At 46.3% G+C, this 461,373-nt stretch carries 396 protein-coding genes, 7 tRNA genes, 3 other RNA genes, 3 pseudogenes and 1 riboswitch (1 of these 410 running past the window's edge); of the genes and pseudogenes, 147 read left to right on the top strand and 262 right to left on the bottom strand.

Translation table 11 applies throughout. The features are described 5' to 3' along the window. The first annotated feature begins 161 nt into the window (after positions 1 to 161). From AMJAP_RS06795 to AMJAP_RS06780, 4 genes are read left to right on the top strand one after another with little or no spacing between them, the layout of a single operon-like run. On the top strand, positions 162 to 1,355 hold the full coding sequence (locus AMJAP_RS06795; RefSeq protein WP_083935333.1) for an ABC transporter substrate-binding protein: 1,194 nt from the start codon (positions 162 to 164) through the stop codon (positions 1,353 to 1,355). Positions 1,356 to 1,366: 11 nt separating this feature from the next. Then, a complete protein-coding gene (locus AMJAP_RS06790; RefSeq protein WP_019621497.1) occupies positions 1,367 to 2,350 on the top strand; it encodes a YVTN family beta-propeller repeat protein in 984 nt (327 codons plus the stop codon). A gap of 14 nt (positions 2,351 to 2,364) precedes the next feature. Beyond that, the gene (locus AMJAP_RS06785; protein WP_019621496.1) at positions 2,365 to 3,105 is read left to right on the top strand and encodes an ABC transporter ATP-binding protein; all 741 of its coding nucleotides are present in this window, start codon (positions 2,365 to 2,367) and stop codon (positions 3,103 to 3,105) included. After that, on the top strand, positions 3,102 to 3,893 hold the full coding sequence (locus AMJAP_RS06780; RefSeq protein ID WP_019621495.1) for an ABC transporter permease: 792 nt from the start codon (positions 3,102 to 3,104) through the stop codon (positions 3,891 to 3,893). The genes AMJAP_RS06785 and AMJAP_RS06780 overlap by 4 nt, the downstream gene beginning before the upstream one ends. Here the strand turns inward: AMJAP_RS06780 and AMJAP_RS06775 are convergent. Continuing rightward, positions 3,853 to 5,979 carry a sensor domain-containing diguanylate cyclase gene (locus tag AMJAP_RS06775; RefSeq protein ID WP_019621494.1) on the bottom strand — a complete coding sequence of 709 codons (2,127 nt, stop codon included), beginning with the start codon at positions 5,977 to 5,979 and terminating at the stop codon, positions 3,853 to 3,855. The two genes, AMJAP_RS06780 and AMJAP_RS06775, sit on opposite strands and share 41 nt — an antisense overlap. Before the next feature lie 283 nt (positions 5,980 to 6,262). Here AMJAP_RS06775 and AMJAP_RS06770 point away from each other — a divergent pair, with 283 nt between their 5' ends. Together AMJAP_RS06770 and AMJAP_RS06765 are read left to right on the top strand one after the other, a co-directional pair. Next, positions 6,263 to 6,826 carry a rhodanese-like domain-containing protein gene (locus AMJAP_RS06770; protein ID WP_019621493.1) on the top strand — a complete coding sequence of 188 codons (564 nt, stop codon included), beginning with the start codon at positions 6,263 to 6,265 and terminating at the stop codon, positions 6,824 to 6,826. Positions 6,827 to 6,924: 98 nt separating this feature from the next. Continuing rightward, positions 6,925 to 7,593, top strand: a complete 669-nt coding sequence (locus AMJAP_RS06765; protein WP_019621492.1) for a response regulator — start codon at positions 6,925 to 6,927, stop codon at positions 7,591 to 7,593. A 160-nt stretch (positions 7,594 to 7,753) separates the two neighbouring features. Here AMJAP_RS06765 and AMJAP_RS06760 read toward each other — a convergent pair whose 3' ends face one another. The 14 genes from AMJAP_RS06760 to AMJAP_RS06695 all read right to left on the bottom strand — a co-directional run bounded on the left by AMJAP_RS06760 (position 7,754) and on the right by AMJAP_RS06695 (position 25,902). Continuing rightward, positions 7,754 to 10,351, bottom strand: a complete 2,598-nt coding sequence (locus AMJAP_RS06760) for a hybrid sensor histidine kinase/response regulator (protein WP_019621491.1) — start codon at positions 10,349 to 10,351, stop codon at positions 7,754 to 7,756. After that, a complete protein-coding gene (gene nosP / locus AMJAP_RS06755) occupies positions 10,348 to 11,511 on the bottom strand; it encodes a nitric oxide-sensing protein NosP (protein ID WP_201356422.1) in 1,164 nt (387 codons plus the stop codon). Before nosP ends, AMJAP_RS06760 begins: the two co-directional genes overlap by 4 nt. 236 nt (positions 11,512 to 11,747) lie before the next feature. After that, complete coding sequence (locus AMJAP_RS06750) at positions 11,748 to 12,866, bottom strand: porin (protein WP_019621489.1); 1,119 nt, start codon at positions 12,864 to 12,866, stop codon at positions 11,748 to 11,750. Positions 12,867 to 13,200: 334 nt separating this feature from the next. Continuing rightward, positions 13,201 to 14,994, bottom strand: coding sequence for a methyl-accepting chemotaxis protein (locus tag AMJAP_RS06745; RefSeq protein ID WP_019621488.1), 1,794 nt, complete (start codon positions 14,992 to 14,994; stop codon positions 13,201 to 13,203). A 171-nt stretch (positions 14,995 to 15,165) separates the two neighbouring features. Further along, positions 15,166 to 15,927: a M48 family metallopeptidase gene (locus AMJAP_RS06740; RefSeq protein ID WP_019621487.1), complete on the bottom strand. Its 762-nt coding sequence runs from the start codon at positions 15,925 to 15,927 to the stop codon at positions 15,166 to 15,168. After that, positions 15,924 to 17,948 (bottom strand): transglutaminase TgpA family protein, encoded by a 2,025-nt coding sequence (locus AMJAP_RS06735; protein ID WP_019621486.1) that lies wholly within the window; start codon positions 17,946 to 17,948, stop codon positions 15,924 to 15,926. The genes AMJAP_RS06740 and AMJAP_RS06735 overlap by 4 nt, the downstream gene beginning before the upstream one ends. Then, the gene (locus tag AMJAP_RS06730; RefSeq protein WP_019621485.1) at positions 17,945 to 18,973 is read right to left on the bottom strand and encodes a DUF58 domain-containing protein; all 1,029 of its coding nucleotides are present in this window, start codon (positions 18,971 to 18,973) and stop codon (positions 17,945 to 17,947) included. The genes AMJAP_RS06735 and AMJAP_RS06730 overlap by 4 nt, the downstream gene beginning before the upstream one ends. 9 nt (positions 18,974 to 18,982) lie before the next feature. Beyond that, positions 18,983 to 19,903: an AAA family ATPase gene (locus AMJAP_RS06725; protein WP_019621484.1), complete on the bottom strand. Its 921-nt coding sequence runs from the start codon at positions 19,901 to 19,903 to the stop codon at positions 18,983 to 18,985. 125 nt (positions 19,904 to 20,028) lie between these two features. Continuing rightward, positions 20,029 to 20,511, bottom strand: coding sequence for an FKBP-type peptidyl-prolyl cis-trans isomerase (locus AMJAP_RS06720; RefSeq protein WP_019621483.1), 483 nt, complete (start codon positions 20,509 to 20,511; stop codon positions 20,029 to 20,031). A 112-nt stretch (positions 20,512 to 20,623) separates the two neighbouring features. Next, entirely contained in the window at positions 20,624 to 21,667 is a 1,044-nt protein-coding gene (locus tag AMJAP_RS06715; protein WP_019621482.1) for an NAD(P)H-dependent flavin oxidoreductase, read from the bottom strand. An 18-nt stretch (positions 21,668 to 21,685) separates the two neighbouring features. Beyond that, positions 21,686 to 22,318 carry a LysE family translocator gene (locus AMJAP_RS06710; protein ID WP_019621481.1) on the bottom strand — a complete coding sequence of 211 codons (633 nt, stop codon included), beginning with the start codon at positions 22,316 to 22,318 and terminating at the stop codon, positions 21,686 to 21,688. Between the two features lie 71 nt (positions 22,319 to 22,389). Beyond that, positions 22,390 to 23,283: a DMT family transporter gene (locus tag AMJAP_RS06705; RefSeq protein ID WP_019621480.1), complete on the bottom strand. Its 894-nt coding sequence runs from the start codon at positions 23,281 to 23,283 to the stop codon at positions 22,390 to 22,392. Next, positions 23,283 to 24,011, bottom strand: coding sequence for an ABC transporter permease (locus tag AMJAP_RS06700; protein WP_019621479.1), 729 nt, complete (start codon positions 24,009 to 24,011; stop codon positions 23,283 to 23,285). The genes AMJAP_RS06705 and AMJAP_RS06700 overlap by 1 nt, the downstream gene beginning before the upstream one ends. A 58-nt stretch (positions 24,012 to 24,069) precedes the next feature. Next, on the bottom strand, positions 24,070 to 25,902 hold the full coding sequence (locus AMJAP_RS06695) for an ABC transporter ATP-binding protein (RefSeq protein WP_019621478.1): 1,833 nt from the start codon (positions 25,900 to 25,902) through the stop codon (positions 24,070 to 24,072). 283 nt (positions 25,903 to 26,185) lie between these two features. Here AMJAP_RS06695 and AMJAP_RS06690 point away from each other — a divergent pair, with 283 nt between their 5' ends. Further along, complete coding sequence (locus AMJAP_RS06690; protein ID WP_019621477.1) at positions 26,186 to 29,392, top strand: bifunctional diguanylate cyclase/phosphodiesterase; 3,207 nt, start codon at positions 26,186 to 26,188, stop codon at positions 29,390 to 29,392. A 4-nt stretch (positions 29,393 to 29,396) separates the two neighbouring features. On the opposite strand, the gene AMJAP_RS06685 is transcribed toward AMJAP_RS06690, so the two are convergent. The 4 genes from AMJAP_RS06685 to AMJAP_RS06670 form a co-directional block, all read right to left on the bottom strand. After that, complete coding sequence (locus AMJAP_RS06685; protein WP_019621476.1) at positions 29,397 to 30,209, bottom strand: HD-GYP domain-containing protein; 813 nt, start codon at positions 30,207 to 30,209, stop codon at positions 29,397 to 29,399. A 132-nt stretch (positions 30,210 to 30,341) separates the two neighbouring features. Next, on the bottom strand, positions 30,342 to 31,115 hold the full coding sequence (locus tag AMJAP_RS06680; protein WP_019621475.1) for an endonuclease: 774 nt from the start codon (positions 31,113 to 31,115) through the stop codon (positions 30,342 to 30,344). Positions 31,116 to 31,227: 112 nt separating this feature from the next. Further along, positions 31,228 to 31,701, bottom strand: a complete 474-nt coding sequence (locus AMJAP_RS06675) for a DUF2947 domain-containing protein (RefSeq protein WP_019621474.1) — start codon at positions 31,699 to 31,701, stop codon at positions 31,228 to 31,230. A 116-nt stretch (positions 31,702 to 31,817) separates the two neighbouring features. Next, positions 31,818 to 32,288, bottom strand: a complete 471-nt coding sequence (locus AMJAP_RS06670) for an NlpC/P60 family protein (protein WP_019621473.1) — start codon at positions 32,286 to 32,288, stop codon at positions 31,818 to 31,820. Between the two features lie 97 nt (positions 32,289 to 32,385). On the opposite strand from AMJAP_RS06670, the gene AMJAP_RS06665 reads away from it, so the two are divergent. From AMJAP_RS06665 to purU, 4 genes are all read left to right on the top strand, one after another. After that, entirely contained in the window at positions 32,386 to 32,751 is a 366-nt protein-coding gene (locus AMJAP_RS06665; RefSeq protein WP_019621472.1) for a SpoIIAA family protein, read from the top strand. Between the two features lie 154 nt (positions 32,752 to 32,905). Further along, a complete protein-coding gene (locus AMJAP_RS06660) occupies positions 32,906 to 35,659 on the top strand; it encodes a cation-transporting P-type ATPase (protein WP_019621471.1) in 2,754 nt (917 codons plus the stop codon). Positions 35,660 to 35,755: 96 nt separating this feature from the next. Then, positions 35,756 to 36,073: a hypothetical protein gene (locus AMJAP_RS06655; protein ID WP_019621470.1), complete on the top strand. Its 318-nt coding sequence runs from the start codon at positions 35,756 to 35,758 to the stop codon at positions 36,071 to 36,073. Between the two features lie 292 nt (positions 36,074 to 36,365). Then, positions 36,366 to 37,223, top strand: coding sequence for a formyltetrahydrofolate deformylase (gene purU / locus AMJAP_RS06650; RefSeq protein WP_019621469.1), 858 nt, complete (start codon positions 36,366 to 36,368; stop codon positions 37,221 to 37,223). 238 nt (positions 37,224 to 37,461) lie between these two features. Here purU and rarD read toward each other — a convergent pair whose 3' ends face one another. From rarD to AMJAP_RS06630, 4 genes are all read right to left on the bottom strand, one after another. Next, positions 37,462 to 38,376 carry an EamA family transporter RarD gene (rarD, locus tag AMJAP_RS06645; protein ID WP_026340082.1) on the bottom strand — a complete coding sequence of 305 codons (915 nt, stop codon included), beginning with the start codon at positions 38,374 to 38,376 and terminating at the stop codon, positions 37,462 to 37,464. 240 nt (positions 38,377 to 38,616) lie between these two features. Beyond that, positions 38,617 to 39,333 carry an aspartate/glutamate racemase family protein gene (locus AMJAP_RS06640; RefSeq protein ID WP_019621467.1) on the bottom strand — a complete coding sequence of 239 codons (717 nt, stop codon included), beginning with the start codon at positions 39,331 to 39,333 and terminating at the stop codon, positions 38,617 to 38,619. 12 nt (positions 39,334 to 39,345) lie between these two features. Beyond that, positions 39,346 to 40,587 carry an NAD(P)/FAD-dependent oxidoreductase gene (locus tag AMJAP_RS06635; RefSeq protein ID WP_019621466.1) on the bottom strand — a complete coding sequence of 414 codons (1,242 nt, stop codon included), beginning with the start codon at positions 40,585 to 40,587 and terminating at the stop codon, positions 39,346 to 39,348. Between the two features lie 35 nt (positions 40,588 to 40,622). Next, entirely contained in the window at positions 40,623 to 40,970 is a 348-nt protein-coding gene (locus AMJAP_RS06630; RefSeq protein ID WP_019621465.1) for a RidA family protein, read from the bottom strand. Positions 40,971 to 41,591: 621 nt separating this feature from the next. Here AMJAP_RS06630 and AMJAP_RS06625 point away from each other — a divergent pair. The 4 genes from AMJAP_RS06625 to AMJAP_RS06610 all read left to right on the top strand — a co-directional run bounded on the left by AMJAP_RS06625 (position 41,592) and on the right by AMJAP_RS06610 (position 45,855). Continuing rightward, on the top strand, positions 41,592 to 42,056 hold the full coding sequence (locus tag AMJAP_RS06625) for a tripartite tricarboxylate transporter TctB family protein (RefSeq protein ID WP_019621464.1): 465 nt from the start codon (positions 41,592 to 41,594) through the stop codon (positions 42,054 to 42,056). Between the two features lie 14 nt (positions 42,057 to 42,070). Continuing rightward, positions 42,071 to 43,591 carry a tripartite tricarboxylate transporter permease gene (locus AMJAP_RS06620; RefSeq protein WP_019621463.1) on the top strand — a complete coding sequence of 507 codons (1,521 nt, stop codon included), beginning with the start codon at positions 42,071 to 42,073 and terminating at the stop codon, positions 43,589 to 43,591. 78 nt (positions 43,592 to 43,669) lie between these two features. After that, positions 43,670 to 44,623 (top strand): Bug family tripartite tricarboxylate transporter substrate binding protein, encoded by a 954-nt coding sequence (locus AMJAP_RS06615; protein ID WP_019621462.1) that lies wholly within the window; start codon positions 43,670 to 43,672, stop codon positions 44,621 to 44,623. 299 nt (positions 44,624 to 44,922) lie between these two features. After that, positions 44,923 to 45,855, top strand: a complete 933-nt coding sequence (locus AMJAP_RS06610) for a LysR family transcriptional regulator (RefSeq protein WP_019621461.1) — start codon at positions 44,923 to 44,925, stop codon at positions 45,853 to 45,855. Between the two features lie 229 nt (positions 45,856 to 46,084). On the opposite strand, the gene lhgO is transcribed toward AMJAP_RS06610, so the two are convergent. Together lhgO and glaH are read right to left on the bottom strand one after the other, a co-directional pair. Continuing rightward, the gene (gene lhgO, locus AMJAP_RS06605) at positions 46,085 to 47,293 is read right to left on the bottom strand and encodes an L-2-hydroxyglutarate oxidase (protein WP_019621460.1); all 1,209 of its coding nucleotides are present in this window, start codon (positions 47,291 to 47,293) and stop codon (positions 46,085 to 46,087) included. Positions 47,294 to 47,383: 90 nt separating this feature from the next. Further along, the gene (gene glaH, locus AMJAP_RS06600) at positions 47,384 to 48,334 is read right to left on the bottom strand and encodes a glutarate dioxygenase GlaH (RefSeq protein WP_019621459.1); all 951 of its coding nucleotides are present in this window, start codon (positions 48,332 to 48,334) and stop codon (positions 47,384 to 47,386) included. Positions 48,335 to 48,614: 280 nt separating this feature from the next. Here glaH and csiR point away from each other — a divergent pair, with 280 nt between their 5' ends. Beyond that, a complete protein-coding gene (gene csiR, locus AMJAP_RS06595; RefSeq protein WP_019621458.1) occupies positions 48,615 to 49,316 on the top strand; it encodes a DNA-binding transcriptional regulator CsiR in 702 nt (233 codons plus the stop codon). A gap of 19 nt (positions 49,317 to 49,335) precedes the next feature. Here the strand turns inward: csiR and AMJAP_RS06590 are convergent, their stop codons facing one another. Beyond that, entirely contained in the window at positions 49,336 to 49,905 is a 570-nt protein-coding gene (locus tag AMJAP_RS06590; protein ID WP_019621457.1) for an NnrU family protein, read from the bottom strand. A 216-nt stretch (positions 49,906 to 50,121) separates the two neighbouring features. Between AMJAP_RS06590 and AMJAP_RS06585 the strand changes: the two genes are divergently transcribed. The 3 genes from AMJAP_RS06585 to AMJAP_RS06575 all read left to right on the top strand — a co-directional run bounded on the left by AMJAP_RS06585 (position 50,122) and on the right by AMJAP_RS06575 (position 54,762). Further along, positions 50,122 to 52,020, top strand: a complete 1,899-nt coding sequence (locus AMJAP_RS06585) for a PhoX family protein (RefSeq protein WP_019621456.1) — start codon at positions 50,122 to 50,124, stop codon at positions 52,018 to 52,020. Between the two features lie 287 nt (positions 52,021 to 52,307). Next, positions 52,308 to 54,221, top strand: coding sequence for a sensor domain-containing diguanylate cyclase (locus AMJAP_RS06580; protein ID WP_169336950.1), 1,914 nt, complete (start codon positions 52,308 to 52,310; stop codon positions 54,219 to 54,221). A gap of 88 nt (positions 54,222 to 54,309) precedes the next feature. Further along, positions 54,310 to 54,762 carry a YHS domain-containing (seleno)protein gene (locus tag AMJAP_RS06575; protein WP_019621454.1) on the top strand — a complete coding sequence of 151 codons (453 nt, stop codon included), beginning with the start codon at positions 54,310 to 54,312 and terminating at the stop codon, positions 54,760 to 54,762. A gap of 51 nt (positions 54,763 to 54,813) precedes the next feature. Here AMJAP_RS06575 and AMJAP_RS06570 read toward each other — a convergent pair whose 3' ends face one another. Beyond that, the gene (locus AMJAP_RS06570) at positions 54,814 to 55,998 is read right to left on the bottom strand and encodes an MFS transporter (protein WP_026340079.1); all 1,185 of its coding nucleotides are present in this window, start codon (positions 55,996 to 55,998) and stop codon (positions 54,814 to 54,816) included. A 116-nt stretch (positions 55,999 to 56,114) separates the two neighbouring features. Here AMJAP_RS06570 and AMJAP_RS06565 point away from each other — a divergent pair, with 116 nt between their 5' ends. Then, on the top strand, positions 56,115 to 56,945 hold the full coding sequence (locus AMJAP_RS06565) for an AraC family transcriptional regulator (RefSeq protein WP_019621452.1): 831 nt from the start codon (positions 56,115 to 56,117) through the stop codon (positions 56,943 to 56,945). Between the two features lie 186 nt (positions 56,946 to 57,131). Here AMJAP_RS06565 and AMJAP_RS06560 read toward each other — a convergent pair whose 3' ends face one another. The 12 genes from AMJAP_RS06560 to AMJAP_RS06505 all read right to left on the bottom strand — a co-directional run bounded on the left by AMJAP_RS06560 (position 57,132) and on the right by AMJAP_RS06505 (position 65,773). Continuing rightward, entirely contained in the window at positions 57,132 to 57,923 is a 792-nt protein-coding gene (locus tag AMJAP_RS06560; protein ID WP_019621451.1) for a PhzF family phenazine biosynthesis protein, read from the bottom strand. 82 nt (positions 57,924 to 58,005) lie between these two features. Beyond that, entirely contained in the window at positions 58,006 to 58,425 is a 420-nt protein-coding gene (locus AMJAP_RS06555; RefSeq protein ID WP_019621450.1) for a hypothetical protein, read from the bottom strand. A 53-nt stretch (positions 58,426 to 58,478) separates the two neighbouring features. Further along, positions 58,479 to 59,108: a 3'-5' exonuclease gene (locus AMJAP_RS06550; protein WP_019621449.1), complete on the bottom strand. Its 630-nt coding sequence runs from the start codon at positions 59,106 to 59,108 to the stop codon at positions 58,479 to 58,481. Between the two features lie 52 nt (positions 59,109 to 59,160). Next, on the bottom strand, positions 59,161 to 59,868 hold the full coding sequence (locus AMJAP_RS17825; protein ID WP_019621448.1) for a YehS family protein: 708 nt from the start codon (positions 59,866 to 59,868) through the stop codon (positions 59,161 to 59,163). Positions 59,869 to 60,104: 236 nt separating this feature from the next. Continuing rightward, entirely contained in the window at positions 60,105 to 60,536 is a 432-nt protein-coding gene (locus tag AMJAP_RS06540) for a hypothetical protein (protein WP_019621447.1), read from the bottom strand. A 159-nt stretch (positions 60,537 to 60,695) separates the two neighbouring features. Beyond that, complete coding sequence (locus AMJAP_RS06535) at positions 60,696 to 60,941, bottom strand: GlsB/YeaQ/YmgE family stress response membrane protein (RefSeq protein WP_019621445.1); 246 nt, start codon at positions 60,939 to 60,941, stop codon at positions 60,696 to 60,698. A gap of 33 nt (positions 60,942 to 60,974) precedes the next feature. Then, entirely contained in the window at positions 60,975 to 61,757 is a 783-nt protein-coding gene (locus tag AMJAP_RS06530; protein WP_019621444.1) for a hypothetical protein, read from the bottom strand. 107 nt (positions 61,758 to 61,864) lie between these two features. After that, complete coding sequence (gene arsJ, locus AMJAP_RS06525; protein ID WP_019621443.1) at positions 61,865 to 63,073, bottom strand: organoarsenical effux MFS transporter ArsJ; 1,209 nt, start codon at positions 63,071 to 63,073, stop codon at positions 61,865 to 61,867. A gap of 6 nt (positions 63,074 to 63,079) precedes the next feature. Beyond that, positions 63,080 to 64,096 carry an ArsJ-associated glyceraldehyde-3-phosphate dehydrogenase gene (locus AMJAP_RS06520; RefSeq protein WP_026340077.1) on the bottom strand — a complete coding sequence of 339 codons (1,017 nt, stop codon included), beginning with the start codon at positions 64,094 to 64,096 and terminating at the stop codon, positions 63,080 to 63,082. A gap of 75 nt (positions 64,097 to 64,171) precedes the next feature. Continuing rightward, positions 64,172 to 64,408: a thioredoxin family protein gene (locus AMJAP_RS06515; protein ID WP_019621441.1), complete on the bottom strand. Its 237-nt coding sequence runs from the start codon at positions 64,406 to 64,408 to the stop codon at positions 64,172 to 64,174. Positions 64,409 to 64,423: 15 nt separating this feature from the next. Next, the gene (locus AMJAP_RS06510) at positions 64,424 to 65,413 is read right to left on the bottom strand and encodes a permease (RefSeq protein WP_019621440.1); all 990 of its coding nucleotides are present in this window, start codon (positions 65,411 to 65,413) and stop codon (positions 64,424 to 64,426) included. Between the two features lie 15 nt (positions 65,414 to 65,428). Beyond that, a complete protein-coding gene (locus AMJAP_RS06505; protein ID WP_019621439.1) occupies positions 65,429 to 65,773 on the bottom strand; it encodes a metalloregulator ArsR/SmtB family transcription factor in 345 nt (114 codons plus the stop codon). 171 nt (positions 65,774 to 65,944) lie between these two features. Here AMJAP_RS06505 and AMJAP_RS06500 point away from each other — a divergent pair, with 171 nt between their 5' ends. Continuing rightward, positions 65,945 to 66,643: a TatD family nuclease-associated radical SAM protein gene (locus tag AMJAP_RS06500; RefSeq protein WP_019621438.1), complete on the top strand. Its 699-nt coding sequence runs from the start codon at positions 65,945 to 65,947 to the stop codon at positions 66,641 to 66,643. A gap of 42 nt (positions 66,644 to 66,685) precedes the next feature. Here AMJAP_RS06500 and AMJAP_RS06495 read toward each other — a convergent pair whose 3' ends face one another. The 4 genes from AMJAP_RS06495 to AMJAP_RS06480 all read right to left on the bottom strand — a co-directional run bounded on the left by AMJAP_RS06495 (position 66,686) and on the right by AMJAP_RS06480 (position 79,161). After that, a complete protein-coding gene (locus AMJAP_RS06495; RefSeq protein ID WP_201356421.1) occupies positions 66,686 to 68,314 on the bottom strand; it encodes a putative bifunctional diguanylate cyclase/phosphodiesterase in 1,629 nt (542 codons plus the stop codon). Positions 68,315 to 68,598: 284 nt separating this feature from the next. Continuing rightward, positions 68,599 to 72,222, bottom strand: a complete 3,624-nt coding sequence (putA, locus tag AMJAP_RS06490; RefSeq protein WP_026340075.1) for a bifunctional proline dehydrogenase/L-glutamate gamma-semialdehyde dehydrogenase PutA — start codon at positions 72,220 to 72,222, stop codon at positions 68,599 to 68,601. Positions 72,223 to 72,492: 270 nt separating this feature from the next. Beyond that, positions 72,493 to 73,959, bottom strand: a complete 1,467-nt coding sequence (putP, locus tag AMJAP_RS06485; RefSeq protein WP_019621435.1) for a sodium/proline symporter PutP — start codon at positions 73,957 to 73,959, stop codon at positions 72,493 to 72,495. A gap of 408 nt (positions 73,960 to 74,367) precedes the next feature. Then, on the bottom strand, positions 74,368 to 79,161 hold the full coding sequence (locus AMJAP_RS06480) for an NAD-glutamate dehydrogenase (RefSeq protein ID WP_019621434.1): 4,794 nt from the start codon (positions 79,159 to 79,161) through the stop codon (positions 74,368 to 74,370). 285 nt (positions 79,162 to 79,446) lie between these two features. On the opposite strand from AMJAP_RS06480, the gene AMJAP_RS06475 reads away from it, so the two are divergent. Together AMJAP_RS06475 and AMJAP_RS06470 are read left to right on the top strand one after the other, a co-directional pair. Then, positions 79,447 to 79,908 (top strand): Lrp/AsnC family transcriptional regulator, encoded by a 462-nt coding sequence (locus tag AMJAP_RS06475; RefSeq protein WP_019621433.1) that lies wholly within the window; start codon positions 79,447 to 79,449, stop codon positions 79,906 to 79,908. 15 nt (positions 79,909 to 79,923) lie between these two features. Beyond that, positions 79,924 to 80,808, top strand: coding sequence for a DMT family transporter (locus AMJAP_RS06470; protein WP_019621432.1), 885 nt, complete (start codon positions 79,924 to 79,926; stop codon positions 80,806 to 80,808). Between the two features lie 68 nt (positions 80,809 to 80,876). Here the strand turns inward: AMJAP_RS06470 and AMJAP_RS06465 are convergent, their stop codons facing one another. The 10 genes from AMJAP_RS06465 to lhpI all read right to left on the bottom strand — a co-directional run bounded on the left by AMJAP_RS06465 (position 80,877) and on the right by lhpI (position 91,568). Beyond that, positions 80,877 to 81,113, bottom strand: coding sequence for a hypothetical protein (locus AMJAP_RS06465; protein ID WP_019621431.1), 237 nt, complete (start codon positions 81,111 to 81,113; stop codon positions 80,877 to 80,879). Between the two features lie 105 nt (positions 81,114 to 81,218). Beyond that, positions 81,219 to 81,680 (bottom strand): flavodoxin family protein, encoded by a 462-nt coding sequence (locus tag AMJAP_RS06460; protein ID WP_019621430.1) that lies wholly within the window; start codon positions 81,678 to 81,680, stop codon positions 81,219 to 81,221. A gap of 116 nt (positions 81,681 to 81,796) precedes the next feature. Further along, positions 81,797 to 82,999: a hypothetical protein gene (locus AMJAP_RS06455; RefSeq protein WP_019621429.1), complete on the bottom strand. Its 1,203-nt coding sequence runs from the start codon at positions 82,997 to 82,999 to the stop codon at positions 81,797 to 81,799. A gap of 1 nt (position 83,000) precedes the next feature. Further along, positions 83,001 to 83,792 carry an outer membrane lipoprotein-sorting protein gene (locus AMJAP_RS06450; protein ID WP_019621428.1) on the bottom strand — a complete coding sequence of 264 codons (792 nt, stop codon included), beginning with the start codon at positions 83,790 to 83,792 and terminating at the stop codon, positions 83,001 to 83,003. After that, complete coding sequence (locus tag AMJAP_RS06445; RefSeq protein ID WP_019621427.1) at positions 83,779 to 86,109, bottom strand: efflux RND transporter permease subunit; 2,331 nt, start codon at positions 86,107 to 86,109, stop codon at positions 83,779 to 83,781. The genes AMJAP_RS06450 and AMJAP_RS06445 overlap by 14 nt, the downstream gene beginning before the upstream one ends. Positions 86,110 to 86,199: 90 nt before the next feature. After that, the gene (locus AMJAP_RS06440; RefSeq protein ID WP_019621426.1) at positions 86,200 to 86,952 is read right to left on the bottom strand and encodes a TetR/AcrR family transcriptional regulator; all 753 of its coding nucleotides are present in this window, start codon (positions 86,950 to 86,952) and stop codon (positions 86,200 to 86,202) included. A gap of 500 nt (positions 86,953 to 87,452) precedes the next feature. Continuing rightward, a complete protein-coding gene (locus AMJAP_RS06435) occupies positions 87,453 to 88,415 on the bottom strand; it encodes a CHAT domain-containing protein (RefSeq protein ID WP_201356420.1) in 963 nt (320 codons plus the stop codon). A gap of 16 nt (positions 88,416 to 88,431) precedes the next feature. After that, a complete protein-coding gene (locus AMJAP_RS06430) occupies positions 88,432 to 88,794 on the bottom strand; it encodes a hypothetical protein (RefSeq protein ID WP_201356419.1) in 363 nt (120 codons plus the stop codon). A 479-nt stretch (positions 88,795 to 89,273) separates the two neighbouring features. Then, complete coding sequence (locus AMJAP_RS06425) at positions 89,274 to 90,575, bottom strand: NAD(P)/FAD-dependent oxidoreductase (protein WP_019621424.1); 1,302 nt, start codon at positions 90,573 to 90,575, stop codon at positions 89,274 to 89,276. 33 nt (positions 90,576 to 90,608) lie between these two features. Continuing rightward, positions 90,609 to 91,568: a bifunctional Delta(1)-pyrroline-2-carboxylate/Delta(1)-piperideine-2-carboxylate reductase gene (lhpI, locus tag AMJAP_RS06420; RefSeq protein ID WP_019621423.1), complete on the bottom strand. Its 960-nt coding sequence runs from the start codon at positions 91,566 to 91,568 to the stop codon at positions 90,609 to 90,611. Between the two features lie 156 nt (positions 91,569 to 91,724). Here lhpI and AMJAP_RS06415 point away from each other — a divergent pair, with 156 nt between their 5' ends. Further along, a complete protein-coding gene (locus AMJAP_RS06415; RefSeq protein ID WP_019621422.1) occupies positions 91,725 to 92,531 on the top strand; it encodes an AraC family transcriptional regulator in 807 nt (268 codons plus the stop codon). 12 nt (positions 92,532 to 92,543) lie between these two features. On the opposite strand, the gene AMJAP_RS06410 is transcribed toward AMJAP_RS06415, so the two are convergent. Beyond that, positions 92,544 to 93,389 carry an Nmad3 family putative nucleotide modification protein gene (locus tag AMJAP_RS06410; protein WP_019621421.1) on the bottom strand — a complete coding sequence of 282 codons (846 nt, stop codon included), beginning with the start codon at positions 93,387 to 93,389 and terminating at the stop codon, positions 92,544 to 92,546. Between the two features lie 7 nt (positions 93,390 to 93,396). Further along, positions 93,397 to 94,065, bottom strand: a complete 669-nt coding sequence (locus AMJAP_RS06405; RefSeq protein ID WP_019621420.1) for a cupin domain-containing protein — start codon at positions 94,063 to 94,065, stop codon at positions 93,397 to 93,399. 224 nt (positions 94,066 to 94,289) lie between these two features. Between AMJAP_RS06405 and AMJAP_RS06400 the strand changes: the two genes are divergently transcribed. Continuing rightward, positions 94,290 to 95,906: an HD domain-containing phosphohydrolase gene (locus AMJAP_RS06400; RefSeq protein ID WP_019621419.1), complete on the top strand. Its 1,617-nt coding sequence runs from the start codon at positions 94,290 to 94,292 to the stop codon at positions 95,904 to 95,906. Positions 95,907 to 95,943: 37 nt separating this feature from the next. Here AMJAP_RS06400 and AMJAP_RS06395 read toward each other — a convergent pair whose 3' ends face one another. Next, on the bottom strand, positions 95,944 to 98,139 hold the full coding sequence (locus tag AMJAP_RS06395) for a CHASE2 domain-containing protein (protein ID WP_019621418.1): 2,196 nt from the start codon (positions 98,137 to 98,139) through the stop codon (positions 95,944 to 95,946). Positions 98,140 to 98,362: 223 nt separating this feature from the next. Here AMJAP_RS06395 and AMJAP_RS06390 point away from each other — a divergent pair, with 223 nt between their 5' ends. Continuing rightward, complete coding sequence (locus AMJAP_RS06390; RefSeq protein WP_019621417.1) at positions 98,363 to 99,124, top strand: 3',5'-cyclic-nucleotide phosphodiesterase; 762 nt, start codon at positions 98,363 to 98,365, stop codon at positions 99,122 to 99,124. Positions 99,125 to 99,152: 28 nt separating this feature from the next. Here AMJAP_RS06390 and AMJAP_RS06385 read toward each other — a convergent pair whose 3' ends face one another. The 9 genes from AMJAP_RS06385 to AMJAP_RS06345 all read right to left on the bottom strand — a co-directional run bounded on the left by AMJAP_RS06385 (position 99,153) and on the right by AMJAP_RS06345 (position 118,744). Next, the gene (locus AMJAP_RS06385; protein ID WP_019621416.1) at positions 99,153 to 100,820 is read right to left on the bottom strand and encodes a FecR family protein; all 1,668 of its coding nucleotides are present in this window, start codon (positions 100,818 to 100,820) and stop codon (positions 99,153 to 99,155) included. An 8-nt stretch (positions 100,821 to 100,828) separates the two neighbouring features. Beyond that, a complete protein-coding gene (locus tag AMJAP_RS06380; RefSeq protein ID WP_019621415.1) occupies positions 100,829 to 102,130 on the bottom strand; it encodes a surface lipoprotein assembly modifier in 1,302 nt (433 codons plus the stop codon). Positions 102,131 to 102,375: 245 nt separating this feature from the next. Further along, on the bottom strand, positions 102,376 to 104,154 hold the full coding sequence (locus AMJAP_RS06375; RefSeq protein ID WP_019621414.1) for a putative bifunctional diguanylate cyclase/phosphodiesterase: 1,779 nt from the start codon (positions 104,152 to 104,154) through the stop codon (positions 102,376 to 102,378). 28 nt (positions 104,155 to 104,182) lie between these two features. Then, a complete protein-coding gene (locus AMJAP_RS06370; RefSeq protein ID WP_019621413.1) occupies positions 104,183 to 107,071 on the bottom strand; it encodes a response regulator in 2,889 nt (962 codons plus the stop codon). Further along, the gene (locus tag AMJAP_RS06365; RefSeq protein WP_201356418.1) at positions 107,068 to 112,710 is read right to left on the bottom strand and encodes a putative Ig domain-containing protein; all 5,643 of its coding nucleotides are present in this window, start codon (positions 112,708 to 112,710) and stop codon (positions 107,068 to 107,070) included. The genes AMJAP_RS06370 and AMJAP_RS06365 overlap by 4 nt, the downstream gene beginning before the upstream one ends. 75 nt (positions 112,711 to 112,785) lie before the next feature. Beyond that, positions 112,786 to 114,204 carry an efflux RND transporter periplasmic adaptor subunit gene (locus tag AMJAP_RS06360; RefSeq protein WP_156815174.1) on the bottom strand — a complete coding sequence of 473 codons (1,419 nt, stop codon included), beginning with the start codon at positions 114,202 to 114,204 and terminating at the stop codon, positions 112,786 to 112,788. 30 nt (positions 114,205 to 114,234) lie between these two features. Next, positions 114,235 to 116,382, bottom strand: a complete 2,148-nt coding sequence (locus tag AMJAP_RS06355) for a site-2 protease family protein (RefSeq protein WP_019621410.1) — start codon at positions 116,380 to 116,382, stop codon at positions 114,235 to 114,237. Continuing rightward, the gene (locus AMJAP_RS06350; RefSeq protein WP_019621409.1) at positions 116,379 to 117,683 is read right to left on the bottom strand and encodes an efflux RND transporter periplasmic adaptor subunit; all 1,305 of its coding nucleotides are present in this window, start codon (positions 117,681 to 117,683) and stop codon (positions 116,379 to 116,381) included. The genes AMJAP_RS06355 and AMJAP_RS06350 overlap by 4 nt, the downstream gene beginning before the upstream one ends. Then, positions 117,680 to 118,744 carry a GGDEF domain-containing protein gene (locus AMJAP_RS06345; protein WP_019621408.1) on the bottom strand — a complete coding sequence of 355 codons (1,065 nt, stop codon included), beginning with the start codon at positions 118,742 to 118,744 and terminating at the stop codon, positions 117,680 to 117,682. The genes AMJAP_RS06350 and AMJAP_RS06345 overlap by 4 nt, the downstream gene beginning before the upstream one ends. A gap of 489 nt (positions 118,745 to 119,233) precedes the next feature. Here AMJAP_RS06345 and AMJAP_RS06340 point away from each other — a divergent pair, with 489 nt between their 5' ends. The 7 genes from AMJAP_RS06340 (at position 119,234) to AMJAP_RS06310 (ending at position 125,824) form a co-directional block, all read left to right on the top strand. Next, complete coding sequence (locus tag AMJAP_RS06340) at positions 119,234 to 119,635, top strand: hypothetical protein (RefSeq protein ID WP_019621406.1); 402 nt, start codon at positions 119,234 to 119,236, stop codon at positions 119,633 to 119,635. Between the two features lie 350 nt (positions 119,636 to 119,985). After that, positions 119,986 to 122,781: a monovalent cation/H+ antiporter subunit A gene (locus AMJAP_RS06335; RefSeq protein WP_019621405.1), complete on the top strand. Its 2,796-nt coding sequence runs from the start codon at positions 119,986 to 119,988 to the stop codon at positions 122,779 to 122,781. Next, a complete protein-coding gene (locus tag AMJAP_RS06330; RefSeq protein ID WP_019621404.1) occupies positions 122,781 to 123,146 on the top strand; it encodes a Na+/H+ antiporter subunit C in 366 nt (121 codons plus the stop codon). The genes AMJAP_RS06335 and AMJAP_RS06330 overlap by 1 nt, the downstream gene beginning before the upstream one ends. Beyond that, positions 123,146 to 124,657 carry a monovalent cation/H+ antiporter subunit D gene (locus AMJAP_RS06325; protein ID WP_019621403.1) on the top strand — a complete coding sequence of 504 codons (1,512 nt, stop codon included), beginning with the start codon at positions 123,146 to 123,148 and terminating at the stop codon, positions 124,655 to 124,657. Before AMJAP_RS06330 ends, AMJAP_RS06325 begins: the two co-directional genes overlap by 1 nt. Further along, positions 124,657 to 125,160, top strand: a complete 504-nt coding sequence (locus AMJAP_RS06320; protein WP_019621402.1) for a Na+/H+ antiporter subunit E — start codon at positions 124,657 to 124,659, stop codon at positions 125,158 to 125,160. Before AMJAP_RS06325 ends, AMJAP_RS06320 begins: the two co-directional genes overlap by 1 nt. Further along, on the top strand, positions 125,154 to 125,423 hold the full coding sequence (locus tag AMJAP_RS06315; protein WP_019621401.1) for a K+/H+ antiporter subunit F: 270 nt from the start codon (positions 125,154 to 125,156) through the stop codon (positions 125,421 to 125,423). The genes AMJAP_RS06320 and AMJAP_RS06315 overlap by 7 nt, the downstream gene beginning before the upstream one ends. A gap of 44 nt (positions 125,424 to 125,467) precedes the next feature. Continuing rightward, positions 125,468 to 125,824 carry a Na+/H+ antiporter subunit G gene (locus tag AMJAP_RS06310; RefSeq protein ID WP_019621400.1) on the top strand — a complete coding sequence of 119 codons (357 nt, stop codon included), beginning with the start codon at positions 125,468 to 125,470 and terminating at the stop codon, positions 125,822 to 125,824. A gap of 132 nt (positions 125,825 to 125,956) precedes the next feature. Here the strand turns inward: AMJAP_RS06310 and AMJAP_RS06305 are convergent, their stop codons facing one another. Together AMJAP_RS06305 and AMJAP_RS06300 are read right to left on the bottom strand one after the other, a co-directional pair. Beyond that, positions 125,957 to 126,541: a 2-hydroxychromene-2-carboxylate isomerase gene (locus AMJAP_RS06305; RefSeq protein WP_019621399.1), complete on the bottom strand. Its 585-nt coding sequence runs from the start codon at positions 126,539 to 126,541 to the stop codon at positions 125,957 to 125,959. A 34-nt stretch (positions 126,542 to 126,575) separates the two neighbouring features. Then, positions 126,576 to 127,307, bottom strand: a complete 732-nt coding sequence (locus tag AMJAP_RS06300; RefSeq protein ID WP_019621398.1) for an SDR family NAD(P)-dependent oxidoreductase — start codon at positions 127,305 to 127,307, stop codon at positions 126,576 to 126,578. 115 nt (positions 127,308 to 127,422) lie between these two features. Here AMJAP_RS06300 and AMJAP_RS06295 point away from each other — a divergent pair, with 115 nt between their 5' ends. Together AMJAP_RS06295 and yghU are read left to right on the top strand one after the other, a co-directional pair. After that, positions 127,423 to 128,307, top strand: a complete 885-nt coding sequence (locus AMJAP_RS06295; RefSeq protein ID WP_019621397.1) for a LysR family transcriptional regulator — start codon at positions 127,423 to 127,425, stop codon at positions 128,305 to 128,307. A 534-nt stretch (positions 128,308 to 128,841) separates the two neighbouring features. Continuing rightward, positions 128,842 to 129,696, top strand: a complete 855-nt coding sequence (gene yghU / locus AMJAP_RS06290) for a glutathione-dependent disulfide-bond oxidoreductase (RefSeq protein ID WP_019621396.1) — start codon at positions 128,842 to 128,844, stop codon at positions 129,694 to 129,696. Positions 129,697 to 129,813: 117 nt separating this feature from the next. Here the strand turns inward: yghU and AMJAP_RS06285 are convergent, their stop codons facing one another. Together AMJAP_RS06285 and AMJAP_RS06280 are read right to left on the bottom strand one after the other, a co-directional pair. Continuing rightward, positions 129,814 to 130,446 carry a hypothetical protein gene (locus tag AMJAP_RS06285; protein WP_019621395.1) on the bottom strand — a complete coding sequence of 211 codons (633 nt, stop codon included), beginning with the start codon at positions 130,444 to 130,446 and terminating at the stop codon, positions 129,814 to 129,816. A gap of 1 nt (position 130,447) precedes the next feature. Continuing rightward, the gene (locus tag AMJAP_RS06280) at positions 130,448 to 131,221 is read right to left on the bottom strand and encodes an MBL fold metallo-hydrolase (RefSeq protein WP_236588750.1); all 774 of its coding nucleotides are present in this window, start codon (positions 131,219 to 131,221) and stop codon (positions 130,448 to 130,450) included. Between the two features lie 373 nt (positions 131,222 to 131,594). On the opposite strand from AMJAP_RS06280, the gene AMJAP_RS06275 reads away from it, so the two are divergent. Next, entirely contained in the window at positions 131,595 to 132,356 is a 762-nt protein-coding gene (locus AMJAP_RS06275) for a zinc ribbon domain-containing protein (RefSeq protein WP_019621393.1), read from the top strand. A gap of 148 nt (positions 132,357 to 132,504) precedes the next feature. Here AMJAP_RS06275 and AMJAP_RS06270 read toward each other — a convergent pair whose 3' ends face one another. Next, positions 132,505 to 133,392 carry a DMT family transporter gene (locus AMJAP_RS06270; protein WP_019621392.1) on the bottom strand — a complete coding sequence of 296 codons (888 nt, stop codon included), beginning with the start codon at positions 133,390 to 133,392 and terminating at the stop codon, positions 132,505 to 132,507. A gap of 148 nt (positions 133,393 to 133,540) precedes the next feature. Here AMJAP_RS06270 and AMJAP_RS06265 point away from each other — a divergent pair, with 148 nt between their 5' ends. Then, positions 133,541 to 134,428: a LysR family transcriptional regulator gene (locus tag AMJAP_RS06265; RefSeq protein ID WP_026340070.1), complete on the top strand. Its 888-nt coding sequence runs from the start codon at positions 133,541 to 133,543 to the stop codon at positions 134,426 to 134,428. A gap of 273 nt (positions 134,429 to 134,701) precedes the next feature. Here the strand turns inward: AMJAP_RS06265 and pobA are convergent, their stop codons facing one another. Then, on the bottom strand, positions 134,702 to 135,907 hold the full coding sequence (gene pobA / locus AMJAP_RS06260) for a 4-hydroxybenzoate 3-monooxygenase (RefSeq protein WP_201356444.1): 1,206 nt from the start codon (positions 135,905 to 135,907) through the stop codon (positions 134,702 to 134,704). 181 nt (positions 135,908 to 136,088) lie between these two features. Here pobA and AMJAP_RS06255 point away from each other — a divergent pair, with 181 nt between their 5' ends. Then, positions 136,089 to 137,000: a helix-turn-helix domain-containing protein gene (locus AMJAP_RS06255; protein WP_019621389.1), complete on the top strand. Its 912-nt coding sequence runs from the start codon at positions 136,089 to 136,091 to the stop codon at positions 136,998 to 137,000. A gap of 84 nt (positions 137,001 to 137,084) precedes the next feature. Here AMJAP_RS06255 and AMJAP_RS06250 read toward each other — a convergent pair whose 3' ends face one another. The 7 genes from AMJAP_RS06250 to AMJAP_RS06220 all read right to left on the bottom strand — a co-directional run bounded on the left by AMJAP_RS06250 (position 137,085) and on the right by AMJAP_RS06220 (position 143,901). Continuing rightward, the gene (locus AMJAP_RS06250; RefSeq protein ID WP_019621388.1) at positions 137,085 to 137,492 is read right to left on the bottom strand and encodes a bacteriohemerythrin; all 408 of its coding nucleotides are present in this window, start codon (positions 137,490 to 137,492) and stop codon (positions 137,085 to 137,087) included. Positions 137,493 to 137,503: 11 nt separating this feature from the next. Beyond that, positions 137,504 to 138,790, bottom strand: coding sequence for a TRAP transporter large permease (locus AMJAP_RS06245; protein ID WP_019621387.1), 1,287 nt, complete (start codon positions 138,788 to 138,790; stop codon positions 137,504 to 137,506). Continuing rightward, on the bottom strand, positions 138,787 to 139,302 hold the full coding sequence (locus tag AMJAP_RS06240) for a TRAP transporter small permease (protein WP_019621386.1): 516 nt from the start codon (positions 139,300 to 139,302) through the stop codon (positions 138,787 to 138,789). The genes AMJAP_RS06245 and AMJAP_RS06240 overlap by 4 nt, the downstream gene beginning before the upstream one ends. A 126-nt stretch (positions 139,303 to 139,428) precedes the next feature. Next, positions 139,429 to 140,451, bottom strand: a complete 1,023-nt coding sequence (locus tag AMJAP_RS06235; RefSeq protein WP_019621385.1) for a TRAP transporter substrate-binding protein — start codon at positions 140,449 to 140,451, stop codon at positions 139,429 to 139,431. Between the two features lie 108 nt (positions 140,452 to 140,559). Continuing rightward, positions 140,560 to 141,552, bottom strand: coding sequence for an aldo/keto reductase (locus AMJAP_RS06230; protein ID WP_026340069.1), 993 nt, complete (start codon positions 141,550 to 141,552; stop codon positions 140,560 to 140,562). Between the two features lie 19 nt (positions 141,553 to 141,571). Then, the gene (locus AMJAP_RS06225) at positions 141,572 to 142,531 is read right to left on the bottom strand and encodes a Gfo/Idh/MocA family oxidoreductase (RefSeq protein ID WP_019621383.1); all 960 of its coding nucleotides are present in this window, start codon (positions 142,529 to 142,531) and stop codon (positions 141,572 to 141,574) included. Positions 142,532 to 142,671: 140 nt separating this feature from the next. Further along, positions 142,672 to 143,901, bottom strand: a complete 1,230-nt coding sequence (locus AMJAP_RS06220; RefSeq protein WP_019621382.1) for a LysR family transcriptional regulator — start codon at positions 143,899 to 143,901, stop codon at positions 142,672 to 142,674. 169 nt (positions 143,902 to 144,070) lie between these two features. On the opposite strand from AMJAP_RS06220, the gene AMJAP_RS06215 reads away from it, so the two are divergent. From AMJAP_RS06215 to AMJAP_RS06200, 4 genes are read left to right on the top strand one after another with little or no spacing between them, the layout of a single operon-like run. Further along, entirely contained in the window at positions 144,071 to 145,087 is a 1,017-nt protein-coding gene (locus AMJAP_RS06215) for an amidohydrolase family protein (protein WP_019621381.1), read from the top strand. A 12-nt stretch (positions 145,088 to 145,099) separates the two neighbouring features. Continuing rightward, positions 145,100 to 145,777 (top strand): 4-carboxy-4-hydroxy-2-oxoadipate aldolase/oxaloacetate decarboxylase, encoded by a 678-nt coding sequence (locus AMJAP_RS06210; protein WP_019621380.1) that lies wholly within the window; start codon positions 145,100 to 145,102, stop codon positions 145,775 to 145,777. After that, complete coding sequence (locus AMJAP_RS06205; protein WP_019621379.1) at positions 145,770 to 146,828, top strand: 4-oxalomesaconate tautomerase; 1,059 nt, start codon at positions 145,770 to 145,772, stop codon at positions 146,826 to 146,828. The genes AMJAP_RS06210 and AMJAP_RS06205 overlap by 8 nt, the downstream gene beginning before the upstream one ends. Positions 146,829 to 146,843: 15 nt before the next feature. Continuing rightward, positions 146,844 to 147,716 (top strand): amidohydrolase family protein, encoded by an 873-nt coding sequence (locus AMJAP_RS06200; RefSeq protein ID WP_019621378.1) that lies wholly within the window; start codon positions 146,844 to 146,846, stop codon positions 147,714 to 147,716. A 119-nt stretch (positions 147,717 to 147,835) separates the two neighbouring features. On the opposite strand, the gene AMJAP_RS06195 is transcribed toward AMJAP_RS06200, so the two are convergent. Genes AMJAP_RS06195 through AMJAP_RS06185 form a run of 3 tightly spaced genes read right to left on the bottom strand, consistent with a single transcriptional unit; the run spans position 147,836 to position 149,557 of the window. After that, positions 147,836 to 148,267, bottom strand: coding sequence for a nucleoside-diphosphate sugar epimerase/dehydratase (locus AMJAP_RS06195; RefSeq protein ID WP_019621377.1), 432 nt, complete (start codon positions 148,265 to 148,267; stop codon positions 147,836 to 147,838). Between the two features lie 50 nt (positions 148,268 to 148,317). Continuing rightward, on the bottom strand, positions 148,318 to 149,163 hold the full coding sequence (locus AMJAP_RS06190) for a class III extradiol dioxygenase family protein (protein ID WP_019621376.1): 846 nt from the start codon (positions 149,161 to 149,163) through the stop codon (positions 148,318 to 148,320). Beyond that, positions 149,156 to 149,557 (bottom strand): hypothetical protein, encoded by a 402-nt coding sequence (locus AMJAP_RS06185; RefSeq protein ID WP_019621375.1) that lies wholly within the window; start codon positions 149,555 to 149,557, stop codon positions 149,156 to 149,158. The genes AMJAP_RS06190 and AMJAP_RS06185 overlap by 8 nt, the downstream gene beginning before the upstream one ends. Positions 149,558 to 149,706: 149 nt before the next feature. On the opposite strand from AMJAP_RS06185, the gene AMJAP_RS06180 reads away from it, so the two are divergent. Further along, positions 149,707 to 150,624: a helix-turn-helix domain-containing protein gene (locus tag AMJAP_RS06180; RefSeq protein WP_019621374.1), complete on the top strand. Its 918-nt coding sequence runs from the start codon at positions 149,707 to 149,709 to the stop codon at positions 150,622 to 150,624. Positions 150,625 to 150,635: 11 nt separating this feature from the next. Here AMJAP_RS06180 and AMJAP_RS06175 read toward each other — a convergent pair whose 3' ends face one another. Then, positions 150,636 to 152,021, bottom strand: coding sequence for an SLC13 family permease (locus AMJAP_RS06175; protein WP_019621373.1), 1,386 nt, complete (start codon positions 152,019 to 152,021; stop codon positions 150,636 to 150,638). Positions 152,022 to 152,118: 97 nt separating this feature from the next. Here AMJAP_RS06175 and AMJAP_RS06170 point away from each other — a divergent pair, with 97 nt between their 5' ends. Continuing rightward, a complete protein-coding gene (locus tag AMJAP_RS06170) occupies positions 152,119 to 152,922 on the top strand; it encodes an AraC family transcriptional regulator (RefSeq protein ID WP_019621372.1) in 804 nt (267 codons plus the stop codon). A 256-nt stretch (positions 152,923 to 153,178) separates the two neighbouring features. Here the strand turns inward: AMJAP_RS06170 and AMJAP_RS06165 are convergent. Next, positions 153,179 to 153,255, bottom strand: a tRNA-Val gene (locus AMJAP_RS06165). 344 nt (positions 153,256 to 153,599) lie between these two features. Here AMJAP_RS06165 and ald point away from each other — a divergent pair. Next, the gene (gene ald / locus AMJAP_RS06160; RefSeq protein WP_019621371.1) at positions 153,600 to 154,718 is read left to right on the top strand and encodes an alanine dehydrogenase; all 1,119 of its coding nucleotides are present in this window, start codon (positions 153,600 to 153,602) and stop codon (positions 154,716 to 154,718) included. Positions 154,719 to 154,782: 64 nt separating this feature from the next. On the opposite strand, the gene AMJAP_RS06155 is transcribed toward ald, so the two are convergent. From AMJAP_RS06155 to AMJAP_RS06125, 7 genes are all read right to left on the bottom strand, one after another. After that, complete coding sequence (locus tag AMJAP_RS06155; RefSeq protein ID WP_019621370.1) at positions 154,783 to 156,111, bottom strand: LruC domain-containing protein; 1,329 nt, start codon at positions 156,109 to 156,111, stop codon at positions 154,783 to 154,785. A gap of 15 nt (positions 156,112 to 156,126) precedes the next feature. After that, the gene (locus AMJAP_RS06150) at positions 156,127 to 157,557 is read right to left on the bottom strand and encodes a hypothetical protein (protein ID WP_083935304.1); all 1,431 of its coding nucleotides are present in this window, start codon (positions 157,555 to 157,557) and stop codon (positions 156,127 to 156,129) included. Between the two features lie 7 nt (positions 157,558 to 157,564). Continuing rightward, positions 157,565 to 158,707 carry a hypothetical protein gene (locus tag AMJAP_RS06145; RefSeq protein ID WP_019621368.1) on the bottom strand — a complete coding sequence of 381 codons (1,143 nt, stop codon included), beginning with the start codon at positions 158,705 to 158,707 and terminating at the stop codon, positions 157,565 to 157,567. 84 nt (positions 158,708 to 158,791) lie between these two features. Next, the gene (locus AMJAP_RS06140) at positions 158,792 to 159,241 is read right to left on the bottom strand and encodes a hypothetical protein (RefSeq protein WP_019621367.1); all 450 of its coding nucleotides are present in this window, start codon (positions 159,239 to 159,241) and stop codon (positions 158,792 to 158,794) included. Between the two features lie 270 nt (positions 159,242 to 159,511). Then, positions 159,512 to 160,861 (bottom strand): sigma-54-dependent transcriptional regulator, encoded by a 1,350-nt coding sequence (locus AMJAP_RS06135; RefSeq protein ID WP_019621366.1) that lies wholly within the window; start codon positions 160,859 to 160,861, stop codon positions 159,512 to 159,514. Then, positions 160,862 to 162,145 (bottom strand): response regulator c-di-GMP phosphodiesterase, NosR family, encoded by a 1,284-nt coding sequence (locus AMJAP_RS06130; RefSeq protein WP_019621365.1) that lies wholly within the window; start codon positions 162,143 to 162,145, stop codon positions 160,862 to 160,864. Positions 162,146 to 162,156: 11 nt separating this feature from the next. Further along, positions 162,157 to 162,738: a response regulator gene (locus AMJAP_RS06125; RefSeq protein WP_019621364.1), complete on the bottom strand. Its 582-nt coding sequence runs from the start codon at positions 162,736 to 162,738 to the stop codon at positions 162,157 to 162,159. A 92-nt stretch (positions 162,739 to 162,830) separates the two neighbouring features. Here AMJAP_RS06125 and AMJAP_RS06120 point away from each other — a divergent pair, with 92 nt between their 5' ends. After that, positions 162,831 to 163,385 carry a heme NO-binding domain-containing protein gene (locus AMJAP_RS06120; RefSeq protein ID WP_019621363.1) on the top strand — a complete coding sequence of 185 codons (555 nt, stop codon included), beginning with the start codon at positions 162,831 to 162,833 and terminating at the stop codon, positions 163,383 to 163,385. Further along, positions 163,382 to 164,332: a sensor histidine kinase gene (locus AMJAP_RS06115; RefSeq protein ID WP_019621362.1), complete on the top strand. Its 951-nt coding sequence runs from the start codon at positions 163,382 to 163,384 to the stop codon at positions 164,330 to 164,332. Before AMJAP_RS06120 ends, AMJAP_RS06115 begins: the two co-directional genes overlap by 4 nt. On the opposite strand, the gene uvrB is transcribed toward AMJAP_RS06115, so the two are convergent. Continuing rightward, complete coding sequence (gene uvrB, locus AMJAP_RS06110) at positions 164,327 to 166,339, bottom strand: excinuclease ABC subunit UvrB (RefSeq protein ID WP_019621361.1); 2,013 nt, start codon at positions 166,337 to 166,339, stop codon at positions 164,327 to 164,329. The genes AMJAP_RS06115 and uvrB overlap by 6 nt on opposite strands. Positions 166,340 to 166,592: 253 nt before the next feature. Between uvrB and AMJAP_RS06105 the strand changes: the two genes are divergently transcribed. From AMJAP_RS06105 to AMJAP_RS06085, 5 genes are all read left to right on the top strand, one after another. Further along, positions 166,593 to 167,774, top strand: a complete 1,182-nt coding sequence (locus AMJAP_RS06105) for a pyridoxal phosphate-dependent aminotransferase (RefSeq protein ID WP_019621359.1) — start codon at positions 166,593 to 166,595, stop codon at positions 167,772 to 167,774. Positions 167,775 to 167,997: 223 nt separating this feature from the next. Next, positions 167,998 to 168,612, top strand: coding sequence for a TetR/AcrR family transcriptional regulator (locus AMJAP_RS06100; protein ID WP_019621358.1), 615 nt, complete (start codon positions 167,998 to 168,000; stop codon positions 168,610 to 168,612). Between the two features lie 8 nt (positions 168,613 to 168,620). After that, complete coding sequence (locus tag AMJAP_RS06095; RefSeq protein WP_236588748.1) at positions 168,621 to 169,694, top strand: efflux RND transporter periplasmic adaptor subunit; 1,074 nt, start codon at positions 168,621 to 168,623, stop codon at positions 169,692 to 169,694. 3 nt (positions 169,695 to 169,697) lie between these two features. After that, complete coding sequence (locus AMJAP_RS06090; RefSeq protein ID WP_019621356.1) at positions 169,698 to 172,772, top strand: efflux RND transporter permease subunit; 3,075 nt, start codon at positions 169,698 to 169,700, stop codon at positions 172,770 to 172,772. Next, positions 172,769 to 174,064 (top strand): TolC family outer membrane protein, encoded by a 1,296-nt coding sequence (locus AMJAP_RS06085; RefSeq protein WP_019621355.1) that lies wholly within the window; start codon positions 172,769 to 172,771, stop codon positions 174,062 to 174,064. Before AMJAP_RS06090 ends, AMJAP_RS06085 begins: the two co-directional genes overlap by 4 nt. Before the next feature lie 101 nt (positions 174,065 to 174,165). On the opposite strand, the gene AMJAP_RS06080 is transcribed toward AMJAP_RS06085, so the two are convergent. Continuing rightward, positions 174,166 to 174,909 carry an ABC transporter substrate-binding protein gene (locus AMJAP_RS06080; protein ID WP_201356417.1) on the bottom strand — a complete coding sequence of 248 codons (744 nt, stop codon included), beginning with the start codon at positions 174,907 to 174,909 and terminating at the stop codon, positions 174,166 to 174,168. Between the two features lie 178 nt (positions 174,910 to 175,087). Between AMJAP_RS06080 and AMJAP_RS06075 the strand changes: the two genes are divergently transcribed. Beyond that, complete coding sequence (locus AMJAP_RS06075; protein ID WP_083935302.1) at positions 175,088 to 178,117, top strand: EAL domain-containing protein; 3,030 nt, start codon at positions 175,088 to 175,090, stop codon at positions 178,115 to 178,117. Positions 178,118 to 178,161: 44 nt separating this feature from the next. On the opposite strand, the gene AMJAP_RS06070 is transcribed toward AMJAP_RS06075, so the two are convergent. From AMJAP_RS06070 to AMJAP_RS06010, 13 genes are all read right to left on the bottom strand, one after another. Continuing rightward, positions 178,162 to 178,959 (bottom strand): hypothetical protein, encoded by a 798-nt coding sequence (locus AMJAP_RS06070; RefSeq protein WP_026340066.1) that lies wholly within the window; start codon positions 178,957 to 178,959, stop codon positions 178,162 to 178,164. Between the two features lie 279 nt (positions 178,960 to 179,238). Continuing rightward, entirely contained in the window at positions 179,239 to 179,880 is a 642-nt protein-coding gene (locus tag AMJAP_RS06065; RefSeq protein ID WP_019621351.1) for a hypothetical protein, read from the bottom strand. Continuing rightward, positions 179,877 to 180,443, bottom strand: coding sequence for a dCTP deaminase (gene dcd, locus AMJAP_RS06060; RefSeq protein ID WP_019621350.1), 567 nt, complete (start codon positions 180,441 to 180,443; stop codon positions 179,877 to 179,879). The genes AMJAP_RS06065 and dcd overlap by 4 nt, the downstream gene beginning before the upstream one ends. A gap of 106 nt (positions 180,444 to 180,549) precedes the next feature. Continuing rightward, positions 180,550 to 181,362, bottom strand: a complete 813-nt coding sequence (gene apbC, locus AMJAP_RS06055) for an iron-sulfur cluster carrier protein ApbC (RefSeq protein ID WP_019621349.1) — start codon at positions 181,360 to 181,362, stop codon at positions 180,550 to 180,552. 148 nt (positions 181,363 to 181,510) lie between these two features. Continuing rightward, complete coding sequence (locus tag AMJAP_RS06050) at positions 181,511 to 182,044, bottom strand: DUF3299 domain-containing protein (RefSeq protein WP_019621348.1); 534 nt, start codon at positions 182,042 to 182,044, stop codon at positions 181,511 to 181,513. Between the two features lie 32 nt (positions 182,045 to 182,076). After that, entirely contained in the window at positions 182,077 to 183,336 is a 1,260-nt protein-coding gene (locus tag AMJAP_RS06045; RefSeq protein WP_019621347.1) for an ABC transporter permease, read from the bottom strand. Further along, a complete protein-coding gene (locus AMJAP_RS06040; protein ID WP_019621346.1) occupies positions 183,336 to 184,025 on the bottom strand; it encodes an ABC transporter ATP-binding protein in 690 nt (229 codons plus the stop codon). The genes AMJAP_RS06045 and AMJAP_RS06040 overlap by 1 nt, the downstream gene beginning before the upstream one ends. Positions 184,026 to 184,057: 32 nt before the next feature. Continuing rightward, on the bottom strand, positions 184,058 to 184,678 hold the full coding sequence (locus tag AMJAP_RS06035; RefSeq protein ID WP_019621345.1) for a ZrgA family zinc uptake protein: 621 nt from the start codon (positions 184,676 to 184,678) through the stop codon (positions 184,058 to 184,060). A gap of 265 nt (positions 184,679 to 184,943) precedes the next feature. Then, positions 184,944 to 185,174 carry a hypothetical protein gene (locus tag AMJAP_RS06030; RefSeq protein ID WP_019621344.1) on the bottom strand — a complete coding sequence of 77 codons (231 nt, stop codon included), beginning with the start codon at positions 185,172 to 185,174 and terminating at the stop codon, positions 184,944 to 184,946. Between the two features lie 20 nt (positions 185,175 to 185,194). Beyond that, the gene (gene ppk2, locus AMJAP_RS06025; protein WP_019621343.1) at positions 185,195 to 186,091 is read right to left on the bottom strand and encodes a polyphosphate kinase 2; all 897 of its coding nucleotides are present in this window, start codon (positions 186,089 to 186,091) and stop codon (positions 185,195 to 185,197) included. A gap of 186 nt (positions 186,092 to 186,277) precedes the next feature. Further along, positions 186,278 to 189,736: an acyl-[ACP]--phospholipid O-acyltransferase gene (locus AMJAP_RS06020; protein WP_019621342.1), complete on the bottom strand. Its 3,459-nt coding sequence runs from the start codon at positions 189,734 to 189,736 to the stop codon at positions 186,278 to 186,280. A gap of 235 nt (positions 189,737 to 189,971) precedes the next feature. Further along, positions 189,972 to 191,066: a tRNA (uridine(54)-C5)-methyltransferase TrmA gene (gene trmA, locus AMJAP_RS06015; RefSeq protein ID WP_019621341.1), complete on the bottom strand. Its 1,095-nt coding sequence runs from the start codon at positions 191,064 to 191,066 to the stop codon at positions 189,972 to 189,974. An 80-nt stretch (positions 191,067 to 191,146) separates the two neighbouring features. After that, positions 191,147 to 192,397, bottom strand: a complete 1,251-nt coding sequence (locus tag AMJAP_RS06010) for an HDOD domain-containing protein (protein ID WP_019621340.1) — start codon at positions 192,395 to 192,397, stop codon at positions 191,147 to 191,149. A 314-nt stretch (positions 192,398 to 192,711) separates the two neighbouring features. Between AMJAP_RS06010 and metG the strand changes: the two genes are divergently transcribed. The 3 genes from metG (at position 192,712) to AMJAP_RS05995 (ending at position 196,406) form a co-directional block, all read left to right on the top strand. Next, a complete protein-coding gene (gene metG, locus AMJAP_RS06005; protein ID WP_019621339.1) occupies positions 192,712 to 194,757 on the top strand; it encodes a methionine--tRNA ligase in 2,046 nt (681 codons plus the stop codon). Positions 194,758 to 194,953: 196 nt separating this feature from the next. Then, positions 194,954 to 195,418 (top strand): CYTH domain-containing protein, encoded by a 465-nt coding sequence (locus AMJAP_RS06000; protein WP_019621338.1) that lies wholly within the window; start codon positions 194,954 to 194,956, stop codon positions 195,416 to 195,418. Between the two features lie 4 nt (positions 195,419 to 195,422). Beyond that, positions 195,423 to 196,406 (top strand): serine/threonine protein kinase, encoded by a 984-nt coding sequence (locus AMJAP_RS05995; protein WP_019621337.1) that lies wholly within the window; start codon positions 195,423 to 195,425, stop codon positions 196,404 to 196,406. 149 nt (positions 196,407 to 196,555) lie between these two features. On the opposite strand, the gene AMJAP_RS05990 is transcribed toward AMJAP_RS05995, so the two are convergent. Further along, positions 196,556 to 197,110, bottom strand: coding sequence for a DUF1285 domain-containing protein (locus AMJAP_RS05990; protein ID WP_019621336.1), 555 nt, complete (start codon positions 197,108 to 197,110; stop codon positions 196,556 to 196,558). Positions 197,111 to 197,314: 204 nt separating this feature from the next. On the opposite strand from AMJAP_RS05990, the gene AMJAP_RS05985 reads away from it, so the two are divergent. Further along, a complete protein-coding gene (locus tag AMJAP_RS05985; protein WP_019621335.1) occupies positions 197,315 to 198,274 on the top strand; it encodes a hypothetical protein in 960 nt (319 codons plus the stop codon). A gap of 36 nt (positions 198,275 to 198,310) precedes the next feature. Here the strand turns inward: AMJAP_RS05985 and AMJAP_RS05980 are convergent, their stop codons facing one another. The 3 genes from AMJAP_RS05980 to AMJAP_RS05970 all read right to left on the bottom strand — a co-directional run bounded on the left by AMJAP_RS05980 (position 198,311) and on the right by AMJAP_RS05970 (position 200,957). Next, entirely contained in the window at positions 198,311 to 199,066 is a 756-nt protein-coding gene (locus AMJAP_RS05980; RefSeq protein ID WP_019621334.1) for a retropepsin-like aspartic protease, read from the bottom strand. A gap of 167 nt (positions 199,067 to 199,233) precedes the next feature. After that, positions 199,234 to 199,599: a translation initiation factor Sui1 gene (locus AMJAP_RS05975; protein WP_019621332.1), complete on the bottom strand. Its 366-nt coding sequence runs from the start codon at positions 199,597 to 199,599 to the stop codon at positions 199,234 to 199,236. A gap of 35 nt (positions 199,600 to 199,634) precedes the next feature. Further along, a complete protein-coding gene (locus tag AMJAP_RS05970; RefSeq protein ID WP_019621331.1) occupies positions 199,635 to 200,957 on the bottom strand; it encodes a deoxyguanosinetriphosphate triphosphohydrolase in 1,323 nt (440 codons plus the stop codon). A 601-nt stretch (positions 200,958 to 201,558) separates the two neighbouring features. Between AMJAP_RS05970 and AMJAP_RS05965 the strand changes: the two genes are divergently transcribed. From AMJAP_RS05965 to AMJAP_RS05955, 3 genes are read left to right on the top strand one after another with little or no spacing between them, the layout of a single operon-like run. Continuing rightward, a complete protein-coding gene (locus tag AMJAP_RS05965; protein ID WP_019621330.1) occupies positions 201,559 to 202,038 on the top strand; it encodes a hypothetical protein in 480 nt (159 codons plus the stop codon). After that, complete coding sequence (locus AMJAP_RS05960) at positions 202,038 to 202,640, top strand: SCO family protein (RefSeq protein WP_019621329.1); 603 nt, start codon at positions 202,038 to 202,040, stop codon at positions 202,638 to 202,640. Before AMJAP_RS05965 ends, AMJAP_RS05960 begins: the two co-directional genes overlap by 1 nt. A gap of 50 nt (positions 202,641 to 202,690) precedes the next feature. After that, positions 202,691 to 203,167 carry a copper chaperone PCu(A)C gene (locus AMJAP_RS05955; RefSeq protein ID WP_019621328.1) on the top strand — a complete coding sequence of 159 codons (477 nt, stop codon included), beginning with the start codon at positions 202,691 to 202,693 and terminating at the stop codon, positions 203,165 to 203,167. Positions 203,168 to 203,219: 52 nt separating this feature from the next. On the opposite strand, the gene AMJAP_RS05950 is transcribed toward AMJAP_RS05955, so the two are convergent. From AMJAP_RS05950 to recQ, 22 genes and pseudogenes are all read right to left on the bottom strand, one after another. Further along, the gene (locus AMJAP_RS05950) at positions 203,220 to 203,756 is read right to left on the bottom strand and encodes an elongation factor P hydroxylase (protein ID WP_019621327.1); all 537 of its coding nucleotides are present in this window, start codon (positions 203,754 to 203,756) and stop codon (positions 203,220 to 203,222) included. Positions 203,757 to 203,770: 14 nt separating this feature from the next. After that, positions 203,771 to 204,433: a hypothetical protein gene (locus AMJAP_RS05945; RefSeq protein WP_019621326.1), complete on the bottom strand. Its 663-nt coding sequence runs from the start codon at positions 204,431 to 204,433 to the stop codon at positions 203,771 to 203,773. Positions 204,434 to 204,587: 154 nt separating this feature from the next. Beyond that, complete coding sequence (gene soxB, locus AMJAP_RS05940) at positions 204,588 to 206,354, bottom strand: thiosulfohydrolase SoxB (RefSeq protein WP_019621325.1); 1,767 nt, start codon at positions 206,352 to 206,354, stop codon at positions 204,588 to 204,590. A 67-nt stretch (positions 206,355 to 206,421) separates the two neighbouring features. Continuing rightward, a complete protein-coding gene (locus tag AMJAP_RS05935; RefSeq protein WP_019621324.1) occupies positions 206,422 to 206,844 on the bottom strand; it encodes a SoxAX-binding protein in 423 nt (140 codons plus the stop codon). 18 nt (positions 206,845 to 206,862) lie between these two features. Further along, positions 206,863 to 207,729: a sulfur oxidation c-type cytochrome SoxA gene (gene soxA / locus AMJAP_RS05930; protein ID WP_019621323.1), complete on the bottom strand. Its 867-nt coding sequence runs from the start codon at positions 207,727 to 207,729 to the stop codon at positions 206,863 to 206,865. A gap of 68 nt (positions 207,730 to 207,797) precedes the next feature. After that, a complete protein-coding gene (gene soxZ / locus AMJAP_RS05925) occupies positions 207,798 to 208,115 on the bottom strand; it encodes a thiosulfate oxidation carrier complex protein SoxZ (RefSeq protein WP_051088404.1) in 318 nt (105 codons plus the stop codon). Positions 208,116 to 208,141: 26 nt separating this feature from the next. Further along, entirely contained in the window at positions 208,142 to 208,597 is a 456-nt protein-coding gene (gene soxY / locus AMJAP_RS05920) for a thiosulfate oxidation carrier protein SoxY (protein WP_019621321.1), read from the bottom strand. A gap of 51 nt (positions 208,598 to 208,648) precedes the next feature. Next, positions 208,649 to 209,011 carry a sulfur oxidation c-type cytochrome SoxX gene (soxX, locus tag AMJAP_RS05915; RefSeq protein WP_019621320.1) on the bottom strand — a complete coding sequence of 121 codons (363 nt, stop codon included), beginning with the start codon at positions 209,009 to 209,011 and terminating at the stop codon, positions 208,649 to 208,651. Between the two features lie 86 nt (positions 209,012 to 209,097). Continuing rightward, complete coding sequence (locus tag AMJAP_RS05910; protein ID WP_019621319.1) at positions 209,098 to 210,105, bottom strand: c-type cytochrome; 1,008 nt, start codon at positions 210,103 to 210,105, stop codon at positions 209,098 to 209,100. Beyond that, a complete protein-coding gene (soxC, locus tag AMJAP_RS05905) occupies positions 210,089 to 211,414 on the bottom strand; it encodes a sulfite dehydrogenase (RefSeq protein WP_019621318.1) in 1,326 nt (441 codons plus the stop codon). The genes AMJAP_RS05910 and soxC overlap by 17 nt, the downstream gene beginning before the upstream one ends. A 316-nt stretch (positions 211,415 to 211,730) precedes the next feature. Next, the gene (locus AMJAP_RS05900; RefSeq protein WP_019621317.1) at positions 211,731 to 212,510 is read right to left on the bottom strand and encodes an enoyl-CoA hydratase; all 780 of its coding nucleotides are present in this window, start codon (positions 212,508 to 212,510) and stop codon (positions 211,731 to 211,733) included. Positions 212,511 to 212,648: 138 nt separating this feature from the next. Then, positions 212,649 to 213,102, bottom strand: a pseudogene (locus AMJAP_RS05895) (YaiI/YqxD family protein). 52 nt (positions 213,103 to 213,154) lie between these two features. Beyond that, on the bottom strand, positions 213,155 to 214,042 hold the full coding sequence (gene ttcA, locus AMJAP_RS05890) for a tRNA 2-thiocytidine(32) synthetase TtcA (protein WP_019621315.1): 888 nt from the start codon (positions 214,040 to 214,042) through the stop codon (positions 213,155 to 213,157). Between the two features lie 122 nt (positions 214,043 to 214,164). Further along, positions 214,165 to 215,517, bottom strand: coding sequence for a TolC family outer membrane protein (locus AMJAP_RS05885; RefSeq protein ID WP_019621314.1), 1,353 nt, complete (start codon positions 215,515 to 215,517; stop codon positions 214,165 to 214,167). Positions 215,518 to 215,552: 35 nt separating this feature from the next. Then, a complete protein-coding gene (locus AMJAP_RS05880) occupies positions 215,553 to 217,034 on the bottom strand; it encodes an HlyD family type I secretion periplasmic adaptor subunit (RefSeq protein ID WP_019621313.1) in 1,482 nt (493 codons plus the stop codon). Continuing rightward, a complete protein-coding gene (locus tag AMJAP_RS05875; RefSeq protein WP_019621312.1) occupies positions 217,034 to 219,214 on the bottom strand; it encodes a type I secretion system permease/ATPase in 2,181 nt (726 codons plus the stop codon). The genes AMJAP_RS05880 and AMJAP_RS05875 overlap by 1 nt, the downstream gene beginning before the upstream one ends. Positions 219,215 to 219,358: 144 nt before the next feature. Continuing rightward, positions 219,359 to 224,005, bottom strand: a complete 4,647-nt coding sequence (locus AMJAP_RS05870; protein ID WP_201356416.1) for a beta strand repeat-containing protein — start codon at positions 224,003 to 224,005, stop codon at positions 219,359 to 219,361. Next, positions 224,002 to 224,400, bottom strand: a pseudogene (locus AMJAP_RS05865) (Calx-beta domain-containing protein); the annotation flags it as partial. The pseudogene AMJAP_RS05865 and the gene AMJAP_RS05870, both read right to left, overlap by 4 nt. 73 nt (positions 224,401 to 224,473) lie before the next feature. Beyond that, a complete protein-coding gene (locus AMJAP_RS05860; protein WP_201356415.1) occupies positions 224,474 to 226,042 on the bottom strand; it encodes a retention module-containing protein in 1,569 nt (522 codons plus the stop codon). A 431-nt stretch (positions 226,043 to 226,473) separates the two neighbouring features. After that, entirely contained in the window at positions 226,474 to 227,250 is a 777-nt protein-coding gene (locus tag AMJAP_RS05855; RefSeq protein WP_019622141.1) for a hypothetical protein, read from the bottom strand. Between the two features lie 53 nt (positions 227,251 to 227,303). Next, positions 227,304 to 227,723, bottom strand: a complete 420-nt coding sequence (locus AMJAP_RS05850) for a YqaA family protein (protein ID WP_019622140.1) — start codon at positions 227,721 to 227,723, stop codon at positions 227,304 to 227,306. Between the two features lie 5 nt (positions 227,724 to 227,728). Then, a complete protein-coding gene (recQ, locus tag AMJAP_RS05845; RefSeq protein ID WP_019622139.1) occupies positions 227,729 to 229,870 on the bottom strand; it encodes a DNA helicase RecQ in 2,142 nt (713 codons plus the stop codon). 126 nt (positions 229,871 to 229,996) lie between these two features. Between recQ and AMJAP_RS05840 the strand changes: the two genes are divergently transcribed. Continuing rightward, on the top strand, positions 229,997 to 230,593 hold the full coding sequence (locus tag AMJAP_RS05840) for a YecA/YgfB family protein (RefSeq protein ID WP_019622138.1): 597 nt from the start codon (positions 229,997 to 229,999) through the stop codon (positions 230,591 to 230,593). A gap of 63 nt (positions 230,594 to 230,656) precedes the next feature. Here the strand turns inward: AMJAP_RS05840 and AMJAP_RS05835 are convergent, their stop codons facing one another. From AMJAP_RS05835 to AMJAP_RS05810, 6 genes are all read right to left on the bottom strand, one after another. Continuing rightward, a complete protein-coding gene (locus AMJAP_RS05835) occupies positions 230,657 to 231,118 on the bottom strand; it encodes an outer membrane lipoprotein (protein WP_026340154.1) in 462 nt (153 codons plus the stop codon). A gap of 186 nt (positions 231,119 to 231,304) precedes the next feature. After that, a complete protein-coding gene (locus tag AMJAP_RS05830; protein WP_019622136.1) occupies positions 231,305 to 233,104 on the bottom strand; it encodes an ABC transporter ATP-binding protein in 1,800 nt (599 codons plus the stop codon). A 148-nt stretch (positions 233,105 to 233,252) separates the two neighbouring features. After that, positions 233,253 to 233,492: a YdcH family protein gene (locus AMJAP_RS05825; protein WP_019622135.1), complete on the bottom strand. Its 240-nt coding sequence runs from the start codon at positions 233,490 to 233,492 to the stop codon at positions 233,253 to 233,255. Between the two features lie 114 nt (positions 233,493 to 233,606). After that, entirely contained in the window at positions 233,607 to 233,924 is a 318-nt protein-coding gene (locus AMJAP_RS05820; protein WP_019622134.1) for a BolA family protein, read from the bottom strand. A 19-nt stretch (positions 233,925 to 233,943) separates the two neighbouring features. Continuing rightward, entirely contained in the window at positions 233,944 to 235,281 is a 1,338-nt protein-coding gene (locus AMJAP_RS05815) for a DUF3422 family protein (RefSeq protein ID WP_019622133.1), read from the bottom strand. 117 nt (positions 235,282 to 235,398) lie between these two features. Further along, on the bottom strand, positions 235,399 to 235,752 hold the full coding sequence (locus AMJAP_RS05810) for a hypothetical protein (RefSeq protein WP_019622132.1): 354 nt from the start codon (positions 235,750 to 235,752) through the stop codon (positions 235,399 to 235,401). A gap of 65 nt (positions 235,753 to 235,817) precedes the next feature. Between AMJAP_RS05810 and AMJAP_RS05805 the strand changes: the two genes are divergently transcribed. Continuing rightward, positions 235,818 to 236,549, top strand: a complete 732-nt coding sequence (locus AMJAP_RS05805) for a hypothetical protein (protein ID WP_019622131.1) — start codon at positions 235,818 to 235,820, stop codon at positions 236,547 to 236,549. 23 nt (positions 236,550 to 236,572) lie between these two features. On the opposite strand, the gene AMJAP_RS05800 is transcribed toward AMJAP_RS05805, so the two are convergent. The 4 genes from AMJAP_RS05800 to ycaO all read right to left on the bottom strand — a co-directional run bounded on the left by AMJAP_RS05800 (position 236,573) and on the right by ycaO (position 244,067). Further along, positions 236,573 to 240,022 carry an SbcC/MukB-like Walker B domain-containing protein gene (locus AMJAP_RS05800; RefSeq protein ID WP_019622130.1) on the bottom strand — a complete coding sequence of 1,150 codons (3,450 nt, stop codon included), beginning with the start codon at positions 240,020 to 240,022 and terminating at the stop codon, positions 236,573 to 236,575. After that, entirely contained in the window at positions 240,022 to 240,759 is a 738-nt protein-coding gene (locus AMJAP_RS05795; protein WP_019622129.1) for a DUF4194 domain-containing protein, read from the bottom strand. The genes AMJAP_RS05800 and AMJAP_RS05795 overlap by 1 nt, the downstream gene beginning before the upstream one ends. Further along, positions 240,759 to 242,165 carry a Wadjet anti-phage system protein JetA family protein gene (locus AMJAP_RS05790; protein WP_026340153.1) on the bottom strand — a complete coding sequence of 469 codons (1,407 nt, stop codon included), beginning with the start codon at positions 242,163 to 242,165 and terminating at the stop codon, positions 240,759 to 240,761. Before AMJAP_RS05790 ends, AMJAP_RS05795 begins: the two co-directional genes overlap by 1 nt. 171 nt (positions 242,166 to 242,336) lie before the next feature. Then, entirely contained in the window at positions 242,337 to 244,067 is a 1,731-nt protein-coding gene (gene ycaO / locus AMJAP_RS05785) for a 30S ribosomal protein S12 methylthiotransferase accessory factor YcaO (protein WP_019622127.1), read from the bottom strand. 289 nt (positions 244,068 to 244,356) lie between these two features. Here ycaO and AMJAP_RS05780 point away from each other — a divergent pair. From AMJAP_RS05780 to AMJAP_RS05755, 6 genes are all read left to right on the top strand, one after another. Beyond that, a tRNA-Asn gene (locus AMJAP_RS05780) sits at positions 244,357 to 244,432 on the top strand. A gap of 23 nt (positions 244,433 to 244,455) precedes the next feature. After that, positions 244,456 to 244,531 (top strand) — tRNA-Asn (locus AMJAP_RS05775). A gap of 11 nt (positions 244,532 to 244,542) precedes the next feature. Continuing rightward, positions 244,543 to 244,619, top strand: a tRNA-Pro gene (locus AMJAP_RS05770). A 70-nt stretch (positions 244,620 to 244,689) separates the two neighbouring features. Further along, positions 244,690 to 244,766 (top strand) — tRNA-Pro (locus tag AMJAP_RS05765). Between the two features lie 47 nt (positions 244,767 to 244,813). Next, positions 244,814 to 244,890: transfer RNA gene (locus AMJAP_RS05760), tRNA-Pro, on the top strand. A gap of 274 nt (positions 244,891 to 245,164) precedes the next feature. Further along, entirely contained in the window at positions 245,165 to 245,785 is a 621-nt protein-coding gene (locus tag AMJAP_RS05755) for a hypothetical protein (protein WP_201356414.1), read from the top strand. A gap of 602 nt (positions 245,786 to 246,387) precedes the next feature. On the opposite strand, the gene AMJAP_RS05750 is transcribed toward AMJAP_RS05755, so the two are convergent. Further along, the gene (locus AMJAP_RS05750) at positions 246,388 to 247,173 is read right to left on the bottom strand and encodes a hypothetical protein (RefSeq protein ID WP_156815211.1); all 786 of its coding nucleotides are present in this window, start codon (positions 247,171 to 247,173) and stop codon (positions 246,388 to 246,390) included. A 534-nt stretch (positions 247,174 to 247,707) separates the two neighbouring features. Further along, positions 247,708 to 248,562: an ABC transporter six-transmembrane domain-containing protein gene (locus AMJAP_RS05745; protein WP_019622123.1), complete on the bottom strand. Its 855-nt coding sequence runs from the start codon at positions 248,560 to 248,562 to the stop codon at positions 247,708 to 247,710. Between the two features lie 109 nt (positions 248,563 to 248,671). Here AMJAP_RS05745 and AMJAP_RS05740 point away from each other — a divergent pair, with 109 nt between their 5' ends. From AMJAP_RS05740 to AMJAP_RS05715, 6 genes are read left to right on the top strand one after another with little or no spacing between them, the layout of a single operon-like run. After that, complete coding sequence (locus tag AMJAP_RS05740) at positions 248,672 to 249,286, top strand: TetR/AcrR family transcriptional regulator (protein ID WP_019622122.1); 615 nt, start codon at positions 248,672 to 248,674, stop codon at positions 249,284 to 249,286. A gap of 3 nt (positions 249,287 to 249,289) precedes the next feature. Beyond that, positions 249,290 to 249,460 carry a hypothetical protein gene (locus AMJAP_RS05735; protein WP_019622121.1) on the top strand — a complete coding sequence of 57 codons (171 nt, stop codon included), beginning with the start codon at positions 249,290 to 249,292 and terminating at the stop codon, positions 249,458 to 249,460. A gap of 10 nt (positions 249,461 to 249,470) precedes the next feature. Continuing rightward, positions 249,471 to 250,088 carry a GyrI-like domain-containing protein gene (locus AMJAP_RS05730; protein WP_019622120.1) on the top strand — a complete coding sequence of 206 codons (618 nt, stop codon included), beginning with the start codon at positions 249,471 to 249,473 and terminating at the stop codon, positions 250,086 to 250,088. A gap of 10 nt (positions 250,089 to 250,098) precedes the next feature. Further along, positions 250,099 to 250,992, top strand: a complete 894-nt coding sequence (locus AMJAP_RS05725) for a sterol desaturase family protein (RefSeq protein WP_019622119.1) — start codon at positions 250,099 to 250,101, stop codon at positions 250,990 to 250,992. Positions 250,993 to 251,022: 30 nt separating this feature from the next. Beyond that, the gene (locus AMJAP_RS05720) at positions 251,023 to 252,264 is read left to right on the top strand and encodes a B12-binding domain-containing radical SAM protein (RefSeq protein WP_019622118.1); all 1,242 of its coding nucleotides are present in this window, start codon (positions 251,023 to 251,025) and stop codon (positions 252,262 to 252,264) included. Between the two features lie 38 nt (positions 252,265 to 252,302). Then, positions 252,303 to 252,557, top strand: coding sequence for a hypothetical protein (locus AMJAP_RS05715; RefSeq protein ID WP_019622117.1), 255 nt, complete (start codon positions 252,303 to 252,305; stop codon positions 252,555 to 252,557). A 546-nt stretch (positions 252,558 to 253,103) separates the two neighbouring features. Here the strand turns inward: AMJAP_RS05715 and AMJAP_RS05710 are convergent. After that, positions 253,104 to 255,038 carry an FAD-dependent monooxygenase gene (locus AMJAP_RS05710; RefSeq protein ID WP_019622116.1) on the bottom strand — a complete coding sequence of 645 codons (1,935 nt, stop codon included), beginning with the start codon at positions 255,036 to 255,038 and terminating at the stop codon, positions 253,104 to 253,106. Between the two features lie 687 nt (positions 255,039 to 255,725). Here AMJAP_RS05710 and AMJAP_RS05705 point away from each other — a divergent pair. The 6 genes from AMJAP_RS05705 to AMJAP_RS05680 all read left to right on the top strand — a co-directional run bounded on the left by AMJAP_RS05705 (position 255,726) and on the right by AMJAP_RS05680 (position 265,830). Next, a complete protein-coding gene (locus tag AMJAP_RS05705; RefSeq protein ID WP_019622115.1) occupies positions 255,726 to 256,856 on the top strand; it encodes a diguanylate cyclase in 1,131 nt (376 codons plus the stop codon). 897 nt (positions 256,857 to 257,753) lie between these two features. Further along, positions 257,754 to 260,105 (top strand): ribonuclease R, encoded by a 2,352-nt coding sequence (gene rnr / locus AMJAP_RS05700; RefSeq protein ID WP_019622114.1) that lies wholly within the window; start codon positions 257,754 to 257,756, stop codon positions 260,103 to 260,105. A gap of 1,101 nt (positions 260,106 to 261,206) precedes the next feature. Further along, positions 261,207 to 262,307 (top strand): ABC transporter ATP-binding protein, encoded by a 1,101-nt coding sequence (locus AMJAP_RS05695; protein WP_019622112.1) that lies wholly within the window; start codon positions 261,207 to 261,209, stop codon positions 262,305 to 262,307. Between the two features lie 111 nt (positions 262,308 to 262,418). After that, entirely contained in the window at positions 262,419 to 263,513 is a 1,095-nt protein-coding gene (locus tag AMJAP_RS05690; RefSeq protein ID WP_019622111.1) for an ABC transporter substrate-binding protein, read from the top strand. A gap of 195 nt (positions 263,514 to 263,708) precedes the next feature. After that, on the top strand, positions 263,709 to 264,974 hold the full coding sequence (locus AMJAP_RS05685) for an ABC transporter permease (RefSeq protein ID WP_019622110.1): 1,266 nt from the start codon (positions 263,709 to 263,711) through the stop codon (positions 264,972 to 264,974). Between the two features lie 4 nt (positions 264,975 to 264,978). Continuing rightward, positions 264,979 to 265,830: an ABC transporter permease gene (locus AMJAP_RS05680; protein ID WP_019622109.1), complete on the top strand. Its 852-nt coding sequence runs from the start codon at positions 264,979 to 264,981 to the stop codon at positions 265,828 to 265,830. An 86-nt stretch (positions 265,831 to 265,916) separates the two neighbouring features. Here the strand turns inward: AMJAP_RS05680 and modC are convergent, their stop codons facing one another. The 3 genes from modC to modA are packed head-to-tail and all read right to left on the bottom strand — an operon-like array spanning position 265,917 to position 268,462. Further along, entirely contained in the window at positions 265,917 to 267,002 is a 1,086-nt protein-coding gene (gene modC, locus AMJAP_RS05675) for a molybdenum ABC transporter ATP-binding protein (protein WP_019622108.1), read from the bottom strand. Next, positions 266,999 to 267,664: a molybdate ABC transporter permease subunit gene (modB, locus tag AMJAP_RS05670; protein WP_019622107.1), complete on the bottom strand. Its 666-nt coding sequence runs from the start codon at positions 267,662 to 267,664 to the stop codon at positions 266,999 to 267,001. The genes modC and modB overlap by 4 nt, the downstream gene beginning before the upstream one ends. Before the next feature lie 45 nt (positions 267,665 to 267,709). Further along, on the bottom strand, positions 267,710 to 268,462 hold the full coding sequence (gene modA, locus AMJAP_RS05665) for a molybdate ABC transporter substrate-binding protein (RefSeq protein WP_026340151.1): 753 nt from the start codon (positions 268,460 to 268,462) through the stop codon (positions 267,710 to 267,712). Between the two features lie 524 nt (positions 268,463 to 268,986). Between modA and AMJAP_RS05660 the strand changes: the two genes are divergently transcribed. Both AMJAP_RS05660 and AMJAP_RS05655 read left to right on the top strand, forming a co-directional pair. Then, positions 268,987 to 270,279 carry a hypothetical protein gene (locus AMJAP_RS05660; RefSeq protein ID WP_019622105.1) on the top strand — a complete coding sequence of 431 codons (1,293 nt, stop codon included), beginning with the start codon at positions 268,987 to 268,989 and terminating at the stop codon, positions 270,277 to 270,279. A gap of 75 nt (positions 270,280 to 270,354) precedes the next feature. After that, positions 270,355 to 270,687, top strand: coding sequence for a DUF1840 domain-containing protein (locus AMJAP_RS05655; protein WP_019622104.1), 333 nt, complete (start codon positions 270,355 to 270,357; stop codon positions 270,685 to 270,687). Positions 270,688 to 270,766: 79 nt separating this feature from the next. Here AMJAP_RS05655 and AMJAP_RS05650 read toward each other — a convergent pair whose 3' ends face one another. The 5 genes from AMJAP_RS05650 to AMJAP_RS05630 form a co-directional block, all read right to left on the bottom strand. Further along, entirely contained in the window at positions 270,767 to 271,288 is a 522-nt protein-coding gene (locus AMJAP_RS05650; RefSeq protein ID WP_026340150.1) for an RNA methyltransferase, read from the bottom strand. Positions 271,289 to 271,357: 69 nt separating this feature from the next. Then, positions 271,358 to 271,699 (bottom strand): PBPRA1643 family SWIM/SEC-C metal-binding motif protein, encoded by a 342-nt coding sequence (locus AMJAP_RS05645; protein WP_019622102.1) that lies wholly within the window; start codon positions 271,697 to 271,699, stop codon positions 271,358 to 271,360. A 107-nt stretch (positions 271,700 to 271,806) separates the two neighbouring features. Next, on the bottom strand, positions 271,807 to 272,694 hold the full coding sequence (rluF, locus tag AMJAP_RS05640; RefSeq protein ID WP_201356413.1) for a 23S rRNA pseudouridine(2604) synthase RluF: 888 nt from the start codon (positions 272,692 to 272,694) through the stop codon (positions 271,807 to 271,809). A gap of 148 nt (positions 272,695 to 272,842) precedes the next feature. Further along, the gene (locus tag AMJAP_RS05635; RefSeq protein ID WP_026340149.1) at positions 272,843 to 274,138 is read right to left on the bottom strand and encodes a M18 family aminopeptidase; all 1,296 of its coding nucleotides are present in this window, start codon (positions 274,136 to 274,138) and stop codon (positions 272,843 to 272,845) included. Continuing rightward, the gene (locus AMJAP_RS05630; RefSeq protein ID WP_019622099.1) at positions 274,138 to 274,668 is read right to left on the bottom strand and encodes an FKBP-type peptidyl-prolyl cis-trans isomerase; all 531 of its coding nucleotides are present in this window, start codon (positions 274,666 to 274,668) and stop codon (positions 274,138 to 274,140) included. The genes AMJAP_RS05635 and AMJAP_RS05630 overlap by 1 nt, the downstream gene beginning before the upstream one ends. 158 nt (positions 274,669 to 274,826) lie before the next feature. On the opposite strand from AMJAP_RS05630, the gene AMJAP_RS05625 reads away from it, so the two are divergent. The 3 genes from AMJAP_RS05625 to AMJAP_RS05615 all read left to right on the top strand — a co-directional run bounded on the left by AMJAP_RS05625 (position 274,827) and on the right by AMJAP_RS05615 (position 278,321). Next, on the top strand, positions 274,827 to 276,911 hold the full coding sequence (locus tag AMJAP_RS05625) for a carboxy terminal-processing peptidase (protein WP_019622098.1): 2,085 nt from the start codon (positions 274,827 to 274,829) through the stop codon (positions 276,909 to 276,911). A 20-nt stretch (positions 276,912 to 276,931) separates the two neighbouring features. Then, positions 276,932 to 277,702, top strand: a complete 771-nt coding sequence (locus AMJAP_RS05620) for a hypothetical protein (RefSeq protein ID WP_019622097.1) — start codon at positions 276,932 to 276,934, stop codon at positions 277,700 to 277,702. Positions 277,703 to 277,859: 157 nt separating this feature from the next. Then, positions 277,860 to 278,321: a YbjN domain-containing protein gene (locus AMJAP_RS05615; protein WP_156815210.1), complete on the top strand. Its 462-nt coding sequence runs from the start codon at positions 277,860 to 277,862 to the stop codon at positions 278,319 to 278,321. 68 nt (positions 278,322 to 278,389) lie between these two features. Here the strand turns inward: AMJAP_RS05615 and AMJAP_RS05610 are convergent, their stop codons facing one another. From AMJAP_RS05610 to dnaX, 6 genes are read right to left on the bottom strand one after another with little or no spacing between them, the layout of a single operon-like run. Then, positions 278,390 to 278,827 (bottom strand): YcgN family cysteine cluster protein, encoded by a 438-nt coding sequence (locus AMJAP_RS05610; RefSeq protein WP_019622095.1) that lies wholly within the window; start codon positions 278,825 to 278,827, stop codon positions 278,390 to 278,392. Beyond that, entirely contained in the window at positions 278,827 to 279,117 is a 291-nt protein-coding gene (locus AMJAP_RS05605) for a YcgL domain-containing protein (RefSeq protein ID WP_026340148.1), read from the bottom strand. Before AMJAP_RS05605 ends, AMJAP_RS05610 begins: the two co-directional genes overlap by 1 nt. 11 nt (positions 279,118 to 279,128) lie before the next feature. Then, entirely contained in the window at positions 279,129 to 280,295 is a 1,167-nt protein-coding gene (rnd, locus tag AMJAP_RS05600; protein ID WP_019622093.1) for a ribonuclease D, read from the bottom strand. A gap of 7 nt (positions 280,296 to 280,302) precedes the next feature. Beyond that, on the bottom strand, positions 280,303 to 280,902 hold the full coding sequence (recR, locus tag AMJAP_RS05595) for a recombination mediator RecR (RefSeq protein ID WP_019622092.1): 600 nt from the start codon (positions 280,900 to 280,902) through the stop codon (positions 280,303 to 280,305). Positions 280,903 to 280,915: 13 nt separating this feature from the next. Beyond that, a complete protein-coding gene (locus AMJAP_RS05590; protein ID WP_019622091.1) occupies positions 280,916 to 281,239 on the bottom strand; it encodes a YbaB/EbfC family nucleoid-associated protein in 324 nt (107 codons plus the stop codon). A gap of 33 nt (positions 281,240 to 281,272) precedes the next feature. Then, positions 281,273 to 283,375 (bottom strand): DNA polymerase III subunit gamma/tau, encoded by a 2,103-nt coding sequence (gene dnaX, locus AMJAP_RS05585; protein ID WP_019622090.1) that lies wholly within the window; start codon positions 283,373 to 283,375, stop codon positions 281,273 to 281,275. A gap of 215 nt (positions 283,376 to 283,590) precedes the next feature. Here dnaX and AMJAP_RS05580 point away from each other — a divergent pair, with 215 nt between their 5' ends. After that, positions 283,591 to 283,767 (top strand): hypothetical protein, encoded by a 177-nt coding sequence (locus AMJAP_RS05580; protein WP_019622089.1) that lies wholly within the window; start codon positions 283,591 to 283,593, stop codon positions 283,765 to 283,767. Between the two features lie 56 nt (positions 283,768 to 283,823). Here AMJAP_RS05580 and AMJAP_RS05575 read toward each other — a convergent pair whose 3' ends face one another. Both AMJAP_RS05575 and AMJAP_RS05570 read right to left on the bottom strand, forming a co-directional pair. Continuing rightward, on the bottom strand, positions 283,824 to 285,308 hold the full coding sequence (locus AMJAP_RS05575; RefSeq protein ID WP_019622088.1) for an HDOD domain-containing protein: 1,485 nt from the start codon (positions 285,306 to 285,308) through the stop codon (positions 283,824 to 283,826). Between the two features lie 152 nt (positions 285,309 to 285,460). After that, the gene (locus AMJAP_RS05570; protein ID WP_019622087.1) at positions 285,461 to 286,567 is read right to left on the bottom strand and encodes a GGDEF domain-containing protein; all 1,107 of its coding nucleotides are present in this window, start codon (positions 286,565 to 286,567) and stop codon (positions 285,461 to 285,463) included. A 411-nt stretch (positions 286,568 to 286,978) separates the two neighbouring features. Here AMJAP_RS05570 and AMJAP_RS05565 point away from each other — a divergent pair, with 411 nt between their 5' ends. Further along, positions 286,979 to 288,493 (top strand): tetratricopeptide repeat protein, encoded by a 1,515-nt coding sequence (locus AMJAP_RS05565; RefSeq protein WP_019622086.1) that lies wholly within the window; start codon positions 286,979 to 286,981, stop codon positions 288,491 to 288,493. 266 nt (positions 288,494 to 288,759) lie between these two features. On the opposite strand, the gene ffs (AMJAP_RS05560) is transcribed toward AMJAP_RS05565, so the two are convergent. Beyond that, positions 288,760 to 288,856: signal recognition particle sRNA small type (gene ffs / locus AMJAP_RS05560), an RNA gene on the bottom strand. Between the two features lie 457 nt (positions 288,857 to 289,313). Here ffs (AMJAP_RS05560) and AMJAP_RS05555 point away from each other — a divergent pair. From AMJAP_RS05555 to AMJAP_RS05545, 3 genes and pseudogenes are all read left to right on the top strand, one after another. Next, positions 289,314 to 292,247 carry a CmcI family methyltransferase gene (locus tag AMJAP_RS05555; RefSeq protein WP_019622085.1) on the top strand — a complete coding sequence of 978 codons (2,934 nt, stop codon included), beginning with the start codon at positions 289,314 to 289,316 and terminating at the stop codon, positions 292,245 to 292,247. A 100-nt stretch (positions 292,248 to 292,347) separates the two neighbouring features. Beyond that, positions 292,348 to 293,482, top strand: a pseudogene (locus AMJAP_RS05550) (IS30 family transposase). Beyond that, positions 293,433 to 293,645: a hypothetical protein gene (locus AMJAP_RS05545; protein WP_169336958.1), complete on the top strand. Its 213-nt coding sequence runs from the start codon at positions 293,433 to 293,435 to the stop codon at positions 293,643 to 293,645. Before AMJAP_RS05550 ends, AMJAP_RS05545 begins: the two are co-directional and overlap by 50 nt. A 207-nt stretch (positions 293,646 to 293,852) precedes the next feature. On the opposite strand, the gene ffs (AMJAP_RS05540) is transcribed toward AMJAP_RS05545, so the two are convergent. Both ffs (AMJAP_RS05540) and AMJAP_RS05535 read right to left on the bottom strand, forming a co-directional pair. Then, positions 293,853 to 293,949: signal recognition particle sRNA small type (gene ffs / locus AMJAP_RS05540), an RNA gene on the bottom strand. 231 nt (positions 293,950 to 294,180) lie between these two features. After that, positions 294,181 to 295,446, bottom strand: coding sequence for a DUF3422 family protein (locus AMJAP_RS05535; RefSeq protein WP_019622083.1), 1,266 nt, complete (start codon positions 295,444 to 295,446; stop codon positions 294,181 to 294,183). Positions 295,447 to 295,662: 216 nt separating this feature from the next. Here AMJAP_RS05535 and AMJAP_RS05530 point away from each other — a divergent pair, with 216 nt between their 5' ends. The 4 genes from AMJAP_RS05530 (at position 295,663) to AMJAP_RS05515 (ending at position 298,650) form a co-directional block, all read left to right on the top strand. Further along, a complete protein-coding gene (locus AMJAP_RS05530) occupies positions 295,663 to 296,169 on the top strand; it encodes a retropepsin-like aspartic protease family protein (RefSeq protein ID WP_019622082.1) in 507 nt (168 codons plus the stop codon). A 71-nt stretch (positions 296,170 to 296,240) separates the two neighbouring features. Then, positions 296,241 to 296,358: riboswitch (SAM-I-IV-variant riboswitch) on the top strand. Positions 296,359 to 296,400: 42 nt separating this feature from the next. Next, a complete protein-coding gene (locus tag AMJAP_RS05525) occupies positions 296,401 to 296,748 on the top strand; it encodes a hypothetical protein (protein WP_019622081.1) in 348 nt (115 codons plus the stop codon). 230 nt (positions 296,749 to 296,978) lie between these two features. Beyond that, entirely contained in the window at positions 296,979 to 297,998 is a 1,020-nt protein-coding gene (locus AMJAP_RS05520; protein ID WP_019622080.1) for an ion transporter, read from the top strand. A gap of 169 nt (positions 297,999 to 298,167) precedes the next feature. Beyond that, entirely contained in the window at positions 298,168 to 298,650 is a 483-nt protein-coding gene (locus AMJAP_RS05515) for a MarR family winged helix-turn-helix transcriptional regulator (protein ID WP_169336961.1), read from the top strand. A gap of 6 nt (positions 298,651 to 298,656) precedes the next feature. Here AMJAP_RS05515 and AMJAP_RS05510 read toward each other — a convergent pair whose 3' ends face one another. The 4 genes from AMJAP_RS05510 to AMJAP_RS05495 form a co-directional block, all read right to left on the bottom strand. Next, on the bottom strand, positions 298,657 to 299,592 hold the full coding sequence (locus tag AMJAP_RS05510; protein WP_019622078.1) for a GGDEF domain-containing protein: 936 nt from the start codon (positions 299,590 to 299,592) through the stop codon (positions 298,657 to 298,659). A gap of 61 nt (positions 299,593 to 299,653) precedes the next feature. Next, entirely contained in the window at positions 299,654 to 300,871 is a 1,218-nt protein-coding gene (locus AMJAP_RS05505) for a bifunctional alpha/beta hydrolase/OsmC family protein (RefSeq protein WP_019622077.1), read from the bottom strand. A 294-nt stretch (positions 300,872 to 301,165) separates the two neighbouring features. Beyond that, a complete protein-coding gene (locus tag AMJAP_RS05500) occupies positions 301,166 to 301,648 on the bottom strand; it encodes an FKBP-type peptidyl-prolyl cis-trans isomerase (protein ID WP_019622076.1) in 483 nt (160 codons plus the stop codon). Positions 301,649 to 301,717: 69 nt separating this feature from the next. Continuing rightward, positions 301,718 to 302,188 carry a GreA/GreB family elongation factor gene (locus AMJAP_RS05495; protein ID WP_019622075.1) on the bottom strand — a complete coding sequence of 157 codons (471 nt, stop codon included), beginning with the start codon at positions 302,186 to 302,188 and terminating at the stop codon, positions 301,718 to 301,720. A gap of 136 nt (positions 302,189 to 302,324) precedes the next feature. Here AMJAP_RS05495 and AMJAP_RS05490 point away from each other — a divergent pair, with 136 nt between their 5' ends. From AMJAP_RS05490 to AMJAP_RS05480, 3 genes are all read left to right on the top strand, one after another. Further along, positions 302,325 to 303,920: an ABC-F family ATPase gene (locus AMJAP_RS05490; RefSeq protein ID WP_019622074.1), complete on the top strand. Its 1,596-nt coding sequence runs from the start codon at positions 302,325 to 302,327 to the stop codon at positions 303,918 to 303,920. A gap of 227 nt (positions 303,921 to 304,147) precedes the next feature. Beyond that, complete coding sequence (locus tag AMJAP_RS05485; protein WP_019622073.1) at positions 304,148 to 304,555, top strand: PA2779 family protein; 408 nt, start codon at positions 304,148 to 304,150, stop codon at positions 304,553 to 304,555. After that, positions 304,512 to 305,585 (top strand): PA2778 family cysteine peptidase, encoded by a 1,074-nt coding sequence (locus tag AMJAP_RS05480; RefSeq protein ID WP_201356412.1) that lies wholly within the window; start codon positions 304,512 to 304,514, stop codon positions 305,583 to 305,585. The genes AMJAP_RS05485 and AMJAP_RS05480 overlap by 44 nt, the downstream gene beginning before the upstream one ends. Before the next feature lie 42 nt (positions 305,586 to 305,627). Here AMJAP_RS05480 and AMJAP_RS05475 read toward each other — a convergent pair whose 3' ends face one another. From AMJAP_RS05475 to rapA, 11 genes are all read right to left on the bottom strand, one after another. After that, positions 305,628 to 306,200: a nitrous oxide reductase accessory protein NosL gene (locus tag AMJAP_RS05475; protein WP_019622071.1), complete on the bottom strand. Its 573-nt coding sequence runs from the start codon at positions 306,198 to 306,200 to the stop codon at positions 305,628 to 305,630. Then, the gene (locus AMJAP_RS05470) at positions 306,200 to 307,024 is read right to left on the bottom strand and encodes an ABC transporter permease (protein WP_019622070.1); all 825 of its coding nucleotides are present in this window, start codon (positions 307,022 to 307,024) and stop codon (positions 306,200 to 306,202) included. The genes AMJAP_RS05475 and AMJAP_RS05470 overlap by 1 nt, the downstream gene beginning before the upstream one ends. Continuing rightward, positions 307,021 to 307,965 carry an ABC transporter ATP-binding protein gene (locus tag AMJAP_RS05465; protein ID WP_019622069.1) on the bottom strand — a complete coding sequence of 315 codons (945 nt, stop codon included), beginning with the start codon at positions 307,963 to 307,965 and terminating at the stop codon, positions 307,021 to 307,023. Before AMJAP_RS05465 ends, AMJAP_RS05470 begins: the two co-directional genes overlap by 4 nt. Before the next feature lies 1 nt (position 307,966). Continuing rightward, entirely contained in the window at positions 307,967 to 309,310 is a 1,344-nt protein-coding gene (locus AMJAP_RS05460) for a nitrous oxide reductase family maturation protein NosD (protein WP_019622068.1), read from the bottom strand. A 171-nt stretch (positions 309,311 to 309,481) separates the two neighbouring features. After that, positions 309,482 to 311,392 (bottom strand): TAT-dependent nitrous-oxide reductase, encoded by a 1,911-nt coding sequence (gene nosZ, locus AMJAP_RS05455; RefSeq protein ID WP_019622067.1) that lies wholly within the window; start codon positions 311,390 to 311,392, stop codon positions 309,482 to 309,484. A gap of 53 nt (positions 311,393 to 311,445) precedes the next feature. Beyond that, entirely contained in the window at positions 311,446 to 313,623 is a 2,178-nt protein-coding gene (gene nosR, locus AMJAP_RS05450; protein ID WP_040404545.1) for a transcriptional regulator NosR, read from the bottom strand. 103 nt (positions 313,624 to 313,726) lie between these two features. Next, entirely contained in the window at positions 313,727 to 314,125 is a 399-nt protein-coding gene (locus AMJAP_RS05445) for a copper-binding protein (RefSeq protein WP_156815208.1), read from the bottom strand. 341 nt (positions 314,126 to 314,466) lie between these two features. After that, positions 314,467 to 317,445, bottom strand: coding sequence for an EAL domain-containing protein (locus AMJAP_RS05440; protein ID WP_019622064.1), 2,979 nt, complete (start codon positions 317,443 to 317,445; stop codon positions 314,467 to 314,469). A gap of 180 nt (positions 317,446 to 317,625) precedes the next feature. Continuing rightward, positions 317,626 to 317,931 (bottom strand): c-type cytochrome, encoded by a 306-nt coding sequence (locus AMJAP_RS05435; protein WP_019622063.1) that lies wholly within the window; start codon positions 317,929 to 317,931, stop codon positions 317,626 to 317,628. A 133-nt stretch (positions 317,932 to 318,064) separates the two neighbouring features. Then, on the bottom strand, positions 318,065 to 319,393 hold the full coding sequence (locus AMJAP_RS05430) for a DEAD/DEAH box helicase (protein ID WP_019622062.1): 1,329 nt from the start codon (positions 319,391 to 319,393) through the stop codon (positions 318,065 to 318,067). Between the two features lie 75 nt (positions 319,394 to 319,468). Further along, complete coding sequence (rapA, locus tag AMJAP_RS05425; RefSeq protein WP_019622061.1) at positions 319,469 to 322,342, bottom strand: RNA polymerase-associated protein RapA; 2,874 nt, start codon at positions 322,340 to 322,342, stop codon at positions 319,469 to 319,471. Between the two features lie 270 nt (positions 322,343 to 322,612). Here rapA and AMJAP_RS05420 point away from each other — a divergent pair, with 270 nt between their 5' ends. After that, entirely contained in the window at positions 322,613 to 323,908 is a 1,296-nt protein-coding gene (locus tag AMJAP_RS05420) for a DEAD/DEAH box helicase (RefSeq protein ID WP_019622060.1), read from the top strand. 69 nt (positions 323,909 to 323,977) lie between these two features. Here AMJAP_RS05420 and AMJAP_RS05415 read toward each other — a convergent pair whose 3' ends face one another. Next, positions 323,978 to 324,664: a winged helix-turn-helix transcriptional regulator gene (locus AMJAP_RS05415; RefSeq protein WP_019622059.1), complete on the bottom strand. Its 687-nt coding sequence runs from the start codon at positions 324,662 to 324,664 to the stop codon at positions 323,978 to 323,980. Positions 324,665 to 324,795: 131 nt separating this feature from the next. Here AMJAP_RS05415 and AMJAP_RS05410 point away from each other — a divergent pair, with 131 nt between their 5' ends. Both AMJAP_RS05410 and AMJAP_RS05405 read left to right on the top strand, forming a co-directional pair. Beyond that, positions 324,796 to 325,230 carry a GFA family protein gene (locus tag AMJAP_RS05410; protein WP_019622058.1) on the top strand — a complete coding sequence of 145 codons (435 nt, stop codon included), beginning with the start codon at positions 324,796 to 324,798 and terminating at the stop codon, positions 325,228 to 325,230. 78 nt (positions 325,231 to 325,308) lie between these two features. Then, the gene (locus AMJAP_RS05405; RefSeq protein WP_019622057.1) at positions 325,309 to 326,256 is read left to right on the top strand and encodes a carbon-nitrogen hydrolase family protein; all 948 of its coding nucleotides are present in this window, start codon (positions 325,309 to 325,311) and stop codon (positions 326,254 to 326,256) included. Positions 326,257 to 326,325: 69 nt separating this feature from the next. Here the strand turns inward: AMJAP_RS05405 and leuA are convergent, their stop codons facing one another. Then, the gene (gene leuA / locus AMJAP_RS05400; protein ID WP_019622056.1) at positions 326,326 to 327,984 is read right to left on the bottom strand and encodes a 2-isopropylmalate synthase; all 1,659 of its coding nucleotides are present in this window, start codon (positions 327,982 to 327,984) and stop codon (positions 326,326 to 326,328) included. 366 nt (positions 327,985 to 328,350) lie between these two features. Between leuA and AMJAP_RS05395 the strand changes: the two genes are divergently transcribed. Both AMJAP_RS05395 and AMJAP_RS05390 read left to right on the top strand, forming a co-directional pair. Next, on the top strand, positions 328,351 to 328,839 hold the full coding sequence (locus tag AMJAP_RS05395) for an Lrp/AsnC family transcriptional regulator (RefSeq protein ID WP_019622055.1): 489 nt from the start codon (positions 328,351 to 328,353) through the stop codon (positions 328,837 to 328,839). Positions 328,840 to 328,957: 118 nt separating this feature from the next. Next, positions 328,958 to 329,380, top strand: coding sequence for a hypothetical protein (locus AMJAP_RS05390; protein ID WP_156815206.1), 423 nt, complete (start codon positions 328,958 to 328,960; stop codon positions 329,378 to 329,380). Positions 329,381 to 329,471: 91 nt separating this feature from the next. On the opposite strand, the gene AMJAP_RS05385 is transcribed toward AMJAP_RS05390, so the two are convergent. The 9 genes from AMJAP_RS05385 to trmH form a co-directional block, all read right to left on the bottom strand. Next, complete coding sequence (locus AMJAP_RS05385) at positions 329,472 to 330,572, bottom strand: tRNA-queuosine alpha-mannosyltransferase domain-containing protein (protein ID WP_019622053.1); 1,101 nt, start codon at positions 330,570 to 330,572, stop codon at positions 329,472 to 329,474. 48 nt (positions 330,573 to 330,620) lie between these two features. Beyond that, a complete protein-coding gene (locus tag AMJAP_RS05380) occupies positions 330,621 to 331,796 on the bottom strand; it encodes an SEL1-like repeat protein (protein ID WP_019622052.1) in 1,176 nt (391 codons plus the stop codon). A gap of 28 nt (positions 331,797 to 331,824) precedes the next feature. Beyond that, complete coding sequence (locus AMJAP_RS05375; protein ID WP_019622051.1) at positions 331,825 to 333,081, bottom strand: SEL1-like repeat protein; 1,257 nt, start codon at positions 333,079 to 333,081, stop codon at positions 331,825 to 331,827. A 54-nt stretch (positions 333,082 to 333,135) separates the two neighbouring features. Continuing rightward, entirely contained in the window at positions 333,136 to 334,551 is a 1,416-nt protein-coding gene (locus tag AMJAP_RS05370; RefSeq protein WP_019622050.1) for an SPOR domain-containing protein, read from the bottom strand. Positions 334,552 to 334,866: 315 nt separating this feature from the next. After that, entirely contained in the window at positions 334,867 to 337,017 is a 2,151-nt protein-coding gene (locus tag AMJAP_RS05365) for a TRAP transporter permease (RefSeq protein ID WP_019622048.1), read from the bottom strand. A gap of 63 nt (positions 337,018 to 337,080) precedes the next feature. After that, positions 337,081 to 338,109 (bottom strand): TAXI family TRAP transporter solute-binding subunit, encoded by a 1,029-nt coding sequence (locus AMJAP_RS05360; protein WP_019622047.1) that lies wholly within the window; start codon positions 338,107 to 338,109, stop codon positions 337,081 to 337,083. A 300-nt stretch (positions 338,110 to 338,409) separates the two neighbouring features. Then, positions 338,410 to 339,774 carry a sigma-54-dependent transcriptional regulator gene (locus tag AMJAP_RS05355; protein WP_019622046.1) on the bottom strand — a complete coding sequence of 455 codons (1,365 nt, stop codon included), beginning with the start codon at positions 339,772 to 339,774 and terminating at the stop codon, positions 338,410 to 338,412. Beyond that, on the bottom strand, positions 339,771 to 341,861 hold the full coding sequence (locus AMJAP_RS05350) for a sensor histidine kinase (RefSeq protein WP_019622045.1): 2,091 nt from the start codon (positions 341,859 to 341,861) through the stop codon (positions 339,771 to 339,773). The genes AMJAP_RS05355 and AMJAP_RS05350 overlap by 4 nt, the downstream gene beginning before the upstream one ends. A 75-nt stretch (positions 341,862 to 341,936) precedes the next feature. Continuing rightward, complete coding sequence (trmH, locus tag AMJAP_RS05345; protein ID WP_019622044.1) at positions 341,937 to 342,635, bottom strand: tRNA (guanosine(18)-2'-O)-methyltransferase TrmH; 699 nt, start codon at positions 342,633 to 342,635, stop codon at positions 341,937 to 341,939. A gap of 117 nt (positions 342,636 to 342,752) precedes the next feature. Between trmH and AMJAP_RS05340 the strand changes: the two genes are divergently transcribed. Continuing rightward, positions 342,753 to 343,619 (top strand): prephenate dehydratase, encoded by an 867-nt coding sequence (locus tag AMJAP_RS05340; protein WP_019622043.1) that lies wholly within the window; start codon positions 342,753 to 342,755, stop codon positions 343,617 to 343,619. 79 nt (positions 343,620 to 343,698) lie between these two features. Next, on the top strand, positions 343,699 to 344,373 hold the full coding sequence (locus tag AMJAP_RS05335) for a tRNA (adenine(22)-N(1))-methyltransferase (protein WP_019622042.1): 675 nt from the start codon (positions 343,699 to 343,701) through the stop codon (positions 344,371 to 344,373). A gap of 148 nt (positions 344,374 to 344,521) precedes the next feature. Here the strand turns inward: AMJAP_RS05335 and AMJAP_RS05330 are convergent, their stop codons facing one another. The 8 genes from AMJAP_RS05330 to AMJAP_RS05295 form a co-directional block, all read right to left on the bottom strand. Next, positions 344,522 to 344,767, bottom strand: a complete 246-nt coding sequence (locus AMJAP_RS05330; protein ID WP_019622041.1) for a hypothetical protein — start codon at positions 344,765 to 344,767, stop codon at positions 344,522 to 344,524. A 97-nt stretch (positions 344,768 to 344,864) separates the two neighbouring features. Continuing rightward, positions 344,865 to 345,332 carry a hypothetical protein gene (locus tag AMJAP_RS05325; RefSeq protein ID WP_019622040.1) on the bottom strand — a complete coding sequence of 156 codons (468 nt, stop codon included), beginning with the start codon at positions 345,330 to 345,332 and terminating at the stop codon, positions 344,865 to 344,867. Positions 345,333 to 345,468: 136 nt separating this feature from the next. Then, positions 345,469 to 346,167, bottom strand: coding sequence for a pseudouridine synthase (locus AMJAP_RS05320; RefSeq protein ID WP_019622039.1), 699 nt, complete (start codon positions 346,165 to 346,167; stop codon positions 345,469 to 345,471). A 112-nt stretch (positions 346,168 to 346,279) separates the two neighbouring features. Then, on the bottom strand, positions 346,280 to 347,161 hold the full coding sequence (locus AMJAP_RS05315; RefSeq protein ID WP_201356411.1) for a hypothetical protein: 882 nt from the start codon (positions 347,159 to 347,161) through the stop codon (positions 346,280 to 346,282). 24 nt (positions 347,162 to 347,185) lie between these two features. Then, positions 347,186 to 347,989 carry a hypothetical protein gene (locus AMJAP_RS05310; RefSeq protein WP_019622037.1) on the bottom strand — a complete coding sequence of 268 codons (804 nt, stop codon included), beginning with the start codon at positions 347,987 to 347,989 and terminating at the stop codon, positions 347,186 to 347,188. 149 nt (positions 347,990 to 348,138) lie between these two features. Further along, positions 348,139 to 348,402, bottom strand: a complete 264-nt coding sequence (locus tag AMJAP_RS05305; protein WP_019622036.1) for a DUF7683 domain-containing protein — start codon at positions 348,400 to 348,402, stop codon at positions 348,139 to 348,141. 81 nt (positions 348,403 to 348,483) lie between these two features. After that, the gene (locus AMJAP_RS05300; RefSeq protein ID WP_019622035.1) at positions 348,484 to 349,215 is read right to left on the bottom strand and encodes an SDR family oxidoreductase; all 732 of its coding nucleotides are present in this window, start codon (positions 349,213 to 349,215) and stop codon (positions 348,484 to 348,486) included. 142 nt (positions 349,216 to 349,357) lie between these two features. Then, positions 349,358 to 350,263, bottom strand: a complete 906-nt coding sequence (locus tag AMJAP_RS05295; protein WP_019622034.1) for a LysR family transcriptional regulator — start codon at positions 350,261 to 350,263, stop codon at positions 349,358 to 349,360. 97 nt (positions 350,264 to 350,360) lie between these two features. Here AMJAP_RS05295 and AMJAP_RS05290 point away from each other — a divergent pair, with 97 nt between their 5' ends. Beyond that, complete coding sequence (locus AMJAP_RS05290) at positions 350,361 to 350,960, top strand: short chain dehydrogenase (protein ID WP_019622033.1); 600 nt, start codon at positions 350,361 to 350,363, stop codon at positions 350,958 to 350,960. A gap of 74 nt (positions 350,961 to 351,034) precedes the next feature. On the opposite strand, the gene AMJAP_RS05285 is transcribed toward AMJAP_RS05290, so the two are convergent. The 5 genes from AMJAP_RS05285 to AMJAP_RS05265 all read right to left on the bottom strand — a co-directional run bounded on the left by AMJAP_RS05285 (position 351,035) and on the right by AMJAP_RS05265 (position 354,727). Further along, positions 351,035 to 351,385, bottom strand: a complete 351-nt coding sequence (locus AMJAP_RS05285) for a hypothetical protein (protein ID WP_019622032.1) — start codon at positions 351,383 to 351,385, stop codon at positions 351,035 to 351,037. A gap of 149 nt (positions 351,386 to 351,534) precedes the next feature. Next, on the bottom strand, positions 351,535 to 351,798 hold the full coding sequence (locus tag AMJAP_RS05280) for a hypothetical protein (protein WP_156815204.1): 264 nt from the start codon (positions 351,796 to 351,798) through the stop codon (positions 351,535 to 351,537). Between the two features lie 205 nt (positions 351,799 to 352,003). After that, positions 352,004 to 352,429 (bottom strand): hypothetical protein, encoded by a 426-nt coding sequence (locus tag AMJAP_RS05275; RefSeq protein ID WP_019622030.1) that lies wholly within the window; start codon positions 352,427 to 352,429, stop codon positions 352,004 to 352,006. A gap of 329 nt (positions 352,430 to 352,758) precedes the next feature. Further along, entirely contained in the window at positions 352,759 to 353,736 is a 978-nt protein-coding gene (locus AMJAP_RS05270) for a glutathione S-transferase family protein (protein ID WP_019622029.1), read from the bottom strand. 88 nt (positions 353,737 to 353,824) lie between these two features. Next, entirely contained in the window at positions 353,825 to 354,727 is a 903-nt protein-coding gene (locus AMJAP_RS05265; protein WP_019622028.1) for a LysR family transcriptional regulator, read from the bottom strand. Positions 354,728 to 354,873: 146 nt separating this feature from the next. Here AMJAP_RS05265 and AMJAP_RS05260 point away from each other — a divergent pair, with 146 nt between their 5' ends. Next, positions 354,874 to 355,701, top strand: a complete 828-nt coding sequence (locus AMJAP_RS05260; protein ID WP_019622027.1) for a pirin family protein — start codon at positions 354,874 to 354,876, stop codon at positions 355,699 to 355,701. Between the two features lie 16 nt (positions 355,702 to 355,717). On the opposite strand, the gene AMJAP_RS05255 is transcribed toward AMJAP_RS05260, so the two are convergent. After that, positions 355,718 to 357,262, bottom strand: a complete 1,545-nt coding sequence (locus AMJAP_RS05255; RefSeq protein WP_019622026.1) for a glutamate synthase-related protein — start codon at positions 357,260 to 357,262, stop codon at positions 355,718 to 355,720. Positions 357,263 to 357,334: 72 nt separating this feature from the next. Next, the gene (locus AMJAP_RS05250; RefSeq protein ID WP_019622025.1) at positions 357,335 to 358,120 is read right to left on the bottom strand and encodes a sulfite exporter TauE/SafE family protein; all 786 of its coding nucleotides are present in this window, start codon (positions 358,118 to 358,120) and stop codon (positions 357,335 to 357,337) included. Between the two features lie 99 nt (positions 358,121 to 358,219). On the opposite strand from AMJAP_RS05250, the gene AMJAP_RS05245 reads away from it, so the two are divergent. Continuing rightward, positions 358,220 to 358,900: a pirin family protein gene (locus tag AMJAP_RS05245; protein WP_019622024.1), complete on the top strand. Its 681-nt coding sequence runs from the start codon at positions 358,220 to 358,222 to the stop codon at positions 358,898 to 358,900. 240 nt (positions 358,901 to 359,140) lie between these two features. Here AMJAP_RS05245 and AMJAP_RS05240 read toward each other — a convergent pair whose 3' ends face one another. The 8 genes from AMJAP_RS05240 to AMJAP_RS05205 all read right to left on the bottom strand — a co-directional run bounded on the left by AMJAP_RS05240 (position 359,141) and on the right by AMJAP_RS05205 (position 368,020). Beyond that, a complete protein-coding gene (locus tag AMJAP_RS05240) occupies positions 359,141 to 359,827 on the bottom strand; it encodes a haloacid dehalogenase type II (RefSeq protein ID WP_019622023.1) in 687 nt (228 codons plus the stop codon). A gap of 335 nt (positions 359,828 to 360,162) precedes the next feature. After that, positions 360,163 to 362,715, bottom strand: coding sequence for an ATP-dependent helicase HrpB (gene hrpB, locus AMJAP_RS05235; RefSeq protein ID WP_315972438.1), 2,553 nt, complete (start codon positions 362,713 to 362,715; stop codon positions 360,163 to 360,165). 141 nt (positions 362,716 to 362,856) lie between these two features. Continuing rightward, positions 362,857 to 363,738: a hypothetical protein gene (locus AMJAP_RS05230; RefSeq protein ID WP_019622021.1), complete on the bottom strand. Its 882-nt coding sequence runs from the start codon at positions 363,736 to 363,738 to the stop codon at positions 362,857 to 362,859. Between the two features lie 118 nt (positions 363,739 to 363,856). Next, positions 363,857 to 364,261 (bottom strand): hypothetical protein, encoded by a 405-nt coding sequence (locus AMJAP_RS05225; RefSeq protein WP_019622020.1) that lies wholly within the window; start codon positions 364,259 to 364,261, stop codon positions 363,857 to 363,859. A gap of 175 nt (positions 364,262 to 364,436) precedes the next feature. Then, positions 364,437 to 364,958: a hypothetical protein gene (locus AMJAP_RS05220; RefSeq protein WP_019622019.1), complete on the bottom strand. Its 522-nt coding sequence runs from the start codon at positions 364,956 to 364,958 to the stop codon at positions 364,437 to 364,439. Between the two features lie 118 nt (positions 364,959 to 365,076). Then, positions 365,077 to 365,859, bottom strand: a complete 783-nt coding sequence (locus AMJAP_RS05215) for an amidohydrolase (RefSeq protein WP_019622018.1) — start codon at positions 365,857 to 365,859, stop codon at positions 365,077 to 365,079. Then, positions 365,847 to 366,995 carry a pyridoxal phosphate-dependent aminotransferase gene (locus AMJAP_RS05210; protein WP_019622017.1) on the bottom strand — a complete coding sequence of 383 codons (1,149 nt, stop codon included), beginning with the start codon at positions 366,993 to 366,995 and terminating at the stop codon, positions 365,847 to 365,849. The genes AMJAP_RS05215 and AMJAP_RS05210 overlap by 13 nt, the downstream gene beginning before the upstream one ends. Positions 366,996 to 367,081: 86 nt before the next feature. Beyond that, complete coding sequence (locus tag AMJAP_RS05205) at positions 367,082 to 368,020, bottom strand: nucleoside recognition domain-containing protein (protein ID WP_019622016.1); 939 nt, start codon at positions 368,018 to 368,020, stop codon at positions 367,082 to 367,084. Between the two features lie 257 nt (positions 368,021 to 368,277). Here AMJAP_RS05205 and pbpG point away from each other — a divergent pair, with 257 nt between their 5' ends. Both pbpG and AMJAP_RS05195 read left to right on the top strand, forming a co-directional pair. Further along, complete coding sequence (gene pbpG / locus AMJAP_RS05200; protein ID WP_201356410.1) at positions 368,278 to 369,315, top strand: D-alanyl-D-alanine endopeptidase; 1,038 nt, start codon at positions 368,278 to 368,280, stop codon at positions 369,313 to 369,315. A gap of 83 nt (positions 369,316 to 369,398) precedes the next feature. Further along, entirely contained in the window at positions 369,399 to 370,397 is a 999-nt protein-coding gene (locus AMJAP_RS05195) for a diguanylate cyclase (protein WP_019622014.1), read from the top strand. 23 nt (positions 370,398 to 370,420) lie between these two features. On the opposite strand, the gene AMJAP_RS05190 is transcribed toward AMJAP_RS05195, so the two are convergent. Then, on the bottom strand, positions 370,421 to 371,113 hold the full coding sequence (locus tag AMJAP_RS05190) for an aspartate/glutamate racemase family protein (protein ID WP_019622013.1): 693 nt from the start codon (positions 371,111 to 371,113) through the stop codon (positions 370,421 to 370,423). Positions 371,114 to 371,281: 168 nt separating this feature from the next. Here AMJAP_RS05190 and AMJAP_RS05185 point away from each other — a divergent pair, with 168 nt between their 5' ends. Further along, on the top strand, positions 371,282 to 371,887 hold the full coding sequence (locus AMJAP_RS05185; protein WP_019622012.1) for a Yip1 family protein: 606 nt from the start codon (positions 371,282 to 371,284) through the stop codon (positions 371,885 to 371,887). 88 nt (positions 371,888 to 371,975) lie between these two features. Here the strand turns inward: AMJAP_RS05185 and mtnK are convergent, their stop codons facing one another. From mtnK to AMJAP_RS05145, 8 genes are all read right to left on the bottom strand, one after another. After that, positions 371,976 to 373,181: an S-methyl-5-thioribose kinase gene (mtnK, locus tag AMJAP_RS05180; protein ID WP_019622011.1), complete on the bottom strand. Its 1,206-nt coding sequence runs from the start codon at positions 373,179 to 373,181 to the stop codon at positions 371,976 to 371,978. Between the two features lie 1,010 nt (positions 373,182 to 374,191). After that, a complete protein-coding gene (locus AMJAP_RS05175; protein ID WP_019622010.1) occupies positions 374,192 to 375,139 on the bottom strand; it encodes a sulfotransferase family 2 domain-containing protein in 948 nt (315 codons plus the stop codon). Between the two features lie 16 nt (positions 375,140 to 375,155). Then, the gene (locus AMJAP_RS05170; RefSeq protein WP_019622009.1) at positions 375,156 to 376,055 is read right to left on the bottom strand and encodes a glycosyltransferase family 92 protein; all 900 of its coding nucleotides are present in this window, start codon (positions 376,053 to 376,055) and stop codon (positions 375,156 to 375,158) included. A 520-nt stretch (positions 376,056 to 376,575) separates the two neighbouring features. Continuing rightward, positions 376,576 to 377,586: an asparaginase gene (ansA, locus tag AMJAP_RS05165; protein WP_019622008.1), complete on the bottom strand. Its 1,011-nt coding sequence runs from the start codon at positions 377,584 to 377,586 to the stop codon at positions 376,576 to 376,578. Between the two features lie 76 nt (positions 377,587 to 377,662). Further along, on the bottom strand, positions 377,663 to 378,697 hold the full coding sequence (pyrC, locus tag AMJAP_RS05160; RefSeq protein ID WP_019622007.1) for a dihydroorotase: 1,035 nt from the start codon (positions 378,695 to 378,697) through the stop codon (positions 377,663 to 377,665). 169 nt (positions 378,698 to 378,866) lie between these two features. Next, positions 378,867 to 379,004 (bottom strand): hypothetical protein, encoded by a 138-nt coding sequence (locus AMJAP_RS05155; protein ID WP_019622006.1) that lies wholly within the window; start codon positions 379,002 to 379,004, stop codon positions 378,867 to 378,869. 219 nt (positions 379,005 to 379,223) lie between these two features. Beyond that, positions 379,224 to 379,499, bottom strand: a complete 276-nt coding sequence (locus AMJAP_RS05150) for a GIY-YIG nuclease family protein (RefSeq protein WP_083935351.1) — start codon at positions 379,497 to 379,499, stop codon at positions 379,224 to 379,226. Next, on the bottom strand, positions 379,499 to 380,347 hold the full coding sequence (locus tag AMJAP_RS05145; RefSeq protein ID WP_019622005.1) for an alpha/beta fold hydrolase: 849 nt from the start codon (positions 380,345 to 380,347) through the stop codon (positions 379,499 to 379,501). The genes AMJAP_RS05150 and AMJAP_RS05145 overlap by 1 nt, the downstream gene beginning before the upstream one ends. A gap of 302 nt (positions 380,348 to 380,649) precedes the next feature. On the opposite strand from AMJAP_RS05145, the gene AMJAP_RS05140 reads away from it, so the two are divergent. Continuing rightward, positions 380,650 to 381,078 carry a hypothetical protein gene (locus AMJAP_RS05140; protein WP_019622004.1) on the top strand — a complete coding sequence of 143 codons (429 nt, stop codon included), beginning with the start codon at positions 380,650 to 380,652 and terminating at the stop codon, positions 381,076 to 381,078. Positions 381,079 to 381,309: 231 nt separating this feature from the next. Here AMJAP_RS05140 and AMJAP_RS05135 read toward each other — a convergent pair whose 3' ends face one another. The 6 genes from AMJAP_RS05135 to AMJAP_RS05110 all read right to left on the bottom strand — a co-directional run bounded on the left by AMJAP_RS05135 (position 381,310) and on the right by AMJAP_RS05110 (position 387,699). After that, positions 381,310 to 382,218 (bottom strand): HDOD domain-containing protein, encoded by a 909-nt coding sequence (locus tag AMJAP_RS05135; RefSeq protein ID WP_019622003.1) that lies wholly within the window; start codon positions 382,216 to 382,218, stop codon positions 381,310 to 381,312. Positions 382,219 to 382,371: 153 nt separating this feature from the next. Continuing rightward, the gene (gene cysG, locus AMJAP_RS05130) at positions 382,372 to 383,793 is read right to left on the bottom strand and encodes a siroheme synthase CysG (protein ID WP_019622002.1); all 1,422 of its coding nucleotides are present in this window, start codon (positions 383,791 to 383,793) and stop codon (positions 382,372 to 382,374) included. A gap of 126 nt (positions 383,794 to 383,919) precedes the next feature. Continuing rightward, positions 383,920 to 384,675 (bottom strand): phosphoadenylyl-sulfate reductase, encoded by a 756-nt coding sequence (locus AMJAP_RS05125; RefSeq protein WP_019622001.1) that lies wholly within the window; start codon positions 384,673 to 384,675, stop codon positions 383,920 to 383,922. A 19-nt stretch (positions 384,676 to 384,694) separates the two neighbouring features. Then, positions 384,695 to 385,174, bottom strand: coding sequence for a DUF934 domain-containing protein (locus AMJAP_RS05120; protein WP_019622000.1), 480 nt, complete (start codon positions 385,172 to 385,174; stop codon positions 384,695 to 384,697). Then, positions 385,158 to 386,819, bottom strand: coding sequence for a nitrite/sulfite reductase (locus AMJAP_RS05115; protein WP_019621999.1), 1,662 nt, complete (start codon positions 386,817 to 386,819; stop codon positions 385,158 to 385,160). Before AMJAP_RS05115 ends, AMJAP_RS05120 begins: the two co-directional genes overlap by 17 nt. 94 nt (positions 386,820 to 386,913) lie before the next feature. Continuing rightward, entirely contained in the window at positions 386,914 to 387,699 is a 786-nt protein-coding gene (locus tag AMJAP_RS05110; RefSeq protein ID WP_019621998.1) for a sulfite exporter TauE/SafE family protein, read from the bottom strand. Between the two features lie 408 nt (positions 387,700 to 388,107). On the opposite strand from AMJAP_RS05110, the gene cysD reads away from it, so the two are divergent. From cysD to AMJAP_RS05070, 8 genes are all read left to right on the top strand, one after another. Further along, a complete protein-coding gene (cysD, locus tag AMJAP_RS05105) occupies positions 388,108 to 389,025 on the top strand; it encodes a sulfate adenylyltransferase subunit CysD (RefSeq protein ID WP_019621997.1) in 918 nt (305 codons plus the stop codon). 169 nt (positions 389,026 to 389,194) lie between these two features. Further along, positions 389,195 to 390,913 carry a sulfate adenylyltransferase subunit CysN gene (gene cysN, locus AMJAP_RS05100; protein ID WP_019621996.1) on the top strand — a complete coding sequence of 573 codons (1,719 nt, stop codon included), beginning with the start codon at positions 389,195 to 389,197 and terminating at the stop codon, positions 390,911 to 390,913. Between the two features lie 217 nt (positions 390,914 to 391,130). Next, positions 391,131 to 391,712, top strand: a complete 582-nt coding sequence (gene rsxA / locus AMJAP_RS05095; RefSeq protein WP_019621995.1) for an electron transport complex subunit RsxA — start codon at positions 391,131 to 391,133, stop codon at positions 391,710 to 391,712. A gap of 9 nt (positions 391,713 to 391,721) precedes the next feature. After that, entirely contained in the window at positions 391,722 to 392,321 is a 600-nt protein-coding gene (rsxB, locus tag AMJAP_RS05090) for an electron transport complex subunit RsxB (RefSeq protein WP_019621994.1), read from the top strand. Beyond that, positions 392,318 to 395,311 (top strand): electron transport complex subunit RsxC, encoded by a 2,994-nt coding sequence (gene rsxC / locus AMJAP_RS05085; protein WP_019621993.1) that lies wholly within the window; start codon positions 392,318 to 392,320, stop codon positions 395,309 to 395,311. Before rsxB ends, rsxC begins: the two co-directional genes overlap by 4 nt. A gap of 40 nt (positions 395,312 to 395,351) precedes the next feature. Beyond that, on the top strand, positions 395,352 to 396,395 hold the full coding sequence (gene rsxD / locus AMJAP_RS05080) for an electron transport complex subunit RsxD (protein WP_019621992.1): 1,044 nt from the start codon (positions 395,352 to 395,354) through the stop codon (positions 396,393 to 396,395). After that, positions 396,395 to 397,048 carry an electron transport complex subunit RsxG gene (rsxG, locus tag AMJAP_RS05075; protein WP_019621991.1) on the top strand — a complete coding sequence of 218 codons (654 nt, stop codon included), beginning with the start codon at positions 396,395 to 396,397 and terminating at the stop codon, positions 397,046 to 397,048. Before rsxD ends, rsxG begins: the two co-directional genes overlap by 1 nt. Before the next feature lies 1 nt (position 397,049). Next, positions 397,050 to 397,760: an electron transport complex subunit E gene (locus tag AMJAP_RS05070; RefSeq protein ID WP_019621990.1), complete on the top strand. Its 711-nt coding sequence runs from the start codon at positions 397,050 to 397,052 to the stop codon at positions 397,758 to 397,760. Positions 397,761 to 397,853: 93 nt separating this feature from the next. Here the strand turns inward: AMJAP_RS05070 and AMJAP_RS05065 are convergent, their stop codons facing one another. Next, positions 397,854 to 398,021 (bottom strand): hypothetical protein, encoded by a 168-nt coding sequence (locus AMJAP_RS05065; protein ID WP_019621989.1) that lies wholly within the window; start codon positions 398,019 to 398,021, stop codon positions 397,854 to 397,856. 75 nt (positions 398,022 to 398,096) lie between these two features. Further along, positions 398,097 to 398,381 (bottom strand): excalibur calcium-binding domain-containing protein, encoded by a 285-nt coding sequence (locus AMJAP_RS05060; RefSeq protein ID WP_019621988.1) that lies wholly within the window; start codon positions 398,379 to 398,381, stop codon positions 398,097 to 398,099. A gap of 332 nt (positions 398,382 to 398,713) precedes the next feature. Here AMJAP_RS05060 and nth point away from each other — a divergent pair, with 332 nt between their 5' ends. Continuing rightward, positions 398,714 to 399,346, top strand: coding sequence for an endonuclease III (gene nth / locus AMJAP_RS05055; RefSeq protein ID WP_019621987.1), 633 nt, complete (start codon positions 398,714 to 398,716; stop codon positions 399,344 to 399,346). Between the two features lie 195 nt (positions 399,347 to 399,541). Here the strand turns inward: nth and AMJAP_RS17780 are convergent, their stop codons facing one another. After that, positions 399,542 to 399,667, bottom strand: a complete 126-nt coding sequence (locus AMJAP_RS17780) for a hypothetical protein (protein WP_261872451.1) — start codon at positions 399,665 to 399,667, stop codon at positions 399,542 to 399,544. Positions 399,668 to 400,282: 615 nt separating this feature from the next. On the opposite strand from AMJAP_RS17780, the gene AMJAP_RS05050 reads away from it, so the two are divergent. Next, positions 400,283 to 400,618: a helix-turn-helix domain-containing protein gene (locus AMJAP_RS05050; protein WP_019621986.1), complete on the top strand. Its 336-nt coding sequence runs from the start codon at positions 400,283 to 400,285 to the stop codon at positions 400,616 to 400,618. Between the two features lie 9 nt (positions 400,619 to 400,627). Here AMJAP_RS05050 and AMJAP_RS05045 read toward each other — a convergent pair whose 3' ends face one another. The 5 genes from AMJAP_RS05045 to nrdA form a co-directional block, all read right to left on the bottom strand. Beyond that, on the bottom strand, positions 400,628 to 400,903 hold the full coding sequence (locus tag AMJAP_RS05045) for a VF530 family protein (RefSeq protein ID WP_019621985.1): 276 nt from the start codon (positions 400,901 to 400,903) through the stop codon (positions 400,628 to 400,630). Continuing rightward, complete coding sequence (locus AMJAP_RS05040) at positions 400,900 to 401,043, bottom strand: DUF2986 domain-containing protein (RefSeq protein WP_019621984.1); 144 nt, start codon at positions 401,041 to 401,043, stop codon at positions 400,900 to 400,902. The genes AMJAP_RS05045 and AMJAP_RS05040 overlap by 4 nt, the downstream gene beginning before the upstream one ends. Positions 401,044 to 401,472: 429 nt before the next feature. Beyond that, positions 401,473 to 401,739: a 2Fe-2S iron-sulfur cluster-binding protein gene (locus AMJAP_RS05035; protein WP_019621983.1), complete on the bottom strand. Its 267-nt coding sequence runs from the start codon at positions 401,737 to 401,739 to the stop codon at positions 401,473 to 401,475. A gap of 19 nt (positions 401,740 to 401,758) precedes the next feature. Further along, positions 401,759 to 402,889 (bottom strand): class Ia ribonucleoside-diphosphate reductase subunit beta, encoded by a 1,131-nt coding sequence (nrdB, locus tag AMJAP_RS05030; protein WP_019621982.1) that lies wholly within the window; start codon positions 402,887 to 402,889, stop codon positions 401,759 to 401,761. A 101-nt stretch (positions 402,890 to 402,990) separates the two neighbouring features. Continuing rightward, a complete protein-coding gene (gene nrdA, locus AMJAP_RS05025) occupies positions 402,991 to 405,255 on the bottom strand; it encodes a class 1a ribonucleoside-diphosphate reductase subunit alpha (protein ID WP_019621981.1) in 2,265 nt (754 codons plus the stop codon). Positions 405,256 to 405,697: 442 nt separating this feature from the next. On the opposite strand from nrdA, the gene AMJAP_RS05020 reads away from it, so the two are divergent. The 8 genes from AMJAP_RS05020 to AMJAP_RS04985 all read left to right on the top strand — a co-directional run bounded on the left by AMJAP_RS05020 (position 405,698) and on the right by AMJAP_RS04985 (position 410,310). Next, positions 405,698 to 405,781 (top strand) — tRNA-Tyr (locus AMJAP_RS05020). Between the two features lie 232 nt (positions 405,782 to 406,013). Next, a non-coding RNA gene (locus tag AMJAP_RS05015) (RtT sRNA) lies at positions 406,014 to 406,143 on the top strand. A 483-nt stretch (positions 406,144 to 406,626) separates the two neighbouring features. Beyond that, positions 406,627 to 406,869, top strand: a complete 243-nt coding sequence (locus AMJAP_RS05010; protein ID WP_019621979.1) for a TIGR02647 family protein — start codon at positions 406,627 to 406,629, stop codon at positions 406,867 to 406,869. A 9-nt stretch (positions 406,870 to 406,878) separates the two neighbouring features. Beyond that, a complete protein-coding gene (locus AMJAP_RS05005; RefSeq protein WP_019621978.1) occupies positions 406,879 to 407,541 on the top strand; it encodes a TIGR02466 family protein in 663 nt (220 codons plus the stop codon). Between the two features lie 16 nt (positions 407,542 to 407,557). Further along, the gene (locus tag AMJAP_RS05000; protein WP_019621977.1) at positions 407,558 to 408,199 is read left to right on the top strand and encodes an SGNH/GDSL hydrolase family protein; all 642 of its coding nucleotides are present in this window, start codon (positions 407,558 to 407,560) and stop codon (positions 408,197 to 408,199) included. A 65-nt stretch (positions 408,200 to 408,264) separates the two neighbouring features. After that, positions 408,265 to 408,771 (top strand): disulfide bond formation protein B, encoded by a 507-nt coding sequence (locus AMJAP_RS04995; RefSeq protein ID WP_040404502.1) that lies wholly within the window; start codon positions 408,265 to 408,267, stop codon positions 408,769 to 408,771. Between the two features lie 237 nt (positions 408,772 to 409,008). Further along, complete coding sequence (locus AMJAP_RS04990; RefSeq protein WP_169336960.1) at positions 409,009 to 409,983, top strand: GTP-binding protein; 975 nt, start codon at positions 409,009 to 409,011, stop codon at positions 409,981 to 409,983. 126 nt (positions 409,984 to 410,109) lie between these two features. After that, the gene (locus AMJAP_RS04985) at positions 410,110 to 410,310 is read left to right on the top strand and encodes a DUF2788 domain-containing protein (RefSeq protein ID WP_019621974.1); all 201 of its coding nucleotides are present in this window, start codon (positions 410,110 to 410,112) and stop codon (positions 410,308 to 410,310) included. A 55-nt stretch (positions 410,311 to 410,365) separates the two neighbouring features. Here AMJAP_RS04985 and AMJAP_RS04980 read toward each other — a convergent pair whose 3' ends face one another. Both AMJAP_RS04980 and AMJAP_RS04975 read right to left on the bottom strand, forming a co-directional pair. Then, positions 410,366 to 410,866 carry a HugZ family pyridoxamine 5'-phosphate oxidase gene (locus tag AMJAP_RS04980; RefSeq protein WP_019621973.1) on the bottom strand — a complete coding sequence of 167 codons (501 nt, stop codon included), beginning with the start codon at positions 410,864 to 410,866 and terminating at the stop codon, positions 410,366 to 410,368. 81 nt (positions 410,867 to 410,947) lie between these two features. Beyond that, the gene (locus AMJAP_RS04975; protein ID WP_236588763.1) at positions 410,948 to 411,289 is read right to left on the bottom strand and encodes a hypothetical protein; all 342 of its coding nucleotides are present in this window, start codon (positions 411,287 to 411,289) and stop codon (positions 410,948 to 410,950) included. Positions 411,290 to 411,839: 550 nt separating this feature from the next. On the opposite strand from AMJAP_RS04975, the gene kdsA reads away from it, so the two are divergent. The 3 genes from kdsA to AMJAP_RS04960 all read left to right on the top strand — a co-directional run bounded on the left by kdsA (position 411,840) and on the right by AMJAP_RS04960 (position 416,251). Beyond that, positions 411,840 to 412,685, top strand: coding sequence for a 3-deoxy-8-phosphooctulonate synthase (kdsA, locus tag AMJAP_RS04970; protein WP_019621971.1), 846 nt, complete (start codon positions 411,840 to 411,842; stop codon positions 412,683 to 412,685). Between the two features lie 167 nt (positions 412,686 to 412,852). Next, positions 412,853 to 414,832, top strand: coding sequence for an SUMF1/EgtB/PvdO family nonheme iron enzyme (locus AMJAP_RS04965; RefSeq protein WP_019621970.1), 1,980 nt, complete (start codon positions 412,853 to 412,855; stop codon positions 414,830 to 414,832). A 3-nt stretch (positions 414,833 to 414,835) separates the two neighbouring features. Next, positions 414,836 to 416,251, top strand: coding sequence for a DUF4139 domain-containing protein (locus AMJAP_RS04960; RefSeq protein WP_019621969.1), 1,416 nt, complete (start codon positions 414,836 to 414,838; stop codon positions 416,249 to 416,251). A 47-nt stretch (positions 416,252 to 416,298) separates the two neighbouring features. Here AMJAP_RS04960 and AMJAP_RS04955 read toward each other — a convergent pair whose 3' ends face one another. After that, positions 416,299 to 416,772 (bottom strand): tetratricopeptide repeat protein, encoded by a 474-nt coding sequence (locus AMJAP_RS04955; RefSeq protein ID WP_019621968.1) that lies wholly within the window; start codon positions 416,770 to 416,772, stop codon positions 416,299 to 416,301. A gap of 279 nt (positions 416,773 to 417,051) precedes the next feature. Between AMJAP_RS04955 and cysK the strand changes: the two genes are divergently transcribed. After that, positions 417,052 to 418,014, top strand: coding sequence for a cysteine synthase A (gene cysK, locus AMJAP_RS04950; protein ID WP_019621967.1), 963 nt, complete (start codon positions 417,052 to 417,054; stop codon positions 418,012 to 418,014). A gap of 73 nt (positions 418,015 to 418,087) precedes the next feature. Here cysK and AMJAP_RS04945 read toward each other — a convergent pair whose 3' ends face one another. The 5 genes from AMJAP_RS04945 to AMJAP_RS04925 form a co-directional block, all read right to left on the bottom strand. After that, on the bottom strand, positions 418,088 to 418,285 hold the full coding sequence (locus tag AMJAP_RS04945; RefSeq protein ID WP_019621966.1) for a hypothetical protein: 198 nt from the start codon (positions 418,283 to 418,285) through the stop codon (positions 418,088 to 418,090). Positions 418,286 to 418,526: 241 nt separating this feature from the next. Next, on the bottom strand, positions 418,527 to 419,450 hold the full coding sequence (locus AMJAP_RS04940; RefSeq protein ID WP_051088422.1) for a Dyp-type peroxidase: 924 nt from the start codon (positions 419,448 to 419,450) through the stop codon (positions 418,527 to 418,529). A 113-nt stretch (positions 419,451 to 419,563) separates the two neighbouring features. After that, complete coding sequence (locus AMJAP_RS04935; RefSeq protein ID WP_019621964.1) at positions 419,564 to 419,944, bottom strand: MmcQ/YjbR family DNA-binding protein; 381 nt, start codon at positions 419,942 to 419,944, stop codon at positions 419,564 to 419,566. A gap of 43 nt (positions 419,945 to 419,987) precedes the next feature. After that, positions 419,988 to 420,833, bottom strand: coding sequence for a sulfurtransferase (locus tag AMJAP_RS04930; protein ID WP_019621963.1), 846 nt, complete (start codon positions 420,831 to 420,833; stop codon positions 419,988 to 419,990). A gap of 44 nt (positions 420,834 to 420,877) precedes the next feature. Next, the gene (locus tag AMJAP_RS04925; protein ID WP_019621962.1) at positions 420,878 to 422,161 is read right to left on the bottom strand and encodes a tryptophan--tRNA ligase; all 1,284 of its coding nucleotides are present in this window, start codon (positions 422,159 to 422,161) and stop codon (positions 420,878 to 420,880) included. Between the two features lie 154 nt (positions 422,162 to 422,315). On the opposite strand from AMJAP_RS04925, the gene AMJAP_RS04920 reads away from it, so the two are divergent. Then, positions 422,316 to 422,618, top strand: coding sequence for a hypothetical protein (locus AMJAP_RS04920; protein ID WP_019621961.1), 303 nt, complete (start codon positions 422,316 to 422,318; stop codon positions 422,616 to 422,618). Positions 422,619 to 422,966: 348 nt separating this feature from the next. Next, on the top strand, positions 422,967 to 423,740 hold the full coding sequence (yaaA, locus tag AMJAP_RS04915) for a peroxide stress protein YaaA (protein ID WP_019621960.1): 774 nt from the start codon (positions 422,967 to 422,969) through the stop codon (positions 423,738 to 423,740). Between the two features lie 73 nt (positions 423,741 to 423,813). On the opposite strand, the gene AMJAP_RS04910 is transcribed toward yaaA, so the two are convergent. Genes AMJAP_RS04910 through AMJAP_RS04895 form a run of 4 tightly spaced genes read right to left on the bottom strand, consistent with a single transcriptional unit; the run spans position 423,814 to position 427,702 of the window. Next, entirely contained in the window at positions 423,814 to 424,674 is an 861-nt protein-coding gene (locus AMJAP_RS04910) for a Tim44 domain-containing protein (protein WP_019621959.1), read from the bottom strand. Between the two features lie 44 nt (positions 424,675 to 424,718). Then, positions 424,719 to 425,618 carry a DMT family transporter gene (locus tag AMJAP_RS04905; protein ID WP_019621958.1) on the bottom strand — a complete coding sequence of 300 codons (900 nt, stop codon included), beginning with the start codon at positions 425,616 to 425,618 and terminating at the stop codon, positions 424,719 to 424,721. Further along, on the bottom strand, positions 425,618 to 427,306 hold the full coding sequence (locus tag AMJAP_RS04900; RefSeq protein ID WP_019621957.1) for a potassium channel family protein: 1,689 nt from the start codon (positions 427,304 to 427,306) through the stop codon (positions 425,618 to 425,620). The genes AMJAP_RS04905 and AMJAP_RS04900 overlap by 1 nt, the downstream gene beginning before the upstream one ends. Positions 427,307 to 427,318: 12 nt before the next feature. After that, positions 427,319 to 427,702 (bottom strand): DUF6394 family protein, encoded by a 384-nt coding sequence (locus AMJAP_RS04895; RefSeq protein ID WP_026340139.1) that lies wholly within the window; start codon positions 427,700 to 427,702, stop codon positions 427,319 to 427,321. A gap of 457 nt (positions 427,703 to 428,159) precedes the next feature. Here AMJAP_RS04895 and AMJAP_RS04890 point away from each other — a divergent pair, with 457 nt between their 5' ends. Continuing rightward, positions 428,160 to 430,976, top strand: a complete 2,817-nt coding sequence (locus tag AMJAP_RS04890; RefSeq protein WP_169336959.1) for an insulinase family protein — start codon at positions 428,160 to 428,162, stop codon at positions 430,974 to 430,976. Here the strand turns inward: AMJAP_RS04890 and AMJAP_RS04885 are convergent. Beyond that, positions 430,955 to 431,449, bottom strand: a complete 495-nt coding sequence (locus AMJAP_RS04885) for a hypothetical protein (protein ID WP_019621953.1) — start codon at positions 431,447 to 431,449, stop codon at positions 430,955 to 430,957. The genes AMJAP_RS04890 and AMJAP_RS04885 overlap by 22 nt on opposite strands. After that, complete coding sequence (gene sbcB / locus AMJAP_RS04880; RefSeq protein ID WP_019621952.1) at positions 431,449 to 432,909, bottom strand: exodeoxyribonuclease I; 1,461 nt, start codon at positions 432,907 to 432,909, stop codon at positions 431,449 to 431,451. The genes AMJAP_RS04885 and sbcB overlap by 1 nt, the downstream gene beginning before the upstream one ends. Positions 432,910 to 433,027: 118 nt before the next feature. Here sbcB and AMJAP_RS04875 point away from each other — a divergent pair, with 118 nt between their 5' ends. Both AMJAP_RS04875 and AMJAP_RS04870 read left to right on the top strand, forming a co-directional pair. Continuing rightward, complete coding sequence (locus AMJAP_RS04875) at positions 433,028 to 433,453, top strand: YchJ family protein (RefSeq protein WP_019621951.1); 426 nt, start codon at positions 433,028 to 433,030, stop codon at positions 433,451 to 433,453. 185 nt (positions 433,454 to 433,638) lie between these two features. Next, a complete protein-coding gene (locus tag AMJAP_RS04870) occupies positions 433,639 to 436,290 on the top strand; it encodes a DUF349 domain-containing protein (RefSeq protein ID WP_019621950.1) in 2,652 nt (883 codons plus the stop codon). A 319-nt stretch (positions 436,291 to 436,609) separates the two neighbouring features. Here the strand turns inward: AMJAP_RS04870 and phbB are convergent, their stop codons facing one another. Together phbB and AMJAP_RS04860 are read right to left on the bottom strand one after the other, a co-directional pair. Continuing rightward, positions 436,610 to 437,359 carry an acetoacetyl-CoA reductase gene (gene phbB, locus AMJAP_RS04865; RefSeq protein WP_019621949.1) on the bottom strand — a complete coding sequence of 250 codons (750 nt, stop codon included), beginning with the start codon at positions 437,357 to 437,359 and terminating at the stop codon, positions 436,610 to 436,612. A 201-nt stretch (positions 437,360 to 437,560) separates the two neighbouring features. Next, positions 437,561 to 438,829: an MATE family efflux transporter gene (locus AMJAP_RS04860; RefSeq protein ID WP_083935367.1), complete on the bottom strand. Its 1,269-nt coding sequence runs from the start codon at positions 438,827 to 438,829 to the stop codon at positions 437,561 to 437,563. A 383-nt stretch (positions 438,830 to 439,212) separates the two neighbouring features. Between AMJAP_RS04860 and AMJAP_RS04855 the strand changes: the two genes are divergently transcribed. The 3 genes from AMJAP_RS04855 (at position 439,213) to AMJAP_RS04845 (ending at position 442,949) form a co-directional block, all read left to right on the top strand. Then, positions 439,213 to 439,926 (top strand): 16S rRNA (uracil(1498)-N(3))-methyltransferase, encoded by a 714-nt coding sequence (locus tag AMJAP_RS04855; protein WP_019621947.1) that lies wholly within the window; start codon positions 439,213 to 439,215, stop codon positions 439,924 to 439,926. Between the two features lie 188 nt (positions 439,927 to 440,114). Beyond that, positions 440,115 to 441,146, top strand: a complete 1,032-nt coding sequence (locus AMJAP_RS04850) for a Fe(3+) ABC transporter substrate-binding protein (RefSeq protein WP_019621946.1) — start codon at positions 440,115 to 440,117, stop codon at positions 441,144 to 441,146. A gap of 108 nt (positions 441,147 to 441,254) precedes the next feature. Then, positions 441,255 to 442,949 carry an ABC transporter permease gene (locus tag AMJAP_RS04845; RefSeq protein ID WP_019621945.1) on the top strand — a complete coding sequence of 565 codons (1,695 nt, stop codon included), beginning with the start codon at positions 441,255 to 441,257 and terminating at the stop codon, positions 442,947 to 442,949. A gap of 22 nt (positions 442,950 to 442,971) precedes the next feature. Here AMJAP_RS04845 and AMJAP_RS04840 read toward each other — a convergent pair whose 3' ends face one another. The 3 genes from AMJAP_RS04840 to ampD all read right to left on the bottom strand — a co-directional run bounded on the left by AMJAP_RS04840 (position 442,972) and on the right by ampD (position 445,573). Then, positions 442,972 to 444,036 (bottom strand): ABC transporter ATP-binding protein, encoded by a 1,065-nt coding sequence (locus AMJAP_RS04840; RefSeq protein ID WP_019621944.1) that lies wholly within the window; start codon positions 444,034 to 444,036, stop codon positions 442,972 to 442,974. Positions 444,037 to 444,149: 113 nt separating this feature from the next. Then, a complete protein-coding gene (locus AMJAP_RS04835; RefSeq protein ID WP_019621943.1) occupies positions 444,150 to 444,998 on the bottom strand; it encodes a hypothetical protein in 849 nt (282 codons plus the stop codon). Further along, on the bottom strand, positions 444,995 to 445,573 hold the full coding sequence (ampD, locus tag AMJAP_RS04830; protein WP_019621942.1) for a 1,6-anhydro-N-acetylmuramyl-L-alanine amidase AmpD: 579 nt from the start codon (positions 445,571 to 445,573) through the stop codon (positions 444,995 to 444,997). The genes AMJAP_RS04835 and ampD overlap by 4 nt, the downstream gene beginning before the upstream one ends. 165 nt (positions 445,574 to 445,738) lie before the next feature. On the opposite strand from ampD, the gene nadC reads away from it, so the two are divergent. After that, positions 445,739 to 446,584, top strand: a complete 846-nt coding sequence (nadC, locus tag AMJAP_RS04825; RefSeq protein WP_019621941.1) for a carboxylating nicotinate-nucleotide diphosphorylase — start codon at positions 445,739 to 445,741, stop codon at positions 446,582 to 446,584. 190 nt (positions 446,585 to 446,774) lie between these two features. Here nadC and AMJAP_RS04820 read toward each other — a convergent pair whose 3' ends face one another. Then, complete coding sequence (locus AMJAP_RS04820) at positions 446,775 to 447,134, bottom strand: hypothetical protein (protein WP_019621940.1); 360 nt, start codon at positions 447,132 to 447,134, stop codon at positions 446,775 to 446,777. A gap of 89 nt (positions 447,135 to 447,223) precedes the next feature. Further along, the gene (locus tag AMJAP_RS17820; protein ID WP_019621939.1) at positions 447,224 to 447,724 is read right to left on the bottom strand and encodes a pilin; all 501 of its coding nucleotides are present in this window, start codon (positions 447,722 to 447,724) and stop codon (positions 447,224 to 447,226) included. Between the two features lie 252 nt (positions 447,725 to 447,976). On the opposite strand from AMJAP_RS17820, the gene pilB reads away from it, so the two are divergent. From pilB to yacG, 5 genes are all read left to right on the top strand, one after another. Further along, positions 447,977 to 449,695, top strand: coding sequence for a type IV-A pilus assembly ATPase PilB (pilB, locus tag AMJAP_RS04810; RefSeq protein WP_019621938.1), 1,719 nt, complete (start codon positions 447,977 to 447,979; stop codon positions 449,693 to 449,695). Between the two features lie 77 nt (positions 449,696 to 449,772). Continuing rightward, entirely contained in the window at positions 449,773 to 450,999 is a 1,227-nt protein-coding gene (locus AMJAP_RS04805) for a type II secretion system F family protein (protein ID WP_019621937.1), read from the top strand. A 71-nt stretch (positions 451,000 to 451,070) separates the two neighbouring features. Then, entirely contained in the window at positions 451,071 to 451,967 is an 897-nt protein-coding gene (locus tag AMJAP_RS04800; protein WP_019621936.1) for a prepilin peptidase, read from the top strand. Between the two features lie 36 nt (positions 451,968 to 452,003). Then, positions 452,004 to 452,612, top strand: a complete 609-nt coding sequence (coaE, locus tag AMJAP_RS04795) for a dephospho-CoA kinase (RefSeq protein WP_019621935.1) — start codon at positions 452,004 to 452,006, stop codon at positions 452,610 to 452,612. Position 452,613: 1 nt separating this feature from the next. Next, positions 452,614 to 452,853, top strand: a complete 240-nt coding sequence (gene yacG / locus AMJAP_RS04790; protein WP_019621934.1) for a DNA gyrase inhibitor YacG — start codon at positions 452,614 to 452,616, stop codon at positions 452,851 to 452,853. A 31-nt stretch (positions 452,854 to 452,884) separates the two neighbouring features. Here the strand turns inward: yacG and AMJAP_RS04785 are convergent, their stop codons facing one another. From AMJAP_RS04785 to ftsA, 6 genes are all read right to left on the bottom strand, one after another. Then, positions 452,885 to 453,832: a Nudix family hydrolase gene (locus AMJAP_RS04785; protein WP_019621933.1), complete on the bottom strand. Its 948-nt coding sequence runs from the start codon at positions 453,830 to 453,832 to the stop codon at positions 452,885 to 452,887. Between the two features lie 15 nt (positions 453,833 to 453,847). Beyond that, positions 453,848 to 455,065, bottom strand: a complete 1,218-nt coding sequence (argJ, locus tag AMJAP_RS04780; RefSeq protein WP_019621932.1) for a bifunctional glutamate N-acetyltransferase/amino-acid acetyltransferase ArgJ — start codon at positions 455,063 to 455,065, stop codon at positions 453,848 to 453,850. A 149-nt stretch (positions 455,066 to 455,214) separates the two neighbouring features. After that, a complete protein-coding gene (gene secA / locus AMJAP_RS04775; RefSeq protein ID WP_026340136.1) occupies positions 455,215 to 457,950 on the bottom strand; it encodes a preprotein translocase subunit SecA in 2,736 nt (911 codons plus the stop codon). Positions 457,951 to 458,139: 189 nt separating this feature from the next. Continuing rightward, positions 458,140 to 459,054 carry a UDP-3-O-acyl-N-acetylglucosamine deacetylase gene (lpxC, locus tag AMJAP_RS04770; RefSeq protein WP_019621930.1) on the bottom strand — a complete coding sequence of 305 codons (915 nt, stop codon included), beginning with the start codon at positions 459,052 to 459,054 and terminating at the stop codon, positions 458,140 to 458,142. 119 nt (positions 459,055 to 459,173) lie between these two features. Then, positions 459,174 to 460,370: a cell division protein FtsZ gene (gene ftsZ, locus AMJAP_RS04765; protein WP_019621929.1), complete on the bottom strand. Its 1,197-nt coding sequence runs from the start codon at positions 460,368 to 460,370 to the stop codon at positions 459,174 to 459,176. 123 nt (positions 460,371 to 460,493) lie between these two features. Further along, positions 460,494 to 461,373, bottom strand: the 3' portion of a protein-coding gene (ftsA, locus tag AMJAP_RS04760; RefSeq protein WP_019621928.1) for a cell division protein FtsA. The gene runs 362 nt beyond the window's last position; 880 of the gene's 1,242 nt are visible here — the last part of the coding sequence; its start codon lies off the right edge, out of view — the gene reads right to left on this strand; it ends in the stop codon at positions 460,494 to 460,496.

The following is a 461,373-nucleotide window of genomic DNA, read 5'->3' as shown; positions in this document are numbered from 1 at the left end:
CTCTGAATTATTATTTCTTTCAGTTAATGCTAAGCCCTTGCTGTTTTTAAAAAATAGTACTTCAGAACTAATTGATCGGTACTTTCCGCATATTTAATACCTCTTCTGTACACCCTATTCTGAAAGACTACTCTGTAGTGAATAATGATCAGCGAGCTTATATGCACATATTGAAATCTTTTATCTTGATCCTGAGCTTTCAACTACTCAGCATAATTGCGATTGCAGAAGAGCAAGAAACACGAATAGGCTTTCTGGCTTATCACCCTGATCGTGGACCAGTTCTGTCAAATTTACTCCCTGAGCCTCAAGGCAGAGGGCTCAACGGCGCTCAACTGGGATTAAATGACAACAACACTACGGGACGCTTTCTTAAACAGCATTACTCGCTGGCATCTGCACTCGCCGAAACGCCCGAACAGGTTAGCAGTATCGTTACTCAGTGGCTGGACGACGGAATTCGACTACTGATAACAGACCTTCCTAAAAATGAACTCCTGGCCGTCACGAATATCGCTACTGCCTATGGCGCCATCATTTTTAATGCAGGCAGTTACGCCAATGAACTAAGAACAGAGACTTGTTTATCCAATACACTGCACACCCTCCCCAGCCGGGCAATGTTAACCGATGCACTGGGACAATGGAGTACGGCAAGACGACTACAACGCTGGCTACTAATCAAAGGCTCTCAACCAGAAGATATCGCCTACGCCGACTCACTCAAGCGCAGCGCAAAACGTTTTGGCGTAAAGATTGTCGCTGAGAAAACCTGGAGTTTTGATACTGATCTGCGTCGCACTGCCCAACGCGAACTCCCGCTCTTTACTCAAACCGATGAATATGACCTTGTTGTTGTCGCCGATGAACGTGGAGACTTCGGTGAATACGTTATGTACAACACCTGGTATCCAAGGCCAGTTGCGGGGACTCAGGGTCTAACGCCGGTTGCCTGGCATCGGGTCATTGAACAATGGGGAGCCGCACAGCTTCAGAGCCGTTTCGACAAAGAGTTTCAACGCTGGATGAATAGTAAAGATTACGCTGCCTGGGCCGCGGTAAGAACGATAGGTGAAGCGGTGACTCAAACCCGTTCATCAGACCCGGCCACACTCTTTAGCTTTATCAATTCGGATCAGTTTCAGTTAGCCGCCTTTAAGGGGCGTAAACTAAACTACCGCAACTGGAGCGGCCAGTTACGCCAGCCTATTCCGCTGGTGCAACCCCGGTCTCTGGTTTCACAACCTCCTTTAGAGGGCTTTCTACACCCGGTCACAGATTTGGATACTCTGGGCATTGATAAGCCTGAATCCCGTTGCACTGTGTCATTCAATACAGCAATAAAACAACAATAGGATCTGTTTTTATGAAGACCTTAAGATTTCCCCAAAACATCCTGGTGATCTCTATGCTAAGTGGAGCGTTACTTAGCTCCATAGCTATAGCTGAAACCGCTTATGTCTCCAATGAGAAAGATGATACGTTGTCTATTATCGATATGGATACGCTCGAGGTTACGGAGACTATCGATGTCGGTGAACGGCCCCGGGGAATCATTTTTAGTCATGACCGCACTAAGCTGTATATCTGCGCCAGCGATTCCGACACCGTCCAGGTTATGGATCTCAGCGATCACAGCATTATTGCCCAGCTACCCTCTGGCGAAGATCCGGAGCAGTTCGCTTTGCATCCCGATGATCGTCGTCTTTACATCGCCAATGAAGATGATGCTTTGGTCACCGTTGTTGATACCCAAACCCAGGAAGTCTTAGCTCAGATTGATGTCGGCGTAGAACCCGAAGGCATGGCCGTTAGTCCGGATGGTAAATGGGCGCTGAGTACCAGTGAAACAACTAACATGGTTCATTGGATAGACACCGAAACTAATCAACTGATTGATAATACACTGGTTGATCAGCGCCCCCGTCACGTCGAGTTTAATAAAGATGGTAGCATCGTATGGGCCTCTTCAGAGATAGGCGGCACCGTCTCTATCATTGATGTCGCCAGCCGCAAAATCACTCATAAACTCAATTTCAAGATAAGGGGTATTCATCCCGATAAAGTACAGCCGGTGGGCGTAAGGCTCACTGATGATGGTAAATATGCTTTTGTCGCACTTGGGCCAGCAAACCATATCGCTCTGGTGGACGCTAAAACCTACGAAGTACTGGATTACCTGCTGGTAGGTCGTCGGGTATGGCATATGGATTTCAATTCCGATCAGACTCGCCTGCTCACTACCAACGGCATCAGCGGTGATGTATCCGTGATCGATGTAGAAAAAATGAAGGTGATAAAATCGATAAAAGTTGGCCGCTACCCGTGGGGAGTCAGGATCAAGCCCTGATCTGTTAAATAATCATGAGCATTGAGATCCATAACCTCAGTTTCAGCTACGGCTCCCGAACAGCATTGAAGGGAATCAACTTAACGCTGCAAGAAGGATGTTTTAATGCACTGCTGGGGCCGAACGGCGCCGGTAAAAGCACCCTCTATGCATTACTCACTCGCCTCTATGCCCTGCAATCTGGAGAGATCATTATTGCCGGGCGTAGTATTGCTCAGCATCCGGCAGAAGTGATGCGTAAGCTCGGTGTTGTCTTTCAGCAAAGCACTCTGGATCTGGATCTGACTGTTGCGCAGAATCTCTACTACCACGCAGCACTTCATGGCATTCCCAAACGCCTGGCTACCCCCAGAATTACGACAGAACTGGAACGCTTTGGGCTCAGTGAACGTTTACATGACAAAGTACGCAGCCTCAACGGTGGGCACCGACGCCGGGTAGAAATAGCTCGGGCACTACTGCACCAGCCCACTATTTTACTATTAGACGAACCCAGCGTGGGCCTTGACCCCTCTACCCGAACATCACTCAACCACCATATTCGACAACTGTGTCAACAGGAGCAACTAACCGTATTGTGGGCGACACACCTGATTGAGGAAGTAGAAGAAGATGATCCGGTCACTATCCTGCATCAGGGAAAAATTCTGGCCAGCGACAGCGTCAGCCAACTGTGCATGCAACATAATATCGCCAATCTAAGCGATCTGTTTCAGACACTTACCGGCCAAAAAGATACAGGAGAACAACCGTGACCCTCAAAGATGGCCTGGTCTGTTTTAACGGCTTGCTACAGCGAGAGCTTTTACGCTTCGTACAACAGCGCTCGCGCTTTTTCAGCGCCCTGGTGAGGCCTCTGTTATGGCTGGTAGTATTTGCATCAGGTTTCAGGGCAGCACTGGGCATCGCTATTATCGAACCCTATGAAACCTATATCACCTACGAGGTGTATATCGTGCCAGGGCTATGCGCCATGATCATCTTGTTTAATGGCATGCAAAGCTCTCTTTCGATGGTCTATGACCGGGAGATGGGTAGCATGAGGGTACTCTTAGTCAGCCCTCTTCCCAGACCCTTTTTGCTGCTATCAAAGCTCATGTCCACATCACTCATTTCGTTACTGCAGGTCTATGGTTTCCTGCTTATAGCCTGGTTCTGGGGGGTCGAAGCTCCGCTATGGGGTTATCTCACAGCGCTACCCGCTTTTCTCCTGGTGGCAATGATGCTGAGCGCAATCGGGCTGTTTATCTCAGCCAGGATCAAACAGCTAGAAAATTTCGCCGGTGTCATGAACTTCGTGATTTTCCCGATGTTCTTTCTCTCTTCTGCCCTCTATCCTTTATGGAAAATGCGTGAAGCCAGCGAATGGTTGTATTGGGTATGCGCCTGGAACCCCTTTAGTCACGGCGTAGAGTTCATTCGGTTTGCCTTATATCAACAGGGAAACAGCGAAGCGTTAATTATTGTTACTTTAGTGACAGTGGTAGCCTCAATACTGGCCGTCAGAGGTTTTCAGCCTCAGCAGGGGATGGGGAAACGCTAACTTCTTCAGAATAAAACACGACTCTGCCACGACCCCGGCGCTTCGCTTCGTAAAGCGCCTGATCAGCACGCTTCATCAGACTTATGCCATCATCGCCAACACCATCACGTATCGACACACCAACACTGCAACTAAGCTCTATTTCAACACCGGATAACAGAACAGGTTTCACCAATTCGTTCAATAAACGACTACTGAGAGCCTCTAGCTGCTCCAGATCCTCTTTTGCCTGCAGCTGCACAACAGCAACAAATTCATCGCCACCGATCCGGCATGCCAGATCCGAGTCACGCAAGCAACGTTTAAGACAGTTTGCCACTTCAATCAATACAGCATCGCCAATATCATGGCCGTAGGTATCATTAACCGCTTTAAAGTGATCAAGATCGACAAATAGCAACGCCGTATCAGGCGCGCCATATCGATCCGCAGCCGCCAAATCACGATCTAGGCATGCCATCAGTGTACGTCGATTTCCCAGCCCCGTCAGTGGGTCTGTTTCAGCCATAGATCTGAGTTGCTGTTCGACCTCTACCCGTTGGGTAATATCATTAAATATCGCAATATAATTTTGAACTTTACCCGTAAGATCCTTGTATGCTGTGATCGATAAAATTTGAGGATATATCTCACCATTCTTACGTTTATTCCAGATCTCCCCTCGCCAAAAGCCCTGGGCATTCAGCCTCTTCCACATCTGTAGATAGAAACCTTTGTCGTGCCTTCCTGACCCAAGTAGTGCTGGGGTATTACCAACAATCTCAGCTTCCTCGTACCCGGTTATGCGAGTAAAAGCACTGTTAACTTTTAGAATTCTGTTCTGCGGATCACAAACCGCAATTCCTTCGTAGGCTGACTCTACAATAAGGCCACTGAGTTTCAGGGACTCGGCCGTCTGATGAAGCATTGTCTGCTGTTTATCAATATTATCCTGATACCGATGAAAGCGTCTTTTTAGCCAACGACTATAAGACTGCGTGATAACGATAGCGAACAAGCCTATAAGGGTCAGTACAATAACCATGTTCACACTGCTCTGTCTGAGCTCAGTATTGAGACGGTCTCTCTGCTTAGCTATCAACTGATTTAACTCATCCTGAAAAATTCCGGCTATTAAAATCCAATTTCGATCATTTACCGGGCCTACCAAAGATAGTTTCTGACTAGTTTTATCACTGCCAGACCGGAACCATTCATATAAGACATAACCGCCACCGTTGAGGGCAGTTTTCGTCACTTTATCTGCTGCGCTCCTATGCACGCGATTAGAATCAGTAAGAAAATTAAGCCCTTCTTTCTCAGGTGTCACATTACTGACTAACAAGGTGCCCTCCCTTGCCTGAACTGCGACATAACCGGTTTCACCAAAACGGATATTTCTTATATAGTCGAAGACCTTGGGAATGAGATCCTTTTCAACCTGATGAATATAATCTCCGGTACCCACAATCCAGTTATAGGGTTCAAACACCTCCACATAGGCGATCTTTTGTTTCATCTGTCGATCATTCTCAGGGGCATACCAACGATAATAGGAATACCCCGCACGTTGCTCATTTGATACTGCATCGATAAGCCCTCGCATAATAAAGTGGCCAGTATCGTCCTGATTATCGAGAAGAGACTCTCCTTCTACATGAGGTGCTATAGGCAATAAAACAGCGACGCCATCCATCTGATCGATAAAGAAGTAACCCCGCCCATCGAAGAAACGAAGCCCCCTTAACGCCTCAATCAACATCTGTTTCATCTCTTTTTCACTGAGCTGAAGGTGATAACGCTGATAGAGAGAATTCATTAGCGCCAAAGCATGGCGAGTGTGCAGACGAGATTGCTGCTTCAGCAAAACAGCTGCTTCAGCAAACATTCGATCGACCACTTGCTCAGCATCATGCAATTCCGTAGCAAGTCGGCTACGCTGACGCTCGATAAGTGTTTCACGAAGTGAATCTAGCTGTTGCTGGTGGTTAGCTTTAGTATTGATGTAAAAATAGACGCTCTGCGTAAACAGAAGCAAAATGACAATGAAAGAGATCCCCCACAAAAGCTGAGTGGGCAGCCGAGTCGAATCAACCTTTTGCAACATTTATGAAATCCAGTTTTTTTACGACTTAAAAGGTTAAAAAGCTCACATATATCGACGCAAGCAGTATACACCCAAAAATCTTGCGATAAATTGACATATATCAATACATAAAAAGCCCATATATGCAGCGCATAGTAATTATTAACTTCTCACAAAACCAGTACTTAAGTACTGGTTTTTCAGGCTCATAGTAGAATATCCATTTACCGGTTCTATAGGTGTAATAGACTCAGAGGTGGTTTAAGTGAAAAGGAGGAGGAAATCTAAGTTATTCATTGTACTGATGTTGCTGCTTATCAGCTTAAATACACCGGGCTCACCTGATAAGGCAGATCAGCATTGGCTGAGTAATTATCAGGATGATCCTTTCCTGTTTAACTTTGATGGATACCGGATAACCCGATATCGTAGCCCCACACCGGATCATGCAGAGGGCGGACAGTTAATTACTACCGCGGAGCTGAACGCTAAAATCAGCTCTGAAACACCACCGCTACTGATAAATGTACAACCTTTGCAATGGCGTCAGGGAGTTTTTCTACAGCAACAGCCTCAACCGGGCATCCCAGGCAGTCGCTGGCTTCCCAATGTAGGTCAGGGAGAACCGGAGCAAGCCTGGATGGATTATTTTCGAGATAACCTCTATCAGGGAACCGGTGGTAGAAAGAATCTCGCTATAGTCCTGTACTGTACCGCTGATTGCTGGATGTCCTGGAATGCAGTAAAACGCGCATACAGCTGGGGCTATACAGAACTATATTGGTATAAAGAGGGAATCGATGGCTGGCAGGAAGCTGACCTACCAGAAACGACATTGAGTCCGGAGCTATTTCAGGCGAATAAGTAAAAAACGTTATAAACTGTGGTAACTACCCAGTCCCATTACAGAATAATTATAACGGACGATAAACTGCCAGTAACGCAGACGTCCAGCGGGAGATCAAAGTGTATAAAATTTTAATTGCAGACGACCATCCATTGTTTCGCGAAGCGATCAGCAGCGTCATCGCAAATGGTTTTCCCGGTTGCGAGACACTTGAGACCGAAGATCTGGATAGCGCTTTGATCATCGCCCAGGAAGAAGACGATCTCGATCTGATTCTACTGGACCTGAATATGCCTGGCATGAATGGCCTTAATGGCTTGATGAGTCTTCGCAATGACTCTCCTACTATTCCGGTTGTTATTGTCTCAGCAGAACAGGACAAACAGATCGTATTACAAGCAATTACCTACGGCGCTGTCGGGTTTATCACAAAATCATCTCCCCGAGAGCAGATGACAGAAGCACTGCAACAGATTCTTGACGGCAATGTATACCTGCCTTCCGATATCATTCGCTCAGAAAAGCCCTCTGACGGCATGCACCGCCGTCACGATGAAAGTAAAATCCCTCCCGAGATGCTTTCCTCCCTCACCCGCAGACAGTTATTGGTACTCGAGCGAATGTCTGAAGGAGAATCCAATAAACAGATCGCCTATAACCTCAATATCGCAGAAACCACCGTTAAGGCTCATGTTAGCGCCATCCTGCGCAAGCTTGGCGTACACAACCGTATTCAAGCAGTACTGACGGCCGGCAATGTGGATTTCAACCACTACCTCAAGCGCTAAGTCCTGATAGAAAACTCTCATGCAACACTTAGCCTCATGACAGCTCATCACGACAACTTCGGCGGATCTCTCCGCCGAAGAACGAAATTCATACCCTAACGCTGCAGAAAACAGCACCCGCACACACATCTGAACAACTAAGTTGCACTATGCAGGTTCATTACTTCAGTAGATGATTGAGTGTCATTTTAAGCTTCATAGGCCGCACAGGCTTATTAATTAACAAGTATCCCTGTTCACGAATAATATGCTTAAGCTCATTGGTATAGTTTGCTGTGATCATCAGTACGGGGACTGAATTATTGAGTCGCTGATTAAAATTAATCGCCGCATCCAGACCGTTCTTATCATCATCCAGATGATAATCAGCAATCAATAACTGCGGCACTTCCTGCCCCTGTAACAGATCCAGTAACTGAGCCTCGTCCTGAACGGTCTGAACACGACAACCCCAGCCCTCCAGCAGCGTCTGCATCCCTCTACAGATAGCGGGATCATTGTCGATTAACCAGATTAAGGCGCCCTCAAGCTGATTATCTGCCACAGGCTGATACTGCGTTTTCACTTCCAGCGCATACTGGCCTTCATCTGCAAGAGGCACCTCGACTGAGAACATTGAACCTTTGCCCGGTGTTGAACTTACACTTATACAGTGCCCCAACATGCGGGAAATCTTGTCGACAATAGCCAACCCTAACCCCAGACCTTTATCACTCTCGTCACGATTCCCTTGCAAGCGCTTGAACTCAAGAAAAATATCACCCAGCTTCTCTTCAGGAATACCACGACCGGTATCCCACACTTCAATCACCAGACTATGTCGTTTACGCCGACAGCCAAGTAGCACAGAGCCGCTATCGGTATACCGCATAGCATTGGTCAGAAAGTTTCTCAGAATCCGCGCTAATAACTGTGAGTCAGATGAAATCACGGCGCTACTGGCAACATAACGCAGCTTTAACTGCTCACTACCTGCAATTTGCTGGTACTCATTGGCAATATTGTTAAGCAAACTATTTACCGGAAAAACCGTCACATCCGGCTCAATTACGCCAGCATCCAGCTTAGAAATATCCACCAGAGTACTCAGCAGTGATTCCACATCATCTAGTGAAGTCCCCACTGAGTCGATCAGGTGACGCTCACTTTGCACCGCAGACTTTTCCTGTAATGCACTGGTAAACAAGCGTGCTGCGTTTAACGGCTGCAACAGGTCATGACTTACCGCTGCAAGAAACTTTGTTTTTGATAGATTCGCTTGTTCAGCATGCTTACTCGCTTCCAGCAGGCGCCCTTCAACCTGCTTTCGCTCGGTGATTTCCTGCCACAGTTGATCATTCAGTTTCGTCAGTTCTGACGTTCGCTCAATAACCCGCTGCTCCATCGTCTGATAAGACTCTTGTAACGCCTGAGCACCCTTACGCCTTTCAGTAATATCCCGGATCAAAACAAAGAATCCAACCGCCTTACCTTCTGCGTCCAGGTTAGGAACATAGGCTTTGAGCATGTAGCGTGGCTCGCCCTGAGGATCTTTCTCCTCAATTTCAAAGGTGACACTTTCACCGGACAGTGCTTTATCAATATACGGCTTAAGCTTCACAAACTGCTCGCCGCCGTGAATCATGGTAATCGTTTTACCGGTCAACGCTACACGGGACCAGCCATACCAGTCTTCATACACTTTATTAGTAAATTGATAGCGAAGATCATCGCCAACATAAGCGATAAGCGCTGGAACATGATCGGTAATTAAACGTATCCACTGCTCACTTTCTCGTAGAGTCTCAGCATACTGGTGTCGTTCAGTGATATCGGTATAGGTATTAACAAATCCGCCTTCAGGGATGGGGTGCGTACGAATTTCAATAACCTGGCCATTTCGTAAGCTCTGTTCAAGCTCGATAGTCCCATTACTACTATGGTGATTGCTAAATGGCGTTAACAGAATTAACTCACACTGTGCGATAAGATCACCAAAAAGCGGTTGCGTGCTCAATTCCGCTTCAGTAAAGCCCGACAGCTCGAGAAAGCGCTGATTCCATACCTCAAGCCGCCCTTCGGCATTAATCAGTACAACGCCCTGAGAAAGGTTGTCGACCGTATTTTGCAACACTCTGGACTTATCAGCCAACGCGCGTTCCCGACGGGCCGTTTCATTCTGTTTCAATTCGGTAATATCGGTATAGAGGATAACTAAACCGCCATCGAGCGTTCCACGCTCGCTAACCTGAAACCAACGGCCATCATTGAGGCGATAAAAGACTGAATTATCAGTTTCATCACCCCGATATTCCTCTGCAATCAACTTATGCTGATCCGCCAAAAGCCGAATTTCCTGAATACCTAAACCCTGCTTTATAGCAACGCCGATACCCGCCCAAACAGATTCAAATTTGCTGTTATACAAAACAATACGACGATCACTGTCGAATAACACAAATGCGTCAGAAATACTCTCAATACCATCGGTTAACCGCTGATGGGCAACTTCAGCCTGCTGCTTGGCCTGACTCAGTGCAGTATTACTGGTTTTAAGATCACCCAGCGCGACATTCAATGCCGCGGTTCGTTCACGCACCTGCTCAGCTAAAACAACCGAGTGCTCGAACGCAGCATAGGGGTCTGTACGGGTCGTTGCACTGACTTCAACCCGCTCAATCAGAACTCTGTTAATTTTCAGGAGCTTTTTATTTTCCCGTTCTAACGCTTCGATACGATCAGCGGGTTCGGTGGATTGAACCGTCACCTTACCACTCATGTTTTTCTCCCGATCGCGACCGCAGTAAATGTCTGGTTAACATGCATGCCATCAACTTGCTCACCATAAGTATTAAACCCAACCACCCTATGACGCTGCATCAGATTAGAAATCCGCTCACTCTCCCCTCTAAGCTCAGCCTCCAGTCGCCGTAAGAAACAATCACACCCGAGGGTCAACAGGTGCTCTCCCAGAGCGTTCTCCTCTCGGGTTAGCTGCTGATCGAGCAAAGGCGCCATTTCACCTGGTTGCATCAGGGTAAGCACAATGCCGTTTTCAACTGCGCAATAAAAAGTCAGGCTCAGATCATCATTAACACTCTGTATCGAACGAACAAAGTATTCCTCGCCAATCCGCACAGCAATGGGGTTAAGCGCAAACACATGATGGTTTAACTCTTCCAAAGGTAAACCCACCACCCGCGCATATTCCAGCGCTGCAGGCTCAGCATTCAGTTCCAGAACACGTCGCTGATCGCTATCCGCTTCGGTCACCACCAGTTTACTTTCTCTACTGTCCATGTGATGCCCACTGAACACTCTGAATTCGCAATTAGTATTCACAAGAATGATGACGGCTGCATCCGTATGAAAGGCGCCATTGAAGTAAACATGAGTATTAGCAAGGCAGATATCGTCGCCTGCTGAACCACCAAAATGAGGAATACTACCCAGTGCAGAATCCAGGGTAATCAATACTTTCTCTTCCTGAGTCGACAGGCCGTCGAATAATGTCAGAGCAAAACTGTGATCTTTAATAGGTGCTATCTGCTGCGCCATACAGCGTTCAGAGAGCTCTTGCACCACACCCTGTGCATCATTGAAATTAAAATTATCAAGACTTTCAATCAGTACTCCACTAGCGGCGAAAGCGTCACTGGAAAAACCCACTGCTGAAACAGAGCCCTGATCGTAACCTTCCGCCGTAATCTCTCCGGCGGTTGTACAACCCGCAACCAATATATCCGGAAATCGTTTTTGTACCGCATCAGCCAATTTTTCAAGGTTATATTCTGCAGAACAAAAAAACAGAACAAAACCAAGTTCAGGCCAGTTTAATTGTTGATATAGCTGTTCAACCGCTTCTCTTTCATCCCGATCGGACGAAAAAGCAGTGCGCAGCTCTGGTTGAGAAATATTCTGAGATGATCCAATGGTCAAAACTATGACCCCGCAAGTATAAGATGACCTTTGAGTCTAAAAGGGATAGACAATTGAAAATAGTATACTTGAGTACCTACTGGGTAGTAATAGAAACAAGCTATAGACACAGCTTATTGATTTAATTGAATAAAAAAACTTTAGCCACAGTACTAAAGTAGCAAAAAGCACCCAAGCTGACAGAGGAAGGGGGTTGCCAGTTGGGTGCATCCTGTTTAAAAAAACAGGCTAGGCTGTTACCAGCTCAGTGTTGCACCCAGAGCAAAGGTATCCGTTTGAGTAAGATCAACGGTCCCATTGTCAGTTTTATGTACCGTATACTCAGCAACTAAACCCAGGTTGTCATTAACCTTATGGAACAAAGCAATACCTGTCAGATCATCCTGACTTGTGACAGAACTTCCTGCAGCGGTCGCCTCGGTCTGACCATAAGACAGCACCACTCGATTAGCATCAAAAGAGTATGACCCCTGTACCAGGTACCCTTCTGACTCAGCACTATCTGTCAAAGTATTACTGGCAAATACATGGCTAATACCTTCCTGATTAAAACCGGAAGCTGTCAACGCAAAGCCGGCTGCTGCTACGCGTGCACCATACGAAATACCGCTAGCGTCAACACCAGAGGTTACAGAATCACCAATTGCACCACCAACCCAGGCCTTTAATGCAACACCATCATAATCTGCAGTATAAGTCGCTTCAGTTTCAAAGCGGGCCGAGTTAGTATCGCCTGCTGCAGTCGTACTGGTCGTGTTAGGGTCAAGAACACCCACTGCAACCTGCAAACCACTCATAACCGGTGAACGGTAAGTGATCTGAGCCGTTGGGTTAGCATAAGGGTAACCCGTAGTAATGTTACCAAAGGTTGTATTAGAAGATGCAGCAGGAGCAAAACCCACACCCATCAACAATTCATCACCAAAGATATTTGAGCGACCGTAAAGACCAAAATCCTTACCAAACAGAACCTGACCAAAATCACCGTCTACGGTTGCGTAAAACTGACGAACGTCAATCATTGAATCAGTTTTAGTGCCATCACCATCCTGATTACTATCATTGATAGAAACCCAAAAAGATGAACGCCCACCCACTTTCAAATCATCTATCTGCTTTGAAACATTAAAGCCGATATAGTTAGGCAGGAAACCCATACGTACACGTGATGTTTTAACACTGGTATCAGCGACTTTATCTTCGCTGTCCTGATAAGTGTAGAATGCATTGAAGTGCCCATCTACAGAAAAGGTTGTACCATCCTGATCATACAGGCTGATCTCAGCCATCGCACTGTTACTCAGTACAACAGCTAAGGCTAACGGCATGCTGCGCCACAGTTTTTTATTATTCATTATGCCCTCTGATTCTTCATCGAAAGTTATGTTTGTGAGTAAGGGCATTATTGGGGCTAGAGAAAACAGACAACAGGCAACTTTAGCGCCGTTTAACTCCTAAAAACGTAGCTACTACCCAACCTCTCTATAGCCCCACACGTAAAGGAGAAGTTGGCGTAAAGCGAAAGTACCTTATCTATAACTGGCATTATAATTACACCTTTAGTGCTAAGCCCCTTACGACTATCCAGGACAGTATTCGGCTCTGAATTAAGCAACGCATAAAAAAACCCGCATCAAAAGACTGCGGGTTTATCAGATAAAAACACTGACTATGAAGGGTTATGGCAACTCAGTGGTTCCTTTCACTATCAAGCAACAGTTCCGGCTTGAAACCAACTGCAAATCCCCCCCAATGCTTACCATTGACATAGATGGGGAACGTAAGGTCGTTCAATACCTCACCTGTATCACGAACAAAGGTCTGTAAAAGAAATGGCGCAGTGTTGGTTACACGTCGAATTTCAGCACGATTACCAGTAAAGAATCGACGATGACGACTCTTTACATTATCAACATCAAAGTTACCGGTCATCGGCTCAGACACTTTCAGGTGGTGAGCTGGCGCATAGCCATCAAGGCTGACAGCCAAAGCATAGATCAGATCAGGTTTCTCTTTCAGACAATTATCGTACATAGGCCGCAGGAGAGATTCAAAAGCATCGACATAACTAACATCAAACTTTTCAGGCAGCTTTCCATCGTTTGTGCGTCTATAATTTTTATCAAACAGATCAAAGCCCTGACTATTCAGCTTTTCCAGTGCTTCCTGTACCTGACGAGACCACTCTCGTCCCGCTTGTATAATCTCTTCAAAACTTCCATAGCCGATAATAAAGCGTGACAGCAGCTCCTGTGTTTCCTCTGTAGCGCTTTCCAGCTCTCCCGAAAACTCCCGCGAACGCTCCATCTCATCGCGGATATCTCCACTGATGCCCGCAATTCGCTCTACATGGGTATGCGATGCTTTATTGGTATAGGAAAGCTCATCCAGGGTTGAACTAATCGTCGTTAACTGATTATTAACGCCTTCGAAATCTTGTACCAGGCGTGTAAATTGCTCACTGGTAGAGCCGATAAAACCTTCGGTGTTGCGAGTGTACTCAAGAATATTGGCAGAATTAACTTTCGTATCTTTAACCAGTTCTCCCATGACCGAGATATTCTCATCAATTTCAGCAGTCGCTAGCTGTACCTGCTGAGAAAGGTTTCTTACTTCATCGGCCACCACGGCAAAACCTCGTCCAGCCTCACCCGCACGCGCAGCTTCAATAGAAGCATTCAAAGCAAGCAGATTAGTCTGATCTGAAAAACGTTTAACCATCGATAGAATTTCAGTAATTGTTTCAGAGCTGGCACTGAGCTTCTCAACGGTGTCCTGAAACCCCTGGGCCAACTCACTAATATTTCTAACCTGACCTAACACCTTTTCCAGTTCGTCGCTTGAGGTTCTGATCTCATTCAGATTGTTACTGGTGTATTCAGATATTCTAAGGGTATTTCCAGCAACCTCTTCGATCGCTGTAGTAGATTCAAGGCTCGAGACTAATACTTGCTGAGCCTGCTCTTCCTGATCACTGGTAGACTTATGCACTTCTTGCAGCACTTTGCTCAACTGAGTCGCACTCAAAGCGACCCGCACACTATGGTTACGGGTATCAGAGATAATTTTTTTCAGACTGGTAGAAAAACCATTATAGCTCGACGCCATGGTCGATATTTCGTCATGAGTAAAGTCAGGCAATGTCGCTGAGATATCACCATCTTTATCCTTGATTGCACTCAGGACATCAATCATCTTCCCAATCGGTCGCAAGAAAATATGACGCATAAAAAAGATAGTAAAGACCGCTGCTGCGATCGCAAAGCCAAATAAAACCCAGCTCATAAACAGGATGCGATCAAGTGCCGATTGCAACTCAGGCAAGCCTCCTTTTAGCTCAACCATCTGGCCCAGTTGACCAATGCCATACCAGATCAAGCCAGCAAACAGCACTGAAGGCAGAAGTAAAAACAGCACATTACCGATAATTTTACGGGTGAGTGAGTTAAAAAAATTCCGTTCGACCGTATCGTAAAGACTCATACTCGTTCGCTTCTAAGTTATTGTTAATTTTTATTTTTTAGCCACATTCAAATAACTGTTTAAATGAAAAATCCATTTATAAACAGGAAAACACTACCCATTTCTTGGAAATCCACAAGGAATAGAACTAAAGTCTAACAAATCCACATCTGTAACCATTAAAAAGCCCTACTACCCTTTGTCCGGAAAAGGCTGCTCATGCCCGGCTATTTCCTGAACAGGCGGCCATTGTAATGATCCACCATTAAGCTTTAACCACGTCTGCGCCTGGCGGCACTCGGGATAAAATTTATCTACCTCAAGCCAAAATCGAGAAGAGTGATTCATCTCACGCAAGTGGCTAAGCTCATGTACGATGACATAATCAATAATCGTTAGCGGCGCCATCATCAATAACCAGTTAAAACTCACCACACCCCGGCTGTTACAGCAGCCCCACTTACGCCGGTAATAACGAACAACGACCTTAGACGGCGTAGCTCCTGTCTGCTCACTCCAAAAAATCACCCGTTGCTGGAAGAACAGCAAAGCCTGCTCTTTATAACAACGTTCAAGCTGCTCAGAGATCGCCTCAATTCGTGGTTTTCGTATACGTTTTGAGAGCTCCAGACGTATTCCCTCTGGCAGAATAACCATGCGGGTCTGCGCCTCACCATCAGACACTTCAAGACAGTATCGATGCCCCAGCCAGAGTATCTGGCTACCCTGATCAAGCACCGTATCGATTGGCGGAGTCGGCTGCCTCATTTGGAGCTCTCGCTGACGAGCATGAATCCACTGCGCTTTCTCAGCTACAAAGTTATCAATTCGAATTTGATTCACCCGACTCGGAGCCAGCACTTTAATACTGTCCGGCCTGACCTGAATTTCGATAGTTCGACGCCTTGCACTTCGGCGCAGAGTGTATTCCGGAACATTACGGTTACGATTCATCTAATGCCATCAACTCCGATATTATCTCTATTCCTGTTGACCGGTTTCAGTGTTACTTTGCAACAGAGGCGAATAAGCGTGTTAAAGCGTTGCTCCAGATCCGGATCAATGCTTTCGGCATAACAAATAAGCTCGTAACAACGTGCCAACTCTCTGAACTCATGCGCAAGGGGTGGAAAAGAGTTAGATAATCGCATTGCAAACTGAGTGACGGTCTCACCACGAAGACGCTCTAACCCGGCAGGTTCTAATCTTTTATCCAGTCGTTCGAGGGCTTTTAATAAAGGATCTTTACGAGGCCCCTGACGCAAAAGCAAACTTGCCGCCACCAGCAGTAGCACTAGACTGCCAGGTACCAGAATCAATAATAGAATTTTGACCACTGAAATATCACCTAACAACTGTTGCAGTACACCTGACTGTTGCTGATGAAAATTAAGCACCCAGCGATGCCATCCGTAGTTCATCGCTTCATATCGAAGCCTTAGCTGCTTCAACACTGAGCCACTCAAAAAACCATTACGCATCATCAGGGCGTCAGCAAGAAAGGAGGGTTCCGAGCGGAATAACTGCTCCGCCGACTGTTCTAGCCGCATAGGCGCCACCACAGAGGTAGGATCAAGTCTGTGCCAACTTAGATCTTGTATATCCCAATACTCCAGCCAGGCATGAGCCTCATATTGTCGGATAGTGAATGTATCATCCAGGGGATTCAACTCCCCCCCAAGATATCCACCCACTACTCTGGCAGGAATACCCGCAGCACGCAGCATAAACACCGCAGCACTGGAAAAGTGTCCGCAAAAACCACGTCGGGTCTGGAACAAAAACTGATCAACAGGGTCAGCAGTCAATAACTTAGGGGGCTTAAGGGTGTAACGAAAATCGCTGGCAAAGAAAGCCATCAAGCGGTCGGTATAGTTTTTTGTTCCTGCACTCTCCGCTTTCCATTTCAACGCCAGTTGCCGTGCCTGCTCATTACTCTGCGGCGGCAGTTGCAGATACTGAGCGTGACGATCTCCCGTCAATTGCTCACGAACCAGGCCAGACTGAGACACCAATTGGTACTGCGCCCTTTGCATCAACGGTGTATTGCCCACTATAGTCAGATCCGGGATACGACGAATGTTAGCCGGATAATCCGTCGGAATATCCAATCCATAGCGCCAGGGCTGACCTGTCGCCTCCATCACGATCTGATAACGATACGCCTGCCCACTGATAGAGATCTCTGGATCAGGAAGCGTTGTCATTTTTTGATCAGAACGAGTCCAGCGACGACCATCGAAGCGGTCATACGTCAGCCCTCGCCAGTAGCGTTGATTTTCCGAGGGTGATGGCCCCTCAAAGCGGGCCCTGAAAGCGACCTCAGCTGAGCGGGTAAGCTGGCTGACATCCCCCGGTGACATTGAGTCAGACAACCCCGTAAAGCTCTGACCGGTATTCATATCTACCTGCCACAAAGGCCCTATTCTGGGAAAAATCAGAAACAACACCAACATTATCGGCAACGCCTGCATGTAGAGTGTGAAGGCATGCTTTAGAGGGCGCCAAATATCGCTATTCTGCTGGCTGCGATAGACAGTGTTCAGGCAAGCGGTAACCACGATTAAACACAACAATGCATAGAGCGCCATGGGAATCGACTGATGAAACAGAAAACTACAGGCGGTCAACAGGAAAGCTACATATAACACCACTAAAGCATCTCGCCGATGGTACATCTCTGTCAGTTTTAGCAGAAAAGCAGACACAAGCAAGCCCACGGTCACTGCCATCACAGAACCGCTTCGCAACTCAATCAATAGGCCAACCACCACCGCTAATAATAAGCCAAAGCGGACGCTCCAGTGAGGGAAGTTCCAGCGGCCGCTGTGTACCATCAGCCGCCACCCCACCGTCAGAAAAGCTAACAGATACAGCCAACCCGGCAGCACAGAAACAAACGGAATGGTCACCAGTAAAATGCTGATCAGCAACCAAACCATACTGCTACGCGTCAGCTGAAACAAAGGCTTCACGGGTGCTGCTCCGTGCTACCTATATCGGTATCCAGACCGAAACAGGCCAGCGCTTCAAGTACCTGAACCCGGTGCACCTCGCCTCTGTCAGGAGAAATTTCTATACCCGGCAACAGCAAACCATATTTTTCCCCCCGTCGGTGTAACTGTAAAGCCCACCAGGTAAGCCTTGATAAGCGGGCTTCCCGCTCCAGTTCAGGCCAGAACTGCCAGCTTAACCATCGTTGGTTATCACCCAACTCAACAAAGTGTTTTGCATACATTCCCTGACCACGGGCATAATTTTTCCAGGCAACCCGCTTCAGCGACATACCGGGCTGATATTGTTCTAACCCCGCAAACTCTTCACCGCCTGAGTGCTCGGTAGAACGCGTCAGAGCCTGTTCACCTGATCCAGATCCAGTGAGATCAGGCAAAGCCCCTCCTGCCACGGGGCGCGGGTAAACCAAAGCCTGCAGGTCTGCTTGCAACCAGGTCCAGGCTCGGAAAAGACCCAGTGGATAAAAGGTTTCAATCAACATCGGCGACGCCCGCAGAGGACCACGATAATGAGTCGGTTGATACAGGCTAATACTTACCTGTCGCTGTTCAAGCAGATCAACAGCACAACCAGCTCCTTCAGCCAGACGCAGTTGAATACTTTCATATTGACGAGTGCCGTTAGCAGATAAGACTAGATCAAAAGCGATCTGCTCTCCTGTGAAGCAGGCGTGTGCACGAGCAAACTGAATACGGATACCTGAAAGATTTGCGTAGGTGTGTAAAATAGCCACGACAAATACACTCCCAAGCAGGAAAGTCGCTGCAAACATCAGATTATTCTGGTAGTTAATCGCCAGTAACAGCATAACCAGCAACAATAACAGGAACACGAAACCGGCCCGTGAAGGTAAAATGTAGATACGTCGCTGACTTAGCGTAAGCTGCTTTAGTCGAGGACTACGGCGCAGGCTCCAGTCTAAGAACCCTCGCCTCAAGCGTTGCCGAAAAGCCCCCAGCCCCGTTCGTATATCAGTTCTGATCATAAACGGCCCTCAGGCTACCACATCCACCTGACTCAGCATCTGTTGAACCAAAGCGTTCGCACCAAAACCACCAATATCCTCCGCCGCTCGCAACCGGTGCCCGGTAATCGGCCCCAGAAGCTGTTGTAAGTCTTCCGGAATCACATAATCCCGGCCTTCGATATAAGCCCAACTGCGACTGGCACTGAGTAGCGCCAACGCACCACGCGGGGATATACCAAAACTGAATTCAGGCGCCTGACGGCTATGGGCGATAAGACGTTGAAGATAATCAAGAATACTGTCCGATACTTTAACGGCAGCACAGTCAGCAGTAATTCGCTTTAGCTCCAGATCGGAGATAATAGGAGAAAGCTCTCTGAGTCGGTCACGGGGGTCGCCACCTTTCAACAATTCCCGTTCAGCCAGAACGTCTGGATAACCTAATTCGATCCGCATCAGAAAGCGATCTAGCTGAGATTCCGGGAGCGGAAACGTTCCCTGCTGTGTCACCGGGTTCTGTGTCGCGATAACAAAAAAAGGCTGAGGTAACGGATATGTCTGTCCATCAATACTAACCCTGGCCTCTTCCATCGCTTCAAGCAGTGCTGACTGAGTTTTAGGGGTTGTACGATTGACTTCATCGGCCAGTAACAACTGCGTAAAAACAGGGCCTGGATGAAACCGGAAACAATTATTGGATGGTTCAAAGATGCTGACGCCTAAAATATCTGCCGGCAGCATATCGCTGGTAAACTGTAAACGCTGATAATCTAATCCCAGTACTTTAGCTAACGCATGGGCCAATGTCGTTTTACCCATTCCCGGCAGGTCTTCAATCAATAAGTGTCCCTGACTGAAGATACAGGTCAGGGCCAGTTTTACCTGTTCCTGTTTGCCATATAGTACTTTGGATATTTCTGTTATAGCGGATTCAATCGGCTCTCTCATCGGCACTCACTGGAGGATACTGGGTCTATCGCTCAAGTATATATGCAGCGAGATCAAAAATGTTAGTACACAGGACAAACAAAAAAAGGCGCTAAGCGCCTTTTTTATTATACAAAATCAACTAATCAATGATGGTGGCCACCGGCACCATGCGCATGACCATGCTCCAGTTCCTCTTCAGAAGCATCACGTACTTCAACCACCTCAACATCAAACTTTAAAGTCTGATCGGCCAGTGGATGATTACCATCAACAATAACACTCTCTTCCGTTACTGCGGTGACAACGACTGGCTGCTGTCCCCAGGCGGTCTGTGCCATAAAGCGCATGCCTACTTCAATGGCTTCAACACCTTCAAACGCCGCACGATCCACTTCTTGTATTAGCTCTTCGTTTAACTCGCCGTAGCCCTCTTCAGGAGAAACCTCAACATTAACCTTGTCCCCAGCTTGCTTACCCAGCAACTCTTTTTCCAGACCTGGAACGATATTTCCTTTACCGTGAAGGTATGCCAGTGGCTCGCCACCGTCAGATGAGTCCATTACTTCGTCATCGAGATTAGTCAGGGTGTAGTGAATCAGGACAATTTTATTGTCAGCAATTTGCATGGTTCAGACCTCAGTAGGATAAGACGTTAACAGCACTGCTGACAGAGGCCTAAATTAGTGAATTATTTCTAATCTGGGGGTGAGTCACAATATATCAACCCCTGTTTAGAATTTATCCCTGCTCCAGACCTTCAAATAAGCTACTTATCAACGAAGCCGCTGAAACTGATCGGCAACCGGTGCGATTTTGACCGCTCCAGAGAGGAGAGAAATCGCCAACGCCCTGCTGTTCAGCGATTGTCCGCAATGGAGCAATAGCACTGGTAGCCAAAGGGAATGGCGGCGGGGCCTCTGCCATCGCCCCTAAGTCCGCCATCACTCTGTTTACAACTCCCCGGGCGGGCCCGCCTGAGAATAGATTTGTCAGTGCTGTCGGGCTTTCAACATCTTGTAATGCCTGACGATGGACTTTGCTGATACGAGACTCGTCACACAACAGGAATGCCGTACCTAACTGCACGCCAGCGGCACCCATCGACAGCGCAGCCTTTATCCCCGCTCTATCCGCAATCCCACCCGCAGCGATAACAGGCAGGTCCGTAGCAGCAATAATCTGTGGTACCAGCGCCATCGTTCCTAACTGAGTATTCAGGTCCGCGTTCAGGAAAAAACCCCGGTGACCGCCGGCTTCCAACCCCTGGGCGATGATGCCATCCACCCCCTGCTGTTCCAGCCAACGGGCTTCGGCGACAGTGGTTGCGCTAGATAGGATTTTACAACCACAGTCGCGCACACGCTGAAGCAAATCAGATTTCGGCAACCCGAAATGAAAACTCACTACAGCCGGACGATGTTCCTCCAGTACCTCAGCCATCCTATAGTCAAAGGGGATTCGAGTTGCACCTGAGGTAATCTTCTCAGGATCAATACCATATTGCTGATAATAGGGCTGCAGACATGCCCGCCATTGCTGTTCCAGGTGTGTATCAGAAGCAGGCATCGTATGAGAAAAGAAATTAAGATTTACAGGGTTATTTGTAATCGCACGAATGTTCTCTAATTCTGCTCTGAGCTGATCCGGCGTAAGCATGGCACAAGGTAAAGACCCCAACCCACCCGCTTCAGACACCGCAATCGCCAACGCGGCATCCTGAGCACCCGCCATCGGCGCCTGAATCAACGGCAAGTTGATGCCAAAAAGTTCTTCAATCTGCACTTGCCTACTCCTCTGCTTCTAGTTTTCAGCCAGGGCCAGCCGTGCACCCAGATAAACCAGTACTCCTCCACAAACCCCATTAATGCCTCGGCTGACAAATGGTCGCTGAAGCCACTGGCGCGCCCGGTTAACCGCCAACGCCAGCGTACATTGCCACAACATTGCGATGCAAAAATGAACTGCTGCTAACCCTAACGATTGAATAAGAGCAGAACCGGTGGGATCGATAAACTGAGGTAAAAAGGCCATATAAAACAAGGCCGTTTTAGGGTTCAGAGCATTCGAAAGAAACCCTTCCCGAAACGAGCGCTTAAGCAGAAACCCACTTTCTTTGGCCTCTGGTAGGGTGAAGATCCCTTGTCCTTTGAATAATGCACGCAAGCTGCTCAATCCCAGCCAGACCAGGTATCCCGCACCGATCAGCTTCAGAATTTGAAAAGCATAAGCTGATTGCAGCAAGATAACCGATATCCCCAACGCTGAAACAGCCGCATGAAGAAACAAACCGCTACAGATCCCAGTGCTGGTAGCAAAACCATCTTTCCAGCCGCCCCGGGCACTATTACGAATAGTCACCATCGTATCGACTCCTGGTGTCAGGGTCAGTAACGATATCGCTATCAAAAAGGTCAGAAACAGCTGTGTATCCATAATCAAATTCCAATTTAACTAAAATGTACCCGCTCGCGTAGTTCGCATTATAAGTACGCAAAAAGACATAATCATACCTGATTTACTCGACGCTGAAGCAGATAATAACGACCTGTAACCACCAGCAATATCCCCCCCAGCACTAATAAAGAAGCGATCATCAACCGGATAGAGATAACTTCATCGGTAAACACTACTCCGCCAAACCCGGCAATTACAGGTACCAGAAGTTGTAGCACTGCAGCCTGTATTGCAGATAACCCACCCAGGGCTTGATACCAGACGGCATAACCAACTCCCGAAGCTAAAGCCCCGGACAAAATAGCCAACAGAACCCCCTTAGTTGTCAGGTTAATATCGCCGGCAAGCAGAATTAAAACCAGTGTAACCGCAACAAAGGGCAAGGTTCTGAAAAAATTAAAATGAGTATCAGACAGTGGGTTTTCAGACCCACGCCCCATTAAGGTATACCCTCCCCAGGCGATACCTGCCGCGGTCATCAATATAGAACCCCACAATCCGGGGGTGCTGATCACCGGCGCTAATAAATAAACAAAGCCACTGAACGCCAGAAGCAACCCCAGCCATTCAATCCACAGTAGCCGGTTTCCCTTAAACAGACTAACCAGAATCATGGTTATCTGCACTGCGCCAAATAAGATCAATGCACCTGTACCGGTATCCAGACTGAGATAGGCATATGAAAAGGCCAGAGCATATATAAACAACATAACAGCAGCCCGCCAACTACCCCGCCCATCAGAGCATTTCGCCTTATGCGACTGCTGCAAAAGCCACAGCAGCGATAACACCACAATACCTGAGAGTAAACGGATAACGGTAAAGCTACCTGCATCAATACTTTGCTCCCCCAGAGCCAGACGACAAAGGACAGAGTTACCCGCAAAGGCCAGCAGAGCAAAGACCGTAAACAAAACCGTAGATAACACTGTACGCTGACTCATCAACGACTCTCTCTTTTATCGCCATCGTTACTTTTTACCTGATAAACCCGCCCCAGCTGCCAAAGCATCAATGCTGCGCCACAGCCACCTGAACCCAACACCATAGCCATAATCATGATCTGATAACGCACAGCAACCAGTGGCGATACTCCGGATAGTATCTGCCCAGTCATCATTCCCGGCAAAGAGACTAAGCCTACGGCCAGCAGGCTGTTAATCTGAGGAATCATCGACGCCTGAAAGGCCTTAAGCCTGGCTTCAGGCTCCGATTTCCCTTCCTCAAGCTCTGCCTGGTAACGTTCAGTTGCCAGACTAATAGCATTCATTGTGTTGGCAAAATACATACCGGCCAACGGAATAACGATACGTGGCTCATACCAGGATTCCACACCGATCACTAACACCAGAGAGATGAACAGATGTAATCCGGCAGAACTGGCCAGTGCTATTATTGCTGGCTTAAAATAGCTGCGTTGATGTCCCACCGGACGAAGCGCAATCCAACTGGCAATACAAACCATCATTACCAACACCACAGCTGTAATCCAGGGAGATGGATTTTCAAACAGAGCTACCAGTACGTAACCCACTGCAATCAACTGTAGCGTCATCCGGGCAGCAGATAGCAACACTTCAGAGGCTTTACCAGACCAGCGAGCATAGACGATGGCAATCAACACCACGGGAACCACGCACCAGGCGAGTGATAGCCATGAAATAACGTGCATTCAAATACTCCTCTTTTCTCCGAAAGCCATTCATAGCAGAGTTGTATGTCATTCAGGTTTAAGTATCCATTCCAATAAAACCACCCGATTGGTGTGCCCAAAGGTGAGCATAGATCCCACCCTGTCTGATCAGTTCATGGTGAGAGCCTTGCTCTACAATCTGCCCCTTATCCATCACAATTAGTCGGTCCATTGCCGCGATGGTCGAGAGCCGGTGTGCAATAGCGATAACGGTTTTTCCGGGCATCAAATTAGACAGTCCCCGCTGAATATCGGCTTCAACTTCTGAATCCAGTGCCGATGTAGCCTCATCCAGAATCAAAATCGGTGCGTCCTTTAGAATAACCCGGGCAATAGCGATCCGCTGGCGCTGTCCACCGGAAAGCTTAACACCCCGTTCTCCCACCTGGGCGTCATAACCGGTCCTTCCTTCCGGATCACTCAGGCCGAGTATAAATTCATGGGCCTCTGCTCTGCTGGCAGCGGCCAGCATCTCATCCTCTGACGCGTCCGGATGGCCATAAAGGATATTGTCTCTCACACTACGATGCAGCAGCGAAGTATCCTGGGTCACCATTCCAATCTGGCTACGTAAACTCTCTTGCTGGACCTGCCTGATATCTTGCTCATCAATTGTAATGCGGCCATCCGCGAGATCATGGAAACGCAGTAACAGGTTCACCAGCGTCGACTTACCCGCTCCCGAACGTCCCACAACCCCGACCTTTTCACCGGGTTTTATATGCAGGTTGAGATGTTCCATTACGCCTTCCGTCTTGCCGTAATGAAACGAAACATCTTCAAACCGAATCGCGCCACTCTTAACAACCAACGGTCTTGCTTCGTCCCCATCGGTCACCTCAAGCGGCTGGGAAAGTGTATTCATGCCGTCATTGACTGTGCCAATATTCTCAAACAGCATACTCACTTCCCACATCACCCACTGAGACATACCGTTCAGACGAAGCGCCAGGCTAATCGCAATAGCGATCGCGCCAACACTCACCAGACTAAAACTCCAAAGATAGATTGAAACACCGGTAATGATAAATACAAGCAGATAGTTCAGGCATTGAACCATCACATTCAGGCCCGTAGCTAAACGCATCTGGCGATACACCGTATGAAGAAAACCATCCATACTTTCGCGGGCATAATCAGATTCCCGCTGGCTGTGAGAAAACAGTTTCACGGTGGAAATATTAGTATAACTATCAACGACTCTTCCGGTCATTAATGATCGAGCATCCGCCTGAGCCGCTGAGATATCGCGTAGCCGGGGAACGAAATACCACATAAGCAGCACATAGCCCGTTAGCCACCCCAGCAATGGCAACATCAACCTGATATCCGATTGCGCTACCAGTACCAACATCGACAAAAAATAGACCGCTATATACACCAGTACATCAAGCAACTTCATCACCGCCTCACGTACAGCCAATGATGTTTGCATCACTTTAGTCGCTATCCGGCCAGCAAAGTCATTCTGATAGAATGAAAGGCTTTGTCGTAACAGATAACGGTGGGCCAGCCAGCGGATCGACATGGGAAAGTTACCCAGAAGGACCTGATGGACAACCAGCGAATGAAGCATAACTAAGGCAGGCAGTCCCAATAGTAAAATGATCCCCACCAATGTAAGTGTATCCCCCTCCTCCTGCCAGAAAGTTTCAGGCTGCTTAGTACTGAGCCAATCCACCAATTGCCCAAGGAAACCAAACAGAGCAACTTCCAGCATAGCTAATACCGCTGAAAGCAGTGCCATTAGGAGAAGAGGCCACTCCATTCCCCGCATATAGTAACGACAAAAAGCATAAATACCGGAAGGCGGTTGTCCCGGCTCAGGTTCTGGATAGGGATTGGTTAAACGTTCAAAAAATTGCAGCATGATTAGATCCGAAAGCGGCACGCGATGTACTAAGAGTGGGAGCTGAGGGAAAATAATACCCTAAACTGAAGCAGTTAAATACGCACTGAGTCAGCGATTGAATCAGCTCTCCCTTAAGGTAACACAAAGATTTTCCATCACCATTTTGACCAGTAAACCCCATAAACTTAACCTATCTGGGCTAAGCTGCGATAAAATATCAATTGAATATTTGGGTTTCTATAGTCTGTCGTGTGAGGCAATTGTACTCGCCACCACCTACAGACCTCATGGATATGCATGAATGGCTTTATTTCGTTTTTTACCGACATCACTGCATAACCGGGTCTTAATACTGACGCTGGCGGGTTTTCTTATCTCAGCCATCGCGATCACCACGCTAATTTTTCGTTATATCCAACACGACTCCATCCACTTATTAGTTGAACAACAACAAACGATGGTGGATATGGTCTCGCGACAGATGGATTCAGCTCTGCGAAAACGCGTACTCGAACTGGAAAAATTTGCCGACACACTCCATTCAAGAACCCGACTGCACTCCAATGGGATAATTCAGGAAACACTCAAGCGGGACACCCAGCTCCAGTCGATGTTTAATGGTGGCATAGTGGTTCTTAACCGTCAGGGAATTTCTGTTGTTGATTACCCGATGGTACCGAACCGTACAGGCATAAACTTTTCCGACCGCCAGCATCTGAAAAAAGCCCGTAGTAGAAAAGCCACTGTTATTTCCAAACCCCTCATCGGGAAAGGCCTAAACACACCTCTGTTTGCCATCAATTCCCCGATATTATCTGGTACAGATGAAGTACTCGGCTATATTTTTGGGGTAAATGTACTAGCCGATGACAATCTGCTTAAAGAGATTTCCCGACAATCCTTCAGTGATGGCGGTCGCATGATGATTATCGACCCCAATCTGAAAATTTTTGTCACTGATACCCAGGCTGGCAGGCCACTGGAAAACTATCTAAAAGACAAACATTGCCGCTGTATAGAAGCGGTATTGGCTGGCAACCCATCGGGCATTAGCCAGGACCTTCTGGGGAACAGCGTCTTATACGCTTCGGCTAAAATAGATAAAATGGGCTGGATTGTCATCCGGACCTACCCGCTGCAAAAAGCGATGGCCACGATTAATCAACTCACCAATAAAATTGTTCTGGTTAGCATCATAACCATTCTGGTAATGGGCTCTTTAATCGCCTTCTTTTTAAGGCGGCTACTAACACCGTTAACCCAGGCCTCTCGCGAAATTCGGATGATGGCGGACGGACAACTTTCAGAACACACCCTGACGGTTCGTAGCCACGATGAGGTGGGGCAATTACTCCAGGCGTTCAACCAGTTACACCGCACCCGCTACCGTTACGAACACGCCCTTAAGGAGTCTGAGGAACGTTACCGGCTAACCATGGAAGCGACCGAGACAGGCTTATGGAGCTGGGATCTAACCGATGACTCAATTCATTGGGATAGCCAGTGTTATAAAATGCTCGGCTTTAAAGATCAGGCATTCCAGCTTACCCGAAAATTATTCCGCAAGCTGATGCACCCGGAAGATCAGGTGCGTTTCTATATCAACTTTTTGCCACAAATGCTCAATAACCACACAGCCGAAATTGAGTTCCGGCTTCTTACTAATGACAATAGATGGCTGTGGGTTCAAAGCCGGGGAAAACCTATCCGCTTTGGCCGTAATAACCATCCACTCTGTATCGCCGGTACTCATCTGAATTTTGAGAAGCAGCGGCAGACAGAACAATTGCACATGGCCGCCGCAGCATTTGAAGCCAACGACGCCATTATGATTGTTGACTCTCAAGGTATGATTGCCAAAGTTAATAATGCGTTCAGCCAGATCACTGGTTACTCTTCTGAAGATGCGATAGGCCATTCTCCTGCTATTTTGCGTTCCGGTATTCATAAAAGTCCGTTCTACAAAGAGATGCAAAAAAGTCTTAGCAAAACCGGCAAATGGCAAGGAGAGATCTGGAACCGGCATAAAGAAGGGGATGTTTATATCGCCTGGCTAAACATCAATACGCTATACAACGATGACGGTAGCATCTATCAACGCATCGCTACCTTCTCCGACATTACCGAAAAGAAACGCACCGAAGAGCTGATATGGAAACAAGCAAACTTTGATCCGCTTACCAACCTGCCTAACCGACGCATGTTTATGGATCGTCTGGCTCAGGAGATCCGCCTGGCTTCCCGCTCCGAAACCTCTCTGGCACTTCTTTTCCTCGACCTTGATCGCTTCAAAGAGGTCAATGATTCACTGGGACACAATGTCGGTGACCAATTGCTGGTAGAGGTCGCAAACCGATTCAGAGAACTGGTTCGCAGTAGCGATACCATCGCTCGGCTGGGGGGAGATGAATTTACCATTATACTGCCACAGATTGACAACAGTGCTCAGGTTGATCAGGTGGCCAATAAGATACTCACCTCTCTGGAGCTCCCCTTTGAGATAAACCAGGAATCCCTGCATATCTCGGCAAGTATCGGTGCAACGCTCTATCCTCAGGATGGCGAGCATCCGGAACAACTGATTAAAAATGCTGACCAGGCGATGTATGCGGCCAAAGAAGCGGGACGCAGTAAATTACATTACTTTACCCCCAGCATGCAGACACTCGCACTTAAGCGGGCAAACCTGATCAAAGAGCTTCGTCGGGCAATCGACGAATCTCAATTCCAACTTTATTTCCAGCCGGTTATCGATCTGCATAGTCAAAACGTTATAAAAGCTGAAGCACTGATTCGTTGGAACCACCCTGTTCAAGGACTATTACACCCCTCTCAGTTCATTCCGGAAGCGGAAGATAGCGGTCTGATAGTTGAGTTAGATGACTGGAGTTTCAGAGCTGCTTTACAACAAGCTCTGCTGTGGCGCTCTTCGCTTACTCCGGAACTGCAGCTTTGTGTAAATACATCTGCCACTCATTTCGAAAACAACGTCGGCAGCTCCATACCCGAGCGCTGGATTCAACTCATCCGGGAGTCCGGTTGTGATAACACACTCCCAGAGAGTACCTCTGCTCCCTGCTCTTGCATCGGTATCGAAATAAAAGAGCATCTGTTGACCGATTCATCCGCGGAAACAAAGCAACGAATATTGCAACTCAGAGAAGCAAACATACAAGTGACGCTAGACAATTTTGGCACCGGTTTCTCTTTGTTAACTCACCTGAATCAACTGGACATCGACTTTTTGAAGATAGACCGGGACTTTATTCGCACAATACAATCAGATACTAATAATATGGTGCTCTGTAATGCCATCATCGTCATGGCACATACACTTGGATTGAAAGTCATCGCAGAGGGTGTTGAAACACTTGAACAGCAAGAGCTGCTGCGCCAGGCCAATTGTGACTACGTGCAAGGGTTCTATTACGCGAAAGCGATGACTGCCGACGAATTTGAACACTGGTATCTTGAATTCAGCGAACAGAAAACAGCACTGGCGAACTGATGCATTAAAAGACAGAAGGTTGAAGTGCTGCAGCTTTAATTTCTTCATAATTAGCCAAAAACAGATCAACCACCTGCGGGTCGAAATGAATGCCCGCCTGCTCCTGCAGATAAAACAGTACCTGATCCTCAGGCCAGGGCTCTTTATAAACCCGCTTCTCCAACAGCGCATCCCAGACATCAATAATGGCAAACAATCTGGCAGCAATAGGAATCGCATCTCCTTGCAGACCTTCAGGGTAACCACTGCCATTCCAACGTTCATGATGACTGTAGGGAATATCAATTGACGGCTTAAGAAACTCTATATCCTGCATCATGTCACGGGCAATCACAGGGTGCTGTTTCATAAGCTCCCACTCATCTTCATTCAGAGGACCCGGTTTAATCAAAATACTATCAGGAATACCCACCTTACCCGCATCATGCATCATCGCGCCACGGCCGATGTAAGTCAGTTTTTCCCCCTCTATACCCATCAAACTTGCAAGTTTAACGGTCATCCGGGTGACCCGCAGGCTATGTTCACGGGTTTCTTTATGACGGATATCCATCACCTGAACCCAACCCTCAAGAGTCTGGTCATAGCTTTTTCGCAACTGTTTATTAACATCATTAATGCGATTAAAGTCCGAGCGAATCAGAAAGAAAAGCAGTAAAGAAGTACAAACGACAAACCCCAGACCTTTAAAATTCTGGGCCTGGGTAATCCCCTCCGGGGTATGAAACAGGCTGGCTACGACCGCATCTGAAAAATAGATCCACAAAGAAGCGAAGACTAAGTAGACCAAAACGGTACGATAATAGGATGTTGTCATCAGATTCCCCGGTAAGGACACTCAGGATAAATAGGCTGATTGCAGAATATCAGTTAAAGCGGCCCTCCGGCTTATATAAACCACAAACTGGGTACAACAGTTCTGACGTTTCAGACAAAACTTTCCCACAGCTTAAAGCTTACCGAGTTTTGTCAATATGCGATCAATCAATGACTCTTTTGAGTCTTCAGGGAGGACACTAGCTTTCTGAGGCTGTTCTGAAAAGGCTTCAGTCACGTAAGGGTTACTATTGCCCTGCACTTCACTGATCATTTGATTGCGATCCAACTCCCAACGATCAACCGGATCCTGTTTATGCCAGGCTGCAAATAACTTTTCCTGCTTTGAGCTGATCTTCAAACCATACTGATCACGCATATAGAAATAGGTTCGGGCGATATCACCCTGCCGTCCTAATGGAGGTTCAACCTTACGACGTTTGAAATCGACCTCCATATCACAGCGACCATAGACCCGAGGCTCACCTTCTAACATCGAAAAGCTATAGTTTGACCGGTCACCATTTACCTCGCCAATCGCCGGTACCAGATTGTGTAAATCGGCTTCCATGCGACGAAAATCCGCTTCTTTTTTACAGGCTTTACGCCCACCATTCTGCCAGCATTGTAACTGATGACCAAAGGCCCAGGCTGGGACAACATGCTCCCATTCTATTCTGCCTGCCCGGTTAGCATTTTTGCGCGGACTATACCCACAGCTATCCCATTGGGGGACGAGCTTCCTTCCTTTCGCCTGATAATCACAACCGCAATAAAAACTCACAGGGTTCGTTTGATACAACCCGGTCAGAATACGTTTAGACTTACTAAAAGATGAGGGTGGTTCAGCAGCGGCTGACATTGAAAACAACGAAGTACATAGAACAACCAGAAACGGCTTGAACATTGAGATTCCTTAAAAAGAACAATAGGAATCCCTCCCTATGACTCATCATCCATGATGACGGTTTATAGATCATTAAAATGGTTTATTTGATACTAAATGGGCGATAGAGGTCTTACTTGCGATTTCCGATACGATAGTTTCCCGTCTGATGAAACTGCACCACCTGCTTACGCTTACGGCCAATCAACAGGGGACCATCATCGAAGAACAGGAAATTCTTCCAGTTGCGGCGAAATACATCCCAGGTGGTTTCTATCACATGTTCGCTTTCATAACAGAACCAGATAACGGTAGACTCATCCCATTGCAGGTGCTCTGCCAGCATTTCCGGTAAAGCCGGGTCATCAGACTCCCAGAGCTTTTGCCAGTTATCGGTTTCCAGCCAGGTCTGTTTCTTGTTCGCCCAGTCACCTTCACCAAAAAGCTCCGGATGGCTGTTCTCTTTACTAATCTGTTGTGACCACACCTGTTCAGCTCGCGCTTCAGTCAAAGGTTTAATCTCAGCCAGATCCTCATCACTGACAGGCATATCTTTATGCTTAAAAATCCAGATCTTTTTATATTGTTCTATTGGCTGATAATTCATTAAAAAATAGCTCATTACTGCTGGGAGGTTTCAGGGCATTCACAATGCCGCCACACTATACCAGAAAGAACTTAAGCAGAAAGCGCTTCTGCTGAAAGTGTAACCATCAAATGGACTTAAAGATCTGGTCGCCGAGCCTGCCAAAAATGTTCAACCCAATAAGGATTATCCAATTCAGAGATCATCACCCCCCGACTGGTAGAAGCGTGCAGAAACTGACCTTCGCCCAGATAAATACCGACATGGCGAACTTTAATGCTGCTGCGATAGAACAATAAGTCTCCCGGCTTTATTAACGCCAGCGAAACTTGCTTCCCTTGTTTCACCTGATCCACAGTGGTGCGGGGCAGCTCTACACCTAACTGTTCACGGAAAGTTAACTGAGTAAAGGCAGAACAATCCACTCCCCGCTTGTCAGTACCGCCCAACCGATAAGGTACACCCTGCCACTCTTGATACTGAACCAGCAAGCGCTGCCTTACTTCGGCGCCTTCAGCAGACATTACCTCAGGTTGAGCAATACGCTGCGGCTGAGCAGCACAACCGCTCAGGCAGAGTATCAACATCAGAATAATAGTTTTTGTCATAGTCGCTACTGTATCGGCAATTTTGAATATTTTTTGACAGGAGAATCATCGCCGATACACTACACCCCATTCAGTCTGCTGATTAAAGGAAATACCGATGCTTCATATTCTGCCGGAAACAGCCGGAGATATCATAGTGCTTCAAGCCACAGGCACGCTAACATCAGAGGATTATCAAGAGACTTTCATCCCTCTGATCGAAGAAAAAACAGCAGCCCATCAAAAAGTTCGCTGCCTTATCTATCTTGATCCTGATTTCAAGGGCTGGCAAGCCGGGGCTATGTGGGAAGATGCCAAACTGGGAACTCGCCATGGCAATGACTTTATCCGGCTTGCCGTCGTGGGCGGCGGTAACTGGCTGGACTGGGCCGTTAAGATCAGTGCTGCTTTTATCACTGGTGAGGCAAAGCATTTTTCGGAAAGCCAGTTTTTACAAGCCCTTCACTGGATTGATGAAGCCTAAACGCCCCTTTTAAAAAAGTTATGACCCCGATCAGTATTCTTTCCTGAAATCCAGCGCGTTCTAAAAGGCGCTCAACAAACTGATCTGGGTTAGCGTTTTTTACCTCTTTAGTCGCTATTCTTATTCTGTGTTGTCTACAGTAAGGAATGCATCAATGGACACTCTCGACACTCTCGACACTCTCGACACTCTCGATACTCTCGATACTCAAACATCTATTCAAACACCGACAGACTGGCACAGCTATAGCCCCGAACAGGTAACTGGAAAGCTAGATACTTCAGATCAGGGCCTGAGTGAAGAACAGGCTGCTGCGCGTTTGAAGAAGTTTGGGGAGAACCGTTTACCCGCCCCGCCCCGCCGTAGTGGATTAACCCGGCTTCTGTCACAGTTTCATAACGTTCTTATCTATGTACTTTTAGTTGCAGCCATAGTGACAGCACTACTTGGGCACAGCGTCGATTCCGGCGTTATTATCGCCGTCGTTATTATCAACGCTTTAGTGGGTTTCATCCAGGAAGGTAAAGCTGAAAAAGCCATTGATGCCGTACGTCATATGCTGTCTCAACAAGCCGTTGTAATTCGCCATGGACAACGCAAACAGATTCCAGCGGAAGAACTGGTACCTGGCGATGTGGTTTTTATCCAGTCAGGCGACAGGGTTCCGGCAGATCTTCAGCTCTTTAAGCTAAAAGAGCTGAATATTGAGGAAGCACTGCTTACCGGAGAGTCCGTACCGGTTTTAAAACAAACTAACCCGGTAGCCTCTGATGCTGATTTAGGCGATAGAACGAACCTGGCTTTTTCCGGTACGCTGGTTACCCATGGACAAGGTATGGGTACTGTCATTGCTACCGGTGCAGCAACTGAGATCGGTCGCATCAGCACCCTTCTGGCAGAGGTTCACACACTCACCACCCCCTTAACTCGACAGCTGGATAGTTTTGCCCGCTGGCTGACCGGAGCTATATTGCTGATCGCTCTGGCCACCATGGCATTTGGCTATCTTGTCAGAGATTACGCCTTGGGGGATATGTTCCTCGCAGCAGTCGGTCTTGCAGTTGCAGCGATACCTGAGGGCTTACCGGCGGTCATAACGATCGCTCTGGCAATCGGGGTTCAGCGTATGGCTAATCGCCGTGCGATCATCCGCCGTCTCCCCGCCGTTGAAACATTAGGCTCAGTCTCTGTTATCTGCTCCGATAAAACCGGCACACTGACCCGCAACGAGATGACTGTTACTACGGTTACCTCAGCCCGCTGCAGTGCCGATATCAGTGGCGTGGGTTATAACCCTCATGGCACCTTCAGTTGCGAGAATAAGGATCTGAATCTTAAAGAGTTTGATGAATTTCAACAACTCTGTCGGGCCGCCGTCCTGTGTAATGACGCACAGTTAACACAAAGAGATGAAGACTGGACTATTGAAGGCGATCCGACTGAAGGCGCTTTGCTGGTGATGGGGGCCAAATCTGGTATTAATCTGCAAGAATTGCATTTGACCATGCCCAGAGATGACCTCATTCCATTTGAGTCTGAGCACCGCTTTATGGCGACTCTGCACCATGACCACCTGGGTAACGGGATAATCTATGTAAAAGGCGCAATCGAAGCCATTTTACCCCGTTGTCACTGGCAAAAAGTGGGTGAGGATAATGTGAATTTAGATGCAGATTACTGGAACCTTCAGCAAGAATTGATTGCCCGTCAGGGGAAAAGAACCTTAGCTTTGGCGCAGCTAGAGGTCACGGAAGCACATAGAATTCTGCACTTCAACGATATCAGTAATAACCTGACCCTACTGGGTGTCGTTGGCATTATTGATCCTCCACGGGAAGAAGCGATAAAAGCGGTGGCAGAGTGTCACCAGGCCGGTGTACAGGTCAAAATGATTACCGGTGACCATGTTACCACTGCCACGGCTATCGCCTTACAGATGGGAATTACTGAATCTCCACACACGCTGACAGGCAGCCAGATAGAACAGATGACAGACGAAGAGCTCCAGGACAAAGTCGAAAGTGTCCAGGTTTTTGCACGGGCCAGTCCCGAGCACAAACTGCGCATTGTCAGTGCTCTTCAGGCTCGCCATCATGTGGTTGCAATGACCGGGGATGGGGTAAACGATGCACCCTCTCTTAAACGCGCCGATGTCGGTACGGCCATGGGTGTTAAAGGCACCGAAGCGGCCAAAGAGGCCTCCGAAATGGTCCTGGCAGATGATAACTTTGCCTCTATCACTCACGCGGTAGAAGAGGGACGCACGGTATTCGATAACATCAGCAAATCTATTCTGTTTATCTTACCCACTAACGGCGGTGAAGCACTGACAGTGATGGCGGCCATCGCACTGGGAACACTGCTGCCAGTAACACCAGCACAAATCCTCTGGGTCAATATGATCACCGCCGTTACGCTGGCGTTGTCGCTAACCTTCGAGCCAACTGAACCCGGCGTTATGCAACGCCCACCCCGCAATACCCGTAGCCCGATCCTCTCCCCCTTCATGGTTTGGCGTATTGTGTTTGTATCTCTGCTCATGGTGGCCGGGACCTTTGGTCTCTTCCTATGGGAGCGGAGCAACGGAACCGATATTAATACGGCGCGTACTATCGCCGTTAATACCTTAGTCATTCTAGAGATTTTCTATCTTTTGAATTCACGTTTCCTCACCCGATCAGTATTAACACGGGATGGAATACTGGGTAATCCGTACGCCCTTTACGCGATAGCGCTGGTAATCTTTTTCCAGCTACTCTTTACTTATTTACCCATTATGCAGCTTTTCTTCCATACCGTTAGCATTGACGCTGCCGCCTGGGGAAGAATATTACTCGTCGGCTTCATACTCTTTCTGGCCGTGGAACTGGAGAAGAAACTCATTCATGGACCACAGAATAAAAAATAAAGCGAGGCTAAACACAAAATGCGAATGATATTTACCAAAAGCTCTCTAAAATAGGGCATAATTGATCGTTTGTTATACAACACTGGGATATCGGATATGATCAAGCGTCAAACTAAAGCAGAACTGCGAAGACAATTACAGCAGGAAACCCAAGCCTTTCTGAGTAAAGGCGGAGCGGTTGCTGAGGTTGAAACCGGCGCCACTGGCTTAGTAAACGGTTCATATCGAAACGCCGGTTTTATTCTAAACCCTCAACGTCAGGAACGTACTCCTTTGAATGGCGTACTGGCTCAGATTGATGCCCGCAAATCCGAACGTACTCAACGAGCAACGGCGGTACAGAAAAGTACTCGCCAACGTAAAAAAGTAATCTATGATGATTTCGGTGAGCCTCTGCGTGTCGTAATGGAGTAAAGCCCACTAACACGCTCTATCGCTTCATATTTCTTTTCAGCGGCCTCCGATATCCCGCTGAATAGGAAATATCTTATTTCAATCGCCATTTAACTCCAGCTCGCAGTACCACTAAACTTCCCGATACAAGCCCTGCAGCATTAACCTGGCAATCCCCTCCCTCATTTTTCCTCTTCACCTATCAAAAACCAGCTCTCAATGAACATAATTTTTGTTCGCAGGCCTAAATAAACTCTCGCATCTCTTTTTTTATGATTAAACTGAAAGGGTAGCCACCTGCCGGAGTACAGTTATGTCGGATACCCAATGGATACTGACCGCGCAATGCCCTAGCCGCCTCGGTACGATCGATGCCGTCACCGGGCTGTTATATCAAAACCAGCTTTATATCACCGAGCTACATTCATTCGATGACTGTAACAGCCAGCGCTTCTTTATCAGGGCAAACTTTCGCTCTGATGATCGCTTCGATGATAAAACCTTCCGTAATGAATTTCTGGAACGCGCCAACCGATTTGAGATGCAATGGGAACTTCGTCCAACTAATTACCGCCCTAAGGTTGTTATCATGGTTTCGAAATTTGATCACTGCCTGAATGACTTGTTGTACCAACACAAAATAGGCGCTCTGAACATTGAGATACCCGCTATTATCTCAAACCACCCTGATCTGGAAGACCTGGCTCGCTGGTATAACATTCCCTATCACCGCCTCCCTATTACAGCCGACACTAAAGCTCAACAGGAAGCACAAGTGTGGCAAATAATTCAGGACAGCAATGCTGAACTGGTCGTACTTGCCCGCTACATGCAGGTTTTATCATCCGATATGTGCCAAAAACTCGAAGGCTGGGCGATCAACATTCACCACTCCCTGTTACCAGGATTTAAAGGCGCTAAACCCTACCATCAGGCATGGGAGAAAGGCGTTAAAACGGTCGGAGCGACCGCCCACTACATCAATGATGATCTGGATGAAGGCCCCATTATTACTCAAGAGATAGAACCCGTAGACCACAGCTATTACCCCGAGGATCTGATCGCTAAAGGTCGTGATATCGAGCGAATGACTCTCACCCGCGCCGTGCGCTACCACGTTGAACAACGGGTATTTTTGAACGGGAATCGCACCGTTGTCTTTGCAGATTGAACAGCTAACACAAGTAACACACCCCTTTGAAAAAGGTCCTGAGAGAGTCGGCATATTCTGACAGGCAGTTGAGTAAAAGGGCTCCACAGGAGTCAAATTTAAGTCAGGTATTTCACTGAAACAAGCCCCAATACAGATTGATTGCCCATTACAGTCATAAGTGTTTGCAAGTGATATATTCGACCAGTTTTAGAAGAGTAGTTCTTGATAAATTCAATATTTTCAATCGAAGAAGAAATCAGATATCTAGTTTCTTTGGCCCTACAAGCTTGGCTAATTTGGCACGTCGGGTCGCATCAATAGAAAAGATAATGAAGCCTGCCCATACCAGAAGAAATGTTGTCAAACGCTCCATGTCCATCGCTTCTCCAAACACAAAAACGGCCAGCAAAAAATACAGTGTAGGTTCGATGTATTGCAGTACAGCGATGGTAGACAAATTATTAATCCGCGCTACACCAAAAGCGAACAGGCCCAGCGGTACAATCGTCATCGGGGCTGTCATGACTAAGAAAATCCGTACGTTATCTACGTCAGATTCCCAATGGGTCTGCCCCACCATACTCACCAGATAAAACAAAGCGAAAGGAACCATCAACAGCGTTTCAGCGGTTAGTCCATTGAGAGTATCGATTCGCACCTGCTTCTTAATTACTCCATAACAACCAAAAGCGCATGCTATACCGATGGTTATCCATGGAAAACTTTCTAAGCTCATACAAGCGTATAAAAAGCCACACGCGCAGAGCAGTAATGCCAGCCACTGGAGTGAATTTAGCCGCTCACGCAGATAAATCACACCTATCAAGATACTGATAAGCGGCGTGAGAAAGTACGCCAGACTGACCATTAATACCTGACCGTTAGTGGCTCCCCAGGTGTTTAGGTACCAACTGATAGAGATACAAGCGGTAGAAAGAAACAACCAAAAAAACGTTCTCGGTACCATCAACATTTTAAGAACACGAAACGGAGTAGCTGTTACCCAAAGTAATACCAGCATAAGGGGTACAGAACAAAGCACGCGTAAGGCAAAGATTTCCATTGCCTCCACACCACGTAAATGCTGATAGAAAAGCGGCGTTAGTCCCCAAACAATATAGGCAGAAGTGGTCCATAACAGACCATTTTGTGGGAGATTAAATCGTCGCATATTTAGGTTACAACTATGTATTATCAGATTAATAAAAAAGCTAAACAGACAATGAATAGATGCAATGAGCAGGATTTATTCAAGATTCTTGAATAACCAATTAGCCCCACAAATTTTTCATTGATAATGAAATAAAAGGCATCATGCCAATAGAAAGAGATAAAAATGCTGACTGGCGTTCAGTCCAAGTCAGCAATAATAGTGCGAGTAACCGCTTAATCAGGTTATGAAGAACCTGCTTCAAGCGATCTGACGATTCACCGTCGCCGCTACCATTCGGGTGAGGCTACTCAAGTCAAAGATAGGTAAACCGAACCGCTCTTGCAGTATCGGAGCAAAGTGCGATAGATCCGTACATTCTAGAACGATTGCCCCCACTTCCGGACTTTCATCCAACATGCCCTGTATCACCGAACTCAATTCTTGCTCAAACAGATCCATATCCAGATCATCTGTATTACCACACAGAATAACTTCGGAAAACTGCTTTTGATGCTGCATACCGGCAACCATAATAAGCTCGTCTGCAATACCGACTCCTTTCAGGTGATCATCGCTCAGAGCGTCACTGTTGGCGACAACCACACCTACTTTTTGATCGCTCTTCAATAAACGAGAGACCAACGGCACCTGAATCAGGCTTGACATAAATACTGGAACATTGACTGCATCAGCGATCTCTTTCTGATACAGCGCGAGGAAACCGCAACTACCAGTGATCGCTTTGACGCCTTCACGCTCCAGCTCTTGTGCCGCCTCGATAAATGGTTTCAGTAACTCAGGATCCCGCTCTCGAATCAAACGATCGATAGTCGCTCCTTTGACCGTATTGTAAAGAATCGGAAAATCAAAGCTGGCCGGATTTTTAATATGCCCATCTGGCTTCGGAAAATATGATTCCAAAGAGATGACTCCAAGGGTCAACCCATAATAGTTATTGCCGCCTTTCAGTATCATTTTTTCACCTTATCAACTAAATCGTGAAGCAGAGAACGGTTTCAGATCAACCGACGATGCCTCACCCTGAATACATTCTGTAATCAATTTACCGGTTATCGCGGCAAAGGTTAGCCCAAGGTGGCCATGCCCAAAGGCTACTTTTACGCGGGGGAACTTCTCCAATGGGCCGATGACTGGCAGTGTATCCGGTGTCGATGGTCGACTCCCTACCCAAGTCGATTTGATAGTCGGGTTATTACCCAGCATGACCTTCGCATGCTCTAACATCCCTTCGGTACGCTGTGGATTTAGCGGAGCATCAGCAAATGCAAACTCAGCTGTACCCGCTAATCGTATCCCGTCTTCCATCGGAGTAAGAAATACCGATTTATCCAGCCAACCTACTGGGCGACTCAACGATTTAGCGCCAATATCAAGTGTCAGGTGATAGCCCCGTTCGCTGACCATTGGCATCTTTACACCGAGTTGCGTCAAAATCTCTTTGGATGCCACTCCAGTGCATACGACAACCTGATCGTAAGTAGCAACACTGTTGCTCAAGCGAACCGATACCTCATCATCATTAGGTAATACAGCCTTCACCTCATCCAGCAGAATCACTCCGCCGTTGTTTTCAAAGTGAAGCGCGTAACGCCGACTCAGCTCAACCGGGCTTACTGTGAAACGAGTATCAGGATAAAAAACACCACCAACGTGAAAATCAGCTATATCCGGTTCCAGCTCACGCACCTGAGCCGCATTTAAGAACTCAAGGTTTACACCTTGTTCTCGACGCTCCTTAAGATCACCACCTTGTGCTTTAGCAAAACCATCTTCTGTCGAAAAAAGTCCCAAACAACCTTCAGATTTGATTAGATCCTGTGCATTAGTAATACGCAGCAGCTGTTGATCAGCCTGTCGACTATGCTCTTGCAAAGACTTCATCGCCGCCTTACCTTGCCGGTACTTAGCCGGAAAACAGGCTTTGAAGAACTCAAGTCCATAAGGTACAAGCGTGGGCAAATAGCGCCCCTGCATAGACAACGGGCTGGTTTTATCCAGCAACATCCCTGGCATCTTGCACATCATCGAAAACCGGGGGAACGGTAACCTGGCATAATCAGCAAACAAACCAGCGTTGCCAAAAGAGGCTCCCATACCTGGAGCCTCCTTATCGATTAAGGTCACCTTATAACCCGCAGCTTGCAGAGTCAGCGCTGTGGCAAGGCCAACAACACCTCCTCCTATAATTCCAATATGTGAACTTTTCATAGGTTCTACCTGGCGGGATCACCACGCCTAAAAACTTAAGGTTTAACTGCGACTACCTGAATCTCAACTAACAATTCAGGGCGTGCCAGACGGGATTCCACACAGGCTCTCACGGGGGGATTTTCGCTATCCACCCAGGCGTCCCAGACTTCATTCATCTGAGCGAACTGACGGATATCGGAGAGCCAAATATTAGCGCTGATCAGGTTACTCTTATCGGTACCAGCATCTGCAAGCAGCGCATCTATCTGAGCCAAAATTTGGCGGGTCTGCCCAGCCATACCCTCAGAGGGGTCTTTAGCTACCTGGCCAGCTGTCCAGATCAGATTTGCAAAGCTCACCAGCTGACTCATACGCTGATTGGAATGTTGGCGTTGGATCATGAGTTACTCTCTTATTATCAATTGTTCTTTCGCTTGTTATCTAAAACAATTTAGATACAGGCCTTAGTGCAATTATTATTAGCGCCAACAAACATAATTCCAAATCGGAAATATTTAGTATTTCATCAGGTTTTCTTATAGAAGGTAATATTATCGCCGTACTCTGAAATCACATTAAGACCTACAATCGACAAAGCAATCTCTTAAGCCAAGGTAGCCCGGCAGAAGAATGGTCACCCTCCCCCCCTAAGTTATTTGCTTCTGACTTGTCTCTCTAAACTAAAACCTGTCGTTTTATATCTTATTTACTACAGAGCTCTGATTCTTTTTCTGTAACAAGTTGTATAGGGCCGTTTGAATACCAGAACAGCCTTAGCAACTATGTTTACACCTTCAGCCCCTCTCTGATGAAAGGTGTACAACACACAAAAAAACATAAGAATAACTTATATAATCAAATATTTTTTAGAATATTTTTCTATTATTAATTTGATTACACTGAATTCATTAGTGACCTTATGCATAGAAAGTTTGGCTACCAAAACAGCATAAACTCCATATACAGCAGCTATTCAATGGTTAACTAAGGTCAATAAAAATAATAACCATTTAGGTAAAACAATGGACAGAAGAAAAATAGATATTGTCATTTCGACGATTTTAATCATCTTTTCACTGATCATCCTCACAAATGACAACCTTGCAGAAGGTGGCGCCGAAAGTGATCTGGGTATTATGTTCCTACCTCGTGTCGTGGCAGGCTTTATGATCATCTTCGCTGCAACTATCGCTATCCAGTCGTTCAACAAGCTTTCTAAAGGCACTGAACCTGAAGGGCCGGAGCTGATAATCACTAACGGCTATTCCGGTATCTTCATCTATATAGGCATCTTTGTAGCCTACTGGCTCGCCGTACCTCATCTCGGCTTTATAGTGACTACACCCTTTATCATGCTCGGCGTTGCAGTATTACTGGGAGGTCGAAACTGGCCCCCCCTCATCGCAATGTCTGTAATCACCCCAGTACTAATCTATTACGGATCGAAAGAGTTTCTGCGGGTCTATCTGCCAACCTGGACTCTGTAAGGGGAGATATAAAGATGTTAGATAACATTCTTAGTGGTTTTTCGGCAATCCTGGCGGTTGGCCCTATTCTCGGTATTATTGCCGGTGTATTCATCGGTATTATTTTCGGCGCCATCCCCGGTATATCCTGCATCATGGCAATAGCAATTATATTGCCAATGACATTTTATGTTGATCCGATCATCGGGATTACCATGCTGCTTGCTGTATATAAAGCAGGTATCTACGGTGGCTCAATCTCCGCTATCCTGATTAACACGCCCGGTGCGGCAGCGTCATTTCTGACCGCTCAGGACGGACATGCACTAACGAAAGCAGGAAAAGCAGGCAAAGCGCTTGATATATCGCTGTTTTCCTCAGTATCCGGTGAGATGCTGGCAACTTTGGTTCTGATACTGGTAGCCGCGCCTATTTCTGCGATATCACTGCAAGCGGGGCCGATCGAAAAAGTATTCCTGTTACTGTTTGCCTTTACTGTTATCGGCTCCATGGCAGGCGAATCCATTCCCCGTGGTTTACTCTCCTGCTGCCTGGGTATGTTATTTGCCATGGTAGGCATGGACTCCATTACCGGCTCCGCCCGATTTACCTTTGGTATCGACGAACTAATGGGCGGCTTTACCTTCACACCTATGTTGATCGGAATACTGGTAATGCCTGAGGTATTCAACGTTATCCGGCGCCGCAAAGTGCCACACCATGAACTAGCGATCACCCATTCACCGAATCCTGCTGATAATCGAATCAGCTTTAAGGAGTTCAAACAAGTATTCCGAACTATCCTTAAATCCAGCGGTATCGGTACTTTTGTCGGCGCTCTTCCTGGTCTGGGCTCCAGTACCGCGGCCTTTATCGCTTACGGTGAAGCAAAGCGTACTTCAAAAAAACCTGACGAGTACGGTAAAGGTTCTGTTGAAGGTATCGCAGCTGCTGAATCTGCTAATAATGCGGTATGCGGCTCTAGTATGATCCCAATGCTAACCCTGAGCATTCCGGGTGACGATGTAGCAGCACTGTTGATGGGAGCGTTCCTTATCCACGGTCTGACACCAGGTCCGATGATATTCTTTGAGCATACAGAGACTATCTACGCGATATTTGCCGGCTTTCTGATCACTGACCTGTTTCTGCTGGCCATCGCCCGAACCGGCTTTAAGTTCTTCGTGAAAATGGCATCACTGCGTCGCTACTACATATTCCCATGCGTTACTGTATTTGCCTTTACTGGCGCCTTCACTGCAGGCCAGAATATGGATGACATTCTAGTACTGATAGCCTTCACTATTATGGGTTTCGGCATGCGAATGGTTGGCTTAAACCCCGCTGTATTCATCATTGGTTTCATCCTGACACCGTTTCTGGAACAGAACCTGGATCAAGCATTTGCCATCGTTGGTTCTGAGTATTACCTACTCTTTGCTTCTCCATTCTCATGGGTATTTATAGCGCTCTCCGCATTCTTTGTTTTCTCGAGTATGCGAATGAAACGAAAAACGTCAAAAGCCCCACCTCAGGCAAAAGAAAAAACTGCCTGATCATAAAAAGATCCCCTTTACAGGACTGCCCTGTGAAGACCGCTAAACGTAAATAAAAATAAGTCAAAGGAAGTAAGTATGAAAAGCCCTAAAAAAACCCTCCTATCTATTGCTACTGCAGTTACTATGACATTCGCATCAGGAGCTGCACTGGCAGAATATCCAGAGAAACCAATCCAGGTAATCGTACCTTGGGGGGCCGGCGGTGACTCCGACCTGACCACTCGTATCTGGGCAGATGCAGTCGAGAAAGAGCTGGGTGTTCCGGTGGTTGTTATCAACAAAACCGGCGGCGGCGGAGTGGTTGGTACCTCATTTGTGGCGCGAGCCAAAAACGACGGTTACACTCTGATTAACGCAGGTGTCAGTAACATGATGGTGACGCCTAATTTTACCAACACGCCTTATAACTTTAGTACCTTTACGCCAGTGGTAAAATACACCTCTGTACCGCTGGCAGTAGTCGTCGCTAAAGATAGCCCCTTCAAAACATTTGATGATTTTATCGCTGGCGCAAAAAATGGCAGAGTGACTCAGGGCTCTTGGGGGGCTTCCTCTTCCGGCACCATCATGGCCAATATTATCGCTAATCAGGCCGGCTACACACCAAAGTACGTTCACGGAAAAGGGGCAGCGGAGTCAATGGTTTCCGTGGTAGGAGGTCACATCGATTCGGCCGTATCCTTTCCGCCAGCCTTTGGTCCTCACGTAAAAGCTGACCGTGCACGAGCTTTGGTTATCGACCAGAAAATGGACGCGTTCCCCGGTGTTCCAACCTTTGCTGACTACGGTATCAAAGGTAGCTTTGGCGGCTGGTCTGGTGTCTTCGCACCAAAAGGGGTACCTCAGGAGGTTGTGGACAAACTGACAGCGGTTACCGCTAAAGTCATGAAAGACCCTAAAGTCCTGGAGGCATACGAGAATATTGGAGCCCTTGTAGACTTCCGCCACGGCCCTGAGTGGATAGCAGATCTGAAAGTCACCTACAAAATCTACACAGACGAAGCGGCACGGACTAGCAAGAAGAAGTAAGTACTTCTCAGGCTTTCAACGTCAGCAGGGTACTTATGCGTATCCAGCTGATGTTGAGCTTTACTTTTAAAAAGCCAACCCCTGTTTTAATTCAAAGCCCTCAATCACAACCTACTCAAACTGCCAATAGACAGGATAGTTCGATTTCATTCTTAACGTTATACGTTAGCTAATGACTCCTGCATCTGTACTGCCTTTAAGTACCAGAGTTGATCTTTAACGTATTTCTACTTATAACATAATGTCAGGCGCAACTTATAACACCAATCATAAGAAAAACTAATAATTAAGGCCGACCGATGAACCTCAAACAAATGGAAGCCTTTCGAGCAGTAATGCTGACCGGCTCGGTTTCTCAAGCTGCCAAGCAGCTATATCGAACCCAACCAGCAGTCAGTATGATGCTTAGTTCACTGGAAGAGGATATAGGTTTCCAACTATTCGAACGGAGGAAAAAACGACTATATCCTACCCCGGAAGCTAACTACCTTTATAACGAGGTAGCAGCAATTTTCTCCCGAATCCAGGATCTAAGTCAGACTGTACAGGACATTCAGAACAAACAATACGGCTTCCTCCGCATTGGTTGTATGCCAGGCCCATCGAACTTTTTTATACCTGATATCCTGGCGGACTACTTAGAAGAACACCCCAACGTTCAAGCGTCATTACAGACTCGAACTTCTGATTCCGTGGTTGAGTGGATCGCCTCTAACCAATATGACCTGGGCCTGGCAGAGATGTCGATGCATCAGTTAAACGGCAGTCGGAATCAAATCTTCGAACTATTATGTACCTGCGCCATCCCTGCAAACCACCCTCTAGCAGAACACTCAGTGATCACACCGGCAATGCTCGATGAAGAGCCAATGATAACGCTGCACCCCGATCACATGATCTTCCACGACTTATTACAGCTATTCGAAGCCAGCGGGCATCGTATGAACGTATGCTTGCAAACCCGCTTTTTTATACCTGCACTTAAGTTTGTTGAGCGTGGACTCGGAGTCTGTGTATTAGACCCAATATCAGCATTCAGTTACACCACCTACGCTCAACCGGGAAAAGTAGTCTTCCGTCGTTTTCAACCTGATGTACATTTACGTGTCGGGCTTATGTTCCCATCCGATGCTCCTTCATCGATGATAACGTTAGAATTTGCCGAGCTTTTACGCAACCGAATTGAAAACGTGATAGAAAACCCCGAGCGCTTTCTGAATTGGGGGCAATAACATTCCAAACTACATACGAAATATTAACAACTACACCAATTCTGGATATCGCGGTTGAGGCAAGTTCAGCAAATATTGGCCAGATATCTGAAGGCACTCCGATAAGTTCATAAGACAACGGCTTTGAATATTCAGATTACAGCAGACCGGCAAAGGCCTCTAATCTGGGTTATAAACAAAAAAAGCACCCTGAGGTGCTTTTTAATAAACAATTTTCAATAGCTGGCAATTAACTAGTCTGCTCCACTATTTTATCGCAAATATACTCGCCAATAGGAATCGCTGATGTTGCTGCAGGCGATGGCGCATTACAGACATGCAGTGATCGTGGGCTTTCAGCAAACAGAAAATCGTGTACCAATGATCCATCTTTCATAACCGCCTGAGCACGGATTCCCGCCGGATAATGCTGCAGATCTTCCGTTTTAAGCTGCGGACAGTACTTCTGAACCAATTTCAGATAACCCGGCTTCCAGAGAGAGTTCTTAGTTTCAACAATACCGGTACCAATATGGCCCTTAAGTACCCGCCAGAAACCGGGAAAGGTCACCATATCCCAAATATCGCGCAGGCTGATATTGATCTTCCCATAGCCTTCTCGTTTCCACCCCTGTACGGCATTCGGACCAACGGTAACAGAACCGTCAATCATTCGTGTCAAATGTACACCCAGGAACGGTAAGTCTGGATCGGGAATCGGATAGATTAAGTGGTTAACTATCTGATTGTATTTTTCCGGGAGCTTATAGTATTCCCCCCGAAACGGGATGATCTGGAAGTCAGTCTCAATACCCAGCATCTTCGTGGTGCGGTCCGCCATCAGACCGGAACAGGTAATCAGAAAACGACCTTTGAAACTAACCTGCTGCCCATTATGCAAAGCATCAACTGTTACTTCATCTGCCGTTTCTTTTAAGCCCGTTACTTTGTGATTCAGGCGGGCATCCCCACCTATCTCGACAAAACGCTCCGCCATCTTAGTGGTTACCTGTTGGTAATTCACGATGGCTGTATCTTTCACAAGAATCGCACCCAGACCAATAATATTCGGTTCACGGGCTTGCAACTGTTCAGCATCCAACAGCTCAACATCGATGCCATTTTCATGACAGCGCTTATAAAGCGCTTGCATCCGCTCTACTTCCAGATCGGTCGTAGCCACCAGCAATTTACCGCACTGATTGTATGGAACACTGTTCTCATCACAGAATTTCATTGTTGCGGCAACACCCGCTTTACAAAACTGTGCCTTCAGGCTCCCAGGTGCATAATAAACACCCGCGTGGATAACTCCGCTGTTATGGCCTGTCTGGTGCTTGGAGTACACAGACTCTTTTTCTAACAACAGAATCCTGGCGTCAGGATAACGCTGCTGTAGCTGCCATCCGGTCGACATACCAACGATACCGCCGCCGATAATGATGTAATCGTATGTCATTAGTATTCACCCTTATAAAGCAAAAAACGACGGAACAGTTGCTCTGCAACAGCCCCGCCGAAGTATATCAGCACTTATTAACGCGTATCATTACTTAGTAAAGTGACCGCGCTGGCGAAGTAGTTCGCGGCTTAACTGAGGATGAGCAACAAACTTGTCACGTCCATGCAGCCAGCAATGATTCTGAACCACCAGCATAGTACCTACCGGTAAGCGAACTCCGAAAAAGTTTTCATCCCCTTCCAGCGACTCACCCATCTCATACAGATAAAGACCTTCTGCCATATTCTGTGGTTCAGCAAACTGATCGATAAACAGCATATGCGGCTTACCATTTTTGTCCTCTTCAAAAAAGATAGGATGCTCAATCTTCGTTTCTACGTTCTTAGATTTCGGCGCACCCCAGACAATATCCTGCTTAGCCATTGGGTGATGATAGAAACGATCCAGCTCTGCCCAGTCATCGACGTGCAGCAACAATGAGTCACCGCCTTCCATATGAGCCTCACCCAGCTTCTGCATCAAGACAAAATCAGTACGCTCGTTTACATAAGTGCCATCGTTATGCAGTTCCATACGACGGTGAGCCTGGCGCAGATAACTATCAGAATTATCATCGTTCAATACTGTGAAACGAGCGTAGTACTTACCATACATCGCGTCATGGTTCGGCATACCGATAATATGTGAGATCGCAGTCGACAATTTAACATCAAACTCTGTACGTAACTCTCCCGCTTCAATATCAGGAGCACCCTCATACTGCAGCATGAAAGCACCGGTATCACGATCCTGCATGGTCTCGTTCAGAAACTTACCCAGCGCGTAGCCGGTGATAGCGTCAAGCTTGTCAGCAACCGCATAACGTAGAAATGGCTTATATTCCAACGCTTGTACTGGCCACTCAGCAATCGCTTTATCAAAAGCGCTGATTGTCTCTGATGTCAGGGTAACAACCTGCAAGCGTTTATTCGCAGCATAGGGTGCTACAGAAAATCCTTGAGGGGCAGTCGATTCAACTTCACGCAGCTGAGCTGTCATAGTGTTCTCTCCAAAACTGTATTTATTCTGTCCAGCGAACTCTCTTCAGGTACCACGACCAGATACTGGAGTTCTTATCAATTTTTTCTCGCTAACAAGCTCTGAATCAAGGCCGTTAAAATTGAGTCAGTAGCAAGGCAACTAAATAATGTCGACATTTTCGTATAACGTCAACATTATTTTTAAATACTTCACTTAACTAATGAATGTCGCTACTTTAGAATAGAGCTGTAAAATGATCACAAAGCCTTTAAAAACAGATAACTAAGTCAAAATAGCCATGAATAGATCGCCTGTAGCCGCAGATAACAACCGGAATAGCTCTGCCCTGATAGTGGTAAGCGAACTTAAACAGGATATTCTCAACGGCTACTTCCAACCCGGCGAAAAGCTTAAGATGACGCGTTTGAAAGAGCGCTACCAAGTCGGGGTTAGCCCCCTGCGGGAAGCATTATCACAACTTTTAATCGAACAGCTGGTCGTCGTGGAAAACCAACGGGGATTTAAAGTTCACCCGGTTTCCCGCGAAGAGATGCTGGATATCTACGCCACCCGCGCAGAAATTGAAGCGCTCTGTATTGGCCTGGCCATTGAAAAAGGGGATGATGAATGGGAAGCAGGTATTCTGGCTGCCGCTCATAAGATGAGTAAATTTGGTGACTTAGTAGAAAAAGACCCACAGGAGTGGGAGCGCCGTCACCAGGCCTTTCATACTGCTATTGCGATTGGCTGCAACTCTCCGGCGCTACTGCAGGTTCGCCGTTCGCTATATGAAAAAGCCTCTCGGTATCGAAATCTCTGGTTAAAGAAAAACATGGCTGAAAGTGCCATCTTTGATATCAACCAAAAAGAACATGAACGCCTGATTGAGGCCTTACTCGGTCGCAACAATACAAGCGCACAAGACCTCATCAAAGAGCACCTCTTGACCCCAAGTCGGGCACTTGAAGCCAACCAGGGTTTAGAAGAACTCGATCGTTAAAACCCGAATTAACAGTCAATCAACCGAATGGCGCTACACCGATCAGCCACTTATGAGCCCAGCCAACGGTGACACCGTAAAGCACAACCCCGGCTACGATCAAAATCAGGTCGTTATAGGATGATTCAGGCGCGCCAGGCAATGGGCGTTGTTGACGTCTTTTCATTGAGATACGGTCAACAACCGCCCAGGCAAGAAAACCGCCAAACAACAGCAGATCAGCAAGAGCTCCGTTGACCAGTAAGTGAGAAACCGCCCAGAGCTTAACGGCAATAAGCTGCGGATGCCCCGTTGCCCGCTTAATACGCCCAGGAAAGTATGGCGCCAGAAATAGTACAAATACCGGCAACAGCAATAACGCGGCCAGATGCCTCATCCATCCAGGCGTAACATAAACGATGTATGGGTCCAGCCGGGATTCACCATAACCACTGATGATTAGCCACAAGCCCAAAAACGATATCACCGCATACAACAGTTTCCAGCCACTATCACTTATGGCAACGGCCCGTTCACGTAGCGGCTGAGCTACAATTGAAACAGAGTGAATTCCCAGAAATAGAATCAAACCCAATACTAAAACTAACATGCTGTTCCCTTTCGTTATTTACTTTAGCTATATAGCATTAGATAAACACAGAAATATTACATTGATCTTTCTTTACCGATAGATAAAGCCGGTATCGTCCCTTAACCTAATGTCATCGCTTCGTCATACTAGAGTCATCTATGATACATAATTAGCGTCTAGTCTGCGCTCTACGAACCTATACATTACATTCACATCCGTTTCAGGGATTTCAGCATGAACAAAGACCAACTGCAGGCCGACTCAGCTTTACACGCCGAAAAAGACTCCGATTTCAGCAAAATCATAGACGCTGGCCTCAGCCGTCGCCGCTTTCTGCAAGGTGGAGCGACAGCGATGGGGCTTTTCCTGGCGACAAATCCGCTGGCCAATGCAGTGGCCGCGACGACCCACCCAAGCAGTAAGCTACTGGGGTTCAAGCCTGTCGCGACCAGCACTGCAGACACTTTTATCGTGCCTGAAGGCTATACGGCTAAGCCACTGATTTCCTGGGGAGACCCTATCCTGAAAGGCGCACCAGCATTTGATGAAAGCGGGACACAGCCCGCCAGTGCTCAGGCAGCTCAATTCGGTGATAACACCGACGGAATGACTTTCTTCCCACTCTCTGAAGACCGTGCTCTGCTGGCCGTTAACAACGAATATACTAACTATAAACTGCTGTTTGATCACAAAGGCGACGCTATGACCGCCGATGATGTAAAAAAAGCTCAGGCTGCGCATGGCGTCTCTATTTTTGAAATTACACGTACTGCAGATGGCTGGGAATACAGTAAAACATCTGACTATAACCGTCGTATCACCGCTAACACTGAGATGATGCTTACCGGCCCGGCAGCGGGAGATAATCTTCTGAAAACCAGCGCCGATAAGAGCGGAAAAAAAGTACTGGGAACATTTAATAACTGCGCTAATGGTGAAACGCCCTGGGGAACTTACCTGACATGCGAAGAGAATTTTAATGGCTACTTTGCCAAGCCCGGGGCTGAATTAAATGGCCATGAAAAGCGCTATGGCCTGAAAGATGACAGTAAATATCAGTGGTACAAGTTTGATAACCGCTTCGATATCACCCAAGAGCCAAATGAACCTAATCGCCACGGCTGGGTTGTAGAAATCGATCCGATGGACCCAACATCGACGCCGATTAAGCGCACGGCACTAGGCCGTTTTAAGCATGAAAATGCTGCGGTGACTATCGCCGATAACGGCCAAGTAGTTGTATATCTTGGTGACGATGAGCGTGGCGAGCATCTGTACAAATTTGTCAGCAAGCAGAAGTTCAACCCTTCAGAAAAGGTAGCAAATCGAAATCTGCTGGACGAAGGGACCTTGTACGTTGCCCGTTTTAGCGCTGAGACTGGTGAAGTTCAGGGTAAAGGTGAGTGGATTGAGCTCACTTACGGAAAGAACGGCCTGACAAGTGAAAACGGCTTTAACAGCCAGGCAGAAGTTGTCATCTTCGCTCGCGAAGCTGCTACCGTTGTTGGTGCAACCACTATGGATCGCCCTGAGTGGGTTGCAGTGCACCCTACAACGAAGACTGTCTGCTGCACCCTAACCAATAACAAACATCGTGGGAAAAAGGACAATCAGCCTGTTGGCGGCCCTAATCCACGCGCTAACAATAAGTATGGGCAGATTGTTCGCTGGACTGAAACAAACAGCGATAACACAGCAACAAGCTTCAAATGGGATCTTTTCCTGGTTGCCGGCAACCCCTCAGTACATAAAGACTTCTTTGCCGGTTCGGCTAACATCAATAATGAGAATATGTTTAACAGTCCGGATGGGCTTGGTTTTGATCTGGATGGCCGGCTCTGGATCCTAACCGATGGAAAATATTCCAACGAAGGAGACTTCGCTGGCATGGGTAATAATCAAATGCTGGTTGCAGACCCGGAAACAGGAGAAGTCCGGCGTTTCGCAACCGGCCCTATCGCTTGTGAGATCACAGGATTAAGCTTCTCTCCAGATCAGCGCACCCTGTTTGTGGGAGTGCAACACCCAGGCGAGAAAGGTAAACCGTCGCACTTTCCAGCAGGCGGAAACAGTAAACCCCGTTCGACCATCATGACTGTTCAGCGCATTGATGGCGGTATCGTCGGCGCATGAACAACTGACTAAACTCAAGCCCCCTTCCCGGGGGCTTTTTTATGTCCCCAGTTTGCCACCTTTACACATATTGTCACCTGCCCGCTCTGATAAAATAGGCCTTAATTACTCGCTGAGATACCGATCTAAGTGCTTAACGTGAAACAGATTAGTGATTTGAAAAGTAGAGATTCAAATTTATACAGAGCCCTTAGTGCTCTGTATCTGACGCAACGCGAGGCAAATTCATAACTATGCTAGCTCGATTATTTCTATTTGCTGCATTGATGATAACTGAAGTTCTGATAATGAACTTGGTTCAAGCAATGCACATCAGTAAAAACTATTTCTGGCTGGAAATTTTTATTGATGCCGGCACCGTCGCCGTGGTCGTTGTATTAATAACTCGCTACCTTTTACGTACCGGTCGATTAACGCCCCGGATGAATCTCAGACGAGAGTCCATGCAACTTCAGGCAGGTGTGTTTGCATTTGGCATTGAAGCATTACTGATGCTGATATTTCCGTTGTTTACATTCACCACACACCACCAGCTGATAATCTTATTAGATGGTATTCTGTTTGCTTCCCTAACCCTCCTGGTAGTTCACTATTACCTTGCAACAGGCAGCAACGAAAACCCACAAGTCCCGACAGTTAAAGCACAGAAGTCTGCATTAAAAGTCTTTCTGCTTGTTTGCTATCTTTTCTGCCTGAGCTTATTTCTGTTGTTTTTGATCAACATGACTCAACAACAGAAACAAATACACATCACTCAGCTGATAGACCAGGAACAGCAACAGTTAAGTCTGATCAAAGAGAATCTGACTCATCAAGTCTATGATGCAACGCTGGACACATTGATATTAGCTCGCCAGGTTAACCTGCAAAACGTTCTGATCAACCAACCTGAAGCGTTGTCCGAGCTGACCACTGATTATATCAATCTATCAGAAATCAAACCCTCCTATGAACAGATCCGTTTTATAAATCACGAAGGGTTAGAGCGACTCAGAATTAACCAGGACTATCAGGGACAATTAGTTGTCACTGAAGACAAACTTCAGGATAAATCTAACCGTTATTACTTCACTGATGCATTCCATCTTAACCCAGGCGAAATCTACATCTCTCCCATGGACCTGAATATTGAGAAAGGACGCATAGAGCTGCCCTTTAAACCGATAGTTCGAACCGCTACACCGGTCAGTGACTCTCTGGGTAATAAACAGGGTATCGTAATTATCAACCTTAACGCCTCCGAGTTATTAAAACAGTTGAAGCTTTCGGCTAAGACGTCAATTGGCGAAATGATGTTACTCAACCAAGATGGTTACTGGATTTCTGGACGAGAGCAGGATGCAGCCTGGGCTTTCATGTTTCCTGAATTCAAAAACAGAACAATGGAAAAATACTATCCTGGGGTATGGAAAACAATCAGCGCCAATAAAAACGGTTTTCTTAAGACGCCAGATGGCTACTTTGTTTTTGAAACAGTAGAAACAAGTCAACCCCTCTTAGCATTAAACAGCTCAGGTCAAAAGCAACAACACCCCGTTTGGAAGCTAGTCACCCTGGTCAGACCCGAAATTATTGCAGCAGATCTCAGTGACGTATCTCCTCCACTGGGTTTGTTTTTTATTATGGTCACCCTGGTAACTGGCATAGGTGCCCTGATGTATTACCGGGTACAACACAACAACATCAAAGCTCAACAGAAAATCCATCACCTTGCTCACCATGACCCCCTGACAGGGCTATGTAACCGCAGACTATTCTCGCAAGTCTTAGAACTTGAGTTAGCACGGACTAAACGGCATAAAGGTTCGCTCGCCTTAGTCTATCTTGATCTGGACAATTTTAAATCAATAAATGATGTGTACAGTCATAGCGCTGGAGACTACGTTCTAGAACAATTCAGCGAACGATTAAAACTGATACTTCGAGAAAGCGATACCCTGGCCCGGTTAGGCGGCGATGAATTCGCTGCAATTCTTCCTATCCCAGGTACAAAAGAGCACCTTGAAGTTATCGCTCAACGTATCATCCATACTTTCAAGGAGCCTATGATCTTCAACGAACAATCCCTGAATGTTGGCATAAGCATCGGTATCGCTATCCACTATAACGGGCAACCGATGGAATCACTTTTGCACGAAGCAGATCAAGCCATGTATGAAGCCAAAAAGGCTGGCGGGAATGGATATAGGTTTGATCGCTAAAAAGGTGGAATATCGCGCCACTTAACTTCTGGATACCCTTCCCGGTTATTACCTACAATTAAACCAATAACAACACACCGAAAGCCTTATGAAAAACACCCTACTACTACTTTTATTCATCAGTAGCCTCGCTTTTGCAGCGGAACCTGTCAGCAAGAGTTTTTTTGGCGGCATCGCTATTGAGGGTCATGATACGGTTGCCTATCACTCCCCAGAAGTGCGGGAAAGTCACAACGAAGTGATCGGTAAGAAAACATTCACTGTAGAGTGGGCTGGCGCTAATTGGCGCTTTACCAGCCAGGCGTCAGCGGATAAGTTTGCAGCAAACCCCAGTCAATACAAACCACAATATAACGGCCATTGTGCCAACGCACTAAGCCTCGGTGAAGGACTAATACACACAGATGGCACTGTCTGGGAATTTTTCGACAATAGTCTCCATCTGTTCTATGCAGAGCGTGGTCGCCAACGCTGGCTTAACGGTGACTGGAAATCTTATAAGGAACAGGCAGACAAGGCATGGAAAGAAATCACCCAATAGTCTTTCCAGTTAGCCATAGGACAGCCCCATCAGTCATGCGCGGCTACCTGATCAGTGCGTTTCTACAACCGCTCCCTTAAACCTGACAGTCTCGACCCCTGGCCCTGGTTTTTCAGGCACCATTCGAGCCAGAACCAGCGACACCCCCCCCATTGCTGCACCGGTAAGAAATACCGCCGCTGGTGAAAAGATCCAAAGCAAACCATAAGCCGCTGGGAGCACTACGGCGGCAATGTGATTGATGGTAAAGGAGACACCGGCGGTAGATGCCAGATCTTTAGGGTCGGCAATCTTCTGCAAATAGGTTTTCTGAGCTATCGCCATAGAGAACAAAAGATGGTCTGCAATATACAGCCCTACTGCTATCCAGGGATTCGACACAATCGCATAAGCAGTAAAGACTGCAATCAGACCAATATATTCAGCTGTCAGCGTTTTACGCTCTCCCCAATGCCCAATCAGCTTGCCTATTTTAGGCGCAAAAAACATGTTCAGCGCCCCATTCACCAAAAACATGATCGAGATTTCGCCGGCAGAGAAACCAAACTTCTCAACCATCAGAAAGCTCGCAAATACCATAAAAATCTGCCGACGCGCACCTCCCATAAACACCAATGCGTAATATAGCCAGTAGCGTTTTCGCACAACCAGCTTTTTGTGTTGCTCAACTTTTCCAGTCATACGGGGAAAGGCTAACCAGCAGAACAGAGTGATCCCAACGGTCATTCCCCCCCCTAACAGGTAGACAGTTTTCATCTCTAGTCCATAGACATCCAGTGCCAACCACACCAGCCCAAAAGCGATCAAACTGGCAAATGAGCCTATTGCCACCATCTGACCTAACCGATGTGGAGCCTCTTCCTGACTGAATAACTGCAGTGACAGAGATTGATTCATGGTCTCGTAATAGTGGAAGCCAAGCGACATCAGCACCGTTGTACAATACAGGCCTATCTCAGTGGGGAAAAAACCGGTCATCGCGGTTCCCAGACCCAGCAGTAACATCGATACTAAGGCCAGCGTTTGTTCTCGCAATAACACTAACAACAGCACCGCGGCGAAAGATAAAAATCCAGGAATCTCACGTAAGGATTGCAAGATACCGATTTCAACACCGGTAAAAGCAGCCTGCTCGATAGAAAAATTATTCAGCAGAGCCATCCAGACACCCATCGATAATGGCATTGCCGCGGCCATTAAAAATAGAAACATCTCGGGTCGACGAATAAGATTCACTGCAATTTCTCCAGAATAAGTATAAGTACTGTATGCAAACGTAATATCGGACAGCATTACTTAATTAATCAGTCATCTACTTTAAAAAACAAAGCATATGGCGTATATAATAAAACATGCCAATTTATACCGAGAAACAGACAGAGCTACCGGAAGTGCCTAAACACTGGGTCAAGGTGAATGGAAAACCGGTTAACCGACTCGAACATGTGCCACGCAAAGTTGTAGTGCGCAAAGCTGATCACGATGCAGGTTTTTATTCTCCTTTTCACAGCCACGGCTGGGGGCAGCTGCTGTTTATCGCCGACGGGCTAATACAAGTCTCTGCTAAGGAGGTCGGCTATTGGGTCGTACCACCACAGCGAGCAGTCTGGATTCCTGCCTTCATTGAACATGATGCCCGTACCATCCACCCGGTGCAGATGCGCAATGTCTACATATCTCCGGAAGCCGCTAAAGCCTTACCCACCCAATGTCAGGTAATGCATGTCACGCCGTTGCTACGGGAACTGATACTTGAGATGGTGAAATTTGAGCCCCTTTATGAAGAAGCCGGTACCGAGGGACGCATAGTTGATGTGTTTCTTGATCAGCTAAAAACCACACCAGAAGTCCCCCTGCATCTTCCCCAGCCTAGCAGCAGATTATTACTAGCAATTGCTGCTCAGTTACGCACCGACCCCGCAGACCCTCGTTCAATGGATGACTGGGCTGAAGAACTCGGCACCAGCACTCGCTCTCTGGCACGACATTTCAGACAAGAAACCGGGATGACCTTCGGACAGTGGCGACAACAGGCTCGTTTGCTCGCAGCTTTAACCCGTATCGCCGAAGGAGATGCCGTAGCCAATATCGCTCAGGATCTGGGCTACAATAGCCAGAGTGCTTTTATCACAATGTTTCGTAAAGCATTAGGCAAGACACCGGGGAGATATTTTGAACGCTAAAGCGTTCAAAACAGTGGCTAGAACGTCGCTTCGCGACTTGCTAGATGCAGCTTCGCCGCTTGCTCGTTGCTAGGAGAGCCTTCTTAATTATTTTAAGAGAAAGTGTCAGAGATATGATTTTATAGTTAATCGTATTGAGCTATTAACTTCATACTTTTGTCCTGATCAAATTACTAATAATTACCACTATACGTAAGCTTTACCCTGCAGGTATAGAACACCAAAACCTGACACTAATACGCGGTCTTTCACAACGCAACAAAACAGGACCCCACCACGCTGTGATGACTGATAAGCCACTAAATCGGTCTTAGCTAACTGTTCTGCCCAATAAGGCGCCAGACCTGAGTGTATAGAGCCTGTCACCGGATCTTCATCACCACCATTTGCAGGCCAAAAATAACGCGAAATGAAGTCGTACTCATTGGACTTAGCGGTGACGACAACATCTAACGGCGCTAACTGCTTTAGCTGTTCAATCTGATACCTAACCGCTCTCACTTCATCTTCTGAAGACATCACTGCGAAATAGGCCTGACGATTTTTTAACACTTTAACCGGTTTTACCGACAAACCACTCAATAGCGCTTGAGGTATATCGCTGACCAGTTCAGGACATTGATTCGGAAAGCTCATCTCTATCCGGCCATCATCTAATTGATTGACGCCCAGCGATCCAACTTTCAATGTAAAAAACTCAATCTCACCATGACAATTAAAATGGTTAAAGATCACATAAGATGAAGCCAGAGTTGCATGCCCACAAAAATCTATTTCAGTTAGAGGAGAAAACCAGCGAATCTCATATTGATTAGAAGATAGAGCCTTAATAAAAGCCGTTTCAGATAGATTATTTTCTGCGGCAATCTGCTGCATTAACTCAGGTTCAAGCCACTCATCCAATGGGACAACAGCTGCAGAATTACCTTTAAACTGATCTTGCGTAAAGGCATCAACAATAAAAATATCAAGTTCCATTGAATGCATCCCTATTCTTATTAAGAGCAGTGGTTACATCGAAGTTGCGCCACTGGAAGGACGTGATTACTTCATCTGATGGTTACTCGCCGCTAATATGGGCTATCAACGCCGCTTGTGAATCTGCGCAGTGATAACTGTCTTCCAACACATCATAGCTACCAAAAATTATCTCTAGCGCACGATCATTGGTCAGCAGTAACAGAATGGTGTAATCCTTTGCCTTTTCTAGCTCGTAAAGGCCTGATTTAAACCAGCTTTCAGCAAGTTCCAGCTGTTCCAGGTAATCCTGTCGAGATACCGCATGAAACTCCAGTGGCACTAGCTCACTGCCTTTAAACTGAATCGCAGTGTAAGTTTTAGGTACCGATAGAAAGTCCCTTTTAGTCGCATAGGCAACTGTCAGAACAGACTCACCTTTAGGGCTGTGGCTAAGAAAAGAACAGTCTGTACCCGGCTCAATCTCCAGCGCAGGCAGTTCGGAAAAGGTCTTCAGAATCATTTTATAAACATCCTATTCAATATTTAAGGCGCTAGAGACTTGTTCTACCGGACTTAACAAATCAGTTCACGTACTATCTGCCCATGACCTTTATCCTCTAGCCCCTGCAATATCCGCAGCGCGGCAAAAGCATCATTCGCAGCATAAAGTAACTGAGCATCACTCAATTGGGGTAGCGACCAGTTTGAGGTCGACACACGTTTTGACTTAATAAATTTTTGGCCAAACTGTACTGCAACAGCCGCTTTAACACCCAGCTGACGACGATAGCCCAGTTTACGATAAACCGTATCCAGATCCAGTATTCCCTTGATCTCGACACCAAATTTACGTCGGATATGACTACGATCAGATTGAAGCCCAAAGCCAACCTTCACCACTTGCGCCGCACCTAAAACCTGACTGATAACAGAGTAAGTCTCTTTGTCATGTAATTTGAAAATATAGGCCGTATCAGCAGTACATAGCTGAACAACATGGGGACCATCAGATTTCTGTTCTTTACGGAACACAGGCTTCGATTCGGTATCAAAGCCGACAAACGGACTACCGAGCAGATCTTGCAATGCTAATGCCAGCTCATCAACTCCGACTGGCTGCTTTATATCTTCTAAAGTCATGCCATTGAAAAGAGTGAACAGTGCTATCTGATCTTTGGTCGGCGGCAACCGTTTCTCTTTCATCTGTCAGTCATTTCCTTATATCGGTGCATCAAATATAAACACTCTACGAAAGCTAATCGTGCTTTTTACTGCTTTTTGCCAACGCCTTTGCCCAGACTGAATTACTCTCGTTTTCAGTTTTAGCAGGGGTGCTCTCTTTTACCGATGTAGCCTGGCTCTTGTCGGCGGCGGGCTTATCGACAATAAATTCTCTTTCTGATGCTGCACTTTTATGCTGTGAACGTTTACGTACAGGGGCACCGGACTGATCCGCAACACTCGCGGTTTTTCTCAATGGCTTATCGCTGTCCTTCTGAGGCACTTTGTCCCGCAACTTATACTGTAAACCCGACAGAAAATTACGCAGTACCTGATCCTTACACTCACGATAATTCTGGTGACCCTGCTTGCGAAAAAGAGCACTCAATTCATGCTTACTCAGGCCAACACCTGCGAGCTTGAGCATTTCCAGAATATCTTCCGCATTCAGGTTAAGCGCGATCTTTAGTTTACGGAATATGATGTTGTTATTCACCTGGCGCTCAGGCACTGGCTGGGGACCATCCTGACGGCCACGTTTTTCAACAATAAGGCCATTCAGGAAAGTTGCCATTTCCAGGTCAGTCAAACGCACATACTCTGCATCTTCCTCTTTTTTCATCCAACTAGTCAGTTGAACACGAGTCACCGCCATATCGGCATGACGAAAAACACCAATCATTTTGGTATCACTGTAATCGAATGTATAGCGTAGGCGGCGCAGAATATCGTTATTAGTCACAAAAAAGGTCCAGACAAATGAGAATCAGGCAGGCACTTTAGCATAAATTGAACTGATACAGGCCTGATTGTGCCATCAGAAAGAAAAGTGGAGACTGGCAATTCAATGGAACAGCCGCAACTAAGCCTTCCATTCGGGCAAGATACTTCCTGTATCACGTTCTTTCTCAAAAAATTCTCGCTTTTTTGGTCAGCACTACTGACTTAAAAACGTACGGATTTATTCTCCTGGTTGCTCTATATATCTAAACCAACAATCATGTTTCTGGCCACGATAATAGTGGCTAAAGTCATCGCAACGATGATAGTGCTAATAATCCCTGTTCGATTTGACTTTAGCCAACCCAAAACGCCTATAGACAATATGAACAACAAAAAGGCTGACGTTGCAGCGGAAGTACCAAAATTTCTGATTCGTCCAATACGACTAAGTGCTTCCTCAGTAAAATGTTCAATGCCGACGACACGTAAGCTGATCGAAACATCGATATACAACGCGATTAAAAACAGCAAAGTCGTTACGATAAATAAAAGGTAATTAACCGTAGCAACTAAGCGCTGATCTTTACCCCGAATAATTTGTACCGCAATAGACAAAGAAAAACCGGCCATCAGACTACTGATATAGGCAACCTGACCAGATCTGAGTTCAAGTACTTCATTAATCATATGGGGGTACCTTTAAACACTTTGATTTCAGGGTATCAACTTTTAACTTAAGCCACCTGTATCCGATGACAAATTGTTTGAAAGAACTATCGGCCGTGGCAGACTACCTGAGCACAACCTTTTATGCAGAATCTGGTGAAACTGATCTGATTCTGTTTTTTATTTAAGCTTGTTATAAGCAAACAGCAGGATGAAAGCTCCCGCAGTCGCAGTAGCAATACTACCCAGACTCAAACCGTCCAATCCACCCAGGCCAATCAGACTACCCAGGAAACCACCAACAAAAGCACCTGCGATACCCAACAGAGTTGTGATAATAAAACCGCCACCGTCTTTGCCAGGCATCAACCATTTAGCCAGCATCCCCGCGATCAGACCTAAAACAATCCACGATATAATCCCCATATCCCACCCCATTTTCATATAAATATTAAGTAGTTAGTTTAGCTCAAACTGTAAAGAAATCTCACCTAATTTTTCATACGCTAAGGTGAAAACCTTATCTGTCGGTATTTCAATAACCCCCGCATAAGAGCTTGTAATCACCCACTGGCCCGCTTCAATCCCCCTCCCTCGCTCTCTAAGAAAATTCACCAACCAGAACAGTGGTACCTGCGGATAGATGTTTGGGTGTTTGCCTGAAATGCCAACAGATTCTGATATCGAGCCAATCTTCAGTGAAAATTCGATCTCGGATGCCTTAAACGCCTGTTCAAGACTAATCTCAGGGCCAAGGTAGAGCCCCTGATTAAAAAGGCAATCCGACAGGTGCTCAAAATAGCTAATCGAGTCTGGGTCAAGATAGCGACTCTGAATAAGCTCTAATGACAACCGGGCACCCGACAATGCCGCGACAATTTCCTGATCCGTATAGGGTTGTGGGCGCCTGGGAAGAGTCTGTCCAAATTGAAATGCGATCTCAGGCTCTATTTTGCAAACACCCTCATCGGTATTCATTGAACAGCACGAACCTTGATAGACACTTTCAGTAAAGATGGGGGCCAGAACCGGAACTTCCTTTAAGCCATCAATCTCTATCGGCAACGCACACTTCCAACCGCCGACACTATCTTCTGCCAGTTCAATCACAGCTTGCTGGATGGCCAGTGCGTCATCCACCGTGCTGGGCCTGAATGGCGGTTCTAGCGGGCCTGTTAATCGGTTATTCAACCGACGATCCACTAAGACTTTTGCTGCCGCTTGAATGTCAGCCTGTCGCATTACTTTTCCTCTAACACTCACAAGATGAACGTTGATTGAAACAAAACATTAAGTTAATACCACTTTAACAGCCTATTCATGTATCGGTTATCTCCAGCATATGAAAATTAAGCACGGGGCAACAGAAGGGAGATAACAGCAGCAATAGCTAAAAACAGCGCGGAGACCCAAAGACAGGCGGTTAGTCCGGAAACTTGAAACAGATATCCCGACAACACAGTGCCGATAAGCCGTCCCATCGCATTGGCCATATAGTAAAAGCCAACATCCATTGATGCGCCATCTTCACGGGCATAACTGACAATCAGATAGCTGTGCAGCGAGGAGTTGATAGCAAAAACTCCACCGAAGATCAGTAAGCCAACGAACAGGGCTGTCTGAGGATAAAGATTATTTGTCAGTGACAGCGCGATCATCACGGGCAACAACACCAGTGCTGAAGCCCATAGACAGACTTCACGTCCGCCGGGGAGTCGCCCAGAACGCTTACCGGTGAAGTATGGCGCCACTGATTGGATAATGCCGTAACCGATCACCCAAAGCGCCAGAAAGCCACCGACAGACCAATGATCCCAGCCGAGCGTACTGGCCAGATAGACCGGTAACGCCACCACAAACCAGACATCACGCGCCCCAAACAGAAACATCCGCGCGGCTGAAAGGTAATTAACAGCCCTACTTTGGGAAAAAATCTGACTAAACTTAGGCTTACTTCTCGCCTTACCCAGCTCCGCTTTTAACGCTACTAGGCTAAGAATCCATACGCATCCCAAAGCGATACACATGGCCAAAACAGCCCCCTGGAAGCTCAGGACTGATAGTATTGCACCACCGAGAAAGAAACCCGCTCCTTTCAACGTATTCTTAGAGCCGGTTAGTATCGCTACCCATTTATACAACGCCCCTTCTGCATTCGCCGGAACCAACTGCTTAACCGAACTTTTAGCGCTCATTTTATTCAAGTCTTTGGCGATACCTGACAGCGCCTGAGCTAGCATCACCCAGGGTACTGTAAGCATCGCGGTGGGTACTAACAACATCGACAATGCCACGACTTGCATTCCCAATCCGATATTCATCGTTCGGTTAAGGCCGATACGCGCACCCAGCCAGCCGCCAAATAGGTTAGTGATTACACCGAAAAACTCATAGAACAGAAACAACAGAGCGATATCTAGCGGGCTATAACCCAGTTGATGGAAATGCAGCACCACCAACATCCGCAGAGCCCCATCAGTTAAGGTAAAGGCCCAGTAATTCCCAGTCACGATCAGGTACTGCCGCAACGCTGGCGACAGCTGTCGAACGGCCGACATCAAAGCTTATACCTGTTCCTGCGCTGCAACCATCCGTACCAGTTCTACAGTACGGTTCGCATAGCCCCACTCATTATCGTACCAGAGGTACATTTTAAGCTGGGTATCATTTACCACCATAGTGGACAGCGCATCGACAATACAGGAACGCGGATCAGTCTTGTAATCGACAGACACCAGTGGGCGCTCTTCATAACCCAGAATATCTTTCAACTCACCTTCTGCAGCCTCTTTAAGCAAGCTGTTTACCTCTGCTTCCGTTGTCGGACGCTGCAGTTCAAAAACGCAATCCGTAATCGAAGCATTGGCAAGAGGAACCCGTACCGCATGACCATTCAGCTTGCCCTTCAGCTCAGGAAAGATATGCGTGATAGCCGTTGCAGACCCCGTCGTGGTTGGAATTAAATTACTGCCGCATGCCCGAGCCCTGCGCAGATCTTTATGGGGGGCGTCGAGAATAGTCTGAGTATTTGTAATATCGTGAATGGTAGTCATAGAACCATGCTTAATACCCAGCTTCTCATGAATCACTTTGACGGCAGGCGCCAGACAATTGGTAGTACAAGATGCAGCGGTGACTATCGGATAGAGATCCTTATCATACAGATGGTGATTAACCCCCATCACAATATTGAGCACGCCCTCTTCTTTCACCGGCGCTGTCACTACTACCCGTTTAACCCCCTGATCGAGATAGGGCTGTAATTTCGCTTTGCTCTTCATCACCCCGGAGGCTTCAATGACAATATCGCAGTCAGACCAGTCTGTATCTTCTATCGCCCTGTTCTGAGTACAGTGCAGGTGTTTGCCTTCGATAAGCATTTCACTGCTACCAGTATCTGCCGTGGCTTCATGCTTCCAGATGCCATGAACAGAGTCAAAGGTCAGCAGATGGGCCAGGGTAACAGCATCCCCTGCGGGGTCATTAATCTGTACAAATTCAAGCTCAGGCCAGTCCCATGCTGCCCGTAATGCCAAACGCCCCATCCGGCCAAACCCGTTAATACCTACTTTTATTGTCACTCGACTCGCCTCTTTTTAACTGTTTAGCCCTAAGGGTAGCTCAACGCCTGATTCAACTTGCTTAACTTATACTTCTCAGTTTTTAAGCCAGCTTGTAACATCACTTTGACTCGGAATGCTTCCGCTATGTACCAACTGTTCATCAACTACTACAGCCGGAGTACGCATCACGCCATATTCCATTATCACCTGAACATCGGTCTCTTTCAGCACTGCCACCTCAACCCCTAATTCAGACGATAGCTTCTCAATCAGCTCTGCAGTTTTACGACATTTTGTACAGCCACTACCTAACACTTTAATCGTTTTCATATCGAACTCCTTCGGTCATAACACCGGAAAAAGGAAATTAAAGATCCAGCCAATCAGGGTAAACGCACACAAAAGCATGGCAAATAAAATCGCCAGCAAACGCCACTGCATCACCTGCTTCAGCAAAATAAATTCAGGAAAGCTAGCCGCTACTGTACTCATACAGAATGCCAGTGTTGTGCCTATTGGCAAGCCATTAGTGATCAGACTTTCCATCACTGGAATAACACCGGTCGCGTTTGAGTACAGCGGGATACCTACACCTACAGCGGCAGGTACTGTCCACCATTGTCCATCTCCCAGATTAGCTTCTATCCAGCCATCCGGGACAAAGCCATGCAGCGCGGCACCCAGCCCTACACCAACAATCACCCATTTCCATACCCGACCAAAAATCTCCAGCGTTTCATCGCGGGCAAACCGATGCCGTGCGGTCATTGACATTGTCTCAACCGAAACACACCCAGCAGAACTGGTTTGTCGTCCCTGCTCTAAGGCTTTTAGAGCAAAGGATTGCAACCAGCGTTCCGCCCGAATTGCATCCAAGAAAACACCCCCAAGAATACCCACCATCATACCCACGAAAATATAGACAAGAGTAAACTTCCAGCCAAGCAAACTCAGTAACAACAGTACGGCAACCTCGTTAATTAACGGCGAGGTCAACAGAAACGCCATGGTAATGCCCACTGGAATACCTGCTGAGGTGAAACCCAGGAACACCGGAATACTCGAACATGAGCAAAAAGGGGTGACTGCTCCAAAACCCGCCCCCATCAGATAACCTGCCCCACGGTTTTTTCCCGCTAAAAAATCTCGTACTCGATCTACATTAAGTGAAGCTCGGATAAGCGCGATCAGGTAGATCATGACGATGAGGAGAACAAAGATCTTCGTGGTATCTTCAACGAAGAAATGCAGGGCCTGTCCCGACTTTGTCGAGGATGAAAGCCCAGCCAGGTCATATGCAAGCCAATCAGCTAGTCTGGTAAATACCTCAAACATCTGTTGCTCCTTCCCTTAGCAGAGGTTATTAAAACGGTCGGGGCGAACGTTCATCTGCTGCAATAACAGACTAGCTTTTTCCAGATAGCCCCTGTTCATCTCAGAGGTTTCCCGCAATACATTCTGGCACCATGCAGGCAGATCAGGGTTAAGACGATAAAAAACCCATTGGCCCTGACGACGGTCAGTCAGTAACCCTGACTTTTTCAATTGAGCCAGGTGGCGAGAGATTTTGGGCTGACTTAACTCCAGCGCGTTCATCAGTTCACATACACAGAGCTCTTGCTTCTGATCGATTAAAAGAACAGATTTAAGCCGGGTTTCATCAGCTATGCTCTTAAAAAAGACTATCGGATCCATGACAAACACACCCAATTCAATATATATGGTTAATCATATATGCGAAACTTTGAATATAGAAGCAATTTATTCAGGCATCGAGAATTTGAGCTTCTCCTCTTGACGCTTATCATCATAAATTGAATTAGTTAATGGTATTCTTTGTGCTTCAATTTATGGCGGCTCCTTTCCATGCATTCTCTGAACAACTCACTAAAAGAACAGTCTTCTGAGCAAGTTACTCAGTCACAACAAAAGCCTAACCAGCCACACCAGTTAAATGCGATACCACATGATGAAACACTGGTGTATCAAATTGAACAAAACCTCTATATCAATCTCACTGATCGCTGCACTCTTGCCTGCCAGTTCTGCCCTAAGCATAACGGCTGCACCGAAGTAAAAGGATATGACCTAGCGATAGAGGTTCGTCCACCAGCCCAGCAGATCATTGATTTAATTGGCAACCCGAAAGATTACGAAAGTATCGTTTTCTGCGGGTATGGCGAACCGACTCTGCGACTCAAGCCGATGCTTGAAATTGCACACTGGGTGAAATCACAAGGTGGAAAAACGCGACTAAATACCGATGGTTTAGGCAGTCTGGTAAATAAACGAAACATCCTGCCGGAGCTAAGTGAGTGTATCGACGCACTGTCTATCTCACTCAACGCCCAGAATGAAGCGGTTTATATCCGACACTGTCAGCCTGTTCTGAAAGGTTCTTATGAAGCGATGTTGGAATTTGTTGCCCTGGCGCCTGAATATATCAGCGATGTCAGTGCCAGTGCTATAAATGGATTGGAGGGTGTCGATATTGACGCCTGCAAAGAACTCGCAGAAGCACGAGGCGTCAAATTCAAACAGCGGGAATTAGATATCGTAGGTTAAGTGCTTTGATATTAACACTTAACCTGTTTTACTATTTTTTATTTATCTATTTTCACTACACCACTGATTAAACTCCGATTGCGGCATAGGTCTACCCAGGTGGAACCCCTGTGCCAGATCGCACCCCTCTTCTTTCAATAGTTCCAGCGTCGCCTGATCTTCAACCCCTTCAGCTGTCACTTCTAACCCGAGGTTATGTGCCAGATTGATGGTAGCGTTGACAATGACGGCATCACTTTCATCACGTAAAATATCAGAGACAAAAGAACGATCAATCTTCAGCTCTTTTAGCGGTAAGCTTTTGAGATATGAAAGTGATGAGTAGCCCGTACCGTAGTCATCGATAGAAAACTGAAAGCCCATATCATGTATACGTCTGATTATTCCCATCGCTGCATCAGGGTCCGTCATGATTGAGCTTTCCGTAATTTCCAGTGTAATCCAGGCCGGATTAATACCGGTTGCACCTTTAATACCAGAGATCAGATCGGGCAGTTCCGGGTTGTTCAGATCCTTGGCTGAAAGGTTGATAGACAGAATAATGTCCAGACCTGTCCTATGCCACTCGGCACACTGGGAGAAACCTTCCTGAATGACCCACAGCGTTAACCCCTGAATCAATCGCGTACGCTCCATCAGCGGGATAAACTGATCAGGGCCGAGCAAACCATGCTTAGGATGGTTCCATCTCACCAAAGCTTCTGCACCACTGATTGACCCATCAGACACTTTAACTTTGGGCTGATAATACAGTTCCAGTTCCTGGTTCTCGAGCGCATGACTCAAATCACTCATGAGTGTTAGTTGCTTCGGGCTGTGGGCATCAAAAGATGAGTCATACACCGCACTGCCTTTATTCGAATTCTGCGCCATATACAGTGCAATACCTGCACGCTGGACCAGCGTATCAACATCAGTACCATGCAGCGGGAAATGAACAATACCAATGTTAGCCTGGGCTGACACCTTCACCTTCTCAACAAAGAAAGCATCATGTAGCACTCGATGAACGCTCTCTGCCAGTTCAAGTACTGACCTTTCCGACAGCTCTTCACTAACGAGCAAACTAAAAGTATTACTTTCTAAACGGGCAATAGAATAAGGACTGGGAAACGCGCTTTCTAAACGAACAGCGATCTGTTTAATTAAACTATCGCTACTGTTACGCCCCAGCGTATCGCTAATCTCTTTATAATTGGAGACTTCAATTAAAAGCACGGAAAAGATTGTCTGACCGCGGGGTGATACTATGTGCTGTTCTACCCGATCGTAAAACAACTCTTTATTCGGCATATCGGTTAACAGATCGTGGGTAATACTGTGGCGAGCTTGCTTCTCAAAGCTATCCGCTTTATCGCGCAGTTCCTGAGTCTGATCCATCACCATGGCGCTGGCTTCATACGCTAACACCGTACTGGAATACTGTCCCCAGAACGCAAAGATAAAGGGCACTATATCCAGTATCCAAAGGGCAAAGTTAGTTCGCTGGGCCTCAAGTAAACTAGCGATACTTATCTGACCGGACTCTAAATACGCGACAGCCGCCGTCGCTACTGTCAGTGCAATAATAGCTACAGATATACCCTGCCAGGCAGTTTTTGAAACCCGTGAACGAAACACTTTGACATTGTTATGCAAAAAATCACTGGTTGAACTATTTACCACTCTCACAACTTAATTCCTTGTCGTAAACCTTACTCTATAACAGTAAGCCTTACCCACGGATTAGCAATATCAATTATTGACTAGAATCACCAAACTGAGAGAGTCATTGTACTTTTGTGATCAGGGCTGGTTGCGAAAAAAAAAGCATCCCTAAATTATCTAAAAAAAAGCCCCTCTAAGAGGGGCATGAAACATCGAGGTCGGTAGTACGACTACTCGACGCTGGGATAAGATCCCAGAGACAAAGAGTGGTGAGGCCTTATACAACCAAAATCACTGCTCTTAAGCAGCTATTCTGACGCTGCAATCAGGCTGGCATTTCCCCCCGCAGCGGTAGTATCAACACAGAGATGACGCTCTAAAGTAAAACGCTCTATCGCATTGCGTTCAGTAATGAGTGGGATTAACACTCCGTCACGAGAAGCCAACGCAACCCGATAGCGATGTAAAGTAGCCTGATCGGCACAACTTACTACAGCAGCAAAACCCGTGACACTCGCCAGGGCTTTCGGATCCAGCAGCCCACTGATCGCTTTTACCGGCAAACCAGCCTCTGTAGCAGCCTGAAACTTACCCTCAGTGTTTGGTGCAATAACCATAACTGCATTCCCCTGAGAAAGCGCCAATACGGCCTGGCGTATTGCACTTTTCAGATCAGGCCCCAGGCACAACACTACTCCACGTGCATGAGAGGAAAGTAGATTCAACTCTCCTGTGGGACCGGGCATTGGCTCGGCTTCTTGTTGCAAATCTGCAAACGTAATATCCAATTGAGGAAACAGAGCCTGCAACTGTTCGGACTTATCAGTTTTTGCCACCCAGCCACTATTATCAAGACGATCCAGCGCTTCTTGCAACTGAGCGGAACCCACTGTTGCGCTCAAATCCGATTCGACCTCTGCTGTCGCTTCTGTCTTCATAAACCGCTTTACGTATTGAGGCCCACCTGCTTTAGGCCCCGTACCTGAAAGACCTTCACCACCAAAAGGCTGAGAACCTACAATGGCGCCAATCTGATTACGGTTGACATAGATGTTACCCACTTTGATACGATTGCAGATCTGAGCGACCCGGTTATCAACCCGGGTATGCAGGCCAAATGTTAAGCCATAACCTGTGTTATTGATTGCATCGACAACATCATCGATCTCATCCGCCTCAAAAGTCACTACATGCAGAACCGGACCAAAAATTTCCTCATCCAATTCAGCAATACTGTCCAGCTTAATGACCGTAGGAGAAACAAACAGCCCCTCATCTGGCTTAGCTAAGGACTTCATCACCCGCCCTTGAGCACTAAACTTCCTGCAATGCGCTTCAATCTTATCTTTAGCTAACTGATCGATTACCGGCCCTACATCTGTACTCAACGCCCAGGGGTTACCGACACGCAACTCATCCATTGCACCAAAGAGCATCTCCAGTAAATTATCGGCAATATCTTTCTGTAGATAAAGCACCCGCAATGCAGAACAGCGCTGACCAGCACTCTGAAAGGAGGAAGCCAGTACATCACGTACAACCTGCTCGGGTAGTGCTGTCGAATCGACAATCATCGCGTTCATGCCCCCCGTCTCAGCAACTAATGGCGCTTCTGGAGCCATATTCTCAGCCATTACCCGATTGATTCGTTGCGCAGTCACCGTAGAACCGGTGAAGCAGACACCTGCAATTCTGCTATCAGAAGTCAAAGGAGCGCCAACAGCGATACCACTACCCGGCAGTAACTGAACCACATCATTAGGAATGCCTGCCTGATGCATCAATTCAACAGCACGGGCAGCCACTAGCGGTGTCTGATCTGCAGGCTTCGCCAACACCGCATTACCTGCGGCAATTGCCGCCAATACCTGGCCGGAAAAAATGGCCAGAGGGAAATTCCATGGAGAGATACAGGTAATAACACCCCGCGCTTCGCCAACCGTTTCATTGCGAATAGCCTCCAGAGCATAGAAACGGGCAAAGTCGACCGCCTCACGTAGTTCGCCAATCGCATCCAGCAGCGTTTTACCCGCTTCACGGGTCGTCAGTGTAAAGAGCTCTGGCGCATTCTCTTCAAGCAGATCTGCAAATTTTTGCAGACATGATGCCCGCTCTGCGGCACTCTTTTGTGACCATCTGTTATAACCTTGCTGAGCGGCCTCAATAGCCAGTTCAATATCTTCTGCACAGGTATTTGTCACCTGACCGACACAGTCATCAGGCAGCGCCGGGTTATAAATGGCAACGGATTCTGTACTCATCACTTCGCCCGCGATTATAGGGGCAGCCGTCCACTTAAACGTTTTAAATTCCTGTCGTTGCGCTTCTAACACCTCAACCTGAACCGAATCTGTGATATCCCAGCCACGGGCATTAACACGCTTATCACCAAACAGGTTAACCGGGCGTGAAATCGCACTGCTGCTGATGTTTTCACCCAGAGCACTAACAGCGGAGAAAGGATCACGGGCGATTTCCTCCGGTTTAATACGCGTATCAACAATCTGGTTTACAAAAGAACTATTAGCCCCATTTTCCAACAAACGGCGTACCAGATACGCCAACAGATCCCGATGGGCCCCGACCGGTGCATAGATCCGACAGCGAGTATTTTCAGATTTCAGTACAGCGTCATGCAGAGACTCTCCCATGCCATGAAGACGCTGGAATTCAAAATCTTCATGATTCAAATGACGCGCCAAATGCAGAATGCCTGAAACGGAATGAGCATTATGAGTCGCAAATTGTGGGTAGATCCGATCGGTCATCGCCAGCAATTTTTCAGCACAACAGAGATAAGATACGTCGGAATTAACCTTGCGGGTATAAACAGGAAAACCATCCAAACCCATCTCCTGCGCTCGCTTAATTTCAGCATCCCAATAGGCACCCTTAACCAGGCGCACCATGATTTTACGATCCAGGCGAATTGCCAGATCGTAGAGCCAATCCAGCACAAATGAAGCTCTCGGACCAAACGCCTGAACCACTATGCCAAAACCGTCCCAGCCTGCTAAGGCCTCATCAGACAATACAGCTTCAATAACATCGAGCGAGATATCCAGACGATCCTGTTCCTCTGCATCAATATTGAAACCCATATTTGCTTCTTTCGCCTGCAGAGCCAGCGCTTTCGTACGCTCAACCAACTCGACCATTACCCGATCTTTCTGTGCGAACTCATACCGGGCATGCAGTGCAGACAACTTGACCGAGATACCCGGATTCATCCGAATATCAGTATGAATACACGCTGGAGTCAGCTTACTAATAGCATCGCTGTACGACTGGTGATAACGCAAGGCATCCGCATCCGTACGGGCGGCCTCACCCAGCATATCGTAGGAATATGAATAGCCCTGTTTTTCTAATTTCCTCGCGCGCTTAGTGGCCTCATCTATAGTGCGGCCCAGAACAAACTGTCGGCCCAGTTCTTTCATAGACTGACCAACTGCAGTACGTACAACAGGCTCTCCCAAACGCTTAATCATCCCCCGTAGCGCCTGAGTCACACCTTTATCTTCGGTTGGAGCAATCAGCTTGCCAGTCAGTAATAAGGCCCAGGTTGATGAGTTAACCAGAGAAGAACGAGACTTGCCCAGATGCTCGCCCCAGTTGCCAGAAGCCACTTTATCTTCAATCAGCGCATCGATAGTAACCGCATCAGGCACCCGTAACAGCGCTTCAGCCAGGCACATCAAAGCAACACCTTCTTTGGTCGTCAGGCCGTACTCTGCGAGAAACTTTTCCATCATCGAAGGCGAGCTTTCGTTACGAACTGTGGTCACCAGTTGTGCCGCATTAGCAGAGATCTGATCCCGATCTTCTGCGGTCATACGCGCATTGGCAACCAAATCACGGATAACCTGACGCTCTTCAGCAAGGTAATGATCACGAATTTTTATCCGGAACTGGTCAGTTGTATTTGTCATAGCTTCACCTTCAATCATTATCAGCGACTCAAAACGTCAGAGACACCATCTTTGTTTCACTCTATTGTAGCCACGCTTAATAAATCATATTCCCTATTATCTTCAATATAATAGGATAAGATCCTTTATTTTTGATTATTCTGAATACATATAATCACTAAACAACAAAAAATAAGGTAATAAAAAACACAAACCAACAAATAGCACAGAATATTAAAAGCAAAAAAAAAGCCCCGCTACGCGGGGCTTTTTATCTTAAACGTTAACTATTTAACGTTTTAATTCCGTTTCGAACTCTTCAAAACACTCTTCTGTTTCACGCGCTGGCGCCGGTGTTGCCAGCGTAACACCGATAATGGCGACAAAGGCAAAGAGCATGCCTGGGATGATCTCGTACAGATCAAACCAGCCACCGCTTAGCTGTTTCCATACCACAACCGTCACGCCCCCAACGATGATCCCCGCCAGAGCTCCTGCTTTATTCATCCGTTTCCAGTATAAAGACAGAATCAAAGCCGGGCCAAACGCGGCACCAAAGCCCGCCCATGCATACGATACAAGGCTCAGTACTTTAGAGTCTTTGTCCAATGCAAAGAAAGTGGCGATAACCGCAATAACAACCACAGCGATACGACCAACCTGAACCAACTTTTCCTGTGAAGCTTCTTTATTAAACAATGCTTTGTAGAAGTCTTCCGCTAATGCAGAAGAAGATACCAGCAATTGGGAATCCGCTGTACTCATCACCGCCGCCAGAATCGCCGCCAGTAAAATACCGGCAACTGCCGGATGGAAAAGCGCATCAACTAACACCATAAAGACAGTTTCACTATCCCCCAGACCTTCAGGGAAATATCCGATTGCTGCCAGGCCAATCATACAAGCACCCGCCATAGAGATAGCACTCCATATGACGGCAATACGACGAGCGGCTGGCACTGAATCTTTACTCTTTATTCCCTTAAAGCGAGCAAGAATATGAGGTTGACCAAAGTAACCTAACCCCCAACCCAACAGAGATAAAGTACCGATTAAAGTGATCGGCGCACCATCTGCATCGGTAAACATATTCAACAATTCAGGATTTTTCGCATGCACGGCCGCCAGCGTTCCATCCATCCCACCCAGTTCACCAATCGCAATAACCGGGACGAGTACCAGAGCACCAACCATCAGTAAGCCTTGTACAACATCAGTCCAGGATACCGCCAGAAAACCACCGAACATCGTATAAGAAATAACAGCTATAGCACCGACGATAACCGCAATGGTGTAATCAAAACCAAAAACGGTTTCAAAAAGCTTACCGCCTGCAACCAAACCTGAACTGGTATAGAACAAGAAGAAAACTAAGACAAAGAATGCGGAGACTACACGCAAGCTATGACTGGTGTCATTGAAGCGCTTTTCGAAAAAAGCGGGCAGAGTTAATGCGTTGTCAGCCACCTGAGAATATACCCGCAGACGCTGCGCAACCACCAGCCAGTTCAACCAGGTGCCGACTAGCAAACCACCCGCCAGCCAGAAAGAGCCATAACCCGCTGACATTGCATAGCCAGGCAGTCCCATCAACAACCAACCACTCATATCGGAAGCACCAGCACTTAACGCACTGGGAAGCGGCCCCAGATTACGACCACCCAAAACATAATCGGACAGATCCTGAGTACGGCGGTATGCAACAACACCGATCGCCAGCATAAGTGCCAGATAGATGATAAAAGTAAGCGTTATCATTTTTGAACCTCATCGAAAATTTGTTTTATTTTTTATGATCCGGCTTCCTGCCGATCTATTCCTCAACCATTTGCCCCAAAGCGACTCAAGTTAATGCTATGCACCTGTTCCAGCCATTAGGAACAGTCAGACATTTCATTCACAACAACCAAAGCATATTCAGGGCCAGATGAAGCCATTAGCTTACAGAACAACCAAAAGGCCTTTTTCCTGTTTACGTAAAATAAAAAGACTATTTAATCGTTTTTGAGCCAAGAACATGGAGAATTTAAAATAATTTCTTCTAATAACGAGACGAATGCCAATACATTAAAAAAAACGATTCAGAGGGTTACTCTGAATCGTTTTTCATACCCTTAGCTAAAGCAGGTTAAACACAGCTACATTAGCCACTAGGAAGCAATTCCCTTAGCTCAGTTCCAGCAGAACACTGAGAGCGACAGAAAAAATAGCGCAATCGATCAGTTTGGTATTTTGTATCTCTCTGAGAGTATCGTGCCAGCGTTCCAGTTGAACAGATTTATTCTGTTGCCAATGCTCTAAGCGCTGCTCGACACTACTTTCCGGTTCTCCGGATTGTAATACCTTAAGCGTCAGCGCCCGATGCTGGTTATCCAGTTCGATCCGATAACTATTTTTAGCCAGTGCCTGCCAATGATTAACACTACTGAATTGTCGGATTTGAAAGTCCAGCCAGATTAAATTAAGACTAGTGCCAACACCAAAGTAGGTTTTAGCAACCTGCTCAACATCTTCATCGGTATCACGTGCAACATCAATTACATCCAACAACCAATAAATATTTTCACTGGCGGCACAGAAGGCTGACAACTGACCAGGCACCCCGGCATCGGTATACCGTTCATATTTTTCTATTAGTCGATCTGCTGGAATAACCTTGTGAATAGATGCATCTGATGCCACAACCTGATCAATCGCCGGTTTATAAATCTCCAGACAATGCTGAATATCCAGCCCCTCACGGTGGTGACGCAAGAGCCATTGAGTACCGCGCGCCAGAAGTTGCACCAAGTCTTTCATCATCGCGACCTGCAATTCAGCCGACACCTGATTATCTAAAGATTCGATTTGTTGCCATTGATTTTCAATATCGAAAACTTCACGAGCGACCATATAAGCAGCAGCAATCTGGGCATAACTCACACCAATAGCAGCACTAAGGCTGTGCACAAACGTGATTCCCATGCGATTAACAAGATCATTAGCGATCTGAGTCGCTGTAATCTCGCGACGTAGCCGGTGGTTATGTAACGCTTCAGGAAACTGTTCAAGCAAACGAGCAGGAAAAGCGGTTTCCATCTCTTTGGAAAAGCCTTTATCTTCAGTCAGCCACGAATTAATCAACGCCTGTTTAAGCTCAATTCGGGCATAGCAGATCAATACTGAGAGTTCCGGCCGGGTTAGCCCCTGCCCCTGTTCCTTACGACGATCAAGCTCTTTCAGAGTCGGAAGAAATTCCAGTTCGGGATTCAGTTTACCCTCTCGCTCCAAACTATGAATCAACCGCAGGTAATCATCCAGCGACGTCTGAGCATGGCTTTCAGCTATATTGAGCGCCTGAGCCTGACGGTAGTTGTTTTTCAACACTAACTCTGCTACATCATCGGTCATCTCACGTAACAGCTGATTACGCTGTTTCATGGTCATATCGCCCTGATTGACCAGTTCATTTAGCAGTATTTTAATGTTGACCTCGTGGTCGGAACAGTCCACACCACCAGCATTATCAATAAAGTCCGTATTCGATGCTCCGCCTTTCAACGCAAATTCAATACGACCTAACTGGGTAAAACCAAGGTTACCGCCTTCACCTAACACCTTACAATTCAGCTCGTGGCCATTGACTCGCAAGTTGTCATTGGCTTTGTCGCCTACCTCCGCATGGGTTTCCTGAGTCGCTTTCACGTAGGTACCGATACCGCCATTCCAGAGCATGTCGACAGGCGCTTTTAGTAACGCATTGATCAGATCAGTCGGGGCAAGACGGTCCGCGGTAATAGCAAACCGATCTTTCATCTCAGGCGAGATATCGATCCACTTGGCTGAACGCGCAAAGAGCCCTCCCCCTTTACTGATTAATTTAGCATTGTAATCAGTCCAGCTTGAACGGGGTAACTCAAACAAGCGTTTACGCTCTATAAAGGAACTGGCAATCTCAGGATTAGGGTCGATAAATATGTGCATGTGATTAAAGGCCGCCACCAGACTGATGGTTTCAGATAACAACATACCGTTTCCGAATACATCGCCGGCCATATCCCCAATACCAATAACCGTGAACGCCTCCTGCTGGGTATTTAAACCTCTTTCACGAAAATGGAGTTTAACTGATTCCCAGGCCCCACGGGCCGTGATCCCCATTCCTTTGTGGTCATAACCCTGACTTCCCCCAGAAGCAAATGCATCGCCCAGCCAGAAACCATACTCTTCAGAGATAGAATTTGCGATATCAGAGAACGTCGCCGTACCCTTATCAGCAGCAACTACCAGATAGGTATCATCCTCATCGTGGCGAACCACAGACTCTGGGTGAACCACGTCACCCGCCACCAGATTATCGGTTATATCTAATAATCCACGGATATAGGTCTTATAACATTCAATGCCTTCCGCCTGAATCACTTCTCTATCCGATGTTTCGGGCATCCGCTTACAGATAAAGCAACCTTTAGCACCCATCGGTACTATTACCGAGTTTTTAACCTGCTGTGCTTTAACCAGGCCAAGTACCTCGGTGCGGTAATCCTCCATTCGATCTGACCAGCGCAGGCCTCCCCGCGCAACTTTACCGACACGCAGATGGACCCCTTCAATACGGGGAGAATAAACAAAGACTTCAAATTTCGGTTTAGGCTCAGGAATCTCAGGTATCGACTGCGAGTCAATTTTGAAAGAGAAGTAGGCTTTGTCCTGACCCTCATTTTTTTGATAGAAGTTAGTCCGTAGGGTGGCTTTTATTACCACCATAAAGCGCCGAAGAATCTTGTCATCATCCAGACTACTAACACCTTCAAGCGCAGCAAGAATACTCTCTTCGATTTTCTGCTCATGCTCTGAATCCAGCATATCTGGCTGAAACCTGCTTCTGAACAACGCCACCAGCTGTTGTGTAACTGCAACATTACGCACTAACACATCAGCCATAAAGGGTTGAGAGAAACCGAATCTAAGCTGCTTAATATAACGCGCATAAGCCCGTAGCATCGCAACGTTACGCCAGTTCAGCCCTCCGGCAATAACTAGTCGGTTAAATTCATCACTATCCGCCTGCCCATCCCAAACCTTTGCAAAAGCTTCCTGCAGAATACTTTTTACCTGGTCGAGTTCAACCACCGCTAACTGCCCATAGCTGACGCGAAAATCACTAATCCAATACTGTTTCTCATCCCGATCGGTTACCACATAAGGGTGTTCGCTCATTACCTTCAGGCCGAGATTTTCTAGTAGCGGAATAACTTCAGACAGCACCAACGGGCGTTCAACGCTGAATAACTTAAATTTAAGAATACCCGCTGATTCCTCAAACGAGCGGTAAAAACTCATTGCTATCGAATCATCTGATTTCAGATAGGAGATATGCTGCAGATCATAGACCGCATTACCGGTAGAAAAGTTTTCTTTGTAGGCAGCTGTAAAGGCGCCGCTGAAACGATTTACAAAGCGACTGCCCTTCTCTTCTCCATAAGCATCAATCAAGCTGACATTCAGGTCATCATCCCAGGAACGCGAAACATCCAGTATACGTGCTTCAATGGTGGCAATATCAACTTCAGCCTGCTGGTCGGGATCGCTATAAATAACAAAGTGTGTCCGAGATAAGATCGATTCTGAAATTTGAGAGTTCGCTTCATAATCCCGACCGTGAAGCCCTTTATAGAGCAAATGAAGCACTGTATTTCGTAGCTTTGTGGTATAGAGATCACGTGGAATGTAATACAGACAGGAATAAAAACGCTTACTGGAGTCCTGACGAACAAACAGGCAGGCACGACGCCTTTCCTGCATATTGAAAATACCAAAACTGGTACGTTTCAGGTCGGAAGTTTCGGCCAGGATCAACTCTTCTCGCGGCATATCAGTGATAATCTGAACCAGTGCTTTATGACTGTGTCCGCCTGGCTCGAAGCCACACTCAGACAGTATCCCTATCAGTTTTTGCCGTACCACTGGAATCCGTAAGGGATTCGTCAGAAATACCGACGAAGTATAAAGTCCAAAGAAGCGACATTCACCAATCACGCTCCCTGATTCGTCAAACCGCTTTATAATAATCAGATCCCGATATACAGATCGATGCACTGTTGAACGTTGTACGTCTTTACTGAACATCGCCAGTTTTTCAGCCAACACAAATTGTTGTTCCAACTGACTCAATTCCGCATGCGCCGACATCTGTCGCTGAGTACCCAACTGCGTTCCGGCCACTACATCGGTAAAGACTTTGCCTTCATTCTGGCTGACAACAACTTCTTCATAGCCCTGGAAAATAAAATTATCATCCAACAACCAGTCGAGTAATTTACGAGTTTCCTTAATCTCCGGGCTATTTGCATCCCGCTCTCGCAGTTCCTCTTTCACTTCCAGCGCTTTTTCTTTAATCGGGACGAAATCATCAACCACTGCTTTCACATCAGCCAAAACACTCAGCAAACTGTTTCTCAACTCCTCCAACAACTGAGGGTCGGAGTGACGCTCGATCTCCAGGTAGATCATCGACTCCATCTGAGAGTTTTCATCCCGCTCTTTAGCAGGTTTAATTTTTTTCAACTTATGGGCTTTGGTACGTTCACAGGCCAGTACACAGTTATTAACACTGAGAATAGCCAGTCCCCGACGGTTTAATTCCATTCTTATGGAATCAACCAGAAAAGGTACATCGACGTTATGAATCTGAATGACAGTATGATTCGAATGCCAGCCGTGCTGTTCGTAATCAGGGTTAAACACCCGAACATCCGGAGCAGGTGCCTGGAAATCCTGCATTAATTGCCAGTAGGACAGCGCAGTAGAATAAATATATTCCAGCGAGCGGCCCTGCAACTCCTCAGGTGCTGCAACACTCAAAAATTGCTGGGTGAAAATCTGCATTGACGAATGCAGGCTTTTACTCACCTGAGCACAGAGTTTTTCGCTGAGCAGATCGATAATCTGCAATTTGGACAGACCGACTAAATCATGCATGTTGTATAGACTCCAGATAGCACTTGCTATTCCCGGCAGGTACCGGCTTGTTATTATTCCCTTATCAATGCCCATTCAATGAAGCAGAACACTGAAATTTAGCACTAATCCCCATATTTTCTATCCAATAGTACTCAGGATAGGCCTAAAAACCGGGAAAGATAAGTTAATAACCAAGTATAGGAAAAGTCTAGAAGTCTTTTTCACTGTATTTTTACTTTTTATAGCCGTATCCTTTCCATAACAACAAATAAAAGCAACGAACAACCAGAACAGTGAAATCATATGGATAATTTGGACAAACTCGACATGGCCATTCTGCGTGAGTTGCAGAAAAATGCCCGTATCACAGTGACAGAACTTGCTTCCCGGGTAGGCCTGTCAAAAACACCTTGTCAGATTCGTATGAAGCGGCTTGAAGAACAGGGTTATATTCTGGGCTATATCGCCCTGGTCGATCAGAAGAAACTCGGTACCAAACATGTTGCCTTTGTTCAGGTATCCCTGAACGATACCAAAACCCGAGCATTACAGGCATTTAATGATGCGGTTCGAGAGATCCCTGAAATAGAACAGTGCCATATGATTGCCGCCAACTTTGATTACCTGTTAAAGGTACGCACTACCGGTATGGAATCCTATCGGGAAGTCCTGGGTGAAAAGATTTCATCACTCCCCCACGTCACTCAGACCAGTACTTTTGTGGTTATGGAGGATGTAAAGGACATCGAGTCTCAGCTACTCTGATGATGGACAATAGATTTGAACCGTAAGCCTCTGTTTCTGGCCTTCGCCGTCGTCCTGATGTGGTCGACGGTTGCCACCGCTTTCAAGCTAACGCTTTCTCTGATCAGCCCGTTACAGATGCTGTGGATCGCAGTTACCACCAGTTTCGTAATTCTTTTTATTGCCACTCTGTTACAAAAAAAACAATCACTGGCCCGTCAATATCTACGTGATTCACCGGGTTATTTTCTCCTGCTGGCACTGCTTAACCCCACCCTTTACTACCTGATTTTATTTGCCGCTTACGACCTGCTTCCAGCTCAACAGGCTCAGGCGTTGAACTACACCTGGGCGGTGGTACTCAGCATCATGGCAGTGCCTTTCCTCGGTCAGCAGTTCACCCTAAAAAACCTGGTGAGCATAGTACTGGCTTACAGCGGCGTGGTTGTTATTGCCACTCAGGGTCAGTTTCTCGCACTTGACTTCAAAAACCCTCTGGGCGTGATATTAGGCCTGAGCAGCTCGGTTTTCTTTGCCGCTTACTGGATCTTAAATACCCGCAGACCAAGAGACGCTGTCGTCTCTTTGATGCTCTGCTTTGGCCTGAGTTTACCTATTCTCAGTGTACTGATGTTATGGCAGAACGCTTTTATCCTGGTCCCCTGGCAGGCAGTCGCCGGGGGTATTTATATCGGCACCTTCGAAATGGGATTTGCCTTCCTCTTATGGATGCAAGCGATGCGAATGAGCGACAATACCGCTCAACTAAGTAATTTAGTGTATCTATCTCCCCCGATATCACTGCTATTACTGGCAACTATCGCAGATGAGCCAGTAATGCTTTCAACCATTGCAGGGTTAGTTCTGATTATCAGCGGTGTCCTGTTTCAACAAATTCGTCAACGACCCAAATTAAGTTAAGAGTGCCCTTAAAAAACGTATAAAAAAACCGCTCATAGGAGCGGTTTTTTTGTGCATTAAATTAAAAACTATGCCTCAACACGAGATTCCATGAATCGGGCATGATCTGCAGCAACCCGACAGCCATATACGCCCACTTCACCTTTCCAGCGCATCCAGGTTACGAAGTTTCCGACAGCTTCTAGCAACTTACTAAAAGTAGATTTTGACTCTTCGGTATGCGACTCGCAATAACCCATAGCCTGCAATTCGCCAGCTATACGACGGTCATCGCACTCAACTCCAGTAAACACCATATTCTTCATTTGCAGGCCCTTTGGCGGATCAAATTTTAGACGTTAGTATAATAACAAGTTATACGCTACACAATGCAGTCAACCCTTTTCTACTAGCCTAAATAGGGGATCAGATCAATAAACTCCCATTTCCAGTCCCGCTGCCATTGTTGTTCCCAGAGTTTCACATTGTTTCAGGAACTCGCTATCCCACTCCCCCTTACACACCAACGGAGGTTGAATCCAGCTCCATCGCAGACCGGTACAAATTGTTTCTACTGCCCGGCAAGTACCAGTACCATCATGCCCCGCCCGCACATAAAGGGCACAAGGCAACCCCTGCTTTAACTCCAGACAAGGATAGTAACAGCGGTCAAAGAAATCTTTTAAGGCGCCGCTCATATACCCCAGGTTTTCGGTTGTCCCCAGGATAATTCCGTCACAGCCGAGAAGGTCTTCCGGAGTCGCTTCAAGAGGCGGAAGCCAACGGCAAGCAATCCCCTCAATATCAGGGTGATTAACACCATTTACGACAGCTTCAGCCATTAAACGGGTATTTTCAGAAGGCGCATGGGCAACGATCAATAGCTGTTTCATAAATAACTCCTGAAGCGTTCGGTCTGTTCACTATAGTCTGGTATTAAGCCAATCAACGCCTTAATACAAAAAAAGAAAAACCGCCATATCGGCGGTTTAGCAGTCAATATTATCTATCAGAAATAGTAATCCGCTGTCAGCTGTACCATGTCGTCCTGCTCAATATTGACGATAGGATCCTGACTGTCTCCCGCATCAAAGAAACGAGCATCTAAACTGACTTTCCAATTATCACCAAACCGGCTACTGGCTTCAGCAAAAAAACTATGGCTTTGATAATCAACATCATAGCCGACACCGGCTAAAAATTCTGTACTGGCTTCATCATTCAAGGTTACACGGCTACCGATGAACAGATCATTCTGAAAATTTGCATCAGCGTTTTTGCCCCGCTCATCCCAGCCATACTCGGCCAGAACACCCAAATCCACTGTACTTTCAGCGATCCCGTAGAAGGTATATTCAACCCCTGCTTGCAGCGCAGTATATTGTTCAGCGGATGTATCACGCCATAACAACTCAAGCTTCCACAACCAGCTATCAATGGTCGCCTGACCATCAAAACCGACCTGATTCATCTGCTCATAAACAGGTATAAGAACCGGCATCGCGTTTTTCATACCTACCTCAAAACGAGGATCACGGTTTGTGCCATTAAACCAATACAGGCCGACATCAAAAAGATCAAAGCTCTGACTCCAGCGTATCGCTGTATCTATATGCTGATCTCCATCTCCCGACTCATAACGGGCATTATCAGTATCAACCACTAAGCCGCTGCGAAGGCGACCGTCAGTACCTGCAAAGGTTCGCTCCCTGAATCCCGGCAGGACAAACAGATCAACAATACCCCAGTCTTTCACCAGAGACAGGTTAATCATCGGCTGACCTAACTTATCTTCACCATCACTGTCTTCAATACCGTCTGTCTGATTGATCACATCAACCAGGTGATTAAACTCGGTGACTCCCCAGAACACGCTGCGCAAGCCGGTCCGTAGTTCCCAGTCATCAGCCACATGAATCCAGCTTAACTCACGAATATCGCCATGCGTACGCTCATCATCATGCTGATCTATACGATAGAATGGCGTAAACGTGACGATATCATCGCCACCATTCAGCTCCCAAAACAGCTCAGGTTCAATCGATAATGAAGTACTGGTCTGATAATCCTGACCAGTAAATTTCCCCTCATCAATGTAGCCTCGAAACTCTCCGGAAAGTTTGCCGGTCATTTCAAAGAAGACATCTTCAGCCTGAACACTGCCACTTAACAGCAAGGCAGTGAGCCCTGCAGACAATAGCTGTTTATTCATATTATCGAGCCCGTTTCAGGGTATTCTTGTTAAAATCAGCATCATTAAGACCTGACTGGAACTGGTAACCCGTCCACTTAAGATCGGTACTTTTCCCGTTCTGATGGTTAGTCATCTGTTGCAGGTCTGCACGCCAGTATTTGCCAAGATACTGCTGATATCCCTGAAAGGTCAGCGTCTTCAACAAACTATTCTTACGATCATAGAACTCTACTTTCCAGATGCGGTACTCATCATGGTCCAGCCAGACAACCCGACGGGTGTAACCAGAATTCTTATCAACCGGATACTGCTCTACCACGTAGCACTCTCCCGCTTCGCAAGCCTCATCCTGTATATATTTATAGCTATATTTTTCAATTTCAAAAGATGACAAATCTTCGAAAGCAAACTCAGATCCCATAAACGGACCCGATTTATTCCGGGATGCTATCCGTTTAACCCGCTTTAATGCTGGCAGATAGAGCCACTGATCATCAGCCCCAACCGGGTGCGAGAAACTTAGAAACGCGGTGCCTTTAACATCTCTTGGCTTATCAAAAACAGACAAGCTTTTATCACCATCATTCTCTTGCTCCAGTGATTTGAGTCGAATCTCACGAACGCTCTCTTCACCCTGTTTATTACGCAGAACCATTAGCATGTCGGCCTGCATATCGCCCCAGCCAAGATCACGCTGTTTAGCTTCCTGAGATATCTCCAGCCCACGCTCTTCCGGTGTTTGCGCCATCAGCGGCGTACTAACCGCTATAATTGCCGCCAGAAATATATTAATAGAATTACTTAACTTCATTAGATTCTCCTTGCTCAACGGCAATCTTTGTCTCTTTTTTACTGCCATCCAGCTTCATTAACAATGGCGGCAGAAACAGGAAATCAACAATCAATGCGATCAAAATTGTCACGGCGGTGAGAAAGCCCATGTCCGCATTGATTTTAAAACTTGATTGCGCCAGCACCATAAAGCCAGCTACCAGCACAAATGTAGTGATCCACAACGCCCGCCCAACACTGCCAAAGGCATATTGTACGGCTGCAACACTGTCGGCATTTCTTTCTCGACGAGCATGCAGGTATTTACTTAGAAAGTGCACTGTATCATCTACGACAATACCCAATGTCATACCTGCTACAACAGACAGTCCCAAACCTACCTGACCATCAATCAGATACCACATGCCAAATCCCATGGCAGCTGGTGCCAGGTTAGGAATTAAACTGATGAGACCAAAGCGTACCGAGCGTAACGCAAACCCCAGTAACACTGAGATCAACACCAGTGCCATCGCAATACCGGACAGCATACTGATAATGTTACGTTGACTGATATGAGCAAACATCAGATTAGGACCGGTCACCTGAGCTTCCAGCCCTGGCGCATTGTCGACAAACCAATCCTGAATCCGTGTTTCAAGTAACACCAGTTCATTACTGGTCATGTTTTTAAAGGTACCGACGAGCCGGGTCGATGATTTGTCCACATTCAGCTGATTATTCAGGTCCAACCCGTAAGGCAACGACATCTCATATAGCAGCAGATACTGCGCGGACAATTCACGATCCTTCGGCAGGCGATAATACTCGGCATCATCAGCATGCATGTTCTTATTCAACCGCATCAGGGTGTCAGTGATTGTATTGACATGATCGGTCTCAGGTTGCACCCGTAGCCATTCGGTAAACTTTCCCAGCGTAGCAAGATAAGCTGGATCATTTATTCCACTGGATTCACCGCTATTAACCGAGATTTCCAACTGCGTCATACCCGATAAATTATCCTGCATAAAATCAGTCGCCTGACGGAATGGCACTGAAGTATCAAAATACTTTACGAAATCATCATTCAGCTTATTTTGCGGCAAGAAGGCGATCAGGCAGATCATTATCACGCTCATTAACGGCAGCAGCAGCTTACGCTTACCGGTGACAAATCCCGCCAGCGAACGCATATAGTCACTGTCTTCTTCAGTACGTACCTTAACCTTGATAGGCAGCACCATCAGCAACGCCGGGAACAGCGTTACCGACAATATGAACGCCAGCATTACACCAACGGCCACGATATTTCCCAGGTCACGAAAGGGGGGTGAATCCGAGAAATTCATACTCAGGAAACCGATCGCCGTCGTCACGCTGGTTAGCATAATCGGCTGAAAGTTAATCCGCAGACTATCCATCAGTGCCTTTTTCTTCTCCACACCCTGACGCATTTCGAAGAACATGGTGCTTAATATATGAATACAGTCAGCTACTGCGAGTGTCAGAATCATAGTCGGCGCACCGGCAGAAGGCCCGGTGAGATACAATCCACCCCAACCCGCCAGCCCCATCGCACCAGCAATACTGGCAGCAATGATAACAACGGTAGAAATAGTACCGGTAAATGTGCGTAACAGTATCAACATTAACACGATGACCACGCCGAACATGGCAGGAACAAGGGTTGCATTATCATTCAATGATGCTTCGGCGAAACTGTTATTCATCATTACGATGCCTGACAGTTTGATCTCCAGTCCAGGATTTTCAGCCATATATTTCTGCTGAATCTCACGTACTTTTTCAACCACTTCGGGTACTTCAGCAACCGGGTTCACCCCCGGTAGCTGTACAGTCACATTTACAACCGTGACATGCCCCTGTGCTGAAATCAGTTTACTGAGCATCAAAGGCTCACTCAAAGCGATCGTTTTAATACTCTGTAGCTTTTCCGGCGTCAGTTCGGCATCTTCCATCACCAGATCTTCAACGATCATATCGTCTTCTTCAGCCCAGGTGTGCTGGAAGTTAGTGACTGAGTCGACGCGGGTTGAATAAGGGATTTGCCAGGCATCTGTAGTGATCTGGCTAACCGCGCTCAAGGTTTCTTCTGTAAAGACATTACCGTCAGCTGGCGCGATAATAAAAGCGACATTATCACTCTTGTTATAGATATTCTGCATCGACTCATAGGCGATCAATTGCGGATTATCCGCACTGAAAAACACCCTGTAGTCACTTTTAAATACCAGATTTTTAGCACCGGCTGCAGCAGCCATAACTAGCACTATCGCAGTCAACAACACCCAAACTGGATGTTTGAGGACGAAAGTAAATAATTTATCCTTCATATCCTTGCCTATACTGACGAATCGTCATTAATGTGTTTTAAAAAACGACGCAAGCGCCGCAGTTCTTTTACTCTTTTGCTACCGTTCAAATCAACACTGGAGCGCCTGTTCCTGAGCGGCTAATAACGCTATCTCTGGTGCAAAAACTTCGCATCGAAGTCGCTCCAGCGTTTGCGTGTAATCAAACTCAGAAAATAAAGGTTGCCATTGCAGACCATCCAACATTAGATTCACATTGGCTAGCAGCGCCTGCTCACTCTGCATCTGTGCACGAATACCACACTGCTCAAAATCCTTGCTCAGTAATGCAATCGTGCCAAATGCCGATGACCAATTAGCAAACGCAATTTGCTCAGGCGCCAGATTGTTAGGATTGTTACACTCCCCTTCCGTTAGCGCCTGACAGATAATATTGATAATGCCGGTAGTCAGACTCGCCTCAAGCTGCAGATGCATCTCACGATTACGCGTTGATGCCTTTTCTGTTACCCCGGGTGATTTCGCCGAGATCACCAGCATAAACATCATTGGGTATAAACGGGAATAGAGCAGATAAGCAAAATGAATTGCGATAATTCGCTCTCGCGTTGTACCTTCAAATTTTCCAGCACGCGTAAAGAGCGCCCCAAGAAGACCCATTCCCCTATTACACAACCCCAGCATCAAATCTTCTTTACAGGTAAAGTGGTTGTATATCGTACCTTTAGAAAAAGACACCTGTTTTACCAGCTTATCCATTGTCAGCCCTTCTACACCTTGCTGTTTAATCAGCAACATAGCGGCATCAAGCAATACGTTCTCTCGCTCTACCAGGGTGCTTTGATCAATCTGACGTGGACTCATTCGGGGCTATCTACCTATAATGACGAATCGTCATTATAGGTCTGTTTTTGTACAATGCAATACTGTTCAAAGTAATTTACATAAGATTGTATTGTTTCAAATTGAGTTTGAGATTTCATCTCATGTTAACGCGAAACCTGAAATCCCATATGCCGTAAGGTCTGTAGACAGTTGTAGTGAAACAAATAAATTGGCAGTTTCAATTTTACATCGAGATCACTTGCATTTCTGTCTATACAGAGCTGAACTCATGTAAGTCATGCTGGTTTAATTTAGGCTTATTAGTAAGAAATTATAATGTTCACTATATGGCGTAAGTCCACTGCTCTTAACTGACTGACCGTAATAACGAGATAAAACCAAGTGCTAGCAAGGTCAGTCCACGTCAAAGTACTAGATGTATACGAAAAGCTGGTCGATTCAGCGCCCACATTTAGAATCGTGGTTATCAACTTAACGCTGAATCCTTTCTAACCTAAGTCGTATAAATGACTATATTCTCAATTAGAGGATATGAAACCCTTACCATTTATAACAACAAATGGTGCCCAATATGCAGGGGAGGGGTAAAGCTCCTTAATTTTATTCATTGATAACCGTAAAGATTGGGCAGCATCAAAACCATTCCCAATAAACTTATTCATAAACTCCAGCATCAATTCAGCAGTGACTGAATCATCTACATTCCACAAACTAACAACAACTTGCTTGGCGCCAGCTATTTTAAACGCTCTGGCTAAGCCTACTATTCCAGCATCCTCCGTACCACCTAGACCGGTTTGACAAGCACTCAACACAACCAGTTCTGCGTCTAAATTCATATTCTGAATTTCTCTTGCCGTTAAGCGAGCCTGTCTCTTATTAGTGCCAGATACTGCTAAAAAGCTCTCATCGAGAGGATTAATTGCACTGGCGACGCCATGGGTTGCAAAATAAATAATCTTTGCCGTTTCAATTCTTGAAATAATATTATCTTTTGTCGCCTCAGCGCCTACGAGAAGGGTTGAGTTAAACATCTCGGAAATCAATCTCGCTTCTTTTTCTGCCCCTGGTAACTGTGGTAATACCCAATCAGGATCATCACTAAATTTCGGGTTACCTATAACAAGCGCTTCAATATCATCTGAACCATACATGGGTACAGATAGGTTTGTATCATACAAACTTGGCAATACTGTCACTGAAGTAATGTCTGAAAGTATTCTTTTTGAATGAGGAAGCTCTAGTGAGCTGAATGGGACACTTCCAATGCTTAAGGAAGGAACAATCATTATACTGCTTGAGGTTTCCAATAAGACTTCAATATCCCCAGGGAAAAGCACCTGGCTAATCTTTGCTCTACTCACGCTCTGATAGTCACTACCATCTTTTATTCGCTTTATTCCTCTAGGCTTAGGCGCTCTTTCTATTTGGCCCCATAAACTACCTATTCCATTTCTATATCCATCAATTAATTTCTTCAAGTTCTCTTCTGAGATTTCAACTTTTTTCCCAAGCGAAGGAACCGTCTCCCGTAATAGCCCAGATTTTTAAAATACTATCCGCATGATGATAAAATAATAGAGTCCCATCCCATCCTGCCAACCTATCTATCACTACTTCAAGGTTCAGGATGAGATTACGTTCATCTGCACCAAGCGCCAGACCTCGAGAATTTATTAAAACCTCGTATTCGCCACGATGCATAGACGCTGCATCATTAAAGCCTTTAACAGAATCATTAAATTCATCTGCGAATGCTGAAATACCGCAATAGTATTGTGCCAATAATACAAAAACGGCTAAACGTATACCCAGCTTCATATTTTCCTCTATATACTTGTAAATCATTACAAATGTCATTGCACCTAAGCTCTGATTCGCCTGGCTTTTAATATATGATCACTGGTTATTAATTGAACTGATCAGGCTTTACCGGCATTTTCCGACTATTCTTCTGTTATTCTGCGTCGGTCGTAGAAAGTAGTTTTACTGATATACCCTACATCAAGATCCTTTCCCTCCTGACCGCAGTGAAACTCTAACGTTAGAATTAAACTCTTTGAACCTCTTTCGTAAATATACTGCTCAGTATGCTCGCTACTGTATGTAAGGGAAACAAGATAGAATTTTTTATATTCTTTTTAACTACACTAGACTGGATAATTAGTAACTGAACTCTCAACATTTGATGAAAGCTCCCTCCTTGATTTACAGATACCAAAGATCTCACTATGCATATTGCATCATCAACTTTGATGAAAAAAGCTGGATTAAAGCCTGATCTCACATCCAACTGAACTGCTCAACAATCTATCGGGTAAAACTATCTGAGCGACCATCTAAAATCGATCGACACGATAAGGTGACAGGTCAATTTTCGAGGTATCTTCTTGCATCAATTGAATAATAAGTTCAGCCGTCAAGGCTGCCTGAGTTAAACCTAAGTGTTGATTTCCAAAGGCAAACAGCAACTGCGGGTGTAAGGGGTGTTGATCGATAACAGGTAATGAATCCGGCAGGGTTGGTCGATGCCCCATCCACTCTGTCACACTCAAAGATGGGTCTTCCAGTTCAGGTAACAGTTTAGAACTATTGTGACGCAAAATATTAAAACAGTGTTTGAACGGCCCTAGTTTCAGCCCCCCTAACTGAGTAATACCCACAACTCTTAACCCGCTATCCAGTGGCCCCATAACAAACTTACGCTCTGCCGAACCGATTGAGTGTTGTAACATTGAACCAGCCTCAGGAAGCGTCAGATGATAGCCCCGCTCTGCCTCGAGGGGCACATGTACTCCAACACCCTCTAACAGTTTTTTACTCCAGGCACCGGCACAAACAATCGTCTTCTTAAATGTGTAAAGTTGTTCGATTTCAGCATCTAACTCATCAGCAGCGGTCTTAAGAGAAACCTGATCGGCACTAGGTGTAATTTGTTTTACTTCCTGTTGGACAAAGGCACCTCCACGCGCCATAAAAACATTAAAAAGTAATCTACATAATTCATAGGGTTCTCTAACCCGACAGGCTTCAGGAAAAAAAAGCGCATGACTGACTGTTTCTTTCAGCGCGGGTTCCAGTTCAACCAATCGTCTTCCCTGAACCAGTTCAGTTGCTATCCCATTTTCACTTAACCAGTCTTGATGTTTAAGTGCGTCAGCCAGTTTTGAAGATGACTCCCAAACCAACAAATAGCCCGAGTTAACAATCTGCTCACTGGCATCAATATCATCCAGACAGCGCTGCCATGCATCTATAGAATTTTTGTTTAATTGAATCAATCCGTGACGGCTACTTGCAAGGGATTTTGGTCTGGCTGCTTTTATAAATTTGACCAGCCATGGGGCTATCTTAATTAAATACTGTAACGGCAGCGATAGAGGGCCATTTGGGTTTAACCAAAGCATTAGTGCGGAGCGTAACGTTTGCGGATTGGATAGAGGCTCTATCAATTCCGTCGCCAGAAAACCGGCATTACCGAAAGAAGCACCCAGACCCGGTTCATCTCGATCAAACAGAGTTACCCGGCAACCCTTTCGCTGTGCTTCAAGGGCGGTACAAAGCCCAATGATACCCGAGCCAATGACCGCCAATGAAACTGGAGTTTCGTTACGCTTTTGACCTAACTCAGTATGCGGCATTCAAATATCCTAAGCTCTTGAGTCTCAGACAACTTACGCAGGAAGCGACTGCTGATAAGCCAACACTGCAGCAGCTAAATCCTCTCTGGAATCGCCTACTGATTTAAACAAAGTGATCGCGTTTTCCGGATCGCTCAGATCCGCTCTGCCTTTATGTTCACCACGACACAGCTCAGTAAACTCGGCAATAATTATATCTTTAGTGATAGCCCCTTCACTGATAGGAATAATCAGATCTCCGGTTTCACTTAACGCTCCTGCTCGTACATCCACAAAAACATCACACCGTTGCATAGCTCGGTTATCTGTTTCACGCATGCCTGGAGTAAAGCTACCAACCAGATCAAGATGGGCACCGGGCTTTAACCAGTCACCTTTGATCAAAGGCGAAGTCGACATTGTGGCACAGCTGACTATATCCGCACTGCGAGCCGCTGTTTCCAACTGATTCAACGGGCATAGCTCAGCATCTATTCCATCGATTTTAAGATCCTTCACTAATTCAGCCGCAGCCAGCTCATTTCGGTTCCAAACCCGCACTGTCTTAATCGGCCGCACGCTCATATGCGCAGGCACCAGATAGCGACTCATTCGCCCAGCACCCACCATCAATAACTCTGATGCCTCAGCTTTAGAAAGGTAACGGGAGGCCATGGCCGAAGCAGCAGCCGTTCGCAAGGCGGTTAACTCATTAGCATCGAGCTGGGCCAGAGGCTGACCTGTCTTTCCGGAAGACAATATATAGTTACTATTCAGCCCGGGAAGCCCACGGCTGTTATTGCCGGGGAAAACGTTGACCAGTTTAACACCCAGATACTCTCCTTCCAGCCAAGCTGGCATCAACAATAAAGTCGCATCAGGATCGTTAGGAACGTTGATGCTATGATGATGGCGAACCGGCGCACAAACCTCTTTAGTAAAAATAGCATTCAGCGCTTCGATCAGTCGATCCCAGGGCAGCGCCTCACGGACCTGAATAGCATTCAGTTGCATAACAGTTTCTCTTATAATCCGATTTTAAGTAATGTTAGCTGGCAAAGACGCTTAACGGTTGACTGAAGCTATTAAATTTTTGACTCAGACTATTAAGTTTGCTGTTTTAAGCCAGTCAGCCCAGAAAAGAAAAAACTAATGACAGACCGATAACCCATGAAAGAAAGCCAGGCACGCCTTAATCTTATCGCCCATCAGAGCGGCGAACACTTGCACGATTTCGCGCAAATCCTGATTGGGCTGAACGGTAAAATGGAATGCGAGTTCGAAAAGGACAGCGGTCAAATTTCTTCAGGGACATTGGCTATCGTTCCCGACAGTCAGAAGCATCTGTTCTGCGGCTTAAGTGATGACAGTGAACTGTTAGTTATTGATCTCGCCCCCTTCGACCCCTATATTCAGGCGCTGGAGCACAGCTGTAACCTTTCATTTAAAGATTCAATATTAAAAAACCCCGAATTCATTACACTCTCTCCTGAACTATTACCCATGCTGGACTTTGCTGCCAATCAACTTGCAAAAGGTGATCAGCGGATCAATCAGCAAAGCCGATACCAGATTAACTGCCAACTGATCACGCTATTCATCACCCAGCTATGCCAACAGTATTCAGCCACTGCAATTACAGAAGGTAAAAATTTAAGGCTCAGCAGAAACGTACTCAATCACTACATCGATCAGCACCTTTCTAACCCGCCTAACAACCACGACTTAGCTAACGCACTTAATCTCAGTGAAAGCCACTTTTACTCTCTATGTCAGAAAGAGCTGCACCAGACACCCCAGCAGTACATCATGTCGCGACGACTAAACAGGGCGCGTTTTCTACTTCAAAACAGTGATATCTCTCCCAGCATGCTAGCAGATGAACTCGGATTCTCAGACGTTTCAAGCTTCTCACGGGCATTTAAGCGGTATTTTCACATCACCCCCGGTCACGCACGAAAAATGAAAGGCGAGTAAGCCTTTAGACGGCTATACCATCGTTATAAGCTCACGAATCCAGTCACCGCTTTCCGGATACTGATCCGCCAACAGTACAAACTCCTGCCCACGGGCTACCGCACTCAGCAAGCAATGAGACTTATTCTGCTGCCATCGCCCCGCTTTAGCGTGATAACTCAGTGGTTGACGATCGCCCGGGAAAAACCATTTAGGAAGTTGCCACTGACTAGGCTTCTCTGAACCTGTTTGAGTCAATTGCAGCCGAGGATCAAACCGATCAAAAATTCCGCTGCCTGGCACTTTGTCTATGCCCGGTAGTGAAAGATAATCACGCGCAACATACAATGTATTACCTTTATCAGCTTCGCCGTGCAGATGAGGGTGATAATTCAGCCATGAATAGGCATCATTATCCAGACTATCAACCGGCAGAATCTCATCGATCTGCAGCCATCCCCAAATGATATGACGGGGTTTACTGCCTGGCACAAAGCGCCATCGACGATTGTGTATTTCGGCATCTCGAAACAACCCAAAAAACAGAAAGATATCATCAGGCTCTATTCCCTGCTTGTGCAGATGCCCCTGAGCTGAGCCAGTTTGTCCCAATAAAGGCCGCCAGCCCAACAGCCTCGGAAGGTGTCCAATACTGAGATCAGGATCAAGGTGTGCACCGCTGCTCCCTATAATTTTCTTCCGGGTAAGTTGTGAGACCAGCCGGCCGGCATTCACGTCAACTAGTTTCAGATCCCGATAACGGATCTTTGATCTTGAATCAGGTATGGGAAGAGACACCATACGTCCGTCGGGTAAGATAGGGCTTGGGCATCCGCCCGAAGAGGAATCAAACCCTTTTCGACTGAGGATAATACGCATAGGAGACCTACAGATGATTCATCTTGATCCAGACAACAGTATCTGAACCTAATTGATAACAATCTTCCTGAGAGTCGTTGTGGAGTTTTTTGTTCAGAGCAGGACGCCGCAACCAGCTCCCTGCACTAAAGCGATGCCCGTTTTCTAGTAATTCACCACTAATTACATAAATTTCAAGGCCTTTTAGCGCCTCATCGAGATCAACTTTTAACTCAGCGCCAGAACGCATCATAAATACCTGCTCATCCTTATGATGATGCAAACCCAGATATTCCAGAGAGTCGTTCACCCGGTGCCATTTTGCATTATTGGTCTGAATGGCCAGATGAGCTGAATCATCGGCCTGAAACTGATGTAATTTCACCAGAATCGTACAACCTTCCTTACTAAAAGGAGCATGACTAAAGCCTTCAGGATTACGAAAATAAGTACCTGCCTGATAATCTCCGGTCTGATCAGAAAAAACGCCTTCCAATACCAGAATTTCCTCTCCTTTAGGGTGGCCGTGTGATGAAAATGAGGCGCCTGGCTCATAACAAACAATACTGGTCGCATGACCCTGCTCAGCCTCTTCTCTTGCCAACGGTTTACGCACGACACCAGGCATTGGACTGGCAACCCACTTAAGGCTGTGGGTATCAATGGATACCGATTGAGTAAAATTCATATTCAGCATAGAAACTCCAGCAGGCTTTCTTCAACGTTCGGTATTAAACACATGCCTGATTATTGTCTTTCTAGCACACAAAATCCTCACTGCGAGACTCGCTACGGAAAATAACAAGCATAAGCACTATATTTACCCTATTTGGTGACTTCTGCATCCGGTTGAACTTGACTATGCCCCCCTCCAGCGTCACATTGGATATCAATTCTGAACAATTATCTGGTTAGTAGACAATGCACCATCTGAATACGCATGAAATTATTAATCAACTCGCCGAACTAACCAGCGCACTGACGACCGAAAAAAACCATATTCTATTACTGGATAGAATTATCCTTGGCTGTATGCAACTCACCAATGCCGATGGCGGGACCTTGTATACTGTCGAAGAGGGCGACCCAAATAGATTACATTTCACAATTCTTCATAACCGCTCTCTTGGAATCCATCGTAAACCAAAAGATTTACCTACTGTAGAAGTATTTAACGCTCAGAATCAGGTTTCCAATTTAGTGGTTGCGCAAGCTTTCGCACTACAGGAAACAATCAACATTCCTGATGCTTATTGTTCTGATAAATATGATTTTTCCGGTACCCGTAAATTTGATATTCAACTGAGCTATCGCTCAAAATCATTTCTTTGTGTGCCCTTACAGGACCATGAAGGTGAAATTATTGGTGTCCTGCAGTTAATCAACGCGATGGACACAGATAATAACGTTATTGCATTCCCCAAAGACCAACAGCATCTGGTTGAGTCATTGGCCTCTCTCGCTGCCACTGTATTGACTAAGCGACGCCTGATCGATGCTCAGAAAGAGCTATTTGAATCTTTTATAAAGCTTATGGGCCGGGCTATTGACCATAAATCACCGGTAACAGGAAAGCATTGTGAGCAGGTGCCCGAAATCGCAATGCTCCTTGCCAATGCAGTAAACAGTAGCCTGGACACTCGGTTTCTGGATACTCAGTTCAACGAACAAGAGATGTATGAGTTACGTATATCAGCCTGGCTGCATGACTGTGGTAAAATAACGTCCCCTGAGTACATTATCGACAAAGCAACCAAACTACATACGATGTTTGATCGTATCGAGTTGGTTGTATCACGCTTTCGCGAATACAAACTTCAACGACAACTCAATCATCTGCGACATGCTCAGTCACTAACCGGCCATGATCTTGCCCAAGCGGAAACACGACTACAAGAAGCCTGCCTTCAAATCGACATGGATATCGCTTTCCTTCGCCAGTGCAATAGCGGAACGGAATTTATGGCCGATGCCGATGTTCAAAGGATAATGCAGATATCTGAAACAGCCTGGACCGATGATGAAGGTAACCTTCGCCAACTGCTCACAGAGGATGAGACAGAAAATCTCTGTATCCGCAAAGGAACACTGTTACAGAATGAGATCCAGGTGATGCGCGACCATATCAAAGTGACTATCGATATGCTGGAGTCACTTCCCTACCCTAAATACCTGTCTCAAGTACCTGAAATAGCCTGCAACCATCATGAAAGTTTAAATGGTAGTGGTTACCCTAGAGGCTTAAAAGGCGATCAGATTTCATTGCGCGCCCGAATCATGTGCATTGCTGATATTTTCGAAGCACTCACTTCACCTGACAGGCCCTATAAAAAAGGAATGCTGTTATCGGAAGCGATGACTATTATCGGTCGTATGGTTCAAGAACAGCACCTGGATGCTGACCTATTCAGCGTGTTTGTAAACAGCGGTGCTTATCTGGAATATGCTCACAGCCATATGGCCCCTCGCCAGATAGATACAGTAGACCTGACAAAGCTTCCTGGATTAAAGAAACGCAAACCTCCTTATCTTGAATAACCAGCCGACAGTATTACCTGATTAATATTGATCAGTATTACTTATCCTGATGGCTATATACCGGAATCCACTCAGGACCAGGGTCTACTGCCAGATATTCTTTAATCCGCTGAATATATAACTCAGCTGTTCTGTCATTTGGAAACCCCGTTAACCACAATTTAAATATCACCAGGGCTTCCTGCCACTGACGCTGGCGATACAAGTTCACGGCCTCATTAAAACGTTCTACCTGCTCGGTCAGCTCGGTACCATCGGTTTCAGTCACTAACATCGGCTGGAACAGCTCAACAGCTTCATGACGCCCTTTAACGGTTACCCGATCAATCTGCCGATACAGGTAACCCGGCAACCGGGCATGCATATCGCCACTCACCAGTAATGGACACCCATAGTATTTTGTTAGCCCTTCGAGTCGGGAAGCCAGATTAACCGCGTCACCCATCACCGTATACGCCATTCGAAACTCTGATCCCATATTTCCGACACTCATCGTGCCAGAATGAACACCTATACCAATCTGAATCTCAGGTAATCCTTCTTCTACCAGACGTTTGTTCAATCCAGGGAGTTGTTGCAACATCTGCAGAGCAGAATCCAGTCCATGTAATGAATGCTTGTCATCACTTAACGGAGCCCCCCAGAATGCCATCACTGCATCACCTATATATTTATCTACCGTTCCTCGTTGTTGGTGAATGATACGGGTCATATCGGTCAGATAGACATTCATCAGGCGTGTAAGCTGCTGCGGTGTTAGCTGTTCTGATATTTGAGTAAACCCTCTGACATCGGAAAACAGAATCGTCATATCTCTGTTTTCACCACTCAGCTGAACGCCCTCGTCCTGACGGCCCAACTCCAGTACTACTTCCGGGGGGATATACTGACCAAACTGCCCCGCAAGCTGCTGAATATTCCGCGCTTCAAAGAAATATCCGGTTGTTTGCTGAAACAGATAGAGCAGTAGCACTAACAGCAAGCTATAACCTAACGGGATTACCCAGAACAAGCTCTGCCACGCGTATAAATTAAAACCTATTAAACACGCAGTCCAACCCAATGTAATCAGCGTAGAAAAAGCGACTGAGCTACGTGGAATTAAAATGGATAACAGCAAGCCACTGATGATCAATTGAACAAGTTCGACTCCCCGGGTGTAATCCGGCTCACTGAATATTCTCTCATCCAACATCCCTGAAAGAATATTGGCATGTACTTCCACCCCTGGATAACGACTGCTCATTGGGGTAACCCTCAGATCCAGCAACCCTGCCGCGCTGGTTCCAATCAGCACAATCGCTCCTTCTAACAACGCTGCATCTACCCGGCCTGTAATAACATCGGTCGCTGAAACGTATGGAAAGCTGCCCTGACTACCGCGGTAAGGTACCAGCACAGCCCCTGACTGATCTACAGGGATTGATTGACCTGCAGCACTGAGCGACACCAATGCCTGGTGTTCCCCCGTCATATCAGACTCAAATTCAGGTATCACCTGCTGCTCTTCAAATAAAGCTAACCACATCGCTAACGCCAACGAGGGATAATATTCACTTTGATATCGTTGCAGCAAAGGAACCCTTCGGTAAACACCGTCGCTATCTACCATCGGATTGTCAAAAAAACCACTGCGCAGCTGCTGACTTTGCAAAGCATCGACACTGGCAATAACCCCGTTCGCTTCAGGAATGGGCTGTAGATCAAGTATCGGGGCTGCTGTTATAACGGCTTTACCCGGATCACCCACCAGTAACTCAGAGTCACTTCGATCAAACAGATAACCCAATACCACGGGCCTGTCACGAATCGCATCAGCTAAGCGTTGATCGGGATCGAGCTGTTGCAAAACAGAAAGCAAATCCGGAAACTTATTTGAATTTAAGAGTAAATCTTTTATCTGGAGCAGATCGACACTACTATCGGCCTCTGAAAACACCATATCAAAGCCAGCGATTGCAATACCATAACGATCAAACAACTGATCTAACAGAAGTGCCAGTTTTGCCCTGTTCCAGGGCCAGCGCCCTTGTTCAGCCAGGCTTTTCTCGTCTACATCAACAATAACAATTCGAGGGTCCTGATCTTGCTTGAGAAACCGTATTAAGCGCATATCATAGAGGTCATACTCAAAACGCTGCAGCAAGGCCGGCCGGCTATCCTGAATAACAGGAATCAACATCATCACCGTCAGTAGTAACCCCAGTAATGTACGAATTCTTCGTTGTTTCATATGTTGCTCCGGCAACAGCGGTCTTGAGGAAAAGTAACTAGAGAGAGTAAAACATCTTATTCCGTCTAATCATATCCTTACAGTAGATAACAGCGAGCAACGAACCTCTCATTTTTAGTACGAAAGCCCCTAAATCGCTATAAGCAGCCTAGCCTCTGTGATATAAAAGTACGATTAAAGAGGCTTATAACAAGACGTTATTTCAAGCCTGTCGGAGACAGATGTGAAAATAGAGATATTAGGATGTAGTGGTGGTATCGGTCAGGGACTTAAGACTACCACTTTTCTTATAGATGACTCTCTACTACTGGATGCAGGAACCGGTGTTGAGTTGATGACGATGGAGCAGATGCTAAATATCCGTGACATCGTCATTACCCATGCTCACCTGGATCATATCATCGGTCTACCGCTGATGCTGGCGACAATATTTGATCATAATCCGACACCGATCAATATATACGCGCTACCCGAAGTGATATCCGCACTCAAACAGCATATTTTTAACTGGGTGATCTGGCCCGATTACACTGTGTTGCCAGAAGAGCGACCTATTATTAAGATGCACAGTGTGAACGTCTCTGAGACGCTATTGATTCAACAGAAAAAAATAGAAGTGATACCCGCCCAGCATCCAACACCTACAACCGGTTATCTGGTCAGTGACGGACAAAACAGTTTTGCTTTTACAGGAGATAGTGGGATCAATGATTCCCTCTGGCCTATTCTGAATGATCGTAATCCTGATTTATTGATCATTGATGTGTCATTTACTAACGAGTCAGAAGAGCTGGCTCGTCTCAGCGGTCATCTCACTCCGTCGTTGCTTTCACAGCAAATCCTGCAACTACAAATTGATCCACGCATAGCAATTACACACCTGAAACCGGGTGTTGAAGGCATTATTATGCAGCAATGCCAGCAACTGCTTCCACAACATCAGATAGACAGGCTCAATCATGGTGAAGTGATCAGCCTGATCTGAACGCCATTGATCAGTAATCAATGAATAATCAGGGGGCTGGTCCCGCACTATCAAGCAACGCGGTTCCCGAAATGGTTATATCCTGTCCAAGAACAGGACTAACACCCGAAGCACTATAAGATGTGATAGCCCCGTCCGCCTGAGAGCCAACAAAATCAAAAGTCATCTGACCACTCATGACAGTATCGTTTCCTCCAACAGTACATTGGCTACCGCTGCAACTACCTGAAAGTTTCAATTCTCCTCCCTGAAGCACATCATTCAAAGCAGTCGAAACACCAGACTCTTCAGTCAGCAGGTAACTACGTAAACCGCCATCATTTACAGTAGCGGTTATACTTATTTCTTCAATGACAAGCGTATCCCAGTTCATCACAACATAAGTACCGCTATAGAGCCTCCCAACAGGAGCTCCAGCAGCACTATGCCCTACCAAAGTTCCAGTAGCACCCGTATCAATTTGAGGAGAGGTTAAATTGGTTGAACCAACGCTATGGGTATATAGATAAGAACCGCTACGCGCCGTTTCCAAAGCATCTAACTGAGTTTGGGTCGTCAGGCTGTCGCTGTACATAAAGTCAAAAGAGCCCTCCACATTCTGTACTACACCGTTCTCAGTAAGACTAAAATCACCATAATTCCAACGACCCCAACTTAAAGTAGCACCTGCTAGTGATAAGTTTCCTACCCCGGTGACTAGTCCGGTATTTCCTCCTCCCGTGAACTCACAGGGAGAACAAGCGTTGGTAGTAGTATTAGGGGTAGGGTCAATGTAACGAATACCCGTTACCAGACTTCCAGTACCTATTGAACCATCTACATTGATAGCCGAACTGGAATTCACAAGTACCGAACCACTCCCGCCGCGCCGGCCACTGGTTGGATCATTTTCCGTAAAAGCAACAGCAGTAAGCGCCCCCAAGGGGCTAACACGGGCATTACCAGTTGGATCCGGAGCGACTACCTGCGGTGTCTGAGGTACTGCTGGCAGCGGTGGTAAAACCCCTTCCAGTTCGGGGTCTACAGCAGGAATAACGTCGGCATCATCTGAAACCGAATCCAGCTTTTCAGCTGATGCTTCAGGAATAGTCTGATGCTGGTTACCTAACACATAGCCTCCGGTCTGTCCGGTCGCGTCCCCTTTTATAATATTGCCGGTACTACTCAACCATGCTCCCTCTCCGGCACCCACCACTATACTTTTTTTCTTAGTCGTTACTTCAATAGCTCCCTCAATAGTTTCGCAATAGATACCGTCATCCGTGTATTCGACACCGTAATGAGTACCCCGGATACCAATAGTGGCTACCGTAGTTTCCAGCCTATAATTTTCTTTGTGGGATTTACCTATCTGGCCTGAGATAGTCCGCATTCCCCCCTTTAACAACTGAAAGATCGCCTTTCCTTCGTCCGATTGTTTCGGATCAAAGCTGTATTCAGCAATACGAAACTCTGTAGAAGATTTTAAAGCCAGTCTGGAGCCATCACTGAAACGTAACTGTAACAGGCCTTTTTCTCCGGTTATTAACAGATCGTTAGCATACACTTCCGACTGACGTTTCAAAATTCGCTCACTACCATCAGTAGCAACCGCTAAATTCTGCCCCATACTTAAAATAACAGTGCCGACCATTTCTGCCGCCGACAGCCAACCCGAGCTAAGCAATAATATGCACGTCAATAACAGAGATCTCATACCTTACCTCACTTAAAACTGTATCGCAGACCGAGCATTGCCTGCTGACGATCGTATTCATACAACTCAATATTTGAATCTGCATGGTTTGAGCTTAAATTGGCGAGCAAGTCCCAATTATTATCCAATGCCCATTCAAGATTTATATTCAACATCGCAAAATCATCCTGACGTTTCACAGCATACAACCAGTCTTCTCCTTTATAGCGACTGGACTGATAAGTGATCACAGGAGTTAGTATCAGACCAGAGCCCGGCCGAAGCTGCACCCCGACATTTGATCCCCAGAAAAACCTATCTACCTGAGAATCCGCCAATATTCCTGCCGTATCAGGGGTTTCTTCACCAACAAAAAGACCAGCAAACCAAACAGGCTGCCAGTTACCCTCTACAGCCAAAAAGTAGTTACCCTGCAGATGATATTGCGTGGCGTCTTTCCAACTGGAATCAACATAATCAAGAGAACTAACCCCGGTTGATAGCCTTAGCTGGGAGTCATTATTCGGTAAATATGTCCAGCTTGCGTTAATACCCAGGAGGTCACGATAACTTTGACCATCACGCATATACTTCTGCATCACCCCACCCAGGCGATACCTCTCTTTTTGATCCGTCCATGTATGGCCTCCGTTAATTGAAACGGTGCTATAGTCCTGTTCACTCTCGGTATCGTAATAGCGGAAATTGCCACTTAAACTAAAATCCAGTTTTCTATCTGTCTGATACTGATGATCGATACTTCCCTTAAGATGTATTCGATTAAACTGATCGCCCCGGCCAAGAGCATCTTCGGACAACGTCACTAAATCCGTCTGAGACTCTGGTGCTGAATTAATATTGCTATCAAACCCACGCCAGATCTCAACAAAACCAGCAATCTTTGTAATAGGAAAAGAATTTCTCTCAATTAATTGTAGATACTTTGTTATACGTATCTGTACATTTTTGGGAGGGGATAGTTGCAAAACCTGTTCAAAAAGCTGCTTAGCTTTTTCAAACTGATTCAATAAGTAATAGCCACGCGCTAACTCAAGTCTGACCAATGGATTGTCAGGGTCAGTAAATGCCACCCGTTCAAGTGCGAATACTCCTTCACTGGCATTACCACTATCAATCGCGGCCACACCATACTGAAAATCAAATTCAGGATCACCTTCACTGCCACTCAGATAGGTCATAGCCAGTGCATACGCTTCACTATAACGGCCTGCATCTAACAGTTCTTTAATCAAATCTGCACCGCTAGCCACCGCGTAACTATTCGTACTGAAAAAAGCGGTTAGGAGTAGTACTCCTGACAGTTTACGCAATGTAGATACTCCTAATAATTCAGTCTGTGAAGCTTAACTCGCTAACAGCCGACTTTAATCTAACCACTGTTATTACTCACTATAATGAAGAACTAAAACAAAAAAACAATATTTGTACCAGTTTTGGGGATGATTAATAGCTATATAACTTATAAAAACAGCTGAACAGGTATAGCGTGCCACATAAAGCGTACTTATGGTCAAACAGTAGTCAATTCACCGGACCCTCTTTAGATAGAGAAAACTTAGAACGAAGCCTGTGAAACATTACTCATCACATACTCAGAAAACTCATCTGCAGGCAGAGGTTTACTGAAAAGGAACCCCTGAATCAAGTCACTTTGAGTCGCTTGTAACAGGTTAAGCTGAGCAGCAGTTTCTACCCCCTCAATAACGACAGATAACCTTAACGCTTTAGCCATCGCGATAATCGCTTGTACTAACTGAATCTCATCTTTATTTTCCGGAATCCCTGTAATAAAAGACCGATCCACTTTTAGCTCATCCAACGGAAATTTTTTCAGATAACTCAAAGAAGAATAACCGGTACCGAAATCATCAATAGATAAACCAACCCCTAACGTTTTCAATCCTTCAAAAAGCTCAATGCTTGACTCAACATCACTCATTGCCAGACTCTCTGTCATTTCCAGCATCAGTAATGATGGCGGTAATTCTGAGTTCTTCAACGCTTCTTGAACCCTGGCCTGATAGGTAGCCTCTTTAAACTGTTGGCCAGATACATTTACCGATACTTTGATATCGGGCATTGAAGCGCGCCGCCAGATTTCCGCCTGTTTACATGCTTCATTCAATACCCAGTCACCGATCGATAAAATCAAGCCGTTCTCTTCAGCCAGCGGAATAAACTGTACAGGGGAGATAAATCCTTTCGTCGGGTGATTCCATCGAACTAATGCTTCAGCAGCGGTAACCTGCTTTGTTATCAAATCGACTTTAGGTTGATAAAACAGCATTAACTCATCATTTTCCAAAGCGGTATGCAGGTCAGTTTCTAGTTCAAGTTTCTCCTGCAAGTCTGAACTTGAAGTGCCTGAGTAAAAACAGAAGCCGTTGGTTGCCCCTCCTTGCTTGGCCTGACGCATTGCCGTACCTGCGGCTTTTATAAGGTCATCACTTAATAATCCATCTTCAGGCGCTACTGCAATGCCGATTGAAGCTGATACATACAGGTCATGATTATCTATTCGGTAAACTTTCCCTAATTCACTTCTCAGCTGTGTCGCTAACGAAGCCGCATGCTCATCCTGATAAAATGAAGGAACAAGTACACCAAATTCATCTCCTGATAAACGCGCTATGGTCAATTCCGTTTCTCGGTGATTTGTCGCCAGTAACTTATTTCGTTGATCGATGACTGATCTGATTCGTTGTGCAACCTGCTTTAAAAGCAGGTCTCCATTATGGACCCCTAAAGATTCGTTAATTTCCCCAAAGCGATCGAGACCAATATTCAATAACGCCGTTTTATAACTATGCATCTGATCATATTTTAGTGACCAGATAATTTTCTCATGTATTGACTTTCGGTTTGGCAGGCCGGTTAATGCGTCTGACGACGCTAACTGGTCAACATAGGCTTTCACCGTCAGAGTATTGCGTAATCGAAGCTTCAACTCACTGGCATCTACCGGTTTAGATAGAAAATCCGTAGCACCCAATTCAAGCGCTTTAAGTTTAGAGGCGGAGTCCGTTGATGAAGTCAGGACAATTACCGGTAGATAAGCAAATTCATCGTAGTCACGAATACGGCGCAGTACATCAAAACCACTCACTTCAGGCATCACAAGATCCAGAAACAGAATATCCGGTCTTCGATGCGTCAGTACATCGAACGCCTCCCGGGAATCTTCTACACTGATAAACTCACTATAGCCGGCATCTTCAAGATGGGCCTGTACGATTTCCATCATGATAGGTTCATCATCTACCATCATAATTAGCGCATTTTGAAACTCGCTTCGTGCGTTTGGATTAGCTATTAGTTTATTTGATTCATTCATAACGTGCTTTCCAAATCAGATAGCATGATCATAGATTGATCCTTTTATGTATTTCATCAACAGTGGCTATCAATGTCTCACATTCCGGTCCGTTTTCTGCTTGTGCCGCTTTTTCAAGCGCTTTTGCTATCTCTGTGAACACCGGAAAACCAACAGAGCCTCCTGCGCCTTTCAGCCAATGCGCAAGATCAGCTAACGCGCTAAAATCATTACCGTCTAATTCCTGTTTCATCTGAGTTATTTGATGTTCAAGTTTAGCTACAAACTTGACTGCTATTAACCTGAATTTCTCCCCCTGACTTGCTAACTCAGAGGTGACTGTTTCAGGTATAACCCATTGGTTGTCTGTCTGCGTCGAAAGACTATTAATGCCATTTGGATTATCTTTCGCCAGATTGATGCGCTTTATCATTACACCGATAGCAGCGACCAACATCTCAGTTCCAGCAACCTCCTGTTTTATGGCTGTCTGCTCCAGTTTTACTGCTAAATCAGTCAGCCCAGGAAATCCAACGGACCCTGCCGAGCCTTTCAACCAGTGCGCATGCGCCCTGAGAACAGTAAAATCCTGTTGCGTAGAACAACTCTGTATCTGCTTATAAACATCGTTTACCCGCACAATAAAGCGTGCGACAATTTTTTCAAATTTAGGATTTGAGGCCCCCAGCTCAGAATAAAGAGGGGAAAGTTGAGAGCTATCGTCTAATGTCAACGCTGATATTGATTGATTGGGCGAAGACGAATGATAAGAGACTCCCACTGTTCCATTATCTAATGCCCGATCATCATTACAGGCTTCGCTCAGCGGCTCAGCATCTAACTCATGAACTAGTAACTGAATCAGTTTATCGATATTAATTGGCTTACTCATATAGCCTGAGTATCCTGAATCAAGACATTTTTGTTCTATCCCTTTCATTGCGTGAGCAGTTAGTGCAATCACCGGAAGAGTCATCTCTTTCTTACGGATTTCTCGAGCAGCAGTATAGCCATCCATTCTCGGCATCTGTACATCCATCAGAACCAGATCATATTGGTTAACCGCCAGCTTTTCTAATGCCTCAACACCGTCAGCGGCCCCGTCTGTTTTAATACCCTGTTCTGACAAAACCAGGCTTATTAACTCTCGATTTTCTATTCCGTCATCAACCACTAGTACACTGGCATCAGGAAATTTCCAACGCGCAACATTCAGTGTTGCTTCGCTTTGCTTTAATTCACTAATCTCTTCTGCACTAATTAGCGCAACGGGACCATCTGTCTTAACATTAAGCTCTAAATAAAACTGACTACCTTTTTCAGGCTCACTTCTGGCGTAAATCTCTCCCTCCATGGCCTCAGCAAACTTTTTACTAATAGCCAGGCCCAGACCCGTCCCGCCAAAACGGCGAGTAATTGAGCTATCCGCCTGAACAAAAGGGTCAAATACAGAAATTGCCTGCTCTGCGGTCATTCCAATGCCAGTATCCCTGACTTCAGTTATCAATTTATTCTGTTGTGTATCCATGCGGGTTACAACAGTCACTCCCCCTGCCTCTGTAAACTTAATCGCATTACCTACCAGATTAGTGATTATCTGCCTGAAACGGGCTGGATCTGACATCAGCGTTTCCGGGATACTCCCTTCCGGACGATAAGCAAGCGCGATTCCCTTCTCCTGAGCTTTAACACTCATAACCTGAATCACTTCGCTGATAATCTGATAGGGTTTGAGGGCAACCGATTCTACATCGAGATGACCCGCCTCAACTTTAGACAGATCGAGAATATCGTTAATAAGATTAAGAAGGTGTTCACCGTTAACCAAAATAGTACTCAGATAGTGCTCATTATTCTGTTCATTCTTACCGTAACCTCGCTTAAGTGCCTCCGTAAAACCAAGAATCGCATTCATAGGCGTACGAATTTCATGGCTCATATTCGCGAGGAAATCACTCTTAGCCCGGTTTGCTTGTTCAGCTTCAGCTTTAGAACGGCGCAGCTCCACTTCCTGCTCTTCCAGTTGTGTAATATCATCAAAGCTAACCAACACACCGCCCGCTTTACCTTCATCAGCCAGGACAGGGGAGCAATTCACCATGAAAGTTCGCACCCCGTCCTCAAGTTCCAATCGAACCGTCTGATTCATTTCAGCCTTACCGGTATTCATCGCAGCTAACCATGGAAAATCATCGGTTGAAGCGTCTTCTTTGAGTTGCCAGGGCAATTTATCAACTTCAAATCCCATTAGAGAAGATGATGATCTGCTCAATAGATCCGAAAAAGCCTGATTCGCCAGTACTATCTGGGCTTTACGATCCAGTACAATCAAGCCTTCCGCCATCGTGTCCAATGCGGCACGTACACGATCAGGTACTGCCTGAGATGGATCGAGTTGTTTTAACATTTTGGTTAGGTATAAAAAATAAAGCAGATAAAGGATCACACCACAGAAAAGAATAAATTGAACAGTAGGACGATGATAAAAGCCCAGAATTCCTTCACCGTAAAGCGGTTTAAACTTGAGTTCTAAGGCTCCCCACTGTTGGCGGCCTGCAATAATTGGAACAATCATCTGTTGATCAATAGCCTCTTCATTGAGACCTTTGTTCCAATCTGTTTGATGATTAGAGATATTCACCACCAGACGATTATCAGCCCGACGAACTCCCGCAGATAACAACTCGTCATTTCGCTCGACAACCAGATTCAAAACACTTTCCAGTCGAATCAGATCCGTTTGTGTAATTAAAACAGAGCTATTCGCAGCAATCGCTTCTGCCAGCGATACCCGGTCTTTTAAGCGAGTACCTAAAAAGTCAGGCAGTATTCCCAGTATAATGGCAACTAAAGTCACGCTAATCAGCATACTAACCTGACCAAAAGCGATCCTGCTGGTCGTACTACGAACTGAGAATAAGCGTTTTAACCAGCTCATGTTTTATCTTTTCCTGTGTTATCCGAATCGTCTAAATCATCTTCGTCATCTGACTCAGCTGGTTCTTTTTCATGGTCCACAATGTCATCCAGAGATTCGTTATCCGCCATATCCTTTTTCTTCGAATCATCATCAGACGAGAGTGTTGCCAATATCGGCAAAGGATCAATGAAGCGCCAGGCTGGCAATGCGGTTAAAACAGAGCTCAACAAAACGCCACTCCGGGCAAGCCAGATAACATAGCCCACAGACAACCCTGAAGAGATCGCAATTGATCCCCCTATCAGGGCTGTTTCAAGAGCTACTTGCTCATCAGCTCCTTTTTCTAAATTTTCCAACCCATCTATAAAGCCCCCTAAGCTTTGTAACTGTATCGGCTCGGCAAGCAGACTTAATATAGGTTGAAGTTGTGACACAGAGACCTGGTGCTTAATTGCTTCATTCAATGTTGAAGGTAGTTCATAAGCTTGATCGACAAGACTTGAAATTAGCTTAGGCGAATGAAATTGAACGGTGACGGCCTCCGGTGTTACAGAAACCACTTCAGACGCTATCGCGGGTTCGTCAGCATCAGCAGAAACTGCTAAAACAGAACTCTCTTCATCATCAGGGTCGTCTGGCTCATTTTCGACAGGCTCTACTAAAATAATATCTTCCACGGGTACCGCTATACTAACTAAAGCACTAACGACTTGTTCATCATTACCTAATGCGTCTGTATAGCTGACAATAACATTAATATCTGCACCACTATCCAAAGCAGTGGAGGTATATTCTGCTGCTGTAGCACCCGGAATTGGCAAACCATCTCTGTACCATTGATAACTAAAAGGCCCCAGACCATCCGCGTCAGTAATCGTATTATCCAGCGTCAATACCTGACCTATAACTGGAGAACCAGTTATTGAGACATCCCCAACGGGCGCTTCATTTGGCACAACCTCAAGATTAAAGCTTTCTACCGCAGGCGTGCCGCCATTGCTGTCATCCGCGATCAGTTCGATGCTTAGGGTGCCGACATCAGCATTTAAGGGTATGCCCTCAAAGGTGCGGGTCACCGGGTTAAAGCTCAGCCAGCTGGGTAATGCTCCCCCACCGGCCAGTTGTGCGCTGTAGCTCAGGGTATCGCCAACATCGACATCACCGAAGGTATTGGCCGCAAAGGTAAAGCTGAACAGACTGTCTTCCGTTGCACTCTGATCAGTAATGGCATTATCGACGGTAGGATCATCATTGGTATTCGCCACCACAATATCGAAGCTTTCTATCGCAGCTGTTCCACCATTGCTGTCATCCGCGATCAGTTCGATGCTTAGGGTGCCGACATCGGCATTTAAGGGTATGCCCTCAAAGGTGCGGGTCACCGGATTAAAGCTCAGCCAGGTCGGTAATACTCCCCCACCGGCCAGTTGTGCGCTGTAGCTCAGGGTATCGCCAACATCGACATCACCGAAGGTATTGGCCGCAAAGGTAAAGCTGAACAAACTGTCTTCCGTTGCACTCTGATCAGTAATGGCATTATCGACGGTAGGATCATCATTGGTATTCGCCACCACAATATCGAAGCTTTCTATCGCAGCTGTTCCACCATTGCTGTCATCCGCGATCAGTTCGATGCTTAGGGTGCCGACATCGGCATTTAAGGGTATGCCCTCAAAGGTGCGGGTCACCGGATTAAAGCTCAGCCAGGTCGGTAATACTCCCCCACCGGCCAGTTGTGCGCTGTAGCTCAGGGTGTCGCCAACATCGACATCACCGAAGGAATTGGCCGCAAAGGTATAGCTAAACAAACTGTCTTCCGTTGCACTCTGATCAGTAATGGCATTATCGACGGTGGGATCATCATTGGTATTCGCCACCACAATATCGAAGCTTTCTATCGCAGCTGTTCCACCATTACTGTCATCCGCGATCAATTCAATGCTTAGGGTACCTACATCGGCATTCAAGGGCGTGCCCTCAAAGGTGCGGGTCACCGGATTAAAGCTCAGCCAGGTCGGTAATACTCCCCCACCGGCCAGTTGTGCGCTGTAGCTCAGGGTATCGCCAACATCGACATCACCGAAGGTATTGGCCGCAAAGGTAAAGCTGAACAAACTGTCTTCCGTTGCACTCTGGTCAGTAATGACATTATCGACGGTAGGGTCATCATTGGTATTCGTCACCACAATATCAAAGTTTTCTATCGCAGCTGTTCCACCATTACTGTCATCCGCGATCAGTTCGATGCTTAGGGTACCTACATCGGCATTCAAGGGCGTGCCCTCAAAGGTGCGAATAACCGGATTAAAGCTCAGCCAGGTCGGTAATGCTCCCCCACCGGCCAGTTGTGCGCTGTAGCTCAGGGTATCGCCAACATCGACATCACCGAACGTGTTGGCCGCAAAGGTAAAGCTGAACAAACTGTCTTCCGTTGCACTCTGATTATTAATGGCATTATCGACAGTAGGATCATCATTGGTATTCGCCACCACAATATCGAAGCTTTCTATCGCAGCTGTGCCGCCATTACCGTCATCGGCGATCAGTTCAATACTCAGCGTGCCGACATCCCCATTGAGGGGCGTGCCCTCAAAGGTGCGGGTCACCGGGTTAAAACTCAGCCAGGTGGGTAATGCTCCCCCACCGGCCAGTTGTGCGCTGTAGCTCAGGGTATCGCCAACATCGACATCACCGAAGGTATTGGCCGCAAAGGTAAAGCTGAACAGACTGTCTTCCGTTGCACTCTGATTAGTAATGGCATTATCGACGGTAGGATCATCATTGGTATTCGTCACCACAATATCGAAGCTTTCTATCGCAGCTGTTCCACCATTGCTGTCATCCGCGATCAGTTCGATGCTTAGGGTGCCGACATCGGCATTTAAGGGTATGCCCTCAAAGGTGCGGGTCACCGGGTTAAAGCTCAGCCAGCTGGGTAATGCTCCCCCACCGGCCAGTTGTGCGCTGTAGCTCAGGGTATCGCCAACATCGACATCACCGAAGGTATTGGCCGCAAAGGTAAAGCTGAACAGACTGTCTTCTGTTGCACTTTGATTAGTAATGGCATTATCGACGGTAGGGTCATCATTGGTATTCGCCACCACAATATCGAAGCTTTCTATCGCAGCTGTGCCGCCATTACCGTCATCGGCGATCAGTTCGATACTCAGCGTGCCGACATCCCCATTAAGTGGCGTGCCTTCAAAGGTGCGGGTCAACGGGTTAAAACTGAGCCAGGTCGGTAAAGTGCCACCGCCTGCCAGCTGCGCCCTATAAGTCAGGGTATCGCCAACATCGACATCACCGAAGGTATTGGCCGCAAAGGTAAAGCTGAACAGACTGTCTTCTGTTGCACTTTGATTAGTAATGGCATTGTCAACGGTGGGGTCGTTATTGATATTACCGACCACCAAGTCAAAGCTGTCCACCGCGGGTGTGCCGCCATTACCATCATCAGCGATGACCTCGATGCTAAGCGTACCTACATCCCCATTTAACGGAAAGCCACCAAAGGTACGCGCACTTGGGACAAAAACGAGCCAACTAGGTAGAGCCCCACCACCGACAAGCTGCGCAGTGTAACTCAGCGTGTCTCCGGCATCGACGTCGCCAAAGGCGTCAGCCGCAAAGGTAAAAATAAATAAGCTATTTTCTGTCGCTGTTTGATCTGCGATGGCATTATCGACGGTCGGATCATCATTAATATTTGCTACGGGACCAACACTTCCACTGTTAACAACCTCGAGGTTACCTGCTCCATCGGTATAACTGACCACTAAACTAATCAGAGCACCTACATCAGCATCCCCCAGGGTATAATTTCCTGTAGTAGCCCCTGTGATGGTTAGCCCATCTCGTTGCCATTGATAGCTATAGGCTCCCAACCCATCAGCATCCGCTAAAGTTGAGAGATTGACGGCCAGAAGGTTATCTTCTGTAGCTACACCATCAATGCTTACTCCCCCTGTTGGAAGGGAGTTTGCAGCGCTCTGCGGATCAGTCAACGTAATAGCATTGAGACTCTCTTTGTTTTCATCAAGTAGAATATCTTCCCCATCAAAAAACATAGTAACCGTCGCTGCAGTAGCACCATTTACCAGCGTGGTTTCAGACACATTCAGGGCGTAAATATCCTGACGTTCAGCAATCAGAGTGTTATCAGCATAAACACCTTTATCTCCGTCAAACGTCAATAAAATGGTACCCGCTGACAGAGTTTCTCCTCCGGTAGAGTAATCATTCTCTACCAGTTCAATACCAATTATTTTATTTTGAAAGAGATCTTTTCCAGCAACAATTTCTTCCCTGCCATCAATAAGTTGAGCGGAAATCCCATTCGATGGTGATAGCGAAAGGTCGTCGGGTTGAAAGCTGTTAATCCCAAAATCATCGGCGCCGGCACCTGTAACAGAAAAAAGGAATGTACCTTTTTGCAGAGTGGTATCACCAACCACTGTTGCGTCCTCTACTAAGGTAAAGCCTGTAATGTCTTTAGCTGTAGGATTAGTAAACAGTAAACTAAAAGTACCTGCCGAGTAGTCACCTGGAGTATCAGGCCGAAAAATAAATATATCTTCAGCCTTTACGTCTAGAGTATTGTTGAGACTTAGGGTTTCATCAGAATCCAAAGACATCAACAGGTCTCCTGCTAAGAGATCAATCGGTGTCCCTGTACCCACGCTTATATCCGCAGTAACATAATGCAGCGCATCAATATTCACTCCCCCTGTAAAACCAAAGAGGAAGCTCAAACTACCATTAGTATCTGAACCGTATCCCGAGGGGGTAGGCGTAAAATCAAGAACGGCAGCAGCATTCCAGGACGCCAGCCCTGCGGCTCCGGAATTAGGGTTTCCATCCGTAGACAGCATCAGATTTAACACACTTTCCCAGCTCTTTTGAGTCGACTCAGAGATCACCAGAGCAGCCTCAACTTGCCCACTTTTATATTCAAGTTCCCAATCACCGCCAAGACGATTGCTTCCGGTCAGATCGTCACTTGCAGCGATATCAGCCCCGGTCAGACTGGCCAGTTGATTAACAAAACTAACACCGTTTTCTGAGGCGGCAAGATTACAGCCGTAGATGAGAATATCCGCGTCTTCATTAAGAAAGTCTCGCCAACTCAGTAACTTTTCAGAATATGTATCCAGGCTTTCATTGTTTAGAGTTGTATCACCGAGCTGAAGAGTTCCATCAGATCCATGGCTAATCAAATGAATAGCATCGATATTCTGATAGCTTTGAAGCACACGGCCGATATTATCGAGCCCATTCTCTGAAGAGTTAAGAGAAACAATGATGCTAGAACCATCTTTGATCTCTAACTGGTTAATAAGCTTCAGGTAATCAGGCACCTGAGTATCAACAAAGATAACTTCACGAACGACAGACACTGAATTCAGCCCCGAATCAGAGGGCTCTGTCATCATGTTGTCGAAAGATGGCGATGATGGAAGCTGAGGATCAACAGTCGAAGACAGATAGGGTAAAAGCTCATCAAAGTGATACTGAGTGTCTGTGCTTGATTCATCAGAGAGGTCGGTAGCAATAGCCAAAGCGGCGGATACCGGATCTGCAGAAAGCAATATACGAGGCTCAGCCTTTTCAAGGAGTAAGCTGGAGAGTGAATTGTCTACTAGCATTTTTTGAGACACTTACATCTCCTTATGATGCTCACGCCCTTCCCGGGCAATTGAGTATTCGATACAAACGCTTAGATTGACAGGCAGTTATAGTCCTATAGAAGCAAGACGCCCCTCCTCTCGGACATCAGCGATAACTGTTACCAGACTGCGTTTACGGTAGCGAGTTACCCTTTCTGGCACATAGCCAAAGCCTGAAACAAACGTTTCTCTACTATTAACTGAGGATTCATCGTAGAACACTCCCAGAGAAACCGAGCCTTTATAAGCACCATAGCTAAGATACTCGATATCTTTCAAGCCATGATGTCTCAAATCGGTGACAGCGTTATGTAGCGCGTCCTTTTGACCTTTAAGCAAAAGAATATAACCAATCTTAACTTTCGTTACTTCTGTCTCAGAGGTAAAAGAAATACCTTCATTCTCTAACAGTGCCGCTGCTTGCTTAAACTCCTCTTCCGCATAAGGACCAAGCTTAACAAGCTGAGGGGTTACAACTTCACTCTGCAGATCTGTTGTTTCAGACTTAGCGGTATCCATCCTGGATACGTCAGGGCCATTAAGAATAGTCGTAACAGGTTCCGCGACACGCTCATCAGATGGCTTAGCCTGAACTTCAACCGCTTCCGCCTGGCCTGCTTCAGAAGCATCAACGGTACTTTCTTCTGACACAGTTTCTGCAACTTGATCTGTAAACTTAAGATCGCACTTAATACCAGCAGGAATAGCATAGTCCGTATTCGCCATCTCCAGTTGAACACCAAACGCGCTGCTGCCAACATCGCCCACAGGATCAATCGCAATAACCCGGGCTTCTATTGATTCCCCAGAGTTCACTTCCGGATAGATTTCAGCCAGGCTATTCACCTGTAGTTGACCAAAAAACTGAATAGGCACCATCGTTTCAACATACAGAGGGTTCAGAGACACCAACTGCACAACCGGTTGCTCGTCTACATACTCACCACGAAATTTAAGATTTCGCTGCACGACACCATCGAACGGGCTCCGAATTACCCGTTGATCTAATAGCGCCTCGGCTCTGGATAACTCCAACTCACGTATACGAGACTGCTCTTTGGCCTGCTTAACTGATGTTGATGAGAGTTTTACGGATCTCTCCGCCTGCTCTTTATCCTGTTGAGATACCGCATTTGTGCGATACAAATCGGTTATGCGCTGATACGCATACCGATCAAAAGTCAGATTAACGTTTCCGCCTTCCAACTCCGACTTAATTCCCGCCCGCGCCTTGGCTAGCGCAACAGATGCCTGTTCAACACGATCATCCAGACGCGCTAACACCTGTTCTTTTACGACCCTGTCACCGCGTTTCACCAGCACTTCAGCAATGATACCGGGGGAATAACTGCCCAGATCAATTTTTTCTGAAGGGTTTATTATGCAATCCAGGGCTGGCAAGGATTCATTCGGACCGGGCTCTGAAGCGACTGCAGTAAACGCAATACAAAGCAACGGTAACACTGACATTTTAGGTAGACTCAACTTCAATCCTTTTTTGTCTTTTATGTTAATTCACAACCCTGACACTTTACGAAACCAATACTCGCGAGTGTTAGCAATCAAATCATCTCCAATACTGCGGGGTAGATGACTAAACCTGACTAAACCTGACTTAGAAGGAATAAGGCTGGTAGTCATCCCTTCTTCAACTATTATCGGCATTTCCATATTAAACTGAATAACAGGATACATTGTTTTTAAACCCGATTGATCCTGTATATCAACTAAAGTACTACCCCCATGAGCGCTACCTAATGCAGCGTCAGGTAACCGGTAGACTGCCTGGGGTACAATCCGGACTCTTTCCGGACTTAGCCGGACCACCTCCCCATCGGCGAATCTAACTTGAACTTCGGTTATACCTGATCTTACCGCTTCGGCCCGAGCGATATCTAACACGGCTTGAATACTATATTCACCTGACTGGTAGGTGTATCCCAGCAGCTGACCTTTATGCAGATACTGGCCTGCTAAATCCTGCCCGTTCTCTATCGCAACCGTGCCGCTTTGATTAGCCATTATTTTTAGGCCATCAATTTGCAAAGCCAGCTGATCTAAAGTCTGTTCCTGAGCTATTATTTTATCCAGTAAAGCGGCTCCCTGATTAGAGCCTTCAGCAAAATGCGTACTATGCATTGCACGGGCTTTCTCTATTTCAACGCTAAGTTTGCTGTAGTCAGCTTTCAGAGAAAGGTTTTCTAACACAATCAGCGTCTCGCCTGCTTGCACCTGCTTTCCTGGCGTAAACAGTACCTGCCTGACAAAGCCATCAGTTGTGGCACGAACGTTTGCCTCCTCTGGCAGGATCAACACTGCTTCAGCAATGACCGAAGTCCGCCAGGGCATAAAGATTACTGTTGCGCCTATCAGCAATAGCATAGATATTCGGCCGTAATACCCCTTTTTTCGCTGCAATACAGACGCTTGTTTACTCCCGTAAGTAAAAAAAGTAATCAGAGGCTTCACTAACTGAAGCCACAAAGCCCAGACAGCGATCACTAAACCCAGCCAGAAAAAATATCCACTCACCAGATCAACAATGAAGGCAATGATAAACAACCGGTAACAAAGAGAAGCTGGGCCATAGAGCAATAACCACTTACGTTCCTCCGGCTGTATCATCTGGCCAGCATCTCCGACAGGTAAACCAAACAATCTATGCAGAAGAAAAGATTGAACATGACGCTGCGAGCGCAGCGCCAAATTCGGTATATCCAACCAGTCTGATAAAAAGTAATAACCATCAAATCGAAGTAGCGGATTGGCATTAAATACCAGAGTAGAAACAGAGCCTGTCAGGGCAATAACAAAGCCCATATCCTGCAACCACGCATGCTCAGAATATAGCCATAAAAACAATCCCAGAGCAGCCAGAAATAACTCAGCCATAACCCCCGCAGCAGAAACAAGCATGCGCTGATATCTATTAGAGAAATGAGAACTATCAGAGGCATCGACAAAAGGTACTGGCATAAAAATCAGCATTAAAATACCGGCTTTACGAACCCTCCCTCCTAATACAAGAACTGCCAGACCATGGGCCAGTTCATGCACCAGTTTCAAAACGGGATAAACAAACCAAACACCCATTAAATAGACGGGGTCTGCCGCCCTGGCATTAAAGTAACCGGTTAGCTCTGTACTATGTTGATAGCAAAGCAGACCGGCAAGACCAATTACCAAAAGCCATATAACAGCAAATACTTTGTTAAATAAAAATGGGCCTAAAGGGGATATTAACGTTAAAAATTGTGCCGGATTAAACGATACCAAAACAAAACTTACTGGATTTACAAACCGGCTCAGAATTCCGGGGGGACCACCATCACCCCCCTGTCGGTGCTGAAAACGGGCACCTGTAACGACAAACCCTAGCTCCATCAGACGGGCTATTTGCTTAGCCAGGTCTTCACACGGAATATTGCCACCGAGTATTCGCCAGATTTCCACCAGAGCAAGGTCACCATCCAGGCGTTGAAGAACAGCATATGTAAAAGGGTCAATACGATATTGTTGCTCAGTCTGTAATTGCTGAATTAACCACCAGCTGCCGCTTTTATCTTTTCGCTCGGAAAAACGAATCCCAGCAGCACAGGCCAATCGAGCATCTTTCAGATGGTTCCACACATCTGATCCGGCTTCGATTTCCGCCTGTTTCATGGCCACCATTTCCACAGCTGCTCCCTACCCCACTGATAAAAGGGGCCGAACAGGGCCGCACCCAACAACTGCTTACCCGTCACAATATGTGCAGAGCCTTCCATTCCAGGCCGAACTCTACTTTCAGGCTCTGAAAGCAGATGCGCTTCAGCATGATAGTAACGCTGGCCGGGCTCAGATGAAAAAATTGAAGAAACAATATCTATCTGGATGGGGTGTGTCTGACTCCCCAGCCCCCGGAGTAAAATTTCACCCTGCTGGCCTGTTTGGACATAACGAATATCGGTTTCATCAACATTCAGAATAATCCGATAATCCCCGACTGGCGCAAGCTCAAACAACGTTTGTCCCCGCTCAACGGCCGAACCGACAGCCCGGTTAATATCACCTGAGATCACCTGGCCTGAGATAGGCGCTTTCAACTCTAATCGACTGAGCTGCTGCTCTATCAAACGTATATCAATAGTCGCTATATCCCGGTCCAGTGCATATTGCGAAGCCTCGGAAAAATCGAGTTTCGCCAGTGCCTGGCGGTGCTTTTTATCTGCCACAGCTCGGTCGCTGACAGCCTGATCCAGCGTTAAGCGTAGCTCTGTATCATCCAGGGAAACCAGTAACTGACCTTTCTTTACGCGGTCTCCTGCTTTAACCGCCACCCTTTTTATAAAGCTATCCACCGGAACCGTCAGAGAGCGTTGAACCTTCCCCTCCATGACGACGGGAGCAGTGACCGTTTTATCCACGGGTAGCGTAAACAACAAGGCAAGTAATATCAGAACCGTCAAGACAGAAAGTCGATACGACTTCACTAACCCGATAACAGAAATATCAGCTGCTTTAGATATAAATTGAGGAGATGAAGATAAACCAGAAGCGGAAGCATTCAGCTGTGGCTGTGGCTGATTATGCTGTCGATCAAGTAACCTTAACCAAGCCACACCCCATTCCAAAAGAGAGATCTGGTTTCGTGGGTTAATATTTGAATCCGCAAATATAGCCACAACAACAAACTGTTGCCCGCCAGATAAAACAAAGGGGTGCGCAATAATGCACTGACTATCAGGCCCAGTGTAACTGACGACGGTTTTGTTACCTGCCAAGGCTAAATCAACCTGCTCTTCAGCATTTATCCGCGCTGGATCATCCAAGGCGCCCGTTTCAGGCCATTCACACTGAATAACACCGGTTGAACCCTCTGCTTTGAACAAAGCCGCACTATCCACGCCCGATAGCATCCGACAAACAGTATTCAGCCAGTCACTCAGTTGTTGCATCTCTTCACTTATAATATCGTCGCTCACTCACGCTGATCATTATCGCCAATAGAGCTTACTTCCACCCTGTTTCGCCCATTCTTCTTAGCCCGATATAAGGCCCTGTCAGCACGTTCAATTAAATCATTTCTGGTTTCATCAGGGTCCAGCTCTGCCACACCAAAAGAAAGTGTTACATGTCCATATACGTCACCGGATTTAGCTTTACGCAGCTTGCTTTTCGAAACGATAACCCGAAGCTGTTCAGCAACAATTTCAGCATTTTGTAAAGGCGTTTGCGGTAAGATGATAGCAAACTCTTCGCCTCCAAAACGGCTCACAAAGTCTCTGCCTTTAATCGATTTTTTTAATTGCTTCGCAACATATTGCAACACTTTATCGCCAATAAGGTGGCCATAGGTATCATTAAACTGTTTAAAAGAATCGATATCACAGAGTAGTAAACAGAGTGGTTCTTTACGTTCTAATGACTTATCTATAGAGCTATCCAAAGCAAGATCAAAAGCACGGCGATTGGAGACTCCGGTTAACGAGTCTATATGAGATTCATCCCTAACCTGATTTATGACTTTGCGAATCTCACGAACTTCTTTAAGTACATCGGTCAACTGGGTACCCAGTTGTTGCTGAGACTCAGCAACCTCACGGGTGTCTTCAATGGTTTTTCTTACAGTAGCCAAAGTCAGCTCTGACTTTGCATCTGAACTCATTAGATCTGCCAAAGAGCTTAATCTTTCTGAATATCCCTGAAGATCTCCATTCGCAGTACCGCACTCATTAACGACACCAGAAACAATTCCTTCAAGCTCTGAACGGATAAGTTCAAGCGCCTCTTCATCCTGAATATAGAATTTTCGATATAAAGCCCACAAGCCATCATTCAGGTCAGTATTTGGCGCAGAAACAACCTCTTTAAACTCATCATTTAAAGACCGGCTTCTTCCATCAATCAAATCATAAGCAAGGCGAAAGTTGACGGGAGAGCTAGGTAGCCGATGTTCAGCTAAGACAGAAAGCGCCAGTCTCAGGTTTGCAGCAGCTTTATCATAACTATCATCAAAGTATGGATTAGGCTTGTTTTTCACCATGCGAGTTTACTTCTTCCGCCAGTTATAAGTATGACTATACGTGAATATGACAAAATTGCAGAGAGAGCGCAGTATTCTTTCATTGTTTATTCTTACAAGACCGTTGAAATCTAAAGTTTGGTTAAAGAGATCGCTCCCAGAGCTCACAACTGCGGCCATTGGATACTGACTTCTGATTCCAGCTCTCCGTTGGAAAACTACCTACAGGCGACAACAAACCCTGGGCATGGGAATGCATAAGACACAGGTTACACGGGCATGCAGAACCTTCTCCACCAATGGGCCAGTCAGGAGATTATCGATCAGGATAACATTCTGTTTAATTGCTATCAGAAATCACTTCGGCCTTCTGAAAAGTCGGGCACCTTAATTTGCATAACTCTGAACGCGAAGGACTGCATCAACAGATGAAAGAGATTGAAAATCAACTATATTAAGTGGATTATATATTCTCTAATTACCCTAAAATAACAACTATCGAGGTTTCATATGCAAGGAATCAAGCAGGTTTTAGTTATCGCTAGTCTGATATTTACTACTGTATCAATGGCAGATACTGCTGATGAAAACCAGGTGTACAGCAAGCAATATATATTGGGTTTTCTGGCTGGAGCACAACTGACTGATAGCGAGATTATCCGCAGAATGCAAGTAGAGAGTAATATCGAGCCGCGATCCGATTTCTTTAAGCGGGCATTCAAAACCCGTGTAGGTAAATCTGCAGATTCGGTGCCTGCAACATACTATGCTGGTTTTTGCATCCCAGAGGATGAATCATCAGAGAGTATTGTTACGCATATACAGGAACAGATAGGCCTGCAAAAACAAACGAACAAAACCGATATCGCTCTTGTCATCTATAAAGCGATACAAACACGCTACCCTTGTTGATTGTTTATATGCTTTCTTTATGCGAAGGCCTTCATTTTTGAGATTTCCTCATAGAAGCTCTGCAAAACAAACTCATCCTAAAGCTCGAACTTTGCCTCTTCGAATATAAGCAGAGCTTTAGCCTTTATTCCCTTACTAAAAACGAGCCTTTTTATTATATGTATCGATAAATCCACAATTAGCAATAGCGAATCAGAGCAACCTAAAAAGCAATTAAATATTATAGAGTTAAAGTTTTTCGTTTTTTTACCAAAACAGTACAATGCGTATAATTAAGCAACACCAATGTAGGGCTAATAAGCTTTTTATTGTTTGTGATCTCATCATTAAATATGGAGTCATCCCCTCATATGAACCTGCTATGGGTCGTTCTATTACCGCTTATTGGCACATTAGTCCCTTTGTTTACAGAGCGTTTTGGCCGCAACATTTGTACTTTTTCCGTTGCTATATTACCCGCCTGGTCACTAATCCTTGTGCTCATGTTTGCTGGGGACGTATTTGATGGTCAGGATATTCGGCAATCCATCGACTGGATCCCTTCTATGGGATTGGATCTTTCATTTCGACTCGACGGGCTTTCACTACTATTTTTGTTTTTGATTCTCGGCATTGGACTGCTGGTAATTTTGTATGCCCGCTACTATCTATCGGCAAAGGATTCTATGGGGCAGTTCTATGCCTATCTGATCCTGTTTATGAGCGCGATGGTCGGCATCGTCACATCAAATAACTTAATTCAGTTATGGATATTCTGGGAACTTACCAGTATTAGCTCATTTCTATTGATCAGTTTCTGGTCGCATAAATCAGAGGCCCGAAAAGGTGCAAGAATGGCTCTGACAGTGACCGGCGCAGGAGGGCTTGCTCTACTCGCAGGATTATTACTCATAGGTAATATTGTCGGTAGCTTTGACCTCGACACCGTTTTAGCTAATGGTGATCTGATTCGATCACATGCAACCTACCCTATAGCATTAACCCTGGTGCTTTTAGGTGCATTCACAAAATCAGCGCAATTTCCATTTCATTTTTGGTTACCCCATGCGATGTCAGCACCTACACCTGTAAGTGCCTATCTACATTCCGCGACAATGGTCAAGGCTGGCATTTTCCTCATGGCCCGCTTTTACCCTGTATTAGCTGGTACAGATCTATGGTTTATGATTGTCAGCCTGACCGGTTTGACAACCCTACTGCTAGGCGCCTATATAGCCCTATTCAAACATGATCTAAAAGGTCTTCTCGCTTATTCAACAATAAGTCATCTAGGACTCATAACCCTTCTATTCGGCCTTAATTCAGAGCTTGCCGCTGTGGCGGCCATATTCCATATTATCAACCACGCTACCTTTAAAGCATCGTTGTTTATGGCTGCCGGAATTATTGATCATGAGTCTGGCTCGCGGGATATGCGTAAGCTTAATGGCCTTTGGAAATATATGCCTTATACCGCTACGCTGGCAATCGTGGCGGCTCTTTCGATGGCAGGAGTCCCCTTGTTGAACGGCTTTCTTTCGAAAGAGATGTTTTTTTCCGAAACCCTTAACCAAAGCACGCTGGGATCTTTATCCTGGATGATTCCACTTTTAGCCACTGTCGGTGCTGCGTTCTCGGTCGCCTACTCTTTACGCTTCATTCATGACGTTTTCTTTAACGGTGAACCAATAGATCTTCCTAAAACCCCGAAAGAACCTCCGCGTTATATGAAGGTACCGGTAGAGATCCTCGTTACACTTTGTTTAGTGGTAGGAATATTCCCTGCTTATGTTGTTGGCGACCTATTAAATGTCGCCTCTTTTGCCGTACTCACACATGAAGTCCCTATTCACAGTCTGGCTATATGGCACGGATTTAACATCCCGTTGTTCATGAGTTTTCTAGCAATGGCTGGAGGTGCAACGATTTACTATAATCGACGCCACCTGTTTGAGTTTCAATCGCACTTCGATGAGACCGATGCAAAGCATATCTTCGAAGGCATCATTCAATCGATAGTCATAGCCTCTCAGCGGATTATAACCACTCTGGAAAACGGCTCCCTGCAACGGTATATCTTCTTACTGCTGTTATTCACATTGGCCATGGGGGCACTACCTCTGCTCGATCTGACCCAAAACACAGGTTCCCGTCCTCAAATCCCAATTGATGGTGTAACAATAACAGGAGCTATACTACTGATCATGAGTGCCATCGCGACCGTTATATGGTATCGAAAGCGTTTCCTTGCACTCATATTTCTATCAGTCGTTGGGTTAATCGTATCACTGGCATTTGCTCAGTTTTCAGCGCCCGATTTAGCACTAACACAGCTATCTGTCGAGATAGCCACCATTATATTGTTACTGCTGGCGCTATTCTTTTTGCCCCAAAATACATATAAAGAGTCGAGTAACAGACGTTTAAGCGGAGATTTATTAGTTTCTGGATTGATAGGCTGCGTCATAGGTACTATCTGTTTCGCCATGCTCACAACCCCCTTAAGTACGATTTCAGACTTCTTCATAGCGAATAGTAAAACCGGTGGCGGTGGAACTAATGTGGTAAACGTCATTCTCGTGGATTTCAGAGGCTTTGATACACTTGGAGAAATCACTGTCTTAGGTATTGCCGCTTTAGGCGTCTATAAACTGATTGCTAAGATGCGAATCTATATGCCGACTCGTGATGATAAAGGCCGCGCCTGGAGTAATGATCCTCACCCTATGATGCTTGAAATGGTGTCACAAAGCCTTCTTCCCCTCGCACTATTAGTATCCGTTTATATTTTCTTACGGGGGCATAATGTACCTGGGGGTGGCTTTATTGCCGGCCTGATTACCTCCATAGCGATTATTCAGCAATATATTGCACATGGTGTTCTGTGGATGAAGCCCCGAGTCAGTATCGATTATCAATGGCTCATTGCAGGTGGCATATTAATTGCGACCGCCACCAGTGTAGGCAGCTGGTTCTTTGACAAACCATTTTTGAGCACCTGGTTCGACTATTTCAGTCTGCCCTGGATTGGTAAATTTGAACTCGCCAGTGCCATGCTATTTGATTTAGGCGTATACCTGACCGTAGTAGGTGCCGTCATGCTCATACTGGCCAATCTGGGTAAGCTCACCACTAGCGAACGCATACATATTAAGGAGAACGATTAATGGAAGCTATTTATGCGTTCTGCGTCGGCATACTCACCACCTGTGGATTTTTTCTCGTTCTAAGAGGCCGGACATTCACCGTTGTGATAGGGCTAACCCTCCTATCTTATGCCGTAAATCTATTTCTTTTTGCCAGTGGTCGCCTCAAGCTCGATGGGGCTGCCGTACTCGGGCAGTCAGCTGAATACAGCGATCCATTGCCCCAGGCATTAGTGCTAACCGCTATCGTAATAGGCTTTGCCATGACAGCATTTGTAGTGATATTAGCCATGCGTTCGCGAGCAGATCAGGGAAATGACCATGTCGATGGACACATCCCGGTTAAGACGACAAAATCCCGTATTTCAGAAAAGAGGCATAGTTAATGCAACACCTGCCTATTCTTCCTATTTTATTACCCATGCTGGCGGCAGTCTTTATGTTACTTCCGCCATTAAGCAACTCGATCACCCGGCACCGTTTTTTTGCCGTTTCGGTCATGATTATTCTAGTCATAGTCTCCGCTACCCTGTTACTCACCAGTCATCAGCAAGGAACCCAAATGTACGTTTTGGGTGGCTGGCAGCCGCCTTTCGGAATAGCTTTAGTCGCCGATAGATTATCAACTATGATGGTATTGCTAACGTCACTACTTGCATTGGGTGCCCAGCTATATGCCTGCGCAGGTGATGATCATGACGGTATGTATTTTCACCCGTTATTTATGTTTCTGGTCATGGGGGTTAATGGTGCATTTTTGACAGGGGATATTTTTAATCTGTTCGTATTCTTTGAAGTTCTGCTAATAGCCTCTTATGCCCTATTAATACATGGCGGCGGTAAACAGAAAACTAAAGCCACTGTTCACTATGTCATTCTTAACCTGGTGGGTTCGAGTATTTTCCTGTTTGCGCTAGGTATTTTATACGGCACTATCGGCTCACTGAATATGGAGGATATGGCAAACAAAGTACGATTATTAGGAGAGCATGAACAAGCATTGGCTAAAACCGGTGGCCTGTTATTGTTGGTGGTCTTTGGATTAAAAGCTGCTTTGTTACCACTACATTTTTGGCTACCCAAAACCTATGCCGCCGCCAGTGCCCCGGTTGCAGCGTTATTCGCCATTATGACCAAAGTAGGCGTTTATAGTATTTTACGGGTACACACGACCATATTCGGCGAAGATGCCGGAGCCCTTGCAAGTATTATCATACCCTGGCTATGGCCATTAGCGCTCATAACGTTAACGATGGGAGCGATCGGTGTTCTTGCCAGCCCGAGCTTAAGATTAACTGCAGCCAATTTAGTGATCGTTTCGGTAGGAACACTCATGCTGGCCATTGCAATGCAACGTGAAGCGGCTACTTCAGCAGCACTTTACTACATGATTCATTCCACCCTGGCGACAGGGGCCCTGTTCCTGATCGCGGACCTCATTAGTAAACAACGGGGTAAAGCAGAAGATCGCTATGTTACTGCACGTAAGATGAATCAGGGAAAAGTCATTGGTATAGCATTTTTCATAGCCGCACTCACGGTAGTGGGCATGCCACCGTTATCAGGTTTCGTGGGCAAGATACTGATACTGCAAGCAGCTCAGGGGATGGCTGAAATAGTTTGGGTATGGCCGGTTATTTTATTGGCAGGGCTTGCATGTCTGGTAGCAATATCCCGTGCGGGAACCACCCTTTTCTGGCGATCCGCGGGAGAAAGTACTAACTATATACCGATTTCCCGGCTCAAGCTTGCTGCTATTGCACTGTTGCTCAGTGCATCACCGCTTCTGGTTATGTTTGGCGGCCCCGTCACCACTTATACGAGTCTTGCAGCAGCTCAACTGCATGATAATAAGGCTCAGTCAGCTTATACCATACTTCCAAAAGGGGACAAATAATGAAAACTAGACCGCGTTTTCGTTTATTACCGATGCCTCTGCACTCGCTTATACTATTTGTCGTCTGGCTGTTACTCAACAATACAGTTGCGCCTGGACACTTATTATTAGGTGCGTTTTTAGCTATAGGTATTCCTCTTCTCACATCTGGTATGCAGGACGATCAACCCGGCTTTCGTAAACCACTAGCAACCCTTCGCTATGTATTAATGGTAGTCGGAGACATTATCGTAGCTAATTTTGAAGTTGCATTACTGGTAGTCCGCTCATCTAAAAAGTTGAGCCCTGCATTTATTGCTGTCCCTCTGAATATTGAACATGAGCTTCCGATCACCATTCTTGCCAGTACGGTATCTTTAACCCCCGGTACCGTAAGTGCGGAAGTTTCCGAAGATAAGCAATGGCTCTATGTACATGTGCTCAATCTGACGGATGAAGATGAGCTAATCGCTTCAATCAAACACCGTTATGAACGCCCCCTTATGGAGATTTTCGAATGCTAAGTACCGCAATAGTGATTGCCACCATTCTGGTTTGCTTATCGTTGATTCTTAATTTATGGCGGTTATTTAAAGGGCCGGGCAGGCCTGATCGTATTCTTGCACTGGACACCATGTACATTAACAGCATTGCGCTGATCATATTGTTTGGAATCGCTTCAAGTACAACCCTATATTTTGAGGCCGCCTTGCTCATTGCCATGCTGGGGTTTGTTAGTACGGCAGCGATGTGTAAATACATTTTACGTGGCGACCTTATAGAGTAAGCGGCCACATAAAATACGACAACAAGTTTAGTTAGGACAAGATAATGGAATTTTGGATTGAATTAGTGGTATCAGTATTGCTCATCCTGGGAGGCCTTTTTGTGTTCATTGGCTCCCTGGGTCTTGCAAAGCTGCCCGACTTTTACACCCGCCTTCACGGCCCTACCAAAGCGACTACATTGGGAATGGGCTGCCTGCTCATAGCATCGATGATATTTGTCACCTATCAGCAAGGCTATCTAAGCGTACATGAACTGCTTATTACACTGTTTTTGCTCATTACTGCGCCTGTCACTGCTCATATGCTGGCAAAAACGGCCATGCACCACGAACTAGATATACTCGACAAAACCTCAAACAAGGCTCTGTCACAACGTGCCAAAGAGCGCATGTCTCCATAGGTAAGCTCTCACTGGTGGTTAAGCAGTGTATCTTTTCCCGGGTAGACGCTTTCATATGAGTACCGCCTGATATCCCATACACAGCTAAAAGAAGGGCCTGCATCTACTGACTATGCAGGCCCTTTTTTTCAATCAGAGAAGTGCCCTTTCAACCCAGCCCAGGCGGTCTTGACCAAAGTAAATCTCATCATCGACAAATAGCGTAGGTGCACCAAAAACACCCCGCTCTACTGCCGCTTCAGTGGCTTGAATCAGCGCTTGTTTATTTTCAGGGTGCGTCATAGCTTCCATAACTACAGTTGCATCAAAGCCGGCGTCACTCAGTACCTCTGATATCACATCGGCAGAGGAAAGATCTTTACCGTCCGCCCAAGCCGCTGTAAACATGGCACGGTTGTAATCTTCAATGCGCCCCTCAGACAGCGCCCAGAAAGCCCCCCGCATCACGCTGACAGTACTGAACACAAAATGCGGATTGAGCTGATAAGGAATACCGTAGTACTCAGCATGACGCGCAAAATCTTTTTTCATCCACTCCCATTTCGCCGGTACCGTGAGTGGTGAAGTATTACCGTTAGCTTTAAACACGCCACCCAACAGCATAGGTTTGTAATTAATGGTCGCTCCGGTTTTTCGGCAAAGCTCTGTCAGCCGCATAAAGCCAAAATAGGATGCCAGGCTGATATAGTCATAATAGAAATCTACTGTTTTACTCATTTACGATACCTCAGTCAGATTAGAATCGGTTTAATTACCATTGTTCTGCGCATGGACGAACATCCTGTTCAAAGGTCCAGGCCGTTTTAGGTTGCTTATGAAGCTGCCAATAAACCTCAGCCAGGTCATCCGGCTGGATAATACCGTTCTCACCTTTGCTGGCGAAAAGATCGGGAAGAAACGCTTTTGTTGCTTCATTTTCAATCAGGCCATCCACGATTACATGCGCCACATGTATCCCCTTGGGGCCCAACTCACGAGACATACTTTGCGCCAACGCTCTTAAGGCGTGCTTGCCCCCGGCGAAGGCAGCAAAACCACTGCTACCGCGCACACTGGCTGAAGCACCGGTAAAAATAATGGTACCCTGCTCTCGAGGCAACATCTTTTTAGCCACCTCACGCCCTACCAAAAAGCCAGCCAGGGCACACATTTCCCAGACTTTTCGGTATACCTGCGTTGTCGTTTCAGTAATGCCAAAGCGCACATTCCCCCCGACATTGAAGACCGCAACACTGATAGGCCCCAGCTCAGACTCTACCTTTTCAACCAATGCAAGCACCTCCTCTTCGTCCCGTGCATCTGAAAATAACGCTGTAGCATCAGAGCCTAATGACCGCACATCACTCACCAGAGCAGCCAGGTCACCCCGCCGTCGGGTGGCAACAATATGATAACCCTCGGTCGCAAACCGTCTGGCAATCGCCGCGCCCAGATGATCACCAGCACCCACAATCAATGCGATAGGTTTTTCGATTACTGTCATTCCACTCTCCTGATTTGTGCTCTCTTACGTACTAATGATTGAAAAAAGTGTAGAGCTTAAACTACAATAAATACAATCGATTATTTAAATCATAATGATAAACACAGGTTATGATATGGAATTACAACAATTACGCCTATTCCTGGCTGCCGCAGAGTCAGAAAGTTTTACCCGGGGTGCCGAACGATCATTTGTGTCTCAACCGGCACTGTCCGCCTCAATATCAAAGCTGGAAACCGAGGTAGGGGTAAAACTCTTCACCCGGAATAAGCGCAATGTGGTGCTCACACCCGCTGGGCGAAAACTATTACAACGAGCAAAGCTCATTGTCGGTGAGTGCGCCAGAGCTAAGGATGAACTCAAACAACATGAGGTGCAGCGCAGACTCAGACTCGGTGTGATAAACACCTTATCTATTACTGCAGTAGCCCGGTTAATTGAGCAATATCGCCGGGAAAATCCCGACCTTAAGCTTGACGTGTTTGATTCAAGTGCAGCGGATATGCTCAAACTGGAACGGGACAACCGTATCGATCTGGCGCTGACAACCGTTCAGGAAGGTCCACCGTTGAATCGCAGATTTCAATGTGCAAAACCACTATTTTCAGAACCCTATCTGGTTGCGATGTCCCGGAGTCATCACTTTAGCAAATCGAAAGTGATCAACATTAAAGATCTGAACGATGAATTGTTTATCGGGCGCAGTCACTGTGAGCACCGGGTACTTATTCAGAATCTGATGAAGCAACATAATGTAAAATTGAATATGGCTTACGTAACCAATCAGGATGATCGGGCACTTGCTCTGGTCGAAGCCAACATTGGCCTGACAATAGTGCCAGCCCACTATGCTTCTTCCCGCATTATCACGACACCTATGGCTGAAGACAGATACCAAAGATCGATTGGTTTTGAGTGGGGTGAAAACGAAAACATGAACGAGATCACCCAATTTGTCGACTTTGCCAGTACCGCTTCCTGGGCTTATAGCGAGAGCTGAGGTGTAGATTACTCTGGTATAGCCAGTAAAGCAGAGTAGCAGGAAGTTATAGAGCGAAATACAATAATTGCAGCACTATTACAGCGACTCACCAAGATGGATAAACAAACTATTTCAGGCTATCAGATATCAGCCTGACCCGAATGAAGCGTACTGATATAAGATAAGTTTCCTGTCATCCGGCATCCGGCATCCGGCATCCGGCATCCATTATTTGATACCGGATTTTTTCCCTCTGAGCGTTACCTTTTCAGCACCCTTAACTCTTTATCTGCATAAATCTAAGCATTTATTCAGCAATATTTCAGGCAACCGCTGTAATATCTTCCGACATATTAATTTACAGATACCACTCTGGTATCGATAAATACCAAATAGAATCCAGTAGTATCAAGCCAGTAAAAGCAATAAAAGCCACAGGCAAAAGAGCTGCCTGTTAACGCTATGAAAGAATGACTAAACCTATGCTTTCATCTGTAGAATCAGGCTACAATCAACAGAGATAGCGACACATTAGATGATATAGAGGCCGTAATGAGCGAATACCTCCCCCCTAAAGTCTGGACGTTTGATACTGAGAATGGCGGCGCCTGGTCAAAATTAAACAGGCCAACCGCTGGAGCAACTCATGAAAAAGTGTTGCCCGAAGGCAAGCATCCTCTTCAGCTTTACTCAATGGGTACTCCCAATGGTCAGAAAGTCACCATCATGCTTGAAGAATTGTTGGCCGCGGGTGAAACTGGCGCTGAATATGATGCTCACCTGATCAGAATCAGCGAAGGAGACCAATTCGCCAGTGGCTTTGTCGGCATCAATCCAAATTCCAAAATCCCTGCGCTAGTCGACCGTACTACCAAGCAACCAACCCGAGTCTTCGAGTCCGGCGCAATACTACTCTATCTGGCTGAAAAATTTGGCCAGTTTCTGCCAGCAGAGCTATCAGAGCGTACCGAAGTCCTCAATTGGCTCTTTTGGTTACAGGGCTCCGCACCTTATTTAGGTGGCGGCTTTGGCCATTTTTACGCCTATGCTCCGGAAAAAATGGAGTACCCCATCAATCGCTTTACGATGGAAACTAAACGCCAACTCGATCTGCTAGACCAGCAATTGGCCACAAGTCAGTTTATTGCAAATGATCACTACAGCATCGCTGATATGGCAATCTGGCCCTGGTATGGCAACTTAGCACGTGGTGTTCAGTACGATGCTGGAGACTTCCTGGATGTGAAAAGTTACAAGAACCTGCAACGCTGGACAGAAGAAGTATGGCAACGCCCTGCGGTACAGCGAGGAAATATTATTAACAAAACCTGGGGAGAGCCATGGCAGCAGCTGCCAGAACGGCATCAAGCATCTGATATTGATAATGTGCTAAAGCTAAAGCCTTAGCACTTCAGCTAAACTTACCAGGTCTTACCAGCCCGCCCTTTATGTCTGCTTATTGACAAATAAATGCTTCATTCATAACAGGCGGGCTCAAGTGTTATTTATGAAAATTCAACAAGGTCATTTATTGATAGGCTTAATATTGAGTAACGACACAAACATCGAAATGACAATAGTACCGAACATGAAGCAGAAGCCACTGTGAAATAAACAGACAAACCAGGTCATAAGGTTTGCCGGTGGGAATGCACTGGTTAACGTAAACTGTACATTCATAGCCTGTATCAGCGGCCACACAGGAAGCGTAAGCTGAGTGTATTCTGGAATACTGCCAAACGAACAGATCAAGGCATAGGAAGATGCAAATAAAAACATCGCTGTAAGGTAGTTAACTAACCCCAGCACAATGACTCTTCCCGAAGCGGCAACCATGGTACCTTCGGTAATCTTACAGATACCAAACAGTATCACACCCAGCTCTTTATTCAGGATACCCATTACTCGTAGTAACAAGGGAATTGCCACCCATACAGGTAAAACAGGCGTCAGCACAAAAAGAGCCATCGCAGTAAAGAACCAATAGACAATATACCTTTCAGACAACAGCAAGCGACGACTTCGCCAGGCTTGCTGATCTTCACTCCCCTCATTAAAACCAAACTCCCGCTTCTTCAGGTAACTGTCTACCCAGAAATAGGGTGAGAATGAGTAAACACCTTGAATCGTCGATTTAACGGTATCTGCGAACTGCATCTCAGTCTACCTCCGGAATACTAATCAACTGGCCGGGCCGCATCATCCTACTATGTTCAGGTATATTTTGAACGTCCATGCCGTGCCCAATAATGTAGGAATGCTCCGTTAAAAAAGGTTGTGCTTCTTCTATGGCTGCATGCCATTTATTACCCTTCAACCGCGCGTCAAAAACTGACACCATACAGCGAGATATTTTGTTATATAAAGAAGGAAAACAACCACTATCACCGGTATAACCGATCAAAGGCGTCTTTTTGGTCCCACTTAACCGACTGATAACGAAGCCAAAGCACAATTCAGAGTGCCGGGTTGCGTGAAACGTTATATAGAGGTTATCTATCAAAGGGGTTTCCACCTCAGATTCGGGGGAGAGCCAGTTCGCTAAATCAGAAGCTTGATACAGCTCCGCATGCTCAGCCATTCTATGCTCCCGTAACCTTTCAGATACAGGTGCCGCAGCAACGATATTTAAAAGCCTTCCTCTCGCTTCCTCCACTCGCAGAACGACAGGCAACTCTCCTGAATGATCTGTGTGATTATGGGTAATAACAACCGTATCAGGTAACGAATAACCGTAGTGATTCAGTGACCGGATAACCCCCAAACCAAGATCAATAAGGGCTACTGGCTCATCATTTTTCAGAATTAAAAAACTGCTGCTACAACTTCCATCGTAAACGTGACCAGCACCACCAGAAACGCCCAAAACCAAAAGGCTGATTTGCTCATAATTAGGCTTCAACATATTCCCTCTAAGCTTTAAACGATCCACTTCACGGCGGACACTACGGAAGTTATAACAAAACAAGCGTTATGGTGCCCTAGCCGCACAGACTCACTGAAAATCTTCAAAACCACTATACTGCAACCGCATCATAATTCTAGGAATTATGATTAAAATTAACCGGCCTTCTGCCTACCTTCAACGTTTGCCAGATAAATAAAATCGTGTCATAAAACTATGCCAACTTATTATTTCATATCGTATTTTTTTATCTCAAGTGTCAGAGATCATGAAGTAGCATATCAATAGTCTAACTTTACATTAAGAACCTTGAATATATTGTTCCGCAGCGCACAAATTGATACTCTGTTGCACATTATTAACCTAATTCGCTGGACCATTAATTATTTAAGGAAGAATCATGGCTTTAGTATCCTGCCCCGAATGCAATAATCAGGTTTCTGATGCAGCTGTTGCTTGCCCCTCATGTGGCCATCCGCTTAAAGAAGCCTCCCCTGTTACCGTTGAAAAACCTGAACCCATTAAAAACGAGCTTTTTAAAGCCGGTGGAGCGAATCTGGTACTCGCGGAAATAGCCGCTATCGCCTGTGTGAAAACCCGTAACTGGGTTTATGCCGTTATAGGGTTGCCGTTAGTGATAGCTGTAATTTTTGCCTGGATGAGTCTGGACTGGCCACTTGCGGCAGGAATCACCTTCGTCGGCCTCGTTATCCTGGGATTCATTCATGTCGATCAAGGATCCGTTGCCAGTACCGGTAATATTACTGATATTGATGAGGATATGGATAAAGTTACACAGCGTTATCATGATTCCATCGATGCCAGCAGCTTAGTGATATATAAAGGCCGTAATACATTCCAGGATATGCACTTTTCAATTAATCCCGAAAGAATCGCTGAATTCAGTCAGGCATCATCGAATGGACATATCTGGTTTTATGCTCTGGGAATCGGCGCTTTTATTGCCGGATTCCAATACTACATACCTTTGCTGTACATAGTAGGCGCAGTATTAATCTGCTTTGGCTTTTTATCCCGTAAAGCAGCGCTTCAGATAACCGGTGTAGGTGGAGCTAAAATGGAGCTATACACCCGAGCCAGCGATATAAAACAAGTTATCCAGGAACTAACTCAATCAATAGAAAGCGGTCAAAAGGCGTAAGACCTTCCGCAGGAAAGAGAATCAGCGACTCTCTTTCCTGCTTTTATCGTAAGTACTGATGCAGTTAACAATACCTCTTCATTTCACCGCAGACCCGGCCGAATAAACCACTCTTACCACTCCCCCGCCGAACAAAGATAACAGCATATCAACCCGCTAAAGCTCCTTCTTTAGACTTGTTTTCTACTTGCTTTATAAACAATGCTAATACAATTAATACCATTGCTGTCACTTCTAGCTGATCTAAATGCTCTCCCAATAAAACTGCCCCCGAGAGTAAGGCGACAACTAGCTCGAGAGACCCTGTTAAGGCGTTCTTGTCTGCACATGATCTTGGCGCACCGAGCATAAATAACACTTGAGGCAAAGCTGCAGCCACGAGCGCGATACCTAATACGGATAATAGTCCGGTAATTGAAACGGGTAACACTTGCGCTGGTGAGGACCATATTGCTATGGGTAAAAGAACAATAATATGGCCCAGCGTTATCCAGGCCATCCTATTAGTTGTTGGGATTTTTTTTCTGGGATTAGACAGATATTGAACCTGAGTGGCTACCACTAAAGGAGCTAAAAAGCAGGCACAAACTGAAAACAGTGCATCTGCAGGAAGAGATTCAGGCCTGACGGTCAATGATGCCGCTATAGCGACTAAAGCGGCCGAGATCAGCGCGTTTTGTGAAGGCTCCCTGCTAAAGAAAGCCCAACCAATCAAAACACTGAAAACCGGGTACGTATAGTAGATCAGGATAGCAGTGGCTGCCGGCAATACTTCTAATGCATGGAAATAACCAAATATGGAAACACCGCTGGCGATGCCCAGTAGTAAGGTTCGGCTAGCTTCGGGCCAGTTTATTTGTGGAGTGCGCAGGAAAAAAGTGAAAAATAGTGCAGGTAAAATAAAGCGATAGAGACTCACCATCTCTGCACCAAGCCCTTCTTTAAAAAGCAGCTGTGCGAAAAATGGATTTAACCCATAAAAGAAAGCCGACATTAGTATTAAATACTGGCCATTGATTGCTGGTTTACTGTTCATCTGGATCTCATTCCATTGGATATGGCTGGAACGATAGTTCGCTTCTGATTAAAAAAACAGTGAATAATTCTAGTTACTGATTAAAGTAATGCATCTATTATGAGAGATTTATGACACCATATCTGGATCAGTGCTACGAGGTAACAGCATGAGATTAGATATCAGGCATTGGGAAATGCTTAAAGCAATTAACGAAACAGGCACATTGAGACAGGCAGCTTATGTGCTGGGTATCACCCAGTCAGCCTTGAGCCATCGACTCGCCGAAGCGGAAAGGCGTTTGGGAGGGTTGTTATTTGAAAGAGAGGGTCGCAAGCTGCGACAAACATCTGCTGGCCGGGCAATGATACAGACCGCCAATCAGATCATTCCTACGCTACAGCGCGCCGAATTTGATTTCCAACAAATGGCAGATAACGATATAACGGTGGTTCGTTTTGGTGTTGCAGCCTATAGCTGCTATCACTGGCTGCCGTCTTTTCTGAAAGAGATGTCTGCAAAAGAGCCCGGCATTCAACTAGAACTAGTTGCCTCGGCAACGCAAAACCCACTACAAAACCTTCAGGAAGGAAGCGTCGATGCTGTGCTAGCACCTGGACACCTGGCGATTCCAGGTATCGATTCAATACCGGTATTTCAGGATGAACTCGTGTTAGTCACACACCCAGAGCATACTCTTGCAACAAAGCCCTTTATTGAGGCCACCGATTTAGAAAGTGAAGAATATCTGACTTACAGTAAATCAGCACAGCCCGGCTTTGAATATGAGCGTTTTATTCGCCCTTCTGGAACAGCACCCCATCTGGTAACCGTAGTAGAAGTGACCGACGCTATTATCGAACTAATAGCAGCTGGATTTGGTGTAAGCATACTGTCGAGATGGGCAGTTCAGTCAGCTATTAAGAACAGAAGAGTTTCTGCGATAAGAGTAAGTAAAGAGAGTCTGGATCTTGGCTGGTCTGCCTTAATGCGGGAGTCTGAACCATCCCAGTCCGCGTCAAGAGTATTGTCGCGCAGACTGGCTGAATGGTTTTAGTCGAGCAAACAGCATCTATTAGACATGTATAACTATTAGTACCAAACCTTATGTATCAAGTAAGAGTTCAAGAGTTCTGCTAGATATCAGCAACGGTCTATGCCAGCTAAAAATCTTAGTAATAGACCAGAGAATCAAGTTTCAGTTAATCGCCCACGCGCCTTATGGATAAGAAGGCCGGGCCTATGACATCGCATAAGAAGCTAGTATTAAAAAACCCTGACTTATTTAATAAGTCAGGGTCCTGAACATAAAGCAGGCTAGTCATGATAATTATGGAGCAAGTTCTTCGTATGGCAAACCAACGTATTGCTCGGCAATTACACGCTTACCATTTTCAGAACTGGTGAAGTAACTAAGCTCTGATTCCATAAAACGTTCAAAGGTTTCACCCTCAAGTTCATGTGAGCTCATATCACCGAAATTATGCATCATGTTAGTCATCCACCATGAGAAACGCTCACCGTGCCATACCCGGCGCAATGCAATCTCTGAATACTGATCAATACAGGACTTATCACCCTCTTTATAAACCCGGGTCATAATTTTATAGAGAGTTGCCACATCGGACGCCGCCAGATTAAGACCTTTCGCCCCTGTTGGCGGCACTATGTGCGCAGCATCACCAACTAGGAACATATTGCCGTACTGCATGGGCTCACAAATAAAAGAGCGCAAGGGTGCGATACTTTTCTCAATACTTGGACCGGTAACCAAATTAGCAGCAGCCTTAACCGGAAGCCGTTTCTTTAACTCACTCCAGAATGCATCATCAGACCAGTCTTCGATCTTATCCGTTAAAGGAACCTGAAGGTAATAACGAGAGCGGGTTTCTGAACGCATGCTCGCCAAAGCAAAACCTCGTTTCGTTTTGCTATAAATAAGCTCTTCACTAACCGGAGGGGTTTCACTCAGCAATCCTAACCAACCAAACGGATAGACTCGCTCATGCTCGGTTCGTAACTCAGCTGGAATAGTCTGGCGAGAAACGCCATGGAAACCATCACAGCCAGCGATATAGTCGCACTCAAGCTCAATTTTCTCGCCATTATGCACAAAGCTTACCGAGGGTGATTCTGACTTAACATTTTTAAGCTCGACACCATCAGCTTCATAATAGGTTTCTAGCCCGGCACTCGAACGGGCCGCCATCAGGTCTTCAGTAATATCAACCTGTCCATAGCAAACTACCGCATCACCACCGGTCAGTTTCTTCATATCAATACGGGTAGACACCCCATCGACAGCAATTTCAAAACCTTCGTGTACTTCACCTTCCGCATCCATCCGGTCAGCTACGCCAGCCTCCCTAACCAGATCAACAAACCCCTGTTCAAGAATACCCGCACGTATACGACCCAGTACGTACTCACCCGTCACCCGCTCTACAATAATATTACTAATACCCTGCTTTGATAAAAGCTGCCCCAGCAATAAGCCTGAGGGACCTGCACCAATAATAGCTACCTTCGTTTTTATAGTTTTCATCTGCCGCTCTCTTATCTATCGGTTGTTCACTTACAGAACTGTTAAACATCGCTTTACTGATATCTATGGTCCGCTTTTAAGAGAGTTTTATGAATTCACTTATTCAACATAAACTTGTACTTTTAAATCAAATAGACTTTAATTTATACATACTATTTCTATGGAAAAAATAATGGTTAAAGTTCAGCAAAGCTCAGTCATTCCACAGTTTTCTCTTTATGGCGAATCAAACCTGAATAAAGATCCTGGCTTTGTTCATATTGAAGATATTGCTGACCGAAGTAGCGAAAATGGATGGCTTATAAAGCCACACCGACATGGCAAGATGCATCAGATATTATGCATGTTTAAAGGGATTGTTGATGTTCAACTTGACGATCACTCTTATCATCTGACTGGAACCTGGGCAATTAATATTCCTCCCGGCGTGGTACATGGCTTTCGTTTTTCACCGGAGACCGAAGGCATAGTCCTTACCCTGGCAGAACCAATACTGGCGGACCAGTCACAAGAAAAATCGCAGCAGATAATTGACCATCTGGCTCATAGCCCTCAGACAATTGAGTTCAATAAAAAAAATGTACTTTTAAATCAGCTCACTCAATACCTTAACCTTATCAGGGGAGAGATCAAAAACAGTAATTCCGGGCAACAGTTTATGCTTGAATGGCTGGTAAGAATGGTACTAATCACCTTGAAAAGACAATCAGATCACAGCCTGTTTTCTGCAACTAATAGCCAGGCAAGCAGCAATCTGCTTAATGATTTCAAGCAACTACTGGAACAACATTACCGTCAACAATGGAAAGTTCAGCAATACGCATCTGCGCTTAACATTTCAGTTTCCAGTCTCAACCGTCTTTGTAACGAGAATATCGGTGTCGCAACCAAAAACATCATCCAGGACAGGGTATTAATTGAAGCTAAGCGCAAGCTAATCTATACCCGGGAACCTCTGGATCAGATAGCTTATGCTTTAGGCTTTAAGGATCCGGCTTACTTCTCAAGGTTTTTTAAGAAGATGGAGATGGTCGCACCCAGTACTTATAGGAATGAAAATAATTACGATACGACTAGTCACTGAGCATATGCCACTCAATAACAGCGACTCATCAAAAAGCCCTCTGCCGGTTAAGTACCGAAAGAGGGCTGACAATTGAGTATAGCTTTAGCTTTTTTTCTGACTCAGTATAAAATCACGATACTTCATATCTTCGGTCAGAATATGATGACGCAACCAGCGCTGTAGGTAGCCGTTAACTGAATCACCAATAATGAAAGGGCTTTGAGGGAATCGCGCATAAGTTGAACGGATCGTCTCTAGCCACTCATTAAAATTTGCATGCTCCTTTATATGATCCTCATAACCGGGGAAACCTGCTTTTTTCATATACACTTCTTCACGACTAAAATGCTCGATTGTATATTTTTTCAAACGATCCAGAATCACATTGATATAGTCGTGACTCATATTGGCATGACTCAGCTCGTCCACCAGCTGAAAAAGGCCTTTGTGATCATCATCAATTGAACGGTCACCAACACTCAGATCGCTGGTCCACTGTACTGTTGTCATAATCATTCTCCTTAAAGCAAGCCAAGCGCCAGAGCCGGGAACAGGATAATCAATGCTAAACGCGCGATATCAGATAACACAAAGGGAAATACACCTTTAAAGATATCTTTAATCGGAATATCTGGGGCAACCGATTTAATGACAAAAACATTCATTCCCACTGGCGGGGTAATCAATCCCAACTCAACGGTGATGACCGCAACAATACCGAACCATACCGGATCAAAACCTGCCGCTTGAATCAATGGATAAACCACCGGTACTGTTAATAGCAACATTGCGATACTGTCCATGACACAACCTAGCAGCACAAACAGAATCAGTACTGAAAACAGAATCATGTAGGGGCCCAGCTGCATGCTATCGACTATCTCCACAAGAGAGAAAGATATTCGGGAAACCGATAAAAAATAGCCGAAGATCTCAGCGCCTATAATCATGAAGAAGATCATCGCAGACATAAACAAAGTCTCTTCAACAGCATCCTTAAACTGTTGGAATTTCATACCCCGGAACAGCGCGATAAAGAAGGTACCTGCAGCACCGACCGATGCGGCTTCTGTCGGCGTAAAGATACCGGCATAAATGCCGCCAATAATCAGAGCAAATACACCAGTAAAAGGCACCAGACCTTTAAGACCAACAATTTTTTCTGTCAGGGACGTGGCTTTGCCCGGCTGTGCCAGATCTGGGTTCAGCGACACAACAATAGCGATAGTGACACAGTACAACGCCAGCCCCATCAGCCCTGGGATAACGCCGGCAATAAACATCTCACCCACCGACTGCTCTGTTATCAGTGCATACAGTAGCAATGCAATTGAAGGTGGAATCATAATCCCTAAAGTACCACCGGCAGCCAACGTACCTGAGGCCAGTGATTTAGCGTATCCATTCTTTTCCATCTCCGGCAGCGCAACCCGGGACATACTGGCAGCGGTTGCCATTGAGGAACCAGAAATAGCAGAGAAAATACCGCAAGAAGTTACTGCCGCCAGCGCCATTCCGCCACGCCAGCTACCGAACAGAGTACGGGCTCCTTCAAACAATTCCTGTGACATTCGGGCTTTGGACGCAAAAACGCCCATTAGAATAAACATAGGAATAGGACTAAAACTATAATTCGAAAGGGTTTCAAACGGACCACTTTCGAGAATAGCCATCGCAGGCTGAAACGCAACAATAGAGGTAAAACCGATAAAGCCGGTGGCAGCCATTGCCATGGCTATAGGCATACGCAATGCGATCATGCCCAGCATACCCAGTATGCAGATAAAACCAATTAAAGAAGAGCTCATGATACTTTATCTCCCTTCCAGAAAAATAAACAACGCAGAGAGATCAGTAGCGCAGCAACACAAAGCACAGCCGTTGCAAAGGCACTGACCGCATAAAAATAATACAGGGGAATCAGCAGATCCTGGGTAGTTTCACCGGTCATCTGCGACTGCTCTACTGCATGCATAAAGCGATAACTCATACCGCCACCCAGTGCGACAAAACCAAACATATAGATACCTTCCAGAATCGCTTTCATACGCGCCGAAAGGTTTTCAGTAAACAGATCTACAATGACCTGAGACCGGCCGATTGAGTACGGTAGTGCAAACAACACCATCATTAACAGACCATACTTAATCAGTTCAACTCCGCCGATAAAGGTCAGATCGATATCACCATCAGTAAGCTTAAACAGCAACCGAACCAATACATCTGCAAGGGTGACAAACATCATTGAAACGAGGATCATGCCACTGATCACATGCATTGCATGGGAAAAACGATCAAACAACTGGCTGAATGCCTTCATAATTCTCTCCAGTTAGCAGACAGGGCTGAACCGGTATCAGCAGATACCCGACAGGTTCAGTGTTAAATCACGCCCTGCCGGGCCAGACCTGAAGTCAGAGCAGTGCTCAGACTCCAGATGAAACAGTTACTTACAAGTAGCGGCCAGTTCCTGAGCACGAGCATAAACCTTACGAGCAGGAAGCCCCTTAGCCTCAAGTTCAGCCAAATAACCTTCGGTTGCTTTAGCCAGTACAGGCTTCCAGGCTGGGTTTTCGATACCACCCTCTACTGTGTAGATTTCATGTTCTTTAGAGACAGCCTGAGCACGGCCTTTTACATCAACAGTATCAAATACAGTAGCGGCTCTCTGAGACCACTCGGCACCCGAGTTGTTATCGATAACCTTCTGCAGATCAGCAGGCATACTGTTATATACGTCTTTATTCATAGTCACCAGGAATGACAGAGAATAGAGTCCGCCCACTTCAGTATGCTTTGGTGTCAGATCGTTAATACGAAATACTAGCTGGCCTTCCCATGGCAGAGAAACACCATCAATTACACCACGCTGAACAGACTGATATGATTGCGGTGCTGGCATGCCTACAGGTTGAGCACCCAGACCCTCTAACAGTTTAGCCACAACAGCCGTTGGGCGACGAATGCGCAACCCTTCGAAATCAGATGGCTCTTTAATCAATTTCTTGGTCGTATGAATATGGCCCTGACCATGAGTAAACAGGAACAGAGGTTTGGTATCTTTATACTCTGCATCAAGCATGCCTTCATCATAGATAGTCTGAAGTACACATGAACCTTGCGCAGCGGTCTTAACGATACCAGGCAGCTCGACAACCTGAGTTAAGGGAAAACGGTTAGCGGTATAACCCTGAATTGTCAGTGTTACGTCAGCGATACGGTTCTTTACCGCATCATATTGCGCAGGAGGCTTAGCCAGCGTAGAAGATGGATATACTTCCACTTCGATGCGGCCATCGGACTCAGTAGCCACCTTATCAGCCCACGCCTGTGCTATATCAGTGTGTTGGCCTGCTACAGGTGGGAAAAAATGTGCCAGACGCAGCGTATAATCAGCGGCTTGTACCGGCGCCTGCAACATCATTGCAGCAGTCAGTGCCAGGGCTGTTGTTAGCAGTGGCTTTTTCATGGGAGTCTCCTCAGAAATATTATTATTCTGTTTTTGTTGTTATTCAGTTGTTTAACTAATTTTTTACCTGGTCTGCCAAACGCCAGCGCTTCTTTAAGCGCCACACGTTCAAATAAACTCTTCTGTATCAATCTCAGCTTGAGTCGCCGCGTTATAGCGGGGCCCAGCAACAGTATTCTGATTAATAATCTGATCCAATTGCGTAAACGCATCCGGACTTAAAACCATATCTGAAGCACTTAAATTCTCTTCCAGGTGAAGTGGGTTTGTCGTACCTGGAATCGCTAAAACATGCTCTCCCTGCCCTAACACCCAGGCCAATGCCAATTGAGCAAGAGTGCAATTTTCCTGCTCAGCAACCTTCTCTACCTGACTCAACAGCTGTAAATTACGAGCGTAATTATCAGTATCAAAACGAGGCATATTCCGGCGCAGATCTTTTTCGGCGAGAGTAGTTACATCGCGGAGTTTTCCGGTCAGGAATGCCCGAGCTAATGGGCTGAAAGCGACAAAGCTTGTCCCCAATTCACGGCAGGTATCCAGCACAGCAATTTCCGGATTACGAGTCCAGAGGGAGTATTCTGTCTGCACGGCTGCAATAGGATGTATTGCATGGGCTTTACGTAAAGTGTCAGCAGAAACTTCTGACAAACCGATATCCCGTATCTTTCCTTCGGTCACCAGATCAGAAAGTGCACCTACGCTTTCTTCAATCGGCACATTGCGATCCCAACGATGCAGATAATAAAGATCAATTACATCAGTCTGCAGTCGGCGCAAACTACCTTCACAGGTCTTACGAATCACATCCGGACGACCATTGATCTCACGCACGCCATCCTCGTTTTTAAACATCCCGCACTTACTCGCCAAGACAAACTCATGACGGCGATGCTTAAGCACTTTCCCAAGTAAAGTTTCGTTATTGCCAAAGCCATACAATGCAGCGGTATCCAGCATGTTGTAACCCATATACAATGCGCTCAACAGCAGATTTTCCGCCTCCTTTTCAGAAGGTGGAGTGCCATAGGCATGGGATAAGTTCATACATCCCAGACCTATAGGTGCGCATTCAAATGAACCTAACTTTCGACTAGACATCTCTACGACTCCCAAAAACTTATTCTGCTGTATTCAAGCATTGTTCCAAACGATCTAGTGTTTCCATTGCCGGATAACACTGCGCCAGACTGGAGTTAGGTTCTCGACCTTCACGAATAGCAGCAAAAAACTCACGATCCTGAAGTTCGATACCATTAAAGGAAACGGCTACATCAGATAAGTCGATCGGATTACCTTTACCGTCTTCAAGATCGTCATAACGTGCAACGTAGGTGCCGTTATCACAGATGTAGCGGAAAAAGGTACCGAAAGGACCATCATTATTAAAAGAGAGAGACAAAGTACAAAGCGCACCGTTAGGTACCTTCATACCAATACTCATATCCAGTGCGATACCCAGATCTGGATGAATAGGTCCCTGCATCGCCTGTACCTGCGAAGCAGTTTCACCACCGGTCTGATACTGAAACAGATCAACGGTATGACAAGCGTGATGCCACAACAGATGATCGGTCCATGAACGGGCCTCACCTTTAGCGTTAGTATTGGTACGACGGAAAAAGTAAGTCTGTACATCCATCTGCAAAACTTTCAGCTCACCGGCCCGAATCTTGTCGTGAATCCACTGATGACTTGGATTAAAGCGACGAGTATGCCCAGCCATAGCAACCAAACCAGTCTCTTTTTGCAACGCGACAATCTTTTTAGCATCTTCAATATTGTCGGCCATCGGAATTTCTGTCTGCACATGTTTGCCCGCCTTCAGACATTGAATAACCTGAGCAGCATGAACCTGTGTCGGAGTTGCGAGAATAACGCAGTCCACATCATCCCTAGCCAAGCTTTCAGTCAGATCAGTTGTGTAATGAGGGATATTATGTTCGTCAGCAAAGGCTTCAATTTTTTTAAGGTCAGAGCCGCCCACTACTGAAACAACTTCAGCATCGTCAATGTCACTGATCGCTTCCAGGTGCTTCATACCAAAAGCGCCAGCTGCGCCTGCAATACATACTCTCATCATTACTGCTTACTCCATCTAACTTGCAACTGATCCGCCAAAGCAGATCGATCTGTTAACTGAAAATTATCACCGAGCCCCCGAAGAGGATAATTAAATAACCACCGAAGCCATTCATTTTTTGCATAGACATGACTTTTTTACTGATCATCCACGTCATTCAATCGTTCCGGAATCCGAAGTTCATTTACAAACGAAAGCTGTGTATTTGTTGGCCTCCAGCTCTTTCTAACCGTCACACCTATGGGTCTATAAGCCTTAACAAGATCATAAGGAACAGGCTTAAGAATACCTGTCGATAATTCATGCTGAATTTGATGCTGTGAAATTATTGTAAGTCGGTCACTGCCTACTAACAGCGATCTGATCAGGACTTGAGAGCCACTTTCCACTAACCGCTCCGGCACCTCCATACCTGATTCAGAGAACAGCGATTCAAAGATAGCCCGCGTCGGAGTACCCTCATGAGGTACAACCCAGGGGTACTTTTGCAGCGTTTCAAGATCGATATGCCCGCTATCAGGTCTGCACAACGGGTGACCAGGACGGGCAACAATGGCAACCGGCGAGGAGAACAACTCCTCTTGTAATACATCGTCCGCTGGCGCTGGAAAGCGTAAAGCACCCAGTAATATATCGATATCACCATGACGCAGATGGTAAAGCAGATCATCATAAGGGCCGTCGTTAACTTTCAAACGAAAATCTGGAAACTGTTCAGAAAAACCAATAATTGCTTTCGGTAGCAACGAAGTTCGTGCCAACGGCATGCTACCTATGACCAACTGTCCCACCTCGCGATGGTGCAGAGCATCTACTTCATCCCGGCCCTGTACTATTTCTGAAAAAGCCAGTTTGCAAGATTTTGCTAACGCTCGTGCCGCTTTGGTGGAACTGATACCGGTACTGGTTTTCTCAAACAACTCAACCCCTAACAAGCCTTCAAGCTCTCGGGCTGCACGATGTAGCGATGACTGTGAGATACCCAGGTTACGACCAGCAATACTAAAATTATGCGCTTCTGTCACCGCAATAAGCGCTCGCAGCTGGGTGGTCGTTAACTGTTGCAGAAGATGTAATGGCTGCGCTTTACTACCGCCTAACCTCACTGCACCTTTCAGTCCTGCCAGTATCATATCCATCGCTCGTTTAACCCGTGTGGCGAAAAGTTCGCCGGACTCAGCGACAAACATACCGTCACTTCTACGCTGAAACAGTACCGTACCCAGCGAGGCTTCCAGTTTCGCTATTGCCTGAGTGATTGCAGGCTGAGAAAGAAACACTTTTTCCGAGGCCTTACTAATACTCTTACACTGAACAACTTCAAGAAACACTCTAAGGTGCCTGATATTAGGGATTTCGAATGCCATAAAACTCTCCTATCCAAGACACTAAAAAACATAGCCTATCTCAAAAACTAATACCAATACTTTAAAAACTGAATAGCCAGCCCCCCCAGATCAACAGGATACTGTGAAAAACAAAGCGGTCAGTTCATCGACCAGAAAGACAGGCAACAAACAAAAGAGAGAACATGAAATGATTATCGATTGTCATGGACACTACACCACTACACCACCGGGTGTAGGCGAATACCGAGATCAACAGAAAGCTGCAATTGCTAAAGACCCGTCCCATAAAGGCGTTAAAGGTAAAGTAGTGGTCAGCGATGACGAAATCATTGAAAGCATTGAACAGAATCAGCTTCGCTTGCAGCAGGAACGAGGTACCGATCTGACAATATTCTCCCCCCGGGCTAGCTGGATGGGTCATCATATCGGTAATGAATACACCAGCCAGTACTGGACCGAGCATCAAAACGATCTGATTAAACGGGTTTGTGACCTGTTTCCGAAAAACTTTGCTCCGGTAGCACAGCTACCACAATCACCCGGAGTAGATCCGGCAAAGTCTGTTGCTGAGTTGGTACGTACCGTAGAAGAGATGGATTTTATCGGCTGTAACCTGAACCCTGATCCTTCTGGCGGGCACTGGCAAGATGCATCCCTTGGTGATAAATCGTTCTATCCCTTATATGAAAAGATGTGCGAGCTGGATGTTCCAGCCATGATCCACGTAAGCGCTTCATGCAATGATTGCTTTCATACAACCGGCTCCCATTACCTGGGGGCTGATACTACCGGTTTCCAGCAGCTTATTATGTCTGATGTATTCCAGGATTTCCCTGAACTGAAAATCATCATTCCTCACGGCGGCGGGGCTGTACCTTATCACTGGGGTCGCTTTCGTGGTCTGATGCAGGATCAGGGATTTGAACCGTTAGAAAAATCAGCGCTAAAGAACATCTATTTTGATACCTGTGTTTACCATCAGAAAGGTATCGACCTACTGCTGGACATTATCCCAACCGAAAACATTCTGTTTGCCTCCGAGATGATCGGTGCAGTTCGCGGCATCGATCCTGAAACGGGTCACTACTTTGACGACACCAAACGTTATATCGATAACAACAGTCTGTTAAGTACAGAACAAAAGCAGATGATCTTTGAAGGCAATGCCCGTCGGGTATTCAGCCGTCTTAAAATTGCAGAATAAAGGAGCTCCCCGATGCAAGAGAATGTAGTTGTACAGCAAATTAAACGGGCTGATTCGGAGATTATTGCAGCGTTGGGCAAATGTGGTGTCGCCACTATTCATGAGGCTCAGGGCCGCCGGGGGTTATTGGCGGATCATCTGCGTCCCATTCAGCAGGATGTCACCATCGCAGGTTCCGCAATTACCATCTCAGGGGCGGCAGGTGATAACTGGATGATGCATGTCGCCATAGAACAATGCCAAAAGGGTGACATTATGGTGTTCGCTCCTACCTCACCTTCTAACTTTGGTTTTTTTGGTGACCTGCTGGCGACTTCTGCTCAGTCGCGTGGCGTCGCAGGTCTGATCATTGATGCCGGCGTACGGGATACCCGAGACTTACGACAGATGAATTTTCCAGTTTGGGCAAAGCATGTTTTTGCTCAGGGAACAATTAAAGAAACGCTAGGCTCGGTCAATATCCCGATGTCCTGTGCCGACGAGATAATCAATCCCGGTGATATTATCATCGCTGATGATGACGGCGTTGTTGCAGTCCGCCGAGAAGAAGCTGAAGAAGTTCTGGCTGAAGCCCATGCCCGTGAAGAACGGGAAGAGGCTAAACGGATTCGTATGGCCAACGGCGAGCTGGGGCTGGATATCTACAACATGCGCCCACGTCTGAAAGAAAAAGGCCTTAAGTATGTCTGATTCTGCCCGTTGCATGATGATGCGGGGAGGCACCTCCAAAGGTGCTTATTTCCTCGCAGAGGATCTGCCAGTCGATACCGCTTTGCGAGACCAGTTTCTACTTAGCATCATGGGTTCACCTGATCCGCGTCAGATCAACGGTATTGGTGGCGCAGACCCTTTGACCTCAAAAGTAGCAGTGGTTCAGAAATCAACGCGTAAAGGTGTAGACGTAGACTATTTGTTCCTGCAAGTTTTTGTCGATCAAGCGATCGTAAGCGATGCTCAGAACTGCGGTAATATTCTTGCTGGCGTGGGGCCCTTTGCTATTGAACGTGGCTTAATATCGGCCCACCCAGACATCACACCAGTCACCATCTATATGGAAAACACCGGACAAATTGCCATCGAGCAGGTACATACGCCTAACGGTACTATCAGCTACAGTGGCAATGCCCGGATCGACGGCGTACCTGGCACCGCAAGTGCTATACCGGTTAGCTTTCAGGATACCGCAGGTTCCAGTTGCGGCGCATTACTACCCACTGGAAATCCGGTTGATATCATCGATGGCGTCGCACTGACCTGCATAGACAACGGTATGCCCGTAGTGGTCATGACTGCTGAAGCCATGGGTATAACCGGCACTGAAAATCGTAAACAACTGGAACAGAATGAGTCACTGAAATCCCGATTGGAATCCATTCGCCTGCAAGCAGGCCCGATGATGAATCTCGGCGATGTAACTCATAAGTCTGTTCCTAAAATGACCATGGTCAGTAGAGCAACCAACGGCGGCTGTATCTCGACACGCACCTTCATTCCACACCGATGCCATGCATCTATCGGAGTACTAGGTGCGGTCAGCGTAGCAACTGCCTGTGCGTTACCGGATTCGCCTGCACATCAACTTGCAGAGATCCCCGAAGGAAAGAATAAAACTATGCCAGTGGAACATCCCATCGGCGAGATGACAGTCATTCTGACGATGAATGATCAGGGTCATGCTGAAAATGCTGCAATCCTGAGAACTGCGCGTAAACTGTTTGATGGCGAAATATTCGCCGACTGATAAATAGGAAAAACTATGGACGCTGATTACCTTCCATTCCATGCTAACCCGAGCAAACCCGAGTTTAAGGCGCCTGCTGGTGCCGTTGACGCTCACTGCCACGTATTTGGTCCAGCAGATAAATTCCCCTACCATCCGAAGCGTAAATACACCCCTTGTGATGCATCTAAAGATCAACTTTTTGCACTGCGCGATCATCTGGGTTTTGCTCGTAATGTTATTGTCCAGGCATCCTGCCATGGTACCGACAATGCAGCATTGATTGATGCGCTTGAAACAGCAGGAGATCTTGCTCGGGGCGTTGCTGTTGTAGATCCGGCTATCACAATGCAAGAGCTACAAGTATTGCATGATGCGGGTGTTAGGGCGGTGCGTTTTAACTTTGTGAAACGCCTTGTCGATAGCACGCCTAAAGAGATTTTCCTGTGTGTTGCTGAAAAAATTAAGAAGCTGGACTGGCATATCGTTGTTTACTTCGAAGCACCCGATTTAGAAGAGCTTATCCCCTTCCTGAAACAACTTGATACCACCATCGTTGTCGACCATATGGGCCGTCCGGATGTTACTAATGGCATTGAACATGAGGACTTCCAGCGCTTTATTAGCCTATTGGCGGAAAATGAAAATATCTGGACTAAAGTGAGTTGCCCTGAGCGACTGACCCAACAAGCTCCGGATTACAGCGATGTAGTACCTTACGCACGAACCCTGGTTGAAAAATTTCCGGACCGAGTCCTTTGGGGTACCGACTGGCCTCATCCGAACATGAAGTCTCATGTACCTGATGATGGCAAGCTGGTTGATGTGATTCCGATGATCGCACCCTCCGTAGAGCTTCAACAGAAGCTACTGATCGATAACCCCATGCGCCTGTATTGGCGCAAATAAACAGCGTCCCTCACTTAGCAGTCATCGCCTGTCTAAGTGCTAAAAGCCTCTCTCGAGGCTTTTTTATCTCAACTTCTCGAATAGAGAATACTCGCTCTCTCAAGTAAGAACCTATTTAGCTAACCCGAGACTATTGCAAGTGCCTGCGCAGAAGCTGTTGTGCTCGGCAGAGTAATAACGTTGACTTTAAGGTTTTTTAATCGCCTTTGAGTTTGCTCATCGATCGACCACCCCATCCCATCAAAACCGATAACCCTATGTACCTGGTGTTTCTCACATAGGGCAACTAACTCACTTGGATAGTATAGCTTCACAGCCAGCAACTCGGTCAGATGATTCCAGGGTTCTTCATCGATAAAAGCAACCAGCTCACAATCATCCCGTTCCTTCAGAGCGGCCGCCAATGAGTAACTGTGATAGCCAACATCGATAAATATGAATCTCACTACAGGCCCTGCCGGTTCAGAAAACCAGGTCATTATTTTTTTCAGCCAGTTACCCATTTTTAATCCAACACTTAGCTTGTCCCATACAGTCAAAACGCAGCACATAAAAAAGCCCCTGTATTAACAGAGGCAATTAATATGAGCAATAATTCAAATTAATCTGTGCCATCCGTCAACAGCAAAACACCCGCACCCGTATTTGAGATCGGTGCATGGTAGTGCTTATGCAAGCAATTAACCTTGTCGACCAAGGCGCCACGCATAACCAACCACATAATCGTTTCGATCCCTTCAGTACCGGCTTTCTCAATAATTTCAGCATTGCTCTGCTTATAAAACCAGGAAGGATCATTGATGATGCTTTCCATCGTAGCCAAGTCATAGTCAACGTCGATAATACCGGCTCTCTCGCCTTGTAACTGGTGTGACATGCCACCGGTACCGGCAACCACTACATTTAAATCTTCAGGGTAAGATTCAATCGCTTTTTTGAGTGCCTGACCCAATTTATAGCAGCGTTCGGCACTAGGTAGCGGATGCTGTACCGTATTCACAACCAAGGGAACAGTTTTAACCGGCCATACTTCATGGTCACCAAACAGAACCCGCATAGGATTAACAAAGCCGTGATCTACCAGCATTTCTTGGCAGGTACACATATCGAACTCTTGGTTAATCAAAGACTCAGCCAAATGCCATGAAAACTCCGCGTCACCGGCAAAAGGTGATGTAGGTTTTAAACCCCAGCCCTCATCAGCGTTTTGATACTCATCTGCGCAACCTATGGCAAAAGTAGGTACTTTATCCAGAAAAAAGTTCAGACCATGATCGTTATAGACAACGATAATGACATCGGGCTTTTTATCCGCCAGCCAATCCTTAACAGGCTGATAGCCATCGAAAAATCGTTTCCAGTAGTGTTCCTGGGTAAGGCCCTCAGAAATAGCATTACCCACAGCGGGAATGTGAGAAGTGGTTACGCCACCGATAATTTTAGCCATTCCAATAACCCCCTTCACGCTCTAAGCGTTGCTCCAGACCTTCACGTTTCTTTAACAGGTTTTCTTTAAATTCATCACCAGAAATGCCTTGAAAAGCGGCTCCAGCATCTTGCACCGATACGCCTCGAGGAATACAAAACTTAGCCATATAGTAAATATTAGTACCGGCGCGCAAGATATTTAGGAACTGCTGTTCGACCACTAATTTTTTCTGCTCGGCATTCAGACCAAATTTATCGCAATAAGCAGCAGGATCCGCATTAAACTCATCACGGCACTGGGCCTTATTAAATGAGTAAAATAGCTTATTTAAAGCGTAAGAGCTGTGTGCTCGCTCACCGTCGAACACATAAGTGCCTGGGATATCGTCGTAATCATGCTTTTTCCAAACCATGCTGATGCCCTTTTGTTTTTGTGCTTATTTAAAGTTTAGCGAATAACTCTCGCCGCATTCTGTTTATGTATTTTTAACAAATACAACTGCACAAATAAGTCACTAAATGATAAATTAATTGTACTTTTCGAATATAGAATAGAAAACTAATGGCTATAGAAAAGAAACTTATACCTACAATTCAGTTTTATGGTGAGCATGAGCAGCAAGTCACTCCCGACCTGCTACATTGCGAATCCCTTATCACCCGCAGCCGAGTACATCAGTTTAGTATTCGGCCCCATCGACATCATGGTCTGAGTCAGATCTTCTATCTGAAAAGCGGCAGTGGCGAAGCGAATCTGGATGGTGATCCAACCACAATAAAAGGCCCCTGTATCATCTTGATATCAGAGATGTGCGTGCATGATTTTCTCTGGTCAGAAGACGTTTCAGGCTATGTATTATCCATTGCTAACCCTCTGCTGGATAAAGTCGAACAAGCAGTTAAGCAAGAACAATCCGTCATTAAATCCACCCTGATTATGACGGTACGCCGAGAGCAGCCCCAATTAGAATCGATCCTTGAGCTGATCCAATATGAGTATAACCAACCTATGATCAGCGGCCGTTCTGAAGCGTTGGGATCATTGGTTCAACTTTTAGGAATCTGGTTAGAACGCAACGCCGTTCAACGCCACTATTCAGGGAATCTTCAGGATAAAAGAAGCGAGTATCTCAATCGTTATACTGATCTTATCAACCGGGATTACATTGAACATCGCAAAGTGGAAAACTACGCCAAAGAGTTGGGCATTACCGCTCCCTACCTCAACAATCTGTGCCAACAGCTGGTGCAACGTAGCGCCCTGCAACTCATCCATGATCGATTATTACTGGAAGCAAAACGGCACCTGATCTACACCGTACTGAGTATCAGCGAAATTGCATACGAACTGGGCTTTAATGATCCTGGCTACTTTAATCGCTTTTTCAAAAGACTATCTAACCAGACACCTAAGCAGTTTCGTACTCAGGCAACCTTAAGTAAACAGGGACTAGACGAGTATGATCACAGCCAAACATAACCCCCTTTACATCAGATCCAACCCAGTAACTGCCACCACAGATAGTGTAAAGGCAATAACAGCAGCACCGTCAGCACCGCTAAAAACAAGCATAGCCGGGCAACATGTTTTAATTCAACACCCGCTAACGGTATCGCCATCATCAAAGGCACTGATTGATAGGTGAACACCACTGTTGAGAAGCCAAAAACCTGTGTCATCAATACCGCCTCAATGCTCATCCCGGTCATCTGACTGATCTGTTCAGCCAACGGGCTCAAAGTTGCAGATACCCCCGCCAACGTAGCGACAACACCCGTGATCATTGCAGTAAGTGACAACGATAAGAAATTGATCAGATCATCTCCCTGATTCAGAGGTAGCCAACCCAGCACCTTGTCACCCGCCAGCAGGCTGAGTTCGTTATAATTAATCAGGCTCGCAATACCTAACAAGCCGGCTAGAACAAGAATAGAACTGATATTAATATTCTCATTGAAGCTCTTGGGAGACACCATACCGACACCGGGCAGCAGTAAGATAGTGGCCGCAGATAACCCTATCCAGGCAGATGAAATATGGTGTATTGAATCGGTCACCCAGAACCCAAGTGTACCCAACATAATGATGATCAGACGCAGCTCGGTGCGACTTAGCCGTCCACTGTCAGAAATCACTGCTGAACGAACCGGCGTATCCGGAAAGAGTTTAAGAATAAGCCATATCAACAGTATACCTTTCAAAATACCCAGCACTGGAAAATGCAGCAATAGATACTCACCAAACATGGGGGTCCAGCCATAGATGGTTTCAGCGGTACCCATCATGATCAGATTCGGAATGTTCGCGGTAAGTATTGCAAAGGTCGGCAGATGACAACCAAAAGCGGCAGCCAGAAAAACACCTATATAGCCGTTACTCCCCTTTTCAAAGCCACAACTTTTCGCAATGGCTAATGCAATAGGGATAAATAACACCACCCGCCCTACCGATGATGGCATAACAAAACCCAACATAATGCCCATTAGTACAATGCCACTGATCAGCTTTGTGTAACTGCTATCAAAATGACCGCTAAGCCGGTCAGCGATACGTTTAGCCAGGCCGGTTTCCTTTATCGCTATCCCCATGACAAGCCCTGAGATAACCAACCAGCAGGCGGTTGAAGTCAGACCTGAAAAAACAACCTCAGCTGGTGCAACAGCTAACAACATAGCCAGCACTAACACCACCATTGCCGACACAAATTCAGGCAGTGCACCGGTAGCAAACAAAACCATACCGCCAATAATTAACAACGCAGAATACAATTGTTGTTCATTCAGTACCGCCACCGCCGGACTGAACAGTAGCAAAGAGGACAGGGATGGAATTAAAAACAGGGCCAACCACTGGGAACGATCAAGTTGAATCTTCATAGCAGGTGCTCAAACGAAATTGATACTGGCTATTGTGCCAAAACCCAATTATGTTTTAAGTCGATAATATGCCAATTAATGTTTAATTTCGGACATCATGACAGATAACGCCACATCACTTCGCAAACGCTATCGCTCGACCCTGGGTTATAAAATAGACGCCGCGTTACCCATTCTCGGTTTACAGAGCCTGATTATTTCAGAACTGGAATGGGATTTTCACATCCACCCCAGAGGTCAGCTTGCTTACGCATCAACCGGCGTTATCAAAGTATTTACCGATGCAGGCAGCTGGGTTGTACCGCCATCGCAAGCAGTATGGATACCTGCAGGTATCCATCACTCAGTCAGTCCGGAGATTAGTTCAGAGATCCGTCACCTGTTTATCGACCCCGCATATCTGCACCGTTTTCCGACAGAGTGTAGTGTGGTGGAGGTATCATCATTGCTAAGAGAACTGATTCTGAAAGTTGCCGATTTTGGCGAAGACTATGCCGATAACAGTCCAGCCAGCCGGGTCTGCCACGTGATTTTGGATGAACTACAGGCCCTAAAACCTTCTCTTCTTCATCTGCCCGGCGCATCCGATCGGCGACTACGCCGCATTATGCAGGGCATGATTAAACAGCCAGAAACAGGGACCGGTCTGGCTCACTGGTCAGCGTTGGTCGGAGCCAGCGAGCGCACCGTTAGCAGGCTGTTTATCAAAGAGACCGGGATGAGCTTTCAGCAATGGCGTAAGCAGCTGCTGCTACACGAAGCAGTAAACCGATTAGGCAAAGGTGATTCAGTGATCAATGTTGCCCTGGATCTGGGTTACCACAGCCCCAGCGCCTTTGTATCAATGTTTAAAAAAGCCCTGGGCAAGCCCCCGGGACAATATTTCAAAGACTTGAGTTAAGCGGCTGTCGTTAAAGTCAGCTTGTAGTGACATATTGAATATGACCATAGCAGTTCCCATCTGCCTCAACCAGATAGCAAAAAGCCCCGCATTCGCGAGGCTTTTTTGTATCTGGTAGGACTAGTCAGATTATTCCCCTACGGGCCATCGTCGCAAGCTCCAATGTTGTCTCGCTTCGCTCGGCTCGAACTGTCAGTTCTCATCTGCCTCAACCAGATAGCAAAAAGCCTCGCATTCGCGAGGCTTTTTTTGTATCTGGTAGGACTAGTCAGATTCGAACTGACGACCCCTTGCATGTCGAGCAAGTGCTCTAACCAACTGAGCTATAGTCCTGAAGTGAGGGCTATTATAGGGTTTTAGCTCTTAGACGCAACCCCCTTTTCTCAACAATCGGCCACATATATAAGATCGAAGATCTCTCAGTGAAAATTAGCAAAACTGGCCTTGTACAAAAAACAAACAATACTTAATAGATATCAAGAATATTCATCTTTTCTTTGCTGCACTGCCGAAATTAGCAATTTACAGACCAGAAGCGCAACATCAAAACCCTATTTTTTATTCAACAAACAAAATTTATTATCGATTAATGCAATATATTCAAATGATAACAATTCAATACCAATGATAGTGTAGAGAAATACACTAACCACAGAAATATCCGCTGGAGAACCGTTATGTTGATTGGTATCCCTAAAGAGATTAAGAATCACGAATATCGTATCGGAATGACGCCGGCAGGCGTCCGTGAACTGATTGAAAATGGTCATGAAGTTATTGTTCAGCGTGATGGAGGCACTTCAATCGGTCTGACAAATAATCAGTATGAAGCGGCTGGCGCTAAACTGATCGACACTCCGGAAGAGATATTTGCTGCTGCTGATATGATTATCAAGGTAAAAGAGCCGCAACCTAATGAGTGCAAGATGCTCCGCCCTGGCCAATTACTGTTTACTTACCTACACCTGGCACCGGACCCAGCACAAACGAAACTGCTGGTTGAATCTGACTGTGTCGCTGTCGCTTACGAAACTGTCACCGATGCTCACCGTGGTCTGCCGCTGCTGGCACCCATGAGTGAAGTGGCTGGTCGCATGGCTATTCAGGCAGGTGCTCATGCACTTGAAAAAGCACAAGGTGGTCTGGGGGTTCTGCTCGGCGGTGTTCCGGGTGTCGCTCCTGCTAAAGTGACCGTTATTGGTGGTGGTGTCGTCGGTATTAACGCTGCACGAATGGCGATGGGACTGGGGGCCGATGTCACTATTGTAGATCGCTCCTTACCACGTCTTAAAGAACTGGATGCTCAATACGGCCCGCAGCTTAAGACACTATATTCAAACGCTGAATCTGTTGAGCAGGAAGTTGTGAACTCTGATTTGGTGATCGGGGCGGTTCTGATTCCAGGTGCAGCGGCACCTAAACTGGTTACCCGTGCAATGCTGAGTAAGATGAAAAATGGCTCGGTACTGGTAGATGTCGCTATTGACCAGGGCGGCTGCTTTGAAACATCCCATGCGACGACTCACCAGGAGCCAACTTACGAAGTAGATGGCGTAATTCACTACTGTGTGGCTAATATGCCCGGTGGCGTCGCCCGTACCTCTACGTTTGCTCTAACTAACGCAACGCTGCCTTTCGCTCTTGCTCTGGCCAACAAGGGTTATCGACAAGCACTGCAGGACGACCCACACCTGCGTAACGGACTCAATGTTCATCGGGGCAGAGTGACCTATGAAGCGGTCGCCCGAGATCTTGGGTATGATTTCCAGCCCCCTGAGCAGGCTATATCGGAATAAAAAGTCTTTGCAGCGCCACAGCCTGTGGCGCTTTATTTATACAGCTATAACGGTCGTCATTATCTTATAAGCCCTCTGTGAAACTATTCTCTCCCCATATAAGATTTCCTTCTGCGCCTGAAGATGGATAGTTAAACCACTTCATTGCCTGATCAGAAATATTATCAGTTTCACCCGCCAACCAGGAACGATACTCAGAGAAATAAGGGTATGCAACATCGATACTCACCCCTTCCAAAGGCCAGCGCCAATCAACGGGCACCATTAAACCAAACGGATAACCATTTTGATCAATCATCCCGTTATAAGGGTTCACTTCAGACAGATCTATATCCTGCCGGGTATTCATTACATAAAGGAAGGGCCGATAATTAAACTCCCCTCCAGCCAGCGCTTGCGAGGCAGGGTTTAGCTCAGGATTGGTAAGACTGATATCGATTGATGTCATTACGCGGGGAGCCGTTAGATCGCCGTTAGCATAGACGTTTGCAAAGCCAGATAACGATGACCGCGTATTATGGAATACGAGTACATCGTCAGACTGATCGAAATATGAAGTTTGTGAAGCACCCGAGTCCAGATTGTTGTACGTCACTTTGACCGAAGCATCACCCACTAACGCCGGGGTACTTTCATAGGTTGCATTGCGACTATCAAGAGTTCCATCCAGAGACAGATAGAGCCGGTGGTTATATCCCGCCCCCCGCGCTAACGGAATAAAGTCCAGATGGATAGTTTCCAACTGCTGCTGAGCGTTGTAGTTTTCTTGCACCCTGAATTGAAGCACCATATCGTTATAATCAGCATCTCCCGGGTTTGGATAGAGGTCTTCAAATGCCAGGGTTGCCCACTGCCCGCTACTACTGCCAGTCTCATATGATGCAATACCTGGGTAGCTAACACTAAACTCACCGCACCCTCCCTCTCCCCCAACCTGAGGTACAACAACTAACACCAGTTCACCACTATAGTCACCTGCCTGCTGGGCAGAAATCGCACCTAACATCACTTCGGCATCAATACGATGCTCTGCCCCATGGCCTCCTTCTGTAGCAGTATTCAGGACGGGAGACTGTTGATCAAAAAGGTATTTAGGTATGAGTACGGAGTTATTGTTTTTCAATGCGCCCGAATGTATTTCTACTCTGACAGGACCGTTACTTTCGAGATAAAACTGATCGCCTCCCGTATATTTTGCTCCCGCCTGACCAGAAATATCAGTCGTCGCCAACAAAAAGTCATCAAGGCCAGTCAGGCTGGCAGTCTGCCCAATCGTCATACACACCGATGCCTGATCATCAACATTCTGATTCTGAGCAACGCCCCCTCTTCCATCAGCGAAAAGGTTCACTGAGGTCAGCATCAATACTATAAAGGCTCTGGTATTGTTCATTACGCTCTCCTGAGGCTAACTGCCCAACACTTTTGGCCGAATCATGATCAGAACTTCTGTCTCCTGAAGTAACTGTTGTTTCTGGCCAAACAGGTTGCCGACCACCGGCGCATCTTTCAATACAGGAAGCCCTTCTCCATCCCGTCGGGATTTCTTCTGTAACAACCCACCCAGTATCAGATAATCACCATCCCGGACATGCACAGTATTAGAGATAGAATGCGAAATAATACGCGGTACTCCCTGATCAGACTCCGTAAAATCACTCACTGACGCATCCACAATTTCCAGTTTCACCTGCCCGCCAGCCGCTATACGAGGTACTACTTTCATGTTTACGCCATAGGTTAACTCACGCCGGCGCCCTGTATCCCCGCCGTTAACAAAGGGTAGCCATACCGTATTCATAGATGAAAACACCGCTTCTTTTCCATCCAGAGTGACAATACTGGGCATCGCTTTAACCTGGGCTTCCCCCTGAGTGCGAAGAAAGTTTAGCGAATCAGAAAGCGTGCGCATGGGCAGAGCACCCAGTGTTAAAAGAGAGGAAACGGAGGGATCAGAATCAGGCTTGTAGCCATCCCATTCGGCAGTCCCTAAACGACGTAGCATTGAAGTATTAGGGTCCCGTCCATAACGGTTCCAGTCGACGCCTAGCAGCTCCATTGCGTCACTGCTGACTTCGACAATATGCATCTCCAGTAACAGCTGTCGCGGCTTACGATCATAGTTATCCAGATGACTCCGTATTTTACGCAGAGTGTCTGGCGTTGCTGTTATAGTCAGGTAATCCGCATTATTGTGAAGACTGATAAACTGCTGAAAATAAGGCGTCAGTGATACGGCTAAATCCGCCGGTTTGGTATGTCTTGGACGATAGTGACAACTAATCGCCAATTTATGAAAAACTGGAGAGTCGGGCCGGGCACTCCCGACTAAAATATGCCGTTCCATTTTTCGATATGAGATATCCCCGCCACTCAGCATAACCTCCAGGGCATCATCAAAACTAACACCGCTGATATTTACCGTAATCAATCCATCAACATTTTCACCAATCACAATTGGTACGCCGCTCATAACACTTACTTCCACCAGCGCATCACGCAGGGGCATCTCAAAAAAAGCCAGATCCAGTTTACGAAGATGATTAGTCTTCACTCCCCGGGGATGCGGTACACATTGGGCTCTTGGACGCTCAGGCACGGCGGCTGGCGGCTGCTTTTGCTCCAGACTCAGCTGTTGGCGATTAAAACGATACAATGCAGCCTGTTCAGGCGTTACTTCAGTCTGTAAACGCTGGCTAAGTGTGGGTTGTAACTCTGCCTGAGAGATTGCGGAGGGAGCATCGTCAATCTGTTGCTGTAAGCTGGCCTGGTTAATACAACCAGACAACCCGACGCAGATTATCAAGCCCCATATATGCTTCAGTATTCTGTTCATCATCGCACCCTCACAACTGAGTCGGTATCTCAAGCCACTCGACCTGCTCACCTCCTACAACCTGTGCCAGGTACTTAACGGGTTGAACATCACGCTCATCTTTGTATTTCTGATTTAGTATTGCCATACCCCGCTGACTGGGCTCCAGCTTTAATACTTCAGGGGTAAATCGATACTCGCTCAGGAGCCCCTGATCTGCAGTGGTAGGAAAGCGAACTTCAACCGCCTTATCCTGATTATTTACCAGCATCACCGATGTCGTCGCATAACCGCCACGCCTAACTTTCAGTACCGGATCACGCACCAAAGCGACCCCCTCAGGTAAAGCTTTTGTATCACCCTGCATACCTTTTGCCATCTCAGTCGTCACGCTCAGCGGGCTCCGCCAGGTTGGCTGGTGTCGGCCACCAAATCGGTTACGCACCATCGCCTGATAATTTCCCGCAGGTAATGATTTAGTCAGCAGCCCGAAGACTTCTACTTCTGCCCCAGGAAAGACCCTTGACGCTTCATCGCCTCTCTGCCAGGCCGACTGAGTTTTAAGTAAGACTCTCCCCAGCAATTTATTATCATCACTGCGTAGCTGTACTTTTGAGCTGAGTCGATAATCCCGATTTGAATTATTGATAAACCTGCCTGCGATATAAAACTCGCCATCCTGATCAATTAAACGCAAATCAGTGAAACTAGAGCTAATACGCGACTTTTTTCCCTCCACGCGAATATTAAGAATAACCGCGTAGCGCACATTCACTACGACACCTTGTGCATCTGGCGCGCGTGCTTCTTCCACCATCACTGCAGTGTGATAACTGCCATTGGCCCAAGGGGGAATAGTTACTTTGCCAGTCACTTCCACCGACTCATCTTTTTTCACACTAAACGTCGGATTATCCAGCAGCACCCAACTTGAAAGCTTTTCCTTATCACCATTAACCTCAACAAATCCCATATGACCAGTGAGTTGCTGCTCCATATCCCAGGTCGTTATTTTTACCTGACCCGCGGTTTTTCCGAATACCTGAAAACTGAAGTTTTCACTCACTCTGGGAGAGCTTTCCAACTCAATCATCATTGGTGATACAGCAAATTCGGCTGCAAAACTTCGCGCTGTGAACAACCACACAATCAGCAATACCCTGGAATATTTCATGCTAAGCCTCCTGCAAGCGACCTTAATTTCACCAAAGATTTACCAGAGATAAGTGGCGACCCGGAGGCCGCCTTACGGCCACTCTTATAACGCTGCAACAGTCAAAGTAATAACGGTTGAGTAGGCACCGGCTTTCTGAGCAGAAATAGCGCCAAGTGTGGCTGATGCGGCAACACTATGGGTGGCGTTGTGCACCGAGTCGGCTGTTGTATCAAAGGTAGTTCCGCCATCATCCATTGAGTAACTGGTTGAAACAGAGTCTGTACCATTACTCAGGTCACCACCTGAAAGACTAACCCGTACCTGAGCATTTGATTCCAGATTAAATGAATCGCTACCCGAATACACAGCACCGGCGGCACCATCGGTATCAGTTGTCGAAAGGACAAAATCGTCCAGTCCTGTCAACGCGGCATACTGGGAAACAGCCATACTGACTGTCGCGGAATCACTGTCCAGATTTGCCGCTAAGGCGTGACCACTGATCAGAGAAGAAACAACAGAAACAAGCAGAATTTTTTTGAACATTTTCATGGGAAGATCCCCCTAAGTTATTATTGTCTTGCAAACAGCAAGCTGACTGTCGCCGTTTACATACAAGACTATACATAACCTGTGCCAAGTAATTTTTATTCTTATATTTCATAAGGTTAAGGGATTTATACATTCAAAGAGGCGGTGACTGTTACAGAAGATTACGTATCACCTGTTACAGCTGTTACACCATTTGTTACACCAGAAAAGACTTTAAAACGGGCATAAAAAAGCCGCCTTAACAGGGCGGCTTAATGCAGGTGATAGTAGTCAATCAACAGCCAGCTCTTTCATACGCCGCCAGAGTGTCATGCGGCTAATTCCAAGCGATTCAGCCGTTGCTGTGCGGTTACCCTGGTGCTTATCCAATAATTGTTGCAGCTCAGTCACATCTAATTGCTGCAATGGCTTTAGACGATCAGCAGACTCTTCCTGCCGCTCCGAACAATCGATACAGAGGATGTGCTGCGGTAACAGATCGATATCAATTTCATCCTGACGCCTATCACACATAGCGGCAAGATACTGTGCCACGTTATATAGCTGACGAACGTTGCCGGGCCATGAGTACTCTTTCAACTGACTCTTCAACCGTTCAGTCAGGCCCATCTCTTCAGGCAACATTAGCTGATTAAGAAAGAAACGTAGTAACGGGATAACATCATTTGGTCGTTGCCGCAAAGGCGGAATATGTACAGGCAAAACCTCAAGACGATACTGAAGGTCTGGCCTGAATGCCCCGGTAGCGACTGCATCTTGAATAGACTGCGATGATGCAGATATTAATTGTACATCGAAACTATACTCTTGATTCCCGCCGACCGGTCGAAAACGCCGTTCCTGCAACACCCTGAGTAACTTCGCCTGCAATGCCAACGGCAGTGTCGTTACCTCATCAAGAAATAAAGTCCCTCCATCAGCTTCCTGCAAAAGCCCCGTCCGATCTTCTACAGCGCCGGTAAAAGCCCCCTTCCTGTGTCCGAACAATTCAGCTTCCATCATCTGATCGGTAAAATTAGCGCAATTTACGGCAACAAATGATTTATCTCGTCGATGGCTTTCAAAATGAATCGCCCGCGCCGCCAGCTCCTTGCCTGTACCGGTTTCACCCGACAGATTTATCGGCGCATTGGCATTAGAAAGGCGTGTCAGCTGCTGAAAGACCTCCAGCATTTTAGGCTCTTCACTCAACATGCCATGAAATAACACAGCAGGACTATTGCCTATTTTCTTAGAAACGTTCTGGATATTAAACAGCTGATCGACACTGTGCAGGAGCTGATGTTCATCCCAGGGTTTAGCGATAAACTGATGAATAATGCCTTGATTAAAGGCCTCGGTAATCTGATCAAAGTCCGCATAACCACTGACAATATAATGCTGCGCTGACAAACCCAGCGCTGAAATATCTCGCAACAGTTCAGTACCTAAAACCTCTGGCATCCGCTGATCACATATTATGAGCTCTGGTTTTTCCTGCTGCGCCAGTTGCAATGCGTCTTGCGCATCTGAGGTTGAAAAAACCTCTAACTTAAGTTTCTCAACACTAGGCCTTAATAATCGTTTCAAAGCCCGCAAAATAGCAGGATCATCATCAATCAACAGTATCTTTCCTGTCATTTAATCAACCTCCTGTCGCACAAACACTTCAAACTGTTCCTCAAGATTCAGCTCCATCTCTGACAGACGTGCTATAGCGGAGCTATCCAGCATCTGACCCGCCCCTAACAGCAGAACATCTTGTATTGTCAGTAGGTCACGACTGAGCACCATGCCGGGAACAAGCGCACTGGTCGTCAGACATTGCTCATGGGTTACTTCTCCTTCTGCAACTAACTGATCTATGACAGTACCCAAGAGCTCAACAATGTCAGCATTATATCGTTCGGCGGCGAACTCTTTCAGATAGGAAAACGCTTCATGGCTACTGTAGGGGCGTTTTTGATAGTGACCAGAGATCAGTTCTACATAATCATTAACAACGCAAAGCAACTGAGCACTGTAGCTAATTTGTTCCCCTTTAAGGCCCTTTGGATAACCCGAGCCATCCAGATACTCTTTATGCTGAACAATAATTTCACCCGCTGGAAACAGAGGAGCAACCAGTACAGTCGCAGCCTGTGCCCTTAGTGGATGCTGTTGAAACTGCCGCTGTTTGTTTGCCGCAAGTGTCACATAAGGCTGCTGTATCAGTTCATCTGCAAAGCTCAGCTTTCCGATGTTGCGCAACTGCCAGGCATAATAAAGCTGCTTTAAAGCCTTTCCGGTTAATGGCGTAAGTCGCGCAGTTCGAATCAAAAGACTATTGAGTTGCACGCCTTTATGGCTGTCTTGACCCAGGCGACGAGCAGTAATTGCAGAAAACATTCGCACCATGGAACGATAATTAGAGATAAGTTTAAGGTGGCTGGCTTCCAGTTGTTCTGTGCGCAGCTTAACTTTATCTTCTAATTCAGTATTCAGTGCCTCAAGCTCTTTCTTTTTCTTCTCTGTCAGTTGCTGTAAGACAGCGTTTTGCTCTCTCAGCTGAGCAAGCTCAAAACCCTTCTTTACCACTTTAAGAACATCTTCATCCTGCCAGGGTTTCATGAGGAAACGGCTAATTTTTCCTTTATTTATGGCATCAATAGTGCTCTGAGTATCTGAAAAGCCAGTCATGACAATGCGTTCAATCTCAGGCCAGCGCTCCGCTACCTTCTGCAAAAATACCTCTCCACTCATTTCCGGCATCCGCATATCACTGATAACAAGATCTACCGGTTGCTGCCCTAACAGTGCCAACCCATCTTCCGCTGATTCAGCCGTCATCACCCGACAGCGTAGAGGCCTGAGTAACCGTTTTAGCGAATTAAGCACCGCTTTTTCATCATCCACCAGCAATATAGAACGATCCGCATAATCCATAAATATATCCTTTATATGCCAACTGTTGGGTCTAACCATTCAGAGATAGTCTTGCGTAACTGAGCATTAGAAAATGGTTTTGACAAAACAGCATCGGCACCAATCGCAATAGCATGATCTAACTGCTGATCAGCCAACGCTGAAACAACTAAAATACGAATAGTCGAATTTTTCTGCTCATCTCTGATGTGCCTGATCACAGAAAAACCATCCATACCCGGCATGTTCAGATCCAGCACAACAATGGCTGGTTGAAGTTGCTGCAAAAGCAAACCGGCATGAAAGCCATCTGAAGCGCTGTATATCTTCTGATTTAATGGTTTCAATGCTCTGGTCATCGCTCGAATGACGGCAGGCTCATCATCAATCAGTAAAACATTCGCTGAAATGGAATTAACTTCCTGTTGTAATTGATCAGGTATCGGCATTCCGTTTTCTTTAAGAAAACCTATAAAATCAACTACCTGAATTCGATTATTCCCCCGTCCGGGAAGCTTGAATCCTTTAAGTTGCCCGCTGTTAATCCAACGTATAACCGTTCTCTGAGTTACATCTAGATAATTAGCGATGTCTCCGCTGGTAAGAGTTTTCATACAACCTAATCTCTTATTTGCATTAGACTCAGCATAGACTACATTTAAGACATATGTGACATTTGTGACATTTATTGTCAGGAGCAAACTTTATGAAGGGTGTTATTTTCAACATTCTCGAAGAACTGGTTGAACAACGCTGTGGTATGCAAACCTGGAATACCATTTTATCTGAGCTCGGTAATGAGGGCGTTTATACTGCAGGAAAAAGTTATCCCGATGAAGATCTAATGGCGTTAGTGGGTGCGGTTTCATCTAAACTGGAATTACCTGATGCTGAGGTGATCGGCTTGTTTGGACAGTATCTGTTCAGTCAGCTTGCGGATCGTTATCCCATTTTTATTGAGCAGGAAAACACGCTCCGCGGTTTTCTAAAAAGTGTCGATGAAGTGATTCATGTTGAAGTACGTAAACTTTACGAAAACCCCAACCTGCCAACCTTTGCATGCAAAGATATCGATGATCAGACACTGCTCATGGAATACCGGTCTCCACGCCAGCTCTGCATTCTCGCAGAAGGTCTGATTCGTGGCGCCGCCCTACACTACAAAACAGCCATCACGTTAGAACACCCACGCTGCCTGCATAAAGGTCATGATCATTGTGATTTAATCGTCCGGTTTAATACCTTAGGAGACGATGTATGAGCCAGGATACAGCCTATCAGGAAGCCTTCCGTCGAGAAAAGAAAGCCCGCCAGGCAGCAGAGCAACTGCTTGAAGATAAATCCAGAGAGCTTTTTAAGCTTAATAACGAGCTACTAAATACAAATAACAAACTTAAAGAACAACAAAGCCTGATGCTACGAAATGAAAAGCTTGCCACACTGGGAACTCTGTCGGCGGGTATTGCTCATGAGATTAACAATCCGCTGGCATTTGTTCTAAGCAATATGGAAAGCCTGCGCCACTATATTCATTCATATAATGCACTGTTGCAGCTCAGTCTCCAATGGCAGAACCAACAAAGCTTACCTTCAGCAGAATCAGATCAACTTCAGAGGCTTCTGGATGAGCAGGATCTGGTATTTATACAGGAAGATACGAAAGAGCTCTTTACCGATACGGAAGAAGGCCTGATACGACTGAGGGAAATTGTTCAGAATCTCCGTCACTTCTCTCACAGTCAGGACTCTGAAAGAGCCAAAGCCGATCTGGTAGCCGGCCTCAACAGCACATTAAAAATCCTCCAAAGTGAATTGAATGACCGTATCACCGTGAACTGTATGATCGATCCACTACCTTTAGCTGACTGCAACCCCGGCGAGTTAAATCAGGTCTTCCTAAACCTGTTAATCAACGCTAAACAAGCTTTGGAGAAAACCCAGAACCCGCAAATTTTTATCTCAGCCACCTCTCAGAATGATGAGATCATTATTCGTATCAAAGATAATGGGTGCGGCATGGATGAGCAGACCTGCAAAAAGGTTTTTGACCCTTTTTTCACAACTAAACCCGTTGGCCAGGGCACTGGGATGGGACTATCTATCGTCTACGGAATAATAACAGACCATAAAGGTGTAATCAGCGTCACAAGCGCTCAGGGTAAAGGAACTTGCTTTGAAATACGGCTGCCTGTATCAGGCACATCATAGGCCGCTGTGTTTAAGTTTTTCCAACTGATCCCGATAATGACCCGCCTTCTCAAACTCAAGATTCTTCGCCGCTTCATACATCTTATCTTCCAGACGACTCATCGTCTTAGCCAGTTCAGCTGAACTCAGTTTACGAGGATCAATCTCATATTCAGCAGCAGGCTCTGCCACTTTACGACCAGTTTTAGTTTTCCGCCCTGGAATCGCCGATGCACCTTCCATAATATCGGCAACCGATTTTTTAATACCAACAGGCACAATACCGTGCTTCTCGTTATGTAAAATCTGTGCCTCTCGGCGACGCTCGGTTTCGTCCATCGCCCTTTGCATCGAGCCGGTAATACGGTCAGCATAGAGAATAGCCCGACCATTAATATTTCGTGCCGCCCGGCCAATCGTTTGAATCATTGAAGTTTCTGAACGCAGGAAGCCCTCTTTGTCGGCATCCAGAATAGTAACCAGGCCAACTTCCGGCATATCGATACCTTCCCGCAACAGGTTAATACCGACTAATACATCGAACTCACCAATGCGCAGGTCACGAATAATTTCGACCCGTTCTACGGTATCAATATCAGAGTGCAGGTAACGCACCCGTACTCCATGTTCTGCTAAGTAATCAGTCAGATCTTCAGCCATACGCTTGGTCAGTACAGTTACAACCACCCGCTCTCCCCGGCCAGCAACCAGGTTTATCTCGCCGAGCAGGTCATCAACCTGGGTTTTGGCCGGGCGCACTTCGACAATAGGATCAAGCAAGCCGGTTGGCCGGACTAACTGTTCAACAACCTGTCCCGCCTGAGCGGCTTCATATTTCCCAGGCGTTGCCGAAACAAAAACCATTTGCGGCGCCTGAATCTCCCACTCTTCAAACTTCATCGGCCGATTATCCAGCGCCGAAGGCAGACGAAAACCATATTCCACCAAGGTTTCTTTACGCGAACGGTCACCTTTATACATCGCACCTAACTGAGGAATAGTGACATGGGATTCATCAATGACCACCAAGGCATCATCCGGCAGATAATCAAACAGTGTTGGTGGCGCGTTGCCCGGATCCCGTCCGGACAAATAGCGGGAGTAATTCTCGATTCCAGAGCAATATCCCAGCTCCATAATCATCTCAATATCATACAACGTTCGCTGTTCCAAACGCTGAGCCTCAACTAACTTGTCATGGTCCCGTAGCTGTTTGAGGCGGGCATGCAGCTCATCCTTAATCTTATCCACTGCCGCTACCAAGGTTTCTCTCGGCGTAACGTAATGTGATTTCGGATAGATAGTCGCTCTGGGCACCCGGCGCAGAACCTCTCCGGTCAAAGGATCAAAATAACTCAGGTTTTCAATTTCGTCGTCAAAGATCTCAATCCGCACTGCTTCTTTTTCAGACTCTGCAGGAAAAACATCAATCACATCACCACGCACTCGATAAGTGGCCCGATGCAACTCAACATCGTTGCGAGTGTACTGCAGTTCAGCCAACCGACGCAGAATCGCACGTTGATCTGCCTGATCACCCCGATCCAGGTGTAGCATCATCCCAAGATAGGCCTGAGGATCACCCAGTCCATAGATCGACGAAACAGTGGCGACTATAATCGCATCTTCGCGCTCCAACAACGCCTTAGTCGCCGACAGTCGCATCTGTTCAATATGTTCATTGATCGAAGCATCTTTATCGATGAAAGTATCTGATGAAGGAACATAAGCTTCAGGCTGATAATAGTCGTAATAAGATACGAAATACTCCACCGCGTTATTGGGGAAAAAATCGCGAAATTCACCATATAATTGCGCAGCCAGCGTTTTGTTATGCGCCAGTACAATGGTCGGGCGCTGCAATTCAGCAACCACATTAGCAATCGTAAAGGTTTTACCCGATCCGGTTACCCCAAGCAGGGTTTGAGACGCCAAACCGGCATGAATTCCCTTAACCAAACCATCGATAGCGGCTGGCTGGTCACCCGCAGGCTGAAACTTAGACTGAACCTGAAAACGCTGTTTCATAAGTGATCTGTACGACAAAAAAATGGAAGCGGACTATTATACCCGTATGAAATTTTTTCTGCTGACTGAATCTCACTATCAGCGTAAAACAACAGAAATCATAAAAAGTCGTAACTTTCTTGAAATAAATACGATTTTTATCACTTTTCATCAATGAAAGGGATTTTTACGCAACCCCATTTCCGGTATTATTTGCCGGTTGAATACACCGTGGCGCCACGCCACATTTTTTTCAGAGGAAATGGCTAGGACAATGCAACTCTCCGATCGCGTTAACAGCATTAAACCTTCCCCGACACTGGCAGTGACTAACCGTGCTGCTGAATTGCGGGCGGCAGGCAAAAACATTATCGGCCTGGGTGCCGGCGAACCTGATTTCGACACCCCTGACCATATTAAAAACGCTGCTATTGAAGCACTCAACAACGGTTTCACTAAATATACTGCTGTTGATGGCACACCGGCTCTGAAAAAAGCCATTATTGAGAAGTTCAAACGCGATAACGGCTTTGACTATGAAGCTAATCAGATTCTGGTGTCCTGCGGCGGTAAGCAGAGCTTTTTCAACCTGTCTCTGGCGTTACTGAATTCGGGTGATGAGGTAATTATCCCGGCGCCATACTGGGTTTCTTACCCCGACATGGTGCTGATGGGCGAAGGTGTACCGGTTATCGTAACAACCGCACAGGAAGCTCGCTTTAAAATCACAGCGGCTCAACTGGAAGAATCGATAACAGATAAAACCAAGTTATTGGTACTCAACAGCCCGTCGAATCCGACCGGTGTTGCGTACACAGAAGCAGAGCTGAAAGCGTTAGGCGATGTACTGGTAAAATACCCACAGGTGTTGGTTGCTACCGATGACATGTATGAGCATATCCTCTTTACGGATACGCCATTCATTAACATTCTAAATGTCTGTCCAGAGCTCTACGATCGTACTATCGTACTTAACGGTGTATCGAAAGCGTATTCGATGACAGGCTGGCGTATCGGCTACGCTGCGGGTCCTGCTAAGCTGATCGGCGCGATGAAGAAGATCCAGTCTCAAAGCACATCAAATCCTACGTCTATCTCCCAGGTAGCAGCACAAGCTGCACTGGAAGGCGATCAGGAGTGTGTGAAAGAGATGGTTCGGGCTTTCAAACAGCGTCATGACTTTGTATTAGAAAAGTTGAATGAAATCGAAGGGGTCGACTGTATCCCTGCCGATGGAACCTTCTATGCATTTCCAAGTTTCCAACAGGTCATCGACAGCAACGACAAATTTGCTAACGATATTGATCTTGCAGAGTTTCTGCTTCAGGAAGCTGGCGTTGCGCTGGTACCGGGTTCTGCTTTTGGTGCACCTGGCAATATGCGTCTGTCTTTCGCCACTTCCCTGGATATATTGGAAGATGCGATAAGCCGCATTAAAACCGCACTGGAAAAGTAAGAACGTCCATTGCTGAAAGCCGGGCTACGCCCGGCTTTTTTATGCCCTGTCCGGGACAACACCAACTTTAAGCCACTTAGATAGCAACATTTTCCCTTTCAGTACCAACCCGTAAAGGCAACCTTTACTCTTCTTTACAAATATTTCATCTAAATAACATTGGCATTTGATATAACTACGTCTAAAATGCGATCAAAGTTTTAAGACGACCGGTCTAATAGATATGAATCGCCCCAAAAGAAACGAACATAATCGGGAAAAAATCCTTGAAGTTGGTGAAGAGCTGTTTAGCCGCCAGGGATACCACGGAACAGGCCTGAAAGAGATACTGGATGCCTGTCAGGTTCCCAAAGGCTCTTTCTATAATTACTTTGAAAGTAAAGAGCAGTTTGCGGTCGAGGTTTTGGAATACCACCACCAGCAAGAAAACGCTAAGTGGAGCTCCCGAATTGAATCGATGCCTGGCAACCTGATGGAAAAATTCCACGAGTCTATTGAACTCTTTATCGCCGAATACGAGCAAGACCCGGAAACCTGTGGCTGCTTACTGACTAATATGATGGGTGAAATTGGCAATGCCAGCGACTCCTTCAGGATGACAATTCGTAACTCCTGTACCCGTGTTATTGATTGCATTGAAGAGGACTATCTATCAGCTCAAGCCGAGGGCAGCATGCGTAACGATGTTCCCGCCCGCCAGCTAGCTCAACTATTTTGGGATACCTGGCAAGGCGCTCTGTTACGCACCAAAGTTGAAGCTTCAGTAGCCCCTTTACGTGAAGTATCCCAGACACTCAATATCTTGTTCCAGCCTGTTGCTGCAACAGAATCTAAATAGTGGAAATTATGATGAAAACCAAACAAATTTTAACCCCTCTACTTTTTAGTCTTGCTATGCTCGGCAACCATGCAGCTACGGCTGAAGAACAACAGGCCCCTCAAGGGTTACCTGCAGAAGTCGTACATGTTCAAAGCCAAGAATTAATCCACTCCATTGAAGCTGTGGGTACTTTACGTGCAAATGAATCCATCATTCTTCGCCCTGAGCAGAGTGGTAAGATTCAACAAATTCTATTTTCCGAAGGTTCTCCTGTCGAAGAAGGTACAGAATTACTGGTATTAGAATCATCGCTATACCAGGCTGAATTACAGGCAGCAAAAGCCCGGGTTAGTCTTAGCCGTATCGCATATAAGCGTGCTGCCAGTCTGGTAAAAAAGAAAGTTGGCTCTCAACAGGATCTGGATTCAACCCTGGCTCAACTGCGTGTTGACCAGGCACAACAAGAACTGGCTCAAACCCGGCTGGATAAAATGACTATCAACGCACCATTTTCTGGTGTTATCGGCCTGCGTCAGGTTAGCCCTGGTGACTATGTCAATTCGGGACAGGATCTTGTCGAACTCACCGACATCAACTCTATGAAAGTTGAGTTCCGTATACCTGAGAATCAACTCACCAATATTCATACTGGCCAGCAAGTTGAGATCCAGGTCGACGCACTTAAAGGTGAATCCTTCACTGGTACTATCTACGCAATATCTCCGAGCGTAAATGAACGCGGCCACAATATTGCGGTACGTGCCAGGGTACCGAATAGAGGCAACCTTCTTCGACCCGGCCTTTTCGTACGCATTCAGGTTATTACGGGTTCTGATGATCAGGCATTAATGATTCCTGAAGAAGCAATCATTCCTCAAAACAACAACTTCTTTGTTATGAAAGTGATTGAAGGGAAAGTTGACATGGTCCCCGTTGAACTGGGCGTTCGTCAGAATGGTCAGGTTAATATTCTCACGGGGCTGAATGCTGATGAAGTTATCATTACCGCAGGCCATATTAAACTGTTCCCAGGAATGCCTGTAACCCCTATTTTTGTTGACGGCAGTGCTGAGCAAGCTGCACAACAGCCTGGAGCGTAAACGATGATCCTCTCCGAAATCAGCATTAAACGACCGGTACTGGCGACTGTAATGAGTCTGCTGGTGCTACTGATAGGTGCCGTCTCCTATGACCGCCTGACCGTGCGTGAATACCCAAAAATCGATGTTCCTGTTGTCACCGTAGAAACCAACTACCCTGGCGCCAGCGCTTCAATTATTGAAAGCCAGGTTACTCAGGTTATTGAGGACTCCCTATCTGGAATAGAAGGGATCGATTTCATCAGTTCTATTAGCCGCTCAGGTCAGAGCCAGATCACCGTAACCTTTAATTTAAACCGTGATCCGGATGATGCTGCCAGCGATGTTCGCGACCGTGTTGGTCGGGTTCGTGGTGCTCTGCCGGACGATGTCGACGAGCCGGTTACAGCCAAAACAGAAGCGGATGCGCAACCTATTTTCTGGTTAGCACTGTCATCAGACCGCCATAGCATGATGGAGATTTCCGATATTGCTGATCGCCTGGTCAAAGACCCACTACAAACCGTCAACGGTGTAGCCAGCGTTTTGATGTTTGGTGATCGTCGCTATGCGATGCGTATCTGGCTTGATCCTGCACGTATGGCCGCTTATGAAATCATTCCGCAAGATATTGAAGCTGCGTTAAGCAGCCAGAACATTGAGATCCCTGCGGGCCGTATTGAAAGTAAACAAAGAGAATTCAGCGTGCTATCACGCACTGACCTGAACAGTGTGGCACAGTTTGAAAACATCATTATTCGTAACGACAGCGGCTACCCTGTCCGCATTAAAGACATTGCCCGGGTAGAAATAGCACCGGAAGATGAACGCAAAAAATCCCGTTATAAAGGCGAACCTGCCGTTGCTCTGGGCGTTGTTAAGCAGTCAACCAGTAACCCCCTGGATGTATCCGAAGGCATCCAGGCACGCTTACCACAGATTGAAGCAGCACTGCCCGAAGGCGTAAAAGTTCAGCTTGCTTATGATTCTTCTATTTTTATTGCAGAATCGATTAAGTCAGTTTTCAGTACTATCCTGTTAGCTAGCCTACTGGTTGTATTAGTAATTTTCTTCTTCCTGCGAAACCTGCGCGCTACGCTGATTCCCGTTATCACTATTCCGCTGTCGCTAATCGGTGTATTTGCGATGATGCTGGGTATGGGGTTCAGCATTAACACCCTGACCCTGTTGGCAATGGTATTGGCAATTGGCCTGGTAGTTGATGATGCTATCGTCATGTTAGAGAACATTTATCGTCATGTTGAAAATGGACTTTCTCCTATCCAGGCAGCCTTCAAGGGCAGTAAAGAGATCGGCTTTGCCGTAATTGCCACCACCCTAACTCTGGTCGCAGTATTTGTACCTATCGCCTTTTCTGAAGGCAGAACCGGTAAACTGTTTACCGAATTTGCATTGACTCTGGCGGGTGCCGTCGTAGTTTCAACATTCATCGCTTTGTCGCTTTCCCCGATGATGTCTTCACGTTTATTACGGCATGAAACCAAACATAGCGCGATGTTTAACCTGATTGAGGGCTGGCTGCAAGGCTTAACTTCCGGCTATCAGTCGCTTCTCAATAAAGTACTCAAATCCCGCTTCCTCGCCATCATCATCATGCTAATCAGCATCGCTGGCAGTGGTTTCTTCTTTACCCAGTTACCACAAGAACTGGCGCCCATTGAAGACCGCGGCGATATTCTGGCGATGTCAGTCGCGCCGGATGGTTCTTCGGTTGATTATGTGGACCGCTATGCCCGCCAGGTTGAAGGGATGATTGGACAAGTGCCTGAGGGTGACCGTTACTTTACCATCGTGGGCTTTCCTACTGACACTAACTCAATGACCTTCCTCGGGCTGAAACGCTGGGAAGATCGGGCACGTAAGCAGCAATCAATCGCACAAGAACTTACCCCACAGCTCTTTGGTGGCGTTACCGGCACGATGTCTTTTGCAATGAATCCGCCCTCACTGGGTCAGGGCTTTATCTCTCGCCCCGTGGAATTCATTATCAAATCCAATACCGACTATGCCGAACTCAAAGGTATTGCCGACCAGTTGATGGGACGTATTCTTCAGAACCCTGGCTTTATTCAACCGGATGTCGATTTGAAACTTAATAAGCCCGAGCTGACTATCGATGTAAATCGCGATAAAGCATCAGAAATGGGGCTGGATATCAGCCTGATCGGACGCAGTATCGAAACGTTCATGGCCAGCCGACAGGTTACCCGCTTTAAACAGGACGGTGAGCAATACGATGTCATCCTGCAGGTTGAACCCGATCAGCGTCGTGACCCTAGCGACCTCAGCACGATCTACCTGCGAACTAATGACAATCAGATGGTACAGCTCAGTTCCGTTGTTGAAATCAACGAAAGCGTTGCACCCAAAGAACTTAACCATTTTGACAAGATGAAATCGGTGACATTCCAGGCAATCCTCGCTCCAGGTTACAGCGTGGGTGAAGCACTCGATTTTGTCGAGCAGCAGATGGCTGAAATCAGCCCGGAAACGTTATACGATTTCGGCGGCCAGTCCCGTGAATTTAAGTCATCCAGTAATAGCCTGATGTTCACTGCAATGCTGGCTGGGTTATTTACCTTCCTAGTACTGGCAGCTCAATTTGAAAGCTTCCGGAATCCACTTATTATTATGCTATCGGTTCCACCAGCACTCTTTGGTGGCTTGCTAGCGCTGTACTTCAGTGGTGGATCTTTAAGTATCTATAGCCAGATTGGATTAATCACTCTAATAGGCTTAGTGACCAAACACGGTATTCTTATTGTCGAGTTCGCCAACCAGCTGCAGGATCAAGGACGTGCAGTTCAAGATGCGATCATTGAAGCGGCCACCCTGCGACTTCGGCCAATTCTAATGACTACCGGTGCGACAGTACTGGGAGCGATTCCGCTCGCTGTTGCCTTTGGTGCGGGTGCTGAAAGTCGTCAGCAATTGGGCTGGGTTATCGTCGGCGGTATGACTTTTGGTACACTGCTGACATTGTTTGTAATACCTACTGTATACAGTTATCTTGGTAAGCGTCTGTTCAAACAGATAGAGCCGGATACTCAACTTATTGAACAAGGATCTGAGCAGTGAAAGTCACTAAACACACTCTGCTAGCCGCAGCGATCAGCTGCGCCCTGATAACATCACATGCTAGTGCTGCTGCGCTGACAGATATTTACCAGCAGGCTCTGAACCAGGACCCTCAATTGAAAGCTGCTGAAGCCGCTTCACTGGCTGGAGCAGAAGCTCTGCCTCAAAGCCGTGCTGGCTTATTGCCCAACATTGCACTAACAGGGAACACCACCTGGATTGAAGCGGAGAACGCAGACTACAACAATCACGGCTATACCGTGAGCCTGAGTCAGCCACTTTTTTCTGCTGCCGCCTGGTTTAACTACAAGCAAGGTATCTCTCAGTCTGAAGCCGCAAAATTACAGTTTGATCAGGCCCAGCAAAATCTTATTCTGCGTGTTGTTAACAACTACTTAAGCGTACTCCGGGCGCAAACGTCTCTGGAAACATCTCAGGCTCAGGAGCGTGCAATCAAGCGCCGGCTGGAACAGGTCAACGCCCAGTTTGAAGTAGGACTTATCGCTATTACAGATGTTCAGGAAGCACAGGCCTCCTTTGATAATGCCAAGGTTTCCCGCATTCTCGCAGAAGGTGACCTGGACAATAGTTTCCAAGCCCTCGAACGATTAACCGGACAACCTTTAAGTAATATTGACCCACTGGATAAAGACTATCCGGTTGAGAACATCTCTCCAATCGCGTCTAAAGCCTGGATAGAGAAAGCTCAGAGTGGCAACCTGTCACTAAAAGTAGCCCAAGCCAACACTGAAGCTGCTCGTAGACAAGCTCAGGCAGCCTCCAGTGGTCACCTGCCAACCCTTTCGCTTACCGCAAGTCATGATCGTGATAAAGGCACTTCGGTTAGTAATGACTGGGCGGAAACCAATCAAATTGGACTTACGCTCTCCATGCCGATCTTCTCTGGCGGAGCAACCAGCTCAACAAGTCGCCAGGCTGAATATGGCTTAACCCAGGCCCGCTTTACTCAGGACGATACTCTCAGAGGCGTTATTCAGGAGACCCGTAACCTGTTGAGAAATTTACAGACGAATGTTCTGAGTGTAGCCGCTCGCCAACAAAGTATTCTCTCCAGCGAGACAGCCCTTAAGGCAACAGAAGAGGGATTCAATGTCGGCACCCGAAATGTAGTTGATGTTTTACAGGCAGAGCAGCAGTTATATAGCTCTCAGCGCGACTATGCCAATGCCCGTTACGACTACATCCAGAATCTATTCAGCTTTAAACAGCAGTTAGGCACGCTAAACCCAGACGATCTGATAGGCTTGGATCAATGGTTATCGGCTAGATAACGGCTATAAAAAAGGCTGATACGTTCGTATCAGCCTTTCTCAAATATTTACTGCTAAGAACTCTGTTACATCAAAGCCAACACAAGAGCCTAAACTAGCAACTACTGGTGAACAACAATTTCACTCAAGCCATGCTTAGCAGCAAACTGATAAAGCTTGCCTGTTTTCTTCATTACCGCCAGAAAGTCATCAACCTCTTTCAACCATTCCAGCTCTCCTTTTGGCACAGCATACGCATAACCCGTTTTGGCAAAAGGCTGTTCAGGTGAAAGCAATACCGCCCATGAAGTGAGCGCTACCATTCTTTTCCCGTAAGGAAAGTCCGTCATAAACACATCAGCCCGGCCACTCATCACTTCCTGTTCACGGGCTTTAAAGCTATCAACCACAGAAACCTCCGCCTGCTTAAACCGTTCTTTAACGACCGGCTCCATATAAGTGCCTTTCTGAACGACAGCAATCACGCCATCCTGATCAATATCATCCCAACGCGCGATCTCTTCATTTTCTTTAGTACCTACCGCATAAATCCCACTAGCCAGATAGGGTTGAGAAAACTCCATATGGGGTTTACGGCTATCCCTGATACCCACACCATGCATGGCAATATCACAGGTATCGTTTTTAAGATTACTTGCCAATTTTGAGAAAGAACTTTCAACAAAATTTAGTTTGACGCCCAGACTATCAGCCAGCTCGTGAGCCATTTCAATGTCGACTCCTTCAAGCTGTTGAGTGCGGGGATTGCGATAACTGATGGCGAAATAACCCGGCCATATGCACACTTTAATCTCACCTGAAGTTTTAATCTTCTCACTACGCTCACTGGCAAAGGCGCTGTTCATTGAAGCAGCAAGCAGGGATAATATGATACAGAATGTGATTTTAAAGCAATTGGTCATGATACTGTTGTCCGAAATATCTGTCAGAGGTCAATTAACTTCGATACCTTCATTCATTTCAAGCCTTATTCTGAGATATGATCTGATTTAATCCGCTTCTTTGATGTGAGTTGTAATTTTTATGCACAGTAGTCTTCCAAAGAAGCCCCCCTCTTTCGCTAAATGGGTATACGGGGGCGTAATATGTACCATCCTTCTGATCGTCAGTGTGCTCTGGTTTAGTTTCACTCAGAGTATCGAAGAACGAAATGAGCGAGCAGCCCTCTATGCACGCATGATTGAAGGAACCATAACCAGGACTCTTGAAGGTCTTGAAATGAGTATGGTCTCGCTGTCCGACGATCTTGTTTCAGGCGACATGAGCTCTGAGCAACTTGCAAAAGGCCGGGAGCGGGCCCTTAAGATCCTTAAATTCGCCCCCCAGCTAAGACAGATTGTTATTATTAAAGATCAAGAAACGATCCTTGATACACGCAGGGAAGCGGCGCTCAATATAAATCTGAATATCCTCGGACTGCACGCAACAAGAAAGAGTTATTACTCTCTGGGCTTGATTATAGGTAATACTTTAAAGGGCCGTTTTTTACCCTTAGAAGGCACATTCCCAGGTGAAGCGAGCCGACGTTCACTCATACCCATCGCATTCGAATCAAAAGCCCTGGATGGAGAGAGAGTATTGATCGTTGCAGCTTTGAACCCCAATTATGTGCACCGATATATCTCAAACCTTCAACTTGAAACGAGTGACAGCGTTTATCTGACGGACCTTACAGGCAATGTTCTGCTTCAAAAAGGCCTCTATGGGCCCAATCAAAAGTATGTATTGCCGCAACTAAATGACGTTTTAATCAGTGATGCCGATGAAAGCAGAACCCATAACTTCGCATTTGCTACTATTCCCGCCAGTACAACAGCGATCAGGTTACTCACAAAATACCCTCTGGCTGTGTCGATAGTCGTTAGCCATCAAGGATCGTTATTATTCTGGATCAAACAGAAACAAAACCTGCTGTTAGTCCTGCTTGCTTCAGTGATCACTTTGATAACAGGAGCGCTACTTCTGGTTCGCAGCGGCCGGAGAGCACTAAAAATGCAGGAAGAAGTTCACCTGCTCTCTGAAGTCGTCGAACACAGTCCTACCGTTATTGTTATCACCGATCCCGGCGGCAGTATTGAATACGTTAACAAACATTTCGAAACGGTCACCGGCTATACCAAAGCCGAAGTGATTGGCCTTAACCCGCGTATTCTTAAGTCTGGCGAGACCTCCGACAAAGAATACATTGCGATGTGGCAGATCCTGACAGCCGGAGAAACCTGGCACGGTGAGTTTCACAACCAGCATAAAGATGGTTCGCTTTACTGGGAAAGGGCTTCCATCGGCCCGTTGATTAGCGATGCTGGCGAAGTCACCCATTACATTGCGTTGAAACAACCAATAACAGAAGAAAAAGAAGCACAAGAAAAGCTCAGGTTAGCGTCAGATGTATTCAGTGTTGCGGCTGAAGGTATCATGGTTACCGATCAACTCAACCGAATCCAGATGGTTAACAAAGCCTTCGAGCTGATAACCGGCTTTAAGGAATTCGAAGTCCTGGGGAAAACACCCGCACTGCTAAAATCTGAGAAGCACCCTCCTGGTTTTTATGCTGAGATTTTCACTCAACTTAATAAAAATCACAGCTGGGAAGGCGAAATCTGGAACCAGCGTAAAAATGGTGAGCTCTATCCTCAATGGCTGATGATCTCATCCCGCTTTAACCCCGAGGGGAAGCTAGAAGGCTATGTTGCCCTGTTCAGTGACATCACTAAACGCAAGCATGACGAAGCGGTCATCATTCATCAGGCAAATTATGACAGTCTCACAGGACTCCCTAACCGGCACCTGTTCGAAGACCGGCTGAAACAGGCTCTCGCCTTTTCAGAAAGAGGTAAAACAAGCACCGCCTTGCTTTATATTGACCTGGATCGATTTAAATATGTAAACGACACCTTTGGCCATTTTGCTGGCGACCTTTTACTAAAACAGGTCTCTGAAAGACTCATAGGCTGTGTTCGTAAAACCGATACCATCGCCCGGCTTGGGGGTGATGAATTCGCCGTTATTGCGCAAGAACTGGACAACCTCTCAACAATAGAAAAAATTGCACACAGTATACTGACATCTCTTGCCAAGCCCTTTGTTCTTGAGGGTAACGAAGCTTATATATCCTGCAGCATTGGTATCGCCATCTACCCTGAAAATGGAAAAACCACCGAAAGGCTCGTGCTCAATGCCGATAATGCGATGTACAAAGCAAAAGCTAAAGGGCGCAACACCCACGAATACTTCAACAAAGCTCTCAACAAAGATTCAACGCATCGCAGTATGCTCGAGCAGGATATCTATAAAGCACTTAAAAGGAATGAGTTTTATCTGTTATATCAGCCGATCTGGTCTATCGATGGACAAAAAATTGAGTCAGTCGAGGCGTTAATCCGCTGGTTACATCCTGAACGTGGAACTGTCTACCCTCTCGAATTCATCCCTCTGGCAGAGGAATCCGCACTGATTCACAGTATTGGTGAATGGGTTATCTCTGAAGCCTGCGAGTTTGCAAAGCGCCTGAGCCTTAAAGCAACAGTAGCACCCAAAGTTTGTATCAACATATCAAGTTCGCAGTTTCTCAGAGGCAACATGGTTGAACTACTCAGCCAGGAATTATCTAAGCACGAGCTTGAAGGCTCTTCATTAGTCATCGAGATAACCGAAAGCATTCTTCTGTTAGATCAGGACAATATCTACGCACAACTTGAGACGATCGTTTCACAGGGTATAGATATCGCTGTGGATGATTTTGGCACCGGTTATTCATCACTCAGCTATTTAAAAAAGTACCCTGTGCAGCGATTAAAAATCGACAAATCCTTTATCGATGATCTCGAAGAGAATAAGGAAGACCAGGCTCTGGTATCAGGAATCCTCTCATTAGCCAGTTCTCTATCGTTGAAAACAGTCGTCGAAGGGGTAGAAACTCAAGCGCAGTTAGAACTGTTACGCCAGTATGGCTCACCTATGATACAAGGCTATCTGTTAGCTAAGCCAATGACAGAAGACCTGTTAATCACGCTATTAGCCGAAAAAGCACCAAAGCACAGCTCTGACACTTAAGCCTTCAATCTCTGCCATAGCGATATCAGGCTATTAGTCATTTTTTAATGGATAAGTGGTGCTGAAGCATCTTCCGGCAGCAACGGGTGTCCACTACTGTCACTGCCTAATAAGCCTTGCTCTACTGCCAACTCCAGCAACTGTGATATCAGCATCTGTGTCAGATGAGCGCTGATAATCATCCCGGCGGGAGCATCGCCTTCGAACATGTCATGATCGACGATACCATCAGCCCGCAATCCTAGTAATAATGGATTTTCAGCCACCAGTGGCGCAATATCATCCGGCGCAAATATAGAGTGCTCAGATGCGACTTGCACCGCAAGCGCATAGGCATTTGGCTGCTCTGCTGATAATAGTTCTAAGTAAGCTGACTCTGCACCGTTCATTAATTGTGTCAAATGGCTAACGCCAGGTGCTGTCAGGTTTTCACGGGCCGTATCAGACTCGCCGTAATCAATGTCAGTTACTGCAGGCTCAGTGAGTTTTAGCTCTTCAGCATCCAGTATCAGTCGCCCCTCTTCATCCAGCATTAACCAACGATGCTCCAGCGCCACATCAATCAGGCCTTCCATCATTGCAGCCGCTATATTGGCGCTAATAATCGTGCCAACACTCGGATTTTCACGTTCTTTCTCAGAAGCAATAAGATTACCACTGCGCGCAGCCAGTAACGTTGGGTCTTCAGCCACAATGGGGGCCAGCTTATCAGCGCTCAGATACAGTCGCTCATTACAAAGCTTCTCTGCCAGCGTATAAGGAAACTGTCCGGCATCCTGTTCCATCATCATCAGATAATCGGCTCTTACCTGTTCAATCAATGTGGTTAATATCTGACTCATAGCAATCTCCAAACTAAAGCCTGCGGCTCGTTCCATATAATGTTAGCTGAACAACCCTGAAAACGGCCAATATATTGCTTCTATTAATGTTTGGCTAATCTCAGCCGAAGCAGTACTCAGAGGCGGGTATCTTCAGAGTGGAAATAGATCCCAGACCTCCAGAAAGATAGGCAATAAGAGGAAGGATCATGATTAGTCAGATACAGTTATGCACCTTGACTGGCGAAGAAGATGAAGAGGGCAGCATCTATATTTTATCTGATAACTAAAGCCGTCTGATCAATGATAGGTTAGCCCTATCGGGTTGATCTGATTACGCTGCTGATCAAAGCAGTTGCGTAATTCAGATAACGGCTGCAAAGCAAAGTCTACCGGATCTACCGGTAGCGCGTACCAGTCCAGGGTGGTCACCCGGGTCATAAGGTCGTATTCGCCGATTAAAGCATCCAGATATATCATCACCGCTTCTATACGCGGCTCCATATCTAGTGAGGCGGGCAGATCCTGCATATAGATATCGAGATGATAGCGACCATCCTCTATCCGATAGCCAAACCAGAACTCTTCCAGTTCGAACTGCTCATCACCGAAATTCACCGCCGCTGGAACAGGGTCATATCGATGATTGAATGCCACAAAGCTTATACCACCAATATCAGGGGCAGCACCCACCAGACTTAATACGGCGTTAATCGATTCAGGGTAACCATCACAGCCGAAGATCATCTCCACACAGCCTTCCCCTTCATCTCTTTCGAAATGAAAAGTCAGGTTGGAATCAATGCTTCTCAGACTTTTACTGTATTCGAGTAACAGCGATTCATTATCGAATTGATTTTCTGACTCGCTGGTCAACAACTTATCAATCGTCTGTTCGACCTGTTGCCAGAAGCTAAGAATTTTTTTGCGAGCTTCTATCATGTGCGGGGAACAACCACTCCGGTTTGTCCCTGATATTTTCCATCACGATCTTTGTATGAAGTTTCGCAGACTTCATCAGCCCCCAAAAACAACATCTGAGCAACGCCTTCGTTGGCATATATTTTTGCTGGCAATGGCGTCGTATTGGAAAATTCCAGGGTCACATGACCTTCCCATTCAGGCTCTAATGGCGTCACATTAACGATAATGCCACAACGAGCATAGGTGCTCTTACCCAGACAAATTGTCAGAACATCGCGAGGAATACGGAAGTATTCAACCGTACGCGCCAGAGCAAAGGAGTTCGGCGGGATAATGCAGACATCAGATTTAACATCAACAAAGCTGCCATCGTCGAAATTCTTCGGATCAACAATCGATGAATTGATATTGGTAAAAATTTTGAATTCATCAGCACAACGGACATCATAACCGTAACTGGAAGTACCGTAGGAGATTAGCCGCTCTTCATTACGGCGACGTACCTGACCCGGTTCAAACGGTTCGATCATGCCCTGTTCAATTGAAGTACGGCGAATCCAGCTGTCTGATTTGATACCCATCGTTTCAGTTCCAGTTTAATGTTGTTTTTGCGGTCGCACATAATATCTTTTTTGCCAATAAAAAGCCGCATTTTTACAAAAAAAATGCGGCTTCGGTTTTTAGATATTAATCCGTGCTGATAGATATATTCGGCATCGCCGTCTTCTGTTCGCCGCGAGCTTTTAACCCCTCTGCCAACTGGCGGGCGATCGAACGATAGATCTCAGACTCAGCACCCTGAGGATCCGCTACCAGCGTAGGTTTTCCGCTATCTACCGCCTCACGAATAGCCAGTTTAAGCGGCAGCTGACCCACTAAAGGCGCCTCATAGGTGCGGGACAGCTCTTCCCCCCCCCCGTTACCAAAGATCGCTTCAGTATGGCCACAGTTGCTACAAATATGCACACTCATGTTCTCAACAATACCCAACACAGGGATATCAACTTTACGGAACATTTCAATCCCCTTACGGGCATCTAACAGTGCGATATCCTGAGGAGTTGTGACAATCACAGCACCACTCACCGGCACCTTCTGAGAAATCGTCAGCTGTATATCACCTGTACCTGGCGGCATATCCACAAACAAGTAATCCAGATCACTCCAATCAGTCTGTGTGATCAGCTGCTGCAACGCACCACTGGCCATAGGTCCACGCCAAACCATCGGCTGGGAATCATCTATCAGGAAGGCGATCGACATCACCTCTATCCCATGTGCAATAACCGGTTTCATCGAGTTTTCGCCGGTTGGCTCGGGCCGGGTTGACTGAGCAACACCTAACATCGTCCCCATACTCGGACCATAAATATCCGCATCCAGAATACCGACACGGTAACCTTCAGCGGCCATAGCCAACGCAAGATTTACCGTCGTTGTCGACTTACCCACACCCCCTTTACCGGATGCAACCGCAACAATGTTCTTAATATTTTGCATCAGAATAACACCTTAGCTCGTAGCTCATTTATGCAATATAAGGATAAAAATAATAACCAACTAATATGGTAAGGTATTATGCATAAAATCCAAACATTGTGCCATCTGAATCAAACCTCAAGCCAGGATAAGCTCAATAACAGGAGACTCACTTGTCATAGGGTTCGATCATAAAGGCCTCTACTTTATAACCTGCTGTACCTAAATCATGTGCAACTCTCATCACACTGAGTTTTCCCGTAATCCAAACCGCATCATATAGATTTTCGACGTTTGTTCCCGGCTCAAAGGTAACATGCAGCATCTGATTGGAGGGCGGTGGTGGAACATGGATACAAGCCCCGAAGTAAGGCACCAGGAAAAACTCCGTTACCTTTAAACCCTCTTCAACCAAGGGCACAACAAAACCAGGAATCCGGATCATCTGACCATCCATCTCCTGCACTACCGGTGCAGAGCTTAAGGCCTCCATCATCGCTTTAAGTTTTATCTCCGCCATGGGGTCATAGTCATCCAGTGAGCCAAACTGACTGGTATCAAATACCGCTTCTGGATAATAATCCGCAGGCATCAACACACCCCAGTCGATCTCCTCAACTTCCTCACCGTTAACGGTTTCACCTTGGGCTGGAATCACAGAAGACAGTATCAGGATCAAACAGATAGAAAATAGTTTACGCATAACACTCTTACATATATTGGGATCAGAGAAGATTACAAACGTACCGTCATCCCATCTGAGACAGTATATCGGTAAGCTCTGTATCCCGGTATCAAGCCACAAAGCACGCCCGATATAAAGACAATAACTAATAATTTAAGTTCATAAGGCCCTGGCATACCTATCTCAAGAAACAGCCCAAACTGACTTTCAAGTAAGGGTAAAGAGACGAACATTCCTCCATAAAGCAGGAGCATTCCCGTCAAAATACCGCATAAAGTCAAACCACCGGTCTCAATAATAAGCAACAGACAGACTTGCCAGGGGCGCACTCCCACCGACCTTAATATCGCCATCTCACGTCGACGCTCATTCAAGCTGGTTAAGAGCACAGTCAACATACCAAATAATCCGGTGGCAACCACAAAGGCTGAGATAATAAGAAGAATGTTTTCCACTACACCGATCATGCTCCACAGCTCTTGAAGCGCAACACCAGGCAAAATAGCTTGTAACGCCTCCTGACGGTATTGATTGATTCCTCGTTGTAGATGGAAAGTCGCCATCTTTGACTTGAGACCAACCAAAACGGCGGTAATCTCTTTAGGTTCCAGTTTGCGTTCTGAAAGGGTCTGCTTACCACCAGAACCCGGAATATATGCACCGAATTGCCAATCAATATGGATCGCCTCTATCGCTGCAAGACTCACATGCAGAGTACGATCTAAAGGCGTTCCTGTCGGCTCCAGTATCCCTACCACGGTGAATGGCTGATCCTCATGCTTAGTGAAGCTCGTGTTGCCTGTACCGTGGCTGATCACCACTTTCTGGCCCAGTTGGTATTTCAGTTTCTTCGCAACTTCCGCGCCCAACACTACATCATGCAATGCTTCAAACTGTTTCCCATCACTAAATGCTAAGGCATGATTACGACCGTAATGATAATGCTTAAAATAGTCCGTGGTGGTTCCAAGCACCCGGTAACCACGGTGAGAGTCACCCAGTGAGATGGGAATGGTCCAGTCGACAGAGGATTGAGCGGCTATATCCTGATAGCTTTTCCAGGTGATATTGTTTGTTGCATTGCCGATGCGAAACACTGAATAGAGTAATAGCTGAACCGAACCGGAGCGCGCTCCGACAATCAGGTCTGTCCCGGTTATCGTACTGCTAAAACTATTTTTAGCCTGGGTTCGAATCGTTTCGACCCCTAATAAAAGCGCCACACTCACGGCAATGGAGCACATGGTCATAATCGCGGTTAAACGCCTGTTATACAGACTACGCAGTGCCAACATTAAGACTGTGCTCATCAGGCCGCCCCCACCGCATTAATGTTGGATAACGCGATGATACGGTCGAAGTGATACTCCAGTGAATGATCATGACTAACAAAAATCAAAGCGCTCTCAGAGCGATCACATTCACTGATCAAGAGACTAAGAAAAACGTTTCGGGCATCACTATCCAATGCCGATGTTGGTTCATCAGCAATCACTAGTTCAGGGCTGCCAATCAACGCTCTGGCAGCCGCCACCCGTTGTTGCTGACCAATACTCAGCTGAGTGACCTCATTAGTCAGTATGTTTTTATCGACTAAACCTAACTGTTCTAGTAATTGTCTGGCAGCCTCATCTAAGGAGCCATAACGTTCAATAGCTTTGAGTTTACGCACCTTAGAGAAACGGCATGGCAAGATGACATTTTCTATGACTGAAAAATAAGGCAACAGATTAAACTGTTGGAAAATCAGGCCTATATGATCTGATCTGAACCGATCACGCCAGGCAGCACCATATTGATTAATCTCCTTCCCCAACAGAGAGACTCTCCCCTCCTGGGGAACCTGAATACCACCAATCAAGTTGAGTAGTGAACTTTTACCGCTACCAGAGGGGCCTTTCAAAAAAACCCGTTCCCCCTGATTCACTGTAAATGACTGTATATCAAGAACAGGCCTGTCACTTTGCCAGCTAAACCTGACGTTATCTAATTCAATCATGAATGATGGCACTACTTCCTAGTAATATAGGACTAAAAATTAACCCAGTGATTATCAACATCGAGTTTCTGGTAGCTCTGACCAGCCGGACTGATGGCTTGTACTTCAAGTTGTTTCATAAGCGGGTATTGCTGAAACAGTTCCAAAGAGAATCCTGATAACGCTTCTGGCTTCTGACACTTGAATTGATAAGAGAGTTCAAAATCAGTGTGCCCTTCATGCTCAGCATCGTGATGCCCTTCCTCATCATGATCATCATGGTGGCTTTCTTCATCGTGATGCCCTTCCTCGTCATGATCATCGTGATGATGCTCACCTTCTTCCTCATAAGCCTGAGCAAGTAGCGCAGAGTCCACATCAGCTCCACTTAACTGACAATCGGCTTCGTCAGCCAAACGGATAAAACCTTCAGGTGCGTTCAATTGAGCTACCGCAGCTGCCAGCGCTTGCTTCTGCTGACCGGTCTCTGGCTGATGTTCAAAACCAAGAATATTGGCAGCTGGGGTCTTAATCTCAATCTCTAAAACCTGCCCTGCCAAAACAACATTCATGCTTGCTTTGCCATGCTCATGGCTTTCCAACTGACGCTCAATTCCTTCTGCCCCAGCTACAGACGCAGCTAAAGCACACACAACCCCAACCAAAAGTTTCATCGATATTCCTCGCAGCAGCAACCAAAAAACCAAATGTTACAATATAACATATCAATAATACAACCGATTCTACTTTTGGTCAGCAGGCAGTAAAGAAATTGCTCAAAACAACTAACGCTTTATATAGACAAGAACAATAGAAAGAGATCAATACAGTATTCTAACAACAAAAAACCGCCCGAGGGCGGTTACATAAATAGATTAGCAGAAAGATACAAATAGCTCCCCACGGCAATAAAAAGGAAAACTATTCACACCTTATCTATCAATCCCTATCAAAAAACTCAGCAAAGTGTCGAAGCTCATGAGCTAATTTATCAGCCTTATTCGCCGCTTTTTCCATCTCGTCAAATACCGCAGCACTAATCGCAGACTCAATTAACAATGAAAGCTCATCGAGATGACTTTCACCGACCTGCTCAACCATTTCTGCTGGTAGCTTAGCTTTAAAGGTATTAACCACGTTCAACGCATGTATATTTTGTTTAACTGTCATCGTTTTTCCTCAGAAAAATATCAGGAATTAACTATTAATTTTTGACTGATACCCTGATCACCGGCGGCACCCAAAATCAATGGGTCCGGTGTCAGCTCCAGATCCGGGTTTTTATTCGGATATGGCACCTGATTTAACAAGAATCGCATAGCATTAAGACGTGCCCGCTTCTTATCATTGGATTTAATCACTGTCCAGGGCGCATCAGCCGTATCCGTATAGAAGAACATTGACTCTTTAGCTTCAGTGTAAGCATCCCACTTATCCAGAGAAGCCAGATCGATCGGTGACAGTTTCCACTGCTTCAATGGATCTACACGACGCGCCTGAAAACGACGGAACTGTTCATCACGACTCACAGAGAACCAGAATTTAAACAGACGAATTCCGCTGCGAGCTAACATCCGCTCAAGATCTGGCGTCTGACGCATAAACTCAAGGTATTCCGAAGGGGAGCAAAAACCCATGACCTTTTCAACACCGGCACGGTTATACCAGGAGCGGTCAAACAACACGATCTCACCTGCCGTCGGCAGATGATTAATATAACGCTGAAAATACCACTGGCCTTTTTCCTGCTCAGACGGTTTTTCGAGGGCAACAACTCTGGCGCCCCGTGGGTTAAGATGCTCCATCATCCGCTTGATCGTGCCACCTTTACCGGCAGCATCACGACCTTCGCAGAGAATTACAATTTTCTCGCCAGATTCCCTAACCCAGTTTTGCATCTTAAGGAGTTCAATCTGAAGCAGCTTTTTAGTGGTTTCATACTCTTTACGAGAAATTTTATCGTCATAAGGGTAATCGCTGTTTTCAAAACTTTGATCCATACCCTGATCGAGCAATGCTGAAGGTGTTTTCGTTGTATTTTCTGACACTTCAGATGGTGTTTGTGAATCGACTTGCTTCAGGGTCATAGGCCACTCCTGTTGGTAACATCATTTAAGATTAAGTAATTTCTTAAGTAGAATTATGCGCCTGAGAGCGCCAAAAAACCTGATTTATATCAAGAAAACATAAATAAAGCCGTAACTTATTTGCACAATTATCAAGTCGAACTAAACTCGAGAACATTTTCTGAAAAAAACGTAAATTATTACCTTTTACGCTTTTCCCGCTAAGCGCTCTGCAACCAGGCGGGCTTCAGGGTAATTTGTTTTTCCACTACCCAGCAACGGGATACTATCAACCCGAAATACTTCTGCTGGCAACATCAACGGAGCGACTCCCTGAGCCGTCAGATAACGACGAAAGCTCTCAGGATCGATGTCTGCATCAACGAGTAAGACAACCTTTTCACCCTTTTTTGCATCCGGCAGATTAATGGCTACCAATGCTGCCTCTTCGCTTTGGAGGTGTTTCTGTATCTCCTGTTCCACAGCGCCCAGACTTACCATCTCACCACCAAGCTTGGCAAAACGGGAATACCGGTCAACGATAGTCAAAAAGCCATCTTCATCCAGATGCCCCTTATCGCCACTCTTATACCATCGCAGGCCATCAATCCTGACAATCACCTCAGCAGTTTTCTCAGCATTATTCAGGTAGCCCTGCATGATCTGTGTCCCACCAATCAGAATCAGCCCATCCTCACCTGTAGGCAGCTCTTCCAGGCTATCAGGATCCACAATCCGAAACGTTGAGCCTGGAAGTGACAAGCCCACCGTTCCTTTTCGGGTTCCTTCCTGCAGAAACCAACCATCTACCGATAGATAATCAGGTAAATTAACACTGGCTACAGGTGTCGTTTCAGTTGAGCCATACCCCTCAACAACGGGAACTCTGAAACGGCTCTCGAACGCACTTTGAATGACAGGATCTAATCGCTCAGCTCCGGCTACCGCTATGCGCAGCGATTCAAACATCAGTGGATGAAGCTTCTTGTTTCGGGCATAAAGGCGAAGAAACGTAGAGGTTGCACAGATCATCGTAGCCCGGTATTTAGCGACACCCTTACCGATATTCAGTGCATCGGTAGGATCCGGATGACATACCACGGGTATACCTTCAATCAACGGCATAAAGCAGGTGACTGTCAGGCCAAACGCATGAAACAGCGGCAAGGTCGCCATCACACAGTCGTCATCACGCACATTAAGCACATCCGCAATCTGTCTCAGGTTAGCCTGAATATTACGATGACTCAGCATGACTCCTTTTGGAGCCCCCTCACTCCCTGAAGAGAACAGTATTGCCGCTGTATCTTCAAGCTTACTGCCGCTTCCTAACCACCACTGGAGAACAAAGCCAGGTAGCAGACTGACCAGGAGCATTACCGAAAGCCCTTCAGCTTTACTAACAGCGGCTTTCACATCTTCCATGTAGATTACTTGCCGACCTTCAAATAACGGCTCAGGATCTATCCCTCGAGCTTTCAGCTTAGAGACGAATTTATGTGCAGTAAGAATTGTCTCAACCTCCGCCTGCTCCAACGCAGCCAGCTGTGATGACTCGCTGGCAGTAAAATTCAGATTAACCAGCGTCCGGCCGGCAACCAATCCCGCTAAGTTTGCAATTGCACCGGCGGTCGAGGTTGGCAACAATAAGCCCAACCGCTGACCAGGTGTTTGTTTCAATCGACGACTAAAGAGCACAACAGCGGTTAACAGACGTCGATAACTCAATGGCTCCCCTTGTACATCGGCAATCGCCATATCCGACATCGCACTTTTTGCTGTATGAATAAAACTCTGCGGCAGAGTCTGGAGCGAGGAGGTATAGCGCTCCCAGGTATGAATCGAGAGTTCAGCAACCTTCTTTTTTACGTCATTGGCGCAGCTGTTTATTGGCATCTGTTGACCGTAAGCGACAATCACATCCCGTTTAAGCCCCCCACTGCGAATAGTTTTCATCTTATCAGTCGAACGTGAGAAGCGACTTCCCCACAATCCTCGTAAATAGAAAGGCACGATGACCCCATCCGCCTCTTCACAGGCTCTCTCAAAACCTTTTTTAAACTCACCGATCTGCCCGGTATGACTAATCGCGCCCTCCGGAAACAGGCAAACCACATGACCCGCACTGATTAACTCACCTACTTGCTGTAATGCCTGACGGCTTTTGCCAGAAGATATAGGTATTACCCGGTACATCGACATAAACCATTTAAGATACCAGCGTTCATAGATTGAACGTTCCATTACAAAGTGAATATGACGCGGGCACGCCATCTGAATCATCGCCCAGTCGAGCCAGCTGATATGGTTTCCCAGTAATAAAACACCTTGCCCGCTGCGTGGCAGGTTCTCGAAACCCAATACCTGCAAGTTATATTTACGCTTCATCAGCGCAGCCACCAACACCCGTACCAGCGCCTGTGGCAATGTGCGTATCGCGAATACTGCACCAATCACACCCAGACCAGCCAACATCCAGAGCAGCCAGAGTCCGTCTATACCAATCCACGCAGCCACCACAGTTACTACCAGAAAACTGAGCATCGCAACATTCTGGATAAAGTTACTGCCCGCCAGTACTTTACCGGTTTGATTACTTCCTGCATTAAATTGAATCATGGCTTGTAAAGGCACATTCAACAGAGCACCACTCAAACCAATCAGAAAAAACACACCGCCCTGATAAAAAACCGATGAGACCTGGGGTAACAGTATTAAACCCACCGCCACACCCACCGCGCCTAAAGGGATCAACCCTATATTGATATAGTGAGATGACCAACGGCCGGCCAGAACCGAGCCGACCATGATTCCAACACCCGCTAATGCCATCGTTCCCTGAATAACAAAAGTGTTATGAACACCGTGATGGGCTTCTGCCACCGCAGGAAAGACAGCAAGCATCACCTGACTGACTGACCAAAACAAAGACACGCCAACAATCGATAACCAGATCGTGCGATTTTGATAGATAGATGACAAATTCCAGACCAGCGTTCTTCCGCTTCGATAGGCTTTCCAGTCGTAAACAGCAGCCCTATCCGTTTCACGAGTTTTGGGTAACCGATACGCCAAAACTAACTCTATTAAAGAACCCGCAATCAATAACCATCCCAGCGGTGCAATCTTCTGTAAACTTTGCTCAGGACTCAGTTGAAATACACCTTCTACACGCATTTCAAACAACAAAGAAAACACAGCTATTCCCGAAAGAATGGCTACCATCGTCACTGCCTGCACCCAGCCATTACCTTCGGTAATGTTGCTTTCCCCCACTAGTTCGCGGATAAAGCCATATTTAGCCGGTGAATAAAATGCGCTTTGCAGAGCCAGCACAAATGTCAGCGCAAAAGCTGCGATAAACCAACCCTGAAAATAACAGAGTGTTATCAACCCAGTGGCCGCCACCGCAGCCCAGGCCGAAAGCTTCATCACCTGGTTTTTCGGATATTTATCTGCCAGAAAGCCAGCGGGAGTGAATAGCATAATAAAAGGCAGCAAAATCAAGCCATTCACTACCGCAGTCAGAAGAATCTGCAGATCTCCGTCATACGCTTTAAATAGAGTGTTTTGAATAATGATCTTATGGCCAAGATCCACAAAGGCATTAATAAAGGCGATGGAAATAAAGGCCAGAAAACCACTGATACGAAGAAGTGCTGACATCCTTACTCTCCCTGAAAGGTCAAAATAGCGACTGAGTTTAGCGGCTGCATAACGATCATCCCTGGAAAAATGATACTGAGCATAATACTGCCTCCTATTGAAATAATGAAAGCAGTATTAACTTCTCCCAGCTAGTTCTAAACTCAAATAGCTGGAGCATCGTATATCGATACTTAAGAGCACAAAAACCAGTACCTATCTGATTTCCACTCAGCTTTTAACACATTCGTGCAAACTATTTACGTGTCAGATAGACACCACATTCCAGGTGATGGGTATAAGGAAACTGATCAAAGATCGCAAAACGCTGTAGCGTATGGGTCTGTGTCAGTGATTTAAGGTTCTCCTGAAGCGTTTCAGGATTACAGGAGACATAAACAATGTTGTCATATTCTGCAACCTGCTTGACGGTTTCATCATCCAAACCACTACGTGGGGGGTCCACCAGTACGGTGCTGAAATTATAGCTACTAAGATCAACTTCACTCTGTTTCAGGCGGCGAAACTCTCTGACACCTTGTAGCGCTTGAGAGAACTCTTCGCTGGACATCCGCAGAATTTTTACATTATTCACCTGATTGGCTTCAATATTATACTGAGCCGCATTGACTGACACTTTTGCTATTTCGGTGGCGATCACACGATCAAAGTTTTGCGCCAGCGCCATCGTGAAATTTCCGTTTCCACAATACAGCTCTACCAGATCACCACCGGCATCTTGTGTAACATTTTGAGCCCATTCAAGCATCTGCACACAAACACCGCCATTGGGTTGTGTAAAACTATTTTCTACCTGTTTATAGACCAGTTCACGGCCGGCAACCTGCATCTTTTCAATGGCAAAGTCCTGATCTAATACAATCTTTGTTTTACGACTGCGACCAATAAAATGAATCCCAAAATGCTCCTTCAGCTTTTTCGCTTCTTCGGTCCAGGCTTCATCAAGAGGCTTATGATAGAGCAGGCTAATAATCAGCTCACCGCTGAGCGTACTCAGGAAGTCGACCTGAAACAGGCGGCGGCGCAGCAATTCATTGGGGCGCAGATAATCCAGCAACTTAAACATCACCTGCTGAATCGGTTCAGAAACCATAGGACAGGTTTCCAGACGACTATGCTGGTGTTTATCACCTGGCTTAAACATCACGTAGTAAAGATCATCACCCTCATGCCAAACACGAAATTCAGCGCGCAAGCGATAGGCAGTCTTTTCCGATTCAAACAACTCCATCGGAGGAAGTGTAAACTCAGCAAACTGCTGTTCGATAGTAGCTTTTTTTTCACTCAGCTGAACATCATATTGGGATGGATCAACAACAGGCAGCGCCATTTAAACCTCGGATCATATGAAAGGAAACAGGGCGCGCATTCTAGCAGCCAACACCTCCGACTCCAATAGCACAACTGTGCTTAGAAGCCTTTAGCCACGCCAGAGTATAGCTGTAAGGCATAATCTTCAGACATCTGCTGCCAGCGACCTAGTTTGTTCTGTAATCCCAAACGATTAATATACGCATGACTTATTGAACTACAGATACGGCACTCGTTTACATTTACCACATCGGGCAATATAGAATCAGCCAAATGAACTGCGGTCAACGGGGTAAACTTCTCACCTGCGGTGGCATTAGGGTTGGAGTGATATAGCACCGCTTCAACCACTTCAGGCGGCAAATTCCAAAGACCAAGCATATAAGCGCCTACTTCCATATGAGTAACGCCTAACCTGAGCTTTTCAATTGCATATAAAGGGTGTTCCAGCTGGGCTGATTCCTGCATAACCTGGGTATAATGTTCTGCTTCACGGCTGGCGATTACCAGCATACCAATGTCTTGTAATAAAGCGGCCAGGAATGCTTTATCCGCGATCTCTGAACTTACGCGCTGATCGCGACATATCGCCCGGGCAAAGCGCCCGACTACGAGGCAGCGGTCAAAGAGGTGCTCAAAGGAAAACCCCACCCACTTTTCATCCTGAGGAAAGTGATCAAACAAGCGAGATACCAGAAAAAGATCCCGAATCTGTCTGATCCCCAGAATAACAACCGCATCTTTTATTTTGTAGACACGGCTACTCAGCGCAAAAAACGCAGAGTTAACCAGCTGCAAAATTTTTGCACTCATTGCCGGGTCTTTCTCAATAATCGAGGCTATTTCAGTAGCTCCGGTGATATCAGATGCCAGCGCTTCATTAAGTTCTGTATACACATGAGGAAGCGAAGGCAAACGTTGTATTGCGCCAACATAATCCCTGACAGCAGGCTTGTTCATTGAGTGCAGCAGTTTTAAGCTCTGACCAACCTCTTGAAAAAGCTCTTTGATTCCCGAGGAAAACTGCAAAGATCGATGGCAGAACTCCGATGCCTTAGCAATTTGATAAGACTGTAACCCATCATTCAGCATAATCCGGATCACTCCGGGGTATTTAGAAACAACTTCACGCAGACAACGGAACCGCATAGCAAAGTAATCAGGGCTCAGGTGTACAACAATAACGTTGAACTCATGCTCCTCCATCATCGACATGACTTGCTCAGGCCGCTTTGCTTGTTTAATCATTAACTTAGGCTTTATTTCGGCCGGTATATTCTCTAAATCAGCCAGAGGCTCACCGAGCCAAAGAACGGAAATCCGGTCTTCTTTAAGAATATATTCAAACATTCACATCTCCAATCACGCCTAAAGTCGTTCCATCAAGCCCAAAATATATACTTCTTATCCGCTACTCAGCTGATACCTGACCGGGTAGCGTTCATGCTAAAAATCATGCTGCAATCTGTGTTCAGCTACTTTATTTAAGTATATAAGCTAAATTCAATTGCTTTCCAATGACCTCTACTCAGTATAGGTAGGTTATTAAACAGTGCTTCTTTTCTTTGCTATTGATAAAAAAGATCCTCTGGGCGTAATGTATTTCCATGCATTTAAGAGTAAAATTGCGCGCTTATATCTGCAACCTAGACCTGCTACGAATCATGACTGATAAACAACGCAAGATTCTTGTTACCAGCGCTCTGCCTTATGCCAACGGCCCTATCCATCTGGGCCATCTGGTTGAATATATCCAGACGGATATATGGGTACGTTTCCAGAACCAGCGCGGCAATCACTGTACCTATGTCTGTGCCGACGATGCACATGGCACCCCGATCATGCTTAAAGCAGATCAGATGGGTACTTCTCCGCAAGCTCTGATTGAACAGGTAAGTCAGGAGCATCAGCGTGACTTCTCAGGTTTTATGGTAGGTTTTGATAACTACTACTCAACCCATTCTGAAGAAAACAAACACTTTGCATCACTGATCTATACTCGCCTGCGCGACGGCGGTCACATCGCTAAGAAAACCATCACTCAGGCATACGATCCGGAAAAAGAGATGTTTCTCCCCGATCGGTTCGTTAAAGGTGACTGCCCTAAGTGTGGAGCTCAGGACCAGTACGGCGATTCCTGCGAAGCTTGTGGCGCAACCTATAGTCCGGTTGAGCTGAAAAACGCATACTCTGCAGTATCCGGTGCTAAACCGATTGAAAAAGAATCTGAACACTATTTCTTTAAGCTAGGTGATTTTGAATCATTCCTGCGGCAGTGGGTCGATAAGCATGTTCAGGAGCAGATGGTTCATAAGCTGAATGAATGGTTTGAATCAGGCCTGCAAAACTGGGATATCTCCCGTGATGCACCCTATTGGGGCTTTGAAATCCCCGACGCACCGGGTAAATACTTCTACGTGTGGCTGGATGCACCGATCGGCTATATCGCCAGTTTCAAAAACTGGTGCGATAAAAACAGTGTCGATTTCGACGAGTATTGGAACGAATCTTCCGATACCGAGCTGTATCACTTTATCGGTAAAGACATTGCTTATTTTCATACACTGTTCTGGCCCGCAATGCTGGAAGGTGCCGGTTTCCGTAAACCAAACGGTGTTTTCTGCCATGGATTTCTCACCGTCAATGGCCAGAAGATGTCCAAGTCCCGTGGTACATTTATCATGGCGGAGACCTATCTGAAGCATCTGCGTCCGGAATACCTACGCTACTATTTCGCCGCAAAACTCGGTTCTGGTATCGATGATATCGATCTGAGCATGGATGATTTCCGCATGCGCGTTAATGCTGACCTCGTAAACAAGGTGGTGAACATCGCCTCCCGTTGCGCAGGTTTCATTAAGAAGAAATTTGATGGAAAACTAAGTGGGCAACTGGTTGAACAGGCACTATATAACGAAGCCGTAGCACTCGCTGAACCTATCGCTGCCGCCTATGAAGCGCGTGAATACGGAAAAGCGATGCGTGAAATCATGCATCTTGCCGATAAGGCAAATCAGTATATCGATACAGCAGAGCCCTGGGTTCTGGCTAAGCAGGAAGGCAAGGAACAGGAAGTACAAGACTGTTGTACCATGGGCATTAACCTATTCCGGGTTATTATCTCCTACCTGGCACCGGTTCTACCGCAGGTCGCTGAAGAGACCGCAACATTCCTGAATATCGACGGTTTCGCCTGGGATGCTATTCAGCAACCATTGCTCGATCATCAGATCAATAAGTTCAAGCCTCTGATGCAGCGCGTTGACGAAGACAAGGTCAATGCGATGATTGAAGACAGTAAGGCCACGCTGGCAGCGATTGCCGCAACCAGCCCTGCTGCCCCTGTCGCCCAAAAAACAGAGTTAGAGAAAAATCCGGTAGCCGAAGAGATATCCTTTGATGACTTCGCTAAAGTTGATCTGCGTGTTGCTCTCATCGTAAAAGCTGAGCATGTCAAAGGAGCTGATAAGCTACTTCAATTAACCCTGGATCTGGGTGGCGATACCTGCAACGTGTTTGCTGGTATTAAGTCTGCTTACAATCCTGAAGATCTCGAGGGGAAGTTGACCGTGATGGTGGCAAACTTAGCACCACGTAAAATGAAATTCGGCATGTCCGAAGGCATGGTTCTGGCAGCAGGCCCTGGTGGCAAGGATTTGTGGATCCTGGAACCCCATGCAGGGGCACAACCCGGCATGCGGATCATGTAAGAGCACCCTTGGTGTCGGATTACTGCGTTGCAGATTAATTTCTGATTGCTCATGTACAACAGTACACTACGCTTCAAAAATCAATCGGCGCCTTGTACTCCAACAACAATGACTACTCTTAAGGTCATCTTTAATGGTTTGTCTTAGTTATCTTGAAAGGCACTTTGTGAGTGCCTTTTTTTATTAGGGAATATAGATGGCACAGGAAATCGAACGAAAGTTTCTGGTAGACCTGGAAAAACTCCAGCTACCGGAACAAGGGCTTACCATCTGCCAGGGTTATATTCCCACGGCAGACAAAACCGCCGTAAGAGTTCGCATCATGGGCAACAAAGCATTTCTCACGCTGAAAGGAGAAAACCGTGGCGCGGTTCGTACAGAGTTCGAATACGAGATTCCCACTGATGATGCCCGGCAAATGCTTGCAGAGCTCTGTAAAGGTCCGGTAGTCGACAAAATTCGCTACCTTATTACTCATAAAGCACACCTCTGGGAACTGGATATATTTTCTGGCGACAATCAGGGTCTGGTAGTTGCTGAAGTAGAGCTAGATAACGAAGACGAACAACTGGATTTGCCCATGTGGATTACCGATGAGGTCACACATGACCCGCGCTACTTCAACTCTAATCTGCTTAGCCACCCTTTTAAAAACTGGTAACCCGATGAGCATTGCCCACCCGTTCGAAAACCTCACTCCCAGCTTTATTCAGGATGCGATTGAAAGCCTGGGGTACCTTTGTGACGGACGGGTATTCGGTCTGAATAGTTACGAAAACCGCGTGTATCAAGTCGGTATTGAGGAGAGCGAACCGCTGATCGCCAAGTTTTATAGGCCGGCTCGCTGGAGCAAAGAACAAATTATTGAAGAACATGAATTTTGCTTCGAACTCTTAGAGCAAGAGTTACCAGTTGTCGCACCGTTGATACTGGAAGGCGAAAGCCTGTTTACGTTTGGCGAATTTATGTTTGCCCTGTTTCCCCGCAAGGGAGGGCACGCGCCAGAGCTGGATAATATGGATAACCTGTTTACGCTGGGGCGTATGTTAGGCCGCATTCATCAGATAGGTGCCAGCCAACCGTTCACTCATCGCCCTGCCATCAGCATTACCAGCTACGGTCATGAAAGCGCCAAGCTGATCAGCGAGCAATTTATTCCCGCTGAATTGAAAACGTCTTACGATACACTCACGGCCGACCTGCTCAAGCTAATGGAACAGCATTGGCAAGCTTGCGAACCGATCAACCAGATAAGAGTCCACGGAGACTGCCACATAGGGAACATGCTCTGGCGGGATGATGCACCACATTTCGTGGATTTTGACGATGCCCGTATGGCGCCTGCAATCCAGGATATCTGGATGTTACTCTCCGGAGAAAGAGACAGCCAACAGGCCCAGTTACTTGAGATCATCGAAGGCTACAGTGAATTCTGCGACTTTAATCCAGCCCAGCTCCGGTTAACAGAAACCCTTCGCACACTACGCATCATGAACTATGCAGCCTGGGTTGCACGCCGCTGGGAAGACCCAGCTTTTCCCCATAACTTCCCCTGGTTTAACACCGTTCGCTACTGGAGCGAACACATTCTAGAGTTGCGAGAACAGCTATTTGCCCTGCAAGAAGCGCCGTTGCAGCTATATAATTAAAAACAAAAAAGTTGCTAGAACGTGGCTTCGCCACTCGCTAGACGTCACTGCGTGACTTGCCAGATGCTAGAAAAACAAAGGCTGATAAGTATTATTTTCATACTAACAAGCGACAAAGCCGCATCTAGCAGTTGCGACATTCTAGAAATCTAACCGATTTTGAACCACTCCCCACAGCTTTCAACCCCAAACTCGCCATTCCGCTCTTCTACTAATTCTGCCAATTGATAAAAAACATTACGACTCAGACGACCTTCCATACCGTAGCGCACCATCAGGTAGGGTGAAGGTTCACCGCTATCTTGATCGGTTTCGATTCGCAAAGGCTGCTCTGCAGAAGCGGTAATGACATCTTCAGTTGAGGAGGTAAACACCAACTCCTGTCCGTTATTCCCTTGGCGCACATCTAACGCAATAAAAGAGAAAGGAACATCCTCAACCTGTATCCCCACTTTTTCAACCGGAGTCACTAAAAAATAGCTATCATCTTCGCGCCATAAAATAGAGGAGAACAGTGTTACCATCGCCGGCCGTTTGATCTCCCCTCCCTCATGAATCCAGCGGCCATCGCGGGTTATCTGAATATCAAGATCACCACTAAAATCAGGCTTCCAAAGATGAACAGGTGGAATCATCCGCTCTTTTACCTGATCATTTCCCAGCTGCTGTTGGATCGATTTGAGATCCGGTTTCTTATCGCTCACAGAGATTCCTTAACTATCTTGTACATTCGTATCTCTATTGTATTTCAGCTGACATTAAATCGGCTCATATTAACTACAAAAAATTTCAGCATATAACTTAAACACATGAAAGGCATTCATTGTTAGAATAGTTTGCTATTAAAGAGCAACATTAGTCGCCATACATCAGACGCGATACAGACCATATAGATTACGGATACCAAGATGAGTGATTCAAAGCTAAAACAGAAATTCGCCGACCCGAAGCGCGGCGTCTATTTTATTGGTACTACGCCACCGAAATCTTCTGTTTCTATGGAGCAGCTATCTGACATTGGTAACAAACTATTAGAACGTTTAGAGCAGATCGATTATGACGGAGTTATCGTCTACGACATTCAGGATGAAAGCAGTCGCATCGACAAGCCTCGCCCTTTTCCTTTCATGAACACCCATGACCCCCGTGATTATTCCGCTATTCTGCGTGAAAAGTCCGGACGCCCTGTCATTACCTATAAAAGCGTTTCCCAGCGTAACCGGGAAGACTTTAATGACTGGCTGGACAAAGCCTGGAGCCCCCACGGTGTTCGCGATCTGGTGTTAGTTGGCAGCCCCTCTTCTGAGGGTGATATTAAGCTTACGTTGCCACAAGCCTATGAAACCATGCGGGAACATAGCCTAAACTTTAATATGGGTGGCGTTACTATTGCAGAACGTCATGCCGATAAAGGAAATGAGCATCTGCGCCTGCTGGAAAAGAGTGCTCAGGGGTGTGAATTTTTTGTTTCTCAGGCGGTCTATAACCCACAGGCAACCATCGATCTGCTCAGCTCATATGCCCGAGAATGTAAAGAACGAGGGGTTGACCCTAAACGGATAATCCTCACCTTTACGCCTTGCGGCAGCGCGAAAACACTTGAATTTATGGAGTGGCTTGGTATATCAGTGCCCCAGGCAACCCGTCACCGTATCCTTGATGCGCATAACCCACTAGGAGAATCAATTCGAATCTGCCGTAATAACCTGGATCAGATCCTGGAAGCTTGTGGCGGTCTGGGCATTCCATTGGGATTAAACATCGAGAGTCTGACCAATCGTAAGGAGGAGATAGACGCTGCTATCCGTCTCTATAAATTGCTTAAAGCAACACTGGATCTTAACCTGGCAGAGCAGGAAATTAGTTAAGCAGAGTCGTCAGAATAAAGCCCGCGATTGCGGGCTTTATTCATCCATAGCCGTGATGTTAGCAGCTTCAGCCTGAAGTTCTTCCAACTTCTCTGCTGCCAGTTGCATCTGCTTATATTCGCCAGGGCTCCAGATAATTTTACGCTGGCCGTAATCTATTTCGTAACGAACCCTGCCCAGAACATCCATGCCCAATAAGCCATCAAAGCCGCCACTACCACTGTTTTCAATAACCGCGGTGGATTGATTGTCAAAATCATAGGGGCCCACACTCAGTCGATCAAACACGACTCTCTCGGTTTTAATTAATCCGCCACCAGCTACCTGAGCATAGCTACTATCCCGGCTAACGGTATTCAGTGAAGCGACAGCCCCCTGATGTAACACCGTTATTGAAGCGCCGGTGTCCAATAACAGATTAAGCGTGCGCTTACGACCTCGCCAATTGATATCAACCGGGACTATTGCCTGTCTTCCCCTCAGGATAATCGTGGTTTCCATCTTCGACAGTGTGGTTTCCAGCTTCCGCAGCTCTCGCTTTAATTTTTGCCGTTTGTCCTCCAAGTCACGCTTCAGTTTTCGATCTTGCTGTTCTTGTTCCGTCAACTGCTCGACTGCAATGACTCTGGTGTGGTCCCGATCACGGTATCGCGGTGGGATTTTATGCTGGCTATCAACGTATATTTTTCGGCCCTTATCATCAACATAGGAAAATATCTCAGCACTGACATTAAATACTGAAAACGACAAAGCGCTACAGATCACATAGACAAGCATCACGCTTTTATTCATCACTTAACTCCCTGATAAAGAAATTGGCATCCTGCCAAATAAGGTTTTAATTCCAGAAATGATAGAGCCCGTTCATTAAGAAAACAGCGACTATTGCAAAAAACAGTAACATAAAGCGCATAACCCAGCAGAATGTGCAGACCTTTTTAGGCTTTTTCTCTGTCATTTCAGCCTCCTGCTAACTTAACAGTAAAACCCTGTTTTTCTAACAACTGTTTAAGCTTATCCCGATGATCACCCTGAATCTCGATAACACCATCCTTCAAAGAACCTCCTGTGCCGCACTGTTGCTTAAGTTTCTTTGCTAAAGCCTTTAACTCTTTCTCTGCCAACGGGACTCCGGTAACAGTGGATACCCCTTTACCTTTACGACCTGAGGTTTCGCGGCGTATCCGTACAATTCCATCCAAGCCTTCTATTCGACTCTGATCGGACAACTGGTTACAAATACAACTATCCACTGCCTCTTTACAGCCAGGGCACAATGCTCCTTTCTCAGTGGAAAAAACCAGATTACTTAACTGATCACGCATCGACACGAATAAATACCTTCTTGTTTAGTCTTAACTTAATTAGCGGACATATCCTTTATCTGACGAGCCAGATAAGCCGCGTAATTGTCGGTCATTCCACCGATAAAATCGAGCACTCGCATATAGGATAGATATAGACGCCACTCAGGCTCGGGGCTATGTATACCCATCAGATTGATGAGTTTTTTACTTCGATAGCTTAATTGTTCGCTCCCCAGGCTATGCAATTCAAAGGCCGCCTGACAAAAAGCTTCTAAAAGGGTTCCAAGGGTGGTGTAAGCCCCTTCCTCAAGTTCAGCTTTACGATTATCAGGATACACCCGTTCTCGGGCCAGCTGCTTCGCATTCTGTAACCCTGCGCATACACCTGGATCACCATCTGCCAAAAGCTCTCCAGAGTACTGGCCATTCATGATTTCAGTCAGGTTAGCCATAAAGGCAGCAACGACAGATTCCACCATATTTTCCATGGCCATACCCCGCAGCGCCGACACCTTACGCCGAGCGGATGCCTGGGTTGCGAAGATCTCATCTTCATAATTAAGATCACCGCACATCTGTAATAAAATCGGTTTGATGTCATCAAATCCAAGAATATCCAGTTCAATTGCATCTTCAAGGTCGACAATCGCGTAGCAGATATCATCTGCAGCTTCGACCAGGAAAGCCAGAGGGTGTCGAGACCAGTAATCATCACCTAATTGAATCAGGCCCAACTCACGACCCAGTGCATTCAATATCTCACGCTCGGTATTAAAACAACTGAACTTACCCTTTTTTCCTGCTCGATTAACCGTCCAGGGGTATTTGAGAAGAGTCCCTAGTGTCGGATAGGTTAATCGCAAACCTCCATCAAACAGATGATTCTCAATTCGGGTAACCACTCTGAATCCTTGAGCATTACCTTCAAATGTCTGTAAATCCAATAGTTCATCGGCGCTGAGGCCTTCAAGGTAATGAGCTGGAGCTTGGTATTTGAACCAGTCACGGATCGCATATTCCCCGGTATGACCGAAAGGCGGATTACCAATATCATGGGCCAGGCATGCGGATTGAACGATGGTGCCCAAATCGTGGGGACTGATCCACTCAGGTAACTGATCCTGTAACAGCTCCCCAACCCGAATACCCAGGCTTCGCCCCAGGCTTCCCACTTCAATGCTGTGCGTCAGCCGGGTGTGGATATGATCGTTCAATGCTAACGGATGAACCTGGGTTTTCCGCCCGAGACGACGAAATGCGCTGGAAAAAATAATCCGATCATGATCTTTATGGAAATGACTACGACCAACCTCTTCCGGCGTCAAATCTTCATGGCCATAGCGTTTAGTTGTAAGAAGCTTATCCCACTGCATCATTGAGTTCCGGCCTGCTCTTTTTCCTCTCAGTCTGAGGGATCAGGTCAGGCAAATCAATCATTTAAATCCTAACAAAAGACGCTTCTGATAGATGTAAGCGAGTTACTTATCCCTGCCTAATGCTCACCTTCTTTATTCAACATAACCAAAGAGATATCGTTATTCGTAAAAATAAAACAGCTTTCACAATTACGGCATTGATAAACTTGTGCTGAAGGCCTGTCCAACAAAGGCTTTAAACTCTGATGTGGCTCAGTAATGAGTTTTGATTCAATCAAAAACTTACAGTCTCGACAATGTGGATGCATATACCCCCCCATGAGCTAATGCTCAATCCACTGTCAGTATAGAAGCTATCTTTTTATAATTCACAAAATTAATACGAAAACAAATACAGAATTATTTCAAATTTATAAAAAAATACTTTATTTACAATAGATTAAAAACAAACAAACGTTTTTATTTAAAACAAACACTTACATTTAGTCAGGTTTAGTTTATTAATCAAACATTTCACTACTCCACTGTTAATGCGACAATTTGTCACATTCAGATCCCGGTCATAATCGGTGACAATTCAACACCAAGGAAACACCAGTAAATGACACAAGCTGAAACTAAAAAAAAGAGCACTACACAGTACCTTTATCTACTATTGCTGGGAGGGTTTATTCTGGCTATATGGCTGGGGACATCTCTGTTTGCTCTTCCAAAAACAGATCAACCTGGAGTCACCAGTAATTGCGATTTACGACAACAAAGCTGTACGGTCAGCCATGGCGAAGTAACAATTACTCTGGATATCCAGCCCCGCGATATCCGGTCACTGACACCATTGAGTTATCTGGTCAATATCGAAGGCACTAATGCTAGCCAGGTAATGATTGATCTACAGGGTAGCGAGATGTTTATGGGCATTAACCAGACAGCACTGTCACCGGTTGCAGAGAAACCCGGTATGTTCACTGGCCAGGGAGAACTGGCAGTTTGCACAACCGGAGAAATGGGCTGGCGATTAACAGTTTCAGCTGAAACCGCTGCTGGACGATTAGATACCCGATTTAATTTCAGAGCAAAATAATGACAAGTAACCTAACAACACTACGCAATCTTTTGCTGCTGACGCTGGCACTTCTCGGAGGCGTTGTCACCGCCTATATACTCGCACCACGCTCTAACCCCTCAGACCAATCGATGTTACAAACATTAGGCGGGGACTTTACCCTGCAAGGGGTTAATGGCGATGTATCATTGCATGACTTCAAAGGTAAGGTGGTAATGATCTATATCGGATATACCCAATGCCCGGATGTTTGCCCTACTTCCCTGGCGGTTATGTCACAAGCGATGAAGAACATGGATGCTAAACAGCTCAAGAACATCCAACCACTTTTCATCAGTGTCGATCCTGAGCGAGATACACCCGAAAGGCTAGCCGAATATAGCGGCTTCTTTCACCCCTTGATTCTGGGTATTACCGGCAGTCGGGAAAACATCGATTCTGTCGTCAGGCAATATGGTGCATTTTATCGCATGGTTGATATGGAAGGTTCTGCCATGGGCTATGCCGTCGATCACTCATCCCGAACTTACTTAATCAACAAACAAGGCGAGCTTAGCAAAACGATGGCTCATGGAACCATGCCTGATCAACTGATTGCCGAGCTGAAAAACCTGCTTTAAAGCGACTTTTAACTTAGTAAGAACTCAATTGTAAATAGATAAGGACTGTTATGAAAAAGCTAATCACACTGGTCGCCGCGCTTACGCTGTCGGCTTCCGCCTTTGCCGAAGTCTCTATTGATCAGCCATACGCACGTGCTGTTCCTCCAGGCCAGCCAAACAGTGCCGCTTTTATGACACTTAATAATACCGCAGACACCGAAGTGTCACTGGTATCAGCTTCCAGTTCTGTCTCAAATGTTGCTGAGTTACATACTCACACCAATGAAAATGGCGTAATGAAAATGCGTCAAATCCCGCAAATCACTTTAAAAGCGAACGAGCAAGTTGAGCTAAAGCCCGGTGGTTTGCACATCATGCTAATAGGTCTTAAACAGAATCTGGTAAAGGGCGAAACGGTAGATCTGACACTAAACTTCAGTGATGGCAGTTCAAAATCATTGGACATCAGCATTAAAGATGTCATGTCAGGCATGGGCCACATGAAGATGCACCATGGCATGCCTAAGAAAATGCAAGATCAATAAACCATACGCATAATATGGCGACAAGAAAAAACCGGCAATAGCCGGTTTTTTCTTACCTCCCCTTTAAGGAAAATCGCTCTGGGGCAAGGGGCTCTGTTCCATAATATTGTTGGAATGCATTAATCAGGCTCGCAGGCCGCTCAGGTATACCCTCAAGAAGGTAATCTTGCACCTGGCGGAAGACCTTATTTTTGAATAGTTCACTCGCACCAATATCACTACCCAGGTTATCGGCACTGAAGTGAAACTTATGGCCCGCAGCTTCCGATAACATCCACTCCAGCGCTTGAGGCTTCACCTCAACCATTTCAAACTCTGCCTGTTCTTCGGCAGTACGCCCATCGGGTTTGTACCAGTACCCAAAGTCCACTAATAGGCGACGCCGCTCTCCGGCGACACACCAATGACTAATTTCATGCAGTGCACTGGCAAAAAAACCGTGAGCAAAAATAACACGGTGTTGCGGATTTTCTGAATCAGCGGGAAGATAGATCGGCTCATCATCTCCGCGCACCAGTATCGTATTCAATGTTTTGCTGAATAACTCATCAAAGAGCTTAGTCAGGCTGTCAGTAGTTGGTTCTGTCATCGTCGGTCTTAAAACTATTGCTGATATTTTACCCAGGCCTTGCGATTCAACCACCAGGTCTCACCGCTATTCTGATCCACACGCGCTGCCACATACCCTTTCACATCGCCCTTAGCAGGTAACAACTGCACTTCATAGGAAGAAATAGACGGCGTTAACTCTTCGGCTAACGGTTCCCAGCTATTTGTTGCTGAAATCCAGCTCTCGCCGGAAAAACGATTATAGCGGATCAAAACCCATTGCCCTTTGGCAGTGTAACAGGTGGCCAATTTGAACGGATCACCCCCGCCCAGCTCAGGTGCAAGCTGTTGCAACTCAACCAATTGCTGATCAAGTCGTCGTATCAACTCTGAAGTATCTGCCGCAGGCGTTTTGCTTGCCTCCGGGAGGGGTTGTTTTACCGCTTGCGCGAGCACCTGAAACTGAGTCAGGAGTAACTGTAGCCGCTCAGCAACAGCACTATTCTGTACCTTCAATTCAAGAAACTGCTCCTGCAATAGCGTGATACGTCCGTTCAGCTGCTCAAACTGAGCCACTTGATCAAAATCAGACCCAGCCATAGTTACTGGCGCTGGAGCCTGAGGCTGGCCAACACTCTGATCAGGCTGAACACCCGCTGCATTACAACCTACTAACGCGAATCCACTCAGAAGAGCCAATATAGTGATTCGGTTCACAATTATATCCCTTATACCCATCGCTTAAACTCGTGCGCACATTCTAGCGGATGCCTCCTTCGAGTAGAACCGCTTTCCCTTCTACGGCTATCAAAGAACAAAAAAAGGGGCATTAAGCCCCTGTGGAAAATTTCAAAAGATCAACCTATCAAAATCAACTGTAATCTAGAATCCCCGGGTTACCCGCCACATTTTTTAGCTTCGGCGTGTTCAGCTTATCGATACTGGCAACCTTTCTATCACGCAAGTGTGTTGCTACAACATCCCATATATCAGCACCCTCCGAGCGGGCCCCTACGGTTGCCCAACCGGAGACCTTATAGCTTTTGGACGCGTCAATCTTTTCACCGTTATCCAGTGTCATCTCACTGATTCGCTTACCAATCGGCTGAGTTGGGTCACAAACATAATCAAAGCCGCCGACCCGTACCATGTCCCCCCCGGACTGTAGATACGGGTCAGGGTTAAACAGATTATCCGCTACGTCTTCAAGAATTAGCTTCAGCTCTTCCCCTTTCATCTCGCGGACATAGGTTTCCGGATACGTCAGACAAGTTTGATCCAATACATGCTCCATTGTCACCATCTGCCCTTTAAGTACCGTTGTACCCCAGCGGAAGCCCGGTGATAGCGATATATGCGCATCATTCACATTGCGTAAGGCATCACAGATTACCTGATCGAATGTGCCGTTAAAGTTTCCTCTGCGGAACATCAACTCATCCGCAACCGCAAGCTCTTCACTTAACCAGGGCATATGCGGCGCGCGAATATCATCAATTAATTGGGTCATCTGTGGATCGGCTGGAATAAGGTCAGAAAATACCGGCAACAAGCGATAGCGGAAATCCTGTACCTTACCATTCCGAATATCCAGATCCATTACCCCGACAAACTTGCCATTTGAACCCACGTTACAAACAAGAGTCTTACCACCATTATTCTGGACAATCGTTGGCGCAGGTATGCCGTCATGTGTATGACCACCAAGAATCACATCGACACCACTAACCCTGCGGGCCATTTCCAGGTCAACATCCATACCGTTGTGAGAGATGACGATAACCGCATCAACCGATTCCGCCCCCCGAATCTCATCAACCAACTCCTGTAAGGAGTCATCGTAAATATCAAAGGTCCAGTCTGGGATAAAACGGGCGGGATTGGCAATTTTAGTTCGAGGAAAACACTGACCGATAACCGCTACACGTGCACCACCCATTTCACGAATAGTATAGGGCTTAAATACCCGTCCCGAATCTTCATCATGGATATACTCATCTGCTCCTTCAAACAGCGCATCTTCGGTAATAAAAACATTCTGAGCCAGAAACTCCCCCTTAAAGGCTTTAATGTTTTTTAGCACTTCTTCCTGATGATAGGTAAATTCCCAGTGACCGGTCATAATATCCACACCCAAATCATTGGACGCTTCAACCATATCCATCCCCCTGGTTTTAAACGCAGTTCCCGAGCCCTGCCAGGTATCTCCTCCGTCCAACAACAGGGTGTTTTCACTGCCATAACTCTGTCGTAAGCGGTTTACCAGCGTCTTGATATGAGCAAAGCCACCGACCTTGCCATATTTTAGCGCTGCACTGTCGTAATTGAGACAAGTAAACGCATGCGCTTCCAGTGAGTTTGCCTGGATTCCAAAATGATTCAGCAACTTATCACCGACCAGATGGGGAGCATTTCCCCGCGCACCACCAACACCCAGATTAACATTGGGCTCACGAAAATAGATCGGCTTTAACTGCGCATGACAATCAGTAATATGCAGCAATCTTACATTACCAAAACTTGGAACTTCGTAGAGCTCTGCTGACTGCTTCTTAGCAGCAAAACCTTGCAGTGGAAGCATTCCGGCTGCACCAGCCAGCCCCATTAATTGGGCAAACTCACGGCGTGACATTGACATAGCGAATACCTGAATCGATACGGATTAAAATCTGCGGCCAAACGGCCGCAGTGATTAGGAGTCCCTGTTACTGAGGGACGGAGGCCTGCCAGTTTGACTGGGAGTAATGATACTGTTTAATACCCATTCGGGCATGGTACTTAGCCTGTGCAGCCAGGTCCAAAGCCTTGCGGTATTCTCCTGCCGCTAAAGCAGTTTCCGCATCCTTGATAATCCCTCGAGTGAGTTTCCACTCAAAACCAAGCTCAGCGACTTCTTTATTTTTCGCTTTTGCTTTATCAATCATCATCTGAGCATTCTCAGCCGTCGCTGCAACATCCGCTTCAGCTTCCTCCTCATGAATGGCGGCATACTGGTTACCGTTCCACTCAAATACCGCTCCAGGACCATACATAGCCCGCGCTTTCAGGTATGCATTTTCAAAGCTTTCCGCCGCAACAAAAGTTGGAGTCAGCGCCAGTGCAGCGACAAAAATCAGTGCTTTTTTCATGATTCTTTCTCCTCTAGGTTACTTACGTGCACCAGGACCATTAATGACCAGACCATTATTCATATAGCTCTGGAAGTATTCCAGGTTACGGAAAGTTTCAGTCTGCGGCTTAAGTGGCTGGGAGCGGGAATCCTTATGACAACCAGAATAGCGACGATGAAGGGTACCCAGCGCGCCCCATTTAGAACGAAACACAGGGAAGTGAGTGGTGTGCCCTAACTGTGGACTTGGCAGATCTGCACGGATTCGAATATTTGCACCCTGAACATGACAGTTAGCACAGGAAAGATTCAGCTGTCCGCGCTTAGCGTAGAAGAATTTTTTACCATCCAGGTAAGCGGCCATGGCGCGCGTATCATCTTCCGGAATTTTTACATCAACAACCTGATCACGGGATGTCCAGGCCATATAAGCAGAGATCTTTGCAATATCCCCCTTACTCCACTTCAATGGTGATTCACCATTCGCTTCGCGGCACTCATTGATCTCCATTTCCAAAGTCTTAACGGTCCCCTCATCTTTACTCCAATAAGGGAAGTTATGACGAATACCCACTCCACCATTTTCGAAGCAATCGGCATAACCCTTTCCGTTAGCAAATGAGGTATTAAACAGAGCTTCGCCCTCTTCAACCGCAAACTCGTAAGGAGGAAATTCTTCTATCTCTTCCCACTGCTCTCTCGAGGAGGAATCGACAGCATAAATACCATTAACATAATCGCTCAGTTCAGAATCCGGAAAACGCTTTTTGAAATAGTTTTGCAGGGCAACTCGGTCAGCCTCAGGGTTAACAGTTTCCAGGGTAAAGCCTGAATCTGCCGCCTGAGATACCTGAGCGCTTAATACAAGCCCCATGCCGAATGCCATCGTTTTTATTATTTTCATCAATACACTCCACAGCTATACAGGTAAGAAGAACGGGGGTTAGACCTTCCGCAAAGCCCCCGCTCAAATCATTTAATGGCGGCAGTTTCAGTGCCTGTCTTACCTGTACTCTCAACCCAACTGATTGTCAGCTCATCACCCTTCGCGCCACCGGCAAAAGTAAACGCCAAATATGGGTTTTTTGAAACCGCTGTTCCCAGGTTTGCTTCAAAGACAGTTTTACCTGCGTGTTGAACGGTTATACCCTGCAAAAACATTGCAGGAATAGGCTCACCGGTCTTTTTATCTTTACGCTGACCACTTTCCATAATGTGCTTAGCCATCAGCTTAACGCTAGTCATCTCTTTTTTTGACTTAGCCTTAACTTTCATAATTCCAGCCATCATTCTTTCCTCTTCTATAAAGCCTTAACTTATCCGCCACAACCACCGATGGTCACTTTTGTTTCCTGAGACGCACTCAGAAGCTGGCCATCTGCTTTCACTACAGCGGTAATATTAGAAGTTTTACCCATACGAATACGGGTAGACACTTCAGCTTTAGTGCCTGCCGGAATCATAAATTCGGCAACTAAGGGTGTTGGATTGCCTTCTACAAAAATACTGATCGATTCAACATTCGCAGCACCCGTCTTCACAGTAACCGGCACAACGGCGCCATTTTCAGCAATACTAGGCGCCTTCAGGTTAATTTCTGCACTTTCAGCAGGCTCAGCACCCAACAGTGCTTTCATAGCCATGCTTTGGTTCTCTGAGCTAAAGGCTTCTTTATTCCAACCGGCAAAAGCCAGGCCTGGCATCAAGACACTTGCACCAATCAAAGCACCACCAGTCGCGAGTGCCTTAATTACTTTACGACGATTCATCATTCTTAAAATCCTCTATCTATCGGGACATCAATTTATTTTTTGCACTGTAAATTAAAACTGGTAAACGTATTCGACTACAGCATCGATCTCTGCTTCAGAAAGAATCCAGTGCTTACCCAACGGGGGCATAATTGTTATAGGGTTATTAACGGTGGCATCCCAAACCTGTGCACGGAGCACAGCTTTATCTGGGAACCTCTGTTTCATGGCCACAATTGGCGGTCCCTGATTACCTGCCTGAGTGGCATCAGGGTCATCGATCTGGTGACAAGATACACAGTTACCTCTGGATTTATTCAGATATACTGCCTTACCCATCTCAATCATCTCCTCCTGACCTGCGGCCTGAGCAGAACCTGCTGACAGCATCGCCAGTAAACCTGTCACACATAACAAGGTTTTCAGCTTACGCATTCGCATTCCTCCGGAATTACCATTCTCTGTTTATTGTTATTTTTATACTAAAAGTTACCTCTGCAGAGGTAACAATTAACCATGTACTACTGGCTTGACTCAACCATATAGGTTACCGCTTGGTTAACCTGTTCATCCGTCAAATCATTCCGTCCACCTTTGGGTGGCATAATACCGTTGTTGCCAGTAAAGCCATTTATAGCATGCTCAACAAGCACCGGGATACCCTGATCGATACGCGTTTTCCAGTCTGCTTTATCCCCCAGTTTTGGCGAACCAGCCAGACCTGAAGCATGGCATGCCTGACATGCATTATCATAGGTCTTTCGTCCAGCGACCGCTGTGTCAGACAATGAAACAGCATGCTCAGCCTCATCCGCTACATCTTCACCTTGCAACTTTCGCTCTTTCAACTCCTGAGCATGGTGCGATGCTGCCGGTGCATCAGCCCCTTCCACAAAGTGACCGACAGGCGTTATCCCTTGTAGAGTACCAACAATATTGAGCTTAGCCGGGTCAGCACAGTTATCCATACAACGCACATTCTTTACGTCAGGCCTTGGATCAACAAAGAAACCATCACGGTTCGGCATTTCAACTTTAGCCAACGTATCCTGGTTTGCAACAAACTCTTCATCAACGACTTCGTTCAGATATAACACATAAGCGGCTAATTGATAGGTCTGCTCGTCACTCAGAGAACGAGGGGCGGTGAACGGCATTGCCCGGCGAATATAATCATAAAGAGTACTCGCATATGGCCAGTAGCTACCTACCGTTTTTACAGGCCTTTCCTCGGTCAGAGTATCCTCTCCACCGGCCAGAACAGGCCAGCGCCCTTCACCCTCACCGAATAATCCATGGCAAGTAGCACAGAGCTGCTCATACAGTTCTTCACCATCCGCGACAGAGCCCTCACCGGCAGGCAAACCCATTCCATCTGGACGTATATCAATATCCCAGCCCTGAATTTCAGCCTCGGTTGCAGTCTTACCAAAACCATATTTTTCAGCTGCACTCAGAGAACCTGAAGCTAGCAGAAGCGCTGCAGAAATCGCTGTAGCCTGAAGGGACACTTTAACTAATTTGTACATTTTTAACCCCTCCGTTTGCTTCAACTTTCCAGGTATGAATTGAGTTCTTATGATAAATTGAATTCGTACCCCGAGCCTCTCGCAACTGGCCTAAAGTAGGCTGAACATAACCTGTTTCATCAATAGCACGACTTTGTAGCAACCAGGGTTGACCATCCCACTTAGTAACCAGACTAAAACGTGTCAGCGCCTTATCAAGCACCAAACCTTTTAGCTTTGCAGGCACCCAGCTCACACCGCCATCGAAAGAGATATCGACCTGTTTGATCTTCCCCCTGCCGGTCCAGGCAAGACCCTCTATCTCAATCAATCCACTTTTAATAATGGGTTTTTCCGGGCATGGATTGGTAATAACCGAATTAGTTTCCTGAACAAAGGTGAACTTTCGCGCACGCCCATCGGCCATCAGGTCTGTATATTTAGAAGTTTCTTCGCGGTGGTACCAGGGTTTATCACCCACTTCAATTCGACGTAGCCACTTAATTGAGGTATTACCTTCCCAGCCAGGGTTTAACAGACGCAACGGATATCCCTGTTCAGGTCGCAGCATCTCGCCGTTTTGCGCGTAGACGACCAGTGTGTCCTCCAGTGCTTTTTCGATAGGAATAGAGCGGCTCATGTGCGAGCCATCAGCACCTTCAGCCAGTAACCATTTGCCTTCTGGCTTTACCCCAACCTCTTCAAGCAACACTTTTAGCGGAACACCGGTCCACTCACAGCAGCTCATCATACCGTGAGTAAACTGCAGCGCCTCCATTTGGGCCCCTTTCCACTCCATACCGCCATTGGCCGGACACTCTATAAATTTGATCTCTGATACCGACGGAAAACGCATTAAGTCTTCCATGGTGAATACGATAGGACGATCAACCAAACCGTGAATCATCAAACGATGTTCTTCAGGATTTATCTGTGCAACACCCGCGTGATAACGTTCAAACACCAGGCCATTTGGCGTAATAATGCCTTTCAGATCCTGAATTGGGGTCATACTGATCGAGGCGATAGACTCTGCTGTCAACCAGGGAACCGTGCGTCGAACTACACTACTTTCATACTCTGAGGGAACCCCGTAAGGTTTATCGATGACACCCGCACCCAGGCGACGGCCCCACTCAGGTTCCATCGGCGGCAGGTTATTACCTGCAGCGCCAGCCAGTCCGCTAACAGTCGTAGCAGTCACTGCTCCCGCTGCCAGCATACCCTGTTTCAAAAAATTCCGACGATCAGAAATTGATAAACCTTGAGATTCTTTCGCTAGTTGAGCCATTAGCTCGCGGGTCGACAGGTTCTTAATCCGATTGGACATCCACGCCTCCAGACGGTCTGTTCACAACACACAAGGTATCAGAACACTTTTATATTATTATTTGAGATAACCTTATACATAAAGGAAATATAAAAGAACTCGACCAATGTCTAGGCGATTTCTGAAGAACCTGGTTCTATATTCAATATTCATTGATTAGAACCTTATTATATTTCTTTAGGTTATAAGCTTATTACTTATTGAAAATATAATAACAGAGTCTGCTCTAATTACACCCTATTGCGACTAATGGATAATCACAGCACAAAAAAAACCGCAGAAGAATCTGCGGTTTTTTGTATTCATACAAACAAGATTAACGATGTTGCCAGTTGGGCTTACGTTTATTGATAAAGGCATCGATACCTTCACCAGCATCGTGCGTCATCATGTTTTCAGTCATTACTCGACTACATTCGGTATACGCTTCATTCAGAGGCTTTTCAATCTGACGTACATATGCCTGTTTCCCAATTGAAATAGCTTTACGGGAGCTCGCTGAAATTTTATCCGCCACTTCCCGTGTCTTCTTCTCCAGGTGCTCGTCATCTACTACCCAATTAATCAGCCCCATTTCCCAGGCGCGCTCAGCACCGATCATATCCCCCAGCAGCAACATCTCCATCGCATGTTTTTTGCTAACTGACCGGCTAAGTGCAACCATGGGCGTAGAACAAAACAGCCCGATATTTACACCGGGTGTGGCAAAACGTGATTTGTCGCTGGCGATAGCCAGATCGCAACTAGCCACTATCTGACAACCGGCAGCGGTGGCTACTCCGTGGATTTGTGCAATTACCGGTACCGACAGATTAACAATCCGCTGCATTAACTCAGAACAGGTATCAAAGGTACACTGATAGTACTCTTCTTCGCCCTCACCCAGCATCTGTTTTAAGTCATGCCCTGAACAGAAACCACGCCCTCCCCCTCGTAATACAACGACACGGACCGATAAATCTTCAGCAATTTCATCAAATGTAGCGATCAGCGCCTTCATTAACTCCATAGATAGAGAGTTGTAGGCATCAGGACGGTTTAATGTCAGTTGACAGACTCCGTTAGAGTCTTCGCGGATTAGCAGTGCATCACTCATAGCAATCTCAGTTATTATTATTGAATAACCAAGACGGTAGAACAAAACAAAAATAAAATAAAGGTTTTCCCTAATGCACTCACCAAATGAACAGCATTATCACAGCTTAAAAGACAATTAATAAAACAGGTAAAATCGCTAGCGGCGAAGATGCTTTGCCAAAAAGCGATCCAGTTGATTAGCAAACTGCTGGCGGTCCTGTTGCCCCAGTTTCCCCGGCCCCCCGGTATCGATCCCTGAACTTCGCAACTGATCCATAAAATCACGCATATTGAGCCGCTGGCGGATATTCTCAGGAGTATAAAACTCTCCACGCGGATTCAATGCGTGACATCCCTTCTCAAGGACCTCAGAGGCAAGGGGGATATCCGCAGTAATGATCAGATCACCAGGATGGCTTTTTTTGCACAATATAATTATCTGCCACATCAAAACCCGCAGGCACCTGCACAGCACTGATAACCTTTGAAGGAGGGGTGTTCAGAAACTGGTTTGCAACTAAGGTCGTTTCCACCGCTAAGCGCTCTGCCGCCCGGAAAAGAATCTCCTTAACAACATTAGGACACGCATCTGCATCAACCCATATCTTCATCAGTTGTTAGTCTCGTGAATAAGAGAAATGAGAACGTCGAAAAAATCACAGATCATAGGGAGAGAATGTCGATCATTTCAGGAACGGGACTCGCTGCCTGGCTATTTGCCACCGAGTTTTGATCGGTGATTCCGTGAGGGTATCCCCGCTCTAAACTTTTAAAATCAAACAGTTCAGTATCGACTAAATGGGAGGGAACCACATGCCTCAGAGAGCGAAACATAGTCTCAATTCGACCCGGATGATGTTTATCCCAGTCCTGCAGCATCTCTTTAATTACCTGACGCTGTAAACCATCCTGAGAGCCACAAAGGTTACAGGGAATAATCGGAAATTCACGCAGTTCAGCATAAGCGGCAATATCCTTTTCCCGCGCATATGCTAATGGCCGTATTACCATATTCCTACCGTCATCACTCACCAGCTTCGGCGGCATCGACTTCAGCTTTCCCCCATAAAACATATTCAGGAAAAAAGTTTCGAGTATGTCATCGCGATGGTGCCCTAATGCAATTTTAGTAGCACCAATCTCTTCAGCAAAGCCATACAAGGTTCCACGCCGCAGACGCGAACAAAGTGCACAAGTAGTTTTCCCCTCAGGCACCAACTCTTTTACGACTGAGTACGTATCCCGTTCGATAATATGAAACGGAACCTCAAGCTTGCTTAAATACTCAGGAAGAACATGTTCGGGAAAACCTGGCTGCTTTTGGTCCATATTCACCGCCACAAGCTCAAAGCTGATGGGGGCGCTTCGCTGGAGGTTCATCAGAATATCAAGCATGGCAAAGGAATCTTTACCACCGGATAAGCAGACCATCACCTTATCGCCATCTTCGATCATATTAAAATCTTCGATAGCACGTCCGGTTTCACGCCGTAGGCGTTTCTGGAGTTTATTAACCCGGGTTTTCTGCTGCTTTGCCAGTTCTTCGCTCATATTCACATTCAAAAGGGCTGTTAGAAAAGGCGGCGATTATAGCGGATTTAAATAAGATTAGCAGCTTGGATAGAGGGACAAGTAACTGCTGTAGCCCAAGCGACTACAGCAGTATAGAAAAACTACCTCTGCAGGTATGAGATTTCCTGCTGCTCTTCACTGGTCAAAAGAGACTCACGATTCAGATTCAATACTGTTAGCAGATCACCCATCGCATTAAGCACTCGGAATTGAGTCAGAACACGATCTTTATCGGCTTCAAGCAGTTTCTGGCGAGATTCAAACAACTCATTCTCAGCATCAAGCAAATCCACCAGGGTACGACGTCCTAGCTTGAATTGTTGCTTGTAAGCTTCAAGTGTTTTATCTGCTTCAATTACATGTGCTTCCAGAAACTCCATTTGGCGTTCCAGTAACTGATAGGCGTTCCAGGAAAGACTCATGCCTTCAGCAACTTCACGCTGTGCGCGGTCACGAATCGCACTTGCTTCCATCAACTGATACTGAGCTTCTTTCTTACGATGGACGTCCGCATTTCCGTTAAACAGGTTATAACGCATACGAATCATTGCAGTCAGATCATTATTATAACCAACTGCGCCGTCAAGGTTATTATTCCAGGTTCCGCCCAGCTCTAATCGCACATCAGGTCGGAAATCAGAATCCTTCATTTTTAATTGTGCGACAGCAGCATCAACATCCCACTGTGCTGACAGAAGTGTTGGGTGAATTTTGCCTGCACGTTCCAGCGCCTGCTCATAAGAAACAGGCATATGCTGATCAACCGCATCCGGCTTTATCAGACCCAGTGCTTCCTGACCCACAACTTTGTAATAGCGAGTTTTGGCATCCAGAACATTATTATCTGTCGCCAGATAATTTGAATGCGCGCGGCTCAGCCGGCCTTTCACCTGAGAAAGATCCGAGGCAGATCCCAGACCGTGCTCTGAGCGCTTACGGATACCATCCAGAATCTCAATATGCGCTTCAAGGTTAGCCGCAGCCAAAACTGATGCTTCCTGTGCATGAATCACATTCATGTAAGCACTGGCTACGTCCAGAGTTGTATTTTCGGCAGCACTCCACAGCTGGAAGCGCTGTGCTCCCGCTTCAGCCTGAGTTCGATCAATATCATTTTTTGTTCGCAAACCGTCATATATAAGCTGACTCACGGTCAGGGATGCTTCTCCCCTTTCAAGGTTTACAAACTTAGAACCATTTGCTGCGGCCGCCGCTCGTGTTGAAGGACTGTTAGTACGCTCCCCTCCCCACCCAATTGCAAGATCAGCAGTCGGACGATAGCCCGCCTTGGAAACACCAATCTGCTCGACACGTGCAAGATACTGACTTTTAACAATCGCCACATCTGGAGAACTGCCGACAGCATAAGAAGCGGCCTCCATCAAAGTTTGTGACGATACTGTACCCGACCAAACTAGCAACGCTAGTGTGCCGAACTTATAAATATTCCCCATTGAACCGCTCCCCCCGGATAAAGTCCCTTTCAACGTTAACGTTCTCGTAATGCCTGCTGCTGAGCCTTAAAGATAGGCTTGAGCAGGTAATCTAAAACACTCTTTTTACCGGTCATAATGTCCACTGTGGCCATCATGCCCGGAATAATCGGCAGAGAATTAGCGCCTCTGCCAAGATCTGTATTTTCAGTCCGAACTCTGATCAGGTAATAAATATTGCCTTGTTCATCTTCGATACTGTCAGCACTAATATGCTCCAGTATACCTTTCAGACCACCATAAATTGAAAAATCATAGGCTGTTAATCGAACCACCGCACTTAAACCCGGCCTGAGAAAAGCGATATCTTTTGGCGAAACTTTCGCCTCTATCAGAAGGTGATCTTCAGTCGGCACTATCTCAACAAGGTCCATACCCGGCTGAATAACCCCACCGATAGTATTTACCGAGATCGTTTTAATGGTTCCATGAACAGGCGAAACAACAGTGGTTCTGTCTACCCGATCACGAAAACTGACCTGAGCTTCTGTTTTCTGATTGAGTTGCGCCTGACTTTCATTCAATTTTTGCTGGCTTTCGCTGCGTGCATTTAACGCGATTTCGCGACGTTTCGCAACTGCCTCTTGGATACTTAGGCGAACTTTAGGTAACAATAACCTGGCACCTTCCAGCTCCTGTTTATAACTATTTACTTCCCTTTCTAACTTAATCAGTTCGATTTCAGGAATAATCCCCTGCTTCGCTAACGGACGGGTCATCGCCATCTCTCTCAAACTCAGCTTGTAGGTACGATTTAGGTGGCTGATTTTAGAGTCTAACTCTTTCTCTTCCTGATCCCGTTGCTGAATCTGTCGTCCCAGAATATCCAGTTGGTTACTCAGGTTTCGTAAGTATTCCTCGAGTTGCGCCTGCTCTCGCCCGAGTAATTCAGGGTTACGGAGTTTCCATTCCTCTTCAACACTGATTGATTGAGCTTCAATCCGGGCCTGTTCCTGCCAATTACCGTTCTCAGGCTCACTACTGATCACAATACTTGCCAGTTCCGCTTTATGACGCGCAACCGATATTTCGAGATAAGCCTGTTCTTGAGCCTGCCCACGGAAATCCGATAGAAACTTAGTTTCATCTACTCGAAGAAGGGGCTGATCTGCTTCAACTTTATCGCCTTCTTTCACGAAAAGCTCTTTGAGTATGCCACCCTCAAGATATTGGACTACCTGAATTTGTTGAGAAGGAATGACACTGCCCTCTCCCCTGGTAATTTCATCAAGTTCAGCAAAATATGCCCACATAACCGCAACAATGACAAAACAAACTACACCCCATAAAAGGATTCTTGAACTCTGGGGTGTATCCAATAAAACGCTGGCAGCTGAGTTATCTATAAAATCATGTAGGTTATTATCGACAACCGGCTGATCATGCTTAGCCTTAGCCATCGCGCTGAAAGCGTCTTTTGCTTTTGCCAGACCACTACCTGATGATGACTGAACGGTATCTGTAGATTGCTCATCCATCAGGAGCGCCCCTCCTTTTTAACACTCTGTTGGTTAATACCTTCGCGAAGCCAGTTAACCACCTCCGCTTTAGGGCCATCAGCCAGTAATCGGCCATTTTCCAACACTATTATTCTATCCACAGCATCTAACAAGCTCGATTTATGGGTACTTAAAATCACAGTTTTATCGCGATCAAGCTCCTTCATACGATTGATAAAACGAAGTTCAGCTTTACGGTCAAGATGGCTGGTAGGCTCATCCAGCAACAAGATAGGAGGGTCCATGACCACTGCCCGGGCTGCAGAGACCGATTGGCGCTGACCACCTGAAAGCTGTCGCCCACCTTCTCCTACCTGACGTTCAAGACCATCTGGATCGTGGTTAGTAAATTCAGTAACACCGCCCCACTCTGCCGCTCTTAAAAGATGCTCATCACTGGTGAAAGGAGCGCCCATCACAATATTATCGCGGATGCTGCCGAAGAAAAGATGGTTATCCTGGGTGATACAACCGATATTCCGACGCAGATCGGCCGGATGTAACTGTGCGATGTTTACGCCATCGATACGAACATCACCTTCCGAGCACTGATACAATCCCAGAATTAATTTTTGAAGAGAACTCTTACCTGCACCAATACCGCCGATTAGAGCAACCCGCTCTCCGGGTTCAATCGTAAAACTGATATCGTTAAGTGCATGATTCTGTTGGTCAGGATAGGCAAAGCTAACCTTACTAAATTCGATTTTCCCCTGCAATTTAGGCCGACTAACGTAAGTCTTGCCCTCTTCCTGCTCAACCGGCATCTCCATAATCTGGTTTATAAGCCCCATAGAAGCTTTAGCCTGGTTGTAACGCGTTGCTAACAAAGAAAGCTGGGCTAAAGGTTGAACTGCTCGCCCACCCAGCATAACCGAGGCAATGATTCCCCCCATGCTAAGTTCTCCGGCGGCAACTAAGTACACGCCCAAAACCACAATTCCTACTGTCATCATTTGCTGCAGGAAACCTGACAGGGATGAAGCACCGTTAGCCAACTTTCGTGTCTGGACGTCATGCTGCCCCATTTTACTAACGGCCTGCTCCCAAATAACCTGATACTGGCTCTGAGCACCATTGATTTTAACCGCTTCAATACCGGTCAAACCTTCAACGAGTGTAGCCTGCTTTTGTGCAGCAATTTTAGAGGTCATCTCAATTTGTTTTGCCAGTGGTTTCTGGATATAAAGGCTATACCCCACCAGAATAACCATCACCGCTAAAGGCACGACAACCAAGGGGCCACCCACCGTCCAGATAACCAGTAGGAATAACAACGCAAAAGGCAGGTCTATAAGCGCCCCCAGTGTTGCCGACGTTATAAAATCACGAATGGTTTCAAAAGACTGGAGATTATTAGCAAAGGCTCCTACAGACACCGGACGCGCTTCAAGCCGGATCCCCATTACCCTGGAGAAAATCTTTGCAGATAACTGCAGATCAAGCTTTTTGCCTGCAACATCTATAAAGTATGACCGAAGATGCTTCAGGACAAGGTCGAAAACAAAAACAACTCCTACCCCGATTGCCAATACCCAGAGCGAATCAAATGCGAGATTAGGCACAATTCGATCGTAAACATTCATAACAAACAAAGGTGATGCAACGGCAAAGAGGTTAATCAATAACGACGCGATTAACACATCTCTGTAGATCGGCATTGCGCTTCGAAAAGTACCCCAGAACCAATGCCCTTCCTGTGTATCCAGAACATCAGGACTACGCTGATCAAACTGATATTTCTTGCGGATATAAAACAGATGCCCTGAATAAAGCTCATCCAGTTTCTCAATTTCGAGTTCGACTTCTCCGTCCCCACTTTCAGGTTGCAGAACCCGAGCAAGACCCTTCTGACTATCAATTGACATAAGCACACAACAGCTTCGGTCTTTTAAAAGCAGCACGCAGGGAAGCAGCAATTCATGAATCTGAGACAACGGCTGATCTGCAAGCCTTGCAGATAAACCAGCCCGTTCAGCTGCTCTGGGAAAAAGCTCAACGGTCAGACAATTATCAACCAGTGGTAAACCACTACTTAATGAATCTTCAGAGGCAGGCATACCGTAGTACTTACTGATAAGTACCAGCGCATCCAGTAAAGGATCAACAAACTGTTCACGACTGGTACCAAAATGCCAGTCTGCTTGTGATTGTGTCACTTTTTAGTATGCCCTTATAAATAACAACTCAGACTGTCTTGTCTGCACTGTTTAAATCTACAAATAAATTCATATAAACGATTGTTCGGTATCTTCAGCTAAGCAAAAAAATGGGCAGCTCAATAAAGAGCCACCCATTGCTTATCAAACAATCAGCTTTGAATCGTTTATCAACTGATTGAGAAGATCGCTATTGGTTGCACCTGCATCCAGCCCCAGTGCGGGATCATTCTTAAGGTCTTCGATACTGACATTATCAAGAACAATCTCCTGAACCACACTACCTCCGGCACTTCCTTTAACACTCAGAACAGCCTGACTTGAAGCATTGTTATCCAGACTCAGGTAAGACTCTATCACACCACCCTGAGTAGCCAATCCAAGCGAATCAAGAAGATTCGATAGATCAAGCGTATCCTCGGCGACTGTAAAGTCCTGGATATGATCGGTCGCTGGCGCACCAGCAGTTCCCTCATCTCCACCATTCCAGTCAAAGAAATCAGCGCCTGCACCGCCCATCAATATATCGTCTCCGGCGCCGCCGACCAGGATATCATTACCGATACCCCCAATCAGCGTGTCACCACCATCGAGCCCTATCAGCGCATCATTCCCATCAAGACCATCAATTACATCTCCAACAGCACTACCAACAAGTCGATCATCACCTGTAGTTGCGGACTCTTGTCCATCATTCGTGCCATTTCCATCACTATCAATAGAAAGGAAATCAGGCGCACTTACTGGACCTTCTGGAGTAAGACCTGCTGTTTCATAAGCATCATCCAGACCATCATGATCAGCATCTACGCCAGACGAGGGAATATAACCAGCATTAGTCTGGGCTTCGATGTTATCGGCAATACCATCATTATCACTATCGGCATCCAGGCTGTTGATAATACCATCACCATCAGCATCAGGAACGTTTATAGCGACAGTACCTACTCCATCGATAGTGAAGTAATAATCGACTCCGACAAAACCATTGAAGTTATCAACATCTGAGCTGGTAACACCTGATACAACCAGAGAGGGAACTCCCCCTACATCAACAATGGTCGCGGTCATCGTTACATTCTGATTCACTGTATGGAAGGCGTTATCCTGGAATCCTGTATTCATATTTCCAGTCGTTGTAACGCCGTTGTCGAATGACAACCTGAACCATTCAGAATTATTGTTTAAATCTCCTCGAGCAAAGAAATTACTGATAGTAACGCTATCACCGACTGCAACCCCATAAGCGGACATATCAATAGTCTGAGAACCGGTCCCTCCATTACTAGTGATATTTGCTGCAGATGTTACATCTGTAAACGGCTGCGTAGTTGTAACAGTGGAAACATACGCATCTTCAATCGTATCCAGAATGCCGTCGTTATCATCGTCGATATCGATAGTATCAATAACGCCATCACCATCAGTGTCCATACCACGTGCAATATTGAGAGTAACTGTGCCGGTAGTTTCATCGCCATCAGTATCTCTGGATAGAAAGACCATAGTTTCCTGGAATTCTGTATCCATCGCCAGGTCCTGGTCTGGCACATATGAATACTGACCATTGGCAAAATTGAGCGCCATGGTACCACCCGCAAGGGTAGTAAATGTGATTTCGAAGCCTACAACAGATCCACCACTACTCACATCAATCTGACCGGAGCCTCCATTTGCAGCAGCCGTATAGGAATATGTTACTCCATCCATCTCAATTTGCAGGAAAGCACCATCATCAGCACCAAAACCATTATTTTCAATAGTACCGAAGATGCCACCAAGTACTGGTACTTGAATAGTACCAAGCAGCTCGTTGGTAAGCGTTGCAGAATCGGTTACAACAAGCGCATATGGCGTTATACCATCGTCAAACACAGGATCCGCAGGGTCAGGCACGGGTGGATTATAAGGGTCTTGTCCATTGGTGTTCGCTAGCTCACCGTCATAGGCAAGCGGAGCAAGGTTAGCAACAGATACACCCGAACCAATACCCACTGCATGAGAGTTAATACTGTTGTCAGTAACGAATTCCATCCATTCATTTACTTCAACACCAGTAATACCCTGAGAGCCCGTAGTACCACCACCTGTTTGCGGCTCACCGTCGGACATGAAATATGAAACATTGCTGACCGGGCGGTCATCAGTCGCTTCAATTTTACCAGCAGCATCCCAACCTAATTGAGCTTCAAGAACGCCCTGGTCATAATCAGTACCGCCTCCAGGATTAAGAACAGAATCCCTGGAGCCTGCTGTACCATCACCAATAAATGCCTGAGCCTCTGCCGCAGTCATCCAGACTGTCTGGTGTGTAGAATCAGAACCTGAATCAAAAGTAACGATCTGCACTTTAAGATCGCCTACATTCTCATACTGGTCGATAACCTGCTTAATAGAGGTTAATAAAAGCTCCATTCTCTCAATGGTCGTACCTGATGCATCGTTACCCATACTTCCAGAGGTGTCGATTACAAACATCACGTTGTGATCCTGCGGCGGAATCACAAGACTTTGATAAATATCACCACTAATAGGCTGATCATCCTCTATACGAATATTAAGAGTACCGCTACTACTCAGAGTCGCACTATCGCCCAGAGGGCCATCAGACACCTGGAAGTTAAGATTAAAGTTAAGGCTGTTTTCACCATTACCCGGAGCATGATCAACCGGCCCCAGTAGCGTAACCGTATAAGTTCCGTTATCCATTATTTCAATCTGAACAACATCCTCTCCACCGGCTGTACCCATAAGCGTATGGCCATCTGGACTCAGGACAAAGCCGACATCAATGCCTCCTGACTGTAGAGTAGTACCATCAGAAGTAGTGACTGAACTAATGTCATCAAGAGACGCAATCAAAGGACCGCCAGAATCGTCAGTCGCTGTATAAGTGCCTGTAAATACAGGTGAGTTAGTCACATCGCCCGGATTAGGGGTAGTGTCAGCAATACCTGCTGCAAGCCCTTCCTCCGATACAACGGCTGGCTGAACGGCTGTAATCGTTGGCGCATCGTTCGAACCTGTAACAGTGAAGGTAAATGTTGCCGTTGAGAAATCACCTTCATCATCGCTAATACTGTAACTAAACACATCTGTTACAGTCTCTGATGCAAGAAGCGCCTGGGCAGCAGAATTCAGAAGATAGGTGTAAGTACCATCAGAGTCGATCTGAAGCGTACCATAAATACCATCAACTCCTGTTCCAGCACCACCCGTAACTTCAGTAATTCCGGCATCTCCTGATTGAACACCTGTGACGATAGTCAGATCACCACCGAGAGTATCAGCAACAGCATTTATGCCGGAAACAACATTACCAGTAATTCCAGTATCATCTTCATTAACAGCTCGGGTATCAGCATTTGCAACCGGAGCAGTATCGGTGATCAGGATATCGAGACTTGGATTTGAAACACTAACATCTCCGTCAGTGTCGGTGACGCTAAGAGCAAATCTATCAATTACAGAGTTGTCTCCTCCACTATGATCTCTGCTAGCCCCGGTAGGGTCATATTCGTAACTGACAACATTACCAACAAAGCCATTTATAGAAAGTTGCCCTTCTCCGCCGTTAACTATTATTGGCGTTGTGCCACTAGCTAAAAGATCAGCCATTGAAATAACAGTAGTTCCTACAGTAATACTCTGAATACCATCTGGTGCATTTATCGTAAATGTCCCTGTCTCTGTAGAATTTTCAGCAACGCTGATGTCACTACCATTAACACCAGAACCATCGTTTGGAATAGTAACTACCGGAGGCATATCGTCGTTAATGATGGTACCAATTGCGCTAGCGGTATTTCCGAGATCCCCAGTATCAACAAGATTCAGAGTGAAGCTTTCATCAAGCTCAACAGCCGTATCTCCCTGCACTTGAATCGTAATCATTTTGCTGGTTTCACCCTCAGCAAATGTAACGCTGCCGCTACTCAGCACAGGATTGAAATCAGCATTATCAGTATTACCCGGTGCAAAGCTGTAATTAAAAGTCTGATCAGGTTCAGAGTCACCCGTACGATTAACAATAAAAGTAATCGTTGTAGTACCACTATCACCTTCGACAACACTCTGATCCGCAACAGTTAGTGTCGGACGAGTATCGTTATCAGTAATCGTCCCAGTGCCGGTTGCGGTCGCAATCGTCGCGCCGCCGGTTGGTGTATCCAGCAGTACCGTAAAGGTCTCGTCGTCTTCATACTGTGTATCCTGAGTAGTCTGCACGGTGAAGGTCTGAGTGGTCACACCGGTCGCAAAGGTCAGCGTACCACTGTTGTTGGTAAAGTCAGCTGCTTCTGCACTATCCCCTGCACCGATCAGGGTGCTGAAGTTAACGCTTTGATCCGCTTCGGCATCGCCGGTGCGGGTCACGGTGAAGGTCATCAAGCCACCTTCACTGATGCTCACGCTATCAACACTGAACTCAGTGGTATCGTCGTCCGGTGTGCCTGGGCCGGTTGGGTCGAATGGACCCGGGCCTGTGCCATCATCAAGGATGGTACCGGTTGCCGTTGCATCCGCAATGCTGCTGCCCGCTGAGTTGCCACTCAGGGTGGCTGTAAAGGTCTCGCCACCTTCGAAGATCGCATCTTGTGCAGTCTGTACGGTGAAGGTCTGAGTCGTCACGCCCGCAGCAAAGGTCAGCGTACCGCTGTTGCCGGTAAAGTCGCCGGCTTCGGCGTTATCACCTGCTTCAATGCTGGTCGCAAAATCAATCGTCTGATCCGCTTCGGCATCGCCGGTACGGGTCACGGTGAAGGTCATCAAACCACCTTCACTGATGCTCATATCACCGATGCTGAACGCAGTGGTGTCATCGTCTGGCGTGCCAGGGCCGGTTGGATCAAATGGACCGGGCCGGTACCGTCATCAACAATGGTACCCACACCGGTGCCATCAACAATCTGGCTGCCGTTGGTTGGGTTCGCCAGTGTCACACTGAAGGTCTCATCACCTTCGTAAGACGCATCTTGTGCCGTCTGTACCGTGAAGGTCTGGGTAGTCACACCTGCCGCAAAGGTCAGGGTGCCGTTGTTGCCGGTAAAGTCACCGGCTTCGGCGTTATCACCCGCTTCGATACTGGTTGCAAAGTCAACAGACTGATCCGCTGCTGCATCGCCGGTACGGGTCACGGTGAAGGTCATCAAGCCACCTTCACTGATCTGTACGTCGTCTACGCTGAAGCCAGTACGATCATCATCTGGCGTGCCTGGACCGGTTGGGTCAAATGGACCTGGGCCGGTGCCGTCATCTTTATCAGTTTACCGTCCCAGTGCCGGTTGCGGTCGCAATCGTCGCGCCGCCGGTTGGTGTATCCAGCAGTACCGTAAAGGTCTCGTCGTCTTCATACTGTGTATCCTGAGTAGTCTGCACGGTGAAGGTCTGAGTGGTCACACCGGTCGCAAAGGTCAGCGTACCACTGTTGTTGGTAAAGTCAGCTGCTTCTGCACTATCCCCTGCACCGATCAGGGTGCTGAAGTTAACGCTTTGATCCGCTTCGGCATCGCCGGTGCGGGTCACGGTGAAGGTCATCAAGCCACCTTCACTGATGCTCACGCTATCAACACTGAACTCAGTGGTATCGTCGTCTGAACCTGGGCCTGGGTTAAATGGACCCGGGCCTGTGCCATCATCAAGAATGGTACCAGTTGCGGTTGCATCCGCGATGCTGCTGCCCGCTGAGTTATTGCTCAGGGTCGCTGTAAAGGTCTCGCCACCTTCGAAGATCGCATCTTGCGTGGTCTGCACAGTAAAGGTCTGGGTGGTCACACCTTGCGCAAAGGTCAGCGTACCGCTGTTACCAGCAAAGTCTCCGGCTTCGGCGTTATCACCCGCTTCGATGCTGGTCGCAAAGTCGATGGTCTGATCTGCTGCAGCATCGCCGGTACGGGTCACAGTGAAGGTCATTAGACCACCTTCACTGATGCTCATATCGCCGATACTGAAGCTGGTTGTATCGTTATCCGGACCAGGTCCTGGGCCGAACGGACCTGGACCTGTGCCGTCATCGACGATGGTACCGACGCCGGTGCCATCAGCGATCTGGCCGCCGTTGGTTGGGTTCGCCAGGTTAACCGTGAAGGTCTCGTCACCTTCGAAGATCGCATCTTGTGCGGTCTGTACCGTGAAAGTCTGAGTCGTTACACCAGCGGCGAAGGTCAGCGTACCGCTATTAGCAGTAAAATCGTCCACTTCAGCACTGTCGCCGCCAGCAATGCTGGTTGCAAAGTCAATCGACTCAGAGTCAGTCCCACCGGTACGAGTTACTGTAAAGGTGATAAGCCCACCTTCACTAACTCGAACATCATTTACGCTATAAAGTGATGGAGGAAGCAGAGCATCTGCTACGCTTTGTTCATAGGGATCAAGAACCCGATCATCTGCAGCCGTATCAAAGCCTGCACGCGCTATTACTTCTTCAGCTGTACGGTCTACTGATTGAAACGCTGAGAAACCGGCACGAGTCGGGGGAGTGTTACCCGCAGCAGTCTCTTCAAGAATTTCAGTGGGGTCCTGGCCAGCCAATATTGCTTGCTGAACATCTGTAACATCAAGCCCTTCAGACCCAACGGAATGAAGCACAAGAACAATTTCACCGGTATTAGGGTCAACTTCCAGAACAGCGGCAGTATCCGCAGGCACTGTTTCAGTTTCGCTCTTACCTAGATTAAGTTCTGCAGAACCCTCAGCACCAACGATAACCATATCGCCAGCAGCCAGAGACTCTCCACTCACTAATGGTCGTTCATTTCCCTGAGCATCAACAACGACGACTTCACCGGCTACATTTACCGCTGACGCTTTGATGTTTTCTACATTATCCATAACTTCCCCCCAGAAGATTTTTGTCTGATTTCAGCGCTACTTTGAATAGCTAAAACCAAGATAAGGCTGGATTATTCCAGTTAGTAATTTCGCGAGGCCAGGCCATCAGCTAAATTTACTTATATAATTGTTTCAATAATAGCACACATAAAATAGTCAAAATACCCTTGCATACAAGCAGATATACCCATTTGGTGGATTTCGGATATATAACGATTACGTTTGAAAACCCAGACCAACAAGCAGAACAAAACCACCTAAACCATCAAATAGAAAAACCGTAACCTACTGATTTTAAGAAACTTTTAAACAATAAAAAATCAAGCTTTATAACTTCAAACAACTACAACGCCTGTTTTATCTTTCCTCCACAATAAAACCGCGTACTCAATATGGGTATTAAACCTGTAACCTTTGATATTACAACCTGCTCACCAACCTATTTCTTCTGCTGTTTTTACACCCACGACAACATCCCTCAACCCAAGAGGCATTACCAACCAACCAGGAGAGACCTTTACCCGGCCACCCATGATTTCCGCTCTGAGCTGAGGAAGCAAAGGAAGCTGATATGGATCAGCAAAGCCATCAGGATAAACTGGCTCATTGGTTTCAAGATCGTACTTATCTGATGCTCCGAATGTATGCATCAGTTCATGGGTAATTACAAAATTATTTGTCGCTATATAGTCAACACTGGCAAAGCCATTCACTAGTCCTATCATGCCCTTTTGGAGCCCTAGCGAATGAGACAGCGTCTGCTTTTTCTGTGGAGAAAAGTATTGAAGATAAACCCTTACATCAGGCTCAGGCCCCGGCCAGTTATCGTTTCGCCATGACCACCAGCGCATCTTCAAACTCCAGAAGACTCTTCCAAAGACACCTGCTTCAATATCAATTTCAGGAGGCAATACTTTTAATGGCGTCGATAGAAAAACCTCTGCGATTGATTGTCGATTCAACCCGTAACGTCTTGCTTCTCGCTTTAAAAAACCATCAATTTCTTCGAAATGTTCGACACTAAGTGCGTCTATATACGCCTGTGTATCAGCCCTGCCATCTGCATTAATTGGATAAAGCACAACCCAGACAGGACGACTCCAGGATTTAATACGCACACTAGACAACCAGGTATTCATTGCAACCACGAACAGAGTGATAAGCAATACAGTGATCCGCAGCAACCGAAACCATCGGGACTTCAGCATAGCTCCTCCGTTCTCAATGCTGATTAAAGACTGACTTGTAAGCCTAAACTATATCAGCTTACGGCTAATACGATTAGCGAATAACGCAGGGTTTTACCTACACAGATCAGGAGCAACGAATACAATAGATGACAACGAATCCAACCGGCCGCCAAACACAATGGGTCACCAATCAAGGGCAACCAGGAAAACAACAGAGACACAGCCCCGTAACGCTGCACCAAAACCAGAGCTTGTTTCTGCCTTTTGTTTTCAGGCATTTTTAACGGCCAGCGAGAGCTAAGCCACCACCCCATACCATAGGTCAAAGTACCACCAAGACAGTTCCCGGCAGCGGCAGCAATGAGCAGTTCAACCGCACTAAGCTCAGACTGAGTCAACAGATACGCCAGCAATACCTCAGAACCGCCAGGCATTAGCGTTGAGGAGATAAAGCTACTTAGAAACAACCCCCAGAGCCCAACATCCCCCACGATAATTAATCACCCCGCTCTACACGTTCCATATCGGCACGAATACAACGCAGAACACCATATTCATACAGCCCGTCCAACGCCTCATATACAGGCTTGAGCGCCACACCGAAGGACTCCATACATTCACACATCAACTGCTGAACCTGTCGTAACTGATCGGCGCTTAGCTCTACCACATCTGAGAGAATCAATTGACCTTCAGCTATACCATCAGCCAGATGATTGTATATCACATTTTCAGACAGGTGCTGCTGCCTTGCCACCTGCGCCACCGTCATTCCCGTGCGATAAAGCGTTACCGATTCCTGGACCTGCAAATCTTTATCCTGCGGATTCTGCTGCTCCGCCTGATATTCACGAATCAACTCAAGAAACGGGTCGCCGTATAACTCAAGCTTTCGCTCACCTATACCATTAAGACGCCCCATCTGCTGATGCGTCAATGGCCGGTACATTACCAACTCCATCAAAGTAGCATCATGGAAGATCACATAGGGCGGTACATCCTGCTCCCTGGATAGCTCCATCCTGAGTGCTTTTAGCGCATTCCAAAGCCCATAATCTTCTGAATCAAGTTTCTGCTGAGGATCATTTCGTTTACGAAACGACTCCTGCTTGCGCTTATCCTGACGCATCTCTATCTGTAGCTCACCTTTTAGCAACGGTCGACAGCTATCGGTAAGGTAGAGAACTCCATGACTGTTCGCAGCCACACTCAGATAACCACGTGCCACCAGCTGCCTGAATACTGAGCGCCACTGATTTCGATCCAACTCCTTACCGATACCAAAAGTACTCAGCTGATGATGCTTTAACTCAAGCACCCTTTCACTGGACTTGCCCAATAACACTTCAATAACATGATTGACGCCAAAACGCTGTCCACAGCGGTACACCCCTGACAAAGCCTTGCGTGCTGCATCAGTTGCATCCCACACCGGCACCGGCTCAAGACAGGTATCACAATTACCGCAAGGTGGGGCTTCCGACTCACCAAAATAAGCCAGCAAAGACTGCCGACGACAGCTGGTAATTTCACAAAGCCCCAGCATCGATTCCAATTTTTGCCGCTCAACACTTTTATGTAAATCGTCCGCCTGCGAACCTTCCAACATCTGCCGCAGAAATATCACATCCTGAAGCCCATAAACCATCCAGGCATCAGCTGGTAACCCATCCCGCCCGGCGCGGCCGGTTTCCTGGTAATAAGCCTCGATGCTTTTTGGCAGATCCAAGTGGGCAACAAAACGCACATTAGGCTTATCAATACCCATACCAAAAGCAACTGTCGCCACCATCAGAATATTTTCTTCTGTCAGAAAACGGTGTTGATTATGCTGGCGCATCTCTTGAGGCAACCCTGCATGATAAGGCAAAGCATTATAACCCTGCTCTTGTAGCCACTGCGCAGTATCATCAACCCTCTTACGGGACAAACAATAAACAATACCTGAATCACCGGCATGCTCAGCTTTCAAAAACTTTAGCAGCTGTTCTTTAGCCCGATGCTTCTGGCCGATTCGGTAACGAATATTTGGCCGATCAAATCCCTGAATAAATTTCCGGGCATTTTCCAACCCCAGGCGCTCACAAATCTCTTCACGAGTACGTTCATCTGCGGTCGCTGTCAGTGCGATCCGCGGAACACCGGGAAAGCATTCCTGTAGATAACTTAATTGAAGATATTCAGGGCGAAAGTCATGCCCCCATTGCGAGACACAGTGCGCTTCATCAATCGCAAACAGCGACAACGAGCATTCAGATAGCATTTTAAGCGTACGCGGCTGAAGCAATCGTTCAGGCGCAACATAGAGCAGATCTAATTCACCGCTGCGCAACTGGTGCTCAACCTCCTGCGCCATACTAAAATCCATCGATGAGTTCAGATAACCGGCATTGATACCCCATTGAGAGAGCGCCTGTACCTGATCCTGCATCAACGCAATCAGTGGTGAAACAACCACCGCAACTCCTGGACGAATCAATGCCGGAAGTTGGTAGCAAAGGGACTTGCCGCCCCCGGTCGGCATCACCACCAATGCATCATCCCCCGCCAAAAGCGTCTCGATGACCTCTTGCTGGGGTTCTCTGAATTGGTCGTAGCCAAATATCTGTTTTAGGAGTTGCCGGGCCTTTTCTATCATGGCGGCATTATCCGGGATGCGAGCGGCAGTGTCATCCAGATTTATCTAATTACTATAGATTAGTACTACGCATCGTCTAGTATCGCTGTTAGAATCTGCACACTCTTATTTTGCCGGATCCGAACTATGCCAACCGCAATGCTGAATACCCCCCTTTCTGATGCTGAACTGGATGAACTTGAAGCCTTTATGTTCTCTGATGCCGTATCCGAGGACGCTCTGGATCTGGTAGGCACCCATGGCTATTTTTGTGCGCTAAATATCAGTCCGGTGAAAATTGCTGAAAAGCAGTGGCTACAGGAACTGTTCGATGGTGTCCCCGAATACAACTCCGAGAACCAAAAAGCTCGCATCGAAGACCTGCTTCGCCGCTTCTATTTCAGCATCGGCAGCGATTTATATAATGATCAGGATATGCTGCTGCCTTGTGATCTGACTCTTGAAACAGAGAATGATGAAGAAGAGCAAAGCGCTATGACATCATGGGCCCAGGCCTTTATGGAAGCCGTATTCCTTAAAGAAGACGAATGGTTTAATCACCAGGCCGAAGAAGAAGTCGCAGAATTTATGCTGCCGATTATGATCGCTTCCGAGCTGTTTGAAGAAGAAGAATTTCTGAAGATGCGCGAAGATAGTCGTTTATGTGATGAAATGTGTCGCAGTATTCCTGACCTTTTAGTCGACCTTTACTTATTGTTTCATGCGCCAGCAGACAAAAAGTAGCAATTAAGCCATTAAAAAAGCCCGCATTGCTGCGGGCTTTTTTGTCTCTGACAATCAGATAGATTAGCGTACGATACGCGCGGTACCGCCCTGGCGCAGCACCCTCACCCGCTCTCCTGGTTGAAAGAAACCATTGTTATCGACTTCCTGAACTATGGAGATAGTTTTACCATTCTCAAGAGTGACGGTAACCTCTTGTCCCTGCTTTCGAGTCGCATTCTCTTCAACTTTCTGACCAATAATCCCACCGGCTACCGCGCCAACAACAGAAGCAATACTACTTCCTTTACCGCCACCCAGAGTACTACCCGCTATACCACCAACAACGGCTCCAGCACCAGCTCCTAATGGACTATCCGTTCGCCCCTCGATTATAACGGGCGTCACCGCATCGACCCAGGCAAATTCAACATTCTGTACCCGCCGCGCCTCACTGCGGGAATAGGTATCACCACTCAGCGAAGATGCGCATCCTTGCAACAACAGCACGACAGCTGTAAACGTTATAACAATCACCTTGTTCATATATTCGCCCCAAATAGCGTTGTGAAAATATTCAGTTTTGCTCACTGATAAGTATAACCTGAGCAGTTGAACCCTGCTGCATATTCATCCAAGTATAGCCACCACTAGCTTAACGAGGCTTTAACATAAATCGACAGCGCAGAAGCATATCTCGACGAGCCATAATATTTATACGAACCCCTTCACTTAATGCTGCTGGTGCTGCCCATATAACCGGGTATACAGTCCATTCTGTTTTAAGAGCTCTTCATGACCACCCTGCTCAGCCACCTGACCATCTTCAAACACATAAACATGATCTGCCTGCTTAACGGCGCTCAGACGGTGCGCAACAATAATCGTGGTTCTGCCCCGAAGAAAGCCAGCCAGATCCCGGTGGAGGTTATACTCGGTTTCAGCATCCAATGCCGACGTTGCCTCATCCAATACAACAACCTTAGGATCAGCCAGAACCATACGTGCGATCGCCAATCTCTGCCGCTGCCCACCAGACAAACGAACGCCCTGCCGTCCAACCATTGTATCCAGCCCTTCGTCCAACTGACGCACAAAAACCTCTAATTGCGCCACGGCCAATGCCTGCCACAACTGCTGATCAGTATAATCGCGCCCCAAAGTCAGGTTTCCCCGGACGGAATCATTAAATAAAGCCGGCTGCTGCAATACAGTGACAACATTTTCCCGCACCCGATCAAGCCCTATCTTTTCAACCGATACACCCTCGAACAACACACGCCCTTTTTCTGCCTGATACAAGCCAAGCAAAACCTGCACTAAGGTCGATTTACCGCCACCGCTTGCCCCAACTAAAGCGATCTTTTGTCCTGCTTCAATTTTTAACGACAGCCCTCGGAGAACTTCCTGCCCGGGAATGTAACTAAAGTGAATATCATTTAACTCGACAGAGACAGATGACTTGCCTGCAAAAGGATCACTCTGATGCGGATAATCAGGCTCCTCATCCAGATCAGCCAACCGATTAACCCGCTGCAAAGCTGCTTTGGCACCGTAAAAAGCATACTGAATACCCAACACTTCCTGCACCGGCCCCATCATAAACCAGAGATAACCAAACACTGCCATCATCTGGCCGATACTCAGATCTGAATAGACAACCATTATCATCGACAGAGCCCGAAACAGATCAAAACCGATGAGAAACACCATAAAACTAAATCGACTAGCAGCTTCACTTCGCCACTCAAAACGAGTCGAGTGATCCCTTAACGCGCGAGCATCACCAACCAAACCCTGTAGGTAATGATTTTCCCGGTTCGCTGCCCGAATCTGATAAATTGCTTCCAGAACTTCAGTTAAACCACCCTGAAACCGTTCATAAGCCTTATTCTCTTTCGCTTTAAGATCTTTTACCCGTTTGCCAATGGTCATCGTCAACCACACCACCAACGGATTCAGCAACAAAATAAATAGTGCAAGCTGCCAGTGCATCCAGATCAACACCACCGCCGTACCGATAATAGTCAGGAGTGCTATTAACATCCGACTGACCGACGCACCAACAAAGCGATCGACGGTATCAAGATCCGTAACAAAGTGAGAGCTGACAGCACCGCTGCCCAATAACTCATACTCCGCCATAGAGATCCGCTTCAAACGCTGTAACAGCCCCTCTCTTATTCGGAAGATCACCTCTTTTGAGATAACAGAGAACTGCCGGCCCTGCCAGACATTCAATCCCAGTGCTATCGCCCTGAGAACAACTGTTATCAGTAAAACTGCCGTGATATAAAGCACCGGACCTTGCCAGTCAGCAGGAAAAAAATCATCACACCAACGCACCAACGCTGCAGGCTTATCGAGCAAAACCTCATCGACCAGCAAAGGCATAAGGAGAGGTAAAGGAACACTGACGCACGTTGCCAGCAATGCGATAAGATTCGCTTTGATGAGCAACGGACGGTACTCGAGCGCCACATTGAAAATATATCGCCAATTATAATGAGGTGGGCGTTGGGATTGATCCATATCGTGGGGTCACTCTCTGTCTTCGTCGGGCCGCTACTTAATCACTTTCTTAAAAGTGTTACGCATAATAACGCTAAGCGGATGATGATTGCAGAGCTCAGATACAAAAAAACCCGCAAGAGCGGGTTAGAATCGTTAGAGATTCAAATCAAGCCTGCTTAACCATCGTAAACAGCTGATCTTTCAGGTGTAAGCGTTTCAGTTTCAGCGCTTCTTCGGTTTGGGTGCACACTGGCTCTGCCAGTCCAACCATTTTCTCAACCTGCTTGGTTACATCATGGTATTCATCAAACAGTCTGGCAAAGTGGTTATTAGTTGTTTTCAACACATGAATACGTTCGCGGTGTTCAGGTAGTTCATGAATCAGATCGTGATGTTCATTAGGCATAAAACAGTAACTCCTACAAAGGCTGAAAAACAAGTGTAACGGGCGGTCACCCCTGCCCGTTATCTAGTTATAGTCTCTGCCTGATATGACTATCGAACATTGATTAAGGTCAATTTATTGATCGCTTTTAGAACCACCCATGCAGTTAGGTGATAGTGGTATATCGCCGTTCTGTTCTTGCCACTCATTGGCAGTATATAAATGTAATGACAAAGCATGTATCGGGTTATTCATCAGCTCTGATAAAGCCCCATAGATTAGCTGATGCCGGGCAACCGGACGCTTACCCGAGAAATCATCAGCAACCACCGCCAGCTTAAAATGACTATCGCTCGCTGGCCCACTGTGCATATGACTCTCGTTTTCAATGACCAGGTGCTGCAAAGTCAGCGCTTCTTTTAATTGCTGCTCTATCTGTGTTGCTATGCTCATCTAATTAACGCCTTTCTTATCAGTTCTTGTCTGCAGGGTCAGCCGCAAGCTTACTAAATTTTGAGTGAATTCTACGGGTAATTAACGCTACTGCAATAATAACCAGGGGCATAGAGATACCCAGCGACAGGCTTTTATCTATCTGCAGACCCTGATCATAGAGCACGCCAATAAAAATCTTTACCAATCCGATGGTGTAATAACTGATCGCAGCAACTGACAGCCCTTCAACTGTATGCTGCATCATCAACTGAATCTGCGAACGGCGATCCATAGAGCTTAGCAGCTCCTGATTCTGACCCTGTATCGACAGCTCTACCTGAGTACGCAACATATCACTTACCCGATCTATACGCCGGGAGAGATCTTCCAGCCTTTCCGCCGTTGACTGACAAGTGCGTACAGCAGGCACCATTCTCCGGGAAATAAATTCATTCAAAGTCAGATGCCCTGAAACCTCATCCTCGCGTAAATCAACAAGCCGGGACATGACCAGATCCTGATATGCATTAGTGGCATTGAAGCGAAAGGTAGAACGCGCCCGATAGGCCTCAACTCTCGATGCCAGATGCGTCAACCGCCCCAACAGCAACCTCTCATCACAGCCCCCTATACCCTCCGACTGCTCATCAGACATAACCTGCGTGAGCTCCGCCAACTGCTGATCCATCTGCTGTAACTGAGGACTGATTGAGCGAGCCAGTGGTAAACTCATCAGAGACATGTGCCGGTATGACTCTATCTCCAATAAACGCTGAACCAACCGGCCCACCTGACTGTCACTCATCTCTCGGTTATAAATCAGAAACCGCCCAAAGCCATCATTATGCATCTGAAAGCTGGTCCAGATCTGCGCTGCACCCTGTGAAGGCTGACTGCCCACCAAACGCATTTCATCGAAGTAACTTTTCACTTCGGGAATCGTAGGCTCACCCACCTCCCGCACATCTTCGACCGTCATATGCAGCGCTGCAATTACCTCACCACACATCTGCTCCAGCCAACCGATAGGCAACTGACTAATAGCGGTTTCAGTAAAAGGACTACGGTGATTTCCACCCAGCCAGATGAACGTATAGGAGACAAACTCAAGGTGTTTCTCCCGGCGCACTTGCAACTGTCCAAATTGTTGCTGAAAACAGGGGCAGTCTGCAGCGGGTACATCACCACCCAACATCTCACATAAGCGTTGCAAATGATTGAATTGCTCAGCCTTTTGCTGCTCACTACACACCACTGACAGATGGGAAATGCGTGCAGGGCTGGGGATAACCTGAAACGGCCGGGAATGCATCTCTTCATAGAGAGACTCTCTCAGCGGGTGCATATCAAGCTGAAGCCTGGTATTTGAAGACATCAAACTACCTGTAAACTATTAACGAAATACTATTGTTAGCGATTATCACCAACTAACGCAACTATCCTTACTACCCTACCCAAAAGCACTGATCAATCGCATTAACAACAACCTTTATCAGTCTTCCAAAGGCGCCATCAATAATGGCGCCTGCAACAGATCCACCGCCATCACTTGCGGAATGACCTCAAACCATTGAAGAAACAGTTCCAGGGTTCTCTGCTGCGGCCAGTGATCACCAAACTCATCCCAGGCAGCCAACTCATTCTCGAAGATTCTTTTATAATGCACGGCTAATTGTTCCGACAAATCGTCTTCACTTTGAAACTCTTCGGTCAGATAAACACTACCCTCAGCCCGATGCTCGTCAAGACTCATCACCTGATTCAGCTCGTCATGCTGCTGATTAGCCCAATCTGCAAAAGGCTGGCGTGGTAAAACGGCAAATCCGGAACGATTGATCAGTTTCATAGAGGCTTATCTCAACTTCGGTTAAACTACTGGCCTGCATTATAACCCCAGCTTTAGGGATGTGAATGAATATCCGCTGTCTGCCCCACCTGAATACGCGAGAAGCCTGGCTGTCTTTCTGCCAGCGAGAAGTTTCCTGCTGCTTTACTGAACAACCGGAAGCACTGGTCGATTTTCAAAGTAACTATCTGATGATTACTGTACTGGACGCAAACACACGTCACGGCAAGCAGGCTACCAAGTACAGCCTGGGAGCACGAAACTCACTTGAACCTGCCTGGAAATTCATTAAGGCCTGCGATTTTAATCTACAGATCATGATTGATGGCCTAAGCCAGGTAAATTTTGATGGCAACGTGCGAGACAATTCGTTATTAAAAGCCCACACCGAACTGACTGTGCGCAAGTTTTTCTCTAAAGAGCGCGCCGTTATCTCCCCAGGACACCTTGGCAGGCTCCTGCCTCTGACCTGCGCCCCCAAACACTGGGACCTTCAACATCTGCAACAGTTATTGGCCAATCATCAGTATCAGGACCTACGCACTGAGCAATTAGCCCTGCCGAATAACGATGATTTTATGGTGGAGTTTAAAGGAATACCGGCGCCCGAGGCTCAGGCCATGCTAGTTGAGGTAATTAATCAACCGGATCAATGGCAGGTTCGCCCCCACCCGAACGATCCCAAACGGCTCATCGTCCTGCGTCAAAATGCACCACTCTGCAGCTTCGAGCCGGATTACCATTCCCCAAAACCAAAAATGGCCCACCGGGGAACCCGATGGACCACTACGCTGTAAGCCGACTGACTTAAACCAAGACCTTAAGCGGGCAATAACCCTTCAACATCTTCTGCACTCGACTCCCCTTCTGATCGGTCAATCAATCGATAAGGGTTATCAGAGTTCAGTAGCGCTTTACCATTCTGGGTTGGAAACTCCACATCAATATCCACAACCCGACCATCCCGGCAGACATTGATAATAGTATCCATCGTCGTTGCCATCAGTGAATACTTATCATCCGGCGCAGCAATCAGCGTCTGCAGCCCCAGATCACTCATAAACCCAAGGGAGGTAACGGTGTTTTCAGCATCCAGCTTGTTAAATGCCTCATCGAATACAGATAAGCTAATACCACCCAGCGTAACGCCGTCGGCGCTATCACGCAGCCGATAAGTCGCACCCATCGCAGCAGCAATGGCAACGTAAAACGGCACCTGATGCTCACCACCAGAGCCAGTCTTAATCCGCTGTGTCAGCGTCGTTTTGCGATTACCCTCAACATCTTTCACCACCAGCTCAAAGTTATAAAAGTTACGGTAATCCTGTAACAGGCTACTTTCACCCTCATCCTTCAGCACTTCATGGATCTTCGTCAGCGCATCCTGATGGGGACGTTTCTCATCAAATTGCATGTCGAACAGCGAGCCAACATTAGCCTGATCCATTCGGGTATAGGCTTCGACTAGTTCCAGAATATCTTTGAGCTCTGGGTTAGGCATCATTTCAAAACTGTACATTTCCCGGTGGAAAGGACGGTTTTTCAAGTGAGCATTCAACTCCCGAATCAACTCTTTAATTTTCTCAATCTGATCCTTCAAGTGAGCAACAAAATCGGAACGGAATGAAGTTTCTGCTTCCAGCCGTGCCCGCTCAGCCTTCTCGGTATATTCAGCCAGCTCACTGTCACGCAACGATTGAATCGTATGATCAACAAACTCAGCCAGTTGCTCATGGGTTGAATCTTCATCAACCTTATCCAACTCCTGATGACTCAGGCCAGAACCGTGATAGCGCGCCTTGTATTGAGCAACCCCATCCCGGACAATATTTTTCTTTCGCTCCACCAGCCCCAACTCAGACTGTGCTTTCTTAGCCGACTCAAAAATGATCCGATCCAGATCACCGGAACAGGACTCATCCATATAATCCCGCTTTTCCTGAGCAGACTGAGCATCAAAATTAGCATCAGCTTCACACTTAGAGCGCGCTGCAGCATGTTCTTCCAGCTCATTATCCAACACTTCAAGAGACGCATTATCTTTAATCAGGCTGGTGCGGGTAGATTGTAGCTTATCCATCAGTTTCTTCTGAGTATCCTGAGCCGCTTTTTGCGCCTCAACCAACTCAGCAATACGCTGCTGAATGCCCGTATCATCCTGATTACGCAGGTCAGTAATACCCTGACGATAGCCGTCAATCTCCGATTGCAGCATCTCACGCTGATTAACCAGATCAAACGTCCGCTCGGTCACGCCGGTCAGCGCTGCGGTCATACGGATCAGGTTTTCTCTCAGACTATCCAGCGCTTCATGATCTTTGTTCAACGCGCTGAACTCAGCCATCATCTGATCAACCTGACGATCCTGCTGTTGCAGCTGATGCTGACGACGGCCACCACCACTGCCCATCATCGGCGCTTCTTCGCGGATTGAGGTCGTTGTTCCTTCAGTCTGCAACATGCAGTCATAGGTCAGCGCCCGCTCTTGGCGAATCAGTTCGCTTTCAGTTTCTACCGCCATCACACCGCCCAGAGCGCGATTCATGTAGCCCAAAGCGTCTTCACCCTGGCAATCCACAAACTGCGCCAGCGAACCTGGCTTTGACCGGTTGACCCATTCATGGCTCTTAGTGGTGTTAACCACCCGACAACCTTTCAGGTGACGACCTTTACGCCGGTAAAGCGTGATCGCTTCTTTAACCCGGTCGGGATCAACAATAAGAGCTTCGCGGCGTGCACCAAGGAAACTTTCAATCGCAATACGCCATTTCTCATCGTTGATATCCACCAACTCACAGATTGGGGTAGATTCAATACCATAGTCTTTCAGCAGCTGCATCAGCTCACGGGTATTACGACGCAACGGCGCCCGCCCCTCTTTCAACTGCTCCACGGCACTTTTCTGACTTTGTATTTCGCTGCGCAGCTCGTTCATACGGATAACCGACGCTTCAAAGCGGCGCGCAATCTCCCGGCGCACACCGTCCACCGAATCTTTTAATTGCTTAAGATTGTTATCCACATCCACCGGCGCCAGAGGCCATGCCTCAGCCATCATATCTTCGCCGGAGCGCCAGAGTTCAACGGAATCCTTAACCACCGGGATAAAACTCTCCGGCAGGTATTGCTGATAGTTCGCAAAACTTACCGCTGAACGGAGCAGCGAATAAACATGCTGAATTTTCTCTTTAACAACACCCAACTCATGAGAACGCGCATCAATTGAGTTTTCCAGCGCCTTCACCTTATGCGCACTGTCGGTGTTATTCAGCTCAGCCCGGGTATTCGCCAAGGACTGCATCGTCTGATTAAGCTCTTCGCTCTTCGCTTCAAGATCAGACTGTAGCGTGGTTTCTTTCTCCTGATTTAATTCGAGGCGCTCTTCTGCTTCCTCTTTTTTCAGATCAGCATGCTCAAATCGGGTTTCGTGAACCACCCACTCATACTCAACCGAATTTTTCACATTACGATCGATCCCTTTACACTGCTCCTGAACTTTTTCAAGCTCACCAATGCGATTCGCGACTTCACGGGTTTTTTCTTCCATCGCCCGGTATTCATCGAGAGACTTACGGAAGCCCCCCACATGGACAATATTTTCATCCAGAACAAACTCACGGATAAAGCGTGTCGGGCTATTAATCGGGACAAATTTAAGTGCGTTACGAAAGTTTTTAACGAACTTATCATCATCATTTGGCATCTGAGGGTCATAACTTAGCTCAGTCACCAACTCACGGATAAAGCGATTCGCGCGTTTCTCCAACTTCATGTCAGGGCATTGCTTCAATAAGCTTTCCCGTACCACTGGCCACTCTTTTGGCAAACGACCACCGTCCTGCTTATCGGTAAAGTCCTCCAGAGAGACGGAAAAGTCAGGCAGGATAAAGCGCCCTAATACATCCTCCTCCGGTGAAGAAAGCGACGCACTAATGGCCAGACCAACACAGGTCTCTTTGCCCGTCTCAGTATCAAAAAAACTCAATGCGATATAACTAACAGAATCCTGTCGGGAGTTTTCTTTCTTACCCATATCATCCATAAAACCCAGACAATAAGTACGCAAACTACGCTCACTTTTATCACCCGCACTGGCGTTAAAGCTAAGGTATTTTTTATTCCCCCCCATCAACACCGTCTGTATGGCATCCAGCAAAGAGGATTTACCCGACCCATTCGGCCCTACAATAGCCACATTACCTTTAATCGGGATCTCTACCGCACCCAACACATACCAGTTAACCAGCACCATTCTATTGAGCTGTTTCATCAGTTTGTCTCCTCCGGTGCAGGCTCATCTATCACGGCGTCTGTTGGCTCGGTAGCTGGTGTTTCTGGCATCACCTCCGAAGGAGCTTCAGGCGCAATTACTGCCTCATCCGCAGAACCCGCTTCCACTGCACCCGAGACCGAGTCGCCGTCATCCTGCTCTTCGCACAAGGCTTCTAGCTGACCGATAAAATCTTCCACAACCACCTGGCGAATCGCAGGGTTAATCGTTAACGGAATATTTTTAGGGTCTGTTTCATGAGGCTTGCCCCGCTCGATAATTCCATGCCGACTAAACAACGACAGCAGCTCTTTCAAACGGGTTTCGTTCGGTATCTCACGACCGGTGAGGTTTTCATAGAGTGTTAGCAGGTCATTAGAGGTGATATAGGCCCGACCGGCCTCCACATCAAATGCTTCCAGCTTCTGTTCATACTGCTGACGCAAGCAGAGCAGAAACAACGACTCATCCAGCTTTAAGCGCATGAAGCGCTCTTCACCTTTTGGCAATATGCCTAAATAAGCTTCATCTGGCTGATAAATCAGCGACCAGCCGATAGCAGCAAACAGATTAGTAAAGTAATCCACATGAGAAGCGACCAGAAAGTAACTATCCCGATGGCCGGAGCGCTCAGCATAGATAAATTGATTCACCAGCAGCATATTGGCGGCATGAACGAAATCTTCTTCCTGATACTGATCACTGCGACCGATGATTTTCTGCAGATCACCCAGCATTATACTTTCCTCTGAATACTGAAGTCGCGACATTCAACCATATCCGCGACGTTGACATATTTTTCTTCGAACTTAATCTCATACTTATTGGCGGTACCCCGCCCTTTCTTACCGAGTGAGCGCATGTGGCGCAGGTAACTGAAGCAGATGTAATCTTCGATACACTCAATAGTGAAGTCAGACGCGTTGATTTTCTTCTTATCGAGCAGATGACGTTCTACATAGAGCTCTATATTTTCCGGTTTTACTTCCCGGCGAGCCTTGTACTCTTTGAATAGCTGGCGCATTTCCAACACCCGGGGATCGATCTCAATAGGCCGAATAACCCGGGGTTTGGTTTCAACCCTGCGCCGAACCGGTGAACGCACACTACCTGGCGCAATGAAAGCAGCCGCTTCCAAAGTGTTGATATGAGGTATGGAGCGAGAATCAAGCTTCGACACATCGGAGATCAGACGAGACAGGCGAGAACTCATGCCCGGCGTCGTTTTATCCATATAGCGAACGGTGTCGGCAACCCGTTTCTCTAGACGATAACGGAAATCATCGATCGTTGCTAAACGCTGATCCACCGACTCAAAAATCCGAATAATACGGTTGATATGGCTGTGCACCATCGCCTCAGCGTCGGCAAAACCCAGTTCAAACTGTTCCTGATAGTGTTTAGCTAACTTTTCAACTTTGAGTGGATCAAATTGCAGATCACGTAGCATCGTCAGAATCTGACGGCGAAAGCGGAACGGGTTGTTCTTCGTTTTCAGTGTTTTGTAGTCAGAGACAAGAATATGGGCCACGAAGCGATCAAAGAAACTACGTACAATCTCTTGGGGATTAGAGGTCGCAGCCAGGCTCATTTTTAATTCCCGCAACCCCAGCATCATATCAGTCAGGTGAGCACTGAAATCAGCTGCGGTTTGCGCCGCCTCCTGCAGGGTAATACCCCTGCCCGCCGGGTCTTTTATGGCAGATTCCAGGGAACTAAGAACATTCAGAACCGCGCCGCCATAGCTTCGCTTTTCCAGCTCATTAATGCCAACTAACGTTCGCAACAAGTAACTAATGGCCGGCGATAACAGAACAAAGGTACGGTAGATCCGCTGCTCTTCTTCCAACCAGCCAGTTTCAACCAAACGGCGATAGATCCGACTGGTATATTCAGCCGTGGAACGGGGTAGTTCCTGTCGATCGCTTTCGGACTCACCCTCTTCAGGCTCCCAGCGACGCACACCCAAACGAACAACTGTATCTTCGATACAAGAGCGGATAAGGTCTTTAGGCACAAACGGATCTACCAGATCTTCATCAAAGAACTGATCAGCCAGATCCAGCAAGACCGCTTCATAGATATGTTTATTTTGTCCCGAGAAGGGCACAAATATTGTTTCGGGAAGCTTTTTAAAAAGCATCTCAGTAAAAATCTCCGGACACGCGAACAAGGTGAAGCCACCGATGATAGCGGAAATAACCACACTGACCAAGAGGCAAAAAAGGCTACCCCCTACAGGATAGCCCATTCAATTTTTTATATTTTAAAAACACCCATAAATCAATCAGTTAAAAACATGACCAATGTTTGTTCAGTTACTTTTTTTAACCCTTTGCAGTCGAGCATAAGTCGCTAATAGATTCTGATGCTCATTGAAAGCCTCTAATGCCAGCGAAGAACTAACCAGACCGCTATATACCGCGTTCCCATCAATCATATCTAATACAGCTGCGACCCGTTGAGTACCGTATATTTGATCCAACAGCCCCCTATACTCATCCAGGGGCCGTTCTTGATCTAAGCGGAACATCAGACACTGATGCAAGCAACGGAACAATACCGCTCTGTCTTTATCCAGATGACCAAACTGCTGGATCCAGTCACTCCAGTACAACGCGTCTTCCAGTTCACCGAGCTGTAAGTTTAATAAGCATTTTAACTCACCTACCCGCAATGTGTTCCAGGCAGTTGCAGCGTCAGTCAAAACACCGATTATGTCGGCAACCCGCTGCAGATCATCAAAACCACTTTCCTCAATATTGACCAGCAACGCTTCCGCTTCTTCTTCATTCAATTCAGACAAACGCAACAAGGGTTCACGCAGATCAATACCGGCATTGTTATTGTTCCAGACCAGTTCATCAACCAGATAGATCTCGGACATACCCGGCACTATAATTCGACAGCTATACATCCCCAAGTGTTCATAATCAGCAATATAGATATCCATATCGACTTTGTGGATCAGATGGCACAGCTGTTCAAATTCAGCCTGCGTCCCCCCCTCTATATTCCACTCAGCAAACTCATAATCCGTTTCCGTTGAAAACAGATCCCAGGCGACTGAGCCGCTAGAATCGTTGAAATGCGCCTCCAGGTTCTGCTGATCTGCCACTCTGGCGATATCAAAGTCTGGAAGTGGTAACGCCTCCAGGCTATCCAGTGCCCGCCCCTGCAACAACTCAGTCACCGCGCGTACTAATGCCACTTCAAACTTAGGATGCGCACCGAATGAAGCATAACACCCCCCGTCTGCAGGGTTGATCAGTGTGACATTAACCAACGGGAACTTCCCGCCTAGCGATGCATCCTTAACCACCACAACAAACCCATGCTCACGTAGCGAAGCGATTGATTCAACCACGCTGGGATAACGGTCCAACACATGCTGGGGAATATTTGGAAGACTAATTCCAGAAGAAATAATCGTATTTTTTATATGCCGCTCAAAAATCTCAGACAGAGCCTGCACCCGTGCTTCGTTTATGGTGTTACCTGCAGCCATACCATTATTCACATAAAGATTGCCGACAATATTGACCGGCACCCATACCTTTTCAGCATTACGTTGGCGCTCAAACGGAATAGCACAGATACCCCGCTGACGATTACCTGAGTTGGTATCAATCAGCATAGAGGCTTTTAATTCACCACTCAGGTTATAGTGTTTCCGGGTCGGTCCGTCGAGCAACCCTTCAGGCAGCTCGGTATCATGCACAGAAAACCATCGCTCGTTCGGATAATGAACGAACTCCCCCTCAGCAACCGGCTGACCAAGATAGTAGTCAGCAAAGAAATAGTTACAGCTCAAACGCTCAAAATACTCTCCCAGAGCACTGGCAAGTGCCGCATCACGTGACGCCCCCTTACCATTGGCAAACAACATAGGACAATTACGGTCCTGAATATAGACAGACCACACATTAGGGACCGGATTAAGCCACTGCACTTCTTCTATCTCAAAGCCAAGCCTCTGAAGGTGCGCACTCATTCTGGCAATAGAATCTTCCAGTGGCGCATCTTTACCGGTAATCATAGTCATATATGAATATCCTTAGTGCCTATATTTTTTAATAGCAAGGTCTGTGAAAAAGCCTGCAATGCCTAACCCTGATCACTCTATGGAAAGCGTAAACGCCAACGTATATACGCCTGTTATACAGAAAACATCTAGTGAACGAAACGCTACCTTGCACTAATTCAATCTGAGCGCCATAAATGACCTTCACAGATACTTTTCGATTGTTATTTAACCACTTAAAAAAACAGTAGATTTTTTGCTTGACGCTACCTCTGCTCATCATTAATATACGCCGCCACGGTTGAGGTGTTCCTCGATAGCTCAGTTGGTAGAGCAGTAGACTGTTAATCTATTGGTCGCTGGTTCGAGTCCAGCTCGAGGAGCCAACTGAAACCGTAATGAATGATTTTCCTCGATAGCTCAGTTGGTAGAGCAGTAGACTGTTAATCTATTGGTCGCTGGTTCGAGTCCAGCTCGAGGAGCCATTCACTCAGATCGGGGCATAGCGCAGCCTGGTAGCGCATCTGCTTTGGGAGCAGAGGGTCGTAGGTTCGAATCCTGCTGCCCCGACCATCTTCTAGTAATAGAACTGGTAAATTCTGAGACACACTGGAACTTTACGTGTATAAATAATGTTCTTCGTCGGGGCATAGCGCAGCCTGGTAGCGCATCTGCTTTGGGAGCAGAGGGTCGTAGGTTCGAATCCTGCTGCCCCGACCATCTTTCAACACTTCAGAACACAGTGTCTAATCAATGTTCACCCTAGTCGGGGCATAGCGCAGCCTGGTAGCGCATCTGCTTTGGGAGCAGAGGGTCGTAGGTTCGAATCCTGCTGCCCCGACCACTTTTCTGATCCACCCTATTTTGTCTGCCGATTCATCGCGTTGACCATACCTGTTTTTCAGCACCTTCCCCTTCGCTGATCCTTAACGAAGTAATTTCGTTATTCACCGGGGTATACACCTTTTACTGTTTTAACCTGTATACAGCTACCCCGGATCTTTTATTCTCTGATTCAAAAAAACACTCCGAACAACACCTTTTAAATATCAGCACTCGGCTAAACCCTGCTCTCATACTAACCTCTCTGACAAACAAACTCCTGGACAAAGCCTGTAGTGAAGACCCTACTTCTATTTGCGCTTATTACAACTCAAGTTTTCGCTGGTACGGCCTGCAACAAGGCTTGTGAACAATCTTTCACTACAAATTTTCATCAGCCTTCTTTTCAAAACCCTTCTAAAATCACTCACCATTCAGGCGAAGCTTACCCTGAAACAATGGCCAACGACCCAAGAAAGATCAGATCCATAACTTCTCCCTCATGGCTTGAGGCTGTGGGAAGCTTAACTTCTACTTTAAGAAATGGAAATACAGAGCAATATACACTGAGCATCGTCGTTGATTCACCAAAAAAAGATGGCATTATCGCCATCACCGCTGGCCACTGTATTGCCCATTGGGCCTCAAGCGAAGGCTCAAATGGCTTCAAAGTTGGTTATAACGAAGCCATTTTTACAACTAACTCAGGTAATAGCATTAAAAGGACAATCGCTAAAGTTATTACGGCCCAAATGAACCCTGGGGACTATGCAATTGTTAAGTTAAACGAAGCTATTTCTAGAGAAGTAATTAAACCACTTATTAACTCTCCAATTGATTATTCTGATGCTCTTGATTCAGATTTTTTTTGGGAAAAAGTTCAAGCCCTTCGCTACTATTGCGGGTCACTCGGCTGATAAAGGAATTGGGGGGAAAGGACAGATACTTACCTACCATGAAAAATGCATTCTTACCGGCGGTCAAAGTGGAAGCAAGCTGAGCTATTGCACTTCATATGAAGGAGCTTCAGGTGGACCAGTCGTTGTAACTGTCGACCTAGGAGAGTTCGCTGAAGGTTATGACTTATATGGTACTCAGCACCTCTTTGTTGGATCAATCAAAGGGAGAAGAACAACTGATAACTATGCACGAACTGTTTTTACCGAAACTACTTTCTATACCCTGACTCTAGATAAAATCTTAGCTAATCACTAAAAAATCTAATCAAGCATCCAATTTAGTTATGCCACTACAAACCTGAATTCAGCTCATCATGGGAAAATAGTCACACTGCTGGAAGCTATGTATGAATACTGTAACAACCCTGCACACTTACATTTTTGATTTTTTGGCGAACAAGGTTTATCAGATGAACTTAAAGGCTTTCTATAAATGCACCGCCGACCATTTTCATCAGGAAGGTTAGTCTCAGATGAGCGAGGGACTGCATCCGCAGTTATCTTTTCCCTAAAGCAATATTCACCTCTAACCTGACCTCAGCGGATAATCTGTACTGATATCAATTAACTTCATTGCTCCAGATAACATCTTTTTGAACAAAAGGAGCAGGACAATCTAGGTTATTACAGGGTTCATCGTAGGACAGTACTAAGTCATAGTTTTGATTGATGCTCCATTCACCAAAATAACTGCCCGTTCTTTCCCAAACAGGCGTTGAACTTTTAATTTCCAGATCGTACACAGTTAAACGCTTGGAGTGAGCCCCGAATCGGCAAGATGTAATAACAAAGCCCTGCGGTTTAGAGTACGTCACCACCAAGCCTACCTTGTTCATCTCCCCATCCAATTGCTCCGAATTTTGATTCAGCGCCTCACCTACATCACAGTTAAGATCATATTCGGCAATCACCCTGTTATCCCGAGAGACTGCTATTTTGCTAGAATCTATATCTGAAGACAGCAGACTCCAGCTCAATTTGGTTTTTTTATAATAATAAAAATGCTGGTAATCATTCACCATCATTGCCTTCATCGATCTCTTATCAGGCAGCAGCATATCATCCACCTTCCAGCATAAAGCGGTATCTGCTCTGTTCAGTAATAGTGAAACCCTCTGCGGCTTTGCTGGTAGTGTAGGATGAACACGAAACTGATAATTCAGATCAACCGATATAGAATCCGGGCTAATTTTCCGGACAGAATACTCTATCTCCCCATCCGCATAACCATCCTGAGCATCTAACCAAGGATCAAAATGTAAATTACAGATTCCCTGATCGCCCAAACATTCTGCATGATTCATTATTGCCTGTTTAAAGTCAGCAGTATAAAGCTGATCAATCATTTGGGGCTCAGGACTATCGAAGAAATAGTAATGTTCGCGATAGAATGTCTCGGCGTACTGCACGGCCGATTGATCATTACACTGAGTTTCGCTTTTCGGTTTTATCTGATCACTGAGATTCGCTATCCGCAGTGTTGATTTTGGCTTTGCGTTATCAACAGATTGGCTGCAGCCAGCAAAACTGAATACAACAAAGATAAGCAAGAAAGCACTCACTCTGATTTTCATTAGTTATCACCTCAAAATCTATAACACGCACAGGTAAGCGCCTGTATACCGACTTCTTCCAATCAAATTAAGCAGCCACTCAAACCACTACAACAGTTCGAAATCAGACTCAATGAATACCATCAGGGGCAAAATTAACCTATTTATCGATATTGATGGCGTTTTACTGGGGAAACACCCTTTATTCAGTAAACCAGCTCTGGCGAATAATGCACAAGACTTTCTTGAGTTTTGCTTGAATAATTACAACTGCTTTTGGTTGACGACACACTGTAAAGGTTCCGCCGACTGTAGTGGTCAACTAATTCAGACCACCTTTTTACTATTAATACGCTCAGTAATTTCATGCAAGCGGGTTAATCCCTGTAGCGTCATTGGTAGCACTAACGCTGCCTGCACAAACTCCCATGAATAGGTAATAATAGTGAAAATAGTGCCTGCGGAAATATCAGGTATCGCTGTCGCTAACCATAGATTCGAAACAATAAACCCGGTTACCAATAAAAAAATCAAGCCATACAGTATGGCCTCCCGATCAGATAGCTTAACTTCCCAGCGTAATAAAAGGCTCAGGTGTCTATTCAGACTTGTATGAAACCCTCTTGTAAGCAAAGCCACCTGACGTTCAGTCTGGTTATTCAACGCCTGATTCAGTCGTAAAAATGAGCGGTGAAAAAAAGTATAGAGCAACAGCATTGTCAAAGTCATACCGGCAGCGTTCATTGCCAGTCCAAGACCGAAAGAAGACAGTATTGCCAGTGAGATAATAATCTGGGTAACTCCCGTTATTAGCTCTGGAACATCATCTTCCAGAAAGCTGACTAGCTCCCGAGACATATCTAACCTAGCGCTACGGGTAGATACGTTCAAGTACAGATTACGCTGATCCAGCTCAAGCCCAAGTGCTACTTTCATTGCGCCGTACATTCGCGTGTCATAAACCCGCCGCAGCACTGCTACCCCTGTCAACAAAACCATGATTATCGCCAGCAATATCAGCTGGTCGGCAACCCCCTCTAACAGGTTATCAATTGAAAAGCCGATCAGGAGTGGAATCAGAGCTAGCATTATGTTTTCCAATAACACCAAGCCCCAAGTCACAGCAACACCTTGGGAGTATTGGGTTAACAGTAGTTTCAGGTTAAGGGTTCCAGTTAGCACAGTCGCTTCTCCAACAAATACTTTTATTATCAATCTTGACAATTAACTAACGTAATTATAAATTATCAACATTGATAATCAACTAGCATTAATCAACCGGGTGAAATGCATGGGTCGTCCAAGTAAGAAAGCCGAAAGAACAGAACAGATTTTACAAGCCCTACAGCGTTGTGTTGCACGCTACGGACTTGAGGGAAGCACACTAGAACGCATCGCCGAAGAGGCCGGGTTGCAGCGAAGCCTGCTACGGCATTTCGCAGGTAATCGTAATGAACTGGTACAACAACTGGCCGATCGGGTTATCGCTCAATCAGATCAACAATGGGCTGAATTTATAAATGACCTGCCTGAAAAAAATGTAACCACGGCTTTGTTAGATGGCCTTTTTACTGAAGATAACAGTGATGCAGAGTTTATTCTGGTTATTGAATCCCTGATCTTTGCTGCCGGTCAGGACGAACCACTGCGTATAAAGATGCAGGGCTGGATGCATCGCTTCACTAATGATATGAAAACCATTTTATTACGCGACAATCAATCAGTCGAAGATGAGCATCTTGATGCAATCGCCTTTGGTTTAGTGTCTATCTATTTCAACCTTGATTCACTGGCTCCGCTGAATATGAGCGCACAATACCGTCCCTCTGCTCGCAGGGCTGCGGAGCTACTAATTAATACGCTAAACCCTGCAACTAATAAGCCCTGCAAACATATAAGGAGTTAAATCATGGTGTGGACATCAATTCTGGGTATTTTACTTCTGCTATGGGTCGCATGGGATCTGTATGCCGGCTCTGTCTGGTTACACCGTGAGTACTTCCGTAATCAGGAGCCATGGAGTTATTGGGTTCTGATTCTAATCTGGATACTAGTCGCTGTATCTTGTTTCTATTGGTAAGGGGTAAAACATGGCATTGCCGAATCACAATGGATTTATCCGGATTATTTACTTTGTTGCAGTACTACTCATGTTTGGTCTTGCCGGCTGGTTGATTCAGTCATCCCTTACCTCGGAGCAGCCGTACCCTGGTAAAGAGCTCGATACAGCAACTGATAAATCATCGCAACAACCAACAAAAAAACGGCTAACACCCAAAACAGCTTATCTGAGCAACGGTGCTGTTATCGCAGGCATTGAAAGTCGCATCGATCTTACAGGCGATGTGCAACATCAACTTGATCAAAGCTGGCAAGCATTCGCGCAACAGGATCTCGCAACTACCTTAACGCCAAGGGACCCATTTAAAGTATTTGCCGTTTACCATAGCTATAACCAACAACAGAATCAGGTGAGTGTAACGCTAGGGTATCCAGCACCTAAAAACTTTAGATTTAACGGCCGTATTCATGCCATCACTGTTGATCCCGGCCAGTATGCAGTTATGCCAAACAACTATGTTCTGGATGGTTGGGCAAAGGCCAATCAATTTGTAAATCCGCTTAAGTTTAAAGGCGACTACGAGATCTACCTTTTATCACCGGATTATCAGGTCAATCAATTTACAGCTTACATGGCTATTCAGTAGGGGAAAAAAGATGAACGAACAACTCTGGCTGGAATTCTTTGAATATATCTCTTTTGATATCTATGACTGGACCCTGGTATTCGCACTCTTCTTTATCGCTTTGGAGTTAACAGATGATCTGATTACTAAACGATTCAGCGGTGAACGCTTTCTGGAGACTCTTTCCAGCATGTTCACCCAGGTTCCTTTCTATCTGGCTGAAATTTTTACATTTGGTGCCGGGGTTTATCTCTATTTTATGATTCACGAGATGATCCCCTGGAAACTACCGATTAACGGTTACACCGGTTTGCTGGTACTGATGCTTGCTGATCTGACTTATTACATCGAACACTATGTTATTCATAAGGTCCGACTATTCTGGCTGGCGCATTCGGTACACCACAGTTCATCAATGATGAACACGGCCACCGCTTTCCGATTCAGCTTTTTTGATCCGATTGTTTCAGTAATGTTCCACCTACCGCTGGTACTGATGGGTTTTAATCCTATCCTTATCTTCGCTGCTGAAGTTTTAGTACAGGCTTATCAGTTCTGGCTACATAACGAGATGGTAGGAAAACTTGGCCCCATCGAGTGGCTGTTTAACACCCCTTCTCATCATCGCGTACACCACGGTTCTGACAGGAAATATATCGATAAGAACTTTGGCGGTATTCTGATCATCTGGGACCGTCTCTTTGGTACCTTTCACAAAGAGGAAGAGCTGCCTAATTATGGCCTTACAACACCTATGACCAGTAAAAACCCGATCACAGTTCAATTCTATGAATTTCCAAAGCTATATCGTGATCTGGTTAAAGCGAAAGGTGTTGGTGAAGTTTTAGGATACCTGTTTCGCGGCCCTGGCTGGCAACCAGAAAGACAATCTAAAAAAAAATCTGAAACAATAAAGTCTGTGTAGCGATCTTGTATCTCTGTTAAGGAAAAAGTCATGAAGATTTACATTATTAAAGCATCAGCCGCAGGCGCATTTAAAGACTATAAGCAATTTATGGGAGCGCCTCCTCAAAGTATTTACTCATTAGCTGCTGCAACGCCTGACTGGGTTGAAGTTGACCTGATCGATGAAACATCCCAGGGCGCAGCTGATTTGACAATCAAGGCCGATTTAATTGCAATATTTATGTCCACACCCGATGCATACAGGGGCTATCACTTAGCCGATGAGTACCGAAAACAAGGTAAAGCAGTCATCTTTGGTGGCCTGCATGCATCTTTCATGTCTGATGAAGTACTTGAACACAGTGATGCGGTCATTATCGGTGAAGCCGAAACAGTCTGGCCCGATTTGCTGAATGATTTCACCAATGGGGGACTGAAGACTCGCTATCATGGAGAACAGCTTTCAGACCTGTCATCCCTACGCCCTTTTCCACATGAATATATGGATCTGACTCCCTATGGTGGACTGGGCTCCGTTGTGGTTTCACGGGGCTGTAAGTTTAAATGCTCATATTGCACGGTCCATCGCTTTTTTGATGGTATGCATAATCGCCCAGTTGATCAGGTAATCGATGAAATTCGTAAGTCTGGACTTGAATACATTGAGCTTCATGCTGACAACCTGATTGCCGATCGAGAGTATGCGTTTGAGTTATTTGAAGCATTAAAACCGCTTAATATTAAATGGGTAGCAGAAGCGACCATTAACATTGCAGAACACGATGACCTGCTAGAAGCCGCGGCTCAGAGTGGCCTTTTTTATCTGCTATCAGGACTCGAAACACCTTCCCGTGCAGCGTTGAAAGCGGCAGGAAAAGGGTTCATCAAAATAGATAAAACCAAAGAATATATAAGTAAACTACACGAATATAATATCGCTGTTGATTCTGCGATGCTATTTGGTTTCGATGAGCATAACAGCGACATCTTCGAAGAGACGTTAGCCTTCGTTGAAGATGTTGAGTTGGATGTTTGCCATTCAGTTATTATCACCCCATATCCGGGTACTACTTTTTATCAGCAGTTAGAAGATGAGCAACGCTTATTAACGAAAGATTGGTCGCTTTACGATGGCACCCATGCCGTTTTTCAGCCGAAGCAGATGACGCCTCAAGCGCTAGAAGAGGGACAGGCCTGGTTTTACGAGAAATATAACAGTCTTGGACGTAGTCTTAAGCGAAGTTTCGTTAAAGCCAGAAATATAGGCTGGATTAACTCCAGTTATTTCTAGATTATAGCGCTTCCTATACCGACATAAGATGAGTAATCATGGAAAGCACAAAGTGGAAAGCGATTCTCGGGCTGGTATTGATCTATTTGGCTGTTGGGTTGCAGCTAATGTGGTTATGGGGAGTAATTATCCTATGCTGGGTTATACCCGACCTTAAAAGCGGTACAACTCATCTATTTGAGTTAGTCAGCAAGCACCAGAACCCGTGGACATACTGGCTTATCTGCCTAACCTGGATCGTTATGGCTATCACTCTTTTACTTAGTCCGCTACTCAGCTCATTGAAACTGTAAGAGTCTTTCTGCTTTCGGGGATGCTGTGGTGGCATACTTTCTTGAGCGTGATGTTATTTTGGAGCGATAAGGCTCTAATCTTTACGTGAAACTGATGACTGCTTTTGGCATATTGTTAACTTTTTTCACAGGTCCCTTTAAAACTAACTCAGAAATCGGCTTGCGGCCCAATCCTTACAGGTCCATCAGAGCTGTCATACCCTATCGGGATAGACGCTGAAGAATCGAGTTTATCAAAAAACCAACATCAAGCAGATTGAACAGGAGGCTGCTGCTACAACAAATCTCTTGTTGTCTGTTATTTTCTACAGACGTTAAGTATCTTCTTTATGTCGATAGCTGAGCTAGAGACGTTCTTAAATTAATCAGAGCTCTACTCTATGTCAAAGAACGACATTATGCCCGCCCAGAATATCTAGCCATATCTACACTTGGTTTCTAGTTGTTTCACGGTGTCGCGAAACTGGACTTATCTGGAGAGAGAAAAAAGCCCGCCAGAATTCAACCGACGGGCTTAGAGGAGTATTTGATAACGCGAAGAGATTGTTACTTCTGTTCAATCATGAAGACATCAAAGAACTTCGTTAACTCCTCGTGTGCCGTGACAGGCAGGATGGTAGCGATATGCTGATCAGGCCTAACAACCACTATACACCCAGTGCTACGATCAATTCCGCGTAGGTCATAGATGTCATTGCTTGCATCAGACTGGAATACCTTTTCATAGTCCCGCAGCCCGTACTTGCCTTTTGCAGGCCACAGGTAGTCCTGCAGACCGTGCATCGACAGATCTTGTTGCTGGAACACCGCATAGGTATCAAAGACCGAGTCAATATCAGAGCCCTTCGGTGTATATTTTTGCACCGGTGAAGACTCATCGTTGGCCAGGAAATCGATGAATTGATATGCAGCCGATGAAGGATCTGTGGGAGCTTGCGTATCGCCAAACAGGAAGATCCTCCAGCGACCATCCGCTTTAACTAAGTGCCCCAAGTGCTGGCTTCTACCGTCTGCTACGCGAGTCGCTTCAGCCGAATGAAAACGCTGACCAATCTTAAAGCCAGAAGCCAACTGTTGGTTATCCTGGCCTGTACAAATATACGATGGGTAATATTCAATCGATGTTCCGGAGACAAAGCCGCTTTGTCGTTGCATAAAAGCTTCGATCTTAGCCGTATCTACTTTTGCCTGCTCGGAGTTATCGCCTGCGTTTGGCCGGGTAGCAACCAGCTTAGATAGCTCACGGTCGGCGTCGATTAACTGCTGCGCCACTTTGCGTCGCTCCGTACCGTAGGTACTCAGCAATTTTGAATGGCTTCTGCCCTGAAGTACAGCAGCCAGTTTCCAGCCCAGATTAAAGGTGTCAGGGAGCGAAGTATTCAAACCCCATCCGCCTTTGGGGCTGTGCGTATGACAGGCGTCACCAGCAACAAATGCACGGGGAATAATATCCTCTGAACTACCCACTGGGCGATTGTCAAAACGCTCCGCTATACGCTGACCGACCTCATAGACTGACCACCAGGCCACTTCTTTCACATCCAGTGTATAGGGATGAAAAATCTTCTGAGCTTTGGCGATAAGGTCTTGCTCGGTCAGTTTGACATCCTTAGCACGCTTGTCCTTGCCAAGCAGATCCAGCTCTACATAGAACCGGCAAAGATAGCCACCTTCACGCGGAATGGTCATGACCGCACCATGCTCTTTTGACTGAATAAAGCTCTTAACGCGAATGTCTGGGAAATCCGTATTCAACAGAATATCCATGACGCCCCACGCTTTGTTGGCAGAGTCACCCTCCAGAGGGATATTCATGCTTCTGCGAACATTACTTCGGGCACCGTCGCCACCTACAATGTAACGCGCTTTAACCGTTTCAGTTTTACCTGCGCCTGCGTCATCGACTCGCTTGAAGGTTGCCGTTATAGGGTAAGCATCAAGATCCTGAGTGAGACTTTCATCAATCTTCATCTCAACCAGTTCACGACTATAATCAGGGCTGAGTTGGGTGACCGATCTTTCCATACCATCAACCAGCAGCTCATGCAGGCGTGCCTGGTTAACAATGCCGTGTGTAAACTCGGAAAGCCCAGCACGGGCATCTGCAATTTTGTGTGTAAGTTTTATGTTCTCTGGATTTTCCGCATCTGGCTCCCAGAATGTGTTTTGTTTCAGCTGGTAGGTTTCTTTAACCACCATTTCACTACTATTAAAGGCCTCCATAATTTCCATGGTACGGCATGAGATCCCATCTGCGCGTCCAAACAGCAAGGGGCCAGATTCCATGTCAACTATGCATGTTTTAATATCTGAAAACTCAGATAACTGTCTTGCCATAGTCAAGCCTGCAGGGCCTGTGCCGATGATCAACACATCCACTTCATTAGGCAGGTCCACAATCGGCGGCTCTGGGTAAGGCTTTCTAGCCTCATCAGGAACCTGGTAATTACCGGGTTTAAACCCATTCAGATGATATTGCATTACTCGATTCTCCTAGCTTATGGCTCTGCTGTTGATGCACCAGCAAGTAGTTAATATATTAATAATATTCAGAGAGCGCGACCCATGCAAGCACATTTCGAGCAGAGGTACATTAGATAGGAAGGAGGTACTCACTCCCCTCTTGAGGAATGACAAGCATTGGCAATGATCGGCGATATCAAGATGATGCATAATCTTCCAGATTGGAAGCGATAACTATCAAAAGTAGTTATAAACAGATCAAGGTTTAATAACCCTTTTTCGACTACCGATTGATCTGATTGACCATACTTGCTTTCAGCTGCCTCCCCTTCGCTGATCCTTAACAAAGCAATTCCTTTAACTACTTCTCCATACTTTTACTACTATTTAGACTATATGCAGCTACTCTGGATCGTTTCTTTTCACCTTGTGAACTTCAGTTAAATCACCCTACAAAGAATAATAGTACCTATGTTCAATACTGACAGAGTACTTTTCAGATAGAATAGCGACAAGTCTATTAATGCCTATACAATGAAGCTATATATTCCATTACATCGGCACAACAACTGCCAGCCTCGCGCCCTTTTAGACAGGTTTATACGCGATCAACACAACCCCAGCCATACAGAATTAAGCACACAGACACTATTCGACAACACTATTGCCAATCGTATCGAAGCGTTACTCTGAAAGAGAATATAAATGACAGCTGAGCAGGCCTATTTCTTTACTGTTGCATTAATAAACCTGGTGTTGGCGTTTTCAGGGGCAAGAATCAAGGACCCTGAAGGTAAGCAGAAGTCCATCCTCTTCTTTACGATTGCCTTTACTGCAAATTTTCTGAGTTGGTTTTTATATGTATTTGAGATCGGCATTGTATTAAAAATAGTATCCGCCATATTGTCTTCAGTATTTATTTGGGGGTTAGTTATTTTTAGTTACAAACGCTGCGAGTACTCATTACCACTTACACTAGTAACCGCTATGTTTGTCATTAACAGCCTGGCCTTAGGCTACTTTACCTACGTGGCTAATTTTAATGGCGCGTTACACGTTAGCGCTCTATTTGTGCCTTTAGCATTTTGTATTATTGGCTACCTTTTCATCAACGTAAAAAAACACAGAAACCCATCGGATATAGTTCTGGCTTACGCCTGCTTTTTTATGGCTGCAGGCCTCGCTGCTCGGTCAGCGTTACTAGAGCTTTCACCTGAACTCTTCAGCGCCACCATCATCTCTTCACAAGTTATCTGGCCTGTTTTTAGTGTAATTAGCGGTGTCTTTGCTTTACTGAGCTTTACCGAAGAAGCTCAATTCAAACTAAAAGAAGAATCAAATACAGATCAGCTAACAGGCCTGGCTAATCGACGTAACATGGACTTCACCTTGAACAAGGAGTGGGCAAGAGCGATACGACATGCAAGGCCGTTAGCATTGGTTATGCTGGACGTCGATTTTTTCAAAAAATACAATGACCATCTTGGACATCAAGCGGGGGATGAATGCCTGAAAACAGTAGCCAAAACCCTCCTTCAAAAAATTCATCGGCCAGGTGACCTGGTTGCACGTTATGGAGGCGAGGAGTTTTTACTTATTTTACCGGACACCGATGGTTTCACTGCGCAACACTTGGCCGAAGAAATATGCGCTTCGGTTGCAGGGCTGGCCATACCGCATAAACACTCACCTGTCGGCATTATAACGATCAGTGCGGGAAGCGCAGTATTAGCTAAAAACAATCACACCGATATCGGCGGTTTGCTTCGTGCTGCTGATTCAGCGCTCTATGAAGCTAAGCAGAATGGACGCAATCAAAGCCAATTAGCTATATAACCTCACAGCCTAGTTATCTCCATGAACCATATCCCTTTGCGTACGTCACACGATCAACGCACGCTTTCGCTAGTAGCTTTGTTAGGAATAGGAGTATTCAGGCATCCCCCTAAGACTAAGAATACTCAAAAATAGAATGTGTAAATGCGCGATGGGAGGAGAACCAGAGCATTCACAGAATGTATCAATACCACAGTCTTCATCATTTGCTCTCTCAATAGAGCCTCCTTCATAAGAACTTACAATCAATGTTATATGAGTACAAAGCAACCACACCGAAACATTGACAAAACACGCTAACACTATATAGTGGCCTTAGCTTAGAAAAAGTCTATTTTTTAACCATTTGCTGTCGTTGTATTACGCTTAGTATTCTCGTCCCTCTGTTTTAAATTCCAGTCTTATTTTTCGCTACAAAGATATTTCTTTCTGCTGTTCGGTTCTCCAGCGTTATAGCTGTCTGTTACTTCAGGCTATTTCGATTCAGTTAAACGAAACAGTCAACTTTAACCGAGCAGAAAAAATCAGGCACTGACACAACTTATCTTGCCTGAATACGTTTTATTCCTGCTGAATTACAGGCTTGGTAAATGGCCTGGTTTAGAAGCTAACTCGCAGGAGATATGCCGCAAAAATTGTTTTTCAGCACCCGCGGCAGTGTAAATATTTATGTCACATGCATGAGATAACATATGAAAAATCTCAGCATGATTTTATTGGTGTTCAGATTTTAGCAAGAAGCTCAGCTCATATTAGCTGTTCTGAACATCAACCCAATTGATTCACTCAACATAATGAGTGATACCGACCACAGTATTCCCCATCGTTTCCAGGCCCATGCACAATGAGTTCTTTAAACCACCGGGTAAAGTCTGAGGTTGTTTATTTGAGAAAAGAATGAGTAACAATACCAAAGCAGCAATAAATGCTGCAGATTTTGAAAAATACAGTAACCCTATTCCCGGTCGTGAATACATCATGGGGCTGTTTGATGAACCCGGTAAAACATTAAACAGAGAACAGCTGGGAAAAACATTACAGCTTTTCGAAAGCGAAGAGAAAGAAGCCCTGAGACGCCGTCTCCGCGCGATGGAACGCGACGGACAACTTAATTTCGATCCACGCAAAGGCTATAGCCTGCTGCGAGAAGAAGACCTGATTCAAGGCCGCGTTATTGGACACCCTGACGGCTTTGGCTTTCTGGCTCAGGACGGCGAAGGTGATGACCTATACCTACACAACAGTCAGATGCTCAAAGCCTTTCATGGAGACCGCGTACAAGTACGTATCAGCGGTGTTGATCGCCGTGGCCGCCAGGAAGGTCAGATAGTCAAAGTCCTTGAACAGAATATGACCCTGATGGTTGGCCGCTTAAAAGTTGAAGACGGTGAATACTTCCTACAATCAGAAAACAGTCGGATTCGTAATGAAATTGATATTCCCGATGATCAGCTAAAAGGCGCGCAGCCGGGACAGTATGTCTCCGTTGAGATAACCGAATACCCTTGTAATCGTTTTAATGCTGAAGGCAAGGTCGTCGAACTGCTGGGTGACTCAATGGCCCCAGGCATGGAGATCGACGTTGCCATTCGTAACCACGACATCCCTCATAAGTGGCCCCAGGACGCACTCAAAGCGGCAGAAGCGATGGGTGATGAAGTCAGTGAATCAGATAAGCAACACCGGGCAGACCTGCGAGACCGCCCTTTCGTCACTATCGATGGTGAAGATGCCCGTGATTTTGATGATGCAGTCTATTGTGAAAAGCGTAAGTCCGGGGGCTGGCGCTTATCGGTTGCGATAGCCGATGTATCACACTATGTCGTACCGGGAAGCGCTCTGGATGAGGAAGCGGCAGAACGAGGTACCTCTGTCTACTTCCCTGGCCATGTAGTACCGATGCTGCCGGAAGCCTTATCTAATGGTTTATGCTCATTGAATCCCCATGTCGACAGACTTGTCATGGTTTGTGAGATGGCGATCAACAAAGCCGGTAAAATGACCAGCTATAAGTTCTCCGAAGCCGTCATTCATTCCCATGCACGCCTGACCTATACTCAGGTCGGTGCGCTGGTTTCCGCTGCAGAAACCGACCTTGGTAAAACGGTTGCCCGCAAGCATGCTGATGTGGTTCCACACCTTCACGCGCTACACCAGCTCTATGCTACGCTGAGAAAAGCTCGTACGAAACGTGGTTCGATCGACTTTGAAAAGCAGGAAGTGCAGTTTAAATTTACCGAAGATCGAAAGATTGATCAGATCGTTCCTGTGGAGCGTAACGACGCCCATAAGATGATCGAAGAGTTCATGCTTTGCGCTAACGTTGCTACTGCTCAGTTTCTCGAAAAACTGGAACTGCCAGCACTCTACCGTATTCATGAAGGGCCGGTAGAAAAGAAACTGACTAACCTGCGCGAATTCCTCAGTGAACGAGGTCTTAACCTGGCTGGTGGAGATAAACCAACACCGGCACATTATGACCGTTTACTACGTAGTATCGGCGAGCGTAATGATGCACAAATCATTCGTACAATGATGCTGCGATCACTGAGTCAGGCCGAATACAGCTCTGACAATCAGGGGCACTTTGGTTTAGCCTACCCCGCGTATGCACATTTCACCTCCCCAATACGCCGCTACCCCGATCTGCTTGTTCACCGGGCGATCCGCTCTATTATTCGCCAAAGCGAAAGTGGCAGTGTGCTTCGCCGAGCACTGAAGAAAGTCACTGGTGTTGGATCTGACCCAGTACACAGAATAAAGACAGCTCAGCCTCTGGAAGCAGGCAAAAGCTACCCCTATGATCTGGCAAAAATGAAAAACCTGGCAGAGCATTGTTCGCAGGTATCACGTCGCGCTGATAAAGCTGGATGGGATGTTGAAGCCTGGCTCAAATGTGAGTACATGCAAGAACATGTCGGGGATATCTTCGGCGGTGTTATTAGCAGCGTAACCAACTTCGGCCTGTTCATTGAACTGGATGACACACAAGTAGAAGGCCTGGTACATGTTACCGCTCTGAATAACGATTATTACCAGTTTGATGCCGCTCAACAGCGCTTAGTCGGTGAACGCACCAAAGCGACATTCAGTATTGGCGATAAGATTAAAATCCGAGTTGTGCGTGTTGATATGGACCAACGTAAAATTGAGTTTGAATTAGCATTCAAAGACGATAACCATAGCTCCCCAAAGCCTAAAGGACGTAAAGGCGGTAGGGGAAAAGGGTCTGGCAAGTACAAACGCTGATTACCCTCATGCCCGATCTTCGAGCCTTCATAAAGCTATTTTATGAAGGCTCGCATCTACGCCGGCTATTACTTGGGCCCCTGCTCTTTGATGATAGCCCCTGCAGACTCCTCTCGAACTAGCCACTCACACGCCTTTTCTGGTAGTTTGTTGATCCGATCAGTTTTCCCGACCTGCACTGATAGTGATTTACAAAACAGATCCTGAGTCCAAACCAGTTCTCAGACACCTATCACCACAAAAATAACACTCCCAAATGCGGCGTACTCTGCCCGCGACCAGACCTGAGTCCTGCCGTTTTATCGCTATTACTAAAATGATCCTATAGCGAACCCTCTTACCGGCAGAGATCACATTTGGTGCATTCACCTTAGAGTAGACTATGCTTAGATTCATTATGTGCAGGTGACTAAGGAATACAAAGTCATACAACAGGAGTCTTGAGCTAGCCATTTATATGTTTATTAAGGCAGTCTTTGAGATATTGCTGTGGTTAACAAGACATTTAATACAACTAAAACGCAGTCAGCATTCTGATTAAGGTTTCACGTCATATTGAAGATTAAATGTAACTTAAAAATACCAAGACAGCCTATTCTGAACCCTGTCGCGCCAGAGACTCAGGTCAACTTCTGGGGAGTCCTCTCTCCACCTAGTTCATCAACCAAAACTTTCTACCTGAAAGTATCACTTTGTTGTATCAAAGCTCCAGACGACAAACCTGCGTCATACTCTGATCTCCTATTCAGAGCAAAAAAACAAGTTAATAAGTATGCCGATTTTAAGGAAAAAGCAGACGTAATAAACCGATATTGATTACGTGAAACACTGGATACAAATAGAACATTATCCACCTTTACTATTACAGAAGCGTCAAAAGCAAATAGTTGAATGTCGCAAATAGGCAATAATGATAGAGAAAACGGAACATCAAAAGGCATGAAACAGTACATTATTACTTAATTACATCTTTACAAAGGTTATGTTTGCACTCTTGGCATGGAATATCGTAGGGTAATAAAAGAATAAAAAATTGTATCTAACTACCAATTTTAAATTTGCAGACAACAAATAACAGATTGTAGCGGAGCATAAAAACAGATGGAAAATTCAGCTTCCAGTGAGGCTTTTGTACGGTTTGAGGGTGTTCAGAAAAGCTACGATGGGAAACTCCTTGTGGTTAAGGATTTGAACATTGATATACCCCGTGGAGAATTCTTGACGATGCTTGGGCCTTCTGGCTCAGGAAAAACTACTTCGCTGATGATGCTGGCAGGGTTTGAAACAGCTACCCACGGAAACATCTACCTCGATGGCCACTCTATCAACAATGTAGCGCCCCACAAGCGGGGTATCGGAATGGTTTTCCAGAATTATGCATTGTTTCCCCATATGACGGTTGCTGAAAATCTCGCTTTTCCTCTTCAGGTTCGTAATATGGGCAAATCTGATATCGAAGAACGGGTAAAAAGAGCCCTCGATATGGTCGAATTAGGTAACTTTGGAGACCGTCGCCCTGCTCAGCTATCCGGAGGCCAGCAACAACGTGTTGCAGTAGCCCGGGCATTGGTATTTGAGCCAGAGCTTATTCTCATGGACGAACCTCTGGGTGCTCTCGACAAAAATCTACGTGAACAGATGCAGTACGAGATCAAGCATATTCACGAACGTCTGGGGGTTACCGTCGTTTACGTGACCCACGATCAGTCTGAAGCATTAACAATGTCAAACCGCATCGCCGTCTTTAATGACGGAGTCATTCAACAACTTGCGCCGCCTACTGAGCTCTACGAGAAACCAATCAACTCTTTTGTTGCCCAGTTCATTGGTGAAAACAACAAACTGTCTGGCACCCTGCAATCGACTCAAGATGGCCTCTGTACTATCCGCTTACCTACCGGGGAGGAAGTCACCGCTCTGGATATCAATACCGCCGGCATTGATAAGGAAAGCACGCTGTCACTTCGTCCTGAACGAGTTTTTCTTGAACCGGTACAGGGGCAGTGTGACAACGTTTTCAATGGCAAAGTTGAGGAAGTAATCTATCTTGGAGATCATAAACGCGTGCGCATGAATGTTTGCGGACATGACGACTTCATCGTAAAGGTTCCCAATTCCACTGATAACAAGGGATTGGAAGTTGGGGGAATAACCCCTATCGGCTGGTCTTCCAACGACTGCCGTGCGCTTGATCCAGCCTGACAAGCTCTAAGTTGAGTATATAAAATGATCCATCGCTGTCTGATGGGCACAAAAAAACAGCGTTTTATGTGAAGAAAGCGCTATGTCACAAAGCCTGAGAGGAAATATCAAATGAAGAAATTTTCCAAACTATCGTCTGTCATAGCACTGGGTGCTGCGGTCTGTGTTTCTGCCGCAACCGCTGCAGAGCCGCTGACAGTCGTATCCTGGGGTGGAGCATATACTAAGTCTCAACGCCTGGCCTACAGTGACCCTTTCACTGCTAAAACAGGTATCAAAATCGTTGATGAAGATAAATCAGGTAACGGCCTGGCAGGTCTTCGGGCACAGGTAGAAGCGGGAAATGTAACCTGGGATGTTCTCGATATACTCGAAGGTGATGCAATCCTGGCCTGTGACGAGGGCATTGCTCAAGAACTGGATTATGAAAAAGACCTGAATCCAGGTGCAGACGGCACACCAGTAATGGATGACTTTGTTGAGGGGTCGCTCTCTGGCTGCTACGTACCAACCATTGTGTATGCCACCCTGTTTTCATTCAACGACAAAGCATTCCCCGGTGAGAAACCCAGTACGATTGCCGACGTCTTTGACATTAAAAAATTCCCGGGCAAACGGGCTCTGGAGAAAAAGCCTGATGCTAACCTGGAATGGGCACTCGCAGCTGACGGTGTACCTTATGACGAGGTTTACAACGTTCTTGACACGCCCGAGGGTGTAGAGCGTGCTTTTGCAAAACTGGATACCATCAAAGATCAGATTATCTGGTGGGAAGCCGGTGCACAACCACCACAGCTACTGGCTGATGAAGAAGTCGCTATTGCGTCGGCTTATAATGGCCGTATATTTAACGCTCAGGTAGTTGAAAATCAGCCGTTCACCATCATTTGGGACGGTCAGCTCTACGAGCTTGACGGTTATATCATTCCTAAAGGCGCGCCTCATAAAGAAGCCGCTATGGACTATCTTCGCTTTGCCACTGACACCCAACGCCTTGCAGATCAGACTAAGTATATTTCCTACGGCCCTGCCCGTAAGTCTTCTGCCCCTCTAGTAGATACGCATAAAGAAACCGGTGTAAAAATGGCACCTCACATGCCAACGACCCCAGTTAACTTCCAGACGCCTATTAAAAAGGATGCGGAATTCTGGGCTGATAATGGCGATGAGCTCCGTCAACGCTTTAACGCTTGGTTAGTACAATAAGAAAGTAAATAGTAGGGCTCCTCAGGGAGCCCTACAACTTTGTAAGTTCTTAATACTGATGACAATGCCGGCTAATAGATCAGTCGGTCAGAATTCAGTTTTTGGTCTGAGTTTGGATGATGGCTCACACTGCAGGCGGTTATTGCTATTACAGCCGCTCTTTAATTCATCTTTATAAAAGGGTTTGTATTCCTCATGATGACAAATACTGTTGAGGCCGAAGGCCAGTTAACCCCGGAAGAACAAAAACGCTTAACCGCAGATATGCATCGCTCTCTGCGCCGCAAGAAATTCCGGGCACTGTTTCTGGTCGCTCCACTGCTTATTTTCATTATGGTAACTTTTGTAGCCCCTATCGTATCGATGCTATACCGCTCGGTTGATAATCCACAGGTGCTTGAGTACATGCCAAACACCTCTGCTGCTTTGGCGGACTGGGATGGCAAGGATATACCGGATGAAGCAACCTTTGCCGCATTAGTAACGGATCTTGCTGAAGGCCGTAAAAACCATACCATTGGTAAAGCAGCAACCCGACTAAATTATGAACGAAGTAAGATGCGCAGCCTGATAACAGGTACCGCACGAAAGGCAGGCCGGCTGAAGCCTCCCTATAAAGACAAAGTTATAAAAATCAAAGCTGGCTGGGCCGACATTGATACCTGGAAAATCATTAAACGGGAATCAAAAAGCCTGACAGCGTCGTACTACATTGCCGCTTTTGATATGGAAACAACACCTGACGGCGAAATCAAAATGCTGCCCGAGAAGGAACGGGTCTATTTCAAAATGCTCTGGCGTACAATCTGGATGTCAGTATTGATAACCCTGTTAACATTACTGCTGGGCTACCCTGTTTCCTATCTGCTGGCTTCACTACCGATGAGAACAGCTAACACTCTTATGATTCTTGTACTACTCCCCTTCTGGACATCCTTATTGGTTAGAACCTCATCATGGATAGCACTGCTCCAGGGACAAGGTGTCATCAATGACATATTAGTGTGGTTTGGATTAGTCAACGATGACAGTCGTCTCAGTATGATCTACAACGCCACAGGTACAGTGATCACAATGACACATATATTGCTGCCATTTATGATCCTCCCGCTTTACTCCGTTATGAAAACCATTCCGCCCAGCTATATGCGAGCGGCGCGCTCATTAGGAGCTACACCCTTCACCGCCTTTTTCCGCGTTTACCTACCCCAATCAGTGCCCGGTATATCTGCAGGCGCAATTTTGGTGTTTATACTGGCAATCGGCTACTACATTACACCGGCGCTGGTTGGTGGCCAGACAGGTCAGTTTATCGGCAATATGATCGCCTATCATATGCAGGGCTCACTTAACTGGGGTCTGGCCGCCGCACTTGGCGTCATACTCTTAGTGCTTGTAATGGGTATATACGCGCTTTATAGCCGTATTGTAGGCAATAACAATCAGATGACGTTGAGGTAACACCATGGCACTTCCATCTTATGCAGGGCCCTTGGAAACATTCTGGTACTACGCTTTTCGTGCCTTTTGTGGGTTAGTGTTTATTTTTCTGATTTCGCCTCTGCTTATTATTATTCCTTTGTCGTTTAATATTGAGCCCTATTTTAGTTTTACAGAAGGGATGTTGGCATTTGAACCTGATGCCTACTCAATGCGCTGGTATAAGGAATTTTTTACCAGCGACCGCTGGATGAATGCGATCCAGAACACCTTTATTGTCGCTATTTGTTCAACCATTCTGTCGATGATTTTAGGTACGCTGGCGGCCCTAGGGCTGAGTCGTTCAGAACTGCCATTCAAAGGTCTGATCATGGGGTTATTGATCTCCCCGATGATTGTTCCGCTGATCATATCAGCAGCAGGGATGTTCTTTTTCTATTCATCCCTGGGAGTCTCACAAAGCTACTTAGGTTTGATTCTGGCGCATACCGCCTTAGGCACACCCTTTGTAGTGATTACTGTGACAGCAACTCTGAGCGGCTTTGACCACAACCTGGTCAGAGCAGCCACCAGCTTAGGGGCAACGCCCACTTATGCTTTCTTTAAAATTACGGTTCCACTGATTATGACCGGTGTTATTTCCGGAGGCTTGTTTGCTTTGATGACATCTGTTGATGAGGTAGTGGTTGCACTATTCATTGCCGGCGCTGAACAAAGAACGGTGCCGATGCAAATGTGGGCTGGTATTCGCGAGCAGATTAGCCCAACCATTCTGGCTGTGGCAACTTTGTTAGTCTGTATGTCGATATTACTGCTTACCACAGTGGAATACCTGCGACGCAGATCTGAAACCATCCGGGGTATCACACCGCAATAACTTAAGTATTTATCGCCGGGAGTGCCCTCCCGGCAGATACCTTAATCTATAATCTAGCAACTTCATCTCTTATGAAATCGAAAGAATCACATCACCGCTACAGATTTAATCTGCGCCCAGATTTTTTTCCCAACCTGTAGATCTAACTGGGAGATGGACCGGCGACTGAGTCTGGCAACAATATATTGTTCTCCTTGAGAGTCGCTGATTTTTATCCGAACCAACGCTATCGAGTGAGCAACATCATCTTTTATCTCTGTTATCTGCGCTTGCAAACAATTAAGAATACTACTGCCAACCAGCGGATTCAGCGCAATACTGACATCCCGAGCCAGAACCCTTACTCTGACATGGTCTCCTGACTGTAGCCCTGTATCCCGACACCAGATTGACTCGCCAGATACACCTATTCTCACTAACCCCCACTGATGGTCGGCCTCAGCAATCACGCCGTTGAGAACAGAGCCAGCAATCTCATCATGTTGAATCGGCAGATCAAGTCGGGAAAATATCGCATTTACCTCCCCTGCAGCAACCGTTCTGCCGGCTTCCATCACAACAACATAATCCGCCAGTCGAGACACCTCTTCATGGGAGTGAGTGACATAGATTATGGGAATTGTCAGTTCACGCTGCAGTCGCTCAAGATAGCAAATGATTTCAGCTTTATTATGGCTATCCAAAGCTGACAGAGGTTCATCCATCAAAAGCAGACGAGGATTTGTTAGCAACGCCCGGGCAATCGCGATACGCTGACGCTCACCTCCCGACAGCCTTACCACTGAACGCTCGAGTAGTGGACCGAGTGATAGTAACTCGACCAGCCGATCGAAAGAGATATAGCCATTCGCCTTCTGGGATCTTTTCACCCGCTTATGACCGAATAACAAATTAGCCCGCACACTCAGATGGGGAAACAGCGACGCTTCCTGAAATACATAGCCTACAGGCCGCTTATGCACCGGCAAGAAATGCTTATCGTTCTGCCAGCTTTCCCCATTGATATCAAACTGCCCTTCCAGGCGACTAAGCCCCGCCAGACAACGTAACAGAGAGGTTTTACCACAGCCTGAGGGCCCGAATAGTACCGACACACCACTCTCTGGTAATTCAATGTCTGCATCCAGCTCAAACTGACCTAAACTGCCTTTAAATCTGCAATAGAGGCTCATGCCAGCCTTTTCCTCAGCTTCTTCTCTGACAGGTTCATAATTAGAATCACCAGAAAGGAAAACACCAACATCATCAGAGATAGTAAGTGAGCCATCTCCCAATTCATTGTCTCAACATAGTCATAGATGGCGATCGAGAGTACCTGGGTTTCACCGGGGATGTTTCCGCCAATCATCAACACCACACCAAACTCACCCACTGTGTGTGCAAACCCAAGAACGGTCCCTGTAAGAATACCTGAGCTGGCCAGCGGAATCGCTACATTGAAAAAGGCATTTAGCGGAGATGCTCGCAGGGTCGCAGCAACTTCCATCGGTCGCTCTCCCATAGCATCGAAGGCGTTACGGATCGGTTGCACGACAAAAGGCATAGAATACACTACTGATCCAACCACTAGCCCGGCAAAGGTAAAAGGCAAGCGAAATCCGATAAGTGACTCAATCATCTGACCCGGCGCACTGGTGGGGCTCAACAAAATAAGTAAGTAAAAACCTAACACCGTCGGAGGCAAAACTAATGGCAGCGCGACCAGTGTTGCAACCACTTCACTCCACCAGGAACCTGATCTGGATAACCACCATGCCAGAGGAATTCCCAGCAACAATAATATCACCGTCGTCACTGAGGCCAGTTTCAGGGTCAGAAGAATCGCATCAAGCATTGACTAGTCTCCTTCGCTCCTGCCGTACGACTCCATACAACAATATCACACTCCATACCCATGCTTTTGCATAACGGACCGTGCTTGCGGGGTGTTAAGAAAATGTAAGAACTGTTTCGCCTCTGGGTTATCAGCCCCGCTCTTTAGCAGTACTGCATCCTGTTTCAAAGGTTGATAGTATTCCAGAGGCACCAGCCAATAGACATTACGCGGATTCACTATCATCTGTGACAAAGAAACAAAGCCCAGTTTTACATTTCCTGTTTCAATAAATTGATAAGTCTGGGCGATATTTTCACCATATATCCGTTTGCTATTAGGCGATTCCGATACACCCATTTTATCCAACGCCTGTTGCGCTGCTACTCCATAGGGAGCCGTCTTCGGGTTTGCCATTGCTACCAGACCATTACTTAACAATGCTCTGAGCTGATCAATTGACAGGCCCGCTAATGAAGTAGACTTACTATACAAAGCAATTTTGCCAATCGCGTAGGTAAACTGAGTATCTTTAATAGCATCGCCGAGTGCAACCAGCTTCGCTGGTCTTTCGGCATCAGCGGCCAGAAAAAGGTCAAAGGGCGCTCCGTAGTGAATCTGCGCAAAGAGCTTGCCGGTTGAGCCAAAGCTCAGGGAAACTTCAATACCGTGCTGAACCTCAAATAGCTGCACGAGCTCTTTAGCAGCAGCAGTGAAATTTGATGAAACCGCTACTTTGATACCCTCCGCATATAAACCATTGCTCCAGAGTATTAATAGAAGACAGATTGCCCGGACTCTTGTATATATTGTTTTCAAAACCACCGCTCTTGAAGCAATCACCCTTAAGATACTTAGCATAGATACTCTCTGGGTCAGGTGAAACCCCTGTTGTTGTAAAAAGTCCCGACAATCACCTTCAAGCATCAATTAATAGGCAGAAAACCGCTAACAAATACCTTGCTCTATAGTAATCCCTCTGAGGACTGTCTTGCAGAAAGACTGACTATCAAGGCCGTCATGACACACATACGGGGTGAACCTCTGGAACTCTCGAAAGGCGATTATCAGAGCTACTACAGAAAACTCATTTGACTTATTCACAACCAATTTAATTCAGAAAACCTTCTTTATAAATAGCAAATCTACTTCCGCCATTTATTCATATGAAAAATGACAACACCCAATATTAATACCCCTACACTTCCTTTGGGCTTATCCAACAGGTATGCTATTTATCCTATAGCACGCTAAGTTTGGTAAATGTTGCCAACGATGAAAGCCTCCAGGTTTATCATCTGTCATCATTTTTTAAATTTTAAGTCGGCCTAGGGTATCTATAGATGAGTAAAATTAGTGTACGTATCAGATACACTAATCAGCTGTTACTTTCTAACAGCCATTCACATCCCTCTTTAAGCTGGGGTATGCATAGCGTCTCGTTCCAGCCGACAGGCATCACCATATCAACAGAAATCGAACTTAATAATACCGAACAACAAAATCTGATTCGTGCCTTAACTTTCAACAATCCATCTCATATCCCAAATTGGCAAAGTTTATCCCCTGATATTCAGCACTCAATCAGACGCATACTGGCCCAAATTAAAGCCGCTGTAATTAATGTTGATAGCAGCATCCGTCGAACATCAAAAGGGATCCGATTACAGTCGCTTAGCTTTGAAAAAATTTTTTTTGATGCTTCGCATAGTTTGCCTATCGTTCACTGGGAATTTTCAGAAGCAGAAAGAGCCCAATTCCTTCCTCTCGGCGAGCACCTTGATAAGCAAGCCAGACAAGCCTATGAAAAAGGCATCATCATCCCCATGCCCGCCTTATTTGAACGCAAACAAATTCTGTTAGACACGGAGGATATCAAAAGCATTGGTGAGCAGCTTAAACGCCAGGCAGGCGCACAACCCCATCTCAATTTATATAGCCTTGCCTGGGACAGTTTTATTGAAGGCTCCTTTCAGTCTGCTGTTCTGATGCTCACAACATCAATTGAAACATCATTGAAATGGTGGCTCAGCCAGCGAAGTGATGAAGTCTACTCTCACCTGAAAGAGAATATGCATCCCCCGGCAATCGAACTCCTCTATACCTGTGCAAGAAAATATACCGACCTGGAACTACCCAATATTTTTGCCTATTGGCTTTCCAGCCTTCGGAATACAAGCAATAACATTGCACACAGACCCGCAGAATTCACGATACCCCCCCTGGAAATAGCCCGATGGTTTGCTATAGGTGAAGCACTATTCAAAGCGTTTACGGGGTATAAAAATAGTGCTCTGGTTGGTTATCGAATGGAACCCTCAGACGAGCAGCCTGATAATTCCTGTCTCCAGGGAATAGTGTTACGGCAGGAAAGCCTTAATGGCGTTAATTCTTTGCACCTTCTGTTGGATAATGGTGACACACTCAGAGTTAATCCTAATACCTACAAGAAATGTATCGACCAGGATTTTGAAGATAATCAGGTTCCAAGTGGTGTGATCAACCCTTCAAATTCAGAAACAATTAAACCCGCCCTCAAGACAACGCTTGAAATACCACCGCTTAATCCTGAACTGAATCCAATGAGTAAGCCCGACGACGAGCGAGACAAAGGCTTTCTTTCAGCAGCTCAGTAATTTTTACAATGAATAATTCTCACATCTTCAACGGTTTTCTGCTGAGCATTAAAGGAACAACTTAAGGAGTTAAAAATGCTTATTACGTTTTCATGCCCTGCCAGCGCAAACATAACAATGCTTGCCGACACTGCGATCAAGATACTCAGACTGATGGGAAAGGGTGACGGGATCCCTGGCGCAATACTGGCCAAAGACATCCCTAAGGCGCTGGCTCAATTAGAAACAAAAGTTGCAGCGAATAAACACCAGCCTGCTACAGAGGTGTCTGGTATTACAAATGACGATGAACCTCAGGTCACGCTTACCAGCCAGGCTTTTCCTATAATTCAGCTACTCAAGGCCGCCGCTAAGAAAGAATGCGATGTCATCTGGGATACCAGCAGTCAGCTCGATACAAATACATGATGTCGCACTTAGTTTAATCAGTGCATCAACCAGCCTTTAGTCGTCACTCGTTTCACTAATATTCTGAACCTGGGCTCATTTATACGCGAGCAGATCCCTTAAATACCAGCCGATTATTAACATCACGACTTTTTTTGACACGTTCGCTGTGGTCAATAGTATCGATTTGTTTGGCCATTCGGTCATAAAGCAACACATTGACCGAAGCCGCCAGGTTCATACAACCGATCGTAGGGACATATACAACAGAGTCTGCGACGTTCACAATCGATTGATCAATAGAGCCGTCTTCCGGGCCAAAAATATATAGCGCATTTTCAGGATGAGAAAACTCTGGCAACGGTATTGCACCTTCTGCCAATTCTACGCAAACCAGTTTTTGGTGTTCATCAGCAAGCTCAGAAACAGATTCAACAGCCCGTAAAGGTATTTTTTGATTTACGTTTTTGGTATCCAGATGATACTTAGCCGCATGTTCAAATCTTGTGCCTGTATAATAGATTGCGGTCGCACTGTAACAACCCGCTGCCCGCATCACAGCACCAACATTTGAGGGGCTTTTTGGATTACACAAGACAATGGCAGCTGAACCTTCATTCACCACTTTCAAACCCTTCTATCAACATTTTTTATATCCGCTTAATAGCAGAGCTATTTCAATAGTGAGACCTTAACCACAACACTTCTTGTATTTTTTCCCACTACCGCAGCTACAAGGATCATTTCGAGCAGGCGTCTTTTCCAAAGTAACCGTCGAGCCTTTATTTAACAAAGCCTCGAGTTCAACGATTGACTCAACCGCGGATTCATTTGTATCAATGCTAATCTCAGCGTACAGCCCCGCCTCAGCAACCATTTTTTCGACTTCTTTTTGTCGCGTTTCATCAGTAACCACCAACGTCAGCGGAAATTTCTTGCTGCCCGCTTTATGACTTGCCTTAGTCGCATAACCACTTCCAATATGACTTTGACGAGCATCCTGCCGACCTTTAAAGAAAAACTTATCTGACATTTGCGAATCTCATTCGATTAAAAAGCAGAGGATCTTACCACGTAAATCAAATGACTACTGTGATCAATTTTCTCGATCCTTAAACACCTGAAGGCGCCTATGATCAGCTAGAACAAGTGATCCTTAACGTCGGCGAGCTTTTCTGGGGGGGCGAGCAGATCGCCCGCGAGGACTATCGCCTGGCTTCGGCTTATCTCTTTGATTGTTACTTCCTTTAGCTTTCTGCTGGCTACGAGGTGGTTTTTTCGTTTTTTCTTACCTGTAGGCGCTTCCGAAGAGGACCCTGCCGCGGCTTTTAGTATCTCAGCCATCTCGGTTTCGTTCAAATCACGCCACTCGCCAACTGGTAAACCTTTAAGGTCTACATTCATAATGCGAACCCGGTCCAGCTTTGTAACCTCATAATTAAAATGCTCGCACATTCGACGAATCTGGCGATTCAGACCCTGAATCAAAGTAATCCTGAATACCTTTGACGAATCTTTAACGATTTTACATTTCTTAGTAATCACCCCTAGCATTGGCACTCCGGCCATCATGCCGGAAATAAACTCATCGGTTATCGGTTTATTAACCGTCACCAGATACTCTTTTTCATGCTTGTTACCTGCACGCAGTATCTTATTTACCAGATCACCATTATTCGTCAGAAAAATTAATCCCTGAGAATCTTTATCCAGACGACCAATCGGAAATATACGGGTACTGTGGTTTACAAAATCAACAATGTTATTACGTTCGCTACCTTCAGTAGTGCTAACCACACCAACCGGCTTATTCAGGGCGATAAATATAAAGTCTTCCGCCTCTTCCGGATCAATCGCCTGGCCGTTAACCTTGACCAGATCCCCAGGTGAGACTCTGTCACCAACGGACGCACGTTTGCCATTGACGTACACATTCCCCTGCTCAATAAAGCGATCCGCATCCCTCCGGGAACAGATACCGCTTTCACTGATATATTTATTTAAGCGGGTCGTTGTGTCATTCAACATAGATTCATGTCTCAATTAAAGTAGTCTGAAATAGCTTGGATGGAGCCAAAAGAGGCACTAGCTAATTTATGCGTATTCTTGAGCAAATGACTGGCTTTCACCAGTCCTGATTTAAGGCCCTGAGATCAGGTTAGATAGAAATGATCTATCAAACACTGGCCTGCTGATAAAATCGACTTAAGACTTTTGCCAGATTCACCGGATCATCACTGCCTGCCAGCTCACGGATAGAGTGCATCGCCAACTGTGGTACACCTATATCAATTGTTTTAACCCCAATTTCAGCAGCAGTAATAGGCCCTATAGTGCTACCGCAAGCCATATCACTTCTTACCACGAAAGACTGGAGCGTTACCCCTTCCTGCTGAGCAATATGACGAAATAGCGCTGAGGTTTCACTGTTTGAGGCATAACGCTGATTGGCGTTAATTTTGATCACCGCTCCGCTGTTCATCCGAGGGCCATGATTACCATCGTGCTTATCGGTAAAGTTTGGGTGTACCGCGTGAGCATTATCAACTGATACCATCATCGAGTTAGCAATCATTCGATTACGGGATTCTGAATCAGGTAACAAACGTTCCAGTAACTGCTTCAGCATCGGTCCCTGCGCACCGGCAGCACTCATACTGCCGACCTCTTCGTGATCGTTACAGACCAGCAATGCGCCCTGATCTGTATCTGAATCAAGCAGGGCCTGTAAACCAATAAAGCAACTTAATAAATTATCCAGGCGGGCTGAGGCAAAGAATTCGTTATCCAGACCTATATAAGATGGCTTCTGAACATCATAGAAAAACAGCTCATAATCCAATACTTCATCAACATCGTCGATATCGATCGCTGCCAGCTCTTTCTTCAATAACTGGCGAAGCTCTGCTTTACCATCTCCATGTAATTGCGCCAGAATCGGTGGCAAATCGTTTTGCGGATTCACAGTTCGATCTTTATTGGCTTCACGATCAAGGTGAATAGCCAAACTTGGGATAATCGCAATTGGCCTTGAAAAATCAACCAATTCACTTTTAACATTACCCTCTGTTCCCACATAACTGACGCGACCAGCCAACGACAGATCACGGTCAAACCAAGGGTTCAACAACGCTCCCCCGTATACCTCAACACCCAACCGCAAACACCCCTGACGTACTGTTTCAGGATTAGGTTTCACTTTCAGGCAGGGGCTATCGGTATGAGCACCAACCATACGCATACCGGAATCGATCAGATCAGAGTTCGCAGGCATATTCCAGGCAATGATTGAGGACTCATTACGCACGATAAAATAACGTCCCCCCGGATGAACACTCCAGGCATTTTGCTCTTCGAGCTCAATATAACCCGCTTGCTGCAACCATCCCCGCATCTCATATACCGCATGAAAGGGTGTAGGCGCATCCGCCAGGAATTCAAATAACTGTTGATTAAACGGGTCTTTTTGCATCATTGGTCAGCCTTTTCGTGAGGCAAAACTTCTAACAACTCAATTTCAAAAATCAGAGTGGAGTTTGCTGGAATTGATTCTGCCGGACTCCGCGCACCATAGGCAAGCTCAGATGGCAGATAAAGCTTCCATTTTGAGCCCGGCGCCATTTTCAGAAGCGCTTCTCGCCAGCCTTTAATGACACTCCGCACCGGGAAAATGGGTTTCACTTCCTGAGCTTCCGAGCTCTCAAACGCTTCGCCGTTGATTTTCCAGCTACTGTAGTTAACCCTGACATCGTCCTGTATCCGCGGACTATCACCCGTTGCAGCCTGCAATACCTCATACTGAAGCCCAGACGCAGTAATCACAACGCCCTCGCGTTCTGCATTTTCAGCCAGGAAGCGGTCGCCTGCTTTTTTAGTATCGTCATTCAGCGCTTTCTCAATTAACTCCTGATGAAACCGTTTTTCCTCTTCACTTTCACCACAACCACTTGAAATAGCGACAATCGTCGCTAAAACCGCCATACCAAAAACTCGTTTAATCACGCTGGCAATACCTGCTCTGAATATTAAAATAGAGATAAGCTGTTGATTTTACATCAGCTCACGACAAGACTACACTCAGAAGATCTGAGCAAAGGGAACAAGCGGTCAATTTGTCTGTCTCAGAATCTATACCTTGTAGTAAAACAGGAACATATAGCTTGATAAACACAAGTAAACTTCGTCAACTGCTCGCTACTCCAATTTTGCTGAGCCTGGTTATCGCGCTTCCGACAAATGCGAAAACGCATTCTGTTTTACAACCAGAACCTATTCATAATCAAACCATCGTTGATATCGTAACCTCTCTGAATCAGGATCACTACAACGATATCGTACTGAATGATGAGCTATCGGGCAAAGTGCTAGATCAATATTTAGAAAGCCTTGACCCCACAAAAGCATATTTTTATCGTTCCGATATCACAGAATTTCAAAAATTCCGCCCATTGATAGATGACGAAATTAAGAATGCTGATTTGACCGCAGCGTACACCATCTTCAACCGCTATCAGATTCGTACTCAGGAACGCTTAGAAACCCTGATTACCACATTGGAAGATCCAGACTTCAAGGTCAATTTTGATCTGGACGAAACATTGTTAACCGATCGAGAAAAAAGCCTTTGGCCTGCGAACCAAGCCGAGATGGACGAGTTCTGGCGTAAACGTCTGAAAAGCGCGCTGTTAAGTCTCAAACTAGCGGATAAGACCGTTGATGAGGCAAAAGAGGTCATACTTAAACGTTATAAAAGCCAACTAGCCAGAGCCCAGCAAACCAATAGTGAAGATGTTTTCCAAAGTTTTGCCAACGCTCTTACACAACAGTTTGACCCTCATACGCAATACTTTTCCCCCCGCAGATCCGAAAACTTCAATATCAATATGAGCCTATCTCTGGAAGGGATCGGGGCGGTATTACAGAGCGAAAATGAGAATACAAAAGTAGTCCGACTGGTTCCTGCCGGCCCCGCTGAAAAAGCCGGTCAGCTTAAGCCTGCGGATCTGATTGTCGGTGTCGGTCAGGGTGAAGATGGTGAAATTCAGGACGTTGTTGGCTGGAGGCTTGATGAAGTAGTCGCCCTCATCCGTGGCCCGAAAGATACGATCGTCAAACTTGAACTCATCCCCGCTGATGGCAAAGAGGGACAGCACAAAGTCATCAAGATTCAGCGTAATAAAGTCAAACTGGAAGAGCAAGCTGCCCAAAGCCGCATTATCAAACTCGATCACCAGGGCAAACCCTATAAGCTGGGGGTCATCAGCATCCCTGCCTTCTATATTGATTTTGCTGCTCTGCAAAGAGGTGAAAGAGACTATAAAAGTACCACCCGCGATACGATTCAGCTGCTTAATGAACTCAGAAAAGAAGAAATCGATGGGCTAATCATAGATCTTCGTGATAACGGTGGTGGCTCGCTTCGAGAGGCTAACGAGCTTGTAGGTTTGTTTATTAATCGGGGCCCGACAGTCCAGATCAGAGACCCTGGCAATCGGGTACAGGTTTTAAGAGACCCGGATCCTCGAATCGCTTATCGTGGGCCAATGGCCGTTCTGGTCAATCGTTTAAGTGCTTCAGCATCAGAAATCTTTGCCGGTGCGATTCAGGATTATCAACGAGGGATCATTGTCGGTGGCCAAACCTTTGGTAAAGGCACTGTACAAACGCTGTCGCCACTGCACCATGGTCAGATCAAACTAACCCACGCAAAGTTTTATCGTATCTCCGGTGAAAGCACCCAACATAAAGGCGTCATACCCGATGTTAACCTTCCTACGCTCTACGACACTGAAGTGATAGGAGAAAGCTCACTGGATGGCGCCTTACCCTGGGACATGGTTGCTGAAACACCCCATCGTCGCTACTTCAGCTTTAATTCAATTCTGCCTGAACTCATTGAACGTTATACAAAACGAACAAAACAAAATCCCGACTTCCTCTTTATGAACTCGCAGCTTGAACGGCTGAATGAGAATAAACTGGATCGAGAGCTCTCATTGAATGAAACAACACTTCAAAGTGAGCGTGAGGCATCAGAACAATGGCTTCTGACACAAGAAAACCAACGTCGCGCAGCAAAGAAATTACCCGAAATAAGCGAGCTGAGTGAACTGGATGATCTACTTGAAAAAGATGCTCAGGGTAAAACCATCAGGCCTGAACAAGAAGCGATTCTCACCGAAACGGGCAGAATACTGCTTGATATGATTGAGCTGGCAGACAAATATATAGCTATTAAAAACTGACCAGACAGGCATCTTTCTCAATGCAGCTAAGCAAGCTAAAACTCGCTCTACTTATCGGTGGACCAGTACTGCTTATCATTCTCATAGCGACGGGTTATTTCATCTACACCGGCATCAGTGACCAGCAAGCAGAAAATAGAAAAAAAGTAGAAGGTTTCGGAGAGATGGTTAGCCCCGCGGATTCCGGCCCTGCCAACGCTGCAATTGATCCTGAACTTGCTCCGAGCATCGGCCAGAATAACCTTTCGCCGACCCAACGGGTCATCAGCAACATGAAGCAGGAGCGAGTGAAGCTCCTCGATGAAGCCATCGAGATGCGCAAACAGATCGCCAGCCTGAAAGGCAAAATAGCCGAACTCGAACTGTATCGTACAACCAACGAGCGCTATGCCCCCCATACCTTTAACGAAGAAGTGTCTAAAGTCCATACCCGAATGAAACAGTTCTTAGCCAGTCAGGATGAGTCCAAACGATTTACCAGTACTCAGTTAAAGGGAATGGCTGCCGCATCAGCTCAGGAGTATCGACGCTATCTAACCTCACGCAAACTCCTTCTGGATCCTGATCAGATAGATACAGTGGTGACTAATCATCTGCCCGTTTATGCTTATTGTATCGGTGATGGCATAGATATCGCCGCGAATAACCGTTCTGAAGAGCGCATGGTCGTCGAGTATTTTAAAACAGAGAAAACCGACCTCATGGGCAGTCGTCTGAAAAGTGACCTGAAGGCAATCATAGCGCCCTGTCAGGAGCTTTTCGCTCAGCGAATGAGCTATCTCTCAAACTAACACCCTGTCACTATTTTCTGCCCCTGTTCAGGGGCAGATATACCATAAAAAATCCATTTATTTCTAAAACTCACTGATTCAGCGCATCCATTTATTTTGCAGCAGCATGTTATTATGCCGCGACCTACAAGGAACAAAGCATCTAAATCCAGGACGAATGATGAAAGCACTGAATACACTGATATCGACTATACTCTTAAGCTTCCTCGCCATAAGCGCTCAGGCTGACAGCACTATAGTAGAACGCTTTTCTGACACCGAGGTAAAACAAGTTCTTCGGGATGAAGGATACGGATCAGTGAGGATCATTGAGGAGGGAGAGATTCGCTTTAAAGCCGCAGGTAACATCTACGTGCTCTATAATCACGACGATGGCGACTTACACCTCTATTTCGGTTCCACAGGCCTTAAGCTTAATTACGAAGATATGAATGAGTGGAACCGCACTACCCGTCTGTCACGGGCCTATCTTGATAACGATATGGATATTGCCCTGGAAACAGATCTGCTATCGAATGCAGGAATAACCCAGGATATGATGAAAGCTATGATCCAGGTGTTTGTTGAAACATCGGTGCCTCGCTATATCAGCTTTGCCCAGGATAATGATAAAAATTAGAGCTTCCATCCGGCCTGCCAGGCATAAAAAAACCGCGGTAAGCGGTTTTTTTTAAGGCGTTCCATCATTCACTGAATCAGGTAATCGATGTAGTCATCTTCTTCGACCTGATCATCAGTCACCTCAAACCAGTTCAAAACAGAAGCCCCCGCTTCCTTGACCGACTCTCGACGTCCGCTCATCAGTGGGTGCCAATCATACAGATCCTTCCCTTCATGCACTAAACGATAAGCACAAGTCGGTGGTAACCAGTGAAACTCTTTCACATCTTCAGGGCGCAGTTTTACACACTGCGGCACCAGTGAACAACGCTCTTCATACTTCGTGCAAAAGAGAGTATCCATATCCAGCAGATGGCAGACCACACTGGTGTAATACACCTCATTCGTCTCTTCATCTTCCAGTTTATGAAGACAACACAAAGAGCAGCCATCGCAGAGCGACTCCCACTCATCGGAAGACATCTCCTGCAGCGACTTAGAGCGCCAAAAAACCTGATGAGCCACTAGCGAACGCCAGTTTCTGGACGATCCTGATGGAGGTTCAACAGATAGTCATCTTTAGGCGGCGGCATCTGCAAGAAGTACCCTTTTTCACGGATATCCTCCAACACTTTAGCTGCCTCAACCCGTGACAGTTCCTTCTCAGGTGTAAGCAGCATATCGAAAACATGAACAGGCGCACCAAACATCTCTTTCAACGCGTCAGGCACCCTCGCTAACTGCTCTGCTTTATCGACGTACAGGTACATTTCGTCTTTTTTAGAACTTCTGTAAACGCTACAAATCTTCTTCATACGGTCTCTATTTATACTTCCAGGCTTTGCAGTTTTTCCAACAACGCATCACCAATCACCTCTTTTCGCCAGCCGGACAGGCTAGGCGGAAGGCTGAACTCACCCTGATTTTCAGTCCGAATCAGAGCATCAAGATCTTTCTTTCGTAACAATATTTCCGGCGCTATATTCAGCTCTTCAGCTTTAGCACGGGCCATCGCTTTTAGCGCCTTCAGGGGTTTATTCCACTGATAACCCAAGGGTCTCTGGATCGGCGCCGGTGGTTTTGCAGCGGCTGACTCTGCGGCCGTTTTAAGATAGCCAAGAATCACTTCGCCATCCTGCCTGACCTGTTGATGACGAACATCCTCCACCCGGGACAATGCCTGAGTCGTTGTAGGCCACTTATTCACTATATCCAACAGAGCACTGTTTCGCAGTACCTTATTACGAGTCGTATCCCGTTGCCGGCAAATTCGCTCCCGCCAGGCAGTCAGATCACGTAACGCCGCTATTCTTTCCGGTGATAACTTCCAGGCCTGACTAAAGCGCTGATAATAGGTTACCCCATCCGGGTCCCTATCCGGCATTTGCGGCAACAACAAAGCTGTCTCTTCCGCAGCCCAATTGGCCATCCCCCGCTCTGCCAGTTCAGCCTGCTGTTGCTGACAAAGGGCAGGCAGATAAGCAACATCTAATGCTGCATAGTGTTCCTGAGAGTTAGTCAGCGGACGCTGTAACCAATCCGACGTGGTTTCACCCTTCTCCAAATGAACATCAAGCGCGTGTTCTACAAGTCGCTGGTAGCCCATAGAAAAGCCCCAGCCGAGAAAGCCCGCTGCAATTTGAGTATCAAAAATTGGCGTCGGCAGATCACCCAGCATATAGAGGAATAGTTCAAGATCCTCACTGCCTGCGTGCAGTACTTTAAGCACAGACGGGTCGCGAAACAATTGCACCATCGGCTCATAATCTTCGATCTTTAACGGATCAATCAGATAACACGCCTTATCATCGGCGATCTGAATCAAGCCGGGAACGGGATAGAAAGTATCAACCCGGATGAACTCAGTATCCAGCGCAATCAATGGTAATGCCTGCCAGGCTTTGCAATACTGCGCCAGCGCTTCATCATCAGTGATCCAGATCGGCTGATCAGCAGCGCGTTCCAGTTGCTGCCAGTTATAGGCTTCTGTCATTACCACCTCAATTCATCGACCGTCGGCCAGCCATTGCATGGGCCAGAGTGCCGCCATCAACATATTCAAGTTCTCCCCCCACAGGCACGCCATGTGCGATGCGGGTGACCTTTATATTCAACGCTTTTATCTGCTCAGCAATATAGTGAGCTGTCGCTTCACCTTCGACGGTGGGATTCGTTGCCAGAATAATTTCTTTGACCACACCCGACTCAAGCCGGCTGAACAATTTATCCAGCCCCAGATCATCAGGGCCAACCCCATCAATGGGAGACAAATGCCCCATCAGAACAAAATAACCACCATTAAAGCCGCCTGTCTGTTCAACCGCCAGCATATCTACCGGTGATTCAAGCACACATATCTGGCTTTCATCCCGTGAATTATCTGCGCAAATCTGGCAGAGATCATTTTCCGAAAGCGTACGACAACTAGTACAGTGGCCCACTTTATCGGCAGCAATCGTCAGCGCCGCTGACAATGATGCAGCGCCTTCCCGGTCTCGTTCAAGCATATGAAATGCCATCCGCTGAGCCGTTTTTGGCCCAACACCGGGTAAACACCGAAAGGCATCGATCAAATCCTGAATAAGCGGACTAAATGACATAGTTTCAGTCGCCTTAGAACGGCATATTAAAGCCCGGTGGCATACCCATACCACCAGTTACGCTCGCCATTTTTTCCTGAGTGGTACTCTCAACTTTGCGTACAGCATCGTTGATTGCTGCAGCAATCAGGTCTTCAAGGATCTCTTTATCTTCTTCCATCAAGCTTTCGTCAATGGCAACACTGCGTACATCATGGCGACCATTCATCACAATTTTAACCAGACCTGCACCCGATTCGCCATTGACCTCAGCCTTAGCAATTTCTTCCTGTGCTTTCTGCATATCAGCCTGCATCTTCTGTGCCTGCTTCATTAGGTTGCCCATGCCACCTTTCATAATACTTTCCTCGTCTATCTCTTAGTCTCTGGCTTAATCGATCGGCTGAACCGACTCGAGATCAATACGGCCCGAGAACCGTTCGATCACCCGCTGTACAACAGGGTCATTCTGAATAGAACTGACCGCTTCAACCTGACGTTCCGCCCGTTTCCGATCCCGGTACTGACTTGGCGTCTCACGGCTGTAATCACCTAAGCTGAATTCTACCTCAACCGAAGCGTTAAAATAATGGCCTATAGATTCCCGGATGCGGTCAGTATGAACATCACTGATCATCGCTTTCTGTTCGCGGGTGTAATGGAATCGCCAGCACCCCTCAACCGACTCCAGTGACGTATTAGACGCAATGCTATACGTCATACCCGTCAGTCCGATCAATTCAACCAATAATACCCACTGATCAGCATTAAACCGGTTAACATCCGGGCTCACCTCAGCGACTGGCTCAACAATATCTTTTACCGGCGCGTTATCTTCTACGACGGCGGACGCGACTGCTAATGACGGAGCCAACCTTTCCGAAGTGATAGCACTCAGTTCAGCAGGTTTACTTTGCTCGGTGTTCTCTGGCTGCTTAGGGGTGTCTTCTGTTCGTATTTCAGGCTCAGACGACGCAACAGGTGGGCTTTCTTCCCATGGCAGATCCACCGCTGACTTTATCGGCGTAGCTGGCGTTGTCTGAAAAGTTTTTTCCGGCGCAGGAGAGTTCCCCGCAGCCGCTGGCGGTACTAAATCTGTTTCAGACTTTTTTCCCGGCTGATCCTCAGACCCTTGTTGCAGGTAAGACTCATCATAATCTGGTGGCCCTTCCTGTTGAGCCGACTGTGGCATGGTCTCAACGTCAGACTGAGGGGACGACGCCGCTGAGTCAAGCTCTACCCGACGGAGCGCTTGCACTTCAGAGTGAACTAAAGGTGTCTCTGTTTCAGGGGCTGATTCAGGAATTGATTCCGGAGCATCCGCTGATACAGGAGCAGCCGATGTTTCAACGCCAGGCGGCTCTACCGCAGAAGGCTCTGTCGGTTGACTCAGCCCCTGACTGCTTACCGAGACAGGTCTGAACGCCAGCATCCGCATCAGCGTCATCTCGAGGCCTTCACGGGCATCGGGTACGAATGGAAGATCTTTTCGGCCCATCAAAGCGGTTTGGTAGAACAACTGCACATCTTCAGCCGTCAATTTACCCGCCAGATCCAATAACATCTCCCGATCACCGAGACCGTTATCTACCGCATCCGGTACGATCTGAGCCAGTGCAATGCGGTGCATCAGGCTAATAAGATCACCCAACACAACATTATAATCAGGAGAATAGCGCGCCAGCTCATCAACCGACGTCAGTAACGCCTTTGCATCATGAGCCGCCAGACTGTCTACCAACCGATAAACCAGTCGCTGATCAATCGTGCCCAGCATTGCACGAACATCTGCTTCAATTACCTGCCCCGCACCGAAAGCGATTGCCTGATCCGTTAGACTCAGTGCATCTCGCATCGACCCATCAGCAGAACGCGCCAACAGCCATAGCGCAGGCTCTTCATAACTAATATTTTCTGCCGTCAGCACCCGACAAAGGTGTTCAACGATCCGCTCAGGGATCATGTTTTTCAGATTAAATTGCAAACAGCGAGACAGAATCGTAACCGGTAGTTTTTGCGGATCGGTGGTCGCCAGCAAAAACTTAACATGGGGGGGAGGCTCTTCCAGAGTTTTCAGCAACGCATTGAAAGAGTGCGTGGACAGCATATGTACCTCATCGATGAGGTATACCTTAAAACGCCCATGGGTCGGTGCATACTGAACATTTTCCAGTAGCTCACGGGTGTCTTCCACCTTCGTACGGGACGCCGCATCCACTTCGATCAGATCAATAAATCGCCCTTCGCTAATCTCCCGGCAGGCAGAACACTCACCACAAGGGGTTGACGAAACGCCGGTTTCACAGTTGAGTGATTTAGCAAACAAGCGGGCAATTGACGTCTTACCGACACCCCGGGTGCCCGTAAACAGGTAAGCATGGTGCAACCGGTCATCATCCAGCGCATTAACCAGAGCTTTGAGCACATGCTCCTGCCCTACCATTTCAGTAAATTTTGCGGGACGCCATTTACGCGCCAGTACCTGATAACTCATCGCTGTAAATCTATATCAGAAGGGTGTTTATTCATGGCTACCAATGCTAACGGTAACCGCCTGATATCGCCAGCGAAACCCGTTATTTAGTGACAACTAAATTGCTTTTCATTGGCCCTCTTCGGTTTAATTCCATCCCACCGTTAGATAACCCATGATTTATGGTCTAACTTACATAAACAACAATAACGCTTCTAACGTGCAGGGATATGGATATGCAAAGAGCAAATAACGCTAGCAAGTATGAAATACACCGACACCGCTTAATAGAAGAGCAGGAAATGATACAGTTTCAGGACCCACACTGTCCTATCAGTATTGTCACAGAGGAGAGCTGCTGGATTGAAAACAAACTAGTGTCACTTGAAACCACTGAACTACAAACCCACTAACCCTGATCACATTAAATGAGAAGCCTTATCCTAAACAATAAGGCTTACTTCTCTTCTTATCGTTCTGAGCTTTTTCGAATCAGCGAAAGACACATATTCGTCTGCTGTGAAAAGAGCGTAAACGCCATAAAGTCATCCTGACTTAGAGGCTGATCTACGGCCTTGTGTGCAATATCATTGCGATCTGCGTAAAACAATCCGACACAAACTTTACCCCAGATGATCGGCGCCACAAAGAACTCATCTCCTGCGATTAAGTGCCGTAATGAGCTATCCAGATAACATCGCCATTTAGGCGCATTCACATTGTCCACCCAGGCGGGCTGTCGGGTATTCAATACATGGCTAAAGATATTAGGAGAACCACTCAAACCAACCACAAACTCCTGTTTAATCTGATTCCCACCGGCCGCAGATATAAACCGGGGCATTAAACTACGCCGCTCACGAGATTTAAGGAAAACAATTGTCCGGCGCATACGAATACCCCTGTGGACACCCTCCATCGCGGTTTGCACAATAAGATTAAAGTCCGCACCTTCACTGGGTAAAAATGCCAGTTCACGGAGAATTTTTAACTGGAGCGCCTGATCACTCGGCTCAGGATCTTCAGACTCATTGTTTCTGGATTCAGAGACTATCGGATCATGCCCAATATAGCGGGTTAAAATCCCCGCACCATATGACTGCAACAGCTCAACCGTCTCTTCTGAACAACGCTCAACTTCAGCCAGCACTTTCCATTTATCCTGCTGCATCAGATCTGCAGCCTCAGCCAACAGTTTATCAAGCTCTGCTCGACTATAATGTTGATTCGCCAGAGTAGCACTCAAACGCACCGACAGGCTTACTGACCTTAACTCCGGCGTGCGTAATTCAGGCTCTTCAAGCGAGCTAATCAGCACAGAACCCATGTTCCACGAACTGGCCAACCCCAGACTCATCTCTTCAAACGTCGTCCCCAGTACCCGTCGGACAATATGGGCAGCCTCTTCAGGCCGGGTGACCTGTTTTTGTCTCAACGCCTTATCCAACTCAACCGTTATCCGTCCACCCATACTCCAGAAAGCACTCTCACCAAAACGGTTCAGTAATGCCGCTATAAAAGTCTCTTCCTGAACATCCTCCTCATAACTCTTCATCATTAACTTAGCGATCATCCCCGCATGAAACGACTGCGCCATTAACTTCAATAAACGCTCATAAACTTCGGGGGTCAGCTTTCGATTCTTCAATAAGCTATTCAGCAATTTAGCGGTGATACAGACATTCTTAATCCGTGTCAGCCCCAACACCACCGACGCCCGACTCACCGTCGTCACGGGGTTTCGCCCCATATAACCGGCACTATTAGCGACTTTAAGAATAGAAGAGGTTAACGCATGGTCATGAAGTACCGTCTGGCCTAATTTTGCCAGAGAGGAAATATCATCTTTAGAAAGTTTTTCGATCTCGCGGATAGTAGAACATAATGCCGGCAACTCCTGCTCACCGATCATCTCTACCCACTCATCGGTTCCATGAGGCGTGAAATCTGACAACGCTCTTTCCTCTAGTTATAACTAACTTACAGAGATCATTTTAAAGCAGTTAAGGGAGAGGCAAATCAGTGAATGTATGATTTTGGGTAATGAGGGAGCAGTAACATCTTAAGCCAATGCACTTGCTCTCAATGCCTTGGTCATTCAATTGATTATGTGTAAACCGTAATATTTCGCCCTTTTTCTTTTGCTTCATAAAGCACCTTATCAGCTCGAGAAATCAGAGCCTCCTTAGAGTCACTTTCTCTAAACAATGTTGCACCAATACTAACCGTTACCTTACCCACGACGGCATAATCTTCGCCTTCGATTGTTTTCCTAAGCTTTTCGCAAAAACAGAGAAGGCTTTGTTCATCGGCCTCAAGCACAATTACAATAAACTCCTCTCCCCCCCACCTTATCAGCGTGTCATTTTCACGGATAGATTGTGACAGCACCTGAGCAGTCTTTTGCAAAACCTGATCACCGGTAGCATGCCCGAATGTGTCGTTGACGCTTTTAAACTTATCAATATCTATAATCAGGAGACCAAAAACCTGATTGTATCGAAGACAACGACCTACCTCTTGAGAAAGGACGTTATCCAAATGGTTGCGGTTAAACACCCCGGTTAAAGAGTCTGTAATTGCCAGACGATGCAATTCTTGCTGAGCTGCAAATATAGCTTTTCTCGATCTATCAAATATTAAGGCACCAAGACAGCCAAACGAAAAACTACAAAAAACCCAAAAAGCATGAATCGCATAGGTACCCGCAAGATTCATCAGATAGAAGGCGGATAAAAGCAGAATAACAGACGATATTATTGCGCTGACTAAAGCATATCTAAAAGTCATCCCCGAAACGATAAAGATCCAGAATACGCACAGATAGCCTTCCGCTAGAAACGGTGGAGAATTGGTAAGCATGCTGGCGATATAAGCGTGGCTTAACATCGCTACAACGGGAGAGGTCGCTAGCAACAGCATAACGGTCTTGTAAAAACGCCCTTTATAGGCGAGAAAACTAATAATAAGCATCATGGGAGCGATAATTAACATATGGCTCTTCAGCATTAATGCTTGAACGTGCTCAGGAGCCCATGATGATTTGTCAATAAACGTAAAGGCAACGTATAGAAACGCCGTTAAACAACTGATTACCGAGATTTGAATTTGCCGGGAAGGCTTATCCCACTCGTTATAAAGCTCATTAAAGGTATTATCTGAAAACGCGCGAGGCAGCTCGAATGGAAGAATATACTGAAGTATTTTTTGCATCGCTTTCTTAACACTCCATCTTAAGCTTGCTCAAAAACTTAGTCTTTGTACAACGTCAGCCAGAACAGCCTGTTACCTGCACTGTTCCAATACAGGTCATTCTATAACAGACTGCAAAGGACCGGGCCTTCGAAGGTATGATTTTGGGTAATGGAGAGAATACATTCAGATGTTTATTGCCTGGCTATTTTACTGCTCAGAAGCCTAACTCGATATTAGCTACAGGCTTTAAGCATTTTATAAAACATATCCATCACATTGACTTTCCTATAAAGAACCTAATTAATAGCAAAGCAACACACAAAAGTACCAATTACATTTAAAGCGACCTTATCCATGTTCCTTATTGTAGCTTTCCATCGCTCATTATCATCCGCAACAGCCCAATGGCTACATCGCGCAGGTCTCTCTATGGGTACAGACCTAATGCCTCCGGGGGTTTCTAACCCAGATGGCCATTTTGAGGATCTCCCACTCGTTAACCTTCATGATCGAATATTAGCCCTTAATAACACAGACTGGCGCTATCATGATGACTCTACATTTGATCCATTTATTCGAATGGACCTACTATCGCGCTATGTCTCCCACCGTGAAGAAACATCTGACAAACTCTGTGGGGTTAAAGATCCAAGGGTCTGCTTATTCCTGCCAGCATGGCATAAGTTACTAAATAAACAGGGCCGTTATTTGGTTGTTTTGAGGCACTGGAGCGGTAGCACTCAATCACTTTTGCACCGACATAGTCGAAACCTGGCTCTGGGAGACGGTAACAACACATTGGACCTTAGCTTTTGGCATTCACCTGAGCAAGCCGCTCGCATGTGGCTGGCATCACACCGACGTATTCTTGCTCTTCTGGAAGAATCGCCTGAGCAATGCCTGGTTGTATCCCATCGCTCATTATTAGAAGGTTTACCTCTAATAAATAAAGTAAACAACTTCTTCGACCTGAAACTAGATACCACAACCCCCTCTCCCATTCGCAATAACCTCAGCCAAGACAATGTAGACTCTAAGCTGAAAAGTTTACTTTCTGACTCTTTACAAGCTGAACTTGAAGCTATCTGGAACGCACTCACTCTGCACATAAACCACAGAACAACTGATGAAAGCCCACACTGGGTGGCAACAATCGATAACAAAAAAAGCGAAATCACACAGAAACCAATTGATTTCGTGGGCGCTCTTCAGATAGACGGCACTAACAATCCGAGAGCAGTCTCTGGGAGTTTGCAGGATCAACTAACCTCACTTGTTCATGATCCACAATTACCCCTTCGATCAGATGAGTTAATAAAAGACATTCAAAAAGAAGACAGGTTTTCTGGAATCTCATGGGAAAAGCTAGCTAGAGCGCAACTCAGTCGAGGTAATGCCTCAGGGGCAAAGCACTCTCTCATGCAGATGATAATAAGTGGTCGCTTCCCTCCTTTTGTCTATATGTTGTTAGGTGATTGCTACAATGCAGAACTTGATTACGCAGGGGCTGAGCATTGTTACCAACAAGCGATTCGCCTCAACAAAAATAATCCAGCATTTCATATTCGGCTTGCAACCATTTGGCTTATACAAGGACGTACAAAGAAAGCAATAGAGCACCTACAACAAACTCTGTCTAATCACCCAAACCATTCAGGTTTAGCTCTTGCATTATCGAACTGTCTCGATCTGCAAGGAAACACAAGTAAAGCGATAAATTTATTACAATCAATAACCGAGCCCCCAGAAGCTCTCTCAAATAGGTTCATTGCCCTCACCATGAAAACAAACCATTCTCAGGGAAAGGCGTTGCACAAAACCAAAGTAGATTTCAAAATCAAGAATCCAACGCTACAAAATGAGATCGCATACTTGATTGCTCACATAAAGAATCCGGCGGCACGTGAAGACTTAGCCCAGCGTATCACCAGACATTGGGAATAAGCCTGAGGGGCACTCCCTTTTTACTAACAGTATTAAGTATAAAATTCAGTGATAGCGGTTATTTAAGAGAATGCCACAGCCCCTATTCCCCTTTTATTACAGCTAAGAATAGATTACTCAAGAAACGGCTGAGACCATCACCCTTTCAACAAAAAAATTCAGCCTAAACCAGAATTCAAGCACAGTACGGATCTATATTAATAGAAATAAAGTAGATTACTGATTTAGCAGATAAACAAGATATAGAGAGGGAGTATTGGGGGCGACTCCACCAGCCACATCCCGGCACACGAATCCACCGCTGTGGCTGCTCCCCTCCAGGCCTGATCAGGTTCACGGTTTATCGTTGAGGGAGGCACGTCCCACGCGGCTTCCAGCTAACTCGCAGTATGCTGTCGCGGGTTTAGTTGAGTCCTTATGAGAACGCACTGCAAGACCGTCTGACAAGCCGTATATCGCACCTCAGTTCCGCTCCCGCCACTAAGCAGAGCTTCTGGCTTGACCTGAAGAACTTCAGTAAACGGCACAAAGCAGTCTACTCTAGTTGGAATACTGGACGTACGCTAACGACCCATATACGGATATATCGAGTATAGAAAGGATTAGTACCCTCATTTCTCTCAATTTACAAAAGAAGCAGGCAACCGGCAATCGCTAGCCGAGGGCATCTATTCCTTGGGAGGATATAAGGCTATGTTTTGGGGGAAATAGTGGCGGTTACAGTTAATGATTTTGCCTGAGAGCTCCCTCGTCTTTCCTCTCGCAAGCTTCTGAAGTATATTGCAGTTTCGACACAAATTGCCTATTGAGACTACTAATAATGCATGCAAGTTCGTTAGAGAATATGAGAAAGTGCTATCAGAAATATATTGTTGGCAGCGAACTTGAAAAAAGAAATCCATTAAAGGTTTTGGACGTAGGCGGTGCAGATATCAATGGCAGCTACTCTGAGGTTTTTTCGGACGCAAATGTACAGTATTTGGGGACTGATCTCGCTCCTGGGCCTGGTGTTTCGGTTATTCTGGACGATCCGAATGCATTCCCGTTAGAAGACAACTCCATCGATGTAGTGATCTCAGGGCAGATGCTTGAGCACTGTGAGTTTTTCTGGGTAGTGTTTGCTGAGTTTGTCAGAGTATTGAAAGATGATGGGTTCATCTTTTTAATCGCCCCCTCTTCTGGCCCAATACATAATTATCCGGTGGATTGTTATCGGTTTTATCCTGATGCATATCGCGCTTTAGCGAAGTATACAGGCTGCAACTTGGTCGAAGTATGGCATGATAATCGTGGCCCATGGGACGATTTGGTCGGTGTGTTTAGCAAGGCTGAGCTTGCTAAAAAAAATGCTGATAACGATATTTCACTTGCTTTAACAGCTAACTCAAAAGCGGCCATAGCGCCTACGGCATTTGAAACTGTACAAGGCGAGTTGCCATACATTGAGGTTCTAAAGCTTTTACACGAAAGTATATCACCTGAGAACTACCTTGAGATTGGTGTACGCAATGGGCGCAGCTTATCTTTAGCTAATTGCCATTCCGTTGGTGTGGATCCAGATCCGGAAATAACCTATGAGCTAGCTTACAATGCACGGGTTTTGAAGCTGACCAGCGATTATTTTTTTGAGCTTGCGACAGATCCGGTTTTGCAACAAAAGCCAGATCTTGTGTTTATTGATGGCATGCATCTGTTTGAATACGTTCTAAGGGATTTTATCAATGTAGAAAAGGTGAGTGGCCCTCATACGGTTGTTGTGGTTGATGATATTTATCCTAATCATCCTGAGCAGGCAACGCGAGAGAGAAATACGAGGGTTTGGACCGGTGATGTATGGAAGTTACATACACTACTTAAAAAGTACCGGCCTGATTTAACATTGGTTCCAATTAATACCAGTCCAACCGGTTTGTTGATCATTCTTGGATTGGATTCCAAAAATGATACGCTAATCAAGCGATATAACCCTATTGTTCGTGAGGCACTACATAAGCTAGATAAACCCGATCAAAACACTATTGGGAGGGTGGGAGCGTTATCGCCTTCAGCAGATAATTTGCGCCAATTATCACAAGTAGTAGCCCGCGCAAAGCGGCTTAGCCTCCCGTACAAATCACAAGCTGGTTTCTTTGATTGTCTGATAAGCCACGGGCCCGTCAAACCGGTGGACGCTTCGAAGCAGCTTGCTATGAGTGTTGTTGTCATTGCTTACAATATGGCGCGTGAATTACCTCGTACACTAAGAAGCCTGACACCGCCGATTCAGAAAAATATATCTGTAGATGATTATGAGATTATTGTGGTGGATAACGGTTCTACCGATGGTGTCGATGAAACTCTATATCATGCTATCTCACCAAATATTCGTATTATTAAGGCTGAGGGTAATTCTTCCTCTCCGGTAGCTGCGATTAATCAAGGTCTTGCTTTAGCCCGTGGCGAAGTCGTAGGCGTGATGATTGACGGTGCCCGAATGGCATCGCCAGGCTTGTTGCACAGGGCACTAGCGGCATCAAAATCCTCTCCGCAAGCCGCGATTGGCACGTTGGCGTTTCATTTGGGCAACGATGTTCAAATGAAGTCAATACTTGCGGGTTATGATAGAGAGGTTGAAGATGAATTGCTAAGTACCGTTGACTGGGAGGACGATGGCTATAAGCTATTTGACGTATCTGTGTTTGCCGGTTCCTCCAAGGGTGGGTGGTTTGATCTGCCTGCAGAAACCAATGCCATTTTTTTGAGTGCTCATAATTGGATAAAAATAGGCGGCTATGATGAGCGCTTTCAGCAGCCTGGTGGTGGGCTTGCCAATTTGGATACTTGGTATCGAATTTGCGATAATCCCGGTTTAAATGTGGTTATGTTGCTGGGAGAAGGGACGTTTCACCAATTTCATGGCGGTGTAGCAACTAATGCAACAAGCTCTAGTTGGGACCAGTTTAATAAAGAATACGTGGAAATTAGAGGGCAATCCTATAAGCCGCCGAAAAATGTTAATGTATCCTATTTTGGCAGCATTCAGGATAACCAAAAGCCAAGTATCTTGGAGTCATCATTTAAATCTTTGCCGCAATCCAACAAATTGCCCACCAGCAATATCGAAGTGAATGAGAGGCCATTTAACTCAAAGTTTCCTCCGTCTCTATTGTCTGAAATCCAAAAAGGTGTAATGAGGACAAAGTACCGAGACGTACCTTTTTTCAAAAGCCCCTTAGATATCGGAATTTATTATCAACTACTCAATAAGGCGTCGGCTAAAACCATTATTGAAATAGGCTCAAAGTTTGGCGGTAGTGCGTTGTGGTTTGCCGACACGCTAACAGCTTATGGTGTGGAGTCACCTAAGGTTCTGTCTATTGATATTGAGCTGTTGGCAGAATTTACTGATGATAGAATTGAGTTTATAACCGGTGATGCCGCCAATTTAGGTGAGGTGTTGAATGAGAGCCTGCTGCAGGAGTTACCCCGGCCGATTGTTGTGATTGAGGACAGCAGCCATTTTTATCAACATAGCACGGCGACCTTAAACTTCTTCCACAGATATCTGCAGAAGGGCGATTACATTGTCATTGAAGATGGGGTGTGCTCGCAGCTTTCTGAGTCTCGCTATAGAACTTATGATAATGGCCCTAATCGCGCTGTTAGAGACTTCCTGTTGGCACACGGCGATGACTATGAAATAGATACCGCCCTTTGCGATCATTATGGTATTAATGCGACCTATAACCCTAATGGTTATTTAAGGCGTATCTAGTGCGGCGCCGTAAATGTAGGTATGCAGTGTCCCTTACTGGGTATGGGTTCAATGAGTCAACGCAACACGCTATCTTTATTTCAAAGATGGAGTTCTGCAAATGGCTAAAAGAACACGGATCAAGCACACCAAGGAAATCACTTCCAAAATATGGAATCGGTATCAAAAAGGCGAATCACTGAAAGCTATAGCACGCCTTTTAGATACTCAATCCTCTTCAATATTTGCCCAACTCGTCCCAACCGGTGGTAAAGGAAACGCGCAAAGCTATCCCTCACGCTGGCTGAACGAGAAGAGATATCTCGGGAGATTGTAGCTAACCACTCAGTTCGTACTATTGCATCTGAGCTGGATCGATCCCCTTCAACTACTAGCCGTGAAATTAATCGTAATGGCGGTTATGACATCTATAGAGCAACTCAGGCTGAAAAGAGTGCATGGGATCGGGCGCTTCGTCCAAAACAGTGTAAGCTGGCAATTAATCCAACATTAGGGAGAATTGTAGAAACAAAGCTCAGGTTAAATTGGTCTCCTGAACAAATTGCAGGAAGGCTTAAACGGGAGCATCCCGATGAAGAGAATAAACAGGTGTCACACGAATCGATTTACCGCAGCCTCTTTGTACAAGCACGTGGCGCGTTAAAGAAAGAGCTTCAACAATATCTTCGCTCAAAAAGAACCATTCGACGGGCTAAAACATCAAGCTTAAAAGGTGATGGGCTTGGCAGGATACCAAATGCAATATCCATTAGTGATAGGCCAGCATCAGTCGAAGATCGCGCGATTCCAGAGCATTAGGAAGGCGATCTAATAGAAGGCTCTCAAAAAAGCTGTATAGCGACCCTGATGGAAAGACACTCACGTTATGTGATGTTGGTTAAACTGGAAAATAAAAGAACGGAAACCATAGTTTCCGCGCTGATAGAGCAAGCAAAGCAACTACCAGATGAGCTTTATAAATCGTTAACCTGGGATCGCGGTACATAAATGAAAGCGCATCAGCGATTTACCCTTGAGACCGATATACAAGTTTATTTCTGCGATCCTCAAAGTCCTTGGCAGCGAGGTTCTAATGAAAATACCAACCGTTTATTACGGCAGGAACAGACTTGTCGGTTCATTCACAAAGGCAATTAAATGAGGTCGCACGGCAGTTAAACGAGCGACCAAGAAAAACGCTAGACTATGAAACACTTGCTGATAGATTTAACGGGGGTGTTGCAACGATCCACTGAATCCACAGCACTTAGTGGACCTTGTAGCGTTATGGTAAGTCGTGCGCCACCACTACGCTTCCTGCTTCAGACGGTCATCAGAGACCGCAAAGGCAACCTGCTCCTTCCAATCTGTAATGACGAGCAACCACGACTTTCAGCTAATGATCGTAATGTAGTTTGAAGGGATTTAACAAATTCATTGCGTCCAAGGATAGGACGGGCGACTTCAGGGATACCCATACGGGCATACCAAGTGTTATGACGTTTCTTAAGATATGACATGAGATTCCTTTGATGTACCAAAATGATGTACCAAAGGCATGGGGTATCAAACTTGAGAATGCAGCAATCACGGGGCCTGTAGCCTTACGTGAGAAATTGGGGGCGACTCCACCAGCCACATCCCGGCACACGAATCCACCGCTGTGGCTGCTCCCTTCCAGGCCTGACCAGGTTCACGGTTTATCGTTGCGGGAGGACCAATGGAGCCACCATAACGTGACCACTTAAGGTCGTCTCGAACGAGACAGGCGCGCAGTATAGCAGTCTGTTCAATAGATGCAACAGCCTATCGGTCTGCCGGGGACGACACCGGATAAAATCCCTTCTAAAGCGTTTCATTTACCCGGGTAAACGTTGCTATTTCGAAGCAATTCAACCGAATATCGAGCTTGATCCCATTGGGTGATGAGTAAAAATTAAATTTTAAATAACGTTTAATCGTCCGACTTAAACTCTTTAGTAACCCGCCGCACATACCACCAAACTAAGATCACAATCGCTGGTAAAGAGTAACTAAGCCAGTTGATTGCTATCTCTTCAGGTTCACCCGAGGTCATATGACGAATTGTTCGTTCCACCAGATCAAACAAGTAGTATGTCACGACGATTATCGAGAAAGTTTCTAGCTTCGCCTGTAAGTTCAACTGGCGACGAGTACGTTTATTCATTGAACTGAGTAATCCGTGGATTTTCTGTTCGGTCGACAGGTCTACCCGGGAACGCAGCAGGTTACTGGCACGGGCAATACGTTGAGACAACCGTTCCAGTCGTTGTGCTGCCGCCCGCCAGGTGCGCATCGCCGGGTCAACCCGACGCTCTATAAACTGCTCCAAGGTCTGCAGCCCTTCGATACGAACCTCTTCTAACTCTGAGATTCGCATTCTCACCAGCGCATAATAGGCATCCGATGCGGAGAAGCGGTTGACCGTATCCGCTGAGATCTCTTCCGCCTGAGCGGATAAGATCATCAGGGCATCCAGCGTATCTGACTCATCCCCTTTTTCAAGTTCGCTTAACTTAACCGTTATTTCTGCCAGTTCGCGATCCAGCTTAGTAACTTTTTGCATCACTTTACGTGCCGGCTCTATACCTAATAAAGCCACAGCCCGGTAGGTATCAATCTCACAAAGCCGTTGTATGAGTCGACCACACTGATAGCCGTGCATATCAATGTTTTTCACCAGGATACGATCAAGAAAAAACTCACCTTCTGCACGAAAATCGGTCCAGACTCTCGCAGCCCCGCGCATTACGTTAGAACCAATATACTGATGATGTTTAAACAGATCCTTTGCCATCTGCTCATCACCTTCGGTAGACGGAGCCAGCACCTGAATCTGAACACCACCTATCAATTCACCCGGGAGTTGATCACTCCAGCCTTCCGGTAACCCCGGCAATGTCTGTTCCCAACTACTGTCGAGCTGGTTATGGTAAAGCGTCAAAGTATAAAACTCAGTATGCGCTTCCCATCGCAGCGCCAGCTTCTCCAACTGTTGATAGTAAAAACTTGCCCCGGGTTCCATCGCCTGACCACCGCAAGCAACAAAAAACTCTGAGATTTCGTTACGCACTTCAGCGATACTCTTCTCTTCAAGCATCAGGGCGAAGTGCAGCACTTTCAGCGGCGCGCCAAGCTGTTGAAACGGCCGGGCATGTACTTCATTGGCAATCATCTGGCGTTGAGAATGAAACTGCACTGGGTTTCTCTCCAATTTGTATTAACAACGTTAATTACTTATAACAATCTGATACTGAGGGTATTCCTCATCAACTAGCTTATGCTAAAACTGAACCTGCTGAATTTTATCTTTTCTAATAAATAACAGGATTAAGCATCAGCGTGCACTGACCGAAAGTAAGAAAACAACGTTATCAGACTTAAGTCTAAGATTAAATATAATTTATGGAGCAGTATGAAACAGGACAGCAGCCAGCGATCTATCGCGAAACTCTTTACCCATCTGACCTGGATTATCATTCTGGGCCTGTTTTATCTGTTGTTTCAGGATCAGCTGTTGCAGAAAAACGACCCCAATCACGACCTGAATACCGTGGAGAACGACCAACCGGTTGTACTGCAACGTAACCGTCAGGGTCATTACGTGGCGCCCGGCAATATCAACGGTCAGCCGGTTCGGTTTCTACTGGATACCGGTGCAACTGATATTAGCATCCCCGGTGCATTAGCCGACAAACTCACATTAATACCTGGCCGGGCATCATATGCCAGTACCGCTAATGGCACGATCAAAGTCTATGATACCCAGCTTGACTCGGTCGCTTTAGGCGGATTATCACTGCCGAATGTGTCTGCCCACATCAACCCTCATATGCAGGGCGATACCGTTTTGCTGGGCATGAGTTTTTTAAAACATCTGGAACTGACTCAACGGGGAGATACACTAACGTTGAAGCACTAGCATCTCATCACTACACTCAACACAAAACTATTGCACCGGTAGAGTCATTATCCTAGAATTGATGCTCAATTTTTATACATCAAGAGAAGGGCTGACGTCCTCGCCAACCTGCCTACCTGGGCAAGGTGGTTGTTTCGCTAAGTAACAGCGTAACGATGTGGTCATTTACCGACAATAAATCAGGTAACCCCCACGTATAACGTCAGCTCTCATGTAAATGGGAGCAGATCCATGTTTGAAGCACATTTAACCTACGCAGCCTCACCCCTTGCCGATTATGCGCAGGATGACCCCTGTATTAAACTCAATACACCCGCCAGCTGTTGGCACGCTATTCATCAGTGTAACCTGCGTTACTGGATAACCCGTGGGAAACGACAATCCCAGACCCTGCTGTTTCTCTATATCGAGTTCAAAAAAACTGACAATAGCCACGGTTATAAACTCATCGAGCTTCTGGAAACAGAGTCCTCAGCAATAAAGCTATCCGTTAAAGAGGCACAAAAGATCATTAATTCAACTTTGCTTGGCACTACTTTAGATCGACTTAAAACAGAGCAATGGTGTCAGTCTTTATAAGTTTGGGCGAAAAAGGATACAGCCTTGCAAAACCTGTAGGGCTGTCTAACAAATCAAGCGCTTTGTAGAACAGGGGAAGAAATCGTAGACTGAGATGATCTTCGTTCTCTATTACGTCGGTAAAGACTTCAAATCATAAGCCTTTTGCCGATATTATTAATGAAGAGTCTTTTGAAACGTTGCTGACGTACAGCAAGATAAGCAGGCGCAGGACAACAACCAGGCTACCCATGAATAATATACGTAAACTGACGTACGAAATTCTTGAGATCGGTAACAAGCAACACATGCTGGGCAGAGTGATCGATATTTTCTTAATCGCCCTGATATCATTAAACGTGTTGTTTGTTATTTTGGAGACCCTGCCCTCTATCAGTGCAGATAACCACCTCTGGTTTCATCGGTTTGAGGTATTCTCTGTACTTGTGTTCACCCTCGAATACATTGCCCGGGTCTGGAGCGCAGTTGAGGACGATGAGCGTAATCATCACCAGCCGTTTTGGGGCAGAATACGTTACATGCTGACCCCGATGGCCCTCATCGACCTGATCGTTATACTGCCGTTTTATCTGAGCATGGTAATAACCGGTATCGACCTACGCTTTATGCGGGTATTACGTCTGCTGCGAGTCTTTAAACTAACCCGCTACTCCTCTTCTATGTCATTGCTATTGCAGGTTCTACATCGCGAATCCAGATCGATTAGCGCGGCCCTGTTTGTGCTCTTTATGCTGATTATCGTCGCATCAAGTCTGATCTATTTCGCAGAACATAAAGCCCAACCTGATGTTTTCAGCAGTATTCCTGCAGCGATGTGGTGGTCAATTGTCACTATGACAACTGTTGGCTATGGCGATGTTATTCCCATCACTGCGATGGGTAAAATAATGGCCTCGATCATCAGCATTATGAGTTTAGGTATCGTGGCTCTTCCTGCTGGGTTATTGGCATCAGGTTTCAGCGAAGCGCTTAGACAGCGACGCAGAACCTATGAAAAAATGGTCAACCTGGCCATTCAGGATGGCGTTGTAGACTCAGTAGAAGATAAAGCCCTGAACCAGATGCGCAAAGCCCTGGGAATCAGCAAAGAGGATGCCGCTCATATTCTTCATTCCAATCTGGACCAGAAACTGGAGCAAGATATGCAGCATGATCTGGCCCAGTTACGAAAGGAGATAGACGCTGTGTTGCATGACCACTGCCCTCACTGTAACCACGCGGTAAAATGGCTTGAACGAAGAGCTAGATAACTAAATAGTAGTAACAATGGTTATTAGCGAAACAAAAACAATAAAATAATAACTTATTGTTTTATTTAGGCTTAGCCATATAAGCATATTATTCAGTAACTATAATTTGTTTTTTTCTTCAATAACCATATAAAATAAAGGTCATTGTGTACTACTGAGGTTAATGCTGGTGACAACAAAGCATACCGTTAAAAATAAAGGTGAGCAGCAGCTGGAACTCACCCGTTATTTTCCATACAAGTTATCAATACTGGAGCGGGTCGTTGGCCAGTCTATCGCGCAACTATATTTAGGCAGATTTAACCTCAACCGTCAGGAATGGCGAGTTATTGCAGCGCTGGGAACCCAGAAATCGATGTCTGCAAAAGAATTAACCGCCTACACTAATCTGGAAAAAATGCAGGTCAGCAGAGCGATATCCCGGCTCCGAAAAGATGAAATGCTTCACCAGCAAGAAGACAGCCAGGACCGGCGATATAGCCAGCTTAGCCTGACTGAGAAAGGAAAAGCCACCTACCGTAAAATTGTCCCTCTGGCGCTGGCTCGCGAAGAATTTATTCTCTCGGGGCTCACGGAAAAGGAACAAGCACAGTTGTTCACGCTGATGGAAAAGGTCCACGACAAAGCGGACGAATTACAACAATGGGGTTAATCTATTTTAGCCTGAGGTGATGTCCATAAAAACAAAATCGCCCCCCATTTGCTTACCTCGTTTCAATGCAAGATCTGCACGCTCTAAGACTTTGTCAGCATTGTCTCCGGATTGATAAGTCGTTAAACCAATAGTGGCCGTCATTGCAAAAGATATATCCTGCCACAAAAATGTATGAGCGCGAATTTTCTGCAAGGCTTTCTGTATCACCTGCCGTGCAATTCCGGAATTGCCTTCGCGGATCAACACAATAAAATCAGCACCATTCCATCGAGCTAAACAATCCTCAGAACTCAACACCTCATTGATCATGCTTGCACAGGAGATTAAAACCTGATCACCGCATTCATAACCATAGCGGTCATTAATCATCTTGAAAAAATCCAGGTCAAACATCATCAACGTAAAGTAAGAATCACTACTCACTGCACGTTCTATCTCCTGCTCAACTCGCTGTAACAGATGATATTGATTATAGACACCAGTCAACTGATCCATAACTGACTGACGTTTAAGGCCTTCCATCTTTACCGTCATATCAGTTATATCGATAAAGGAAATAATATAGTGATTGGGCAGGATAGTACTTCTAACTTCACTAAACGCTTCAAAACAACGATTCCGGCCATCATTGCAACGTACGTTAACGATAGCCTTAGCAGTTACATCATCACGTTGCATTGCAGCTGCAGATTCATCTTTCCAACGGTTTGTTATCTCCTGTCGATATTCAGGCTGAGGGTAAGCTAACTGCATCCAACTAGCCGCATCAGGAGTCGCCGACAATGGATAACCTATCAGTTCAAGATACTTAAAATTCACATGACATATTTTCTGAGCACTCAGATCATCAACCTGGTGTTCTTCAAAAGAAATCACTAAAGCTGCGATCGGTAAGTGATCTAAGAAACTGTAGAAACTATCTAAATCACCCTTTACCAACTATTAACCCTCATATACATCACATGGAAAGGTAGCTAAAAGAGATTTATACCTGCTTTCCTCAACTCCCCGTAATCGTTTCAATATTAATTTCACCTTCCAGCGTTCGATGCACTGGACAACGATCCGCTATTTCTAATAATCGCTGCTGTTGCTTAGACGTTAGATCTCCGGTTAGCGTTATATGCCTTAAAAACTGGTCAATTTTACCACTTTCTTGTTCGCACTTGGCACAATCCTGAGCGTGCACTTTAGTATGACTCACATCCACCTGCACATGCTCTAAGGGAATATTTTTCTGGCGCGCATACATTCTGATAGTCATTGAGGTACAAGCCCCTAACCCAGCGGCAACCAGTTGATAAGGTGTCGGCCCCAGATAATTACCGCCGTAACTTGCCGGTTCATCCGCAACAAGATGATGGCCTGCAGCACTGACATCCTGAGTAAAGCTGTCAGGATCAGCCTCAGATATCCGGGTAATCCCTTCCGGTGCTTTCATCTGTTTAGGCAACAGCTGAACATCAATATAACGCTGCGCCCAGGTAGAGATCACCTCTGCTGCATAGTCAGCATCTTCAAACCGACTCAACAAGTGGTCGGCGGAATCCAGTGTAACAAAGCTCTTTGGATGTTTTGCCATCTGAAACAGTTCGGCGGCATTCGCCAGATCAACCGTCTCATCCAGTGGCGCATGCATCACCAACAATGCCTTACGTAACCCCGTTACCGCCTGTTCGAGCGATACCGCAGAAATATCCTCAATGAATTGGCGCTTAATGGTAAATGCGCGGCCTGCCAGACTTACATCTGCCTTACCTTCGGAACATATTTCATCAACCTGACCACCAAAATTGTGCAGTACATGCCTGGGATCGGCCGGTGCACCGATCGTCACAACCGCCTTAGTTTCAGGTACCTGACCAGCCATCGCTAGCACTGCCGCACCACCAAGAGAGTGACCGATCAACAACTGAGGGGCCGCGTACTGCTCGCGCAGAAAGCTCACCGCTAAGAGTAAATCCTGCATATTAGAACTAAAACCGGTATTAGCGAACTCTCCCTGAGAGTGGCCCAGACCGGTAAAATCAAACCTCAGTACCGCAATTCCCAAAGAAGCCAGGCGCTGGGCGATCCGTTTCGCGGCCTGTATATCCTTAGAGCAGGTAAAGCAGTGAGCAAACAAGGCATAGGCTGCAGGTTTACCTACCGGAAGATCCAGACGCGCTGCCAGCAGAGATCCATCATGTCCCGTAAACTCTAACCGTTCAGTTCTCATAGCATCGCTCCAAGTTTTCTTTGTACTGAGTATTGATCAGACAATGACTGCGAGCTATTTATTTTTAACTATCAGATAGATTGAGCGGATAAATCAGAAAACAGATACGGCTTCGCCATTTGCTGGACGTCGCTACACGACTCGCTAGAAAAACAAAGACAAAAAAAGGCTACAGAGTGTCCCCATATAGCCTTTCACAATCTAATCTTTTTCCATCTAGCGCCTAGCAGGAGCCGAGGGCTCCGTTCTAGCAAGCAGCGAAGCTGCGTTCAGCACTAAAACGCCGAAGGCGTTTTAGTGCTGATGGCCACCTTCGCCGTGAGCGTGTCCATGAGCAATCTCTTCACTAGTTGCATCACGGCTATCGATGATTTCGATATCAAACGTCAGCACTTTACCGGCCAGGGGGTGATTATTGTCGACCGTCACCATGAACTTACCGACTTTAACAACTTTCACCTGTCGTAATCCCTGCTCGGTGTGGACCGTGCCGACCATACCCGGACGCCACTTCTTCGCCCCTTGGAGATGTTTAACAGGAATCCGCTGCTCGCAGTCAGGCAAAAACTCACCGTAGGCGTCTTTGGGCTCAAGAGTTACAGAAAAGGTGTCACCTACTGCTTTGCCTTCCATCGCCTTTTCCAGGCCCGTGATCATATTATTATGACCATGCAGGTAAGCCATCGGCGAACCACCCCGGGTGGTCTCTTCAACACTGTTATCCGCATCAGTCAGGTTGTAGTGAAACTGAATAACTTTATCTTTTGTTACACTCATTACTATTCCTTAATGGCTTCAGGGCTGCCGATGAGCCCCGTAAAAACAATTGCTGTGGATTATACGCCATCAGCAAAGATCAGTAATCTCAAATTCACCCTGCGGCAACATCACCACATCACCTGAATACCGGCCCATTAAAACTTTGCCAATAGGCGCTTCAGGGGTAATAAAGATAACGGTATAAGATTTATATTTAATCTGAATACCGCCTCCCGCAGGGCCAATAAACAGATACTTCAGGGTCCCATCCTCCGCTTCCAGAGTCACTAGTGCAGAAAGACCCACCACTGAATCTTCAGTAAAATCCCTGAGTAGCATACTTCTATAGGCTGCTATTTCGATCTCCAGCGCCTCCACCCTTCTGGACTGCCCATGGGCCAGATAGGAGGCCTCCAATCCCAGAGTGTCATACTTGTTTTCAGCTACATTTTCTTCATGAGTAGCATCCTCACGCGCCTTGTTTGCCGCTGCAATATTGGTATCGAGGTCAGCCTGAAGTTGACTTATTACCTGTACTACCAGTTGTTTTTTATCCATATACCCCGCCCATTTCGCCACAGTATCTCTATTAAATAATGAAAAAGAAACATTCTATTCACATACTTCAATGATGATCTGTGGGACAATACGCCGCTTAATTTTCACTCAACGTTATGACTGATGGATTCCTGCTTTGCTGACTACCGCTAATATCACTATGCAGTTTGGTGCCAAACCACTGTTCGAAAATATCTCCGTAAAATTTGGTGAGGGGAACCGCTACGGCCTGATCGGCGCGAACGGTTGTGGTAAATCTACTCTGATGAAGATTCTGGGTAGTGACCTGGATGCCAGCTCAGGTACCTTTTCTAAAGATCCTAATGAACGCATCGGCAAGCTGCGTCAGGATCAGTTCGCTTTTGAGGCATACAGCGTAGTTGATACGGTGATCATGGGCCATGCTGAACTTTGGAAGGTCAAACAGGAACGGGATCGTATCTATTCACTGCCCGAGATGAGTGAAGAGGAAGGCCTTCAGGTCGCGGAGCTGGAAGTCGAATTCGCAGAACTGGATGGCTACACAGCTGAATCCCGTGCTGGCGAGCTATTGCTGGGACTGGATATTCCGATTGAGCAGCACTTCGGCCCGATGAGCGAAGTCGCTCCTGGCTGGAAACTGCGCGTTCTGTTGGCTCAGGCGCTGTTTGCAGATCCTGACATCCTGCTATTGGATGAGCCTACCAACAACCTGGACATCAACACTATTCGCTGGCTGGAAGGTGTACTGAACGAACGTAACAGTACCATGATCATCATCTCCCACGACCGCCACTTCCTTAACGCAGTCTGCACCCATATGGCTGATCTGGATTACGGTGAACTCCGGGTATATCCAGGCAACTATGATGATTACATGATCGCCTCTACTGCACTGCAAGAACGTCTGCAGTCAGAAAATTCAAAGAAGAAGGCTCAGATTGCAGAACTTCGCAGCTTCGTCAGCCGCTTCTCAGCAAACGCATCCAAAGCGAAGCAGGCGACATCGCGCGCCCGTCGGATTGAGAAGATCGAACTGAATGATATTAAGCCATCCAGCCGACAGAGCCCTTATATCCGCTTCGACCAGGAAAAGAAGCTACACCGCCTGGCATTGGAAGTCGAAGGTCTGAATAAAGGTTTTGGTGCTGAACCACTGATCAAAGACCTTAACCTGATGGTTGAAGTAGGCGAACGTATCGCGATTATCGGCCCTAACGGTATCGGTAAGACCACCCTGCTACGCAGTCTGTTTGGAGATCTTGAACTGGATAGTGGCGAAGTAAAGTGGTCGGAAAACAGTAATATCGGCTATTACGCTCAGGATCACGCCCACGAATTTTCTGAAGATATGAACCTGTTTGACTGGATGGCTCAATGGACTAAGTCCGGTGCCGATGAGCAGGTCATCCGCGGTTCTCTTGGCCGCATGCTATTTTCACAGAACGAGATTAAAAAATCTGTTCAGGTGCTTTCCGGTGGTGAGAAAGGCCGGATGTTACTCGGCAAACTGATCCTGCAGCAGCCTAACATCCTATTGATGGATGAGCCAACCAACCATATGGATATGGAATCGATCGAAGCCCTTAACCTGGCATTAGAAAACTTCGAAGGCTCGCTGATCTTTGTCAGCCATGACCGGGAGTTTGTCTCATCTCTGGCAACCCGTGTCATCGAACTGAAGGAAGATGGCCTGACCGACTTCCGCGGTGGCTACGAGGCCTATCTTAAGAAACAAGGCATCATCAGCTGATACAGCCCTTTATTTACCACCAAAGCCAGCGTCTGCTGGCTTTTTTATTGTTTGTCGCTTCCGCCGCCACATCCGCTCGTTTCGACTACACTGTTAAAATCCATTAATAGTTCTCAGCTTTAATCTACCCGTTTAAATCTGGAATCCACTTCGGTTTAAATCACAAAGCGCACTTCAATCACAGTCTCTCTGCTCACCAGCGGAGCACTTAAACAGAGGTCAGTATTATGATGTTACAAAATATTCGAAGGCAGACATGGATAGGCAGGTTCCTTATCGCCTTACTACTGACCATGAGCTTCCAAAGTCTCACCGTCAACGCGGCGATGATATCCACAGATAGCATTATTCAGACAGAGCACCAGCAATATACTAAAAGCGATCTATTACAAAAACTGGAATCGAAGGAACTACAGCAGCAACTGGCTGATATGGGCGTTGATAAGCAAGAGCTAGAACAACGAATTGCCAGCCTGACACCGGACGAGATCAGCCAACTTAACGCGAACTTAGCTTCTCAACCCGCCGGTGAAGGCGTTCTTGGGCTGGTGGGGCTGGTTTTTGTCGTCTTCGTTATCACTGATATGCTTTGTGCCACTAACCTGTTCAGCTTTGTTCGCTGTATTAATCGTTAAATTGGCAGTGCCACTGATCAAACGAATATCTGCGCCACTGCTACCGACCGTCATACTTTTCTCAACGCTGTTGGTAGCTGGCTGTAGCAGCAACCCGGTTCTCGTTGACGCGTTACTAACTGATCACACCCTCAGCACCGCCGCAGAGCTTCAGGGATTAGCCCATTTTCCACAGCAGGATAACCAGTGCGGCCCTGCATCTTTAGCCACGATGCTCGCGTATAACAACATTTCAGTTCGTCCGGAAGCATTACGCCCCTACCTTTATATTCCCGATAAACAAGGCACTCTGGCCATCGAACTGGAGGCAAAAGCACGCCAATATGGGCTGATTGTCTATCCACTTGAGCCACAACTGAAATTTATACTAAGAGAACTGGACGCAGGACATCCAGTGCTGGTGATGCAGAATCTGGGGTTTAGCTGGTTTCCCCAATGGCACTTTGCAGTTGCCATCGGCTATGATCTGGACGCACAGCAGATATATCTCCGCTCGGGCCCCGATAAACGCTACCCTACTGATCTATCCCTGTTTTTGAAAACCTGGAACAGAGCCAACAACTGGGCCAGAGTGATACTGCCCACAAACAGGTTTCCTGCGACAGTAGATCAGCAACGCTATGTTAAAGCCGCAAATACACTGGAACAACTGGGTGTAAACAACGCCACATTGACAACATCAGCATTCGAAGCTTATCAAACTACGCTAAAAAGATGGCCCCGCAATACCGCAGCACTGATGGGACTTGGCAATATCAGCTATGCCAGGCAAGAATATAACTCAGCCGTCGATTATTACATTCGTTATATTGAAAAGAGTGTTGCCCCTGAAGCTGGCTGGAATAACTTAAGCTATGCCCTGATGCAAACAGGCTGTATTGAAGCTGCTCTCAAGTCTGTCCGCTGCGCTATTTCAATAGCGCCTGATCAGGCTAACTATCAGAACAGTTTGGCTGAACTTAGCAGCATTTCAGGGCAAAAAAACACTGCTAAGAACTGCGAACTACCCATCTGCATCACGTCAGAATAATCTCAAACCGAAACAGCCCTGGCTCGACGCATCAGGCTAAACTCACTCAGACGTTTGTGGTAACGATGGCTTCACCCGCAAGCTGTTCATGCTAACTAACAGCTCCAGGGTAATCTGTTCAAACCGATATACACTTCCCCCTTCAGAGCTAACAAAAGCGTCCGCATCGGCTTGAGTTGAAAAGCTTGCCAGGGTTGGCCCCATCGCACCTTTTTTTCCATGACCGATCACGTAGAATGCTTTTTTCGCATCAATGTAGGTTTCATCATCCGGATGGTCCCAGGGAGTGACTGCCATATCGTGTACATAGGCCTCCTGAATGTTGTGCTGATTTTCCGGATCAACGATAAAGGCAAACATATCCCGGGTCGAGCAGAAGCGCATATTGCCACTGATACCCCGTGAATACAGCTGCCCTTTAGGGCCAGGAAAATTGGTAATAATCATCCCGCACATATGACATTCGTCACTGCTTTCTATCGCGATAGCCTGCCGCACCATGGCGGTCTTCTCAGTCTCTTCCCCACAACCTTGTAACAGCGCGAATGATAAAAACAGAAACACACCGCCCAGTAGTGACTTGATTGTACGGAGGTGAACAAATTGCTCTGACATTACAGTCCCCTGCGATTGAAAATTGCCATCGCCAGGGTCACTGGCAACGCTAACCAGACTAACATCCCACCCAAAAGGGACAGCGTGGAAAACTGTGTCTGCTGCGCAATAGCCATTAACCCAGTCAAATTCTGATCTGCAAAATACGTTATATTGACCAACCTGAAAATATCAGTCGGGTTCAATAGCAACAAGTAAGGAAACATTGTCTCATCAACATTACCCTGGGTACCCACCAGCATTCCCAGCAAGCCCAGATCAAATACCAAGACAAAAACAAACCAGGTAATTAAAGCGACACCTGCCGCTTTCGACTTCTCAGATACCGAAGCACTGATCACATACGCAATAGCGATAAAGATCCAACCCAAGAGCATCGAGGAGAAGATAAACACCGTATAGGGGCCAATTAATTCAGCCCAGGCTGTATCGGAGAATACCCCCATCATGATCGCTGAAGAACCAAACCCAATCAGAGTTGAAAACGCCATCACTGCGCTCTGACCTACCATTTTCCCCAACAATAACTGCCATCGGGATAAGGGGTATGTCATCAATAACAACAATGTACCGTTCTCATCTTCACCTACCACGCCATCATAGGCCAGCATCAATGCGATCAATGGAATAATAAAGACTGCCAGACTGGCTAAACTCACAATCGTTGACGACAACGATGTAAAACCCACTTTACCCGCTGCTGCCGCACCAAAATAGGCCAGACCAATCGCCAGTACTGAGAAAATAATACAGATCGACAGTACCCAGCGATTACGCAGACCATCACGAAATTCTTTATTGGCCACCGTTAAAATAGCACTCATTGGGCGGCCTCCTGAGTCACATTCATTGCAGAACCAGCGCCATTGTGCGATTCAATAAAGTGGGTATAGAGGTCTTCAAGTGAAGGCAGGTGAATATCCATGTTCTCCAGTCCCTGTAAACCAACCAGCTGTTGCATCGCCAACATTTTATCCTTTAACTCAATATCCAGCCGGACACCCCGTTCATCCTGAGATGCTTTGTCTGCCCAGTGATCCGGTAGTGTCAGATCGCGCCCCTGAAGATGAAAAGTCGCCGGCAGTGAGGCCTGGTGACGCAGGTCGTTAATACTCCCCTCAGCCAGTAAATTACCCTGCCCCAATATAAGCGCCCGATCGATATACTTTTCTACGCCGGGAAGAACATGTGAACACAAAATAACGGTGCAACCCTGCTGTTTCAGAATTTCAATACGTCTGTAGAAATCCTGGGTTGCGATAGGGTCCAACCCGACCGTAGGCTCATCCAGCAGCAATAGCTTCGGTTCGCCTAACAATGCCTGCGCCAGACCAAGACGCTGACGCATCCCCTTCGAATAAGTTTTTACCCGACGCTTACCCGCCTGACTTAAGCCCACCTGTTCTAACAAACTTAAACAGCTCTTTTTAGACACTCCCTTGAGACGGGCAAAATACTGCAGCACTTCCAGCCCGGTTAGCTGGTCATAGAAGCTTACATTCTCTTGCAAAAATCCCAGTTTACGCCGCAGATTACGTGCTTCAGACTGCGTTGGGTCTTCACCAAAGACCTTCACCTGACCAGAAGAGGCGCCTATCAACCCAAGTATCAATTTAATAGTGGTGGTTTTTCCGGCCCCATTGTGGCCAAACAGCCCTAATACTTCACCCTGACGTATTTCCAGATTGAGTTTATTCAAAGCAGTAACACCCTGATAGCGTTTCTCAACCTGCTCTAATTCAACAATATTCATCGTGTCATTCATATCAATTCTCTGCTACCTGCCCCGCCGCCGCTTCTAGCTGGCTACCGGAACGGTCAAACGAATCGGGTATCGCCATCAACGGATGGCTGTCGACTACACCGGGTGATTTTAAAATAGGGAACTGACGCTGCACCCAACGAAGTGTTTCTACTGCCGGACTATTTAATAACAATTTTGCAGACGGAAATTTCCATAACAAGCGATCGACACTGTCATTGGGCTCATATTCAACATCGCCTATACCATCGCCATCCATGTCCCAGCCTAAGTAATCACTCCAGAAATTACCGACACCTTTATCTGACCAATCCTGAGTACGGGTGGCAACATATTTAACCTGTTCTTTATTACTGACAAAGGCATTACCACTGAGCACATTATCCTCAGACCCCGCTGTCAGGTGGATTCCCATATCACTTTCAGCAAATAAATTGTCACGAATTTCATTAAACAGCGAGTTATAGATAAACAACGCCTTACCTTCCAGGCCTGCCAGGTTGGTCGACTGTTGCATGTGCGGGTTACGGTTATTCTGCACCCCTTCTACGCGATTATTTTTCAGCGTCGAGTTAGTAATGTAATTCATCAGAATGCCGTAATTGGCATCATTTTTAGAGCGATTACCGATCACTGTCAGGTATTTGGATTGCATTAGTGCATAACCTGTACGGGTATTCCGGGTGAAATTATCTTTGACCAAATTATGGTAGGAATACATGTAGTGCACACCGTAACGCAGGTCATGTAGATGATTACCAATCAGCTCGTTACCATTACTGGTGTCGATGTAGATGCCATCACGGGTGTGCCATACCTCGTTGTCTTTAGCTAAAGCCCCTTTTACATTGTAAAGGTGGATACCGTTGCCGCGATCGGATGATCGCATATTCAAATCACCCTCAACTTTATTCGCAACAATTTTAACATCCGGGGATGCATCCACCCAGATGCCAAAACCACCGCCCTGCAGGTAATTATGTTCAATACGGGTATTCGCTGCGGAACGGGAAACAAAAATACCAGAATCCAGATCAGTGAGATCAACACCCCAGTTCTGAATTCTCAAATTATGAATATAGACATCCGCTGAATTGATTAACAGCGTATGGTCTTTATTTTGTCCATCAATCACGGCTCCAACTTCACCCGTTAACTCAACGGCGTGGGAAACAATAAAGTTGCCTTGATACACCCCTTTAGCCAGCATAATCTGATCTCCGGACTGTGAACTATCCAGTACCAATTGCAGATTATCTGTCGGGTTAACATTGATGGTTTCCGCCTGAGCAGAAAGAGCAAAGCTTATGCACAGCAGATAACCTAACCGAGCGAATAGCGAACTCATAGAAGCACCCTGTACAAAGAGAAGACCCGGTCCTGCTCTGTATTAAACATTGCAGGACCGGGTTAATAAGGTATCACAGCAGTTCATCGATTTAAGCTCTATGGCTTATTAATCTTTTTGACGAACCCTGTAACACCCGTCGCACTTAGCTTTTCAGCCAAAATAGAGTCGTTAAGCTGGTTCAACCAACATACGACCACGCATCTCCATATGAAGCGCATGACAGAACCAGTTACAGTAGTACCAATGTACTCCCACCTGGTCTGCTTTAAAAGTAATAGACGCAGTCTGCTGTGGGCTGATCTCCATCTGTGCACCGTGGTTTACCATACAGAAACCGTGACTTACATCTTCGATCTCATCCAGGTTAGTGATAATAACCGTTACTTCATCACCCTGCTTAACGGTAAACTCATTCAGACCGTAGTTAGGCGCAACCGAGGTCATGTAAACACGGACCTTGTTTCCGTCACGGATAACCTTACTATCTGTTTCAAGCGTAATACCGTCTTTCTTCGCCATAGCAACAGTCGTTGCAAAGGTAGGATCCTTACGGTCGTATAGCTTACGAGTCTTAACCTTAGAACGGTGAACCATCATACAGTCATGTGGTTCAGCGAACGCAGGCCCATCGTGTATCAGCTTCATTTCGTCGCCGGAGATATCGATCAGCTGATCGTTCTCGGCATGCAGCGGACCACACTTCAGGAAACGGTCTTTAGAGAATTTCTGTAGAGATACCAGGTACTGACCATCCGCATCACGGGTTTCACCCATAGTGGTATGGTTGTGTCCTGGCTGGTAGTGCACATCCAGCTTCTGGAGGATGTAATCCACTTTTTCACCGTTGTAGAAACGGATCGCTTTTTCAACATCCCACTTACATACCTGGCTGTCGATGAACAAAGTAGTGAAAGCGTTACCACGACCATCAAAGGCCGTGTGTAGAGGTCCAAGACCCAGCTCAACTTCTGCAACAACCGTATCACGTGGCTGAATTTTATCGGCAAACAACTCATCAAACTTAGCCAGTTCAAAAACAGTCACTGTTGGAGACAGCTTACCGTTAGCAACTGCGTACTTACCACCAGGTGCAGTGTTAATACCGTGTGGGTTCTTAGGCACTGGTACATAACGGGTCAGTTCAGAACCTTTACGGCCATCGACTACCGGCACATCAGAACCAGGCAGAGTGATAAACTTACCTGCTTTTACTGCCGCTTCGATACGCTCAATGTTGAAGATAACCAAGTGGTCACGCTCATTACGCATAGAGCCCGGAAGGTCAATTGCACCTTCAGAGTTGTAACAGGTAGAGAACGCATACTTACCTGTGTAGTCAGCATCGGTGTTATCCAGGTTACCGTCTACGATTACCTGCCATGCAACGTCCATGGACTCAGCATCCAGACCGTTAAACATAGTGTAGTAACCTTCCACATCATCCATATTCAGGCCGTTATTAGGGTGCGGCATACGGAATTCAGCGTTAGCAAAGATATACTTAGTGTAAGGTACTTTCTGTACACGCAGACCGTGGATCGCCTGACAGTTAGGCACTGTCGTGATCTTATCAGTCTTCATGATATCACCACGGATACGGGCAACACGGGTGTTGGCCTTATCGTTGATGAAGATGTACTTACCGTCGTACTGACCGTCGGTCATAGACATGTGTGGGTGATGGCAGTCACCGTTCAGAGGTGCATTTTCACCCAGAACTTCTTTCGACTCGTTAGTCAGACCCCAACCCGTTGCACTGTCTACGTTGAAAACGGGAATACGCATCAGTTCGCGCATAGAAGGCAGGCCTAAAACACGTACCTCACCCTGATGACCACCACTCCAGAAACCGTAGTACTCATCCAGTTCACCGGGTCCTACCGTGTGTTTAGCATCAGTCGATGCATGGGCTACCGATGGCATCAGTGCGCCACCCATTGTTGCACCCATTGCCGCGGCACCACCCACCAGAGCAGCAGAGCCACCCAGGAATAAACGACGGCTGAGTTTCACATGCTCGCTTGCTTGTGAATCTTCAGTATCGATCACAGGAAGGTTCTTGTCCTTAGGATCTATCATGGTTTTGATCTCCACAAAAATACGCCCGGCCTTATGACGAGGCGGTGTTTTATTTAGGCGCCTGACTTAACTGTCAGGTCGTCAATTTGCACTGCCGGAATTTTACTCAATGCAGCTTCTTGCTTTGTTCGCTTACGTTTTTTCTGTACCAGCGGAGGACATTTGTCATCCCGGTAATAAGTCACCTGGCAATCCAGACACTGATGGCATTCATTGGCATTGATACTGCCATCCGGATGGATCGCCTGAATTTCACATTCATTTGCACAAACCTTACAGGGCTGACCACACTCTTTGCGGCGCTTAAGCCAATCAAACAAGCGCAGGCGGGCAGGAATCGCCAACGCTGCACCCAGTGGGCAGATATAACGGCAGTACACTTTACGAGTGAATATATTGATCACCAGGAGGAATACCGCGTAGAACACGTATCCCCAGTCACGCTGGAATTTAAGTAGGAAAGTCGTTTTAAAGGGCTCAATCTCAGCAAAACGCTCGGCTTGTGACAGAGATTCAAGTGAAATGGCAAACAAGCCTAACAAAATCACATACTTCAGTGCCCAGAGGCGTTCATGCACCGCGAATGGCAGATCATACTGCTTAATCTTTAGCTTACGGGCCAATTCGTTGATCAGCTCCTGTGCCGCACCAAACGGGCACAACCAGCCGCAGAAGATACCTCGCCCCCAGAGCAACATAGTCATCGCCGTGAAGCCCCAGAGGATAAAGAGCATGGGATCAAGCAGGAACAGGCTCCACTGAAAATCCCCTTGAAGCGCATGCATAAAGGTAAACACATTGACGACGGACAACTGCCCTAAGGTGTACCAGCCGATAAAAAAGACCGTAAATACCAGATATGCCCGGCGAATGCCGTGCATCAGGCGAGGGTAACGCACCAATACATCCTGAATAAAGATCACAACAAAGAGTATCGCCAGCGCAACCGTCAGGACGATGATTTGAAATGCACGCTCTTTCCATATTGAAACCCACAGCGGTTCGGGCTCTGGCTCAACAACAGGCTCAGGACGATCCAGATATTTTTCAGGTGTCAGGTAATCGCCATTGAAGCTGGTAAAAATACTGTCCAGTGCGCCAACCTGACGGCGTACCAGCAGTTCCAACTGCCAGGGGGTACCCAGATCAAAATCATACTGATTACGAACAATGAATATCGCCATCTCACGGAAGCCCGGAAAGCCCTCGATATACACATCATCTAAACGGTAATAATCAGTATCATGAAAACTTATTGCTTTGCCCGCTTGCTGCAGTTGAGTTCGATCAAAGATACCGCCCCGTACATAGCCATTGCCTTTAAACGAATACTGGCCTTCACCCATCACTGCCAGCGCCTGATCACCTTCGCCCAGCTCACCCATTAACCATTTGTACTGATCATCGCCCAGCAAGTTACGACCAATACTGGGTATATTCAACGGCGCATAGTACATATCAATGAACATACGCTGCTTACGGCCTTCACCATGATGCCCTTTAGTCGCAGCGGCGGTGCCTTCAAAGGCTTTATCAATATCACCTTCCACCAGCATCAGGCGACGTACAGAACCATCTCCGGTAAGCGTTTCCCAGTCAGCTTTTGCAAACGTATCAGGCTTTATGAGCGCTTTGGGGATCTTAGCCACTTCAGATAAGCCAGCGATACCCATAATTTGAGCGAATTTACGTGCCGAACGCATAATGCCTTCGTTTACGACCATCACCGTAACGGTCGCACCCGCTACTACATCGACGTTAAGTACATCTTTGTTATTACCTGCACCGACGCGAACCTTATCGGTAACACTTAAGCCTTCGTAGGCGGCAACGAAATCAAACAGTTTCTGTTCCGGAATCCCCACCAACAAAATAGGCTCATGATGTTCCAGAACACGGGTTGCGCGAATTTTTCCATCGATATCCATCGCAACCAGCGTATTGACTGGTTTACCGGAATAAGCAGGAATTTTAGTTACATCATCCGTTTCAAAACCGTAACCCAGAATTTCTTCGCCCTTATAGGCGCTCCAGGCAAGAAGCTTTCCATCGGCAATCTGTTGCTTCTCTTCGATTGATGTCATTTCAGGAAACGCGCGCGCTATGGTCTCAAGCTTTTGCGCATCAGTGACTGGTACCATCGCCATTGAAACGGGCGAAAAAAGGCCAACTACCATTAACCACAGCAGGATAAGGAAAGGCTTTCGGAAAAAACTGTAAAACGATTTCATTGTTACTACCACACTTACATTCGAAGCAGGTTGAGACGTAGCGATGTCTACAATATTCAACAGAAACATACATCTGTCACCAGCACGCTCCCTGATACTGACTTTATTCCATGACGAGCTCTAGAATCGTAAATTTCATCATATTCTTATGCCCCAGACGAAAGTGGATCTCCTGATCTACTTTAAAATCTGAAACTAACAGACCGTCAGCCAGATCAAATTTCATCTGCATCGCTGACATATTCCACTGCGGTATAGGCTGGTGCTGCACAATGATCTGCTTTGAGTCTGTAAGAACCCGTTTCACAACACCGTCAACGACAACTTCTCCCTGCATTGCAGAGTCAGCTTTCATCGCGTGATGCATTGTCGCGTGCTTACTCTCACTGTGTTGACCTGACTGATGCTGCATATCAGTTGCCGCTGTGGCGATACTGATTAAACCGGCAACCATCACTACAGTAGCCAAGGCTCGCACTATCCCTGTCATTATTAATTTCACTACGAACTCCTACACCAGATAATAGGTGCGACAATTTGTCGCACCAAGATAATAACAAGGTCATTCCCTGCGCCCCTTGATAATTATCAATCTGGAAAATTTACAAACAGATGTAGTGGGTGGTATCACCCTGCACTATGACAAAAGTATTCCCGCTAAAACGAGTCAACTGATTTAGCAGCGCGGATATACAGATTCAGAATTAAGTATGGTAATAAAAAGCCAAAACGCCAGTACGGCATATTGAATCAGAAGAGAGGTTTAATCAGGTGGTAGCAGGTTACCGATGCTAACGTGGTTATAAAATATAAGTGAACGGCTTACTCTGAGAAATCACTTACTTAAGATTCAAGCCAACGCTCTGCAAACGCTTGTGCTGGTATGGGGCGACTAAACAGATAGCCCTGGCCAAAGTCACATCCAACCTCCATCAGCAACAGCTTCTGCTCTTCAGTTTCCACACCCTCGGCAATCACTTTTATGCCCAGGGTATGCGCCATCACAATAATCGCTTCGCAAAGCACCAGGTCACTCGAGTTTGGTTTTAGATTACTGACAAAACTCTTGTCAATTTTCAGGTAATCGATATCAAACTGTTTCAAATAAGCCAGTGATGAATAACCAGTACCAAAATCATCAAGCGCAACCTCTATACCCTGATCCCGGAATTGCATCAGCCTGTTGGTCACCTCATCCCCGGCTTCCATCAGCAGGGTTTCAGTAATCTCAACACAAAGATTGACCGAAGCCGCCTCTTCACCCCTAAGGTTGCCAAGCCAACCCGGTAAACAGCCCTGTTCATCTTTATACTGTGCGGGCGATGTATTAATACAGATTTGCAGATCTGTTTTATAATGTGATTTCCATACTGCGGCCTGTCGAAAGACTTCGGCGAAGACCCAGTTACCGATCTCAACAATCAAGCCGGTCTCTTCTGCCAGAGGAATAAACTCCATCGGCGGAATTTGACCTTTCGGATGATTCCACCGCAACAACGCTTCCGCCTTGACCAATGAGTTGTCCCTGAGATCAATCACCGGTTGATAGTACAACTCCAACTGCTGCTGGATTGTTGCATCCCTCAACTCATTAAGCATATGTCTGCGACGCTGGGCAGCTGCTTCCATTTCAAGGGTAAAATAATGATACCTGTTTCGCCCCTTATCTTTGGCTGCGTACATCGCCTGGTCGGCATTTTTTAATAACGCTTCCAGTGTCATCGCATCACTGGGATAAAGTGTGATACCAACGCTCGCCGATACAAAAGACCGATGATCGTTAAGAAGAAAAGGTTCTCTCATCTTCTGAAGCATATTTAAGGCGATCCTATCCACAACCGAGACATTGCCAATCTCATCAAGAATAACCAGAAACTCATCACCGCCCAATCTAGCCACTGTATCCGTCGATCGAACACAAGACTTTAACCTCAATGCTGCTTCCTGAAGTAGCAAGTCACCATGATCATGACCCAGAGTATCATTAACTTCTTTAAAGCGATCCAGATCCAGCATCATAACCGCAACCTGTCGACCTTCTCTGTCTGCTCGCTTCATCATCTGTCGTAAACGGTCAGTAAAGGTTCTTCGATTAGGCAGTTCGGTTAATTCGTCATAATGCGCGATACGGGTGAGTTCAGCGTAGGCTTGCTTCTGCTCTAACAGGCTAACATCGATACAGTACATCTCTTCTGAATCATGTTCCGACTGCAGCATTACATGGCTGCTAAAAACAGGCACCAGGCTACCGTCTTTATGCAATAACTCTAATTCCGCCGGAGGAATCGCCTGATGTTCTTCTACCCATAGCCGATGCGCTTCTATCACATCATGGCGCATGTAATCAGGAATAATCAGATCTTCAAGAAGCTGACCCCGAGCATCTTCACGACTAAAACCATAGAGCATTTCACTGGCATCATTCCAATAAATAACCCGGCGGTTCTTATCATAGCCCTGTACAGCGATAGCCGGCAGGCTTTCAATCAACTCTCGAAAGCGAGACTCACTTTGTCGAACCAGCATCTCTGCCGTCTTCTGGTCCGTAATATTCAGCATTAACCCGCGCAGCCACCGAGGTTTGCCCTCTTCGGTTACGACGCTGACCATATCCCGGATCCAGACAGTCTCGCCCTGAGCGGTAATATAACGATATTCAAACTCATGATCTTTCAGTTTACAGGTTTCTTTCTGACAAAAATCCACTGCCCACTGACGGTCTTCCGGGTGAATATATTTAGGCCAGAAATGCGGCTGTAGCCATTCATTCACAGAATACCCAAGAATACGTTCCACATTTTCGCTGATATAGGTAAATGTATCAGCACGGATATCCGCTTCCCATACGACGCCATCGGTTGTATCAACCAGGTTTTTAAAGCGTTGTTCACTTAGTTTATGGGCCGCTTCAGACCTCCGTAATCGATAATTCCAATAAAGAAAGAAAATAAACAATAGAGCTAAAATGGCTCCTGCTTTAAATATTGTATCCTGCGCAATACCCTTGGGAATTTCCAGATCACTCCATTGATCAAATATCTGCTGATGCTCTGCTTCAGTAATACTATCAAGGGCTTTCTGCATAATACTTAATAGCTGAGGAGTATTCTGTGGTACTCCAAGTCGAAATTCGCTCTTATAGTCTGTATGGCCGGAAAAACTTAAGTTGAGAATCCCCTTCTGTTTCATTACATAATTAGCAGCCGTTGCGTCTCCAACAAAAGCTTCGACACTTCCGTCTTCAACTAAACGCAGAGCTTCCTGAATTGAAGAGGTATTGACGATCGTAATTTCAGGATAGTCACGGCGCAGCAGCTCATTAGTAAAATGGCCTTTATGAATCGCCACCCGCTTTCCATTGAGCTTATCGAGAGTGCCAATATACCCCCGTGCCTGTTCACTAATGATTACTTCAGAACTAGATAGATAGGGTGTTGTAAAATTGAGGTATTCAAGCCTGTCTGCGGTCTGCACAACACAAGGTAGCAAATCATACTCACCCGCTTTTGCGGCGGTTAGTACCTCCCCCCAGGAAGTTTTATCAGTAACCGGGACAAACTTAACCTCCAGCCGCTGCTCTAACAAACGCATGAAGTCAGCCGCTATACCCGTGTAACGCCCTTTTTCATCAATCCATTCATATGGATAAAAAGAACGATCAATACCTAATTTTAAGCGAGGATGTTGTTCAAGCCAGGTAATTTCGTCAGAGGAAAGATTTTGCGAACGCCAGGAAGAGTCTGCAGCAGAAGCCGCTATCGTTAAGAGACAGCTGACTATAAATAATAAAAAGGTCCCGGCCCTGAAGGGTACTCGTAACATCCTTATCTCCAGTCACTTATGACTTTTCAGACCCAAAAAAACAGTTAAATCATGTAGCTACGTCGCCATCAATCTCTCTAGTCGATATATTAAGAATAGATGAAACATGTCACTTTAGTAGGCGTAGAAGCTAAAAAAACAGCAATAACCGGCCTACACCGGTTATTGCTATTCCTAGAATTATAAGCCAGCTATGTAATCAGCCACAGCCTGAATAGAAGACTCATCTAATTTATCTACCTGAACCTTCATCAGGGCTTTCATAGGGCCACCATAAGTCCCCGCTTTATAGCCAGTCAACGCGTCAACAACCTGAGAAGACGACCATCCCTTTATCACCTGAGACTTGCCCATCGCAGCTTTCTCTGCATTAGCACCATGGCACTCAACACAAGTTTGAAATACAGCTGCGCCATCAGCCTGAACCATAGGTGCAGAGAAAGTAAATGCACAGGCAGCAAACAAAATACCACTAAATTTTTTCATTTTTAAACCCCCACGAATGTATTAACCCTATTTTAAGCAGGGTGTCTGGTGTATTACAAAGCTATCAGTCATCAGTTTGGGAGGTGAAAAAAACAGCCTGTTGGCTGGTTTTTAATGATACTCAGGGCATTGATCAAAGTTTTTTCTTTTTCAAGGGAGCCATGCCATCGTCTGAGACGATCTCCCGATTCGCCTTACGGCGATTCTTACGATCCTGTGGCGCTTTAACAACTCGCTTTGGACGCGCTTTGGCTGTATTTTTAGCCGCTTTATCAGCGGATTTTACAGGCGCAGGTTTAAGTCCTTTGAACTTCGCTTTTAAACCTTGAAGTTCACTAAAATTAATCGGTTGTTGCAAGAAGCTCTCAACCCGCTTAAAAGCCTCCCAGTCTTTCGGTCCAACCAGGGAAACCGCTACACCTTTCGCCCCCGCACGACCAGTACGACCGATCCGGTGAACATACTCTTCTGCCTGTTTAGGCATATCAAAGTTCACCACCAGTGAAACCTGCAAAAGATCCAGCCCGCGAGAAGCCACATCGGTCGTAATAAGCACCTGTTGTTGACCCCGGCTAAAGCTGTCCATTATTTTGTTTCTGTCAGCCTGACTCATCTCTCCACTCAGCGCAGCTGTTTTCAGCCCCTGACCGGTCAACAGTTGCGACAACCTATCGGTATCCGACCGGGTCGCAGTAAAGATAATCACCTGTTGATAAGTTTCAGTCTCGAGGACCTTCTCCAACAAAGCCTGTTTGTGATCCAGGTGATCAGACAGATAGAAACGTTTTTCAATATCTGCATGTTCTGCATTGGCCGCACCAATAGCAATACGTTTAGGCGCTTTCAACAGTTTCACAGCCATACTATTGACCGCAGCATGTTCCAGTGTGGCTGAAAACATCAGTGTCTGACGTAAACGGTGACTGGCCGTCTGATTAATCCGGGTCAATTCAGCGGCAAATCCAAGATCGAGCATTCGATCCGCTTCATCTAAAATGAGCAGCTCAAGCCCTTCCAGAAAAAGCGAACGCTCATCCAGATGATTAACCAAACGCCCGGGTGTCGCGACGACAACATGAGGATCTTTGGCCAAAGCTTTAGCCTGATCATTAAAGTTTTCGCCCCCCAAAACCAATGCCGCTTTATAGGTCGTTCCACTGACCAGACTGCGAAGCTGAGCGTAAACCTGTTTAGCCAGCTCGCGGGTTGGTGCCAGAATCAGTACGCGGGGGTCCCGTTTATTCAGTGCTTTCTTACGCATCAAACGCTGCATCGTCGGCAGCAGGTACGCCAGTGTTTTACCGGAGCCTGTTTTCGATGACGCAATCAGGTCATGCCCGGCCATCGCTGTAGGTATTGCCAGCGCCTGAATCTCCGTCGGCTCAGTAATGCCCTGATGATCAAGAATGGGGCTGAGCCGGGGGTCCAGCCCCAGGTCGTTAAAGTTTTCCGCGTTGGACAAAATCTGCTCCGGTTTTGACTAGCTGTTAACTCATTTCATTTGAATATCTGCGTGAGACGAACAATCATAGCAGAATCAAGTTGCGATAATGACTCTCACCGCATCCAGCTTCATGGTAGCGCTCTCAAGGTACTGTTCAAGATCACTCCGGGTTTGCGCCAGATAGTCGATCTCTTCCTGACGGATATTCGGATTCACCTGCGCCAGCGCTTTGAGTCTGTCCTGCTCCACACCCAGCAATGTCTGCACTTTCTGTTGGGCTTCGCTCAGCATCGCAGGTAATTGAGTTTCAGCAATCGCTTCAACTCGATCCACCATCGAACTAATCTCAGAACGGGTATGCTTCACAATCTCAACCGACTGACGACGACCAACCCGTTCAGCCAGGTTATTAATATGCGCTTCCGTCAGAATGGCGCTCAAGTCTGTTCCATTAGTATCCACGACTATCCGGCTCAGCGTCTGGGGCAGATAACGTTGTATCTGAATTTTTTTCGGTGCTGCACAATGCAGTGTATAGATAGACTCTAGCAATAGTGTACCGGGCTTTAACGGTGGTAACTTAATCGAACACACCGCTGTATTACCAAAATCACCCTCGGTAACAATATCCATCGTACCCATCACCAGAGGATGCTCCCAGGTAAGGAACTGCATGTCTTCACGACCCAGTGCCAGCGTCCGGCTATAGGTTGCCGTCATACCCTCAGCCGGTAACCCCGGCAGACTGTCGTAATGCATATGATCACCCGGACTGAGGATGATACTGTTGCTGCCGTGAACTTGTTGCTCGACACCGAACTGATCGAACATCTTCTCCATGTAGCGACTCAGCTCAATACTGTTACCCGTCACTTCCATGCTTTCAGCGATCAGATCCGCCTTAGCAGGGTTACAGGAATTCAATTCAAGTAACCGGTCACGACCCTGCTGCAGCTCATCTAATAGACGATCAGCTTCTTTACGGGTAGCCGTTATCAGTTCCTCGACATGTACTTCATCAAACTCTTCAAATAGCGCCGGAATAAGCTCTTCCAGGAACTGATCAAACAATACCTGTCCTACCGGGCAGGCCCGTTCAAAACAGTTGAGGCCTCGGTGGAACCAATCTAACAGCACCGCTTGAGCACTAAACTCATAATGCGGCACGTGAATCTGAACATCATTGCGCTGACCGATACGATCCAAGCGACCAATTCGCTGTTCCAACAGATCAGGATTGAGAGGCAGATCAAACAGCACCAGATCACTGGCAAACTGGAAGTTACGCCCCTCACTGCCGATCTCAGAACAGATCAGTACCTGAGCACTCTCATCTTCATCGGCAAAATAAGCCGCCGCACGGTCACGATTAACCAGAGTCATCCCTTCATGGAAGACCGCCGAGCGTACGCCTTCATAAAGACGCAGATGTTCTTCTAATGATTTAGCTGTTGCCGCATTGGCGCATATAACCAGCGCTTTAAGATCACGATTATCTTTAAGCCAGTCCACCAGCCACTCAACTCGTGGGTCGGCTTCCAGCCAGCGATCAGCCAAAATCAGTTCCGGATGAAGACGCTCTTCAAGATCCGCTTGATCTAATAGCTGCTGTTCGCTTTCTAAATAAAAATCAGGACCCGGCAGTGGATAACTATGCAGCACTCTTTGTGGGAAACCAGTCATCCCATCACGGGTGTTACGGAACAACACCCGACCGGTGCCGTGATGGTCCAGCAAGCTATCAACAGCATCTGTAATGGCTTGATCAAGCGAGTCGTTTTCAAGCTCCTGCTGAAGTTCGTGGGCGACCTCTTCTCCCAGATAGCTGCCTAGTTGAGAAAATATCTCCGGGGCATCTTTCAGCTGCTCCCGCGCATCTTCTGCCAGCAGTTGTTCTACCAGTTTACTCACCGGCTGATAACCCGTTTCCTCATCACGGAACTGAGCCAGACTGTAATAGCGATCGGGATCTAACAGACGTAAGCGGGCAAAATGGCTGTCCACACCCAGCTGTTCAGGCGTTGCCGTTAACAACAGCAGACCTTTAACTTCCCGGGCCAGTGCTTCGATACAGATATATTCAGGGCTGGATTCCTCTTCAGACCAGACCAGATGATGGGCTTCATCCACCACCAGCATATCCCAGCCAGCATCCAGAGCCTGTACCAAACGTTCAGGGCTGGATTTAAGAAATGAAAGATTACAGAGTACCAACTGGGCGGTCTCGAACGGGTTAACCCCTTCATCCGACAGTTCCAGTGCTTCACAACGCAGTTCATCCAAAATCGTAAAGCGCAGATTGAAGCGGCGTAGCATCTCGATCAGCCACTGATGTATCAGGCTGTCTGGTACCACTATTAATGCTCTTGAAACTTTGCCACTGACTAATTGCTGGTGCAGAACAAGACCCGCTTCAATCGTCTTACCCAAGCCTACTTCATCCGCTAACAGAACCCGTGGGGCATAACGACGCGCCACCTGATGAGCGATATAAAGCTGATGTGGCAGTAACTGCACACGAGGGCCCAGCAGACCATAGCTTTCGGATTGCAGGTGAGTAAACTGATGCTTAAGGGTTTCAACTCTCAACTGAAAGCGACTCAGCTTATCCACCTGTCCGGCGAATAAACGATCATGAGGCTTACTGAAATGCACCGAGCTATCCAGATCCTTCTCTTCAAGCACACTTAATTCACCGGTTTCATCTTCAGCCTGATAGACAATGTAGCCATTCAGTTCCTGAAACGCGGTGATCTTCAGCTTCAACCCTGAAGCGTTGCGAACATGCTCCCCAACCGGGTAGATAACTCGGCTTAAGGGAGCATTATCGTCAGCGTAAGTACGCTCCTCCCCAACGGCAGGAAACAGGATTTCAACACGGCGGTTAGAAATGCTAGTCACTAACCCTAGCCCCAGACTTGATTCGGTATTACTGATCCAGCGTTGGCCGGGAATAAATTCAGACAAAAGACAGCTCTCAAACAGACAGAAACAACAACTTTAATCACTATAGACGACATTCTTAACGATTATCAGTTCATCGCAAATAGTGGCCGATATGGGCGGCATGATAGGCGTTGTGAACGCCCACCTCAAGGCGCAATCGCAATCCGTCATCAATAAGGCAAAATATTATATAAATAGTCCCTTGAAACAGGCTAATCGACCCCCTTCCTAAATATCCGACAGAGCAAAAATAAGGTATGCTTGCGCCTTTAAATCTGTGAGTACCCTTCGATGTTCTTTATCGACCTAAATCTGGATCTGGAAATACTGGGCCCATTAGCTGACAACAACTTCCTCAGCCCCCGCCCAATCCAGGAACAGGCCATTCCTGTCGCACTGGAAGGCGTTGACCTTCTGGCTTCAGCTCCGACTGGAACCGGTAAAACCCTTGCCTTTGTATTGCCCGCCCTGCAGAAAATTTTCGATGCAGAGCCCGATCGCAGCAGCGCTCCGCAAATACTGATACTCACCCCAACCCGGGAACTGGCAAAACAGATCCACCAGGTTGTCGAACTGCAGACCCAGAACAACCGTATCAAAAGCTGCCTTATTGTCGGCGGTGTCCCTTTTGGCATGCAGAAAGGCATGTTGGCTGAACCGATTGATATTATGGTTGCCACGCCGGGGCGTTTGCTTGAACTGAATGCTCAGGAATGGTTGGATCTGTCTCTGGTTGATATGTTGATCATCGATGAAGCCGATCGGATGCTCGATCTGGGCTTTATACACGATATCAAACAGATCGCTGATGTATTGCCGCTGGAACGCCAGACGCTGATGTTTTCCGCCACCCTCGAAGGGGAAAAAATCCAGCAGTTCGCTACTGATCTCTTGAATGAAGATTCACAGATTGTAGCTGTAGAGCAACCTCGTCATATTCCATCCAATATCGAGCAGTTTGTTTACCGGGCTGATAATGAGCAACACAAAGAGTACCTGGTAAAAGCGCTGATCCATCAGCCGGAACTGAAACAGGGCATCATCTTTGTAAATAGTCGCAAACAGGTCGAGCAATGGGTAGAGATTGTTCGCAGTGGCGGTATGCAATGTTATGGCCTGCACGGCGATATGCGCCAGAGTGAGCGGAATCAGCGGATCAAAGAGATGCGTCGTGGACGCATTAAACTGATCATCGCCACTGACGTTGTCGGCCGGGGCTTAGATCTGCCCGACCTGACTCACGTAATTAACCTCTATCTACCGATGAAAGCAGATAGCTACGTACACCGCTCAGGACGTTCAGGCCGTGATGGCGCGAAAGGCACTGTATGGTCAATTGTAGAACCGCTGGACTGGTCGACACTGGGTAAGATCGAGCGTTTCATCGGCGAAAAAATCCCCCGAATAACCTTCCCAGGTCTGGCTCCGAAAAAACCTGAACCGGGTAAAGGTAGCGGTAAACCTAAGGCCAAGAAGCCCAAAGTAAAGAACAAAAAAGCGATAAAGAAAGCTGCAGCTAAGAAAGCCTCTTCTCAGAAAAAAGGACCTAAGAAACGAGTAGGTCGGGGCCCGAAAGCGCCGAAGTAGTCATATTGATGACTGCTCTCGGTTGAGTACAAAACTGCAAAAAAAGCCGCTTCCTGTAAGCGGTTTTTTTTATGCCACCCCTCTGACAACATTTGCAAAACCGCTAAACATAAACCACTCCGGTAAATGTCGAATCAATTGCGAGCTTCCCTTCATTGCTAACTTACCGACAGCTTCAGCTTGCGATACCGACGTATCCCCTAACCAGATTTCGGTCATGGTTCGCAGATCGCTTACAAAGTGCAGGTCGGCATCGAAGCCCGGGTCATCCACACAAAGATCGATCTCATTGTTTTCAGCCAGCATCCACCAGTGCTTATAGGTTTTATCCAGATCTTTAAATTCAAAGTGCAAGACTGTGCGTGTTATTGGTAGAGCCGAGCAGTTAATCGTGCGGCGCATATCCCACATCAATAGCTCCACACTCAGGTCGTCATCTGACATCTGGCTGCGTATCCAGCGCGCGCCCCACTCTCCTAACCCCATGACAATCGGTTCTAATTCAAGGCCTGCCTGAGTAAGGTGATATTCTCTGCTTTTATTATCTTCAGAGCGCTTGAGTTCAACCAGTCCTCTGTCTTGCAATACGTTAAGCCGCTGAGACAACATGGTTGGGGATATTAATGGTAAACCCCGTTTAAAGTCATTGTACCGACGACTGCCGCACAACAGCTCACGTATCAACAGTAGCGTCCAACGCTCCCCTAACGCCTCACAAGCCTTCGCTATTGGGCAAAACTGTCCGTAACCTTTCATATAAGAATCCTGTCATCACTTGCGTGCCACTACGGTTTTCGTAGCTTAAGGTACGATTTCTGTACTAAACAAACTATAGACCCTCTGCTGTACTTAAGGCACACACATCCTTAAAGCACAGAGGATTCATTATGAATATTGAACAGCAATATCAGGGAAGTTGCTTCTGCGGAGCAGTTAACTTCAGCGTCACAACTCAACCGGTTCTTATGGCCTATTGTCATTGTGATTCCTGCCGCCACTGGTCTGCTGGGCCCGTAAGTGCCTTCACCTTATGGAACCCCGAAACCCTGCAGATAACACAGGGCAAAGATCAGATTGGCAGTTATAAAAAAACACCCGGCAGTATTCGCAAATGGTGTCGCACCTGCGGTGGACATCTGTTTACGGAGCATCCAGAGATGGGCGTCATCGATGTACCTGCCGCCATTATTCCTGAGCTTAGCTTTAAACCCGCCTTGCATGTGCATTATCAGGAGTCCGTACAGCCAATGGCCGATGGATTACCAAAGATGAAAGATCTCCCCGCCGAAGCTGGAGGTTCCGGTGATCTAGTCCCCGAATAAAACCAGAGCAAATCAGACAACAAAAAATAACAACCCCGATGGCCCAGACACGATTACGCCTGAAGTGGAGTAAACCTCATGGATATCAACGTAGCAATTTCACAAAAACCACCCGTTCTCTTAGACCTAAAAGCATCGATCGCACAAGCCGTAAATACAATTGAAGAGGTCGCAGCACAAGACACCCAACTACTCGTATTTCCCGAAGCATTTCTCCCGGGTTATCCCACCTGGATATGGCGACTTAAGCCCGGCGGAGATATGCCTCTGGGTAATCAGCTTCATACCTTGTTACGCAATAATGCGGTTGATATTTCTAAAGGAGATCTGGATCCAATTTGCGAAGCAGCCGCCAAATACAATCAGGTTGTAGTGATAGGCATGAACGAGATCGATTCCACCTTCAGCGGGTCGACGCTATTTAATACCGTCGTAGTCATAGGCACGGATGGCACAATATTGAACCGCCATCGAAAAATAATGCCCACCAACCCTGAACGGATGGTCTGGGGCTTTGGCGACGGCAGCGGCCTGCGCGTGGTTGATACACCGGTAGGGCGAATCGGCAGCTTAATATGCTGGGAAAATTATATGCCTCTGGCACGGTACGGTCTGTTCGCTCAGGATATCGATATCTATATAGCACCCACCTGGGACAGCGGCGATACCTGGATAGCCTCAATGAACCATATTGCCCGTGAAGGCGGCTGCTGGGTATTAAGTACCGCTACGGCGATGCAAGGCAGTGATATTCCCGATACCTTTCCTGAGCGGGATCGTTTATTTCAACCAGACGAATGGATTAACCCTGGTGACGCGGTTGTAGTGAAACCTTTTGGTGGCGTCGTCGCCGGACCACTTCACAATGAAAAAGGTGTGTTATTTTCCACTATTGATATCGAAGCAGCGGGGGAATCACGCAAAGCCCTCGATGTGACGGGCCACTATAATCGCCCTGATATCTTCCACTTAGAGATAGATCGCCGTGTAATGCCACCCGTAACTTTCACTGACAATACTAACTGAAGTTGTATTTCTTTATAGAATAAAAAAGCCCGGCAGTTCAATGCCGGGCTTTCTTATCAGAAGAAGATATCATGCAGCCTGAACAGCTTCGATACCACAACGACTAAATGCGGTTAGCATCGCCTGAAGAGCTGCAGCTGAAGTATCTTCAGCCACCGCAACAGCGCAGTATTCTTCGCCATTAATCTGCACCGCGATACAGGCCTGAGCATTAGCATCAGTTCCCCCACTTATCGCATGCTGATCAAACTGAATGACTTCTATCTGACACTGATAACCGGTTGTCAAAGCCGCACAAAGGGCTTCTAACGCACCGGCGCCTTCCCCACTAATCTGTTGCTCACCGATTTTAAATCCGGCGCTAACATGCTGACCCTCTGCATGAAGATCGTAGTCATGCAGCTGCCACTGGGAGACAACTGACACAAAGTGTTCTTCAAACAGACGCTTTATATTGGTTGGAGAGACCTCAATACCACTCTGCTCAGCAGCGCCCTGAACAACGCGGCTCAAAGGGAAGTGCATCCACTTTGGCAGGCTGATATCGTAGTCCCGCTCCAACACCAGTGCCACGCCACCTTTACCACTCTGGGAGTTAATCCGCACCACTGCTTCATACTCACGGCCGATATCCCGTGGATCAATTGGCAGATAGGCAACATCCCAATGGGCTTTCTTATGTTCTGTGTGATAGTTCACTGACTTACGAATCGCATCTTGGTGACTACCAGAGAAAGCGGTATACACCAACTCGCCAGCCCAGGGATGACGGACCCCAACCGGTATTCCGGTGCAGCTTTCCACCACCTCATTAATTTCAATGATGTCGGAGAAATCCAGCTTCGGATCAATCCCCTGGGAATACAAATTCATACCCATAGTTATCACATCCATATTACCGGTACGCTCACCATTACCCATCAGCGTGCCCTCAACCCGGTCAGCGCCAGCCAGTATACCCAACTCCGCAGCAGCTACCGCACAGCCTCGATCGTTGTGGGTGTGCAGACTCACTCGCACATACTGTCGATTCCTCAGATTACGACAGAAATATTCTACCTGATCAGCAAACAGGTGCGGAGAAGACATCTCCACCGTTGCTGGCAGGTTAATAATGATGTCACGACCACCTTCGGGTTGCCATTGGTCGATCACCGCATCACAAACTTCAATGGCGTAATCCATCTCGGTGCCGCTAAAACTTTCCGGCGAATACTGAAAAGACCACTGAGTATCAGGGTGGTGTACCGCATATTGCTGAACCCACTTAGCTCCCTGAACCGCTATCGCTTTAATGCCATCACAGGACTGACCAAATACCTGTTCACGCTGCACAGTAGAGGTCGAGTTATAAACATGAATCGTTGCCTTTTTTACGCCAGCCATCGCTTCATAGGTACGCTTAATCAGGTCTTCACGGGCCTGGGTCAGCACCTGAATGGTGACATCATCTGGAATTCTTTTTTCATCCACCAACTTACGTACAAAATCAAAGTCAGGTTTAGAGGCTGAAGGAAAACCCACTTCAATCTCTTTAAAACCCAGCTTAACCAGCAGATCAAACAGGCGAGTCTTCTGTTCAACACTCATCGGATTAACCAGTGCCTGATTACCATCACGCAGATCTACACTGCACCAGTCAGGTGCTTGCGTCAGGGCTTTGTCTGGCCAGGTACGGTCGGTCAAACGGATCGGTTCAAATGCACTGTATTTACGATGGTCAAACATAGCGTTGTCCTACTGGATATCTGCCTTTGGCAGTAAATTTATTAACCAATATAAAATTGAAATCCCGTGCGATTGGCACGGGACCAAATCTGTATATCGCATACTTGTGGTACACATCAGTCAGCCCGGTAGACTGGCGCTTAAACCTGGTTAGACACTTTTGGTGTTTTCACCCACATCCGCTGGTAACGGCATGCTTACGTGGTTCTCGGCAAATACTGATCGCTTCAGCAATCAATAGAGCAAAGTTTAAAGCGATTGATGCGCAATAACCGATCTAAATAAAAGAATTTCATCTCAATTGCGCAATATTAATAACTAAAATACAATAAACCTATAGATATAATTGCGCAGAGTTAAAATACAATGAAATCAAACCACCCTATCGACAGTTTTGACTTAAGAATATTGCGCGAATTACAACTGGACGGAGGGCTCTCAAACCAGGATCTTGCTGAGAAAGTAGGACTAACAGCTGCCCCTTGTTCCCGGCGGGTAAAAGCACTGGAAGAAGCCGGAGTTATCAAAGACAGAATCGTCAGAATCGACGAGCGAGCGGTAGACCTCAATCTGATAGCTATACTCCACATCAGCATGGATAAACATATCCCTGAACGATTTGAAGAGTTTGAAGCCACTATCAGCAGTTTCCCAGAAGTAATGGAGTGTTACCTGATCACCGGTCATGACGCGGATTACCAACTAAAAGTCGCCGTACCGGATATGGATCGTTACCACGACATCCTACTGGGTAAGATTACCCGCATTCGCGGCGTAACCGGGGTTAAATCGGCCTTTATAATGCGTAAAATAGTTGATAGTACGTCGGTGCCACTTAACTATATTAATAGTTAATCAAACGCTGGGAGCAACAAATTAAACATATGTTTAAAAATTATTGTAACGAGCAAAACTGGCTTTATAATTAGCGCCATATTTATATCCGTTTTTAACTCAAGGAAGAGTCACTCGTATGCGCTATACCCTCCTTTGCTTTCTGGCTTTATTAGCCGGTTGTAACAGTATGAGTCAGCCAGAGCATGTAAATGACACTGCTCGACTAACTAGTTGTTTTAACTATTCTGTTTGTAACACTGACGTTATGGTGGAAAAGAAAACGAAGGGTCTGAAAGTGTCTGTTCAGGATCTCTATCACCCAATACTGAGTGCAACACTTTGGATAGATGGCACGCGCTACCCTCTTACCCCTGTAGAGGCCAACACTGAATACAAAAGAACGAGTAAAAGTCTGCGAACTTCCTCCCGACTATTTAGTTTAGAAAGTAGCTTTACGGAAAAACTCGACGACGCTTATAGAGTTCGATTATTAGTCGGCCTTCAGTCTTACACTATTGAAACGTCTCTGAAGGGACCTGGCGATACAGCTTTGTGGTAATTAGTGCTGTTAAGCACCAATTAACGGAGATAAACAATGGGTATTCTAATTGACAACAAATCAGAAATTCAGCGGCGTTAATCTCTCTTTTCTACCTGCTTCGCGCCTCAATATTAGTAATGGAAGCCAATAGGTTTTCATACTGCGGGGCCATTGAACTCCAGCTTAAAGCCGATATATCTGGCGCTTGCACAGACTCACCGCTATTTTTCTTTTGAGCATAGTCCATTATTCCAGTCATTAAGTTTTCTGCTTCGCCTTCGCCACTACGATAACAGCAGTCTGCGGGAAACAATTCAGGATAAGCCAACCGATTTGGCACCAAAGGCATAGCGCCGGCAGCCACTCCTTCCAGTACAGCGATCCCTTGAAAATCATGCAATGCTGTCGAAAGAACAATATCAGCCTGTTGTAACAGCCTGCGGTAATCACCAACAGACTCAACAAAACCCCAATGCCCCACCCGGTCACCCAACAGTTCTTTCAACGCCTGGAACTGTTCAGGCACTTTGCGGAACTGCTGACCAACCAGGTCCAGCCTGAAATCTACACCGGCCTCACAGAGCCCTGCCATGGCATTAAGTAATTGCTCTGGCCCTTTATCAAACTCCCAGCGATGATTCCATATTAAACGAACCGGGCCTGGTTGGGGGTCATGGTTCAGATACGATGATTCGGACAAAGGTACCTGAAGCACCGAAGATCGCTGTTCAAGCTGTTCCACTACTCCCGTAGGAATCTGGTCCGGTAGCTTTTTTAACAGCGCCCTGCAACCAGCTATAAAGGTATGACGATTATAGGCGGTATTAAAACAGATATGATCCGCCGCCAGCGCCGTATAAAGGTTGAGAATTTTCGGCTCAACATTGCCGTACTCTCGACCAGATTCCGGATACGCAAACTGGTTCTCGTGAAAATAAACCAGAGTAGGAATGCCCGCAAGATTGGGAATAAAACCGCGTAAGGCCGACAGGTCTGTCATTGAAGTGGCAACAATCAGATCGTATTCCTGCTCCAAAACCTCTCGTTCATTAAAGGCCCAGCTCAGACTATTACCCCGTATTCGCCAGGAAAAATACCTCGGAGGCAAGGTCAATACCGTCCACTGGTGCTGGCTGAGGTTATCTACCAGACCTTTATGCCAATAGGCATGACTGGCAGCATCATAAGCAGAAAGCAGAAGAATATTCACGGAATAGTAGCCACAGATTATTAATTACAAGGTATTCTTTAGATGATGTTAGCGTGCATACAGCGAACGATAGCTTCGCACCCAGGCTTCTTTGGCTGACAATTGTGACAGGGTTGCACTGATAACGCTCTGAGCGGTCACTTTATCGCTGAAAGCCTGCTTAAGCAAAACCACATAGTCATGGCGATCAAGAGCAATAGCATGAGCCGTCCGTATCAGTCCCTGTTGTCGAATAAAACTTTCAGCACTTTTATGACTGTTCAATCTTGCCAGCTGAACCACGTAATGACTCGCAGGCTGCGCCTTTAACCATTGCAGATCTTTTTCCGGTAGCAAGCCATCATCCAGTTGCGTTTCTACGGCCGATTGAGCTTCACTGGGAGTCGGTTCCTGTAACTGCTCTAAAACTCGCTGATACAATGACTGGCTTGCAGCATTACCCAACTCTACGCTCGTACTGGCATAGGCGAGCGCCTGCAACAGGTCCTTCTGAACAGAAGTGCCTTCAAAGTAGATCAGTGCCAGATTATGCGCGGCATAAGGGTTACCCCGGGACACTGCCTGAGCATACCAGTGCAGGGCTGTATCAGGATCAAAATCGATTAGCAGCACACCGAGCGCGAGTTGCGCTTTATCATCACCGGCCACTGCCGCCAGTTCGATCCAGCGTCGAGCTGCCTGAGGGTTTTTCTCGCTCCCCTCTCCCTGTAACTGCATCAACCCGGTTTTTAGCTGGCTATCGGTTAACCCCTGTTCTGCCGAACGCTGATACAAACTAAAAGCCCGGCTAAGATCTTTTTCAACACCATCACCCTGTTCGTATAACAGGGCAAGATTGCGCATCGCCTTTGGGTTACCAAGCTCAGTCGACTGCTGATAATATTTAAACGCTTGTTGCTGATCAGCAACTACACCTTTTCCCAGCTGGTATGCAATGGCCAGATTATATGCAGCTTCATGATGATTCCCGGCAGCTGCAATTTTCAGCCACTTAACAACTTTAACCCAATCAGAAGCCCCCTCCAGACCAATGGCCTGCAGACGTGCAATGATAAACGCGGCCTGGGGGTCACCTACCTGTGCAAGAGGCAGACAGGTTTGATACGCGGGCTGAACATCACCTTTCAGGAAAAGTGCCTGGCAGCTTTCCATATCCGTCGCCAGCGAAACTGTCGCATTAGCAAGAACCGCAAAAGCCAGAAGAGTCCTTAACCGGTTAATCATTATCATCCCTTAATAAAACCTGCATTGTTCAGTCTGCTGGTCGATAAGCACTTTGAAGTGACCGGTATGATCTGAACCATACCTGGTCAGCGATCGATTCCGGTAACTGACTTTTTGCCAACTGCCTCGCTTCTGCCGGTGAGTTCGCTGAATCAGCATACAACACCACATACACCCGACCCGCCTTAGTGAGCGCTTTGAAATAATTCACCCGGCCTTCTAATTTATTCGCTTGCATAAATCTATTCACCGCACTAACGGTAGATAGTTGAATCAACTGAAGTACATAGCGACTGGAGGGCTGCAACATCAGCCATTCATAATCCCGTAATCCATTGTTGATAACGGAGGCTGTAGCATCGTCCAAAACAGCCTGCTCTTCAGAGAGTGCTATAGCAGACGCTCCCGGCGATAAGTCAGATTTTTTCAACTCTGTCACCGGGGACGTTTCAACCTCTCTCGCAGCTAATATGGCGGTCTCAGGTTTAGCAACTGTCATCTTATCCGGTTCGGGTAAAGCATCCGTCTTTTCTGACCCAGATAGCGTCGACTGTTGCAGTGCCAATTGCTGATTCAGGCTCTCAATCAAAGCATTTGCGGGTGCGTGCCCCAGGCGCATACTTTCACTGGCGTGTAATAGCGCTTTATCCAGGTCCTGTCGTTCCATCTCTCCTGATTCGCTATAGATCAGTGCCAGTTGATAATGGGCGTAAGAGTTATGCTGAGCTGCCGCCTGATGGTATAGCTCGACGGCTTTCTGTGGTTCTGTAGACGTCAGCATCGCCGCCAGTGTCACCTGCGCACTCTGGTCACCTGCGACAGCAGCACGTCCGAGCCAATGCTGCGCCTGAGTTAGGCTTTGCTCAGTTCCCACTCCTTTAAGATAGGCGACTCCGGTCTTCAACTGACTAGGAACATAACCCTGCTCACTGCCTTTCAGATACCACTTAAAAGCAACCTTATCATCGCGTGCAACCACTTCACCTCTTTCATAAAGTACCCCCAGGTTATAACAGCCGGGGCCGTGGCCCTGTTCAGCAGACCGGATCAACCAGGTTAGCGCATTTTCAAGACTGGCAGGATGATCAGCACTCCCCTGAACGTAAATACTGGATATTATAAAACTCGCTTCTCCGTCCCCTTGCTCAGCCTGCGGCATACAATGGGTTAGTGCCGCACTAAACTGCTTAGTTTGATAAAGCAAACGACAGTGCTGATCCTGAGCCGATGAAGTCACTGACCAACACAATAAGAGCATCAAGAGCGCGAAAAATATTCGAGGCATATCTATTCCAAATCGTTATAGCAGCGGGGCCTTTGTCCTAGTACCCCAGAGAAATCAGGGAGCAAGATAGAGTTCCTGAAGACGGCGATGCTTACGAATCCAATGAGACTTCCGGGCAGACTCCGGGATTTCATCCAGTGCTTCACGAGCAGCATCGATGGTGCCAAAGTCACCATAGACCATCACATAGAAAAGCCCGGCTTCCCTTTGAGTACGAAAGTATCGGACCGAGTCAGGCAATGAGTGTTTCCTGATATAGTTACGCATCCCCTTTTCATCTTTTCCGTATAGCAACTGGATGGTAAAGCGTGGCGGAGACTGCTTCATTACCCAGCCATCTTCAAGACGATAAGGGTGCTTCGTATCAGCAACAAAGGGTTCTACGGATTGAGGCCTTTGCTGGGTCGCTGTTACAGCTGCGGGCTTTGCTTCAGCCACTGAAGCAGATTCTGTTTCAGAATAACCCGCTGCCGGATCAGGTAAAATCCCTTTATCCGAAAGCGAGGCAAGCTGTAGCGAAGGTTCGGTTAGTATTTTCTCAGGTATAGACTCAATGATCTGCTGTGATAGTTTCTGTTTCTCAGCTTGCAACTCAACAACTTTTTGTTGCTCTGTTTCAAGTCGCATTAAACTCAATAAAGAAGCGGCTTCTTCATTACCTACATCCACAGCTTGCTGAGCTAATTCAACCGCACGGGTATGATCTGCTTCAACCCCCTGACCAACATAATAAACTAATGCCAGATTCTGTAATGCGACACCATTACCTTGGTCAGCAGAACGTTCATACCAGCTAAGGCTTTCTGCCGGATCAGTCTCTGTCAGCAGCACCCCCAGAGCAACCTGGGCATTTGCGTTGCCAGCAGTCGCTGCTTTTCTAATCCAATGCTGAGCAGAAGCACGATTTGCTTCAACGCCTCTGCCATCCAGCAGCATTGAGCCTACTTTCAGTTGTGCATCAGCCAGACCCTGCTGAGCCGCTCGCATATACCACTGATAAGCCCGGGAAGGATTCAGTTCTCCCGCCGCTCCCGTTTCAAACATATTTGCTAAGAGTTTCTGCGCCCTGGGATGCTGAGCGAGTGCCGCTTGTTGGTACCAGTTACGCGCTTTACTGTTACTTTGGCCGACCCCCTGGCCTAACTGGTACGCCAGCCCCAAACGGTAAGCCGCTTCCGGATGCCCTTTCTCTGCCGCTATCTGATCCCAGAACAGTCCTCGCTGATCATCCTGATTTGTATCCAACCCCTGATAGTAGATATTTGCGAGCAGAAAAGCCGCTTTAGCGTCACCCAGTTCCGCCAGTTCCTGACACTGTTGTCTGGCTGATGAGTATGCGGCATCAGAAAAGAGCTTATAACATTCGTCGCCTTTATCATCTTTGGCGATCGCAATTGAAGAAAATATCAGCGCAGAACCCAGGCCGATATACGCTGGAATCCGAAACACACTATTTACTTGTCTGTACATAATCCCTGCCGTAATCCTGAAGAGGTTATAACTTAGCTCTTCATATCATTTTGTACTGCCTCTTCCCCCCGGAATTCAGCAGCAAACTGGCGACCAAAACAATCCTCTGTCGGGAGCCACATATCAGGCCAGCCTGTAATCACTGACGATCACCACTGAACTGGCTGGTAATGTATAACGACCAAGCCGAAATGGTGAGTGTAGAAAGATAATTTAACAAATTGTCGCCCTTTCAATAAGTGATAATACGCAATAATTAACCTAAAAAATGAAAAAACCGGCCATATAGGCCGGTTTTTATCACTATTCCCAATTTCAGGCGGTCGTCACTCCTGCCTCCGCAGGATCCTGTTTACGTAAACGGCTATAGATAAACAACGCCAGAAAGCACAGTAAAGCCAGACTACTGATCCACCATTCACCATGGGGCCATAACATCGCTACCCCGGCCAGACCCGACAAGACCCGCAACACAATATTAAGCGGGCTTTCCAGATAACCCTCCATAAATCCCACTAAGGCATAGATACCGAATACGGAAAAGAAGAAGACACTCAGCACCTCCATCGTTGTCCCACCGATAAAGTTAGTATAGGCAAATAGCAGCGGCACGATATAGAGCCCTTTAGCTATCTTCCAGGCGGTGAAACCCGTTGCCATCGGAGGGGTTTTAGCGATAGCTGCTGCGGCAAATGCTGTCAGGCACACGGGTGGAGTGACATTTGAATCCTGCGAAAGCCAGAATATAATCATATGTGCTGACAACAAGATCATCGCTAACCGAGCCGGGTCAATCGCCTGCTCCAGCAACTGTCCTTTAAAGTCACCTGGTACCAGTGCCAGTAATTGCTGCGCATCAATTTTACTCATAGGATCGGCTAGCAATGCCGCTTTATCAGCATCCACCAGCAGGAAGATAGTACGCGCAATCTCTGGCACGGTACCATTAACCATCATCTCAATCAGCTGCATCTCTGCGATCAGGTTATACAACGCCGGCGCCGAAAGCGTCGCCAGTACTATGTATGAAGCCGTTACCGGCAAGCCCATACCTAAAATCAACGATGCCAGTGCGACCAGAATAATAGTGATCAACAGACTACCACCTGCCCACTCAGCCACCATCAATGAGAAGGTATTACCAATGCCGGTCATCGCGACTACATTGACTACCAAGCCCACTGAGATCAACAACATAGCGGTAGTTGCCATATTTTTGGAACCCTGCGCCAACGCATCAAATACATCCCTGAGACCCATTGGGTGTTTTGATAACCAGGACGAAGCGACCACCGATATAATTGAAATGCCCGCAGCATAGGTCGGCGTAAAGCCATAGACAAGCAAGCTCACCAAGACCACCAGAGGTAACAGGTAGTGCCAGCCATCACGAAAAACCTCACCGATAGAGCGCGTATCCAGTTCAACAGCATGAGCCTGACTGCGCATCGCTTCCACACGGACAAAAAAGCCTACCGACAAAAAATAAAGTAGTGCTGGCAGCGCTGCGACCGCAATCACATCGACATAAGGGATCTGTGTGTAGGATGCCATGATAAAGGCGCCAGCCCCCATCACCGGCGGCATTAACTGTCCACCCGTAGAGGCCGCAGCTTCCACACCGGCGGCAAATCGAGGTGGAAAGCCCGCTTTCTGCATCAGTGGAATGGTAATTACCCCTGTAGACACAGTATTCGCCACAGAGGACCCTGACACCGACCCCATCAGACCGGACCCAAGCACGGCGACGAAACCAGGCCCTCCCACCATTCGGCCAGCCGCACAACGCGACAGCTCAATAATAAAATCGCCCGCGCCAGACTTCACCAGAAAAGCCCCGAACAGGATAAACATAAACACATAGGTCCAGGAAATTCGGGCTATCTGGCCAAACATCCCTTCCGAAGAAAAATAACTACGAAACAGCAGGGTTTCCAGGCTCAAACCAGGAAAGCCAAAAATGCCGTCAACATACTGGCCCCACCAGAAGACATAGGTGAGCGCTACCAGAATCATGCAGGGAATAAACCAACCGGTCGTTCTGCGTGCCATTTCCAAAGCGATGAATATCGCACAGATCGAAAATACCCAGTCGAACTGAACAAATTTCACTCCCCGGTCATAGAGAGCATCCTCAAAGCCAATCAGATAGGCTGCACAGACAATCGCCGCGCAACCTAACAGAATATCCAGTAATAAAGTCAGTCGCTGCGCCCCTGCCGTGTGACAACGCACCATCGGTACCATCAGCGCACATAACAACGCAAAGCCACCAAAATGTATGGCTGAGACCCACAGTTCCGAGACCGTGCTCAGGGTATTAAAGTAGATGTGCACCAGCGCAAAAGCAACGCCAGCCCAATAGATAAAACGACCCGTAAGAGAGGACTCTGAACGCTGTAAGAGTTCCAGACTCTTCAGTTTTTCAGACGTTTCCCGGTCAGTTTGGGTATCGATAGAATTCATAACAGTATCCCTAGAAAACAGGAAAAAAAGGCGGGGGGAGATAACCCCGCCAAGATCGCAAAGTTATTCAGCGATGAGGTGTGCAGGGATGTTTAAACCTACTTCTTTGTAGTAGCGAGCGGCACCCGCGTGTAAAGGAAGTGGCAGGCCAGCAATCGCTTTCTCAAGTGACATCGCTTTAGTTGCCTTATGGATACCATTCAGAAACGGCAGGTTTTCATAAATCGTTTTGGTCAGCAGATACACATCTTCTTCAGACAGATCATCTCTGACTGCCAGAAAGTTTGGTTGTGCCATTGTGTTGATATCTTTGGTCTGACCCGGATAAGTGTTTGCTGGTATTACATAACGGGTCCACAGCTGATAGCTGCCGTTCGCTTCTTTAATCTGCTCATCAGTAAAGTCCAGCACTGTCATGTCACTGCCCAGTGCCGCATATGCACGGGTGATAGCAGAGGTTGGGACACCTGAAGGAATATTCATACCATTGATAGTGCCATTTTGTAACGCATCAGCACTGGGACCATAGCCCATGTAAGCCAGATCTAAACTTTCAGCGTCCATTCCCAGGCCACCAAGAATTTGACGTCCAGAGCCTTCTGTACCTGAATTTTTCTTACCAATAGAGAATTTCTTGCCTGTCAGTTCAGACAGATCAGCAATCGTACCGCTTTTTACCAGATCAGACTTCACCGCAAACTGCTCAACGTTTTGCCACAACATAGAGACAGAACGAAGGTGTTTCTGAGGACCGGAAGATTTTAAAGCACCTTCACCACTCCATGCCCAGGCGCCATATAAGCCCTGGAGAATTGCAAACTGTGCTTCATTCTCGCCCAACAGCTTCACATTTTCTCCTGAGCCTGCGGAGTTGATTGCAGAGAGGGATACCTTGTATTTAGGCTCTAGTTTTACTTTTGTAAGCGTCGCCAAAGCAACACCCACTGGATAATATGTTCCACCGGTAGAAGCCGTGGCCAGAATATAGGAGCGTTTCTCCTCTGCCTGAACCAACGCAGCACTGCCTAAAGTAGCGCTCAGAGCTACGGCAACGCCCAGACCTTTTATCAGAGTTCGTTTACTGCTTTGCATTTTAGATTCCTTCACTCGGGTTTTTATTGTTCGTACCCTATACAAAGCAATGTGGATGCCAAACCAAAAAAATAATTAACAACCCATTGATTATTATATAAAAAAACAAAATTCACGATAGCTAATCGAAGACCTGATAAGCAAAAAACGGCCTATTGAGCATCAATCCGATAAGCAACTTTTTGCTTATTCATGGCTAATAACCAGTAAACTTTTTATTTGAATGGTAAGAAACAAACTGAATTACCCCCTAAAGACTTCGTTTTCTGCGCCTTAAACGGGCAATAAGCAATTTATTGCCTATTCATCAATATAGTCTGTCCGTTCGATCTGATACTTCACCATTTTCTGATTCAACGTCCGACGTGGCAGATCAAGCATTTCCATCACCGCTTTGATATTCCCCCGATGCTGACGCAGCGCTTCACAGATCACTTTGTATTCAAAGTTGGCAACCTGAGCTCCCAGAGAAAGAGAAGTATCAATCTGTGCTCCTCCTACAGGCTCTATCGTTTCAGGATACAGCAGGTCAACCACCGGCAGTGAACCATCCAACGCATAGCGTACCGCTATATTCTTCAATTCCCGGACATTACCAGGCCAGGCGTACTGCTGCAGATTAGTCATATCCTGTCGGGTAACCCGACGGAGCTCCCGCCCATGTTGAGCCGCCGACTGAGCCGCGTAATATTCAAATAACAATGGAATATCTTCAGTACGTTCACGCAACGGAGACAGGTAAAGACAGGATACATTCAGTCGGTAATAGAGATCCTGACGAAAACTCTCTTCCACTGAAAGGTCTGCTTTTGAAGCGGCGACAATGCGAAGATCGACAGGTATCTGTTTGTTAGAACCCAGAGGTTCAATCACCCCTTCCTGCAGACTTCGCAGGATTTTCACCTGCAAACTAGCCGGCATACTCTCAATCTCATCCAGCAGTAGTGTTCCGCCATCGGCGTGCTGAAATTTACCGGTACGTTTTTTTGAGGCACCAGTAAAGGCCCCCGCCTCATGCCCAAAAAGCTCAGTTTCAATCAGTGTTTCAGGAATCGCACCGCAGTTAATCGGTACAAAATTACATTCGCTTCGGGGGCTAAACTCATGCAGGCACTGGGCAACCAGTTCTTTACCGCTGCCGGTTTCGCCATAGATAATGACATTGGTATTTAATGCAGCGTACTTAAGAATATCCTGGCGCATTTTCTGAATCGCCGGAGAGATGCCAATAATCTTACTATCGATACCACTGTGGGAAGCCAGGTCCTGCTGCAGCCGCAGGTTTTCCAGTACCAGTCGACGCTTCTCACAGGCCCTGTTAATCGTTTCAACCAGACGTTCTGGAATAAAAGGTTTTTCGATGAAGTCATAGGCCCCATCGCGCATCGCACCAATCGCCATATCCACATCACCGTGACCGGTAATCAGAATCACTGGCAGCTCAGGTATACGATGACGGGCTTCCATCATTAACTCTAGCCCATCCATTTCCGGCATTCTTACATCACTCACCAAAACACCGGGGAACGCTTCATTCAGATGAGCCAGCGCCTCAGCAGCACGCTCACAGACAATCACCTCAAAACCAGCCATTTGCAGCCATTGGGATGTTGATTGCCGAATTAACGGATCATCATCTACCAGTATTACCTGACCTCTGTTCATTGTGATTCTCCGGTCTGTCTTAAAAGCGGTAAAGTAACGGTAAAGCAGGTGTAGCTCTCCTGACTATCGGCTCGGCTAGCGACTCCTATATCACCCTGGAGATCTCGAACGATAGAGCGGATAATCGATAAGCCCAAACCTAAGCCTTCGCCTATTTCCTTAGTCGTAAAAAAGGGCTCAAATATATGACTCAAACTTTGTTCGTCGATGCCAACACCGTTATCTATCACGCTAATTTTAATCTGGGCTTTATCATGCTCGACCTGAATTTTAAGCCGGGGGCACTCAGCTTCCGACAACGCATCACAGGCATTCGTTATAAGATTTAGAAAAATCTGTTCAAGACGAGCACTGTCACCACTGACGAGCATATTTATATCAGGGCGAGGGTAAACCAACTCAACCTGCTGTTGATCCAGCCGCCCTCTCAACAAATTCAAAACCTGATCCAACACTAACAATGGATCCACCGGCGCCATGTGCTGAGGTTTCTGATAAGCAAAGGTTTTCAACTGCCGGGTCAAAATCGACATTCGACTAACAAGATCGTTGATCAATTCAAGATTATTATCTAACTGCGCCGTCTGGTTTTGTTCAATCAGTTTACGACAGATTGCAATATAGGTTCTCAATGCGGTTAGCGGTTGATTCAGTTCATGGACCACCGCAGAGGACATCCGCCCCAACGCGGCCATTTTCTCAGCTTGCACTAACTCATCCTGGGCTTCTTTCAACGCCTGAGTACGTTGAATCACTTTATGCTCAAGTTGATCATTGGCCTCCTGAAGCGCCCGTTCCAGGCGTTTACGCGGGGTAATATCAATCACAGTAACCAGATAGTTGGCAGAGATTTCCTGCTTCATCCGCTTGATTGAAAACAACATAGGAAAGTGGCTGTGATCAGACCTTTTTCCCACAGTTTCCATCGCAATTAACGGTGCAAAGCCTTTGCTACCCAGGCATGACAAGGTTTTCTTCAACACTCCCTGATACATTTCAGGGGCGATCAGTTTGTCGATATGAGCCCCCTGAATACGCTGCATCGATTCATTAAACTGCTGCATCGCCATCGGGTTAATAAACAGGACCTGACCCTGGTTATCCAGTGTGATCATGCCAACATGAGCTGTGTTGATGATATCCCGCTGGCGCGCTTCACTCCGCTCAAGCGCCTGCTGAGTCTCTCGTCGGGAAATATGCTTAAGCTGGCGTTCTCTCAAAAGAAAAACCAGCAACGAGATTACAATACACAGCGCGATGGCAAAGAAAGTCGCGTTACGTTGAATCCGCACAACCTCACCAAGATCGTTGAACACGCTAACCTGCCAGCCCAGATCATCCAGCGTTACTGACTGCATGAGCGCCCGCCCACCCAGCAAAATATCAACTTGCTGAATTTCAGAACCATCATACAGTTCCGTGATGCGCTCTCCCGTAACAATATCCTTTAACTGAGAGGCTGTCTGAAAGCGTTTACTGGCCATCAGTACCTGCTCATTTTTACTAAACAGATACTCCCCTGTCTGATCAAGACCCGTCTGGAGTAATTCAAGATCGAGCCTTACGGTTGCCACGCCTTGTAGACGACTCATCACGTAAACAGGTGCTGACAGATAGATAGCGCCCTCATGTTGAGAGGTCGGCAAGGCGACTTGTACACCTTGCTGTCCCTCAAGCGCCTGCAGAAAATACCCCTGATTACGATGATTTATCTCGTAGAAATTCTGCTGTGCCCGCCAATGGCTAAACGCCCGGGCCCTTCCCTGAACGTCCAGAACAAAAAGCGCCGTAGTGCCCGCCACCAGATTAGTTTGTTCAAGGTAACGGCTTACCCGGGCTATTTTATCAGGCGATGGAAGACGCAATAGTTCTGCAACATCATTGCTCTGAGAAACCAAAAAAGGCAGGTACTGATATTCAGCAATTTCAGAACGCGTCTGACTAATAATGCTCAACAGCTGATTTTCACCACGCTCTTTGAGATCGGTAAGCGCCCAGTCACGGACAAGTTGACTCACCATCGTTGTGCCGATAACCGACAGCACCAACATCAACGTAATCAATGGAATAAAGCGAGGAAACTGCAATCACACTCTCCTGTTACTGGGCGTTTTATTTGTTGATATCGTATTTAATTATCGAATATGCCTCGCAGCAGATGGCTACCATTGCCGTGTAGCAGCGGTCCCTTCTCGCACAGCCTGATACCAGGCTGGCGCATCTGTCAGTGCCAGCAACTCATCTAGTGGGGGGTATTCCAATCCCTTCTTATGACAAAAATCTGCCAGATCTGGAAAGCTCCACTCAAACAGAGTATCTGCATATTCCAAGGGGTCAAGCCTGGACTGTTCATACATCCCTGCCTTTAAGCGTTGATTCTGAGCCTCTACCAGAATGATCCCGGCGGCTGTAGACACGTTAAGTGAGCCCACCATCCCCATCATCGGAATTAAAATATGCTCATCCGCAAGATCTGCACCGTCATCACTCACCCCATGCTTTTCAGCGCCCATCAGAAGCGCGCAGGGAAGCGTAAAATCTACATCCCGATAATCGATAGCCCGGTCTGAGAAGTGTGCCGCATAGATTTTCATTCCCTGCGCTTTAGCCCCAGCGACCGCGGTTTCAACAGAGTCATGGTTTTGACTTTTAACCCAACGGTCACTGCCGCGTGTAGTCCCTGTAAACTCATACCCCTCTTTCGGGGTAACCGTATGAATACGAGAAATACCCACCGCATCACAAGTCCGTATCAAAGCCGCTATATTGCGGGGTTTATGCACCTGATCAGTAATCAGAGTCAAATCTGGCTGCCGTCTGTTGAGTGTCTGAATTAGTTTAGCTGTGCGCTCCGGTGTCATCTTTCTACTCTGTATCTGAAATATGCGGCAATATTAGCGAAAAAACAGGTCTTCAACACTCCATAATTAAGAAACTATGACATAATCGAGGCTAAATTTTTTACAACCGGAACCATCATGTCTGCTGCACCAAACATCATCGCTTTTCAGGGCGTCGAAGGCGCTTATTCACACCTATCCTGTCGTCGGGTTTTCCCGGAGATGGAAGCGTTTGCCTGTGAAACCTTTGTTGAAGCGATGTTTATGGTAGATCAGGGCAAAGCCAAACTGGCAATGATTCCGCTAGAAAACTCGACTGCAGGGCGGGTAGAAGAGATCTACCGCCTGATGCCTAAAAGCCAGTTACACATTATCGGCGAGCATTTTGAGCCGGTAAGCCACTGCCTGCTGGGAATAAAAGGCAGTTCACTAGAACAGCTTAAGACGGTCTCTTCACACCCTCAGGCACTAGCCCAGTGTGATGGACAGATCAAACAATTAGGCATCGAGCCTATTGCCGCCTTTGATACCGCAGGCTCAGCTTATGAATTGGCACAGAACCCGAGTCTGACCCACGGGGCTATCGCTTCAAGCCTGGCTGCTGAGCTTTACGATCTTGAAGTGCTCCAGGAAAACTTTCAGGATGTGACCGGAAACACCACCCGTTTTCTCATTCTTGCCAGTGAACAGGGTATTCCTGAGTACGAAGCCAACACCCCCTATATCACCTCACTAATGTTTACCGTGCGTAATATTCCAGCTGCGCTTTACAAAGCGATGGGCGGTTTTTCGACAAACGGTATCAATATGGTCAAACTGGAAAGCTATATGGGTAACGGTCTCACCAAAGGGGCGAGTTTTCATCTGGATGTCGAAGGCCATCCCAGTGACCGGATGATGCAGTACGCCCTCAAGGAGCTGGAGTTTTTCACCAAAGAGATGCGTAATCTGGGTACTTATAAAGCCCATGAATTCCGCGCTCAGAACAGACCGCTTCCTGAGTAGTCAATTTAAGTAATCGCTTAAAGGCGTAATTTAATTATTACGCCGATCTCCCATTGTTAACCCTCACCCAGGCCTGTCCTTGAAGCTCAGTAAACGATTACATCAGATTGAACAGATGGTCGCATCAGACTATGCCCATATCTGGGACTGCTGTTGTGACCATGGGTTTCTGGGCACCGCCCTGCTGTCCCGGCAATCCACCAGCCAGATCCATTTTGTTGATATCGTACCTGAACTGATGACAGAGCTTGACGGCAAGCTGCAGCGGCTTTATTCAGACTCAGCGACAAGCTGGAAGACACACTGTCTCGATGTCGCTAAGTTGCCGCTAGAACAATATGCTGGAAAACAGTTGATCATCATTGCCGGGGTGGGGGGTGACTTAATCGTCCAGTTTATTGAAGCTATTCACCAGAAACATCCTAACCTGAATATTGATTTCCTGCTCTGCCCGGTGCATCACCAGTTTACATTGCGTCAGAAACTGATCGATCTTGATTACAGTTTAAAAGATGAAAGTCTGATTGAAGAGAAGCAGCATTTCTACGAAGTCATTCTGGTTTCAACAGAAGCCAATGACAGCGAACCAGTTAGCCCTGTAGGGCATAAAATATGGCGATCCACGTCAATAGAACAGAGCCATGTTATTGAGAAATACCTGAATAAGAAACTTAATCACTACTACCGGATTCAGCAAGGCAAGAACGCTAATGTGGAACACATTATTGAGGCATATCGCGCGATAACGCTGTAATTCATTTATTTATCTATACCGCTAAACTGGCAGCCTTATCTACAGCGAAACGATCTTCTCAGTTACGTACGAACAAACAATCAATTGTTATTTTTTGGTTGATCGTGATCGATTCACCAAAATTCAGGCGTAGCTCTCATATAAAGAATTACATTTTCTTACAGGAATACGAAATAGTTACCTTCCAGTTATTACTGGACTGTTTTTTCCATTTTGTTTCGAAAGGGCCTACAGGCACCCATTTAGAACCACAGCTCGACTTTTTGTTTACTTTTTCCTTTGCCTTTTCATGAGCGATTCCTTGTGTTTTCCCATAACCAACTTGATAGCCCGTTTTAGCAGCAAGCAGAAGCCCTGGCGTCATGCAAAGCAATAAAACAAAAACCTTTTTCATATATAACCTACTTTTTATTTATCATTTTAGTTGTATCACAATGAGACTTCGCCAATTTGATAGAGACCCGCCACTTCATTTATGACTAATAATTTCATTAATAAAATAACCCATGCACGCCGGCCACACCACCAAAAACAGCAATCAAACTAATCGATAGCAAAACTATGTGCATGACTTGCACGAAGAGAAATGTTCGTTCATTGTTTTTTTCTGCTTGCTGATGAAACCATCGATGTAAAAACAGCGGTTCAAGTACAAACAATACAACCGTAAATATTGCCCATATCAGAATCATGATATGAATCCACCACTGCATAGATGCCCAGGCATCCATCGCATATAACATATAGAAACCGGACAACCCTGTAATGAGCGTTGTTAATTTGGCCTGAAAGCTAAACTTTCCTTCCAGTGTCTCAAAGAGACTTATTCGATTTTCAGGTGACTGAGAGCTTCTGATAGCGGGGATTAAAACGGTAGTCACGAAGGCAACACCGCCTATCCATAAGACAACAGCAATGACATGCAGCGCCCTGGCGATTGTTAAAAAATCATGCTCCATAACTGACTACTTCCATTTTCATAATGGGCCAGCTGACTGGCGCTTGTTGATTATTTTGTTAGAGATGCGAAGCTGCTTTGCAATCGCTGTATTTCGAAACATCTCTTCCACTTTTTTTGCCGATAGACGGTTAATACTATTGATCGTTAATCGATAGTGCTTCAACTTCTCCATGGGTTAAGCTGCGCCAATGGCCCACCTCTACATCCAGTTCGAGATCACCGATCTGCTGACGGTGCAGTGATTTAACTCTATTGCCGATAGCGGTAAACATACGCTTCACCTGATGAAAACGGCCTTCTGTCAGCGTTAGCAACACGTTATAGGAATCGATAATATCTAATTTAGCAGGCAACGTGAGCTTTGCTTCACCCTGTAGCAGAACGCCTTCGAGAAAACGCTGAGTCGCATCAGCCGATATTGGCCGAGACAGCAGCACTTTATACACTTTTTCACAGTTATTCTTAGGCGACGTCAGATTAAAAGACCAGTGCCCATCATCTGTGACCAGAACAAGACCGGTCGTATCCGCATCCAAACGCCCGGCAATGTGCAATTCAGACACTCTATCGATATCAAGAAGATTAAGTACCGACGGGTATTTCTCATCAACATTAGAGCAGATCATATCGGTCGGCTTATGCAGCACAAAATACCGCGACTTTCTGGGTGTTAATGTTTCACCATCAAGCGTCACACTATTGTTTTTATGTACTTGATAAGACGCCTCAATGGCAACAATACCGTTGACAGCAGCACGCTTATTTTCGATTAACGCTAATGCATCAGTCAGAGAGAACTCTGTGCTTTTACATATATATTTATCTAAACGCATAACATCATTCGGTACATGCCTGCTCTGTTTTACTTTCCATTTATCACGACTGAGCGCTTGATTACCTTTTTAGGGTGATGCCTGATTTTTCACAGACTACAAACGGCGTCTCTCAATCATACAAACAACGCCAATAAAACTTGACCCCATATCGCCAGGCAAAAGGCTTAAAGCTGTTTGCTTCAATATCGGTGGGGCCACCCAAGTTCAAGCATTTTTTGACTGCCTTTTTCTCAGCTTTATCGCGAGCTGTTTGAAAAGACTTATCGCTCAACTCGGTCACGCCATGCTTTTTCGCAGGGTCAGGCGAATCAAGTGGTTCCTGTATATCAACGCCTTCCTGAATGGCTGACTGAGTATTCACAGAGGAGCTTTTTCGTGGGCACTCGTAGTCAATACTTACGCTCGCATGATTAAAGTAGGCATTTGAGGTACTAGACTTAACTCGCGCATGCTGTTCGACAGTAATATCGATGTTAAGGAGTTTTTTGTAAAATTCTATTTTAGCCTTAGTGGAACCTGAATGACCAACGACCCCTGAACCACATATTTTGCGAGCTTCCTCAGACATCCTATCTAAAAACAAACCTCCCTGAGTACTCGAATCTGAAGTAATGAAAACGCCTACTGGGCCACCAATTATCTTCCTATGCGTATAGGTATAACGCTTTGGTTTAGATGCTTCCTGCTTGGCTTTTTCTTCCGCGCAATACAAATCAGTCCTGCAACAATAGTACACATTGGCGCTTTTTCGCCCCTTAAGCACAGACGCATAAGCTTCATACTGCTCATCGCGTATAATAAACTCACCACCTTTATCAGCACAGAAGGTTTTAATTTCTCGTTTTGCCGAGTTGAGTGCATCTTCATAAGACACGGGACTTATGGCAATTTTTGAACGATGCAATGGACCCTGCCCATAGCCTCCAAATGACTCTGCATAGGTGGCCGATAAGCCCAAAGCCATCAAAAAAAACAACCAAAGGTAAAACATAAACCAGTTGCTAGTGATCTTAATCTAAGCATCATCCACCTCAGCGTTAAGCATTGTGCATGACAGCACCTCTGCCGACCTTAAATCCATCCGGCCTTCCTCATCAAAGCGAGTGTATTGCATTAACAAGGTACCATCCATGAGATTCAAATCGACCTCGCTAAAGCCATACGAATCGTCCATTTTTGAATCGTTTTCTGACTTGAAGTGTTTAATTTTGAAGCGAATACGCTCAGCAGATATATCGGAGAAACACGTAGATATAGGGTTCGTACCAGTGCACATATTAGAGATCACACCACCATATTGTGAATAAGCGAATAAAGGTGGCTGATCAATGCTCTTTTCTACTTCAACTAAATACTGAGCGGAAGCTTTCATCTCATAGCGCAGTAAATCGCCTTTAGGCTTAAACCATTCAACCAATCGTGGGCCACCAACGCACTCCATCTTTAGAATGGTTGGATTCGACGGAGAAATTATCCCCCCAAACCAATCTGAATAGTGCATATAGCCATAGTAGAGCGCATAGCCGAAAACCGTGAGTAATAACCCATAAGTGATCTTTTTAAACAGGGATGAAAAAACACCTGGTATGGCGTCTGACGTATCTTTGATTACTTTACCACCATAACCTTCTTCAACTTGAGCGACAGCATGCTGGTATCGTTCCAGTTCTTCTTCTACTTGTTTTTTAGAAAGGCTTGATCCTTCCAATGCCCCTCTAAGCTGAGCGGAAAGGCTATTGTATATTTCAATTCTATCGCGGTGATTCTCCGCGCCTGATTGAGTGAGGGTGTCACTAATAATCTTTATGTGATTGGTCATCGTGGGTAAACCCAATACATGAATATGGCCTTCAACAACGTACTGCAATTAGCTTATCAGAAATTATGACTACTCTGGCGCATAAGCACCATCAAAAGAGCTTTCCACTAACTGTACGGTGACATCTGCAGGTGCATTAAACTGTCTATTTAAATGCTATGAGCTTCAACAAAGTATGAATTTTTATTAAAGTCCCATGCTATTTCATGGCTCATGTAGTGCTCAATAAAACTGACATTAATCTCTTGAATCGGATAGCAGTCAAACATTGGGTCTTCACTATTGGGCTCGTTTAGCTCCGCTTGAAAGCTGACCAGATCAAATGAAGCTAAATCATACTCAGCGGTTAACTCTTCGGTCTCTTCACTGTATTCAGCAATATAGCGTCTAACATTGAAAGTAGTATCTATCATAGGGTTACCATATAAATTTATCTCAACACATACACCTCACACAAAAGCCCAAATACATGTCTAGATCTGCTTTGTTATGAGCTATTTACCACCGGCCAAATCTATAAACGCGCCTGTAACATAGGAAGCATCATCAGACAGCAGCCATGTTATCGCATTAGCGACTTCGTCTGGTGTTCCACCACGTTGCAAGGGGATTTGAGGCGCTAAACGCTTAACCCGATCGGGCTCTCCACCATCAGCGTGCATCTGAGTATGAATAAAACCCGGCCTTACTGCATTAACGCGAATGCCTTTTGATGCTACTTCTAACGAAAGCCCTTTGGTTAGCGAATCCATTGCACCTTTAGAAGCAGCATAATCGATGTACTCAAACGGAGCACCCGTTCGAGAAACGACAGATGAGACATTGACGATAGCCCCTTCTGATTTCGTTCGCTTAATCAGCTCTCGAGAACAAAGAAAGCAACTTGTCACATTAGACACCATGACTTTATTAAATCGCTCAACATCCATATCTACAAGGTTGGATTGTGGAAGTAAAACCCCTGCGTTATTAACTAAGTGAGTGACAGAACCAAATGCTCTTTCAGTCGCATCAAATAACGCGACAACGTCACTTTCAATCGACACATCCGCTTTGAAGGCGACCGCTTTCCCGCCTATCAGGGTAAGATCGCTCACTACCTCATTAGCACTTTCGGAATTTGAGCGATAATTAACACAAACCAGGTAACCCTTAGACGCTAACAGTTTTGACGTAGCCGCTCCGATACCCCGACCGCCACCCGTTACGATCACCACTTTACTCATGTCTATTTTCCTTATCGCTGTCCCTTATCACAGAGAACGCCTCAAGCACTGGCCTGGCCTTGCTGGTCCGAAGGCTTTAGCCTGTTATAGCATTGTGGACAATACGCCCCTAAGTTAGAAGCCTCACGCAATGATTAACAGGCTATTCAGCCTTCTTCACTGGCCTGTCTTCCAGCAGAAATTCAATCAAGGCCCTAAGGGCTGGATTCATTAAGCGGTTGGCTGGGAAAACCAGTGAAACCGATGACGCCTCCAGCTCGAACTCGTTCAAGATAGGCAGCAGTTCTCCTGAATCCAAATAGGCTTGCATCAAAAATGTCGGCAGATAAGCGATACCGTGACCATCAGCGGCAAACTTAGCCGCCACTTCACCATCATTGGCTTGAACAAATGGTTTCACTACGATGTTTTGCTCAACGCCGTTTTCACGAAATCGCCAGCGTCCCGGTTGTCGGTTAGAGCTATCGAGAATACATTGATGTTGATTCAGCTCTTTAGGGTGTGTGGGCACGCCAAAACGCTGGATATAATTGGGGCTGGCGACAAAGTTCACCTTTATTGATGAGTAATGCCGAGCGATCAGGTTAGAGTCAGGCAGTTCGCCTATTCTAATACTCAGATCTACCCCTTCTTCGACCATATTGACGAAACGATTTAAAAACAGCCACGAGATACGTATATCGGGGTGGCGCTTAATAAACTCACTGGTACTCTGTAAATAGCCTAACGAAGCGGAGCCCTGCGGAGCAGTGATACTCAGGTGCCCTGCGACACGTTGCTGCCTTGCATCGGCAATATCTTCCAGGCCATCAATACGCGCAAGAATATCCCTGAACTGTTCAAGATAATATTCCCCCTCACCGGTTAAGTGCATCGCTCGGGTGGTTCGATAAAGAAGCTGAGATGAAAAATGTGCTTCTAAGTCCGAAACATGCTTACTCACCGCAGAGGCAACAATATTTAGCTCGCGGGAGGCCTCCGTAAAGCTCTCTTTCTCCGCCACCATGACAAAGGTACGGATCGCTTTCAGTAGATCTATTTTTCTCATATGGAGAATAATGTTTTCATTTTTAAGTTATTTATCAAATATACGCTACCAATTATAGTTATTCCAACTTAAACAACAGACAAGTTAGGAATCAATCATGAAAATTTTACTAGTAGGCGCATCTGGAACTATTGGCAAAGCGGTAAAAACAGCGCTTTCAAAAGACAATAACATCATTACTGCGAATTACTCAGGAGGCGATGTGCAAGTTGACCTCGGCAGCCCTGAATCTATACGGGCTATGTTTACCAATGTTGGGGCAGTTGACGCGATCATCTCTACTGCAGGCGTCGCTAACTTTGGCGCATTTGAGGAATTAACAGAGGCTGATTATGAGTTAGCGCTGCAGAATAAGCTGATGGGGCAAATAAACCTGATCCGATTCGGCCTGGCTTCAGTCAATACCGGCGGTTCAATTACCTTAACCTCGGGGATTTTGTCTCGTCAGCCGTTACCGGGTAGCTCAGTAATCAGCATGGCCAATGGTGCTTTAGAAAGCTACGTGAAAGCAGCCGTTTTGGAACTTCGTTCTGCACGATTGAATGTTGTAGCACCCGCCTTTGTTAAGGAAACCATGGTGATGATGGGGATGGATACCGATGGTGGCTTGTCCGCTGCCGATACGGCCAAAGCCTATGTCAGCGCAGTGACGGGGAATATGACAGGCCAAACACTAGATGCCCCGGACTTTGTCTAACACTTGAAAACACAATGTTAAAAGCAGCGGACCAAACAGCTATTGTTGGTATCCGCTGCTAACTTATTATGTTGTTAACTGATTTCAGTGAGAAACTGTTTTGCCAGCCCTTGCGCGCTTGTACGATACTGTTTTCCAGTATTGCTCCATTCATAGCAATACCAACAAATACGTTCTGCGATTGAACCATCAGAGGGTTCACCGAGCTTTTCTTGTAGCGATAATATCTGCGCGCCTATATCGACTAACTCTGCCATTGTTTTGTCAGTCTGTAATTTCAACTGTTTAAACGAATGATAACCCGTCACACAGAAGGCTAACTCATTATGTCCGACAGCCGCCTGCTCCAGATGCGGAACCAAACGTTCCTTTAACTCTAACTCGAGATCATCCAGCTTTGAATATAATTTTGCTTTAGAAACCATTTGAGGCACTCATTAGACGTTTGACGCTATCAGCCGGTATCGAAAAGCGGGAACGATACATCGTTGTACACCCTCTGGCTGGACCTGTTATCTTTTTATGCCCTGTCTATGATGCAGTTGCATACTACCCAGGAGAGCATAGATATTTATTATTCAATAATTGCATCTACTCTTTCTACATATGTATCTTCAGAAAGGTTGTATTTATTACCAAAGTAGAGTTCTGTTCTACCTTTTTCGTGGGCAATCAAATTGCAGGTGATTCCTCCGAAAATGACACCGGGTTCACGAAAAGGAATAAAGCTTCTAGATTTAATGCAGTCAACACTTGCTATTTCTGGCGAGGAAGAGACGGCCCAAGGAAAATACCCCCATCGCCCAGGAAAACCATTCCCAATGGCTAAAAGTTCCACAATGTCTCCTTTCTTTATATGTAACACCGAGATGTCATTATTATTTTCAACGAGATTTAAGTAACTATGTCTAGTGCCAGAGCAGCCCTGAAGAAGAATTGATATCAAAAATAGGTAAGTGACGTGCTTCATATCTTGTCCTAGTTATGTCATCTAGCCATCCGCTACAATTTGTTGCGAATCCGATTGCTAATATTTGGTAACTTCATTTAGTTATGTGTTTTTCAGAGTAATTAATACAACGATTCTTTTCATTTTCAGGAATAAAAATCTGAGTAATTATCTTGCTTTTATCAAAATAAATGCTCGGACAATTAGGTACATACATCCAATAGTCCATCTCACTCAAGTCCAGAAACCAACCATGCTCTAATTTTAATTTACTGTCTTGGATTTTATAGCCATACGTATTGGAATACGGCATACCATTACTAACTGAAGTTAGAGTTTCCCCAAAAACATGCCATTGTTCAGTACTACCTAAGTAACTCAACTTTTTAGTAAAAGTAGACAGTTCTATTTCAGAAAAGCTCTTAAGTGTTTGCGAGGTTATATATAAATCTCGATTACCAGAAGCTATTGAAGTAGAAATTGTCGCAATATATAAAAATATGATAATGAACGCTTTCATTTAAAAAGCCTCTATAATTGATTGATGAAAAGCCAACATCTCCATAATTTGAGGCTTATAGAGCAACGTACAGCAGTAAATAGATGGCCTTGTTATGCATCCTGGTACTTATTCCGAAACTTAATACAACAAGGTCATAATACCCTAAGAAACTCTTTAGGTCGTAATAACCACTTAGCATGGTAATCCTCCCTTTAAACGGGTGCTAAAAGTAGAAATTAAGTAGCAGAAAGCCCCTCACGGGGCTTTTTTGTTTCAGATTTGTTTAAATAACCGAAAAGAAGATTCGCTAACGAATCCGATAGGATATCGGGCAACTTATCTATCAGCTATAAAACACCTCGCTCATGGGGAAAGTCAAAATCAAGTTCAGGCCCCAGCGGTACTATCTGAGTGGGGTTGATCATATGATGGCTGCCGTAGTAATGCTGCTTGATATGTACCATATCAACCGTCTCAGCTATCCCTTCGATTTGATACAGTTCACGGATATAGCCAGATATATTGGGGTATTCACGCAGCTGTTTAAGGTTACATTTAAAGTGGCCATGATAGACCGCATCGAAACGAATCAGCGTGGTGAACAGCCTCCAGTCGGCTTCGGTCAAAACGGCCCCGGTCAGATAGCGCTGCTGAGACAGAATAGCTTCTATCCGCTCAAGACTGCTAAACAGCGCTTTAACATTATGCTCATAGGCTTCCTGTGTGGTAGCAAAGCCTGCCCTGTAAACACCGTTATTTACGCTGTCATAGATCCAGCTATTCAACTCTTCGATCTCATCACGAAGGGGTTGCGGCCAATAATCAGACCGATTACCGGTCAGGTCATCAAAGGCAGAGTTAAACATGCGGATTATTTCTGAGGACTCATTGCTGACAATCGTCTGTTGCTGTTTGTCCCACAGCACCGGCACAGTAACCCGACCGGTATAATTCGAGTTGGCACGACTATAGATTTGGTGCATAAAGTCAGCAGCATAAAGCTCATCGCCCGTAGAGCCCGTTTCAGTATCAAAGCTCCAACCCTGCTCCAACATATCAGGGCTCACCACTGAAACAGTAATCAAATCTTCCAGCCCCTTCAGCTTCCTGAAAATAAGGGTTCTGTGCGCCCAGGGGCAAGCCAGAGAAACATACAGATGATAGCGACTGGGCTCAGCTTTAAAACCACCCTCACCGGTAAGGCCAGGATTGCCATCCTTGGTTAACCAATGACGAAAACCGGCCTGCTCGCGGACAAACTCACCTTTAGCATTTTTCGTTTCGTACCATTGATCATGCCATTTGCCTTCAATTAACAGTCCCATCGTTGAATCCTCTATGCTTGCTATTCTATGGCTCCATATTAATTTCTATTTATTAGATTAAAAATCGCCTAATTACGAATCTAACATTCTAATAATTAGAACCATATTCATCGCAACATCCGTGCAGTAACGCTGCCAGACGCTTTATACCCGGGCCTACACAGTCCTGACGGGCATAATACAGCTGCAACATCATGCTGCGGCTCCCCCCCGTTTGTAGTGGAATAGGTTGTAGTTCACCCCGTTCCAGCGATTTCCTTATGAGAGTCACAGGTAGCCAGGCAAAGCCCATCCCCCGACTGATCATTTCCGCTGCTGTGCTGATATTACTGACGGTCCAGCGCTGATCAGCTTTTAACCAGCCGGAATCTATATTCTTTTCAAGCGCCGAGTCGCGGGTCACCAGCTGGCGAAAATTGGTCAGATCATCGATCACTAATGGCTCGGCCTCACTGCAACTGCTAAACAATAGGTGTTTCGGCGATGCTACAGCGAGAAAGTCCACCGCAAACAGAGGTTCCGCCAGAAAGTGGGAGACTCCAGCACCGGCGATTGCCAGATCTACCCGCCCCTGAATTAGCGCTTCAGATGCACCGGAAAGCACCGTTTCATAGAGTTGAATCCGGGTATTAGGATATTCATTAGCGAACTGCTCAAGTACCTGGCTGATATACTCTGGCGGAAAGGTCTGATCGACAGCGATGGAGATCTCTGGCTCAACCCCTACATGCAAACTGGCCGCTAACGAGTCAATATTAGCAGCAGACTCCAACAGCTGTTCGGCCCGTTGTAACAGCAAACGCCCGGCATCGGTCAGATGAGCCTTTCGCCCTTTGACTTCCAGCAACTGGACATCCAACAACGACTCCATTTTCTGAATCGCATGGTGAATACTCGACTGACTCTTATGCACTGCTTCGGCTGCATGGGCAAAACCACCATGCTCCACTACGGCTTTTAACATTCGCCACTGCTCTAGGGTGACCTTCATCGCAAGTCCTTTCTATAAAATAGAATATAAAACCCGATTTATACCGATTTTTATTTCGAATTATAAGAATACTATAACCCCTATAGAGAATTGAACCCGAAGAAGATCAGCTACGACTAGTTAACATAGCCGCAGGGAGAACACATATGAGTATTCAGATTATTCCAAGCCGCCCATCTTCTGATGGTGCTGGCGTAAAAATTCAGCGTGTACACGGTTTCCAAAATAACGGACTCGACCCTTTCCTGATGCTGGATGAAATCCGCTCAGACAACCCTGATGATTATGGTGCAGGCTTTCCCGCTCACCCACACCGGGGAATCGAAACCCTGACCTACATACGTCATGGTGGATTCGAACATCAGGACCACTTGGGTAATAAAGGTGGAGTACAGAGCGGTGAAGCCCAGTGGATGTCTGCAGGCAGGGGGATTATTCACTCGGAGATGCCATTACAGAAAGATGGCTTAATGCACGGTTTTCAATTGTGGCTAAACCTACCCGCCAGCGAGAAGATGAAAGACCCGGACTGGCAGGATATAGGTCGCGATCAGCTTCCATGGCATTCACTAGAGAATAGCGAATTGAAAGTAATCGGTGGCGAATTCACCTTCGATAAAGAAACATTTAGCGGGCCATTACAACAGCTGCCCGGGCAAGCAGCTGTTGCTGATATTTGTCTAAACCCAGGTGCCGAAGCTCGTCTGGAACAGTCAGAGGAGTGCACACTGCTACTCTATGTTTACGAAGGAAAGCTGAGTGTAAACGGGCAAACAGTGGGCGCCCAACAGATGATAAAAGTTACCTCAGAATCAGCGCTGGAGATCAGTTCTGAAACCGGTAGCGGTGCACTGTTACTGAGCGGTATTCCTCTACAAGAGCGGGTTGCCCACTACGGCCCGTTTGTGATGAATACACAGGCCGAGATAGATCAGGCTATCCAGGATTATCAACAAGGTACGCTGACGGATTAGTTGAAGGCCCCTCTCATTAGAGAGGGGTTGTTCCTGCATAAGCAACGCCTGAAAGATACGCCATATCCCGATTCCAGGTTGCCAGATCTCCCATATCGAACTGACTCAGATGACTATGCCCGCACGCTCTGGCCATCACCTGCATCAGATGTACTGATCCGGTCATAAAGTTAGCTAGCTGAGCGGCTGACTTATCTACATTCAACCGCTGACGCAGATCTGCTTTTTGGGTTGCTATACCAGCAGGGCAGTTATTGGTATTACAGATACGAGCGGCCACACAGCCGATCGACTGCATTGCGCTATTAGCCACCGCTATACCATCGGCGCCCAGTGCCATCGCTTTTATAAAATCACTGGGGACCCTCAGTCCGCCGGTAATAATCAAAGTGACCCGTCCGCTGGCTCCATTGGTATTCAGACAACGTCTGGCACGCGCTAACGCCGGTATCGTCGGCACACTGATATGATCTCGGAAGAGCAGTGGTGCAGCCCCCGTACCGCCGCCACGACCATCAAGAATGATATAGTCTGCCCCCGCTTTCACGGCGAACTCAACATCTCTCTCTATATGATTTGCACTAAGTTTGAAACCAATCGGAATACCCCCGCTGATCTCCCGCACCCGATCGGCGAAGCGGGCATAATCGGCAACATTATCCAGATCACTAAAGGTTGGAGGAGACACCGCATCTTGCCCTTCAGGAATACCCCGAACCTGAGAGATTTTACCCACGTTTTTACTCGCAGGCAGGTGGCCACCGGTACCGGTTTTCGCTCCCTGCCCGCCTTTGAAATGAAAGGCCTGCACCCGGGTTAATAACTCTTCCCGGTAACCAAATTTAGCACTAGCCAGTTCGTAGAAATACCGGGAGTTTGCCAGCTGTTCTTCGGGTAACATGCCTCCCTCACCGGAACAGATACCCGTACCGGCTAATTCAGCACCTTTCGCTAGCGCAGTTTTAGCCTCCTCTGAAAGTGCTCCAAAGCTCATATCCGACACAAACAGGGGAATATCCAGTTCTAACGGTTTCCTGGCCTCAGGACCTATCACCAATGAGGTGCCTACCGGCACGGTTTCCTGTAACGGTTTACGGGCCATCTGAGCCACCATCACCTGAATATCATCCCAGGCTGGCAACTGGTTACGTGGAACCCCCATAGCCCCCATTGGACCATGAGAACCGATTCCTTTTATTCCGTCCTGTGCCAGCTGGTGAATAAATTCGACAGTGGACTCCTCTGCCGTATTTACCGCAGCTGGAGCCTGATTATCACTAGTAATAATACCGGGCCCTTCATGGCCAACAACGGTTGCATCAAACTGCTTATGAGTACCATCGCAGTATGGGGAGTTTGCCGTATGCTTACACGCACAGAGCCAGACATCTCCGGTTGTTTCTGCTTTAAATGCTTTAGGAGTGAATCCTGTCCCAGCATGCGATCCATCGCAAAAAGGTTGCTTAGATGAACGGCCACAGGTGCAGAAGTAAGACTCTTCTCCCTGACTCAAACTTACTTTAACAGGCTTATTATCAGCAACCACAGGCTTTGCAGACATAACTCACTCCTTCAAAATATCCAGTGAATTAAGCTTAGCAGTCGATTTAAAAAAAGAGCTAAAAAAGTACAATCAGATTCCGTCAGCGATCAGTTTGATCCCAACGATCAGAAGCATTATCAAAATAATACGATAGAACAACTTATCATCCAGCATCTTGTGGATAATCAGGCCTATACGGATACCGACCCAAGCTAAGGGAGCCAGCACCAGACCGATTAAAAGATTATCAGTATTGATCTGCCCCAACGCTCCATAGGCCACCAGCTTAAGCAGATTAACAATGGCAAGAAACACAACCGCCGTACCGAGGAATTGCTCCCGGGGCAGTTTCATCGGAATCAAATAGAAGTTCATGGGCGGGCCACCGGCGTGAGCAATAAAACTGGTGAAGCCTGCAACAGAACTGGATAGATAGCCGACAAACGGCGAGCCTCCTTCACCTGATTTTGCGCCATTGAATAAACCCCAAAGGGCAAAGCAGATCGACAGCCCCCCCAACAATAGCCGCAATATATCGTCATCAAGATAATCGAATAGCAGATACCCGGTAAAAATCCCCAGCATCGCTCCGGGTACCATTATCTTTAGCAGGTCATTTCGTTTATGCGTCCACCAGGCACGAACGCTAAAATAATCCATCAGAATCAGTAACGGCAACATTATCGCTGCCGCCTGGACCGGTCCGATATAGAGAGACATCAGTGGTACACTGATCACCCCGACTCCTCCGGCAAAACCCGACTTGGAAATACCGGTTATTAACACGCCAAAACCGGCCAAAACCGGCCAAAAGCCAGAATGACAAACTAAAAGAGCTGAGCAGATCCACAGATATTTCCCCCTAAAAATCAGCATATTACTCTGATAACAATACCGTTAAAACTAACGGCCATGTTTACAGTACGGTGCTGACAAGGTAAAAAAGAGATCAACAGTCTCCATTTGCGAACCTTCATGATCAGAATAAAACGTGCTTCAGACCGGGGATATGCCCATTTCGGCTGGCTTGAATCCCGACATGTTTTCTCATTTGGCAGCTATTTCGATCCAGACTGGATGGGAATATCTGAATTACGAGTGGCGAATGAAGACTTGTTACAGCCTGGCGCGGCGATAGATCCCAGCAAACATCAGGATATGGAAGTTATATCTGTCATTCTTGATGGCAAGAACCTGCATACCGACTCTCTGGGTAATCGCAAACTACTGCAAGGCAGAAGCCTACAATTACTGAGCACTGGCACAGGGGCTGAATTCACCGAGCAAAACGCTTCTCTGGAGAGCAGCCTGAAAATGCTTCAATTTTGGGTTATTCCGCAAAAAACCGGTAATACCCCCCGCTATCAATCCCGCAAACTTCTCAGCCGAGAAGGCATTCAACTGATTATTTCACCAGACGGTCGCGAAGATTCACTACAGATTGAACAAAACGTGGAGATGCATCAGTTCCGCTTACACCATACCAGTTGTGGCTTACCAGCATCAGAGAACGGCTTTCTCTACCTTGTGAGGGGAGAGCTTGAAATTAACGGTAGCGTTCTGGAAGCGGGCGATACAATACTGTTTGAAGATGAACCTTTGATATCACTTCGGGGGATCAATAAAGCGGAAGGGTTCTATTTCGCGCTTCCCTAAGCCTCACTCTTATCCATAATAAATCGACCTAACAGCCATTTTTCCCCTGTCAATAACCCGATTTAGCCCTACCTTTATCTATTTTATTTTGCAGTGCACAAAAAAATTAGCTATATTGAGTTTGCACTTTGCTTTTTGAGCCACCAATTTGGCTTATTTCGACCCGGCGCCCGCCGGGTCTTTTTTTATTTGCACTGCAACAAAACAGCTTAAAAAAACGTAATAATTACTTATAAAAAGCTACTGTATAGGGCTTTTACTGAATTCCAAAGCCAGCTGTTGAAGGTTATTAACGACTTTATCAGGCTTTAGATCCCAGGGATCAAACACCGCTCCAGCGCTACGCTTAATCCAGGCGGCATTCAATCCAGCATGCTTTGCCCCCATAACATCCCAGGCATTACTAGAAATCAGCCAGCTATTTTCAGCCCGGCTATCTGTGCGCTTAAGTAGATGAAGATAAACCGCCGGATCAGGTTTGTATCTGGAGACTTCATCAACACTTATTACATCATCTAACAGTTCCAGAACACCCGCGTTATCCAATAAATCTTTAACTTTAACCGCCGGACCGTTGGAAAAAGCCACACACTGATGTCCCTGTGCTCTGAGTGACTCAATACCGGGCACTACATCCGAATACGCTTGTAATAACTGGTACTGAGCCAACAAAAATCGCTGTTGCTCCGCCGTTAGCGACAGTTCGAGTACTTCCATCGCGTAATTCAAAGCTTGAAGGGTACACACTCCAAAGGGTTCATATCGGCCCATTAACCCCCTTCGAAAAGCATACTCAACCTGCTTTTCACGCCAGAGTTTAGACAACTGTTCGGCTTTCTCTCCTACCATCAGCTGCAGATGTCTACTCATTTCCAGAGGGTCTACCAAAGTACCGTACACATCAAAAGCGATCGTCTGGCTCTGCATATTAACCCTCCTGGGGTTCTTTCATTATTTAAGCGTGTGACCAAGAGCCATCCACCAATAACTAGATAAGTTACTCGATCACTATGACTTCTGACGGTATGAAACTCAAGATAAGCAGACTTAAAAAAGGAGTTAAACAAACAAATATAATAGAAGCGGGCAATATACGAAGAATAAAGAAAGCCCCGCGCTAGCGGGGCTACATGTGTCATACATAGTATTCTTTCATCTACCCCAACCGATTGGGGCTATATCCACTCTGACATTGCAGAGTAACTTTATCTTAGTACACAAGCACCTGACACAACTTGAAAAGTTTTTATCTCATACTCAACTTATGTGCGATTTTTTCTCTTAACGCCACTGGATGGAATGGCTTCCCGTGGATTATCAGGCCACGGATGCTTAGGGTAGCGTCCTTTCATATCCTTCTGCACATCCCGGTAACTATTGGCCCAAAAACTGGCCAGATCCTGAGTGACTGCCAACGGCCTGCGCGCTGGCGATAGCAGATGTATTTTCAGCGCTACCTTGTAACCAATCACAGGCGTGTCTACCGAACCAAACATCTCCTGAAGCTTAACCGCCAGCACCGGCGGAAACTCACTGTAATTAATCGCAGCCGTATGCCCTGATGGTAGCTTAAGTCGGGGCGGTGCAAGTTTCCCTAACTCATTCGGCAAAGGCCATTCGAGTAAAGCCTGCAAAATGGCAAACAAATCCAAACGACTAAAGTGATTTATATGATTAACCGGATCAAGATATGGCGATAACCACTGCTCCAGCCCCTTCAAGAGGCACTTATCGGAAAGATCTGGCCAGGGACCATCTAGCGGTTGCGACGAATGCAGAAACATAACCCGTTGCCGCCAGCGTTCAATCTCATCATTCCAGGGCAAAATCTGTAACCCCTGTTTGCGGATCAGATTGATAAGAATCTGGTTTTTCTCAGGTAGCGGAATCTCCTTCAACTCGTCGCGGCTGATAACCAATACCCCGATACGACGCTGCAACTCGCAACACATACGTCCCTGTTGCCTGTCCCATTCAACCACTTTCTGTTGTTGTAGCAATCCTGACAGTGCCGTATCGAACAGTTTTTCGGGTAGAGGAGTTGCTAAAAACACTTTATCTGTAGTTTGTCCCTGCGTTCCGCCGCAGTTTGCTACTGCTAACCAATCATGTTTAATCAGGGAGTCAGTTTCTGCCAGACGTACAGCACGACCACCACTCAGCTGATAATCCCCTGCTCCCGCTCTGCGACGGGAAGCGATTCGATCCGGATATGCCTGAGCAATCAGTAGCGCTGACAGCTCAGCGGTTGATAGTTTTATTGGTTGCGGTGAAACGTTACTCAGGATTTTTTTACAGCTTCTTCGATATTGCTGACTCAGTTGACGAATGCGCTGCAACATCGATTTTTGAGATGAAGAGCATGGAATATCTCCCCTCAGCCAGCTTAATCGCCGTTCAAAATCTGCATCACCCGTTAGTGGATCCCGCTCACTGAGCAAAGCGGCAATATCACAGGCTAGTTCACCACAGCCCTTCTCCCAACCGACTAACAGCAGATGTGCCAATCGGGGGTGCAATGGCAATCGTGCCATCACATCTCCGGCAGAGGTCAGCTGCAGGCTGTTATCGACAGACTGAAGTGCACCCAGCCGTATCAGCAGGTCACGCGCCTGGCTAAGCGCCGCATCAGGCGGCGGATTTAACCATCGCAGTTCTGCGGTATCTTCCACTCCCCAACGGGCCAGTTGCAGTGCCAGCGACGTTAGGTCAGTGGACATAATCTCCGGTGTTGCATGCTGGGAAAGCTGCGCCTGCTGACTCTCAGACCAGAGACGATAACAGCTACCGGGCTCCATTCGGCCCGCTCGTCCGGCACGTTGAATACTGGCTGCCCGAGAGACTTTACAGGTATGCAGCCGAGTCATACCGCTGGCCGGATCAAGCCTGGCTTCCCGGCTTAATCCAGCATCTATTACCACTCGAATACCTTCTATCGTCAGGCTGGTTTCTGCAATATTGGTTGCCAACACCACCTTCCTTTGCCCTTCCGATGCAGGCTGTATCGCTCTCTGCTGCTCTTGAATGCTCAGGTCACCGTAGAGAGGTGTCAGGACAACCCCTGTCTCTATTTGATTACTGAGGTTTCTCGCAACATTACGAATTTCTCTTTGCCCCGGTAAGAAGACCAACAAGCTACCGGACTCCTCGTCCAGCGCCTGCATGACGGCCTGAGCCACCCACTCCTCCAATCGCTGATTTCGCCCCTGAGCCCCTAAATAACGGATATCCACCGGATAGCTTCGTCCTTTACTACTCACCAGAGGGGCTTGAGGTAATAATTGATCTATCACCCGTTGATCCAGCGTAGCAGACATCAACAGTAGCTTAAGGGGTTGCTCATCCCGGAACAGTTCCCGCCCCTGTAAGGTTAGCGCCAAACCAAAATCGGCATCCAGACTACGTTCATGAAACTCATCAAAAATAACCAGACCATACCCATCCAGACTGGGGTCATCCTGAAGCATACGGGTAAGAATACCTTCGGTAACCACTTCAAGCCGTGTCTGCGGCCCTACTTTAGAGTCCATGCGTACCCGGTAGCCGACAGTGTCACCCACCGATTCACCGAGCTGACTGGCTAAACGCCCAGCAGCCATCCGTGCTGCCAGCCGCCGGGGCTCAAGCATAAGGATTTTTTGTCCAACCAGTAATGGGTGTTGAAGTAGCTCCAAAGGAACCAAAGTCGTCTTACCAGCCCCGGGAGGTGCTTCAAGCACAACCTCATCGCTTTCAGTAAGCGCAGTACGAAGGTGTTCCAGAACGTCTGTAACAGGGAGTACATTCATGGATAGTGATGGTCCGAGTGTGAGCACAAATAGGACCAGTATTCTAACAGGTGATATACATTTTACAGAACAAAACACCGCTCAGATCGGGCAGCTTAGATTACGGTATCCAACAGACTCTCCACCCCCCAGGCAAGAGAATCTTAATCATTGTTCAAGAGCGTTGGATTAATCGTCGAACTCGACATCATCCGAGCCATGTTCGTGTTGGGGTTCGTGTTCTGGTTCTTCATGAGCATCCTCAGCTTCGCTGGCTTTAACTGAAGCTAATTCACTAAGTCGCTCTGTATTTACTTTCAGGCTCTCCTGGTCTGCTTCACTCATCTCCTTAAAGCGCTGATCATGAGAAATAAATTCAGCAATCAGACTAAAGGTAAATTCCGCAGCATACTCGATATGTTGTTCGGTCCGGCTAATTTGATTCAGTAGCTGTTCTCTGAACGGTTCAACCGCTCGTTCAGAGCTTGGCTCAGCCCTTTCGCCCATCGACTGAATTTCACGGTATTTTTCAATCGCACGATACTCTATCGACTGTTCCATCGAGACATCCAGCTCTGCCAGCTGTCTAGTATCAAAACTCAGATCTCCCACCTGTTGCATCGCTGTTTGTATATCACCATTAAAGAAGTTACTCGCCAGTGATGAAAGGTCCTGAACCAGAGCAGCGATCGCATCAATCTCTTCAACATCAAGATTTCCTTCAACAGAAAAACCGAACTCACTGCTCTGCTCCTTATCAATACTGTAACGTTGATGTTCACGTCCATGACCGCTACGCAGATCATAATCAGATTTATAGCTAGTTTCGCTATTAAAGGTAATCTCAACCTGATCCCCATCCCGGGTAGTAAGGTTTATTGAAAAGCTATCATCACGGCTAAAACGTTCAGATAAGGAATATGACTGACGAGCAGGGGCTACCCCATTAGGCCTGTTTTCAACCGAACGATCAGAAGACGGCGCGCCTTCAAGATGGCGACTTTGATTATCAGACTGATGAACCAAACCAGGGTTAAAAAAGAAAGGTGATGAGCTCAATGGGTTAAACATAGCCAGACCCGAATTTTAGTATTGATTAAATTCGTTATCGCCAGCCAGTTGAAATTCTAAAGTGAAATAAATTCATAAACTGGTTATCAAACACATAGCGGGCCAGACACTGGCCTTGTTAGAAAAGATCAATCTGATCGAGCCAGACCTGTTCTTCCTGATCTATATACACTTGCTCCAGTAAACCAGCGGCCCAATCTTCTTTTACCGACAAGTGCTGCAGCAATGCTATAGATATTATTTTAACGGGTGCCAGATCACTCCACATGGTCGAAGCCAAAAAGTGCCAGTAACTAGGCTCAATTGTCCGCGGTTTATCCAGCTGACCCGTGCAGGTTTCACACAGCATAAGGCATTGATCGTAATTAGGATCACTTTCGATAGGCGGAACTTCGTAAACGGTTAGCTTAACTCCATGGGCCTCACAAAGTTCGCATTTTGATCCACAACGACGAATCAAATCCTTACCAAATTGCGACAAACCATGGTGTCGTTCCTGATGCTTAGCATGGCCTTTTGACATAGGAGTATTCCTTTCAAATCAAACGAGTAAGAACAGATATAACCATAGGCCTAAAGCCGAAAAAAGTTAAGGAACAGATATGATTTTTCACGAAAAAAAAGCGGCCATCACAGGCCGCTCTTGTACTTCCACCAGGGGAAACCTGCCTATCCATAGCGTTTATTAACAAACTCCTTCACGCCGCAAGTGGATGATCGTGAAAAACATGGCTACTCTCAATCAAGGCTTTAGGACAGTGTTGGCGTACCTGTTTATAAACCTCAGGCAGTTGTTCTACAGCCACATCCACTATCACTAAAACTTGTCCGGCTTCTATCGCATGCTGGTATTTTTCCAGGCCGGAGTTAAGCGTACTCTCTCCTATCGCCTTACCAATCAAACCGCCAAAAGCGGCACCCATCATAATTATTACTAATAAACTAATGATGCCAAACTCAACATTAAAAAATATTGAACCATAAACGGTTAAGCCCAGTACCAGCCCCATCACACCGCCTGCAACAATTCCCCAGTTAAAATCATTTTCAACTTCAGAAGTTTCCATATCTGTTGCTTCGTGAAGATGGGCCTTTTGTAACCCTTCATGATCATTAGCAACCAGATGCATCACTTCGTCATTAATATTCAGTTCCCGTAGCTCAGCCACCACTGCTTCAGCATGAGACAGATCTGGCGTAAGAAAAGTTAATCGTCTCATTTCACACCTCCCGGTCCGCAGACCGTTTTGAATATGAAAAGTATAGTTCAACAATAATAAGACAATAAAAAAAATCCGCACGCGGCGGGATTTTATTGATAATCTATATCGCTAACGCTTAGCTATTATCAATAGTGAAATCATCAGCATCCATCCATGCAGGAAACGATTCTTTAAACTGGCTCAGTTCAACTAAAGAAAGTGTTGCAGTATCACAGAAAGGAATATCCGGATTGTGGTCTATCAGAAGGTCTCCTTTGAAGTCCACCAGCATACTATCTCCGCTGTACTTATGACCGTTAGCATCAGTACCAACCCGGTTTACCCCAGCAACATAACATAGATTTTCAATCGCCCGGGCTTGCAACAACTTACGCCAGGGCTGCCGACGCGGTGCGGGCCAGTTAGCAACATACAGAGCCAGATCATAGTCATTACTGTTTCTTGAAAATACCGGAAAACGCAGGTCATAACAGACCTGTAACAAGATTTTCCAACCCCGATATTCAACGACTACTCGTTTGTCACCTGGCTGGTAACGTTCATGTTCCCCTGCCATACGAAAAAGATGGCGTTTGTCATAACAGACCTGACTGCCATCAGGATAAGTAAAAACCATCCGGTTGAAATAACGTCCACCTTCCGTAATCGCTAAACTACCACTGATGGCGACACCCCGCTGTTTAGCTTGTTCTTGTAGCCATAGACAGCTCTCTCCACCCATCGGTTCTGCAGCCGTCCGGCTATCCATCGTGAAGCCGGTCGAAAACATTTCCGGTAGTAATACCAAATCAGTATTACCCGCATTCTGATCCATCAATTGCGCGTACATGGCTCTATTTTCTGCCGGATTCTGCCACTTCATATCCGGCTGAATCAGAGTAACCCTCAGATCTTGCATAACTTCTCCGCAGCCTGTTTCAGCGTTTCATCATCTTTTGCAAAACAGAAACGTACCAATCGCTGCTCCGGTGCAGACTCATAGAAAACAGATACCGGTATTGCAGCTACTCCTATCTCAGTCGTCAGCCAGCGAGCAAAAGTCAGATCATCCATCTCTGGCGCAATTTCCGAATAATCCATCAACTGAAAATAGGTCCCCTCGGATGGAATACAACTAAAGCGACTGGTTTTCATCAGCTCACAGAAGAGATCCCGCTTCTGTCGATAAAATGTTGGGAGTTCCAGGTAATGTTCCGGGTAGTCATTGATAAAATCAGTCAACGCCAATTGAATAGGATGCACTGTACAAAAGGTTAAATACTGGTGTAGCTTGCGAAACTCTACAGAAAGAACGTTTGGCGCAATACAGTAACCCACTTTCCAGCCTGTCGTATGGTAAGTTTTACCAAATGACGAAACGACAAAGGCACGTTTAGCCAGCGCGGGCCGCCTCAATACACTTTGATGCGGTCCCTTAAAACAGATATGTTCGTAAACCTCATCACTCAGCAAAAGGATATTAGTTCCCTTTACCAGCATTTCTAACTGATCTAGGTCACCCTCACTGAGTACAGCACCTGTCGGGTTATGTGGACTGTTTAAGATAATCATCCGTGTTTTAGGACTAATCGCTTGCGCTACTTGTAGCCAGTCGATAGAAAAATCTGGCTGCCTGAGAGTGAGATGTACCGCTTTACCGCCGTTCAACTCAATTGCCGGTTCATAACTGTCATAAGCAGGATCGAACACGATCACCTCGTCGCCAGCACAAACCACTGCACCAATCGCTGCAAACAGTGCTTCAGTCGCTCCCGAAGTCACCGTGATCTCCGACTCAGGATCTACCTCGGCGCCATAAAGTTTTGCCACTTTCATAGCGATCGCATTTCGCAGCCCAGCAACGCCCGTCATCGGTGCATATTGATTAAAGCCGTTTTCCAGGTAATAGGTCACCCGGTCCAGCAGAGCCAGAGGGGCTTCAAAATCGGGGAAACCCTGAGAAAGGTTAATCGCACCATGCTCTGTCGCCAACTGCGACATTTCAGTAAAGATAGTAGTGGTAACTTTTGGCAATTTACTCGCTGGGTATCGCATTAATCTGTTAATCCTCTATCAGCTGATCGGAATCCGACAGCATTAAAGATCAACTCTAGGACTGCTGTGCCCGGGGGTCAAGCGAATCAGAACATAACCAGATGCAGTACAGCCCTTACCAGCGTCCCCACTATAGCACCCAGTATCGCAGCCTTAGCGATAGAGGAAACACGTTTACCGGCAGCCAATAAGATCGCCACGCCAGCCACATCAAAAGGATTGATGATAAGGCCCGCAACCCTATTCAGGTCGGTCGCTGTCATCACTCCCTGATTCAGCAAATCGATAGTCACACCCATCATCGCAGTACCACCCGCTATGAATTTGGTTACTATCGGCAACACTGTTGACTCCGGGAGATCAACCAGCGCCAAGACTGGCGCTAATATTGACGTTAACAGCTCAATTGAGCCGGTGACTTTTAACAAATTAACAAAGCAAAGCGCTAAAATGAGTAAGGGAATAGAGGCGATTACAATTTTTACCCCTTCCTGACCACCATCTGATAACGTCTGAATAATATTTTTCTTTTCATGCCGTTCTGGTGCCAGATGCTCTGCATGACTGTAGTCATCATCCAGCGCGGGATCACGGGCAAACAGATAGTATGTCGCAGCCGCAGCAATAAGCCCTCCAATTAAAGAGGTAATCATAATAAAGGGAACATCGAGGCCGACCACCGCCATCGGAAATACAACATTGGCCTGCGACATGGTTAAAACAACAGCCAGAGTCGCGGCAATAGCGCGACGGGAGGTCCCGTCCCGGTCCATTATTGCCAGCGTGGCTACCGGTGCATTAAAACTGACAAACATAATCTGTAGCATCGCAAAGATACCCAAGCCAGGTACGCCAAATATCCTTACCACCGGGGAAAGCTTATTAGAAACCCAGCCTAATACTCCTCTGCTCTCTAATAGTTTCATCAGCGCCAACATCACCACCATCACGGGCAGTAAAACATATAACACTACATCGACAGCCGTTCGACCAGAGTCGAGTATAAGGGTAATTATCTGTTCCATTTTTTAACCACTGGTTTCTTTTTATTCAGAATAATTCAGAACACAAGAGTTTATTCTAACCCGTTACTCTACATAGCATTTTTTAACAAACTGGCCTGACCAAGTGTCTGATATCATAAAAACATAAAATGAATATTTAAACCAACGATTCAAACGGCCGATTATGTTAATATTGGAGCCCTGTGAACTCAGCCTGTCAGGCTAGGATTCACAAGAGTTCTAACGCATAAAAATGACTATCAGCAAACGGCACTGTTTTGAGAAATTTTGCAGCTCAACTAAAAATTAGACGACAGTTCACTCAGTTAAATATGCCCTTACATAAGCGCCTGAAAACCATCAGCCGTCTACTCATCGGCATCTTTATTACGTCTGTTCTTTCTCTGCCGGCCATTGCACAGGAAAAGTTATCTGTTCAGACCACGGCGATTTCCAGTGCGACCCAGAAACTACTCAGCCTAAATCAAGAAAATATTGAATTAGCCTCGGTCAGTGCTGCCGTCATTGACGCCAGAACCGGCGCTCCGCTTTATTCAAAAAATGCTGAGTTGATTCTCCCCATTGCATCTGTGACCAAATTAATGACCGCGATGGTTACGCTGGATTCAAAACTACCACTGAACGAAAAGATACGTTTTACCCAGGCCCAAAAAGAAGCAAATAACAACTATTATACCCGTATCAGAATCGGCTCACTGTTGCCGCGTAAGGATGTTATCCGAATAGCCTTAATGTCTTCCGAAAATATGGCGGCCTCTGCCCTTGGGCATACATACCCGGGTGGAAATATGGCTTTCGTAAAAGCGATGAACCTAAAAGCTCTACAACTGGGTATGACTCAGACAACGTTTGTTGATTCATCGGGTCTTTCAGAGCGAAATATTTCAAGCGCATCGGATCTTGCCATCATGGTGCGGGCCGCAGCCTCTTATCCGGAAATCACCAAATACAGTACCACTAAAAGTTACACCGCCAGGTTCACTAACCCTGGCTATTCACTGCGTTACGGCAACACTAATGTGCTGGTGCACCGGAAAAGCTGGTCAATCGATGTAACAAAAACAGGCTATCTGAACGAAGCTGGACGCTGTTTGGTCATGATGACGAAAATTAACGGCAGGGATACCGTGATGGTCATGCTAAATTCATATGGAAAACGCACTCCGATAGGCGATGCGGGTCGTATTAAGCGTTGGATTACAACAGGTAAAAGTGGAAAAATCAGTAGCTCAGCACGGCATTATCAACGACAAGTACTGCGGCAACTAATGCCAGAACAGCTCGCGCTCAATTAAGTGTTACAGCTCAATATCTAATGATCAGGCCCTGTTAGTATTGGGCAATCTTATACTAACAAAAGCGGATCAAGGACAGATACGTGATCGAAAATCTATTGGAAAGCTTGCATCATGACGATTTCGAGGCCCTGGCCGCCGATATCAAACATTCACTGGAAGCACATCGTAAATGGATGCAGAGAATAACGACGGCGCTCGTTACCCGGCAAACCATCGATGAACAACAGTTTATTGCATCCGATGCCCACCTCCATTGTCACTTTGGCCGCTGGCTGACAAAAATCCTCAAAGACGAACTGTTTCAGCAAGGCTCATTTCTAAAAATTGAGCAATACCACAAACAACTTCATGATGATGCACGTAACATTATCAGCCAGCTAAATCAGGGTGGTGAGATCGATATTGAAGATTTCGAACACTTTATGCAAACGCAAAAAGAGTTCTTCGATATGGTCATAATGCTGTTCGAATTCTCTGTTCTAAACAAACAACAGTTTGACCCAACCACCCGCTTGATGAACCGCCGCTCTGTTGATTCAGTGCTCGCCAATGAATATAGCAGAATGCAAAGGGCTGACGATTATTACTGCTGCATCGTTATGGCAGACATCGACCATTTCAAAGATGTAAACGATGCATGGGGACACGATGTCGGCGATCTTCTTCTGGCACATACGGCAAAGCTGTTTAACAATGCTATCCGACGTCATGACACCGTATCCCGCTATGGCGGGGAGGAATTTCTTTTTATCTTTCCTGACATGACTCTGCAGCAGGCAGGCACCGTTGTAGATAGAATTCGCAAACAACTGGCCGACTCAAGCATCCGCCATCATGACAATCTACACCGTGTTACAGCCTCTTTCGGCGTTACCCAATTGTGCCGTTTCTGTGATATCAAAGGCTCTATCAAGCGAGCTGACATAGCTATGTACGCGGCAAAAGAGAAAGGACGGAACAGTACAGTTACTATCGATAGCCAGGCTATTTTAGAACAAAGTTCATACGAACATATAAACGATAATATCACCGAAATCATGCGCCAACACTGCAGACTGGTACCACAAAAAAACCGATAAGCTTTCAGCCTCTTTTTAGTCTTTCAGGCCAATGCTAACTTGACCGCTGCAGTCGCATGGATGGCGGTCGTATCATATAACGGCACCTCGGTATCAGACGCCCGAACCAATAGAGCGATCTCTGTACACCCGAGAATAACGGCCTGCACACCTCTCTCTGACAACTCATCAATAATCTGTAGATACTGCTGTCGAGAGCGATCACTGATCGTACCAAGGCACAACTCTTCATAGATGATTCGGTGCACAATGTTCTGGGATGCATCACCCGGCACCAAAACCCTTATGCCATGATGCTCTGTCAGGCGACCTTTATAAAAATCTTGCTCCATCGTAAAGCGAGTACCCAGTAAACCCACTGTCTCTATACCATCCATTTTTAGCTGCTCAGCTGTTGCATCCGCAATGTGCAGTAACGGGATAGACACAGCAGCTTCCACCTGAGGTGCAACCTTATGCATAGTATTAGTACCGATTAACAAAAAGTCAGCTCCCGCCGCTTCCACAGCCTTTGCAGCTTTCGCAAGAACCGATCCAGTCTGCTGCCAGTCACCCTGATGTTGTAATGTTTCAATCTCTGCGAAATCGACACTAAACAAAGCAATCTTCGCAGAATGAAAGCCTCCCAACTGCTCCTTAATGCCGATATTAAGTGCCCGATAGTAACTCACTGTAGATTCCCAGCTCATTCCACCCAACAGACCAATAGTTTTCATACAAACACTCCTCAATAGCCGTTATACCGAGGATATAAAACAATGAGGGCGATTAGCCAGATACAGTTTTTAAAGAATACTGCGGTACAGATTGTTTATTTTTTGATCTACGCTTAAGTAATATGCGTAACAACTTAGCAACACACATAAACTTATCTGGTGATTATCATGACAATTAAATCTATGTCTGAAATCTTCTATCATCCCAGCCTGGCAATGCAGCACTTAAGAGATGAAAACCTGAAAGGCACCTCAGAGGCGCTTTTCACACTGGCCATACTGGCACTAATTCCAGCTATATCACTGTTCATAGGAACCACTCAAATTGGCTGGAGCATTACACCCGGTGGTGACGCCGTAAAGCTTAACCTGATAAGCGCTCTGAACTCTACCATCGCTTTCTATCTGGCAACCTGTTTTGCACTGGGGCTAATGGGATTTTCTATGCACTGGATGGAAAAAACCTACGGGGGCCATGCATCATTGGAACGCTGTATGAATTTGACACTCTACACTGCTACTCCATTACTACTCGCCGGTTTTGCAGGCTTGTATCCAATGTTGTGGTTCTGTGTTGCAATCGGTGCTGTTGCTTTGGCTTACAGTACCTTCCTGCTATTTACCGGTGTACCTATCATCATGAAAATACCTGAAGAGCGAGGCTTTCTGTTCTGTATTTCAATACTGACGGTGGGGTTGATCATACTGGTAGGGCTACGATCAGCCACCGCGTTTCTCTGGGGAACCCTGACACCGCTAATCTATCTGCCCTGATGCCCCCCTACCAGTAGAATAAGCCTGCATCCCTGAAGACGGAAGTCTAAACAAGGGCAGGCTATTTATTGTCTGGCGCGCAAAGAGATTATCGGCAATACATCAACTCACGTACGCGTACCACTAACTGATCGATATTCCTGAAGCCTGCCCTATCTTTAATCAGTATCTGCCCCAACACCAAAGACAGCCTTTCCGAATCAGCACGTTTCTTTGGATCGCTAATCGACTCTACGTCATCAACATGAGCCACACCGATAGTACGGCGAATCATCTCTGTTCCGGCGTATCCGAGACTGTCTGCCAATAATTCCTGCATATACCAGTCGATATATTCAGGCAGCTTCAAACTAGGTTCCTGGGTCTCTTGTTGTATGTGATCACGAAAGCGCTGGTCAAACGTGTCCCAGATGGTTTCAATACTCGCCAACAACCACTGTTGATAATCGCTACGCTCTGTTTGCTCCCCAGGCAGATTAGCCTGGCCCGATAGGTTCAACAGATAGTTCGCTATTATCAGACCTATATCAAAGCCAATCGGTCCGACAAACGCGAACTCTGGATCAATAACTTTAATCCCCGACTGATTTGCAAAGACCGACCCTGAATGCAGATCGGCATGCAGCAAAGCTTCTGCCTGATTAAGGAATTTTGCTTTAAGACGCGCCACTTCACGCTTCAGTACAACATCCTGCCAAAGCTGTTCTGCATCAGACCGCAACAGCCCATTAACATTATTACGTTCATGATCACAGTAAGGGTCCCAAAAGAAGACCTCTTCAGAAATTTTGCACAGATCAGGATTAATAAACTGCTGAACCAGGGCTTTTTTCTCAATCGATCCCAGGTAGAGATCAGAGGTATAAAACAGCGTATCCGCCAGGAAGCAACCTATACCTTCAGCGACCAGCGGCAACTTCTGACGTTCAATCAAAGCGCTTCGCAAACTGCCATAAGCACCAATATCCTGCATCACGATCGCACACTGTTCAGCAGCAAAGCCATACACTTCAGGCACAACGCTCTGACAATTTTTGGCTGCTAATTTAAGAGCTTCACACTCGATACGAATTCGATCCTGCGACAGAGGCCACCCCTCTCCAATTACGCGGATATAGGGTAGTGCTTGTTTAACAATAAGACTGTTACTGTCACTAAAGACGCGGTAAACAAAATTGATATTCCCATCGCCTATCTCTTCAACCTGAAGTCGATCCTGATCAGAAAACAACGGACTATGCTGACGTGCAAAAGCGGTGACATCGGCATCGGTGTTAAATTTTTCAAAGCTCATTTTTATATCTATTCCAAAGAAATCATTACAGAAACAGCAAGAAACATTTAATACAGCCGTAAGAATGTACAGGCAGCCTTGCCTGAATAATATTCATTGTGACAAATCAGTTAGTCCCTGCCTAGCCCTTTTCTGAGTGTTCAGTTTCTACTAATTTACGGATCTTAAAATCCCCCTCTTAGCCGCTGGGCCTCCCTAAAAAAGCCTTCTAACCTCCACCATTAATATCGACAGAAAAGCTATTTTTACTCAACAAATACTTCTTACTTATCGAGAGCAGTGACAACTTTTCCAAAAAACCAAATATTAATCATGACAATAAAAATATTACAAACTTGTGTTGAACTTCCAATGGCATTACTGACAGCCAATTGTTTATTTATATTGCAGAGCAAGATCTAAAGCTACGCATTCATGTAAAGCTTATACTCACAACCAAAAAATTACGATAACTTAAATCTGATGATAGCTATACAGGATAGTGAAGATATATAGCCTCATCAATTGTGCTTAATAAAAGGTTACCAATATGCGGAAGAGTAACCCCCTGAGGAGGAGAAATGTTTCTAATAGTTCCCTATTCGTACCCACTGTAACACTGATAATCACAAGATAACTTTACATCTCAGTTGATGTAATACGCCAATCGTTTAGGCATTCCGTACCTGCGACACGGTTGCTGAACATTGATAATTCAAGTCCTAGAAGGACCTTATCAGATATCCAGCAACGTTGATTTTGCAAATAAAATCAGCACTTATTCTTTAGCGCTGATCATTCGGCATCAACAATGACCTTTAAAACTTTCAGCTCACAGAAGGTAACAGCGAAGCCTATCTGAAAAGATAGTTAAGAGGAATATTAATATTGAAGTAACATTACTAATGCGATTATCACTCCTTTATCAAATAGCATATAAAGGAGCGTCTACAAAAAATTATAATAAGCCTTCAGAAATATAATCAACATCTTGGTTAAAGACATTCAAATTCTAATGATATTTATGCTTTCTAAGCATCTAGCTGAAGTCGAACAGTATCTATAACCTGCCCTGTCTCTTTAACTCTGCAGATTAATGTTGTGCCTGCCGGTAGCTCATACGGATACTGAAAATGAAAGCCTACATATCCCCCTCTTGGAAGCCCTATTCTCAACATTCCTGGACGAAAATCTGTGGATATCACTTCGCCTAATACCTTATCCTCAATCAATATCTCAATAGTGACCGCTTCATCACTAGTGTCTGACCACGCCCAACCAGAAAGACTCTTATGACTAACTTGCTGAAGAGCAGCATGCACAAATGGCTTGCCAGACTTCCAAAGAATAGTCCGCTGCTCAAATAAATCAACACATTGGCGGTATAGGTCTATATCCTCTTGATTAATAGCTTCAAGCCTATTAATAACTTCTATGTCAAGTTTATATGGCTCATGGGTATAGCTTCGACCTTTATTCAGTTCTAAGTCAGGTATCATCGTCGAATATCGCTCGTTGATCTGATCAAGACTGCTTGAATAGCTTTCCGTCAAGCCAACAAAACCAATCGCTTGATACGGCACCCCGGTTAGTAACTTTTTTAGCCTATTAATAAATTGGGGCTTAGTATAAAAAGACTCGAAATCCCCCTCATAATTGAAGTTTCTCACAAAATGGTTATATTCTGATACCACTCTCTGTATGGGATCACGCATAAATACAACGGAATTTCGGGCACCAAAAATATCTATGTACTTACAGGCATGGACGTGACCACTTAAGAATTCTATCGAATTATCATCTAATTTTTTAAAAAAGGAGAAGTTATCATTATTCTCATAAACCTCCTGAATCACTATATCGCTACTTTCCCTTGAGCTAGGTGAATAGTCATAACAAACATGTTCTAACCCGTAATATTTTTCAGCTGCCTTTCTGAAACTAGTTCCAGCTGTCTTAGGTATATGTATAAAAAACAAAATTTATATCCCGACTCTATTTGAGACCAATTAAATTCAATAAACGAGCATATTTCTCTCTAAAGAGAGAGTAATGTAAATTATTATTAACAGGCAATTCTATATCATTAAGATCAAATTCTTTAAAGTAACCATCACTTTTCACTAGACCTGCTCCAAACATGGAGCTACCCCGATATTTTTTCTTCTTTGTAAATTCTTCATGAGATTTTAGGGCATAATGATGCACTCGAATTCGCATGTCGCAGATTGTATCTGTAACTCCGGATGTTGCACCAGAGGGTATTGGTTTTATACACCTGTCATATGTTGCAAACACAGCATTATCACCCGAAGAATTGATATATCTATACCTATTCTCCAGTACCGCTCGATGAGGATATATGTCTTTCACTAACTTAGGTCTATATACAGACTTAATGTAATGATTTCGAAGACGTTGATCCGATGCTGCCTGAGTAAAACGATCAATGACAAACCCATCCAGCTGATTTAGGTGACCAGAAGTACCGTAATTTCGCCAATTCAGCGCCAAACCACCTACGGATTTATCAGAAAAAAGATCGTTTATATGATCGATAACTCTCAGTTCACCATAAGGTACTAAAAATTCATCAGCATCTATAAAAGTCATTAATTCAACATCATTCTTATACTGAGAAAGAATTTTCTCATAAGCTATTATCTGAACTTTATCTTGTCTCTCGATAGAGTAAAGATCAATCACAGCATGCTTTTGCAGCAACTCAAGTAACTGAAACGTTCCATCATCAGATTCATTATCATAAATAATAAATTTATCTATACCCTGAGATTGGTGCCAGGCGATCCATTCGAGGATGTAATCTTTCTCATTTCTGAATATTGCACCGATAGCTATCGGAGCTATAGCTTTCTTCCTCAAGAAACCAAACATTAAAATCCCACTTATTAAGAATATGACGAAACTTATCCATTACCAAGATAGAGAAAATAAACATTATTCAAGCTTAATACCCTTTTAGAATACATATCCACCTAAAGTAGAAAACTAGTGTACTAGACTTTACTATCCTGACGAAATTTTTTTATTACAACACTGTATTATTCTGATTAGGAAGATCCCGCCTTGATAAAAGCCGTTACTGCTTCAGTAATCAGTCTCATTTTGAACTGAAACATAAGCTCTTACTATATTTCTTACAGCATACTGATAGAAGACTTGTTACTAGGGTTATATAGATACAGAATTGATTTATAAATCACAGTAAATTTAACCACAGCCGTCACCAGACTAAAATCTATTCCCCTCCTTTAATAGACATAACGCTACCAGTTTTGGCAGAATAAAGGCTCAGTGACGTAAAGGCCACCCAGCACTATACATACGTTATCGACCAACACTATGCTGAGGCTGTATGTCGAGCAAACTCTATACTAAAGTAAGCCAACCTCAATTATTCACTCATTTCGCCACAAAGCGACTGGTTCATAAGCTGGCTGATTTTGTCTTTCGGCGCAGTAGCAATGAGATAATGCAGCTTTGTAAAAGCCGCTTCCAGCGTCAGATCATTGCCCGGTATCACGCCGATTCGATTAAGTGTGGCGCCAGTCGCGTAAGCACCCTGGCTAACAGCTCCCTGCACACACTGCGTCACGTTGACGATAAAAATACCCCGCTGAACAGTTTGTTCCAGCAAAACCATCAGCTCGGTATTTGCATCCGGCGGATTACCCGCTCCATAGGTGTGTAGCACAACCCCTTTAACCGAACTATGATTTAGTAGATCTCGGGCGACTCTGGCAGATAACCCGGGATAAACCGGTAAGACCACTACCGCGTCGGAATTAAATGCTGGAATATTAAACAGAGGTGCACTTGATGAAAGCAATCGCTCTCGATACAGCTCTATGTTGATACCCGCCTTCCCCAAATGGCCGTAATTGGGTGAATCAAATGCATCAAGACCGGTACTTTTTAGCTTACTCGCACGATTTCCCCGCAGCAGTCGACCATTGAAATAGATACACACTTCTGGAATATCATAACCTCCGGCCAGCATCAGCGATGTAATCAGGTTATCCTGCGCATCATTTCGCAGCTCTACCAGGGGTATCTGCGACCCGGTTATTATCACCGGCTTATCTACACCCTGTAACATATATGAGAGCATCGAGGCAGTGTAAGCCATAGTATCGGTGCCATGGAGCAGAACAAAGCCATCGTACTGCTGCCAGTGCGCTTCCATTATCCGCGCTAGCTCTGTCCAGTGATGCGGCTGCAGGTTTGAACTGTCGATCAGCTTATCCAGCTCCAGCATCTCATAGGCCGGTAGCTGTCGAGAATTGTCTGTTCTCAGCTGTTGCCGCACCTGCTGCTCAAAACCCGCAACCGGAACATAGCCATTTTCAGTGGCCTGCATACCGATAGTGCCACCGGCATAGATAATCAATATTTTCTGTTTCATAGCCCCTATTAAACACTGCTATGCAGAGATAAAAAAGCCCGGTAAACACCGGGCTTGAATAACACTCATACCACTGTCAGCTCTGTAGCTTCCAGCTGACTTTCTGGCCTGCAAAGAATGGCACAATAGGCCGGCCATCTGGCAAGGTGATCTCTTCAGGCAGCGTCCATTCTTCACGTACCAGAGTGATGCTGCCTTCATTACGTGGCAGGCCATAGAAATCAGCGCCATAATTACTGGCAAAGCCTTCCAGCTTATCCAGCGCACCCAGCTCTTCAAACACATGTGCATAGAGTTCAATCGCACTCCAGGCACTATAACAACCGGCACAACCACAGGCGTTCTCTTTTGCCTCTTTCGCATGGGGGGCAGAGTCCGTACCGAGGAAGAACTTTGGCGAACCAGATCGTACCATCTGACGCAAGACCGCCTGATGAGTATTACGTTTCAGTACCGGCAGACAAAAGTTATGTGGTCGTACACCGCCGACCAATAAGTCATTACGATTCAACAACAGATGTTGCGGCGTAATTGTCGCTGCAACATTATCCGAAGCTGCTTCAACGAAGTACGCTGCATCAGCGGTAGTAATATGTTCAAAGACGATTTTTAACTGTGGAAAACGATTTACTATCTGAGTCATCTTCTGATCGATAAACTCTTTTTCACGATCAAAGATATCAATGTGGTTGTCTGTCACTTCACCATGTACCAACAGTAACATGCCCTGCTCTGCCATCACCTCGAATACTGGATACATCGCCTCCAGATCCGTCACCGCTGCGGCAGAGTTAGTCGTCGCACCCGCAGGATACAACTTAGCAGCAACAACACCCAACGCTTTAGCATCGATAATATCCTGGCCGGTTGTCGCATTGGTCAGATAGATCGTCATCAGTGGCTCAAAGCTATTACCTGCAGGGCGAGCTGCCAGAATTCGCTCTTTATAATCCTTCGCCATCGCACCATCAACAACCGGCGGCGCCAGGTTTGGCATCACGATTGCGCGTTGAAAACAGCGAGCCGTAGCGGCCACGGTTTCCGGTAACATATCGCCATCACGAAAGTGCAGGTGCCAGTCATCGGGCGTACGGATAGTCAGGGTGGTCATAGAAAAGTCGTCCTTAGGGAATATTGTGCGTATCTGTCAATTATAACGCAGCTAACCTTATTTCAGATAGTGGTGCTTACTGTTTTGGGTGAGGTAGAAACTCAAGGAGTACAAACGAAAAAAAGAGACCCTAAGGTCTCTTTCTCTTATAGCAAACAGTCACTATGATTTATTCTTGCTCAACAGCTTCCTGTTGTTGCACCTGACCCTGAGTCGATTTTTCCTGCTCTTTCTGCTCTTGCTTTTCTTCCTGCTTCTTTACTTCTTCAGCGTCCTGACCGCCGCAAACTCCACAACATGAACTCATAATTACCTCTGATTTGTAAATCGCTGTTTAGACAATAAACCTATCTTAACCGACTAAAACAGTTGGTTAATTGATATTTGTCACGTCTTCGGATTACCAAACAAAAAGAAATTGCAGCTGCATTTTTCTCATCAGGAGTACACCTAGACAAATAGCGACAAGAGGATGTGCACCTGATTCAAGCTGTAACCGTTAAAGCAGTATCGCGGATAACCTGATTTACTTCTCCATATGAGCGGTAATTAACGTTATCTTCCTCTGACGAGAGAGTTTTTTTATCTCGGCTTCCCGCTTACAAGCATCAGAACGATTGTCGCAGGGTTCTTGATAAACCAAATTTACGGGTCTGCGGGCACGGGTATATTTCGCGCCAAGACGATCATTTTGATTATGTTCGATGACCCGTCGCACACTATCAGTTGTAACCCCGGTATAAAGGGATCCATCGGCACAGCGCACAATATATACACACCATTCCGATAATGGCTCTGGCATCAAACGAAGACCAATTGATTTGAATCTAACTGAACACCATCAATAGAAGCGAGAAAGTTTCCTAATAACTGATTAACCTGATCAGGTTGTTCCAGCGTTAGCATATGACCGGCATTCTCAATGATGGCAAACTGGCTTCCCGGTAAACAGTGATGCATCTCTTGCAACTCGCTCAAGGGATTAGGAATGTCATTTTGACCCGCAAGAATCAACGTTGGGCATCGAATATCAGAGAGCTGATTAATCATCGACGGGCGTGTAAAGATCTGTTTACCCATAGAAGTGATCCCCGCAACCTGCTCCGGCGAAAGGCACATAAGATCAAAACGGAAAGTCTCAGCCAGTGCTGGATGCACCTTTTGAGTGACTGGACTAAAAAAGATTCGAATAACCGCATCGACAACGGCCGTGGGTAGTTCGCCTAACTGCTCTACAATATTGAACAACTCAAGATAATCTTCCCGATTTTCTGCAGTTTCACTATCCAGAGAGCAGGCAATCAGCGTTAAACTAGCCACTTCATCAGGATACATCATTGCCAGCTTTGCCCCCCAGAGCCCACCGGTTGCCATTCCCAGCACACTATAGCGATCAATCTCTAATGTTTGCATTAACTGATGATGAACTTCAGCGAGGTGAACAATACTCAGATCACCTTCTGATGCAGTTTGCGACTGTCCATGGGACCACAAATCAGGAACGATACAACGAAAGTGCTGTGATAAAAGGTCAAGTTGCGGCGCCCAGACCCTGCTATCCCACAGAAAGCTGTGACCTAACAGAAGTGGAAATCCACTTCCCTGATCCAGATAATGCAACTCTCTGTTATTGATGGTACAACTCGGCATAAAGCCTCCTATCGATGGAAAAGTAAGCAGCGCTAAGACACTTAACAGTTTGATCAATATAAAGAAAATAAACCAATAACTAAAGACAGTATTACATAGTCATTCCTTAATACGACAAACTAAAAGCACTATTCAATGAACGAAGCTTAATTCTGCTGTGACAAGTAGAGACTTCCATTCAAGTATTAAACTATGACGACGCAGTGCAGATGCAATTCTCTCTCTTAAGAAACTTATTTTTCTTTAACTTGGGAGTAACATGATAAGTTGCTCCTATACAACTGTCTAAGATGGAACTGATAATGTGCAGATTTACCGTTGCCACCTGCTTTTTCACACTTATTCTCGCAGGCTGCGCTACCCCTGAAAAACCTGAGAGCCCCATCTACGGGGGGACCGGAGGGATGACCGAGTGGAACATATTACCCAACGTCTATTTATTCCATTACGAAAATGGATTCACCGGCGTTGATGCCTTGGGCTATGATGCGAAGTTACAATCTATCTGGTCCCGTCTGGGTGCGGCACAAAGCTGCGATATCCATTTTGATACGCAGATCATGATCAGTAAGCTAATCAATCAGTATGGTGAAACAGCCATTACCCATGAGCTGAACGGTATAGGCTTTCACCGGGTACAAAGCCGAAGAATCCCAAAGTTCTGTGATAAACAGCGCGTTGGAGAGATTAATAAAGCCGTAAAACGATATAAAAGAGGCGATTTCAATTAGCGGATTCCGCGCGGAGAAGTCGATATTCATCATGAATATGCAGCATTATCCTGCCTGTGTATCAACATACCGCTGGCTACTCTAGCCTGCGGTATGGGTTACCCGCTTGATCACGACCGTACAACCGCAAAGCCCGACATGCGATAACAGACTTCGCCTTATTAACAATGGCATCACAGATGCTCTATTGACGAAAGCATCTGTAGCGTGAGACGGCCATGGACAAAACGCTTATACGATACCCGCTTTCATAAGTACTTTCTGGCATTCTTCATTAATAGCTGGCATTTCAGCAATCAGCTGATCTATCGGAAACTCAATTTCGGGCCATTTTTTATGGATACAAAAGCTCGTAACCTTTTCCCGCAATTCATCTTCAGACCAGGCAGGCCAATCAGGATGAGTGATAATCAATACACTCAAAAAATCAGCAAACTGAACAATAGTGAGCAGTTGCTTAAACTTAAGTGAAAGCCCTTCAATCTCCCATAGATTGTAGTGGTGATGATAGCGCAGCATATTGGTGATGGTACCTGGAAGCTTCCAGTGCTGAGCTGCCAGATAGCCTACTTCAGCGTGTGTAAAACCAAATAATTTGTCTTCCACATCGGTCAGTTCCTCGGGAGAGTTCCAGCCGGTATCATCAACAACCTCCACCGCTTTAATCGCGACCTGTAATAAAATAAAACGACCGATATCATGTAACAAACCACTCATATAGGCCAGATCAGGATCAACCTTGAACCCCGGCATGTGCTCAGCCAGAAAGCGACAAAACTTCGCCGTCTCTACAGAGTGCCGCCAGCCTCCTTTATGGCCTGGCTTAGTCGGCTCAAATACATCAGTTTTAACTAGCGCACCCATCAACTGAAGAGTATTAAAAACCCCCATACGCTCAAGTGCATTCTCAATTTTGTATTCCGGCTTATGAGCACCTGAAGACGATGAGTGGGCGGCGGCCAATACTTTTGCTGCCAGCGGAGGGTCCTGCTCTGCAAGCTCAGCCACTTTGGCGTAAAACTCGACAGAATCCTGGCTCAGCTGATTCAATTCATGAGCGACAGAGGGTAATAGAGGCAGATTATCTATTCTGTTTTTTACAAACTCTAGAGTTGAAATTCGTTTACTTAATTCATCCACTATCGCGGCCTCATGGTCGGACTACTTATAATATTTATGATTGCCCTTTTCTACAGCCTATAAAATAATGTATGCCTCCTGTATCGTACGCTTTCACTCATCAGTATTCGCACAAACATAAAACATCTCGATCTATCACCCTGAGCTACTTTATTACACATCTGGCAGAATCAAGCCGTGATTATGTAACACCTCTTCGCCGAACCATGCCAGATTTTCATGTAGCAATACGACTTCGCCCACAATAATTAACGCTGGAGCGGGCAACTTCTCCTTACTCTGAAGCTCTGGCAAGCTCTCCAGAGTCCCGGTCAGAACCTTCTGTTCGGCCCGTGTACCGTTAGATACTATAGCGGCAGGTGTCTCGGGAGGTTTACCATGAGCCACCAGTTTCTCGCAGAGTTCGGGAAGAGTGTGCAATCCCATATAGAAGACAATCGTCTGATTCGGGTGGACCAACTCGGCAAAATTCAGATCGGATGTCCGATTTTTAAGCTGACCGGTCACCAGTTTCACAGACTGTGCATAATTTCGATGGGTCAGCGGAATACCTGCATATGTCGAACAGGCGCTGGCAGCTGTGATACCAGGCACAACCTGAAACGGAATATTATGCTGCTTCAGAGTTTCCAGTTCCTCTCCACCCCGACCAAAGATAAAAGGGTCACCGCCTTTCAGCCGTAAAACTCTGCGCCCCTGCAAAGCGTATTTAACCAGCAGTTCGTTAATACCCTCCTGCGGGACCGCGTGGTTATCACGACGCTTACCCACAAAAATCCGGTCAGCATCGCGGCGACACAGGTCTACAATGGCGGGTGAAACCAGCTGATCGAATAGCACCACATCCGCCTGCTGCATCAACCGCAACGCTTTAAAGGTCAGCAATTCTGGATCACCAGGGCCACCACCAACCAGATAAACTTCACCTACCTGATGTTCAGGGTCGGCCGTCTCAATCGCCGTTTCCAATAAAGCACGTGCCTCTCCATCACGCCCGGCAAACACTTTTTCAGCAATTTGTCCCTGCAGCACTTTTTCCCAAAAGATTCTACGCCGCTCTACACTCGTAAATGTTTGTTTTACCTGCTGTCGAAACTGCCCGACCAGCCGTCCAAGACGGCTGTAACCCTGGGGAATCCAGGTTTCGAGTTTAGCCCGCAGAAGTCGGGCCAGTACTGGAGACTCTCCCCCGGATGAGATGCCGATCACAATAGGAGAGCGGTCAACGATGGCGGGAAAGATAAATGTACATAACGGCTGATTATCAACCACATTAACCGGAATATGCCGCTCAACAGCATCATAATGAACACGTTCATTAAGCTGATCATCATCCGTCGCAGCAATGACCAGATAAACATCATCTAAAAGACCGCTGTGATACTCTCCCGTAATGGTCTGGCCACCATGCTGTTCAACCAGCTCCGTTAGCTCTGGATCAATCCGATGCGCAATAACAGTCACCCGGGCGCCTGCACGGGTCAGTAAAGTAGCCTTGCGCAAGGCAACCTGCCCCCCTCCGACTAACAAAGCGTTACGATGTTCCAATTTAAAAAATAACGGCAGGTAATCCACAGAGCGTCCTCAAAGAGAGATAAAGATAAACGTATAAGACTCAGTTTTTATATAACTATTAGTGAAAAGATAGCAGAAAAGAAGAGCCCGCTGTTAGCGGGCTCTGAGACTATTCATTAAAACGCACTACTTAGGCAGAAAATCCATCACATTAACTGGCTTTTCCTCAACGGTAGAAGTGCCAGGATGCAAACCACACTCACGTGTTTCCGGATTCTCCCACCACCACCGACCCGCTCTGACATCTTCACCCTCTGCGACCGCACGGGTACAAGGTGCACAACCGATACTCGGGTACTGTTTATCATGCAGATCGTTGTAGGGTACATTGTTAGCGCGGATATAAGCCCACACCTCTGCTTCAGTCCAATCCGCCAACGGATTAAACTTATCAATGCCATTGCCTTCATCAAACTCTTTAAAACCGATCTCATCACGGGTGACTGATTGGTCTCTGCGTAAGCCTGTAATCCAGGCATCACGAGGAGCTAATGCACGCTTAAGCGGTTTAATCTTACGTACAAAACAGCAGCCTTTACGCATATCCTGACTTTGATAAAAAGCATTAATCCCATGCTCATGGACATATTGCTCAACATCTGCAGCTTCAGGGTAATAAAGCTCTACTTTCAGGTTGCGATAGAGTGCCTGAACGTCGGTCAGTAGCTTTAACGTTTCTTCCGGCAGGCGTCCTGTATCCAGTACGAACATACCAATAGCAGAGGCATGTTTGCTGATAAGGTCGGTAATCACCACATCTTCAGCACCCAGACTATTGGCAAACACTACCTTGCCTTCGGCATACTCCGCAGCCGCTTGCTTTAGCACGACGATAGAGTTCGCTATTTTCGCTTCCAGTTCAGCAGTTACTTGTTCGCTCATGGCTCTATATCCTAATCAGTTACTGGCGAAAAATTGGTCGTTCATCATCGGCGCTACCCTGGTAGTGCACAGAGACTTCACCAAAGGCATTAGCGATATCCGCGCTATAACGGTCTGCAGGAATAGCAAACGCGTCAAAACCACAACGTTCCATATACTCCAGACGATCACGGGTAACATCACCCTCTGCTCTAATCTGACCAGTAAAACCGGAACGGCGCAAAATCCGAGCAAAACTAAATCCCCGGCCATCCGTAAATGCTGGAAACTCTATCGTAACCAGTGAAAGTTTATCCAGGTATTGCAACAGGAGGTTAAGATCCTGGTCACCATTAACCCGAACACCCAGCGCACCTTTAGCATCAAGTAACGCATCAATGTTTGCTGAAAACAGCTCGTAAGGGACAACGATGTCTTCGTTAATATGTGTAGAGAGGTTGTCTTCATCAACCAGCAACCAATGGTCTTCCGCTACAGCACGATTAATTAACAGGGGCATAAACTCTCTCCTTAAACGGTGCTACACCGATACGGCGAACCGTCTCGATAAAACGCTCTTCTTCACTACGATTTTCAACATAAACCTGCAAGATGGTTTCAATAGTATTGGCCACGTCAGCCTGCGGAACTGATTTACCAATAATCTTACCCAAAGAAGCATCTTCACGGGAGGAACCGCCCAGTGTGATCTGATAGAAATCTTCACCGCCTTTATCCACACCCAGTACTCCGATGTGAGCAACGTGATGGTGAGCGCAGGCATTAATACAACCCGACATATTCAGTTTGATATCACCGATATCGTACAGATAATCCAGGTCATCAAACTTTGCATTAATCTGATCCGCCACTGTCAGTGTATGAGCATTGGCCAATGAACAAAAATCAAATCCGGGACAAACAATCATATCCGTCAGTGTACCGATATTAGCTCTTGCCAGATTCAGATCGCGTAATGATTGCCATAATGTGTACAAATCACCGGCCGCAACATGAGCAAAGACCAGATTCTGATCATGGGTACTGCGAATCTCACCAAAATTATAGGTATCCGCCAAATCGGCAACCGCATCAAGCTGATTATCGGAAATATCACCCGGTGGCTTAAGATGAGGTTTCAGTGAAATAACAACCGCACGATAACCGGCAATTTTATGCTCACGGGTATTGCGCTCATACCAAGCATTGAAGTCCTGATTGTCTGCCAACTGATTTTCCAATACAGCCAAACCATCAATCGCATCAGATGCATAAGGATGAGGTTCAAAAAAACCTTTTATCTTTTCAACATATTCGTCAGTCAACGCCAGCTCCGTGGCACGAATAACTTCCCACTCAGCCTCTACCCGCTTGGTGAATTCTTCAGTTCCCAGCGCGTTAACCAGTATTTTGATCCGCGCTTTGTACTTGTTGTCCCGACGTCCCTGCAGGTTATATACCCGCAGAATAGCCTCAAGGTAGGTTAACAGGTCCTGTTTTGGCAGGAACTTACGAATCACTTTACCGATCACCGGGGTACGGCCCAGGCCGCCGCCTACCAGTACTTCAAAACCAATCTCATTCTCAGCATTCTTAACCATGTGCAGACCAATATCATGCACCTGTGAAGCCGCGCGATCTTCAGGACCACCTGTTACCGCAATTTTGAACTTCCGGGGCAGATATGCAAACTCCGGGTGCAGTGTTGTCCACTGGCGGATAATCTCACACCATGGACGCGGATCTTCAATCTCATCTGGAATAATACCGGCAAAATGATCTGTGGTTGTATTACGCAGACAGTTACCACTGGTCTGAATCGCATGCATCTGAACTTCAGCCAGTTCTGCCAGAATATCAGGTACTTCTTCTAACTTAGGCCAATTCAGCTGAACATTGGTCCGCGTTGTGAAGTGGGCATAATTTTTATCATATTTGCGGGTGATATCTGCCAGCTTACGCACCTGAACAGAGTTCATTAGTCCATACGGCACAGCGATACGCAGCATAGGTGCCTGACGCTGAATATAGAGACCATTCATCAATCGCAGGCCACGGAACTCCTCATCGGGAATTTCACCAGCCAGAAAGCGGCGGGTCTGATCGCGGTATTGCTCAACCCGCGCATTGATCAGAGTCTGATCCTGTTCGTTATATTGATACATCGTTTATACCGTCGGCTAACCGACCCTCACCCTTAAAAATTACAATTCAAATTTTGTTCGCCAGATATAAGTATTTATATCAGCACTCAAAAGCTTAACCGGCTAAAACAAACCGCATACCGATCGCCAGTAACAGCGTTCCCATAATAGGTTGTATGACTCTTGGGGAAAGCTTACTGCCAAGATGACTGCCAAGAAAAACGCCTGGCAAAGAACCAATAACCAGATATAGCAGCAACCAGAGGTCAACATTACCCATACTATAGTGACCAGCCCCTGCTATACCGGTAAGCACCACCGCATGCACAAGATCCGTACCCACGATACTTTGCATACTCATGCGTGGATAAAGCAGAATTAACATTGCAGTACCCAGTGCGCCGGCACCAACAGAAGACAGCGTTACCAGACTACCTAATATGATGCCCATCAAAAGTGTTACGTAGGGACGATAGCGGCGACCGTGCTTTTCAAAACGGGTTCCTTTAAGCTTAACGACCGAGTCACGAATCTTAGAGCGGAAAAAAACGGCGAAGGAAGTTAAAACCAACGAAACTCCCAACGTGATATTCATCAGATGCTCTATCTTTTCAAGACCACCTAAACCTTCCAGATAATTCAGCGTAAACAGGGCACCGGGAATACTCCCCCCCAACAGCAACAAGACCACCCGCCATTCGACCAATTTTTTCCGGGTATAAGTAATACTTCCGCCAAATTTGGTAATAGCAGCATAAAGCAGATCAGTACTAACCGCCGTGACCGGAGGAATACCGAAAACAACAATCAGAATCGGTGTCATCAATGCACCGCCACCAATTCCTGTCAATCCAACAATTATACCAACCACCAGGCCGGCAAAGCTGTAAGCTATTTCCATCAACGTTCTCAGCTGCCTAAAAGGCTGTCATCAATAAAGATATTCTGCCCACAGACAGAACACCGCAAAATAAGAATCAGCTATAATAACGAAAGAAGCCTTATAACTCAAAATAATAATTATAAATTTGTTAATACCTTTTAGTTCTAAAAAACTTAACGCTTTTCTTTATACCCTTCTCCTCCTCAACAATCCTGGCGACATTGACCAGAGGATTTCAACAACCCCCTCTTATTCCAAAAAGTTTCTAAAACATTCCAACATATTCTTTTTGATTTTAAGCAAATATCTGCCATAATAGCGCCCAATATCGGGAGCTATGCGCCTAAACCTCACTATCACAACGATGTTAACGCGCGCATACCTCCATAAACATTTTTGTCATCTATGTAAAAAGAGTTCATCAATATGAGTCAATTGCCGGAACACAGACTGACCCACCTGCGTCAGCTGGAAGCAGAAAGCATCCACATCATTCGTGAAGTAGCATCGGAATTCGAAAATCCGGTAATGCTCTACTCAGTCGGCAAAGACTCCGCAGTGATGCTGCACCTGGCCCGCAAAGCATTCTTTCCGGGGAAACCTCCTTTTCCGCTGATGCACGTTGATACAACCTGGAAATTTAAAGAGATGATCAGCTTCCGTGACAAGATGGCTGAGGAAGCTGGCATGGATCTGCTAGTTCATATTAATCAGGAAGGTGTTGATATGAATATCAGCCCCTTTACTCATGGTTCTAAGAAACACACTGACATCATGAAAACCCAGGGGCTGAAGCAGGCACTGGACAAGTACAAATTTGATGCTGCCTTTGGTGGTGCCCGCCGCGATGAAGAGAAGTCCCGCGCTAAAGAGCGAGTTTTCTCATTCCGCGATAAGAACCATCGCTGGGATCCAAAGAGTCAGCGTCCTGAGCTATGGAATACCTTCAATACAAAAATTGATAAGGGTGAAAGTATTCGGGTATTTCCTCTGTCCAACTGGACCGAGCTGGATATCTGGCAGTACATCTATCTGGAGAGCATTCCCATTGTACCGCTCTATTTCGCAGCGGAGCGCCCTATTGTTAAACGTGATGGCGTCGAGATCATGGTTGATGATGAGCGTCTCCCTCTGGAAGCCGGTGAAGTGCCCGAAATGAAGATGGTGCGTTTCCGTACCCTCGGCTGCTACCCACTGACCGGCGCAGTAGATTCTACCGCTCAAACCCTGCCTGAGATCATTCAGGAGATGCTGTTAACCACTACCTCTGAACGCCAGGGCCGGGTCATCGATAACGATGGTGCAGGGTCAATGGAACAGAAAAAGATGGAAGGTTACTTTTAACCGGTCTGAGCTTGCTGTAACACGTTGCAGGCTAGCGCTGAAGCTTCCCCTGGTACAACAGGGTTTGCATCTTCACTAACCTCCGTTTTTCACAGTAATACTTAACACCTTGGCAGTAGTAGGTTAGTAAACCTCTTCAGTACAGAATTTAAGAATACGGAACACAATCATGAGTCATCAGTCCGATCTGATCGCCAGCGACATCGAAGCTTATCTGGCACAACATGAAAACAAAGAACTCCTGCGTTTTCTCACCTGCGGTAGCGTAGACGATGGTAAATCGACCCTGATTGGTCGACTACTACACGACTCTAAAATGATCTATGAAGATCAATTGGCAGCGCTGCATGCAGATAACGCAAAACAGGGTAATGCCGGTGAAGAACTGGACCTTGCTTTGCTGGTCGATGGTCTTCAAGCAGAGCGGGAACAAGGTATCACCATTGATGTTGCCTATCGTTACTTCTCTACTGACAAGCGTAAGTTCATCATCGCCGATACTCCGGGGCACGAGCAATACACTCGTAATATGGCCACCGGTGCATCTACCTGTGACCTGGCGATCATTCTGATCGACGCTCGTCATGGCGTTCAGGTACAAACCAAGCGTCATAGTTTCATCGTATCCCTGCTGGGTATTAAACATACTATCGTCGCCATCAATAAGATGGATCTGGTCGATTACAGTGAAGAACGCTATGAGCAGATCAAACAAGATTACCTGAATTTTTCTGCAGACCTGGATCTGAACGATATTCAGTTCGTGCCAATGTCAGCGTTAAACGGTGATAACGTTGTTAACCTAAGCGAGAACATGGCCTGGTATAAAGAGGCTCCATTAATGGAGTATCTGGAAACCATCCAGATCGCCAACGATCAGAATTTTGATGAGCTGCGCTTTCCGGTTCAATATGTAAACCGTCCTAATCTGGATTTCCGGGGTTATTGTGGCACTATCGGTTCTGGTATCGTTCGCCCAGGTGATGAAGTAACAGTACTCCCCTCGGGTAAGAGCAGCCGGGTTAAGTCGATTGTCACTTTCGATGGAGAGCTACAGGAAGCCTTCCCGCCGATGTCAGTTACCCTGACGCTAGAGGATGAGATCGACGTCAGTCGGGGCGATATGCTCGTTCATAGCAGTGATAATGTCCATGTTAGCAATCGCTTCGATGCGATGGTTGTCTGGATGGCTGAGCAGGAGCTTCTGCCGGGGCGTCAGTACGATGTAAAACTGGCAACACAAACAATTGCTGGCGGTATCAGCAGCATCCGTCACTGTGTCGATGTCAATACTCAGGAGCCGCATCCAGCAGCTACCCTGAAGCTTAACGAAATTGCCCGGTGCGAGATTACACTGGAACGCCCGGTTGTCACCGACGACTACCGCGCCCACCACACAACCGGTTCATTTATCATCGTGGATCGTCTGACCAACACTACCGTAGCTGCCGGCATGATTGCAGGTGATAGCAACTCATCTACTGAAACAGGTGATATTCTGGTCGCCACAAGTGCCAGCATCACAAAAGCTGATCGCGAACGTCGCTATGGTCAAAAAGCGATCACCCTGGCAATCCAGGGAGGTTCCGAACAGCAACGTGATACGCTGTTATTTACCCTTGAGCGCCAGCTATTTAACCTGGGACGCGCCGTCGCCCTGTTAAATCACAATAACCTGCCCGCTGAGCTCAACGCCGTTGCTACGCTGTTGAATGAAAACGGCCTGATCGTTCTGGCTGATGCAACCAATAGCGAGTTACCGCAAGGTTCACTGGTTGTTAATCTGGAGGAAGCCGATGCCGACCTAAGCCTGAACGCATCAACACAACCGGTAGCAGCTCAGGTAAACGCTATTCTGGAACTCCTGCGCGAGCAGGGAGCAGCATAGCCTCAACACGCTCTGCGGATAGCTTAACCGGATCTGATTTCACTCAGATCCGGTTATTTTGTCGTAATAGCCCAGATTTATTACGCAGTTGCAGAAAAATTGAGGCACATCAAGCAGAAAGCTATACCGAATAGCGGCTAAAATCGTTAAACTTTAGAACTTTCTAATTTTAAGGCAAGCCCGGTAGTGACAGCGCCGGTGATGATGTAACAACATTATGACTGAATATCTGCTAATTATTATCAGCACCGTTTTGGTGAACAACTTCGTACTGGTTCAGTTTCTGGGACTCTGCCCCTTCATGGGCGTGTCTAACAAACTCGAAACTGCGATGGGAATGTCACTCGCCACAACCTTTGTGCTGACGCTTTCCTCAGTCTGCAGCTATCTCGTTTATACCTATCTGTTAGCACCGTTGGAAATCACCTTCCTGAAAACAATCTCTTTCATTTTGGTGATTGCGGTCGTCGTTCAGTTTACCGAGATGGTGGTGCGTAAAACCAGCCCCCTGCTGTATAAACTGCTGGGCATATTTCTTCCCTTGATTACTACCAACTGCGCAGTACTGGGTGTAGCGCTGTTGAATATCAAAAAGATGAACGGTTTTGTCGATTCCATCGTCTATGGCTTTGGTGCAGCAGTCGGTTTTTCACTGGCACTGATACTTTTTTCCGCCATGCGAGAAAGAATCGCAGTGGCCGATGTACCAGTACCCTTTCAAGGGTCTGCAATTGGGATGGTCACCGCTGGCCTGATGTCACTCGCCTTTCTTGGCTTCACCGGCCTGGTTCAGTTTTAAGGAGTTACCGTGAGCGCTGTATTAATTGCCGTTCTGGTATTGTTAGGACTGGGCCTGATATTCGGTATCTTGCTGGGCTATTCCTCAATCCGCTTCAAGGTTGAAGGCAACCCTCTGGTCGATCAGGTCGATTCATTGTTACCACAAACCCAGTGCGGACAATGTGGCCATCCCGGCTGTCGCCCCTATGCGGAGTCCATCGTCAATAGCGACGAGCCGATCAATAAGTGCCCTCCAGGCGGCCAAAGCACGATCGAAGCACTGGCTGATCTTCTCGATGTAGAAGCGGTTCCGCTGGATGCTGAGCATGGCGAAGAACAGGTTAAAACCGTCGCTTATATCCGCGAAGATGAATGTATCGGCTGTACCAAATGTATCCAGGCGTGTCCTGTCGATGCCATTTTAGGTGCGGCTAAACAGATGCACACTGTAATAGAATCTGAATGTACAGGTTGTGACCTTTGTGTCGAACCCTGCCCCGTAGACTGTATTGATATGCTTCCAATAGCCCCCACCCTCAATAGCTGGCAGTGGCCAGCCCCCAAACCCGGTATAGAGCTGATCGCTACCGACCGCCACCCGGGTATCGCATTGGAGGCTGAAGGATGAAGAATACTGTACGTGTACATAGTTTCCACGGTGGCATACACCCACCGGAGAACAAAAAACAATCAACCGGCGCGCCAATCACTTTAGCGCCGATACCCTCGCAAATCGTGCTGCCACTGCAACAACATATCGGTTTGCCTGCAGATCCCGTGGTTAAGGTAGGCGAGCGTGTTCTTAAAGGACAGCTGGTTGCCGAAGCGATCGGTCGCATAAGCGCCAATATTCATGCATCCACATCCGGTATCGTCACAGCTATTGAATCGCATCCGGTACCGCATATGTCTGGCATGCCAGCCAACTGTCTGATTATCGAGGCGGATGGCCAGGACGAGTGGATCGAACATCAGGGACTGGAAGACTATACCCAGCTACCTAAGCCAGAACTGATCGAGTATATCCGTCAGGCCGGGGTCGCTGGAATGGGCGGCGCGGGTTTTCCAACCGATGTAAAGCTCCACCTGGGTGATGATCATATCGTTAACACTCTTATCATCAATGCGGCCGAGTGCGAACCTTATATCACTGCCGATGATATGTTGATGCGGGAGCGCGCTGACCAGATATTGGGTGGGATTGAAATCATCGCCCATCTGCTCAAACCTCTGCATATTATGGTCGGTATTGAGGACAATAAACCTCAGGCTATTCGTGCCCTGCATACGGCCTTAGACAATAGCCCTCTGAATCTTGATATCGTTATCACCCCAACCAAATACCCATCCGGTGGTGAAAAACAGTTAATCAAACTACTCACTGGCATTGAAGTTCCCAGTGGCAAGATCCCTGCAGATGTAGGTATCGTCTGCCAGAACATCGGCACCACTACCGCTATCTTTAAAGCAGTTACTTATGGCGAGCCGCTGATATCCAGAATCGTCACCGTGACCGGACAAGCCGCTGGCCATAAACAGAACTACGAAGTCAGAATAGGCACCCGTTTTACTGACCTTCTAGACCACTCGGAAGTTGACCGGGAGCAGATGTCTCGTTTGATCGTTGGGGGACCGATGATGGGCATCACGGTCGAAGATGAGCAGATACCGGTCATTAAAACCACCAACTGCCTGATTGCCGGCAGTGCTCAGGAAATGCCTGCACAACCACCGGCGCAAGCCTGCATTCGGTGCGGCATGTGCGAGCAAGTCTGCCCAGTCGAACTTCTGCCACAGCAGCTGCACTGGTTTGCTAAAGGTCGTGAATTCGATAAAGCCCGCAACCACAATCTGTTTGATTGTATAGAGTGTGGCGCATGCTCCTATGTCTGTCCCAGCAACATTCCATTAGTACAGTATTACCGCTTCGCCAAGGCAGAAATTCGCAAAGAAGATGCTGAACAACGTAAGGCTGACCATGCGCGCATCCGTTTTGAAGCTCGTCTTGAACGCCTTGAACGTGAAAAAATTGAGAAGGAAGAACGTCGCAAACAGCGCGCCGCTGATGCTGCCAGAGCACAGGCCGCGAAAAAAGATGCGGCACTGATGCCCAAACCCGCTACAGCTGCTAATGCCGAATCCTCTGAACCGGATCTGAAACAACTAAAAAGTAACGCAGCGATTGCCCGCACAAAGTTGAGAAAAGCAGAAAAAGCATTGGCTAATGCTCAGGAAAAAGAGCAAGAAGGTGTAGCAACCCTTCAGGCTACAGTGCAACAATTGCAAGAAAAATCAAACCAGGCTGAACAAGCTTATCAACAGGCTCAGAGCGCTCCTGCCAAAACACCTGAAGCAGCGCTTGCCAGTGCCCCTGGCATCAGCTTAAAAGACCTGAAGAATAACGCTGCCATTGCACGTACAAAACTAAAGAAAGCAGAAAAACAACTGGCGAATGCTGAAGCGACTGGCGAAGGCGATGTTACCGCTCTCAAGGCTCAGGTGGAAGAACTACAAGCGCGTACCAACCAAGCAACAGCGGCCTTCGAAAGCGCAGAATCTGGCGACTCAAACGCCCCCTCTGCGGTTACGGTTGATACTACCGAACTTGAAGCTGATATCAGCGCGATGCAAGCCAAGATCGACAAAGGCGAAACTGCCTGGAAAAAAGCTGTTGAGTCCAACAGCCCCGCTGCCGATAAAATGGCCGCTGGTGTCGACAAGCTAAAAGATAAGCTTAAAGCACTGCAAGATGAACTAAGCGCTGCAAAAAACACCGCTACCAAAACAAGTGCTGCGACAGCAATCGATACCACTGAATTGGAAGCGGATATCGCCTCCTTACAAGCCAAGGTCAATAAAGGCGAAGCCGCCTGGAAAAAAGCGGTTGAGTCCAACAGCCCCGCTGCCGATAAAATGGCGGTTGGTGTCGACAAGCTAAAAGATAAGCTTAAAGCACTCCAAGATGAACTAAGCGCTGCAAAACACACCGCTACCAAAACTAGCGCTACGGCAGCAATCGATACCGCTGAATTGGAAGCGGATATCGCCTCCTTACAAGCCAAGGTCAATAAAGGCGAAACCGCCTGGAAAAAAGCGGTTGAGTCCAATAGCCCCGCTGCCGACAAAATGGCTGCCGGTGTCGACAAGCTAAAAGAGAAACTTAAAGCACTGCGCGATGAACTGGCATCCGCCAGACCTGCACCTGAATCCGGCACCAGTCCCGTTGATATGAAGGCGTTAAAGCAGCAAGTATCTATCATGCGCACTAAACTGAAAAAAGCGGAAAAGCAGCTTGCAGAGCTATCTGATGATGAAAAAGAATCACCCCTGGCTTCTGAATTGGTGACAGAAATAAACCAGCTTCAGCAACGCCATGATGCTGCTAAAGTAACCTATGATTCAGCAGAAAAGGTACTGATCGAGTCCGCAGCTCAAGAAGGAATTGATCTGAAGCAACTTAAAATTGATGCGGCATTAGCCAGAGCAGCTGTCACCAAAGTAGAACGCGCTCTGACTAAAGCGGAAGACGAGAGCAAGCACTCACTGGAAGAAGAGCTTCTAACAGCCCGGGCACAGGCTGAACAACTCAATGCCACACTGGAACGCTTTTCCGAATAAGTATGCCACCCAATAACAGCGTTAGACCTGAGTAAATAGAATGTCACTGATCAGAATTACATCACCGCACGCCCACCGCCCCGGTAATACCGGCAATGTGATGCTTACTGTGCTGTTAGCGACCCTGCCCGGCCTGGCAGCGATGACCTTCTTCTTCGGTTGGGGCACTCTGATTCAGGTGATCTGGGGTATCCTGCTCGCCGTAAGTCTTGAAGCGTTAGCCATAAAACTACGTGGTCGCCCGGTAAGCTTCTACCTGACCGACTATAGTGCCGTGGTAACCGCAGTACTGCTTGGGCTGGCGTTGCCACCTTTCGCACCTTGGTGGGTAATGACGGTCGGTATCATGGTTGCCATTATCATTGCGAAACAGATGTACGGCGGTATGGGCAGCAATCCATTTAACCCGGCCATGGTTGCCTATGCCCTGCTGTTGGTCTCCTTTCCCATTCAAATGACCAGCTGGGCTGCTCCTTTTGTTATGACTGGCGATGGCTGGGCGGTACTTCCATTAAGTGAAACACTAAGCGCCATTTTCGGAACAGGTGGTGCGATAGTAGATGGGCATACCATGGCAACGCCTCTTGATATAATGCGCCATCGGGGCGGTTTTACTACAGAGGAGATGTGGTTAGAAAGCGCTCTATTAGCTAACGGTATCGGCGCTTGGCATGCCGTTAGTGCAGCCTATGTTATGGGTGGTGTGTTTCTGCTATACCGCAAAATATTTACCTGGCACGCACCGGTTGCGATGCTGGGTAGCCTGACTCTGATCTCCACCCTGTTCTTCCTGATTATGCCTGACCAGTTCCCGGATCCTTTTTTCCATCTGACAGTGGGGGCTACTATGCTGGGCGCATTCTTTATCGCCACTGACCCGGTTACCTCTGCCACCAGCAACAAAGGTAAGCTTTGGTTTGGCGCAGGTATCGGTCTTTTGGTCTTTATTATTCGCACCTGGGGCAACTACCCCGACGCGATTGCTTTTGCAGTCCTCCTGATGAACCTTTGCGCTCCCTTTATCGACCAGTACACTCAGCCTCGCAGCTATGGCCACACCAAGCCGAATCGGGGGGCAAAATAATGGAAATGTTTACTGCTATTCGTAACAGTGCTGTCGGCCTGAGTATCTTTGCCGTCATTACTTCAGGTGCCATCGCCCTGACTCAGGTATCGACCAAAGATCAGATTATGGTCAATGAGCGAGAAGCTCGTGCTAAGGCGCTTTATGAGATAGTCCCCAGAGAGAGTATCGACAACAACCTCCTGGAAGACACCTATACTGTTAGTGCAGCTGAACTCACCGGTACTGATGGACCTTCTGATGCCTTCCTCGCTCGCCTTGGCGGCCAGGTAATTACCGTGATCCTACCGGTAACAGCCCCCGACGGATATACCGGCAAAATTAACATGATCGTTGGCATTAACGCCGACGAGAGTATCGCCGGTGTGCGAGTACTGGCCCATAAAGAAACTCCCGGGCTGGGTGACAAAGTGGAACTAAAAAAGTCGGACTGGGTACTCAACTTCAACGGTCAACGTTATGAAGGCGATAAAGACCCAAGCTGGGCAGTGAAAAAGGACGGCGGACGATTCGATCAGTTTACGGGTGCAACAATCACCCCCCGGGCGGTGGTGAATGCGACAGCCCGCGCAATCCACTACTTCCGCGAACACAAAACTGCGCTGCTGGAGAACAGAGAAAAACTGACTCAACAGCCCGCTGGAGCTGAATAAGATGACCAACGATTACCGCAAAATCACAATGGATGGTCTCTGGGATAATAACCCTGCGCTAGTACAACTACTTGGTCTCTGCCCTCTTTTAGCGGTGACTGGCACAGTTGTTAACGCGCTGGGACTTGGCCTTGCCAGTACCATCGTACTGATTGGCTCTAACCTAACCATTTCGATGTTTCGTAAGTTTGTGCCGGAATCAGTTCGTCTGCCGATCTTTGTAATGATTATCGCCTCATTTGTTACCTGTATTGAACTATTGATGCAGGCGTTCACTTACGAGCTCTACACGATACTTGGCATCTTTATTCCACTGATTGTTACCAACTGCGCAATTATGGGCCGCGCCGACGCCTTTGCCATTAAAAACCCGGTAGGTGCCTCTATCCTTGATGGCGCGATGATGGGTGTTGGCTTCACCGCAGTTCTGATGATTCTCGGCGGAATGCGGGAGATCCTTGGTCTGGGAACTCTCTTTGCTGATATGCAGCTATTATTTGGGCCGATGGCTGAAAGCTGGAAAATTATTATCATCGAAGATTACGTCGGTTTTCTCTTCGCTATCCTTCCACCCGGCGCATTTGTTGGTATGGGGCTGTTGATCGCAATCAAGAACATTATTGATAAGAAGCGAGAAGCGGCAGCAACACCTGTTGAAATAATACCTTCCGGTGAAACAAAGCGTGTTCGGGTTACAGGAAATATTTCTTAGACTGGCAAGAAAGAGTAATCTCACAGTATATACTTGCTCATTGTTCGATCGTCGATCCGTACTTACTAAGCACGGATCAAACCTAGTGACTTATTACTTTTTCTCAATAGTGATCTCAATTTCTTTACTACTTCCAGCAAACCACTTCTGGATATACAAAGATCCGACAATTGGAGCAGCACCTTCATCAGGGACTTCCTTATACCGAATACTATTTTTTGTTTCTTTCTCTAACTCAAATTTGACTACTTTCTTTGGCATAACGGTTCCGTTTAGCTGCTTCTTCCTGGTTCAACTACAAAAAGTAAAAAGGGACAATTTTATTGCCTGCACAAATCAATAACCACCAAACTGCCTTTCACATGGTTTACCGTCGTGATCACCATCCATTTTTGTATTAGGGCAATTTCTCAAGAAAAATTCAGCTTCCGCTAACGACCCCATCTGACTACAGTGTTGTCGCCCATCACAGCGATAGTTACTTTGTGGTTGAGCCTTCGCCCGTTTCACCTGCTTATCATACTCATAAGATGTATAGCTAACATTGGGCGAAACCACGTTGGTTGTGTAGTAGTTCCATGCGCCATATCCTATAAGAACGATCAGAATCAGTTTCTTCAATGTGAATACCCTATATTCATCAAGAAATAACTTGTATGTGTAAAAAGAGAAATATTTAAAAAACTGATCTTAGGAGAAATAAAATCCTTTTCCTAACTATTACTGTTTGAAGCGTCCTGCTCTCTTTGGTAGATACTGTTACAGAAAAGCAAGAATATCTAGTTCAACAAAATAAGTACATTCCGTTTTCTAACAAGCAGCCTTCAGACTACGGGCAAGACGCAAAGTGACGTCCAACAAGGCAAACTTCATCCACTAATCTCAACAGTTGTCCAAAATGCCAGTCCCGGCTAACATAGCCCTACCATTTGATCACTACTATTCTGGAAGTCATGAACGCCGCTAAACGCCACGAAATATTCACCCGTCTGAGAGAAGCAAACCCAAATCCAGAAACGGAGCTGGAGTACAGCAATCCATTCGAGCTATTGGTCGCTGTAACGCTGTCAGCTCAGGCTACTGATGTCGGGGTAAATAAGGCGACTCGTAAGCTGTTTCCGGTGGCGAATACCCCTGAAGCTATCTACGCATTGGGTGTGGATGGCCTAAAGGAATATATCAAGACAATCGGTTTGTATAACGCCAAAGCCGAGAATGTGATCAAGGCCTGCAAGATGCTGGTTGAGTTGCATAACTCTATTGTGCCTGACAACCGGGAAGATCTTGAAGCGTTGCCTGGCGTAGGCCGTAAGACTGCCAATGTAGTCTTAAACACTGCCTTTGGGCAACCCGCTATGGCAGTTGATACCCACATTTTCAGAGTTTCAAACCGCACTAAGATCGCACCTGGTAAAAATGTACTCGAAGTAGAAAAGAAGCTGATGCGCTTTATCCCGAAAGAGTTCCTGATAGATGCTCATCACTGGCTGATTCTTCATGGACGCTATACTTGTATCGCCCGAAAGCCTCGCTGTGGCTCCTGCCTGATTGAAGACCTTTGTGAGTTTAAAGAAAAACTAGATTAAGCCCTTCGCTCCTCTTAAGATCTTATTCCAAACTTATTCAACCAGCTATCAACTCAGCAGTATCATTGGTTGTAATCTAATCTCGACAAACATGCCCGATGATACAGAGTAATGACTCTTGCTCGAAACAACGGGCGAAAAGCTATTATGATCAAACGTGATATCGATCGATATCATCCTACAGTTTTCCAGAGCTTAATCTTCATTAAATCCCCCGACAACAGCGATCAACCCCATTCGCAACAAAGACGCTAAAACACTTGTAGAAGCAGCATTAGTCAGTTCGAAACAGAGTAAATATTCAGCGTTCAAATGGCCCATATACCAGCCATAATTGAAAGGAAAAATTTACCGTTATTTGTTTCTTTTGATGTAATTATCAAGGGAAAGGTTATGCACATTTTCTGTGGATAATTCTGTTAATAATATTGGGGCAAGTGGCTATAAAGCCCATGGTTATTGAGGCTGAAACAAATCGTTCACATAAACGACACAGATTTTATTTCCCTTTATTATCAATAATTTAAATAATTCAACAGCTTTATATCAAACTTTTGTTTAATTATTTATGCAAAATAAAATGTTCCGTTTTTTAACTGTGTACTAAAATAGTATACCGACGTAACCACCTGATCTATAAGGCATCAGAAATAGCATTAACAATTTAACTGAGACAGGAAGCTACTGGCTAAGAAAGGATGCTGCCGGGGACCCCGGCAGCATTCCGACAACGACTACTTAACTGTCATCGGAAATCCGCCTGCTTCTTTTCGCCGTATAACGGCAACAGAGACAACCAGACGGACACAGGAATCTATAGGGCAACGGGATATATGTAAAGAGAGGTAGCAGCTGCTTATACTTAAACGCTTGTATGAAATAAGCGCATTACACTTTAGGTGACTCTCTAATCACTTTATAAGATCATCACTCAGAATGAACCGCTTAGAAAGAGCTGAACGACTGAAGCGAGCCAGACTGACCCAGGGTCTGACGCAACAGGATATTGCATCTTTGCTGTATAAGTCGCTTTCAACGATAAAAAAATGGGAATCCCCTTCCGGTGCTGAACCTAGCAACCTGGATGATGTTATACGTCTGTGCGAAGCCTACGGAGTCTCCGTAGAATGGTATTTATGCGGCACAAAAAAGAGAAATCGACCATTGACGATTCAGCAAGAACAACTGGTCAATCACTATGACAGGCTCTCACCTTCAATGAAAAAACGCATGGGGAGAATTATTAAGTTATTATCTAAAGAAGGCCATTAATGGGCTGAATCAACTCTTACCTGACCAAACCTGTTTACGTGCTTGCAGCTTAACCCACAGCGCCTCAACCTTTTCCCTTGCCCAGGGCGTCTGACGTAAAAATCTCAGGCTTGATTTAATACTGGGATCGCTTTTAAAACAGCGAATATCAATTCGTAATCCAAGTTCCTGCCAGCCATACTCCGCCTCAAGCTCGGTAACCACCTGCTTCAGTGTAATTCCGTGCAATGGGTTATTTTTCTGTGTACGCGGCTGCTGAGGGTCTTTATTCTGCAATTCGCTCACGCTTCTGTCTCAACTGTTTCAGCCGTTTGAGCTCGCTCCGCTTTAGAGATATACCGAGGCTTATTTGAAATCTTAAGCCGATCACTCACTTTTTTCGCGCGCCGTTTTAGTATCGCATTAATCTTCTTTTTCTTATTCATCATTTCATCTCTGATAAAGCAACATCAGCCTGTAAACCAGCTTCTGTCTGACATGGGACAATTCTACCGAAGTTTAAAGAATTGAAAAGCGACGAATGAAGTCCGCCCGATAAACAGGTCTGTAACAAGCATATTTAGATTCACATTTTCTGTGGATAAGTCAGTGCATTACTATTTTACAAAACGCTATGAGGCACTAAATACGAGGGTTTCAGCAATCTGTTTAGAAAACCAGCTATCTGAAAAATACCCTTTTAATTTTCAATCACTTAGCATCATTAGCAAGCAGGAGTTAAAACTTATACAAGGCAAAAGGTACAAATAAAAAAACAGCCTTAAAGGCTGTGAAGAACTTTTAGAGGTAAGTAAGGTTATCCCTCGGAGGGTAATAAACGATGAATAAGAGGAATACAACCTCCGTAAGCCGCTCTAGTCTTCCGGTATCTCTATTTCAACATGAGAGACCGGTTTCATACAGCACGCCAGTATTTCATCACCCACAGTGTCATAAAGCGCATCCTGAACCTCTTCAACCTCACCTTCAATCAGGCGAACCCGACAACAACCACAGTAGCCACCACGGCAATTATAAGGCGCAGGGATCTCCTGCGCCTCAAGAGCATCCAGTAGAGAGAACTCATACTGGTAAAAAAACGTACTGTAATGATTGACCTTTATTCTTGGAATTCCAGACATGGCCTGTTCCTTTGGGTCCTCAGAGGTCGAAATCGTCGAAGTCATCATCTGCCACTTCGTTATCAATCGCACCGACCAGATACGAACTGATCTCGGCTTCCTGTGGTGCAACCTGCACGTTGTCGCTGACCAGCCATGCATTCATCCATGGTAGTGGATTCTGTTGAGCCGGAAAAATCTCTTCCAGATTCAGCGCTTTCATCCGTACATTCGTTATATATTCCACATAGTCGGACAGAATTCGGGCATTCAAACCGATCATAGAGCCATCTTTAAACAGATACTCTGCCCACTCTTTCTCCTGCTCAGCTGCTTCACGAAAAATTTCGTAAACCTCTGCCTCACACTCTTTAGCAATCTCTTTGAAGTCAGGATCATCAGCACCAGATGCCAGCATATTAAGCATAAACTGAGTCCCGGTAAGATGCAGCGCTTCATCCCGGGCAATTAACTTAATGATTTTAGCGTTGCCCTCCATAATCGCCCGCTCAGCAAAGGCAAACGAACAGGCAAAGCTGACGTAGAAGCGAATAGCTTCCAGCACGTTAACCGACATAAGCGTCAGATACAGTTTCTTTTTAAGATTATGCATACTCACATCGTATGCTTTACCATCAACCGTATGTTCGCCTGCACCTTGAATCATATAGATATTCACCAGCTCGATGAACTCATCATAAAGCCGGGTCACACTACGGGCACGTTTAACGATCTCTTCGTTAGTTACAATTTCGTCAAATACGACAGATGGTTCAGTCAGAATATTACGAATGATATGAGTATATGAGCGGCTATGAATCGTCTCACTAAATGCCCAGGTTTCCAGCCAGGTTTCCAACTCTGGAAGAGAAACCACCGGTAAAAAGGCAATGTTTGGTGAGCGTCCCTGAACAGAATCAAGCAATGTCTGATATTTCAGATTGCTCAAAAAGATATGCTTTTCATGCTCAGGCATCACCATGAAATCTTTACGATCGGTTGACAGGTCAACCTCTTCCGGGCGCCAGAAAAATGAAAGCTGCTTCTCTATCAGCTTTTCAAGGATTGGGTATTTCTGCTTATCATAACGGGCTACGTTTACGCTATGACCAAAAAACATCGGCTCTTTGGTAGCATCATTAAAAGTCGGATCAAACGTTGAATATAACATTTCGCTTCAATACTCTTGCCCTGGACACAGGGAGGGACAAACTGATAACCGGTAGCCACCCACCGGCCTGAAATCCTTTACACAGTCTTCGCTGCTCACAATTAGAGTTTACAGGCACCGCTTTCACAACCACTCATGTCATCATGCTGGTCAGTCGCTCCATCGCGAGTGTTATGGTAATAGAGGGTTTTAACACCATATTTATAAGCGGTAAGCAGGTCTTTTAGCAGCTGCTTCATGGGCACTTTATCACCCGGGAATTTAGATGGGTCATAATTTGTATTTGAAGAGATCGACTGGTCAACAAACTTCTGCATAATACCGACCAGCTGCAGATAACCTTCGTTGGTAGGAATATCCCATAACAGCTCGTAATCATCTTTCAATTCAGCATATTCCGGAACAACCTGCTTCATTACGCCGTCTTTGCTGGCTTTAACGCTAACATATCCCCGTGGTGGCTCAATACCGTTAGTCGAGTTAGTAATTTGAGAAGATGTCTCGCATGGCATCAATGCTGTTAGCGTACTGTTCCGCAGACCAAACTCTCGAATATCTTCACGCAAAGTTTCCCAGAAGTAGTGCAAAGGCTCTTCACAAAACTCGTCAATTTCACGCTTGTAAGTATCGGTCGGCAGGATACCTTTTGCATAATTTGTTTCATTAAATAACTTACAGGGCCCCTGCTCTTTAGCAAGCTGATTTGACGCTTTTAGCAAGTAATACTGCACCGCTTCAAACGTTTTATGAACCAAGCCGTTAGCTGAGCCGTCGGAGTAACGTACGCCATTCTTAGCCAGATAATAAGCAAAGTTTGTCACGCCTACCCCAAGAGTACGACGATTCATAGAAGCGGTACGGGCCGCTTCTATCGGGTAATCCTGATAATCCAGCAAGCTATCTAGTGCGCGCACGATCAAATCAGACAGATTCTCGAGCTCATCAAGGTTTTCCAATGCGCCCAAATTAAATGCCGACAGCGTACACAACGCAATTTCACCTTCAGCATCATTAATATCGTTCATCGGCTTTGTTGGCAGCGCAATCTCAAGACAAAGATTAGATTGTTTAACCGGAGCAACCTGAGGATCAAACGGGCTGTGTGTATTACAGTGATCAACGTTCTGTATATAGATACGTCCCGTAGAAGCACGTTCGGAAGCCAGAATACCAAACAGCTCGACTGCTTTGATTGTCTTCTTACGGATACTGTCATCCTGCTCATACTTCACATAAAGACGTTCAAACTCATCCTGATCAGCAAAGAAAGCGTCATATAACCCTGGAACCTCATGCGGGCTGAACAGGGTAATATCTCCGCCTTTAATCAACCGGGTATACATCAGTTTATTCAGCTGCACACCATAATCCAGATGACGCACACGGTTTTCTTCAACACCCCGGTTATTCTTTAATACAAGCAGTGATTCAACTTCCAGATGCCAAAGAGGATAAAACAGCGTTGCGGCACCACCACGCACGCCCCCTTGCGAGCAAGACTTCACCGCTGTCTGGAAATATTTGTAGAACGGAATACAACCAGTATGAAATGCTTCTCCGCCGCGAATAGGGCTACCCAGGGCGCGAATACGACCAGCATTGATACCGATACCCGCACGCTGGCTAACATACTTAACAATGGCACTGGCTGTCGCATTAATTGAGTCCAGAGAATCTCCGGATTCAATCAGCACACAGGAGCTAAACTGACGTGTCGGCGTTCGTACGCCGGCCATAATGGGCGTAGGCAGCGATAGCTTAAACAGAGAGCAAGCGTCATAGAAACGCTTCACATATTCTAAGCGGCTCTCTTCTGGATAGTTGGCAAACAAGCAGGCAGATACCAGCATATATAGGATCTGCGGGCTTTCAAAAATTTCGTTGGTGACCCGGTTCTGGACCAGGTACTTCCCTTCTAGCTGTTTTACAGCAACGTAGCTGAAATTCATGTCCCGACTATGATCCAGGTACTCATTCAACTGATTGAACTCAGCTTCGCTGTAATCTTCCAGCAGGTGCTTATCATACCGGCCTGCATCAACCATCTGCGCTACGTGGGTCATCAGATGGGGAGGCTCAAAGCTATCAAAAGCGCGCTTACGCAAGTGAAATATAGCAAGGCGAGCGGCCAGATATTGATAATCTGGCGCATCTTCAGAGATAAGGTCTGCCGCTGACTTAATCAGTGTTTCATGTATATCTGCGGTTTTAATACCATCGTAGAACTGTATATGTGCTTTCAGCTCCACTTGAGAAACTGAGACATTCTGAAGACCGTGGGCGGCCCAGATAACTACTCGGTGAATTTTCTCCAGGTCCAGTGTTTCCTGACGACCATCCCGTTTCGTTACCAATATGTCCTGCATTTCGCTTTCCCAAGTCTGAAAATCATAGTATATGAAGGCTTCTTAGACGAGCCTTTCAAGGGCGGGATTAGGCTCATAGATCCATAGGCCACTATATATCCCTTATATCCTGTCTGGCCCATCCAACTGACTTGTATCAGCATCCGGTTCAGTACACTACATGTAGTGCACGCCAAAACATCAGCCACTAAATATAGATATAAACTAGTTAATTACAATACTTGATTTTGACTTTTTATGAGTGTAGCCAAACGGTAAAATTTGGCCAGAAGCCCATACCATCAGCGTTACAGAAAACTGCTTAAAAAAATCATTAATTTTAAATAAATATAAAAAATCATAATTTTTGATAACGATCAAAAAAGCTTACCACTCCACATAAAAAGTTTGCTTTTATTGCTTTACAGCGGGGTAACAAATCAATAGTATACGCGCTCCTTGTGGTGGGGTTCCCGAGTGGCCAAAGGGATCAGACTGTAAATCTGACGCGCGAGCTTCGGTGGTTCGAATCCACCTCCCACCACCATCGAATTCGATACGAAATAGCCTCGTTAAACAACGGGGCTTTTTTGTGCCTGCGATTTATGAGTGGAGGTGGAGGAGAACCATCGATGTGGTTCGAGCCGGAATGAGCCTGCGAATGGAGACAACGTTGCGACGCTTTTTTCGCAACAGCCCGAAGGGGAATAATCCACCTCCCACCACCATCGAATTCGATACGAAACAGCCCCGTTATACAACGGGGCTTTTTTGTGTCTGCGATTTATGGGCGGAGGTGGGTGAGAACCGCCGATGTGGTTCGAGCCGAAGTGAGCCTGCGAACGAAGACAACGTTGCGATGCTTCTCTCGCAACGGCCCGAAGGGGAATAATCCACCTCCCACCACCATCGAATTCGATACGAAATAGCCTCGTTAAACAACGGGGCTTTTTTGTGCCTGCGATTTATGAGTGGAGGTGGAGGAGAACCACTGATGTGGTTCGAGCCGGAATGAGCCTGCGAATGGAGACAACGTTGCGACGCTTTTTTCGCAACAGCCCGAAGGGGAATAATCCACCTCCCACCATCGAATTCGATACGAAACAGCCTCGTTATACAACGGGGCTTTTTTGTGCCTGCGATTTATGGGCGGAGGTGGGTGAGAACCGCCGATGTGGTTCGAGCCATATAGAGCCAGCGTACGAAGGCAGTATTGTGCGTTCATTCGACATCAACAAGTTATGCACTGGTGACATCTGGACATCGGACCACAACCATAAATCCCCCTCCTTATATCAATAACCTGCAGATTAATTCACTCCCCCTCTGTACCTTGTCGTTATCCTGTGCCAATGTGTGGAAAATATGTAATAGCTTCTGGAGAACAATGATATGCCTTGTACAAACAACATTCAGGAAGAGATCAACATGCTTATCCGCTTCAGCCAGAGCAGTGATCATCAAGGACTTAAAGTGCACCAGGACACTGCCGCACCTGAACTGGTACAGGCCACACAAAGCCTGTTTGATAAAAAATTAATCACACTATTTGACGGTGGATACCTGACACCACTGGGTCATGAAGCTGCAGATCAGGCTCATGCACTTTTAAACATTCTGGATTCAGGAAAATAAGCCCCGGCTATGGATCAATCAGAAATCATTATTGAAGATATCAACGTCTGGGAAACCCAGATGTTCACCGTGCAAAATCCACTGCACAGCGAGCTTCGAAAACCACTGCTAAAACTGATTTATCAACTGCGAGATAACCAGCAGCAAGCCATAGAGAGCGAGGTTGCACCAACAGCCAAGCACGCTCTCTATGAAAGCACTCTGGATCTGCTTCAACGCACAGAACCCGTCATTGAAGAGCTTAGAGTATTCATCGAAGACATGCTGATCACCGTTGCCAGCGCAGTCAATGAGCCTTACTGGCCAGAAGGCGCTCAGGCCCGGGCAGATATAGTGGAATCCTGGTTTCATGTCACTGAAAACGGTGGCTACCACGATACGCATGCTCACCCTAACTGTTCCTGGTGCGGTATCTACTATGTGGATGCCGGTGAGTGTGATATTAGCAACCGAAACGGTATTAACCGTTTCTACGACCCGCGCCATGGGGCAGATCAGTACCTGGATGCGGGTACCGCCTACCTTAACGGCACCGGAAGCTGGGATTTTGAAGCGGTCGAAGGACAAGTCGTCATTTTTCCATCCTACTTAAAGCATGCAGCCATGCCCTACTTCAGCAATAAAGATAGAGTTATTATCGCGTTCAATAGTCAAATTCATTTTCAGGAATAAATTACCGGAGACCTCAATGAAACAGATTCTGGTTTACGCAGATTCTCTAAGTTGGGGAATCATTCCCGATAGCCGTAACCGCTTTGAGTTTCATCAACGATGGCCCGGTAAACTTGAGCAACTACTTTGTCAGGATGGCTCAAACATCCGAATCATTGAAGACTGCCTGAATGGTCGCAGAACAGTATTGGAGGACCCTTTCAAGCCAGGAAGAAATGGTTTGAAAGGCCTGCAACAATGCATCGAAATCAACTCACCTCTAACCCTCATCATCATTATGCTGGGTAATAATGATTTTCAGACACCTCACCTTTTTAAAGCATCTGAAGCCGCTCAAGGAGTTGCGACACTGGTACAGGCTATTCGCAAATCACCGCTGGAACCGGGTATGCCTATGCCTGACATCTTATTAGTCTGCCCTCCTCCAATCATCTGCCCAAAAGGTATGATAGCGGCCAAATTCAAGGGCGCTGAGCTTAAATGGCCCGGTTTTAACAAAGCACTTGAACATATCGCGCTGGAAACAGAGTGTGATTTCTTTGATGCTGGCAAAGTTATCACTGCCAGCCATATCGACGGAATACATCTGGATCTGGAACAGCATCAACAACTTGCAGTCTCTATACAGCCATTAGTCATTGATATTTTGCAGCGCTAACGGAACTTCTTTTACAATGATTTATCAGACAAGCTTATGCCTTCTTCTCACATTTAGGAACAATCATGCTCAACACCGTTACCTGTTTCGTCCGTAGCCCGTGGTATTGGCTAGCTATGATATTCACAGGCTTCGCAATGGAAGGCGTTGCCCTTTATTTCCAATATGTACTGGATTACGGCCCCTGCGTACTCTGTATTCATGTAAGGATCTGGGTAATGGCTTTTATCCTGCTGGGCATTGCCGGGCTGTTGAGCAGAAAGAGTCGCTTTTTTAGCATTTTAACAAGCTTGCTGACGGTTGCAGCCGCTATAGGTTTAAGTGAGCGTTCCTGGATGACATTTGCGATTGAGCGCAACCTGATCGAGGGAAGCTGCACTATGGGTGCTGGCTTACCCGATTGGTTTGCACTGGACCGATGGTTTCCCTCTATTTTCGAACCCTGGGAACTCTGTGGCTGGACCCCTGAACTATTGTTTGGTATCACTATGGCTGAAGGGTTATTACTAACCTCAGCACTGGCCGTTCTGATTACTTTATTCACAACCGTTATTTTAATTAGAAAAGCCTGATATAGCCTTCCAATCCACCACATGCCCATATATCCTAATATGGGCATTTAATATCACGCAATGAAGCCAAGAAAACAGTCACGGAAGCCGCCCATCGATATCTAAAAAATAGCGCTGATTTGCGGAAAACCGATTTCCTGTCGACCGCAGTTGTAACCAGTAAATGACAAATCATAGGGCAACGGTACTCATTCGACGACCGACAAACAGCTCTATATGCGCGGTTATTTAATTGACATGAAGGACAAAAAAATCATCTTCTTCGGCCCGGTCGGGGCTGGAAAAACGACGGCTATTGACGCTGTCACGCATAGCAATAACGCGACGACTGACGCTCGCGTGTCCGATAGCAGTATCAGACGAAAAAAAAGCACAACTGTCGCGATGGACTACGCCCTGTTGGAAACCGGCGGTGAGCGCATACACCTCTATGGAACACCGGGTCAGGAACGCTTTCGATTTATGTGGGAAATGATTACCACAGAGCTGGCCCATGATTGCAACGGGCATATTATGCTGCTGGATAATGCCCGTAATCACCCCCGTCAAGACCTTGAGTTCTACCTGCAGAATTTCCGCACTTACAATCCTAAAATAAGATTAGTCATCGGTATCACGGGAAGCGACCTTATCGAAACGCCCTCCCGATCAGATTACGCGGGCTGGCTTGCAGAGCTGGACATAAAAGCCCCATTATTTTTTGTCGACGCCCGAAAAACTGAAGATATTCAGATGCTGATTGATGAAGTTCTTCAATCTAAACACACCGTCACTCAAAACTCAGCACCCTCCTCTTCAGCATGGGAGACCGAAGAAGATATGAGTATTGACGAACTGTTCTCAACAGCCCCCCAGTTTCCAGTATTTACGGCAGAGCTAGTGAGAGACATTGAGAATATTGACCAGGTTACCGGCACAGCGCTGATCAACAATGACAATGTGACCGAATATTCATCCCTCGAACAGACTGAACTCGAGATACTGCAACAGTTTGCCGCTGATATCCCTCGAGTACGTCGACGGGTCGATGATTTTGGTGCTGTTGAATCTTTTCATCTGAGCACTGAATCAACAGACCACTACACAGTTCTGGTAGCAGATAACCAGCTACTCGGTATTCATTGCAAAGGACAGCTTAGCTTGCTGTCACTCAAGCAGGAGATTGATAACCTCTTGCAGTGGAACAAATCCACAGAAACGATTAGCGCATAAGCTATTAGCTTAGATCGAAAACATTCCTGTTTATCTGATATTTATACGTCAGACGGATTGCACTATGGATACCTGTCTCGGTACAATTCCTGACCGTTTTACACTGTATTCTAAGGAAAATTTCACGTGCGTCTGGCAGAAATAGAAACCCTGGCACTCAACATTGGTCTTGCCGTCTTTGCCGCCTATATCTTTTTTATCATCTATGATCTGGCAAAAAAATCGAATGCAGGAAAATTTGGCACCGCCATTCTTTTCTTCGCTCTGGGACTCGGTCTGGCTGCATTTCTAGTCAAGACAGTCGTGGTCTATATGATCGAAGGCTAGCGGCTTAAACCACCCTTTAACCCCTTTATACTACATACGGATGCATGTCCGTCTATCATTGTGCCTCGATCGCCTCAAGCCGAAAGTCCGGCAAGTTAATTCTGAACGCCCGACCAAATCCCAGTACAAGCCGCCCCTTCTCAGGATCTAACCTGAACAACCTGAAATCAGGCAACGTACGCAACAGATCAACCGTAGCTCCATGGCGCTGTCGATACAGTAGCATTACCTGCTCGTAAGACTCTGCATCCGTTTGTATTTCCGACACGACACACTGCAGAGCCACCCGGTTTCGGGCAAATAAATTACGACTCTCAGCCTCATCCTCTATCAACATTACTCCCACCACGGAAGCGTTAATCAGGTTTTTCGTATGACTGGCGAGCTGACTTACAAATATATACAACGCATCTTCATGAAGCAGGAATGGTGCATAACTGGCTTCCGGTCCCTCAGAACCCATAGTAGCCAGCTGCAGGGTTTTACACCGTTCAAGTATCTGCCTCAGCTCCAGATCAGCCTGTCCAGGTACAAGTAGCTCTTCCTTTCTGCTCATTTTATATTCTCTTTTATTGAATTCATCCGGTTATTAATACATCCAATAAGATAAAGCCCCTGTCTGAAAGCGGCAATTTAATCATAATCGATAAATAGTAACTCCATATAAAACGGTACAACATAACAACAAAAACAAAACACCCGGGCGCATTCTTTGCAGAAAAACAGGCAAGCACCTAACGTTTAAAATATAGGCTGCCGTTAGTAACATTAAGCAGCCAGAAATCAATGCTGCCCCTCCCCAAAACTCGCCAAAATGACGCATGGCATACCAGAATACATTCCAGCTTCCGGCTAGAAAAACAACAAATGCTACTGTTTTTCTAAACCATGCAGGTAATGCCTGCACTGCACGCAATACTGGTAACCGAGTTGCAAATAATAACCCTATCACCATGCACCCCGTCATAATTGTTCCCATAGGAAGCACAGAATTCTCCTCATCTGAAATTCTAGTTTTACATTAAAGCCGAAAACAGCCACCGTCTATTGTAGAGGGTGATAATAGTTATTCAGTTCAAATCTTTACCTAACATCCATTTCGATATAAATAGCTCCCTCCACTCTGAAAGCCGGTAACAACCCGACACTCATAGTAGTATCGTGAAAGCGGCATCTTCTGGAGTCAAAAACATACTAAAAGAGTGTGCTAAATACTGATAAGTAACGTCGAGGGATACCACGCCAAGCAACGAAGAAGCAGGCTTATTGTTCTAGCGACATTGATACAGGTTATTACCGATGACGCATGATATTACAAAATCATCTGGTTGCTAATCCGGCAAAACTTACAGCGTGGCATTTGACCATTGAATACAAAGCGATCTGCGGCAACTATGGCGGTCATTTGTTTTTCTTTCTTCTCATTGAGTATTGCCTGTTAATTGATCCGCCCGCGTATAAATATACCCCATAGGACAAAAGATTGACGTATAATCAGCAGCGTATTCAGACTGACAGGGGTTTAAAAGATGCAACAGAAAGTGGTTAAAGTGGGCGACCTCTCGATCTCTAATGAGACACCGATGGTTCTGTTTGGCGGCATGAATGTTCTGGAATCCAGAGACCTGGCAATGCAAATTGCTGAACACTATGTAGAAGTTACCAACAAACTCAATATTCCCTATGTATTTAAAGCCTCTTTCGATAAGGCTAACCGCTCATCGCTAAGCTCCTTTCGCGGCCCCGGTCTGGATGAGGGATTAAAAATCATGCAGGAGATTAAAGAGACATTTAATGTCCCTTTGATTACCGATGTCCATGAACCCTATCAGGCAGCACCTGTCGCTGAAGTCTGCGACATTATCCAGCTGCCGGCTTTTTTGTCTCGTCAAACTGATCTGGTGCAGGCAATGGCGGCTACCGGTGCTGCAATTAACATCAAAAAAGCCCAGTTCCTGGCGCCTCAGGAGATGAAACATATCCTCAGTAAGTGCGAAGATGCAGGCAATAGCAATCTGATTCTATGTGAACGCGGTAGCAGTTTTGGCTACAACAATCTGGTTGTCGACATGCTGGGATTTTCAACCATGAAAGAGATGGGTTATCCGGTCATGTTCGATGCCACTCACGCTCTGCAAATGCCAGGTGGGCGCAGCGATTCGGCTGATGGCCGGCGCGCACTGGTCGCTCAGTTATCCCGCGCTGGACTGGCTCAGGGAATCGCAGGACTCTTTCTTGAAGCCCACCCTGACCCTACACAAGCAAAATGTGATGGCCCCTGTGCATTACCGCTGGATAAGCTAGAACCCTACCTGGCACAGATGAAAGCAGTCGATGAGCTGATTAAAAGTTTTCCTCCACTCATTACCGACTAAGTTCAGAGCGACCCTGCCGGGGTCGCTCAACCTCTCGAGCTGATATAAATACTTTCAGTCCTGATAAAAATACCTGTCGTTTTGACAGCTGCGACACTTAACTCTTTGTTAGCCATACTCTATTATCGAGTAATATCTCCAGATATTATCGATTCAGGATGCACGGAATGGCGACTTCAAACGAACTGATCTACGATGGACTTGAATCAGGGCAGATCATTGGCCCAGACCATCATCAGTTCAAACTAACATCACAGTTAAAAACCAATCGCTTTGGCCAGTTATGGCATGCCGAAGACCTGTCTACCAGCCTTTCTGTGCCGGTCACTCTGCAAATATTCAATCCCGCACTCCTCAAGCATCAGGGATTTATTGATTCAGCCCAAAAGCATATTGTTCTAAGCAAGAAGTTTAAGCATCCTCATCTAACCGAATATTACGGTATGTTCCGTCAAAAGGGCGTGCTGCTCTTCTTTGCTATGGAATTGATGGATGGGCTAACACTAGAGCAGATAATCAGTAACGGGCAAGCCCGAAAACTGAAAGACAATCAGAAAAAAGGCTTACTACAACAGTTAGCTACTGCAATAGATAATGCACATACCGGAGCCGCACAGGCGCATAAAGGGATCTGCCCAGAATCAATTTTTATCAATAAACAAGGAGGAGTAAAGTTAGCTGACTTCGCCTTTGACGACGCAATGACAATTGCCGGAGAACTTAACGAAACGCCCTCTTCACACATGGCTTACCAGGCCCCCGAAACATTTCATCCCGCTCCGGTAACTGTGGCAGCCGATATATACTCTTTTGCCTGTATTGTTTATCAACTCCTCAGCGGTAAAGCACCGTTCAAACCTTTGGACGACGAAACATCCCGGGTCCGGAAAGAGCTAAAAAAACCTGCTTCGCTGAATCAAAATCAATGGGAAATTCTACAGTCGGCTTTCTCAACCGATCCTGACCAACGGCCCCATAAAGCCTCTCTGCTATTCAAACAGATCCTCGATACCTCTGATGAAAATACTGATGAGGAGGCTCCTGAACCGCTATCCGAAACACCCCGTAAGAGGTGGAAACTTGGCAGGCTCAGTGTTCCTCAATGGTCATTACCCGCGCTCATTTTCTGCTTTGGTTTTCTCCTGGGCTTTGCTATCGCTTTCTTTCTGGGCTCGCAAAGTACCAGCCAGGTTGAACTGGCACTCAACGAGACACGTGCTGAACTTAAACAGGTACAGGAAGATATTGCCGGCCTCCAGAAAACATTGACTCTTGAACGAGATGAAAGAACCGCTGAGACTGAGAAACTGCAAGCAGCGTTAAACAGTAAGATTAATGAAGTCGATACGCTACACAAAGAGTTATTAGATATAAAATTTGCCGACCCGGATAAACTCACCGTTTTCACCGATCAGCTTCCAGAAGGCTTTAAAGGCCCCCAGATGGTGATTATCCCCCGGGGGAGCTTCACCATGGGTGACCAACAGCTTATTGGCGATGATAATGAGCGCCCAGCACACCAAGTCATTATCAGCAATAGATTTGCCCTATCCCGAAATGAAGTCACCTTTAACGATTATGACTACTACGCTCGTACAATGGGCCGTCCACTCCCTGCTGATGAGGGCTGGGGACGAGGCAACAGACCCGTCATCAATGTCACCTGGCTTGAAGCAAAAGGGTATGTACAATGGCTATCTTTACTTACCGGCCAGCCTTATCGTTTACCTACGGAAGCGGAGTGGGAGTATGTTGCCCGCGCCAATACTAACACTAACTACTGGTGGGGAGACGACCTGGAGCAGGAACGTGCGGTATGCAGTGAATGTGGAACGGAGTGGGATGGCCGAAAAACCGCCCCAATTGCCTCATTCCCGCCTAATTCATGGAGCATTCATGATATGAACGGTAATGTCGATGAATGGGTTGAGGACTGCTATCAGGATTCCTATTTCGACGCACCAAAAGATGGTTCTGCCATGATCGATGGTCTCTGTGAATTCCGGGTTATGCGTGGCGGTTCCTGGTTCGATATCGGCCGTGTCATTCGTTCATCAAGTCGTTACCGCCACCCCCCGGGGAGCAAAAAGAATAGCTGGGGATTCCGCATAGCACTCGACCTGCCCAATAACACAACTGAGGAATAGTTGATGTATAACCACCTTTTGTCAGGCCTGAATGCTAGTTTACTCTGTACGCTGCTAGTAAATGCTCCACTGGCTCTGGCAGACCCGCTAACAGTGAATGTAGAAAAACAGCAAGACCTGAGCATCACCCTCTACAACCAAAATCTGGGATTAGTGCGAGATGTTCGTAGCCTGCCTCGCATTAATCCAGGGCAAGCTCTCTACATACATGATGTCAGTCACCAGATAATGAGCCAGACACTGCAGGTTGAAAACGCAGGTAAGATTCTGGAACAAAATTTAAATAACAATCTAATTTCCGTCACTTCATTATTACAGGCTTATACCGGCAAACAGATACAATTGGCCCGCTTTAACAGTGTTAACGGCAGCGAAACAATAAGTAATGCTCGGTTATTAAGTGCTAATGGCCAGTTCGCGCTGGTCGAACATAAAGGGAATATTGAAACCATCCCAGTGAATCAACAAGGCTGGCGTTTTATCTTTCCGACAATCCCGGAAGGTATGCAGTCCCGACCCAGTCTGGAGGTACGCTCTGAAGGGACCAGTAAAGCCAGTGACGCAACACTGACCTACTTAACCCACGGGCTCAGTTGGCAGATGGATTATGCGCTGGTTTTGAATAGTAAAGGCGACCGGCTAGACCTGGATGGCCTGGCGACCCTTAACAACCAAACCGGCGTAGATTTCCATAATGGTAAAATATTACTGATGGCAGGCCAGGTCAATCAACCTCCGGAACAACTTATACGTCGACATAAAACAGCGATGCTGATGGCCGAGTCTATGGCTGATAACGGTGCTCCTGAAGCCTTTCAAGACTATCAACTGTACCGCCTGCCACAAAGAGCAAGTTTACTTAATGGCCAGACAAAACAGGTCAGTCTGATCAGTGCTGAGCAAGTCAAAGCAGACAGAAGCTACCACTATCAGATGCAGGTGTATCCCTCTCTTGACCGACAGCAATACGAACAGAAACCTGATATTAAAGTCAGCTTTGCTAATACACAAAAACAGGGCCTCGGATTTCCGCTACCCGCGGGTAATGCGAGGGTTTTCAGCCCGGACAGTGACGGTATACGTCACTTCATTGGCAGTGCCAACGTTCGTAATACCAGTAAAGGCCAAAAAGTTGAATTACCGATCGGTAAGTCGTTCGATCTGACGGTAAAGCGGCAGCAAAACCTGTTTCAAAAGAATTATGATACTTTTCTAACGGGACATGAGCTGGAGCTTATTAACAGCAGCGATCAAGCAAAACCTATAACTGTAACAGCCAATTTCCAACAGGACTGGAAAATCACCGATAGCAGCCACCCTTACACAAAGATCAATGCCGGCCAAAGCCAATGGGTAATCACACTTCCGGCTGACAGTATTATCCGACTAGCATTTAAGACTGAATTAAAGAAACCCTGAAGACTGACAATCTGGCAACCTACCTGCACGGCCAGGTAGGTTCGTCACTACCCACGCCCGGCTTCAAGTTGATTAAGCCAGTGTGCGGCATCGCTTTCTGACTCCCCTGTCTCAAGTTCACCGTTCTTATAGATGTCCACCAACCGCTTTATCGCAAGTATATGGCCAGCTTCAGCCGCTTTGTGATAATACTTCACAGCCTTACCCGGGCTAACAGGGTAGTTTTGGTGCCCTTCTTCGAATATTTTCCCCATCTGATAGGCGGCTTTACTGTCCCCTTTATCTGCAGCCCGTTCAATGTAGATAGCCCCCTGTATTCGATTTGTCATCCCCTCACCGCGAAAAAACAGCAGATGCCCATACACAGAAAGAGCCCGAACACTGCCGTAATCAGCGGCATAACGAAACAATTTCATAACAAAACGGTGTTTGGCGCGAGATTTTTTTAACAACGGAAAGCGAAACAACTGGAAGGCCACCCAGCCTAATAGAGGAGCAATTGAGGTCATAAACAAGCGCATCTGATTACCATATTACAAATCTGTGGAAAGCCGATACAATATCAGAATTCTCTAATATTTAAACCGATAAAAATTGTGGCTTACTTTCTCGTTAACCTGAATACCAGTTACCTTCAGGCTTGCCATACTCAAAAGTTTAGGCTTAAATCATTATCAGTTTAAATATAGTAAATTCATTTTTTATATCTCAAAAGAATAAGCTTAGCGATAATAGCTATTCTTTGAGCAGCACCGGAGAACAAATATCCGGTCAGTCATTACGTCGCTACAGGAAACCTAATGAAAACATTTGAAGATAACTCCCTGACGATCGGTGAAACACCACTGGTCCACCTGAATAGAATTGCACCGGGGAAAAAAATCTACGCCAAGCTTGAAAGCCGTAATCCGGCAGGCTCGGTGAAATGCCGAATTGGTGCAAACATGATCTGGGCTGCAGAAAAAGACGGCTCTCTTAAACCGGGTATGACACTGATAGAGCCAACTTCAGGCAACACCGGTATCGCACTGGCATTTGTCGCCGCTTCCCGGGGTTATAATCTTGCGCTCACAATGCCCTCATCTATGAGCATCGAACGGCGTAAGCTGATGAAAGTGCTCGGCGCTGACATCATCCTGACAGAACCTGCTAAAGGGATGAAAGGCGCTATCGATAAAGCACAGGAGCTGGTCGATAGCGATCCTGATACCTATTTGATGCTGCAACAGTTTGAAAACCCAGCTAACCCGCAAATCCATGAGCAAACCACCGGTCCGGAAATCTGGAAAGATACCGACGGTCAGATCGACATGCTTGTTTCCGGCGTGGGTACCGGCGGCACAATCAGCGGTATCTCCCGCTATATCAAACAGCATAAAGCAATCACCTCAGTCGCCGTAGAGCCTACCGTTTCGCCTGTCATTAGCCAGACGTTAAACGGTGAAGAAGTTAAACCTTCTCCCCATAAGATTCAGGGTATTGGTGCGGGCTTTGTACCCAAAAACCTCGATATGTCTATTGTCGATCAGGTAGAACAAGTCAGCAACGAAGATGCCATCGAGATGGCTCGCCAACTGATGCTGAAAGAGGGAATTCTGGCAGGAATATCCTGTGGTGCTGCATTAACAGCAGCGGTTCGGTTAGCGGACCAGCCTGAGAATGCCGATAAAATGATCGTTGTTATTCTTCCGGACTCAGGCGAACGCTACCTGTCTACGGCACTGTTTGACGGAATGTTTACCGAGAACGAATTGGTACAATAGTCTGCTCAGACTGTGAAATAAATACAAAAAAACCGGGCTTGGCCCGGTTTTATGATTGTGGATGTAACTTTATTTAAGACACCATTTTCCGAATCTCATCATGACTTGGAAAAGTAGAAAGATGATCAACAAAAGTTCGTCCATCACTCAGCTTACGTACGGTATACCAGCGCGCTTTGCGCTCATCACCTTTGAAATGCCCATCCACTTCAAAGTTTTCGCCGTCCACGCCCAATACCGCAATGGTTTTTTTAATCGCCTCGGTGTGCATACTCAGGCTCCGTTTTTATTCTATTGTCCCTACATTTTTTTGTTTTGGCAGATCTTAGTGCTTCGAAACAGCTATTACTCATAGGAGCGATAACCTCTCAGAGCTGCCGCAGCTTACTCTCCAGAATACTGAACATATTCCTTAAAGCTTAGCTTAGAACAACTGTTTTACAAGCCTGTGACACTTTTCATAACCATTTATGACAACAGAGCTAACGACCAAAAACATGCAGCACCAACCTCTATAGCAGAGACTCAAGCCACTCAATTGACGGAGCAAAAAATGCCTGCCCGGTCACCGCCTGACTATAATGCAACAGATGATCATGGTTCCCACTACCATCACCCAAAAGCATACTTTCAAGCATCTGAGTAAACGGCTGTGGAGAGCGGCCATAAGAGGCAAACATCAATCCTTTATGAGTCAGATTTCCGTAGGGCATACTGTGTCTCAATATCTCAACAGAGCGGCCCTCAGTATCTTTCAATGAGGTACGCTTGGTATGCGAAGAAAGCGCCTTATCCGCGCCGGCATACTCCTTGTTATCTGCTTTAGTACGCCCAATAATATCTTCCTGCTGTTTAACCGTGATACGATTCCAAGCTTCCAGGTCATGCTCATAACGCTGTAAATGGATATAGCTACCACCGTTGAAAACGAGATCTTCGTCCCCTACCAAAGCCACTTCTGCCCGATGAGCCCCCTGAGGATTTTCAGTGCCATCCACGAAGCCTGTTAGATCCCGGCTATCTAAATAGCGAAAGCCATGAACCTCCTGATCAAGCATCACGCTATCTGCTAAACGACTCAATACTAAAACAGCAGCTTCATAGTTTAGGTCGTGACGCTCAGAACGGATATGCAGCAACAGATCAACGGGGGTATGCGGAGCCACTAACAGCTGGTTATTCAGAGCTGGGAAAGGGACCAGCTCTGCAGGCCTTTGATCCGGACTCATCCGATCCCAAAACTCACTACCAATAGCCGCCGTGATATGAAAGTCAGCTTCCGGATAGCGCTGCCTAAAGGATAATTCAGTCGCAGGAATACCGGATAGCACCTGTCTTAGGTTTACGATCGCATCGGTCGTGGGAGCGACATTCAAGGTAATGAAAAGCGCATCGGTGTTAGCTTCAGCAATAACACCTGACTGGAAACAGGCCATATCAATCTCCATATTAGGGAAGTGACGAACAGGACCAGTATATAAAGAGATTGCGCTCAAGTAAGCTTAGGTTTATTTATTGCTCTGATTTAAATAATCAATGGCTGATCAGGTTACCGGTAGAGAACATCGCTGCCGTATTTCAGTTCCAATGGCAAACGATCCTTACGCGTCATTCCCTTCACCACCAGGCCGTAGGAACGATCAATCATTCGTTCCAGTTCCCCTGCGGGAATGCTGCCATCGAGTAATACGGTATTCCAATGACGCTTATTCATATGATAACCCGGTAACACAGCACTGAAGATATCCCGTAACATCTGCGCTTCGGCAGGGTCACATTTAAGATTCATCCGGGCCAGTCCACCTTCAATTGAAAGGGTCGCAAACATTTTGTTACGAACTTTCATCACCGCAACATCGGGATAGAAAGGAAAGTCTTCCCAGGACTCTGGGCGACTCAGCATATAAGTTCGGATTGCCTGAAAATCCATTCATTCCCCTTTTTATGAACACTTAAATAAACGCCGATAGAAGCTAGTCGCCTATAGCCACAGGCCTCGCTGGATCACGAATCCACTCACTCCAGGAACCCGGATACACTTTAGCGCCAGATAAACCCGCATACTCCATCGCTAACAGGTTATGGCACGCGGTAACACCAGAGCCGCAGTAATGCGCTACCTGCTCTGCCCGGCATGGTTCAAGAAAGCGGGTCCATTCCTGATGCAATATTTCAGCACTCTTAAAATATCCGTCAGCCGTCAAATTCAACTGAAGCGGACGATTGACCGCATCAGGGATATGCCCGGCAATTGGGTCGATCGGCTCCTGCTCCCCTCTATACCTTTCCGGGGTGCGTGCATCCACCAACACTCCCTCGGAAGCCAAACTGGCAACTTGCTCAATCGGCAATAGCATTGAAAGATCGGGGTTCTCAATAAATGTTCCAGCACACATGGCAGGTAACTGGTCAGAAATGTGTCCACCCGCGGTAACCCAGGCAGGGTAGCCGCCATCAAGGACCGCCACCCTGGGATGACCCAACACACGTAACAGCCACCAGGCCCTGGCAGCCATCGCCCCACCACAGTCATCGTAAACGACAACCTGAGTATCCGGGTTGACCCCAAAGGTGCGAATTTTTGTAGCAAGCTGAGTAAAATCAGGTAGCGGATGACGACCAGAATCAGCACTTACCGGCGCGGAAAGGTCATCGTCCAGATGAAGATACCCGGCCCCCGGAATATGCCCCTCATGATAGACCTGTTCACCTTTTCCTGGCATCGTCAGATAAGCACGACAGTCGAAAACTACCGTGCTCACTCTATCAGCTTGCAATAGATTATTCAGCTCTGACACTGAAATTAACGTGGAAAACATATCCTCTCCTTGATCGTTTATCTCAGGAACAGAGCCTTTCAGCTTTAGCCTAGAAGCTCTGCCAGCTCTTCACGCAACAGATCGAGTTCATTCTGAGCTTTCTGCTTAGCTTTTTTCTTCAAAGACTCAATAGCAGCCTCTTTCTCTGCAATCAACAATTTAGCCTCCGCTGCACTGTCTCCAGCATTATTTACCCGATCCAGCATCGGTTTTAACTGCATTAGAATAGCGCGACGACGACCCTCTTCTGCCCGAGCAACCTGCTCTGCTGATTGCTCTTTATCTTTCTTAGCTTCCTGCTGAGAACCCGCTTCAGGCTGCCAGGTTAATGGGCGAATACCCACCGCCACACGGGCTTTATCCAGGAACGGTGAGGCGTGACGACGGGCCTTCTCTGCACCCTTATGCAGCTGTTGTTCGACATAGCCAAGATCACCCATTAAGCGGTTATACTCATCGCGAGGGCCACTCAGATAGCTATCCAGATGCTCAAACAATTCTTTCTTCGCATCGCCCCAGCCAATACCATTTTCAAACTGGATTCGCATCGCTGCCTGCTCAGCATCAGAGGCAAAGTTTGAATACAACTGGAATATTGTGCTGTTGTCAGCATCTTTTGGTTCGCCTGGCTCCAGGGCATCTGTTTTAATCTGCTTGATCAATTTATACAGATCATCTGAAGCGCTAAACAGCGGGATGGTATTATCATAGCTCTTGGACATCTTCCGACCATCCAAACCTGGAATTAGCTGATTCTGTTCGTCAACCTGAGCTTCAGGCAAGTTAAACAGCGTACCGTAGGTATGATTAAAACGACCAGCAATGTCCCGCGCCATCTCGATATGTTGAATCTGATCTTTGCCTACAGGAATAATATCTGCATTAAACATAAGAATATCTGCAGCCATCAAAATGGGATAACTAAACAGCCCCATGGTAACGTCATCATCATCCTGTCGATCCGCTTCACGATTAGCATCCACAGACGCCTTATAAGCATGCGAGCGATTCATCAAACCTTTAGAAGTCATACAGGTAAGAATCCAGGTCAACTCTGTAATCTCGGGGATATCGGTTTGACGATAAAAAGTTGCCTTATCCGTATCCAGGCCGAGTGCCAGCCAGGTCGCTGCAATCTCCCGGGTAGAACGGGCCACCCGCTCAGGGTCATGGCACTTGATCAACGCATGGAAGTCAGCAAGAAAGAAATAGCTGTTATTATTGCTGTTCAGGCTGGCTTCTATAGCGGGTTTAATGGCACCTAGGTAGTTACCAATATGTGGGGTACCGGTGGTTGTTATCCCGGTCAGAACGGTCTGCTTCGTCATCTGATTATCTTTTTCTGAAAGCTAACTAAAATTGGGCTTTATAATACAAGAAAATCAATGCTATGGCCTCTGAAATCAATAGAGTATCCCTTTGAGGGTTTTTTCAGACAGTGATCAATGGTACAAATAGCCATCTCTTATGTAAGGAACTCCTATGTTAGCGCTTATCCCTTCTTTTATTGTTCTCGCTTCGCTGCTTATAACGCTGATTATTATGATCAGCCGGGCACCGGATCGTAAAGCCGCTACGATTGTCACTAGCATAGTGATGACCGCGCTCTGTTTTGTGGGTGGTATGTTAACCTCAGCCATGTATACCCGTGCCGTAGGAAACGAAAACGCCAATGCTTATATTATTTCAATATTGGTCGCTATAGGCACATTTAGCGCTCTTGCCATCTACATCAAGCTGGATCAAAAAAAGAAACTCGGCCAGCAGCCAAACAATAGCGACTGAACCCATCACCGCGGGCCTTTGACAAAACCACCATCCGGCCAACGCTGAATAGACAGGCAGTCAATGATGGAGGTCACGATGGACAGCTCCACCCATATCCTTTTAGTCAAAAAATCCAACTGGACGAAATTCTGGATCGACTGTCAGGCACTCTTTATCTAAGAGAGCCTGGACAGTGATTCAGATTGAAGTGAAGTGGTAGACAAACTGAACCTAAAACTCCATTCCTGAAACATTCCTTGCGACACACTATCACGCAGATAGTTACAACTAATCAGGCCAGCTCTTCCCAGTGCTGGCCTTTTTAGTTTAGGATCAGTTCATCATCCGAAAACGATACAAAATACTATGCTACTGGTTATCTCTCCTGCAAAAAATCTCGATTACGATACTCCGGCAACAACAGACCGCCATACGCAACCGCAGCACCTGGATCACGCCAGCAACCTCATACAACAGCTACGTGATTACTCAGTGCAAGATATCGCCGAGTTAATGAAGCTCAGCGATAAACTGTCTGCATTGAATGTTGCCCGCTATGAGAGTTGGTCTATGCCATTTAACAATGATAATGCCAAACAAGCAGTACTGGCATTTAACGGTGATGTATACAGCAGTCTGAATGCGCAGGATTTCAACGAAGAAGAACTAGACTTTACCCAGAAACATCTGCGTATCCTGTCAGGTCTGTATGGCGTTCTACGGCCACTGGACCTGATGCAGCCTTACCGACTAGAGATGGGCACCAAACTAACAAACAGCCGAGGCAACAACCTCTACGCATTCTGGGGCGACATCGTCACCGACGATCTAAACCGGTCCCTAACCGAGGAAGACCAGCCGGCACTGGTTAACCTGGCGTCAAATGAGTACTTTAAATCGGTGAAGCCTAAAAACCTTCAGGGAAGAATGATCACTCCGGTGTTTAAAGACTGGAAGAATGGACAATATAAGATCATTAGCTTCTTTGCCAAGAAAGCCCGGGGACTCATGTGCCGCTACGCGATTAAAAACAAGATTACCGATGCAGAGCAGCTTAAGAACTTTAATCTGGGAGGCTATCAATATGACGAAAGTCTTTCCAAAGAAGACACCTGGGTATTTACCCGAAAAGAGGTTTAAAGTGAAAAGGAAGGAAGCTCACTAAACCAAAAAGCGCAGCCATTGGCTGCGCTTTTTCATAGACAGGCTTCAGTTATGAGGGCTGCTGAATACCAACAATAATCCAATCAGAATTCTCTCCGCTCATCTCCCGGCGCAGGTGCCAGATTTCGCTAAACTCAGTGGTTTCATCACTGTCTTCCTTGAGCCAGCCATAGAAATTAATTGACGCAATAACATGATCATCATTATCCATAAAGTTAGCTAATTCAGCCATAACAGACACTACTTCTGTTTTCTGATCAGCTGACTGTTTTGCGCGCTCCTGCTGTAGGACTTCTAAAAGTTCAGGCGTTGTATAGGTTTGAATATCATCCCAGTCACTGCGATCCCATGCCTGCTGCAAGTGAGTAAAGTGCCCCTTAGCACCCTCCACAAAGGCTTCTTCATTAAACCACTCTGGCAGAGACAAAGCTTCAGAGCCGAAATCAAAACCAGCCCCAGCTGCCGGAGGTGCATTCTGGTAAGTTTCAGCCTCTGTCTGCGTCGTTTCAGGTTGCTGACGCTGATGACCTGCATACTCCGGTTGTTGAGCACGCTTCATACCTGAGAAAATTTTCACCGCCACAAAAATCAGCAAACCAATAAGCAAGATATCCATAAACTGAATACCATCAAAGGCGCCCCCGAAGAACAACGCACCTAACAAGCCGCCGGCTAACAAGCCTCCCATCAAACCACCAAAACCGCTACGGCGAGGCTGCCCGGCCTTATTTGTAGCACCATTAGCTGGCGCTGCTTGTTGTTTTGTTGGCGCTGCAGGTTGAACACGTTTTGGAGAGGAAAAAGATTTACCAAGACTAAAACCACCACCGAGGCGTTTCGCTTCAGCATCAGGAACAATCATGCCAAACCCTATAACCAGAGCAAAAAATGAAACCAACAGTGTACGCATAGAAACTCCTTCACTAATTTTTTAGGCACTCAACGAAACTGATATTACGCAGGTGCCTTTTTCTCGTTATGCTTGCGACCGGTGATAATCGCCAAATAGATGCCGCTGAATATTAGCCCCATCCCAATAAAATGGAAAGGTTCAACGGTTTCATTAAGAAAGATAACCGACAGAATCAGGCCAAACGGTGGCATCAGGTGTATAAATAAGCCTGCTTTAGCCGCGCCCAGCTCTGCGACCCCCCTATTCCAGAAAATATAGGAGAGAATCGACGGGCAAATAGCCATATATATAATGGCTGATGATGTCGAAGAGTTCCACCCAGGACGCTCACCCGCCAGGTATTCACTCAGCATAAACGGAAAGAGCACGATCACTGCAATCAATACCGTAAAACCGAAAAAGGTAAACCCATCCAGCTCGACCGGCTTTCTACGCAATAATATTGAATAGGTCGACCAGCATAGCACCGCGCACAAAATCCATAGATCTCCGCGATTAAAGGAAAGCGTCATCAGAACCTGTGGATCTCCTTTAGCCACCAGCATCAAAACACCAATCAAGGAAATTGCCACACCCAACCACTGGCGCCTGACAACCGTTTCGCCCAGAAACAGTGATGAGATAATAAGGATCAATATTGGTATTGCCGACTGCATCAGGGTTGCGTTAGTCGCTTGCGTCGTTTGCACCCCCAAATAGACAAAGGAGTTAAAACAAGCCACACCCAATACAGCCAAGACGATAAGAATTGGCAAATTGCTTCGGATCAACGCTCGTTTACGCCATATCCGCGGCAAGACGAAAGGCAAAATGATTAATAATGCTAATCCCCAGCGCATAAACGACATCGTCAACGGCGGGAAGTCCGCATGAATTCCACGGGCCGTCACAAAATTACCGGCCCAAAACAGAACCGTCATGGTCAAAAGGAAATAGGGCATCAGATTCGCTTTAGCAGTTTAGCCAAAAGGTTGTGACTGGGTTCTTCACCAGTTTGCAGGTAAAAGAGAATATTGTAATTATTAATACTCCAGCTCATCTGATCACTGGCATCAGCAAGTCCGCAGAAAAGAATTTCATCACCTTCCTCTAAAAGTGTCAGCTCACCGGGTAAAAGCTTCAGGTCACCATTACGTCTTAACATCAGCGGAAAACAATTCAATTGATCTTTTCGATGGCGCGGATCTTTCATCAGGGCACTCAGCTTAACCTGATCACCATCCCCCATAATGGCCATAATGGCGGGGGTGGCTTCTTCATTGACCGTAATAGACCAGCTATCCAGTTCGCTATCACTGGCAATGCTGCTCATCCGGTTTAGCAACGTATGCGCCCAGACGTCATCCTGTCGCTGCATCTGTTCTATAAACACCGGCAACAACGGAGTTTTCAGCTTTGCTAAAATTCTGTTCGCGATAATTCGCCCCGACTCCATAATAAAATCAGCATTCGAATTCTTATAAACCAGCGTGTTGGTATTTAAATTCTGGCGTACGACAGTTACCAGTTTTGGGTTCAATTCCTGAGCGGTCAGAATAATCGATAGATTATCCGCATCGTTATTCGTGCCGGCGATAATCCCAACAGCCTCACGCACCCCTGCTACCTCAAGAGTAGCCGCCTCAGTTCCGAGCCCAACCACTGTGTTTTTGTAATTTTTCAGCTGCCGCGCATCATCATCCAACAACACCAATTCAACATCGTGTTTGGCAAACTCATGGTAGAGAGCCTTTCCGAAACGCCCCAGTCCACAAATAATCCAACGCCCGCTGGTTTTCTTATAAGCACTGGAAAGAGGCCTGTGATAGGGGTTAATTAGCCAATCATAAACAAGATGCATATAAGGAGAATGCGCCGCCAGCGATAAGTACTCAGCATAAGCCCTGAAAGGATCGACTATATGCTCGGTACCGAAAGATGCAAGATTACGCGCATTGACTTCTGACTCTGTCCGGGACACAACAATCCGCTGCGGTGCCAGCAATTTACTAGCGATAGAGATCGACAAGTTAACATTATCGTTATTCGTCAATGCCAGAACGCCAACGCAGGATCCGTGCTGTAACCCCGCATCATCCAGCGCCTCAGGCAGAGAGGCATCAGCACAAAGCCCCGGCACCCTGGTCAACAGGTCATCCATTTCGAGACGATCAATACGCTCCTGACTGATATCAATCACTACCGAACGGATACCTCGCTCGCTAAGTTTTTTTATAATAGCGCTACCGGTTATGCCATAGCCGCATACCAAATAGAAAGGCTCATTAAAATTACTCACTTCGTTGACGAAAGAGCGACGTCGTAACATCCGCCCAAATACAGGCTCTTGAAACAACGCTAGCAACGAACCAATACTATATAACCAGGAGATAACTGTGCCGTATATAGAAATCAGCGTCCAAACCCTCTGGGCCGCAGTAAATGCGTAGGGTATCTCACCAAATCCTATCGTTGACCCCATAAAGCTAACAAAGTAAACGGCATGGAAAAAATCCATGTGCCAGACATTACCCTGATCATCCTGACCAGGAATGATGACAAAACCAACGGTTGAGACAGAGTAAATAACGATAAGGGTGATCAGAGGCTGCCGCAGTCGACGCAGCAGCAGATAAAAAATATCGCTCATCTTGGCCCGCCTTTATCGACGTACCACGATTGTTTCGACCATCAACAAAATAACCGACACGATATTCGCTAGTAAGGCTCCACCGGATAAAGACACGACACTGCTGATCATTTCAGCCGTCACGCCATCAGCTGATATTTGAGCGCCATACCCCCAAATCATCGCTGCCACCACTAACTGAAGATCCGCAACCAGGCTTGTCGCCAACATTAACGCACCAATATGCGTGCGGTCACCAAATTTAAGTACCGTACAGATCATACTCACCACAATAGCGGCAAAGAATTCGAAGACATTATGATGAGCCAGATTCTCTATTTCACCGAGAAAAAAACCAAAGTTCAGGGTTAATGCCAATACAATAAAAAATGCAAAAATCACCTTTTCGCGATTCATAGAATCCATCCCAAAGTCTGAATATAGGTTTGTAAAAATAAAACGTTATGACATCCTTCGATTGTAAAGCAACATTGATTGATAAAGAAACAAACGAACCAATAATCAAACCTCTTGTCCAAATTTTAATGGCCTGTAATGTTAAATAACCAAATACAAAGGACATATAACAAAAACAACTGTACAAAAAATAGACAATAACGTCTTTCATAACTAGACTTAAACGCTTATGCCGGCTATATCAGAACTCGATCTATCGCCAATGAAGTACGTCTGGCAGCTCTTAAATTTCATTGTTTTACTTAAAGTTAGTTTTACAGACGTTAAAGAAATAGGGTACGAAGTTATTCAATACAATGTCTCCCTACCAAAAGATTGCCATATACAGAGGCTCGAGTGAATGCGCTACCGATATACAAATAAAAGTACCCGTCATGTTTTGCTTCTGCTGCTTTTCATGACAACAAAACTAACCTATGCAGCAGTTCACAAAAGCCCTACAGACGAACGTGATTATCTTGCATTCACACTACCAAACCAGATGAAAGCCCTGGTTATCTCTGACCCAACGACAGATAAAGCAGCAGCATCTGTAGACATCAACGTCGGCTCCAATGCAAACCCTGAAAACAGGCTTGGATTAGCACATTTTCTCGAGCACATGCTGTTTCTTGGCACTGAGAAATACCCTGAAGCAGGTAGCTACCAGGAATACATCAGCAATAATGGTGGAAGTCATAACGCTTATACAGCGTTTGAAAATACAAACTATTTTTTTGATATCAAAGCAGATCAACTGGAACCTGCTCTGGACCGTTTCTCGCATTTTTTTATCGACCCACTCTTTTCAGAAAAATATGTTGACCGCGAAAGGCACGCCGTTAACTCAGAGTATCAATCAAAACTACGCGATGATGGTCGCCGCGGTTATTCTGCCGGCAAGCGAGTAATGAACCCTGAACACAGCATGAGTCAGTTTGCCGTCGGCAATCTGGAAACCTTGTCGAACGAGGAAGGCAAACTTCGACAGGATCTCATTCGCTTTTATAATCAACACTACTCTGCAAACCAGATGACCGTTGTTATTCTGGGGAAAGAACCGGTATTAGAGCTGAAGCGTCTGGTTGAAGATAAATTTTCCTCCGTCAAAAACAGTAACGCGGTTCAATTTATTTCTCAGACCCCTTTGTATCAAAATTTACCGCTACAACAGAACATCAAAACACTTAAAGACCTGCAACAACTCACACTGACATTTCCTATTCAGGCAACCCGAGAGTATTACAAAGAAAAGCCTGCGCACTTTATCGGGTCAATACTCGGCTATGAAGGCCAGGGGAGCCTTTTTTCAGCACTTAAAACAAAAGGCTGGGTGAACAGTTTAAGTGCTCATCGGGGAAATGACCTGCCAGACCAATCATCAATTGTTCTGTCGCTGTCCCTAACCGATGAAGGCCTTATAAATTACGACGAAGTGATAGAAACCACCTTTGCAGCGATCAGAATGCTGCAGGAGAAAGGTGTTAATGAAGCGCTGTATCAGGAAGAACAGAAACTGAATGACATCAGTTTCAGATTCAAGGAAAAGGCACAACCTATCCATGAAGTCTCACACCTGTCACGTAACCTGCAACTTTATCCAGCGGATTCAGTGATCAGTGCCGATTATCTGTTGGAGAAATTTCAACCTGAACTGATCAAAAATATTCTGTCACAAATGACCCCGGACAACTTGCTGATTACACTGCAGGCACAAAATCTGGCAACAGATAACAAGGACCCCTGGTTTAACGCTGAATACAGCATAATGCCTGTCGCTTCATTACGACGCGAACAGTGGAATAACCCCGCTGACATCCCGGCTCTTCAAGTACGTAAACTAAACCCTTTTATCGCTGAAGAATTCAACATAAAGCCGGTTACGCCAGCGCTTCTGGCGAGTAAAGAATTAAAAAGTCAGGAAAGCAGACCCGAACTTATTTTACAGCAGGATGGTTATTCTCTCTGGCATAAACAGGATCAGACCTTTCAGCTTCCAAAGACGGATTTTTTTATCTCTGTCATATCCGGGCAAGCGAACCAGTCACCGGAAAACTCAGTGATGACAGCTCTCTATACCAAGCTGGTGAAAGATCAATTGAATGAAACTCTTTACGATGCCTCGCTGGCGGGTCTGAGCACTCGTATTTATCCGCATATGCGTGGCCTCAGCATTCGCATCTCTGGATACAGCGATAAGCAACCCAAGCTGCTCAATCAGGTAATGAATAGCCTGCAGCAGCTGGATTTCTCTGGAACCAGCTTTTCCCGCATCAAAGAGAAGTATGCACAAGAGCTGGAAAATAGTTTGAAGGATAAACCCTATAACCAAACAATTGGTGAAGTGTACAACCTACTTCTACAAAGCTGGAGCGCTGAGAAAAAACTAGCCGCATTACACAGTATTGATTTGGCAACGCTACAGGCCTTTATCCCACAACTTTTAAAACAAACAGAAGTAAGAATGCTGGCCCATGGTAACCTGTCAGAATCAGACGCACTGCAAATGGCCGAAACCGTTCGCACTCACCTGCCGACTCAGCCAATTATCAGTTACCGCAGCCGCCTGCCGGTTATTCTGTTAGATAAGCAGTCGAATCTAACTCAAACACTCCCTGTTGATCATAGCGACTCAGCTATCAGCGTCTACTTTCAAGCGGATAACAGTGATACAAAAACCCGGGCAGAGTATGCACTATTAAGTGAGATCCTCTCTGCGCCTTTTTATAGTCGACTGCGTACCGAGCAACAGCTGGGTTATGTAGTATTTGAAACGGCTATGTCGATGCGCAAAGCTCCTGGACTGGCTTTTGTCATTCAATCACCCAACACGGGGCCCATAGGATTAGAAAAACATATCAACGAGTTCATCTCACAGATGGAAACTCAGCTCGAAGAGCTGACCGAAGAACAGGTCGATAGCTTTAAAGAAAGCGTCCTCTCCAGAATAAACCGTAAAGCCAACCGGATGAGTGAGTTGAGTGAACGTTACTGGCAGGAGATCGATCGGGATGAACATAGTTTTGATAGTCGGGAACAGTTGACCGCGGCCATTAACGCCCTAACGCTGAACGATCTGCGCAAATGCTATACCCAATTGCCAGAACGACGATTAACAGTACGTACCTTTGGTGAAGAACATCGTCAGGAGGCTAGTTCAACAGCTCTGGAAAAGATCTGTGATACGGAGATCGCGCTTTTAAAGGAGCAAGGTCAGTTTGTACCTGAGGTCTGAATCTGACGATCAATAACCCTGCGTGAGCGGGGTTTATTCTCTTGTGGTACCTCAATTTCGATCCCTTCACACTGATCTAATGCATCATCCATCAAACATTTAATCTCCAGCTCATCCCTGGCAATCTGTGCAAATATTCGATCTTCGCCCGTCAAAGGAGGGGCTTTTCTTTCTGCGCTCACAATCCGCTCCACCGGTTCAAAATCACCATGAGGAATGACTGTTGGCGGAGGCAATTGCAACTCAGGTATCAACATCGGTTCGATCTCTGGCATTGATTCACTATCAACATAGCCTCGACGACGACCCTCAAATAGCGTTGCCGGGTCGATCGGCGAATCGATATATCCTCCGGGTGCTGTAACAGCATAATCAATAGGATTAATCAGATCCTCTTTCCTGTCAGCATAGGCTGAGATACTGATCCACGAAATAATCAGACACGCAGCTTTTGCATAAACAGACAGATTCATCAATACACCTCATCCATTGGATAGATCGCTTCAGCATACAAAGCTAACTCCTCCAATATCTCTTTTTGAGCGTTGCCCAGCTCAGGCTGTTGATAAAGTTCATTTAGCTTTGCGAACAATTCAGTCATCGTCAGATGCCCTCCGCTATCAGGCCCCAGCAGCCGCAATCGTCGAAATTCTTCCCAGCGACTCCGCTCATCATCATTGAGGCTAAACGGATAATTCCTCGCACGATAGCGTAAGAACATCTCTTCCAACCGAGAGTCCTGGAAAGCCAGATCAAGCCCCCCCAGCTGCTGAGGATCAGTATTTCTTATGATATCCATACTCTTCTTATCGGCATCACCAAAGAATCCGCCACTATAAAGCATATGATCTGGATCAAAATCCTCAGCAAAGTCAGACTCTCCAAACACTTGCGCTATTTTCTGTTTCAGATCAGAGCAACCTCTGAGCATTTTCAGGTGAGTACGGCACAGATCTCCGGAAATATTCAGTCGCTCAGCCTCGACAGCGGTCAACATCCCAGCAGGCGCTACGACCGGAGATTTATTTATATGAATCTGCTTTAGAGGAATACGCTCTTCCCCTTCAGCCATGTCCTCTCTGCGACTGTAGAGGCGACGACGAATCTCATCCGCAGGTAGCTCAATCAGGGGAGAAGGATCGACCCTCAGATCAAAAACGATTACCGAGTTACGGTTAGTCGGATGATTTGCCACAGGCGCAACTACAGCAGCATTACCCCATTCTGATGGATACATCGAGGATATATGCAGGACTGGTTTCATTGACAGCGGATCTAGCTTCTCTTGAATACTCCGCTTATCACTATTGTTTAGCGCATATTCATAAAGCTTTGGCTGGCGTTCTTTAACCAGGCGAGCCATCGCAATGGTTGCATACACATCCGCTAAAGCATCGTGAGCATTACCATGATCAATACCATTCACCCGGGTCAAATCTTCCAGCCGCATACTGGGACGGCCATCTTCATAACATGGCCACTCGATCCCTTCCGGACGAAGCGCCCGGGTCAGCCGCAACATGTCAATGATATCCCAGCGGGAGCAACCATTCTGATACTCTCGTCCATAGGGATCAAAAAAGTTTCGGTACAGACTGTACCGAGTAATTTCATCATCAAAGCGGATACTGTTATATCCCACGCCACAAGTACCCGGACGCGATAATTGTTGATGAACCAATGCCATAAACTCTGCTTCGCAGTATCCTTCCTGAATCGCTTTCTGCGGCGTAATGCCGGTAATCAGACAGGCTTCCGGATGCGGCAACAGATCCTCCGCCGGTTTACAGTAAAACATCACCGGCTCATCAATAATGTTAAAGGCATGATCCGTACGTATACCTGCAAATTGCAGTGGCCGATCACGCTTAGGATCAGCACCTGAAGTTTCATAATCATGCCAGAAAAAAGTCTTTTGAGCTGATGCCGCCATTCTGTTCGCCTTAAAACCGATTATCTCGGTATGGTTATGCTTTTGATCAATATGCTTAATATGTCAACGGCTTATAATACTATGTTACACAGCAATTATATTTTTAGCCGGGGACTCTATGCTTCACGACCACAAAGATACCACTCTTACCTGCCCTTGTGGCTCGAATAAGCCATTCGCATTCTGCTGTGAACCGGCTATTGAAGGCCATAAGCCATCCAGAACAGCTGAAGCTCTTATGCGGTCCAGATATACAGCATTCTCACTAGGAGCAGTAGATTATATTATCAATTCAACAGCTGAGGAACACCGCAACCCCGAGGATGCTGAACTCATTACAGAACAGGTTCAAGCAACGACCTGGACAGGCTTAAAAATTCTTAAAACTGAAGCGGGAAAGGCTGATGACCTTAACGGCATCGTTGAGTTTGTTGCCCGATTCGAGACCGCTGAAGAACAGGGCGAATTGCACGAACGGTCAAATTTCAGACAGCAAGATGGCCATTGGCTTTACGTCGATGGTGAAGTTGAGATCCGCAGCTAAAAAAAATTCCTCGTGTTAAAACCACTGTAAAGCCCGGCAGACATGCAACCCGGAGGAGTTGTCTGTTGGAACATACAGTTTTCTTTCTTATCAGGGCTTTTCCTGCACAGTCAAAGGCCGGTAGAATACCGGCTTCAGGCCACAGGTACCGTTGTTTATATAGTGGCCATTGTAGGATCGATGTAATGTTTGTGAAGTTATTCAAACCCCGTTGGCAGCATAGTAAAGCCACCGTACGAATCAAAGCAGTTCACCGGCTTAGTCCCGGGAACACTAAGCACCTAGAAGTTCTTACTCAACTCGCCCGCCAGGATCAGAGTGTAGAAGTGCGCCTTGCAGCTGTTGATAAAATTGCGGCTCCCGACTTACTGTCAGATATTCTTATCCATGATTCGGACCCCGACATCCGCCGCACGGTTACTCAGCGTATCTGTAATATCATTCTTGATCCTGGCTACACGTTGAGCCAACAATCCGAATGTCTGATATCTCTTCAGGACGAGAACATCCTTACGCATATCGCCTTAAACAGTACCAATTCAGAACTTCAGCAGCAGGCACTGCAAAGAATTACCGATCAACACTGTTTAATCAGTCTGACTATAAATGGCAATAGCACTCATATTCGCCAATCCGCTGCTAATAAACTCAGCATGCCGGAACTGCTGGAACAAGCGAGTAAAGCCATTAAAGGCCGGGATAAAACCGTTTATCGTATTATTCGCAATAAGCAGCAACAATTGCTTGAACAATCCCGGCATGAAGAAATCTTACGCCTTCGCCAGGAAGAGCTACTGTCCAGCCTGGAGCATTTAAGTCAGACTTCATTTTTCCCTCTCTACAACACGAAGCTCATTGCACTATGTCAGCAGTGGGATCAACTTCAAGCTTCACCGGAAGAATCAATTCGCCAACGCTATGAACAAATAATCAAGCGCTGCCAACACACCGTCACCATTGAGCAGCAACGAAGCGATGCCCTGCTACAAAACGAACAACAAGAGAGAGCAAAAAAACAGCAACAGGCAGAGCTGTTGCAAAAGCTCGAAGAAATAACCATTCGATGTGAAACACTAATATCGGGAGAACACTTCTGCACAGCCGATCTCGATGCCGAACAAAACTGCTGGGACAGCACCACGCAAGAGTTACTGAATAAGACTAACGAATCCACAAACATTGCTAAACTGGCGCCGCTTAAACAGCGCTTTACCCTTTGTCAGAACGCCTCTAGAAACTGGATAAAAAATAGCTCTTCGATCTCCACGCTCCTCAACGAATCACCTTCTGTTGAGGCAGCAGCACCGTTGCAGCAATATTTAAATAAAATGGACCTTTTTATCCAACAAATAAACTGGCCAACAAAGATTACAAAACCAGTGCAATTACAGGCGATCATTCAGCAATGCGATCTGGTTCGCGGCCAACTCCACCAGCTCAATCTGGAACGATTACATTGCAGTGAAGACCTGTCAGGCCTGCTTAACAAATTCGAGCAACAGATTGAAGCTGGACAGATTAAAGCCGCAGGTCAGATAGAACGTCAGATTGAGACAAAATTAGACAGCATCAATGGCAGCACTCCTAAGTCTTTACAACAGCGTTACAAAGGCCTGACTGCACGTTTATCCGAACTTAAAAACTGGCAGGGATTTGCTGTAGAAGAGAAGAAAGAACTACTCTGTCAGCAGATGGAAGCGCTAATTGATAATGCATCTGAACCCCCTGCTTTGGCCAAAAAAATCCACCAGCTCCAACAGCAATGGAAGCAGTTAGATGGTAGCGATCCTTTTCACTCCCGCACAATCTGGCAGCGTTTTAAAGCAGCCTCAGATCAGGCCTATACTCCCTGCGAAAGTTATTTTCGTGGGCAAAAGCAGCAACGCGAAGATAATCTGCGCAAACGCACTCAATTAGTGTCAGAGCTGAGTGACTACCTTAATCAGCTTGACTGGCAAGAAGCCGACTGGGGCTTGATTGAGCAGCTTAGCCGGACTGTTAAGCGGGAATGGAAAGACTATGCACCAGTTGACCGGACGCCGGGACGACAGGTACAAACTAAATTCAACGCATTATTAAAACAACTTGATGGGAAAATTTCAGGACACCGGGATCAGGTTGCTAATGACAAAAAGGACATTCTGAATCAGGCAATCAAACTAGCCGCAATCGATAATATTGAAAGTGCGGCGACCCAGGTTAAAGCGTTACAAAAACGCTGGAAAGAAGCGGGAAATACTTTCCATAGTGTTGAGCGCGAACTGTGGCCGGAATTTCGAAAAGCCTGTAACTTAGTCTTTGATAATCTGAATAAAGAAAAGCAAGTACAGAGTAAAACCCAACAATCCTGTCCCACCGAAACCCTGTTTGAAGAAGCACTACTTCAGCGTATCAGAGTCTGTGACCAACTGGAAAATCTCATACAAAACGGCACGCTAGACCAACTGGCATTAGATGAAGTTCAGTCTGTCTGGGCACAAAGCGACAGGACTAACGAGCACTTTGAGCCGTTAATAAACCGCCGTTATGAGCTGCTACTGGAGTTTATCTCGGGACGTATAGAGATAGAGCAATTACTTGAAGTCACTGAAATCGCTCTGAGAAAACTCTGTATCAGGCTTGAAATACTTCTGGGTCAGGAATCCCCCGAACAGGATCAATCTCTGCGTATGGAATACCAGATGGATCGATTACAAAAAGCGCTTGAGTTACGAGACAAATCTGTAAACGCAAACGATCTGAAGAACTTAGAGCTAGAGTGGCAATGCCATCCATTTACACTGCAGCATGAGGCACTTCAAATTCGTTTTTACAGTAACCTGCAACAGGTAAAGTAAGCTAAAGAAGCTTCATCAAAGCCTACATACCTCACAGAACCCGTTCAGGATCGTCAACAGGTAAGAAGCGCCTGACACTGTATAAGTGATCCGACACTGCAGCAGACCATTTCACAGCTCCCTCTCCTTCGAATAGAAAAGGGGAGCAGTACAGCTAAATCTCAATATTTGTAATGCTATTACATAGAACTCTTGCAAGAGTTTCAGGATTTTCATATAAGCGTGATTAATGCAAAAAAATAGTCCGGATTATTCACCCTCTATTAGCAGACCTAAAAAAACCCGCATAAGCGGGTTTTTTTGTAGCTGAGTAATCAGCTTAAGACATGTGCTGACCACCGTTGATTGAGAAGTCAGAACCGGTCACATAGCCACAATCATCACTGGCTAAGTAAGAAACAGCTTTGCCAATCTCTTCAGGCTCACCTAAACGACCGACTGGCACCTGACGAACAATCTTCTCAAGAACCTCATCAGGGATCTTCTTAACCATTGGCGTAAGGACGTAACCAGGCGATACCGTGTTCACGGTTATACCTTTAGCCGCAACTTCCTGCGCCAGTGCTTTAGTAAAACCATGGATACCCGCTTTAGCGGCAGAGTAGTTACACTGACCAAACTGACCTTTCTGTGCGTTTACAGAAGAGATATTAATAACCCGGCCCCAGTTCTTCTCAAGCATTGGATTAATAACCAGGCGAGTCATATGGAACATTGAGTCCAGGTTAGCAGACAGTACTTCATTCCACTGCTCCCAACTCATCTTACGGAAAGTACCATCACGGGTAATACCCGCGTTGTTAATCAGAATATCAACGCTACCACCGGCTACTTCTTCAACCGTTTTAATACATTCAGCGCATGATGCTTCGTCTGTCACATCACCATAGGCTACCAGAATATCGTAACCATCAGCTTTCTGCTCTTCCTGCCAGGCTTTAGCCTTTTCATGGTTACCACCAGAGTTATAACCAGCAACGACTTTCACACCTGAATCAGCTAATGCGCGACAGATTGCAGAACCAATACCACCTGTACCGCCAGTAACCAGAGCAATTTTCTGTGTCATGCTCACTTCCTCTTTGCTTTTTGAGATTTGTTGTTTTGAATTGTTATTATTTTCTATTTATTATTTTTTACTAACTAAATCATATAACCAAAGCCACTGAGTAGTAATATGACTTTCGTTGAGTAATTCCTACTGAGTAAATTAAGGCTACTTTTCGTCTGTGACAAAGTAAAGACAAAAAAACTTATTTTTTTATAGCCTCTAAATACGCTGAAGATGGCGTTTCATCCACATAAAAGCCATTGCTGCAGTGCACACATTCGCAATCACAAAACCAATAAACATCCCTTGTAAGCCACCTAAATAGTTACCCGCATATCCCAGTGGAACATAGAGAATAAACAGTCTGAAAATACTGATTCGCATCGCCTTCATAGGTTGATGGACAGCATTAAAACTAGATGCAGTCAAAAAGGTCACAGCCTGAAAACCAAAGCCCAGTGGTACAACAAGTATCCACAGACTAATTAAACTAACCACCTCGTCACTATCACTAAAGAGAGAGCCTATCCCCCCGGCAAACATCAATAAAAGCAAATAAATCAACGCCTGCCATAGCAGAGCAAACTTTACAGCGCTGTAGTATGCACTGCGTACACGTGCTCCCTGACCACGGCCATAATTTTGGCTAACAAAAGGAGGAAGAGTCATCGACAGCGCTAAGTTTGCTAGCAGACACAAAGACTCCAGTCGATTACCAACACCAAAAGCAGCCACTGCTTCCGGCCCATGTGTCGCAACGACCGCGGTCATAATCGCTGCGGCAATGGGTGTCATCATATTTGAAAGCGCTGCCGGAAAACCTATTTTCATCACCATCAACCAATGCTGCGCCGCAACAGAGACCGACTCAATTCTTAGTACCAACAAGCCTTTTCGTACATATAAATTCACCAACGCAACAACTGCGGCGATACTCCAGGCGATCACACTAGCAATAGCTGCCCCCTGAATACCCAGTGCGGGTATGGGACCCCAGCCAAATATTAATAGCGGATCCAGCATTAGATTCAGAATTGAAGAGAACCCCATCAACATAGCAGGGGTTTTAGTATCGCCACTAGCGCGAAGCGAGCTATTTGAAACCATAATCAAGACATAGAATATAGAACCAAAAAACCAAATCGACATGTAGTCGCGAATATAGGGCATTAAGTCATCACCCGCCCCCAACAGACGGAAGAGTGGATCAATAACTAATGTAGAAGTTACCGCTATTAACACCATCAATAAAGTCGTTAATAACAGGTTATCTGTCGTCAACTGACGCGCTTTACTGTTATCCCCCGCGCCAATTAATTTTGCAATGGTGGCAGATGTTCCAACACTTAACCCAATAGACAAACTAATAACCGTAAAAGAGACAGGAAAAGTGAACCCTAGTGCAGCCAGAGGCTTGGTTCCTAATTGGCTGACAAAATAACTATCAGCAACATTGAAGAGCATTAAGCTGACAATTCCGAGCATCATCGGAAACGTCATCTTGACCAGGGTCGGTCTGATTTCACCGTTTAAAAGATCAGGCTTCACTATTTGATTTTGCTCTGCGAAATATAAAGGAGCACATGATATCACCGCTGCAGAAGCGCTGCTTAAAGTCTTACAAGAATATATTCAGAGCCTGGGTATAAATTCTTGTCCAATGCCGTCAGATATGAGCGATCTGTAGTTCGTATAACGGAAAGAAAGCAGCTCGAGTAAATCATGATTCCGAGTCAATTCACGCTATATGATGCAATTTTCTCACTCGGCTAGATATACCTGCTAGTGTCTTGCAATAAAAGAGAGGGGGAGATAGATAAGTCACATAGGCTGCTTTAAAATAGCCGCCTTGATCACAGACAGAGCTCACCATGAATCTAATTCTTCTTTTTGAAAGTGATTTTATCGCTTCTGACACTGTCATCATCAATGACCGACGTTTTCATCATATAAAACAGTTCCACCAACCGACTCAAGGCCAACAACTTAAAGTAGGCATCCTTAATGGGGATATTGGTCGTGGAACCGTGACATCTCTTTCTGAACATAGCATTACGCTGGAAATCCATCTGGATAACGAAGCCCCTCCTCCCCTAGCCCTAACGCTATTGCTGGCCCTCCCCCGGCCTAAAATGTTGAAACGCACCCTTCAGACAATCACCAGCATGGGTGTTAAGAAAATCTACCTTATCAATTCATACAAGGTTGATAAAAGCTATTGGTCAACACCTGCTCTTCAGGATCACAGCCTCAGAGAGCAACTGTTACTAGGGTTGGAACAAGCAGGCGATACATACCTACCAGAAATACATCTACGTAAGCGATTCAAACCCTTCGTCGAAGACGAGCTGCCAGAACTGGCAGCCCAGTCACGTGCTTTAATCGCCCACCCCTATAATGCCTCAAACTGCCCTGCTGCTGAAAATATTAAAACCACTCTGGCTATCGGCCCTGAGGGAGGGTTTATCCCCTACGAGGTTGAGAAGATGCAAGCTGCCGGTTTTTCAGCGGTCCATATCGGCCCCCGCATACTCAGAGTTGAAAATGCAGTTCCCGTATTACTTGCAAAGCTGTTCCCGATCTAACCTCAATACTGTCAGGGTAGTGGTTACATTAAACAGATATCAGACTCCAGAGTAACAAAGCAGTGATCCAGATCAAGTTAATTGAGAATCATACTCATTAGCGTTGACATTAAAGTAAATATAAATAAGAATAGTTCGCATTAGCAACAACGAATTATGATTACTGACCTTATTCAGGAATATTTACAATGCAGAACATACTTAAGAAAATGGCACTTATCGCCCTTCCACTAACAGTTGCAGCAACCTCCGTTTCCGCTGCAGAAGAAGTCAATATCTATTCATATCGTCAACAATTCCTGATTCAACCTATGCTTGAGGCCTTTACTGCTGAAACCGGCATCAAAGCCAATGTTGTATTTGCTAAGAAAGGCTTAATAGAGCGACTTGAACATGAAGGTAAAAACTCACCTGCTGATCTGTTACTAACTTCAGACATAAGCCCGCTATACTACGCTGCATCTTCAGAACTAACTCAACCAGTACAGAGTGATGTTTTAGAACAAAATATCCCCGCACAGTTTCGTGACCCTGAAAACCAGTGGTTTGGTCTCACCACCCGCGCACGGCTGATCTACGCGTCTAAAGATCGTGTCGCCGCAGGTGAAATCACCCGTTATGAAGACCTGGCCGACCCAAAATGGAAAGGCCGAATCTGCACACGCAGTGGAAAACACAGCTACAACCTGACACTGATCGGCTCTATGCTTGCGCACCATGGTGAAGCTAAGACAGAGCAATGGCTAAAAGATGTGAAAGCTAACCTGGCTCGAAAACCTCAGGGGAATGACCGAGCTCAGGTAAAAGCAGTGAAAGAAGGGGTATGTGATCTGGCATTAGGTAACTCATACTACTTCGGTAAGATGATTACTAACGAAAAACAACCTGAACAGAAAGAGTGGGCTAGCGCTGTTAATCTGGTGTTCCCGAACCAGAACGATCGCGGCACACATATGAGCATATCCGGTGCTGCCTTAACCAAGTATGCACCTAATAAAGCAAATGCCATCAAGTTGATGGAATTCCTGAGTCAAGCCCAGTCCCAGACAATGTACGCAGAGGCGAACTTCGAATTCCCGGTACGCCCAGGCACTCAACGTTCTGATTTGATTGAACAATATATGGGCGAGTTCAAACAGGACAATATTGGTCTGCAAAAGGTTGCACAACTGCGCAGCGATGCAGCAAAGCTGGTTGATAAAGTTGGTTTTGATAACTGATATAACCTGATAATTAGTCAGGCTTATATCGACTTTTTAAGCTCAAAACGGTAGTCTGCGCGCTACCGTTTTTTTGTTTACTTTCTCACCATAATCATAAGGCAACAGATGCAGGCCGAACCCATTAGCCATACGACAGAACAACCCACCCCGTTAACATCAGGGCGTAGAGGGTATCTGTTTGGCTGGTATAGCTGCACCTGGACAACGGCCTTGATGATAGCGCTACCAGTACTATCAATCTTCTATCTGGCCCTCTTTCCCGAAGAAAATATCTGGGCTCATCTAGCTAGCACTGTCCTGCCTGTATACGTCACCACTACTCTGCAACTCATGTTCGGTGTAGGCGCACTCTCCATTGCCATTGGTGTCTGCGGTGCCTGGCTGGTAACTATGTGCCGTTTTCCCGGACGACGAATCTTTGAATGGGCGCTACTTTTACCTTTTGCTGTACCCGCCTATGTCATTGCCTATGTCTATACCGACCTGCTTGAATACTCAGGTTCACTACAAATTCTTCTGCGAGAGCTATTCGGCTGGCATACTGCCCGAGATTACTGGTTTCCGGATATTCGCACTTTAGGGGGCGCAATTCTAATGCTGGCAATGGTGCTTTACCCTTATGTTTATCTGCTAACCCGCGCCTCTTTTCTTGAACAATCCACCACCATTCATGATGCCAGCCGTACCTTGGGCTGCACCCCGTTTCAAAGTTTTTACCGGGTATCTCTACCTATCGCTCGCCCCGCAATCGCAGTAGGACTCTCTTTGGTATCTATGGAGACTCTGAACGACTTCGGCACAGTTGATTATTTTGCTGTAAAAAGTATGAGCGCAGGTATATACGATACCTGGCTAAATATGAACAACCTCGGTGGCGCCGCTCAAATAGCCAGCCTGATGATGATATTTGTTGTCATATTGATTTCAGTGGAGCGATTGGCACGGGCGAAACAGCGCCAGTTCCATAGTTCAGACCGCTTTAAAGCACTCACCGGATATCAACTGTCTGGCTGGAAGGCCTGGGGAGCCACCTTACTATGTGCCCTACCCGTTATCGCGGGTTTTATTATTCCAGTTTGGGTACTTGCCGGTTATGCGCTCAATAACTTAAGTCAGTTATGGACTCGAGACTTTATTACTCATGCCAGCCACAGCTTCCTTCTGTCAGCCGCTGCGGCCTTGCTCACCATTGTTATTGCTCTGCTGCTGGCCTATTCAAAGCGTCTGCATAAAAAGAAAAGCCTGAAACTTGCCGCTCAATTTTCCAGCCTGGGTTATGCGATGCCAGGTGCAGTACTAGCGATAGGTGTCATTATTCCGCTGGCAGCGTTTGATAATGCGGTAGACCACCTAATGGAAGAATATTTCAACATTTCCACCGGGTTGCTACTCAGTGGCACCGCCTTTGCTGTCGTTTTTGCCTATGTAGTTCGGTTTCTAGCGGTCTCAGTCGGTTCGGTAGAGTCCAGCCTGAATAAGATCACTGAAAGTATGGATATGGCCTCCCGATCACTAGGACTTTCTCCCCTACAAACTCTGATAAAAGTCCACCTGCCACTAATTAAAGGAGGCATTCTAACCGCCTCACTGGTGGTATTTGTTGACTGTATGAAAGAGTTGCCGGCAACTCTCATATTGCGCCCGTTCAATTACGATACTCTGGCAACCTATGTTTATCAGTTTGCCTCAGATGAGATGCTGGAAGCCTGCTCGTTGGCAGCGTTGTTGATTGTTCTGGTTGGTATTATCCCGGTGATTATACTCAGCAAAACTATCTCAGGAACCCGCAAAAGTATTTAGCCTATAGTGCTTACCGGATAATCTAAGACGCAAAAGCTATTGGCCGATGCGCGGCCACATGCAAAGAAACCTGGGAGCCCACTTCAAACATCAGTGGTTCAAAGATCTCTGATTCTATCTGACGTCCGGAAGGTAGTACCAACTGATACACGACAGAATTACCTAGAAACTCTTTCTGCTCTACCCTGGCCATTACTTCCCCTTGTTCCAGACCAGGCCGGATATCAACAGGGCGAATAAAGAGCGATAGCTGCTTACCCGGCTCCGCGCCAAACGGCTCGGCAAATTCAATTTTACCGAGTTCTGTCTGCACCGTTGTTTCACTCAAACACTCAGCATCGAACAACTCACCCTTACCAACAAAACCAGCAACCATTGGGTTTAATGGCTGATAATAAAGTTCTGTGGGCGTTCCCCACTGTTGTAATTGAGCATTGGCGAGGATGCCAAGCTTATCACTAATGGCAAAAGCTTCTTCCTGATCATGGGTGACCATAATCGCTGCAATTCCCTGATCCTTCAAAATAGAGCGAACTTCAAGCGCCAATTGACGGCGAAGATCAGTATCCAGATTAGAAAACGGCTCATCCATCAACAAGAGCTTGGGCTTAGGCGCCAGAGCACGCGCCAGCGCAACCCGTTGTTGCTGCCCACCAGAAAGCTCATGGGGATAACGAGACGATATATCTGGAAGCTCAACCAGCTTCAGCAAGCTTTGGACGGCTTGCTTTTTTTCTGTAGAGCTTCGCCCATTTAAACCAAAAGCAATATTGTCAAACACATTCAAATGAGGAAAAAGCGCATAGTCCTGAAACACAACACCGATACCCCGATGCTCAGGCGGCAGGGTGAAATTCAGATCAGAGATCACCTGTCCGTTCTGACTGATACTGCCAGACAGCAAAGGGTTAAACCCAGCTATAGCTCGTAATACAGTCGTCTTGCCACAACCACTCGGCCCTAACAGACAAGCAATTTCTCCCGCTTGCAGCTGGAAACTAAGCTGCCCGGTAATAACGGTCTCTCCATAACCACAACTAAGGGATTTAAGCTCTAAAAGAGGGGGAAGTTCCAACAAGGAAGTCATGGCTTAATGCATTCTCGACAATAAATGATAATGATTCTCGCTATAGTTTACTCATATATTCACAAGGGGTAAACGGAGATCCTCAGCAGTGCTGACTTTATACAGAACAGACATTAATAAAGCGGCGTTTCGATACCTAACATCGTTAGAACAGCCAATACAATTAACCATAAAAGCGCAGCGCGCCGAATCAACTTATTGAGAAAGACGATCTCTTCAGCAGCCAGATGTCTGAATTCCTCATCACCACAATCACTGCCTGATTGATATTGCCGAAAACTTTCTTCACCCACTGCAGCTAAAGCGATACGAAACAACCAATCACGTGCGTTCTCCTTACCCCCATCACTATTTTTAAGTTGAGCATAAGCGCTAACGCCGTTACCAACGATAAAGAAAGTAAACCCAAGCAGCCTGGCGGGAAGCCAGAGGACAATTTCAGCAAAGCTATCAGCCACTGACGGTGTTTGTCGCTGAGTCTGCCAGTTTGCCCATAAAGAGATAAATAGCCCCGGAATCCCTAACAACAGAAACCAGAATAAGGTTGAAAAGAATCCCGTTAATGAAAGGTAAAGGTGCTGCTGACATATTGCATAGTGCGCTTTCTGACAATCCGTTACTTCATCGGTGCGACTCAAGCCCATTAGCTCAGCAAGGTCTAACCAGGCAGCTTGAAAGTCCCCCCGACACCAGTGCTTATAGTACTTTCCAGTCAACTCACTAGGCGACCAACTTTCCAGGTACAAATATAACGCCAACAATTCAACACTCAAAACGACAATACCGAATTCCCAGCTAAAAAAGAGCAATAACAGAACTTCAAGCACAACCAGATAAAGCGCGAGCATCAGCCAATGAAGAACACTCTGAGGAATTGCCGCTTTAGCTAACTTACTAACCCGCTTAGGGCGCCGCTTAAACCGTCCCAGAATTACTATTAATAGTACTGCTAAAAACTTCACTCTGTTATCTCCCTGCTAAGCAGACGATTATAATAAACCCAATTGAACGCCATACCTGGATCTGTTTTTCGTTGTGGAGCAATATCTGAATGACCAGCAACGTCATCAGGACTGAGCTGCGGGTAATATCGAATAAGTGCAGCAGAAACCAGCGCTAGCTGCTGATACTGTTGTTCTGTATAAGGAATATTATCAGTTCCTTCCATCTCAATACCGATTGAAAAATCATTACAGTCAGCAACACTACGGTATTCAGAAGCACCGGCATGCCAGGCTCTCTGATCGAAACTAACAAACTGAACCAATGTTCCCTCGCGCTCGATTAACAGGTGCGCGGACACCTGCAGAGATTCAATCGTTGCAAAATAAGGATCGGCTTTGCTGTTGAGTCGATTGAGAAAAAAATCTTTAATATAGCCCCCACCAAATTTGGCCGGTGGAAGACTGATGTTATGAACGACCAGTAAACGCGGAGTCACATTCTCGGGACGAGAATTATAATTGGGCGACGGGCAATGTTCCCCCTCTGTTAACCAACCATTTTCTATTCGCAGGCTCTTTTTTAACAACGTCATTTTTCCTCAACCAACGACTACTTTACCCAGCAGGTTTCCGTTAAAATACCAGCCCATGGATGCCTTTGATATTACCATGGCTTTCACAACAGACAAGCTATCAACAAAGTGGCGTAACGCCTGATAGCAAGATCACCCGACTCAATACACTTTTACGGAGCCCCCATGGCCAATACCCAACTGCTCACCAATATACCAGCTACCGTTCAAACCGCGCTGACTGAGGATATTGGCGATGGGGATATTACTGCGCAACTGATTCCCGTTGAGCAGACAGCTAAAGCGCGGGTTATTAGTCGTCAAAACGCTGTAATTTGCGGTACTCAATGGGTCAATGAGGTATTTCATCAAGTAGATAAAAGCGTGAAAGTTAACTGGCTCGTACAGGACGGCGATAGAGTCATAGCAGACCAACCACTCTTTGAGCTTGAAGGCTCTGCCCGTTCACTATTAACCGGCGAACGCTGCGCGCTGAACTTTCTACAAACCCTATCGGCCACAGCTACTATCAGTTCACATTACGCCTCTTTAGTTGAAGGTACCGGCGTGAAACTATTGGATACCCGCAAAACTATTCCAGGCCTGCGTAATGCACAGAAATATGCAGTGAGCTGTGCAGGCTGTTTTAACCATAGAATTGGCCTCTACGACGCCTTTCTAATCAAAGAAAATCACATCATGGCCTGCGGCTCCATATCCAATGCCGTTGCTACAGCCAAACATAATGAACCAGGTAAGCCGGTAGAGGTGGAAGTTGAGTCTTTTGATGAGTTGATGCAAGCACTGGAGGCGGGCGCAGATATCATCATGCTCGATAACTTTGATCATGCAGGCCTTCGCCTCGCGGTCCAGAAGAACAAAGAACACCCTACGCCGGCCAAACTAGAAGCCTCAGGCGGTATCGATGAAAGTACGTTACGTAGCATTGCCGAAACCGGCGTTGACTATATCTCAATCGGCCTGCTGACTAAGGATTGCAAAGCCGTTGATCTATCGATGCGATTTATCTGACTATTGACTGGTATTCTGTCTTGCAGCAACCATAAAAAAACCGTCTGTTATGACGGTTTTTTATATTTATCAGACTTATTATTTCCAAATAGTAAACAATCAACCGTTTGACTTTGGATACCCAATCTGGGTAACAACTGCATAGTAATCCAGTTGACCTGTATCAAAAAGACTACATAAGCCAAAAAACTTATGGTGCAGCACGCCGACAATCTGCGGCACCGATCAGTGTCCACTCGTCACTTTTCTGTATTTGAAGGATATCGTACACTTCGACAACCGTCTTGTTTACATTATGCTTCCACAGAATACCGCAGATCTCTGTTGCACTGTCATTTCGTTTTTCACTCGCTTCACGAGGCATCATACCAATCGCCAGTACACCACCATCTGACCACCAAACCGGTGTAGCAGGATATTTGTCTGGCTGAGAGGCTAAGTCTGCTTCCACAACAGCACGCTTCTCCAGAGGTAATGGTTGTTCATACAAAAAATAAGTAACTGCAGCTGTAATGGCAACCATTAATATCAGAATAGTTTTTTTATTCATTCAGTACCGCACAATTTCTAGATAACTATTTTAAATTAAAACAAGAAAAAGCCCCGGATATACCGAGGCTTGGAAAGGTCAATAAGATATTATCGCGGGTTGCTACACAAACCCAACGCTGCACAGCCAGAGGTTGAAACAAGTGACCATACAACAGTACCTCCAGTGTAACCACCTTCTAGTTGATAGTCTGGATTTGTTGATTCAATGCCTTGAGAATTAGAGTCGATAAGAACAGTATTACCTGAACCAGCTCCTACTGTTACACCAGCAGAGTATCCACCAGTTACTGCAGCGGCACTCACAATTCCATTAGTTCCCGCAGCTCTGCAGCTTGAAGCAAATGTTGCAGCAGTAGTAGCTACCGTCTGTGCACAGACCTCAACTGATGTTTTTACACCGCCTGTTGCAGCAACAACTTCTGAAAATTTAGCTTTCTGTGTATAAGTCTGATATGCAGGCAACGCAATCGCTGCCAGAATACCGATGATCGCTACAACGATCATCAATTCAATTAGGGTAAAACCTTGTTGCTTCTTAATGGTGTTTTTCATTATTAACTCTCCAGCGAGTAAAGTATTCATCATCATCCTTGCTCCGAACGACCCTTTCCTTTGCCATACAGCTCTTCATCCATGCTCCATACGAGCCTGATATGATAATAACCTATTATTTATGACAGTCCAGTGACCTAAAGCAAGCGTCTGTTGATTCTCAAACCGACGCATAGATGTTACTTTACAAATAGATAATAATACAAGGCGGTTTAGGTTAAAGCGTTATAAACTTAAGCTTTTAAATATAACGCCGATAAACGCAGTTAAAATGGATTCTCTGACATTATGAGCGTACAACCCTTTCAGCCGCTCAGCGGCCTGGCAAGACGACTGGTTAACGATGGTGTGTTTTCATCGGATGTTGCGATGGACGCCCTCAAAACAGCCCGCAAAGACAATAAGCCTTTTATCGCCCATATTATTGAGAATCGATTGGTCAGCGCCTATCGTGCAGCCGCAGCCGCTGCTGATGAATTTGGCATGCCACTTCTTGATCTTGAAGTAATCGACATTGAAGCTCTGCCTCAAGGGTTGGTTGATGAGAAACTAATCACTAAGCACCACGCCCTGCCCTTAATTAAGCGTGAAAACCGGCTTTATGTTGCTATTTCAGACCCCACCAATATCCAGGCACTGGATGAATTTAAGTTCCATACCGGCACAACGACTGAAGGAGTTATCGTAGAGGAAGATAAGCTTTCCAACCTGATCGATACCTTCCTTGACGAGCAAAACTCAGCTTTAGACGGACTCGAGGATGCAGACCTTGATAATCTGGAGATTGATGAGGGGCTTACAGAACAGCAGGAGGACACCGGCGAAGAGGCTGCTAACGACGCTCCTATTGTTCGCTTTGTTAATAAGATACTTTTGGACGCGATTAAAACAGGCGCTTCAGATATCCACTTTGAGCCCTATGAAAAATCCTACCGTATCCGCTGTCGTATTGATGGCATCCTTCAAGAAGTCGCTAAGCCGCCATCTAACCTGGCCTCCAGGCTCTGTGCCCGGCTGAAAGTCATGTCACAAATGGACATATCTGAACGGCGTATCCCTCAGGATGGCCGTATTAAAATGAAAATATCAAAAAACCGCGCCATTGATTTTCGTGTGAACACCCTACCTACTCTCTGGGGCGAGAAAGTTGTACTACGTATTTTAGACCCAACAAGCGCACAGATGGGTATCGAAGCGCTTGGGTACGACGAAGACCAAAAAGAGTTGTTTATGCAGACTCTACATAAACCCCAGGGAATGATTCTGGTTACCGGACCTACTGGTAGCGGCAAGACCGTATCTCTCTATACCGGTTTGAATATCCTCAACACCGTTGAACGAAACATATCCACTGCAGAAGACCCCGTAGAGATCAACCTGGAAGGCATCAACCAGGTTCATGTAAATATTAAAGTAGGCCTGACATTTGCTGAGGCCCTTCGCTCATTCCTGCGCCAAGACCCCGATGTCGTCATGGTAGGTGAGATCCGGGATATTGAAACTGCTGAGATCGCAATTAAGGCTGCTCAAACTGGCCACATGGTTCTATCTACCCTGCATACCAACAGCGCAGCAGAAACTCTCACACGACTGCGCAATATGGGTGTTCCTGCCTTTAACATTGCCACATCTGTCTCTATGATTATTGCTCAACGTTTAGGAAGACGCCTTTGTAATGGTTGTAAAAAACCAGCCAGCATTCCAGAAACCACTCTATTAGAAGAGGGCTTTACCCCGGAACAGATAAAAGCAGGACTCAATATATTTGAACACAACCCAGAAGGCTGTAATAAATGTAATAAAGGCTATAAAGGCCGTGTAGGTGTCTACGAAACTATGTCTATGAGCCCTGAAATTGCACAGGTTATAATGGATAACGGGAGTTCACTGGACATTCTCAACACAGCGAAGCAACAAGGCTTCAGATCACTTCGGCTATCGGCCCTGAGGAAAGTAATTCAAGGGGTTACCAGTCTGGAAGAGATGAACCGGGTTATTAAGCTTTAATGGCCTTAGCATAGTTGTTAATACTTTAAACATTGTAGATAGTACGTATTCTAAACCTGTAAACGGAAATCAACCGGATGGCTAAGAAAGTAACAGATAAGGCACCTATCACCTTTAACTGGGAAGGCAAGGATAAAAGTGGTAATCCTAGTAAAGGCTCTATCAATGCCGATAATCTTGGCGAAGCTAAAGCCCTGTTGCGCAAACAGGGAGTTATGCCGAAAAAAGTCCGCAAACAGACTTATAGCATGTTCAGCAATCACAACAAACCGATAAAACCACTGGACGTTGCGCTGTTCACACGACAAACCGCCACCATGCTGAAATCTGGCGTCCCCCTATTACAAGGCTTCGATATTGTTGCTAACGGCATAGAAAAAGCCAAAATGAAAAAAGTTATTTATGACCTAAAATCCGACGTCAGCGGCGGTACCAGTTTTGCCAAAGCACTAGAACGGCACCCAAAGTGCTTTGATGATCTCTATTGTAATCTGGTAGATGCTGGTGAAAGCTCCGGTTCGCTTGAAACCATGTTAGACCGTATTGCATCTTACAAAGAGAAGATGGAAAAACTTAAGAAAAAAATAAAGAAAGCACTTACCTATCCAATTGCCGTTATCGTAGTCGGTTTAGTTGTTTCAGCAATACTGCTAATTAAAGTAGTACCACAATTCGAAAGTGTATTTTCCAGCTTCGGCGCAGACCTGCCAGCATTCACTTTATTTGTAGTCAGCCTGTCTAATATAGCCCAGGACTGGTGGTTTATCGCAATTATCGCAATCGCAGTATCTGGTTTTACAATATCTAAAGCGCATGAGAAATCACGAGGCTTCAGAGAGTGGGTAGATCGAAGCGTTCTCAAACTGCCCATTATTGGCCAGATACTTCACAACTCCGCCATTGCCCGTTTCGCCAGAACTCTGGCAACTACTTTTGCAGCTGGCGTTCCTTTAGTTGATGCTCTGGACTCTGCTGCAGGCGCTTCAGGAAATATTGTCTATGAAACAGCCATTCAGCAGATTAAGAATGGCGTATCGACTGGTCAGTCACTTCAAAACGCAGTTACTATGACCGGCCTGTTCCCACCGATGGCAACACAAATGATCGCTATCGGCGAAGAAGCGGGCTCGCTTGAGACCATGCTAGATAAAGTTGCTGGTTATTATGAAGATGAGGTTGATGATGCCGTCGACAACCTATCAACGTTAATCGAACCGTTAATCATGTCAATCCTGGGCATTTTGGTAGGCGGCCTGGTTATCGCGATGTACTTACCAATCTTCCAACTAGGTAATGTAGTTTAGCGAACGTTCAGAGTTTTATATTGAATATTTCATAAAAACTTTGACCGAAATTGACAGGAACATCCGACTTTATGCTGTTTGAACTTATTGCAGCCAATACATGGCTGTCAGTATCAGTGGCTTTTGGATTTGCTCTTCTGATTGGTAGCTTTCTCAATGTCGTTATCCACCGACTGCCGTTGATGATGGAGCATGAATGGCAGTTAATGGCAGCCGAAGCAGCCAATAACAATACAACTGATACGGGCACAACTGAGCACCCTAAAGAGCCTGCGACCGTATATAATTTAGCTCAGCCTGCCTCTACCTGCCCAACCTGTGGTCACCTGATACACTGGTATGAAAACATTCCTCTTATCAGCTACTTTCTGATACTGGGAGGAAAATGCAGTAGCTGCAAAACCCCAATATCACTGCGATATCCGCTGATTGAGCTGATAACAGCAGCGATATCTGCCGCTATCATCTACCTTTATGGCTTTAATCTCGTTGCCTTTAGCATTGTATTTTTTAGCTGGTGCCTGATCGCATTAACCGCTATTGATATAGATCATCAACTGCTACCCGACAAAATAACACTGCCACTGCTCTGGATTGGACTGATACTAAATAGTTTCGACTACTTCACCAGCCTGCCTTCGGCGCTCTGGGGTGCCGTATTGGGTTACCTTTCTCTTTGGTCTGTGTACTGGCTATTTAAGCTGATTACCGGAAAAGAAGGCATGGGCTATGGTGACTTCAAGCTATTAGCTGCATTAGGCGCATGGGCTGGCGCGGACATGCTGCCATTGATTATTCTTGCCTCTTCACTCATTGGCGCCGTAGTTGGCGGCTTGATGATAGCCTTCAGCCGTCATGAGTCTCAAACACCCATTCCTTTTGGGCCTTATCTGGCTGGAGCTGGCTGGATAGCGCTACTCTGGGGCCATGACCTGACTGATTGGTATCTTCAGCTATTAAATTTTTAACCAAAAATACGACTAATTATATTCAGAGACATTGATATGTTTGTAGCAGGCCTTACCGGCGGCATTGGAAGTGGAAAAACAGCCGTTTCTCAGCGTTTTGAGCTACTAGGCATATGCGTAGTTGATGCGGACATCGTTGCCCGGGAAGTCGTTCAGCCCGGAGAACCTGCGCTGGATAAAATCATTCAGCAGTTCGGGGAAAAAATTCTTCTTAATGATGGCAATCTAGATCGCACCGCACTTAGAAAAATCGTCTTTGACCAGCCTGAACAGCGAGACTGGCTGGAGCAGCTATTACACCCAATAATCAGAGAACGGATCTTACAACAACTTGAACAGGCTATCTCAGCCTATGCTATTCTGGCTTCTCCACTCTTACTGGAAACTGACCAGCACCTAATGGTAGATCATACCGTTGTTGTGGATGTCGATGAAGCAACTCAGATTAACCGAACCACAGTCAGAGATGACACCGATAGCACGCAAGTCAGGGCCATTATTGCCGCGCAGATGCCTCGCTTAGAACGTATAGAGCGTGCAGACAGCCTTATTGATAACAGTGGACCTGAAGCACTACTGCAACCAAAAGTAGAATCGTTACATCATAAGCTGATAGAACTGGCACAACAGAAACAGGAGTCTTAACTTGGCAAATCCTACCCAGACGAAAAAACCATTAGTTGCCTGCCCTAGTTGTAGCAAACAGTTAGAATGGAACACTGCGAATACTTTCCGGCCTTTCTGTAGCGAACGCTGTAAATTGATAGATCTCGGAGCCTGGGCTTCTGAGGAATATAAAGTTGCCGCGGAACCTAGCGTAGATGATTACAGCAGCAGCTTTGACGACCCGGAAAGCCAGGAATACCAGGACCGCCCCTTACACTAAACAATTGCATTAGAAATATAGATAAAACGGATTAACTGAAACCACGAATCCCAGCAACGCCTTGCCCACCAGCACACAGACTTCGCTCCAGATCTACAGAATCTACGCCACCTAAAGCATAAACGGGCAAAGCACAGTCACGCACTAATTCCGAAAATCGCTGCCATCCCAGTGGTTCAGCTGTGGGATGACTCAAGGTCTGCTGAACCGGCGACAGAGTTATATAATCAACACCGAGTTGTTCAGCATGGCGAATCTCTTTTTTACTATGGCAGGACGCACCCAACAAATCTCCGTGAAAGTCATTCCGATGCTGCAGTTGCATTAATCGAACTGAGCTAAGATGAATAGACTGAATACCTGCCTTGTTAGCCGACTCAACAGATCCATTCCATATCAACTGTAGATCTGGAAACTCTTTTGTAAGCGTCGAATAAAGTGTTAACTGATCCGATTCAGCGAGCTGCTTTACCCTCAACATAACCGCCATTGCATGATCACTTTGCTCGACCTTAGCCATAGCATTACGCACAAAAGATGCGTACTCATCAAGAGGTAACTCCGGGGAAATAGCGATAATCCTGGGGAGCAGTAACGCATCAACAATAGGTTTATTTGCTGCCGGAAACTGATAGTTAGGCAATTCGGTGAGACTGATCCATTTTAGAGGTTGGCCTTCCCTTCCATAAGCTTTACCAGCGAAGCGAGTCACCCGAAAGACGTCCAGTAGTACCGATTTTTCAGGATAGTGAAAAGGAACCTGTATCAGCGGCGTAGTCGCAGAGATATCAACCTCTATCCCCAACTCCTCATTTAGCTCTCTGGCCAACGCGCTGTAGACATCCTCACCTGCCTCGACCTTACCGCCAGGAAACTCCCATAAGCCGCCCTGATGTTGCGTTTCATCACGCAAAGCCAACAGCAATTTACCTGATTCGTTAAAGATTGCAGCGGCAGCAACATGAATTAACTCAGACACAAGAAAAATACCCTATCAGGAACGGTAATCCGCATTGATAGAAACATAATCCTTACTTAGATCAGTCGTCCACACCGTTTCCTGTTTATTCCCACGGTTAAGTATTATACGAATAGTAATATCTTCCCTACTCATCACTGCCTGCCCCGCTGACTCTGTATAACCTTGAGCACGGCCGCCGTTTTCAACAATACAGGTATCACCCAGCCAGATCTGTAATGCGTCTACGTCCAGGTTATCCACACCAGCATAGCCTACCGCGGCCAGAATTCGCCCCCAGTTAGGGTCACTGGCAAACAGTGCCGTCTTAACCAATGGTGAGTGAGCAACTGCGTACGCTGTTTTCAGTGCTTCAGCAGAGTTTGCTGCCTGTTCAACAGAGATCGTGACAAATTTAGTCGCGCCTTCACCGTCACGGACAATGGCCTGAGCCAATTCCAGCATCACTTTATCCAGAGCGTTACTAAACTCTTCAAACAGCTCAGAATCCGTCTCTGTCACCTCAACACCACTGGCACCAGTGGCTATTAACATGCAAGAGTCGTTTGTCGAGGTATCACCGTCAATTGTGACCCGATTAAAAGTCAGATCAGCTGAACGACTAAGCATCGACTGTAGCAGTTGCGCTTCGATCTTTGCATCAGTGGCCACATAAGCCAGCATAGTAGCCATATTTGGCTTAATCATACCGGCACCTTTAGAGATGCCAGTCAGTGTAATAAGCACACCCCGGTAATCGAACTGTAGTGAAAAAGCTTTAGGACGAGTATCCGTTGTTGTAATACCATTGGCAGCGTCCAGCCAACCATCTTCAGTCAGAGCATTAAAAGCAGCGGGAACAGCAGGCATAATGCGTTCAGTAGGCAACTTCTCACCGATCACACCTGTCGAATAAGGAAGCACTTGATCAAGAGCGACACCAGCATGCTCAGCAACTGATTGGCAGACATCCAGCGCATCCTGATAACCTTCTTTTCCGGTACCCGCATTCGCATTGCCGGTATTAACAACCAAGAATGAAGGCATCGCTTTCTTAAGGTGGGATTTACATATCTGAACCGGCGCGGCGCAAAACTGGTTTTGGGTAAATACACCTGCCGTTGTTGCGCCAGGAGCAATCTTCATCACGACCAGATCTTGTCGTCCTGGCGTTTTGACACCGGCAGAGGTTGTACCTAAACGAAAACCAGCAACCGGATGCAGCGTTGGAAGTGTGCCAGGACCTACAGCCATTACAAGCTCCTTAAATCATAAAAAAAGAAAGCAGCTTCGCTGCTTTCGGGGTTCTTATCAATACCAAGAAAAGGGTAAAACTATTCAACTTGCTCTATGAGATGCCGAAGCAGTGTCAGCCCAATTCCGATCATCACTGAACACCAATATCAGCTAAGTTTACCGTGGCACTGTTTATATTTTTTGCCTGAACCACAAGGGCAAGGATCATTACGTCCGACCTTCTTACCTTCTCTCACAAACGGCTCAGCGCCAGCGGCCTCGCCTTCAACATCAGACTCGTCACTTCCCATTGCTGACGATTCTTCATGTTTAAAGTCCATCTGCTGTTGCTCGGCCTGTTCCCGACGCTGCTGCTCCATCGCTTCAATCTCTTCAGGCTGGCGAACTGAAACATTACTAAGAATCTTCACCACATCCGTTTTGATATTTTCCAACAACTGCTCAAACAGAATAAAGGATTCACGCTTATACTCCTGCTTAGGGTTTTTCTGAGCATACCCTCGTAAATGAATACCCTGACGTAACATATCCATTGACTGGAGGTGCTCTTTCCACAAGGTGTCCAACACCTGAAGCATCACTTGCTTCTCAAACAGGCGCATATTTTCTTCACCAACAATGGCAGACTTAGCCTGATAATCTTCGACGATATCCCTCAGAATACGCTGACGCAGCGTTTCTTCATGAAGTGTATCGTCCTGATCAAGCCACTGTTGAACTGGCATCTCTATGCCAAACTCAGCTTCCAACTGTTTTTCAAGTCCTGGTACATCCCACTGTTCATCCAGACTCTGAGGCGCAATGTAGTCATTAATGACACCCTCAACCACTTCTGCACGCACCGCTTCGATAGTTTCAGAAATATCATTGGTTGCCATCAATTCATTACGCTGATCATATACCGCTCGACGCTGGTCATTCGCAACATCATCGTATTCAAGCAACTGCTTACGGATATCGTAGTTACGACCTTCCACTTTACGCTGCGCTTTCTCAATCGCATTAGAAACCATCTTATGTTCGATAGCTTCACCCTTTTCCATACCCAGAGCTTTCATAAACTGGCGCACCCGGTCCGATGCAAAAATCCGCATCAAATCATCTTCCAGCGACAGGAAGAAACGGGAAGAACCGTTATCGCCCTGACGACCAGCACGACCTCGCAGCTGGTTATCGATACGGCGGGATTCGTGCCGCTCTGTGCCGATAATATGCAGACCGCCTGCTTCAAGAACAGCATCATGACGCTTTTGCCACTCAGCTGTTGCTTCGGCAATTTGCTCTTCAGTTGGGTTATCCAGCTTTTCTAACTCGGATTCCAGCTTACCACCCAACACAATATCGGTGCCTCGACCGGCCATGTTTGTTGCGATAGTTACAGCACTGGCACGACCCGCTTCGGTGATAATACCCGCTTCTTTACCGTGATTCTTAGCGTTAAGTACGTTATGGGCGACATTTTTCTTCGTCAGAAAAGCAGAGATCAGCTCTGAAGATTCAACAGATGCAGTACCCACCAGTACCGGACGTTTTTCTTCAACACAGTGGAGAATCTCTTCCAAAACCGCTTCATACTTCTCCTCGATCGTGAGGAAAACAAGGTCGTTATAATCGATTCGGGCAACGGTAACGTTAGTAGGGATAACGATGACATCCAGACCATAGATCTGATTAAGCTCGAACGCTTCAGTATCTGCAGTTCCGGTCATACCAGACAACTTTTCGTACAAACGGAAATAATTCTGAAAAGTCGTTGATGCGAGAGTCTGGCTTTCCTGATTGATATGCAGGCCTTCTTTGGCTTCTACCGCCTGATGCAAACCTTCAGACCAACGACGCCCTGGCATAATTCGACCGGTATGCTCATCAACGATAACAACGGCGCCGTCCTGAACAATATAGTCCACATCGCGCTGAAATAGGTTATGTGCCCGCAGAGCAGCCAATACATGATGAAGCAGACTCAAATTCTGCGGCGCATAGAGGCTTTCACCCTCACCCAAAATCCCCTCTTTACTCAACATCTCTTCAATACGCTGATGACCCCGTTCCGTCATTTCAACAGAGCGGTTCTTTTCATCTACGGTGAAATCACCTTCAATTTCTTCTTCGCTCTTGGGATCAATTTCACCATCGTATTTTTCTAACACAGGGATCAGGGTATTCATCTTGCGATACAGCTCTGAACTGTCTTCCGCTGCACCCGAAATAATTAACGGTGTACGTGCTTCATCGATCAGGATGGAATCCACCTCATCCACAACCGAGAAGAAGAAATCGCGCTGGACTTTATCCTCTACACTGAACGCCATATTATCGCGCAGATAGTCAAAGCCAAACTCATTATTCGTGCCGTAAGTAATATCTGACTGATAAGCGGCCCGCTTGGTTTCCGGATCCTGCCCTGACAGAACCACACCCACACTCAGCCCCAGAAATTCATACAAAGGGCGCATCCATTCAGCATCCCGGCTTGCCAGATAATCGTTAACGGTGACTACATGAACACCGCGGCCCGCCAATGCGTTCAGATAGACTGGCAGGGTCGCCACCAGCGTTTTACCCTCACCAGTGCGCATCTCTGCAACTTTTCCCTGATGAAGCGTCAAACCACCTATCATCTGCACATCAAAGTGACGCATACCCATCACCCGACGAGAAGCTTCACGAACGACAGCAAAGGCTTCAGGCAAAATCTTTTCGAGACTATCACCCTGCTCTAAGTGAAGTTTAAAATCAGCTGTCTTCGCTTGCAGGTCTGCATCAGACAGTTGTTCCAGTTCACTTTCATAGCTATTGATCTGTTTAACGACCTTACCCATCTGTTTGAGTACGCGATCGTTTTTACTACCGAAAACCTTCTTTAACATCGAAGTGAACATAATCTGATTATTTACCTGTTAGATTCGGCGGGCTGAGGCCGGTTAAACTGTTAAATTAACACAACATTCTACATCTATTGGGGCACCAAATTGAATCTCAATAGGGATATTTTTTTAGTGGGTATAAATAGGCAGAAAAAACACAAAAAAGCCGGACTGGATAGTCCGGCTATTTGAAAATGAGTCTAATCAACCGACAACGACAGGTTGAAGATATGAAATAGGCACCGACTGTTCCTGGCCATCAAAGGTAACCACCTCCCAGGCATCTTCTGTTTCCAGTAACTTACGTAGTAACAGATTATTCAGATAGTGGCCTGATTTAAAACCATGAAACTCACCAATCAGGCTTTTACCTAATAGATATAGATCACCTACAGCGTCCAACACTTTGTGTTTAACAAACTCATCATCGTACCGTAGACCATCTTCATTAAGAATACGATAGTCATCCACTACGATGGCGTTATCCATGCTGCCACCGAGAGCCAGATTCTGTGCACGCAGATATTCAATATCTCGCATAAAGCCAAAGGTACGAGCGCGACTGACTTCTTTAACAAACGAAGTACTGGAAAAATCTAAACTCGCTTCCATATTACGATCAGCGAAAGCAGGGTGATCAAACTCGATTGTAAAACCAACCTTGAACCCGTTAAACGGCTTAAAGGTCGCCACTTTATCTTCGATCTGAACCGTTACTTCCTTGGTAATTCGAATAAATTCTTTCGGACTATCCTGTTCCTGAATACCCGCAGACTGTATCAGGAAGACAAAAGGAGCCGCGCTGCCATCCATGATTGGCACTTCTTCAGCGCTCAACTCAACATAGGCATTATCAATACCAAGGCCCGCCATTGCTGAAAGCAAATGTTCAACGGTGGAGATCCGCACATCACCCTTCTGCAGATTTGTCGACATTGTGGTATCACCCACATTTTTAGCACAAGCTTGAATATCAACTGTCGGTTCCAGATCGACTCGACGGAAAACAATGCCCGTATCTACCGGCGCAGGTTTCAGCGTCAGATAAACTTTCTGACCCGTATGAAGCCCGACTCCAGTTGCTTTGATGCTGTTCCGTAAAGTACGTTGTCCGATCATATTTCCTGCCAAGGTTTTTTTTGTGCCGTATTAACCCGCCATACTAACAAATTACACTCTATTTCAGCAATAACTGATTAGTGTAACCCGTTTAACACTGGCAGATTAATTCGGTAGTCTTAATCTGCCTGGCGCCGTAAAAATGTCGGTATATCCAGATAGGTTTCTGCATCCCCTTTCTCATCACTATGAGACCGCTGAGATACGGATAGTTCCCGCTGCTGGAGTCTATTTTTTTCAGCACTGATATAATCAGCTTTACGGCGTGTAACCGCAGGCAATTCAAGCTTATCCAGGTCGAGTTCCCCGTCAGGTTTACGCGTATTACTCACGACCTTAACAGTACCCTGCTCCGGTGTATTTTTCTGTAACCCGGTCGCGACCACAGTAACCTTAATATCGTCTACCATCTCCGGATCGATAACCGTACCGACAACAACCGTTGCATTATCTGAAGCAAACTCTTCAATCACCTGACCTACATCACTGAACTCGCCCAGCCCAAGGTCCAGGCCCGCCGTGATATTAACCAGAATACCGCGAGCCCCCATCAGATCGACATCTTCCAGCAATGGACTGCGCACGGCAGCTTCGGCAGCTTCCATCGCACGATTTTCACCCCGAGCGGAACCCGTACCCATCATTGAGGTACCCATTTCTGACATCACCGTACGTACATCGGCGAAATCGACGTTGATCATACCCGGACGAATGATCAGGTCAGAAATACCCTGTACTGCACCCTTCAGCACATCATTGGCTTCATTAAACGCCTTCATCAGAGTGCAGCTTTTACCCAGCACCTGCAGAAGTTTCTCGTTTGGCACGATGATCAGCGAATCAACATGTTCAGATAACTGCTTGATGCCCTCTTCGGCAATCAGCATCCGTTTACGGCCTTCAAATGGGAAAGGTTTGGTTACTACTGCAACGGTAAGAATCCCCAGTTCCTTTGCAACTTCAGCCACGATTGGCGCAGCACCTGTTCCCGTTCCTCCGCCCATGCCTGCAGTGATGAAAACCATATCCGCACCATTAAGCATTTCAACAATCTGATCCCGGTCTTCCAGTGCCGCCTGACGGCCAATATCAGGATTAGCGCCTGCACCCAATCCCTTAGTAATCTCCCCTCCCATTTGCAATACATTGCGGGAGTCCATGTGATTCAGTGCCTGTGCATCCGTATTAGCACAGAGGAACTCAACCCCTCCAACTTCAGATGAAACCATGTGCTGCACAGCGTTACCGCCACCACCGCCAACGCCGATCACCTTGATGACCGCGTTCTGCGCCATATCATTAACTAATTCAAACATGTCCCTTCCTCCAGGTTCAGTGCCCAACCCGCACCTGTTGTATTGCGTTGCAATTCATTTGTTGCCTGTCACATCCTGTGAACAAATCCGTCACAGGGCCCGCAGACCCAACTATCTTTTTCGTTAAAAGTTACCCTGAAACCAGGATTTCATCCGGTTCAGAACACTTGGACGTTCGACGCTGCTTTCTACTTCAACCGCTTCGCCCAAATGTTGATTATCCTGTTTGGCATACTGCAACAGACCTATGCCGGTTGCATAAATCGGGCTACAGAGAATATCCCCCATGCCCCGCACCCCTTTTGGTAGGGCCAATCGTACCGGCATGTGAAAGATCTCTTCCGCCAGTTCTACCGCGCCTTCCATCTTCGCGGTTCCTCCGGTGAGTACGATGCCCGCTGCCGCTAAATCTTCAAAACCACTACGACGTAATTCTGCCTGAACCAAAGTAAACAACTCGTCATATCGAGGTTCTACCACTTCAGCAAGCGCCTGCCGGGACAGATCTCTGGCCGGGCGATCACCGACGCTGGGCACCTTAATAGTATCTTCAGGGCTGGCCAGCTGGGCTAACGCACAGGCATACTTAATTTTGATATCTTCAGCATGCAATGTAGGGGTACGCAACGCCATAGCAATATCATTGGTCACCTGATCACCAGCAATAGGAATCACCGCCGTATGGCGAATCGCGCCACCGGTGAAAATGGCAATATCGGTGGTACCACCACCCATATCGACCATGCACACACCTAACTCTTTCTCATCTTCCGTCAGTACCGAGTAACTAGATGCTAATTGTTCCAGTACCGAATTATCCACCGCCAGGCCACAACGCTGTACGCACTTTTCAATATTCTGTACCGCATTTACCGCACCGGTTACCAGATGCACCTTAGCTTCAAGCCGGACACCTGACATACCCAGCGGTTCACGTATACCTTCCTGATTATCGATCACATATTCCTGCGGCAATATGTGAAGAATTTTTTGATCTGCCGGA

Origin of the sequence: Amphritea japonica ATCC BAA-1530 (genome assembly GCF_016592435.1) — a bacterium.
GTDB classification, from domain to species: domain Bacteria; phylum Pseudomonadota; class Gammaproteobacteria; order Pseudomonadales; family Balneatricaceae; genus Amphritea; species Amphritea japonica.
This window is presented reverse-complemented; position numbering and strand designations above follow the sequence as displayed.

Bases quoted from the DNA above. Each gene is read 5' to 3' on its own strand.
- AMJAP_RS05215 (WP_019622018.1), bottom strand. From the start codon at position 365,859: ATGCAAGATCTGAGGGTTACTCTGATTCAGCCGGATATGAAGTGGCAG.
- soxX (WP_019621320.1), bottom strand. From the start codon at position 209,011: ATGCGTAAGCTGAAAACCTTGTTATGTGTGACAGGTTTACTGGCGATG.
- AMJAP_RS04990 (WP_169336960.1), top strand. From the start codon at position 409,009: ATGAAGGACAAAAAAATCATCTTCTTCGGCCCGGTCGGGGCTGGAAAA.
- phbB (WP_019621949.1), bottom strand. From the start codon at position 437,359: ATGACACAGAAAATTGCTCTGGTTACTGGCGGTACAGGTGGTATTGGT.
- AMJAP_RS06100 (WP_019621358.1), top strand. From the start codon at position 167,998: ATGAATCGCCCCAAAAGAAACGAACATAATCGGGAAAAAATCCTTGAA.
- AMJAP_RS05685 (WP_019622110.1), top strand. From the start codon at position 263,709: ATGATGACAAATACTGTTGAGGCCGAAGGCCAGTTAACCCCGGAAGAA.
- AMJAP_RS05735 (WP_019622121.1), top strand. From the start codon at position 249,290: ATGGTGTGGACATCAATTCTGGGTATTTTACTTCTGCTATGGGTCGCA.
- AMJAP_RS06700 (WP_019621479.1), bottom strand. From the start codon at position 24,011: ATGCACGTTATTTCATGGCTATCACTCGCCTGGTGCGTGGTTCCCGTG.
- AMJAP_RS05635 (WP_026340149.1), bottom strand. From the start codon at position 274,138: ATGCAAAAAGACCCGTTTAATCAACAGTTATTTGAATTCCTGGCGGAT.
- AMJAP_RS05715 (WP_019622117.1), top strand. From the start codon at position 252,303: ATGGAAAGCACAAAGTGGAAAGCGATTCTCGGGCTGGTATTGATCTAT.
- AMJAP_RS06250 (WP_019621388.1), bottom strand. From the start codon at position 137,492: ATGACAACAGTACAGTGGACCAGCGATCTGAGTGTTGGTGACCGTTCA.
- AMJAP_RS04905 (WP_019621958.1), bottom strand. From the start codon at position 425,618: ATGCCCTATTTCCTTTTGACCATGACGGTTCTGTTTTGGGCCGGTAAT.
- AMJAP_RS05730 (WP_019622120.1), top strand. From the start codon at position 249,471: ATGGCATTGCCGAATCACAATGGATTTATCCGGATTATTTACTTTGTT.
- AMJAP_RS05205 (WP_019622016.1), bottom strand. From the start codon at position 368,020: ATGGAACAGATAATTACCCTTATACTCGACTCTGGTCGAACGGCTGTC.
- AMJAP_RS04955 (WP_019621968.1), bottom strand. From the start codon at position 416,772: ATGCGCTTGTTTATGACCTCAATTGCTCCTCTATTAGGCTGGGTGGCC.
- nosR (WP_040404545.1), bottom strand. From the start codon at position 313,623: ATGAAATCGTTTTACAGTTTTTTCCGAAAGCCTTTCCTTATCCTGCTG.
- AMJAP_RS06455 (WP_019621429.1), bottom strand. From the start codon at position 82,999: ATGAATAAACAGCTATTGTCTGCAGGGCTCACTGCCTTGCTGTTAAGT.
- AMJAP_RS05460 (WP_019622068.1), bottom strand. From the start codon at position 309,310: ATGAGTTCGCTATTCGCTCGGTTAGGTTATCTGCTGTGCATAAGCTTT.
- AMJAP_RS06155 (WP_019621370.1), bottom strand. From the start codon at position 156,111: ATGAACAATACCAGAGCCTTTATAGTATTGATGCTGACCTCAGTGAAC.
- AMJAP_RS06305 (WP_019621399.1), bottom strand. From the start codon at position 126,541: ATGAGTAAAACAGTAGATTTCTATTATGACTATATCAGCCTGGCATCC.
- AMJAP_RS06575 (WP_019621454.1), top strand. From the start codon at position 54,310: ATGAAAAACACCCTACTACTACTTTTATTCATCAGTAGCCTCGCTTTT.
- AMJAP_RS06750 (WP_019621489.1), bottom strand. From the start codon at position 12,866: ATGAATAATAAAAAACTGTGGCGCAGCATGCCGTTAGCCTTAGCTGTT.
- ampD (WP_019621942.1), bottom strand. From the start codon at position 445,573: ATGACGTTGTTAAAAAAGAGCCTGCGAATAGAAAATGGTTGGTTAACA.
- ald (WP_019621371.1), top strand. From the start codon at position 153,600: ATGTTGATTGGTATCCCTAAAGAGATTAAGAATCACGAATATCGTATC.
- AMJAP_RS06000 (WP_019621338.1), top strand. From the start codon at position 194,954: ATGGCACAGGAAATCGAACGAAAGTTTCTGGTAGACCTGGAAAAACTC.
- AMJAP_RS05410 (WP_019622058.1), top strand. From the start codon at position 324,796: ATGAATATTGAACAGCAATATCAGGGAAGTTGCTTCTGCGGAGCAGTT.
- AMJAP_RS06020 (WP_019621342.1), bottom strand. From the start codon at position 189,736: ATGTCAGCACTTCTTCGTATCAGTGGTTTTCTGGCCTTTATTTCCATC.
- AMJAP_RS05340 (WP_019622043.1), top strand. From the start codon at position 342,753: ATGTCTGCTGCACCAAACATCATCGCTTTTCAGGGCGTCGAAGGCGCT.
- AMJAP_RS05125 (WP_019622001.1), bottom strand. From the start codon at position 384,675: ATGAGCGAACAAGTAACTGCTGAACTGGAAGCGAAAATAGCGAACTCT.
- AMJAP_RS05500 (WP_019622076.1), bottom strand. From the start codon at position 301,648: ATGAGTGTAACAAAAGATAAAGTTATTCAGTTTCACTACAACCTGACT.
- AMJAP_RS06745 (WP_019621488.1), bottom strand. From the start codon at position 14,994: ATGAGTCTTTACGATACGGTCGAACGGAATTTTTTTAACTCACTCACC.
- AMJAP_RS06080 (WP_201356417.1), bottom strand. From the start codon at position 174,909: ATGAACAGCGCCTTTGCCAGTGAGCGTAGTGAGAAGATTAAAACTTCA.
- AMJAP_RS04875 (WP_019621951.1), top strand. From the start codon at position 433,028: ATGCTTCACGACCACAAAGATACCACTCTTACCTGCCCTTGTGGCTCG.
- AMJAP_RS05860 (WP_201356415.1), bottom strand. From the start codon at position 226,042: ATGGATAATGTAGAAAACATCAAAGCGTCAGCGGTAAATGTAGCCGGT.
- leuA (WP_019622056.1), bottom strand. From the start codon at position 327,984: ATGTTTGACCATCGTAAATACAGTGCATTTGAACCGATCCGTTTGACC.
- AMJAP_RS06050 (WP_019621348.1), bottom strand. From the start codon at position 182,044: ATGCGTAAACTATTTTCTATCTGTTTGATCCTGATACTGTCTTCTGTG.
- apbC (WP_019621349.1), bottom strand. From the start codon at position 181,362: ATGCAAAATATTAAGAACATTGTTGCGGTTGCATCCGGTAAAGGGGGT.
- yaaA (WP_019621960.1), top strand. From the start codon at position 422,967: ATGCTACTGGTTATCTCTCCTGCAAAAAATCTCGATTACGATACTCCG.
- AMJAP_RS04925 (WP_019621962.1), bottom strand. From the start codon at position 422,161: ATGACGAAGCAGACCGTTCTGACCGGGATAACAACCACCGGTACCCCA.
- AMJAP_RS06460 (WP_019621430.1), bottom strand. From the start codon at position 81,680: ATGAAACAGCTATTGATCGTTGCCCATGCGCCTTCTGAAAATACCCGT.
- AMJAP_RS05405 (WP_019622057.1), top strand. From the start codon at position 325,309: ATGGATATCAACGTAGCAATTTCACAAAAACCACCCGTTCTCTTAGAC.
- AMJAP_RS05265 (WP_019622028.1), bottom strand. From the start codon at position 354,727: ATGAAGGTCACCCTAGAGCAGTGGCGAATGTTAAAAGCCGTAGTGGAG.
- rluF (WP_201356413.1), bottom strand. From the start codon at position 272,694: ATGTTGAATGACACAACGACCCGCTTAAATAAATATATCAGTGAAAGC.
- AMJAP_RS05255 (WP_019622026.1), bottom strand. From the start codon at position 357,262: ATGTCTGCAAAGCCTGTGGTTGCTGATAATAAGCCTGTTAAAGTAAGT.
- pilB (WP_019621938.1), top strand. From the start codon at position 447,977: ATGAGCGTACAACCCTTTCAGCCGCTCAGCGGCCTGGCAAGACGACTG.
- cysD (WP_019621997.1), top strand. From the start codon at position 388,108: ATGAGTCAATTGCCGGAACACAGACTGACCCACCTGCGTCAGCTGGAA.
- AMJAP_RS05140 (WP_019622004.1), top strand. From the start codon at position 380,650: ATGTGCAGATTTACCGTTGCCACCTGCTTTTTCACACTTATTCTCGCA.
- AMJAP_RS06265 (WP_026340070.1), top strand. From the start codon at position 133,541: ATGAGATTAGATATCAGGCATTGGGAAATGCTTAAAGCAATTAACGAA.
- AMJAP_RS05225 (WP_019622020.1), bottom strand. From the start codon at position 364,261: ATGTCAAAAGGCCATGCTAAGCATCAGGAACGACACCATGGTTTGTCG.
- AMJAP_RS06130 (WP_019621365.1), bottom strand. From the start codon at position 162,145: ATGGATTATGCGGATCGTTCTATATTGCTGGTGGATGATGAAAAAGCG.
- AMJAP_RS05000 (WP_019621977.1), top strand. From the start codon at position 407,558: ATGAAACAGATTCTGGTTTACGCAGATTCTCTAAGTTGGGGAATCATT.
- AMJAP_RS04920 (WP_019621961.1), top strand. From the start codon at position 422,316: ATGTTAGCGCTTATCCCTTCTTTTATTGTTCTCGCTTCGCTGCTTATA.
- AMJAP_RS05065 (WP_019621989.1), bottom strand. From the start codon at position 398,021: ATGCCAAAGAAAGTAGTCAAATTTGAGTTAGAGAAAGAAACAAAAAAT.
- AMJAP_RS05035 (WP_019621983.1), bottom strand. From the start codon at position 401,739: ATGTCTGGAATTCCAAGAATAAAGGTCAATCATTACAGTACGTTTTTT.
- AMJAP_RS06480 (WP_019621434.1), bottom strand. From the start codon at position 79,161: ATGCATGATTTAGTCGGTCTGTCCAAATTGCAGATTATCGATCTGCTC.
- AMJAP_RS05935 (WP_019621324.1), bottom strand. From the start codon at position 206,844: ATGAAAAAAGCACTGATTTTTGTCGCTGCACTGGCGCTGACTCCAACT.
- soxZ (WP_051088404.1), bottom strand. From the start codon at position 208,115: ATGATGGCTGGAATTATGAAAGTTAAGGCTAAGTCAAAAAAAGAGATG.
- AMJAP_RS05300 (WP_019622035.1), bottom strand. From the start codon at position 349,215: ATGAGTAAAGTGGTGATCGTAACGGGTGGCGGTCGGGGTATCGGAGCG.
- AMJAP_RS06790 (WP_019621497.1), top strand. From the start codon at position 1,367: ATGAAGACCTTAAGATTTCCCCAAAACATCCTGGTGATCTCTATGCTA.
- AMJAP_RS05230 (WP_019622021.1), bottom strand. From the start codon at position 363,738: ATGTTTAACCCATTGAGCTCATCACCTTTCTTTTTTAACCCTGGTTTG.
- lhpI (WP_019621423.1), bottom strand. From the start codon at position 91,568: ATGCAACTGAATGCTATTCAGGTCCGTGAGGCGCTGCCCTGGGATCGA.
- metG (WP_019621339.1), top strand. From the start codon at position 192,712: ATGACTGATAAACAACGCAAGATTCTTGTTACCAGCGCTCTGCCTTAT.
- putP (WP_019621435.1), bottom strand. From the start codon at position 73,959: ATGATAACGCTTACTTTTATCATCTATCTGGCACTTATGCTGGCGATC.
- AMJAP_RS06730 (WP_019621485.1), bottom strand. From the start codon at position 18,973: ATGATCAGAACTGATATACGAACGGGGCTGGGGGCTTTTCGGCAACGC.
- AMJAP_RS05440 (WP_019622064.1), bottom strand. From the start codon at position 317,445: ATGTTACGAGTACCCTTCAGGGCCGGGACCTTTTTATTATTTATAGTC.
- AMJAP_RS04935 (WP_019621964.1), bottom strand. From the start codon at position 419,944: ATGGATTTTCAGGCAATCCGAACTTATATGCTGAGTCGCCCAGAGTCC.
- AMJAP_RS06270 (WP_019621392.1), bottom strand. From the start codon at position 133,392: ATGAACAGTAAACCAGCAATCAATGGCCAGTATTTAATACTAATGTCG.
- AMJAP_RS06445 (WP_019621427.1), bottom strand. From the start codon at position 86,109: ATGAAGGATAAATTATTTACTTTCGTCCTCAAACATCCAGTTTGGGTG.
- AMJAP_RS05885 (WP_019621314.1), bottom strand. From the start codon at position 215,517: ATGGGGAATATTTATAAGTTCGGCACACTAGCGTTGCTAGTTTGGTCG.
- AMJAP_RS06655 (WP_019621470.1), top strand. From the start codon at position 35,756: ATGATCAAGCGTCAAACTAAAGCAGAACTGCGAAGACAATTACAGCAG.
- AMJAP_RS06720 (WP_019621483.1), bottom strand. From the start codon at position 20,511: ATGCAAATTGCTGACAATAAAATTGTCCTGATTCACTACACCCTGACT.
- pyrC (WP_019622007.1), bottom strand. From the start codon at position 378,697: ATGACCACCCTGACTATCCGTACGCCCGATGACTGGCACCTGCACTTT.
- AMJAP_RS04960 (WP_019621969.1), top strand. From the start codon at position 414,836: ATGTATAACCACCTTTTGTCAGGCCTGAATGCTAGTTTACTCTGTACG.
- AMJAP_RS06075 (WP_083935302.1), top strand. From the start codon at position 175,088: ATGCACAGTAGTCTTCCAAAGAAGCCCCCCTCTTTCGCTAAATGGGTA.
- AMJAP_RS06415 (WP_019621422.1), top strand. From the start codon at position 91,725: ATGAAAGAAAGCCAGGCACGCCTTAATCTTATCGCCCATCAGAGCGGC.
- uvrB (WP_019621361.1), bottom strand. From the start codon at position 166,339: ATGAAACAGCGTTTTCAGGTTCAGTCTAAGTTTCAGCCTGCGGGTGAC.
- AMJAP_RS05555 (WP_019622085.1), top strand. From the start codon at position 289,314: ATGCATGCAAGTTCGTTAGAGAATATGAGAAAGTGCTATCAGAAATAT.
- AMJAP_RS05210 (WP_019622017.1), bottom strand. From the start codon at position 366,995: ATGCGATACCCAGCGAGTAAATTGCCAAAAGTTACCACTACTATCTTT.
- AMJAP_RS05790 (WP_026340153.1), bottom strand. From the start codon at position 242,165: ATGCTTTTTAAAAAGCTTCCCGAAACAATATTTGTGCCCTTCTCGGGA.
- AMJAP_RS04975 (WP_236588763.1), bottom strand. From the start codon at position 411,289: ATGGGAACAATTATGACGGGGTGCATGGTGATAGGGTTATTATTTGCA.
- AMJAP_RS06220 (WP_019621382.1), bottom strand. From the start codon at position 143,901: ATGGCATTCGAAATCCCTAATATCAGGCACCTTAGAGTGTTTCTTGAA.
- ftsZ (WP_019621929.1), bottom strand. From the start codon at position 460,370: ATGTTTGAATTAGTTAATGATATGGCGCAGAACGCGGTCATCAAGGTG.
- AMJAP_RS05010 (WP_019621979.1), top strand. From the start codon at position 406,627: ATGCCTTGTACAAACAACATTCAGGAAGAGATCAACATGCTTATCCGC.
- AMJAP_RS05250 (WP_019622025.1), bottom strand. From the start codon at position 358,120: ATGCTGATTTTTAGGGGGAAATATCTGTGGATCTGCTCAGCTCTTTTA.
- AMJAP_RS05485 (WP_019622073.1), top strand. From the start codon at position 304,148: ATGATGTTACAAAATATTCGAAGGCAGACATGGATAGGCAGGTTCCTT.
- AMJAP_RS05660 (WP_019622105.1), top strand. From the start codon at position 268,987: ATGAGTAAAATTAGTGTACGTATCAGATACACTAATCAGCTGTTACTT.
- AMJAP_RS05390 (WP_156815206.1), top strand. From the start codon at position 328,958: ATGCGCTATACCCTCCTTTGCTTTCTGGCTTTATTAGCCGGTTGTAAC.
- cysN (WP_019621996.1), top strand. From the start codon at position 389,195: ATGAGTCATCAGTCCGATCTGATCGCCAGCGACATCGAAGCTTATCTG.
- lpxC (WP_019621930.1), bottom strand. From the start codon at position 459,054: ATGATCGGACAACGTACTTTACGGAACAGCATCAAAGCAACTGGAGTC.
- purU (WP_019621469.1), top strand. From the start codon at position 36,366: ATGTCGGATACCCAATGGATACTGACCGCGCAATGCCCTAGCCGCCTC.
- AMJAP_RS05965 (WP_019621330.1), top strand. From the start codon at position 201,559: ATGACACAAGCTGAAACTAAAAAAAAGAGCACTACACAGTACCTTTAT.
- AMJAP_RS06140 (WP_019621367.1), bottom strand. From the start codon at position 159,241: ATGAAAATGTTCAAAAAAATTCTGCTTGTTTCTGTTGTTTCTTCTCTG.
- AMJAP_RS06760 (WP_019621491.1), bottom strand. From the start codon at position 10,351: ATGAGTGGTAAGGTGACGGTTCAATCCACCGAACCCGCTGATCGTATC.
- modC (WP_019622108.1), bottom strand. From the start codon at position 267,002: ATGAGCCTCTATTGCAGATTTAAAGGCAGTTTAGGTCAGTTTGAGCTG.
- AMJAP_RS06320 (WP_019621402.1), top strand. From the start codon at position 124,657: ATGAAAACTAGACCGCGTTTTCGTTTATTACCGATGCCTCTGCACTCG.
- AMJAP_RS05690 (WP_019622111.1), top strand. From the start codon at position 262,419: ATGAAGAAATTTTCCAAACTATCGTCTGTCATAGCACTGGGTGCTGCG.
- AMJAP_RS06560 (WP_019621451.1), bottom strand. From the start codon at position 57,923: ATGGAACTTGATATTTTTATTGTTGATGCCTTTACGCAAGATCAGTTT.
- AMJAP_RS05985 (WP_019621335.1), top strand. From the start codon at position 197,315: ATGAGTGATTCAAAGCTAAAACAGAAATTCGCCGACCCGAAGCGCGGC.
- AMJAP_RS17820 (WP_019621939.1), bottom strand. From the start codon at position 447,724: ATGATGATGAATACTTTACTCGCTGGAGAGTTAATAATGAAAAACACC.
- AMJAP_RS06145 (WP_019621368.1), bottom strand. From the start codon at position 158,707: ATGAAATATTCCAGGGTATTGCTGATTGTGTGGTTGTTCACAGCGCGA.
- AMJAP_RS04890 (WP_169336959.1), top strand. From the start codon at position 428,160: ATGACAACAAAACTAACCTATGCAGCAGTTCACAAAAGCCCTACAGAC.
- AMJAP_RS06550 (WP_019621449.1), bottom strand. From the start codon at position 59,108: ATGAAAGAGAAACGGTTGCCGCCGACCAAAGATCAGATAGCACTGTTC.
- AMJAP_RS06375 (WP_019621414.1), bottom strand. From the start codon at position 104,154: ATGAATGAATCAAATAAACTAATAGCTAATCCAAACGCACGAAGCGAG.
- AMJAP_RS05645 (WP_019622102.1), bottom strand. From the start codon at position 271,699: ATGTCAGATAAGTTTTTCTTTAAAGGTCGGCAGGATGCTCGTCAAAGT.
- AMJAP_RS06345 (WP_019621408.1), bottom strand. From the start codon at position 118,744: ATGGTGAAAAACAAGCCTAATCCATACTTTGATGATAGTTATGATAAA.
- rsxA (WP_019621995.1), top strand. From the start codon at position 391,131: ATGACTGAATATCTGCTAATTATTATCAGCACCGTTTTGGTGAACAAC.
- AMJAP_RS05795 (WP_019622129.1), bottom strand. From the start codon at position 240,759: ATGCTGGGTGATCTGCAGAAAATCATCGGTCGCAGTGATCAGTATCAG.
- AMJAP_RS06035 (WP_019621345.1), bottom strand. From the start codon at position 184,678: ATGAAACTTTTGGTTGGGGTTGTGTGTGCTTTAGCTGCGTCTGTAGCT.
- argJ (WP_019621932.1), bottom strand. From the start codon at position 455,065: ATGGCTGTAGGTCCTGGCACACTTCCAACGCTGCATCCGGTTGCTGGT.
- yghU (WP_019621396.1), top strand. From the start codon at position 128,842: ATGAGCGAATACCTCCCCCCTAAAGTCTGGACGTTTGATACTGAGAAT.
- AMJAP_RS06295 (WP_019621397.1), top strand. From the start codon at position 127,423: ATGGAATTACAACAATTACGCCTATTCCTGGCTGCCGCAGAGTCAGAA.
- AMJAP_RS06740 (WP_019621487.1), bottom strand. From the start codon at position 15,927: ATGAATCGTAACCGTAATGTTCCGGAATACACTCTGCGCCGAAGTGCA.
- AMJAP_RS04870 (WP_019621950.1), top strand. From the start codon at position 433,639: ATGTTTGTGAAGTTATTCAAACCCCGTTGGCAGCATAGTAAAGCCACC.
- AMJAP_RS05245 (WP_019622024.1), top strand. From the start codon at position 358,220: ATGATCAGAATAAAACGTGCTTCAGACCGGGGATATGCCCATTTCGGC.
- soxY (WP_019621321.1), bottom strand. From the start codon at position 208,597: ATGATGAATCGTCGTAAAGTAATTAAGGCACTCGCGACTGGTGGTGCT.
- AMJAP_RS05710 (WP_019622116.1), bottom strand. From the start codon at position 255,038: ATGCAATATCATCTGAATGGGTTTAAACCCGGTAATTACCAGGTTCCT.
- AMJAP_RS06475 (WP_019621433.1), top strand. From the start codon at position 79,447: ATGGATAATTTGGACAAACTCGACATGGCCATTCTGCGTGAGTTGCAG.
- AMJAP_RS05590 (WP_019622091.1), bottom strand. From the start codon at position 281,239: ATGAAAGGTGGCATGGGCAACCTAATGAAGCAGGCACAGAAGATGCAG.
- AMJAP_RS06630 (WP_019621465.1), bottom strand. From the start codon at position 40,970: ATGATCCAACGCCAACATTCCAATCAGCGTATGAGTCAGCTGGTGAGC.
- rsxD (WP_019621992.1), top strand. From the start codon at position 395,352: ATGTCACTGATCAGAATTACATCACCGCACGCCCACCGCCCCGGTAAT.
- nth (WP_019621987.1), top strand. From the start codon at position 398,714: ATGAACGCCGCTAAACGCCACGAAATATTCACCCGTCTGAGAGAAGCA.
- AMJAP_RS06385 (WP_019621416.1), bottom strand. From the start codon at position 100,820: ATGAGATCTCTGTTATTGACGTGCATATTATTGCTTAGCTCGGGTTGG.
- AMJAP_RS05290 (WP_019622033.1), top strand. From the start codon at position 350,361: ATGAAAATTTTACTAGTAGGCGCATCTGGAACTATTGGCAAAGCGGTA.
- AMJAP_RS04820 (WP_019621940.1), bottom strand. From the start codon at position 447,134: ATGAATAAAAAAACTATTCTGATATTAATGGTTGCCATTACAGCTGCA.
- AMJAP_RS05580 (WP_019622089.1), top strand. From the start codon at position 283,591: ATGCAAAGAGCAAATAACGCTAGCAAGTATGAAATACACCGACACCGC.
- AMJAP_RS05325 (WP_019622040.1), bottom strand. From the start codon at position 345,332: ATGGAGCATGATTTTTTAACAATCGCCAGGGCGCTGCATGTCATTGCT.
- modB (WP_019622107.1), bottom strand. From the start codon at position 267,664: ATGCTTGATGCGATTCTTCTGACCCTGAAACTGGCCTCAGTGACGACG.
- AMJAP_RS05145 (WP_019622005.1), bottom strand. From the start codon at position 380,347: ATGCCGAGTTGTACCATCAATAACAGAGAGTTGCATTATCTGGATCAG.
- AMJAP_RS06105 (WP_019621359.1), top strand. From the start codon at position 166,593: ATGCAACTCTCCGATCGCGTTAACAGCATTAAACCTTCCCCGACACTG.
- AMJAP_RS06690 (WP_019621477.1), top strand. From the start codon at position 26,186: ATGGCTTTATTTCGTTTTTTACCGACATCACTGCATAACCGGGTCTTA.
- AMJAP_RS06705 (WP_019621480.1), bottom strand. From the start codon at position 23,283: ATGAGTCAGCGTACAGTGTTATCTACGGTTTTGTTTACGGTCTTTGCT.
- AMJAP_RS05040 (WP_019621984.1), bottom strand. From the start codon at position 401,043: ATGAATAAGAAAAAGAAGATTAATGCGATACTAAAACGGCGCGCGAAA.
- AMJAP_RS06695 (WP_019621478.1), bottom strand. From the start codon at position 25,902: ATGCTGCAATTTTTTGAACGTTTAACCAATCCCTATCCAGAACCTGAG.
- cysK (WP_019621967.1), top strand. From the start codon at position 417,052: ATGAAAACATTTGAAGATAACTCCCTGACGATCGGTGAAACACCACTG.
- AMJAP_RS05120 (WP_019622000.1), bottom strand. From the start codon at position 385,174: ATGCCCCTGTTAATTAATCGTGCTGTAGCGGAAGACCATTGGTTGCTG.
- AMJAP_RS05520 (WP_019622080.1), top strand. From the start codon at position 296,979: ATGAATAATATACGTAAACTGACGTACGAAATTCTTGAGATCGGTAAC.
- AMJAP_RS05330 (WP_019622041.1), bottom strand. From the start codon at position 344,767: ATGAAAAAGGTTTTTGTTTTATTGCTTTGCATGACGCCAGGGCTTCTG.
- rarD (WP_026340082.1), bottom strand. From the start codon at position 38,376: ATGCGACGATTTAATCTCCCACAAAATGGTCTGTTATGGACCACTTCT.
- AMJAP_RS06030 (WP_019621344.1), bottom strand. From the start codon at position 185,174: ATGACAGTTAAACAAAATATACATGCGTTGAACGTGGTTAATACCTTT.
- dnaX (WP_019622090.1), bottom strand. From the start codon at position 283,375: ATGAGTTATCAGGTACTGGCGCGTAAATGGCGTCCCGCAAAATTTACT.
- AMJAP_RS06040 (WP_019621346.1), bottom strand. From the start codon at position 184,025: ATGATTGAATTAGATAACGTCAGGTTTAGCTGGCAAAGTGACAGGCCT.
- AMJAP_RS06115 (WP_019621362.1), top strand. From the start codon at position 163,382: ATGAGCCAGGATACAGCCTATCAGGAAGCCTTCCGTCGAGAAAAGAAA.
- AMJAP_RS05005 (WP_019621978.1), top strand. From the start codon at position 406,879: ATGGATCAATCAGAAATCATTATTGAAGATATCAACGTCTGGGAAACC.
- AMJAP_RS17780 (WP_261872451.1), bottom strand. From the start codon at position 399,667: ATGGGCCATTTGAACGCTGAATATTTACTCTGTTTCGAACTGACTAAT.
- AMJAP_RS04995 (WP_040404502.1), top strand. From the start codon at position 408,265: ATGCTCAACACCGTTACCTGTTTCGTCCGTAGCCCGTGGTATTGGCTA.
- AMJAP_RS04885 (WP_019621953.1), bottom strand. From the start codon at position 431,449: ATGAATCTGTCTGTTTATGCAAAAGCTGCGTGTCTGATTATTTCGTGG.
- AMJAP_RS06370 (WP_019621413.1), bottom strand. From the start codon at position 107,071: ATGAGCTGGTTAAAACGCTTATTCTCAGTTCGTAGTACGACCAGCAGG.
- AMJAP_RS06625 (WP_019621464.1), top strand. From the start codon at position 41,592: ATGGACAGAAGAAAAATAGATATTGTCATTTCGACGATTTTAATCATC.
- AMJAP_RS06150 (WP_083935304.1), bottom strand. From the start codon at position 157,557: ATGATGAACAGAATACTGAAGCATATATGGGGCTTGATAATCTGCGTC.
- AMJAP_RS06580 (WP_169336950.1), top strand. From the start codon at position 52,308: ATGAACTTGGTTCAAGCAATGCACATCAGTAAAAACTATTTCTGGCTG.
- AMJAP_RS05975 (WP_019621332.1), bottom strand. From the start codon at position 199,599: ATGCGTGATCAGTTAAGTAATCTGGTTTTTTCCACTGAGAAAGGAGCA.
- AMJAP_RS06300 (WP_019621398.1), bottom strand. From the start codon at position 127,307: ATGACAGTAATCGAAAAACCTATCGCATTGATTGTGGGTGCTGGTGAT.
- rsxG (WP_019621991.1), top strand. From the start codon at position 396,395: ATGGAAATGTTTACTGCTATTCGTAACAGTGCTGTCGGCCTGAGTATC.
- AMJAP_RS06540 (WP_019621447.1), bottom strand. From the start codon at position 60,536: ATGATTAATGAAGTACTTGAACTCAGATCTGGTCAGGTTGCCTATATC.
- AMJAP_RS06135 (WP_019621366.1), bottom strand. From the start codon at position 160,861: ATGACAGGAAAGATACTGTTGATTGATGATGATCCTGCTATTTTGCGG.
- AMJAP_RS06200 (WP_019621378.1), top strand. From the start codon at position 146,844: ATGGACGCTGATTACCTTCCATTCCATGCTAACCCGAGCAAACCCGAG.
- AMJAP_RS05800 (WP_019622130.1), bottom strand. From the start codon at position 240,022: ATGAAACAGCTCAATAGAATGGTGCTGGTTAACTGGTATGTGTTGGGT.
- AMJAP_RS05170 (WP_019622009.1), bottom strand. From the start codon at position 376,055: ATGTTTGGTTTCTTGAGGAAGAAAGCTATAGCTCCGATAGCTATCGGT.
- AMJAP_RS04900 (WP_019621957.1), bottom strand. From the start codon at position 427,306: ATGAGCGATATTTTTTATCTGCTGCTGCGTCGACTGCGGCAGCCTCTG.
- putA (WP_026340075.1), bottom strand. From the start codon at position 72,222: ATGACAAATACAACTGACCAGTTCCGGATAAAAATTCGTGATCATTAC.
- AMJAP_RS05110 (WP_019621998.1), bottom strand. From the start codon at position 387,699: ATGGAAATAGCTTACAGCTTTGCCGGCCTGGTGGTTGGTATAATTGTT.
- AMJAP_RS06565 (WP_019621452.1), top strand. From the start codon at position 56,115: ATGCCAATTTATACCGAGAAACAGACAGAGCTACCGGAAGTGCCTAAA.
- AMJAP_RS06425 (WP_019621424.1), bottom strand. From the start codon at position 90,575: ATGCCGCATACTGAGTTAGGTCAAAAGCGTAACGAAACTCCAGTTTCA.
- AMJAP_RS06535 (WP_019621445.1), bottom strand. From the start codon at position 60,941: ATGGGGATTATATCGTGGATTGTTTTAGGTCTGATCGCGGGGATGCTG.
- AMJAP_RS06175 (WP_019621373.1), bottom strand. From the start codon at position 152,021: ATGAAGATTCAACTTGATCGTTCCCAGTGGTTGGCCCTGTTTTTAATT.
- AMJAP_RS06685 (WP_019621476.1), bottom strand. From the start codon at position 30,209: ATGACAACATCCTATTATCGTACCGTTTTGGTCTACTTAGTCTTCGCT.
- AMJAP_RS06070 (WP_026340066.1), bottom strand. From the start codon at position 178,959: ATGAGTCAGATATTAACCACATTGATTGAACAGGTAAGAGCCGATTAT.
- AMJAP_RS06010 (WP_019621340.1), bottom strand. From the start codon at position 192,397: ATGTTTGAATATATTCTTAAAGAAGACCGGATTTCCGTTCTTTGGCTC.
- AMJAP_RS06450 (WP_019621428.1), bottom strand. From the start codon at position 83,792: ATGAAGTTAAGTAATTCTATTAATATATTTCTGGCGGCAATTATAGCG.
- AMJAP_RS05525 (WP_019622081.1), top strand. From the start codon at position 296,401: ATGTTTGAAGCACATTTAACCTACGCAGCCTCACCCCTTGCCGATTAT.
- AMJAP_RS04910 (WP_019621959.1), bottom strand. From the start codon at position 424,674: ATGCGTACACTGTTGGTTTCATTTTTTGCTCTGGTTATAGGGTTTGGC.
- AMJAP_RS05840 (WP_019622138.1), top strand. From the start codon at position 229,997: ATGCCAACCGCAATGCTGAATACCCCCCTTTCTGATGCTGAACTGGAT.
- AMJAP_RS05495 (WP_019622075.1), bottom strand. From the start codon at position 302,188: ATGGATAAAAAACAACTGGTAGTACAGGTAATAAGTCAACTTCAGGCT.
- AMJAP_RS06180 (WP_019621374.1), top strand. From the start codon at position 149,707: ATGGCTATAGAAAAGAAACTTATACCTACAATTCAGTTTTATGGTGAG.
- glaH (WP_019621459.1), bottom strand. From the start codon at position 48,334: ATGACAGCTCAGCTGCGTGAAGTTGAATCGACTGCCCCTCAAGGATTT.
- ansA (WP_019622008.1), bottom strand. From the start codon at position 377,586: ATGAAACAGAAAATATTGATTATCTATGCCGGTGGCACTATCGGTATG.
- AMJAP_RS05750 (WP_156815211.1), bottom strand. From the start codon at position 247,173: ATGATTGATCAGCTTTATACTGCTGACTTTAAACAGGCAATAATGAAT.
- AMJAP_RS06095 (WP_236588748.1), top strand. From the start codon at position 168,621: ATGATGAAAACCAAACAAATTTTAACCCCTCTACTTTTTAGTCTTGCT.
- AMJAP_RS06405 (WP_019621420.1), bottom strand. From the start codon at position 94,065: ATGCTGAATATGAATTTTACTCAATCGGTATCCATTGATACCCACAGC.
- AMJAP_RS05285 (WP_019622032.1), bottom strand. From the start codon at position 351,385: ATGGTTTCTAAAGCAAAATTATATTCAAAGCTGGATGATCTCGAGTTA.
- AMJAP_RS06510 (WP_019621440.1), bottom strand. From the start codon at position 65,413: ATGTTTGAGGTATTTACCAGACTAGCTGATTGGCTTGCATATGACCTG.
- AMJAP_RS04930 (WP_019621963.1), bottom strand. From the start codon at position 420,833: ATGTTTTCCACGTTAATTTCAGTGTCAGAGCTGAATAATCTATTGCAA.
- AMJAP_RS05220 (WP_019622019.1), bottom strand. From the start codon at position 364,958: ATGAGACGATTAACTTTTCTTACGCCAGATCTGTCTCATGCTGAAGCA.
- AMJAP_RS05150 (WP_083935351.1), bottom strand. From the start codon at position 379,499: ATGCCAGAGCCATTATCGGAATGGTGTGTATATATTGTGCGCTGTGCC.
- AMJAP_RS05835 (WP_026340154.1), bottom strand. From the start codon at position 231,118: ATGAACAAGGTGATTGTTATAACGTTTACAGCTGTCGTGCTGTTGTTG.
- AMJAP_RS05305 (WP_019622036.1), bottom strand. From the start codon at position 348,402: ATGATAGATACTACTTTCAATGTTAGACGCTATATTGCTGAATACAGT.
- AMJAP_RS05365 (WP_019622048.1), bottom strand. From the start codon at position 337,017: ATGAATTCTATCGATACCCAAACTGACCGGGAAACGTCTGAAAAACTG.
- AMJAP_RS05545 (WP_169336958.1), top strand. From the start codon at position 293,433: ATGAAACACTTGCTGATAGATTTAACGGGGGTGTTGCAACGATCCACT.
- AMJAP_RS05190 (WP_019622013.1), bottom strand. From the start codon at position 371,113: ATGAAAACTATTGGTCTGTTGGGTGGAATGAGCTGGGAATCTACAGTG.
- AMJAP_RS06635 (WP_019621466.1), bottom strand. From the start codon at position 40,587: ATGAAAAGTTCACATATTGGAATTATAGGAGGAGGTGTTGTTGGCCTT.
- AMJAP_RS04850 (WP_019621946.1), top strand. From the start codon at position 440,115: ATGCAGAACATACTTAAGAAAATGGCACTTATCGCCCTTCCACTAACA.
- AMJAP_RS04940 (WP_051088422.1), bottom strand. From the start codon at position 419,450: ATGGCCTGTTTCCAGTCAGGTGTTATTGCTGAAGCTAACACCGATGCG.
- csiR (WP_019621458.1), top strand. From the start codon at position 48,615: ATGAATAGATCGCCTGTAGCCGCAGATAACAACCGGAATAGCTCTGCC.
- AMJAP_RS05360 (WP_019622047.1), bottom strand. From the start codon at position 338,109: ATGCAAAGCAGTAAACGAACTCTGATAAAAGGTCTGGGCGTTGCCGTA.
- AMJAP_RS06530 (WP_019621444.1), bottom strand. From the start codon at position 61,757: ATGCGACAGGCTGACATTCAAGCGGCAGCAAAAGTCTTAGTGGATCGT.
- AMJAP_RS05960 (WP_019621329.1), top strand. From the start codon at position 202,038: ATGACAAGTAACCTAACAACACTACGCAATCTTTTGCTGCTGACGCTG.
- AMJAP_RS04805 (WP_019621937.1), top strand. From the start codon at position 449,773: ATGGCTAAGAAAGTAACAGATAAGGCACCTATCACCTTTAACTGGGAA.
- recR (WP_019622092.1), bottom strand. From the start codon at position 280,902: ATGTCATTTAGTCCGCTTATTCAGGATTTGATCGATGCCTTTCGGTGT.
- AMJAP_RS05605 (WP_026340148.1), bottom strand. From the start codon at position 279,117: ATGAAGAAGATTTGTAGCGTTTACAGAAGTTCTAAAAAAGACGAAATG.
- AMJAP_RS05615 (WP_156815210.1), top strand. From the start codon at position 277,860: ATGATGAAAGCACTGAATACACTGATATCGACTATACTCTTAAGCTTC.
- ppk2 (WP_019621343.1), bottom strand. From the start codon at position 186,091: ATGACCCTGAAGCAAGTCGATTCACAAACACCATCTGAAGTGTCAGAA.
- AMJAP_RS06255 (WP_019621389.1), top strand. From the start codon at position 136,089: ATGGTTAAAGTTCAGCAAAGCTCAGTCATTCCACAGTTTTCTCTTTAT.
- AMJAP_RS06795 (WP_083935333.1), top strand. From the start codon at position 162: ATGCACATATTGAAATCTTTTATCTTGATCCTGAGCTTTCAACTACTC.
- AMJAP_RS05505 (WP_019622077.1), bottom strand. From the start codon at position 300,871: ATGAGAACTGAACGGTTAGAGTTTACGGGACATGATGGATCTCTGCTG.
- AMJAP_RS06725 (WP_019621484.1), bottom strand. From the start codon at position 19,903: ATGAGAGAGCCGATTGAATCCGCTATAACAGAAATATCCAAAGTACTA.
- AMJAP_RS05155 (WP_019622006.1), bottom strand. From the start codon at position 379,004: ATGAGTTCATGTTGTGGAGTTTGCGGCGGTCAGGACGCTGAAGAAGTA.
- AMJAP_RS05620 (WP_019622097.1), top strand. From the start codon at position 276,932: ATGCAGCTAAGCAAGCTAAAACTCGCTCTACTTATCGGTGGACCAGTA.
- AMJAP_RS06615 (WP_019621462.1), top strand. From the start codon at position 43,670: ATGAAAAGCCCTAAAAAAACCCTCCTATCTATTGCTACTGCAGTTACT.
- AMJAP_RS05420 (WP_019622060.1), top strand. From the start codon at position 322,613: ATGTTCTTTATCGACCTAAATCTGGATCTGGAAATACTGGGCCCATTA.
- AMJAP_RS05680 (WP_019622109.1), top strand. From the start codon at position 264,979: ATGGCACTTCCATCTTATGCAGGGCCCTTGGAAACATTCTGGTACTAC.
- kdsA (WP_019621971.1), top strand. From the start codon at position 411,840: ATGCAACAGAAAGTGGTTAAAGTGGGCGACCTCTCGATCTCTAATGAG.
- ycaO (WP_019622127.1), bottom strand. From the start codon at position 244,067: ATGACTATGATTACCGGTAAAGATGCGCCACTGGAAGATTCTATTGCC.
- AMJAP_RS05070 (WP_019621990.1), top strand. From the start codon at position 397,050: ATGACCAACGATTACCGCAAAATCACAATGGATGGTCTCTGGGATAAT.
- AMJAP_RS05470 (WP_019622070.1), bottom strand. From the start codon at position 307,024: ATGAGTGCTATTTTAACGGTGGCCAATAAAGAATTTCGTGATGGTCTG.
- recQ (WP_019622139.1), bottom strand. From the start codon at position 229,870: ATGATAGAAAAGGCCCGGCAACTCCTAAAACAGATATTTGGCTACGAC.
- AMJAP_RS05740 (WP_019622122.1), top strand. From the start codon at position 248,672: ATGGGTCGTCCAAGTAAGAAAGCCGAAAGAACAGAACAGATTTTACAA.
- soxA (WP_019621323.1), bottom strand. From the start codon at position 207,729: ATGAAAATAATAAAAACGATGGCATTCGGCATGGGGCTTGTATTAAGC.
- nosZ (WP_019622067.1), bottom strand. From the start codon at position 311,392: ATGATAGATCCTAAGGACAAGAACCTTCCTGTGATCGATACTGAAGAT.
- AMJAP_RS05050 (WP_019621986.1), top strand. From the start codon at position 400,283: ATGAACCGCTTAGAAAGAGCTGAACGACTGAAGCGAGCCAGACTGACC.
- AMJAP_RS04965 (WP_019621970.1), top strand. From the start codon at position 412,853: ATGGCGACTTCAAACGAACTGATCTACGATGGACTTGAATCAGGGCAG.
- AMJAP_RS05465 (WP_019622069.1), bottom strand. From the start codon at position 307,965: ATGAATGACACGATGAATATTGTTGAATTAGAGCAGGTTGAGAAACGC.
- AMJAP_RS05240 (WP_019622023.1), bottom strand. From the start codon at position 359,827: ATGCAGAGCCAGACGATCGCTTTTGATGTGTACGGTACTTTGGTAGAC.
- AMJAP_RS05275 (WP_019622030.1), bottom strand. From the start codon at position 352,429: ATGAAAGCGTTCATTATCATATTTTTATATATTGCGACAATTTCTACT.
- AMJAP_RS06210 (WP_019621380.1), top strand. From the start codon at position 145,100: ATGCAAGAGAATGTAGTTGTACAGCAAATTAAACGGGCTGATTCGGAG.
- soxC (WP_019621318.1), bottom strand. From the start codon at position 211,414: ATGTCCAATCGGATTAAGAACCTGTCGACCCGCGAGCTAATGGCTCAA.
- AMJAP_RS06505 (WP_019621439.1), bottom strand. From the start codon at position 65,773: ATGGATCCGATAGTCTTTTTTAAGAGCATAGCTGATGAAACCCGGCTT.
- AMJAP_RS05695 (WP_019622112.1), top strand. From the start codon at position 261,207: ATGGAAAATTCAGCTTCCAGTGAGGCTTTTGTACGGTTTGAGGGTGTT.
- AMJAP_RS05475 (WP_019622071.1), bottom strand. From the start codon at position 306,200: ATGTCAGAGCAATTTGTTCACCTCCGTACAATCAAGTCACTACTGGGC.
- AMJAP_RS05880 (WP_019621313.1), bottom strand. From the start codon at position 217,034: ATGGATGAGCAATCTACAGATACCGTTCAGTCATCATCAGGTAGTGGT.
- AMJAP_RS05825 (WP_019622135.1), bottom strand. From the start codon at position 233,492: ATGCCTAATGAACATCACGATCTGATTCATGAACTACCTGAACACCGC.
- AMJAP_RS06170 (WP_019621372.1), top strand. From the start codon at position 152,119: ATGACAGATAACGCCACATCACTTCGCAAACGCTATCGCTCGACCCTG.
- AMJAP_RS06515 (WP_019621441.1), bottom strand. From the start codon at position 64,408: ATGAAAACGATTAAAGTGTTAGGTAGTGGCTGTACAAAATGTCGTAAA.
- AMJAP_RS06120 (WP_019621363.1), top strand. From the start codon at position 162,831: ATGAAGGGTGTTATTTTCAACATTCTCGAAGAACTGGTTGAACAACGC.
- mtnK (WP_019622011.1), bottom strand. From the start codon at position 373,181: ATGAGCTTTGAAAAATTTAACACCGATGCCGATGTCACCGCTTTTGCA.
- AMJAP_RS05565 (WP_019622086.1), top strand. From the start codon at position 286,979: ATGGGTACAGACCTAATGCCTCCGGGGGTTTCTAACCCAGATGGCCAT.
- AMJAP_RS06710 (WP_019621481.1), bottom strand. From the start codon at position 22,318: ATGGATACACAGCTGTTTCTGACCTTTTTGATAGCGATATCGTTACTG.
- AMJAP_RS06195 (WP_019621377.1), bottom strand. From the start codon at position 148,267: ATGTGCTGCGTTTTGACTGTATGGGACAAGCTAAGTGTTGGATTAAAA.
- AMJAP_RS06785 (WP_019621496.1), top strand. From the start codon at position 2,365: ATGAGCATTGAGATCCATAACCTCAGTTTCAGCTACGGCTCCCGAACA.
- trmA (WP_019621341.1), bottom strand. From the start codon at position 191,066: ATGGCGCTGCCTGTTGTTGATCCATCCCAATATGATGTTCAGCTGAGT.
- AMJAP_RS05830 (WP_019622136.1), bottom strand. From the start codon at position 233,104: ATGGATCAATCCCAACGCCCACCTCATTATAATTGGCGATATATTTTC.
- AMJAP_RS05980 (WP_019621334.1), bottom strand. From the start codon at position 199,066: ATGAATAAAAGCGTGATGCTTGTCTATGTGATCTGTAGCGCTTTGTCG.
- AMJAP_RS05855 (WP_019622141.1), bottom strand. From the start codon at position 227,250: ATGCTGAAGTCCCGATGGTTTCGGTTGCTGCGGATCACTGTATTGCTT.
- AMJAP_RS06065 (WP_019621351.1), bottom strand. From the start codon at position 179,880: ATGATAGAAGCTCGCAAAAAAATTCTTAGCTTCTGGCAACAGGTCGAA.
- AMJAP_RS06355 (WP_019621410.1), bottom strand. From the start codon at position 116,382: ATGAAACAGGCGGAAATCGAAGCCGGATCAGATGTGTGGAACCATCTG.
- AMJAP_RS05295 (WP_019622034.1), bottom strand. From the start codon at position 350,263: ATGAGAAAAATAGATCTACTGAAAGCGATCCGTACCTTTGTCATGGTG.
- secA (WP_026340136.1), bottom strand. From the start codon at position 457,950: ATGTTCACTTCGATGTTAAAGAAGGTTTTCGGTAGTAAAAACGATCGC.
- AMJAP_RS06590 (WP_019621457.1), bottom strand. From the start codon at position 49,905: ATGTTAGTTTTAGTATTGGGTTTGATTCTATTTCTGGGAATTCACTCT.
- AMJAP_RS05900 (WP_019621317.1), bottom strand. From the start codon at position 212,510: ATGAGTGATGCACTGCTAATCCGCGAAGACTCTAACGGAGTCTGTCAA.
- AMJAP_RS05115 (WP_019621999.1), bottom strand. From the start codon at position 386,819: ATGTATCAATATAACGAACAGGATCAGACTCTGATCAATGCGCGGGTT.
- AMJAP_RS05355 (WP_019622046.1), bottom strand. From the start codon at position 339,774: ATGAACAGAGGTCAGGTAATACTGGTAGATGATGATCCGTTAATTCGG.
- arsJ (WP_019621443.1), bottom strand. From the start codon at position 63,073: ATGTCGGCCGTTCGACAGCTGTCGCCAGCGTTGCGGCAGTACCTGATC.
- AMJAP_RS05995 (WP_019621337.1), top strand. From the start codon at position 195,423: ATGAGCATTGCCCACCCGTTCGAAAACCTCACTCCCAGCTTTATTCAG.
- AMJAP_RS06125 (WP_019621364.1), bottom strand. From the start codon at position 162,738: ATGAAAACTCTTACCAGCGGAGACATCGCTAATTATCTAGATGTAACT.
- AMJAP_RS05185 (WP_019622012.1), top strand. From the start codon at position 371,282: ATGACAATTAAATCTATGTCTGAAATCTTCTATCATCCCAGCCTGGCA.
- AMJAP_RS06340 (WP_019621406.1), top strand. From the start codon at position 119,234: ATGCAAGGAATCAAGCAGGTTTTAGTTATCGCTAGTCTGATATTTACT.
- AMJAP_RS06660 (WP_019621471.1), top strand. From the start codon at position 32,906: ATGGACACTCTCGACACTCTCGACACTCTCGACACTCTCGATACTCTC.
- AMJAP_RS04860 (WP_083935367.1), bottom strand. From the start codon at position 438,829: ATGATGCTCGGAATTGTCAGCTTAATGCTCTTCAATGTTGCTGATAGT.
- AMJAP_RS05320 (WP_019622039.1), bottom strand. From the start codon at position 346,167: ATGCGTTTAGATAAATATATATGTAAAAGCACAGAGTTCTCTCTGACT.
- AMJAP_RS05815 (WP_019622133.1), bottom strand. From the start codon at position 235,281: ATGTCTTCAAATACCAGGCTTCAGCTTGATATGCACCCGCTGAGAGAG.
- ttcA (WP_019621315.1), bottom strand. From the start codon at position 214,042: ATGAGCGAAGAACTGGCAAAGCAGCAGAAAACCCGGGTTAATAAACTC.
- rsxC (WP_019621993.1), top strand. From the start codon at position 392,318: ATGAAGAATACTGTACGTGTACATAGTTTCCACGGTGGCATACACCCA.
- AMJAP_RS04800 (WP_019621936.1), top strand. From the start codon at position 451,071: ATGCTGTTTGAACTTATTGCAGCCAATACATGGCTGTCAGTATCAGTG.
- AMJAP_RS06620 (WP_019621463.1), top strand. From the start codon at position 42,071: ATGTTAGATAACATTCTTAGTGGTTTTTCGGCAATCCTGGCGGTTGGC.
- AMJAP_RS04840 (WP_019621944.1), bottom strand. From the start codon at position 444,036: ATGACTTCCTTGTTGGAACTTCCCCCTCTTTTAGAGCTTAAATCCCTT.
- AMJAP_RS06770 (WP_019621493.1), top strand. From the start codon at position 6,263: ATGTTGCTGCTTATCAGCTTAAATACACCGGGCTCACCTGATAAGGCA.
- AMJAP_RS06045 (WP_019621347.1), bottom strand. From the start codon at position 183,336: ATGAGCACAGTCTTAATGTTGGCACTGCGTAGTCTGTATAACAGGCGT.
- AMJAP_RS06670 (WP_019621473.1), bottom strand. From the start codon at position 32,288: ATGACAAAAACTATTATTCTGATGTTGATACTCTGCCTGAGCGGTTGT.
- AMJAP_RS06665 (WP_019621472.1), top strand. From the start codon at position 32,386: ATGCTTCATATTCTGCCGGAAACAGCCGGAGATATCATAGTGCTTCAA.
- AMJAP_RS06500 (WP_019621438.1), top strand. From the start codon at position 65,945: ATGCATTCTCTGAACAACTCACTAAAAGAACAGTCTTCTGAGCAAGTT.
- AMJAP_RS06315 (WP_019621401.1), top strand. From the start codon at position 125,154: ATGCTAAGTACCGCAATAGTGATTGCCACCATTCTGGTTTGCTTATCG.
- AMJAP_RS06680 (WP_019621475.1), bottom strand. From the start codon at position 31,115: ATGTTCAAGCCGTTTCTGGTTGTTCTATGTACTTCGTTGTTTTCAATG.
- coaE (WP_019621935.1), top strand. From the start codon at position 452,004: ATGTTTGTAGCAGGCCTTACCGGCGGCATTGGAAGTGGAAAAACAGCC.
- AMJAP_RS06215 (WP_019621381.1), top strand. From the start codon at position 144,071: ATGATTATCGATTGTCATGGACACTACACCACTACACCACCGGGTGTA.
- dcd (WP_019621350.1), bottom strand. From the start codon at position 180,443: ATGGGTATCAAATCAGACAGCTGGATTCGCCGTACTTCAATTGAACAG.
- AMJAP_RS06325 (WP_019621403.1), top strand. From the start codon at position 123,146: ATGCAACACCTGCCTATTCTTCCTATTTTATTACCCATGCTGGCGGCA.
- AMJAP_RS05805 (WP_019622131.1), top strand. From the start codon at position 235,818: ATGAATATCCGCTGTCTGCCCCACCTGAATACGCGAGAAGCCTGGCTG.
- AMJAP_RS05705 (WP_019622115.1), top strand. From the start codon at position 255,726: ATGACAGCTGAGCAGGCCTATTTCTTTACTGTTGCATTAATAAACCTG.
- AMJAP_RS05415 (WP_019622059.1), bottom strand. From the start codon at position 324,664: ATGAAAGGTTACGGACAGTTTTGCCCAATAGCGAAGGCTTGTGAGGCG.
- AMJAP_RS06555 (WP_019621450.1), bottom strand. From the start codon at position 58,425: ATGATTCTGAAGACCTTTTCCGAACTGCCTGCGCTGGAGATTGAGCCG.
- AMJAP_RS05810 (WP_019622132.1), bottom strand. From the start codon at position 235,752: ATGAAACTGATCAATCGTTCCGGATTTGCCGTTTTACCACGCCAGCCT.
- AMJAP_RS05395 (WP_019622055.1), top strand. From the start codon at position 328,351: ATGAAATCAAACCACCCTATCGACAGTTTTGACTTAAGAATATTGCGC.
- AMJAP_RS05270 (WP_019622029.1), bottom strand. From the start codon at position 353,736: ATGGGACTGTTAATTGAAGGCAAATGGCATGATCAATGGTACGAAACG.
- AMJAP_RS06775 (WP_019621494.1), bottom strand. From the start codon at position 5,979: ATGTTGCAAAAGGTTGATTCGACTCGGCTGCCCACTCAGCTTTTGTGG.
- AMJAP_RS06185 (WP_019621375.1), bottom strand. From the start codon at position 149,557: ATGGTTTGGAAAAAGCATGATTACGACGATATCCCAGGCACTTATGTG.
- AMJAP_RS06640 (WP_019621467.1), bottom strand. From the start codon at position 39,333: ATGATACTGAAAGGCGGCAATAACTATTATGGGTTGACCCTTGGAGTC.
- soxB (WP_019621325.1), bottom strand. From the start codon at position 206,354: ATGTCAATGTCACGCCGTGAGTTTGCCCAATTAATGGGGCTGGCTGGT.
- AMJAP_RS05315 (WP_201356411.1), bottom strand. From the start codon at position 347,161: ATGTTTTACCTTTGGTTGTTTTTTTTGATGGCTTTGGGCTTATCGGCC.
- AMJAP_RS06285 (WP_019621395.1), bottom strand. From the start codon at position 130,446: ATGCAGTTCGCAGATACCGTTAAATCGACGATTCAAGGTGTTTACTCA.
- AMJAP_RS05870 (WP_201356416.1), bottom strand. From the start codon at position 224,005: ATGAGCATCAGTGAAGGTGGTTTGATGACCTTCACCGTGACCCGTACC.
- nrdA (WP_019621981.1), bottom strand. From the start codon at position 405,255: ATGCAGGACATATTGGTAACGAAACGGGATGGTCGTCAGGAAACACTG.
- AMJAP_RS06465 (WP_019621431.1), bottom strand. From the start codon at position 81,113: ATGAAGAATATGGTGTTTACTGGAGTTGAGTGCGATGACCGTCGTATA.
- AMJAP_RS04945 (WP_019621966.1), bottom strand. From the start codon at position 418,285: ATGCACACCGAGGCGATTAAAAAAACCATTGCGGTATTGGGCGTGGAC.
- AMJAP_RS05950 (WP_019621327.1), bottom strand. From the start codon at position 203,756: ATGACAGAACCAACTACTGACAGCCTGACTAAGCTCTTTGATGAGTTA.
- AMJAP_RS06240 (WP_019621386.1), bottom strand. From the start codon at position 139,302: ATGAAGGCATTCAGCCAGTTGTTTGATCGTTTTTCCCATGCAATGCAT.
- lhgO (WP_019621460.1), bottom strand. From the start codon at position 47,293: ATGACATACGATTACATCATTATCGGCGGCGGTATCGTTGGTATGTCG.
- AMJAP_RS05570 (WP_019622087.1), bottom strand. From the start codon at position 286,567: ATGCAAAAAATACTTCAGTATATTCTTCCATTCGAGCTGCCTCGCGCG.
- AMJAP_RS06675 (WP_019621474.1), bottom strand. From the start codon at position 31,701: ATGAATTATCAGCCAATAGAACAATATAAAAAGATCTGGATTTTTAAG.
- AMJAP_RS05380 (WP_019622052.1), bottom strand. From the start codon at position 331,796: ATGATTAACCGGTTAAGGACTCTTCTGGCTTTTGCGGTTCTTGCTAAT.
- AMJAP_RS04845 (WP_019621945.1), top strand. From the start codon at position 441,255: ATGCAGGCCGAACCCATTAGCCATACGACAGAACAACCCACCCCGTTA.
- AMJAP_RS06245 (WP_019621387.1), bottom strand. From the start codon at position 138,790: ATGAGCTCTTCTTTAATTGGTTTTATCTGCATACTGGGTATGCTGGGC.
- AMJAP_RS05725 (WP_019622119.1), top strand. From the start codon at position 250,099: ATGAACGAACAACTCTGGCTGGAATTCTTTGAATATATCTCTTTTGAT.
- AMJAP_RS06430 (WP_201356419.1), bottom strand. From the start codon at position 88,794: ATGACATTTGTAATGATTTACAAGTATATAGAGGAAAATATGAAGCTG.
- rnr (WP_019622114.1), top strand. From the start codon at position 257,754: ATGAGTAACAATACCAAAGCAGCAATAAATGCTGCAGATTTTGAAAAA.
- rnd (WP_019622093.1), bottom strand. From the start codon at position 280,295: ATGACAGAAGCCTATAACTGGCAGCAACTGGAACGCGCTGCTGATCAG.
- AMJAP_RS05910 (WP_019621319.1), bottom strand. From the start codon at position 210,105: ATGTACAAATTAGTTAAAGTGTCCCTTCAGGCTACAGCGATTTCTGCA.
- AMJAP_RS05260 (WP_019622027.1), top strand. From the start codon at position 354,874: ATGAGTATTCAGATTATTCCAAGCCGCCCATCTTCTGATGGTGCTGGC.
- sbcB (WP_019621952.1), bottom strand. From the start codon at position 432,909: ATGGCGGCATCAGCTCAAAAGACTTTTTTCTGGCATGATTATGAAACT.
- AMJAP_RS05955 (WP_019621328.1), top strand. From the start codon at position 202,691: ATGAAAAAGCTAATCACACTGGTCGCCGCGCTTACGCTGTCGGCTTCC.
- AMJAP_RS06400 (WP_019621419.1), top strand. From the start codon at position 94,290: ATGCACCATCTGAATACGCATGAAATTATTAATCAACTCGCCGAACTA.
- AMJAP_RS06395 (WP_019621418.1), bottom strand. From the start codon at position 98,139: ATGAAACAACGAAGAATTCGTACATTACTGGGGTTACTACTGACGGTG.
- AMJAP_RS05370 (WP_019622050.1), bottom strand. From the start codon at position 334,551: ATGTACAGACAAGTAAATAGTGTGTTTCGGATTCCAGCGTATATCGGC.
- AMJAP_RS06190 (WP_019621376.1), bottom strand. From the start codon at position 149,163: ATGGCTAAAATTATCGGTGGCGTAACCACTTCTCACATTCCCGCTGTG.
- AMJAP_RS06230 (WP_026340069.1), bottom strand. From the start codon at position 141,552: ATGTCTAGTCGAAAGTTAGGTTCATTTGAATGCGCACCTATAGGTCTG.
- AMJAP_RS06335 (WP_019621405.1), top strand. From the start codon at position 119,986: ATGAACCTGCTATGGGTCGTTCTATTACCGCTTATTGGCACATTAGTC.
- AMJAP_RS05375 (WP_019622051.1), bottom strand. From the start codon at position 333,081: ATGCCTCGAATATTTTTCGCGCTCTTGATGCTCTTATTGTGTTGGTCA.
- AMJAP_RS06330 (WP_019621404.1), top strand. From the start codon at position 122,781: ATGGAAGCTATTTATGCGTTCTGCGTCGGCATACTCACCACCTGTGGA.
- AMJAP_RS06205 (WP_019621379.1), top strand. From the start codon at position 145,770: ATGTCTGATTCTGCCCGTTGCATGATGATGCGGGGAGGCACCTCCAAA.
- trmH (WP_019622044.1), bottom strand. From the start codon at position 342,635: ATGACACCGGAGCGCACAGCTAAACTAATTCAGACACTCAACAGACGG.
- nadC (WP_019621941.1), top strand. From the start codon at position 445,739: ATGGCCAATACCCAACTGCTCACCAATATACCAGCTACCGTTCAAACC.
- AMJAP_RS06235 (WP_019621385.1), bottom strand. From the start codon at position 140,451: ATGAAAAAGCCACTGCTAACAACAGCCCTGGCACTGACTGCTGCAATG.
- AMJAP_RS06410 (WP_019621421.1), bottom strand. From the start codon at position 93,389: ATGCGTATTATCCTCAGTCGAAAAGGGTTTGATTCCTCTTCGGGCGGA.
- AMJAP_RS05970 (WP_019621331.1), bottom strand. From the start codon at position 200,957: ATGATGCAGTGGGATAAGCTTCTTACAACTAAACGCTATGGCCATGAA.
- AMJAP_RS06585 (WP_019621456.1), top strand. From the start codon at position 50,122: ATGAACAAAGACCAACTGCAGGCCGACTCAGCTTTACACGCCGAAAAA.
- AMJAP_RS06610 (WP_019621461.1), top strand. From the start codon at position 44,923: ATGAACCTCAAACAAATGGAAGCCTTTCGAGCAGTAATGCTGACCGGC.
- AMJAP_RS04980 (WP_019621973.1), bottom strand. From the start codon at position 410,866: ATGAGCAGAAAGGAAGAGCTACTTGTACCTGGACAGGCTGATCTGGAG.
- AMJAP_RS05530 (WP_019622082.1), top strand. From the start codon at position 295,663: ATGAAACAGGACAGCAGCCAGCGATCTATCGCGAAACTCTTTACCCAT.
- AMJAP_RS06440 (WP_019621426.1), bottom strand. From the start codon at position 86,952: ATGAGTCCACGTCAGATTGATCAAAGCACCCTGGTAGAGCGAGAGAAC.
- AMJAP_RS06225 (WP_019621383.1), bottom strand. From the start codon at position 142,531: ATGAGAGTATGTATTGCAGGCGCAGCTGGCGCTTTTGGTATGAAGCAC.
- AMJAP_RS06090 (WP_019621356.1), top strand. From the start codon at position 169,698: ATGATCCTCTCCGAAATCAGCATTAAACGACCGGTACTGGCGACTGTA.
- AMJAP_RS05820 (WP_019622134.1), bottom strand. From the start codon at position 233,924: ATGAGCATAGCAACACAGATAGAGCAGCAATTAAAAGAAGCGCTGACT.
- AMJAP_RS06310 (WP_019621400.1), top strand. From the start codon at position 125,468: ATGGAATTTTGGATTGAATTAGTGGTATCAGTATTGCTCATCCTGGGA.
- AMJAP_RS04895 (WP_026340139.1), bottom strand. From the start codon at position 427,702: ATGAATCGCGAAAAGGTGATTTTTGCATTTTTTATTGTATTGGCATTA.
- AMJAP_RS05435 (WP_019622063.1), bottom strand. From the start codon at position 317,931: ATGAAAAAATTTAGTGGTATTTTGTTTGCTGCCTGTGCATTTACTTTC.
- AMJAP_RS05655 (WP_019622104.1), top strand. From the start codon at position 270,355: ATGCTTATTACGTTTTCATGCCCTGCCAGCGCAAACATAACAATGCTT.
- nrdB (WP_019621982.1), bottom strand. From the start codon at position 402,889: ATGTTATATTCAACGTTTGATCCGACTTTTAATGATGCTACCAAAGAG.
- AMJAP_RS04855 (WP_019621947.1), top strand. From the start codon at position 439,213: ATGAATCTAATTCTTCTTTTTGAAAGTGATTTTATCGCTTCTGACACT.
- AMJAP_RS05720 (WP_019622118.1), top strand. From the start codon at position 251,023: ATGAAGATTTACATTATTAAAGCATCAGCCGCAGGCGCATTTAAAGAC.
- AMJAP_RS06275 (WP_019621393.1), top strand. From the start codon at position 131,595: ATGGCTTTAGTATCCTGCCCCGAATGCAATAATCAGGTTTCTGATGCA.
- AMJAP_RS05310 (WP_019622037.1), bottom strand. From the start codon at position 347,989: ATGACCAATCACATAAAGATTATTAGTGACACCCTCACTCAATCAGGC.